This is a genomic window from Pseudomonas sp. NPDC090233 (genome assembly GCF_044772285.1).
GTDB lineage: Bacteria > Pseudomonadota > Gammaproteobacteria > Pseudomonadales > Pseudomonadaceae > Aquipseudomonas.
Genome location: NZ_JBIVYQ010000001.1, coordinates 607,936 through 980,643, shown reverse-complemented (window position 1 = coordinate 980,643; position 372,708 = coordinate 607,936). Strand labels below are relative to the sequence as shown.

Below are 372,708 nucleotides of genomic sequence, written 5' to 3'. Positions count from 1 at the left end.
CCGTGGCTGCTGTGGATCTGCGTGCGTACCTGGCCGGTGGAGTCGTCCATCACCCACTGGTTGAAGCCGCCGCCGCCGACTTCCTTGCTCTTGTAGCCGGACATCAGGCCACTGGAATGCCAGGCCGGTTTGTGCCCGCCGTAGACCTGGCCCATGATCAGCGGGCGGTCGATGTCGTTGTCGAGGAAGGTCACCACCACTTCTTCACCGGCACGCGGCACGTGCACGCTGCCCCAGTCGGGGCCGCTGCTCGGTTGCAGCATGCGCAGCCAGCAGGAACTCAAGTCGCCGTCCCGGCTGAGGCGGTCCCAATGGAAGCGCACGCAGACGCGGTTGAGGCTGTCGGTGAACACCTCGTGGCCGCTCGGGGTAACCACCACGGCGGTTTGCGGACCTGGGCAAGTGGGCTTGGCGTGCTCGAACGGGCTGCGGTACGGCGCGCTGTGTAGCTGACCTTCGAAGGTGCTGAGGAAAAAGCCGTAGGACGCTTCGCTCAGGGCCGAGCCGAGCAACGAATCGTCCGGCGCCGGGCGCACGGTCTTGAACAAGGGCGCCAGGCTGCCGACTGGATCACGGCGTTGCTGGGCCATCGGTAGGTTGCTTTCGGCAAAGAACTGCACCTCGATCAGCAGGAACTGCCGGGCCTCTGCGGCCTTGCGCTCGTACAGCGGGTGCTGAGTCAGCTCGAACCAGCGGCCGGCCTGCAACTGGCGCACACCGCCCTGGCCGTGCACGCGGCGGGCCTGGGATTCGCGCTGCTCGATCTGCACACGGCTAAGCCAATCGCCACGCTCCTGTTTCTGCCAGTTGTACTGGCCCTGGTATTCGTAACGCTCCAGGGCGGCAGGGGCAGAGGCGGCCTCAAGCGCCGGCATCACGCTCTCGCGTGGCTGGCTGTGGGCCAGATAATCGACGCTGCGCCAATTGAGCTTGCCGCTGAGCAGCTGCGAGCCGGTGCGCCACTGGGTGATGCCGTCCTGTTTTTCGGTGACGCTCTGGGTGTGGAACGGCACTTGCTGCGGGGCGAGGGCGGGCAGGGTGTCGACGCTGTCGGTGAAGACGATGCAGTGGCTGTCGGCTGTGTGCTCGACGTACCAGAACAGGCCTTCGAGCTCGCACCAGCGCTGCACGAAATTGGCGTCGGTTTCGTTGAACTGGGTGACGTAGGACAGCGGTGCGTATTCGCGGCGCAGGTCGAGGCGGTAGTTACCCTTGGCCTGTTCATAGTGGGCGAACACGGACTCCAAGATCGCCGGCAGGTTCTTGTCCTGCCAGATGCGACAGTCGCTGCGGTATTCGAGCAGGCTGAACCACGGCGCGAACACCAGCTGCCAGTCATGCAGGCCGCCGTCGCTGCCGAGGTAACGTACGCTCTCGACCAGGCCGTGGCGCGGGGTCTGGCTGCCGTCGTCGCAGAGCAGGGCGAGGCTGACGGGCTGGCCGATGAGTTTCTCCGGGTCGTACTCGGTGTCCTGCACCAGCACGTCGAGGGTATAGCGCGGGGTGCGGCCGATGCGCTCGACGCCGTGGGCGCGCAGGGCCTGCAGCTGATCGGCACCCAACGGGGTGGTCAGCTTGAGCAGGCGGCCGCTTTGCGAGAGCGGGGTGCCGAAGGTCAGGTCCATGACAGAAGTCTCCTGAGTGTGAGCTGAAAGTGGGTTATTCCAGGGCCTTGATTGGCGGGTCCTGGTAATCCTCATCGATGGCGATGCCCATTTTTTTCAGGCGTGCTTCGGTTTGGGCGCGTTCCTGGGCCATGCGTTTGAGTTCGGCGGGGAGGAGCTGTTTCCAATCCTCCCGGAGTTTGTTTTCCACGAACCCTTTATAAAACTCCGCTTCCGACTCAAAAGTGAAAGTGAACAAATAAGAGCCCGTTTCGTTTGGTGATTTAGCGCTATTTTCCCGTTGTACGCGGAGCAGTAGGTAGACCCCATCTTTGTAGAAATACCAACTGCTGAATATTGGTAACGCCAACCATTGATTTCGGTTCAGTCGTAGGTTTGGGTCAGCCCAAGGCCCTGTGCTCACAGGATGATTAAGTATACTTTCGGGATCTTCGAATTCTTTCGCGACAGCGCCGGACAACCTTGCTTCATTTGGGAAGATATACCGAACCCAACCTTCGGCCAAAAGTTTTTCCGTCTGCTGATAGAAGTAGCGTATTGCTTCAGAATGCTGCGAGTTTGGCTGCACCCCGCCCAGCGTGACATTGGCTTTATCGATGTTATCCCCGTTAAATGTTATGAGTGTTGTTCTGATGACGTCATTAAACTTAAGGGCGCCAGTGGTTGATAGTACTTCTAAGTTGGCGCGGAGAGGTTCGCTGAATGCAAGTGAAAACTCATACATACACAGGCGAAGCATGCAGTCTTTCTGGAAGTCTACCGATGATGCAGAAAATGCATTAGTGACCGGAGTGTTGACTTCAAAGGTAATGCTAGGCTTATTAGTGATCATGCCTGAGTCTCCGCAAGCCGCTAGAGTGAGGAGTAAAACAATCAAGAGCGATTTAAACATGTTCGCTCCAGGTCGAAATGGTTTCAATGCTGTTTTCCATGTATTCTGGTTCTGATAGCATCAACTGATGGTATCTATCTGCAATTTGGCTGATAAAATCCATTCTCTCATTTTCGTTGTGTAATTTACCTTTGGTCATGACAATGTCGTAGTCAGGGCTGCCCGTTTCGCACATGGTGCTCATGGCTGCAAGTCGGCGAGGAATTCCGATATGGCCCTCCATTAGAGCTTGCGAATCAAGTAATCTCTGAAATACCCAGCTGTCGTAGATCAAAGGTTGCAATATCTTGCGTTGTTCATGGTTGGCAATCGCCATCAAGGACTCATATTGATAACGTTCCCTGGTTTTTCCAACGCCAACTTTCTCAGTTTTAGAAACGAGTTCGAAACCACGCTCCACATATTCATTGGTTTCAAAATTTCTGGCTTCTGACGGAGCAGAATCAACCCAAGGGAGACTTTTGGCCGTTGATTGAAAGCCCTCACTGAAATCGTTCCAATTTCGGCTGCCAACGCAAGCTTTGAATTGTTCAGGATGGTTGATGTAGAACCAGTGCCAGACGAAAATGTCTTGGAACAGCCAGAAATTACCCTTGCCCAAATAGTCTTTCGTTTTATTTAGGAGCAGAATAGGAGCTGCCAAGTAACGCAGATTGCTGTCGGTCGCATAGTCCAGTGCGCACATGACTTGTTTGCTAGCAAATGCAGCTAGTCCAGTCCAATAAAATCGGCCTTTTTTTTCAGGTTTACCATTGCATTCAAGCTCAAGATAGATCTTGGCGTAGTTGCCTGCAATACGTTCTGCTCGAGCGCTGAAATTTTCAACGAGTTCATAGCGCGGTGGCTGTTTGAATTCAACGCGGGTTTTGATTGATAGCCTACGTATTGCCTCTTGTTGCCCAAGGGACCAAACCTGCTTGCATCCTGGATTCAAGTCATTTACAGAGCAAGTAATATTGTTTAATGTGAAATTTTCTTTCATGATTTATTTCTCGGCAAGTATTTGTCGGCGTTCACCGGAACCACGAGTTCATCAGCTACCAGCTTTACCTGCGCAGCGCTGGCCTTATTGCTGAAAAAGCGTGGGGTGTTGCCATCCTGATCGGTGAAATAAATCTTCTTCCCTTCGCCAGGGATATTGACTTCTACTGCAACATTTTCCAGCGGAACACCGAAGCTGGTCATCAGCCTGTTCTGCTCGTCGTACATGCCCGATTCAGTTCCGGTGGGTAGCTCTTTGAACGAATGCTCCATGCTGGCCGGCCCATCCAGCGTCTTTTTAGCGCCCTTGATGTCAATAGTCCCCGGCGCATGCACTTCGATGTTGCTGCCCTTGATGCGGATATAGGCGCCGCCGCTGGTGAGCAGAATCTCTTTCTGCGCGGACATTTCGATCAACTGTTCTAACGACGTCAGCTTCAGGTTCTGCAGCGCAGTCAATTCCATGGCATCGCTTTGCGCCTCCAGTTCGACCTTGCCCTTGGCCGCAAACAACTTGGCTCCGGCGTTTTGCGCAAACAGGCTGATGCTCTGCACCACGCTGGCCAGCAGCGACTTGCCGCTGGCGATGCTGACGTCCTCGCCGGTGCTCACGGTCAAGTGCTTGCCACTGTGCAGGTGGGTGTTCTGCGGCGTCGCGGTGGCGATGTCGGCCGGGGAGGAGGCGATCAGCAGGGGCTTCTGATAGCCCGGGGTTTTGCCGCGACCACCGTTGCGAATCGCCCAGGCGGTGTCGCCGCCGTTGCGTTGCTGTTCGCTCGGGCCTTGGCTCGGGCTGCTGTTGTCATTGCCATAAGTGACGTCGGCATCAGCGTTGAGTTGGGTCAGGCTGTCCAGGCCGGCCTGCAAAGCTTCGGCGTTGTGCTGCTTGGCCGTATCGGAGAGGGTCTTGAGCCGCTGCTCACTGTTCTGCAACTGCTGCTGGGCTTCGCTGACGTCGAGCTGGGCGCCTTGGGCGTTGCTACGTTTCCAGGTGCTCAGGTACAGACCTTGCTGGGCGCGCAGGGCGCCGTAGGCGTCGGTGCGCAGTTCGAAGCCGGTACCGCGCAGGCCGCCGCGGTTGTTGCCGCGCTGGTCGATCAGGTAGCCGAGGTTGAGTTGGGTGTGGCCGTGGCTGCTGTGCAGTTGCGTGCGTACTTGGCCGGTGGAGTCGTCCATCACCCACTGGTTGAAGCCGCCGCCGCCGACTTCCTTGCTCTTGTAGCCGCTCATCAGGCCGCTGGAGTGCCAGGCGGGTTTGTGGCCGCCGTATACCTGGCCCATGACCAGTGGGCGGTCGATGTCGTTGTCGAGGAAGGTGACCACCACTTCTTCGCCGGCCCGCGGCACGTGCACGCTGCCCCAGTCCGGGCCGCTGCTTGGTTGCAGCATGCGCAGCCAGCAGGAAGAGAGTTCGCCTTCCTGGCTCAGGCGATCCCAGTGGAAACGCACGCAGACGCGGTTGAGGCTGTCGGTGAACACCTCGTGGCCGCTCGGGGTAACCACCACGGCGGTTTGCGGACCTGGGCAAGTGGGCTTGGCGTGCTCGAACGGGCTGCGGTACGGCGCGCTGTGCAACTGGCCTTCAAAGGTGCTGAGGAAAAAGCCGTAGGACGCTTCGCTCAGGGCTGAGCCGAGCAGCGAATCGTCCGGCGCCGGGCGCACGGTCTTGAACAAGGGCGCTAGGCTGCCGACTGGATCACGGCGTTGCTGGGCCATCGGTAGGTTGCTTTCGGCAAAGAACTGCACCTCGATCAGCAGGAACTGCCGGGCTTCGGCGGCTTTGCGTTCGTACAACGGGTGTTGGGTCAATTCGAACCAGCGGCCGGCTTGCAGTTGACGGACGCCACCCTGGCCGTGCACGCGGCGGGCCTGGGATTCGCGCTGCTCGATCTGCACGCGGCTGAGCCAGTCGCCGCGCTCCTGTTTCTGCCAGTTGTACTGGCCCTGGTATTCGTAACGCTCCAGGGCGGCGGGGGCAGAGGCGGCCTCAAGCGCCGGCATCACACTCTCGCGTGGCTGGCTGTGGGCCAGGTAATCGACGCTGCGCCAGTTGAGCTTGCCGCTGAGCAGCTGCGAGCCGGTGCGCCACTGGGTGATGCCGTCCTGTTTTTCGGTGACGCTCTGGGTGTGGAACGGCACTTGCTGTGGGGCGAGGGCGGGCAGCGTATCGACGCTGTCGGTGAAGACGATGCAGTGGCTGTCGGATTTGTGCTCGACGTACCAGAACAGGCCTTCGAGCTCGCACCAGCGCTGGACGAAATTGGCGTCGGTTTCGTTGAACTGGGTGACGTAGGAAAGTGGCGCGTATTCGCGGCGTAGGTCGAGGCGGTAGTTGCCTTTGGCCTGCTCGTAGTGGGCGAACACGGACTCGAGGATCGCCGGCAGGTTCTTGTCTTGCCAGATGCGGCAGTCGCTGCGGTATTCGAGCAGGCTGAACCACGGTGCGAACACCAGCTGCCAGTCATGCAGGCCGCCGTCGCTGCCGAGGTAACGTACGCTCTCGACCAGGCCGTGGCGCGGGGTCTGGCTGCCGTCGTCGCAGAGCAGGGCGAGGCTGACGGGCTGGCCGATGAGTTTCTCCGGGTCGTACTCGGTGTCCTGCACCAGCACGTCGAGGGTATAGCGCGGGGTGCGGCCGATGCGCTCGACGCCGTGGGCGCGCAGGGCCTGCAGCTGATCGGCACCCAACGGGGTGGTCAGCTTGAGCAGGCGGCCGCTTTGCGAGAGCGGGGTGCCGAAGGTCAGGTCCATGACGTGGGATCTCCTGAAGAGTGGATTATTCCGAGGTCTTGTCGGTCATGAGTGGTTCAGCCTGAGCAACCGCACCTAGCAACCACCCTTGCGTCTGCGTCGTCTCTCGCCTGTCGAATACCAGTACCGAACCATCCACCGCGTTAGCCGCTTGCAGTGCCAAGGCCAGCGCACTCATGTCGCTTATCCCGCATCCATAGTCTCCCGCCAGCAGCGCATGCCCGATGACATGCTGCTGCATATCGCAGTCGGGCATGCAGGTATTCAGGAACTGGTACAGGTGCTCAAGGCGGTTTCCATCGAGGTGGCCGTCGGTAACTACGGCCTTCACGTCGGTGATTGCCACACCACCTCGCCCACACAGCGCCTCGGCCAACTGTTCGAGGACACCCATGCTTTTACGCGACTGCAAGGCACGGTGCTCATGGTCGTGGGATACGGCGGGGGAAAGTTGCCAACGGGAGTTGACATCGGCGTTGGCGAGATCGGTGCGTTGCAGATTGAGCACGGCAATTGCCTCACCGGCCATGCGCTCGCCGCTCAGGCTGCCAGCCCTGTCGACGGTCGCCCAGGAGTCGATGCCGATGCACAACAGGTTGGGTACTTCCAGGTCGTTCTGCAGCGCCCAAGGCAACCAAGTGGCGAACGTTTGTTCAGGGGCGATAAAGCCATGCCCTGGCAGGTAATCGAATGGCCACACCTCAAGCGCTGCATCGAGCCAAGGGTCGGGTGCGATGTCGGAGGGGGCGAACAGCACGACCTGAAGCTGATCCCAGTCCAGTTCGGCGGCGAACTCGTGCCACTGTTCGAGCATGCCCTGCAGCAATTGCAGCGCCCTCGGCAACGCCCTGATTTCAGCGCGATGGGAACCCGCGCGGATGCGCCGCACATTGCGCCGATGGCCCGCCGGGCTGACTAGCCGCGGGTCGTGCTCGAAGTCGGCGTCAACCTTGCCCAGCGCCTTGCCTGCCTTGGCTTCGGCCGGGCTCAGGTTGGGCAGCCACAGCCAGGCATCGGCGAGCCCGATGCGCGCAGTGTCGTAGTGCGCCAGCGGGCGCGGTGGCGGCGCCAGGCGCTGCTCCTGCTCGCGGCGTTCTCCGATCACGTCCCACAATGAACGATGGCCCTGGGCAAAGGGTTTCAACATGCTGGCAGTCCTTAAAGTATTCCGGTGTCGCTGTTGGTCGCGATCAGGCTGGAGCCGCAGGCGGTCTTGTCGCCATGGCGGGCCACCGGCATGCCGTCGACCAAGGTGGTGGTGTCGCCGCTGGCGATCACGCAGGCACCGTGCAGGCACATCACCTTGTCACCGAGACGCGCCACGGCGCGGCCATTGACCAAGGTGGACGATGAGCCTTGCACGACCATGCCGCCGCGGTCGGTGGGGTCGTTCAAGAGAATGAGGGGGCGCATGTCGAAACTCCTTTTCTGGCGGCTAGGACCACGAATCAGTCACGAGGTTGCAAGGTGCCGAGCACATCGCGAATGTTATCAACCACGCCGCTGTCCTTGATCACATCATCAAGCCAGGATTCCAGCGGCATGTTGCCCCACTTGATCGCCCGCTCGACCAGGTAGGGCACCGGGCTGTGGGGCTCGGTCTGCTTGAAGTACTGGGCTACCCCCTGAAGCAGGGTGAAGGCTTCTTCACGGTTCAGCGGCACCGTGCGCAATGGCGCATCGGCAGTGCGGCGTTCAACGACAGGCTCGGCAGCAGGGACAGCGACGCTTTGCTCGCGCACGGGTTCGTCGACGACAGGTGCTGCGGCCAGTTCCACGCCGCGCTCCTTGAGCAAGCGCTCGACCAGCTGGCGGGCGTTGACGAGCACATCGTCGAGCGCCAGGAAGCTGGGAGCGTCGTGCTCGAAGACCGCATTGGCGGTGGCCTGCAATTGGTGGCAGGCGGCCAGGCAGTCACTGATCTGCGCATGGCGCTGATGCAGGTGTTCGGTATCGGTGAGCACCACCGAACGCTGGAACAGTTCGGCGTTGATCTTGCCTTCTTCCAGTGCCTGGTGCATCGCCGAGGGGTTCAGCCGGGCCAGGTTCTCGACCTGCCGCGACTCTTCGTATTTGTGCAGGCTGTAATGCTGCCCTTGGGTGATCGGCAGGGTGCGGACCACCTGGGTCAACGTGGTGGTCAGCCACGCCAGGCGGGTGGCGCGTTCCTCCACGCCCTCGTCGAGGGCGGGGTACAGCGTCTCCCAGAAATCTTCCAGCAGGGCTTGGGCCACTGCCAGGGAAAAACGGATGCCAGGAAAATGCTTCCTGTTGGCCAGGCCTTCGCTCAACCAGGCTACCAGCATCAGGTCCTTGCTCTGCTCGGTGAGGCCGGCCGCAGCCAGTTGGATCACCTGCTCCCAGTCGGCCTGCTTGAGGTCGGTTTGCCAGTCGCCCTGGGTCAGGTAGTCGGCGTCGGCACGGCGAGCTTCCTTGATCTGATCGAACAGGCTGGAAAAGCTCAGGTCCTCGCCGGCACCGCCATCGATCGGGGCGCGCAAGGCAGACAATGAAAGGTCGTCAAGAATGTCGGACATGGACGGCTCTGTGGCAAAGGTAAAAGGAAGGTCACCGTGCCGTGACGGCACGGGACCCTCGATCGAGCAGCCCCTTACAGGCGGCCGCTCAGGTCAGACTCAGGCGTACACCTTGTTCAGCGAACGGTCCCAGCCGCCGGTGACCTTGCCGCCGCCAGCGCCATCGGAGCGCTTCTGCTGGGTGTAGGTGGTCTTGATGCGCGAGAAGTTGAACTTGATCTCTTCCATCGGCAGGTCGCTTTCGGACTTGGCTTCGCCATCCAGCGGCAGGTTGCCGAGGAAGTTGATCGAGGAGATCACCACTTCTTCCAGGGTGATGGTCAGGTAGGTCACCTTGTCACCACCGGCACGGTTCACGTTCAGCACCACTTCCTTGATGTGCTGGCCTTTGCAGCAGGCTTCGAAAGCCTTGGCAGAGGCCTTGTCGACGTACTTGCGGATGGTGAAGTCGCTCAGATTGACACGCTCGGACGAGGCACCGCCGGAAGAGCTGGCAGTCGCCGAGGTGGCCTGGGTAGCGCCGTACTGGTAGCCCAGCACTTCGATCCAGTCCTTGTGCTTGTCATCCAGCGCTTCGCCTGGGATGCCGTCGATCTTGATGAATGCGTCAAATGCCATTTTTACGTTTCTCCATAGGTGTAAAGGGCTTCCTTGATCCAACAGTGGACCTGCCCTGAGTTTGACCCCTGCGAAAGTCCGCAGGCGTCGTGTTGAGACCGGGCTTCAATCCAGTGCCCGGACCTCGATCTCTACGCGCCTGTTGGGTTCCAGGCACTGAATCAGTTCGGCGCGCGGCGCTTGCATGTTGCAGCGCACCAAAGGTTTGTTGCTGCCTTCGCCCACGGCGTCGACCAGTTCTGCCGGCAGGCCTTTGCCCACCAGGTAGGTCTTGATGGTCTGCGCACGTTGCCGCGAAACCTGCAGGTTGCTCTGGCTGTCACCGATCTGGTCGGCATGGCCGGTGATGACGATCTTGCCGACGTTCGGGGTGTTCAGCAGTTTGTTGGCAATGCTGCTGAGCTGGCGTTGGCCAGCGGCCTCCAGGCTCTGGAAATCGGCGCGGCCAAAGGCGAACAGCGTGTCGGACTCCAGGGTGATGGTCTCGATGGCGCGCAGCGAGCGCGACAGCAGGCTGTTGATGTAATTGCGCGAGCTGGAAATCAGAAACGCATTGTTGAGGATGCGCGGCGCGTCCGGTTCGCGGATCTGGTCGGCGTAGAAGGCGATCTGGCGACCGGCGAACTGATAGTCGTCGGTCTCGCCCAACGCTTGTGCGGACTGGCCGGCAGCGCGTGGCACCTGCTTGTAGATTGCCGGGTACCAGTAATCGGGAATGCGCGTCTTGAGCACGGCAGGCTGGGCTTGCTCGGCCTGTGCCTTGGACAGCATCAGGTAGGTGTCCAGCGTGGTCTGGCCAAAGGTCGCTACCGACTGGGCACGGTTGTCCACCGGCAGGGCGCGGGGTTCGACGCTGTCGATGCCGTTCACTGCTTCCAGGCGTGAAGCGTTGCGCTGGTAGACCTTGATACTGGGGAGCAGGTAAAGCGAGCGGGTCAGGTTGTCGGCGGTGGGTTTGAGCATTACCTTTTCCAGCTGAGCGAAATAGGCCTTGCGCACGAACGGTTCGACGTCGTGACCGGTGTAAAGGCCCATGCGCATTGCCAAGGGCACACCCTCGCTGTGGTGACGGGCGTACAGCTCGGCAGCGGTGTGGCGCAGCTGGTCCAGCGTATGCCAGTCGGTGTACTGCTGGCTGGCGGCAGCGTCCTGTCGTTGCGCGGCGGTCAAGTTGGCGGCCACGGCCTGGATGGCACTTTTGTTGTTGCTGTACGACCAGCCCCAGGCCAGGCACAGCAGCAGCCCAGCCAGACCGGCGACGCCCACCCAAGTCGCCTTGCGCCGGGTTTCGCGGTGGTTGCTGGTGTACAGCGCCACCAGGTGCTGATCGGGGATGATCACCTTGCGGAACAGGCTGGCGATGAACAGTGGCGCGGCCTGGCTGTGGGCAGCGGCGGCATTGCCTGGCGCGGACAGGGCAAAGCGCTCGCGCACCCGGCCGGCGTACGCGCCCTGGGCGGGCTCATCGGCGTCCAGTGCGCTGGTGAAGTAGAACCCGCGCAGCAGTTCGGCGCTCTGGTAAGGGTTGGCACGCAGCAGGTCGGCGACGAAGCTGCCAAGTAGCGGTTTCAACGCAGCCAGTTCCAGCGGCAGGCGGTAGGCGGCCGGGTCTTGGCGGGTCAACTGGATGTCTTGCTGCAGGACTTGCTGGTCGGCCAGTGCCTGCCAGTGCTCGACCAGCTCGTTCAAGGCCGTGGCAAAGCGCGTGCCCCAGTCGGACTGTTCGAAGCCTTCGTGGGCGAAGGTCTTGCCCATCACCTCATCGCGTGCAGCTTGGTCCAGCTGGCGATGGAAATGGGTGAAGCCAGGCAGCAGGTCGCACTTGGTGAACACCAGGTAGATCGGCAGGCGCAGCTCCAGCAGTTCATGCGCTTCCTGGATGCGCTCGCGCAGGCGCTTGGCCAGGCGCTCGCGCCCCTCGGCTCCAGCGTGCAGGATATCTTCGATGCTGACCGCCACGATCAGGCCATTGAGCGGGCGGCGTTGACGGTGTTGGCGTAGCAGGCCGAGGAAGGCTCGCCATTTGCCGGCTTCTTCCTGGTTGTCCATGTAGCGGCCAGCGGTGTCGAGCAGGACCGCTTCAGAGCTGAAGAACCAGTCGCAGTTGCGCGTGCCGCCCAAGCCCGCCACCCGTGCACCTTCGCGGTCGGCGTAGGGGAAGGTGAGCCCGGACTGGTAGAGCATGGTGCTCTTGCCCGAGGCCGGCTGACCGATCACCAGGTACCAGGGCAGGGCATACAGGGCGTCTTTGTTCGCTCCCGATTTACCGCTGCCTTGCAGGCGCTCGATGCTCTGCAGTAGCCGTTCGCGCAGCAGGCTGACTTCTTCACGGTCCTGTGGGTTGGCATTGAGCACTGCCTGGTCGGCGTCATCACGCAGCAACGCTTCGAGGTCGTGATGTTGGGACACGCCCCGGTACATCAGCAACACATAGGCGGCAGACAGCAGCACGAACAACCCGATGCCGGCAAGCAGGCTGTAGAGCGAGGCGAAGCCCAGCGCCATACCAGCCATCCAGACCAGGAAAATCGCCAGGAAAAACACCATGCCGAGTACGTACGGCTGGTATTTGAAGAAGTAGTACTTGAGCCTGTTCATCAATACTGTTCGTCCCGAGCACTGGCAAAGCGCTCAATGAAATCATTCAGGGCCAGGTCATCGGCGGGCAGCGTCAATGCGCCACCTGCCGCTGCTTGCGGCAAAGGGTCCAGCAGGTTGTAGCGCTCGGCGCTGCCTGCAACGCCGGTCAGCACGCGGTAAATCTCGTCACTGCCACGCGACACGAAGCACAGCAGGCCGGGGCGCATGAAGTTGTCCACCAGCACGCTGACGTCTGGCATGCCGCCCGTTCCGCGCAGGCGTGAGAGCAAGGTGCACCAAAGGTCCGCCATGGGCCGTTTTAGTCCACTTTGCGCAGGCAGCGGCAGGCTGATCGCAGCCGGTTGCTGTTGCCGCAGGGTGGCGCGCAAGCGGTATAGGTTGGCCATGCCGGCCTGAGTATCGAATTCCGGGTAGCTGTGGCGCAGCGGCCGGGCTACGTCGCGCAGGTTGAAGTCACCCAGGAACTTCTCGTGCACGCGTCGATAAAGGTCGAGGTCTTGTGCGGTCCAGCCGCGCATGGCCTTGATACGGGCGAACAATTCGCCCGTATCGGTGCCTTGCGCTGCCTGCATCAGTAACGGTTTGATCTGCCCGGCGAACAGCTCGCAGAGAATATGCGGGCTGACGAAGTGCGCGTCGTGCTCGACCCGGATGCTCTGGAACACCATGAACGGGTAGCGCCGGCCACTGGTATCGCGCGAACTGATGAAGCCGCCGAGCAGCCATTGGCCACTGCGGCTGCGGTAGCAGAAAAAGCACACCGGCAACGCGTCGAAGCGCTCGCGCCAGTCAGCGTGCGACTGCATGCGGCCCAGGCCGTTCTGCAGCCACTGGTCGAACTCGCACACCTCGGGCAGGGCGCCGTTGAGGCTGACGAAGTCGGCGCTGGCCGGGACTTTGCCGAAACACCCAATCATCAGTTCACCCGCGCACTGTCGTTGAGCACGCTCAGTGCCTTGACCTGGGCCAGGTCGGTCATCTTCACGCCGCCATAGTTACGCACCACCAGGCTGACCGGGCCCGCCACCGACTGCCAGGTGAAGCGCTGCTGAATGGTATCGAGGTCGCTGACCCGGGCGCTGTCATTCATTTTCAGCAGGCCCCAGCGGCCTGGGTAATCGAACACGGTAATACGCTGGCCTTCCAGGGTGACCACGTCCAGGCGGGCTCCCGGTGCGTTGTTGCTGCCTGGCCAGGCGAAGCGGTTCCAGCTGGTGCGGCCGTTGCGGTAGTGCTGCTCCTGGCCGTCGAGGGTGAAGATGATGTCGGTGTAGCGGGCCGACGGCTCCAGCATGATCTCGAAGCCGTTCTCGCGGTCCGACAGGCTGGCGATCACCTGGCCCACGGAGCTGGCCTTGTCGATGCTGTCGACCATCTTTGTGTTGACCAGCGGGGCGCTGCTGTTGCCGGTGCTCATGCCCAGGCCTTCACCACCGGCCAGATTGCCGATTTCGTTGCGTTTGAAGGCCGGCAGCAAGCCGCTTTCGGGGTCGACGAAGCGCTGCAGGTCCTTGACCGAGGCTTCGTTGTTGCTGCTGGCGACGATCGGGTAACGGTGCGCCATGACCTGTTGCCACGGGCGGGCGATGTCTTGCGCCCAGGCTTTGGCGATCTGCTGCCCGGCCGGGTCGCGCAGGGTTTCCCAGGTGTATTGCAAAGGCGAGTTGAACAGGCGCAGCAACGAGCCGGACAGGCTGCCCGCACTGGTGTCGACACTGGTTTCGATGTAGTTGCGCACCAGGGTCACTTCAGACGGCTGGCCCTCGAGGGTTTCGCTGATCAGCAGCTTGCTGTTCTTGCCCACATCCTGCGAGCGCTGGATGTTGCTCAGGCGCACCTTGAGTTTGCGCAGGGCAGCGAGGTAGCGGTCCATCACGGTGCTATCGGCGCCTTCGGCGTTTTGCGCGGCGAACAGGCGCGAGACCGGCTCGAAACGCTTGGCCAGGCTACCGTCGTCAACGCGTGGCAGCTTGGCGACGATGGCCTCGCCTGGCACGCCCTGGTTGGCGAACACGCCCTTGATGCTGCTCCAGAAACTGTCCTCGACGGCATTGGCCGGGGAGGCGGACGCCTGTTTGGGCAGGTCCCAGTCGGTGTTGTGATTGACGGCGGCGAGCAGGCTCTTCACCGGCGAATTCTGCACATCGCTGAGCACCGTCAGGCGTTCGCTGGCGTTGGCCATGTCGGTGAAGTGACGGATACCGACACCCTGCAGCAGGGTGAACCAGGCTTCGGCGTAGTCGGCCTTGTAGCGGGCCAGCAACTCACGCATGAAGTTGGCCTTCTGCACCAGGCCATTGCCGCCTTCGCCATCGAGCACCCAGTCGCTGTCATTGCGCAGCTCACCCGACAGCAGTTTGATCAGCTCGGGCTGGACGAACTGTTCCCAGCCCTGGCGGGTATAGAAGGCGGGTACCGACTCGGCCGAGAACAGCTGGTTACGGCTGGTGGCCGGGACCATGTCGGCGAGGTTCAGCGCCGGATACTGGCGGCCGGACTCCAGTTGCAGGCGCAGGTATTCGCGGTCGACCAGGGAGCTGGCAATCATGAACGAGCGCAGGCTTTGGCGCGCATCGGTGACCAGTTGCTCATTGCGGCGCAGTGCCGGTGCGGTGCCTTGCTGCAAGTAGCGCACATACATGGCGCTGTTGGCGGCGATCAGCTCAGGGCTGATGTCGAGCCCTTGCGCTTGCGCCGCCTCGGCCCAGGCGCGTGGCAGTTCAGTGGCGACAAAGTCAGCATCCGGGTGCGCTTGCGGGTGGGTCAGGATCAGGTACAGCTTGAGTGCGCTGTAGGCTTCGATCACCGATGCGATCTGCTGTTCGCTGAGGCGCCCAAGGCTGTCCTCGGACAGCGAAAGCCCGGCCGTCAACGCGGTGTCCTCGGACGAGTCAGCGCTTGATACCGAACGCGCCTTGTCCTGCAGCGCATCGAGTGCGCGACGGCGGCCTTCCTGGCCGGCCTGGTTGGCTGCGGACTGCAGCTGGCCGATTGCCTGGCGACCATTGCCGGGGACGCTGGTGACCAGCGTGGCGTCGGCCGGCGCTTTGAACACTTTGACATTTTTGCCGGGTGTAGCCGGTGGGCTGACCTTTGCCGTGCGGCTTTTGCCGGCCTCGGCCAATGGGCTGCGGTCAACGGTTTCGGCGAACTGATTGAGTGCGCGCAGTTGCACTTGCAGTTGCTTGCCAATCGGCTCCAGGGCCTGGGTGCGCAGCTGTTGCAGGTAAGCCTGGCGCAGCGGGCCGAGCAGGTCGGCGCCGCTGTACAGCCCGGCGCCCAGGGCCAGCGGCACACCGTCGCTGTCATAACCTTCGAACTCGCCGAGGTAACGGCGCAGCTGTTCCATGGCCTGCCCGGATGCCAGGCGTTCGGCCTGATCGGGCGCCTGCTCCAGCGCATTCAGCTCGCCGGCAATGCCGGCCAGCACTTCGCGGTTGTTATGGAACGAGATCCCTTCCCACGCCAGCAGGGCGACACCGGCGAGCGCCGCGGCCCCGGCGAGGGCCGGCGTGAGGGCACGGGTACGGCCTTGGCGCGAGTAGTAGAGGCTCAGGTTACGGTCGGGGAACACCACGTTACGGAAGGTCCCGGTGATGAAGTAGCTCTTGTCGCCGACCTTGCTCGCAGGCTTGCCGGATGCCGGGCGTTCGGCGGCTTGCAGCGCATAATGCGCGCCCAGTGCATCTTCATAGACAGGCGGCAACTGTTCATCGGTTTGCAAGGCACTGGTGAAATACACACCACGCACGATGGGCGGCGTGCGGCCATCGGCGGTGCGTTCGAACTGCTCGAGGAAACCGCCCAGCACCGTGGAAAGCTCGGCGAAATAGTTGGGGAACTGCAGCAGTTCGACGTTGGCGGTGTTGCCGGCACCAATCAGCTGGCCGTCCACATGCTCACGCACACTGCCCAGCAACTGGCCGAATCGCTCTTCGACCACCGCACGCAGACCCTTGCTGCGCACATCGGCCAGCGGGAAGGTCATGCCCAGCGGTTGTTGACGCTGGTGGTTGTCCAGGCCTTCGAAGGCCTGGTTGAAGCCCGGCAGCAGGTCGGTCTTGCTGAGCATCAGGTACAGCGGTGGGTTGACGCCCAGGCATTCGCTGTATTCGTCGATACGGCTGACCAGACGCGCGGCGATGGCTTCGCGCTCGGCGACCGTTGCGCAGATGATCTCCGGCAGACTGACCACCAGTACCAGGCCGTTGACGGCAGGCTTGCTGCGCTGTTTGCGCAGCAATTTAAGGAACGATGCAAATTCGCTGGCCGACGCGTCGTCACGCAGGTAGCGGCCGGCGGTGTCGATCAGCACCGCTTCGGGGCTGAAGTACCAGTCGCAATGCTGGGTACCGCTGTCGAAGCCGCTGGCCTGAGCACCGGCAATCGAGGCGGACAGCCCCGAGCGGGTCAGCAGCGAGGTCTTGCCCGACGCCGACATGCCGATCACCAGGTACCAAGGCAGGTCGGACAGTGCCGAGGCGCCGCCGCCGCCCGCCGAGCGCGCCGAACGCAGCATGGCAATCGCGTGCTTGAGGCGCTCGCGCAGCACATGCTGGTCGCGGAACTCGCCTTCGCTACCCAGTGAGCGGTCGACCTCCAGCTGAACCAGGCTTTCGATGTTCTGCTCGGCGCGGATACGGCGGTATTGGCGCAGCACCACCAGCAGCAGGCACACGGCGCTGAACAGCGTCATTGCGACGTAGATGTGCTCTTGCGAAACCTGCCAGCGCGGCAGTGCGAACCAGCAGGCCAGCAGGCCAATTGCCCAGAGCAGTGCCAAGGCAACCCAGAAATTTTTCAACCAACGCAGTAGTGCTTTCATGTCTTCCTGACCGTACCCAAGTTAAACGCCGAACAGCTGTCGGACCTGTTCCGCCAGCGCGGCGACTTCCTTGCCCAGCAACCAGTCCAGGGTCAGGAAGACCGCCCCGCACACCAGCACGATGAGCACCATGTACAGCCACAGCGGTACCTCGTAGCGCAGCATCTGCGACACCTGGTCGGGCAGTGCCCACTGTGGGGCGAGCGCCTTGCGTGGCGCACGGTGGCGGGCGATGTCCTGGCCGAGGGTGTTGGCGATGTAACGCAGTTGGTCTTTCTGCTCCAGGCTGTACTTGCCTTCAAAGCCCAGCGCCAGGCACAGGTGGTAAACCTCGAGCACGTCGAGGTTGCGCTTGACGTCGGTGCGCAGGCTGTCAAGCTTGTCGAAGAAGCCCTGGCCGGCCAGGTGCACGCCGAAGTACTGAAACTGCAGCGGGTTGATTTCGATCTGGTTGCGAATTTCGCTGGGGCCGGCGTTCAGTACGCTTTCGTCGAGGAAGGCGCACAGCGCGTACTGGGCATCCTTGACCTGCTCGACGCTGTAGTTGGCACGGCGTGCATCGCGTTCCAGGGCCGGGAAGAATTCGTCGACACTGGCGCGCAGGCGCTTGACGTCGACGACCTTGTTGCCACGGCGGATCATCAGGGCCATGGTCAGGAAGTCCTTGACCAGGTCCTTGAGGGTTGTGGTTTGTTCGACGGCGGTCGCGCCGCCTGGCATTACGGCAACAGTCATTTGAGCACCGCCATCAGTTCGAGCTTGAGGTTCTTGAAGGCACTGGGTACATAGAAGGCGATGGCATTGGCGCCCATCATGCGTTCATACACACGCCCATGCGGTTCGATCGCGAAGTACTGGTTGTCCAGGCGCACCGGGATGGCATTGGGCGTGCGAACGCAGTGGTTGAGCGTGGCACCGGGCATCGCCGTGTTGACCACCACTTCAATGTCTTCCGGCGAACCAACCTTGAACGCCCGTGGTACCAGTTCCAGCACCTGGGCGCCGGGCATGTCGGCGTGTACCGAGATGTAGAAGTCGGCATCGACCAGGCGTGGGTCGTTGAGGCGGCCGACATAGTACGAGGGGCGTGTCTGGTCCAGCGGAATCGGGATGTACTGGTTGGGCACGACACTGTTGAGCAACTCGCGCAACAGCCGGTCGAGCTTCATCATCGAGGCGGCGGGGTCCTGGTGGTCGTAAGCCGGAATGTCGTCCAGCCGTGCATTCAGCGAGAAGGTCAACAAGCTGCCGGCCAGCTCGGCGAGGAAGCGGTAGAGCTGCTCCGGGTGCAGCCGCGGGTGTTGCAGCAGGTGTGCAAGGCCCGGGTAGGCGCGGTTGACGGTGTACAGCAGCCAGAACAGGCTGACGTCGCTGGACCCGAACTCGGCGATCTGGTCGGCACGTTCCCGGCGGCGCCCGGACAGCGTCTCGCTCTTGCTTTGCAGCAGGGTCAGCAAGCGTTGGGCGATGGTCAGCAAGGTTTCGTGGGCACCCAGGTGCAAGGCCGGGTGGACGAACTGGCTGTCGACGCTGAAGGCGTTGAGGTTGTTGCGCTGCAGGTTCAGCAGCGGGCAATGGCTGTAGCCGTCCAGTGCATCGCCATCGACCAGCAACACGACGTTCAGGCGCAGGCTGGTGATCTCGTTCTCCAGATCGCCCTCATTGAGGTCCGGCAAGGTGTCGAAGGCTTTGCGGTAACGGCGGGCGCCCTGGCGTTCGGCACCTTCTTCGAGGTAGTTGGCGCTGTAGGGTTCTGCCAGCTTGAGGGCGGCATACACCTTGATACCTGAGCCCTGCATCACGTCCTTGAGGTCGCGCGCGGCCGGCAGCGGGTCGTGCTGCGGGGCGTCGAACACCGTGCCGTCAGGGAACACCAGGTGCAGGCGCTTGAGTTGCAGTACGCCGCTGCTCAGCGCTTGCTCGTCGACTTCCAGGGCCTGAACCCCCCAGTGGAACGGCGATGAACGCAAGCTCGCCTGGGCAAGCTGATGCTGGTGGAACTCGTCCTGGTACTGGAAGTGCTGGGGGAGGAGGAACATGCCCTCCGACCACATCACACGGCTTTTTTTACTCATGGATACCTTCCAGTGCTGAGTCGAACAGGTTGTTCATCGATTTCTTGATGGATTGGTCAGCGGCCTCTTCGGCGGCCTGCTGGGCAGAGTCCAGCGCCTTGGCCTGCAGCTGCTGGGCCACGGACGGCTCCGCTTGCGGCGGTTGCGCCGGCTGCAGGGTGGCGATGGCCTGCTGGCTGGGCAGTTGCAGCACGTCCTGGCCGCGCTCGGCGGTGATTTCGTTGTGGTCCAGCAACACCCGGCCGCCATTGGAGGAGAACCAGATGCCATCCTTGCGGAACGCGTCAGCGTTGAACGCCATCTTCCAACGGCCACCGCTCTCGTCACGGAAGAACGCGGCGACGGCGACGTAATGCGCCTGCTTGTTCAGCGGCCAGCGCTGGATGCCGCCGATGCCTGGCAATACCACCAGTTCGCGGGTGTCGAGCAGGGTATTGCCGAGCGCTTGCTCCGGTTGGTTGAGCAGCGTGTCAGCGTCAGTGCTGACGAAGCGCTCCAGGCTGGTCAGCTGATAAACCCGAGTGACCACCGACAGCGGCGTGCCGGCCACATCCGGGTTCAGCTGGTTGCCGCCATCAACGGTCAGGACCACCTGCTCGTCGCTGCTGAACAGCATGTCGCCTGCCCAGGTGTCATCGACACGTTTGCCGACCCGGTCGGTGATGCCGCAGGCGCTCAGCGCCGACGCCACGATCAATACACCCAGTAACCTGCCCATTGCATTGCTCCTGATAACTCGGTCTGGCAGCCCCCGAACGGCCGGCGGTGCTGCTGATGGTCCCTGCGTCAACGGTTGTTCCTTCATGCCAGGCTGTAAGCGAAGCCACCGGCTTCATCCAGGTCGATACGCAAGCTGGTGATTGGCTGGTCTTGCGCCATGCGTGCCAGTACGTGTTCGGCCAGTTCGGGCATGAGGCTGCCCGACAGGATGTTGTCGATGTTGCGTGCGCCGCTGTCGACCTCGGTGCAGCGCGCGGCAATCGCCGGCACCAGCGCTGGGCTGAAGTGCAACTGGGCCTGGTGATTGCGTTCGAAACGCTGGCGGATGCGTTCGAGTTTGAGGCCGACAATGCGCTCCAGAATGGCGTCCTGTACCGGGTAGTAGGGCACGATGCTCAGGCGGCCGAGGAATGCCGGCTTGAACACGCCATTGAGCTGCTCGCGCAGGTCCTCGACCAGTTGTGCCGGGGCGGGGGCCTGATCGGTACCCAGGCAGGTACGCATGATGTGCTCGGTGCCGACGTTGGAGGTGAGGATGATCACGGTATTGCGGAAGTTGATCTCCCGGCCTTCGCCGTCATCCAGGACGCCTTTGTCGAACACCTGGAAGAACAGTTCGAGCACGTCCGGGTGGGCTTTTTCCACTTCGTCCAGCAGCACCACGCTGTACGGTTTGCGCCGCACCGCTTCGGTCAGCACGCCGCCCTCGCCATAGCCGACGTAGCCGGGTGGCGAGCCCTTGAGGCTGGAGACGGTGTGGGCTTCCTGGTACTCGGACATGTTGATGGTGATGACGTTGCGCTCGCCGCCATACAACGTGTCGGCCAAGGCGAGAGCTGTTTCGGTCTTGCCTACGCCACTGGGGCCGAGCAGGAGGAACACGCCAATCGGTTTGTTCGGGTCTTCCATGCGCGCCCGGGAGATCTTGATGCGCTTGCCAATCTCGTGCAGGGCATGGTCCTGCCCAAGGACGCGCTCGCCCATCAACGCGGGCAAGCGTTGCACGGTATCGATTTCGTCACGCAGCATCTTGCCCAACGGGATACCGGTCCAGCCGGAAATCACTTCGCCGATGGTGGCGCCGTCGACCAACGCGTGGACCAGCGGTTCTTCACCCTGAACATCGGCCAGCTGGCTGCGCAGACCGGCCAATGCTTCGCGGTTGTCGGCTTCACTGGCTTCGCTGAGGGCGTGGATCTGTTTTACCAGTTCCAGCTCACGCTGCCATTGCAGGTTGAGACGTTGCTGACGCTGAGCAGCTTCTTCGACTTGCGCGCGCAGCTGCTCAAGACGACGCTGGTGGTCGCTGCCTTTGCGTTGCTCCTGTTCCAGCAGGTTGATCTCGGCCTGCAGGTGATCGACCAGGCGCAGGCAGTCTTCCAGGCGCCCGGGTTGTGAGCTTTGCCCCAAGGCAACCCTTGCGCACGCGGTGTCGAGGACGCTGACGGCCTTGTCTGGCAATTGCCGGCCCGTGATATAGCGGCTGGACAGGCGTACGGCTTGAACCAGGGCATCGTCCATCACCGCCACACGGTGGTGGTCCTGCATCTTGTTCAACAGCCCGCGCAGCATGTAGATCGCCTGGTCTTCTTCGGGCTCTTCCACCTTGACCACCTGGAAGCGGCGGGCGAGGGCGGCGTCTTTCTCGAAGTACTTCTTGTATTCGGCCCAGGTGGTGGCCGCGATGGTGCGCAGTTCGCCACGGGCGAGCGCTGGTTTGAGCAAGTTGGCTGCGTCGTTCTGCCCGGCCTGGCCACCGGAGCCAATCAGCGTGTGGGCTTCGTCGATGAACAGGATGATCGGATGAACGCTGCGCTTGGTTTCTTCGATCACCGATTTGAGGCGGTTCTCGAACTCGCCTTTGATCCCGGCCCCGGCCTGCAGCAGGCCCAGGTCGAGGGTGTGGATAGCGACATCCTTGAGCGGGACAGGCACGTCACCCTGAGCGATGCGCAGTGCCAGGCCTTCGACCACGGCGGTTTTGCCGACGCCAGCCTCGCCGGTAAGGATTGGGTTGTTCTGCCGCCGACGGGTCAGAATATCGACCATTTGCCGGACCTCGGCTTCACGGCCCAGTACCGGATCGATACGGCCCTCGCGGGCGCTGCGGGTCAGGTCGACGGTATATTGGTCAAGCGCTGGCGTCTTGCCGGATGTGCGCACGGTCGATTGAGCGCTACCCTCCGTTTGCAAGGGGGCGGCGAGTTGGGCTTCACCACTGGCGCTGATCAGGTCCGCCAGGTTGGCACGCAGGTCGTCGACATTGATCTTTTCCAGTTCGACCGCGCTGGCCAGCAACAGGCGGCGCAGGTCCGGGTCGTTGAGCAAGGCCAGCAACAGGTAGCCACTGCGAATCTGTTGCGTGCCGTATTCGATCGAGGCAAGCACCCAGGCGCGCTCGATCAGTTGGGTGATGTGCGGCGACAGGGCAGGGGTGCGGGTATTGCCGGTCTTGAACCCTTCCAGCGCCTGGGCCAGCTGTGACTGCAGGCGTTCGACCACCACGTCGTAGTGGCGCAGCACCGGACGTAGGTCGTTGTCGTCCGCTTCGAGCAGCTGCAGCAATACGTGTTCGATGTCCACTTCGTAGTGACGCTCGGCCAGGCACAGCGCGGCAGCGCCTTCGGTGGCAGTGCGGCAGGTATCGTTGAGCTTGGCAAACAAGGACTTAAGGTTCACAGCGAGACCCCATCAAAAGGAATACTAAAAATGCCGCAGCGAGCAGGCCTGGCCTGGCTGCCGGGCCGCTTCAGCCAGCCCAGCCAGCCCAGCGCCACGCCGCTTTCACGGCCCAGGCGGGCGACAGGTACCGCGTCGGGTTTGAGTTGCGGTGCCACTTCGAAGTCAAGACTGGGCCCGAGGTAGAAACGCACCAGCTCGACCAGCTTGCGGTAGTCGGCGGTGCCGGGCAGGAAGCGTTGGTAATCGTCGAGCGCCAGTGGGCCAATTTCGATGCGCACGCAAGATTGGTAGTCCCACACGCGGTTGCCGACGACGCTGCTTTGCCCCAATTGGGCGTTTTGCCGGCCCAGGCGAGTGCATTGCTCCGGCTCCAGTTTCAGCCAACGCCCGGCGAACTGGCGCACGGTGACATTCAGGCCGAAATAGAAGCACAGCATCGCCTGCAGGTTCTGCGGGTTACGCGGACGCTGGGTGAACAAACCGGCGAAGTAGCTGAACAGCTCGTGGCGCAGCCCCGAGACTGCCTCGGCGAACTTGCGCCGTTGCCCTTGCTCGCCAAAACCTACGAGGTTGAGCAGGTAGCGCTCGAAGTCCGACTTGCCGTTACGTTCGTGTTCGATGTGGAACTTGTACTTCTGCCACGCTTGGTAGAACAGCGCGACCATGCGGTGGGAGAACAGGTCCAGAAACGCATGCGCGGCATCGTCCCGGTACTGAATGTGCCGGTTGATGAGCAATTCGGTGTAAGGCCGCGGCAGTACACCGGACGGTCCGACCAAGCCCATGAAGGTGACCTGCACCTCAGACAGTGGCTGGTCATTGACGTTGGTACGTTCGCTACGCTCGAACTTCAGCTCGCTGACTTCGCTGACCGGGAAGTTCAGCGACAGTTGCGAACGGAAACGCAGCGGATCGTCGTGCGGCCGCGTTTCCGGGTCGATACGACCCGCTCTGCTGTAGTGCAGGCGCAACAGCCGTACCAGTTGGAAAAACTCGAACCGGTACGGCTCCGCGCGCGCCTGGTCGATCAGACCAGGGGTTGATCGCCGGTTCTGGCTGGCCATTGTACGATTCTCTTTTCCCGCTGACGGGTACGTAGGGTGAGTTGGGTAAAGCTGTTGACGGTGCAGTACTGGCCGAAGAAGTGATCGAGGATCTTGCCGAACAGGAACACGCCGCTGCCGATGTACTGGCTCTCATCGAGCTCCAGGGTGATGCCGACACCGCGCACGAAGTTCGGCCGTGGGTGGCCGATGCGGGCGACTACCGCCTCACTCTTGATCGAGAGAATGCCGCCAATCTGTTTGCGTACTGCCAGCGCGCGCCGGTAGTTGTACAGGCTGAGCATCTCCTGCAGCACCTCTTTGCCTTGGGAGACCAGCGACAGATGATTCAACGACAGGTGCGAAACCAGTCGCCAGATCAGGCCATCACCCAAGGGGACGCGGGCCGTTGCGGTAGGCTTGCGGAGCATGCGGATGCTGTCGACCACGCCATCCTGGTCCAGGCTGAAGTCGCTCTGGCTGCCGCCGTAGCTGAGCAGTTGCGGCAGGTCTCGGTTGCTGCAGGTGAGGGCGATGCTCAGGGTGTCGCTGCTGGTGTCGATCAGGTCCAGTTCGCGGTCGACCACGCGGATCACCATGTCGGTGCCGGTCTGGCTGCCACGTCGCGACGGTTGGCGACGGGCGATCCAGTAACAGGCGTCTGGCCCGAGTTCACCGCGCGGCTCGAAGAAAGGATTGCACTCACTGACCTTGTCGTTACCCGCCAGCTTGCGCACTCGCTGCACGCGGTCGATCGACACCACTTCGGCATTGCCTTGCAGGCGTACGTCCGGGGTGACCGGATACTCGTGCTGGGCGTGGGTGAGCTTGATCGGCTCGGCCTGCTGTTTGAACAGGTTGATGATCGGCGTGCAGCCCAGTTTGAAGTTGTTGCGCCCGATGTTCTGCGCCAGGCGCACCAGGCGTTCGCCGAGGTCGAAGTGGGCGAAGTAGAAATTGATCTCGAGCGTTTGCAGGTCACGTCCAGCCAGGCTGCGCTTGAGCCCGCCGATGTCGAAGAACAGGAACTTGTCGGGAAAGGTGAAATAGTCGTGCAGCAACCGGTAGCCGGTGAAGGAGCGGGCCGAATAATCCACCAGGCCATCCTCGGCCTCGAAGCCGACCGCTTGCAAGGCATCGGCGGGCAGGCCGATCTCGCGACGCTGGCCATTCTCGGTAAAGCTCACGGTGGCCTTCGCCAGGTTGTTGAACAGCAGTTCGTACAGTTGCAGCATCAATGTGCTTTCACCGTCGAGGAAAAACCGCAGCGAATGGATGTCCAGCTGGCCGAAATGCAGGTCGGTGTTAGCGGCCAAGCCGATTTTCAGGTGTGCGACCAGGTCGGCGCTGTGGCCGTTGAACACCGAGCGCTCCAGCTCGACGAAGGAGGCTTCCTGCACGACGATGGGCCACAACTGCACCGGGTAGCAGGTCCTGAACCGGCAGGCAACGCCTTCGATGCTGCGTGACGTGATCTCGGTATGGCGCTCGATGTCGTAGCGTGCAGTCAGGGCCGCCCGATTTCCGGCGGAAAACTCCGCGATGGAAATGGCCGGAGTCGGGCGCAGATAATGGGGGTACAGGACTTCGAGAAATGCCTCGACGATTTCCGGAAACTCGTCATCGAGCTTTTTATGAATGCGCGCCGAAAGGAACGAAAAGGCCTCGATCAGGCGCTCGGTGTGGGGGTCTTCGCAATTGTCCCCCTCGATCAACAGGCGCGAGGCGATTTTCGGGTACTCGCGCGCAAACTCCTGCCCAAGAAAGCGCAGGTGCGAGAGTTCCTTTTCGTAGTAGGGCAGCAGGTCGTCGAGCATCAGTTGAGGTTCTGCACTTTGTATTCTTGGGTATTGACCTGCAATACCGCGTCGAAGGACACCTGGCGTGTGGCGTCCTGCAGGTGCAGCACGGCATCGACCCTGAAGGTCAGCATGCGATGGCCTACCTGCTGGTTCATCAGTTGTACGCGCACGGCTCGGAATCGTTTGTCACCCACGCTGATCGCGCGCTCCAGTTGCGCCTGGATCAGCCGCCGATCCTCGGGGTTGAGCACGCCTTTGCTGGTGAAGTCCGGCATGCCGTATTCGAGGATGGTGCCGGCCAGTTGCGGGCGGCTGGCAAGTCGGTCGGCGACCAGGCACTGGCGGGTATTGACCAGTACTTCCAGGTCGTGGATCAGGCTGGCCTTGTAATCGCCCAAGGAACACAGGCGCTTGGAGACCGCCTCGCTGGCTTGATGAGGAACATCATCAAGCAAGCGATCCAGCAGCGTTGGCACCAACTGGTAGTGACGGCTCATGGGTGAACTGTGCCTTCCTGGCTAGCGAACGATCAGCTACGGGTGGATTGCGGCAGTTCGGCGACCAGCCGCAGCGAAGCGGTCAGTTCATCGAGCTGGTAGTGTGGGCGCAGGAACGCCACCGCCTTGTAAGCCCCCGGTTTGCCAGGCACTTCAACCACTTCGACACTGGCTTCGCGCAGCGGGAACTTGGCCTTGGCTTCCTGGCTGGCGGTGTCGTCGAGCAACACGTAGTCGGCCAGCCATTCGTTGAGGAACGACTCGACATCCTTGCGCGAGGCGAAGCTGCCGATCTTGTCGCGCATGATCGCCTTCATGTAGTGGGCGATGCGCGAGGTGGCGAAGATGTATTGCAGCTGCGCCGACAAGCGTGCGTTGGCGTTGGCGATGTCGGTGTTGTACTGCTTTTGCTTCTGGGTCGACTGGGTGCCGAAGAACGCCGCGTAATCGGTGCCTTTGCAGTGGACCAGGGGAATGAAGCCCAGGTCGGACAGTTCTTTTTCGCGGCGATCGGTGATGGCGATTTCGGTCGGGCATTTCAGGGCGACTTCACCGTCATCGGTTTTGAAGGTATGGGTGGGCAGGCCCTCGACCAGACCGCCGCCTTCCACACCACGAATCGCCACGCACCAGCCGTAGCGAGAGAACGCATCGGTCACACGAGTGCCCAGGGCGTAGGCGGCGTTCATCCACAGGTACTTGTTGTGGTCGCGGCCGTCGACGCTTTCGACGAAGTTGAATTCATCCACCGGTACGGTATCCGGGCCATAAGGCAGGCGACCCAGCACGTGCGGCAGGGTCAGGCCGACGTAGCGCGAGTCTTCCGAGGCGCGGAACGATTTCCACTTGGCGTATTCGACGGTGTCGAAGATCTTCGCCAGGTCGCGTGGGCCGGACATGTCGGTGAACGAGTCCCAGCCGAACAGCTCCGGCGAGGCTGCGGAAATGAAAGGTGCATGGGCCGCGGCAGCCACGTGCGAGATTTCTTCGAGCAGGTACATGTCTTCCGGGCTGCGGGTGAACTCATAGTCGCCCAGCAGCATGCCGAAGGGAGCACCACCGAAGGTGCCGTACTCTTCTTCGTAGATCTTCTTGAACAGCGCGCTCTGGTCGAATTCGGAGGCAGACTTCAGATCGCGCACCAGGTCTTTCTTCGAGGCGTTGAACAGCTGGATTTTCAGCGTGGTGCTGGTCTCGGTCTGATCGACCTGATACTTCAAGCCACGCCACGAGGCTTCCAACTGCTGGAACTCGCGGGCATGCATGATCTCGTTCATCTGCTCGGAGAGCATGGCATCGATTTCGGCGATGCGCGCATCGAGTACCGCGATCAGGTCCTTGCTCGGCGTTACTTCACCTTCCAGCACCTGGCCCACCAACTCGCCAATCAAGTCGCGGGTACGGCTGCGTTCGCTGTCTGAACGCGCCACACGGCTTTCCGAAATGATGCTGTCGAGCAGCGAAGGTTGTGGCGCGAAGTTTTCCACTTCAACCAGGTCGGCGCCCTGTTGTGGCAGTGTTTGCTTGTCGGTCATCGTCTGGCTCCTGCTTACTCTTTGCCGTCGGTGGCGGGGACGGCGGCTTCGCGACCGAATTCCTTGCCCAGGGTTTTCAGTTTTTCGGTGTTCTGCAGCACGTCCATCAGCAGCTCTTCAAGCTTGTCGTTGCCGCCCATCTTGTTGCGCAGGTCGGCCAGCTTGTTACGCACGTCCAGCAGTTTGCGCAGCGGTTCGACCTGCTTGACCACGTTCTGTGGCTCGAAGTCTTCCAGGCTGTTGAAGTTCAGCTCGACGCCCAGCTGGGTGCCGTTCTTGGCCAGGGTGTTGTCGACGCGGTAGGTCAGGCGCGGCTTGATGCCCTTGAGCACGCCGTTGAAGTTGTCGCGGTCGATGAACACGAACTTGCGGTCCTTGAGCTTGGGCAAAGGCTCCAGCGGGTTGCCGGAGAAATCGCCCAGCACGCCGACGACAAAGGGCAGCTCCTTTTTCTCGAGCGCATCGCCGATGTCCACGTCATAGGTGATATGGACCCGAGGTGCGCGGACGCGGTCGAGTTTGTGCTGAGTACTTTCCTTCTTCGCCATCGTGTTCTCCAGTGCGAGCAATTCGCTGCGAATCATTGCGCCGCCCGTGGCCGGGCACTGCGCGTTACAGTCCTTCGATCGTCAGCAGCAGGCGCTGACGGATTTCGTCGTTCATGTCGAGAATGTTGTCGCGGCCCACCAGCTCTTCGAAGCTGGTGTTGCCGGCAATTTGCGTGCTGCTACGGATGACCGAATCGTCCGGAAGTGCCGAGCGCACCGGCGAGCTGATGATGCAGAAGGGCAGGTCGCCCAGGCCCTTGAGGCGCTCGAAGCTCAGGCCGAAACGCAGGGCCTCGAACAACCGGCCAAGGCCCGGCGACTTGCTCAGGCAGTAGAACAGCACCAGGTAGTGCACCACGAAGCGGTACAGCTCGGCGCTGCTGCGGTTGGGGTCGTTGATGACCGTGCGGAAACGGGCCAGCTCAAAACCCTGGAAACCCACCACCCAACGCACCGGGCTGGTGATGCGGATGACCTGGCCGCTCGGGGCGAGGACCTTGTCGTATTCCAGAGGAAACAGTTCGGGGGTAGTGCTGATGAGGTTGAGCGGTACCTCCAGCTCGCTGACCAGCTGGAAGGGGACGGCCGAGCCGATACGCTCGTAGAGTTCGATGAGCGATTGGAAGTGGCCCTGGGTCTCGCGCCCGCTGCTGCGTTGCGCGCCCTGCAAGTACTCGCCAAACAGGGTTTGTGGACGGATCAGCGGTGCCAGGGTGGCGAGGTAGTCCGACGCCTGCGCTTTCAGCGCATCGGCAATCGCCCGCGTCTGGCTGCGCAGTTTGATCAGTGCTTCGACATCGAATGTCTGAGTCATCGGTACATCGTCCATGAGCCTTTTTGAATCATCCTGATACGCCGGGTTGAGGACTTCAGCCTCGGTACTGGCACATGAATATCGTGTTGCCAGCAATGCCGTGTAGGGCACCCTGCGGTGGAAGAAGTTCCAGCGAGGTTCGCAATTTTTTCGTTGTTTGTGATGCGGTGCAATGATGTCGCATTGATACTGCCGTTGCGGTTTGCTCACGTAAATTAGGGGTTTGGCCCCGTAGGCAAGGGGTTTCAGCTGCGAAAAATCCTTCGGAAAAAACGTCTGAAAAAAATCAACAAAAAGTGAAGTGGGTCTCAATTTGCTGGCAGTGGTCTTTCGCTTAAAGCCCTTTTCAACGGGCCATCCAATGATGGCAATGCGACGGAATACGGCGCAGCCAGGTGCTCTGCATCAAAGGTTAACCATTCACCATTCAGCGATTGAGTGAGCTGAAATCAGCGCTTGCGACATCATCGCTGATTGAGCGATTCGCTGTTCCACTGGGTGGAACCACATTCAATTGTGCTTCCACTCCACACGCGTTTATCTGTCGTTAGCACGACCTGCCTTCCCCGTCGTGATCTCAAAGCGAACAACAAGAACGGGACCCACCCGCGCGAGGAGATTCTTATGCAGCAACACCAGCACATCCTGGCCTGGCTCAACGACGTGGCCAGCGACCTGCACGCCATCCGTCATGACATCCACGCCCACCCTGAACTCGGGTTCGAAGAAAGCCGCACCTCGGCCTTGGTCGCTCAGCTACTCAAGGATTGGGGCTACGAAGTGCACACCGGCATCGGCAAAACCGGCGTGGTCGGCGTGCTGCGCAACGGCAGTAGCATGCGCAGACTCGGCCTGCGCGCCGATATGGACGCGCTGCCGATCCACGAGGCCACCGGCGCTGCGTACAGCAGCCGCCACCAGGGCTGCATGCACGCCTGCGGCCATGACGGCCACACCACCATGCTACTGGGCGCGGCGCGCTACCTGGCGGCGACCCGGCAGTTCGATGGCACACTGACGCTGATATTCCAACCAGCCGAGGAAGGCCAGGGTGGGGCCGAAGCGATGCTGGCCGATGGGTTGCTGGAGCGATTCCCCTGCGATGCGCTATTCGGCATGCACAACATGCCGGGGCTGCCGGCGGGGCACCTGGGCTTCCGTGAAGGGCCGATGATGGCTTCTCAGGACTTGTTGACGGTGACCCTCGACGGGGTTGGCGGGCATGGGTCGATGCCGCACCTGACGGTCGACCCGCTGGTGGCGTCGGCCAGTGTGGTGATGGCGCTGCAAACAGTGGTGGCGCGCAATATCGATGCGCAGGAGGCGGCGGTGGTGACCGTCGGCGCACTGCAGGCGGGCGAGGCGGCCAACGTGATTCCGCAACAAGCGCTGCTGCGCCTGAGCTTGCGGGCGCTCAATGCCGAAGTGCGGGCACAGACGCTGGAGCGGGTGAAGGCGATTATCACCGCCCAGGCCGAGAGCTTTGGCTGCACCGCCAGCATCGAACATCGCCCGGCGTACCCGGTGCTGGTCAACCACGCTGCGGAAAATGCGTTCGCCCACCAGGTCGGTGTCGAGCTGCTCGGCGCCGAAGCGGTGGACGGCAACACGCGCAAGCTGATGGGCAGCGAGGACTTTGCCTGGATGCTGCAGCGCTGCCCGGGCGCCTACCTGTTCATCGGCAACGGCCTGCAGCGGCCGATGGTGCACAACCCGGCCTACGACTTCAACGACGACATCCTGCTGACCGGCGCCGCCTACTGGGGCGCGCTGACGGAGAGCTGGCTCAAGCCCGCCTGAAAAGCTGCACGCTTCCCTAACTGCCGCACTTGAACCGTTTCTGGCTAACAGATTGATGGAGTGCCCTGCATGCAGACTTCAAACACAGGCGCGTCGCGTACCCGGCAAGTGGTCGCGGCGGTCATCGGCAATGCTCTGGAGTGGTATGACTTTATCGTGTACGGCTTTCTGGCGAGCATCATCGCCCGCCAGTTCTTCCCTTCCGACGACGAGTACGCCTCGCTGCTGATGGCCCTGGCCACGTTCGGCGTGGGATTTTTCATGCGACCGGTGGGTGGCGTGCTGCTGGGCATTTATTCCGACCGCAAGGGCCGCAAGGCGGCCATGCAGCTGATCATCCGGTTGATGACGGTATCCATCGCGATGATCGCCTTTGCGCCCAATTACCTGGCCATCGGCATGGGCGCGCCGCTGCTGATCGTGGTCGCGCGCATGCTCCAGGGCTTCGCCACGGGCGGCGAGTATGCCAGTGCGACCGCGTTTCTGGTGGAGAGCGCGCCGTCCCATCGCAAGGGGCTGTATGGCTCGTGGCAGCTGGTGGGGCAGTGCCTGGCGGTGTTCTGCGGGGCGGCGATGGTGGCGTTGGTGACGCACCTGTGCACGCCTGAGGCGCTGGACAGCTGGGGCTGGCGGATTCCGTTCGTGATCGGCTTGCTGATCGGCCCGGTGGGGCTGTGGATTCGCAAGCATATGGAAGAGCCAGAGGAGTTCCTCGAAGCCCGCAAGCAGGCCAAGGGCCAGGCACCGAACCTGTGGCAGGTGCTGAGTGTGCATCGGCGCAGCCTGCTGGTGTCGATGGGGCTGGCCTGTGGGGCGACGGTGTCGTTCTACGTGGTGCTGGTGAACATGCCGACCTTTGCCCACAAGAACCTGGGCCTGCCGCTGGACCAGGTATTGTTGGTGCAGATGCTTGCGGTCGGCCTGATGACGGTGATCATCCCGCTGGCCGGTGCACTGTCCGACCGCCTGGGTCGCAGGCCGGTATTGATGGCCTTCACCCTGGCGTTCTTCGTGATGGTCTACCCGCTGTATGTGTGGGTGGCCGAGGCGCCGTCGATCGAGCGCCTGCTGGTGATGCAACTGCTGCTGTGTACCGCCATCGGCGGCTTCTTCGGCCCGGCGCCGACCGCGTTGGCTGAGCAATTCCCGGTCGAGGTGCGTTCCACGGGCGTGTCAGTGGCCTACAACGTCGCGGTGATGGTGTTCGGCGGCTTCGCACCGCTTATCGTCACCTGGCTGAGCCAAGTGCTCGGCACTCCGGTGGCGCCGTCGTTCTACGTACTGTTCGCCTGCCTGCTGACATTATTGGGTATCTATTGCCTGAAAGAAGCCCCGCGTGCCAGCAAGCCTGTCGCCTTCAACCTTGGAGTGAAACCGTGAACTTGTCCGCCATCGACCCGATCGTCGCCCTTGATGCCGAGGCGCTGTCCCAGGCGATCCATGCCCGCCAGTTGTCGTGCCGTGAAATGATGAGTGCTTACCTCGGCCATATCGAGCGCTTCAACCCAAAGGTCAATGCGCTAGTGTCGCTGCGTGACGGCGCAACGTTGCTGGCCGAGGCCGATGAGCGTGACCGTGAGTTGGCACGTGGCCAGTCGCGCGGCTGGATGCATGGCATGCCGCAGGCGATCAAGGACCTGGCGGCCACGGCGGGGCTGCGCACCACGTTGGGTTCGCCGCTGTTCGCCGAGCAGGTGCCGACGCACGATGCGGTCAGCGTGGCGCGGGTGCGGGCGAGTGGGGCGATCATCGTTGGCAAGAGCAATGTGCCGGAGTTCGGCTTGGGTTCCCAGAGCTACAACCCCTTGTTCGGCACCACCACCAATGCCTACGACCATAGCCGTGTGGCGGGTGGCAGCAGTGGCGGCGCGGCAGCGGCGCTGGCCATGCGCCTGCTGCCGGTGGCCGACGGCAGCGACATGATGGGGTCGCTGCGCAACCCGGCGGCGTTCAACAACGTGTTCGGCCTGCGCCCTTCACAAGGGCGGGTGCCCTACGGCCCGACGCCGGAACTGTTCATGCAGCAACTGGCAACCGAAGGGCCGATGGGGCGCACGGTGACGGACGTGGCGCGGCTGCTGTCGGTGCAGGCGGGGCGTGACCCGTGCGCACCGCTGTCGCTGAGTGAATGCCAGTATGACTTCGCGGCGGCGTTGCAACGCGACTTCAAAGGCGTGCGGGTCGGTTGGCTGGGTAACTTCGATGGCTACCTGCCGATGGATGACGGTGTCATGGGCCTGTGCGAGGCTGCGTTGGCGGACTTCGCCGAACTCGGCTGCGACGTCGAGGCCTGCCAGCCAGGCTTCGACTTGGCGCGTTTGTGGCAATGCTGGCTCACCCACCGCCACTTCCTGGTGCACGGCAACCTGAGCGCCGCCTATGCCGATCCCGGCAAGCGCGCACTGCTCAAACCTGAGGCACGGTGGGAAGTGGAAGGGGGCCTGCGGCTGACGGCGGCGGATGTCTACCAGGCCTCGCTGGACCGCAGCGCCTGGTACCAGGCGTTGAACGCACTGTTCCAGCGTTACGATTTCCTGCTGTTGCCGTCTGCCCAAGTGTTCCCTTTCGACGCAGCCGAGCCGTGGCCGAAAGTGGTGGGTGGGCAGGTGATGGACACCTATCACCGCTGGATGGAGGTGGTGATCGGCCCGACCTTGGCCGGCCTGCCGAGCATGAGCGTGCCGGTGGGTTTCAACGCCGCCGGGTTGTCGATGGGCCTGCAAATCATAGGCCCGGCGCAGGCCGACCACGCGGTGCTGCAGCTGGCTTTTGCCCACGAACAGCTGACCCGCTGGGTCGAGCGGCGGCCGCCTGCGTGCCTGCAATCGCGTTGATGATCCCAGGCAGGCCCGTATCTTGCTGGGCATGATGACCATCCACGCACAGACAAGGAGGTCGAACTCATGGGTATCACGGCAGAGAGTGGCGGTGTGCGCTCGGTGGAGCGGGCGCTGGCGATCGTCGAGTTGCTCGGCGAGCATCAGGCGCTGGGTTTGGAAGAGCTGCATTACCTGACGACGCTGCCCAAGGCCACCGTGTCGCGCATGCTCGCCACCTTGCAGGAGCAGGGCTGGGTCTACCGTGGCCTGAGCGACCGCCGTTATCGCCTGTGCGCCCGGCGCCTGTTCGGCGACCGCCAGCAACGCTTCAAGCGCCAGCTGGTGGAAAGCGCCGCGCCGTTGTTGCTGGAACTGAGCGAGCGCACCGGGTTGGTGGCGGACTTGTCGTGTTTCGACGGTGAGCGGCTGGAGGTGATGGAAAGCGCGATCCCGCAGGTGCTGCGCAAGCGCTACCCGGTCAACTGCCAGATAGTGGGACACCACGCCAGCCTGTTTCATTCGGCCATGGGTCGCGCGTGCCTGAAGGAGCTGGCGGCAGATGAAGTGCAGCGCCTGGCGGCGCACGAGCGAGTGGGTGATGAGGCACTGCTACGCGATATCGAAGCGGATGGGCACAAAGGCTTTGGCCAGCGCACCGAAGGGTTCTGGGAGTATCCGGTGCGCTTGCCGTTCCTGATTCGGGCGATTGCCCTGCCGGTGCGGGTAGAGGGGCGGCTGGCGGGGAGTATTGCGTTGCACTGGCCGCTGGACCAGGCGCCGGTGGAGCGGGTGTTGGGACTGCATTTGAACAGTTTGGCGGCGACGGTGGGGGAAGTGCAGCATGCCTTGATGAATTGAGAGGCATAGGTACGTTGCAACAAACGCAGGAGCGGATTCATCCGCGATGCGCCGCGCGGGCGGCGCTCGATCTAGGCAGCGCAAAAAATCTCCCGCCATGCACATTGCCGCCATACTGCAATAACCGCCGATCCCAAAAGGCCCCCGATGCTAGCCGTCGAACACCTGCACAAGTCATTCGCCACCGCCCAAGGCCCGCTGGAGGTGCTGCGCGGGGTCGACCTGACCCTGGCACGTGGCAGCAGCCTGGCCCTGATGGGCGAGTCCGGCAGCGGCAAGAGCACCTTGCTGCACCTGCTGGCCGGCCTCGACCGCGCCGACAGCGGCCGCATCCTGATCGACGGCGAGCCGCTCGACAGCCGTGGCGAAGCGGCCCTGGCACGCTGGCGGCGCGAGGGCATCGGCCTGGTGTTCCAGCAGTACAACCTGATCAGTAGCCTCGATGTCGCCGCCAACCTGGCCTTTCAGGCGCGCCTGGCGGGCCGCCATGACCCCGTGTGGGTGAAGCATCTTGCCGCAAGATTGGGCTTGGCTGATCTGCTTCAGCGCTACCCGGAACAGTTGTCCGGCGGCCAGCAACAGCGTGTGGCCATTGGCCGGGCGCTGGCAAGCCGGCCTATGCTGCTGCTCGCCGACGAGCCGACCGGCAGCCTCGACGAAGCCAGCAGCGACGAGGTCATGGCGCTGTTGCTGCAACTGGTGGAAGAGGCGGGCAGCAGCCTGTTGATGGTGACCCACAGCCAACGCCTGGCCGCACGCTTGCAACGCCGCTGTGTGTTGCAGCTGGGCCGGGTTCAAGGGTAATGAACACTCTGCTGATCACCTTGCAGGCACTGGGCAGCCATTGGTGGCGCCACCGCCTGCAGTGCATCAGCATCTTCACCGGGTTGTGGCTGGCCACGGCTTTGTGGACAGGCGTGCAGGCACTCAATACCCAGGCGCGTAACGACTACGCAGCGGCCAGCGCCGTGCTTGCCGGGCCTGCGCGCGTACAGCTGGTGGCGCGGGCTGGGCAGCGTTTCGACCAGGATTTGTATGTGCAACTGCGCAGGCAAGGCTGGCAGATTACGCCGGTTCTGGAAGGGCGTTTGCATTTGGCAGGGGAGTCACCCACAGCGTTGCGGCTGATCGGCATCGAACCGCTGAGCCTGTTGCCGGGTATGGCGGTCGCCGGTGCCGACGCTCAAGGTTTCGACCTGCAGGCGTTCATCGGTACGCCTGGGCAGGCCTGGGTCGGCCCGGACACGCTGCGTCAGTTGGGCAAACAGCCTGGGGAGCAGGTCGTCACGGCGGACGGGCAATTATTGCCGCCATTGACCCTGCACGCGCAGTTGGCGCCAGGCGTTGTCATAGTCGATATCGGTCAGGCCCAGGCGTTGCTCAACGCGCCTGGGCAACTGTCGCGGCTGCTCAGTGACAGTGATCGCCCGCTGCCAGACGCCATTGCAGCAAGCCTGAAGCTGCAGCCGTCCTTTGAGGACGCCGACTTGCAACGCCTCACCGAAAGCTTCCACCTTAATCTCACCGCCCTTGGCCTGCTGGCCTTCGTGGTCGGGTTGTTCATCGCCCATGCGGCTATTGGTCTGGCGCTGGAACAGCGGCGCGGGCTGATCCGCACCTTGCGCGCTTGCGGCGTGAGCCTGCGGGTGTTGGTAGGCGCGCTTGCACTGGAGTTGGGGCTGTTCGCTGTTCTGGGGGGCGTGGCGGGCGTCGCGGCGGGATACCTGTTGGCGGCGCTGATGTTGCCTGATTTCGCTTCCAGCTTGCGGGGGCTGTATGGCGCCCAGGTGGCCGGGCACTTGCACCTGCCAGCGCAGTGGTGGTTGCTGGGCATTGCCGTCAGCCTGCTCGGCGCGCTGCTGGCGGGGCTCGACAGCCTGCTGCGTGCGGCCCGTTTGCCGTTGCTGGCGATAGCGCAACCCCAGGCATGGCGGCTGGCGCAAGTGCCGTGGTTGCGGCGCCAGGCCGTGGCCGCTGTGGCGCTGTTGGCGCTGGCCCTGGCATGCGCTTACTTCGGCAATGGGTTAGCCAGTGCATTCGCCATGCTCGCGGCACTGCTGTTGGCGGCGGCGCTGCTGTTGCCGGGGCTGCTCGCAACGACATTGCGCGGCCTGGCACATTACAGCCGGCGCCCGCTGACGCAATGGTTCATCGCTGACAGCCGACAGCAGTTGCCTGCCCTGAGCCTGGCATTGATGGCGCTGCTGCTGGCATTAGCCGCCAGCGTCGGCGTTGGCGGCATGACCGAAGGTTTCCGCCGCACGTTCATTGGCTGGCTGGATCAGCGTCTGTCGGCGGACCTGTACGTCACACCCCGCGACAGCATTCAGGCTCAGCAGATAGCGGCGCAGTTGCTGGCCGATCCAGCCGTCACCGCGGTGCTGCCTAGTTGGCGGGTCGACTGGCGTTTGCAGCAATGGCCGGTGCAGGTGCAGGGAGTGATCGATCATCCGTTCTACCGCGAGCATTGGCCGTTGCTCAAGCAGGCGCCGGGTGCCTGGCAGGCGCTGGCTGACGGCCACGGTGCCATGCTCAGCGAGCAACTGGCCCGTCGCCTGGGGCTGGGTGTGGGCGATACGGTAATGCTGCCTGGCGAGCCACCGCAAACAATGGCAGTGGTTGGCCTGTATGCCGATTATGGCAACCCCAAAGGCCATGTGCTGGTCAACGCCGACTGGCTGCGGCAACACGCGCCGGGCGCCACTCTGTCCGGCCTGAGCCTGCTGGTACGCTCATGTGAAGTCAGCGGACTCAAAGACAGGGTGCAGCAACGTTATGCCCTGGATGATAACCAGGTAGTCGAACAAGCCCGCTTGAAAGCCTGGTCGACCGACGTGTTCAGCCGCACGTTCGCCGTCACGGCGGCATTGAACAGCCTGACCTTGGGTGTGGCCGGGGTTGCATTGTTCATCAGCCAGCTGACGTTGGGCCATCGCCGCATGGGGCAACTGGCACCGTTATGGGCGCTGGGCGTGCCGCGCCGCAGGCTGGCCTGGTTGAGCCTGGGCCAGACATTGATGCTCAGCGGCTTTACCGTATTGCTGGCGATCCCTTTGGGTCTGTTGCTGGCCTGGTGCCTGGTGACGGTGGTGAACGTGCAGGCTTTTGGCTGGCGACTGCCGTGGCATGTGTTCCCGGGGCAATGGCTGCAGCTTGCCGTGTTGGGCCTGTTCACCAGTTTGCTGGCCAGTGCCTGGCCGCTGTGGCAACTGGCACGCAGCCAGCCAAGCGCCTTGTTGAGGCAGTTCGCCGATGAAAACTGAAGCCTGGCTGCTGATAGTCTGCCTGTTGTTGACCGGGTGCGACCCACCCGTGCCTGCACCCAAAAGTTTTGCAGGCCTTGGCGCCGATGCGGCTGTATTCAAGCAGGTCGTACCAGGCGTGCCGCTGGTGTTTCCCCGCGACCATGGCGCGCATGACGGTTTTCGCATCGAGTGGTGGTACGTCACCGCCAACCTTCGCGATGCCCAGAGCCGCGATTGGGGCGTGCAATGGACGCTGTTCCGCTCGGCACTGCGCCCTGGGCCTGAAACCACGAACTGGAACAGCCCCAACCTGTGGATGGGCCACGCGGCCTTGACCGGCCCGGGTGGCCACCAGGTCAGCGAAACCCTGGCTCGTGGCGGCGTTGGCCAGGCGGGCGTGGAGGCGCAACCGTTCCGTGCCTGGATCAATGATTGGTCGTTGCAAGGCGACCCGGATGTCAACCATCTGAAGATGCGTGCCAGTGGGCAAGGGTTTGGTTATGACCTGGCGCTGAAGACTGATCGCCCTCTGGTGCTGCACGGCGTGAACGGCTACAGCGAAAAATCCGGCAAGGGCCAGGCGTCTTACTACTACAGTCAGCCGTTCTACACGGTCAGTGGTGAGGTCGAGCGGGATGGGCAGCGTATCACCGTGACAGGCCAGGCGTGGCTCGACCGGGAATGGAGCAGCCAGCCGTTGGCGGCTGGGCAGCTGGGCTGGGACTGGTTTTCGCTGCACCTGGAAAGCGGGGCGAAGATGATGCTGTTTCAGGTGCGTGAAGCTCAAGCGTTGCCGTATCGGGCGGGGACGTGGGTCGATGCACACGGCCAATCACAGGCGCTGCAGGGCGAGCAGATTGAGTTGACCCCGCTGGCTTGGACCACGCTGGACAATGGTAAACGACTGCCAACGCGCTGGCGGGTGCAGGTGCCGTCGGTGCAGGTGGATGTGGAAGTCGACGCGCTGGTGCCCAACGCCTGGATGGGCACGCGCTTTCCGTATTGGGAGGGGCCAGTGCGGGTAGGGGGCACTGGTCGGGGCTATCTGGAAATGACCGGGTACTGAATCGGCTATTTGAAGCCGGTCACCGCATGCGGAACATACGGCGCTTCCAACCTCTCAATCTCATCGGCATTGAGTTTCAATTCCAACGCCGCAATCGCATCATCCAGCTGGGTCGCTTTGGATGCCCCCACGATCGGCGCTGAAACCCCGCGCTTGCCCAGCACCCAGGCCAGCGCCACTTGCGCCATCGGCACGCCACGCTCGGCGGCAAGCTGCTCGACCACGTCGATCACCCGGCCGTCTTCCACTTCGGTGCCGGCGTAGAACGACTGCCCGGAAATATCAGTGCGCGTGCGCTCGGTCTGCTGCCCGTGCGGGCGGGTCAGCCGGCCGCGGGCCATTGGGCTCCAGGGCATAAGGCCGACACCCTGGTCGAGGCAAAGCGGGATCATCTCGCGCTCTTCTTCGCGGTAGATCAGGTTGAGGTAGTTCTGCATCGACACGAAGCGGCTCCAGCCGTTGGCCGCGGCCACCTGCTGGGCCTTGGCGAATTGCCAGGCGTACATCGAGGAGGCGCCGATGTAGCGCGCCTTGCCGGCCTTGACCACATCGTGCAGGGCTTCCATCGTCTCTTCGATCGGGGTGTGGTAGTCCCAGCGATGGATCTGGTAGAGGTCGACGTAGTCGGTGCCCAGGCGGGTCAGGCTGGCGTCGATGTTGGCCATGATCGCCTTGCGCGACAGACCTTGTTCGTTAGGGCGGGTGCTGCCTTCCCACATGTTGGCGGGGAAGAACACCTTGGTGGCGATGACGGTTTCGTCACGGCGGGCGAATTCCTTCAGTAGCTTGCCGAGGATGATCTCCGAGGTGCCTGCCGAGTAGCTGTTGGCAGTGTCGAAGAAGTTGATGCCTTGCTCGACGGCGTGGCGGATGATCGGGCGGCTGTCGGCCTCGCCCAGGGTCCAGGGGTGGGTGCCGGCGTCGGGTTCGCCGAAGGTCATGCAACCCAGGCACAGTTTCGAGATATCCAGGCCGGTGTTGCCCAACTTGACGTACTGCATCCGTTTCTCCTCGGTGATAGTTGGCGATGGGGGAAGCTTAGCGGGGCTCGCGGTGTGCGGAAATTCCCTATCGGTGCAGGCGACTTCTGCAGAAATTCACAAGCGCAGCAGCGGCTTGATCTGGTGTTGCAGGAAGTCGGTGACTGCCTTAATGCGCGGGGTGTTGCGCACGTCCTCGTGCACAGCGAGCCAGATTTCGATACTCATCGACTGTTCCTCATCCCCGATAGACCTTAGGCCATGCTCCTCAGCCATGAATGCGGGCAGGCAGGCGATGCCGATGCCGCCGGCGGCCGCCTGGGCCTGGATGCGCAGGTCGTTGCTCTGCAAGACGAAGGGCTGGTAGTCGGTTTGCGCGAGCAGCCATTGCTGCTGCGGCGACTTGCTCTGCGACTGGTCGTAGCCGATGTAACGCGGTGCGCGGGCGCTGCGGATGAAAGCGTCCGACGCATACAGGCGATATTCGAGGTACCCGAGCAGGCTGGCCACCAGGGTTGGTTCACTGGGTCGGGCCAGGGCAATGCTGATGTCGGCTTCGCGGCGTGCCAGCGAGGCGCGTGACTTGCTGCCCACCAGCTTCAGGCGCAGCTGCGGGTAGCGCTGGTACAGCTCGCCCAGGTGCCGCGCGACGATGCTGCCCAGCAGTGCAGGCGGGGCGGCCAGCACCACTTCACCCTCGACCTGCTGTTGGCCGGCACTGGCGAAATGTTCAAGGGCGAAGGACGACTGCGTCATCTGTTCGGCGTACAAGCCAACCCGGCGGCCCTCTTCGGTCAGCACGTAGGCCCTGGGGCGACGGTCGACCAGCTTGAGGTTGAGCGCCGCTTCCAGTGCAGCGATGCGCCGGGCCACAGTGGCGTGGTCGACACCGAGCTGCTTGGCGGCGGCGGAGAGCGAGCCGGCGCTGATGAAAGCGGAGAAATGGCGAAGATCTTCCCAGTCGAACATGGCGGGCCTCAGGTGTGGGTTGGCATGATACGCCTAAACCGAGGGTTAACCTGTTTGCTCAAAACTATGAAGCTTGCACAAATCCTCGTAGGAGCGGCTTTAGCCGCGAAGGAAGCGACGCGGTGGATGGCACCGGCTTTGCCGGTGATCGCGGCTGAAGCCGCTCCTACAAGATCCGATGAAACCGGTTTCAAAACATTTCCGAATCAGCTAGATTGCGCGACTTTCTCAGGGCGCCATGCCTTGATCGAAACCCAGATGGCGCAACCCAAGGCCGCCCAATGCTGATGAGGACTCGAGATGCCTGAGCATTCTTCCGACAACCCGCGCCGGGATTTCCTGCGCAAAACCCTGACCCTGATACCGGTCGTCACCGTGGCCAGCACCGGCCTTGGCGCCAGCCAGTTGCTGGCCGAGCCAGTACGTGAGCCAAAGGTGCCGGCCACGCCACCTGCGGGTGATTACCAGCCAACCTTCTTCACCAAAGAAGAATGGGCCTTCGTGCAGGCGGCGGTGTCGCGCATCATCCCCGCCGATGAACTCGGCCCAGGAGCGCTGGAGGCCGGCGCCGCTGAATTCATCGATCGCCAGATGAATACCCCGTACGCCACGGGCGCTCAGTGGTACATGCAAGGCCCATTCAAGGCTGACGCCGCACCGGAGCTTGGTCATCAGCTACAGCTCAGCCCGCAACAGATCTATCGCCTGGGCATTGCCGCTGCGGACGCCTGGTGCAAAAACGCCAGCGGTAAAACCTTTGCGGAACAAGACAGCGCTACCCGAGATAAGGTTCTCGGCAAGATGGAAGCCGGTGAGATCGTTTTCGAGCAACTGCCGGCCAAGGTGTTTTTCAGCCTTCTGGTGCAAAACACCCGCGAAGGCTTCTTCTGCGACCCCATCCACGGCGGCAACAAAGGCATGGTCGGCTGGACGCAAATCGGCTTCCCCGGTGCCCGGGCAGATTTCATGGACTGGGTCGAGCGCAACGAGCCTTACCCATTCCCGGCAGTTTCGATTCGCGGCGAGAGGGCGTAAGGCATGGCCAATGCAATGAAGAAGGTCGATGCGGTGATCGTCGGTTTCGGCTGGGCGGGCGCCATCATGGCCAAGGAGCTCACCGAAGCCGGGCTGCAGGTGGTCGCGCTGGAGCGCGGGCCGATGCAGGACACTTACCCCGAAGGCAGCTACCCGCAGGTCATCGATGAGCTGACTTACAGCGTGCGCAAGAAGCTGTTCGTCGACGTGTCGAAAGAAACCGTCACCATCCGCCACAACGGCAATGACGTTGCGCTGCCGAACCGTCAGCTCGGCGCGTTCCTGCCCGGCAAGGGCGTTGGTGGCGCGGGGCTGCATTGGTCCGGTGTGCACTTTCGGGTAGACCCGATGGAGCTGCGCATGCGCAGCCACTACGAGGAACGCTACGGTAAGCGCTTCATCCCTGAAGACATGACCATCCAGGACTTCGGTGTCAGCTACGAAGAGCTCGAACCGCACTTCGACTTTGCCGAGAAGGTCTTCGGGACTTCCGGTCAAGCCTGGACCGTCAACGGCCAGGTGGTCGGCGAGGGGAAGGGCGGCAACCCCTATGCGCCGGATCGCTCCAACCCGTTCCCGCTGGTCTCGCAGAAGAACGTGGTGTCGGCCAAGCTGTTCGAAAAGGCCACCGCGAGCCTGGGCTACAAACCCTACAACCTGCCGTCGGCGAACACATCCGGGCCTTACACCAACCCCTATGGCGCGCAGATGGGGCCGTGCAACTTCTGCGGCTTCTGCAGTGGTTACGTGTGCTACATGTACTCCAAGGCCTCGCCCAACGTGAACATCCTGCCGGCGTTGCGCCAAGTGCCGAACTTCGAGCTGCGCGCCAACGCCCATGTGCTGCGGGTCAACCTCGACGACAACAAGCGCAAGGCCACTGGGGTGACCTATATCGATGCCCAGGGGCGTGAAGTCGAGCAGCCCGCCGACATCGTCATCCTCGCCGCCTTCCAGTTCAACAACGTGCGCCTGATGCTGTTGTCCGGCATTGGCAAACCCTACGACCCGATCAAGAACGAAGGCGTGGTGGGACGCAATTTCGCCTATCAGAACATGGGCACGGTGAAAGCCTTCTTCGACAAGGACACCTACACCAACAACTTCATCGGCGCTGGCGGCAACGGCGTGGCGATCGACGATTTCAACGCTGACAACTTCGACCATGGACCGCACGGCTTCGTCGGCGGCTCGCCGATGTGGGTCAACCAGGCGGGCAGCCGGCCGATTGCCGGCATCGCCAACCCGCCCGGCACCCCCGCCTGGGGCAGCGCCTGGAAGAAGGCCACCGCCGACTACTACACCCACCAGGTTTCGATGGACGCTCATGGCGCGCACCAGTCGTACCGCGGCAACTACCTCGATCTCGACCCGACCTACCGCGATGCCTACGGCCAGCCGCTGCTGCGCATGACCTTCGACTGGCAGGAAAACGACATCAAGATGAATCAGTTCATGGTCGACAAACTGAGCAAGATCGCCCAGGCGATGAACCCCAAGGCCATCGCCGTACTTGGCAAGAAGGTCAAGGAACACTTCAACACCGCGAGCTACCAGACCACCCACCTCAACGGCGGCGCGATCATGGGCACTGATCCGAAAACCAGCGCGCTGAACCGCTACCTGCAGAGCTGGGACGTGCACAACGTGTTCGTCCCGGGCGCTTCGGCGTTCCCCCAGGGGCTGGGCTACAACCCGACCGGCCTGGTGGCGGCACTGACATACTGGTCGGCCAAGGCCATCCGTGAGCAGTACCTGAAAAACCCCGGTCCGCTGGTCCAGGCTTGAGGAGCGATGAACATGAAGACTCTGTTGATCGCGTCCCTGATGTTTGGCGCAAGCATGGCGGCGCAGGCCGATGAAGCTACCGATGCGTTGGTGAAGCAGGGCGAGTACCTGGCCCGTGCCGGCGACTGTGTGGCCTGCCATACCGCCAAGGGCGGCAAGCCGTTCGCTGGCGGGTTGCCAATGGAAACGCCCATCGGCACTGTGTACTCCACCAACATCACGCCCGACGCCACCGGCATCGGCCGCTACAGCTTTGAAGACTTCGACCTGGCGGTGCGCAAAGGCATCGGCAAGGACGGCAGCACGCTGTACCCCGCCATGCCGTACCCCTCCTATGCGCGGGTCAAGGACGACGACATGCGCGCCTTGTACGCCTACTTCATGCAGGGCGTGCAGCCGGTGGAGCAGCCGAACAAGGCCACGGATATCCCTTGGCCGCTGAGCATGCGTTGGCCGCTGGCGATGTGGCGCGGGCTGTTCGCACCGGAAGTGAAAGCCTGGCAAGCGCCTGCCGAAACGGATCCTGTGGTGAATCGCGGGGCCTACCTGGTCGAAGGCCTGGGCCACTGCGGCGCATGCCATACCCCACGTGCGCTGACCATGCAGGAACAGGCATTGAGCCCGGCCGATGGCACGCAGTTCCTGGCCGGCAGTGCGCCGCTGGAAGGCTGGATCGCCAAGAACCTGCGCGGCGATCACAAGGACGGCCTGGGCAGCTGGAGCGAGGAACAGCTGGTGCAGTTTCTCAAGACCGGGCGCAGTGACCGCAGTGCTGTCTTTGGCGGCATGAGCGACGTGGTCGAGCACAGCATGCAGCACCTGAGCGACGCCGACCTGACGGCGATTGCTCGCTACCTGAAGACGCTGCCGCCGAGCAACCCGGACGACCAGCCGCACGTCTACGACCCGCAGGTCGCGCAGGCGTTGTGGAAGGGCGACGACAGCAAGCCGGGCGCGGCGGTGTACATCGACAACTGCGCGGCCTGCCACCGTACCGATGGCCAGGGCTATACCCGAGTGTTCCCGGCCCTTGCCGGTAACCCGGTGGTGCAGACGGCCGATGCCACTTCGTTGATCCATGTGGTGCTGGCGGGCGCCACGGTGCCGGCGACCCATGCGGCGCCGTCGAATTTCACCATGCCGGGGTTCGGCTGGCGCTTGAGCGATCAGGAAGTGGCTGAGGTGGTGAATTTCATTCGCAGCAGTTGGGGGAATCAGGGCAGTGCTGTTTCGGCGGGGGACGTGAAAGCACTGCGCTAAAGGCCGACACCTAACCCAGTGGGAGCGGCTTTAGCCGCGAAGCAAGCGACGCGGTAAATGGCACCGGCTTCGCCCGTATTCGCGGCTGAAGCCGCTCCCACAAACGATCTTCATTCTATAGAATCCCGACGAACGGTAGGTGACGAGAAGCCTTGGTTTTGATGTATTGAAACCGGTTTCAGTCGCCGTCACCGACAATAATCACAAGGGACCCGAAATGACCGACCTGCCTGCACAACCCCGCGAACGCGTGACCATCAGCGAGGTGGCGCGCGTTGCCGGCGTGTCCAAGGCTACGGTGTCGCGCTACATCGGTGGCGACCGGCAGTTGCTCGCCGAGGCCACTGCCAAGCGCCTGGAAGAGGTCATCGAGCGCCTGGGCTACCGACCGAACCAGATGGCTCGGGGGCTCAAACGCGGCCAGACGCGACTGATCGGCATGCTGGTAGCCGACATCCTTAACCCCTATTCGGTCGCGGTGATGCACGGCGTGGAAACCGCCTGCCGCCAGCATGGCTACAGCCTGGTGGTGTGCAACACCAACCGCGACGACGAGCAAGAGCGCCATCACCTGGTGGCGCTGCAGTCCTACAACGTCGAGGGCCTGATCGTGAATACCCTAGGCCGTCATCCAGGCGAACTGCTCAACCTGCAGCGCGAAATGCCCATGATACTGGTCGATCGGCAACTGCCGGAACTCAACGTCGACCTGGTCGGCCTGGACAACGCAGGGGCCATCGAGCAGGCCCTGGACCACCTGCAGGCGCGTGGCTACCGCGACATCCTGGCGGTCACCGAGCCGCTGGATGGCACCAGTTCGCGGCTTGAGCGGGTACAGGCATTCACCGCGTCGGTCAGCCGCCGTGCCGGCATGCGCCAGCAACTGCTGGAAATCGACACCGACCTGCAGGCTCGGCTCGGCGCCTTCCTCGACAGCAATGGCCATGGTCCCCAGGCCATCTTCACCTTCAACGGCGTGGCAACTCTGGCCGTGACCCGTGTGCTCCACGACAGCGGCTGCAAACTGTTCCAGGACGTCGGCCTGATCGCCCTGGACGAACTGGACTGGTATCCGTTGGTCGGCGGCGGCATCACTGCGCTGGCCCAGCCCACCGAACGCATCGGCGTCGCCGCCTTCGAGTGCCTGCTCGACCGCCTGCGCGGCGAGAGCGGGGCGCCACGGCGCATCGACTTCAAGGCTGATCTGATCATCCGAGGTTCCACTCACCCACGTGAATAAACCCACGGGCAGCAGGCTGCCCGTTATTGCATCCAAAAAATGAAACCGGTTTCATAAGGACAAGAACAATGCACGCGAACCCCGTTTCCATCAGCCTCTCCAGCTACGGTGCCAGCTTGGTGCGCCAGCAAGGCCAGGAGAGCTTCCTTGAACTGCTGGCTGCTGCCGGCGTGATGCGTGTCGAACTGCGTGAAGAGCTGTTCGACGAAGCCCCGGACGCTGCCGTGTTGTCTGCGGCAATGAAAGCGTTACGCCTGGAATGCCTGTATTCCACGCCGCTCGAACTGTGGACGCCCGACGGCCAGCTCGACCCGCGTCTGCCGGCCAAGCTGGCGTTGGCACGGGCGCTTGGGGCCGTGGCGCTGAAAGTGTCCTTGGGGCATTACCACCCCCAACGCGATTTGACCGCCTTGCAAGCGCTGCTGCACCAGGGCGACCCCGTATTGCTGGTGGAGAACGACCAGACCCCACAAGGCGGGCGAATAGAGCCGCTGCTGCAATTCTTCGAGCACAGCGAGGCGTTGCGGTTGCCGCTGGGTATGACCTTCGATATCGGCAATTGGCAATGGCAGCGCGAGTCCGCGCTGCAAGCCGCACAGCAGCTCGGTCGCTGGGTGCGCTACGTGCACTGCAAGGCCGTGCATCGCGAAGCCAATGGCCGCTTGATCGCCGTTGTGCCGCAGGCAGCTGACCTGGTGGCCTGGGAGGCGTTGTTCGATGCGTTCACCCCAGGGCTAGTGCGCGCGGTGGAATATCCTCTCGCTGGTGACGACCTGCTGGCGCTGACCCGCGCCCAGGTGAACAATCTCGCGCGTATTGGCCTGGGCGCGGAGGTGAGCCATGCCTGAGCATGACGTGCTGTGTTTTGGCGAAACCATGGCGATGTTCGTTGCCGAGCAGGGCGGCGACTTGGCCTGCGTGGGCGCATTCGCCAAGCGCATTGCCGGCGCGGACAGCAATGTGGCCATCGGCCTGGCCCGGTTGGGTTTTGGGGTGCGCTGGCTGAGCCGGGTGGGCGACGATTCGCTGGGCCGCTTCGTACTGGACAGCCTTTGTCAGGAAGGGCTCGACTGCAGCCACGTCGAGGTGGACACCCACTTCCCAACAGGCTTCCAGCTCAAGGGCCGTTGCGACGACGGCAGTGACCCGGTGGTGGAGTATTTCCGTCGCAACTCCGCTGCCAGCCAACTTTCGCCCGCGCAGCTCACCCCTGCGTTACTGCAGGCCCGGCACCTGCACGCCACCGGTATTCCGCTGGCACTGTCGAGCGGCTGCAGGGCGTTGGCCCATGAACTGGTGAAACACATGCGCGCAGAAGGGAGGAGCATTTCCTTCGACCCCAATCTGCGCCCATCGCTGTGGCCGGACCAGGCCAGCATGGTGCGTGAAGTCAACGCCCTGGCGCTAAAAGCGCACTGGTTGCTGCCGGGCCTTGAAGAGGGGCGCCTGCTGACCGGCCTGGAAACGCCAGCCGACATCGCCGCGTTCTACCTCGACCAGGGTGTCGAACAGGTGGTGATCAAGCTGGGCGGCGAGGGCGCCTATTACCGCAATGCCCAGTGCGAGGGGCGCGTCGCCCCGGTGCCGGTGGCCAAGGTCGTGGACACCGTCGGCGCGGGCGACGCTTTTGCCGTTGGCGTGGTCAGCGCATTGCTCGAAGGCCGTCCGCTGCCCGAAGCGGTGGCGCGTGGCAACTGGTGCGGCAGCCGCGCCGTGCAGTCGCGCGGCGACATGGAAGGGCTGCCGTTGCGCAGTGAACTGGAGGCCTACGCGTTAGCCAAGAGTGCCTGAAACTTTGATCGCCGGTACGCCGGCCCTGTTGCGACAAAAACAACAAGCTCAGGAGCAAGCATCATGCAATCGACCCGCCTCGCCCCACGCCGTTGGTGGTACATCATCCCGATCGTGTTCATCACCTACAGCCTGGCCTACCTGGACCGCGCCAACTATGGGTTCGCCGCAGCATCCGGCATGGCCGACGACCTCAAGATCACCCCGGTACTGTCGTCCCTGCTCGGCGCACTGTTCTTCCTCGGGTACTTCTTCTTCCAGGTGCCCGGCGCGATCTACGCCGAAAAGCGCAGCGTGAAGAAACTGATCTTCGTCAGCCTGATCCTCTGGGGCGGCCTGGCGACCCTGACCGGGATGATCAGCAATGTCTACCTGCTGATCGGCATCCGCTTTCTGCTCGGCGTAGTCGAGGCGGCGGTGATGCCGGCGATGCTGGTGTACCTGTGCCACTGGTTCACCCGCGCCGAGCGCTCGCGCGCCAATACCTTCCTGATGCTCGGCAACCCGGTGACCATCCTGTGGATGTCGGTGGTGTCGGGCTACCTGATCAAGCACTTCGACTGGCGCTGGATGTTCATCATCGAAGGCCTGCCGGCGGTGCTCTGGGCGTTCATCTGGTGGCGTCTGGTGGCAGACCGCCCGGCCCAGGTCGACTGGCTGAGCGGGCAGGAAAAGGCCGCGCTGCAGCAGGCCTTGGCCGCTGAGCAGCAAGGCATCAAACCGGTGAAGAACTACCGCGAGGCGTTCCGCTCGCCGCAGGTGATCGTGCTGTCGCTGCAGTACTTCTGCTGGAGCATTGGCGTGTACGGCTTCGTGTTGTGGCTGCCGTCGATCCTCAAGCAGGCGGCCAATGTCGATATCGTCGAGGCCGGCTGGTTGGCGTCGGTGCCCTACATGGCTGCGGTGCTGGCGATGGTTGGCGTGTCGTGGGCTTCGGACCGCCTGCAGAAGCGCAAGCGCTTCGTCTGGCCGCCACTGCTGATCGCCGCGCTGGCCTTCTATGGCTCCTATGCGCTGGGCACCGAGCACTTCTGGGTGTCCTACGCGCTGCTGGTGGTGGCGGGGGCCTGCATGTACGCACCCTATGGCCCGTTTTTCGCCATCGTGCCGGAGATTCTGCCGAGTAACGTAGCCGGCGGAGCCATGGCGCTGATCAACAGCATGGGCGCGCTGGGCTCGTTCGGTGGCTCGTGGTTGGTCGGCTACCTAAACGGCGCGACCGGAGGCCCGGGCGCCTCGTACCTGTTCATGTCCGGGGCGCTGCTCACCGCAGTGGCGCTCACGGCCGTGCTGAAAACTTCACAGACCTCTGGCCAGGCCAAGCCCCGTGGCCAGCGCCTGGCAATGAGCCAATAGGAAACCGAGCATGAAAAAGCGAATCGTCCTTTACAAACGCCTCCCTGATGCCTTGCTTGCGCGGTTGCAACAACAGGTCGAGGTGACCTGGGTGGACACCCACGCCAGTGACGGCCTGGCGCGGCTGCGCGATGCCTTGCCAGGCGCGCATGGCCTTCTGGGTGCCAGCCTGCGCCTGGACAGCAGCCTGCTAGACCTGGCCCCCGAATTGGAGGTGGTCTCCAGCGTGTCTGTCGGGGTCGACAACTACGACATCGCCGACCTGACCCGCCGTGGCGTGATGCTCACCAACACCCCCGACGTGCTGACCGAAACCACCGCCGACACCGGCTTCGCCTTGATCCTGGCCAGCGCCCGACGCGTGGTGGAACTGGCCGGTTGGGTACGGGACGGCCACTGGCAGGCCAACCTGGGGCCGGCGCATTTTGGCAGTGACGTGCATGGCAAGACGCTAGGCATCGTTGGCATGGGGCGCATTGGCGAGGCCTTGGCGCGGCGTGGCGCGGCCGGTTTTGGCATGCGCGTGCTCTACCACAGTTCGCGGGCCAAGCCGGAGGTGGATGCCCGCTATGGTGCCCGTTACTGCAGTCTTGACGCTCTGTTGAGCGAATCGGACTTCGTCTGTTTGACGGTGCCCTTGAGTGCCAATACCGAAGGCATGATCGGGGCGCGTGAATTCAAGCTGATGAAGCCCGAAGCGATTCTGGTCAACATCGCCCGTGGGCGGGTGGTGGATGAGCTGGCGCTGATCGAAGCGCTACGCGAGAAACGCATTCGCGCTGCCGGGTTGGATGTGTTCGTGCAGGAGCCATTGCCCGCTGATTCGCCGCTGCTGCAGCTCGATAACGTGGTGGCAACGCCACATATCGGTTCGGCGACCCATGAAACACGCGAAGCGATGGCGCGCTGCGCGGTGGAGAACCTGCTGAGCGCGCTGGCCGGCCAGCGGCCGGCGAACCTGGTGAATGAGCCGACCTGGAAAGCAGACAAGCACAATTGAATGTGCCTGGCCGGGGGCCCCCCGTGGGAGCAGCTCCAGCCGCGAACACCGGCGAAGCCGGTGCCATGCACCACGTCGCTTGCTTCGCGGCTAAAGCCGCTCCCACAGAAAAAATTCAGGCCAGTTCATTGAGCGGACGGGCCCGGACATCCACCTGCACGATCGGCTGAACCGGGATCACCTGCTCATTGGCCATCAGACTGCGCATCAGGCTATACCCGGTGAGCAACATGTAGATGGCAATCGGCAACCCGACCACGATGCTGGCCATCTGTATCGCCAGCAGCCCTCCGGCAATCACCAGGCTCGCCGCAATCGCCCCCTCCAGCACGCACCACAGCACCCTTATCCAGTTGGGAGGGTCGATGCTGCCCAGCGAGTTGAGCATGCACAGCACCTGTGTGCCGGCATCGGCGGCGGTGACAAAATGTACGGCCAGCAGCAGGCAGATGACCACGCTCAGCAGCGCGCCCAAACTCGGGCCGCCCAGGCGGTCGAGCAGGGTGAACATCGCCGTGGTGGTTTCCTTGCGGGTAGCTTCGAGAATCGGGCCACCCTGGAACGCGCCTGCGGCGGTTTGCTCGGCCACCGGCTGTTGCTCGTACGCCTTGCGCACCTGCTGTTCATCCTTCAACGCGGCGCCGCCGAACACAGCCATCCACAGGATCGTTACCACGGTCGGCACCAGCAGCGCGCCAACGATCAGCTCGCGAATGGTCCGGCCGCGGGAAATGCGGGCGATGAAGAGGCCCACGAACGGCCCCCAGGTCATCCACCACGGCCAGTAGAAGGCGGTCCAGCTTTTTTGCCAGTCGCCATCGGCCTGGGCGTCGGTCCAGAAACTCATGCCGATGATGTTCTGCGCATAGTCGCCGGCAGACTCGAACAGCAGGTTCATGATGTAGTTGGTCGGGCCGAGCCCCAGCACTACCAGCATCAGGCCGAAGGAAATCCACATGTTCAGGGTGGACAGACGCTTCATGCCCTTGGACACGCCGGCCACCAGCGAAATCGAGGCAATCACCGTGACCACGGCGATAATCCCCAGCTTGAACGACAGGCTGACCGGGGTACCGAACACTTGGTGCATGCCCATATTGATCTGCTCGACCCCAAGACCCAGCGACTGGGAAACGCCAAAGGCGGTCACTGCGCCACCGATGATGTCCACGGTATGGCCGATCGGCCCGTAGATGCGGTTGCCGATGATCGGGTAAAGGATCGAGCGCAACGCCAGCGGCAGGCCCTCGCGGTAGGCGAAATAGGCCAGGCCCAGGCCGATCACGGTAAAGATCGCCCATGGATGCAGGCCCCAGTGCAGCAAGGTGATGCGCATGGCCATGGACGCGGCCTGGTCGGTAAGGCCAGGGGTGAACGGGTTGCTGGCGTAGTGCAGCACAGGTTCGGCGACCGACCAGAAGATCAGCCCCACGCCCATGCCGGCGCTGAACAGCATGGCGATCCAGGCGGCGAAGCTGAATTCCGGTTTTTCGTCCGGGCGCCCGAGTTTGAGTGTGCCGTGGCGGCTGAAGGCAATGAAGATCAGCACCCCGAGAATGCCGCTGACCAGGGCCAGGTAAAACCATTTGAGGTGATCGAGGATGGCGTCGGAGGCGCCTTTGAACACGCCGGCCGCCTGGTCGCCGTGCGACGCGCACAGCACCACGAAGGCGACCACAATGGAGAGGGACCCTACCGTCACAATAGGGTTGAGGCCTTTGAAAAGGCCCTGTTTTGCACGCATCGGCTCTATCCTTTTTATTGTTGCAGAGGGCCTCTCGAGCGGCCCTCTTGGCTGCGTTGCTAAGAAATGTACAGCTAGATGTTCAGAGGTCGATCACCAAGTCCGAAGTAGGGCGGCTGCAGCACAGCAGTCGCAGGCCTTTGTCGATTTCGCGTTGGCGGATGCCGCCGTTGTGGTTCATCTCCACGCTGCCTTCGAGCACCGCGGTCTTGCAGGTGCCGCAGACGCCCTGGCTGCACGAGGAGGGCACCACGGCGCCGGCTTTCTTGGCGGCGGCCAGTACGGTCTGGTCGGCGCCCATGGTGAAGGTCTTGCCCGAGCGCGCCAGGCGCACGGTGAAGGTATCCACGGCCTGGCCGGGGATGGCCGGCGCGGGTTCGGGTTGTGCTTCGGCACTGATGTCGAAACTTTCCTGGTGATAGCGCGACAGGTCAAAACCGGCGCCGGCCAACAACCCTTTGGCCGCATCCATGTAGCCTTTGGGGCCGCAGGTGAACACGGCGCGCTCCATGAAGTCGGGGATGTGCTGTTGCAGTTCATCGAGTGACAGACGGCCAAGCGGGCCACTCCAATCCGGCTCGTCGCCGCTGCTTTCGCAGAAGAACAACGTGCGCAACCGCGGCATGCTGCGCTCCAGGCGGGCCAGTTCGTCGCGGAAGATGATGTCTTTGGGCGTGCGCGCGCTGTGCACGAAGACGATGTCGAGGTCGGCGTGCAGGTCAGCGGCTGCGCGGGTCATGGCCATTAGCGGGGTGATGCCGGAGCCTGCGGACAGGTACAGCAATTTGCGCGCGGGGCCGGCGACCGGGGTGAACACGCCTGCCGGGCCCGAAGCGGCCAGGGCACTGCCGGCGCGCAGATTATCGTGCAGCCAGTTGGAAACGCTGCCGCCCGGCACCCGCTTGACCGTGATCGAGAAGGTGAAGGGGCGGGTCGGTGTCGACGACAGGGTATAGCAGCGCGACACGCTGGCGCCGTCGATCACCGGCGAGACGGTGAGGAACTGCCCAGGCTCGTAGGCCAGGGCGTGGTAGTCCGGGCTGTGGAAAGTGAAGGTCTTCACGTCGTGGGTTTCATCCACCACGCTCAGGCACTCGATGCGCCGGCTCTCGCCGCTGGCCCACTGGGCGCCGTGGGCGGCCCAGTGGTCACTGTCGGTGAAGCGTTGGTCGGCGAGCAAGTTGGCGATATTCTCGAACACAGTCATGGCCTCACACTCCGTGGGCGGCGAGGCGCGAGGTGTACCAGCGGGCGAACTGGTCCACGTACGGCTCGGTGAAGGTGGAGTAGGGGCCTGGCTGGAAAGCCGGGTCCTGGGTGCCGCTGTGGGTGATGGCGACCAGCGCGGCATCCTGCTGGGTGGTGGCGACCCACACTTCGGTCAGTTTCTGCAGGTCATAGTCGACCCCTTCGACGGCATCGCGGTGCACCAGCCATTTGGTGCGCACCAGGGTGCGTTCCGGCGACAGCGGGATGATCCAGCTGATCATGGCGTGGTCGCTCATCACGTGGGCCCAGGCGTTGTTGCCCCACAAGTGGGTGTCGCCCAGGTCGCGGCGGGTGAGGTTGCCGAGCAGCTTGGTGCAGGCAACCTTGGTGTCGAGTGTCTGAGACTCGCCGCTGCCGGCGATGATCATGCGCTGGGTGCGAAACTGCGTAGGGGCATCGTCGTGCAGGTGCTCCACGGTTTCATAGAGCAGGCCGGACTGCTGCCAGTCCGCTTCGATGCCGGCCTTGCGCACCTGGTAGGCGTCATAGGATGCACGGGCTTCCTCGCTCATTTCTTCCAGGCTGACGCCCAGGTCTTCGGACTGGTACGACACGATCAGCTCCGGGTGAGTACCGGCGCAGTGGTAGCACTCGCGGTTGTTTTCCATCACCAGCTTCCAGTTGCCCTCCTCGATGTAGTCGAGCTCGTAGGCAATGCGGGTGTTGGTCAGGTCGAAGGGCGCGAAACGTGGGCCCATGACCTCTTCGAGGTCTTTGATATCTTCCGGCGGGTTGTCGGCCAGGCAGATCAGTACATGGGTGCCAATGACCTTGCAGTGCACGGGAATCAGGCTGCGGCACATGGGGTCGAAGCCCTTGCCCATGTGGCTGGCATGCTTGAGGCTGCCGTCCAGGTCGTAGGTCCATTGGTGGTAGGGGCACACCAGCATGCCGACGGTGGACTTGCCGGCTGGTTTCAGGCGCGCGCCACGGTGGCGGCAGACGTTGCGGTAGGCGCGGATCTGCTCGTCATCGTCACGCAGGATCAGCACCGACGCCTTGCCGATATCCACGGTGTAGACATCGCCCGGCTCATCCACATCGGCGGTGACCGCCACCTGGATCCAGTGCCGATTGAAGAAGATATCCATGTCGTTTTCAAAGATATCCTGGCGGCTGTACAACTCGCCGTTCATGCCAAAGCCGGGTTGGCGCGATTCGATAAGTTGGCGATGGGATAGTAGCGTCGAGCTGTTCATCGTTGTCCTCAGGCACTCTTGTTTTTAATGGACCCTTACAGGTATGGGCCGATTATCAAAGTGCGCTTATAGAGCGTCAACGCGCTAATTTTTCCTCTTCGTATTACTTCAGGTTATGCGAGTTTCTTGCCTATGAATGCTGGCTCTGGCAGGGCTTAAAGTACTTTTCATAATACAAATTGACTCGGATATACAATGCGCTTGCCTGAACCCGGGATACAGTTTTAAAAAAACCTCGCGACTTACCTCGCCTGCCACTGCAGGCCGCCTGCCAATCAAAACTTCGTAGCGTGCTAACCCTGCGAAGCCACTGTTAATTGGTCATAAATATAATAATGAGGGTCGTATGTATCAGGGCGATGAAATCATTTGCGTGAAAAACATCTTCAAAGTGTTCGGGGCCAACCCGGACATGGCCATGGAGATGCTCCACAAGGGTGCCGACAAGCACGAAATATTCAGCAAGACCGGCCACGTCGTCGGCGTGTTCGATGCAAGCTTTTCCGTCAAGCGTGGCGAGATCTTCGTCATCATGGGCCTGTCCGGCTCGGGCAAGTCGACCATGGTGCGGCTGTTCAATCGCCTGATCGAACCCACCTCCGGCAGCATCCACCTCAACGGCCGCGAAATCACCGGCCTCTCCGATAAAGACCTGCTCGACGTGCGCCGCAAGGACATGGGCATGGTGTTCCAGTCCTTTGCGCTGATGCCGCACATGAGCGTGTTGCAGAACACCGCCTTTGGCCTGGAGATCGCCGGTGTGTCGGAAGCTGAGCGCCACAGCCGTGCCCGCGAGGCACTGGCCCAGGTCGGCCTGGCCGGCCACGAGCACAGCTACCCGCACCAGTTGTCTGGCGGCATGCAGCAGCGCGTGGGCCTGGCCCGTGCGCTGGCCAACGACCCGACGATTCTGCTGATGGACGAAGCCTTCTCGGCCCTCGACCCGCTGATCCGCAGCGAAATGCAGGGCGAGCTGATGCGCCTGCAGGCCGAGCAGCAGCGCACCATCATCTTCATTTCCCACGACATCGAGGAAGCCATCCGCATCGGCCACCGCATCGCGATCATGGAAGGCGGCCGGGTGGTGCAGATCGGCACGCCGCAGGAGCTGATCAACCAGCCGGCCAACGATTACGTGCGCGCGTTCTTCAAGACCTTCAACAGCCGCTGCCAGTGTTCCAGCCTGGCAATCGACGCGCCTTTGCCGTCTTTGAGCCGCCACTGAACCCACGCGAGGTTTGCCTCCATGTCCGAATTCAGCCTTCTCGACCCCTTCCAGGCGGCCACCATCCCCCTGGGCGACTGGGTCACCGCAACCCTCAACTTCCTGGTGCACAACTTCCGCGAAGTGTTCCGCGCCATCCGCTGGCCGATCGACCAGGTGCTCAACGGTATCGAATTCACCCTGCAGAGCATTCCACCGACCATCGGCATCCTGCTGTCGTCCTTGCTCGGCTGGCAGCTGGCGGGCAAGCGCATGGCGCTGTTGTGCTTCATCACCCTGACTTTACTGGGGCTGATCGGGGTGTGGTCGGAGTCGATGACCACCTTGGCGCTGGTACTCACCTCGGTGTTCTTCTGCGCCGTCATCGGCATCCCGCTGGGCATCGTCTGCGCCCGCAGCAACCGCCTGGAAAGCATCATCCGGCCGATCCTCGATGCCATGCAGACGCTGCCGGCGTTCGTTTACCTGGTGCCGGTGGTGATGTTGTTCGGCATCGGCAACGTGCCCGGCGTGCTGGTGACCATCGTGTTCGCCCTGCCGCCGCTGGTGCGCCTGACCAACCTGGGCATCCGCCAGGTGCCGGAAGACAAGATCGAAGCGGCTCGTGCCTTCGGCTGCACGCCCCGGCAGATGCTGACCCGGGTGCAGCTGCCACTGGCCACCTCGACCATCATGGCCGGCCTCAACCAGACCTTGATGCTGTCGCTGTCGATGGTGGTGATCGCCTCGATGATCTCGGTGGGTGGCCTGGGCCAGATGGTACTGCGCGGCATCGGCCGGCTGGACATGGGCCTGGCCACCGTCGGTGGCGTCGGGTTGGTGCTGCTGGCGATCTTCCTCGACCGCCTCACCCAGGCTATGGGCGCGCGCAGCAGCGCCGACCCGAGCCTGCGCTGGTACCACACCGGCCCCGTGGGCGCTGTACTGCGCCTGGCAATTTTCCGTATGCCGAAACAACAACCAGAAAAAGGTACGCGATGATGACCCCGTTTAACTTCACCCGCCGTCTTCTGCAAAATACCTGCGCCCTGGCCCTCGGCCTGGCGTGCCTGCATGCCAGCGCCTCGGTCGACAAACCGGGCGAAGGAATAAAGATCACCCCGGCATTCCCCACGGTCGACGAGGAGCGTTTCCGCGGCGAAGTTGCCCTCCAGGGCCTGCGCGAGCTGGGTTACAACGTGCAGAAAGCCAAGGAAACCGAATACGCGACGATGATCCTGGCGGTCGGTTACGGCGATGCCGACTTCAGCGTCAACCTGTGGGACAAGCTGCACGCCAGCTTCTACGAGAAGGCCGGTGGCGACCAGAACATGGTCAAGGTCGGCGACATCCTCCCCGGTGTGCTGCAGGGCTACCTGATCGACAAGAAGACCGCCGACCAGTACCACATCAAATACCTCACCGACCTGAACAAACCCGAGATCGCCAAGCTGTTCGACACCGACGGTGACGGCAAGGCCGACATGACCGGCTGCAATCCCGGTTGGGGCTGTGAGCTGGTGATTGCCCACCAGATGAAAGCCTACGGGCTAGAAGACCGCATTCACGTCAACCAGGGCTCGTACTTCGCACTGATGGCCGACACCATCACCCGCTTCAAGGAAGGCAAGCCGGTGTTCTACTACACCTGGATGCCGCAGTGGGTGGCCGGGGTGATGGTCGAAGGGCGCGATGTGGTCTGGCTGGAAGTGCCGAAAACCGATCTGCCGGGTGGCGATAACACGGTCAATACCCTGTACCAGGGCAAGAATCTGGGCTTCGCGATCGACAAGATCGAGGCGGTGATCAATCGCGAGTTCGCTGAGGAAAACCCGGCAGCCGTGAAGTTCCTCTCGCTGATGCAGATCCCGGCGGCGGATGAAAGTGCGCAGAACCTGAAGATGCAGAACGGCGAGAAGAGCTTTGCCGATATCCAGCGTCACAGCCAGGAATGGATCGCCGCCCATCGCCAGGCCTTCGACAGCTGGCTGCAGGCGGCTCGCGCCGCGGCTATGCAAGCCAGCAAGTAACTCCACAACAGAGCACAACCATGACCCAGCCAGCCGCCAGCCACCTCAGAAACAGGAATTTCGCTCACTTGGCGCCGGATCATCGGCTGGCCACGGGTGCGGCGTTGCGTCGGGTCGGGTTCGTGTTGTTGGAACACTTCTCGATGATGACGTTGACCACGGCCATGGACACCCTGGCCGCCGCCAATCAGGTCAGTGCCAAGCCGCTGTTCGCGTTCACGATGATCGGCGACAGCGCGCAGGTCAGGAGCGACTCGGGCATCGTCATCTCGGTCGACCAGACCCTGGCCGACCTGGATGCTCGCAGCCTGGACTTCCTGTTCGTCTGTGGCGGTTTCAGGGTGCCGCTGAAACGCAACCCGCGCCTGCGCCGCAAGCTGCACGAAGCCGACAGCCACGGTTGCCTGCTAGGTGGCTTGTGGAACGGCGCGTACTTTATAGCCGAAGCTGGGCTGCTCGATGAGCATGACTGCGCCTTCCACGTTGAGGGCCGGGCGATGATGAGTGAGTTGTTCCCTGGGGTGCGGGTCAGCCGCGCAGGGCATGTGCTTGACCGTCGGCGCCTGAGCTGTGCAGGCGCTTCCAGTGCGCTGGACATGATGCTGGAACTGCTGGCCGGGCGTTACGGCAAAAGCCTGTTGGTCGGCGTGGAGCAGATCGTTGCGGCGGACAAACCCGCACCGGCGGTACCCAAGGTAGTGCCGCCGTTCAGGGTCGGGTTGCCGCAGAACCTCAACGAAGCGATCGAGCTGATGAGCTGCAACATCGAGGAGCCCATCGCCATCGACGAGATCGCTCGGCATGTGAAGCTGTCCCGGCGCCAGCTTGAACGTGCGTTCCGCCAGCATGTGCAGTCGACGCCGCTGACGTTCTACCTGGAGTTGCGCCTGGGGCATGCCCGGCAGTTGTTGCAGCACACCGACAAGCCAATGTCGGAGATTGCCATTGCCAGTGGCTTTACCAGCTTTTCCTATTTCTACCGGCGGTTTCACAGCTTTTTCGCCATGCCACCGCGCAAGTATCGGGCGATGAGCCGGGGCTGGGCGGTGCATTGAAGTAAACCTGTGGGAGCGGCTTTAGCCGCGAAGCTAGCGACGCGGTGGATGGCACCGGCTTTGCCGGTGTTCGCGGCTGAAGCCGCTCCCACAGCGATTGGGTCAGTGTTCCGAGATTCCCACTGGCTAGTGGCCGCCCTTCATACGGCGTGCCACCAGGTAGATCCCCAGGCCGACCAACGCAGTGGCGGCGCCGATATAGCCGGTACTGGTCCAGCCCATTCCCGCACTGATCGCCATACCGCCCAACCACGGCCCCAGGGCGTTGGCCAGGTTGAAGGCGGCGTGGTTGGAAGCTGCAGCGAGGCTCGGCGCCTCGTGGGCGATGTCCATCAAGCGGATCTGCAGCGGCGCGGCCAGGGCAATCATGGTGCCGACCAGGCCAACACCCAGCAGGATCGTCCACAGTGAATGGGCCGCGAAGGTGAAGAACACCAGCACGGCGGTCGACCACAGCAGCACGACGCCCACGGCACGGAACTGCAGGCAGTCGAACAGCTTGCCACCGGCAATGTTGCCGATGATGCCGCCGGCACCGAATGCGGCCAGGCCAAACGGAATCCACTCAGGTGACACCCGGGTCACCTGCAGCATGGTCGGTGCCAGGTAGCTGAACACACAGAACATCCCGGCAAAGCCGATCGAAGCAATCGCCAGCGCCATCCACACCTGGGGCAGGGTGAAGGCTTTCAGCTCCTTGCGCGGATCGCTGCGTACCTCATCATGTGGCTGGGGCACGAAGCGCCAGACCAGGGCCATGGTGCACAAGGCAATCGCCCCTACCAGGATGAAAGCCGAGCGCCAGCCGAAGAACTGGCCAAGGTACGTCGCCACCGGGTTGCCCAGCAGCATGGCCAGGGTCAGGCCCATCATCACCCTGGCCACGGCCCCGGCACGCTGGTTGGTAGGCACCATGCTCGACGCCACTACGGCGGCGATGCCGAAATACGCTCCGTGGGGTAGGCCGCTGATGAAGCGGAAGGCGACCATGCTGGCGAACGACGGGGCGAACGCGGTGGCCATGTTGCCGATGGCGTACAGCGCCATCAACAGCAACAGCATGTGCTTGCGCAGCAGCTTGGCCCCGAGAATCGCCAACGCCGGCGCACCGACCACCACGCCCAGCGCATAGGCGCTGATGGCATGGCCCACCTGGGGTTCGCTCAGCTGCAGGTTACTGGCGATGTCTGGCATCAGCCCCATGATGGAAAATTCGCCGGTACCGATGGCAAAACTGCCCAAGGCCATCGCGGCCTCCATTCTGCCGATCTCGCCTTTGGAGCGGGTGAGCGGCGGTAATTCCTGAACAGACATCTGAATCCTTAATTGAAACGTGGGTTGCTTGTTACATTTTGCATTAATTGTACGAACTCATAAAATGCCCGTATCAATCTGCCGGTTCACGAGTGCGCGTCATGGCCATCAACTTCGACCTCAACGACTTGCAAGCCTTTCGTGCGGTGGTCGACCAGGGCAGTTTCAGCAAGGCTGCAGAAGCCGTCCGCATCTCCCAGCCAGCACTGAGCCGGCGCATCGAAAAGCTCGAAGATGCATTGGGCGTGCGACTGTTCGAGCGCACCACGCGCAAGGTCAGCCTGACCCAGGCCGGGCGAGGTTTCATGCCCAGCGTCGAGCGTTTGCTGGACGATCTGGACAACGCCTTGCTGGGCATCAGCGAAGTCGCTTCGACTCGGCTCGGACAGGTGACGGTCGCCTGCGTTCCTTCAGCGGCGTATTACTTCATGCCGCGGGTGATTGCCCACTACCACCAGCAATATCCGCGCATCAAGGTCAAGGTTCTGGATTCCAGCGCCCACGATGTGCTCAGCGCCGTAGTCGAGGGCGAGGCGGATTTTGGCCTGAGCTTCATGGGCACATTGGAGGCTGACGTGGAATTTGAGCCACTGGTGCAGGAGAGTTATGTGGTGGCGTGCCGGCGCGATCATCCGCTGGCGGGGCGCGGTAGCGTCAGTTGGGATGAGTTCTACCAGCAGGATTACATCTCGCTGGGTAAGACTTCGGGTAACCGCTTCCTGCTCGACCAGGCGCTCAGTGGCATCGTGCCGCAGCGTCAGAGCATCTGCGAAACCCGTCACGTCACTACCATGATCGGCCTGGTCGAAGCGGGCCTGGGGGTGGCCGCCGTGCCGTTGATGGCGATGCCGGCGGCGGATCATCCTATTCTTACCCGGGTGCCGTTGACCGACCCCGAGGTGATGCGCAGTGTCGGCTTGATCAAGCGCCGGGGTCGCACGCTGACCCCGGCGGCGTTGGCGCTGGAGCGGTTGGTGGTGCAGATGAAGGCCGACGTCAGCGGCTGACCGAATCCAGCCCGGTGGCCTGTACATCCTGCTGCGCGCCTGGCGCCGCCAGGTAGTCAAGCAACGCCTTCGCCTGGCGCGGGTGCTGGGCATTGACCGGGATGCCAGCGGCAAAGCGTGTCACCGATTGCACCGCCTCAGGCAGCTTGCCGACAAAACTTACCCCCGGCACCGGCAGCAATTCGCTGACCTGCTGCAAGCCCAGCTGGTAGTCACCCTTGGCAATCACCGAAGCGACCGGAATTTTCGGCACCATCGTGGCCTTGGGTTTGAGCTGGTCTTCGATGCCCAGCCGCTTGAACAGCTGGTTCTCGACATACACGCCGCTGGCACTGTCCGAATAGGCCACCGAATTGGCGGCCAGCAGCGTTTGCTTCAACGCTTGCACCGAGCCGATATCCGGCTTCGGCGCGCCAGCGCGCACCACCAGGCCGATGCGCGAGTCTGCCAGTTCCACCCGTGAAGCCGGGTCGACCTTGCCCTGCTTGATCAACTCATCGAGCGCGTAGCCCACCATGATCACCACATCGGCCTGTTCACCCCGGGCCATGCGATTGGGGATGGCTTCGGGGGCCTTGCCCATCGAGGGGCCGAGGGTCGTGTCCAGGGTGTTGCCGCTGGCAGCGGCGAATTTCGGGCCGAGCAGCTGGTAGGCGGCGGTGAAACCGCCGGAGGTCATCACCTTGATCTGTTCGGCCTGGGCGAGGGTAGCCAGGCCAGCACAGGCCAACAGAACAACGCTTTGCAGTAATTTGTGCATGATCATGCTCCTTCAGCCCATGGCCGGTTGCAGGCGGCCGCTGGCGCGACGGTAGAGGAACAGCGTCGCGCACAGTGCGCAGAGCGCCGCGAAGCTCATCCAGTAACCCGGTGCGGCCTTGTCGGCGGTGTACTGGATAAGGAAGGTCGAGATCGCCGGGGTGAAACCACCGAACACCGCAGTGGCCAGGCTGTAGGCCAGCGAGAAGCCGGCGACGCGCACTTCGACCGGCATGATTTCGGTCAGCGCCGGGATCATCGCGCCGTTGTACAGGCCGTAGATGAACGACAACCACAGCAGCACCATCAGCATGTGCAGGAAGCTCGGCGCGTTGACCAGGTAGTCCAACGCCGGGTAGGCCGTGGCCAAGGTCAGCAGGGTCATGGCGATCAGCACCGGGCGGCGGCCGATGCGGTCGGACAGCGCACCACCCAGCGGCAACCAGATGAAGTTCGACACGCCCACCAGCAAGGTCACCAGCAGCGCATCGGACGTGCTCAGGTGCAGCACGGTCTTGCCGAAGGTCGGCGCGTACACGGTGATCAGGTAGAACGCCGTGGTGGTCAGCGCGACCATCAGCATCCCGGCAACCACCGTCGTCCAATGTTGCACCAGGGTCCGCAACACCTCAGCCATTGACGGGCGATGCTTGCGTGCAGCGTATTCTTCGGACTCCGCCAGGTTGCGGCGCAGCAGGAAGATGAACGGAACGATCAGGCAGCCGACGAAGAACGGAATGCGCCAGCCCCAATCGGCGATCATCGCCGGGGCCATCCACTGGTTCAAGGCAAAGCCCAACGCGGCGGCAACGATGATCGCCACCTGCTGGCTGGCCGACTGCCAACTGGTGAAGAAGCCTTTGTTGCCGGGCGTGGCGATTTCCGCCAGGTACACCGACACACCGCCCAGTTCCGCACCAGCCGAGAAGCCTTGCAGCAGGCGGCCGACCAATACCAGCGCCGGGGCAAGCAGGCCAATGCTTTCATAGCCGGGTACCAGCACGATCAGGATCGTGCCGCTGGCCATGATCGACAACGTGACGATCAGCCCTTTGCGCCGGCCCACCTCGTCGATGTAGGCACCCAGCACCACTGCGCCCAGCGGGCGCATCAGGAAGCCCGCGCCGAATACGGCGAAGGTCATCATCAAGGACGCGAATTCACTGCTGGCAGGGAAGAACACCGCCGCGATCTGCGTGGCGTAAAAACCGAAGAGGAAGAAGTCAAACTGTTCGAGGAAGTTGCCCGACGTGACCCGGAAGATCGCGCCGGCTCGGGAACCGCCGGAGGAAGTTGCTGCTGTCATTGCCTGTACTCCATACCGCTTTTATGACGTGCGCCGGCTGGAGACGGCGCACGGTTCTTATAGGCGGAGCATGGTGCGACAGGGGTATTGATATGAGAATTGCATTGTTCGCATGGATTGATGTGTCTAGCGGATCAATCTGCCATTTGCAGGTCAGGTAGCTTCACCCGGAAGGCACGTGTCAGCCCGAGCAGGCAGATGAAGCCGGCGCCCATCCAGCACAGGCCGATGGTGAACGACATGCTCGACAGGCTGCTCCACAGCCACAACGTACTGAGAAAGCCCAGCGCCGGGATGGCGCCATACAGCAGGTAGTTGCGGGTGCCGCTCAGCTTGTTGTCGACCAGGTAATGCTTGACCACCGCCAGGTTGACGGCCGAGAAGGCGAACAATGCGCCAAAGCTGATCATGTTGGCCACGGTGTCGAGGGTGATGAACAGGGCGACCAGCGACAGGATGCTGACCAGCATGATCGCCGTCGCAGGTACTCGTTTCTTCGTCACCAACTGCCCGAACACCCGAGGCAAGGCGCCGTCTCGGCCCATGGCGAACAGCACCCGCGACACGCTGGCCTGGGACACCATCGCCGAGGCGAAGCAACCGGCGACGTAGGTGGCGGTAAAGGCTGTGACCAGCAACTCGCCGCCGACCCGGCGCATGACATCCACCGAAGCGGAATCCGGGTCGGCGAACGTCGACCACTCGGGGAAGACCATCTGCGCGAAGTACGACACCAGCAGGAACAGCAGCCCACCAATCACTGACACTGCCATGATTGCTTGGGGGATGCGCCGCTCGGGGTTTGTGGTTTCCTCGGCCATGGTCGAGACGGCGTCAAAGCCCAGGAACGACAGGCACAGTACCGCAGCCCCAGTCATGATCAGCGGCACGCTGAAACCTTCGTGGTGGAACGGCGCCAGCAACGAGATCGGCGCCGCCTGATCGGACAAGTTGCGCACCGATAACGCGACGAAAACCACGATGAACACCAGTTGCGCGACCACCAGGATCCAGTTGACCCGGGTAATCGACTCGATGCCGATCAGGTTGAGAAAGGTGACCAGGGCGATGGAGCCCAGCACCCACACCCAGGCGTGCACCGCCGGGAAGTATTCGGACATGTAGATACCGATCAGCAGGTAGCTGAGCAGCGGCAGGAAAATGTAGTCGAGCAGCAAGGTCCAGCCGGCGATGAAGCCGAAGTGGCTGCCAAACGCCTTGCGCGTGTAGGTGTAGACGGAACCGGAGTAGGGGTGGGCCTGGACCATGCGGCCGTAGCTGTAGGCGGTGAGCAGCATGGCGGCAAGGGTCAGCAGGTAGGCGGTGGGCAGGTGCCCTCTAGTCATCTGGGTGACCAGCCCGTAGGTGGTGAACACCGCCAGCGGAACCATGTAGGCCAGGCCGAACAGCACCAGCGCGGTCATGCCCATGGATTTTCGAAAACGGCCGGAGCCAGTGGCTTGCGAAGCAGGGTGGGGCGGATGGGCTGTAGTTGTTGTTGTATGCATTGCTGACTCCTGGTTTGGGATGCAGGACGCCGCACGATGCGAGCAGGCTCGATCATGGGGATGGCGTTCGATCAGGGGCAGAGCTGAGGTGGGACAGGGCCATGCTCCCACACTCGCGGTACGTCCGAAATCACCCTTTGGGGGGAGTCAACCCATAGCGAATCAGGGCCATGAGGCCAGCTCATACCCCCATGACTTTATGTGGTTGCAGCTGCGCGCAGCGGCGGTGTTAAAAAATCGCAAACACGGTTCCTCTAACAACAAAGAGTGTTTGCACAGATGAAAGAACTCGACCTGTACATCGGCGAAGCCTTCGAAGGCCCAGGCGTCAACGCCGCCCACATCAACATCCTCATCGGCCCGCGCAATGGCCCAGCCGGCCAGGCCTTCGCCAACAGCCTGGCGTCGCCCAGCCAGGGCCACTGCCCGTTCATGGTGATCGCCCAGCCCAACATCCCGGTCAAACCCATGACCCTGTACGTGAACAAGGCCGTCATCGTTGGCGACCTGCACGGCAACGCCACCTGGGGCGCGTCGCAGGCGGGCATCGCCAAGGCGGTCACCGAGGCGCTGCTGGACGGCACGCTGCCGGCCGAGGCCGAAGACGAGTGGGCCATCGTCACCGCCAACTGGGTCAACCCGGCCTGCGATGACCTCGATGCGGTGTACCTGAACAACTACAACGCCTGCCGCACGGCGATCGGCGCCGCGCTCACCGGCAAGCCAGAGCGTGCCCAGCTGGCCGATGTGGTCGGGCAGATCAGCAACCCCTTCTACACCCCCAAAGCCTGAGGTCGCCGCCATGCAATACATTCGATTGGGCAACTCCGGCCTGGAAGTCTCGCGCCTGTGCCTGGGCACCATGAACATGGGTACCCCGGACTGGAAGCCATGGATCTTCGATGAGAAGCAGAGCGAGCCTATCGTGGCCCATGCCCTGGACAACGGGGTGAACTTCATCGACCTGGCCGACTTCTATTCGGCCGGTGTCGGTGAAGAGGTGGTGGGGCGCATCGTCAAGCGCCTGGCCCGCCGCGAAGACCTGGTGATCACCACCAAGGTCGGTTATGGCACCGGCGGCGGCATCAACGCCAGTGGCCACTCGCGCAAGCACATCATGGACAGCATCGACGCCTCGCTCAAACGCCTGGGGATGGACTATGTCGACCTGTACATGCTGCATTTCTTCGACGTGAACACCCCGGTCGAGGAAACCATGGGCGCGCTCAACGACATCGTCAAAGCGGGCAAGGCACGTTACATCGGCGTGTCGACAATGCTCACCGGGCAACTGGCGAAGATCCTCCTGTGCTGCGAGCGCAATGGCTGGGTCAAGCCGATCAACATGCAGCTGCAGCTCAACTGCGCCTACCGCGAAGAAGAGCGCGAGATGATCCCGTTCTGCCGTGATCAGGGCCTGGGCGTTTCGGTATTCAGCCCGCTGGCCCGGGGTTTGTTGACCGGCGACGTGCAGTCGACCCGCAACCAGACCGACTTCTTCACCCAGCAGATGTACAGCGACGAGGCCTCGTTCGAGATCGCCCATTCGGTGCAGCGGGTGGCCAGGGCACGTGGCGTGTCCAACGCCCAGGTGGCCCAGGCGTGGGTACTCAACCACCCAGGTGTCGACTGCATGCTGGTGGGTGCCGACACCACGGCGCAGTTCGACAGTGCGCTGGCGGCCCTGGAAACCCGGCTGGATGCCGAAGAGCTGCATGAACTGGAGCGCAATTACACCCCGTGCGACCTGATCAACGACTACACCTCGGGTAAGCGTATCCTACGCAGCGCGCGGCCCGGCATCGAGCGCTTCACGCTGAACGGGGTGGCGGCATGAGTAGGTTGCTGCGCAACGGCCATTTCATCGATGGCCAGTGGTTGTCCGGCGGCCCGACCTATGCGGTGATGGACCCTGCCACCGGCGAACTGATCGCCCAGGTGCAGAAGGCCGGCGCTGAAGAAGCCGAGCTGGCCATCGCCGCCGCGGAACGTGCCTTGCCGGCCTGGCGAGCGCTGACGGCCAAGGACCGCAGCCAGCGCCTGAAGCGTTGGGGCGAGCTGATGCTGGCCCACCAGCGTGACCTGGCCACGCTGATGTGCCGTGAACAGGGCAAGCCCTTCGCCGAAGCCATGGGCGAGGTAGTGTATGCGGCGAGCTTCCTCGAATGGTTCGCCGAAGAAGCCATGCGCGCCTATGGCGATGTGATCCCCAGCCACAAGGCCGATGCGCGGATCGTGGTCATCAAGGAGGCGATTGGTGTGGTTGCGGCAATCACGCCGTGGAACTTCCCGCTGGCCATGGTCACGCGCAAGGTCGGCCCGGCGCTGGCGGCGGGTTGCACCATGGTACTCAAGCCGTCCGAAGAAACGCCGCTGTCGGCCTTCGCCCTGGCCGTGCTGTCCGAGCAGGCGGGGATTCCGGCTGGTGTGTTCAACATCGTCTCCGGCGATGCGGTGGCCATCGGCGGCGCGCTGCAGGCTTCCAGTGTGGTGCGCAAGCTGTCGTTCACCGGCTCCACCCGCACCGGCAAGCTGCTGATGCGCCAGGCGGCGGATACGTTGAAAAAGGTCTCGCTGGAGCTGGGCGGCAACGCGCCGTTCATTGTCTTCGAGGACGCCGACCTGGACGCCGCCGTGAAGGGCGCCATGGCTTCGAAATTCCGCAACACAGGGCAAACCTGCGTATGCGTGAACCGCTTCTTCATTCAGGACGGTGTGTACGACGCCTTCGTGGCCAAGTTGGCCGAGGCGGTCAAGGCGATGCGCGTAGGTGTGGCGCTTGAGGGCGAGACAGAGCAAGGCCCGCTGATCAATGCGGCAGCGCTGGCGAAGGTCGAAGCCCACGTCGGCGACGCACTGGAGAAGGGCGCAAAACTAGTATGCGGCGGTCGTCGTCACGCATTGGGCGGCACCTTCTACGAGCCGACGGTATTGGCCGACGCCAGCCGCGACATGCTGATCGCCAGCGACGAGACCTTCGGCCCGGTGGCCGCCTGCTTCCGCTTCAAGGACGAGGCCGAAGTGCTGCGCCAGGCCAACGACACGCCGTATGGCCTGTCGGCCTACTTTTACAGCCGCGACATCGGCCGTGTGTGGCGCATGGCCGAGGGCCTGGAAGCCGGCATGGTGGGCATCAACGAAGGGGTGATTTCCACCGAGCTCGCGCCATTTGGCGGCATCAAGGAGTCCGGCCTGGGCCGCGAGGGTTCGAAGTACGGCCTCGACGAATACCTGGAGATCAAATACCTGCTGATGGGCGGGCTCTGACACCAGGCAACGCCGCCAGCGCACGTGCTGGCGGCACATCAGCTTCATCTCTAGTTCAAGAACAATAAACGGAGACGAACATGTCTGTTAAACCCGTCAAGATCGACGACCTGCCGATTGGCCGGTTCCACCTGAAGATCGCCGGCCTGACCTTTGGCGCGCACTTTACCGACGGCTACATCCTTGGCCTGATCGGCATTGCTTTTACCCTGCTGAGCCCGCAGATGCAGCTCGATGCCTTCTGGCAGGGGTTGATCGGCGCTTCCGCGCTGATCGGCCTGTTCCTCGGCAGCCTGTTCTTCGGCTGGATCTCCGACCACCTGGGGCGGCAGAAGATCTTTCTGATCAGCTTCGTCCTGATCACCCTGGCATCGGTCATGCAGTTCTATGTCGAAAGCGCCATGGCGCTGCTGTTCTGCAGGATCCTGATCGGCATCGGCCTGGGCGGCGACTTCAGCGTGGGCCACGCCATGCTCGCCGAATTCGCCCCGCGCAAGCATCGCGGTGTGCTGCTAGGGTCGTTCAGCGTGATCTGGACCTTTGGCTATGTGGCGGCCACCTTCGTCGGCACGGCGATGCTCAGCCTGGGCGATGACGCCTGGCGCTACATGCTGGCCTCGTCGGCGATCCCTGCAGGGTTGATCTTGCTGGCGCGCATCGGCACCCCGGAATCACCGCGTTGGCTGCTCAACCGTGGCCGCGTCGAAGAGGCGCGGGCCATCGTGCGCAAGCACCTGGGCGCGCATGTGGTGCTGGATGAAGAACCGGCCAACGAACACGGTTCGGGCTATGCGGCGTTGTTCAGCCGTGAGTACCGCAAGCGCACGGCGTTCAACTGCCTGTTCTTCGTCTGCATCGTGATGCCGTATTTCGCCATCTATACCTTCCTGCCGACGATTCTGGCGAAGATGGGCCTTGCCGAGGGCTTTGGTACCGAGCTGATGCTCAACCTGCTGCTGATCGTCGGCGCGCTCGCCGGTATCTGGTGCACGGTGAAGTTCTCACGGCGCGGATTCCTGATCGGCTCGTTCGTGGCGCTGGCGTTAGCGTTGCTGCTGTTGGCGGTTTTGCCGGGCAGTGCGGCGTGGTTGATGGTCCTGGTATTCGGGGTGTTCACCCTGGTGCTGTCGGCGGTGAGCAACCTGGTGGGGGTGTTCCCGGCCGAGAGCTTCCCGACCCCGGTGCGGGCCAGCGGGATTGGCCTGGCGACGGCGGTCAGCCGGCTAGGGTCGGCGGTGAGTACCTTCCTGTTGCCGGTGAGCGTGGCGGGGATTGGCTTGAGCCCGACCATGGGGATTCTGGCGGGGGTCTTGGCGTTTGGCGCGCTGATTTCCTGGGCATGGGCGCCGGAGACCAAGGCGCTGACCTTGAGTCAGGCGTGTTCGGTGCCGAAGGAGGAGGTTGAAGGGGCTGTGGTTTCGGTGGCTTAGCCCTCAGTCTTGCAGTGCTGATACCGGCCTCATCGCGGCTGAAGCCGCTCCTACAGGGTGGGAGCGGCTTCAGCCGCGATGAGGCCAGCACATTCAACATCTAATTTCTGAATCTGCCCAACCACTCAGTAAACAACCGCACCTTGGACAACCCCTGCTTTTCACTTGCCACATCCAGCCAGTATCCATAAGGCCCGATCACCTCCAGCGGCGCAATCGGCAGCAAACTACCCTCGCGCAGCTCGCGCTCGATCATCTGCCGGTCGATCACCGCCAAGCCTCCACCGGCAACAGCAGTGTGGATCACCTGGTCCAGGGTGCTGAATTCCAGCCCGAGCCCGGCATCCACATCCTCCCGCCCCATGGCCGCCAGCCAGTTTTCCCACACTTGCAGCCGCTTGCCGTCATGCAGAATGTGCAGCAGCGGATGGCGATGCAGGTCGGGTGGCTCGCCGTTGTTAAACAGCTCGGCACTGGCCACGGCGACATGCCGCTCCATCACCAGCAATTCACTGTGCCAATGCTCGGCCGGCGTCAGGCCAAAACGAATCCGGCAGTCGACTTCCGCCAGGCTCTGTTGGCTGGCCTGGTTGCTGACGCTCAGGCTGATGTCGGGATACTGCTGGCAGAAGCTGCGCAGGTGCGGCGACAGCCAGCGCGTGGCCCAGGTTGGCGGTGCCAGCACCCGCAGGCGCTGGCGCAGGTTGGGTACTTTGACCGACTGCAAGGCGCGCTCGATCTGGTCGAAGGCACCCGCCAGCTGTGGCGATAGCGCCACGCCGAACTCGGTCAGGGTGAGGCCCTGGGGCGTGCGCACGAACAGGGCGACCCCCAGGTAGTCTTCAAGCTGCTTGATCTGCCGGCTGACCGCGCCCTGGGTGACATTCAACCCAAGGGCGGCCTGGCTGAAACTGCGGTGCCGCGCGACTTCTTCGAAGACGCGCAGCATGGTGAGAGGAGGGAGTTGGCGCATGGCACACGCGCTTCAGAAGTAGTAACCGATATTCACGTACAGCTGATTCTCCCATTGGTCGCTGCCGCCGGCACCCAGGCTCTGGGTATAGCTGCTGCCACCGATGTAGGGGTCGTTCTTGCCAAACAGCCATTCGGTGGCTACCCACAATTTGCTCAGCGAGAACGACGAGCCGAGAATTACCCGCTCGGAGGTGTCGAAGCCCGAGGCCGACTTGTCGAAGGCGCTGTAGTTGGCGTACAGCTTGATGCCGCTCAGCTGGTTGAACAGGAACTTGCCGTCGACGTCGTAGCTCAGGTCGGCGACGTAGAAGTTGCCACGGCTGGCGACGTTGAACGTGCCGTCGTAGCCGCCGAAGGTCACCACTTCGTCGGTGCCCGCATTGCGTGGCGACATTTGTTGGCGCGCCGCCATCAGTTGCACACCCCATGGGCCGTTCTTGCCCAGGTAGTGCACGGCCAAAGCATTGCGTCGGCCGTCGTTGCCGGTGTCGTTGTTCTTCAAGGTGGAGGTCATGGCCGACACCCCGGCTTCCGACTTCCAGCCTCCCAGCTCCAGCGCCTTGGCCACGCGCACCACGGCAGTGTTGCGTTCGCGGTTGTCGCTGCCATCTTCGACATAGCTGTCGGCCGACGACACCACAGTGGAATAAGTCCGACCGTTGCTGGTGCCCTTGCCTTGCCAGGCCGGGCGCAGGTAGTAGCCGGCCTGCAGGTTCCAGTCGCCGGCCTGCTGGATGTACTTGGCGCCGATCTGCTCGACATCTTCCAGGCCGACCACGTTGCCGAGGGTCTCGAAGAATGTACTGCCAAAGTAGGGCTGAAGGCCGAACGGGATCTGGTTCAGGCCAACCTGTACCTGCTGCTCGGGGTTGAATTTGTACCCGACCCACGCTGTTTCGGCGAAGGCCACGTCGCCCACGTTGTTGGTGTACTTGTACGGGTAGGCGCGGCCATAGAAGCGGTACTTCGCGGCACCGATCCAGGTGTCGGAGCTGTACTTGGCGGTAAGGAACACGGTGTCGAAGTTGAACTTCTGGATGTCGCGGTCCGGGTCGTAGTCCCAGCGTGCGCGCACGGCGCCACCGAGGTCGAGGTTCTCGCTGACCTGCACGGCGAGGGCGGGTACGGACATCAGCGAAAGAGTGGCCAGGCAGGCAGACTGCAGGCGCAGGGAAGCGGGCAAGGGCATGGGACAGCTCTCGTTTATTGTTATGTGAGATGCGCGCAGTGTTGCCAGCGGGGGCGGGGGAGACAAACGATTAAATGGCGGGGCAAACCTTCGCTAAATGCACGTTACCGGTTTGGCAGTGTAGGCATTGTCCTACAAAACATGGGAAGCTAGGCACCTTGTCGAATGCCTTTCCGAGTGCCCTCCATGAAACGAAAAATGCCTGGCCTCAATGCCCTCAAAGCCTTCGAGGTGGCTGGCAGCACCGGCAGCTTCACCCGCGCCGCCGAGTTGCTCAACGTGACCCAGAGTGCGGTTAGCCGCCAGGTCCGTCAGTTGGAGGAGCAGTTGGGCGAAGACCTGCTGCAACGCCGTCACCATCACTTGGAACTGACCAACGCCGGGCGCGTGCTGCTGCGCGCGCTGAACCAGTCGTTCGACAAGATCGAGATGACCGTACGCAGCATCCAGCAGAAGACCCACGCCAACCGCCTGCACCTCAATGCGCCGCCCACCTTCACCAGCCGCTGGCTGATGCCGCGCCTGGGGCGGCTGCGCGAAGCCCATCCGGAACTTGAACTGAGCATCGGCACGCGCTTGCAGGACAGCCTGGCCGAAGCCGCGACGCTGGATTGCGCGATCCGTTTCGGCAATGGCGAATGGGATGGGCTGGACAGCTCGCTGCTGTTCCAGGAGCGGCATGTCGCCGTGTGTGCGCCATCGTTGTACGGCCGCGAACAGCAAGAGCAGGGCATCGACCTCAACCACATGACTCTGCTGCACGTGCTGGCGCGTGAAGACCAGCGCTACCTGACCTGGAAGCACTGGCTGGACGCCGCACGCATCACCGGCGTGGATACCCAGGGCGGTTACGAATTCGACCTGCTCGACTTGGCCATTCGCGCTGCAGTCGATGGCCTGGGCATCACCATCGCCGATTGGCACATGGTCGCCCCGGAGCTGGCCGTCGGGCAGCTGACCCAGGTGCTCAACGTGCACGTGGACGGCCACCAGTCGTACTGGCTGGTGACCCGGCCAGAGCAGCGCGACCTGCCGCAGCTGCAGGCCTTCAGCCAATGGCTGCAGGCAGAAATCTGGCTGTCGCAGCGCCAGCTGGAGCCTTCCACCCCGGCTGTTTAAGCCCCCGTGTTGCCTAACGTGCGTTTTTCGAATGTTTACCCGCGCAATTAATCGTTTGTCCATCCGTGGCCGGATGACAACACTGCCGGGACATAACAACGTTAAAACGATGGGCAACCGCCATGCGATTCGAGCGAAATTTTGTTGACGGCTCCTTTGTCGAACCTGCCACCACGGCCCTGATCGCCGTACACGACCCCGCCACCGAAAACCTGGTCGGCCAGGTGTCGGCCGCCACGGCCGCTGAAGCGATTGCCGCTGTCGAGGCCGCCGCCAAGGCGCAAAAAACCTGGGGCAAGCTCACCAGCATCGAGCGTGGCGATTACTTGCGTGCCTTTGCCGATGCCCTTGAAGCGCGCGCCGAACAGGTCGGCGAAGCGTTGGCATGGGAGTCTGGCAAAAGCCTCGGCGACGCCAGCAACGAAGCCCGCTACGCCGCGCAGATCACCCGCTACCACGCCGAATGGGCGCGGCGCATCGAAGGCGAGATCATCCCCAGCGACACCCCGGACGAAAAACTCTTCCTGCACCGCGAACCGATTGGTGTGGTGGCTTGCCTGATCCCGTTCAACTACCCGGTCTACACCCTGCTGCGCAAGGTCGCCCCGGCGCTGATCGCCGGCAACACCGTGGTGGTACGGCCGAGCAACAACACCCCGCTGTCGGCCTTCGAGATTGCCCGCGCCGCGCAACACGCAGGCCTGCCGGCGGGCGTGCTGAACATCCTGACCATGGACCACGCCACCGCTGCCAGCCTGTGTACGCATCCGGCGGTGGGCCTGATCACCCTGACCGGCAGTGTCAACGCCGGGCGCATCGTGCTCGACTACTGCAAGGCCAATATCGCCAAGCCGTCGCTGGAGTTGGGCGGCAAGACCCCGGTCATCGTCGAGGCCGACGCCGACCTTGAGCAGGCCGCCAGCGCCATTGTCGGTTCCAAGACCACCCACTGCGGCCAGCTGTGCACGGCAGTCGAACGAGTGTACGCCCACGAAAGCGTGCACGACCGCCTGCTGGCGCTGCTCAAGGCCAAGTTCGAAGCGGTGCGCTTCGGCAATCGCGCCGAAGACCCGCAGCAGATGGGCCCGCTGGTCAACGCCGCTGCGCGGCGCAACATCCACGCCATGGTCGAGCGCGCCGTGGCCCAAGGCGCCGTACTGGAAACCGGCGGCGTGGTGCCAGAAGGCCCGGGTCATTTCTACCCGCCAACCTTGCTCAGCCACTGCCGCCAGGACATGGAAATCGTCCAGGAAGAAACTTTCGGTCCGGTGCTGGCGCTGCTCAGCTACCGCGACATCGACCATGCCCTGGCGATGGCCAACGATCACCAGTTCGGCCTGTCCTCGGTGCTGTACAGCGAGAACTACCGCACCGCGATGAAAGTAGCGGGCGCCATCGAGGCGGGCGAGCTGTACGTCAACCGCACCCCGGCCGACCCGTACCAGGGCTTCCATGCCGGCTGGAAGCGCTCGGGCCTGGGCGGCGACGACGGCAAGCACGGGATGCTCGAATTCACCCAGACCCGACTGGTGGTCATGAAGTACTGAGCGGCACGTAGCAAGCTGTACGCACGCGTGCAGCCGTTTCACCTCCAATAAAAACAATCAACAGGCAGGCCCGTATTGCGGGCTGCCCGAGGCCTCATCCATGTCCAAGCATGCTGCTAATGCTGCCGCTGTTCAGGGTTCTGCCGCCCTTGCCCAGGGCAACAGCGACAAGGGAAGTCGCTACTTCCAGCTCTTGCTGCTGGTGCTCGCCGCTGGCGCCATCTACCCGATCCTCTACCTGCGCCAGGTCTACCAGACCACCATGCTGGAGGTGTTCCAGATCAACCACAGCGAGCTGGGCTACCTGTATTCCATGCTCGGCACGATCTTCCTGCTCAGCTACCTGCCCAGCGGCTGGCTGGCCGACCGCATTGCACCGCGCTTTCTGATCTTCTTCTCGCTGGTGGCCACCGGTGCCCTGGGGCTGTGGTACTCCACTGCGCCGGGCATGTCGTCGCTGCTGGTCATCTTCGGTTGCTGGGGCCTGACCACGGGCCTGACCTTTTGGGCTTCGGTGCTCAAGCGGGTGAAGATGATCGCCCGGCAGTCCGAACAGGGCCGCTTCTTCGGCATCCTCGACGGTGGCCGTGGCCTGGTCGAGGCGCTGCTGGCGACGGTGGCGCTGGCGCTGTTCGCCCTGGCGACCGAGACGCGTGGTGAATCGGCGGCCGAAGGTTTCCGGCATGTGGTCTATCTGTATTCCTTCACCTGTATCGCCATTGGTTTCGTGCTGGTGCTGCTCAAGGACCCCAAATCCATGGAGGCGACCGAGCCGGTAGAGAAGGGCAGGTTCAACCTGCTGGCCGACCTGGCGATCCTGGTGAAAATCCCCGAACTGTGGCTGGTGACCGCCATCGTGTTCTGCGGTTATCACATCTTCTGGGCCACCTACAGCTTTTCCGATTACCTGCAAGGCAGTGGCATGACCGCGGTGATGGCCGGCACCATCACCACCATCAAACTGTGGATGCGGCCTATCGGCGGCATCGCTGGCGGTTGGCTGGGCGACAAGTTCAGCAATGTCTCGGTGTTGATCGTCGCGATGCTGCTGGCGTCGCTAGGCGTATTCGGCCTGATCCTGTTCCCGGCGCTGAATAGCCTGGGCTTGCTGATCGCCACGGTGATCTTCATCGGCCTGATGACCTACGCCATCCGTGGCCTGTACTGGGCGATCCTGGATACCTGCGACATCCCGCTGCGCATCACGGGCCTTGCCATCGGCATCGTCTCGGTGATCGGCTACCTGCCGGATGCCTTCATACCGCTGATCAACGGTTACCTCACCGAACATTTCCCCGGCGCCCTCGGCTACAAGCTGTATTTCGGCTACGTGGGCAGCGTGGGGCTGATTGGCACCCTGGCGGCAGTGGCACTGCGCGCCCGGGTAAACCGCAAAGCACTCCTTCAGAACACAGGTGCCTGAGATGAAAATCGTCGCCCTTGAAACCCATATCGTCGCCGTACCGCCACCGCACATCGGCGGCATGTACTGGCTGTTCGTCAAGCTGCGCACGGCCTGCGGCATCGAAGGCGTCGGCGAGATCTACGCCGCGACCTTCGGCCCCAAGGCCATGCTGCCGATCATCGAGGACGTGTTCGAGCGCTACCTGCTCGACCAGGACCCGCACCACATCGAGCGTTTCTTCCGTCAGGCCTATTCCAGCGGCTTCACCCAGCGCCCGGACCTGACCATGATGGGCGTGGTCAGCGGCCTGGAGATGGCCTGCTGGGACATCATCGGCAAGGCGGCGAACAAGGCGGTGTACGAACTGTTGGGCGGCAAGGTCAATGAGCGCCTGCGCTCCTACACCTACCTGTACCCGGTCAACAGCCAGGGCGAGTACGACTACGATGACCCGGACCTGGCCGCCGAGTGCGCGGTGCAGAACATGAACAAAGGCTTCACCGCCGTGAAGTTCGACCCGGCCGGGCCGTACACCGCTTATTCCGGGCACCAGATTTCCCTGGAAGTTCTGGAGCGCTGCGAAACCTTCTGCCGCAAAATCCGCGAAGCGGTTGGCGACAAGTGCGACCTGCTGTTCGGCACCCACGGCCAGATGGTGCCGTCCTCGGCCATTCGTCTGGCCAAGCGCCTGGAAAAGTACGACCCGCTGTGGTTCGAAGAGCCCATTCCGCCAGGGCAGGAAGACGCTATGGCCCAGGTCGCCGGCAAGACCAGTATCCCCATCGCCACCGGCGAGCGGCTGACCACCAAATACGAGTTCTTCAAGCTGCTGCAGGCCGGCGGCGCTTCAATTTTGCAGATGAACGTGGCGCGCTGTGGCGGCCTGCTGGAGGCGAAGAAGATCGCCAGCCTGGCCGAGGTGTACTACGCGCAGATCGCCCCGCACCTCTACAACGGCCCGATCGGCGCAGCGGCCAGCTTCCAGCTGGCGGCCTGCACGCCGAACTTCCTGATCCAGGAAAGCATCGAGACCTGGGGCGGCTTCCACGCCCAGGTGCTGAACAAACCGCTGCAGTGGGAAGACGGCTACATCATCCCGTCCAGCGAGCCTGGCCTGGGCGTAGAGCTGAACATGGACGTGGTGCGCCAGCGCACGCCGTATACCGGCCAGCGCCTGCACCTGCAGATGGCCCCGAACCCAGCCGACGTGCGCGATATCTCGCCGGCCAAAGGCTGACCCGATGCCGCCCGGTAACGGGCGGCGTTCAACCCGACTTACGCGGTAACCTGCATGACATACGACTACATCATCGCCGGCGCGGGTGCTGCCGGTTGCATCCTGGCCAACCGCCTGTCCGCTTCGGGCACGCATTCCGTGTTGCTGCTGGAAGCGGGCGGCAAGGACGATTCGTTCTGGTTCAAGATCCCGGTCGGCTTCGCCAAAATGTACTACAACCCGACCTACAACTGGATGTACTACAGCCAGCCGCAGCCGCAGCTTGGCGGGCGCGCCTTGTATGCGCCGCGCGGCAAGGTGCAGGGCGGCTCGGGCTCGATCAACGCGATGATCTATGTGCGCGGCCAGGCACACGACTTCGATGACTGGGCCGCCAAGGGCAACCCGGGTTGGGGCTTCAAGGACGTGCTGCCGTACTTCCGCAAGCTGGAGAACCACCCGCTGGGCGACAGCGAGTACCACGGCGGCAGCGGCCCGATCAGCATCACCCCGATGAAGGGCCAGACGCACCCGATCTGCGACGTGTTCCTAAAGGGTTGCGAACAGCTGGGCTACCCGCAGAGCGATGACTTCAACGGGCCGAATTTTGAAGGGGCGGGCATCTATGATGTGAACACCCGCAATGGCCAGCGCTGCTCCAGCAGCTTCGCCCACCTGCACCCGGCGTTGCAGCGCCCGAACCTGACCGTCGAGCATCATGCGCTGGTCGACCGTATAGTGTTCGAGGGCCAGCGGGCCACCGGTGTGCTGGTCAGCCAGAAAGGGGTTGCCCGCAGTTTCAAAGCGCGCAAGGAAGTGATCCTGTGTGCGGGCGCGGTAGATACGCCGAAGATCCTGCAACTGTCCGGCGTCGGCGACCGTGCATTGCTCGACCGTCACGGTATCACCCAGGTAAAGCAATTGCCGGCCGTGGGGCGCAATCTGCAGGATCACCTGTGCGTCAGCTACTACTACAAGGCCAATATCCCGACCCTGAACGACCAGCTCAGCTCGCTGTTCGGGCAATTGAAGCTCGGCCTGCAATATATGCTGACGCGCAAAGGCGCGTTGGCGATGAGCGTCAACCAGGCGGGTGGTTTCTTCCGGGGTGACGAGGGGGAGCAGAACCCCAACCTGCAGCTGTACTTCAACCCGCTGTCGTACCAGATCCCGAAGAACAACAAGGCCAGCCTCAAGCCGGAACCCTACTCAGGGTTTCTGCTGTGCTTCAACCCGTGCCGGCCGACCAGTCGTGGCCATGTCGAGATCGCCTCGGCCAATCCGCGCGATGCGGCGCTGATCGACCCGAACTACCTGACTACGCACAAGGACATCGACGACGTGATCCAGGGCAGCCAGCTGATGCGCAAGATCATGCAGGCGCCAGCGCTCAAGGGCATTACCGTGGAAGAAGTGCTGCCCGGGCCGGCAGTGCAGAGCGAGGAGCAGATGCTGGCGTACTTCCGCGAGAACTGCGGGTCTATCTACCACCTGTGCGGCTCGTGCGCGATGGGGCCGGACGAGCAGACGTCGGTGGTAGATACGCGGCTCAAAGTCCATGGGCTGGAAGGGCTGCGCATTGTCGATGCGTCGATCTTCCCCAACGTCACCTCGGGCAATACCCATGCTGCGGTGTTGATGGTGGCAGAGAAGGGCGCCGATCTGATCTTGCAGGGCCAGTAGGCGCATACCCTGTAGGAGCGGCTTTAGCCGCGAAGCGGTGGATGGCACCGGCTTTGCCGGTGTTCGCGGCTGAAGCCGCTCCTACAGGTTAGGCGATGAGCTTTTCCAGGTTGAGCAAGATCGAGGCAGCATCATAGGGTTTGCGTACCACCGGCACATGTTTCAAATGGGCAGGAATGATGATGCTGTCGCCATAACCGGTTGCGAACAGGAACGGTATGTCTAGCCGTGTGAGTTCTTCAGCCACGGCGATGGATGTGCCGGTACCGAGGTTGATGTCCAGCACTGCTACATCCGGTTTCCGCTCAAGCAACAGCTTCATCGTTTCTGCCTCGGAGCTTGCCGTGAGGACATCCTCTACCTGCGCATCGGCCAGAATTTGCTCAAGACCCACCGCAATCACCAGTTGGTCTTCAAGGATCAGCACACAGGCATCGACCAGGCGCGTGCAGTCCACTTGCGGGAGCGCTTGCGCCACCGGCGCTGCGTCGGTAACGGTGTCTTCTACCAAGGTCAGGTGTTTAGCCGGGATTCTGAACAGCCCGAGCAGGCCCTCGGGCCTGTACTCCAGGGTGCTGGTGCCACCGAGGTCGAAAGGTATGCTGCGTTCGATCAGCACCGAGCCAAAGCCGCTGCGAGTTGGCGGGCGCACCGTTGGCCCACCGCTCTCGCACCAGGTGATCTCGCAAGCGCCACCCGCATCGACTGACCAGGTGACCGACAACTTGCCACCGGCCCGCGACAGCGCGCCGTACTTGGCGGCGTTGGTCGCCAGCTCGTGCAGCACCAACGCCAGTACGGAAAAGGCGCGGGCATCGAGGAGCAGGTTTGGCCCCCACAGTTCGAGCGCATCGGCCGAGGTGCGATAGGGCGAGAGCTCGGCCTCCAGAAGGGCAGAGAAACGCCCGCCACCGTCACCGCGCACGACCTGGTCGTGAGCCAGCGACAGCGCCTGGATACGGCCCTTCAGCGTTGCAACGTAGCTGCTGAGGGTCTGATTCTCCGCAGCCGGGTGGGCGACCAGCGCACCGATCAGCGAGAGAATGTTCTTCACCCGGTGATTGAGTTCTTCGTTGAGCATCCGTTGGCGCACATCCGATCGTGAACGCTCATCGGCCAACAATTCGCTGTTGTGCAGGGCCACTTCGACGATCGCCGCGCGGATGGCCTCACCGAACTGGCGGTCCTGTTCGTTCCAGGGCAGGCTGTGCTGGTGCACGGTCTGCTTCCATACGGCGAAGCTCTTGCGTGGGGTCAGGCGCTCACCCAGCGGGCCGCTTTCGTAGGTCTTGTTGGGGTCGCCGGCCCAGTCCAGGGTTTCGACCACCTCCTTGCGAAACAGCATGAGGTAGTCCCGCGGGTGCTGCGACATCGGGATGATCAGTGCGCCGGCAACATCGACGGCGTAATCCTGGGCGGCAGGGTGGGCCATCGACAGGCAGTTCGATGCCCAGGTGCGGCCCTCGGCGACGCTTTCTGCGAAGCTCAGCAGGCTGGGCATAGCAGTTTTGGGCGGTGTCACCCCGTCGCTGGTCCATCGCCCCTGCAATGCCATACCGATGCCATCGCAGGGGATGAGCGCCTGGAAGTCGGCCATGTGCGCGCGCAGCAGCGCTTCGATGTCTGCAGTGCGGTGTGCCTCGTGCAGCAGGGTGTCGAGCACCTGGCGGGCATGTGCGGCGGCTTCTAGCGTTTGCCGTGCACGCAGGGTCTGGATGTGCAGCGAGAAAAACTCGCCGAACATTTCCGCAGCAACCCGCTGGCCCATGGACAACGTACGCGGCGCGTAATGGTGGCAAGCAATCAGCCCCCACAGCGCGCCATCGACGATCACCGAAATCGACATTGAAGCGCCGACGCCCATGTTGCTCAGGTATTCACAGTGAATCGGCGAGACGCTGCGCAGGTGGGCGTAGGAAAGGTCCAGCGGTTCACCCGACAAGTCCAGCACCGGTTCGATGGGCACAGCCTTGAACTGGGCGTCGGAAATGATCCGTACCGGGTTGCGCAGGTACAACGCGCGCGCCTGCTGGGGAATATCGGACGCCGGGAAATACTGGCCCAGGAAGCTTTCCAGGCCGCTGCGCTTGGCCTCGGCAATGACCTTGCCGGCACCGTCGACGCCCAGTTGATAGATCATCACCCGGTCGTAACCGAGCAGGGCGCGGACACGCCTGGCAGTGTCCGGGAAAAGTTTGTCGGAGCGGTCGATCTCGCGCAGCTGGCCGATCACTGTGCGCACCAACTCGATCGGCTCGGCGATGCTCGCGCCCGAAGGCTCGAACTCAAGGATGACAGTGCCCTTGAACAGGTGTGCAGAGACATCGAAGGCCTCGCCCGAGATGACCCTCACGCCAAACGACAGCGCCGGCCGCGACGCTTCCTTGACCCGGGCCAGCGAGTTGCGCAGGGTGTGCGCCGCCTCGCTGCCGATGATCGTGTCGAGCCTTTGCCCGTTGAGCTCACCGACCGCGCCCAACATGCCTGGGGCATTGGCCGAATGGCGCAACACCAGGCTCGCCGAAGCGTTGCAGGCCAACAGACAACCGTGCGGTTGAATGCTGCCGGGGATCTGGATCGGCTCACGATCACAGTTGGTCAAGTCGACGCGGGGTTGCAAAGTCATGGGCACCTGCCGGTATCGCGAATACCGGCGGCCTGCAAGACTGCCGAATATTTTCAAGTAAACGAAGTGGTTACAGTCATATTCAAGCTCCGAGTCTAGCTGGCATGGTGCTATTCGTCACCCGGCACACGGAGGTACCGGGCTCGGAGTAGGTCAAGGGATCAGAAGCCTTCCAGGACAATCTTGCCGCGGGCCTTGCCACTTTCGATCAGAGCATGGGCGCGCTTCAGGTTGTCCGCGTTGATCACGCCGAAGTGTTCACCGACCGTGGTCTTGATCACGCCCTCGTCGACCAGCGCAGATACCCGCTCCAGCAGTTGATGCTGCTTGATCATGTCTTCGGTCTTGTACAGCGAACGGGTGAACATCAGCTCCCAGTGCAGCGACAGCGATTTGCGCTTGAGCGGCATGACATCCAGCTGCGCCGGGTCATCGATCAGCGCCAGCTTGCCTTGTGGCCGGAGCACTTCCACCAGTTGCGCAAGGTACGTGTCGGTGTGCGTCAGGCTGATCACGTAGTCCACCGGGTCCTGCTTCAGCTCCGCCAGTTGCAGCGGGAGCGAACGCGAATGGTCGATCACGTGGTGGGCGCCTAGTTCGCTGACCCATTGCTGTGTTTCAGAGCGCGAGGCGGTGCCGATCACCGTCAGCTGCGTGAGCTGCCTGGCCAATTGCACGAGGATCGAGCCCACGCCCCCGCCAGCGCCAATGATCAGCAGGCGTTGGCCCTGCCCCCCGTTCTGCTCGACGCCCAGCCGATCGAACAGCAGCTCCCAGGCAGTAATGGACGTCAGCGGCAAGGCGGCGGCGCTGGCGTTGTCCAGGCTGCGCGGTTTGTGGCCGACGATGCGCTCGTCGACCAGGTGAAACTCGCTGTAGCTGCCGGGGCGGTCGATGGCGCCGGCATAGAACACCTCGTCGCCTGGCTGGAACAGCGACACTTCGCTGCCGACCTCGCGCACGACGCCCACCGCGTCCCAGCCCAGGACCTGCGGCTGGCCGGTAGTGCGACTGGCGCGAACCTTGGTATCGACCGGGTTGACCGCAATGGCCTTGACCTCGACCAGCAGGTCCCGGGGGCCAGGCGTGGGGTGGGGCAGGTCCGTCTCGAACAGGGACTGGGGATCCTGAATAGGCAAACCGGCTTGGGTATATACAACGGCCTTCATTGGCATGACCTCGAAAAAGTGAAAGTGATGTCAGGTTATCCGTGTTGGTTTCGTACAAAAACCGGCGAGACGAGGTAAGACTTTCACTGCTGCGATGAAAGTCCGGGAAATTACCTGCGCCTGCCGTTGTAAATGCAGTCAGGCGTTGTAGCGTGGCGCCAGGCGGTTGTTCGAAAGTTGGCCGAGCAGCGCTTGGCGGCTGGCCTCAAAGGTTTCGTACGGCTTCAGGTCATGCATCGACGGGATGGAGATCAGCACATCCTTGTCGAAGTCCTGAAGAGCTCCATCGACCAGGTCGGTCGCCGACATGACGATGTTCGGGTCAAGATTCTCCACAGGCAGGCCGCCGATTTGCCAGAAGTCGGTCGCGGTGGCGCCGGGCAATACTGCTTGAACCTTGATCCCATCGGCGGCCAGCTCCTTGTGCAGCGACTGGGTGAAGGCGGTGACATAGGCCTTGCTGGCGCCATACACGCCATTGAGCAGCTCCGGCGCCAGGCTGACGATGGAGGAAATGTTGATCAACGCACCGTGCTTGCGCTCGACAAAACCGGGCACGGCGGCATAGCTCAGGCGGGTGAGGGCGGTGACGTTGAGGCTGATCATCTCGGCCATGCGCTCGACATCGCTTTCGAGCAGGCTGGTGTGAGTGCCGATGCCGGCGTTGTTGACCAGCAGGCTGATGCTGGCGTCTTCGCGCAGCTTGCGTTCGACCCGCGCCAGGTCGGCGGCGTTGCCCAGGTCTGCCGGGAATACTTCGACGCTTTGTTGGGTTTGCGCGGTGAGGCGGCTGGCAAGCGCATCGAGGCGCTCACGGTTGCGCGCCACCAGCACCAGGTCATAACCGCGGCGCGCCAGGCGCTCTGCGAAGATTGCGCCGATTCCGGTGGATGCGCCGGTGATCAGTGCAGTGCCTTTGTATTGCTGTGTCATGGCCGAGCTCCGTTGGTTGGGGTTGCAGCCATGATGCGCAACGTTGCGAATGACTTAAATGACGTATAGGGTATTGTTTCAGGACATCCAGTAACGGAACAATGTAATGCACCGAGTCGGCTATCTGCTCACCGAGGGCTTTCAGATCATGTCCCTGGCGACACAGACTGTGTTCGAGTTCGCCAATCTGGTGGCGGGCAAGGAGGTCTACAGGATTCAGAATTTCTCCATGGGCGGGGGGACTGTCCGCTCTTCACTGGGCATGCATGTCGATACTCTGCCGCTGGGAGCGCCTGGATTGGCGGACACCTGGATGGTGACCGGCACGCTCACGCCACAGGCCCCACCTGGCGATGAGGTGCTGCACAGCGTGCGCGGATTCGTCGAAGCGTCGCGGCGCACGGCCGGCCTGTGCACCGGGTCGTTCGTGCTGGCCCAATCTGGGGTGCTCGACGGGCGACGCGCTACGACCCACTGGTACTACGCCGATGCGATGAAGCGCATGCATCCCAAGATCAAGGTCGAAGAGGATCGGATCTTCATTGTCGATGGCCCGGTGTGGACGTCGGCTGGCATGACCGCCGCCCTGGACATGGCGCTGGCGATGGTGGAGAAGGACTTGGGAGCCGCGCTTGCCCGCTCCATCGCGCACAAGATGGTGATGCACCAACGTCGCTCCGGCGGGCAGTCGCAACATTCGGAACTGCTGGCGCTCGCGCCCAAGTCTGACCGTATCCAGAGCACCCTGGCTTACGCACGACAGCATCTCAACCGCCCGCTGGGCGTGGAAGAGCTGGCTGAGGTGGCCCACCTGAGCCCTCGGCAATTCACTCGCGTGTTCACTGCAGAAACCGGACAATCACCGGCCAAGGCGGTGGAGAGCCTGCGGCTGGAGGCTGCCCGTTTGATGATCGAGCAAAGTCGGCACAGCCTGGATACCGTGGCCAAGGAAACCGGCTTCAGGGATCGACGGCACATGCGCGAGGTGTTCATGCGCGGCTATGGCGTGCCGCCACAGGCGGTACGCCGTGATGCTCGACGGGTAGAGTGAAGTACGGATCTTACGGATGGAGTACAAATGTGCTCCTGGCGTATTGGCTTACCAAGGCTGCTTTAAAACATGTTCATTTCGTTCGATGGGCCCAAGGGAACGGGTAAAACGACATTGCTGGAGTCGGTTACCCAAGCCTTGCGGGCAAAAAGGCACAAGGTGATCCGACTGTGCGAGCGAAACAACGACCCAAGCCGCGCTGACACGATGGCCCTGGTAAATACATTCGTCAGGAACCCCAGCCAAGCACTGGAGCTGGAAGTGTGTGAGCGGCTGGCCGATAGCCGTGCCTGGATTTCCCGGCATGTGCTGCCCAGGCAACCTGCGGGCAGCATCATCCTGATCGATCGCTGGTATCCGTCTGATGCGGCGTTCCGCCGGCTCGTCCCGTTTGCCGAGGTGCTGGCGCTGAACATCGAGCGAAACGTGCGAGTGCCAGATCTGCATGTAGGGGTTGTCACCGAGCCCGACATTTCATGGGCGAGGGCGGCGGCACGCTCGGCTGGGCTGCGCAGTACCGTGATGTTCAATCTCCAAGAGCAAGTGGCTTGTACCGAGGCGTTCGAGCGGGCGATCACCGACAACGGCTGGTTCTTGTGCCGCAATGAGCGGACGGTCGAGGAGGCGACGGTACAGGTGGCTGATGAGATCGAGAGAGTGCTGGCTCTCTTACGCTAGAAAGTCAGGCGGTTGTGGGCATTCAGCCTGTTCGTCCTCTTGGATGTTGCTGTAGACAGCCAAGCCGCACACAGCAACCAGGCCCACGCTGGCAAGCACGATATCGCCCAGCAACATGCCTGCGACCAGTACCAGCACGCTGATGCGAAAAAGGGTTGTCATGACTGCCTCCGTTGCAGATAGGTTTCGTCCCTCAAGCGCTAACCATAACGCTCCAATTGCAGTGGCGCATCCCACCTGCGCAAATGTGGCAGAGTTTGCCTGTGAAATGGCAGAACGGCCCGTAGCGGCAGCTATGCTGAACAGATGATCCCTTGGGACATTTATCATGTGCAGGTCGATGCTGTTACTCGCAATCACACTGGTAGCGGGTTGTCAGGCGCCCATGCCAACCGCCAACCCGCAAATGGCCTGGGTCGATTTCTCGATGCCATTCCCCAATGACCGAGTTCTGCTGGCCGAGCGGCTGGACAAGCAACGGCTGAAGGACGGACGTTTCTTTCAGGTGAGCCCTGGCAGTCATGAGCTGCTGGTCCGGTTCGACTATGAAGTCGGCGGGGGTGGAGGCATGAGCATGATGGGTGGCACCACCGTGCGCGAATGCTACCTGACCATCCCTTACGCGCATTTCAAAGCCGGCGAGCGTTATGTGCTGGAGGCGCGGTCGATGGCGCTGACGCCCGAGGCGCGTTTGTTCGATGGCAACGGCGCAGTGGTTGCGCAGGTCAGCGAGTTCTATTGCCTGATGTGAGGGGGCTCGGGTTATCCCTGGCTCGTCGCCAACGCAAGCTGCGGGAGGTATGAGATGAACAAGCTATCTATCGTCGGTGCCGGCATGGTCGGTGAGGCGGCGGCTCAGATGATCGCTCGGGATGAACTCTGCGGTGAGTTGAGTCTGATCGATGTCCAGGGTGACTTGGCCAAGGGCAAGGCGCTGGATGTCTGGCAGGCGGCAGTTGAGGCGGGATCTGATACCCGGGTTTATGGTGGGTCCAACGCCGAGATGCTGCAGGATTCCGATCTGGTGGTGATTACGGCAGGCGTGCCACGCAAGCCGGGTCAATCGCGTCAGGATGTACTGAGCATCAATCTGCCCATCCTCGACGGCATCATGCAGGACGTAAACACGTATGCGCCGTCAGCGACGGTCCTGGTGGTGTCCAACCCAGTCGACGTGCTGACTTATCGGGCCTGGAGCCTCAGTCCACTTGGGCGCGACAAGGTATTCGGCCAGGCGGGAGTACTGGATACCGCGCGCATGAAGTGTTTCATTGCCGAGGAGACAGGTTTTTCGGCGCGGGACATCACGGCGCTGGTCCTCGGAGGACATGGCGACAGCATGGTCCCGTTGATGCGCTATTGTGCGATCGGTTCGGTGCCGTTGTCGCACTTTTTGTCCGACGAGCAAATAGAGCGGATTGTGCAGCGCACACGCCAAGGTGGCGGCGAGATTCTGGCCTTGAAGAAGCTGGGCAGCGCCTGCGACGCGCCAGGTGTGGCCATTGCACAGATGGTGGACGCTATTGCCAACCGACGAAACCGCATTTTGCCGGCGGTTGCGATTCTCGAGGGCGAGTATGGGCGCAAAGGGATTGCCATGGGCGTTCCCTGTGTATTGGCCGGGCATGGGATCGAGCGGGTGATCGAGCTGACGTTGGATGCACAGGAGCAAGCGATGTTTGACCATTCTGCCGATCAAGTTGCGCGGGATATCGCGGAAATAGATGCGCTGTGAATCGGGTGGCATGGGGGTGGGGGCTTTGCCCCCGCCCGCTCACAACATCTTGTCGAGCGTGATCGGAAATTCCCTCACACGCTTGCCCGTGGCATGGTAGACCGCATTGGCCACTGCAGCCGCCACCCCAACGACGCCGATTTCGCCTACGCCCTTGGACCCCAGTTCGTTGACAATCTCATCGTGTTCCTCAACGAAGATCACGTCGATATCACCGCAGTCTGCATTGACCGGAATGTGGTACTCCGCCAGGTTGTGATTGACGATGCGTCCCAACCGATGGTCGGTCAGTGCTGATTCGTGCAGGGCCATGCCCACCCCCCAGACCACGCCTCCCAGAATCTGGCTGCGAGCGGTTTTCGGGTTGACCACGCGTCCTGCCGCCACAGCGCTGACCACCCGGGCTACCTTGATCGTGCCAAGGTCCTCGTCGACATGGACTTCCACGAACACCGCCGAATGCGTCGCCGTAGCAAACTGTTGGCGCCTGGCGCCGGGCTCCGCCTCGATCTGCACTTCGAACTCACCATCGGGGGCGCTGGCGACGATGTCCGCCACGGCCAGGCGATGGCTGCCTGCATGCAGGTAGCCATCAGCGAACACGACCTGCTCCCAAGCGGTGCTGGCCAACTGAGGGTTCATTTTGCGCGCTTGTTCCAGCACCTTGGTGCGCAGTATCTGGCAGGCCTGGCGCACCGCCGAGCCAACTGACGACACCGTGAACGATCCGCCCTGAAGCGGAGCGGTGGGCAGCGACGAATCACCCAGCACGAAGGTGACATCCTGCACGCTGACGCCGGCAGCGTCGGCTGCGATCTGGGTCATGACGGTATAGGTGCCGGTGCCGATATCGGTGGTGGCACTGCTGACGGTGAGGTGGCCCTGGGCGTCGATGCGTGCCTTGGCGCTGGCCTTCATCTGCATGGCTTCCCAGACGCCGCCGGCCATGCCCCAGCCCACCAGTTGGTTACCCTGGCGCATGTTGCGCGGTTGCGGGTTGCGCAGATGCCAGCCAAAGCGTTCGGCGCCTTGCTGGTAGCAGGCCAGCAGTTCCTTGCTGGAGTAAGGCTTGCCCTCATTGCCGTTGTTGGCAGCAAAGTTGCGCCGGCGCAGTTCGACCGGGTCGATCTGCGCTGCACAGGCGAGTTCATCCATGGCGCATTCCAACGCGATCATCCCTGACCCGGCCCCAGGCGCCCGCATGTCGAGTGGGGTGTACACATCGAGCGGGGCCAGTCGATAGCTGAGCGCAACGTTGTCGCACTGGTAGAGCATGCCGCTCCATTCCACCAGGTGCTCGGTGAAGTCCTCGAAGCGGGAGGTCTGGCCAAGCGCATCGTGAGCGATCGCCAGCAATTGCCCGTTGGCGTCTGCCCCCAGGCGCAAGCGTTGCTCGGTGCGGGGCCGGTAGCCGAAGGTGAACATCTGCTGGCGCGTCAGCGTGACGCGTACTGAACGCTTAAGGTGCAATGCCGCCATCACGGCCAGCGGCAACTGGTACTGCGGGCGCAGACCCGAGCCGAAGGCGCCGCCGACGAACGCTGCGCGCACCCGGATGTTGGCCTTGGGCAGGCCGAACACCTTGTGCAGGTAGTCTTGGCAGTTTTGCGTGCCCTGGGTCTTGTCGTGAATTTCCAGGGTGCCGTCGGTTTTATACTGCACCGTAGACGCATGGGGTTCCATCGGGTTGTGGTGCTCGTTGGCCGTCAGGTAGGTGGCATCTACCTGCACCGGCGATCCGGCAAACTGCCCGGCGAAGTCGCCACGCGGCGCCGGTGTCTCGGCGGGCGCTTCATGCGCCTGTTGGCATGCGGCCAGGTCTGTCTGGTGGGCCTCCTCGGCATAGTTGATCCTGATCAGCGAACCTGCGTACCGGGCCAGTTCGAGGGTTTCGGCCACCACCAGCGCCAACGGTTGCCCGCTGTAGAGCACTCGATCATTGAACAAGGGTCGGAACGGCGACCCTTCGGCAGAATCGGCGTCGCTGTAGTCGTCGTCATAGCTGGAGATGCGCGGACGATGGTCATGGTCGAGCACGCCGATCACCCCGGGCACGCGCAGGGCTTGTGTACTGTCGATGTCGAGTACCCGACCGCGCGCTATCGTACTGGACACGACGCTGCCGTGGAGCAGCCCCGCCTCGGGGTATTCGCCCGCGTAACGTGCCTGCCCGGTGACTTTCGCCACCCCGTCCACGCGGTCCAGGGGCGTGCCGACTACCGGTGTGGAGTTGCTCATGGTCGTGCCCCTCTGTCAGCGGTACCGTGCGCCGCGTCATTCAATGCCCGCACGATTGCACGTTGGGCAAGCGTTACCTTGAAGCCGTTGTGGCTCAGCGGTTGCGCACCCTGCAGCAACGCTTGCGCGGCACGCGTGAAAAGCGCTTCACAGGGCGCCTGGCCGACCAGCAGGCGCTCCACATCCGGGTCCCGCCATGGCTTGTGGGCAACACCGCCCAGCGCCAGGCGAGCCTGTTGGATCACCTCGCCATCGAAGCTCAACGCCGCAGCGACCGACACCAGCGCGAATGCGTAAGAGGCGCGGTCGCGTATTTTCAGATAACGGTAATGGTGTTCGAACACCGGGGGCGGCAGCTCGATGCCGGTCACCAGTTCATTGACTGCCAGTTGATTGTCGCGCTCCGGGGTGTCTTCGGGGAGGCGATGGAAAGCCGCAAAAGGTATCTGGCGTTCGCCGTCCGGTCCTTGTACATGCACCACGGCTTCGAGCGCTGCCATTGCCACGCACATGTCGGAGGGATGGGTCGCGACGCAGGCAGCGCTGGCGCCAAGGATCGCGTGGATCCGGTTCTGGCCATTTCGCGCGGGGCAGCCGCTGCCGGGCTCTCGTTTGTTGCACGGGGTGCCGGTGTCATAGAAGTAGTAGCACCGGGTGCGTTGCAGCAAGTTGCCACCGGTGCTGGCCATGTTCCTCAGCTGCGGTGATGCTCCAGCCAGAATAGCGTGGGACAGCAGCGGGTAATGCGCTTCGATCAGCGGGTGCCAGGCCAGGTCGGCATTGCTCACCAGCGCGCCGATCAGTACGCCGCCGCTGGGGGTTGGTTGAATATCGTTCAGCCCTAGGCCGCTGATGTCGATCAGACGCTCGGGGCGAACGACGTTCTCCTTCATCAGGTCGACGATGTTGGTGCCACCGGCAATGAAGCGCGAGCCGGCATCAGCCAGGCTCACGGCTTCGCTGACCGATGCGGGCTTTTGGTAGCTGAAGGGCGTCATGGGTTCGGCCCTCGTTGTGGCTGCGCCCTGTCAGTCATCAACGGCAGGGCTTCTTCAACCGCAGCGACGATGTTGCCATAGGCACCACAACGGCAAAGGTTGCCGCTCATCTGTTCGCGAATGGCCTCGCGGCTATCGGCCCGCCCTTCGTGAGCAAGCCCGATTGCGGAGCAAATCTGCCCCGGAGTGCAGTAACCACATTGGAAAGCATCGTGGGTGATGAATGCGCGCTGCATGGGATGCAGCGCGTCGCCGCTGGCCAGCCCTTCGATGGTCACCAACTCGGCTCCGTCGCACATGATGGCCAAGGTCAGGCAGGCATTGACGCGTTTGCCATCGCGCAGCACCGTGCAGGCGCCGCACTGGCCATGGTCGCAACCTTTCTTGGTACCGACCAGGTCCAACTGTTCACGCAACAGATCGAGCATGGTGGTCCAGGGATGCACCACCAGGGTTCGGGGCTGACCGTTGAGGGTCAGGGAGAGGGGGTGCTCTTCAGCCCCATTGGGAGTGATCGCGCTCATGGTAGGTCCTCACGGTAAGGGTTCGCGCAGTTGGCTGCGTCTCTGTTGTGCGACCGGGCCGGCCGAACAAACGTTCAGCCGGCTCGCCCAGTTTCCGATCACTTCTTGCCAGGCAGCACCGAGCCGAGTACCTGCTTGGCGGTTTGAACGATGATGCCCGCCTGGTCGGGGTCACCCTTGAGCAAGGTGCTGGCGAACTTCTTCGCCTGCTCCAGCTTTATGTGGGGCGGCAGGGGTGGCACGTTCGGGTCGGTCTTGAACTCGATCAATACGGGGCGGTCGGCGGCCAGGGCGCGCTCCCACGCAGCGGCAACGTCCTCTTCGCGATCCACGTAGATACCTTGCAGGCCAATAGATATGGCGAACAGATGGTAGGGCACGTCAGGGATGGACTGCGAAGCCTCGAACTTGGGGTCTCCCTCCATTACCCGCTGCTCCCAGGTGACCTGGTTGAGATCTTCATTGTTGAACACCGCACAGATCCATTGAGGGTTGTCCCACTGCTGCCAATATTTGGCCACGGTGATGAGCTCGGCGAGGTTGTTCATCTGCATTGCCCCATCGCCCACCAGTGCCACCACAGGCCGCTGCGGGTGGGCGAACTTGGCTGCGATCGCATAGGGCACGGCTGCGCCCATGCATGCCAGGCCACCGGACAGCGAACACTGCATACCCTGGCGAATTTGCAGGTCGCGGGCGAACCAGTTGGCACAGGAGCCGGAGTCGCTGGTGATGATGGCGTGGTCGGGCAGGCGAGGGGACAGCTCATGGACCACGCGCTGCGGGTTGATCGGGTCAGCCTTGACCAGGGCACGCTTGGCCACGGTCTTGTCCCACTGCGCACGCCAGGTCTCGACCTTGTCGCGCCAGCGACGGTCGGTCTTGTACTCGAGCATCGGCAACAGGGCGCGCAGCGTTTCGCTGGCATCGCCGACCAGGTTGACCTCCATCGGGTAGCGCAGGCTGAGCATGTCGGGTTGCAGGTCGATCTGTACGCCACGCGCCTGGCCTTCCTTGGGCAGGAACTCGGCGTAGGGGAAGCCGGAGCCGATCATCAGCAAGGTGTCGCACTCGGTCATCAGCTGATAGCTCGGTTCCGTGCCGAGCAGGCCGATCGACCCGGTGACCCATGGTAGGTCGTCCGGCAGCACAGCCTTGCCCAGCAGCGCTTTGGCCACCCCGGCGCCGAGTTTTTCGGCGATCGCCATGACTTGATCAGTCGCCTGCAGCGCGCCTGCACCGACCAGGATCGCCACCTTGCGGCCGTCGTTGAGCACCGCGGCGGCGCGCTGCAGGTCTTCGTCGAACGGCAACACCCTGGGCTTGCTGTAGCCGATGCCGGAATGCACCGTACCGTGCGCCCTCGGTGGTTCATGGTAGGGCATGTCCTGCAGGTCGTTGGGCAGGATGACGGCAGTGACGCGGCGTTCACCAACGGCCGTACGCACCGCACGGTCGAGCAGGTGGCGTACCTGCTCCGGTGTCGATGCCTGCTGAACGAACGCACCGGCGACGTCCTTGAACATCGACAGCAGGTCCAGCTCCTGCTGGTAATGCCCGCCCAATGCCGCACGCGCCTGTTGACCCACGATGGCCAGTACCGGCTGGTGGTCCATGCGAGCATCGTAAAGGCCGGTCAGCAGGTGCGAGGCGCCCGGACCGGAGGTGGCGATGCAGACACCGAGCTCGCCGGTGAACTTGGCATGTGCGCTGGCCATGAAAGCGGCCATTTCCTCATGCCGGGCCTGGATGAATTCAATCTTGCCGTTGGCTCGGCTCAGCGCGCCGAAAACCCCGTTGATGCCGTCGCCGGGGTAACCGAAAATGCGCCGCACCCCCCATTGATACAAACGCTCCACCAGAAAGTCGCCTACCGTGCCGGTCATTGCCTGCTCCCGTTCTGTCATCGATAGGGGTCTGGACTTGGCACGTGTCGGGAAAGTTTCAACGGTGTGCGCACCGGTCTGCCCGCTGGAACCTGAAAGCAGCGGGCAGGCTCGAAGGTGAACCGACAACCCGATCAGGATGCATCATGAGCCTCATGAACATGACGGATGCCAGCGTGCAGGCCCTGTATTTCGAAGACGACGGCGCGACGCCGAACAGTCGTTTTCCCGTGCTGTTGTACCGATTGAGGCTCGATCCGGCGGGGGATGCCGCCAGCGCATTCGAAGCGATGTTCGCGGCGCACCAATGGACACCGCTCTGGCGCGCCGGGATCTTCGATTATCACCACTTTCACCCTAACGCCCATGAGGCGTTGGGCGTCGCCTGCGGGCGGGCCCGATTGACGCTTGGCGGGGAGGCCGGGCAGAGCCTGAGCGTGAAACGCGGCGATGTGCTGGTGCTGCCGGCAGGCACGGGCCATCGCTGCATCGATTGCAGTGACGATTTCCTGGTGGTTGGCGCCTATCCCCATGGGCAGGAAGACTACGACATCCAACGGCCAGACAGAGCAGCGCACTCGCGCGCCCTGGCCCGCATCGCCAAGGTGCCACGCCCTGAGCAAGACCCGGTCAGCGGTATTGGGGGGGCGTTGATGACTCGATGGCCGGCGAATGCGTCCAACGACACCTGACGGTCGCTATTTCGTGGTCAAGGGTCAGCTATGGCGCTGCAGCAATCCCGCGCTTTGCGATGAGGTGCGTCAGCGCCTGGTGCAGGATCTGATGAAAGCGCGGCGAGCCGTGAAGGACGCCAAGGCATCCAACGACGAAGTCCAGCTGCGTGCCGCTCGAGCAGCGGTAGATGACGCAAAGCTAGCTTTAGGGGAGAGGGGGCCGGTGTGGTGGGATGACGGAAGTCCTGACTACAACCGCCATAAGGTGACCAATACGCCCTACGCTGGCTGGTATCACCTGCTCGCCGAGCAACGTTGATATCCGATGAAGACAGGGCCAAACGCAACTGAACATCGAGGCAAGAGCGACTCTCCAAGTACCATCACTCGGAGGATTTGCCATGCAGCCCAAAACCGAAGGATTTGAAGAGCAAGGCCCTAGCGGTGTCCCGTTCATCAACGATCCTGAAAAACCCAGCTCTCCACCCTTGAACGATGCCGATGCCACGGATGCAGCTGAGGCCGAGGAAGACATCCAGGATGACGCAGAGTCGATATAGACCCCAGGAGCAGCGCTGTGGTCAACGCTGCTGACCTTGGTTCGATGAACTGGCTCCTGTGCGTCACTCGTGTTCTTGACCCAGTGTCCCCGCAGCAGCGCCGGGTACCAGAATGACCTTGCGGCAATTGTCCTGTTTCTGGTCGAACATCTTGTAGCCCAAGGCCGCTTCCTCCAGGGCGAGTCGGTGAGTGACGATCAGCTCAGGTTCCAGCCGTCCCGCCTCGATGTGTTCAAGCAGTTCGGGGAGGTATTTCTGGACGTGGGTCTGTCCCATCTTGAAGGTTAGGCCTTTATCGAAAGCATCACCGAACATGAATGCGTGAATGAAGCCTGCGTACACGCCCGGCACACTGACCACACCACCGCGCCGAACAGCGGCGATACTCTGGCGCAGCGCTTTCCCGCTGCTGCCTTCGATCTTCAATGCGGTCATGACCGCCTCGGCGGTGCTGCCCTTAGCTTCGAAGCCTACCGCGTCGATGACGGCGTCCACGCCTCGCATTCCGGGCGTTTGGCGGATAATCGAGTCCGCCGGGTCGTCGTCGTTCTCAAAGTTGATCGGAATCACATCGTAGGCGTCGCGAGCGTAGGCCAGCCGGTGGTCGTTATCGTCCACCATGAAGATGGTGTGTGCGCCCAGCATCTTCGCGCAGGCCGCACTGAGTAACCCGACCGGCCCGGCGCCGTAGATGGCCACCGATGATCCCTGGCCGATTTCAGCATTGGTCACGGCTTGCCAGGCGGTAGGCAGAATGTCGGAGAGAAACAACACTTTGTCATCCGGCAGCGCCGTGGGAACCTTGAAGGGGCCGACATTGCCTTTAGGCACCCTGACATAGTCGGCTTGGCCTCCGGGAATTCCGCCATACAAATGGCTGTAACCGAACAAGGCTGCGCCCGGTGGAATGCCTTTCTTGTTGATGATCGAGCCGCGCCCGGTGTTGGTCGTTTCGCAGGCGGCGAACAGATCATGCTGACAGAAAAAGCAACTGCCACAGGCAATGACGAAGGGAATGACCACGCGGTCGCCCACTTTCAGGTTGGTGACTTCCCGACCAACATCCTCGACGATACCCATGAATTCGTGACCGAAGATATCGCCGGCTTCGGTTTCAGGAATCTTGCCGCGATAGAGATGGAGATCAGAACCACAGATAGCGGTAGCGGTGACCCGAAGAATAATGTCATCGGGATCCTGGAGGATGGGATCGGCAACGGTATCCACTCGGACATCGTGGGCGCCGTGGTAAGTCAGTGCTCTCATCGTGTCAGCTCCTGCAGCCGGATTGATCGGGTTATGCAGGGAGGATAGCTGACGATGCAAAGTTCAGATCAAACGCTTCAACGGCAGAATCAATGCATACTTCGTCTCGTCCCTTTGGTGCTAATGATCCCAAACAGGGGCATTACGGGGATCGTTGAGTTGACTTAACCTTGAGAAATTTGCAGGGAATCTAATTATGGATCGCGGAGGTCCTGGTACTCCAGGCACCCCTGATGCGCCCGCATCATCAAATCATGAACAAGCGTTTCCGACGACTGCTTCAGAGCGCTTGCAACTAGCGCTCGATGCTGGCGCTATCATCGGCACATGGGTGTGGGACATCCCGGAAAACCGAGTGACCGCTGATGAGCGTTTTTCACGATCATTTGGGCTGTCAGCGCAGAGGTGCTTGGCAGGCATTCCGATCGAGGAAGCATTCTCGTCCATTCACCCAGGTGACCGTGATCGCGTCTCCGCCGACATCCAGAAGGCCATGAAGCGGGGTGGTGCATACCGTTGCGAATACCGGGTGCGCCAGTACGATGGCAGTTTCAGGTGGATTGAGGCCAATGGACGAGCTGAGCTCAACGAAGAGGGGCGGGCTGTTCGCTTCCCTGGGGTTCTCATGGACATTGAGTCACGCCGATCGGCCGAGGCTGAGCGTGACAGGGTGTCAGCTTTGCTTCGGACTTTCACAGCTGCGGTGCCAGGTGTTGTCTACGCCAAAGACTTGAAGGGGCGGCTGCTCGTTGCAAATGATGGTGCCACCCAACTAATCGGCAAACCGCCAGAGTTCTATTTAGGCAAAACTGACCTGGAGGTTCTGGAAGACAAGGCTCAGGCTCGCCAGATAATGGAAACCGATCAGCGCATCATGCATGACGGGAAGGCTGTACAGATCGAAGAGCGTGTCGACATGCCTGATGGCACAGCTACCTACTGGCTGTCGATCAAGGCACCTTTTTGCGATGAAGCGGGCGAGGTCATGGGACTCATTGGCTCATCCATTGACGTAACTGCGCGAAGAACCGCCGAAACCAAACTCATAGAGCTCAACCGCACCCTGGAGGCGAGGATCGAAGAAGCTGTGGCTGAGCGAGAGGCAGCCCAAGCGGCGCTCCGGCAATCGCAGAAAATGGAGGCGGTCGGGCAACTGACCGGGGGTATCGCCCACGACTTCAACAACTTGCTGGCTGGCATCACCGGAAGCCTGGATTTAATCAAGCTTCGGTTGAAGCAGGGGCGTGTCGCCGATGTTGAACGCTATCTGACTGTGGCTCACGGGGCAGCCCAAAGGGCTGCATCCCTGACTCATCGACTCCTAGCGTTCTCTCGTCGCCAGACCTTGATGCCTGTTCACACCGATGTGAACACCCTGATCAGCGATATGGAGGAGCTGATTAGCCGGACTGTAGGGCCAACAATACAACTCAAGTTGGAGCTGAATGCGTCATCGAGCACGTGCCTCGTCGATCCGGCTCAGGTCGAGAATTCACTCCTGAACCTATGCATCAATGCTCGTGATGCCTTGGAAGGCGGAGGTTGCATCTCCATCAAGACGTACAACGAAGAGCTGGCGCAGGGAGCAGAGCTGGATCCAGAGTTGGTACCCGGGACGTACTTCACTATCTGTGTTTCCGACGACGGTGTAGGCATGAGTCCTGAGACGCTTGCTCGAGCATTTGAACCGTTCTTCACGACGAAACCTGTCGGGGCAGGCACCGGACTTGGCCTGTCCATGATCTATGGCTTCGCCAAACAATCAGGAGGGCAAGTCAGGATCAACTCGGAGGAGGGGGTTGGTGCCCGGGTTTACCTTCAACTACCCACTCACAAAGTCGAGATCGAGGTTGTAACTCGGTGCGAGCCGCTGGCTGAATCGGCAGTGGCTTCGTCAGGCGAGACGGTACTGGTCGTAGATGACGAGCCCTCCGTGCGCATGTTTGTGAGCGAGGCCTTGGGTAGTTGCGGGTACATTGTGATTGAGGCGGCTGACAGCCTTGCCGGGCTCCAGTTACTCCGCTCAGATACCCGCATCGATGTGCTTGTGACAGACATTGGCCTCCCTGGAGGAATCGACGGCAGACAGATGGCCGATACCGGACGTTGCAGCAGGCCTGGTCTTCCGGTCTTGTTCATGACTGGGTACGCGCAACCGCATGTGCTGGACAACGCCCAATTAGAGCCAGACACAGCGGTTCTGACCAAACCCTTCGCACTTGAGGCGCTGGCGCTGAGCATCAATAACCTGCTCCGAAAGTGCCGCGGTGACGCCGAAGTGAATCGCTAACGTCAATCGTCACCTCGGTCAGATATAAGGAGCCTTCTGATGAAGGCTCTTAGTGGAGCGGGGCGGAGCGACTATTCCGTTCGGTTAGCCTTTACTTCGAAGTGAAAGCGAGACGCTCCGTCCATACCCAGCTGCAACTGCTGCCTTTCTAGTTTTTCCTGCGTCGTGAACTGGCAATTGTTAAACCTGCGATGATTCCAAGCGCAGCAGCGCCGATTAACAGCGGCGTTTTATCCTTTGGTTTCCTCCACCCTCCGTCGATACTTCTTCTGTCACTTGGAGGCGCAAACAGGTTGCCAGATGATTTTTCGGCTGTGGGGCTGCGATTCATCCCCCATCGCGTCACCCACCCAGACAACAAAGACAATCCTGGTACTAGGTAGCTGGCCAAGTGCGCGAGGCGAGCAGCAGTGCCGACCGTTGTATGAGCGCGAGGCGAGATAGCACAGGCCACCATTGCCTTGGCTACCCGTTCGGGGTCATAGATGGGGCCTGGCGGTGTCAACGCATGTCCAGAGTAGTTGCCCCCGTCTCGAAATCCGGGTGTGTCCATGACTGCTGGATAGATGTCGCACACATGGATGTCTGGAAACTGAGTCAGCTCTCCTCGCAGCGCCTCGGTCAATCCACGCAAGCCGAACTTGCTCGCCGAATAAGCCGCTGCATAGGGCTGGGCTACCCAGCTGCCCAGCGACAGGGTGTTAATCAGAATGCCGCTACCTTGTGCTTTGAAGAAGGGAAGGGCAACGTGGGCACCTCGCAGGTATCCGATCAGATCGGTCTGGATGACCTGTTCGTGAGCTTCCAGTGGGGTATCCTCGAAGTTTCCGACCGCCCCAACTCCGGCGTTGTTGACCCAGATATCGATCCGTCCATAGCCAAATTCTGAGGCCTGCGCGGCCAGCGCTTGAACCTGATCGCTGTGCGTGACGTCGGTCGTGATCGCTATGGCATCCGTACCACAATCGGTGCATTCATCCAGGACGTCGAATAACGCTTCTTCATCGCGGGCCGCGAGCACCAAGCGTGCACCTTTACAGGCAAAGGCGTGTGCGGCGGCGCGGCCTATGCCGCTGGATGCCCCTGTGATAACCACGACTTTGCCCCGCAGCGGCCCACTCACGGGATATCGACTGCGGGGCGCCTCTTGCTCTGTGCCAGTGCTAGGGTGATCAAGCGGGGCGATGAGTTCGTCGGCCTCGACTAGAGAGAGCTCAAGGGCGGTGCCATCGATCAAGGTCAAGGTCAGCCCTTCGACCGTACCTGCCTCTTTGTTTGGATACACGGGTTCACCTTCAGCATCCAGGCTGTCGTAGATGAAGCGTGTTCCTTCGAGCCATCCCACGGCGGTGAGAAGCTCGGGGCCTAGATAATACTTTCCGTCTTGAAAGAACCCTGGAAACTGATGCGCTCGCTCCACGTTTTCCACACGGTAGCGTTCGCCTGATTTCATACCTGTCGCTTGATCGACCATCATGCAAACCTCTTGAGGTTGGGTCTGGAATATCAGCCTTTGCTGTGCTCGTCGGAAGTCGGCCCGGTGCCCCGTTTAATGCCTCGCGGGCCAGCAATTCCCCATATGCCCAGACCAACAAGTGGTAGTGCCACGATCAGGAGGGCCCAGGCCGCTTTGACGACATCCGTTTTGTCGCTGCGGAACACGCTGACGATGGCCCACAGGTCGATGAGTAGTAGAATTGCCGCGACGGCAATCCAGAAGTAACTGGCGAGACCGTTCATGACCCTTCCTCCTCTACACGTAGTCAGGGCCTAGGGTGCCTGGGGCAGCACCTGGCACGAGGATGACCTTGCGGCAGTTGTCCTCTTTCTGATCGAACATCTTGTAGCCCATGGCTGCCTCCTCTAAGGCAAGGCGGTGGGTGACGATCAGCTCGGGCTGGAGGCGTCCGGCTTCTATATGTTCGAGCAGTTCGGGAAGGTACTTTTGGACATGGGTCTGACCCATCTTGAAGGTCAGACCTTTATCGAAGGCGTCACCGAACATGAAGCCGTGAATGAATCCCGCATAGACACCGGGCACGCTGACAACCCCGCCACGACGGACTGCAGCAATGCTCTGGCGCAGCGCCTTACCACTGCTGCCTTCGATCTTCAGCGCCGTCATCACGGTTTCCGTGGTGCTGCCTTTGGCTTCAAATCCGACCGCATCAATGACCGCGTCTACGCCACGCATGCCGGGTGTCTGACGAATGATGCTGTCGGCAGGATCGTCATCGTTTTCGAAGTTGATGGGGATGACGCCATAGGCTTCCTGGGCGTAGACCAGCCGGTAGTCGTTGTCATCCACCATGAAGATGGTCTGAGCGCCGAGCATCCGTGCGCAGGCGGCGCTCAGTAGACCCACTGGCCCCGCGCCGTAGATCGCTACCGATGAACCCTGGCCGATTTCGGCATTGATGACGGCTTGCCAAGCGGTGGGAAGGATGTCGGAGAGAAACAGCACTTTGTCGTCGGCGAGGGTGGTGGGCACTTTGAACGGCCCGACGTTACCTTTGGGTACTCTGACATAGTCGGCTTGGCCTCCAGGGATGCCGCCATACAGATGGCTGTACCCGAACAACGCTGCGCCTGGTGGAATGCCTTTTTTGTTGATGATCGATCCGCGCCCGGTGTTTGTGGTCTCGCAGGCGGCGAATAGATCGTGTTGACAGAAAAAGCAGCTTCCGCAAGCGATCACGAAGGGAATCACCACCCGGTCGCCTATTTGTAGATTGGTGACGGCGCTTCCGGTGTCCTCGACGACCCCCATGAACTCATGACCGAAAATATCACCCGCTTCGGTTTCTGGAATTTTGCCTCGATAGAGGTGCAAGTCGGAGCCGCATATCGCCGTGGCGGTGACCCTTAGGATGATGTCGTCAGCTTCCTCGATGATGGGATCAGGGACGTTATCGACCCTGACGTCGTTTGCTCCGTGGTAGGTCAGTGCTCTCATGGATGCCGGCTCCTGCAGTCGCATATTTCCGTGATGGGTATGCAGGGGAAGCCATGTGCATTAACAAAGTTCAGACAAACTGATTAACTGGTTAACTTAGGCGCTAACTGTTGGGGTACAGTTATTTTTTATTTATTTCTAAAACTTAGCTTGAACCTTTTCCATTTTTCCTTTCGTCCTGAAAAATCGTGGTGCGTTAGCACGTATTGATTGCAGCTTGCTCCCACTCATAGAAGGCGCGCACTTATTAGAGCGCTTGATCAGCCGCGAGGAGAACAAACATGTTTATTCACAATAAGCGCTTGCAATTGACCGGGGGCAGGAAGAAGCTGGCCGCTACTCGTCCTCATATCAGACCATGGATTCTGGACCAGCGAGCAAGGGCTGAGGTACGTATTTTTCAGAGCCTTCGGTTGTTGTGAGCCTGGGATTGCATCCTTACGTATGCTTTTGGTCGGTGGATGGGTGAACGTGGCTGAAGCATTACGCTGACAAGTTTACGAAAAGACGTGCAGATATGATTTAACATAATATGCATTATGCGTAGTTTCGTATGGGGCTACCGGGGCCGGGGGTGGGCACATTCGAAGCCAGGCCCCTGATCTCGATCACTGTACTGCAGATCGAGCTTGGACCTCAGCGATGTAACACAGCACGAACGGATCTTGCGAGCCGCGCTCATTTTAGTAACCAACCACGTTGTCCAGCGTCCACCGCAGCAACCTCATCAGCACTGGATCAGAACATTTCAAGCTGTCCGACTCATACTGATACCGGCTGTTGTTGAATACATCGCGATACCGCTCGAATGAGTGTTCCTGGCAGGCTCTCACGAATCGCTGCAGGAATCGCGTGAAACAGCATCAGCAGATCGTGCGCGTCACGCTTTTGTTTGGGTGGAATCTTGCCGATTGATTGCAGGTGCTGGTGAGCCGGTTTTGAGTGCTTCGACGTAGAGCTTATAGGTTTCGCCGGACGCTCCTTGGTGTTGATCTGGCACAGCAATAAAGCTTTTCAGCAGGACCCACACCGATCGCTGCATTGACCATGGCGACATGCAGGAGGTTTTGGGCGTCTAGAAGTTCAGCGGCCTTGGGGTAGTTTTGGGCGCTTTCAAGCATCCAGCCTGGAAAGTGAGTCATTGAATGGTGCTCCTGGATTGTGACTGCCGCCGAAGCTCACCAGATAAGCTACCCTGCCTTATTAATATGCCCCCAAGGAATAACTACGCTAAATGACTATTTAGCGTAGTTATAATTAAACCCAACCGCTATCAACACCAGCCTACCCGGCCAACAGTTCGCCAACGCGGACGCCCAATGCCTTCAGGGTGAAGGGCTTGGTCAGTACATGTTTGCCCACCTTCAAGTCGTCGTCCTGCAAGTAGCCGGTGATGAACAATGTCTTCAACGAACCGTTGATGGTGGTCGCTTGTTCAGCCAGCTGCCACCCATCCATACCGCCCGGCAAGCCCACGTCGCTGAGCAGCAGGTCGATGCTCGCACCTGAGCGCAAAAGCGCTAAAGCGGCCACTCCGTCGGCTGCCTCGTGTATCTGGTAGCCAAGGTCCTCAAGCGTTTCCGACACGATCATGCGCATGATCGTGTCGTCTTCAACCAGCAATATCGTCTTGCCCCGTTGTAGCTCCCGCGAAGATTCGCTGCCATCGATCACTTCCGGCTCGGGCACCACGCCGAGATGTCGAGGTAGATACAGGTCAACTGAGGTGCCTTCGCCAACGGTTGAGCGGATTTTCACCTGGCCGCCCGACTGCTGGGCGAAGCCGTAGATCATCGAAAGGCCAAGGCCTGTACCCTGCCCTGCGGGTTTGGTGGTGAAAAATGGCTCAAAGACGTGAGCGAGCACGTGGGGCGGCATGCCAATACCGTTGTCGGTCACCTGCAAATGAACATACTGCCCAGGCTCAATTTCAAGGTGCTGGGCCTCTGGCTCGGCTAGCTTTAGGTTGCTGCCCACAAGCTGTATCCGGCCGCCCTTTGGCATGGCGTCACGCGCGTTGTTGCACAGGTTCAACAAGGTATTTTCGAGCTGGCTGGCATTGACAAAGGCTGGCCACAGGGCCTTGTCGCACAAGGTTTCGACCTGAATACCGGGCCCTGCCGTACGCCGAACCATTTCACTCATTTCTTCCAGCAGCGCGTTCAGGTTTACTGCCCGGGGCTCAAGGGTTTGCCGGCGAGAAAACGCCAGCATGCGGTGGGTCAAGGTTGCCGCGCGGCTGGCGGAATTGCGCGCTGCGTTGATGTGCCGCTCCACTTCTGCCATGCGCCCCTGCTGGATGCGCTGGTTGAGCAGTTCCAGGGAGCCACTGATGCTGCCGAGCAGATTGTTGAAGTCATGGGCAAGGCCGCCAGTCAACTGGCCGACTGCTTCCATTTTTTGTGACTGACGCAGTTTTTCCTCAACTGCCATCAGCTCGGCAGTGCGCTGAGCCACCCTCTGTTCCAGCGTCTCGTTGAGTTCGCGCAGCGCCTCTTCGGCCAGCGTACGCTCCAGTAGGTCGGCAGCCGTGCGCGCGAGGATGTCGAGCAGGCGCAATACCCGCTGCGAAGGGTCATGCGGCCGGGTCCAATGGGTAGACATCATCCCTAGCAATTGGCCGCTGCGTGACAATAATGGCGTTGTCTGGGCAGCGCGAATGCCGGCGCTGCGGAAGGCAAGCAGCTCTTCGGTCCCGGCGATTTCATCCCACAGCTCAAAGTCCGCAATGATTGCCCGCTTACCACGTCTGAGTGCCAGTCCGCAGCTGCTCAGCGCGTTGTAATTCACCCACTGCCAGAACTGAACGGCATCCGGTGGCAGGCCACGCGAGCACAACAGTTGCAGCTTGCCGCCGTGCCCAGAGCCATGATCGGGCGGGCACAGCACCTGCATCGTGGCAAACTGCGAGCCCGTGATACTCGCTGCAGCATCAACGATCTTGCCATAGAGCGCCTGACGGTCGTGTTCGCCGAGCAGTGCGACGCTGATGCTGTGCAACAGGTCGATATCGGACAACTCGGCGTCCTGGGGGGTGTGTTGAGTGAGGGGCGTCATGTCGGTTCCTTCAACATGGTCAGGTGCATATTAAGCCCTACCACCTCAAGCCAGGCCACCAAAACGTTTGTAGAAGCTTTCGTTCACGTCCGGCAACGGCCCGTCAGCCGTTTCCAATGCGTTATTGAGCCATGCTTCGGCCGGGGCAAACACCATGCGGTAGAGGTTGCGACATAACTGCCGCGCTGCCCGGCCTTCCCAATCACCCGGCAGCAGCTCGTCCGGCAGCTGCGGATCACGCAGCAGCAGCCGGCGGTACTCATGAATCAGCAGGGTTCGGGCCAGGAAACAGTCCTCTGGGTTGAGCTCCGTGTGTTCTTTCAATGCCTGCCACAGTGGCCGAAACAGCTGAATAAACTCGCTGTACTGCTGCCCCAAGTCGTCAATCCGCCAGCTTTCCCGCACTTGGGCGCGCAGCGCCTTGGAAGCCAAGACCTCCTGAGTATGGGTCTCGAACACGATACTGTCGTCGCCCGCCTCCAGCTCACGCAGGGTTGCGGTCAAGTCGGCGCGGTCCGCGCGCGGGCAGCCGAGGACGTTAGGTGCCATGGCACCGAATCCCTGCCATTCCAGTTCTTCGCGCACGGCTTTGCGTTTGCTGGCGTCGAGCTGCGACAGCAAGACCAGGGTCCAGGCACCATCCCAGGCTGGTTGGCTGGTGCTGTAGACACGTTTGAAGGCTTTCTCGAAGCGTCGCCGGCCAGTGCCGGTGAGGCTGTAATAGCTGCGCCGGCCGACTTTTTCGGCGCTGAGCCAGCCTTCTTTGGTCAGACGGAAGATCGAGGTGCGGATCAGCCGCTCGTTGATGCCGATCGGTTCCAGCAGGTTGATCAGGCTGCCGAGCCAGACCGTGCCGCCGTGGGGCTCGATGGCATCGCCGTAGAGGGTGATGATCAGCGAACTGGCGCGGATCGGCGTCTGCTCCTGGAAGCGGGTGATCAGGTGATTCAGCGGGACGAGGTTGCTCATGGAGGAACTGTGCGCGGGGAAAGCACCGACTATACCTGTGCCGCGTCCCGCCTGACCATTACGCTTTGCAGGGAGACTCATGCGCCCTCCTCGGCTTTTGGCCTGAAGCCGCCGTCACTCATGCGCTGGCGCTCGGCCTCAGGCTCGGCCAATGGGGGGCACTCGACCAGGCTGGCCATGCAGCGCTGGCTCAGGCGTTGGTATTCGGCGGTGCCACGCTGTTTCCAGCTCAGCTCCTGATCGGTCAGCTGGCGTTTGGCCTGGGCGGGAGAACCGAGCACCAGGCTTTGTTCAGCGCATTCGAAACCTGCCTTGACGAAGGCCGTGGCGCCGACGATGCAACGTGGCGCGATGTGGGCGCCGTCCATGACCACCGCATTCATCCCGATCAGAGCATCCGCCCCAACGCGGCAGCCATGCAGTACCGCGCCATGGCCGACATGGCCGTTGCGCTCGATCACCGTGTCGCCTCCTGGGAAACCATGCATCACGCAGGTGTCCTGCAGATTGGCGCCCTCTTGCAGGACAATGCGGCCGAAGTCGCCGCGCAGTGAAGCCAAAGGCCCGACGTAGCAGTGCGGACCGATGATGACATCACCGATCAGCACCGCGCTCGGGTGGACATAGGCCGTAGGGTCGACGACTGGCGTCAAGCCTTCGAGGCGGTAGCAAGGCATATTATCTCTCCTTAATTTGTTTTAATTTCGAAGCGATCTTGTATCGTTAACGTACGAGCGGTCAATCGCTATTAAAGCCTTATCTCCGAAGGATTAAGGAGCATTTACACGGCTGACAATCGAATAACAAGATACGTAATTCACATTTCTGTGTTGTAAAACCGTATCGCATAGTGGTTATATGGGGCCACCTGGGTGTGCTCCAGCATCGCCCCTGCAAACAATTCCAATAAATGCCGGCCATCCGATGCGCCGTGCAAGCAGCCTGAGGATCCCGACATGCCGCGTTTTCTCGATGTGCAGGCGACTGACTACGGCGTTCGCCTGGTCACCCTGCAACGCCCAGAAGCCCTCAATGCTCTGTGCACCGAGCTGTTGGCAGAGCTGGCCGCCGAACTCGCTGCCGCCGAAAACGACGAGCAGACCCGTGCCGTGGTCATATCCGGCAGCCGCAAGGCGTTCGCTGCCGGTGCCGACATCCGCGAAATGGCCGAGCGTGATCTGGTCGGCATCCTCAACGACCCGCGCGTTGCCCACTGGCAGCGCATCGCCGCCTTCCCTAAACCCCTGATCGCCGCGGTGAACGGCTACGCCCTGGGCGGTGGATGTGAGCTGGTGATGTGCGCCGACATTGTCATCGCCGGTAACGATGCGCGCTTCGGCCAGCCGGAAATCAACCTGGGCATCATCCCTGGTGCCGGTGGCACCCAGCGTTTGTTGCGCGCCGTCGGCAAGCCGTTGGCGATGCAGATGGTGCTGACCGGCGTGGCAATCGATGCCAGGCATGCGCTGCAGGCCGGGTTGGTCAGCGAAATCACCCAGCCCGAACTGACCGTCGAGCGCGCGCTTCAGGTGGCCCGCAGCATTGCCGCCAAGGCGCCGCTGGCGGTACGCCTGGCCAAGGAGGCGCTGCTTAAGGCCGGGGACACCGACCTTGCCAGCGGCCTGCGTTTTGAGCGCCACGCCTTCACCTTGCTGGCCGGCACCGCCGACCGTGACGAAGGCATCCGCGCCTTCCAGGAAAAACGCCCGGCCCAGTTCAAAGGCCGTTGACCAGCCCTTCCCATCCCCTGACGGAGCGAGCCTTCCATGACGTACGAGCACATCCTGTTTTCCATCGAGGGCGGTGTTGCCCAGCTCATCCTCAACCGGCCCGAGCAGCTCAACAGCTTCAATACGCAGATGCACCTGGAGGTACGCGAAGCACTCAAACAGGTGCGCCAGAGCAGTGATGCGCGAGTCCTGCTGCTGACGGGCGAAGGCCGTGGCTTCTGCGCGGGCCAGGACCTGTCCGACCGCAATGTCGCACCCGGTGCGGCGATGCCTGATCTAGGCGAGTCCATCGACAAGTTCTACAACCCGTTGGTGCGCACCCTGCGCGACCTGCCGTTACCCGTCATCTGCGCCGTGAATGGCGTAGCGGCGGGCGCCGGGGCGAACATACCCCTGGCCTGCGACCTCGTGCTGGCGGCACGTTCGGCCAGTTTCATCCAGGCCTTCTGCAAAATTGGCTTGGTGCCGGACTCAGGTGGCACCTGGCAGCTACCGCGCCTGGTCGGCATGGCCCGGGCCAAGGCGCTGGCAATGCTTGGCGAGCGCCTGAGTGCCGAGCAGGCCCAGCAGTGGGGCCTGATTCACCGGGTGGTCGATGATGCCGAGCTGCGTGACGAGGCCCTCGCCCTCGCCCGCCACCTGGCCACCCAGCCGACCTACGGCCTGGCGTTGATCAAGCGCAGCCTCAACGCCAGCTTCGATAATGGTTTCGATCAGCAGTTGGAGCTTGAGCGTGATCTGCAGCGCCTCGCCGGGCGCAGCGAAGACTATCGCGAAGGCGTTAGCGCCTTCATGGACAAACGCGTACCTGAATTCAAGGGGCGCTGAGCATGAGCGCACTCGACAATAACGCACTGGTGGCAGTCATCGGTGCCGGTGCCATGGGGGCCGGCATTGCCCAGGTGGCCGCCCAGGCTGGCCACCGGGTGAAACTCTACGACAACCGCCCTGGTGTCGCAGCACAGGCTGTGGCAGGCATCGATCGCCAGCTCGGGCGCCTGGTGGAAAAAGGCAAGCTGCAGCCGGAGGCCCGCGAGGCCATCGTTGCGCGGCTGCAGCCGGAAGAAACGATCGAAGCCCTGGCCGACGCCCGGCTGGTGATCGAGGCTATCGTCGAAAACCTTCAGGTCAAACAAGACCTGCTGCGCCAGCTTGAGGCGCTGTGCGCAGACGACTGCATCCTGGCCAGCAATACCTCGTCCTTGTCGATCACCAGCCTGGCGGCTGGCCTTGCCCGGCCTGAGAATGTGATCGGCATGCACTTCTTCAACCCGGCGCCGCTGATGGCGCTGGTTGAAATCGTTTCGGGCCTTGCGACCAAGCCAGCCGTTGCTGCAAGCCTCTATGAAACGGCGAAGGCCTGGGGCAAAAAGCCGGTCCATACCCGTTCAACACCCGGTTTCATCGTCAACCGGGTGGCGCGGCCATTCTATGCCGAAAGCCTGCGCCTGCTGCAAGAAGGTGCGGGGGATTGCGCGACGCTCGATGCATTGTTGCGAGATGCTGGTGGTTTTCGCATGGGCGCATTCGAACTCACCGACCTGATCGGCCATGACGTCAACTACGCCGTGACCTGTTCGGTCTTCGATGCCTTTTATGGTGATTTCCGCTTCCAGCCTTCGTTGGTGCAGAAAGAGCTGGTCGATGCCGGCCGCCTAGGGCGCAAAAGCGGCCAGGGCTTCTATAGCTACGCCGAAGGCGCCGAGCGCCCGCAAGCGACCGAACTGCACAGTCCGCTGACAATTGAGCACTGCTTGATTGAGGGCGATCTTGGCCCGCTGCAGGGTCTGGTCGAGCGTTTGCGCGACAGCGGGGCCGCCCTTACTGAGCGTGCAGGCAGGAGCCTGATTCAGGTCGGTGACGCCACACTCGCGCTGTCTGACGGTCGCCTGGCCAGCCAGCGTGCACGTGAAGAAGGCTTGCGCAACCTGGTGCTGATCGACCTGGCCTTGGACTACCGCACGGCCACGCGCGTTGCCATCAGTTGGTCTGCCGACACGGCTGTCGCTGCGCGCGACCAGGTGGTTGCGCTGCTGCAGCGCGCAGGCATCAAGGTGGCGCCGGTCGCCGATCTGCCCGGGCTGGTGGTGCTGCGTACAGTGGCCATGCTCGCCAATGAAGCGGCTGACGCGGTGCTGCAAGGCGTTGGCAGCGCTGCCGACATCGACCTGGCCATGTGTGCCGGGGTCAATTACCCACGTGGGCCGCTGGCCTGGGCTGAGCAGATCGGCCTGGGTTACACGCTGCGCGTGCTGGAAAACCTGCAATCGAGTTACGGCGAAAGCCGCTACCGCCCTTCCCTGCTGCTGCGCCGCAGCCACGCTCAAGGAGCCCGCCTGCATGACTGACCTGCAACGCACCCCGGACGAACTGGCCCAGGCCTGCGCCGATGCGATGTTCTCCCGCGACCAGGCCAGCCAGGCCTTGGGTATCCGCCTGCTGGGGGCCAGCGCCGGTCAGGCGCGGCTGAGCATGCCGGTCCGCGCCGACATGATCCAGGGCCATGGCACCTGCCACGGCGGTTTCCTGTTCGCCCTCGCCGATTCGGCCTTCGCCTTTGCCTGTAACAGCTACGACGAAGCCACTGTCGCGCTGGGCTGCAGCATCGATTATGTCGCCCCAGCCCTGCGCGACGATGTGCTTACGGTGACCGCAACCGAACTGAGCCGTAAGGGCCGCACCGGCCTGTACGACGTGCGCATTGAAAACCAGCACGGCGAGCTGATCGCCCTCTTCCACGGCAAATCCTACAAAGTGCGCGGCACGGTGATCGCGCAGGAGACCGCAAATGACTGAACACACGCCCCTCGATGCGCTGATCATCGATGCCGTGCGCACGCCGATTGGCCGCTACGGCGGCGCGCTCAGCAGCGTGCGCGCCGACGATCTGGCCGCTGTGCCGATCAAGGCGCTGATCGCACGCCACCCACAACTGGACTGGAACGCCATCGATGATGTGATTCTCGGTTGCGCCAACCAGGCCGGCGAGGACAATCGCAACGTGGCGCGCATGGCCGCGCTGCTGGCCGGTTTGCCGATCAGCGTGCCGGGCACCACGATCAACCGCCTGTGCGGCTCGGGCATGGACGCCATCGGCAATGCCGCCCGCGCCTTGCGCTGTGGCGAGGCCGGGCTGATGCTGGCCGGCGGGGTCGAATCGATGTCGCGTGCGCCTTTCGTCATGGGCAAGTCGGAACAGGCATTCGGCCGCAGCGCCGAGTTGTTCGACACGACCATTGGTTGGCGTTTCGTCAATAAGCGGATGCAGGCCGAGTATGGCATCGACTCGATGCCGGAGACGGCGGAAAACGTCGCTGAACAGTTCTCCATTTCCCGTGCCGACCAGGACGCCTTCGCCCTGCGCAGCCAGCACAAGGCCGCTGCCGCCCAGGCCCGTGGTCGCCTGGCGCGGGAAATCGTGCCGGTCGAGATCACCCAGCGCAAAGGCCCGGCCATTTGCGTCGAGCACGATGAACACCCACGCGCCGACACCACACTGGAACAGCTGGCCAAACTCGGCACACCGTTCCGCCAGGGCGGCAGCGTCACGGCAGGCAATGCGTCAGGGGTGAACGACGGCGCCTGTGCACTGCTGCTGGCCAGCAGCGCAGCAGCTCGCCGGCATGGCCTCAAGGCACGTGGACGAATTGTCGGCATGGCCGTGGCCGGTGTCGAGCCGCGCATCATGGGTATCGGCCCGGTACCGGCGACGCACAAGGTGCTGGAACTGACCGGCCTGTCGCTGGCCGACATGGACGTCATCGAGCTCAACGAGGCATTCGCCGCTCAGGGCCTGGCCGTACTGCGCGAGCTGGGCCTGGCAGACGACGATGCGCGTGTGAACCGCAACGGCGGCGCCATCGCTCTGGGCCACCCGCTGGGCATGAGCGGCGCACGCCTGGTCACCACCGCCCTGCACGAACTGGAAGAAACCGCCGGACGCTACGCCCTGTGCACCATGTGCATCGGCGTCGGCCAAGGCATCGCCATGGTCATCGAACGTCTCTGACCAATGGCTTGTTACTGAACGCGACGCCGCCGGTTATGCTGCGTCCATGACACTCACGGCCCCTTTCTGACCAGGAAGCGCCGGTCTACAAGAACAATTCGAGTGAAGCCATGAACATGTACCATGATGCCGATCATGCCCTGCTGGACCCGATGGAAACCGCCAGTGTCGACGCCCTGCGTCAGCACCAGTTGGAACGTTTGCGCTGGAGCCTGCAACACGCGTACGACAACGTGCCGCTGTACCGCAAACGCTTCGACGAATGCGGCGCCCACCCCGATGACCTGAAAACGCTCGACGACCTGGCGAAGTTCCCCTTCACGGGCAAGAACGACCTGCGCGACAACTACCCCTACGGCATGTTCGCCGTGCCTCAGCAGGAGGTGGTGCGCCTGCACGCTTCCAGCGGCACCACCGGCAAACCCACCGTGGTCGGCTACACCCAGACCGACATCGACACCTGGGCCAACGTGGTCGCCCGCTCGATCCGCGCCGCCGGCGGGCGTAAGGGCGACAAGGTGCATGTTTCCTACGGCTACGGCCTGTTCACGGGTGGGCTAGGCGCGCACTACGGCGCAGAACGCCTTGGTTGCACCGTGATCCCCATGTCCGGTGGCCAGACCGAGAAGCAGGTGCAGCTGATCCGCGACTTCCAGCCCGACATCATCATGGTCACGCCGTCCTACATGCTCAACCTGGCCGACGAGATCGAACGCCAGGGCATCGACCCCCACGACCTGAAACTGCGCCTCGGCATTTTCGGCGCCGAGCCCTGGACCGACGAGCTGCGCCGCTCCATCGAGCAGCGCCTGGGTATCGATGCGCTGGATATCTATGGCCTGTCCGAGATCATGGGGCCAGGTGTGGCCATGGAGTGTATCGAGACCAAGGATGGCCCGACCATCTGGGAAGATCACTTCTACCCCGAAATCATCGATCCGGTGACCGGCGCTGTGTTACCTGACGGGCAACTCGGCGAACTGGTGTTCACGTCGCTCAGCAAGGAGGCGTTGCCGATGGTGCGCTACCGTACCCGCGACCTGACCCGCTTGCTGCCGGGCACGGCGCGGCCGATGCGGCGCATCGGCAAGATCACTGGGCGCAGCGACGACATGCTGATCATTCGCGGGGTCAACGTGTTCCCGACGCAGATTGAGGAGCAGGTGCTTAAAATAAAACATCTTTCCGAGCTATACGAGATACATTTGTATCGCGATGGTAATTTGGACAGTGTCGAAGTACATGTGGAGCTGCGTGCCGACTGCCAGGGCATGGATGAAGGGCACCGCAAGCTGCTTACCGGTGAATTGACCAAGCAGATCAAGACCTACATCGGCATCAGTACCCAGGTGCGGTTGCAACCTTGCGGGACGCTGAAGCGCTCTGAAGGCAAGGCTTGTCACGTTTTTGATAAGCGCCTGGCCAGCTGATACAACAGCTGTCCATTATTGCCCCGGCTTCGGCTGGGGCTTTTTTTTGTGTTGTGGCTGATGGCCTCTTCGCGGGACAAGCCCGCTCCTACAGGTCATGCAGGGAGCCCTGTGGGAGCGGGCTTGCCCGCGAAGAGGTCGGCATGTGATACACAAATCTTATTTGATACCAACAAAACTGTTTGACGTTATGTTTTGTATCACTTACAAATGACTCATGCCTCAGCAGGAGTCGGAACATGTACGCACAGCTAGTGGAAACCGGAGTCAAGCGCGTCAAGTCGCTGGAGGAGATGTCGCCAGAAGAGCGCAACTTCCAGGAAAAGATCGACGCCGAGATCAAGATCGAAGCCAAGAACTGGATGCCCGAGGCCTACCGCCAGACCCTGATCCGGCAGATCTCCCAGCACGCTCATTCGGAGATCGTCGGCATGCTGCCCGAAGGCAACTGGGTCACTCGCGCCCCCAGCCTCAAGCGCAAGCTGCAGCTGATGGCCAAGATCCAGGACGAAGCCGGCCACGGCCTGTACCTGTACAGCGCCATGGAAACCCTCGGCGCCGACCGCGATGAAGAAATCGCCAAGCTGCACAGCGGCAAGGCCAAGTATTCGAGCATCTTCAACTACCCGACATTGAGCTGGGCCGATATGGGCGCCGTGGGCTGGCTGGTGGATGGCGCCGCCATCGTCAACCAAGTGGTGCTGCAGCGCACCTCGTACGGCCCCTACTCCCGCGCGATGGTGCGCATCTGCAAGGAAGAAAGCTTCCACCAGCGCCAGGGCTACGAGCTGCTGCTGACCATGATGCGCCAGGGCACCCAGGCGCAGAAGGACATGGTCCAGGACGCTATCAACCGCCTGTGGTGGCCGGCCTTGATGATGTTCGGGCCCAGCGATGAACACTCCCCCAACAGCGCCCAGTCAATGGCCTGGAAGATCAAGCGTCAGACCAACGACGAGCTGCGTCAGCGCTTCATCGACCAGACCGTGCCCCAGCTCGAACTGCTCGGCTGCAGCGCGCCCGACCCTGACCTGAAATGGAACGAAGCCCGTGGCCACTACGACTTCGGCGAAATCCAGTGGGATGAGTTCTATGAAGTCATCAAGGGCAACGGCCCGTGCAACCAGGAACGCGTCGCCACCCGGCGCAAGGCCATCGAGGATGGCGCCTGGGTGCGCGAAGCGGCCGTGGCCTATGCACGCAAGCAACAGAACAAGAACGCCGCCTGAGCGGCGATTGATGCGGAGATCTGAAATGTCTGTCTGGACCCTCTTCGAGGTATTCGTGCGCAGCAAGCACGGCCTGAACCACAAGCATGTCGGCAGCGTGCATGCCGCCGACGCCGCCATGGCGATCGAAAATGCACGCGAGTTGTACACCCGGCGCAGCGAAGGGGTCAGCCTGTGGGTGGTACCCTCGGCGCTGATTACCGCCTCCTCGCCTGACGAAAAAGACCCGCTGTTCGCGCCGTCGGACGACAAGGTCTATCGCCACGCCAGCTTCTACGAACTGCCCGACGAAGTCGGGCACATGTGAGGTTGGCCATGCACAAGCACGATCTCATCCCTTACCTGCTGTTGCTCGGCGACAGTGCCCTGGTCCAGGGCCAGCGCCTGTGCGAATGGTGCGGCCACGCACCGGCTCTGGAAGAAGAGCTGGCCTTGATGAACGTCGGCCTCGACCTGGTGGGCCAGGCGCGCAACTGGTTGGAGTACGCCGCCGAGCTGCTGGACGACGGCCGCGATGCCGATGCCCTGGCCTTTCGCCGTGATGAACGGGCCTATCGCAACCTGTTGCTGGTCGAGCAGCCCAATGGCGACTTCGCTGTGACCATGGCCAAGCAATTCCTTTATGACGCCTGGCACCATGCCGTGCTCCAGCGCCTTGCCGACTCTAACGACGCGCGCATCGCCGGTATCGCTGCCAAGGCGTTGAAGGAAGTCACCTACCACTTGCGCCGCTCATCCGAATGGGTGCAGCGCCTCGGCGGCGGTACTGACGAGAGCCGTCGACGCATGCTGGAAGCGATCCCGGCGCTGTGGCGCTTTACCGTAGAACTCACGGCGGGCAGCGATCACGAGGTGCACATGGCCGAAGCTGGCATCGCTGCCGACCCTGTGCAGGTTGGTGCCGATTGGCTCAGGCAGGTCAGCACCACCTTCGCCACTGTGTCGCTGCCGCTGCCCAAGGCCGCTAGCCATTTCTACCTCAGTGGCCGCAAAGGGCTGCACACCGAGCACCTCGGCTTGCTTCTGGCCGAAATGCAGTTCCTGCCAAGGGCCTACCCCGATGCAACCTGGTGAGTTGATCGTCGGCGATCGCGGCGCCCGGGCGCAGCACGGCGATGACCTGGCGCGAGCCTGGGACGTGCTGGGCCAGGTCATGGACCCCGAAGTGCCGGTGGTCAGCGTCGTCGACTTAGGCATTGTCCGCGACCTGGACTGGCGTGCCGGCCACCTGCACCTGGTGGTCACGCCCACCTACTCCGGATGCCCGGCCACCGAGGTGATCGAGGGGGATATCCGTCAGGCGCTGGAGCGGGCCGGTTTTCCCGCGCCCGAACTCGAACGCCGATTGACCCCGGCCTGGAGCACCGACTGGATCAGCGCGCTGGGCCGTGAACGCTTGCATGCCTACGGCATCGCCCCGCCCAGCGGCAGCACCAGCAAACGCAGCTTGCTCGGTGAGGCGCCCGAGGTGTGCTGCCCGCAATGCGGCAGCCAGCACACCGAACTGCTCAGCCAGTTCGGTTCTACGGCCTGCAAGGCGCTGTACCGCTGCCGCGCGTGCCTGGAGCCGTTCGACTATTTCAAATGCATTTGAGCCGTGGAGACCACCATGAGCCAGTTTCACAGCCTGACCATCAAGCAAGTGCGCAACGAAACCCGCGACGCGGTATCGATAGCCTTCGACGTGCCGTCGCATCTGCAGGACGCCTTCCGCTTCACCCAGGGCCAGTACCTGGTGATGCGTGCCCAGCTGGACAATGAAGAAGTGCGCCGTTCCTACTCCATCTGCAGCGCGGTGCAGGACGGCGAGCTGCGCGTGGCCGTCAAGCGCGTGCCAGGTGGGCGTTTCTCGGCGTTCGCCAATGACGTGCTCAAAGCGGGCGCGCAACTGGAGGTGATGCCGCCGTCTGGCAATTTCTTCGTGCCGCTGCAACCAACCCGCCAGGGCAACTACCTTGGCGTGGCCGCCGGCAGCGGTATCACGCCGATTTTGTCGATCATTGCCACTACGTTGGCCAGTGAGCCACACAGCCGCTTCACCCTGCTGTACGGCAACCGTTCCAGCTCGGGCGCGCTGTTTCGCAACACCCTTGAAGACTTGAAAAACCGCTACCTCGATCGCCTCAACCTGATTTTCGTGTTCAGCCGCGAGCAGCAAGACGTCGATCTGTACAACGGCCGTATCGACGCCGACAAATGTGGCCAGCTGTTCTCCCGCTGGATGGACGTGGCCAGCCTCGACGCAGCGTTCATCTGCGGCCCGCAAGCCATGACTGAAACCGTGCGGGACAGCTTGCAGGCCAATGGCATGGCGAAAGACCGCATTCATTTCGAACTGTTCGCCGCTGACGGCAGCGAAACCCGTCGCGAAGCCCGTGAGGCGGCGCGCCAGGTAGATTCGGCGCTTAGCCACATCACCGTGATCAGCGATGGCCGCGCGCTCAGCTTCGATTTGCCGCGCAACACCCAAAACGTGTTGGACGCCGGCAACGCCATCGGCGCCGAGCTGCCCTACTCGTGCAAAGCCGGGGTGTGTTCGACCTGCAAGTGCCGGGTGATCGAGGGCGAGGTGGAGATGGACAGCAACCATGCGCTGGAGGACTACGAAGTGGCGGCCGGGTATGTGCTGTCGTGCCAGACCTACCCCGTCAGCGACAAGGTGGTGCTCGATTTCGATCAACTGTAAGACCGGGTCGCCTTTTTCGCGGATGAATCCGCTCCTACAGGGTCTGCGCCGCTCTTGTAGGAGCGGATTCATCCGCGATAGCGCCCTCAGCGACACCGCAACACCCGCGTGACCTCACCAAAAACAATTACAACACCAAGAGATCGCTTGCCATGACCCCCGAACACATCGAGAGCATCAGCAACCACCCCGACTTCCAACACCTGGTCCGGCGTAAACGCCGCCTCAACGGCAGCCTGACCCTGGCCATGCTGGTCATCTACTACGGCTTCGTCCTACTGGTGGCGTTCTCCCCCAGCACCTTGGGCCAATCCCTGAGCGGCGGCGTCACCACCGTCGGCATGCTGGTCGGAGTGCTTATGGTGCTGTTGTCCTTCGCCCTCACCGGTATCTACGTGCACCGCGCCAACAACGTGCTCGACCCGCTCAACGACAAGGTCAAGCAGGAGTGCGCGCAATGAACTGGACTGCCATCTCGATGTTCATGGTGTTCGTCTGCTTCACCCTGCTGGTGACCCGCTGGGCCGCCCTGCGCACCCGTTCGGCCAGCGACTTCTACACCGCTGGCGGCGGCCTGAGCGGCATGCAGAACGGCCTGGCGATCGCCGGTGACATGATCAGCGCCGCGTCGTTCCTGGGCATATCGGCCATGATGTTCATGAACGGCTACGACGGCCTGCTGTATGCACTGGGCGTACTGGCCGGCTGGCCGATCATCCTGTTCCTGATCGCCGAGCGCCTGCGCAACCTGGGCAAGTACACCTTCGCTGATGTGGTCTCGTACCGCTTGGCGCAGACCCCGGTGCGTCTGACGTCAGCTTTCGGCACCCTGGTGGTGGCGCTGATGTACCTGGTGGCGCAGATGGTCGGGGCCGGCAAGCTGATTGAACTGTTGTTCGGCATCAGCTACCTCTACGCGGTCATGCTGGTTGGGGTACTGATGGTTGCCTACGTCACCTTCGGTGGCATGCTCGCCACCACCTGGGTGCAGATCATCAAGGCGGTCATGCTGTTGTCGGGCACTACGTTCATGGCGTTCATGGTCCTCAAGCACTTTGGCTTCAGCACTGAGGCGATGTTCGCCAACGCCGTTGCCGTTCACGCCAAGGGCCAAGCGATCATGGCGCCCGGTGGCTTGCTGTCGAACCCGGTCGACGCGATATCGCTGGGCCTGGGCATGATGTTCGGCACCGCCGGCCTGCCGCATATCCTGATGCGCTTCTTTACCGTCAGTGATGCCAAGGAAGCCCGCAAGAGCGTGTTCTACGCCACCGGCTTCATTGGCTACTTCTACCTTTTGCTGATCGTTATCGGTTTCGGCGCCATTGTCATGGTCGGCACCGAGCCGGCCTACCGGGATGCCAGCGGCGCCATCATCGGCGGCGGCAACATGGTCGCTGTGCACCTGGCGCAAGCGGTGGGCGGCAACCTGTTCCTGGGCTTCATCTCTGCCGTGGCCTTCGCCACGATCCTCGCCGTGGTGGCGGGCCTGGCGCTGTCCGGTGCTTCGGCCGTGTCCCATGACCTGTATGCCTGCGTGATGCGCAAGGGCCAGGCCACGGAACAGCAGGAAATGCGCGTATCGCGCATCGCCACGCTGGTGATCGGCATGCTGGCGGTGGTGCTGGGCCTGGTGTTCGAGTCGCAGAACATCGCTTTCTTGTCCGGCCTGGTATTGGCCGTGGCTGCCTCGGTCAACTTCCCGGTGTTGCTGCTTTCGATGTTCTGGAAAGGCCTGACCACCCGTGGTGCGGTGTGCGGCAGCATGGCCGGCCTGGTTTCGGCAGTGGTACTGGTGGTATTGGGCCCGGCGGTGTGGGTCAACGTGCTGCACCACGAACAAGCATTGTTTCCCTATAGCAACCCAGCCCTGTTCTCCATGAGCCTTGCGTTCCTCGGCGCCTGGGCGTTTTCGGTGACGGATTCCTCTGAGCGTGCACACGAGGAACGTGGGCGTTACCTCGCCCAGTTCATTCGCTCGATGACCGGCATCGGCGCCGCGGGTGCCAGCAAGCACTGAACTCTGACTCTGGGAAACCACACCAATGAACTGCATGCACTTCACGTCTGCCGCGTGGCTGGCCACACTCGCCCTGCCCTTGCCGGCCCTGGCGGACTTCATCGGCGACAGCCACGCACGGCTGGACCTGCGCAACCTCTACCTCAACCGTGACTTCCGGCAAAACAATGCGCCGCAAGCCAAGGCCGAGGAATGGGGCCAGGGCTTTACCGCCCGACTGGAATCGGGTTTCACCGAAGGCCCGGTGGGCGTTGGCGTGGACGCCATGGGCCAGCTGGGCATCAAGCTCGACTCAAGCCCCGACCGGCGCAACACCGGCCTGCTGCCGTTCGGCCCGAACAGCCATGAACCGGTCGACAATTACAGTGAGCTGGGTTTGACCGGGAAGTTGCGGGCGGCCAAGAGCACCCTGCGCCTTGGCACCCTGCAGCCGATCCTGCCGGTGGTGGTGTACAACGACAGTCGCTTGCTGGCCTCCACCTTCCAGGGCGGCCAGCTGACCAGCCAGGACATCGACCGGCTGACTCTGAATGCCGGGCGTCTCAGCAAAACCAACCTGCGCGACTCGTCCGGGCGCGACGACATGGGCTACGGCGCCGCCAGCAGTGACCACCTCGACTTCGGCGGTGGCAGCTACGCGATCACCCCGCAGACCAGCCTCAGCTACTACTACGCCAAGCTGGAAGACATCTACCGCCAGCAATTCGTCGGTTTGGTCGATACCCGCCCGCTGGGCGAAGGCCTGAGCCTGCGCACCGACCTGCGCTACTTCGACAGCCGCAACGACGGCGCCGAACGCGCTGGCAACATCGACAACCGCAACTTCAACGTCATGTTCACCCTGGGCGTGCGCGCCCATAAATTCACCGCCACCTGGCAGCAGATGTCCGGCAACAGCGCCTTCCCGTTCGTCAACGGCGGCGACCCGTTCACCGTCAACCTGGTGACCTACAACACCTTCACCCGCGCTGGCCTGGACTCCTGGCAGGTGCGCTACGACTACGACTTCGTCGCCCTGGGTATTCCGGGCCTGAGCTTCATGACCCGTTACACCGACGGCCGCCACGCCGAGACAGCCACCGTCAGCAATGGCCGTGAGCGCGAACGCGACACCGACCTGACCTACGTCATCCAGAGCGGCCCATTCAAGGACGTCAGCCTGCGTTGGCGCAACGTCACCTTCCGTTCCGGCAATGGCCTGACCAACGCCGTGGACGAAAACCGCCTGATCATCGGCTACACCGTGGCGCTGTGGTAACAGCGCCCTCACCCCACTTGAATCGCATGGAGAACAGCATGTCTGACGCCCCTACCCTGCAGAGCTTCATCGGCGGCCGCTGGATCGGCCAGCACGGCGCCCAGGCTTTGCGCAGCGCCCTGGATGGTCACGTCCTGGCCTACAGCCACGAAGAGCGCCCGGACTTCGCCGAAGCCGTTGAGTTCGCCCGTGCCCGTGGCCTGGCCGAACTCATGGCCATGGACTTCCAGCAGCGTGCCGCCCGCCTCAAAGCCATTGCGCTGTACCTGGCCGAGCGCAAAGAGCAGCTTTACGCACTCTCTCACCACAGCGGCGCCACCCGTGCCGACAGCTGGATCGACATCGAGGGCGGCAACGCCACGCTGTTTTCCTATGCCGGTATCGGCAGCCGAGAACTGCCGTCGGGCAACCTGGTTCATGAAGGGCCGGCGATCCCGCTGGGCAAGAAGGGCCATTTTGCCGGCAGCCACATCCTGGTGCCGCGCGCTGGTGTCGTCGTTCATATCAACGCGTTCAACTTCCCGATCTGGGGCATGCTGGAGAAGTTCGCCCCGACCTTCCTCGCCGGCATGCCGTGCATCGTCAAGCCCGCCACCTCCACTAGCTACCTGACCGAAGCGGTGGTGCGCCTGATGAACGAATCCGGGCTGTTGCCAGCCGGCAGCCTGCAGCTGGTGATCGGCAGCACCGGCGACCTGCTCGACCGCCTGCAAGGCCAAGATGTGGTGACCTTCACCGGCTCCGCCGATACGGCGGCGAAATTGCGCGTGACCCCCAACCTGATCCGCAACTCGGTGCCCTTCACCGCCGAGGCCGACTCGCTCAATTGCGCCATTCTCGGCCCTGATGTCACCCCGGACAGCGAAGAGTTCGACCTGTATATCAAGGAAGTGGTCCGCGAGATGACGACCAAGGCCGGGCAGAAATGCACCGCCATCCGCCGCGCCATCGTCCCCGCCAAGCACTTGGATGCCGTGGCTACGCGCTTGCGTGAGCGTCTGAGCAAAGTGGTGGTCGGCGACCCGGCGCTGGAAGGTGTGCGCATGGGAGCCCTGGCCTCGCATGACCAACAGCGTGACGTCGGCGAGCGCGTGCGTGCCTTGCTGCAATGCTGCGACCAGCTGTTCGGTGCCAGCGACGGTTTTGCCCCGCGTGGCGAAGGTGTTGCCGAGGGTGCGTTCTTCGCGCCGACCCTGCTCCAAGCCCGCGACCCGCATGCCGACGGCGGAGCCCACGATATCGAAGCATTCGGCCCGGTCAGCACATTGATGGCCTACGACGACCTGGACGAAGCCCTGGCCCTGGCAGCGCGCGGCAAAGGCAGCCTGGTGGCGACCCTGGTCACCGCCGACCGCGCCGTAGCCACCAAGGCGATTCCTGCCGCTGCCGCCTGGCATGGTCGCCTGCTGGTGTTGGACCGTGAGGCCGCACAGGAATCTACCGGGCATGGCTCCCCGCTGCCGCAGCTTAAGCACGGCGGCCCAGGCCGCGCCGGTGGCGGCGAAGAACTGGGAGGCCTGCGTGCGGTCAAGCATTACCTGCAACGTGCCGCCGTACAGGGTTCGCCGAGCATGCTGACCGCCGTGACCGGTGAATATGTACGCGGTGCCGAAGTGATCGAGACTGAGGTGCACCCGTTCCGCCGCTATTTCGAGGACCTGCGCATCGGTGAATCGCTGTTGACCCACCGCCGGACGGTGACCGAAGCGGACCTGGTCAACTTTGGTTGCCTTTCGGGCGATCATTTCTACATGCACTTCGACGAGATTGCTGCCAAAGAGTCCCAGTTCGGCAAGCGTATCGCCCATGGTTACTTTGTGCTGTCTGCCGCTGCCGGGCTGTTCGTGTCCCCAGGCGCCGGGCCGGTATTGGCCAACTACGGCCTGGATACGCTGCGCTTCATCAACCCGGTGGGTATTGGCGACACCATCCAGGCGCGGCTGACCTGCAAGCGCAAGATCGACCAGGGCAAGACCAGCCCGCTCGGCCAGCCGCAAGGTGTGGTGGCGTGGGATGTGGAGGTGACCAACCAGCTGGGTGAGCTTGTGGCCAGCTACGACATTCTGACCCTGGTGTTGAAAAAGCCTGAGTGATAAGCGCCTGTACCGGCCTCATCGCGGCTGAAGCCGCTCCTACAGCCGCGATGAGGCCAGCACAGGCACCACTGGAGGCACAACGCCACCTCGTACATCCGCCCTACTGCCCTGCCCGTTCCTCGGCGCTATAGTCCGGCCACAGAACAACGCCAAGGAAGCCCATTGCCATGAACACCCTCAAACTCCTCCTGAGCGCCGTCGTATTGGTCGGTGTCGCCGGCTGCCAGACCATCAAGCCCTCCGACGACACCCTCAAAGAGCGTGCCGAGTTCGCCCTGAACACCAAGGTAAGCAAGGTGGCTGATGTGCGCAGCGACAGCACCCTCACGTACTACACGGTCACCACCGCCAAGGGCGAGTACAACTGCCAGATCCCAAGCGGCGCTATCGTTGCCGTTGGCAGCATGGGCCTGTATCAGCCGACGCCGTCCTGCCTCAAGGAAGGCCAGGCGCTGATCCTGCAGTAAGCTTGCGCAAAGCTAGCCGCAGTTCGGCAGGACGCACGGGTTTAGAGAGCACGGCGATATCACGACCTTGCACGATGGCCTGGATTTTCTCCAGATCATGCCCGGTCATGATCAGCGACGGCACCTGCCACCCGCGCTGGCGGCGCAAGCTGTCGATACAGTCGACCCCCGTCGCTTCCTGCCCCAGGTCATAGTCCGCTACGATCACCTCGCATTCGCTGCTAAGCCCCACCGGCGAACTGTGCGCCTCCACCTCGCATCCCCAGCGCTGCAACAGCGCCGAGGTGGCACGCAGCACGTTGTGGTCATCCTCTACCAGGCAAACACGCAAACCGCCCAGCATTGCGTTCTGCAGCGTCTGTTGTTCAACGCTGGCAAGCGGCTTCACCGGCGCCAGCCGTGGCAAGCCTTGCAGGCGTACCGCCGTGCCTCGGCCAAGCCGGGAACTCAAGCACACCTGCATACCCATCAGCCGCCCCAGGCGCTTGACGATCGACAACCCCAGCCCGACGCCTTCGACATCCTTGTCTCGCAGTTGGCGCACCCGGTAGAACTCTTCGAAGACCAGCTCCTGTTGTTCCGCAGCAATGCCGCGGCCTTGGTCATAAACGACGATGGCCAGTCCTTCGCGATGGCGTCGCACCCCGAGCAGCAACGGGCGGTGGGCCGCGTACTTGAAACTGTTGGAAAGCACGTTTTGGATCATGGTTGCGAGCATTCCACGGTCGGCCCGGGTCCAGTGTCCGCTGGGTCGCATGCGTATCTCGACACCGGCCCAGCGCGCGGCTTCGGCGTTCTGATTCAGCAGCTCGGCCAGGAGGTCGTCCACGGCGAAGGTTTCGAGCTTGGGTTGCACGCGGCCGTTGTCGAGGGTGTACAGATCGAGGATCGAACGGAACAGCTGCGACACGTTAAGCAGGGAGCGGTCGATGCTGTCTACCAAGCGCCGCTCCTGCTCGCCCAGCGGTGCTTCGCGCAGGCACGCAGTGAACAGGCCGATGGAGTGGATCGGTTGGCGCAGGTCGTGGCTGGCCTGGGCGAGAAAGCGCGATTTCTCCTGGGTAGCCGCCATCGCCAGCTCCGAGGCCTTGCGCGTGCGCTCCAGCAGCAGGTGGGCATACACCGGGATCACGGTGCTGGTGGTCAGCAGCATCAGCACCATGAACGGATTGGCCTGCCAATAGGGGTTGAGTTGGTAAACCGCGACCAATGCCGTCAGCGCCAGCACGGTGGCAATCAGCAGGTAACGCGTGCCGAAGCGCATGCCGTTGCCCAGGTTGACCCAGACCATCACCGCATACAGCGGCAGCGCGGCCTCGCCGCCCAACACCAGGCCAAAACAGGTGCCGGTGTAGTCATGCACGATACCCAGCACTCGCCGCCATGGGTAATGCCCCGGCCAGCGGGCAATGGCCTGGCGCAGGCCGATCGACAGTACGATGAAGCTGGCGATGTAGTAGATGACCGGCAGGTAGTCGTTCAGCGAATGCCCGGGAAGAAAGCCCAGAACGGTGATGTAGACCAGCGCGCAACTGGCGACGATGACCCGCAGATTGGCCTGGTCGAGCTCGTTGTTCTTGTTGTAGTCCATGCTGACGTCCCTGTGTGCGGTGTCGCATAACGGCCATCCCGGCGCGACAGTTACCGAAGTCAGCTGCTAAATTAGCAGGGTCCGGGAAACCGGTCTTCACAGGGAGTGTCAGGACGTGACGTGCCGCATCATCGTGGCGGATGATCATCCGCTTTTCAGGGAAGCCATGGCTCGCACCGTGCAACGGGTGTTGCCACACGCTCAGCTGGAAGAAGCCGGCGACCTGCAGCAGGTGCTGGACCTTGCCAGCCAGGGAGACGTGCCGGACACGCTCATTCTCGACCTGCGCTTCCCCGGCCTAACCGGCATAGACCGCCTGGCCGACCTGCGCCAGCAATTGTCCCGTACCACGTTGATTATCGTGTCGATGGTCGATGAGCCCGCGCTGATCGAGCGGGTTTTGGCCAGCGGGGTCGATGGCTTCATCGGCAAAAGCATCGCCCCCGAGGAGATCGGCTCGGCAATCCTGGCCATTCGCGAGGGCGAAGTACTCGTCAAATATTCCCCCTCAGGGCTGTTGCCAAACCTGGGGAGTGAATCCGAACTTGAGCTGCTCACTCACCGTCAGCAAGAAGTGCTGCGGCTCATTGCCCAGGGCAAGACCAACAAGGAAATCGCCCGCGCCTTGGATATCTCGCCGTTTACCGTGCGTATTCATGTGTCGTCGCTGCTCAAGGCGTTGAATGTCACAACCCGCACGGCGGCGGCCGTGAAATACACCGGAACTTGAAACCGTTGGTCGGGCACGACGGCTTGCTGGCAGATCATCCTTGGCTGCATTGCACTCTAAATTGCACATGCCACCAAGGAGATCGTGATGAACGAGATACTGCGAATGGGCGGCGGCAGCGCCCAGGATGATTGGCCCGAACTGGACCCGGAAAAGCGCAACGATCGCGCGGACGACCCTGATGCCGACCCGAACGTCGCCGATGATGAACAGAACCGCCCCGGCGTTCCGGCCAGCAACCCGGAATCGGGTGCCTGACACTTTGGAGCGGGCCTCAAAGCCCGCTCCTGCTGTCAGCTGATGACCGCCGAATCTCCCACTGGCTGGCTCGGCTTTCCTCCAGACAAGCGCCAACTTACAGCGGTGATTCCATAGCGTTCAGCCATGGGCCGGCTGACCTTCTTGATTTTTTCACGACCGAATTTGGGAATGATGCCGATACCCGCATCACAACTTGCCCAATGCCAGGCCTCGGCGTTATCCATCCGCTCCATGCGGATGATGAAACTGCGCTGTTCCCCATGCAGTTGGTAGTCAATGATGTACAGTTGCGGATTAGGCATCACGGGGCCCTCCTCTTCTCCATGGATGACTTAGTCATTGAGTGATACCTGGCGGCAAAGATTCAAAATAATTGTCGAACAATTACACTCCAAGGCGGCCCGCAGAGCGGACGCTTGCGGGCCCTCGGATTTGGCAGTGGCTTAACTCTGTTGCGGACGGCCCCCGCCGTGGCTGTTCTGCCCACCCTTGCGGCCAGCTTGCGAAGCCCGTTCACGGTCATTGGCAAAGTTGCCGCCCGACGCCTGACCGCCTTTGTGGCCGGCGCGGGATGCTCGTTCGCGGTCGTTGGCGAAATTGCCGGGGTTGGTTTCCTTGGTGCCGCCACGTTGGCTGGTTCGCTCTTGATCACGAGCCATGTCGTTTCTCCTTGCGATTCGAGGGTTGGACGCATGAAGCGTTGCCATGCCTAGTTTCCGAGCCATCAGCGCAACGATTTGCTCAATGTGAATGCACGCAGCTGACAGGTGGCGCGAAACTTCAGAAAGACAAATGCTTGCGCCCGAACTATGCGTGAACGCTCCATTGAGTGGTTTCTGCTTCGATCGGCATTTCGTCGATGGCATGAATCATCCCGCTCTCAAGTGCCTCCTGCGGCCCCAGGATGCGTGGATAGGCCATCAAATAGCGTGGAACATCCAGCACCTCGGCGCTGCCCTGAGTCCGCTCCGCGACGATCTGCGCATACAGGCGCAAGTCATAGTCCAGGCTCATCGCATATTCGGCCATGCGGGAATGATCCACCGAGCCGTGCAGCGTCCAATGAAAGGGGTGAAACAGGAACTTGCTGCGGGCACAGGCCGTTCGGTGTTCGCCAGCGAGGAACAGGATATTGCCCATCGATTCCACGGTACCCAGGTTGTGCGTGTGCACTGGCACGGGCAACGTTCGCAAGAAGTTATAGAGGGTGAAGCCGTAACTGCATTCCCCGCCCATCGTCGCGATGTTCAGCTGCAGCACCTCGACACCTTGCTGCAGCGCCTTGGAGCAGGTGTTGATCAGGTTGCCACAGGTGGATGAATTGATCGGGCCGGTGAAGTGGATGATGTGTCTGGCCATGCGTGCCTCCAGATAGCCGGGTCGCTGCGCAAGGTTGGGCGGCTCTCAGTCGCGTGCGTCGTCCCGTGTGACGATTGGTCCATTGGGTTCCCCGTGTTCGCCCATCAGTTGGTATTGCTTGCGCAGTGCGTGCAACTGCGCGGGGTCCATGTCTTCGAGGTCGAGCAACGCCTTGTGAGCGCGTTTGGTTGTGCGCAACAGCTCGTCGATCTTGATATGCAACTCGTCATTGTCGCGGTTCTGGGTGTTCTGGATGAGGAACACCATGAGAAACGTGATGATGGTGGTGGACGTGTTGATCACCAGTTGCCAGGTATCGTTGTAGTCGAACAACGGCCCACTCACGCCCCAGGCCAGTATCAACAGCAGCGCGACGGCAAAGGACATCGGGCGGCCGGTGAAATTGGCCAGCCATTGGGCGAAGCGGTCGAATTTCATGCTCAGCGTCCTCACCACATTTCGTCCTTCGGTGGAATCGCCGGCGGGCGCAAAGTTCCCCTACACCGCCTTGCCGGCCATTTGTCAAACAGCCTGAACCGTTTCCCTATTGGCCGGGTCGCTATTCAAGGGACAGCAATGAGGACGACAGCGTGAGTGATATCCGCATCGGTATTTCCGGATGGCGCTATACCCCGTGGCGCAAGGACTTCTATCCCCAGGGCCTGCCGCAGAACAGCGAGCTGGCATTTGCTTCGCGAGCGGTCAACAGCATCGAGATCAATGGGTCGTTCTACAGTTTGCAGACGCCGCTGCGTTATCAGCAGTGGCGAGACGATACACCTGAAGACTTCGTGTTTTCGGTCAAAGGGCCGCGCTTCATCACCCATGTGCGCAGGCTCAAGGACATCGAGGAACCGCTGGCCAACTTCTTCGCCTCGGGCCTGTTGTTGCTTGGCAAGAAACTGGGGCCGATCCTTTGGCAGTTTCCGCCCAACATGAAGTTCGACGAAGAACGTTTTTCCCGCTTTCTTGAATTGCTGCCACGGGATCGCAAAGCTGCGCGTGATTGCGCTCGGCACTGCGCCGAACGTCTGCAGGGCAATGGCGGCACCGATATCCGTGGCAACGCGCGCCTGCGCCATGCCGTGGAGATACGCCACGAAAGTTTTCTGTGCGAGGCGTTCGTGCAGTTGTTGCGCAAGCATCGCGTGGCACTGGTGGTGGCTGACAGTGCAGGCAAGTGGCCATACGTCGAAGACGTAACCGCTGATTTCGTGTACATGCGCCTGCATGGCGATGTCGAGCTCTACAGTAGTGGCTATACCGCCCGTGCCTTGCGCAGGTGGAAGCAGCGCATTGAAAAATGGAGCCAGGGCAGCCAACCCGACGATGCGCATCTGATCGTCGAACGGCAGCCGCATCGGCGCGCATCGCGGGATATCTACTGCTACTTCGATAACGACCAGAAGGTCCACGCCCCGTTCGACGCGCGGCGCCTGCTGGAAAAACTCGAACTGGCAGGTGAGCTGGTCACTGAGCCCGGCGTGGAACCGGAGGTGGCATTGTGAACAAGACCCTGCCCAAGCCTGAGTGCATCATCGACCGTATCACCACGGTTCATCGGCTGAACGTGCTGACGATCAACGTCCACAAAGGATTCACCGCCTTGAACCGGCGTTTCATCCTGCCGGAGCTGCGTGAAGCGGTCCGTGCCACCGATGCAGACCTTGTGTTCCTGCAGGAAGTACACGGCAGCCATGAACAGCATGCGCTGCGTCATCCGACCTGGCCCGACACGCCACAGTACGAGTTTCTTGCCGACAGCATGTGGCCGCAGTTCGCTTATGGGCGCAATGCGGTCTACCCGCACGGTGATCATGGCAACGCGCTGCTGTCGAAATTCCCGATTGCCGATCACCGAAACCTCGACGTCACGATAGAAGGTAACGAAGAGCGCGGCTTGCTCCATTGTCGGCTGAACGTTCCGGGTCATGATGAAGTGCATGCAGTGTGTGTACACCTGGGCCTTCGCGAAACCCACCGGCAAGATCAGGTGCGCCTGCTTCTAGAGCTACTCGACAGCCTGCCAGCCAATGCCCCGGTCATCGTTGCCGGCGATTTCAACGATTGGCGGCTCAAGGCCGATGCCGTGCTTACCCGACACCTCGTGGAAGCGTTCGGTGAGCGTTTTGGGGCGCCGGCACGCAGTTTCCCGGCGCGCCTGCCACTGCTGCGCCTGGACCGTATCTACTTGCGCAACGCCAAGGCAAGCAAGGCTCAGGTGCTTTCCAAATACCCGTGGTCACACTTGTCGGACCATGCCCCCCTGGCTGCGGAGATCAACCTGTGAACAGACCTTGGGTGGAAGGCAACAGCGTCGAGCTGTTGATCAATGGCGAAGAATATTACCCTTGCGTGTTCGAAGCGATGGCGCAGGCACGCAAGGAAATCCTCCTGGAGACCTTCATCATTTTCGATGACAAGGTTGGCCAGCAACTGCAGCAAGTGCTGATCGATGCCGCGCAGCGAGGCGTACGGGTAGAGTTGGCGGTGGATGGCTACGGCACTGCGGACCTGCCGGATGGTTTCATTTCGGCCATGACCGAAGCTGGCGTGAGTTTTCATGCGTTCGACCCACAGCCACGCGTGGCGGGTATGCGCACCAACCTGTTCCGCCGCTTGCATCGCAAGATCGTGGTGATCGACGGCGAGCGAGGCTTCATTGGTGGCATCAACTACAGCGCCGACCACCTGGGCGATTTTGGGCCGATGGCCAAGCAGGACTATGCGGTGGAAGTGCGTGGGCCGGTCGTGGCGCAGTTGCATGCGTCCAGTAAACGGCTGATGGCGCCGGTGCTCGACCCACCCAGCGAGGTGCGGCCGCTCAGCCAGGCTACCGGCGGTGTCAGTGCGGTACTGGTCGAGCGCGACAACACGCATCACCGCAGCGATATCGAGGCGTGCTATCTGCAAGCAATCCGTGCTGCGCGTAAACGGATCGTGATAGCCAACGCTTACTTCTTCCCGGGCTACCGGCTATTGCGCGAATTGCGCAACGCTGCACGGCGGGGGGTCGAGGTGACGCTGATCCTGCAGGGGCAACCGGACATGCGCTGGGTCCGCGCGCTCTCCCGGTTGCTGTACAACTACTTGCTGCGCGATGGCGTGCACATTCACGAATATTGCCAGCGGCCCCTGCACGGAAAAGTGGCGCTGATGGACGATGAATGGTCGACCGTGGGTTCGAGCAACCTCGACCCCCTGAGCTTGTCGTTCAACCTGGAGGCCAACCTGCTCATTCGTGATCGCCGTTTCAATCAACACCTGTATCAGCACCTCGCCTCGCTGGCCGGTGAGCACTGCAAAGCGGTGACGTTGGAACGGATGATCCGCGGCTATTGGTGGCGGGCGCCGCTGATCTTCGTGGGTTTCCACCTCACCCGCTACTTCCCCCGCATTGCGGGCTGGTTCCCCGCTCACCGGCAAAAGCTTCGCTCGGTACAACCCGAGATGCAGGCCCAGGGCGATTTGCACGAGGGCAATACCTGATGGCGCAGAAAACCTGGCAGACCTGGGGCAAGCGCGTGCTGACCTTGTTGTTCCTGATCCTGATCCCGGCCTTGCTGTACATGCTCGCCCGCAACCTGGACTGGAACGAGGTGCAGCAGTCGTTGGTCGCCTACAAACCCAGCACACTGATCATTGGGTTGGGCCTGGCGATGTGCAGCTACCTGACGTTCGCCAGCTACGATCTGCTTGCGCGGGCCTACACCGGGCACCACCTGCCGGCGCGCCAGGTGCTGCCGGTGGCGTTCGTCTGCTATGCCTTCAACCTCAACTTCACTACCTGGGTTGGCGGCGTTGCCCTGCGCTATCGGCTGTATGGGCGGCTGGGCCTGGATACGCCGACGATCACCAAGATCCTGACGCTGGGCCTGCTGACCAACTGGATGGGCTACATGTTGTTGGCAGGCACAGTCTTCGCACTGCGTCTGGTCAAGTTGCCTGAAAGCTGGGCGGTGGGCGTCACCGGCCTGCAGCTGATCGGTTTTCTGCTGCTCGGCGTAGCGGCGGCTTATCTCCTCGCCTGCGGGTTTGCCAAACGACGCACCTGGCGCATACGGGAGCATGAGATCACCTTGCCGTCACTGCGGCTGGCGCTCTGCCAAGTGGCATTGGGGGCGAGCAACTGGGCCTTGATGGCGCTGTTGATCTACTGGTTGCTGCCGGACAACCTATTCTATCCGTCGATCCTCGGGATCTTGCTGATCAGCTGCGTGGCAGGCGTCGTTGCGCACATTCCAGCAGGGCTAGGGGTACTAGAAGCGGTCTTCCTTGCCCTGCTGCACGGCCAGTTGAGCCAGGGCAGCCTGGTCGCGGCGTTGCTGGGCTATCGCACCCTCTATTACCTGATACCTCTGCTGCTGGCCGTGATTACCTACCTGGTGCTGGAAAAACGTGCGCGGGCCATGCGCCAGCGCGGCGAAGCGAACTTGCGCAAGACCTGAATACGGGCTGAGGCCCGGGAGGTGACACATGCGTGTTTCCCTGTTGCTGATACTGCTGGGCAGCCTGGCCAGCGCAGAGGTGCTGGCCGAAGCGTGCGAGGTGACGACCCGCTCGTCCAGCGAAGCCATCAAGCCGGTGGAGGGGCGGACCTGTTACAGCTACAGCAACATGCCTGCCGAGGCGATCAACTGGTCCTGCAGCAATGAAAGCAAGGAGATGCTCAACACCGAGAAACATAAAGTGCCGCGCTGCGCGGATGGCAGCGTCGGCAGTTGCATTGCGCCGTTGACCCAGGAGAGCCTGGCCAATCCGAAATCTGCGGGGCGCGACGAGCCGTCGACCAAGCCCGCCCTGCCCAAGGATGCCCGGGTGGTCACGTATTACTACGACACCCCTAGCCTGGGCCAGGCCCGCACGGACTGCGAACGCAGCAACGGCATCTGGCAAACGCATTAGTTCTGTGGATCTGGCAGATACAATCATCCTGTGGGAGCGGCTTCAGCCGCGAATACCGGCAAAGCCGGTGCCATTCACCGCGTCGTCTGTTTCACGGCTGAAGCCGCTCCCACACCACACATGGGACATCACCGCTTCGGCGGCTCGTCCGCCACATCGTCTGTCCACGGCTCGCCATCCAGTGGCGCGGATCGGGCCAGTTCGGCTTCATCGAGGCCAATGCCTCCACCAATCTCACGGGCATCGACTTCACGTAGCTCTTGATCCGCCGGCCCGCCGCCATCGCCCGGCTCGTACGGGTCACGTGCACCGGTTTCATCCAGTAGGGTGTCAGGGCTGAGGTCGTCATCGGTGACGTTGTCTTCATGCAGGCTGTCGGTCAGCGCTTCTCCACCGGTCATGCCACTCTCCGTCACGCGCTGCGGCGGGAACTCCTTGTCCACTTCCGAGGCAGGGCGTTCATCACCGATACGCCCCTTGCGCTCGTCATTGCGTTCATTGAAATCCAGTTCATGAACGCTGCCCATGCGGTCCTCGGTGTCGTCGATTTCGCTGGGCGTGTAAGGCTTGCGGTCAGTGGGTTGGCTCATCTCGGCTCTCCATCAGAGGGGTGTAACTGGTCGACTGCGCAGCACGGCCGAGATTCAGAGTTTTTCGTGCATGTAATTTTTTGAACTCCCAACTCGCCCGCTGCCTCCCAAATTAAGAGCCGCCACCCTATCTGGAGCCTGATATGGCCAAGCCCTTGGAGGAATATGAGCGCAAGCGTGACTTCAACGCCACGCCCGAGCCCAGTGGCAAGCGTGGCCGGTCCAAAGCGGCGCATGCCCTGCAGTTCTGCATCCAGAAGCACGATGCCAGTCACCTTCACTACGACTTCCGGCTTGAGCTGGACGGCACGCTGAAGAGCTGGGCCATTCCCAAGGGCCCGTCGCTGGACCCCAAAGTGCGGCGCTTGGCGGTGCATGTCGAGGATCATCCCCTCGACTATGCGGATTTCGAAGGCAATATCCCGGAGGGCCACTACGGCGCTGGGGATGTGATTGTCTGGGATCGAGGGATCTGGGAACCCGAAGGTGACGCACACCAAGCCTACGCCAAGGGGAAACTGCGTTTCCGACTGCAAGGTGAAAAGCTCAGCGGTGTGTGGAACCTGTTCCGCACCCACCTGGCCGGCAAGAAAGAGCAATGGATGCTGGTCAAATCCCACGACGGCCAGGCGCGCAGCGAGGCCGAATACAGCATTGTCGAAGCGCAACCCGACAGCGTGATCAGTGATCGGACTCTGGTCCCGCGTCGTGCGGCAAAAGCGGAGAAGGCCGGCAAACCGGCCAAGCGCAGCCGCACCCGTGCAGGTAAAAAGATCGCCCTGCCCGATAAATTGCAGCCTCAGCTGGCGACTCTGGTCGACTCGCCTCCCCAGGGCGACTGGCGTTATGAGGTCAAATTCGATGGCTATCGCATTCTCGCCCGCATCGAGGGCGACGATGTACGGCTGTTCACGCGCAATGGTCATGACTGGAGCAGCAAGATGCCGCGGCAAGTCGCTGCACTGCGCGCATTGGGTATCGATTCTGCCTGGCTCGATGGCGAGATGGTGGTCAATGGCGAGAACGGCGTAGCTGATTTCCAGGCCCTGCAGAATGCCTTCGACACCGAACAGGACGGTGAGATCATCTACTACCTGTTCGACCTGCCTTTCTTGGGCGGCCAGGACCTGCGCGAGCAGCCCGTGGAGGACCGGCGTGAGGCGCTGCGTCAGCTTCTTGAACACGACGCATCCGGGGTGCTCGAATTTTCCGCCGATTTCGGTCAGCCGGTTCAATCACTGCTCGACAGCGCGTGTCGCTTGGAGCTCGAAGGCCTGATCGGCAAGCGCGCCGGCAGCCCATACATCGGCCGGCGCAGCGCTGAGTGGATCAAGCTCAAATGCAAGCAGCGCCAGGAGTTCGTGATCGTCGGTTTCACCGACCCCAAGGGAAGTCGCAGTGGTTTCGGGGCGTTGCTATTGGCCCTGCACCACCCCGACAGCGGCGAATTGCGCTACGCAGGCAAAGTGGGCACGGGCTTCAGCGCCACGACGCTGGACAGCATCCACGCCCGCCTCAAACCCTTGGAAGTTGCCAAGTCCGCCCTGCCCCAACCGCCAACCGGTGCCGAGGCTCGTGGTGTGCACTGGCTCAAGCCGCAACTGATGGCCGAAGTCTCGTACGCGCAGATGACCCGGGACGGAATCGTGCGCCACTCGGTGTTTCATGGCCTGCGTGATGACAAACCGGCCAGTGCCATCGACCTGGAGCGTGCCATGCCTGCCAAACGGGTTTCCAAACGTCAGCCAGCACAGCATGACGAGGATCTGGGCGAACTGCGCCTCACGCACCCCGACCGGGTCATCGACGCCACCATCGGCGCGACCAAACGTCAGGTTGCCGAGTATTACGCAAGTGTCAGCGAGTTGATCCTGCCCCAACTCAAGGATCGCCCTGTCGCACTGGTCCGCGCTCCAGAGGGCCTGGGCGGCGAACTGTTCTTCCAGAAAAATGCCGGCCAGCTGCAGATCGCCAATGTCGTCACCTATGACAAAGCCGAGGCCGGCCAGGCGGCGATGGTCATCAACCGCCCCGACACCTTGCTCGGCGCGGTGCAGATGAACATGCTCGAACTGCACACCTGGAACGCCACCGACAAGGACTTCGACAAGCCCGACCGCTTTGTGCTCGACCTCGACCCGGACCCCGCACTGCCGTGGAAGGCCATGATCGAAGCCACCCAGCTGACCTTGACCCTGCTCGACGAGCTGGGCCTACAGGTATTTCTCAAGACCAGCGGCGGTAAAGGCATGCACCTGGTAGTGCCACTGACCCGGCGTGCCGGTTGGGATGAGGTCAAGGACTTCAGCCATGCCATCGTCAGCTACCTGGCCAAGCTGTTCCCCGACCGCCTGAGCGCGGTGTCCGGCCCGAAAAACCGCGTCGGGCGGATTTTCATCGACTACCTGCGCAACGGCAAAGGCGCTACCACGGCCTGCGCCTATTCCCTGCGAGCCCGCGAAGGGTTGCCGGTGTCGGTTCCGATATGGCGCGAGGAACTCGGCCAACTCAAAGGCGCCAACCAATGGCACATCGGCAACCTGCACGAACGTCTGGCCGAAGTCGACGACCCCTGGGCGGCAATGGGCAAGACCCGGCAATCGATCACCGCGCGCATGCGCAAACAGATGGGGATGGCATGAGCATCATTCAGGACTTCAATCTGGACACGCTGGACAGCTTGCTGCGCACCTTCAGTGAGCGGCCACAGGCGCTCAACCTGGACGCGCAACTGGCCCAACTGATGCAGGCCTTGCGGGCTGGCCACCTCGACCTGCTGCCGCTGCCGGGCCAAGGCGATACCTTGCAGCGCTGGCAGACATTGGCGCGAGTAGCCGGATGCGACCTGGCATTGGCAAAACTGTACGAGGGCCACACCGACGCTCTGGCAATTCTGACCGAATGTGGCTCGACACAATTGGCAGGAGACGGAATATGGGGCGTATGGGCCGCCGAGCCCCCTGATGCCCGTGCCCAGATCGTAGCCCGCAATGGCGACGAGGTACGCTTGAGCGGGTGCAAAGCGTGGTGTTCCGGCGCGTTGCAGATCGATCACGCACTGATTACCGCATGGGCCGATAACGACATGCCGCAGTTGGTGGCGATCGACCTGGCCCATACCCGCAATAGCCTGCAGATCGATCATTGGCAAGCGGTGGGCATGGGCATCACGGCTAGCGTGGAGGTCGCGTTTGACGACACCCCAGGAATAGCGGTCGGCCATTCGGGCCAATACCTCTCCCGACCAGGCTTCTGGCATGGCGGCGCAGGTATCGCTGCCTGCTGGTATGGCGCTGGCGAAGCATTGGCCGACTACCTGCGTGAGCACTGCCGCAAGCCTCGGGCAGATGCCCACGCCCAAGCCCATCTGGGCGCGGTAGACGCAGCGCTGTTCGGCGCCCGCGCCGCCTTGCGCGAATGTGCAGCGTGGATCGATTTACATCCTGCTGCCGACGCCAGTTTTGAAGTGCGGCGCGTACGTGCCCAGGTTGAACAGGCGGTCGACCAGGTCATCCATCATGTGGGCCGCGCCCTGGGCGCCACCCCCTTCTGTCGCAACGCCCATTTCGCCAGGCTCAGCGCCGACCTTCCGGTGTTCCTCCGCCAAAGCCACGCCGAACGCGATCTGGCCACCCTCGGACACCAGCTGGCGCATGTACCGGCAGGAGCCTGGCAGCTATGAAGGAAAACCTAATTCAAGCCAGTTCAGGCACGCCCTGGGCGGATTGGCAGCAGTCCGCGCACCTGGCCCGTGCGACCTGGATCACCCCACAACAGCTCCTTCCACCGGGCCGACGCTTGGTCTTGTTGGCACCGCATCCGGATGACGAGATCTTGATGGCGGGTGGTTTACTGGCCGGCATGCGCGGCCGCGAGCAGGACCTGTTGCTGATTTCCGCCACCGATGGTGAAGGCAGCCACCCCGACTCACCGACCTGGACCGAACACCGCCTGCGTCGGCAAAGGCCACTGGAGAGTCGGCATGCGTTGCAGCAGTTGGACCTGGATCTCAACAACCTGGATTGGCGCCGGCTACACCTCAAGGACGGTGGACTGCCGCGTGACGAGGCTTTTCTGGTCAACCACCTCAATCAATTGCTCAAACCCGACGACCTGTTGATGACCACCTGGCGCGGCGATGGCCATTGCGATCACGAAGCGCTGGGGCGCGCCGCAGCTCAGGCCGCGCTTGCGCGTAAGGTGCAACTGGTCGAGGTGCCGGTGTGGGCCTGGCACTGGGCGCAGCCTGACGACGCACGCCTGCCCTGGCCACGAGCGCATCGTCTGCAGCTGGATGAAACACTGGTGGCGCGTAAGCGCCAGGCGATCGCCGCGCATCATAGCCAGCTGGAGCCTGATCAGCAGCGGCCGCCGGTCTTGCCTGCGAACCTGCTCGATTGCCTGCTGCAACCCTTCGAACTGATATTTCTGTGAAGAGAGACACCATGAGCCTCGACGCCCAGTACTTCGCTGACTTGTACGCTGACAATGAAGATCCTTGGGCGTTTCGCACCCGCTGGTACGAGCGGCGCAAGCGTGACTTGCTGCTGGCCAGCCTGCCACGCCAGTGTTACCAGCGCGTATTCGAACCTGCGTGCGCCAATGGCGAGTTGAGCGCCGGGCTGGCTGAACGCTGCGCCGAACTGCTGTGCCAGGATCTGGACCCAACTGCTGTGCAGTTGGCCCGTCAACGTCTCGCAGGCACACACAATGCGGCAGTCGCTACGGGCCGCTTGCCGGTAGATTGGCCAGGCGGCAGTTTCGACCTGATCGTGCTCAGCGAGGTGGGGTACTACCTCGACCCTACCGATTGGTTGCAGGTGATCGAGCAGTCTGTCGCCAGCCTCACCGATGACGGCGGCCTGCTGGCGTGTCACTGGCGTCATCCGATTGCGGGCTGTCCGCAGGATGGCCGGGAAGTACACCACCTGTTGGCCAGGCACCTTCCACTGTATCCGGTGGTACGCCATGAAGAGGCGGACTTTCTGCTGGAATACTGGTCCTGCCAGCCTCGCGTGGTCGACCTGAGCGAGACGTGCTCATGATTGCCGTGGTGATTCCAGCGCACAATGAAGCACGGCGGCTGGGCCGTTGCCTGAAGGCCATGGGTGCGGCAGTGGCCTTGGCCGAACATGCTGGCTATCAGGTCGGCGTTCTGGTGGTGCTGGACCGTTGTGCCGATGGCAGTGCAGCTGTGGCCAAGCGTTTCGGCGTGGAGACGGTGGCGGTCGATGCCGGCAGTGTCGGCATGGCCCGGCGCCTGGGGGCTGCGCTGATGCTGGAGCGCGGCGCGCAATGGCTGGCCTGTACCGATGCCGACAGCCAGGTGCCGCCGCATTGGCTGCTGTCGCAACTGGGCTGCAGTGCCGAGGTGGTGTGTGGCACCGTTCATATCGAGCGTTGGCAGCCGTGGCAGCGTGCGGCGTTACGCAAGCTGTACCTTAGCGGCTATCAGGCGTGCGAGGGGCATCGGCACATTCATGGGGCGAGCCTGGGTGTCTGTGCCCGTGCTTACGAGCGCGTAGGCGGCTTTCAGCCACTGCAAGCGCACGAGGATGTGCAGCTTGTGCGCGACCTGGAGGCCAGTGGCGCGCAGATCGTATGGACGGCCAAGCACAGTGTGGCGACCAGTAGCCGCGTCGATAGCCGAGCTCGTGAAGGGTTTGGGGATTTCTTGTCAGAGTTGCAGACTCAAATCCCTTAGCGTTGCCCTCACGAGGCCTTGCGAGTCTTTCGGGCCGGCTTTTTCTCAGCAGGTGCTTTCTTGCCAGCCTTGCCCCCAAGGCTGCGCTTGAGCAGCTCGGTAAGGTCGATGATATCGGCACTTTTCTCGGCATCGCCGCCCTCGCCTTTGTCCACCACGCTGATCTTGCCCTTGCTGGCCTTCTCTTCAACCAGGTCCATGATGGTCTGGCGAAACGCATCATGGTATTCGTCCGGCGCCCAGTCCCCGCTCATGTCCTCGACCAGGCGCTTGGCCATGTCCAGTTCGCGCTTGTCGACCTTGGTATCGGTCACGCTCTTGTCCAGTTCCAGCGTTTCCAGCCCGCGCACCTCTTCGGGCCAACGCAAGGTGATCATCACCAACGCGTCGTCAAGCGGACGAAGTAGCGCCAAATGCTGACGGGTGTGCAGCACTACGGTAGCCAGGGCCACTTTGCCGGTGCTTTCCAGGGTTTCACGCAGCAGCGCATAAACCTTTCCCCCGCGCCGGTCGGGGCTCAGATAATACGGGGTATCAAAATGCTGCAACGGAATGTCGCTGGCGGCGACGAAGGAGAAGATATCGATAGTCTGGGTAGCTTCAGGACGGGCTTTGCGGATTTCTTCCTCACTGATCACCACATAACGCCCTTTCTCGTACTCGACGCCCTTGACGATATTGTCATTGTCGATTTCCTTACCCGTCACCTTGTTGATGCGCTTGTAGCCCACAGGCTCCATGCTGCGCTTGTCGAGCCAGTCAAAATCGACACGCTCAGTGCGCACAGCAGTGTTGAGGGAGACCGGGATATGCACCAGGCCGAAACTGATGGCGCCTTTCCAGATTGCCCTGGCCATGGCATGCCTCCTAAGGATGCAAGGGTTGACCGGGCTGGCAGTAGCGCAAGGCACCACAGCGTTCGCAATGCTGGCAGTGCAGCCCGACGATTTCGGGGTTGGCCATGGCACGCCAGTGGCAGCCACGCAGCAGGCAGACAAGGGTCATCAGCCACCTCCTTGGCCCGGAAATGCCGGGCGCTTACTTGAAATGACTGCGTGGCGGCGCGAAGGTTTACTCCGATTGCCTGGCGGGGTCGAACAGCACCCGCTTGAACGCTTCGGCGGCCAAGTGCACCTGCACGGCCCAATCACCTGCCGCATCGCTGCCGGCATCGTCGGAAATGTACTTCAGGCACACGAAGGGTATGCCTTCGCTGCGGGCGATCAGCGCCAGCACATAGGCCTCCATGTCGACGATGTCATACGGTGACTCGCCATGGTTGACCTCGAAGCTGTCGCCACTGCCGCAGGTGCCCTGGAGCAAGCCTGGGATCGCTTGTCCGTGCTCCAGCAGTACCGGTATGTCCGATAGCGGTGTCTCGTAACGGGCAAAACCCAGCGGGGTCACGTCCATGTCGCGCTGCACGAAGCGCGTGCAGCACACCACCTCGCCTTTGCCGTAGCGCTGGCTACCGGCCGAGCCGAGATTGACGATGAGCTTGGGGCGTTGCCGGTGGATGGCCTTGGTCAGGGCGATGGCGGCATTGACCTTGCCGATGCCGGTGAAGACAGTGTTGACGTGGCTGAACACCGACCCGGCTTCGGCCTCGAGTGCGAAGACGAACAGCGTATCGGCCAGCGTGATGTCAGGAAATTGCTTGATCAGCATCATGGAGCGGCATTCCAAATGGCTTGCGATGGACGCCGCCATTGTCGGCGAACGCTAGCGTAATGCAAGCGCCGCCGTGGTCGGTTGCGGCCCTGACTGCCCACGTGCCTGAGCCAGCAACTGATCCACCACCGCATTCAACGCCTGGCTGTTGCTTGCCCCGCCTTCGCGCGCCTGCCGCAAACAAGCCAGCTGTAGATCGGCGCTGCTGCCCTCGCGCAGAATACGTTCAGCTCGGTTGAATGCCCATTCAGCGTCAAGGGTCTGAGCGGGGTAGCAGCATTGCAGTTGCGATAGCCAGCCAAGCGCGGTGACCGGTTGCTGCTCATGGACCCCGATGAATTCAGCCAGGCGCCCATAGCGCAGCGCGCGCCAGTAGTTTTCCTGGGTCACCCAGCGCAGTTCACGGCTGATGGGGGCGACCTGATGAGCCGATTGCAGGCAATGTTCCACCAGATGGCGGAACAGGCCGGCCAGGCACAGAGCGTCTTCAAGGTCAGGGCAAGCATCGCAGATGCGAAGTTCCACGGTCGGGAAACGCCGGGAAGGCCTTATCGCCCACCAGAAGTCTCCATCCGGGGCCAGCGCGCCGGTGCGCTGCAGCAATGCCCGTAAACGTTCGTAAGCGGACCAGTCCTGCAAGGACTCCGGCAGCCCCATATGCGGCCATTCTCCGCAAATCACCCGGCGATAGCTCATGTAGCCGCTCGCTTGGCCCATCCAAAACGGCGACGACGCACTCAATGCCAGCAGCAACGGCAGCCAGTACAGCACGCGATTGATCAACTGCATGCGGTCATGCCCCGGCGGCACGCCGACGTGCACATGCAGCCCGTTGAGCAGGCTGCGACGAGCGACATGCCGATAATCTTCGAACAGTTGCTGATAATGCGCTGTTGGCCTGGCCTTCTGGCGCAGCCACGGTGCATTGGGATGGCTGGCTGCGCAGTACAGGCCCGCACCTTCTTCGGCCAGCGTTTCAATCAGCCGCGAACGGCTATCGAGGATGAACCTGCGCGCTTCCAGGAGATTGCCGAACACAGGGGATGCCAGCTCGATTTGGCTTAGGAACATCTCGTCGGCGAAGTGCTTGCCCAATACCTTGCGACAGCGCTGGGTGACCTGGGTCGAGGGCGTTGTCAGCACCCGCCTGCTGGCCAAGTCCAGTAGCAGGTATTCTTCTTCGATTCCGAATGTGCAGGCGCGATACATGGCATCAGGCACTGCGGTTTACGGTCAGCGCCACTGCGGCGATGCGCTCGACGTGCTCGTAGCCCGGCTCATGCAGCTGTTCACCGAAAACATCGGGATCCACTTCACGGTATACCCACGCCCATTCCGGCCCGGCCAATCGCAGGCGAATCGCTTCGAGCAACGGGTCGCGACCTTCAACAATCGCCACACCGGTGTACAACAGCAAGGCGCCACCAGGGCTCAGACGCTCGCACGCCTGGTCGACGATGCGCAATGACAACTGCGCACCCAGGCTTCCCCCGCCATGGCGGTAGGTACGCTGACCGGCATCCAGCATGTACGGCGGGTTAGCGACGATCAGATCGAAGTTGCCGCTGATTCCGTCAAGCAGGTCGCTGGACTGGATCGATACATTGCTTACCCCAGCCAGTGCTGCATTGATGGCGGTGTAGCGCAAGGCCAGTGGGTTGATGTCGACCGCCGTCACCTGGGCGTGCTGGGCAGCGCGAGCGATCACCAGGGCGCCGACGCCGCTGCCGCAGCCAATGTCCACGGCGTGTTCGACGCGCAATGGGCTGTGTTGCAGGTGGTCGTGTATGACCTGGGCAAAGCGGTAGCTGTCCGGGCCGAAAAACACCGCGTCATTGGTATCGGTGGGATAGGCGGAATGCACCAGCAGCATGTCGTCGAGGCTGGACCAGCGAATCTGACTACGCAGCAGTTCGCTTTCCTCTGACAGCACTTGCGCACTTCGCAACTGGTCCAGCTCATCGTTCGATATCAGCGAAGCAGCGAAGGGCCGACTCCAGCCAAACACATCGCGCAGGTTGCGCGCCTGCTCCGTGCCCTGCCTGGCGTTGTTTCGGGCATGGGTGGCGGGCGTCACGCAGGTGAAGCGATAGCCATCTGCACGCAGGCGCTGCCCCAGCCGTAGCAACGCTTCGTCAGCCTGAACTTGCTGGGGAGTGAGCATCATCAGTGTGGGCTCTCCTGGGCGAGGCCGGTAGCCTTGAGGTATGCACGGGTAGCTCGCAGGCCGTCCGGCAGGGCATGGCGTTTACCTGCCATACAAGCAAGCAGGGTATCGATGTCGGCGGTGGCTTCGCGCGCTGGCATCGCCAACGTCTGGTTCAGTTCAGCTTCCCAGGCGCCTGGCGGTACCCGGCGCTGGGGCGTTTGCCAGCCGTCAGCGATCCAGTCATGCCAGAGCTGCTTTTCATAGGCATTGAACACGCCGAACATGGGCGCGCCAGGGCCATTGATGAGCGACCACCATCGGCTGCCGGCGGGATCTTGCCCACGCTTGATCCAGCCCTGCGCCTGCAAGGCTTGCAAGAATGCCGGCATCGCCTCCGGGTCGGCCAACCACTGGTTGACCGTACGTTGCTGTAGACGGCAACGGTCGGCGTGCATGAACTGGCCGAACACACGCTTGCGTGCCAGTAGCGCCATGAGCTGTGCTTCAAGGTCGAAGCGACTGATCAGGGTGGGCGTGTCAGTGCCCAGATCGTTCAACCGGTAGCCATGCCGTACCCGTTGATAAAATGCCTCGGCGTTGTCCGTTGGACATAATTGATGGACGGCATGAATGGCTTTGCTGGCATGGCCGCTGGCAGCGTTGTCGATGGTGACGTGCAACTGGAAGTAATAGCCATCGATGCCCAGTTCAGCGAGTTCATGTGTCGTGATCAGCAGATGCAATGGCGGCTGTTCATAGCCAAGGTTGTAGCCGATCACTTCAGGCAGAAAATCATCCGTGCACAAGCCCAGCGCCAACTGAAGCGCCCCTTGCAGGTAACGTTTGTCGTCCAGCTCGAAGGGCTCCAGGCAACCCAGTCGGCTTAGCAGGCGCTGGTAGATGAGCACATGGTTGCAGCGCGGATCGCCTTCGCCAAGCTCCTCAAGGTAGGTGCGAATCAGGCCATGAAAGCGCGGATCCTGCCAATGGCGCAAAGTGCCGAAAAGCCAGGCACCGTCCACGGCCTTGGTCGGCGCGACCTGCTGAATGAACCACAACGCCTGGGCGCGGTTGGCGAAATATCGACGAGGGGCGCCCTGGCGGCGCTGCTCAAGGTACTCGGCATGATCGGCAGCCACTTGCGTGGCATGTCGCGCGCTCCATGCATGCAGTTGATCCATGCTGTCTGGCAGATCATCCGGGCGGGCATGGGTCAGCGAAAGTTGTTCAGCCAGCCATGGGTGAATGCCATTGGCGTCGCCGTTCAACAAAGACTCATAGCGATTGGCGAGGGAAACGTGCGCGGTCGGTGCCGGCGTCAGGGGTAGGCTGTTGCGAGACAAGACCGTCATACCGCCCTCCTCGTCTGCTTACTGACTCTGGCCTTCGCGCGGCATCGGCTCAGGGCCAGGTGCAGGTTGTGGTGCAGGTTTTTCGGTGTTCTGCTGCATCTGCAACGAGGGCTTGCTCTGATCAGCATCCTTGGCCGGATGGTCGCTGTCACGATCGAAGCAGCCGCCGACAAGGGTCAGGCTGCCGAGTAAGGCGAACAATGGAATCAAACGCATGGGAAATCCTCGTGCCGGGGTGAATCGCAGTGCCAGGTTGCCCCGACACTGCGCTGCGTCACTTACGAGCGCCCGCCTTTGCGGCTGGTGTCGTTGGTGTGGCCACCACCGGACTGTTGGCCCCCTTTGCGACCGGCTTCGGATGCCTTCTCGCGGTCATTGGCGAAGTTACCAGGATTTTTCGAACCGCCCTGGCTGCCATGACCTGCCTGGCTGCCGGCACTGCCCTTATCTTTCTTGTCCATGGTGCGAAACCTCATATGACTTCGGGATGCACGGCGAAAACGCCGTACATAGTGTCGGAGTTCCGCGATATCCAAGGATTCGCTTTATTGCGATGGGTTCGGACCGGTGGCATTAAATAAGCGGCGGTGGAGTATTTGGTGCGCTAGCGGATGTTGTGCTTTCACTGTCCAGTTGCCGCTGCCGGCCTCCCAGCCAGGCCCCGGTCAGTCCCCAGCCCAAAGCGATTGCTGCGCCTATGATCATGGCCAGCTGCGGATGCTCGCCCAACACATCGAGCCCGCGCTTGACCCATCCGCTGACCGCATCGCCGCCGCGGTAAACCACCGTATCGATGAAGTTCTTGGCTTTGTACTTATCTTCAGCTGGCAGCACAGTAAACAGCATCTCGCGCCCCGGGCGCACAAGGGCGTACTCGCCAGCGCGGCGCACCACCATCACCACCACGAACACGGCGAACACCGGCGCCAAGGCCAACCACAGGAAGCCTGCCGCCATTACCAGCGGCACTACCACCAGCAGCACCCCTACGCCCATACGTCTGGCCAGGCGGCCGGTGATGAACACCTGGGTAAGAATGGCCAGGCCCTGTACCACGCTGTCGATCAAGCCGAATACCTGGGTCTGGCGGGTGCGATCGGTAAAGGTCTCGCTGACGATCCGCGCCTGCTCGAAGTAGAGGAACGTGCTGACGCTGGCGAGCAGCACCACGAACAGGGCGATCCCCAGCAGATACGGTGAACGCATCACCGCAGTTGCGCCTGCAAATGGATTGCCGCCCAGGGGTTTGGAGGCTGGATGGTCGCTGTGGGCCGGCAGCGGATGGCGATCACGCCAGCGCTGAAGGTAAGCCGCCGCGCCAATGCTGCCCATCAGGAACAATCCTGCCAGCACCACAAGGCCAGCATGGCCCAGCGGTGCGACCAGCAGTGTGCCGAGGATCGGCCCGCTCAGGCCGCCCAGGCTGGCCCCTGCCGCGAGCAGTCCGAACAGGCGCTTGCCTTGTTCGGTGGAAAACAGGTCGGTCAGTACGCTCCAGGCGAGGGATATGGTCAGCAGGTTGAACACCGACAACCAAATGTAGAAGGCACGTGCGTTCCATAGATTGTCGGGGTCGCGGGCAAACAGCGCGGCGAACACCAGCAGGTTGCTGGCGAAGAACCCATAGGTCCAGGGCAGAATCTGCCGCCGGCGCACCCTTGACGCCAGCCAACCGAACAACGGCAGGCACACCAAGGTGGCGATGAACGTACCAGTGAACAGCCATTGCAGGTTTTCCACGCCGCCTGCCACGCCCATGGTTTCGCGTACCGGCCGCAGCATGAAGTAGCCAGTGAACAGCAGGTAGAACAGCGCCAACCCGGCGACCACAGCCGGCCCTTCTCCCGGTTGGACGTTCAGCCCTCTGCGCCAGTTGATCATGACGTCAGGAGAACTGCTGTATCAGCGTCTGTTGCTGCGCCTGCGTCAGCAAAGGCTCCTGTCCGGCCTTGAGCTGGTCGAGCTGGCGCTCGGGGCGGCCGGTGGCAGGGATGACCGTGGTTACGGCTGGGTGGCTGATGGCAAATTTGAGGAACAGTTGTGCCCAACTACCAATTCCTGCCTCCGCTGCCCAAGGTGGAAGGGGCTGATCCTTGACCTTGGCAAACAGGCGCCCGTCGTCGAATGCGCGATTGATCAGCACGGCAACGCCTTTGTCCTGGCACAGAGGTAGCAGTTCACGTGCCGCTTGTGGCGCATTGACCGAATAATTGATCTGGATGAAGTCCAGCGGCTCGCTGCGCACGATACGTGCGACTTCGTCCTGGCCGCTGTTCAAATAGTGGGTGATACCGACGTAGCGGGTCTTGCCCTGTTGCTTGAGCTCGCGGGCGTAGGGCAATTGCGTCTGCCAATCGCGCAGGTTGTGGATCTGCAGCAGGTCGACCTTGTCGGTTCGCAGGCTTTCAAGGGTACCGGCCCATTGCGCTTCGGCATCGGCGCGACTGTCGGCGGCGATCTTGGTGGCAATGAAGCACTGCCGGTGCCAACCGCCCTCCTCCAGCAGCTGGCCGAGAATGCTGTCGGCACCGCCATAATTCGGCGAGGTGTCGATGACCTTGCCACCACCGTCGAAAAACGCCTTGAGTACCACCTTGAGCTGCTGGTACTCGGCCGAGCCGGCCTGGACTTCGAAGCTGCCAGAAGTGCCGGCGCCAATAACCGGCAAAGCCTCGCCCGTGGACGGTATTTTGCGGGTCAACAGGCCACTGGAGGGAGCAGCGCGCAGCCAAGGGGCGGTGGCGAGCAGGCCTAAAGCCGCCCCGGCGCGTAGGACATCGCGACGTGCATACATGGAAAGGCTCCCGTCATAAGTCGGAAACTTTCAAGGCTAGCCGCTCTATCGCGCGCAGGTCGCTGATTCTGTATCTGGATGTTTAGTGACTAGGCTTGCAGCAGCAAGCTGAGGTCAAGGCCTGTCTCGCTCATCGGCGGACACCAGTAATATCCGCCCGACAGCGGGCGACTGAAGCGGTACAGGCCATCGATGATGCCGTCTTCAAGGCCACTCATACGCCGTAACTGCACTTCAAAAGCATCAAAGCTGTGGCCAAGGGCAACGAACGCCAGGCCTACGCCACGGCTGTCGGCCCAGGCCACCGAGCGGCGTACCATGAAAGCCTCAGGCTCAAAGCTTTCCTGGGCGGTGCGCTTGACGTGGGCCGATGCCGGGGCGTCGTCCAGCTCTTCGTTATCGCTCAGACGACGGCCGATGATGTTGTCCTGATCGGCTTGCGGCAGCGATTTGAAGTATTCAAGATCGTGCTTCCACAGTTGGAAAGCAGCAAAACTGGAGCCCGCCAATCCAGGCTGCTGCGTGGCAACGATCGCCGCCTCGATGGCATCTTGGTCGACTGGGTTTTCAGTGCCATCCTCGTAGCCGGTCAGGTCATGCCCGCCGCGGTGCAAAAAGCCGTCGACGCTGTCGGCCAGGCGCAGCGCGGGCGCCAGGGCGTTTTCCAGTGCCTGTGCCTGCAACAGCAAATCGCCACGCTCATTGCCGCGCAGCCACAGCCACAGCGCGTGCTGGGTACTGGGGTTCTCTACCGCTGCATCCAGCTGCGGGAAGGCACGCAGGCCCGGGACTTCACGGCCCAGGGCCTTTGCCAGAGGCGCGCCGATGCCGGCGATCAGGTGCTGGCCATCGACCTGCGGCAGCAGAATATCCAGCGCTGCTGGCAGTGCCTCAGGCGAGTGCAGGGTGAAAAACAGGTGGCGGGCGTGGGCCGGCACCGGAGTGGCAAGCAGACCTTGCTGGAACGGCATGACAGGCGAATCCTCGGCAAAAGCGCGAATGCTACTGCGCGATGCCTTCAGTCGCAACGCGGCAAGGCTGCTCCGGTAACAAAAGGTTACCAAGTACTGGCGCATTGCAATTAGCTATCGTTCAGGCCCGGCCTAGACTGCTTGGATCCCCCGTCCGAGTGACCGCCAATGACCGCCTCGCCCTTGCTGACCGCTTTCCTACCTTTGGCCCTGGGCATCATCATGCTCGGCCTGGGCCTGTCGTTGACCTTGGCCGACTTCGCCCGTGTGGTGAAGTACCCCAAACCGGTAGTGGTCGGTCTGGTCTGCCAGATACTGCTGCTGCCGCTGGTGTGCTTCCTGATTGCCAATGGCTTTGGCCTGGAATCGGCGCTAGCCGTTGGCCTGATGCTGCTGGCGGCTTCGCCAGGCGGGACCACCGCCAACCTGTTCAGCCACCTCGCCCACGGCGATGTGGCGTTGAACATCACCCTGACCGCAGTCAACTCGTTGATCGCGATCCTGACCATGCCGCTGCTGGTGAACCTGTCGCTGGCGTGGTTCATGGAATCTGATCAGGCAATCCCGCTGCAATTCGCCAAGGTCATGCAAGTGTTCGCCATTGTCCTGCTGCCGGTCGCTCTGGGTATGCTGATTCGCCGCTGGGCGCCCGCCTTTGCCTCACGCATGGAAAAGCCCATGAAGCTGGTGGCCGCGCTGTTCCTGGCATTCACCATCGTGCTAGCCCTGGCCAAGGACTGGCAAACAGTCGTTGCGTACGCCCCGGTGGTGGGTTTGGCGGCGTTGCTGTTCAACGTGATCAGCCTGGCGGTCGGCTACTGGGTGCCGCGGCTGTTGAGCATCCCCAAGCGCCAGGCCATCGCCATCGGCATGGAAATCGGTATCCACAACGGCACCCTGGCGATCGCCCTGGCGTTGAGCCCGTCTTTACTGAACAACGCGACCATGGCCGTGCCCGCTGCGCTTTACAGTCTGATCATGTTCTTCACGGCGGCAGCGTTTGGCTGGTGGGTCAGCCGAGGGCAGTCAGCGGTTGCGCCAGAAAGCAACATGGTGAATTGAGGCGCTAGCGGCGGTTGCGCCGGGCCTGCAGCTGGCGCTTGAGCACGTTCAGCGGTGGTGCATAAAAGAAGCCGAACGACACGCTGCCGGTACGGCCCTTGATCGCATGGTGCAGCCGGTGCGCGCGATGCAGGCGTTTGAGGTAGCGATTGAGGGGGCGTGGTTTTCGCGGCCAGTGCCGGTGAAAGAAACCGTCGTGGGCCAACACATACAGCACCCCATACGCCGCGACACCGCCGCCCACCCACTGCAATGGCGCATGGCCGGCTTTGCCCAGCGCCACCAGCCCGGCAGCGATCAGGCCAAGGGCCAGCAGGTACAGGTCGTTGGTTTCGAGCATGCCCAGGTGGGGTTCGTGGTGCGAGCGGTGAAGCCACCAGCCCCAGCCATGCATGATGTATTTGTGCGCCAGCGTGCCGACCCCTTCCATGGCCACCAAGGTGCCGATCAGCACGAAGAGATTGAGCAACATGCAACGTGTCCGGAAGATGGCAAAGAGTCGCGCAAGGGTACCGAGTACCGGCTATTTTTTCCACGCGGCATTGACCGGCTGCAGGCGAACCGGTTGATAATGGCGCGCTTTCAAGGAGCGCTCAGTGTTGATACGCCCAACTCGCCTTAACGATGTACCCAGTCTAGCGGCCATCGAGCGGTCGGCCGCGGGCGCGTTCGCTCAGTTGCCTGGCATGGCTTGGTTGGCCGAGGGTGAAGTGCTGGACCCAACGAAACATCGCTCCTTCATCGCCGCAGGAAGTAGCTGGGTAGCCGAAAGCGCTGACGGGCACTTGTTGGGCTTTATTTGCGCAAGCATAGAAGAACCGGTGATGCACGTGCAGGAACTGTCCGTGCGGCGAGAGGTGCAGGGCCAAGGCATAGGTCGACAGCTGTTGGATCAGGCGGCCAGCGAGGCGCGACGTCTGAAGATGCACGAACTGACGTTGACAACCTTTTCCAATGTGCCATGGAACGCGCCGTTTTATTCGCGATACGGGTTCGAGGTGATTGCCCAGTGCGCACTAAGCCCTCGATTACGCGACCTCTTGGCGACGGAAAACGATCATGGCTTGCAAGACAGATGTGCAATGCGTTTGCTGCTTGCATAACCCGGCAACTGCCTCAGCCCAGACTCATCGCCATCCCGCCAGCGACGGTATAACTATCTCTGCCCTGCCGCTTAGCTTTGTACAATGCCCCATCAGCTGCGGCCATCAAGCTCTCCTGGTTACATGAATCAATAGCCGGGTGGCCAACGGCAATTCCCGCGCTCGCGGAAACACGGCCCAGTGGGCTGGCGGTATGTTCAAGCATCTGCCGGCGCAGCAACTGCAGTATCTCCTCGACCACCAGCACCGCACCTTGCACATCGGTATTGGGCAGCAGCACGGTGAATTCCTCGCCGCCATAACGCACCGCGAGATCCGCCGGACGCTTCAACGCCTGCTGCAACAGTTCGGCGAAGCGGCGCAGGCATTGGTCGCCTGCGGGGTGGCCGTAACGGTCGTTGTAGAGCTTGAAGTAGTCCAGGTCGAGCATCACCACGGCTAGCGCATAGCCCTGACGCCGTGCTCGTCGGATTTCGGCTTCGAACACTGCATCGAGCCTGCGGCGGTTGCCCAGGCCAGTCAGGCTGTCGGTCAAGGCGAGTGACTTGAGCGTTTGATGCGCCCGGTGCAGCGCCCGTTCGATGGCAATTCGTTCACGCAGTTGGCGCAACACGACCCAGCCGAATGCGCCTAACCCCGCCAATAGCAACAGCATCACTGCGGCCGACTTGATCATGTCGTGGCGCCAAGGCGCGATGATCGACTCCCGCGACAGCCCAGCCTCTACCACCAGTGGATAGCTCGCCAACGCGCGATAGCCATACAAGCGTGGCGTGCCGTCAACCACTGCCACCGCCTCGGCCACACCTTCGCTGGCGTAAGGCAGGTGTTTGCGGAAAATCTCGCTGTTGGCCAGGCTACGGCCTATCACCTGCTCGACGAATGGGCGACGAACCAGAATGGTGCCGTCGCGCTTGGCCAGTACCAGCGCGCCCCGTTCATCAATTTTGAAGTCGCCGTAGTAACGCACGAACCAGTCAACTTTGATGGTCCCCAGCAATACACCGGCAAAACTGCCATCTGGGTTATCCAGCCTGCGCGAGATGGGAATGATCAGGTCACCAGTGGAGCGGCTGCGCACCACTGAGCCAATTCGCACTGCGCGGTCGGTATGGGTGCGGTGGAAGACGAAATAGTCACGGTCGCCATTGTTGGCGTTTGCAGGGATAGCGGCCTGATCGGTGACGATCCAGCTGCCATCCGGCGCGTACACGAACAACCCATGCAACTGCGGCATGATTGCTTTTTGTTGCGCCAACAGGGCGTGCAGGCGCGGCCGGTCGAGGTGGTCAAAGCCATCACCTTCCAGACGCTCGGCCAACGCGGCGGTAATGGCATCCACCTGGCGGATGGCATCTTCAGCGTGCTGGGCGGTCGCCCTGGCCAGATTGCTGACCATGTTTTCGGCGTTGCTGAAAGCGTGCCGGTAGTCGCGCCAGATGCGCCAGCCTTCGATCATCACGAAGGTCAGCATCACTACTGCCATGAAGGTCAGTACCAGGCGAAACAACGCCAAAGCCCGCCCTTCGCTGGTTACCGCGAACAGCCCGTCTTCATCCTGTTTCCTGGCCGCACCCATGGAAGTCCTTGCCCTCAAGCGTTTGCCGCCTTTCACTATAGTTCAGCGCCGCTTGCGCGTACCCAGTTCGATCCAGGTTGGCGCGTGATCGCTGGCTTTGGGTTCGTTGCGCACCCAGGCGTCCACGCCCCCGGCCTTGAGATACGGCGCAAGCGCCGGGTTGAGCAGCAGATGGTCGATGCGTAGCCCGGCGTTGCGGGCCCAATGGTTGCGGAAATAGTCCCAGAAGGTGTAGATGCGATCTTCTGGATAAAGGCGGCGAATGGCATCCGTCCATCCCTGATCGAGCAAGGACTGATAGCACTTGCGTGACTCGGGCTGTAACAGCGCATCCTTGAGCCAGGACTTAGGGTCATAGATGTCGAAATCGGTCGGCACCACGTTGAAGTCACCCGCCAGCACCGTGGGATGACCGTTGCTCTGCAGTTCTCGCGCATGGGCATTCAGGCATTCGAACCAGCGCAGCTTGTAGTCGAACTTCGGCCCGGGCTGCGGGTTGCCGTTCGGCAGGTACAGGCAGCCGACCAACACACCGTGCACCGCTGCCTCCAGATAGCGGCTCTGGCTGTCGTCCTCCATGCCCGGCATTCCCCGCCGCACCTCGAGCGGCTGGCTGTCGCGCGCCAGGATCGCCACCCCATTCCAGGATGGCTGTCCATGGTGCAGGTAGCCATACCCCGCAGACTCGATCGCTTCACCAGGGAACTGCGCGTCGGCCGCCTTGAGTTCCTGCAGGCAGGCTATATCGGGCTTTTCCCTTTCCAGCCAAGCCAAAAGACCAGGCAGACGGCTACGGATGCCATTGATATTGAACGTGGCGATGCGTAGCGCTTTCATGCGTCCGGGTCTTCCACGTGGGCCTGTACCGCGTCTTGCAGGGCACCGACATGGGCTTCATCCGCCAAGGCCTTCAGTGCCAGCCAGTCATCCCAGTCGATGGCGCCGTCATCGCGCAGCGCTTCTGCCGTGCGCACCAGTTCGTGATGGTAAGCATCCGGCGACTGTCGACGGTAGCTGTCATCGTCGTACTGCGCATACCAGGCCTCAAGCTCGGGAATACTGCGTTCAATGCTCATCTTCAGCCCCTTCGCGGCAACCTTTGAATGTGTGAGCGTCGACCCCTGGCAACGTTCAACCCCGTTGCCGCAGTGGTCGGCCCGCAGGCAAAAAAATTAAACCTATTGGCCTGGGCACGGTTCAACCGTACGCGACACTGAGGTCGCGCCACCGAAAGCAAGGAGTGAGACATGAGCAATCTGTTCATCAAGCGTGCAGGTTTGTCGCTGATTCTCGGCATGGCATCGCTGCAGGCAATGGCCGCATCCTCCGATGATTTCGTCGATGCCGCCACGGAGGCCGGCATCGCCGAAGTCGTCACCGGCAACCTGGCAATGGAAAAAAGCCAGAACGCCGAGATCAAGGCTTTCGCCCAACAGATGGTGACCGATCATACCAAAGCCAACCAGAAACTCGGCGACATCGCGCGCAAGCTGGATATCAGCGTGCCTGATGAAGCCGCGCTGACCGACAAGGTCAAGAAGATGATCCTCGAATGGCGCGAAGAGTCGTTCGACAAATCCTATGTCAACAACCAGGTCGACGCCCACGAAAAAGCCGTGGAACTGTTCAAGAAAGAGGCCGCATCGTCCGACAAGGCCGAGCTGAAAGCCTTCGCCAGCGAAACCCTGCCTACCTTGGAACATCATCTGGAGCAGGCCAAGGCACTTCAGACCAAGCATGGCAAATAGCCGGAGGAGACTCATGACTGACGATACATTGCGTAGCGAAATTCTCACCCGGCTCTTGCATGCGCACCCGCACGGGTTGGGCAAGGAAGTACTGGACAACTATCGCGGTGAAAAGGCTGTCGCTGATGTGCTTGTTACCCTGCAAGACCACGGATTGATTCAGGACGGCAGCGTGACGGTCGAAGGCGATCAGCCACTAAGCGTCAGTTATCCCATCAAGCTGTCCGCATCAGGTGTAGAGGCAGCAAAGAAGATAGATAGCTAAACACGGCACCGCTCCCGCAGTCGCCTGACGCGGGAGCGTGGCGTGCTCTGTATCATGGGGCCGCCTGGGCGTTTGTGGCCTTATCGCGATTTTGTAATTGATCTTCAAGAAACTGTAGTTGCCTGCCCTGCTCCGCGCATAGCGCGCGCTTGTCCTCTAGCGCCTGACCTTGCGATTGCAACTGCCGACGCATCTCATCGCTGGCTCCTTGTGCCTGCGCCAGGATGGTACGCAGGCCTTGAATCTGCGTGTCGCGCTGCTCCAGCAACTCATCGAGCGCCTTGCGTTCGCTGCTCGCCTGGCGATGCTCCCCGAGCAGTCGCTCATTATCCCGGTGCAGGCGGGTCAGCTCATCCTGCTTGACGACCATCCCCTGCTGCAGCTGGCGCAACTCGACCTGTAGCTGTTGCACCTGCGCCTCATGGCGACGCAGCTCCTGTTCGCGCTGTTCGCGGCTGGCGCTGCGGTAATGTTCCAGGGCATCGCGAGCGTGGCGGTGCTTTTCTTCCAATGAGCGAATCTGTTCATCCTTGTCGGTTAGGCGCAACTGAAGCTCACCAAGCGCCTGATTGAGGCTGGCCCCTCGCAGCTGCTCGGCTTGCAGTGTGCTCTGGGTGGCGTTGAGTCGCTCCGATTCTGCAGCCAGCGCAGCGGCCTGTATCTGCTGTTGCTGATGCGCAGCGGCCAGTGCCTGCTGGGCCACTTGCAGTTGTGCCTGGAGCTGTGCGCGATGTTCGTTGAGTGCAGCTTCGGCCCGCTCGACGCAAGAATCCGCCTCTTCCTGCAGTTGCTCGGCCAACTGCACCACGAGCTTGGCCAGCGTATCGCTGAGCGCAGGCGTGCCCTGCAGCGCGGCGGGCTTCTGCTCCTCGAGCTCTTTGAGATAGCGATGGATCGTGGTCTTTGAGCCCGTGTTGCCCAATTCGATACGTACCGCGTCGATGCTGGGGTACTCGCCCCGGGCGATCAGCACCTGCCTTGCCTGCTGGACTACCGCCTTGTTGATACCGCCCCGGGCCATGTTTGCTCCTACGATTTCGTGTTGTGTTACGTACTATGTAATTACGTATGGATTTTGTCTTTTTACACCGCGCCCTACAAGCCGTTTCTAAGGTGTAATAATCACGGCTTATCGCATGAGATGTCTTAAAAAGCCGATTTCAAGAAAGCTGTAGCGGAAGGGGCAGTACGAAAGGCGCTGAAAGCGATGTTGCGGTCGCCTTGAAGTCAGGTAGCAGTTGAGTCCACCATGGACAAAATGGCTACGTAACTAACCCTGGCTCAAGATGATCATCGAAAATTACAAGGCAATCGCCGATAGCATTGCGCTGCTGCTCTTCCCTCACGCTGAAGTCATCGTTCACGAGGTGCAGAGCCAGACCGTGATTCACATCGCCAACAATTTCTCCAAGCGCAAGATTGGCGACGACTCGGCGCTGGACCTGGAGCTGGGCGACTTTCGCAACGCCGCCAAGCTCGGCCCTTACGAAAAGCTCAACTGGGATGGTCAGAAGATCCGTTCGATTACCACCGTGCTGTACAACTCGCACGGTGAGGCCGAGCACCTGCTGTGCATCAACCTGAACTTCTCGGTACTGGAGCAGGCGCGCGAAGCGCTGGATGCGTTCTTCCAAATCAGCCGCCTGGTGCCGCAGCCCGATGCGTTGTTCAAGGATGACTGGCAGGAGCGCATCAACACCTTTCTTCACGCCTGGCTCAAGGAACGCAGCCTGTCACTGCGAACCCTGAGCATGAAAGAGAAGCGCGCACTGGTGGAGGCACTGCATGCCGAAGGTGCCTTCACGGGCCGCAGCGGCGCCGACTATGTGGCCAATGTGCTGAGCATGGGGCGTGCGACGGTATACAAATACCTGAAGGAACTTCGCGATCCGTCCACGTCTTGATCGCTAGAGACATTGAGTCTATTGTGGACGAACAATCCACATGCGGACTTGAATTGTCATGGTTGTCGATGCCCAATCCCTATCTTCCCTGTATCAAGCGATCGCCGAAGCCCACCAGGCACTGCGCCCCGAGGTGAGTGTCACCCCGCTTACTTATAGCGCTGGGCTTTCGGCGACAACCGGGTGCAGCGTGTACCTGAAATGCGAGCACCTGCAACACACGGGCTCGTTCAAATTTCGCGGGGCCAGTAACAAGATTCGCCTGTTGCCAGCCGAACAACGCAGGTTGGGCGTCATTACCGCCTCTTCCGGCAATCATGGCCAAGCGCTGGCGCTTGCCGGCCAGGTGATGGGGGTGCCGGTCACCGTTTACACCACCACTTCAGCGTCTGCCTACAAGCTCGGTGCTATTCGTGCACTCAGTGCCGAAGTGATCAGTCTTGACCTGGACCCACTGGGCGTCGAGTTGGAAGCTGCACGGCAAGCTGAGATCCAGGGCAAACCCTTTGTCTCGCCCTACAACGACCCAGAGGTCATCGCCGGCCAGGGCACCATCGGCATGGAGTTGTTCGAGCAAGCCCCGGACCTGGACGCAGTGTTCGTTGCAGTGGGTGGCGGTGGCATGATCTCGGGCATCGGCGCGGCATTGCGCGCGCAAAACCCCGGCATCGAGATCATCGGCTGCTGGCCGGCGAACGCCCCAACGCTGCAGCGCTCACTGGAAGCCGGGGAAATCATTGAAATGGAGGAAGACGACACGATCTCCGATGGCACAGCCGGCGGAGTCGAACCCGGCTGCATCACCTTCCCGCTTTGCCAAGCGCTGGTGACCCGCACCGTGCTGGTCAGCGAAGCAGAGATCAAGGCTGCGATGGGCGATGTCGCCAGCGGTGAGCGCTGGATCATCGAGGGCGCGGCGGGTGTGGCCGTAGCCGGTATGAAGAAGCTGGCTGAAGACTACCGTGGCAAACGCGTTGCAGTGGTCATCTGCGGGCGCAACATCGTGCTCGAAAAATTCCTTGAGGCGGTCAAATGAAGATCTTCACCAAAGAGCAGATCATTGGCCTGCTCGACACTGACCTCGCAGTGCGACGTCTTGAGGAAGGTTTCATTGCCTTCTCCAACGGCAAAGTCCAGGTTCCGCCGACTCAGGCGTTCACATTCCCCCAGGCCAACGGCGACTGCTGCATCAAGTCTGCACACGTCGCGGGCAGTGACACCTTCACGGTAAAAATATCAACCGGCTTCTACGACAATCCCGGCAAAGGCCTGCCAAGCAATGACGGCCTGATGATGGTGGTATCGGCGACCACTGGGCAACCCATCGCCCTACTTCAGGATGAAGGCTGGCTGACGTGCATCCGCACTGCGCTGGCCGGGCGCATTGCTGCCCGCATTCTGGCCCCGGCAAACGTCAAAGCCATCGGCATGCTGGGCACCGGCACACAGGCGCGGATGCAGTTGGAGCAGTTGGCTGCCGTCACTCCTTGCCGCAAGGTGATCGCTTGGGGGCGCAGTGACTTCCAGCTTGCAGCCTATAAAACGTTCGCCAGCGGTCTCGGCTTTGAAGTCGAGGTCACGCGCGATGCTGAAGTGGTTGCGCGCAATGCGAACTTGATCGTCTGCGCAACGCCATCGCGTGAGCCGCTGTTACTCAGCGAATGGGTGCAACCGGGCACCCATATCACCGCAGTAGGTACCGACGCACCGGGTAAGCAGGAGCTTGACCCGGCGCTGGTCGCACGGGCTGATCGCATCATCGTCGACGCGCTCAACCAAAGCAGCCAGTACGGCGAAGTTTCCCATGCGCTGAACGCTGGCTTGATCGGCGAGCAGCAGTTGACTGAGCTGGGTGCCCTGCTCGAAGGCCGCGTACCCGGTCGGGACGACGACGAGCAGATCACGCTGGTCGACCTAACGGGGGTGGCTGTCCAGGACGCACAGATTTCAGGCTGTGTGCTCGCCTCACTCAACAGTCAATCAACCCTGTGACAGTTCAACCTGCGCCGCTGCAGGCTTAACCGACGCTTTTTTCTCCTGCACCACGATGTAAAACTCCTCGCCGTGCTTGACCGCGCCGTACAGCACGGCCTTTTCGATCAGCTCGCTGCCGCGCAGGTGGCGCAGCATCATCGGGTCTTTGCGCAGGTCGCGATACAGCGCCAAACACAGCAACACCATCACCAGCACAAAAGGCAGCGCCACGACGATCGTCAGGTTCTGTAGGCCCGTCAGCGCCTGGCCTGGGTTACCTGGGTCGCCGATGGCCAGCATGATGGCGGCAACCGTGCCGGTCAGTGCACCCCAGAAAATAACCGTGGCACGCGCGGGTTTTGCGGTGCCGTGCTGGGACAAAGTGCCCATCACCAGCGATGCTGCATCGGCCCCGGAGACGAAGAAGATCGCCACCAGGATCATCACCAGCACGGAAGTCGCCGATGCCAGCGGGTAGCTGTCGAGCAGTTGATACAGGGTGTGATTGCTGTTCACCGCCCCGTCGATCAGCACGAAGCTGCCCTCGCGCAGGGCGTCGATGCCGGCACCGCCGAAAATGCTGAACCACACCAGGCTGACCAGGCTCGGCACCAGCAGCACGCCACTGACGAACTGGCGGATGCTGCGCCCGCGGCTGATGCGAGCGATGAACATGCCGACAAAGGGCGTCCAGGAAATCCACCAGGCCCAATAGAACACTGTCCAGCTGGCCAGCCAGCTGTCCATGGCATCGCCGCCACTGGCGCTGGTGCGCGCCATCATTTCAGGCAGCAGCTTTATATAGACGCCGATCGACGTGGGCAGCAGATTGAGCATCAACAGCGTAGGGCCAACCAGAAAGACGAATAACGCCAGCGCCAGTGCCAGCACCATGTTGGTGTTGGACAGCCACTGGATGCCTTTGCCAATGCCAGACACGGCCGACGCGACGAAGGCGATGGTCAGCAAGGTGATGAGGGCGATGTAGAACAGCTTGCCCGGCTGTTCGATCCAGCCGTTGTATTCCAGGCCGCCAGCAATCTGCAGCGCGCCGAGCCCCAGCGACGCCGCCGAGCCGAACAGGGTGGCGAAGATCGCCATCATGTCGATCACCCGGCCGACAGGGCCGTTGGCATGCTTGCCGATCAACGGCCGGAACGCGGTGGAGATCAGTTGTGAGCGGCCGCGGCGAAAGGTGCCGTAGGCAATCGCCAAACCGACGATGGCGTACATCGCCCAAGGGTGCATCGACCAATGAAACAACGTGGTCGCCATCGCCACCTGCAGGGCTTCATCGGATTGCGCCGCGGCACTCCCCGGTGGCGGGCTGACGAAATGCGACAGCGGCTCGGCGACGCCGAAGAACATCAGGCCAATGCCCATGCCGGCGCTGAACATCATGGCGACCCAGGACACCGTGCGAAATTCCGGCGCTTCGCCGTCACGCCCCAGCGGAATTCTGCCGTAGCGGCTGGCCGCCAGCCACAGCACGAAAATCACGAACACGGTCGAGGTCAGCACGAAGAACCAGCCGAAGTTGACGATGACCCAGGACTGAGCCGTTGAAGCACTGGCTGCGAGGCCCGCCTGATTGACGAGACCCCAGAGGATGAAGACGATTGCCAGCAGGCTGGTAATGCCGAACACCGCCCAATCGAGCTTGCCTTCGCGGTGGCGGTCCTGCCGGGCCTCGGCAGTCTTGGTCGGGTCGGTGACGCCGAGCGCCGGTGTTTCAACGTTCTCTTGCGTTGCCATCAATGGGCCCTTTTCGGTTTTGCTGCAGGCTTTTGTAGTTGTAATTGCTAGCGATGCCTACTCAAAAACCGGGGACGGCCCAAGAGAGGCCGTTTGATTATCCAGTGCCCGAAACGACGACCCCTATTCCAGGACCGTCCTGCTACATCCAATGCGCGACCTGTCGGTCACGTATCTACCTGGCAGGCGTTACCACGCCCTCAAACCCCATTTGCCAAAAGTCGGCTTCCAACCGCGAGGCCTGGCCAAAGACTGCTGCCAGCTCAACGAACCGCTGCTCGGTCATGCTCCGCGCGGCCAGTTCATCCAGGTGCTTGCGTGCTGCCGCGGCAACGCCCTGGTAGCCTTCACCGGCATACTCGCCTATCCATTCCCGGTACGGGTGATTGCTCAGATCACCGATCCGCTCCGCCAGCGTGCGGCCAATTTCGGCGTAGCCGATCACGCACGGCGCTAACGCCACATGCAGTTCCAGCAGATCGCCCGCAGCGCCGCAATCGAGTACATAGCGGGTGTAGGCGACCGTGGCCTGATGCTCCGGCGCCGCCTCGATATCGGCCTGCGTCAGCCCCCAACGAGCGCACAGGCGCAGGTGCAGTTCGGTCTCGTCAAGGATCGCCGCCAGGCCGGCCTGGGCAGCGCGGATGTCGGCTGGCAGGCGGCTCTTATAGGCAGCCAGCGCCCAGGCGCGGGCGAACTGGATGAGGAACAGGTAGTCCTGCACCAGGTAGGTCCGGAAGGCTTCCTCGCTCAGGGTGCCCTCACCCATCTGCCGGACGAAGTCGTGGTCCACATAGCTGGACCACTGCGCGGCGGTGGCGGCCTTCAGGCGCTCGAAGATATCCATGCTCAAGCCTCCTCGTCGTAGATGGCGTCGAAGAAGGCCAGCTCCAGGGCCACGGTACGCGCATAGAAATCGCGGCTCAGTTCTGCTTCCTGCGGCCCTACCCGGTCGAGTTCGGATTGCAGGAAGGCGACAAATTCGGCAAACGCCGGGTTGTCGTGCAGGGTAATCCACTCTGCGTGCACGAAATTGGCCGGCAGCGGTTTGGCGGCCCGCGTCGCCCAGTCCAGGTACAGACCCTCCGCTACGTTCAATACCGCCAGCGCAGCTGCATAGGAGCGGGTGGCCGCCGCCTCGCGCATGATCGCCTTGAAGCCCGCTGTGGGCAGCGTGTCCTCAGGTCCCATACGCTGCTCTGGACTTACGTCCAGTGCCTCGAAGGCGCGCAGGAAATAGGTGTTTTCATCGCTGGAAATCATCCCGGCGAAGCGGCCGAACCGCAGCCGAGCCTCGAAGGTGTCGGCAGTGGCGATGGCGGCGCCCAACAAGGTCAGGAAGCTGTCGAGAAAACGATGGTCCTGGACCAGGTAGCGGACCATGATCGGGTCCGCCACGCTGCCGTCGCAGAGCTCGGAGACGAAGCGGTGGCCGACGGCAGCCGACCAGGTCGGTTGGTTCTGTTGGCGCAGGGTTTCGGTGAAGCGTTCGGTCATGATGCTGCCCTCCATTGGGGTGACAGCGAGACCGTTATGTTGGGGCATGAAGCGGCCTCGCAATGAGGCCGGCAAAAAGGCAGGTCGGCAGTCCCATCCCTTCGCCGGCATGATCCGGATCAGGTTCTAAGGGTCACCGCGCTGCGATGCCAGCGGTCTCTCAGCCCGTTGCCGGACTCCCCTTGGTGGGGTGCAGGTATACAGCAGCTGAACAGCGTTTGTCACGAGGTAGCCCCCCACAAATGGCCCTGCACGCTGCGGCTCGGAAAAATAAAGGCATTTAGCCACCAGTCATGAACCTGTCATCTGCCTGTCGTATTTTTCGACCATCACCCAGGGTCGGGAATGCCAGCTGTGATACGCCGTTTTCTCTCGTCTGCAGGCCTGTTACGCCTGTTGATACTGGTGCTCTGCGCAGCCACCCTGACGTTCCTCTGGGGGCTGCACTTTACTCAGAAGGGAGCCGCGCGCCAGGATGCACTGTCGGCGAAGGCCGCCGAACACCTGAACCTCGCAAGCATCGTCGGCGAAAGCCTGCGACAGTTGGTCGACCGCGCCCAGGCCGTAGGCCGGGTTACCCAGGACGACATGAAAGTGCTGCGCCAGGGCAACCTGAGCCTGGCACGGCTGCTGGCCGAAGACCCGGTATTCAAACGCATGAGCCTTTATGACCGGAACGGGCGGCTGCTGTCGGCAAGCCATGGCGATGAAGCCCCAGAGCTGCCGGAGGACTGGCTGCAGCAGCTCAAACTGCATGTCGCCCATTACGGTTTCAAACCGTTCCTGCCTCGCATCACCCCAACGCTTACACCGACCGCCATGCCGAACTGGCGCCTGCCCTTCCTCTTGCCGTTGACCAACCTGCCCGGCCGCGAAATCGACAACATCCTCGTGGTACAACTCGATATCGGCTACCTCGCCGTGCTGTTCCAGCACATCGACCTGGGCACTACCGGGTTGATGCGCCTGTTACAGGATGACGGCCAGGAACGCCTGCGTATCGACACCAGTGGCGTGGTCGTGGCCGGTGATGAATTCGAGCCTGGCCTGCCGACGCCGGGCAGCGAGTCCGGGCTACTGGTCCAGTACGCCGCCGGCAACCCCTTCCAGAGCCTCTACCGGCGCATCGACGAGCGCGGCTTCAGCATCATCGTCAGCCAACGCTATGACGAGATTCTCGCCCCCACGGCCCTGGCCTATTCTCGCCAGTTCTGGCTGAACCTGAGCATGACCCTGATGATCCTCGTCAGCCTGGCCTGGACCCTGCGTCTGTTAGGCAAGCGCCAGGAGGCTTTCAGCGCCCTGGAGCACGCGCAGCAGGTCAATCAGCAGTTGATCGTGCGCCTGGAGGACGAACACCGGCGCAGCAGCCACGCCGCCGCCACCGACCACCTCAGCGGCCTGCACAACCGCCGCCAGTTCGTCGAGGTGGCAGGTCAGGCACTGACACGCCAACGTGGCAAACGCCGGCTGATGGCGATCCTGTTCATCGACATGGACCGCTTCAAGTCGATCAACGATTCGCTTGGGCACAAGATCGGCGATCTGCTGCTGCAGGCCGTGGCTGGGCGTATTCAGCGCCTGCTCGAACCGGGCGACGAGGCTTCACGCTTTGGGGGCGACGAATTCGTCGTGCTGCTGGCGGGCGAGCGCAGTGAAGCGCAGATCAACAGCTGGGTGCACAACCTGGTGCAGAAGCTCTCGGCCACCTATGCCCTGGACGGCCAGGAGGTCAACACCAGCCCCAGCGTCGGCGTCAGCATCTGCCCGCGCGACGGCCAGGATATCGACAGCCTGATCCGCTGCGCCGATGCCGCCATGTATTCGGCCAAGCAGGCCGGGCGCGCCCAATACCGCTTCTTCGACCCGTCGCTCAACCTTGCCGACATCCAGGCCTTCACCCTCGAACAGGCCTTCGGCAGCGCCCTGGCCGAGCGCCAGTTCGTGTTGCATTACCAGCCTCAGATTCGCCTCGACACTCACCAGGTGCTGGGCTACGAAGCACTGGTGCGCTGGGATCATCCAGAGTTCGGCCTGCTCTACCCGGACCGTTTCATCGGCCTGGCAGAACGCAGCGGTTTCATCATCGAACTGGGTTGGGAAGTGTTGCGTCTGGCCTGCGAAGAGCTGGCACGCTGGGACGCACAGGGCCGCGAAACCCGACTGGCAGTGAATGTCTCGGCGCTGCAGTTGCGCCAAGCCGACTTCAGCACTCGCCTGCTGGCCAAGTTGCAGCTGTACGGGATTGCCCCAGAACGACTGGAGCTGGAAATCACCGAGACCACCATTCTCGACCCCGAAGGTACTGCGGTCGACCATCTGCACCGCCTGCGTGCCGCTGGGCTTGGCATCAGCCTGGACGATTTCGGGCGCGGCTATGCCGGCTTCGCGCACTTGCAGTCGCTGCCCCTGAGCAAGCTGAAGATCGACCGCTCGCTGATCGCCCCGTTGTCCAACAGTTACGATGACAGCCCGATCGTTTCCTCGACCATTATCCTCGCCAAGCGCCTGGGCCTGGAGGTCGTTGCTGAAGGCGTCGAGACCCGTGAACAGGTGGTGTGCCTGAAAATTGCCGGCTGCGACATCGCCCAGGGTTATCACTTCAGCCGGCCGCTGTCGCCAGCGCAATTGCGCGAGTACCCGCCCTTCAACGGCCTGGAAGAGAAACCATGCGTGCTCTGAAAACCCTGGCCGGTCTATTGCTGGCCAATCTACTCGCAACCGCCGCCCTGGCCGACTGCACGCCACGCAGTCTGCGCCTGGCAGTGATTCCGATCAAAAGCAGCGAAGCGATGGTCAGTGATCATCAGGCGTTGCTGCAGCGCCTGAGCCACGCCGTCGGGGTGCCGGTGGAACTGATGATCGCCACCTCTTACGAAAGCGTGGTCGATGCCATCGTCTCCGGCGGTGCCGACATCGCCCGGCTCGGCCCCGCCTCTTACGTCCTTGCCCAGCGTCGGGACCCGAGGATCGAACCCTTTGCCACCTTCACCCTGAGTGCCGGGCCTTTCACCGCAGCCGGTAACCATTACCAGGCGCTATTGTTGACCCGTGCCAACAGCCCTGACGGCATCGACACGCTGCGTGGCAAGCGCCTGGCCCTTAGCGACCCGGCCAGCACCTCGGGCGGCCTGGTACCCAGTGTGGAGTTCGCGGCCCAGGTGGGCGCGCCATTGCCAAAGTTCTTCGCCTCGCTGGTGTATGCCGGCAACCATGACAACGCGCTGCAAGCGCTGCTGGACGGTCGTGTCGATGCGGCCTTCGTCGCCAGCGAACGCGCCGATGCCTACCTGGCTCGACACGCGATGGCACCCAGCTCTCTCAAGGTGCAGTGGCGTTCAAAGCCAATCTACTACGACCCATATGTGTTCAGTGCCAGCCTGTGTCCGGCGCTTAAAGAGCGCATTCGCAAGGCGATGCTGGAAGACCCTGGAGCCCTCGCGGCGTTCGTCGCCTCGCAGGATGCCAGCGGGCTGGTGCCAGTGAGCCGGGCCGAGTACGAACCGTTGCGGCAACTGATGGATGTCGCGGTGCCGCACTGACAGAGTCGCCAATAAGCTATATCGTGTCGGCAACAATCATCATCCCGCCGACCATGACCGACATCGAGCGCTACGTCCGCGCCGCCACCCGCGACAACACCCGGCGCAGCTACCAGACCGCCATCGAGCACTTCGAGGCCCATTGGGGCGGGTTCCTGCCCGCCACTGCCGACAGCATCGCCCGCTACCTGGCCGATCATGCCGAACAGCACGCGGTCAGCACGCTGCGCCAACGCCTTGCAGCCTTGAGCCAATGGCACATCAGCCAGGGCTTTCCCGACCCGACCAAGGCGCCCCTGGTGCGCCAGGTGTTACGGGGCATCCGCACCTTGCACCCGACACCGCCGAGACAGGCTGCGCCCCTGTTGTTGCAGCACCTGCAAACGGCTGTCGAGCATTTCGAAGAAGAAGCCAGTCAGGCCCGCGAGCACCAGGACCTGGCGGCTCTGCGCCGCGCTCGGCGCGACACCGCGTTGTTGCTTATCGGTTTCTGGCGGGGGTTTCGCGGCGATGAATTGGCGCGTCTGCGTATCGAACATATCCAGGCCGAAGCGGGTGTCGGCATCACCTTGTTCCTGCCGCGCAGCAAGGGCGACCGGGAAGCGCTCGGTGTGCAACATCGCACTCCCGCGCTCAAGGCTCTGTGCCCGGTCACGGCCTACCTGCAATGGCTGGAAGTGGCCGGCATCGCCCACGGCCCGGTGTTTCGCAAGCTTGACCGCTGGGGCAATCTGAGTGATACGCCGCTCAACAGCAACAGCCTGGTCGGCCTGTTGCGGCGCATGCTCGAACGCGCTGGCGTACCTGCAGCGCTGTACACCGGCCACTCCCTGCGCCGCGGCTTTGCCACCTGGGCCACGGCCAACGGCTGGGAATTGAAGTCGCTGATGAGCTACGTGGGCTGGAAGGACGCCAAGTCGGCGCTTCGCTACATCGACGCCGCGCAGCGCTTTGGCGAGCTGGCCGTGCTACCAGCCCGCCAGGTGCAAGCGCTTATTCCTTGAAGGCGAACCGTTCGATGCCGCCTACTTCCGGGCGAATCGCATACACATCGCCGGCATCCGGGTAGTGCCGCAGTTCTGTCGGCGACATGCCCACGCGCGCCGTGGTGATGAACAGCGTACCCAAGCCATCCCCGCCGAAACAACAACTGGTCGGACGTGGCACCGGCATCACCACCTGGTCGGTCAGATGCCCGTCGCGGTCATAACGCAGCAGGCAGCTGCCATTGAACTGGCAGACCCACAGCCCACCTTCACGGTCCAGCGCAATCCCGTCCGGGCGTCCCAGCTCGGCAGGCGTTTCGGCGAACAGGCTGACCTGGTCCAGGCGCCCTTCTGCCAAGTACTCGGCGCGATAGATCGAGCGGGCAACGGAATCGACGAAGAACACGGTCTGGCCATCTTCCGACCAGGCGATGCCGTTGGGCAAGGACAAACCGTCGTGGATCACCTCATCGTGCAACTCGCCATCGAAGCGGAACAAGGCGCCGGTATTGCCGCTCGGGCCTTCGTCCATCAGCCCGCTGACGAAGCGGCCTTTCGGGTCGCAGGCGCCGTCGTTGAAACGGTAGCTCGAACGGTGGTGCACGGGCACCGAGTACTGCCGCACCTTGCCTGGCCCGACATCGAGCAGGGCCACGCTGGCGTCCTCGGTGAAGATCAGGTTGCCCTGGTCGGTCAGGGCCAGGGCACCGATTCGCGCCGCTGATTCATACAGGTTCTCTACCTCGCCATCAGGCAGCAACCGGTGAATGCGCCCGCCAGTGATATCGACGAAATACAACGCGCCCGTGTGCGCGTCCCACACCGGGCTTTCGCCCAGGTCGGCACGGATATTGGCGACCTTGATTGGCACGTAGTGACATTCCTTGATGCGGCTCCAACGCTCGGCCACTTCAGCCAGGCTGGATGCCTCCACCCGCGCCAGATCGCGGGGGTAGCTGACCCCGCTGTTCTCGCTGAAACGCGTGGCGGTGAATTGGCCATTGCTGGCACGCAGGATGTAACCGGTATCCCGGCACAGCGCGCTGGCCAGGTACAGCACGCCCGGTGTTACCCATTCGGGTTTGAGTTCTTCAGGGGGCTGGGTCACTCCCCACATGCGGGTCTTGGCCACCGGCGAAATCGCGTTGACCAGAATGCCATGCTCCAGCCCTTCCATGCTGAGCGCGTTCATGATGCCTACCTGGGCCATCTTGCCGGCCGAATAGGCGACCAGGCCCGGCTGGGCGTAACGCTGATACATCGCACGGTCCGAGGTGGTCAGGACGATGCGCGGGGCGGAGGAAGCCTTGAGGTGTTTCCAGGCATGCTTGGCGAGCCACACCGGGGCATGCACGCTGATACCCAGGGCGCGCTCAAGAAACGCCTGTTCCTGGGTCTCGATGCCCTGGTAGTCGACCCAACCGGCGTTATGGATCAGGATATCCAGCGCACCGAAATGTGCGATGGCCAGCTCCACCAGTTGGCGACATTCTTCTTCGTTTTCCAGCTGGCCGACATGGGCGACCACTGCATAACCCTTGGCCTTCAAGGCCATGAGGGCTTCGCTGACCGCATCCGGGTCATGCCCTTCGCCCGAGCGATCGGTCCCCAGATCACTGATGACTAGCCGCGCACCACGTGCCGCCAGCGCCATGGCGTAATCCAGGCCCAGGCCCTGAGCCGCGCCGGTGACGATGGCAACTTTATCTTTGAATGGGTCTGTGGTCGGCATTGAAGCCCCCTTCCGAATCTCCTTTTTTTACGATAACAATAAAAAAATCAATGACTTAATATTAAAAGCATGCAACTTTGATATCTCGGAGATATCACCTGAGACCTGCCGCCCATCGACGTGCCCCAGCCCCCGAGTGATGTCCTGCAAAAACATGATCGCAGCACAGGCTTTGTCGCTGCGAAGCCACGCACTATGATGGCCGCCTTGCAGGGTCGGCCGGCGGAGAACGCCTTCCTGGCGCCCGTTCGACTCGATGAAGGAACGTAAGCATGATCGAGACACGTTTGCTCAGGCAGTTCATTGCCGTGGCCGAGGAGCTGCACTTTCACAAGGCAGCCATCCGCCTGCACATGGCGCAGCCGCCCCTGAGCCAAGCGATCAACCGACTCGAAGAGAAGCTGGGCTTCAGCCTGTTCCTGCGCAACAAGCGCGGCGTCAAGCTGACCGCCGCCGGCATGGCGTTCCTGGAAACCGCCTACCGCACGCTCAAGGAGCTGGAACAAGGCATCGAGTACGCACGCAACGTCTCCGAAGGCATCTGCGGCAAGCTGACCATCACTGCGATTTCCATCGCCTACTACGAGTCGCTGCTCAATACCCTGAAGAAATTTCGCGAAATCTACCCGAACGTGCGGCTGACGATCCGCGAGATGCCCTCGGCATCCCAAGCCAAGGCTTTGATGGCCGGTGAAGCGGACATCGGTTTCATGCGCAAGTTACCGATGCCGCCGGACACCATCGAATCACGGCTGCTGCTCAACGAACAGATCGTCATGGCGCTGCCCAGCAGCCACGCCAAAGCCCATCAGGCGGTGGTCGACCTGCGTGATTTCGCCGAAGAGGACTTCGTCTTCACCCCGCAAGCACTGGGCAGTGGTTACCACAGCCAGCTGATCGCCCTGTGCGAATCGGCCGGTTTCTATCCCAAGGTGGTCCAGGAAGCGGCGCAGATCCATACCTTGATTGGCCTGGTCGCCTGTGGCTTCGGCGTCGCGCTGGTACCAGAATCGATCGCCTACTCGACGCTGCGCGACCGCGTGCAGTTCCGCCCGATCCGACCGATCAAGGATCAGCCCACGCCAACCATGGGCCTGTACATGAACTGGAACCTGCAGAACGCCTCTCCCGCCCTGGGCAGTTTCATTTCCATGCTCGACCTGGGCGCGCCCAAGCGCTTTGCCGACACCATCCAGAACCCGGTGATTCTGGATGGCAGCGACAAACGCGAATTACACCGTTAAGCGGTATTCACGCAGCCAGGTATCGAGCGCCAGGGCGGTTTCCAGGTTGTTGCGTCGCAGCTGCGAATTGAAAAAGCCCTCGGGTTGATGCAGCTCGGCGGCCAGGCGACCGCGGTCGATGACCTGGAACACCGGGCTGCCCGACTCGGCCAGCAATCGCCTGATGCGCTCGCGCAGAAACCGTTCGTAGGCCAGGTTGGCCGACGTCGGGTAAGGGCTCTTGCGCCGCTGCAGCACTGCCGGTGGCAGGAGGTCGGCGCAGGCTTGCTTGAGCAGCCACTTTTCCTGACCGTCCTTGCCCTTGATTGCCCACGGCACGTTGTACACGTACTCGACCAGTTCGTGGTCGGTGAACGGCACCCGTACCTCCAGGCTGGCAGCCATGCTCAGGCGGTCCTTGCGGTCGAGCAGGATCGGCAGCCAGCGCTGCAGGTGCATGTGGCAGAGCTCGCGCATGCGCCGCTCTTGCGGGCTGTCTCCCAGCAGATGCTCGACGCTGTCTAGCGCCTGGTAGTAGCAGCTGTCCTGGTAATCGGCAAAGTTGCACAGGCGATTGAACTCGGGGTTGACCAGCTCGGGCTGCAGCAATTGCATGCGCGACAGCCACGGGAAGCGCGGCGCGGCAATGGCCTGTGGATCACGGAACCAGGCATAGCCACCAAACACCTCGTCCGCCGCCTCGCCGGAGATAGCCACGGTGGAGTGCTCGCGGATGGCCTTGAACAGCAGGTACAGCGAAGTGTCCACATCACCGAACGTGGCCGCCGAGTCATTGGCTCGGTACACCGCCCTGCGCGCAAGGTCGCCGACCAGCTCGCGGTTGTCGATGAGGATGGTCTGGTGATGGCTGCCGATGTACTCGGCAGCCGCCAGGGCGTAAGGCTGGTCGCGCTCCGGGCGAAATTCGTCGCTCTGGAACTGTTCGGCCTGGCCGACGAAGTCGACCGAGAACGAATTGACCGTGCCCTGCTGCTGCGCCATGGCGGTGAGGATGGTCGAATCCAGCCCGCCAGAAAGCAGCGAGCAAACCGGCACATCGGCATACAGCTGTTCGCCCAGCGCCTGGCCCAGTAGCTCACGGGTGCGCGCCACGGTAGTGGGCAGGTCGTCCTGATGCTCGCGCCGCTGTATCTGCCAGTAACGGCTAAGTTTTGGTTGCCCATTCGGGCGCCAGGACAGTCGATGCCCAGGCGGGAGTTCGTCAACCCCGCGCAAGGCCGTCCGTACGGTGCCGCGAGACAGGCTCAGGGCATCCACCAGGCCAACCACATCCAGTGCGCTGGCGAACTCCGGGTGCGCCAGGATCGCTTTGATTTCCGACCCGAACAGCAGGCCTTGCTGGTGGCGGGCGTAGTACAGCGGCTTGACCCCAAGGCGGTCACGTACCAGCAGGAAGTGGCCGTCGCGCCCGTCGAAGACGGCGAAGGCAAACATGCCGCTCAAGTGCTCGCAGCACTGCTCGCCCCATTCCAGATAGGCATGCAGCACCACTTCGGTGTCACTGCGGGTATGGAACTGGTGCCCCGCCTTCTGCAGCTGCTCGCGCAGCGCGTTGTGGTTGTAGACCTCACCGGTGTAGATCAGCGCGATCTCCTCGCCGCTGGCACAACGGAAGGTCATCGGCTGCACGCCGCCGCTGAGGTCGATGATCGCCAGCCGCCGGTGGCCCAACAGGGCATTACGGTGCTGCCAGCTGCCGCTGGCGTCTGGCCCGCGCAGGGCCAGGGTATCGGTCATGGCGCCGAGGGCCGGGGTGGCCTGGGCCAAGTCGCGGGTGTAGTCCACCCAGCCTGTGATTCCGCACATGCTGCGCTCCTTACACCTGAAGACGGCGGGTTGGCAGCAGGCCAGTCACAGCCTGCACGCGTTTGGCGATATCCAGCAGTTGCCGCTCGCTGTCGCGCCGGCCCATGATCTGCACGGCCAGCGGTGCCTTGCCGTCCGCACTCAGGCAAATGGGCACGGTGATGGCCGGCAGGCCACTGAAGCTGGCCAGTGGGGTGAAGCTGATCTTCTGGTCATATCCAGGCTCGGCCGGCGACGGGATGGTCGAATCACCTGGCTGCGGGTTACGCCGGTCGAAGGGCCGGTTGGGGTCCATGGGGAATACCACGAAGTCCACCTTGGCGTTGTCGAACCAGGCGTCGATACCGGCGCGGATGTTGTCCATGCGCTGGTGGATGCGCTGGTAGTCGATGTCGCTGACGCCCTCGCCCACCTTCAGTGCACTGAGCGTCGACCAGTGCAGCTCGCAGTCGAAGCGACGCGCCCAGGCCGACGATGCCAACCACGCATCACGCGCGCACAGTTGCCAGGCATCGCCACGGCAGGCCCACAGATCGGGCATGGCGACTTCAGCCGGGGCCATGTCAAGGTCTGCCAGTGCGCTGCGCGCCTGGCCCAGCATATCCAGCATCGCCGGGCTGGTCAGTGCTGGGTCCAGGGCGTGCTCCAGTACAGCGAGCCGATAGTGGTCCTTCAGCGGTTGTTGCTGACCAAGCAGCGGCTCCAGGCCCAGCAGCGGGAACAGCAGGTCGAGGTCGTCGGCGCTGCGGGTTACCCAGCCCAGCGCATCCATGCGCGGGGATAGCGGGAACACCCCGGCCAGGCTCGCGGCCTTCTGGGTCATGCGCAGGCCGACCATGCCGCAGTGCGACGCGGGCCAGCGTACTGAACCCAGGACATCCGTGCCCAGGGAAATGTCGCACAGGCCCGCTGCCACCGACACCGCCGAACCGGTGCTGGAGCCAGAGGGGTCGATGGTCGGGAAATGCGGGTTGCGGCAACCCGCGCCAAACGCGATGTTCAGCTCAGTGGTGGCGACCTTGCTGGTCAACGCGATACGCGGGTCGAGGAATGTCAGCGCCTCGGCGCTGCGCTGCGGGTAATGGCGATAGCTGCGCAGGCCCAGACGGGTCGGCAGGCCGGCCACGTCGACGGTGTCCTTGACGCCCAGGCGGAACCACGGTGCTTCGACTTCGCGGGTGCTGGTCAGGCAACGGTAGTGACTGTCGGCGTGCACCGACCATTGGTCGTACTGGACGGCCCAGTCCGCTGCCAGCGCAGGGTTGCGCTGCAGCAGTTCATGGCGTTTACGCAGGCTGAGGCCGAGGTACTCGGGTTGCTCGCGGCCACTGCTGGCGTCGGCGCCACAGCCATTGAGGTACTGGGTAATGGTGTCCTGGGTATTAGCGTGGGTCATGGCTGTATTCCTTGACAGATGTGATGGCCGCCCACGGCAAGGGTTTGCCGGTGGCGGATAAAGGCAGTTCGGCGAGCCGACGGACCGCGACGGGCCGTGGATGGCTCGGCGGCAGTTGCTGAAGTACTTGCAGTACTGCCCGTTCGCTGAGCGTGGCGGAGCTGAACAGCACCTCGTACGCTTCGCCACGCAGGGCATCGCGCACTGCCACGCAGGCCAGCGTCGGGCATTGCAGGCGGTGTTGGAGTTCGCATGCCAGGTGCGCCAAGTCGAGGCGCTGACCATTGACTTTGATCAGGCTGCTGGCCCGGCCCAGCCACTGGAACCGTCGTGCATCCGATGCCAGCACCAGGTCGTCGCAGCAGTGACTGGCCGCAGGCTCTGCCTGGTCTGGCTCACGGGCGATGCGCGGGCTGGCCACTTCGAGGGCGCATGGCTGGCCCAGGTTGCTGAGCAGCGTGACATCGTCGAGCAGCGTCCAGACCTGCTCCGGGCTGCTGTTCGCATCCAGTTCGCGGTAGGCCAGGGCACCGGTTTCGGTCGAGCCCAACAGCTCGACGAAGCGTACTTGCGGGCCAGCATGGCGCCGCACGATCGCCAACGCGTCCGGCGGCAACAGGGAAGCGCTGTGCACCACCAGCACCGCACGTCGCGTGGCCAATCGCGCCAACAGCGCAGGCAGTACTCGCCAGGTACTGGCGATGGCGAGGATCACGCACGGCCCTTCACCGTCGAGTATGGGCAGCTGCTGCTGCTCCAGCGAACACACCTGAAGGCGCGCGCCCAAGACCCGAGCACCGACTTCGCCGAGGATCATGCCGTAGCTGTGGCTGGCCGGTGCGAACGCGAAGATCTCGCGCGCATCGGGTGCCCAGCGCTTCAGAATCAAGGCGGCCTCGCGCTCCATCTGCGCCATGCTGCGCAGCCACAGCCTGGGTGCACCGGTGGAGCCGGAGGTGGAGAATGCGTGCTCGGCGCTCACTCGGCGGCCTGCAGGGTCAGTTGGTCTTCCAGTTTCTGGCTGACGAATCGCTCCATCTTCTCCAGGGTTTCGAACCAGAAGCGCACATCGTCGCTGAGGTAATCCACTTCGATATCGAAGCAGCCCTCGATGGCGGTGATCACTTCAACCGCCATGAGGCTGTCGAAACGTTCACCGATAAAGTCGCGGAAGCTGTCGCCCTTGTCGATGGAGTCGACCTCTTCGCCTAATAGCTGGCCGAGGGTCTGACGAATGCGCTGTTCAATGCTGAGGTCGTTCACGAGCCGGTGTTTCCTTGTGGATGGGCAGCGTTGGTCAATTCTGCGTCGGCGCTGAAGAACACGTGCTCGGGCAGGATCGGGTCGAATTGCAAATAGATGAAGGCGTGCGGGTAAAGCGTGCGCAGGCAGCCATGCAGCCCGTTGGCCAAGGCCTGATGGGCCAGCCGGTCGCGCGCCGCCGACAAGGTGATGCGCACATGGAACTGCGTCGGCACGCCCTCGCGGTCGGCAATCGGCATCGGCATGCCGGCGCGGAATACGCAAGCCTCGGCCAGCGGGTGGAAGAACACCATGCAGTGGGCGGTATCGGCACCAAGGCTTTTCAGCTGGCGGGTGAAGGCCAGGGCCAGGCGCTTGCGCTCCGGCAGGTGCAGCGGTGCGCAGGAAATGGTCAGGGTTGGCATGGGGAATCCTTACGACAACTGAAGGCTAGGCAGCTGCTTACGTTGGCCTTTGGCAAAGGCTTCGAGCAGTCGACCGAGGCACACGGACAGCGCGTCTACCCCCTGCAAAAACAAGGGCGACCAGGCATGGCCTGCGTCACTGCGCACCTTGTCGAGGAAGAAACGCAGGTGTGCCACGTCCACGGGCAAACCCAGTTCGGCAGCCAGTGCCACCGCCTGGTAGGTGCTGAGTAGGTCGGGTATGCGTTGCCCCTGGTTGGCGAAGCCGCCCTGACGCACCTTGTGCGCAGCGAGTAATCGCTCGGCGGCTTCGGCTACGTCATGGCCGATATAGGCGAGGCAAGCCAGTGCCTGTAGGCCGGCGCGCAACGAGGCTTCACCGCGCGGAAACGACGCGTGGCCTTGCGGCTGCCGACAGCTCATCACGTAGCCTTCGATGGCGGCCAGGTCTACGTCACTTGCATCGCCCAATTGGCGCAAGATCGATATCGCCGAGGCTGTGGACACCATGTCCGATCCGCGCCCTTCCCAGAAGCCGAAGCCACCGTCCGGGTTCTGCAGCGAAGCCAGCCAACGGCCGATCGCTTGACGCGGCGCGGGCTGCTTGGTGAATGCACCGGCCGCCAGGCCCCAATTGGTGCAGCGTACTTCCGCCCCACGACCCGGCATGTACATGATCCCCGGCTCGTTGGGCATCTGGCAGCCTTCGATCCAGTGCACGGCAGCGTCACGCTCTTGCGGCGCAAGGCCGCCGCCCAGCACCGCGGCCGCGCTGGTGAGCACATCGGCAGCGGTGTCGGCATGGCGGTAGGTGTATCCCCCCTGGGGCAGCGACAATGTCGCAATGAATGCTGCCACGCCATCCGCCAGACGGGCCACCGACTCACCCAAGGCCTTGAGCGAGCCCACGGCGCAGAATGCGGCCCAGACATCTTCCCCGTCGTAACCCGACCAGCGCACGAAGGCACCGGTTGGCCCGCGCAAGCTGTCGATCCACGAGACGCAGCGCTGTTGCCCCAGCGGTTGCGCCTGCAATGCCGCGAGGCTGGCCGTAGCCCGATAGGTTGCCCACAGGCACGGTACCTGCGCCGCTTCGCTGAAGCGGAAACCACCACAATCCATCTGCTGCGCCTGCAGCCAGCCGATCAGGCGCGGCAGGTCCCATTGCGGCGCGGGCAAACCCTGGCGGGCCAATGCGCGCGCTGCCATCACCCCGTAGAAGCAGGCGCGCGTATCCGCAAGGTTGCGTTGAGCAAAATCGGCTGACCAGCTCAAACCACCGTTGGCACACTGCAATCCTTCGAGCCAGGCATACAGGGGCGCGGTGTCGTTCACCTGACCCTGGCAGACCTCGATCAAGGTGCGCAGCGCGTAGTGGCTGGCCCACACGTCGGCCGTCTGGCCTGGACACATGGCGTAGGCATCGCCGTCGAACAGGGTATGAATCCAGCCAGCTGTCTCATCACGACGTTCGACCACAACGCCCAGGTCGTTCAGCGTCTCGGTGCAGTAGAACGTCGCCCAGGCGTCGGATGGCATGCCCTTGCTCCAGGCAAAGCCACCATCGCGATTTCGCCGACTCAGGATGTAGCTTTGCAAGGCTGGGGCGTCGACCTGGTCAAGCCGTTCTGCCCAGGCCAGGGTACGAATCGCTGCATAGGTGCACCACAAATCCGGCTGGCCATTACCCAGGCCCTGCCCTTGCGGAAAACGCGGCGGCATCATGGCTGGCCACCGACAAAGCGCAGGTTGGTCTTCTTCCAGCTCTTTTGCGATGCGCCGCTCTTGTTCAACGCCGACAGGTTGTTGACGAACAGCACACGGCTCCAGCGCAGGCCCATGTGTTGCTCGGAACGCAACTGCAGTTGTGCCTGCAGAGACGCCTCCTGGCTGACGTCCCAACCGACATCGCGCTCGAGGATCAGCGCAGCGCTGTCGTTCAGTCGGTCCACTTCGATGACATAACCGGTGGCATCGCAGGCGCCATACACGACCTCCTCGACCGCACGAATGTCCAGGCCGACCCCGCCCACGACTATACTGTCGCTGTCGCGCCCATTGATCACCAGGCTCGGGCTAACCCGGCCCGGCGCCCACGGCCCAGTGATGGTCACGCTGTCGCCGGTGTCCAGGCGCAGCAACGGGCGGGCATACAGGTTGAGTGGCGTGACGACCAGCCGGCCGGTCAGACCTTGCGCGGGGGTTACCAGCCTGCCATCGGGCAACAGCAGCTCGAAGTAATGGGTGGCGGTGGCCAGGCGCATCTGTTTGTCATCACCCACCGCTGCCAAGGTGCCGGTTTCGGTGCTGCCATAACTGGCATCGAACACCTCGCAATCCCACCCGCGCGCCAGGCGCTCACGAAACGGCTGGGTGTTGACCTCGCCCAACAGCATGATCGAGCGCACCGACTCGGCGAACGTATGCAGCAATTCGCGCTGTTTCAGGTAGCGCGTCAGTTGCACCAGTACGCCAGGGGCGATGAACAACACCGTAGGACGGTAGGTATCGAAGGTCTTGCAGACGCGTTCCCAATCGGTAATACCCGTGGTGAACGGGTAAAGACGCACGTGGGAAACGTCCAGGTACTCACAGACATTGGCAATCAGGTCGCCAACCGGAACGATGTCCGATGGCATCAGGTTGGCCACCCGCGCACCAGGGTGCAGCACGGCACGCCACTGGCTGGCGACGCTGACAGCGTTCCAGATGATGTCCTCTTTCAAGCGAGGCGTCGGCGTCGGCTCGCCGGTTGTGCCGGTCGTAGTGTAGTACTTGGCCGCTTCACCGAGTTCCACCGTGCAGAACTTCAGCGGTTGGCTTTTAAGCAAAGTTTTGAGGGTGGTCGGCAACTGCTTGAAGGCAGTGAAGCTGTACGCTCCTATATTGGCGTAGTGGGCGCTGTGTTGCGCTCGCGTCCAAACCGCCTGCAACTTTCGCTCATAAAATTCGGCGGCGGGGATATTCCCCTCCTGCTGCTGAAGCTCGCGTTCCGCGTCCTTCAGCACGCCGTAATCCTGATCCTTGTGAACTAACATCGACTCGCCCTCTCGAATAAGCAGCGCAGAGAATTGGCGAGTGCTCGGCCTAAGTAAAATACTTATTTGAAACTGCCGGTGATAGTTGCAAAGTATTACCCCGCAACTTCAGGCGGCAAAAGCTGATTAACAGGTAGGAATTTTCTGCTTGTAATGCGCTATTCGCCCCGTAAATTCGGCGAGATATCAGACAAAGATATTTATTGTATTTCCCAAGCCGTGTTCGGCCTGCGCACTATCGCCACCACCTGCTCCCAAGGCAGGTCGAGCGATGTACCTCTCAGGAGACACACCATGCTGACCCCTACCGCCGCCGTGGCGGATGCCCAGGCCACCTGGACGATTGATTCATGGCGAAGTCGTCCCGCCCTTCAACAACCGTGCTATGACGACCCGCAAGCTTTGCGCCTGGCCCTCGATACGCTGGCCCAGCGGCCGCCCTTGGTGCTTGCGGAGCGGATACTGCAGCTCAAGGCCTTGCTCGCCGATGCCCAGCAAGGCCGCCGATTTGTGCTGCAACTGGGTGACTGTGCCGAACGTTTCGATCACAACGACCTGGCGCAAAGCGCACGCCAGGTCGCGCTGCTGCAACAGATGAGTCAAGTGCTGATGCATGGCCTGCAGCTTCCGATCGTGCAGGTCGGCCGCCTCGCCGGGCAGTACGCAAAGCCACGCTCCAGTGATACGGAACAGCGTAACGGCATGACGCTTCCGGTATATCGCGGTGATATCGTCAACCATCACGATTTCAGCCCAGAGGCGCGTCGGGCTGACCCGCAGCGTTTGTTGCAGGCTCATGCCCACTCGGCATCGACCCTTGAACACCTGTACAAGCTCCAGGCCGAGGGCATCGACAACCTGTTGCTTGCCGAACATTGGCCCTTGGGCTGGCTTGACCCGGCCCAAGACTCCGAACGACTTCGTGCACTGCTGGCGGAGGTACAGGGCACACTGCGTTTCATGCGTACCTTGGCTGGCTCTGAGCCGGGGGATTTCCTGCACCGAGAGATGTACATTTCCCACGAAGCGTTGCTGCTTGAGTATGAGCAAGCGTTAACCCACCAACAGAGCGACGGCTGTTGGTTCAACCTGGCTACCCACCTGCCCTGGATCGGCTTGCGCACTGCGCAACTGCACGGTGCCCACGTGGAGTACCTGCGCGGCCTGGCCAACCCTCTGGCGGTGAAGGTGGGCGCCGACACCGATCCTGAGCAATTGCAGCGGTTGATTAAACGGCTAAACCCCACCAATGAACCCGGTCGTTTGACCCTGATCCACCGCATGGGCGCCGACCGCCTACAGACCCATCTGGGCCCACTGATCGAAACGGTGAAAGCGGCCGGTGCGCAGGTGCTGTGGCTGTGCGACCCGATGCACGGCAATACCCGCACGCTACCCTGTGGCACCAAGACCCGCGTCTTCGACGACATCCTCGAAGAGATCGCCAGCGCCTTCGCCGTGCATGCGCGCCACGGTTCTGCGTTGGGTGGCTTGCACCTGGAAGCCAGTGGCGATGATGTCAGTGAATGCCTGGGAGGCGCAGTGGGCCTGCAACCGGCGGATCTGAGCCGACGCTATCTGAGCCAGGTCGACCCGCGGCTCAATCGCGACCAGGCCATGGAACTGGCACTGCGCGTCAGCCTCGATGCCAGCGCCTGGCGACAGCGGGCTTGAACAGATAAGGAAATCTTTGTACCCATGCCAATCGTCATCTCTATATTCTCCCTGTGTACCTTCACCTTCGGCCTGTCGGAGTTCGTGGTGGCAGGGCTGGTCTCAGCCATGGCCGAAGACCTCGGCACCTCCACCACCGCTGTCGGCTCAGCGATTGCCACCTATGCACTCGGTGCGGCCATTGGCGCGCCGCTGCTGACGGCGCTGTTGCTCACCTGGCGCGATCGCACGTCACTGGTGCTGACCTTGGCCGTGCTGGCCGTCGGCAGCCTGGCGTTCGCCTGGGTCGAGCAGCTGTCGGCCCTGAACATTGTGCGCTTCGTGATCGGCCTGGCCCATGGCGTATTCATGGCAGTCGCCGCCGACGTGGCGGTAAAACTGGTCGATCCGCCACGCGCGGGCCGAGCGTTGTCGCGGGTCTGGCTGGGGCTGACCCTGGCTTTAGCCTTGGGTGTTCCGCTAGGAACGTTGCTCGGCAGCCTGTGGTCGTGGCGGGCAATCTTCGTCGCCCTGGGCGTCTTGGGTCTGCTCAGTCTGCTCGGGCTGCTGCGTCTGATGCCTCGGCAAAAGGCACCACCACCGCCTGTTGAAGGCCGCTTGGCGGGCCTGGCGGCGTTGATGCAGGGGCCATTGCTGGTGACCGCAGGCATGGCCATGCTGGTCAGCATCGCCACCTTTTCTTTCCTGACCTACGTCTCGCCCTTTCTGCTGCAAGTGACCCAGGGTGGCGTGCAGTTGCTAAGCCTGGCGATGCTGATGTTCGGCGCAGCAACCATCCTCGGCAACCTGCTTGGTGGCGCTTGCGCGGACCGATTTGCGGTAGGTCGCTGTTTGAACGTTGCCCTGGTGGTGCTGGCAGCCGATCTGGGCCTGCTTTACCTTGGGCGCGAACAGCCGTGGGCAGTTGTACTGCTGACTGGGGGGCTTGGGGGGGTGTTTTTTGCCATCGTGACCTTGTCGACACTGCGCCTACTTGGCCTTGCCAAGCAGTTGGCACCGCATGCCACGGGCGTGGCATCGGGCTTGAGCATTGCGGCGTTCAACCTTGGGACCGCGCTGGGCGGTGGGATTGGAGGTTTGATGATCGAGCGGATTGGTTTGGTTTACTTGCCACTGGCTGGAGCTGCGGCTGCGCTGCTTGCACTGGGGTTGATAGCCCGCGAGCGCGCCGCGAACCCTGTAGGAGCAGCTTTAGCCGCGAAGCAAGCGACGCGGTGAATGGCACCAGCTTCGCCGGTGTTCGCTGCTGAAGCCGCTCCCACAGAGGACGCCTGCTGGATTCAAGATTGTCGAGCACACCGCCAGACCCGGGCAATATCCCCGGCGCGAGCCTGCAGCAACTGTGCGGCATCGGCGCACGCCTGCTCCAGCGTCATCGGCCCGCTGGTCACTGCAAACGCGGCATCGATACCGTGCGCATACAGTTGCTGATACCCCTCACCCAAGGTGCCCGCCAGCACCACCACCGGCACGCCATGGCGCTTGGCGATCCGCGCCACGCCCATCGGCGTCTTGCCCCGCAGGGTCTGGGCATCGAAGCGCCCTTCACCGGTGATCACCAGGTCGGCGCCTTGCACCAGCGCGTCCAGGCCGGCCAGCTCGGCCACCACCTCGACCCCGGGACGGAACTGCGCGCCCATGAAGGCCTTGGCCGCGAAGCCCATACCGCCGGCAGCGCCACTGCCCGGCTGTTCGCGTACATCGTTACCCAGAAGCTGCGCACAGAGATCGGCAAAATGGCCCAACGCCTGGTCCAGTGCCTGTACCTGTGCGGGGCTGGCGCCCTTTTGCGGGCCGAAGACCGCCGAGGCGCCGTGGGGCCCACACAACGGGTTGTCGACGTCGGCGGCGACTTCGACCTGCACTTCGGCCAAACGTGGGTCCAGCTCGCTGGCATCGATGCGTGCCAGCCTGGCCAAGGCCAGTCCGCCCTCTTCCAGGGGCTGGCCGTCGGCATCCAGCAAGCGCAGGCCAAGGGCTCGCAACATCCCGCTGCCGCCATCGTTGGTGGCGCTGCCACCAATGGCCAGAACAATGCGCTGCGCCCCGGCGGCGAGTGCCGCAGCGATCAGCTCTCCGGTGCCCCAGGTGCTGCTGCGGCAGGCATCGCGCCGGGCGCTGGCCACCAGTTGAATGCCGCTGGCCTGAGCCATCTCGATGATTGCCGTGCGGCTGTCCGCCAACCAGCCCCAACCGGCCTCGACGCTCAGCCCAAGCGGCCCGCGAACCGTCATGCGACGCAGTTCACCTTGGCTGGCGGCGACGATCGCTTCCATGGTGCCTTCACCGCCATCGGCCATGGGGCACTCGACCAGTTCGGCAGCCGGCAAGGCTTCGGCAATGCCGGCCGCGATAGCGCGGGCGACACCGGCAGCATCGAGGCTGTCCTTGAACGAGTCGGGGGCGATGACGATCTTCATGGGGATTCTCCTGTCCAGATGAGCGGCATGCTGACAGCTGTGCAAGGCAAGGGCCTCGGTCGGATGCACAAAAGCGCCCAGGCATTGTTTGGGCAAATGCCTTTGCGGATACTCAATCGGCTGGCAACAGCTGCAAGCCCAGGTAAAGGCTCAGCATTCCTTCGAGCCGCAGCGGGTCAACCTCCGCCAGCTCGGCAATGCGTTCCAGGCGGTAGCGCAAGCTGTTGCGGTGAATGCCCAGGGCATCGGCACAGGCCTGGCTTTGACCATCGTGTGCGCACCAGGCGCGCAAGGTCGCAATCAGCTGACCGCTGGCATCCTTGGCGCGAATGCGCTGCAGGGGTTCAAGCAGTTCATCCAGGGCATCTTCGTTGCGATGGCGCCAGAGCAACGCCGGCAGGCGATAGCGTGCGAGGCTCAGCAGCTGTTGTTTCGGCAAGACTTCGCGGCCATAGGCAAGCAGGTCGCGAACCCGCCGGTAACCACGGCGCAAATGCTCCAGGCTCTGCGCCGGACAGCCCACTGCCAGGCGCTCGATCTCCCAGCCGCTACGCTGCACGCGTTCAAACAAACGCTCTTCATCCAGCACCACGCCGGCCGGTCGACACCACAGCAACGAATCACGTGCCGGGCTCACGCACCAACTGTCGGGGTAGCGGCTCATCAACCAGGCGGTCAAGGCTTCAGCGGGTGGCCCTGCGCGCAGCTCGAACAAGCAGGGTATGCGGGGCAATTGCGGCTTCAGCCCCAATTGCTGCGCTTCGTCCACCAACCGTGGCGAATCACCACTGCCACCGAGCAGCAGGGCCAGCAAATCATCACAACGCTGCCGACGCCATTGCTGTTCAACCTGTAGATGGCGCTGCGCCAGGAGCATCTCGGCCGTCATGCGCACCAGTTCGCCGTAAGTGCGCATCTGCTGCGGATCACCCGTCAAACCCAGCACGCCGATCAGCCGCCCATCGAGCATCAGGGGTAAATTGACCCCTGGCTGCACCCCTTTCAGGCATTTGGCGGCCTCCACGTCCAGCTCGACGATCCGGCCATTGGCCAACACCAGCTGCGCACCTTCATGGCGGGTGTTGATGCGTTCCGGCTCGCCACTGCCCAGGATCAGCCCCTGGCTGTCCATGACATTGACGTTGCACGGCAGAATGGCCATCGCCCGATCAACGATATCCTGCGCCAGGTCATGGTCCAGTTCGAACATTCAGCGATCCTTATGGGTGTTAGGCTTTGTACCGCAGCACAGTCGCCAGGGCCAATGGCTGTGCAAAAGCACAAAGACAGGCGCGTCGCACTCCCCGAGACTCGTCAGGGCGAGCGCCGGCACAGGCGACGCGGCGACAACCATAACAACAGAGAACCCGATCATGGCACACAGCCCCGCCCCTGACCAAGGCACGGACATCACCCGCAACGCGCTCTACCGGCGCATCACTCTGCGGCTGATCCCGTTCATTTTCATCTGCTACCTGTTCAACTACCTGGACCGCGTCAACGTCGGCTTCGCCAAGCTACAGATGCTCGACGCGCTCAAGTTCAGCGAAACCGTCTACGGCCTCGGTGCCGGGATTTTCTTCATCGGCTATGTCCTCTGCGGCCTGCCAAGCAACCTGGCGCTCAACCGCTTCGGCCCACGGCGCTGGATCGCGGCGATGATGATCGCCTGGGGCAGCCTCTCGACCTGCCTGCTGTTCGTCACCACCCCTACCGAGTTCTACACCTTGCGTTTGCTGACCGGCGCAGCCGAGGCCGGGTTCTTCCCCGGTGTGGTGCTGTACCTCTCGCGCTGGTTCCCGGCTGACCGCCGTGGCCGGATCATGGCCCTGTTCATGTCGGCGATCCCGGTTTCGGGCCTGCTCGGCGGGCCTTTCTCCGGCTGGATTCTCGAGCACTTCGCCGCCGGCCAGCATGGCTTGGCCGGCTGGCAGTGGATGTTCCTGATTCAGGGCCTGCCGACTGTCGCCCTGGGTATCCTGGCCATCGTTTTGCTCAGCGATGGCTACCAGAAGGCGCCCTGGCTGAGCCCAGCGGAACGCCAGCTGATCGAGGCCGACCTCAAGGCCGATGCTGCCAGCAAACCCGCCACCACCGGCGACGGCGTGCTCGCGGTGCTGACCAACCCGCTGATCTGGACCTTCGGTTTCGTCTACTTCTGCATCCAGAGCGGTGTGTACGCGATCAACTTCTGGCTGCCGTCGATCATCAAGAACATGGGCTTCGACAACCCACTACTGATCGGCTGGCTCAGCGCCATTCCGTACCTGCTGGCCGGTGTGTTCATGATCCTCTGCGGCCGCTCGGCGGACTTGCGCAACGAGCGCCGCTGGCACCTTGTGGTGCCTATGCTGATGGGTGCCCTCGGCCTTCTGATCGCGGTCAACTTCGCCGCCAACCCGACCATCGCCATCCTCGGCCTGTCGATTGCCACCATGGGCGCCCTCACCGGCCTGCCGATGTTCTGGCCAATGCCGACCGCGCTGTTGAGCGCCGGTACCGCTGTCGCAGGCCTGGCGATCATCAACTCGGTGGGGCAGATGGCGGGCTTCCTCAGCCCGTACCTGGTCGGCTTCATCAAGGACCAGACCGGCTCGACCGATGCTGCGCTGTATTCACTGGCAGCGTTGATCGTAGTGGGCAGCCTGGTGGCGCTGCGCGTTTCGCGCGCCGGTGCCTTGAACGCCGCTCGGGCGAACTGAGCAAACAACGGGGCCGTCCTGCGGCCCCTTCGCTTAATCTCCCGTAACAATCCTCCCCGGCCCTTTCGGTCACTTTTCCCACATCAAACCCTGGGCATCTGTTAAAAACGCCCACATGCCTACCCCACTCTTCCTCCACCTACGCCGTCGCTGGCTAACCTGGTTGTGCGTCGCACTGCTGGTCATCGGCCTGCCCTCCGGGTGCGCCGTGCTGCAGCACAAGGAACGCGAACTGGTGTTCCGCATCGAGCCCGGCCAGGCCAGTTGGTTCCGTGGCCTGCCCAATGGTGTGCAGGAGCTGGACCTACGCCCCCGCAGCTTCGCCGACAACCAGAGCCTGCATGCCTGGTGGTGGCCGGCCCGACGCGCCGATGCACCGGCCATCCTCTACCTGCATGGCGTGCGCTGGAACCTTACCGGGCAGCTGTTTCGCATCGAACAGCTGCACGCCATGGGCTTTTCGGTATTGGCTGTGGATTACCGCGGATTCGGCCAAAGTCGTGGCGGTCTGCCGTCCGAAGCGACAGTCTACGAAGACGCGCGTATTGCCTGGGAACGTTTTGCCCAACTGCAACCGGACGCTGGCAAGCGCCTGATCTTCGGCCATTCACTGGGCGGTGCAGTGGCGGTCGAACTGGCCTCGGAACTGGCCCGTGAGGCTGAAAAGTCGGGCCGCGCCACACCGGCGCGCGGGCTGATCCTTGAATCGACCTTCACCTCGCTGGGCGATGTCGCTGCCGCAGTCGCGGATACCACGCTTCCGGTGCGCTGGTTGCTGTCACAAAAATTCGATTCGCTGGACAAGATCAGCCACATCGGCCTACCGCTGTTGCTGGTGCATGGCCTGGACGACCGCTTCGTTCCACCACGCTTCAGCCAGCAACTGTTCGAAGCGGCGCAGGAGCCCAAGACCCTGCTGCTGGTGCCGGGGGCAAGCCACAACAACAGCATGAGCCTGGCGGGGCAGCGTTATCGGCGGGCGATCGAGCAACTGCTTTAGCTGCCCGGTGAAGTTTCATCACAACCGCTGGCGACTAACACTTTTTGTTTATAGCGCGGCCAGCAGTTGAATGGCACTCTGCCTTCTTTCAGTCAGTCCACAGGGAATGTCATGACACAAGCAGATTGGCACCAGCGCCGCCATGAACCCGCCTGTACGAAAAGCTGTTCTACCCGCACAAAGGCTCGATCTTCGATCATCTGTAAGCATGACCGGCCTGTTCGTCACCGAGCAGGCCATCATTGCACCGGCAAAAAGTTCATCAACAACAGGCTCTGCGCATAATTGAGCCCAATCCGCCGATAACGCTCATCAAGCAGCTCCGCCAGCAAATCCAGCCGCGCCACGATCTTGCCGAACTCCACGGCGAAACTCAGGTTGCTCCCCTCTTCCGATATCTCGTTGGAGAAAAGCAGCAACACGCCATTGGCATCCTGTCGTTGGCTCAGCATCCAGGTAGCCTTCTCGATATTACGCGCCGCGTTGTTGACGAACAGCGGGTCGATGGTATCGGTCATGTAAAACTCGGTACGCCCGCCGTGCGAGGTAATCAGCATGCTGCCGATGGCGTAGATGAAGGCACCGACCCGGTCACCGCGAAAATCCGGGCTCAGGGCATAGCTCAAGGCGTCGAGATCGCGGCGGTTGCCGAGCTGCGGCAAAGGTTGGCGCTGTTCGATGGCGATGCGGATCTGCCGCTCGGCCGTGGCGGCATCCAGATAGCCCGACAGCTTCAACTGGCTGGGGTTGCGCAGGTACAGCTTGTTCATCAGCAGGTAGAGGCTCTGCAAGTTGTCGCGCATGGCGAGCGTCGCCATACGGTCGACGCTGGTCTGGAACAGCTCGCTGGGCTTGCCATTGCCAAACTGGCTGACGATGTCCTGGCCTTGTTGCTGGGTGCAGGCGCCGAGGCAGATCAATACGCCTGCCAGCAGCAGGCGCGGGAGAAGTTCGGGTGTTTTTGCAACCATCGGCACCGGATCGGAATCGGCGGCCGCGCTGGGGATCGGCGCGGCCTGGCCAAGCATAGAGCCCCGAAAGCGGAAAAAGTGCGATGGTGCGTCTACCGGCCGTCAGTGCTCACATTGCGTGGCGTAGCATCGCGACTACCTGGGCATGCAATGCTGGGTCACCACACGCAACCACACAACCCCCATTCTGCGCCGAGCTGCCGTCCCAAGCGGTAATCACCCCTCCCGCTCCTTCGATAATCGGCATCAGCGCCTGCACGTCATAGGGCTGCAGGCTGGCCTCGACGATCACATCGACGAACCCCGACGCCAGCATGCAATAGGCGTAGCAGTCGCCACCGTAGCGCATCAGCCGCGCCTTGCCGGCCACCGATTCAAAGGCGGCCTTGCGCTCGGGGGTGTCGAACATGTCGGGCGTGGTGCACATCAACGTGGCCGACGCCAGGTCGGCGCAAGCCCGGGTTTTCAGCGGCGTGCCGCTGCGCCAGGCGCCTTCCGGAGTACCGATGAAGCGTTCGCCGGTAAACGGCTGGTTCATCACGCCGACCACGGGACGGGTGCCATCGTTGAGAGCAATGAGTGTGCCCCACAGCGGCAGACCGGTGATGAAGGCGCGGGTGCCGTCGATGGGGTCCAGTACCCAGGTCAGCGGGCTGCTGCCCACCGCCACGCCAGCCTCTTCGCCGAGGATACCGTGCGCGGGGTAACGTGCTTGGATCAGCTCACGCATGGCGTCTTCGGCAGCCTTGTCGGCCACGGTCACCGGATCGTACAGGCGCCCACCCTTGTCCTCAACGTCCAGGCTGGCACGAAAGTACGGCCGGATCGCCGTCGCGGCGGCATCTGCCAACTGCTCGGCGAAGGCGCGGAATTCACCGATCTGTTCGGCACTCAGGGACATGGGGTAGTACTCGTGAAGGTGATGGGGCACGCATGATAACCGACAACCCGCGCCGCAGTAGACGTCAGCATGCGATGCTATTGTTATGCCATTATTGCGACTTCATTTAACCGTCACTCAGTCGTTGTACTAGGATAACAACCACCTTCCGCGACAAGCCCAGGACGCAGGCCGCAATTCGGTGGGAGGTTGCACCTCGACTTTTCAAGGATGACACGATGAATTCGCACTTGCTCTACCCGCAGATCGGCAAAGTCATAGCCAGCACCGGCAGCCGCCAGTTCCCGCGCATGCTGCACGACTTGATCCAGGCGCATCTGGATATCGATGCCACGCAGATACGGCAATTGTCTGCAGTTCCCGACGAACCCGACAGCACGTCGGCGCTGATCAACGAAACGGTGTTCTCTTCCGCGCAGTGCCTTGAAGGCGGCGACAACGACCCTTCGCACTTTCACCTGATCCGCCGCAAAGGTGACTCGCGGTATGAAATCCAAGTGTTGCGCGCGGGCTCGACCTATGGCTTTTCCGCCCACGAGCGGAGCCGGCTGGATGACATTTCGCCGCTGCTACTGCCGATGCTGGAAAAGCATATCGATGCCTTGCAGCCCAGCCTTGAGCGGGCTGCGCCAGAAAGCCTGCAACAACGTTTCATCGAGCGTCTGGCCCAGTCCGGGTTGAATCTCTCAGAACGTGAGCGCCAGGTGTGCCTGGGCCTGCTGGCCGGACGTACCGCGCCGGAGCAGGCCGAGCGTCTGGCGTTGAAGGTCAACACGGTGGAAAGTTATCTGCGCCGCGCGGCGATCAAGCTGGGGATCAGCGGGCGGCACTCGTTGATACGTTGGATGTATGGTGACAGTTAGACTTCCATAGGGCAGCCCACCCTGTGGGAGCGGCTTTAGCCGCGAAACAAGCGACGCGGTTGGTGGCACCGGCTTCGCCGGTGTTCGCGGCTGAAGCCGCTCCCACAGAAGCCGCTCTTACAGGAAAGGATCCGGTACGGCACCATCAATCTCGCGCCAACGCCTCGATCGGGTCCAGCCGCGCAGCATTCCTTGCCGGCACAAAACCAAACACCACACCAATCAACGTCGAACAGGCAAACGCCATCACGATCGACCCCGGCGAAAACACCATCTCCCACTGCTTCACAAACAGCTCGAACAGCGAGCCGATGCCATACGACAAGGCAATCCCCACCACCCCGCCAAACAGGCAGACCATCACCGCCTCGACCAGAAACTGCTGACGAATGTCCGATTGGCGCGCGCCCACCGCCATGCGAATGCCGATCTCGCGGGTACGCTCGGTCACCGACACCAGCATGATGTTCATTACTCCGATGCCACCCACCACCAGTGAAATCACCGCGATCAGCGACAGCAACAGGGTCAGCGAGCGGCTGGTCTTCTGCACCGTCTGCATGATGCTGTCGAGGTTGTTGGTGAAGAAGTCCTTGGTGCCATGGCGCTGCAGCATCAGCTTGGTCACCTCTTCCTCCACCCGCTTACTCGGCACGCCGTCCTTGATGCGCACGCTGATACTGTCCAGGTGGCGTTGGCCGAGCACCCGTCCTGCAGCGGTTTCATAGGGCACCCAGATGTTCAGCTGGTTGCTGGCGACGAACAGGTTCTTGTTTTCGGCGGTCACGCCGATCACCGTACACGGCAGGTTGCCGACCAGGATCACCTGGCCCAACGGGTCGACGTTCTGCCCGAACAGGCGCTTGCGCGTGTTGTGGTCGATCACCACCACCTGCGCCTGGCGCCTGGCGTCGTCGGCGCTGAACACGATGCCCGAGGCCAAGGGGATGTTGCGCACCTGGAAGTAATGTTCGCTGACGCCGTTGAGTTGCACATCGACATCCAGGTTGCGATAGCGCACCAGGGTGCTCTGGCCGATCACCGGGGTGGCGCTGTCGACGTAGTACAGCTCGTTGAGCGCAGCGACGTCAGCGGGTAACAGCGTTTCGATGGTCTTGGCCCGACTGTCGCCAAAGTTGCTACCGGAATAAATATCGATGGTGTTGCTGCCAATCGCCTGGATGTCTTTGAGCACATAGCCCTTGGCGCCCTCACCGATGGCCGAGATCGACACCACCGAGGTAATGCCGATGACGATCCCGAGCATGGTCAGCAAGGTGCGCATGCGGTGCGATACCAGGGCGATCCAGGCCATCTTGAAGGCTTCGCGGAACATCCCCAGGCTGGCCACCAAGCGCCGAGCAGCGGGAGCTTGTGGGGCGGGCTCGGCGATAGGCTTGGGGAGCGTGTCGGCGGCATTGCGACGGTCGCTGACGATCTGGCCGTCGCTGACCTCGATGATGCGTTGCGCATGGGCCGCGACCTTTGGGTCGTGGGTCACCAGAATGACCGTATGCCCAGCGACGTGCAGTTCCAGCAGGATGTTCATCACTTCCTTGCCGCTGGCAGTGTCCAGTGCGCCGGTGGGCTCGTCGGCGAGGATCACCTGGCCGCCGTTCATCAAGGCGCGGCAGATACTCACCCGCTGCTGCTGGCCACCGGACAGCTGGCTGGGCCGGTGGCCCAGGTGGCCGGCCAGGCCCAGGCGCGTCAGCAGCTCGCGCGCCCGGTCATGGCGCTGGCCTTGGGGCGTCCCGGCATACACCGCCGGAATTTCCACGTTGTGCAGCGCATCCAGGTGTGGCAGCAGGTGGTAGCGCTGGAAGATGAAGCCGAAGTGATCGCGGCGCAGCGCCGCCAGGGCATCGTCATCCAGCTCACGGGTTTCCTGGCCGCCCACTTGATAGCTGCCGCTGCTGGCGTTGTCCAGGCAACCGAGGATATTCATCAAGGTTGATTTGCCCGAACCGGAGGCACCAATGATCGCCACCAGTTCACCGCTGTGGATCTCCAGGTCGATGCCCTTGAGCGCAAGAAACTCGCGGTCGCCGGCCATGAAACTGCGGCTGACGCCCTGCAAGCGCAGCAAGGCATCGCCGTTGCTACTGGCCACCGCCAGATGCGGCGCAAGCTCGACATTCATGTTCATGCTCACGCCCCTGCTTCGCCGTTCACCGGTTCACCAATCACCACCCTGTCGCCTTCGGCCAAGCCGTCCTTGATTTGCACCTTGACGTTGTTGTTGATGCCAGTCTGCACGTTGCGTACCTGGGCAAACCCCTTGGCATCGAGTACCCGTACCGGATAGCTGCCGTCGCCATTGCGCAGGCCCAGCGCCGCCACCGGCACGGTAAGCACACCGGCAGCGGTGTCGAGGACGATATGCACCTGTGCGGTCATCGAGATGCGCAGGCGATGCTCGGGGTTAGGCACCTCGAACAGCGCGTTGTAGAACACCGCGCCATTGGGCTTGGTGCTGCTGCCATCGCTCTTGTCGCTGCTTTGCGCATAGTTCTGCGGCGCAGGCTCAGTACCGCGCAGCTTGGCGTAGTAGCGCTTGTCCTCGCCAAGGATGGTGAAGTACACCTCCTGGCCCGGAGTGATGTGGATCACGTCGGCTTCCGAGACCTGCGCCTTGACGGTCATGGTGTCGAGGTTGGCCAGCTTGAGCAGTACCGGGGCCAGTTGGTTGGCGATCACGGTCTGCCCTTCCTGGGTGACGATACCAACCACATGGCCGGTGATGGGCGCATTGATACGGGTGTAGCCGAGGTTGACCCGGGCGGTGTCGATTTCGACGCGGGCGCTCTGGATCTGCGCGTCGAGCGAACGCACGGCGGCCTGCTGCACTTCGTATTCAGATTCGGCATTCTCGAAGTCCTGGCGCGACACCGATTCGTCGGCCTGCAGCTCGCGGTAGCGCTCGTACACCCGCCTGGTCTGCTTGAGCTGGGCCAGTGTCGAACGCCGTTCGGCCTGCAACTTTTTCTCGTCGACCTCGCGCTGGCGCAAGGTATTGCGCAGCACCAACGGGTCGATCTCGGCCAGCCACTGGCCCTGCTCGACCTTGTCGCCGAGCTTGACCTTGAGCGACTTCAACTGCCCGGACACCTGGGCGCCGACATCCACCTGCTTGATCCCTTCCAGGGTACCAGTGGCCAGTACCGCGTTCTCAATGTCGCCCTTTTCGGCGATGGCGGTGATGTATTGCGGCGCTTTGGCTGGCGCCTGAATGGCGTACAGCGCGATACCGGCGACCAGGGCCACGGCCACGCCGAGGCTGTATTTGCGGAATCTGGACTTGTCCATGAACACTCACTTTCCCATGATTACTCGGTTACTTTGTCCAGCTGCAGTGCCTGGCCGTCATGCCACCACGCCGCCAGGCTGAACACATCCGGCACCTTGAGGATGCTGAAGTGGTTGCCTGGCCCCTGCCAGAGTGCCAACTGCCGCATAAGCTGCTGCCAGCCGGTCTGCATAGCCGCCTGTTCGCGTGCATTGCCCGCCGCATCCAGGCTGGGGTCATCGACCAGCACCAATCCCACCGGGCCGCTGTAGGCCAGCGTTGGCCGATAGCGCGTGCGCAGCGCCGTGGCGAAAGTACGTACCGTGCCCTCTAGCGCTTGCGGCGCAGAGCGCGCTGGCATCAACCCAACCCGCACCATCGCCCCATGCAGCTGACGCATTTGCTCATCGTCAGTGGCCTGGGCGAAGGCCAGCGGCTCGATGCCCAAGGCCTTGCCGGTCGACAACTGCAATGCGTCAATCAAGCGCAGCAACGCTTCACCGAAGGTGTAAGGCTGGCCGCAGGTGCCGCCCTCGCCCGGTGCCTCGCTGTCGATCAAGGTCAGGGAACGCACCTGACGCCCCTTGGACTCGAACCGGGCCGCCAGGGCATGCGCCACCCAGCCGCCGAAAGAATGGCCGACCAGATTCAGCGGCCCTTGCGGGTACAGCGCTTCGATGGCCTGCAGATGACAATCGGCAGCGGCTTCGACCGATGCATGCGGCACCGAACCGCCGTCCAGGCCTCGGGCCTGCAGCCCGTAAAGTGGCCAACTCGGCCCCAGCGCTTCGGCCAGGCCAATGAAGCTGGTGACGCTGTCACCCGCCCCCGGCACGCAGAACAGCGGTGCATGGCCTGGCTGGCCGGACTGGATGGCGACCAGGGGTTGGTAAGCCACGGCTTGGTCGATGGACCTTGACGTCACGCTGTCGAGCGCTCGGGCGATGGCCGCGCCGACCGATGCCACATGGGGTGCCTGCATCATGCTGCGGTGGTCACCGGGCACCGCGATATCGACCAGCGTCTGCGTGGGCAGCGTTTCGCTCCAGCCCAGGCTCGACAGCCCTTCGCTACCCTGCTCCGCCCTGAAGAGATGAACCGGTATGCCCAATGGCGCCAGGCGGTAATGGGCCATGGCCTGCCCGTGTGCCAACTCGCGGGTAAAGTAATGACGCAGTTGTTCATCGCTCATGCTGGACCACAGGCCATAGAGCAGATCCTGTTCACGGCAACTGGTCAGCAGTGTCACGAAATCGGTCTGTTCGGCCTCCAGGCGTTGCAGCTGCGCCAGACGCGCCTCGCCGGCATCACCTTGCGTGCGCCAGAAGGTGCTGCAGTTGAGCAGCAGCTGCCGCTCCAGCGCGCGCGGCCCTTGCCAGCGCGCCTTGCCCTGGTCGGCCAGACGCGGCACATAGGTATCGATCAGGCCTAGGAAGTCCACGGCCTCGTCCGCGCCCAGCAACTGGTTGGCCATTTCGAAAGCCAGCACACCGCCAAACGACCATCCCGCCAGGCGATAAGGGCCGTGGGGTTGGACCTTGCGCAGCTGCTCGACCTGGTAGCGGGCCAGGCATTCCAGCGTGCGGGGTTGGGGTTCGCCGTATGGTACGCCTGGCAGGCCGTAGACCGGGTAATCACCTGGCAGATGCTGGCCCAGCACCGGGAAGTAGAAGTCAAGGCCGGTGAATTCGTGCACCAGGAACAACGCGGGTTGGCTGCCTGTGGCCCTGACGGTGACGACGGTCTGCAAGTTGGCACTGCCGCTGGCATCCAGCGAGCGGGCCAAGGCGGCTATGCTGGGCTGCTGGAATACGTCGTTGATGGCCGCCTGCAGGCCTGCCTTGGTGAGCCTGTCGATCAAACGGATGGCCGCGAGCGAATGGCCGCCAAGCTCGAAGAAGTTGTCGTGGCGGCCTACCTGTTCCACGCCCAGCAGTTCCGCCCAGAGGGCGGCCAGCAGGATTTCGGTTTCGCCTTCCGGGGCCTCGAATGGACGGTCCTGGAGGGCTTCGGGTTCAGGCAGAGCCTTGCGGTCGAGCTTGCCGTTGGGGCTCAAAGGCAGCGCTTCGAGGTGCATGAAAAGCGCGGGCACCATGAACTCGGGCAAAAGTGCGAGCAGCGACGAGCGCAGGGTTTCGGTGCTTTGCGGTTCCCCGGTGTAGTACGCGATCAGGCGTTGATCGCGCGCCACCACCACGGCTTCCTTGATGCCATCGATGGCCGTCAGGCCGGCCTGGATCTCGCCCAGCTCGATACGCAGGCCACGGATTTTCACCTGGTCGTCGTTACGGCCCAGGTATTCGATGTTGCCGTCGGCCAGATGGCGGGCCAGGTCACCGGTGCGGTACAAACGGGCGCCAGGGCGGGTGCTGAACGGGTCTTCGATGAAGCGTTCGGCGGTCAGTTCGGCGCGGTTGAGGTAACCACGGGCGACCTGTACGCCGCCGATGAACAACTCACCCGCCACGCCCTGCGGCACCGGTTGGCCTTGGCCATCGAGCACGTAAAGCGTGGTGTTGGCGATGGGCTTGCCGATCGGGGTGTTGTCTGGCGCGGTGAGGCAATGCCAGGCACTGACATCCACCGCCGCTTCGGTTGGGCCATACAGGTTATGCAGCTCGACGGTTGGCAATTGGGCGTGGAAGCGCCGCACCAGGCTGCCTGGCAGCGCCTCGCCACTGCACAGCACGCGCTTGAGGCGGTCTGCGCTTGCTTCACCGTGCGCCAAGAACACATCCAGCATCGATGGCACGAAGTGCAAGGTGGTTACCCGTTCGCGACGGATCACCTCGCGCAGGTATTGCGGATCACGATGCCCGCCAGGGCGCGCCATGACCAGGCGTGCGCCGGTTTGCAGGGGCCAGAGGAACTCCCAGACCGAGACGTCGAAGCTGAACGGCGTTTTCTGCAGCACCACGTCGTCGGCGCCGAGGCCGTAGGCGTCCTGCATCCACAGCAGGCGGTTGACCACGCCAGCATGCTCGTTCATCACGCCCTTGGGCAGGCCTGTCGAACCAGAGGTGTAGATCACGTAGGCCAGATGATGTGGCGTCAGATCCGCAACGACCGGGTTAGTCGCGGGTTGCTCGCCCCAGGTCGGCTGGTCCAGATCGATGACGTGCCCGCTTTCCGGCACACGGCGGGTTGCGGCCTGCACCAGCACCGCCACCGGCGCGCTGTCGCGCAACATGTGCCGCACGCGCTCGGCCGGGTAGTCCGGATCGACCGGCACATAGGCACCGCCCGCTTTCAGGATCGCCAGCAACCCGACCACCATCGACAGCCCACGTTCGACGCAGATCGCCACGCGATCATCCGGTTTGACGCCCAAACCGATCAGGTGATGTGCCAAGCGGTTGGCTTGCGCGTTGAGCTGCAGATAGCTCAACGCGCCCTCTTCTGCCCGCACCGCCACGGCATCCGGCGTGCGCTCGACCTGTGCTTCGATCAGCCCATGCAGAGTTTGCTCAAGGTCATAGCCCACCGCCGTATCGTTGAATGCCAGCAGCAGCCGCTTGCGCTCATCCGCATCCGGCAGCCCAATATGGCCTGGAACGGCCTGGGCACCCTCCGCAAAAGCCCACAGCAGTTGTTCCAGGTACCCCGAATACCGTTCGATGGTCGACCGGTCGAACAATGCAGTGGCATACACGATGCCGCCGGCAAACCCGTCAACCCCCTCGCCCATGCTCAGGCTCAAGTCGAACTTGGCGATCCGCGCCTGCCCAGCCAGCGGGGTCACCGTCAGTTCACCCAACTTCAAGGCCTGCCGATCCGGGCTGCCCTCCCAGTCCAGCGACACCTGGTAAACCGGCGTATGGGCCAAGCTGCGCTGCGGGCGCAGGGCCTCGACCACTTGCTCGAAAGGCAGGTCCTGATGCGCCTGGGCGGCCAGCACCGTTGCCTTGACCCGTGCCAGCAGGCTCGCGACATCCGGCGCCCCCGACGTATCCACGCGCACGGCGATGGAGTTGACGAACATGCCGATCAACCCGTCCACCTCGGCCTGGCGACGGTTGGCCAGCGGCGAGCCGACCACCACCTCATCCTGGCCCGCCAGCCGCGCCAACAGCACCGCCCAGGCGGCCATGAACAGCATGTACGGCGTGACCCCATGCGCCCGGCACAGAGCCTTGAGTTCAACACTCAAGCGTGGGTCGAGGCTGATTGCGACACTGTCGCCAGCGTGCTGCTGACGCTCAGGCCGTGGCCGGTCCCATGGCAAGCTGATCAGCGCCGGCACTCCGGCCAGGCTGGCGACCCAGTATTGGGCCTGGCGCTGCAACGTCTCGCTGCCGAGCCATTGGCGCTGCCACAGGGCATAGTCCAGGTACTGCACGGGCAATGGCGCCAAGGGGTCGGTGCGATCATTGCTGAACGCCTCGTACAACGCAGCCAGCTCTCGAATCAGTACCCCCAACGACCAGCCGTCGGCCACCAGATGGTGCAGATTTAGCAACAGTACGTGGCTTTGCGGCGCCAGGCGCAGCAGGCGACCTCGGATCGGCAAGTCTTGAGCCAAGTTGAAAGGCCGAACGGCTTCTTGCTCGACCAGCGCAGCCAGTGCCTGCTCATCCAGGCCAGGCACCTCCACCTTGGCCAACTTGAACACGTCCTTGCTCACGACCACCTGAGCCTCACCATCCTGCTCGATGAAGTGGCTGCGCAGGCTCTCATGGCGCTCCACCAGGCGCTGTAACGCCCGCTCCAGCGCCGCTGCATCCAACGCACCCTCCAGACCCAGGCCGATGGGGATGTGATAAGCCGCGCTGTCCGGGGCCATTTGCGTCAGGAACCACAGCCGTTGCTGGGCGAACGACAATGGCAAAGGCCTCACGCGTACGCTCGGCTGAATGGCCGGCAGCGCCTGGGCGGGATGGCTGGCCAGGCTGGCGGCGACGGCGGCAAGGCGATCGTCGGCGAACAGGTCGGCCAACGCCAACTCCAGGCCCAGCCGCTGGCGGACCTGGGCCAGCATACGCATGGCCTGCAGCGAGTGGCCGCCCAACTCGAAGAAGCGGTCATCGCGCCCGACCCGTTCCACCTGCAGTAGCTCGCACCACAGCTGAGCCAGCACCTGCTCCTGATGGCCCTGGGGGGCTTCGTAAATAGCTGCGGCGAAATCTTCCGGCCCCGGCAACGGCAGTGCCTTGCGCTCGACCTTGCCGTTGTTGCTCAGCGGCATGCGCTGCAGCGCAACGAAGGCCGCCGGCACCATGTATTCAGGCAGACGACCGCGCAAGTAGCTGCGCAGGTCGCCTGCTTGCAGCGCTTCATCCAGGCGGGTGAACCAGGCCACCAGACGCAACGGCCCCTGCTCGGCAGGCACGGCCATGACGATGACCTCGCCGATACCAGGGCATTGGGCCAATTGCTGCTGGATTTCACCCAGTTCGATGCGGAATCCGCGAATCTTGACCTGGTCGTCATTTCGCCCCAGGCACTCCAGCTGGCCATCGGCCTGCCAGCGCACCAGGTCGCCGGTGCGGTACAGCTTGGCACCAGACTGTGGGCTGAACGGGTCGTCGACGAAGCGTTCGGCCGTCAGCTCGGGGCGATTGAGGTACCCCAGGGCCACACCATCACCGCCGATGTACAGTTCACCCACCGCCCCCAGGGGCACCAGTTGCCGGTGGGCATCGAGTACATAGACCTGGGTATTGCCGATAGGCTTGCCAATCGGCACGTGACTGGCGTTGGCCGGCAACTCGCGCACTTCGAAGGTGACCGCGAAGGTGGTGGTTTCAGTCGGCCCGTAGCCATTGATCAGACGCAGGGCCGGCGCCCGTTCCAGCAGCGTACGGAAGGCCGCCGGCTCGGCGCGCTCGCCACCGCTGATGAGCAGGCGCAGCCCCGCCAGTGCCTCGGGCAGCAGTTGCACATACTGGTTGAACAGCGCTGTGGTCAGGAACAACACACTGATATCTTGCTCCACCAGTGCAGCGGCGAAGCGCTGGGGATCGACCAGCGTCGCGTGGTCGATGACCCGCACCTGGCCGCCGTTGAGCAACGCGCCCCAGACCTCCAAGGTACTGGCATCGAATGCCGGGTTGGAGGCGAAGGCGATACGGTCGTGCTCGGTGAAGTCGGCGTAACCGTTGGCCAGTACCAGGCGCGCGATGCCTCGGTGTGGCACGCATACCCCCTTGGGCATACCTGTAGTCCCCGAGGTGTACATCACATAGGCGCTGCTGCCGGCGTCCTGGGGCAGGCCAGGGTTGTGGCTGGGCTGGTCGTCAAGTAACCGCTGATCGAGGTCGATGCGCCGCACCGGCAGGTCTGCGGCAGTGTCGGACAGCGTCAGCAACACCGTGGCCTGGCAATCCTCGACCATGAACGCCTGCCGCTCGGCTGGCGCATGAATGTCCAGGGGCACATACACCGCCGCGCACTTGAGCACCGCCAGTTGCGCCACCAGCAGCGGCAGCGAACGTGGCAGCAGGAGCGCGACGCTGGCGCCCGACAGCACGCCCTCGGCCGTCAGGTAATGGGCCAGGCGGTTGGCGCGCGCGTTGAGCTCGCCATAACTCATCGTCTGCTGGCCGTGCACCGCCGCCAGTGCCAGGGGGTGGCGAGCGACGCGCTGTTCAAACAGGCGTTGCACGCACTGCTCTCGGGGGTAGTCGCGGCGGGTTGCGTTGAACGTGTGCAGCAGCGTCTGGCGCTCTTCGTCGTCAACCAGGTCGATTTGCTCAATGTTTGCCTGGTCGTTGTCGACCATCCCCCACAACAGGGTTTCGAAATACCCGAGGTAACGGCGCACGGTGCTTTCATCGAACAGTGCCGTGGCGTATTCAAGGCTGCCAGCCAAAACATCGCCCTGCTCGCCCAGGTTGAGCGTGAGGTCGAACTTGGCCACCTGGCCGGCAAGCGGCACGGCTTCGAGCTGCAGGCCTTGCAGTTGCAGGGCCGGGCCGTGGGTGGGCTGCCAGTTCAGGGTGGTCTGGAACAACGGCGTGTGCGCGAGGCTGCGCAGCGGGCGTACGATCTCGACAACTTGTTCGAATGGCAGGTCCTGATGGGCCTGGGCCTCCAGCACGCGTGCCTTGACCTGTTCGAGCAACGCCTGAGCGGTTGGCGCAGATTGCGTGTCGATGCGGATGGCCAGGGTATTGACGAACAACCCCACCAACGCCTCAAGTTCAGCGCGACTGCGGCCAGCCACCGGACAGCCGATCACCACCTCAGCTTGCCCGCCAAGCCGCCCCAGCAGTACCGCCCAGGCGCCGAGCACAGTCATGTACAGCGTGACCCCGTGACGCTGGGCCAGGGTCCGCAGGCCCGCAGCCAGTCGCGGGTCCAGTTGCAGGGGCAGGCTCGCTCCGCTGAAGTCCTGGCGCTCGGGGCGTGGTCGATCGCTGGGTAGCTTGAGCACGCTCGGCGCACCCTCCAGCGTCTGGCGCCAGTAATCGGTCTGGCGCTGCAGCTGCTCACCGGCCAGCCAGCGGCGTTGCCATACGGCGTAATCGCCGTACTGGATCGCCAATGGCTCCAGCGGGTCTTGCAGCCCCTGGCTCAGGGCCGAGTACAACGTGCTCAGCTCCTGGGTCAGCACACCGAGCGACCAGCCGTCGGCGACGATGTGGTGCACCGTGAGTGCCAGCACATGGTGCTCAGCGCCCAGACGCAGCAATCGCGCCCGCAGCAGTGGCCCGTGCGCCAGGTCAAACGGTGCGCTGGCTTCTTCACGCAGCCGTGCGGGCAGCCGCTCCGGGCTCGAATCTTCGCGCTGGAACCAATTGCCTCCGGCGGTGGCGGCAATGATCACCTCAGCACTGTCCTCACGCGGCACGAAGCGGCTACGCAAGGTTTCATGGCGTTCAACAATGCGCAGCAAGGCACACTCCAGCGCATCGGCATCCAGTGCCCCGCGCAAGCCCAGGGCCAACGGTACGTTGTAGGCCTGGTTGCCGCCCTCCATCTGCGCCAGAAACCATAGCCGCTGCTGGGCGAACGACATCGGCAACGGTTGCTCGCGCGGCACCGGCAGGATCACCGGCAGTTCGCTGCGCCCTGCGCTGGCCAGCACCGCAGCCACGGCAGCCAGCTCGGCATTGGCGAACAGAGCGGCCAGTGTCAGCTCCACGCCCAGCTGCAGGCGCACCTGCGAAACCATGCGCATGGCCACCAGGGAATGGCCGCCAAGGGTGAAGAAGTGATCGCGCCGACCAACCCGCTCGACGTGCAGCAATTCGGCCCAGATTTGCGCCAGCGCGTTTTCCAGTTCGCCTTCGGGGGGCTCGTAACCCCTCTCGAACAAGGCCGAACGCTCGGGCTTTGGCAACGCTCGGCGGTCGAGTTTGCCATTGGCAGTGAGGGGCAAGGCCGCCAATTCCACAAAGGCAACCGGCACCATGTATTCCGGCAGGTGACCCTGCAACTGGGCGCGCAAGCCATCCGGGGTTGCGGCTTCGACATCTGGCTGGGGCGTGAAGTAGGCCACCAGACGCGGCTGGCCGGGCTGATCTTCGCGGGCCAGCACCACGGCTTCTTGAATGCCAGGCAACGTGGCGAGCCGGCTCTCGATTTCGCCCAGTTCGATGCGCACCCCGCGGATCTTTACCTGATCATCGTTGCGCCCCAGATAGTCCAGGGTGCCGTCGGCCAGCCAGCGTACCAGGTCGCCGGTGCGGTACATGCGCGCGCCGGTCGTCGCTGCGAAAGGGTCGTCGAGGAAACGTTCGGCTGTGAGGTCAGGGCGATTCAGGTAGCCACGAGCGACCCCTGCCCCGCCGATGTACAGCTCGCCCGGCACTCCCAGCGCCACGGGCTGAAGCCGTTCATCGAGCACATACAGGCGCGCGTTGTCCACCGGTCGGCCGATGTGCAGCACCCCGCCCGCCTCGACCCCGCCGGAACTGGCCACCACGGTGGTTTCGGTCGGTCCATAGTTGTTGATGACGGCAAAGCGCTGGGTGCGGTTGAACTGGCGCAGGCGGTCGCCGCCGATCAGCAGGGTGCGCAGGGTCGGGTGTTCGATTTGTTGGCTAAAGGCATATTCGGCCACCGGCGTGGGCAGAAAGCTCACATCCAAAGGCTGTGCACGCCACCAGGCCAGCATCGCGTCGAGGTCGTCATTGCCTTCGCTGGCCGGGGCGAGGTGCAGCGTGGCGCCTGCGCACAGTGCAGGCCAGACTTCCCAGGCCATTGCATCGAAGCCAAAACCGGCCAGGCATGAGGTATGGCGACCATGGCACAGGTCAAAGGCGCGGCAGTGCCAGTCGATCAGATTGTTGACGCTCTGGTGCTCGACCATCACACCCTTGGGCTGGCCGGTCGAGCCGGAGGTGTAGATCACATAGGCCAGGTGGCGAGCGGTGAGGTCGGGCAAATCCGGATTATCTTCACGTACAGGCCATTCGGGCCGGTCGAGCAGCAGCACAGGCACCTGTAAGTGCCCCAGGCGCGCACTCAGCGCTTGCTGGGTCAGTACCGCCACTGGCGCGCTGTCGCTGAGCAGATAGTGCACCCGTTCATCCGGGTGGGCCGGGTCAACCGGCACATAGCCGGCGCCGGCCTTGAGCACCGCCAGCAAACCGACCGGCGTCTCAAGCCCGCGCCGCGCGACGACTGCAACGCGGTCGTCAGCGCCGACGCCGAGCGTGATCAAGTGATGAGCCAGCGCATTGGCCCGGCGGTTCAGGTCGGCGTAGGTCAGCGACTCGCCCGCATAGGTAGCGGCGATAACGTGTGGATGCACGTCGGCTTGGCGCTCGATGCGTTGATGCAGTGTCAGGCGGGTTTCAGTGGAAGCCGAGTAGCTATTGAAACCTTCGAGCAGCTCCTCGCGCTCATCGGCGGGTAGCATGTCGACTGCCAGCACCTGTGCATCCGGCGCTTGCAGCAGGCTATCCAGGGTTTGCTGCAGATAGGCGCAGACACGTTGCGCCGGGACTTCCTCGCTGGCCAGCAAGGTCAGGCGGAACGTTTCGCCCAGGTCATCGACGCTGAGGGTCAGCGGGTAATTGGTAGCCTCGGCCGACTCGACGATATCGATACCGGCCAAGGCCGCACGGCGCGGCGCGTCAGCGTTGATCACGCTATGGCGATAATTGAGCAGCGCATTGAACAAAGGCGCCGGAGCCGCCACGCCGCTGCAACGTTGGGCCAGTGCCAGCGGTGCATGTTCGTGGCGCATCAGGACGCTGAGGCGCTGGTGGGTGGCGCAGATCGCGGTTGGCAGGTCGACGCCGTGCAAGTCGACCCGCAGCGGCAAGGTGTTGATGAAGATACCCAGCGCCCGGTCGGTGGCTTCGGCGCCTTGCAGGCGGCCCATCAGCACCGTGCCGAACACCACCTCGGAGCGCCCGGTCAAGCCGCCCAGCACCCGGCCCCAGGCCAGGTGAAACAGGCTGGCGACACTCACGCCCTGCCCCCGCGCACACGCCCGCAGGCGTTGGCAAAGGGCGAGTGGCAGGTCGAGTGCGTGCTCGTTGTACACCGCCCCATCGCCCTGCACGTCCTGGATCCCATAGGCCAGGGTTGGCTCATCGATGTCGCCAAGCATCTCGCGGAAAAACCCTTCGTGCTGCGCTTCGCTGATGCCCAGCACCGCCTGCGCGACATAGTTACGGAACGGCACAGGGCTTCCCAGGTGCCGCTCTTCCCCAGTCAGGTACGCGATCAGTTCATGGCGGACGACGTCCAGGGCACTGTGATCCATGGCGATATGGTGGAACTGCAGAGTCGCACTCAGCTTGCCGTCGGCCTGCACTGGCTCTCGCAGGAGGCGGATCAGCGGGGCTTGAGTCAGATCGATCCAGGTCCGCTTCGGATCATCCTCAGGCAGTTCCAGCACCTGCAGTTCGGCCTGCCGCCAGACCACCTGCACTGGGATTTCCAAGCCTTGCCAGTGTACCGAGGTGCGCAGGATGTCGTGACGGGCGACCACGCCGCGCAGGGCATCGGCGAACGCCTGCAACCGCGCCTCGCTGGCGAACACGAAGCGCGCCTGCATCACGTAGGGGTCGTGGTCGGTGGCACTGGCGTGATGGAACAACATGCCCTGCTGCAAGGGTGCCAGTGGGTAGATGTCCTGCACGTTGGCAGCGCCGCCGGGGATGCAGGCGATGATACGGTCGAGGCTGTCCTGGTCGAGATCAATCAGGTTGAGCAACTGCGGTGTAATCCGTTGACAGCCAGGCTCGATCAAATTGCCCGGCACTTGCACCGCACCCTGCTTCACGGCCACATACTCCCCGCGCTCGATCATCGCCACAAGCGCAGGCTTGTGCTCGCGCAGGCGTGCCACCAAGGCGGCGTCAGTCAGCGCCTTGCGGTTGCCCTGGACCACCAGCTGGCCGTCCTTGAGTGCCAGCTGCACATTGTTGGCCGTCAGTGTTGCGAGTAATTGGTTGATGCTCACAGGACGATCTCCATGCTGTCTGTGATGGCTGCATAGCCGGCCAGGGTAGGTTGCTCGAACAGGGCCCGCACGTCGGCTTCCAGGCCTTGCTCGCGCAGTCGCGAAGTGAGGGTCACCGCCAGCAGCGAATGGCCGCCCAGTTCGAAGAAGTTGTCGTGGCGGCCTACCCGTTCCACGCCCAGCAGTTCGCTCCAGAGGGCGGCCAGCAGGGTTTCGGTTTCGCCTTGCGGGGCCTCGAACGGACGGTCCTGGAGGGCGTCGGGTTCTGGCAGTGCCTTGCGGTCGAGTTTGCCGTTGGGGCTCAGTGGCAGCGCTTCGAGGTGCATGAACAGCGCGGGCACCATGAACTCGGGCAGGTGTGCGAGCAGCGACGAGCGCAAGATTTCGGTGGTTTGCGGTTGGCCGGTGTAGTACGCGATCAGACGCTGATCGCGGGCCACTACCACGGCTTCCTTGATCCCATCGATGGCCGTCAAGCCGGCCTGAATCTCACCCAGTTCGATACGCAGGCCACGGATTTTCACCTGGTCGTCGTTACGGCCCAGGTATTCGATGTTGCCGTCTGCCAGGTGACGGGCCAGGTCACCGGTGCGATACAAACGGGCGCCAGGGCGGGTGCTGAACGGGTCTTCGATGAAGCGTTCGGCGGTCAGTTCGGCGCGGTTGAGGTAGCCTCGGGCGACCTGCACGCCGCCGATGAACAACTCACCCGCCACGCCCTTCGGCACCGGTTGGCCGTGGGCGTCGAGGACGTAAAGCGTGGTGTTGGCGATGGGCTTGCCGATCGGCGTGTTGTCCGGCGCGGTGAGGCAATGCCAGGCACTGACATCCACTGCCGCTTCGGTTGGGCCGTACAGGTTATGCAGCTCGACGGTTGGCAATTGGGCGTGGAAGCGCCGCACCAGGCTGCCTGGCAGCGCCTCGCCACTGCACAGCACGCGCTTGAGGCGGTCTGCGCTTGCTTCACCGTGCGCCAAGAACACATCCAGCATCGATGGCACGAAGTGCAAGGTGGTTACCCGTTCGCGACGGATCACCTCGCGCAGATATTCCGGATCACGATGCCCGCCAGGGCGCGCCATGACCAGGCGCGCGCCGGTTTGCAGGGGCCAGAGGAACTCCCAGACCGAGACGTCGAAGCTGAACGGCGTTTTCTGCAGCACCACGTCGTCGGCACCGAGGCCGTAGGCGTCCTGCATCCACAGCAGGCGGTTGACCACGCCAGCATGCTCGTTCATCACGCCCTTGGGCAGGCCTGTCGAACCAGAGGTGTAGATCACGTAGGCCAGATGACGCGGCGTCAGATCCGCAACGACCGGGTTAGTCGGGGGTTGCTCGCCCCAGGTCGGCTGATCCAAGTCGATAATCAGTCCGCCTTCCGCCACATGGCGCGTCGGGGTCTGCACCAGCACCGCCACCGGCGCGCTATCGCGCAACATGTGCCGCACGCGCTCGGCCGGATAGTCCGGATCAACCGGCACGTAGGCACCGCCCGCTTTGAGGATGGCTAGCAGCCCGACCACCATCGACAGCCCACGCTCGACGCAAATCGCCACGCGATCATCCGGTTTGACGCCCAAACCGATCAGGTGATGTGCCAAGCGGTTGGCTTGCGCGTTGAGCTCCAGATAGCTCAACGCGCCCTCTTCTGCCCGCACCGCCACGGCATCCGGCGTGCGCTCGACCTGTGCTTCGATCAGCCCATGCAGAGTTTGCTCAAGGTCGTAATCCACTGCCGTATCGTTGAAGTCCGCCAGCACACGCTGGCGTTCTTCCGACTCCAGCACCGGCAGACTCTGGAGCGACAGCTCAGGCGTATGCTCCAGCGCCGCGACCAAGGCCTCCAGCACCTGATTCATTTGCCCGCAGATCCGCGCCGCGCCAATGTCTGCCGGGGTCATGGCCACCAGACGGAAGCCCTCGCCCAGGTCGTCCACGTTCAGCCCCAGCGGGTAATTGCTGCGCTCCTGGCTTTCGAGGATGTCGATACCCTCGCTGGCCTTGCGCTGGCTGGCATCAACTTGAGTGCTGTGGCGGTAGTTGAGCATCGCGCTGAACAACGGCAATGGCGCCGCCACGCCACTGCATCGCTGGGCCAAGGCCAAGGATGCGTGTTCGTGAGCCAGCAGCGCGCTCAGCCGCTGGTGGGTCGCTTGAGCCCCGTCACGCACGCCGATGCCAGCCAGGTCGACCCGCAGCGGCAAAGTGTTGATGAACATGCCCAGCGCCCGCTCTGCGCCTTCGCCGCCTTGCAGGCGACCAAGCAACACAGTGCCAAACACCACGCTGTCCTTGCCACTGGCGGCTGCCAGCAGGCGCGCCCAGGCGAGATGGAACAGGCTGGCGACGCTGATGCCCAGTTGCCGCCCTTGTTGGCGCAGGCGCTGGGCCAGATCGTCGCGCAGCCACAGCTGGGCCTCTTCGATGTCGCGGCCATCGCCTTGCACATCGCTCAGACCGAACGGCAGCGTCGGCTCATCGATATCGGCCAGCTGCGAACGGAAGAACGCCTCGTGCTCGGCCTGGCTGACGCCCAGCCGTGCCTGGGTCACGTAATTGCGATAAGGCACGGGGGCGTGGGCCGGTTCCCTGTTGTCCTGCAAGAAACCGATCAGTTCTTCACCGACCACTTCCATGGCGGTGTGGTCGAGGACAATGTGGTGGAACTGCAAGGTGGCTTCGATGCCCGCTTCGGTCTGGAGGTAGAACAGCCGAATCAACGGGGCTTGGCTAAGGTCGAGGCGGTGACTGGCTTGCCCTTCGAAGACGGCCAGCGGCGCCGTGCGCCAAACCACTTGCACCGGCTGTGGCAGGCCTTCCCAGAGGACAGCGGTGCGCAGCACATCGTGGCGAGCGATGACCTTGTTCAGCGCAGCAGCGAAGTTGTCCAGGTGCTCGCGGCTGGCGAAGGCGAATCGCGATTGCAGCACGTAGGGGTCATGCTCCGCAGCGCTTACGTGGTGGTACAGAATGCCTTCCTGCAGCGGTGCCAGCGGGTAGATGTCCTGCACGTTGGCAGCCCCACCTGGGACCTTGCCGACAATCCGTTCAATGTGGTGCGGCTCCAGCGCCAACAGCGGCACCATGCCCGGGGTGATGTGCGTGCAACCGGCAGGGATCAGGTTTTCCGGCACCTCCACCTGGCGTGCCTTGCCCAATGTCGCCGCCAGCGCAGCAATGGTCGGCTGGCCGAACAGCGTGCGCACATCAACCTGAAGGCCCTCTCGACGCAGACGCGCCGTGAGGTTCACAGCCAGCAGCGAATGGCCGCCCATTTCAAAGAAGTTGTCATGTCGGCCTACCTGCGCCACGCCGAGCATGTCCGCCCAGACCTGCGCCAACGCGGTTTCCACTGCGCCTTGCGGCGCAACGTAGGCCTGGCTGGCGAATTGCTCTGGATCCGGGTCCGGCAGGGCCTTGCGGTCGAGCTTGCCATGAAGGGTCAGCGGCACGGCGTCCAGTTGAATGAATGCCAGTGGCACCAGGTGTGCTGGCAAGCTGGCCTGCAGCGCATCACGCAATGCCTCCGTCGCTGCGTCCCCGGTGAACCAGGCCAACAAGCGCTCGTTTCGCACCAGCACGACGGCCTCACGGACACCCGGCTGGGCGGCCAGTACAGCCTCGATCTCGCCCAGTTCCACACGCACGCCACGGATCTTCACCTGGTCGTCATTGCGGCCCAGGTAGTCGAGGGTGCCGTCGGCATTCCAGCGCACCAGGTCGCCACTGCGGTACATCCGTGCCCGTGGACGATCGCTGAAGGGGTCAGGCAGGAAGCGTTCTTCGGTCAGTTCAGGGCGATTCAGGTAGCCACGGGCGACACCCGCCCCGCCGATGTACAGTTCACCGACAGCACCGACCGGCACCGGCTCGCAATGGGCGTCGAGAACATAGACGCGGGTGTTGCCGATCGGCTGGCCGATATGCAGGTGGCCACCCGCTTGCAGCTGTCCGGAAGTCGCGACCACTGTCGCCTCGGTCGGACCGTAGTTGTTGACCAAGGTAAACCCCGGATCCCGGTCGAACTGGCGCAGCCGGTCACCGCCGACCAGCAACGTACGCAGCGTCGGATGCTGGCGCTCGCGGCGCAGCGCCTGTTCGGCTACTGGCGTAGGCAAGAAGCTGACCTGCAACGGTTGCTCCAGCCACCAGTCGAGCAGCTCGTCGACATGCTCGCCAGCAATGCGCGCAGGCGGCAGGTGCAGCACCGCGCCGCTGCTCAGCGCCGGCCACACTTCCCAGGCCACCGCATCAAAGCCGAAACCGGCCACCGTGCTGGTATGGCTGCCGGCCGCCAGGTCGAAGGCCTCGCAATGCCAGTGCATCAGGTTGGCCAGGGTGCCGTGCTCGACCATTACCCCTTTGGGTTGGCCGGTGGAGCCGGAGGTGTAGATCACATAGGCCAGCTGATGCGCGTCCAGACCCGCAACCTGTGGGTTGCTGTCCGCTTCGGTTTGCCAGTCATCACGGTCCAGCTCGACCCGTGCAACATCGCCGAGCAAGTCGCGCGTGCTTGCGTCCGCCAGTACCAGTGCCGGCGCACTGTCGTGCAACAGGTAGGCAATACGCTCGGCGGGATAGCCAGGGTCCACCGGGACATAGGCAGCACCGGCCTTGAGCACCGCCAACATGCCAATCAGGCGCTCCAGGCTGCGCGGCAGGCACAGGGCAACTCGGTCGCCCAGCTGCACGCCACGGCGAATCAGGTGATGGGCCAGGCGGTTGGCGCTGCGGTTCAGCTCGCCGTAGCTCAGCACCTGGCCGTCCTGCACCAGAGCCGCCGCTTGGGGGGCACGGGCGGCCTGGGCTTCGACCAGGGCATGCACGGTCTGGCCTTGCGGATAAGGCCGGAGGGTGGCATTGAAGGTGTCCAGCACCTGCTGTCGCGCCGCTGAATCGAGGATGGGCAGCGCGCTTGCGCGAGTACCTGCGGCCTCTTCCAAGGCTTGGCTCAATTGCGTCAGTGCCTGGTTCATCCACTGCGCGACGCGCTCGGCGCCGATACCTTCCTGGGCCAGTACATTCAAGGTGAAGCCCTCACCCAGGTCATCGACGCTGAGGGTCAGCGGGTAGTTGCTGCGCTCTTCACCGCCCAACAGGCGCACACCCTGTACGCTGGCATCATCCTCGGCAGGCGTGCCGGCGCTGCTGTGGCGGTAGTTGAACAAGGCGCTGAACAACGGCTGCCCCGCAGCTACGCCGCTGCAGCGCTGGGCCAGCGCGAGGGAAGCATGTTCATGTCCGAGCAGCGCCGAGAGCCGCTGATGGGTCACCCGCACCGCCTGCAGCACGGGTGCATCGAGGTCGATGCGCAGCGGCAAGGTGTTGATGAACACCCCCAGCGCACGGTCTGCACCTTCACCGCCTTGCAGGCGGCCCATCAGCACGGTGCCGAATACCACGTCACTGCGGTTGGCCAGCACCCCGAGCACCCGCGCCCAAGCCAGGTGGGCCAGGCTTGCAGCGCTCACGCCCAGGCGTCGGGCCTGCTCGCGCAGCTGGCGGGCCACGCCAGGCTCGACGGCAAGGCGCGCTTCTTCGATGGCGCGCCCATCGCCCTGCACATCGCCCAGGCCGAACGGCAGGGTCGGCTCGTCGAGGTCGCCAAGCATGCCGCGGAAGAACGCTTCGTGAGCGGCATCGTCAGCCCCCAGGCGAGCCTGGGCGACGTAAGTGCGGTAAGGCACCGGCGTGGCCAGTTGCCCAACGTTGCCGGCCAGCAACGCCTGCATCTCGCCGGCGATCACCTCCATGGCGGTGTGGTCCAGTGCCAAGTGGTGGAACTGCAGGATCGCCACCACGCGTTGATTGGCAGGATCGTCGGCATACATCAGGCGCATCAGCGGCGCACGTGACAGGTCAAGGCGTTGGTGACGGGCATCGAAGCGCGCCTGCAAGGCATCAATGGGCGACGTTCCGCTCAGGTCGGTAACCGCCGTCACATCCATTCGTGCTTCTCGCCAGACCACCTGCACCGGCTGCTCCAGCCCCTCGGTCAACACCGAGGTCCGCAGGATGTCGTGGCGATCGATGACCTGCTGTAACGCACCGGCCCAAGCCTGCAAGCGAGCGAGGCTGTCGAAGGCCAGGCGTGACTGCAGCAGGTACGGGTCGCCCTGCTCGGCACTCAGGTGGTGATAGAGAATCCCCTCTTGCAGCGGAGCCAATGGGTAGATCTCTTGCACGTTGGCGGCGCCGCCCGGGACGCTGGCGACAATGCGGTCGATGCTGGCTTGGCCAAGGTCGATCAGGCTGAGCATGGCCGGTGTGATCTGGCGAGCGTCTTGGGGCACACGGTTGACCGGCACCTGCACTTCGCGTCCGCTGCCCACCGCTGCAGCCAGGGCGGCGAGGGTCGGCTGGGCGAACAGCACCCGCACATCGGCACTCAAGCCGGCCTTGCGCATGCGCTCGATCAGGGTCACGGCCAGCAGCGAGTGCCCGCCCAGTTCGAAGAAGTGATCGTGGCGGCCGACGTGCTCAACCTTGAGTACCTCGGCCCAGATCGCCGCCAGACTTTGCTCCACCTCGCCAAGCGGCGCCTCGAAGGCGCGGCTGAGTATGGCGTCGTGGTCCGGCTGCGGTAATGCGCGGCGATCGAGCTTGCCGTTGGCGGTCAGCGGCAACGCCTCCAGGCGAACATAGGCTGCCGGCAGCATGTAGTCGGGCAGTTGCCCTTGCAGCTGAGCGTGCAGTTCGCCGATGGTGGGCGCCTGGTCGCTTGCCGTGAAGTACGCGACCAGGCGCTTGTCACCCGGTGTGTCCTCACGCAGCACCACTGCTGTGTCGCGAATACCGACGCACTCGCCCAGGCGCGCTTCGATTTCGCCAAGTTCGATACGGAAGCCCCGCAGCTTGATTTGCTGGTCGGCGCGGCCCAGGTACCGCAGGGTACCGTCGGCCTGCCAACATACCCGATCACCGCTGCGGTACATGCGCGCGCCAGGCTCACGGCTGAACGGGTCGTCGAGGAAGCGCTCGGCGCTCAGCGCCGGCTGGCCCAGGTAGCCCAGGGCAACGCCGTCACCGCCGATGTACAGCTCGCCGACCGCACCGACCGGCAGCGGCTGCTGACGCGCGTCGAGGACATAGCAGCGGCCGTTGGCGATAGGTTTGCCGATTGGAATGCTGCCCTCTCGCACCTCGACGATCTCGTGGGTGGTGCTGAATGTGGTGGCTTCCGTTGGCCCGTAGCCGTTCAGCAGGTGAGCCGGGGCGCCTTCACGCAGCACCCGGGCGATCACGGCAGGGTCCAGCACATCGCCGCCCACCATCAGGTAGCGCAGCTTGGCCAGGGCAGGCAGCAGGTCGCCAGCGAACTGATGGAACAGCCCGGCGGTCAGCCACAACACACTGACGCCTTGCTCCAGCAGGACATCGCGCAAGGCTTCGCGCGACAGTACCTGATGCTGGTCGATGACCACCACTGTGCCGCCGTTGAGCAACGGCGCCCAGACTTCCAGGGTACTGGCGTCGAACGCCGGATTGGAGGCGAAGGCGACCCGGTCCTGGTTGTTGAAATCGGCGAAGCCGTTGTTGATCACCAGCCGCACGATGGCACGGTGCGGGACCTGGACACCCTTTGGGGTACCCGTGGAGCCGGAGGTGTACATGATGTAGGCGGCATTGCCAGCGTTCACCGCCAAGCCCGGCGATTGGATCGGATAGCCCGCAAGGTCGATCCGGTCCAGTTCGACACGCTGGGCGTGGCCTATCAGCGGCTCGCTGCTGTGCGTCAACAGCACCTTCGCCTGACTGTCGGCGATCATGAATGCCTGGCGTTCCACCGGGGCGTTGCTGTCCAGCGGGACGTACACCGCTGCGCACTTGCTTGCCGCCAGTTGCGCCGCCAGCAGGTCGACACTGCGCGGCAGCAACAGGGCGACACGGTCGCCTGGGCGGACGCCCAGGGCCAACAGGTGATGCGCTAGGCGGTTGGCGCGCTGGTCCAGTTGCTGATAGCTGAACTGCCGGTCACCGTGGATCACGGCCACCGCGTCCGGGCTTAGCGCAGCGAAAGCACCGAACAGTGTGTGCACGGCGTGCTCACGAGGGTAGTCGCGGCGCGTGGCGTTGAAGCCGTGCAAGACCAATTCACGCTCGGCGGTGGCCAAGCAGCTGACCTGCCGCAGGGCGATCTGTGGTGAATGCTCCAAGGCTTGCGTCAACCGTTCAAGGGCTGTACCCAGCAAGCGGCATACCTGCGCCCCGTCCACTTCTGCGACGGCCTGCACCGTCAGGACGAAGGCATCGCCCAGGTCATCGACGTTGATCACCAGCGGGTAGTTGCTGCGCTCATGCGCCGCCAGTTGCTCGATGCCCTGCCAGGCTTGGCGCAATGTTTCCTTGGCCGGTGCGCTGTGGCGGAAGTTGAGCAGGCTGGTGAACAACGGCTGGGTAGCCGGTACGCCGCTGCAGCGTTGCGCCACAGCCAGCGAGGCTTGTTCGTGGGCGAGCAGCCGGGCCAGGCGTTGATGGGTCAGGCGCACGCCGTCGGCGACGCCGGACCCACCGACACTGACCCTCAGCGGCAAGGTGTTGATGAACATGCCCAGCGCCCGATCGGCGCCCTCGCCACCCTGCAACCGACCCAGCAGCACGGTACCGAACACCACCTCCTCGCGGCCAGACAACTGCGCCAGTACTTGGCCCCAGGCCTGGTGAACCAGGCTGGCGACGCTGATACCGAGCTGACGGGCCTGCTCGCGCAGGCGCTTGGCCAGGCTGGCATCGAGCGCCTGGCGGCTGTCGCGTACACGGCTGCCGTCGCTGTTTGCAGTGCGCAGGCCGAAGACTTCCGTCGGTTCGTCGATATCACCCAGCAACTCGCGGAACAGCGTTTCTTCAGCCTGGCCGTCGCCGCCCAGGCGTGCCTGGGCCACATAATTGCGGTAAGGGACGCTGGCGTGAGCCAGGGGGTGGTTTTGCAGTACCGCAGTGACTTCTGCGACCAGATGCTCGACGGCGGCGTGGTCGAGGATGATGTGATGGATCAGCAACGTCGCTTCCAGACGGCCGTCAGTACGGGTAGGCAGCAGGCGGATCAGGGGTGCGGTATAGAGGGGCAGCCCTGTGCTGGGCGCTTCGCCGAGCATGCTCGCCGCAACAGAGGGGACATCGCGCCAGACCACTTGCACTGGCTCCTCAAGGTGCTGCCAGTGGATGCTGGTGCGCAGGATGTCATGGCGTGCGATGACTTGGTCCAGGGCAGCGGCAAAGGCATTTAGCGTGACCTGGTCCGGGAAGGCGAAGCGCGCCTGTAGCACATAAGGGTCGGCGCCTTCGCTGGCCAGGTGGTGGTAGAGAATGCCTTGCTGCAGCGGTGCCAGGCCATAGATATCCTGGATATTGCTGGAACCGCCAGGAATCGTCGTGGCCAGCGTGTCAATCGATGCTTGCGACAGGTCGGCCAGGGGCAGCATGTCCGGGGTGATGTGCGAGCATTCAGCCGGGATACGGTTTTCCGGCACCTGGACGCGGGTATCACCGCCCACGGCAGCCGCCAACGCGGCCAGGGTCGGCTGGCCGAACAACACGCGGATATCGGCATGCAGGCCTTGTTGGCGCAGGCGCGACGTCAGACTGACTGCCAGCAGCGAATGGCCACCCAGCTCGAAGAAGTTGTCGTGCCGGCCTACCCGTTCCACGCCCAGCAGTTCGGCCCAGAGGGCGGCCAGCAGAGTTTCGGTTTCGCCTTGCGGAGCCTCGAACGGACGATCCTGGAGGGCGTCGGCTTCCGGCAGTGCCTTGCGGTCGAGCTTGCCGTTGGGGCTCAGCGGCAGCGCTTCGAGGTGCATGAACAGCGCGGGCACCATGAATTCGGGCAGATGTGCGAGCAGTGACGAGCGCAGGCTTTCCGTGGTTTGCGTTTCCCCGGTGTAGTACGCGATCAGGCGTTGATCACGGGCCACTACCACGGCTTCCTTGATGCCCGTGATCGCCGTAAGTCCGGCCTGGATCTCGCCCAGCTCGATACGCAAGCCGCGGATTTTCACCTGGTCGTCGTTACGACCGAGGTATTCAATGTTGCCGTCGGCCAGATGGCGGGCCAGGTCGCCGGTGCGGTACAAACGGGCGCCAGGGCGGGTGCTGAACGGGTCTTCGATGAAGCGTTCGGCAGTCAGTTCGGCGCGATTTAGATAACCACGGGCGACCTGCACGCCGCCGATAAACAGCTCACCCGCCACGCCCTGCGGCACCGGCTGGCCTTGGCCATCGAGGACGTACAGCGTGGTGTTGGCGATGGGTTTGCCGATCGGGGTGTTGTCCGGCGCGGTGAGGCAATGCCAGGCACTGACATCCACCGCCGCTTCGGTTGGGCCGTACAGGTTGTGCAGCTCGACGGTTGGCAATTGGGTGTGGAAGCGCCGCACCAGGCTGCCTGGCAGCGCCTCACCGCTGCACAGCACGCGTTTGAGGCGGTCAGCCGAGGTTTCGCCATGCGCCAGGAACACATCCAGCATCGACGGCACGAAGTGTAAGGTGGTGACGCCTTCGCGACGGATCACCTCGCGCAAGTACTCGGGATCACGGTGGCCACCCGGGCGGGCCATGACAAGTCGTGCGCCGGTTTGCAGGGGCCAGAGGAATTCCCATACCGACACGTCGAAGCTGAACGGGGTTTTCTGCAGCACCACGTCGTCGGCGCCCAAACCATAGGCGTCCTGCATCCACAGCAGGCGATTGACTACCCCGGCGTGCTCGTTCATCACGCCTTTGGGCAATCCGGTCGAGCCGGAGGTGTAGATCACGTAGGCCAGATGACGCGGCGTCAGATCCGCAACGACCGGATTGGTGGCTGGCTGCGTATTCCAGGTTGGCTGGTCCAAGTCGATCACTTGCCCGCTTTCCGGCACACGGCGGGTTGCGGCCTGCACCAGCACCGCCACCGGCGCGCTGTCGCGCAACATGTGCCGCACGCGCTCGGCCGGATAGTCCGGATCAACCGGCACGTAGGCACCGCCCGCTTTGAGGATGGCTAGCAGCCCGACCACCATCGACAGCCCACGCTCGACGCAAATCGCCACGCGATCATCCGGTTTGACGCCCAAACCGATCAGGTGATGTGCCAAGCGGTTGGCGTGCGCGTTGAGCTCCAGATAGCTCAACGCGCCCTCTTCTGCCCGCACCGCCACAGCATCCGGCGTCCGCTTGACCTGTGCTTCGATCAACCCATGCAGAGTTTGCTCAAGGTCGTAATCCACTGCCGTATCGTTGAAGTCCGCCAGCACACGCTGGCGTTCTTCTCGCTCCAGCACGGGAAGCCGCTGCAACGGCAGCTCCGGCTCATACTCCAGGGCCGTGACCATGGCCTCCAGCACCTGGGTCATCTGCCCGCAGATCCGCGCCGCGCCGATGTCCGCCGGTGTCATGGCCACCAGACGGAAGCCATCGCCCAGATCATCCACATTCAGGCTCAATGGGTAATTGGTGCGCTCCTGCCCCTCCAGGACCTCGATGCCTTGCCAGGCCTGGCGCTGCTCGACAGTGCTCGCAGCGCCATGGCGATAGTTGAGCATCGCGCTGAACAACGGCAATGGCGCCGCCACGCCACTGCAACGCTGGGCCAGTGCCAGAGAGGCATGCTCATGGGCGAGCAGCGAACTGAGGCGCTGGTGGGTCGCATGGGCAGCCTCGCGCAGGCTGACGCCGCCCAGATCGACCCGCAGCGGCAAAGTGTTGATGAACATGCCCAGCGCCCGTTCGGCGCCCTCGCCGCCTTGCAGTCGACCAAGCAACACGGTGCCGAACACCACGCTGTCCTTGCCACTGGCGGCTGCCAGCAGGCGCGCCCAGGCCAGGTGGAACAGGCTGGCGACACTGATACCCAGTACACGTGCCTGGCGACGCAGGTCAGCGGCGAGTTCGGCGGACAACGGCAGCTTGGCTTCCTGCATGTCGCGACCATCGCCCTGCACATCGCTCAGGCCGAATGGCAGGGTCGGCTCTTCGACATCGGCCAGCTGGGTGCGGAAGAACACTTCGTGTTCGGCCTGGCTGATGCCCAACCGGGCCTGGGCGACGTAGTTGCGGTAAGGCGCAGGTGCATGCCCAGGGATCGGTTTGCCTTGAAGGAGGGCGACCAGTTCTTCGCCGATGAGTTCGAGGGCGGTATGGTCGAGGACAATGTGGTGGAATTGCAGGGTGGCTTCGATGCCTGCTTTGGTCTGGACGTAGAACAAACGGATCAGCGGGGCTTGGCTCAGGTCGAGGCTTTGGCTGGCTTGCCCTTCGAAGACAGCGAGCGGCGCCTTGCGCCAGACCACTTGCAGCGGTTGCGGCAGGCCGTCCCAAAGCACGGCGGTACGCAGTACATCGTGGCGGGCGATCACCCGCTCCAGCGCGCTGGCGAAGGCTTGCAGGCGTTCTAGGTTATCGAAGCGCAAGCGCGAGTACAGCACGTACGGATCGTGCTCGGCGGCGCTCAGGTGGTGATAGAGGATACCTTCCTGCAGCGGTGCCAGCGGATAGATGTCCTGCACGTTCGCGGCGCCGCCCGGTACGCTGGCGACGATCAGGTCGATGGCCGCCTGGTCGAGATCGATCAGGCTGAGCAGGTCCGGGGTGATGTGTGTGCAGTGGCCCGGGATGCGGTTCGCCAGCACCGCGACCTGTTGGTTCCGCCCCAGGGTCGCGGCCAGTGCGGCAATGGTCGGTTGGCCGAATAGAGTTCGTACATCAACTTGCAGACCTTCCAGGCGCAGGCGTGCGGTGAGGCTCACGGCCAACAGCGAGTGGCCACCCAGTTCGAAGAAGTTGTCGTGCCGGCCAACCTGCGGGATACCGAGCAGTTCGGCCCACAAACCCGCCAGCAGTATTTCAGTGCTGCCCTGCGGCGCTTCGAATGGGCGTTGTTGTGAGGCGGCATCCGGGGCCGGCAGTGCTTTGCGGTCGAGCTTGCCATTGGGGGTCAGCGGCAGGCTGTCCAACTGGATATACAGACCTGGCACCATATACTCGGGCAGCTGTGCCAGCAGCGCCTGGCGCAGGTTGTCCGCCGATTGCTCTGCGCCGGTGTAATAGGCCACCAGGCGTTCGTCGATGGCCAGCACCACGGCTTCGCGTACATCGCCCACGCGGGTCAGGCACGCTTCGATTTCACCGGGCTCGATGCGCAGGCCGCGGATCTTCACTTGATGGTCATTGCGGCCCAGGAATTCGAGGTTGCCGTCGGCCCGCTGGCGCACTAGGTCGCCACTGCGGTACAGGCGTTCGCCCGCCACGAACGGGCTGGCAATGAAGCGTTCGGCCTGTTGCTGGGGCAGGCCCAGGTAGCCACGGGTGACGCCGGCGCCACCGATGTGCAGGTGGCCGGCTACGCCCCAAGGGACGGGCTGGTCGCGGCTGTCCAGTACATAAAGGTGGGTATTGTCGATCGGCCGTCCGATGGGCAGTACCGTCTGCGGCAGCGCCGCACCCGGTTCCAGGGTCCACACACTGCAGTCGACAGTCGTCTCGGTAGGCCCATAGACGTTGTGCAGCCGCACAACCGGCAGGCGCTGGCGAACCAGGGCGGCCAAGGCCGAGGTCAGCTCGCCGCCCCCGCAGACGATGTCGCTGAGGCTGCTGCACGCTGCGCTTTGCGGGTCTTCAAGGAAGTGCTGCAGCAACGCGGGTACGAACTGCACCACGTTGACCTGCTGCGCCTGGATCAATTGCGCCAGGTAGTGCGGGTCACGCTGGCCGTCCGGGCGGGCCAGCACCAGGCGCAGGCCGCTGCACAGCGGCCAGAACAGCTCCCACACCGAGGCATCGAAGCTGACCGGGGTCTTGTGCAGTACGCTGCCGGCGCACAGGCGCTGGCTCCAGTGCACCAGATTGACCACGTTGCGGTGCTCGACCATGACGCCCTTGGGCAGGCCGGTGGAGCCGGAGGTGTAGATCACGTAGGCCAGGTGATGCGGCGCCAGGCCAGGCACCCGAGGGTTGCTGATCGGCTGGGTACCCCAGACCGGCGCGTCCAGATCGATCAGCCGCGCTGGCGACGACTGCACCACTTCGCGGGTTGCAGCGTGCACCAGTACTGCCAGCGGCGCGCTGTCCTCCAACATGTGGCAGATACGCTCGGCCGGATAACTCGGGTCGACTGGCACGTAGGCCCCGCCCGCTTTCAGAATCGCCAACAGCCCGACCACCAGTGATAACCCGCGTTCGACACAGATCGCCACACGATCTTCGGGCTTCACCCCAATCCCGATCAGATGATGCGCCAGACGGTTGGCCTGCTCGTCCAGTTGCCGATAGCTCAGCTCACCTTCGTCAGCCACCAAGGCCACCGCATCGGGCGCATGACGCACCTGCGCTTCGAACAGGCAGTGCAGTGGCTGCTGCAGGTCATGCCCGCGTGCAGTGGCATTGGCTTCGACCAGCAGTTGCTGACGCTCCTGCGCCGGCAAAACGGGCAGCTGCTGCACGGCCAATTGCGGCTGGTGCTCAAGCGCGTCGAGCATGCTGACAACGACCTGAATCAGTTGATCACAGACCCGCTGTGCCCCCACCTGCGCCGTGACCTGGGCTGTCAAACGCAGGCCATCGCCCAGGTCATCGACGTTGACACTTAACGGATAGTGACCGTGCCCGCCGCTGGGCAGCGCTTCGATGCCCTCGAGGGCCTCGCGTTGCACCTGCTGTTCGGATTCACTCGCGCCATGCCGGTAGTTGAGCATTGCACTGAACAAGGGCAAGGGTGCGGCCACGCCACTGCAGCGCTGGGCCAACGCAAGCGATGCGTGTTCATGGACCAGCAGCGCACCCAGGCGCTGGTGCGCCAGGCGCACGCCATCTCGCACGCCAAGGCCATCGAGGTCCAGGCGCAGTGGCAGGGTGTTGATGAACATGCCCAGACCACGGTCGGCCCCCGCGCCACCTTGCAGGCGACCCAGCAACACAGTGCCGAACACCACGCTGTCCTTGCCACTGGTGGCCGAAACCAGGCGTGCCCAGGCCAGGTGCAGCAGGCTCGCGGCACTCACGCCCAGTTGCTGTGCCTGTTGGCGCAGGCGCTGGTAGTGGGTCGTTTGCAGTTGCACGGTGGCCAGGTCGAAATCGCTGGCCTGGGTATCGGTCAGCCCGTACGGCAGCGTCGGTTCGGTGATGTCGCCCAGTTCGGCATGGAAGAACGCCTCGTGCTCGGCTTCGCTGATGGCCAGACGCGCCTGGGCCACATAGTTGCGGTACGGCACCGGGGGCTGGGTCGGCGCGTGGCCGCGCAGGTGGTCGCGGATTTCTTCGAGGACCACTTTCATGGCGGTGTGGTCGAGGACGATGTGGTGGAACTGTAGGGTGGCTTCGATGGGGTGGTTATCAGGGGTGTGATTGTGCAGTAGGCGGATCAGTGGAGCGGAGCTCAAGTTTAGAGCTGAGGTGTGGCTTTCGCGGGGCAAGCCCGCTCCCACAGGCGCATTGCGCCAGACGACTTGCACGGGCTGGCGCAGGCCGTCCCAGAGCACAGCCGTGCGCAGCACGTCGTGGCGGGCGATGACCTTGTCCAGTGCGCTGGCGAAAGCTTGCAGGCGCGCGGCGCTATCGAACGCGATGCGCCACTGCAGCAGGTAAGGGTCTGCACCGGCAGCGCTGAGGTGATGGTAGAGAATGCCTTCCTGCAGCGGGGCCAGCGGGTAGATGTCCTGCACATTGGCCGCACCGCCCGGTACCGTGGCGACGATACGTTCAATACTGGCGGGGTCCAGCTCGATCAGCGGCAGCATGTCCGGCGTGATCTGCGTGCAGCCCGCCGGGATGCGGTTCTGCGGCACTGTCACCTGGCGACCATTACCCAACGCTGCCGCCAGCGCGGCCACTGTCGGCTGGCCGAACAGCACCCGCACGTCGGTCTGCAACCCTTGCTGGCGCAGGCGCTCGATCAGGGTCACGGCCAGCAGCGAATGGCCACCCAGTTCGAAGAAGTTATCAAAGCGCCCTACCCGATCGACGCCCAGCACGTCGGCCCAGGTCGCGGCCATGAGAGTTTCGGTCTCGCCCTGCGGTGCTTCATAACCTTGACTGATCAAGTCAGCGGTATCAGGGTCCGGCAATGCTCGGCGGTCGAGCTTGCCATGGCTGGTCAGCGGCAGTTCTTCAAGGCGGATCAAAGCCTGCGGCACCATGTGCGCCGGCAATCTGGCCTGCAGGGCCTGGCGCAGCAGGTCGAGTTGCACGGGGGCGACCTCGGTGAACCAGGCCAGCAGCCGCTCGCCACGCACCAGCACCACGGCATCCTCGATGCCCGGAAGTGCTTGCAGGGCCGCCTCGATTTCGCCCAGTTCCACCCGCACACCACGGATCTTTACCTGGTCGTCGTTACGGCCGAGGTAGTCCAGGGTGCCGTCGGCGTTCCAGCGCACCAGATCGCCGCTGCGGTACATGCGTGCACCGGGCAGGCGGCTGAACGGGTCTTCCAGGAAGCGCTCAGCGGACAGTTCGGGCCGGTTGAAGTAGCCACGGGCAACCTGGGCACCGCCGATGTAGAGCTCACCGGTTACCCCGATCGGCACCGGTTGGCGTTGCGCGTCGAGCACGTAGACGCGCGTGTTGGCGATGGGCTGACCGATGTGCAGGGTTGCGCCAGGCATTACCCTGCCAGAAGTGGCGACGACAGTGGTTTCGGTCGGGCCATAATTGTTGACCAGTTCGAAGCCGGGGTCGTGGTCGAACTGGCGCAGACGGTCGCCGCCAATCAGCAGGGTGCGCAAGGTCGGGTGCTGGCGGTCGCGGCGCAGCGCCTGCTCGGCCACCGGGGTGGGCAGGAAGCTGACGGCAAGCGGCTGCTCCAGCCACCAGTCGAGCAACTCATCGACGTGCTCGTTGCCGATGTGTGCAGGCGGCAGGTGCAACGTGGCACCGGCACACAAGGCCGGCCAGACCTCCCAGGCCATTGCGTCGAAGCCAAAGCCGGCGACGCTCGACGCGCGCTCGCCAGCCTCCAGGGCAAAGGCCTGGCAGTGCCAATGCACCAGGTTGGCCAGGGTCTGGTGTTCGATCATCACGCCCTTGGGCTGGCCGGTGGACCCGGAGGTGTAGACCACGTAGGCCAAATGATGGGCGTCCAGCCCGGCCACTTGCGGGTTGCTGTCGAGCACGTGCCAGGCAGCGGGCTGGTCGAGGTCCAGGTGGGGCACTGCGGCCGGCAGGCCGGTTTGACCGGATTCGGCCAGCAGCAACGCTGGCGCGCTGTCACTTAACAGATATGCGATACGTTCAGCCGGGTAACCGGGGTCTACCGGCACATAGGCAGCACCGGCCTTGAGCACGGCCAACAGGCCGATCACCCGCTCGATGCTGCGTGGCAGGCACAGGGCAACCCGGTCGCCAGGCTGTACGCCACGCTCGATCAGGCGGTGCGCCAGGCGGTTGGCGCGCAGGTTCAGCTCGGCGTAACTCAGGGCCAGCCCTGCCTGGCAAAGCGCCGAGGCATCGGGTGTGCGGGCGGCCTGGGCTTCGACCAGGGCGTGCACGGTCTGGCCTTGCGGGAACCCGTGGGCAGTGTCGTTGAAGCCGCCGAGCAGTTGTTGACGGGCCGCGTCGTTGAGAATCGACAGGCTATCCACCGGAGTGTCATGCCCCTGTTCCAGTGCCTGTAGCAACTGTCCCATCGCTGCAGCCATCCATTCGACCACTCGGGCCGCGCCGATGCCCTCTAGCGCCAACACGCTGAAACTGAAGCCTTCGCCCAAGTCGTTGACGCTCAAAGTCAGCGGGTAGTTGCTGCGTTCTTCGCCGCCAAGCAGGCGCACGCCTTCCCAGATCCCCTCGCCTTCGCGCGGCGCGTCGGCGGCGCTGTGGCGGTAGTTGAGCAAGGCGCTGAACAACGGCACCGAGGCCGCTACGCCACTGCAGCGTTGAGCCAGCGCCAGCGGCGCGTGCTCGTGGCCGAGCAGTGCCGACAGGCTGCGGTGGGTGGCACGCACGGCTGCTTGCGCCGAGGCACGGGTATCGACGCGCAGCGGCAAGGTGTTGATGAACATGCCCAGTGCCCGGTCGGCACCTTCGCCACCTTGCATGCGGCCCATCAGCACCGTGCCGAACACCACGTCATGGCGGTTGGCGAGCGCCCCCAGCACCCGCGCCCAGGCCAGGTGCATCAGGCTCGCGGCGCTGACGCCAAGCTGGCGGGCCTGGCCGCGCAGGCGTAGGCAAAGGTCGACGTCCAGCGCCTGGAAGGCCGACTCGATGCTGCGACCATCGCCTTGCACATCGGCGAAGCCCAGCGGCAAGGTCGGCTCGTCGACGTCCGCCAGCATCTCGCGGAAGAACGCTTCATGGCCGGCCTTATCCGCCAGGCGCGCCTGGGCCACGTAGTTGCGGTATGGCACCGCCGCCGGCAGGCTCTGGGCCTGACCGAACAGCAGCGCACGCATCTCGCGGGCGACTACGTCCATGGCAGTGTGGTCGAGTGTCAGGTGGTGGAACAGCAGGATCGCCACCACCTGCTGGTTGGCGGGGTCGAGGCTGTAATACAGACGCGTGAGCGGGGCCTGGGACAGGTCCAGGCGATGGTGTCGGGCATCGAAGCGGGCGTGCAGTTGCTCGATGCGGGCGATACCTGGCTCATCGACCAGGTCATCGATCTCGCTGACCACCAGCTGCGCCTTGCGCCAGACCACTTGCAGCGGCTGCGCCAGGCCCTGCCAGAGCACCGAGGTGCGCAGGATGTCGTGGCGGTCGATGACCTGCTGCAGGGCGCCGGCCCACGCCAGAAGACGCTCGACGCTGTCGAAGGCCAGGCGGGTCTGCAGCAGGTACGGGTCTCCCTGCTCGGCACTCAGGTGATGGTAGAGAATGCCTTCCTGCAACGGCGCTAGCGGGTAGATCTCCTGAACGTTGACAGCGCCGCCGGGCACGGTGGCGACGACTGCGTCGATCGTGGGCTGGTCCAGCGAGATAAGGCTGAGCATGTCAGGGGCAATGTGTTCGGCGCCTTGCGGTACTCGATTGCCGGGAACGCTCGCCTCATGAGCAACACCCGCCGCGCTGGCGAGGGCGGCCACGCTTGGCTGGGCGAACAGTACGCGCACATCGATCACCAGGCCGGCCTTGCGCAGGCGCTCGACCAGGGTCACCGCCAGCAACGAATGGCCTCCCAGCTCGAAGAAATTGTCGTGCCGCCCTACCCGCTCGACGCCCAACACCTCGGCCCAGATCGCGGCCATGGTCGCTTCAGTGTCGCCTTGCGGTGCTGTGTAGGTGTGGCCTACCAGCAGGCTGCTGTCAGGATCGGGCAGCGCGCGGCGGTCGAGCTTGCCGTGGCTGGTCAGCGGCCATTGTTCCAGGCGGATGAAGGCCTGCGGTACAAGTTGCCCCGGCAAACTGGCCTGCAGCGCCAGGCGCAACTGATCGAGGTCGATTGGCGTCGTCTCGGTGAACCAGGCCAACAGGCGCTCTTCACGCACCAGCACGACGGCGTCGGCGATGCCGGGTTGCAGGGTCAAGGCGGCTTCGATCTCGCCCAGTTCCACACGCACGCCTCGGACTTTCACCTGGTCGTCGTTGCGGCCCAGGTAGTCGAGCGTGCCGTCGGCGTTCCAGCGCACCAGGTCGCCGCTGCGGTACATGCGGGCGTTGGTATCCTCGTTGAAAGGGTCGACCAGGAAGCGTTCTTCGGTGAGTTCGGGGCGGTTGAAATAGCCGCGTGCGACCTGCGCTCCGCCGATATAGAGCTCGCCAGTAACGCCCACGGGCACGGGTTGCAGGCCTTCATCGAGCACATACACGCGGGTGTTAGCGATGGGTTGGCCGATATGCAGGCTGCCGCCAGGGCTGAGCTGTCCGGCGGTGGCGACCACAGTCGTTTCGGTGGGGCCGTAGTTGTTGACCACGGCAAAGCCGGGGTCGCGATCGAACTGGCGCAGGCGGTCGCCACCAATCAACAGCGTGCGCAGGGTCGGGTGTTGGCGGTCGCGGCGCAGGGCCTGCTCGGCGACCGGAGTCGGCAGAAAACTGACCTGCAGGGGCTGCTGCAGCCACCAGTCGAGCAGTTCGTCGACATGCTCGTTGCCGATGTGCGCGGGTGGCAGGTGCAGCGTGGCGCCGGCACACAAGGTTGGCCAGACTTCCCAAGCCATGGCGTCGAAACCGAAACCTGCCACGCTGGAGCTGTGCGAGCCAGTGCTCAGTTCGAAGGCCTGGCAGTGCCAATGCACCAGGTTGGTCAGTGCCTGGTGTTCGATCATCACGCCTTTGGGCTGCCCGGTGGAGCCGGAGGTGTAGACCAGATAGGCCAGTTGCTGTGCGTCGACAGCGGACGCTACAGGGTTGCGGTCATCCGCCGCGAATGCGCTGGGTAAATCCAGATCCAGTCGGGGTACGTTCGGCAGGTTTTCGATTGCAGTTGTCGCCAGCACCAGGGTTGGCGCACTGTCAGCCAACAAGTAAGCAATGCGCTCGGCAGGGTACGTCGGGTCCACGGGTACGTAGGCGGCACCCGCCTTCAATACCGCCAGCAGGCCGATCAGGCGCTCGGCGGCGCGCGGCAGGCACAGGGCCACGCGGTCGCCGGCCTTCACACCCTGCCCGATCAGCTGATGAGCCAACTGGTTGGCGCGCCGGTTCAGTTCGCCGTAACTCAGCACTGCCTCTGCCTGTATCACTGCCGCAGCCTGCGGTGAACGATCGGCCTGGGCTTCCACCAAAGCGTGCACGGTCTGGCCTTGCGGATAGGCCTGCGTAGTCTGGTTGAACCGTCGCAGCACCTGCTCGCGCTCAAGCGGCGGCAATACGGCCAAGCGTTGCACGGGTGCTGCTGCGTCGTGCTCCAGCGCGTCCACCAGGCTGTCGAGCACCTGTTCGAACTGCCCGCACACGCGCGCCGCGCCCCACTGCGGCAAGCTCTGCACGGTCAGGCGCAGGTCGTCGCCCAGGTCGTCGACGCTGACGGTCAGCGGGTAGTCGGTGCGTTCTTCGGCGCCGACGATATCGATGCCCGGTGCCACCGGGATGACGTCAGCGGCATCGCCTGCAGCGCTGTGACGATAGTTGAGCATGCTGTTGAACAGCGGCGCAGGCGCAGCCACACCGCTGCAGCGCTGGGCCAGGGCCAGTGACGCCTGCTCATGGCCGAGCAAGGCCGTGAGGCGCCGGTGGGTGGTTTGCAACGCATCGCGCACACCCTGCTGGCCGAGATCGATGCGCAGCGGCAAGGTGTTGATGAACATGCCAAGGGCTTGCTCGCTGCCATCACCGGTGGTCATGCGCCCCAGCAGGACGCTGCCGAACACCACCGCCTGGCGCCCCGACAGTTGCCCGACCAAGCGTGCGAAACCCAGGTGCAGCACGCTCGCCGGGCTCACCCCGAACAGCCGGGCCTGGCTGCGCAGGCGTTGGCTGAGGGCCGCCGGCAAGGTCAGGCGCGCCTGCTCCAGCAACTGGTCACCTTTGTCCTGCAGGCCGAAGGCCAGGGTTGGCTCGTCGATACCTCCAAGCATGTCGCGGAAGAAGCGCTCATGGGCCTGCTCGTCCAGCGCCAGGCGCGCGGCGGCCAGCACATTGCGAAACGGCATCGGCGCCGGCAATTGGGCCGACTCGCCGGCCAGGTGGGCCTGGATCTCGCGGCGCACGATGTCCAGCGCGGTATGGTCCATGACCACGTGGTGGAACATCAGCAAGGCGACCCATGTTTCGCCTTCGCCGCGGGCGTGCATCAACTGCATCAGGGGAGCCCGCTGCAAGTCGAGACGGTAGTGCCGGGGGTCGAAACGTTCGCACAGTCGGGCCAGCGCTTCGCCGCCGTCGACCGCGATGGCCTCGCGGACCAGCGTCGCCTCCCGCCACACCACTTGCACTGGCTCGTCCAGGTATTCCCAGTGCAGCGCCGTGCGCAGGATGTCGTGGCGCTGGATCACCCATTGCAGGGCCTCGGCGAAGGCTTCCAGATGCGCCTTGCTGGTGAAGCGCAGTTGCACCTGGGCCAGGTACGGGTCGCCGTCGCTGGCCGCCAGGTGCTGGTACAGCATGCCTTGCTGCAGCGGCGCCAACGGGTAGATGTCCTGCACGTTGGCCGCGCCGCCCGGCACGCTGGCGACGATGCGGTCGATGGCCGGCTGGTCGAGGGTCACCAGTGGGAGCATGTCGGGGGTGATCTGAAACGCCGGGCTGAGCCAGTCGTCATCGCGTTCGGCAAGCATCTCCAGCAAGGCCGGCTTGTGCCGTGACAGCGCCTCCCACAGGGTGTCGTCCAGGGTTTCGTCGTCACCCAGGACGATCAGGTCCTGGTCTTCACGCTGGAGTCGGATTGCACGGGTGGAAAGAGCAGCCATCAGTTCGCTGAAGAGCATCGGTAAGCATCCTGCTTTGCCTGGAAATAGGGATCGGAGACACGCTAAAGGATCGTGACCGGTCGGTCTGACATGGGAAGTGGGGACAGTGGCGGTGATTACCGGGGGCCGCCATAAGGCCCCCGGTCATTTCATATGCGCCTGCGCTTGCCCAGGCTTGGAATGGTGGTCTGTGGTATCACCACTTCAACCTGCTCGCGCCGGGTGCTGGCCGCCAATCCTGCCAGGGTCGGCTGGCTGAACAGGGTGCGCGCATCGACGTGCAACCCGGCCTGGCGCATGCGCGCCACCAGGCTGACAGCCAGCAGCGAATGGCCTCCCAGCTCGAAGAAGTTGTCTTCCCGCCCGACCCGTTCGATTTTCAGCACTTCGGTCCAGATGCCCGCCAGCGCCGCTTCGAGCTCGCCCTGCGGCGCCTGGTAGTCACGGCTGATCACCGCGTCCAGCCCCGGTGCCGGCAGCGCCCGGCGGTCGACCTTGCCGTTGGGGCTCAACGGCAATTGCGCCAGGGCGACGAACGCCTGGGGCACCATGTACTCGGGCATGCTTGCCAGCAGGTGGCTGCGCAGTACCTCAAGCGCGGGCGCAGGGCGGGTATCGCGACAGGTGAAATAGGCCACCAGGCGCTCTTCGCGCATCAGTACCACGCTTTGCCCGATGGATGGGTGCGATGCCAGCGCCGCTTCGATCTCGCCCAGTTCGACCCGCAACCCGCGCAGCTTGACCTGGAAGTCGTTACGGCCGACGAAGTCCAGCTCACCGTCCTGGCGGTAGCGCACCAGGTCACCGGTACGGTAAAGGCGATCGCCCCCGACGAAGGGGCTGGGTATGAAGCGTTCGGCCTGCAGCGCCGGCAACCCCAGGTAGCCACGCGCAACACCGACACCACCAATGTGCAACTGCCCCACTGCGCCAAGCGGCACCGGGCGATCGTGCTCATCAAGCACGTAAAGGCGGGTATTGGCGATGGGGCGGCCAATCGGCGGTGCCAGCGCAGGCAGCGGGTCATGCGCCTGCAGGGTCCAGGCGGTGCTGTCCACCGTCGCCTCGGTGGGGCCGTAGACGTTGTGCACGCGCACCTTGGGCAGGCGCTCGCGCACGCCGCGCAGCAGCGACAGGGTCAGCTCGCCGCCGCCACAGAAGATATCGGTCAGGCTGGTGCAGCGCTCGACATCGGGCTGGTCGAGGAACTGGTGCAACAGCGCTGGCACGAATTTCAGCGTGGTGACCTGTCGCGCCTGGATCAACGCGACCAGGTACGCCGGGTCGCGGTGGCCGTCGGGGCGCGCCAGGACCAGACGCAGGCCCGCGCACAGTGGCCAGAACAGCTCCCAAACCGAGCCGTCGAAACTGAACGGCGCCCGTTGCAACAGGGCATCCCCCGGCTGCGGCTGGCAGATCTGCGAGCCCCAGTGCATCAGGTTGCACAGGCCACGGTGTTCGATCATCACGCCCTTGGGCGTGCCAGTGGAGCCGGAGGTGTACATCACGTAGGCCAGTTGCGCAGGGCCCAGGCCCGGCACTGTCGGGTTTTCAGCGCTGCAGGCCTGCCAGTCGTCACGGTCCAGATCGAGGATCGGGGGCGATGCTGCGTCAAACAGGCCGAGGGTGGCGCCATGCACCAGCAGCACGGTCGGGGCGCTGTCCTCAAGCATGAAACGCAGGCGCTCCGCCGGATAGCCAGGGTCGAGCGGCACGTAGGCGCCACCGGCCTTGAGCACGCCGAGCAGCGCAACCAGCATCGACACGCCGCGTTCCACGCAAATGGCGACACGCAGGTCGGGGCCTACGCCCAGGGCAATCAGACGATGGGCCAGGCGGTTGGCCTGGGCATTGAGCGTCTGATAATCGAGGCTGGCATCATCGGCCTGCAGCGCGACGGCCAGGGGCGTTCGCCTCACTTGAGCCTCGAACAGCGCAGGCAGCGTGGTGCCTAGCGGGCTTTGTCGGTCTTCGGTCTGGTTGAAGGTGTGAAGCAGTCGCTGTAACTCATCGGCCGGCACGCTGCACAAGGCATGCAGCGGCTGGCTTTGAGCTTCGGCCTCTGCGAACTGACGCAAGGTCGCCAGCAAAAAGCCCAGTACCCGGGGGGCGCCGACTGCACGCGGGGCGCGCAAGGCAAGCTGCAGCGCCGCCCCGTCGTCATCCACGGTCAGCACTAGCCCATGGCTCACGACGTCACTGGCCGCGACCAGTTCCACTCCGGGGAGTACCTGCCCTTGTGGCAAGGCACCCTGGCGGTAGTTGATCAGGCTGTTGAACAGCGGTGTGGCGGCTGGAAGGCCGCTGCAGCGCTGGGCCAACAACAAGGGGGCGTCTTCGTGCCCGAGCAGGTCGGCCAGGCGTGCATGAGTCTGCACCAAGCCTTGACCCAGCGAGTGGCCAGCCAGGCGGACGCGTAACGGCAAGCTGTTGATGAACATACCCATGGCACGGTCGGCGCCCTTGCCGGCCATGGCCCGACCCAGAAGCACGGTGCCGATCACTACCTCATCACGGCCCGACAGGCTGCCCATTACCTGGGCCCAGGCCAGGTGCAGCAGGCTGGCGAGGCTCGCCCCGTTGTGCCGCGCCTGAGTACGCAGCCGGTCAGCCAGCCCGTCTTCGAGTGTCACGGCATGGATCTGCAAGTCGTGCTCGTCAACCGCCACACCACCAGGCCCGGCCACAGGCGCAGGGGGCTCTACCCCGGCCAGTTGCTCACGAAAGAATGCCTCATGACGGGCCTGGCGCTCGGCAGCGCCGCTGAGCGCCACATAGTCGCGGTACGGCACCGGCGGCGGCAACTGCTCTCCCTGCTCGTGCATAAAGGCTTCCAGTTCGCCGAGCAGCACCTGCAGTGACACCGCATCGTTGACAAGGTGGTGGAAGCGCAACAGTCCCAGCCAGCGCCCATGGCCCGCATCTTCGGCAGTGACCAAGGCCATCATCGGTGCCTGGCGCAGGTCCAACGGACGTTGTTGGGGATCGTAGGCCGCGCGCAACTGCGCCGCTATGTCAGACCCTGGCCGCTCGGCCACCCAGCTGTCTATCGGCAGGCGCGCCTGGCGCCAGACGACTTGTTGCGGCGAGTCCAGCCCCTCCCACAGCAGGCTGGTGCGCAATATGTCATGCCGCTCGATCACCCGTTGCAAGGCATCGGCAAAGGCTTGCAGCTGCGTGCGGTCGGCAAACGCGAACAGCGCCTGCTGCTGATAGGGGTCCTGGGCGTCGGTGACATGGTGGTACAACAAGCCTTGCTGCAAGGGCGCCAGCGGGTATATTTCCTGCACATTGCCTGCACCGCCCGGCACCGTTGCGACGATGCGCTCGATGGCCGCCGGGTCCAACTCGGTGAGTTTGAGCATTGCGGGGGTGATCTGCAGGCACCCTGGCGGCACACCATTGGCGGGCACCGTTGCAGCTTCGCCTACGACCACAGCAGCCGCCAGGCTGGCCAGGGTCGACTGGCCGAACAACACCTGCACATTGGCTTGCAGGCCGAGCTGGCGCATGCGCTCGATCAGTTGCACCGCCAACAGCGAATGACCTCCCAGCTCGAAGAAATGGTCCTGGCGCCCTACCCGCTCGACCTGCAGCAACTCGGCCCACAACAACGCCAGGCGCTGCTCGATTTCACCGACGGGCGCTTCGTGTTCGCGGCGCACCTTGGCCACTTCATCGGCCGCAGGCAAGGCGCGGCGGTCAAGCTTGCCGTTGGCGGTGAGCGGCCATTTGGCCAGGCTGACATAGGCGGTTGGCAGCAAGGCGGCGGGCAGCAGGTCACGCACATGCTCATGCAGCTCACGGGGCGTCACGGGCGCCTGGGCGATGAACCACGCCTGCAGTTGGCCGTCACGCAGCAGCACCACGCATTCACGCAGCGACGGGTGGCTGGCCAGGGCGGCCTCGATCTCGGCCAGCTCGATCCGCACGCCGCGTATCTTCACCTGGTCGTCGTTGCGGCCAAGGTATTCAAGGGTGCCGTCAGGCAGCCAGCGCACCAGGTCGCCGCTGCGGTACATGCGGGCCCCGGGCGCTGGGCTGTACGGGTCGTCGAGAAAGCGTTCGGCGGTCAGTTCGGGCCGGTTCAGGTAGCCACGCGCTACGCCGCTGCCGCCGATGTAAAGCTCGCCAGCTGCACCGATCGGCAACAACCGGCGTTGTTCGTCGAGCACATACAGCCGGGTATTGGCGACCGGCCCACCGATATGCAGCGGCCGGCCCGCCTCGACCACGCCCGAGGTGGCCACTACCGTGGCTTCCGTAGGGCCGTAGTTGTTGACCACCCGGTAGCGGCGCTCGCGCGCCAGGCGGCGCAGGCGGTCACCGCCGATCAAAAGGGTATGCAGGGTCGGGTGCAATTCGCCCTGGGCGAACGCATGTTCGGCCACCGGGGTCGGCAAGAAACTGACGTCCAGCGGCTGTGCCCGCCACCAGCGCAGCAAGGCGTCGATATCTTCGGCACCGTCGCGCACCGGTGCCAGGTGCAGGGTCGCGCCGCTGCACAAGGCAGGCCAGACCTCCCAGGCCATGGCATCGAAGCCGAAACCGGCCAGGCTCGACTGGTGACCGCCAGGCCCCAAGCCGAAGCTTTTACAGTGCCAATCGACCAGGTTGGCCAGCATTCGGTGCTCCACCATCACGCCCTTGGGCAGGCCGGTGGAGCCCGAGGTGTAGATGACATAGACCAGGTTGTGCGGCGCAAGCTGGGCCACTTCAGGCGCGTCATCGATTGCCTCGGCCCACGACAGGCGGTCCAGCTCAATCTGCGGCAGGCCGTGGGCAGGCAGGCGCTCACTCAACCGCGACTGGGTCAGCACCACCTGTGGCGCGCTGTCTTCAAGCAGATAGGCCAGGCGCTCTGGCGGGTGAGCGGGGTCGATCGGAACGTACGCGGCCCCTGCCTTGAGTACTGCCAGCAAGCCGACCAGGGTATCCAGGCCACGCTGGGCGACCACTGCAACACGCAGGTCAGGCCCCGCGCCCAACGTGATCAAGTGCCGCGCCAGGGCGTTGGCTCGCCGGTTCAATTCGCCGTAGCTCAGGCTGCTGCTTTCAAACTGAGCGGCGAGCGCCTGAGGCCTGGCCGTGGCGTGGGCCTCGATGCGGCGATGGATCAGCAGCTCACCCTGCTGCGCGGTCTCGGCAGCACTGTTCCACTGCTGCAGTCGTATGTGTTCGCTGGCCGTCGGCAGGTCGAGAGTGCCAATACTCAAGCCAGGCTGCCGCAACCCTTGCTCAAGTACATGCAACAGCCGCGAGGCCAGTGCGTCGACCTCGTCGGCGCTGAACCAGGCACGGCTGTATACCAGGTGCAGGCGAGCCTGGCCGCTGTGGCTGTTGCTGCGCAGATGGACGCTCAGCGGCGTGGGTTCGTGGCCGTTGCAGACCATCACGGTGTGCCCGCGGGTGTCGCCGAAGCGCAGCTCGTTGTCGTCTTCCTCATACGACACCATTAGCTCGAACAGCTGCGGGCGTTCTTCACGCAGCGCGCCGAGCGCCCGGTTCAGCTCGCTGAGGGCGAAACGTTGATGACGAAAATCCTGCTTGAGGGCATCACGGATACCCTGTACCAGTTCGGCGAATGTGCGGCTGCGGCCGAAGTCCATGCGCAAGGCGCTGACCTGGGTGAACAGCCCCAGGGTCGATTTCAAACGGGCATTGCCACGGTTGCGCACCGGCAGGCCCACCACCCACTCGTCGCGCTGCCAGGTGCGCACGCAGCATACGTGCATCGCGGCCAGCAGCACGTGAAAGGCCGAGGCTTGCAGGTCCGCTCCCAGTTGCCGCATCCGCTCAAGCAAGTCGACATCGAAAGGGAGTTCGATGGCGGCACTCGGCTCGCCAGTCAGCGCCGTGCCACGCTCGCGTGGTACCAGCAGCGCATCGGGCAGTTGCTGGTATTTAGCCAGCCAGTAGTCGCGGTCACGGCCATGGCGAGGAGAGGCCTGGTACTGGGCGTCATCGTCGATGAACTCACGATAGGACGGCGCCGTGGCAGTTAACGGCAGACCCTGTCCCAGCAGCTCATAGGCATCGGCGAGCTGCTTGAACCATAAGTCCACGCCCCAGCCATCGAGAATCAGATGATGCGCCTGCAGGGCGAGCAAACAGCGCTGATCTTCCAGCCAGATCAGCTGCGCGCCCCACAAGGCTTCGCCCTCCAAGGTAAATACCTTTTGCATCTGGGCCTTGAGTAGACCCCGTGCGGCGTCCATGGGGGCGGCGGAACCACGGACGTCGTGCTCGATCAGCGCAACCGTCAGGTTTTCGGCAAAACGCTGGCGTGGCATCTCCTGCCCGCTCACCAGCACGGTGCGCAGGCCGTCATGCAGGGCCACCATGTGCGTCAGGGCCGCACGCAGCCGCACCACATCCACCGCCCCGTGCAGCTCGACATAAGCGCCGATGTTGTACAGCGGCGAGTCCCCGTGGCGAATCTGGTCGAGCCAGATATCGCGCTGGGCAACGGTCAGGGCAAAGGTTTCGACGGCAGGCATGAGCGGGCAGGTCCTTCTGGTTGATCATCCGCGGATTCAAGCACTGCCACCCCACCCTGTATGGCCCCTGAAACCCGGACACTCCCCAGGCCCGTCCTCGTCGGCTGAAAAGCATGTAGGACATTTGCCATTGGCAGCAGCCCAAGATGGCCTACGCCCGGCCTCATCTTTCGGGATTCGCCGCGAACTGACAGGCTTATGACGCCAATTCGTTAGCTAGCTGTCGAGAAAGCCATTGTCCTATCGAACCCGTATCGCCTTGTCCCGCAGTGATTGCTGGCATTTTCTGTCCCGGTTTTCCATTACAGACTCAGCCACCCGGTCGAGATTGAATATCGCCATCTGACCGCACCCCGCCCGGAGAACTCAAACGCGAGACCACCCGCCGTAACGTTTTGAATCAAGGACGAAAGGACTATGAAGCTGACCGCCAGCCTCGAACACCGCCCTGACCCTCAGCTGTATCTGCAACTGGGTGAACTGATCGCCAGCAGCGGCGCCAATGGCTTCGCCGAGCAGATGTTTCACCTGGTCGATGCCCAGGTGCCAGTCCACAGGCTCGAACTCAGCGAATGGACCCTCGACCCGCGCCAGACCAGTATCAGCCGCATCAAGCTGCTGGGCAGCGCTGGCGCCGAGCCGCCGCCAAGTGCAGACGCCCTGCGCCATCCGTTGCTGCAAAGCATCATCCAGATGAAAGACCCCCTGTTGATCGAGTTCAAGGCGCCAGCAAACGCCCACCACAGTGCCCACCAATGCCACCTGGTTTCCCGCAGTGGCGACCGCCGCTGGGTCATCTGCTTCCATCGCCTGCCCACCCAACGGGCCTTCACCCTGGCTGAACTGTCGCAGCTCAAGACCCTTTCCGACACCTTGCTGCCGCTGGTCGAACACCATGGGCAACGGCTGGGTCAGAGTGTCCAGCGCAGCGGCTCGCCTGTTTCGGACCTGGACAATGGTTCGCTGCGACATTCCTTCACTGAACGTCTCGCCCAAGAGGCGGTAAAACTCTCGAGCCGCGAACAGGAAGTCTGCCTGGGCCTGCTGACAGGTGGCACCGTGCCGGAGATGGCGCAACGATTGAACGTCAAGAACAGCTCGATCGAAACTTACCTCAAGCGCGCCACCGCCAAGCTGAGAGTCAGTGGCCGCCACGGCCTGGCGAAATGGATGGCAGGCGCCTGACCGTGCGAGTACCGGTAATGCCCCGTCATGCCCTTACCCTCTGCGCCGCACTGCTGTGCGGCTGTTCCCTGATACCCGACTATCAACGCCCGGCGCTCCCCGTCACCGAGCAGTTCCCGCAAGGGCCGGCCTACCAGGGCGACTTGCAAGCGCGCAGGCCGGCGCAGGACTGGCGACAGGTATTTCAGGACCCTGTGCTGCGGCAGTTGATCGACGCCTCCCTGGCCAACAACCGTGACCTGCGCACGGCGATGCTGAACGTCGAGGCCTACCGAGCCCAGTACCGTATCCAACGCGCAGAGCTGCTGCCCAAGGTCAGCGCCGACGCACAGGGCCAGCGTCAGTACCTGCCGCGCAGCATGACCGGTACCGAACAGGGCGTGATCTCTTCGACCTATGCCGCAACCCTGGGCGTCAGCGCCTACGAGCTGGACCTGTTCGGCCGACTGCGCAGCCTCAGCGACCAGGCGCTGCTCACCTACCTGGCCAGCGAACAGGCCCAACGCAGTACCCAGTTGAGCCTGGTTGCGAGCGTGGCCAGCGTTTACCTGACCTGGCGCGCCGACCAGGAGTTGCTGGCGCTGTCGCTGGACACCCTGGCCGCCGACGAACGCAGCCTGCGCCTGACCGTCAACCAGCGCCGCGCCGGCACCGTGTCTGCGCTGGACCAGATTCAGGCACGCACCAGTGTCGACAGCACCCGCGCCGCCGTGGCGCGCTACAAACGCCAGGTGGCCGAGGATCTCAATCAGCTGACCTTGCTGGTGGGCGAACCGATTGACGAGGGCCTGGCCGCCCTGCCCCTGGCCGATGAACAGATCGCCGGTCTCCCCGCCGGCCTGCCCTCCGATCTGCTGCGCCGCCGACCGGATATTCTTCAGGCCGAATACCAGCTGCAGGCGGCCAATGCCAACATTGGCGCTGCGCGAGCGGCATTCTTCCCCAGCATCAGCCTGACCGCCAACGCCGGCAGCACCAGCCCGCAGCTCGATGGCCTGTTCGATGCAGGTACCGGCACCTGGCTGTTCCAACCCCAGATCAGCCTGCCGATCTTCACTGCCGGCAGTCTGCGTGCCAGCCTGGACTATGCGCAGTTGCAGAAGGACATTCAGGTGGCCCAATACGAAAAAGCCATCCAGAGCGCGTTCCAGGAAGTTGCCGACGGTCTGGCGGCGCGCGCTACCTATCAACGGCAGCTGCAGGCCCAGCGCGATCTGGTGGCGTCGAACCAGCGTTACTACAACCTGGCCGAGCACCGCTACCGCATTGGCGTGGACAGCAGCCTGACGTTCCTCGATGCGCAGCGCTCGCTGTTCAGTGCGCAGCAGGGGTTGATCGGTGACCGACTGGCGCAGTTGGTGGCAGAGGTGAACCTCTATGCGGCGTTGGGTGGGGGGTGGCAGGAAGCTGAGATATCCAGCACACCACTCTGATGGATCGCAGCGCCCGCCGTTACGGGTCTAGACTGAACGGACAAGATCAACAGGCATGAACCGGGGGGCTGCCCACACGTGGAGGTGTGCGATGAGCCAGTTCAAGCGTTTGTTCGTCATGCTCGGCCCGCAGATGCGTTTCACGCCGGCGCTGCAGCGCGCGGCGGCATTGGCTGAATCCAGCGGCGCACTGCTGGATATCAATGTATTCGTCGACGACGTCGACACGTTCGGCCTGATGAGCGACGGCCGCGAACGGGAGCGGCTACTGGCCGACAACCGTCAATGGCTGGCCGACGCCGCCGAGCAGTTGCGCACTGCCGGCCTGGATGTGTCCACCGAACTGCTGCTGACGCGCGACCCGCTGGGCAGCGTGATCGAACGCATCGAGCAACAGGGCTGCGACCTGCTGGTCAAGGACGTGCAGCATGAGCCGGTGCTCAAGCGCCTGCTAGTCACGCCGCTGGACTGGCAACTGCTCAAGGACAGCCCGGTGGCCGTGCACTTGGTCAGCGACATTCGCCTGCCCCTGCCACGGCAGATCGCTGCGGCGGTAGACCTCAACAGCCTAGGTGCTGGCGAACACCTCGACGAGCAGGTGATTCATTGCGCCCACGCCCTGGCCCTGCAATGCAACGCCGAGCTGCACCTGATGCATGTGTGCGATGCGGCGAAGACTCACATCGCCGACTTCGGCGCCGGCACGGTGACCATGCCCGGTTTCGAAGGCAGCGTGCGCACTGCGCAGCGGGCTGCGTTCAATCGCCTGGGCGACCATCATCAAATCCCCCTGGAGCGCCGACACTTCCTTGAAGGCGCCGCCATTCGGGCGATTGCCCAGTTCGTCAGCCACAGCCGGGTGGATGTGATCGTGATGGGCAGCCACCGGCATGACGCCATGCAGACTTTCCTCGGTGGGACCACGGCGCATGTCGTGGAGCATCCGCTGTGCAATGTGCTGGCGATCAAAAGACTGGGTTGAGTTCAAAGTCAGATTTTCCCGCTGGTATACCAACATGGCTCACGCAGTAGGGTCCCAGCGGGATTGGCCTTGCCGAGGACTCGGCAAACGCAGAGAACCATATGGTATCTGGCACACCAGTGCTATTCAAAAAGAATGCATTTGATAATGATTCGTAGTACTTTCGCGACGCTTACCACCCTTCCCTAGTGCCTACCTCAGGATCGTACCGTCGATGCGTCGCACATTCGTTTCGCTTTGTGTGCTTCATGCTGTCTCCCCGCTGGCCTTCGCCGAGCCCGAAACGCTCAGTGACCCTGCCCAGATCGAACTCCAGGCCTTGAGTATCACCAGCAGTGCCGACAGCGAACGCGCCGATGGCCCGGTCGACGGCTATAAGGCCAACCGCTCGGCCAGTGCCACGCGCACCGACACCGCCCTTCACGAGACGCCGCAGTCGATCAGCGTGGTGCCCAAGGACGTGCTCGAAGACATCGGCGCCACGCGCCTGCAGGATGGCCTGGACTACGCTGGCGGCGTTGGGCGCGCCAACAACTTCGGGGGCCAGGGCCTGACCACCTTCACCGTGCGTGGTTTCACCACCGGTGAGTTCTACCGCAACGGCTTCCCGATCAACCGTGGCTACCCCAATGCACCGGATGCCAACAGCGTCGAGCGCCTGGAAGTCATTCGCGGCCCGGCCACCAGCCTGTATGGCCGTGGCGACCCCGGCGGAACCTTCAACGTGGTTAGCAAGCAGCCGCTGAGTGAGCCCAAAGTGACCCTCGGCAGCCAGCTCGACGACCAGGGCATGCACCGGGCTACCTTGGATGCCACCGGTCCGCTCAACCAGGACGGCTCGCTCGCCTACCGTCTGAACGTGCTGGGTGAAGGCGGCGACAGCTTCCGCGACGACGTCGAAAGTGAACGTTACGACGTTGCGCCCGTGCTCAGCTGGCAGGTCAACGGCGCGACCAAGGTCGTCTTCGAAGGCGACTTCATGCGCAACAATCACCCGCTCGACCGCGGCCTGACCCGCCTGCCCGGCCAGCGCGGCACAGCCTCGCGCGACACCAACATCTGGGAAAAAGGCAGCGACAACCTGTTGCACAACGACAACGACATGGCGCAGTTGCGCTTCGAGCATGCGCTCAACGACGACTGGACCCTCGCCGGGGGCATGCAGTGGCTGGACGGTTCGCTCAAGGGTAATGCCGTCGAAGCCAATGGCCTGCAAGCGGACGGCCGAACCCTGGGGCGCAACTTCAACTACCGCAAGCTGGAGTGGACTGACCGCGACTATCAGCTGAACCTTACCGGCCATTTCGACACAGGCGGCTTCTCTCACACGTTGCTAACCGGCATCGAGTACGAGGACTACGACTACAACTCAATTATCCAGCGCTCAGCCGCCGGCAGCGGTGCCTACCCGATCGATATCTTCGACCCGGTTCTGGGCCAGCCTCGCCCTGCCCTGACCCGCACCACCACCCATGACCAGGAAAACCTCAAGACCTGGGCAGCCTTCGTGCAGGATCAGGTAGCCGTCACCGACCGCTTGAAAGCCCTCGCAGGTGTGCGCTTCGAGCGTTACGAGCATGACTACGACAACAAGCTGAACAATGCCGGCGATTTCAGCAAAGGCGAAAACGGCGTGACGCCACGCTTCGGCCTGCTCTACGAGCTCACCGATACACTGGCCGTGTATGCCAACACCGCACGCTCGTTCAAGCCCAACAGTGGCGCCAGCCTTCAAGGCACCGGTTTCGACCCGGAGAAAGGCAAGTCATACGAGTTGGGGGTGAAATGGGAAGCACTGGATCGTCAACTGAGTATCGATGCCGCGATTTACCACATCGTCAAGGAGAACGTGCTGACCCGCGATCCTAACGATCCGAGCGGCACCTACAGCATCGCGGCCGGTGAAGTACGTAGCCGTGGCCTGGACATCAACATTGCCGGCAACCTGACCCCCGAATGGCGAGTGATCGGTGGCTATGCCTATGTCGACGCCGAGGTCACCAAGGACAACACCGTGCCCTCCGGCACCCGCCTGGCGAACATTCCTCGCAACAGCTTCAGCCTGCTGAACACCTACGAGTTCCAGGATGGCATGGCCAAGGGGCTGGGCCTGGGACTTGGGGTGAAGTACATCGATGACCGTGCCGGTCAGACCGCAACGACCACCTTCACCATGGCGCGCTACAGCGTCGTCGACCTGCTCAGCTTCTACAAGGTCAACGAGCATGTGCGGCTGAACCTGGATCTGAAGAACGTGTTCAACAAGGGCTATGACGAGGGCGCGTTCAATACCTACGTCTACCCGGGCGCACCGCGCACAGTGCAGGCCGGGGTTTCTTACACGTTCTAAGCGACGGGGCCGCCCAGCGGCCCCATGACTTCAGAAGCCCTTGCTGTAGAACAGCGAGTACGACTCGATGCCGTCGTTCGGTTGCTTGATGCCGGCGTTCGAGTAGTGCATGGCGCGAATGCCGACTTTTTGCTCACCTGGTAGCTTCAGGCCAAAGCCGATGCGGTCCTCGAAGTTGAAAGCGGAGCCCATGCGCTGATCGCCGACGTCAGTCTTGGAGAACGCCGCCAGGCCGATACCGGCCTCAATGTAGGGGGTGTAGGTGAAGCCGCTGAACTCGTAAGTGAATACTGGGCTGAACGACAGCGAATGTGCGCCGCTGGCGTCACCCCCTTCCCAGTAGGTGTAGGCTGCATCCCAATAGCCACTCACGTAACCGGTGCTGCTTTCCAGCCATTTCTTGTCCCAGTCGAAGGACAGGCCGATACGGTAGGTCATATCCCCTTGACCAGTAGCGCCCACGGCGCCCGAAATCTGCGCGGCCTGGGCCAGGTTGGCCCCGGCAACAGCCAATGCGGCAGCCGCCAATACAGTGGCGAGACGGGTTTTCATCGATGACTTCTCCTGATGGTCAACACGGGCAAGCGGAGGCTTTTCGCCTCTCGATTTTTACGGTGGCCGATGCATCCAATCGGTCACACGAGGTAATACTTTTCTGATTATTGTCCAGATAAACAGAAAGATGAAAGTTAATTGCCACTAATGGCTAATTAGTCCGTGCACGGCCGCAACGAAAATCTCAGTCGTATTCCGCCTCTGCATGCTCGCCAAGCAGGCGCCGCTGCCTGGGCGTGGCCGCCTCAAGCACGTGTGGATTGAACTGCCATCTCAAGTAGGGCGTAAATTTTTGCGCCACCATTCGCCGTCCATAGTGCACCTGCAACATGTCGCGTTGGCGGGCAGCGCTACAGTTGGGCCCTCCGCGGTGCCAGATATCACTGCGAAATATCAGCACATCACCAGCCAGGCAGAGAATCGGCTCCTCTGCGCGCCCCCGCCACTGCGTTTCTCCAGCCTCTGGCGCCCTTGCCGCTCGGTGGCTGCCGGGCACAATCCAGGTTGGCCCAATGCTTTGATCGATGTCACTGAGGTACAGCTGCGCCGTGAGGATCTGGATGGGTAGACTGAAATCGCTGCGTTCGTGAACCCAGTCCGGTAACGCCATGGGCAGGTGATCCAGATGCATATCCATCCCTGGGTAGCCCGGATGGCTGCGCCAGGCGGTCTGGCCGATCACATGGCAATCATCGCCAAGGGCCGCCTCGGCCAGGGCGACGAGAGGTGGAAGATCTAGAAATGGCAGCCACAGCGGATTGCGATTGAAGACACATTTGTAGTGTTCCAGCAGCCCCTGGTAATCCCAATGAATCGGCTTCAGATCATCGATCGCGCAGCGCAGCAAAGCGATGCGCAACGGTTCGAGTACGTTCGGGAGCATCACATACCCTTGATCGTCTAAAGCTTGCAGCTGAGTTTCCAGATTCATGGCTAAGCACCTGCGGAGTACGGATGTACTCCGCCCTGTAGCAGTCAATCAACGCCAGTTGAGATTCACCGTGACTGGCGCTGTGCCATTCACCGTCGTCTGCTGCCGAACCGTACTGCCCTCAGCCTGACCGATGACCGTGTACTGGCCTGGCGGTAGCTGAACATAGAGCAAGGGCCCGACATCCTGCACGCTGAGCACCGGCTCGCCCTGTGCATTCTGAATATCCACCGAGGCACCGCTCTGGAATTTGCCTTCCGGCCCGGTCGAAAGTTCGACGTGCAGGTCATAGCCTGTGGTCTTGCGCAGAGCATTGGCTTCATCCTGGCCGATACCGCCCTGCAGGTAACGAATGCCGTTCTGCTCTTGAGGTTGCAGCTGCACGGCCTGCATGTCGATGGGGGCATTCAGGTCCGCGGCGGCGGCGAGCGTCCAGGGAAACACCAGCGCGAGCATCAGCGTCGCGCCCAAGGCATAGTGATGATTGCGCATGATTTGCCCCTCCTTGTGGGGATGGCTTACCTATTATCTGATGCCCTGCCGCCGCTGACGTTCGCGCTGATGCGTGGTCAGCCCGTGCGCCGCTCCTCTAGCAATTTCACGAACATGCTCAGGCTGCGCGACACCGTCCCGCGGCGCCATACCAGCCAAGTCTTGAGGTAACGAAAATCCTCCGACATTGGCCAGGCGCTGACCGTGCTGCAACCTGGCATGTTGTCGAGCATACTGCGCGGCAACATGGCCAGACCGGCACCGGCGCTGACGCAGGCGAGCATGCCGTGGTACGACTCCATCTCGTGGATCTTGCCAGGCACCGCCTGGTCCTGGACGAACCAGTTCTCGAAATGGTGGCGGTATGAGCAATTGGCGCGGAACGCGTAGATGCTCGCGCCATTGACGTCCTGGGCGCGGGTCACCGGGGCGTGGTTGAGCGGCGAGATGATCACCATCTCTTCTTCGAATACCGGCATGCCTTCGAGCGTGGGGTGCAACAGCGGACCATCGACGAACGCCGCCACCAGGCGCCCGGACAACACCCCTTCGAGCATGGTCCCGGACGGGCCGGTGGACAGGTCGAGATCGACCTTGGGGTAACGCTGGTTGTAGGCCGCCAGCAAGGCCGGGATGCGCACTGCCGCCGTGCTCTCCAGTGAACCCAGGGCGAAGGTGCCTTGCGGGTCTTCGCCGGCCACCGTCAGCCGCGCCTCATGCACCAGGTCGAGTATGCGCCGGGTGTATTCGAGGAAGTTCCAGCCAGCGGGCGACAGGCGCAGGCGGCTTTTCTCGCGGATGAACAGCTCGACGCCGAGGTCTTCCTCCAGTTGCTTGATGCGTGTGGTCAGGTTCGACGGCACCCGATGAATATGCTGGGCGGCGGCGCTGATGCTGCCCTGTTCGGCCACGGCTTTGAAGATCTCCAGTTGCACCAGGTCCACAGTCATTCTCCAAACGTGAATGTTTCGCTCATTATTATTCAGTTTTCATTAAAGCCCTAGCCCACTAGTCTGGCCTCACTGATTAACAACAACGAGTGTCCAGCCATGAGCCAGATCAGCAGCCTGACCCACGCCATCTCCCTCGATCCACACAGTGGCGAGCAGATCGGCAGCTACCCGTTCGACACCGACGCCGCACTGGAAGCGGCGCTGCAACGCGCCAAGGCTGGCTACCGTCAGTGGCGCCAGGTGTCGCTGGGTCAGCGCAGCGAATTCCTGCTGGCCCTGGCCAACAGCCTGCAGGCCAAAGCCGAAGCCTTCGCGCAGATGATCAGCCGGGAAATCGGCAAGCCGATCAGCCAGGCCCGTGGCGAAGTGAGCAAGTGCGTCGGCCTGTGCCAGTGGTATGCCGAGCACGGCCCGGCAATGCTCGCCGCTGAACCGACCCAGGTTGAAAAAGCACGCATCGAATACCGCCCGCTGGGCCCGATTCTGGCGGTGATGCCGTGGAACTTCCCGATCTGGCAAGTGCTGCGGGGCGCCGTGCCGGCGATCCTGGCCGGTAACACCTATGTGCTCAAGCACGCGCCAAACGTAATGGGCAGCGCCTACCTGCTGGGCGAACTGTTCAAGGACGCCGGGCTGCCTGAAGGCGTGTTCGAGGTGCTCAACGTCACCCCGGAGGGCGTCACCCGCGCCATCAACGATCCACGCATCGCCGCCGTGACCCTCACCGGCAGCGTACGCGCCGGCATGGCCATCGGTGCCCAGGCCGGCGCCGCACTGAAGAAGTGCGTACTCGAACTCGGCGGCTCAGACCCGTTCATCGTGCTGGCCGACGCCGACCTGGATGCGGCGGTCAAGGCTGCCGTGATTGGTCGCTACCAGAACACCGGGCAAGTCTGCGCCGCCGCCAAGCGCTTGATCGTCGAAGAAAGCATCGCCGAAGCATTCACCAGCAAGTTCGTCGAAGCGACGCGCCAGTTGAAAATCGGCAACCCGCTGGAAGATGACACCTACATCGGCCCGATGGCCCGCTATGACCTGCGTGACGAGCTCGATGGCCAGGTCCAGGCGACCTTGGCCGAAGGTGCCACGCTGCTACTGGGCGGCAACAAGATCGAGGGCGTGGGCAACTTCTATGCACCGACCGTGTTCGCCAACGTCACGCCGGAAATGACCGCCTTCAAGCAGGAACTGTTCGGCCCGGTGGCGGCGATCATCACCGCCCGCGATGCCGAGCATGCCGTGGAGTTGGCCAACGACAGCGAATTCGGCCTGGCGTCGACCATCTACACCGCAGACTACGCCCTGGCCGAGCGCATGACCGCAGCGCTGGATACCGGTGGCGTGTTCATCAACGGTTACTGCGCATCCGACCCCCGCGTGGCCTTCGGTGGGGTGAAGAAGAGTGGTTTCGGGCGCGAGCTGTCGCACTTTGGGGTGCGCGAGTTCACCAATGCGCAGACGGTTTGGCTGGATCGTAACTGATCATGTCGTTGGGGCCGCTTTGCGGCCCTTCCGCGAGCGCAGAGTATTCCTGTGGGAGCGGCTTTAGCCGCGAAGAATGCGACGCGCTGAATGGCATCGGCTCCGCCGGTGTTCGCGGCTAAAGCCGCTCCCACAAATTACCCGCTAAATCAGATATTTAGCACTAGAATCTCAATCGCGTACCTGGTCCTTGACCCAGTCCAGCATCCCCCCGGGCACGATCAACTCATGCCGCGCCCGCGAACACGCGGTGTACAACCCTGCCAGCATCCGCGCCCGCTCATTGCGATTGCCCGCCGTTACCGGTGCGACCATCAGCTCCGGCGAGACCATCACCCGGGCGAACTCCATGTTCTTCACATCCCGTACGCGGCCCAGGAACAGCTTGGGCGCCTTGTCCCAGCGGTAACGGCTCTTGGCCTTGGCGAAGTGCTCCGGGGTGTAGCCCTTGCGCAGCATGTTGGCCACGGCGACGAAGGCCTTGTCGTCGCCCTTGTCTTGCTCCAGTGCCTGCCAGCTGGGGTAACGGAACAGCATCGGGTGGCGTGGTCGGGTACCGTGGCGGTACAACTCGATGCAATCCTCGACGAACAGCTCGAAGTCCTTGCGCGCGCTTTTCAGCAGCACGAACGGCACGCCCTGGTGGGTCAGGCGCTGGAACCAGCCGAACAGCCCCCACTCGTCATCGACGATCAACGCGGTAGGCTGTGCAGGCACCGTCACGGTGTCGAAGAAGCTGACCCGCGTGTAATGCTCGGCACTGCCGCTGAAGGCGGCTTGAATAGCCGCCGGGTGCGCCTGGATCAGGGGGTTCAGCACGTTATCCATGGCCGGACCGGCACGCAGCGAATGGTCGATGTAGCGCTGGCGGATGAAACCGCCATGGTGTGGGCTCAGGCCATTGAGGTTCTGCAGTTCGTCACCCAGGGCGATGACCGACTGCGGGCTGCGGTCTAGCACGCTGAGCATCGGCGCCGACAGCTCATGGGCCTCGTCAACGATCACGTGGGTGTAACGGCTGTCGATCAGTTCGGCCGTCAGCGACAGCAGCTTTACCCGGTGGTAATCGCGCACGGGCAGCTGCACCTCACGCGATGAAGGGCGGATCAGCTCCTGCCAATACAGGCGGGCCTTCTCCAACAGTACTTCCTGGTCCAGCGGCGAGGTACCGGGGCCGGCCCAGGGCAGGTGGTGCAGCTGCAATTGGCTGTCACCGCTGCGGCAGAAGCTGCGCACGGCCTTGATGCACAGGGCCACCACATCGCGCGCGGCCAGCGGGCCGATGTCGGGAATGGCGAGCCATTTCACCACCTGTGCTTCCTGCGGGCGCCACGACAGCTTGGTGCGGTAAGGGTCACGCAGGCGCCAGCCGTTGCTGGTGAGGTCGCGGTTGAGGATCTCGTCGGCCAACTGGCCGAAAGTCATCGCCGTGTAGGCCGCGGCATCCTTGACCCGTGCCTGCAATGCGCGCAGCTGGCCTTCGGTAAGGGCCAGCAGCAAAGTACGTTGCGGGTCGAGCAGACGTGCGAACTGGTGGATCAGGAAGGTCTTGCCGGTACCGGCGAAGCCCTGCACCGCCACCGATTCGTCGACACCCGAGAGAAACTCGCGCAACAGGCGGTTCTGCTGGTCACTGAGCAGCAGATCGCTGGCCAGTGACGGCAGGTACACCGGGTGCAATGGCGTTACGCGCTGGCGGTAGCTGTCGGCGAACTGGAAATTCCATTGCCCCTCGGCATCCTGGAACTCATCTGCCGTGTATTCGACCTCTGGCGAGACCAACGCTACGCCATTTTCACCCAGCAGTCCGAGCCCCATGGCGAACGCCTCACGGTCGAAATGCTGTGCCACCTGGCCTTGGAAACGCCCTGGGGCAGCCCCTTCCACTTCGTTGGCAATGCGCACGATTTCCGCAAAACGCCGCTCCTGCGCATCGGCAGAGACGTTGCCAGGTTGCCGAGGCAGGTTCTGCACGAACAACACCGCAGCAGCCTCGGCCAGGCTGGCGGTGTGAAAAAAGTCAGTGGGTTCGCTGGCCAGACGGTCGGCCTGGTCGCTGGGCAAAGGCAGGTAGAACATCGGAACCTCGGGTGGAAACTGCCTGGCACGATAGCAGGTTTCAGGCCCGTCTGCGCCGCAGCGTCTCGCTCGGAAACTCCTTGAATAATTGCCTGTAACTCTCTGAAAATCTTCCCAAATGCCAGAACGACCAACGCATGGCGACTTCAGCTACGGTCATCTCACCGCCGCGAAGTAGGTCACGCCGGGCTCCGTTGAGGCGGCGCAATCGCAACCATTGCGCGGGCGGCATGCCGGTAAAGGCTTTGAATGCCTGCTGCAGTTGGCGCAACGAAACGCCGGCAACTCCGGCCAATTCCATCAAATTCAGGGTATCTTCCGGACAATCCGCAGCCCACTCACTGACCCGCTGCATGATCGCCCGCTCCTCCCCGCGACGCCCCAGCGCACCACCTTGGAGGCGCTGGCAGGCGTTATCCAGGATGAACAAGCAGTCCTCGAGCAACTGCTCGGCCAGCGCCTGCCCTTCCAGCGGGCAGTCGGCCTGGCCAAGCCGGGTCAGAGTAGCACTGAGCCAACTGCCGAACAGCGCATTCTGCCCGCTGCCCAGCGGCACCATGAACAAGCCTTCGAGGCGCTGCGGGTCAAGCCCATGGCGCGCCAGGAACGCGTGGTCAAACACCACCGCGACTTCCTGGTAATTCTCCGGTGTGATCCAGATATTCCGGCTCTGCTCGTTGAGCAGGTACAGGCTGTTCTCGCTACGGTCGAAGCAGAAAGCCAGCGAACCACTCGGGGCGCGGAAGAATTGCTCGACCCGGGTGTTCAGGCGCTCTTCATACACCTCCACCCCATCCAGCCCCAGACAACGCAGCTCGCCGCTGAAATGTCCTGGCGACATCTGCCGATACTGCTGCTGCCAACCAGGGGTGGCACGCACCTGTTCGGTGACATCGTTGGTGTGGAAAGCCTGAACCTGCAAGGCGTTGGGCGTTGTCACGCTTTGTCCTAGTTGCACTCTTTTGGTGCATTCATTGCCGAAGAAAATGGATAGATCGCCCCGGGGGGCTGCGACCAAGATAGTCCCCAGCGCGGCGCCTGGGAAGCCACCGGCACCCGCCGCGCACATAAAACCCAACCAAGAGGTCTGTATGAACGCCCCCTTCGATCAGCTCTCCACCTGGCTGAAAGAACACCGGATCACCGAAGTCGAATGCGTGATCAGCGACCTGACCGGCATCGCCCGCGGCAAAATTGCGCCGACCGCCAAGTTCCTCCACGAGCGTGGCATGCGCCTGCCAGAAAGCGTGCTGCTGCAGACCGTTACCGGCGACTACGTCGACGACGATATCTACTACAGCCTGCTCGATGCCGCCGACATCGACATGGTCTGCCGCCCCGACCCCACGGCGGTGTACCAGATCCCCTGGGCCATCGAACCCACTGCGATCGTCATCCACGACACCTTCGACAAACAGGGCAACCCGATCGAACTGTCGCCGCGCAACGTACTGAAGAAGGTTCTCAAACTGTACGCGGATAAGGGCTGGCAGCCGATCGTCGCACCGGAGATGGAGTTTTACCTGACCCAGCGCTGCGAAGACCCGGACTTGCCACTGCAGGTACCGCTGGGCCGCTCGGGCCGCGCTGAAAGCGGGCGTCAGTCGTTCTCGATCGACGCCGCCAACGAATTCGACCCGCTGTTCGAAGACGTTTACGACTGGTGCGAACTGCAGGGGCTGGACCTCGACACGCTGATCCACGAAGACGGCCCGGCGCAGATGGAGATCAACTTCCGCCATGGCGACGCGCTGGACCTGGCCGACCAGATCACCGTGTTCAAGCGCACCATGCGTGAGGCAGCGCTCAAGCACAACGTCACCGCCACCTTCATGGCCAAGCCGATCACCGATGAGCCGGGCAGCGCCATGCACCTGCACCAGAGCGTGGTCGACATCGCCACCGGCAAGCCGGTGTTCGCCAATGACGATGGCAGCATGAGCGAGCTGTTCCTGCACCATATCGGCGGCCTGCAGAAGTACATCCCCAAGCTGCTGCCGATGTTCGCGCCCAACGTCAACTCGTTCCGCCGCTTCCTGCCGGACACCTCGGCGCCGGTCAACGTCGAGTGGGGTGAGGAAAACCGCACCGCTGGTTTGCGCGTGCCGACCTCAAGCCCCGAGGCGATGCGCGTGGAAAACCGCCTGCCGGGCGCCGACGCCAACCCTTACCTGGCGATCGCCGCGAGCCTGCTGTGCGGTTACCTGGGCATGGTCGAGAGGATTGACCCGAGTGCGCCGGTACAGGGCCGCGCCTACGAACGGCGCAACCTGCGCCTGCCGATCACCATCGAGGACGCCCTGCAGCACATGGAAGACTGCGAGACCGTGCAGCAATACCTGGGCAAACAGTTCGTCCAGGGCTACGTAGCGGTCAAGCGTGCCGAACATGAAAACTTCAAGCGTGTGATCAGTTCCTGGGAGCGTGAATTCCTGCTGCTCAGCGTCTGATCGCCTGGGGCGCGTTTGCGCCCCCTCCTACACCGAATTCGAAGAACAAGACCAAAGAGGTGTCGACATGCGTCATATGCAAGCCCTGATTCCCGCAGCATTCACCCTGCTGTTCGGTGCGGCCGCCCAGGCCCAGCCTACCGTCAGCGTGTACAACTGGACCGACTATATCGGTGACACGACGCTGGCCGACTTCCAGGCCGGCAGCGGGATCAAGGTCGTGTATGACGTGTTCGACTCCAACGAAACCCTGGAAGGCAAGCTGCTCGCCGGCCGTACCGGCTATGACGTGGTCGTGCCATCGAACCATTTCCTCGCTCGCCAGGCCCAGGCCGGCGCCTTCCTGCCACTGGACCGCAGCAAGCTGCCGAACTGGAAGCACCTGGACCCCAAACTGCTCAAGCAGCTCGAACAGAACGACCCCGGCAACCAGTATGCGGTGCCGTACCTGTGGGGCACCAACGGCATCGGTTACAACGTCGAGAAGGTCAAGGCGGCGCTGGGCATCGAGCGCATCGATTCCTGGGCGGTGCTGTTCGAGCCAGAGAACCTGAAAAAGCTCAAGCAATGCGGGGTCGCCTTCATGGACTCGCCTGACGAGCTGTTCCCGGCCATGCTCAATTACCTGGGCATGGACCCTCGCAGCGAAAAGCCTGGTGACTATGCCAAGGCCGAAGCGCGGCTGCTGGAGTTGCGCCCTTACATCACCTACTTCCATTCCTCCAAATACGTTTCAGACCTGGCCAACGGCGATATCTGCGTGGCCTTCGGCTATTCGGGCGACGTGTTCCAAGCCGCCAACCGTGCGGTAGAAGCGAAAAACGGCGTGAAGATCGCTTACAGCATCCCCAAGGAAGGCAGCAACCTGTGGTTCGATTTGCTGGCTATTCCGAAAGACGCCAACAACCCCGAACAAGCCCTGGCATTCATCAACTATCTGCTCGAACCCCAGGTGATCGCCAAGGTCAGTGCCACGGTCGGCTACGCCAACGCCAACCCCGACGCCAAGGCTTACATGGACGCGTCGCTGGTCGAAAACCCCGAGATCTACCCACCCCAGGAGGTGTTGGACAAGCTGTACATCTCCAGCACCCCAAGCCCGAAGATCATGCGCGTCATGACCCGCTCCTGGAGCAAGATCAAGTCCAACCGCTGAGCCGAGAACGCGCCATGCCTTTCGATACCCAACACACGGCGTCGTACTACGCCGCCACCGCGCGCGATTCCGCGCCCTACCCCAGCCTCGATGGCGAACTGAGTGCAGACGTGTGCGTCGTCGGCGGCGGCCTCACCGGGGTCAACACCGCGCTGGAACTGGCCGAGCGTGGCCTGTCGGTAATCCTGCTGGAAGGCCGGCGGATCGGCTGGGGCGCCAGCGGGCGCAACGGTGGCCAGCTGATCCGCGGCATAGGCCATGACGTCAGCGGCTTTGCACGTTACGTCGGCCAGGACGGGGTGCGCTACCTCAAACAGGCTGGCATCGATTCAGTCGCGCTGGTGGCCAAGCGCATCGAGCAGTACGACATTGCCTGCGACCTGCGGTGGGGCTTCTGTGAACTGGCCAATACACCGGCCCAGTTTGCCGCTTTCAAGGACGAACAAGCGGAGCTGGCCGCGCTCGGCTATCGCCACGAGACGCGGCTGGTCAGCACTGATCGCCTGCACGAAATCGTTGCCAGCGACCAGTATGCCGGGGGCCTGGTGGACATGGGGTCAGGCCACCTGCACCCGCTCGACCTGGTCCAGGGCGAAGCGCGCGCCGCCCACGGCCTGGGCGTGCGCATCTTCGAGCAAAGCCCGGTGCTGCGTATCGAACATGGCGCCACGGTGACCTTGCACACCGCACGCGGCAGGGTCAGGGCGCAGAGTCTGGTGCTCGGCTGCAATGCGCACCTCGATGAACTGGAGCCACGCCTAAGCGGCAAAGTGCTGCCAGCCGGCAGTTACGTGGTCGCCACCGAACCACTGTCCGAGGCCGTAGCCAAGGCGCTGATCCCGCAGAACATGGCCATGTGCGACCAGAAGGTCGGGCTGGACTACTACCGCCTGACCGCCGACCGTCGCTTGCTGTTTGGCGGCGCCTGCCATTATTCAGGGCGCGACCCCAAGGATATCGCCGCGTACATGCGGCCCAAGGTACTCAAGGTATTTCCGCAACTGGCCGACGTGCGCATCGACTACCAGTGGGGCGGCATGATCGGCATCACCGCCAACCGCTTCCCCCAGGTCGGACGGCTGAGCCAGTACCCTAACGTGTATTACGCCCAGGGCTATTCCGGGCACGGCCTGAACGTCACGCACTGGACAGCGAAACTGCTGGCCGAAGGTATCGCAGCCGGGCATAGCCAGGGTTTGGATGTATTCAGTGCCGTGCCGCACCTGACCTTCCCGGGCGGCAAGGCGTTGCGCTCGCCGCTGCTGGCGCTGGGGATGTTGTGGTATCGGTTGCGAGAAGCTTTAGGGTGATGATATCTGCCAATCGACGAGGGCGAAAGTCGCCCCCATAACTTGATAAGTCACCTGACCTTAAAAACCCAAGCATTTGATATTTATACAAATATAGAAAAATCCTCGAAACTACGTGAAGCACTGCAAAAATGGGAGCTAGCCGCTTGTCGGAGATAGTGCAAAAAAGCCATCACGGTTTGGCCGCCCTGCTTTACTCAAGCGGGCTGCCAGGCAGGCGGCACCGTTCACCAAGGATGGCTGCACAAGACGGCTGACAACAGCCGCTCGCACTGGGCCGTTGGTTATTCGCGCCCACCTTCCTCTTTCCTCGCTTTTTCGCCCGCCTGCGCAGCCATGTATGAGTCTGTCATTCATCGAATGCAATGGAGGCAATCATGTCTGAATCACTGCTCGCACCTTCGGCCGGTCTGTTCCCGGTCTCCTACCAGATCGGTAACAACGCGCCCGGCGCCCAGCGCCTGCAGTTGGACTTGCTGGTGTACACCCCGGACCGCAGCCTGAACGGCCATGCGCAAATTACCCAAACCACCAACCCGCCACTGGACTTGCAGCTGGACACCTGGGGCAGCTACAGCTACCTGAGCGTGCAGCCACCGAGCGAAGGCAAGATCCTGCTCACGGTCCAAGGCAACCACGGTGGCGCGCATGCCAATTCACCGCTGCTGCTCAAGCTGCAGGTGCTGCTCGAACATGACTGGCAGCGTGGCGTGGCCAACTATCAGTACTTCAATGGCCAGCGCTGGGTAAACGTGGACAATGTGCCGGTGGTGCTGGAAGGCCAGCGTATCAAGCAGCTGGCCAATGTCGACCTGCAAACCGAGTTGCACAACGCGACGCTGGAGGCAGTCATCGCCACTGGTGATGGTGCGCAGCTCAAAGGCCTGGCCGGCAGCGCCGTCGGCAAGGCCCTGCACCAGGCGATTGAATCGACCACCAGCCCGGCCACCAAGGCCGCCAAGAAAGCCTGAGCAGGCAAGGAGCGACAACATGGCTATCGGACTGTTTCACACCCGTTTGAATGTCAGCAATGGCTTGCTCGGGGCGCCGGCCTTGACCCTTGACCTGCTGGTGAACACCGTGACCAAGAAAGTCACCGGCAAGGCGCGAGCCTCGCAGACCACCTACCCGCCACAGGTGTTCCAGGCAAATGTCTGGGGTGACTACAGCGAGCTGCAGTTTGCCCCGGCCGGCGCGCCTTCGATCGTGCTGAGCCTGGACGGCAGCCCCAGTGGCCCGCTCAGCCAGATTGCGCAGACCTTCCACCTGCACGGCCTGCTGGATGCCGAATGGAACGCAGGTTCGGCCAGTTACCGCTACCTGAGCAACGGCCACTGGATCGATCAGCACGGCCGGGTACGCAAGGCGCCGGATATCACCCACCAGGACCGGCCGCAATTGGCGCAGCGCTTGAAGGCGGCGATCAGCCAGCTGCAGGGCGCGTAACCCCCAGTGTTGGCCGGCAAGGCAGCTTGCCGGCCAACACCTGATCAGCACTCGACGAACGCTACTGCCAGGCCGCCGCGCGAGGTTTCCTTGTAATTGGCATGCATGTCCGCACCGGTGTCGCGCATGGTACGGATGACACGATCCAGCGAAATGAAGTGCTCGCCATCCCCCCGCAGCGCCATCTGCACGGCGTTGATCGCCTTCACTGCTGCAATCGCGTTGCGCTCGATGCACGGCACCTGAACCAACCCTCCCACCGGATCGCAGGTCAGGCCCAGGTTGTGCTCAAGGGCAATTTCGGCGGCGTTTTCCAACTGCGCAGGCGTGGCGCCCAATACTTGCGCGAGGCCGGCTGCAGCCATCGAGCAAGCGGAACCCACCTCGCCCTGACAACCCACTTCTGCGCCGGAGATGGAGGCGTTTTTCTTGCACAGGATGCCGACAGCGGCGGCCGCCAGCATGAACGCCACCACATCGTCGTCGCACGCTTCGGGGTTGAACTTCATGTAGTAGTGCAGCACCGCAGGGATGATGCCCGCCGCGCCGTTGGTGGGTGCGGTCACCATGCGCCCGCCGGCGGCGTTTTCCTCGTTGACCGCCAGGGCGAACAGGTTGACCCACTCCATGGCGCTCAAGGTCGAGCCGATCACGTTCGGCTTGCCCAGCTCCTGCAAGCTGCGGTGCAGGCGCGCCGCGCGGCGCTTGACGCCCAGTCCGCCCGGCAGGATGCCTTCATTGCGCAGACCGTTGACTACGCACTCACGCATGGCCGCCCAGATGCGCAGCAAACCTTCACGCACTTCGGTTTCAGGGCGCCAGGCGCATTCGTTGGCCATCATCAACTGGGCCACGCTCAGCTGGTGAGCCTTGCACAGCGCCAGCAACTGGGCGCCACTGGAGAATTCGTAAGGCAGGGTGACAGCATTGGCCTGTTGTTGGGGTGCATCGATTTCGCCTTGCTCGACAATAAACCCGCCGCCGACGGAATAGTAGGTCTGGCTGAACAGGCTGCCTTGGCCATCAAACGCTTCCAGGGTCATGGCGTTCGGGTGATACGGCAGGTTCTCGTCCAGCAGCAGCATGTCGCGGCTGTAGACGAAGTTCAGCGGCTGTGTGCCATCGAGCATCAGGCACTGCTCCTGCATCACCTGGCCGATGCGCGACTCGATGGTGGCCGGGTCGATACGGTCCGGCCATTGCCCCATCAGGCCGAGCAAGCAGGCGCGGTCGGTAGCGTGGCCTACGCCAGTGGCCGATAACGAACCGTACAAGCGCACTTCGACTCGATTTACCTGCTCAAGCAAACCCTGGGTTCGCAAGGCCTGGGCAAAGGTCGCCGCTGCCCGCATCGGGCCTACCGTGTGGGAGCTGGAGGGGCCGATGCCAATTTTGAAAAGGTCGAAAACACTGATAGCCATGCTAATGCCTGACCACGCTCGGCTGAAATGCCGACACGCGGTTATCTGAAGAAATTGAACGCAACTGCGGATTGGCGCGATACTGCGCCGCTCAAGCGTTGATGACCAACGAAACTTCCTAAGCAAGGCTTTAGCGGTACTAAACAATGCGACGACAACTCAATGGCCAGATGTTCGTCTGGCTGCATGTTTTTTCCTGCGCGGCCAGGCACCTGTCGTTCACCCGCTGCGCCGAGGAGCTGCACATCACCCCCGGCGCGGTCAGCCAGCAGATGCGTCAACTGGAAGAGCGCCTTGGCTATCGCCTGTTCCAACGGCGGGCCCGCGGCGTGGAGTTGAGCGCCGAAGGCCAGCGCCTGGCGCAGACGGTAGCCGAAGCCTATGGCAGCATCGAAGCCGAGCTGTTGCGCCTGGATGCCGGCGAAATCCGCGGCACCCTGCGCCTGCGCTCGATTCCATCCTTCCTGGCCAAATGGCTGACGCCCCGCTTGCCACGGTTTCAGCAACGTTACCCGGATATCGAGTTGCGCCTGGTGGCCGAAGACAGCGCCCACGCACTTCACCCAGGTGACTTCGACCTGGCCATCGACCTGAACGATGGCAGCTACCCGGGCATGCTCTCCACACCCTTACTGGACGAACAGATCTTCCCAGTCTGCTCCCCTGCACTGCTGCGCGGCCGACCGCCACTGCACGGCCCCGCGGACCTGGCGCACTATCCGCTGCTGCACGACATCACCGCCTGGCGCGGCAGCTCTGACTTTACCGAGTGGGAGTTCTATTTGGAGGGCATCGGCGCATCTGGGCTGGATGTACGGCGAGGGCATACGTTCAACCGCAACCACCTGACCATCGAGGCGGCGATTGCCGGAGTTGGCGTGGCGATCGCCCGGCGCACCTTGCTCAACGACGAACTGGAGCGCGGTGCGTTGATCGTGCCGTTCGGCGTACCCATCGCCAACCACAAGCGCTATGTGGTGCATTACCCACCGGGCGGGCTGAACCAACCGGGGGCACGGGCGGTGCATGACTGGCTGGTGGAAGAAGCGAAGAGCTTCCTTACCCAGCACCCCCTGCAAACCAGCACGGCCGCGATCAATCCGCCGCAACCCGTTTGACGTCGAAATCGAACGACGGCACGTAGCCCGTGGCGAGCTGGTGTGGGCACTTCGACGAGACGAAATCGTTGCTCAGCAGGTCTTGGGTACTGTCATATCCGGGCATCGAAATGCCGGTGATATTCAGCAGCGTATGCGGCAGCGAAGAAATACTGGCGCGCTGCCCTTCCCTGTCCTTCAGCTTCTGCAGCTTCTGCCACTGCGGCTTGGACCAGTTATCGGACCCCCAGATAAACGCCGCGACCGAAAGGTCATACTCGTTGCCCATACCATGGCCCAGCAGGTTGCGGCTGTCGTCCAGCAAATTCTCACCATGATCCGACGCGTACACCAACAGCGACTTACGTTGACTGGTTTTCAGCTGATCGATGAGCCTCCCCAGCAGCCAGTCGGTGTACAGCACGGAGTTGTCGTACTCGGCGGTGATCCGGTCCTTCGCGCTGTCAGTGGCTGGCTTGAACTTGGCGAACTCACGCGGGTAGCGGCGGGCATACTCGAAATGGCTGCCTTTGATATGGATGAAAATCGCCTGCTTCTGTGCGCCGCCTTGCTGGATGATTTTTTCGTACTCCGAGATCAGTGCGCCATCGTAGCTGCGCTCGAAGTACTGACGATATTCCGCCTCTGCCGCCATTTGCGGAATGATCCCGCCAAAGCTGTCGACCTCCTGCGAGGACAACCAGTAGGTCATGTAACCGGCCGCGCGATAGATACCCACCAGGGACTTGGTCGAGGCGATCAGCTCCCAGTTTTTGATGGGCTCCAGGCTGAGCAGTGAGGGCACTGCAACCGACGTATAAGGTGCAGTCGTACACATGCTGTTGAACTTGAACACGCCCGACGCCTTGTCAAGATTCGGCGTCGTTGCATTGTGGTAACCGAACAGCGACCAATTATGCGGACGCGATGATTCACCGATCACGAATACCAGGGTTTCTAGTTCGGCATCTTGCGCTATCGCGGTTATCTTGACTTCAGATTCCAAACGCTGCTTTATGTAAGTTTTCGATTCCGTGTACAAGCCCAGCGTCAAACCTATCTGCGACAAATAGCCCATCGGCGTGCTTTGATCCTTGGCGACAAGATCCAGCACCGCGCTTTTACCAAACGAATTAAGTTTAACGGTCTTGTAAAAGTACGCCCCATATCCCAACAACAAGGCTGCCACGGCCAAACAGAACACTGCTTTATTTTTGTAGAGTCGGCGTCCATAAAGACCGGCCAAGCCAACACCGTAACACGCCACGAACACCAGCAGCACCATGGCGATCGAATGCCAATAGGTCACCAGGAAGTCACCGGCTTCCTTATAGTTGGTCAATCCAATAAAAAGATAGGCCGCCGTCAAACGCGAGCCGAAATTGAGCACCAGAAACAGATCAATGCTGGCCGCCAAATAAAACGGCAACAAAAACACATGAACCTTGAACTGATTGGCAGACACGAAACGTAGTGCCACCAGCCACAACAGCGATATGGCAAGGGTATAAAAAATCAACAAGTCCGTTTTCGAACATCTGCAGTCAGCGAGCAACCTGACCATCAATGGCGACAACAGAAATGACCACAACAGCAGGGTCGGCCACTCTGCTTTCGCAACCTTTGACGCACCCTCACCCAGCCAAGACATGGTTTTCATTATTTTTATGACCGTCGTCTGAGTGTCAGGTTAAACGCAATCCGCTAGTACGCCTGCTTGCCGGTGAAGGCATTGAGGGTCCGCACCAGGATCACGAAGTCGAGCCAGAGCGACCAGTTGTTGATGTACTCGATGTCCGAGTTCACCCGCTGAATCATCTGTTCGATGTCCTTGGTTTCACCGCGGTGACCGCGCACTTGTGCCAGGCCAGTCATGCCAGGCTTGATATTGTGGCGAGCGAAGTAATCGACGATGTCCTGGGAATACAGCGTGTCGTGCTGCAGCGCGTGCGGGCGCGGACCCACCAGGGACATCTCGCCCGTCAGCACATTGAACAGCTGCGGCAGCTCATCCAGGCTGGTACGACGGATGAAGGCGCCGACCCGGGTCAGCCTTGGGTCGTTCTTCTGCGCTTGTTGCACTACGCCACTTTCAGGCTGGTGCACACGCATGCTGCGAAACTTCCAGATGCGGAACGACTCACCGGTCCAACCCGTGCGTTCCTGGCGGAAGAACACCGGCCCCGGGCTGTCGAACTTGATGACCGCAGCGACCACCAGCAATACCGGAGAGGCGCACAGCAAAATGAACGCGGCCAGCACGCGGTCTTCGAGGTTTTTCAGGAATAGGCTCATGCCAGTCAGCGGTGTTTCGGACAGGGTCAGGACCGGAATACCGGCAATTTCACGGACGCTGTGGTTGATCAGGCGCAAGGAGAAGATGTCCGGCACCCAATTGACCGCGATGCATTTGTCCAGCAGCCTCAGGTAGACATCGTTGATCAGTTCCGAGCCACCGAGCGGCGTTACGATATACACCGTACGGATCGCCTGTTTGGCGATGATCTCATCAAGGTCGCCGATGCGGCCCAGGACAGGCAAACGAAGTTTCGCCCCTGCCGCATCCGGCCCCTCCACTTCATCGATCAATACGCAACCCATTACCCGTTCGCCGAACCAAGGGTTGTTGCTTATTTTCTGATAAAGGAAGTTGGCCAGGTCGCCCCCGCCAATAATCAAGGCATTGTCCAGGCGCGCGCGAGCGGTAAAACGCTTTTGCAATTCACGCATGACAATATGCAGCGTCAATTGAACAATATAACCAATCACAAATAACTGCCCGACCAGCAAGCGCGAGTAGGTTTCACTTTGCTTGGTCACAAAGGCAATAACCACGAGGAAACAGAACGTCGCCGACCACGCCTTGAATAGCCTGAAAGCTTTCACGGAAAGCCCGACGTTACTTCTATAAATTGCATAATGGTCGTAAATTACAGCCAGTGCACCGATTAACAGCAACAGCATGATTACATAGTCTGACGTAATATAACCGAACCGGTCATAAATCAGGTACCACGCAACACCGGTAACAGCCACCCCGTCCAGGCCCGCCTGAATGGCGTTACTCACGCTACTTCTGCGCTGGAGCAGGGAACGGCTGCTTCTAGGCTCGAATACCATTATGAGGCCTCATTTATAAGTGCGCGACAAACGAATGTCCATTACACCAACGCGATAAAACCAACCTTAGATTTAATACAAAATCATAAAATTCGACTGCGGCACCCCACGCCGTTAGCTTTCACTGTAGCAGCACCCGGCCAGCAGTGCGGGAGCGATTCCGTCCTGCCGTCCGTTCTGGCCGATTCACCCTGCCGGCCGCTTGCTCGAAGCCTGCGCAAGTGTCGCTTTCGTGCACAGCATGGCGCGCAGCATGAACAGTGGGTTGCCCACCACATAGCGCACGAACAACCGCTTGGGTTCCCTGAGCAGTCTGTAGACCCACTCCCCCCCCAGCCGACGCAACCAGTTCGGCGCGCGGGTGACCTTGCCGCCGATGAAATCCAAAATGGCCCCGCCGCAGACGATCAGGCAGGGCCTGCCAATCTCGGCCAGTCTTGCCGCGACGGTTTCCTGCTTGGGCATGCCCATGCCGAGTACGATCAATTCTGGCTGCAATTGCCGGGCAATCTCGATGTAAGTGTCGACATCAGCAAAACCATCGTGCACCGACACGACCTGCACTCCGTAAAGGGCTTCGCTGCGCTGCGCGGCCTGGCTCAGATACGGCTCCTGGGTACCCCAGAATGCCACTCGCCTGCCACTGAAGGCGGCCAACAGCTCGGGGATGAAGTCGGTGCCATTCATGTTCAGGCCAGGTGCCAGCCCCAGGCGGCGGTACAGTATCGCGATACCGGAACCATCACGCAGCAATACGTCAGCGGCGGACAATGCCTGGCAGTATTGTGCGTCGGCGGCCACCAGGTTCATGGCATGGGCATTGACGAAACCCAGCACAGTTGCCGCCTGTGGTGCGCACAGTGCCCGCAGCACTTTCTGCTCGTCAACAGGGTCACTGACCACACGCAATTTGCCGATGATCGTCTTCCAGCGCTTCAGCCAAGCCCAGTCGTCCATTAGTTGTCATCCCGTTTCGAGCGCACCCATTCCACTTGGCGCTTGAGCAGAAAACCGAGGTACAGGGGAATCTTCTTCGCCGCGTAGAACGGGGCGTATAGCAATACGGAAAACGGGATCAGCTCGCGCGAAAAACGCCACCAGGCCAAGAGCACGGCGGTGCCCAGCAGGGCCAGGTTGGCTGTGGCAATCAACGCGGGCGTCAGAACGCCAAGTAACAGAAACGCCGACCAGGCCAGGACGAATACCACCATCATGGCCAACGATAGCAACGCCAGCGGTGGTACCAGCAGGTCGATGGTCATGGCCAGCAAGGGCCAGTTACCCTGCTTGAGCGCACGGCCGATCAAGCCCGGCCCCTCTGCCAGCACCAAGCCCAAATGCCCATGCTCCCAGCGTTTACGCTGGCTGCTCAGGCCCTCCTGGCTGGTCGGGAATTGGCTGGTGACCTGCGCGGCCGGGCAGAACAACGGCGGTTTGCCGTCACGGCAGAGCTCCAGGCCGAGCTTGATGTCCTCGACCAGGTGGCCTGTCGCCAAATTGGCGGCGGTCACGTCCTGCCAACTGAACGCCATGCCTGCCCCCATCAACTGGCACGGCAGGCCGGCCCTCGTCCAACCGCGTGGGCGAACCAGGTTCTTCACGCGCCAGGCAAACTCGGCAACCTGCACCTTCAGCCCGGCACCTGCCGGCGCGTGCATCAGGTAGAGCGACTGTACAGGCCGCCCAGACTCGACACAGCAGTGGGCCAGACGTTCGATCGCACCTGTCGACACCTGGCAATCCGCGTCGATGATCAGCACCACCTGGGGCGGGTCTTCGGCCAGATGCCTGACGCCATAATCCAGCGCATAGCCTTTGCCGCGCAGGTGCGCATCTTGCCGCTCGATCACCTCTGCACCGGCGGCGCGTGCCAATACAGCGGTGTCGTCGCTGCAGTTGTCCGCCACTACCAGCAGCCTATCCCCCTCCACCAACTGCGGCCGGATGGTGGCCAGCGCCGAGGCAATCACCGATGCCTCGTTGTGCGCGGGTACCAACACCGCCACCCGTGGTCTTGCGCCTTTGAGCATCGGCGCGGGCCGCGCCGGCAGGCACGCCAGCAGCACCTGGATCAACAACACCAGCACCGGCAACAGCACCAGCAAGGCCAATGCGCCCAGTAGCCAACTCAGTAAAGTCATCATGCAATTGCCTTGAAATAGCCGACCAGCCTGGCCGCTTCGGTGTCGATATCGTGGCGCTGCAGCACGCGTTCATAAGCGGCATCACCCATTCGCTGCAGGGCATCGGCAGGTTGCGCCAGGCAGTCGGCCATCGCCGCCGCCAATTCCTCGACGGCGCCTGCCGGGAACAACCAGCCGTTCTCGCCCTGGCGAACCAGTTCGGGAATACCGGCGACATAGGTAGTGAGCACTGGGCGACGCAGGGCCATTGCTTCCATGATCACCACTGGCAATCCTTCAGCGAAGCTGGGTAATACCAGCGCGCGGGCGGCGAGGATTTCTTCGCGCACCTGGGCACTGCTGATCCAGCCGGTGACGCGGACCTGGGCTTGCAAGCCGTGGCGGGCAATCAGCGCGTCGATCTGCGCGCGCATTTCACCGTCACCGGCCAGCACCATTTCGAACGCGATGCCCTGGGCCATCAGGATCCGCGCGGCTTCAAGTAGCAGTAGCTGGCCCTTCTGTTCACACAAGCGTCCCACGCAAACCAACCTCGGCGCAGCCGGTGGCGCCACGGCGGCGCCTTCGTGAAAGCCCCGCTCCAACCCACAGTGCACCACCTTGACCTTTACCCAATGCTCATGGGCGACCCAACGAAACAACTGACTGCGCCCGTACGAACTGACCGCCGCGACGAACGCGGCGCGGCGGACCTTTTCTCCCATGTGCAGAAACTGAGGTTTATCGAACTCTTCCGGCCCATGCACGGTGAAGCTATAGCTCGGCCCGCCGAGCGCGTTGGCTAGCATCACCACTTCGGTAGAGTTGGTGCCGAAATGCGCGTGCACGTGTTCAGCAGCAAAGGCTTCCAGCCACTGCACGACACGGCACGCTTCGGCCAGATAGACCAAGTGATAGGGCCAGGCGCGATCGGCCCGCATACCCATGCGCAGCGCCAGACTCAGCGCGGCGAAAAACCTTCGTGGCTGAGCGCGCAGTACGTGAAACACGGGCTTGAGCAGCCCCCTGACCCCGTCTTGCAGGACATATTGCGTTCTACCCCGTTCGGTCAGATCGTCGCCGTCCTGCAACTCGGCATCCCAGCCACGCAGGGCGATGCGCTGAACCTCGATGCCCTGGCGTTCCAACGCAAGGATTTCCCGCCGTATGAAGCTGTGACTGACCTTTGGATACTGATTGATGAAATAAGCAATGCGCATACGCCCCCAAATCGAAGTCCGTTCACTCAATGGTCAAGTCGACTCCGCGATGCCCTGACCCTTCTTGCTGTTCGTCACTGGCTGCAGCGGCAGCTCTTGGTGCCCAGTGGTCCCAGGCAATGCTGCTTCTATCCGGGCAAACACAGCGTCCAGCAGCTCATTACGCCTGCGGTACATGGCACGCTTCTTTGGCGCAACCTCTTCCAGGGTCCGCTTTGCCGGGGCCAGCCCAAGCGTGAAGAAATCTTCGCGCGTCGAGGCTTCGGCGCCGTTCTCCTGCCATATCACATCATAGTTGGCGGCCAGGTCCTCGGCCTTGTCGACGCCAAAATAGGGGTGGCGGTGGTGCCGGCACGCGTCACTGACAGCATAGATGCGTGCTGCGCCAATCGCTCTGGCAAGGCACTTGACTGCCTCGACCAGGAAGCTTCTTGGGCGTAGCCCTTCGAAATCCTTGGTCAGGTCACGGTAGATAGTCAACGACGTCTCGCTGTCGATGCCCTTATGGATGCCCTGCACCGCACCGATGAACAGCTCCAGCTCGCCTTTGCTGCGCGCCAGCGTGAACGCGATAGAGGCCACGCGCAGGTCGCCCTGGAACAGGTTGAGCACCAACTCCCCTTCGCGCTTGAACCAGATGGGACGATCCAGCACCAGGGTGCAGCCTTTGGAATACGTCGACAGGTCGCAGACAACTCGGTTTTCGTCACGCCCCAGCAACAACAGTGCGGGGTAGTCCCTGGCGACCACTTCGTAATGCGAGGCCACCACCTCGAACCGCTCAGGGGCATCCCAGACTTTGCTGATGTAGGGCCACTGCACCATACCGATGCAGTCCACCCCCAACCTGGCAAAGCGTTCCTCGCCCAAGGCAGCCGACATGCGTTGAATGAACCCGCGCAGGTCCGGCCACTGCTGGTGCATCGCAAGCGCCAACTTGCGCTTGTTGTTCAGTGCGCGCAACGAGAAGCCGGGTTGCAGGATGAGCACACTTTTGGCTAATGATCCAAGCATCATAGGCATCTCATTTGTACTCGATCAGCACCGGCTTGCCGGCCGCGAATTTGTTCAGCCAGAATTTCACCTGGCCGAACATTTCAGGAAATTTGCCCAGTACCAGAAATACCGCCTGCAACCAGTTCTCACGCGCCGATCGGCCGCCGCGCCGCGCCAGACGCGCAGCCTGCAGTGGGTAGATCAACAGCAACAGCAGCCACCACGGCCCCAGCAGCATGCTCACCAGAACGATAGACAGCGGGATGCCCAAACCCCATAACCAGGCACGCCGCGATTCGCGCAGCCAATGCCGTTCAGGTGGCGCCCCGTGCAACGATGCGCCTTCGGCATAGGCATAGCCCGCGCGCAGGCTGCGCCGCCACCACTGGCCGAAGCGGGTCATGGCGGCATCGTGCAAGGTCATTTCAGCGCCCAGGCGCCAGACTTTCCAGCCAGCCGCTCGCAGCCGGACACACAGTTCGGGTTCCTCGCCAGCAATGAGTTCAGGGCGATAGCCAGCCACGGCCACGAACGCGTCGACCCGCATCAGTGCGTCACCGCCGCAGGCCTTGGCTTCGCCCAGGGGCGTATCCCACTCCAGATCACACAGCAAGTTATAGACCGAGTGCTGGGGGAAGCGCTCACGGCGTCGCCCGCAGACCACCGCCACCTGCGGGTGCGCATCGAGAAACACTTGCGCCTTGGCCAGCCAGTCGGCATTCACCTCGCAGTCGCCATCGACGAACTGCACGTGGCGGACCGAGGGCAGGTGTTTCTGCAGGCAGGCAAACCCTTCGTTGCGGGCGCGTGCGGCCGTAAACGGAAGGGTCATGTCCAAGGCCAGCACCTCGACGCCAAGCGCAGCGGCCCGTGCGGGCGAACCGTCAGTGGAACCCGAATCGACGTAGACCACCTTGTCCGCGCGCCCGGCCAACGACGCCAGGCAGCGCTCAAGGCGCAGGCCCTCATTACGGCCGATTACCACCACTCCAATGCCTTTCACCATGGGGCCTCACTCGACAGCGCTGAACGGAACCACTTTTTTCCGCGCCCACTCATGGACTAAATCACGTGCACTCCATCGCTTCGCTGTGCTTTCTGGCTTTGATGGTCGCAGGCACGCCGACCGCCAGTGAATTGTCCGGCACATCGATCAGCACCACGGCGTTGGAGCCTATCGCAACATTGTTGCCAATGCGGATGTTGCCCAGCACTTTGGCGCCCGCGCCAATATCGACGTTGTTGCCAAACACCGGGGCAATCGGCTCGTCGACATTCTTCAGGCCAACCACCACGCCATTACGAATCCGGCAGTCATCGCCGAATCGAGCATAGCCGCTGATGACGATGCCGCCGAAATGATCGATGACGAAGTTGCGACCGATCACCACTTCGCAGGGCAACTCGACCCCGGTAATGATCTGCACGAACTTGAAGAGCACCTTGTAGACAAACGACAGGATCTTGCGCAAGAACGCCGGTCGCACGCCATAACGCCAACGGCCAAAGCGGTACACCACAAGTACCCAGAAGCCCTGGGCGCCCCAGTCGCCACCGTGTGCACGCAAGTCCGCGCGAATGTTATCGAACATGGCTTCACCTACCGTGTGGGTTGGCTTGCAAACCGGGTCTTGAACAGCAGCGACCAGGTGGCCTGGGTATGCCGCAAGCAGGCCTTGATCGCACCCCAGCCGCGCCCCTTGAGCAGCGCCTTGAGTGCCAGCACCAGGTCACCCAGGCTCACCAGCAGCATATGCAGGATCAACCCCGATACACCGTGATGCTTGCGGAAATACAGCAGCTCGCTTTCGATCTGGTAGCTGGAGATCTGCCGGCTCGCCGCTTCCAGTTCGGCAACCGACTTGGAGCTTTCACCACCGATGTGCACGACCGTGGTGTGTGGGTAGAACACCACTTTCCAGCCAGCGTCCTTGACCCGCTTGCAGTGGTCGACCTCCTCGTAATAAAGGAAGTAGCGCGGGTCGAACAGCCCTACCTGGTCGAGCACTTCCCGGCGCACCAGGTAGAAGCAGCCAGGTAACCAATCGCATTCACGCACAGAGCCATGGTCCCATTCCATTTCGTCGACCATTTTCAACCCGGGGAAAAAGCGCCCGAGCCCGGTACGTGCGACGAATACGTTCAAGGGCGTCGGGAAATACCGGCAACTGGGTTGCAGCTCACCATCGCGCCCCACCAGGCGCACGCCGAGGATGCCGCATTCCGGGTGCGCATCCATGTATTCGACGGTTTTTTGCAGGCTGTCCTCGGCGACGAAGGCGTCGGTATTGAGCAGCAGTGCATATTTGCCCTGCAGATGCGCAAGCAGCTGGTTGTTGGCACGGCCAAAACCCACGTTGAGCTTGTTGCTGAGCAAGACCGCTTCGGGGCAGACCTCGGCCATCCGCTGCAGCGAGTCGTCGACGGAGGCGTTATCCACTACCAGATAACTGGCCAGCCGTTCACTCCCGGCCTGGCGCAGCGCATCGAACATCGGCTGCAACAGAGATGCGGTATTGAAATTGACGACCATCACATCGACGGGTTTTCTATCCATGGCTACCGTCCCCGAAAAAGTACTCGCTGCGCTGACGAGCCAGTGCGGGCTCAACCGTTGGGTCGTAAGCGCCCTTGCGGTTTTTCACCGTCTCGATCCAAGGATAGGCGTTGCAGCGCGCCTCGACCCGTTTGATCAAATCTTCGGTGGTGCAGATGAATTTGGCCGGATTGCCGCCGACCACCGTGCCGGGTGGCACATCCTTGGTGACCACAGCGCCAGCAGCGACGATCGAATCCGGCCCGATGGTCACCCGCGGCATGACGATTGCGCCATGGCCGACAAAGCTGTTGTCCTTGATATCAATGTAGCCGACCGAATCCAGGTGCTTGCCGTAACAGATCTCGATCAGCGCCACCACGCCATCGTGGCCGATCAGGGTGCAGTCCGACAGCCCCACATTGCTGCCGATGCGCACCAATGTCGGGTCGGTCACATTGCAACCGCAGTTGATATAGACATTACTGCCCACCGAATGAAACTTGCCCCATCGCGCCAGGTAAGTGCCCCACTCCAAGGGCGTTGGATTGCAGAATTTCTTGTAGGCCGAGCTGCCCCGCCCCGTCGAGTGAAAGTACTGCGTCATGGCGTTCCGTATCCATCCCTTCATACTGCTAGCCTCGCACGTCAAACTCCTGGACTGTCCCTGAGGCGAACCGGTCTCGTTCTTCTATGTGCTGACCGCAACGCTCTCAACCCTTTATTCGGTATTTCACTCCTTCAAACCCGCGCCCCACTGGCCGCCTTCAACTTTGTGTCGAGGTGGTCGGCCAGCCGGAGCGCGAACTGCAGCAGCGGCATCGTTGGATTCGAGGCGCCTCCTGTGGCAAAGATGCTGCTGCCGGCGACGAACAAATTGTCCGTGCCAAATACCTTGCAATCGACATCGACCACACCGAACTCGGCTGACGCCGCCATCCGCGTGGTGCCCATATGATGCGCATGAGGCGACATCTTCAGGGGCAATTCGCTGTCGTAGACGTAATCGTTCAATTTGACGAAACCAAGCCCCGACTCGGCAAACTGCTTCGCCAGTTCAGCACCGATGCACTTGATGGTATGCCGGTCGGTGGCCGTCAGCGCCCAATTGACGTTGACTTTGGCAACACCAAGCTCATCCTTTTCATCGATCAATGAAATGCGGCTTTGTGCATTGGGAAACTGCTCGATCATCGTGCTGATGACGCCATCTCCGGGGCAACTGAATTTGGCCACGAAATCAATCTTGCTGGCCCACCCCATGTCGCAGGCGAGGTTTTCCAAAAAGTGCTTGACCTCGGCCGTCCTGCCGTAAGTCTGCACATCGGAAAGCACTGTTGCGGACACATTGCCTTTACCGGCTCGGTAATCGGCGACGAAGGCATCGGTGGTGTAGTACTGGCGTGGCTCGATACCTTGCCCATCTTTCAAGATGAACGTGCCCATGTCGATATTGAGGTGCTCCATCAGGCAACGCCCGGTCAGGCCATCTTTCTTCACCACCCCCGCCGTTACCAGCGAAGTGCTGTTGAGCAACTGCCGGGCATTCTCGATGGCACCGGTTGCCAATATGTACTGCTTGGCCGTGACGCGATCACGGTGATGGTCGTAGTCGGACACCACCACGGCCTTCAATTGCCCGGAAGCCTGATCGAACTCCAAGTCGACGCAGTTGCAATTGATGAAGACCTCGAGCCCGGCCGTGTCCTTGAGCGCGGCGGCATACTTCTGCGCAAAGCGCGTAGGCGGGCTGAGCAAAAAACAGTCAGCGTCGAAATCGCCGCCGCCGAGCCCTGTATTCATTGCCCGGAAGTCGGCGCCCTGCGGCAAGTCGACGATGTCCATGGCAGCCGGCAGGTAACGCTCGACTTCGGCATAGGTAATGGGCCAGCCGGGCAAGTCTACAGGTGGCGCAACCGAGAAATCGGATGCCGTGAATGGGCGGCAGCGACCCGCCCAATGATTGGAAGTGCCGCCCAGGTAGCGCAGCCGCGTTTCTTCGGCATACAACTCAAGGCCGGTCGAAGTGCATTTGTAGAATGCTTGGGAACGTGGCGTATATTCATGCCCGCCGGCTTCGAGCAATACCACGCTCCAGCCCGCCTCGGCCAGGCGCAGGGCCAGGGTGATCCCGGCCGGGCCAGCGCCCACGATGCAGACGTCGTACGCCTTGCGTAGCGTTTTCTCAGACTCATAGTCCTTGATCATGCTCGCCCGTCCTTGAAGTACTCGGAAGGCAACACCCAACCATTGATCACGACAAATTCGCCGGTCGGCGCAGCTTTGCGCGCTACTGTGCAAGCGCCCCCAAACACGGCCACGCCAGCACCCAACAAGACACAATTGCGAAGAAAGCCCCTACGACCCGACTGCCGAGTAAGAAACTGCAGCTTCCCCATGATCAAAAGACCTATGCCATTGATTGTATTGAGCCCGTTATAGTTATGTGCAACCTACCGAGAGGGCTTCAAAGCCAGGCGAACAAACGCGTGAGCAAATACCCGCACAGCGCGCCGACCGCCATCATCGGCAGTACCACAAGTTCACGTTTCACACTGAATATGTCGAGCTTGCAATTGACGTAAATGATCAGGATCAGCGTTGGGAACGTATGCAGCGCAGCACCCCAGATCGCATACTTCACCCCGCCAATGGCCAGCAACAGCGGGATCAGGCTCCACAGCGAGATGAGCCGGATAATGTTGTCCATCGCCTGGTACTTGGTATGGCCCAGGGCGATCCACAGCTGGTGCGACAGGGTATAGCGCAGGGTGAAGAACGATAACGACAGGATAGCCAACATCTGGCCCGCGTCGGCATATCGCGCGTCGTACAACCAGCCGATCAGCAGCGGGCTGCCCGTCACGAATCCACCACACAGGAACAGCATCACCAAGTCGACAATCAACTTGAAGTGGAAGTAGAGCCTTTGCAGACGCGCTTTGTCACCACTCCTCGCCGCTTCGCTGAACGCTGGCAGCGCCACCGAGCCGAACAGTTTCAGCAGGCCGGTCTGCAGCGAGCTCAAAATCAGCACAGCTATCGAATACACGCCCAGTTGCGCCACCGTCATGGTGCCGCCGAACCAGATACGGTCGCCATACATGGCCAGCACGCCGACCATCGAAGACAACAGGATCCAGCGGCCGAAGACAATCAGTTCGGTCAGCGCCTCGCGGTCCCATTGCAGGCGGTTGCGCGGCCCTTGCAAGGCCAGGTGGCCCAGCAGCGTGCCAGCCAGGGCCGAGGTCAGCCCGGCGATTACCAGTGACCAGATGGACCGGGTGAAATAGCCAATCAGCAGCATCGTGATCAAACCGACGACCTGCGAGGCAATGTCCACCAAAACCACGCGCTTCTGTTGGAAAGTTCGTACGGCGACGTCTATCTTGGTCGATTGGAAACCCCAGATGATCGCCGACAAGCCGGTCACCGCCAGCACCAGCGGCAGCTCGGGCGCTGCGTAGGTGGAGTGCGCTGGCCACAGATCAGCCACTTGCGCGACCCAGGCACCAAAGGCCAACAACAGCGTCAAGGCAAACAGCGTGAAACCGCGCACGATCTGCACGGTCCAGGCGGTATTGAGAAACAGCGGATCGTCGCCCCGGTGGCTCTGGATGATGTTCTGGCGCAAGCCGACATCGGACAACAGGTGAAGCAGTACTGAAACGGTGGTGGCGATGACCATCACGCCGAACATTTCCGGCAGCAGCAATCGGGCCATGATCAGGTTGCCGCCAAGGCGCAGCACCTGCGAGGCGACCAGCGAGACCAGGTTCCATGCCCCGGCACCCAAGGCGCGCTTGCGCAGACTGGAAGAGGCTTGCACATCAATCGACGGCATGACTTCAATCTCTGACTGATTGGCTAGAAGTCACTATAGTTTCAATTAGCCATGATGCTAGTGCCCACCCACACAGGGACAGGTGACCTCCTAGATGCCAGAACATATTCGTGCGCTGATCGTCATTTTGTTTGTGGCCTGCGTGGTGTTTTTCATGGTCCGCAGCCCAGCAACCGACCTGATTCCCGAGGGTGACTACAAGCGTCGGCGCAATTTATGGTTCGCCCTGACCCTCGTGGCGTTCTTTGCCCACAGCTACTGGATCTACACCGCAGTCGCCGCCGTCATTCTGCTCACGGCCAGGCGCCGCGAGCGCAATCCCATAGCGTTGTTCTTCATGCTGTTGTTCGTCATCCCGCCGGCATCGATTGAAGTGCCCGGGTTTGGTGTGGTCAATTACCTGATCGAACTGAATCATCAGCGCATTCTGGCCCTGTGCGTGCTGCTGCCCGCAGCTCTTGTGCTGAGCAAGCAAAGCGACACCCTACGCTTCGGCCGCCTCTTGGCCGACAAGCTGCTGGCCGCCAGCCTGATATTGATGGCCCTGCTGTATCTGCGCGAAACCACGGTCACCGACACCCTGCGCCAAGGCGTCTACCTGTATGTCGACGTGTTCCTGCCGTATTACGTCGCCAGCCGGGGAATACGGGAAATCAGCGATTTCAAGGATGTCATGCTGGCCTTCGTCATTGCCGCGTTCGTCCTTTCGCTGCTGGCGGTGGCTGAATACGTGCGCCACTGGCTGCTGTACAACGCCCTTCTCGATGCGCTTGGCGTGGAATGGAGCATGAAAAGCTACCTGAGCCGCGGCGGTGCGCTGCGCGCCAGTGTCACCACCGGCCAGGCCATTGCGCTGGGCTATGTCATCACAGTGGCCATCGGGCTGTTCCTGTTCGTCCAGGGCTTCGTGCGCAACAAGATGCAGCGCTACCTCGGCGCCTTGCTGCTGGCCGCCGGGCTGTTCGCGCCGCTGTCCCGTGGCCCTTGGGTGGGCGCTGTGGTGCTGATCGTCGTGTACATCGCCATGGGCCGGCGCGCGGTCAGCCGGCTGGCCTTGCTGGGCCTGGCCGGGCTGCTGAGCATTCCCTTGCTGAGCATCATGCCCGGAGGCGAAAAAGTGCTCGACCTGTTGCCGTTCATCGGCAGCGTCGACAACGAGAACATCACTTACCGCGAGCGCTTGCTGGACAACTCGTGGATCGTCATTCAGCGCTACCCGCTATTCGGCTCATTCGATTTCCGCAACACCCCGGAAATGCAATCAATGATCCAGGGCGAGGGCATCATCGACATCGTCAATACCTACATCAACCTGGCGCTGCGCATCGGCCTGGTCGGGCTGTCGCTGTTCGTCGGGTTCTTCGCCTGCGTCTTGCTGGGCATCCGAAAAACCCTACGTACCTTCACCGACCGGGATGACCCGTATCGCGAACTCGGTCGGGTGCTGCTGGCCACCTTGATCGGCATCCTGGTAACCATATTCACGGTCAGCAGCATCACGGTGATCCCGGTGATCTACTGGTCGATCGGCGGGCTGGGCATTGCCTACATACAGATGGTCCGCAGGCTCGCCCATGCCGATGCCACACAACCCGCCAACGCCAGCCTGCAACCGAGGTAACCCGATGCTGCGTAAAGTCCTCAGCCCCTTCACCCGGGCAACGGTGCTCTTTGGCCTGCTGATACTACCGCTGGCGGGTTGGGCCTCGGAGTGGGTAGTCAGCGTCAACGAACAGAATGGCCTACCGACCCTGACCCGCGGTGGCGGCGCGGCGATGGCCTCCAGTTTCAACTTTTGGGGGGATAACTGGAGCTGGACCGGCTTCTACCCGACGCTGAAGGTCGAAGGCCCTTACCACTACACCCTGACAGGCCAGAACGAGGACCTGGACTTCAATCTCAAAGCCGACATCAACAAGGAGCAGGCACAAACCTTGACCTGGAATTTCGACCTGCAAGCCCATAGCAAGCAGGCCGATGTCATGGGTGGCGGCATCGTCTGGGACTTCGACCCGGCGCTGATTGCCGGGGAGATGGGAGACCCGGTGCTGCTGCCAGACAATCGCGGTTGGGCATGGGGCAAGAACGCGCAAGGGCCGCGTGTGGAAATGCGCTTCGACCCGCCATTGGCCAAGGTTTATTTCGAACGGGGCGACACCCGGCAGATCCGCACGTTCTTCTATACCGATCCGATTCGCCCTGGTCGCCAACAGATCAAGGCCGTGCTGAACGTCACCGGCGACATCACCCTCGGCCCAACCCCCAGCGAACGCTACGGCCTGGCCGATCCCATGCAATGGCCGGATGACCAGCTCGACTGGCGCACGTCGCCGGTGGACCTGTCGTTCCTCAATGCGGCGGAAAAGCCAGCGGGCAAACGCGGCTTCGTCAAGGCGGCCGGTGAACAACTGGTGTTCGCCGACAACACCCCGGCACGCTTTTGGGGCACCAACCTGTCGGCCTATGCCCTGTTCAAAACACCCGACGAGGAAATCAAAGCGCAGGCCAAGCGGCTTTCCGCCCTGGGCTTCAACCTGGTCAGGCTGCACCACCATGACTCGCCCTGGGTAAGCCCGAATGTCTTCGGCGACCTGACGCAACTGAAGGATACCCAGCGACTTGACGCCGAAGCGCTGAAGAAGATCGACTGGTGGATCAAGTGCCTCAAGGACGAAGGCATTTATGTGTGGCTGGACATGAACGTATCGCGGGTACTGACCGCCAACGACAACATTTATGGCTTCGATGAGCTGCCCAAGGAACATGACGTCGCCGGCCTCAAGGGCTATGCCTACGTCAACGTCACCCTGCAGCAGGCCATGAAGCGGTTCGCCCAGCAGTACATGAGCCACGTCAACACCTACACCGGGCTGGCTTACAAGGACGACCCGGCCATCGCGGCCATCCTGATCACCAACGAGAACGATATCACCCACCACTTTGGCAACGCCCTGTTGCCGGACAAAGGTGTGCCCAAACACAGCAAGCTGTACATGGACGAAGCCAAGGCTTTTGCTAACCGCCAGGACCTGCCGGCGGACAAAACCTGGCGCGCCTGGGAGCAAGGCCCTTCCAAACTGTTCCTTAACGACCTGGAGCATCGCGTCTTTGTCGACATGATCAAGGACCTGCGCGATCTCGGGGTCAAGGTGCCGATCGCTACGACCAGCACTTGGGGGGGCAACGGCTTGTCCTCTCTGCCGTCGCTGACCACGGGTGACGTCATAGACGCCCACAGCTATGGCGGCATCGGCCAGCTGGAGAAGAACCCGCTGACCAGCGACGGCATGATCAACTGGCTTGGCGCTGCCCAGGTGCTGGGTTTGCCGATGACGGTCACCGAGTGGAACGCCGAGCCCTTCCCCTTGCCCGACCGCCACTCGCTGCCTTTGTATGTGGCCGCCAACGCCAGCCATCAGGGTTGGGACGCGATCATGCAATACGCCTACAGCCAGCAGGCGTTCCTCAGCCAATGGCGCCGTGCCGATAACTGGAACGCCTACAACGACCCTGGGCTGATGGCCACGATGCCCGCTGCCGCCCTGCTCTACCGCCGTGAAGATGTGCAGCTGGCCAAAACCCGCTACGTGTTCGCGCCCACGCCTGACACCTTGTTCAATAAGCAGATCACACCCAACACCTCGGTGCTGCTGCGCACCGCCATGGAAAAAGGCAGGCTGCAGATCGCCCTACCCCAGACGCCGCAGCTGCCCTGGCTGCAAGCCAGGGCCATGCCTGCCGATGCACAGGTGCTGCACGACCCCGATCAATCCTTGCTGGATGCCAACGCCAGCGAATCGACCACCGATACCGGTGAACTGCGCCGCAACTGGCAACAGGGCGTTTACACCATCGACACGCCATTGACCCAGGCCGCGACCGGCTGGCTGGGAGGCCAATCACTGGAGATGGGTGACTTGAAGCTGCAACTGAAAACCGCGTATGCCAGCGTCGCGGTGCAAAGCCTCGATGCCAAGCCGCTCAACCAGTCGCGCAGCCTGTTGATCTCGCTGGGCACCCGCGCCGTGCCACGGCCCGACGACATGACGCCATTCCACGTCGAACCGCTCGAAGGCACGTTGAGCATCAAGGCCCCTGCAGAGTTAAAACTGTACAGCCGCAGCAGCGACGGCCAGGAAAAGACCCTGGCTGCGAGCTACAAGGATGGCCGCTACCAGATCACATTCGACGGCCAGACCATGACCAACTGGCTTTTCTTGAAATAGGGCATATCGCCATCTAGAGTCAATTCAGACCTGAATTCCAGGCATTCGACGCTGCGTCTGTTCCAGGAGGATTGGATGAAGTACTTGGTGGTCGGGGGTTCAGGGTATATCGGTTCGCACATGGTCAAACACCTGATGCGCGCCGGGCATCAGGTAGTGGTGGCGGATACTGCTAGCGCAGGGCCGCGTATCGAATGGGTCGAGTTGGATATTGCCAACGCCCATGCGCTGGATACGTTGTTCAGCGATTGCCACTTCGATGCAGTCTTTCATTTTGCCTCGTTCATTCAGGTGGCTGAGTCGGTCACCGAACCTGGCAAGTATTACCAGAACAACGTCGCGGCGACGCTGACCCTGCTAAACGCCATGGTGCGTGCGGGGATCAGGCATCTGATCTTCTCCTCCACTGCTGCCGTTTATGGCGACCCGCAATACGTGCCAATTGATGAGCAGCATCCCAAGGTGCCGATCAATCCCTATGGCCGTAGCAAGTGGATGGTCGAACAGATACTTCAGGACTTTGACCGAGCGTATGGATTGAAGTCAGTGTGCCTGCGGTACTTCAATGCGGCGGGCGCCGACCCTGAAGGTTTGTTGGGGGAATGTCATGAGCCGGAAACCCACCTGATTCCGTTGATTCTTCAGGCCGCATCCGGCAGGCGTGAAGCCATCACAGTCTTTGGCCACGATTACGACACGCCGGACGGCAGTTGTATTCGCGACTACGTGCATGTTGCCGACCTAGCGTCGGCGCATGATCTGGCGGTGGAGTATTTGATGAAGGGCGGCGCCACCACGGCGTTCAACCTGGGCAATGGGTTGGGGTTTTCGGTGCAGGAAGTGATCGATACCGCCCGGGTTGTAACGGGGCGCGCAATTGAAGTGATCGAAGCAGCCCGCCGCGATGGTGATCCGGCCAGGTTGGTGGCGGATGCTGCCAGAGCCAGATTGGTGTTGGGGTGGCAGCCGCAGTTTGATTCGTTGGAGCAGATTGTGCGGCATGCTTGGGAGTGGGAACTCAAGTATCCCTGGCGCTGATCCCTCCTCATATATCCCCAACAGTCCCTCTGATTCATTGAACGCTCAGATACGCGTGACTCGTCGGGATAGCGCACAGCGTCAGCAAACAAATATCCACTTACACTTAAGCACTCGACCTCAGGTCTTTATTCGATGCATGGTTTTTCTTTGCGTCGAATAAGCGACTTAGTTATTTGTTTAATCATCCAATCTATTTCGGTAATTATTCCTACAGCAAATTCCTACATAACCCTGCCAGCTCTCTTGAAAGGCACCTACTTGGGCTGGACCAGCTTCATCGCCGATGGCAATGACCCGACCCCTCCTCCCGTCCGCATTACGGTACGTACATGAGCACACATGTTTTCTCCCCCAGCATTACCCTGAGTGTCCTCAACCCGGAAATACTATTGCATGGTAATGAGCCGCTGCGTTGCTTCGATCGAGCCGGTGGCAGCATCGGCAGTCAAGGTACCTGGCTGCTGAATGATCGCAAGGCCGGCATCCTGCCGGTGCATTGTGAAGTCGGTTGGCATGAGGGGTATTTCTGCATCGTTGACCACAGCGGTAAAAGCTTCATGAATGGCAGTGACACAGCGCTGCCATCAGATACTCCCATTCGCCTCAAGCACAACGACAGGCTGCAGGTGGGTGACTATCACATTGCCATACGCTTGTTCAGCATGGATGAACAGAGGCCGGAGCACTCAGGCGCTACTAATCCGCTCTCAGCACTGCAGGGAACGCAGCAGGTGTGCCCGCTTCAGGTTCTGGGTAAACCGGTTACCGATATTGTGAACGTTCATCGCACCCCAATGCTTGAGCCAGATGAACGTGACCCTCTGGCTTATCTCGACAGGGCCGCACATGCCCGAGTAGACCCAGCGATCGCTGAAATTTTTGGCGAGGAGGCACGATGAACAGACCTATCGGGCTGCTGCTCGCCTGCCTGGTACTGAGTGGTTGCGCGTCGGTCAGCCGGGCGTACAAAGTGCTGGCGGACCCGACGCTAACTATTGGAGGCCCCAATCGTGAGATCAGCCATCTGGCTCTGAGCCTTTATGCTGCAGATCTGCCAACTTCAGCCGCCCCAAAACAGGTTATCGCTGATGCACAAACAGCGCTGCAAGGCCCCTATGTACAACTCACGGCAAGCCTCACCGCTACGGACCCGGAGGGCCTGAATAACAAGCTAGGTGCACTCGCCGACCTGTTGCAGCAAAACTACCCCGCTTCAATTGAGGACGAACACGCACTCAACGACTCAAGGGTGCCGGCGGCGTTGGCTAGCTACGCGACCACTCCGTCCGACCTGCCTCAGTCGACTATCCAGGCACCACAGCGGCAAACACCATCTTCCATTGCCTTCAAAGTCCTGCAACTCAGAGATGACTCGTTGTTGCTTGATGCCACCTATGAGCAAGTTGAAGAAGACCTGGACAGCGCCCTGGGCACCACACTGATCAGCGTTGACGACTACCGCTTGATGCCAGGTCATTTCAAGTTCATCGAACATGAAGAAATCAACGAACGCACCCGCTACATCGCGGTCATCGCTCGTTTGGGCGATGACCGCCAGGGTAATTGGAAAGATGCCGTTCGCATCCAGCCCCGCGGCTACAACCACACCGTACATGTCCACTTTGAAAACAACGGCGTTGAACTTCGGCATGACAGCGAATTGCGCCGTGCCCCATAACGCCATCCATTGAAGGAAGAACTTTGAAAAGATCGCGATCACCCGCGGGGTAATGCAAAATCCCGATCCAGGTTACTGGCGTCGGGATTTTTTTTGTACTAGCGGCTAGCTACCGCTCAACCACTTCATTGGCAATACCTTCTTGCAGCAGTTTTTGCGGCAGGGCGAAGCCTGCGAAGAGCGGGCGCGTAAAGGGGTTATTCGCACCCGTGGCATGAAACTTATACCGCGCCGTGTTGCCAGCAATCTTGAAGCTCAGATCGACGCTGGTGGGTGTACGGGCGTTCAATCCGCCGCGGCTGAGCAAGCGGTAGAACGACCATGGGCCGTGATAACCCTGGCTCACAGTCGTGCCCGCTGCCTGAACCAGGGTAACGCGGCTATGCCCGCTCTCTCCGGCAGGGCCAGGCCAGGTCATGCCGATTGGTTCCTTGCCCCGATCTGCAAATGCCTGTAGTTGACCATCCAAACCAAAGACACTGCCGCGCAGTCCATTGCTGATCGCTATCGGCTCCAGTGCAAAACTAACATTCAACTCGCCGCGATTGTCGAAGAATGCGTTACGAATGGCCTCGGCCTGTTTGAGCTGAGCCATGACTTCGGGACTAACCAAGTAGCCTTCGTTGGAACTTGAGTACAGCGCATCTAGGTTGTCTTTGAGAAACACCGTGAGGTACTGATCCTGGAAGCGCTTGAGCTGCCCTTGCGGGCCGAAGAAAGCCTCGAAGTCCTTGAGCGAGACATCTGGACCGGCCGGGTCAATGGGGTAGCGTGACGCCAAACGTTCCTGATAGACGCTATAGACCTCTTCATCCCAACGCTTTTCCAGTTCCCGCAATGCCATGACCATCAGCACTTGAGAGGTCTGGTCCGCAAGCTGACGAACATGCCGATTCAAAGGCTCCGGCAACCCGGTGGCGATGCGCTGAAGATTGCGAATGGGGTCAGGCTCTTTTTCCGAAAAGCGACTGAGGGCTGCCGCCAACGCGGCCTTGCCACGATTTGGATTGTCCTGCACCGCCTTCACGTAGTCGTACACGGCGCTGATCGCCTGCAACGTTTCGTCGTAGAAAGAAGGCTTGTCGCCCTGCACATCGAGCATGCCAGAAAGGCCGGCGAACGACCGGTAGATGCCCATGGCCTGGACGCGGCCCTGCTGGTCAGCCGTTGACGGCTGCTCGCTGTCCGCGACCTGCGGATAGATCATGGTGTTGCTGCGCACGGTTTCCAGCAATCGACGCATCGGGGCGGCAGGGCCTGTCACCTGCTCCAGCACGCTCAAGCCGTGTGTCAGGTCAGTAAACTCGGTGACTGAGAACTGGTTCAGCACCCGCCGCCAATTGTCGATGTAATCGGCACTGTACAAGGCACGGAGGCGCTCGGTCAGATCCTGACGATCCTCTTCTGAATAATCGAGAGTTCGGCGCTCCCCCAGTACCCATTGATCAATCAAAGCAAGGTCGGCTACGTCCTGGCTGTGCTGATCAAAGTAGTCACGAAAACCGCTTGCGGTCAGTAAGGGTGCCAAGGCCAGATTGGCATCGACCGCCCCCTGATGATCGCGCTCGGCCAGCGGCACGTAGATGATATCGAAGGCCGGGCCAATCTCGTTGCGCAGGTCCAGTTCGCCATTCCGTTGCTCCTGCGCCTGCTGCTTCAGGCTGATGTAGACACGCTGGGCAAGCGGCAACTTGCGCAACTGCTGCTGTGCCTCGGCGACGACTTGACGATACTCGGGCAATTCGACATCGGCGTAAGTCAGCGCGTATGTCAGGTGACGCATCAAAGCGGCCTGCAGCTGACCTTGGCCCGGATAGGTTTTCTGCCATTCACGGGCCATCCACTGCTCGACCAGTTTGGGTCGGCGATTGCTACGATCCTCGATCATGCGGTAGATGCGCAAAGCAGACAGTTGCTCGTCGCTACCCGGGGCAGCTTGTTTGATGGTCGCAGCCAGCCCGCTCGCAATCGCCGGCAGAAAACTTCGGGCCAAGGCGTTCAGGTAAGCCTGGTCCACCTGCGGGCCGATGGCTTTTCCCTGATACAACCCCATGTCCGTGAACACACTCCAGCCTGAGCGGTAGTCGCCATACAGGCTGACTGCATCGCGAATTTCATCGAGCGGTATTAACAGGCCGCTCGCAGCCTGATCGCCCTCTCCACTGGAGCTGGTGTTGGTGAACGCGTGGCTTTTCTCCAGCACGTGCTGCGCCTTGTCGCGATTGACGCTGTAGAAGTACAGCCAACCAATGAACATGACCAGCCCACACACCCCAGCCGCCACCGCGCCGCCTTTCAACAGTCGCGCCTTATGCTGGGCGACCTTCTGGTTGTCACCGGCCAACCCTGCCTCGGGGTAGACCACCCGCTGCAACAGCTGCTGCGCGAAGTACACCACCGAAGTGCCCTGCGGCTTGGTCGACAGCGCGGGAGGGGTAAAGGCAAAGGCGCGGGCAGACGCATCTGCGAGCAAATTGCGCACTTCCCCGCGCTGGTAGACCGAGGAAAAATACAGGCCACGTACGAGGGCCGGGGTGGAGTAGCGATCACTGCCCAACACATCGCCCATGAAGCTCAGCAACATCGTCTGCGCACCACTCAACTCTTTGAGCAGCGAGTAGGTGTTCTTGCGCGAGATATGGGGCACGCTGGCCGTAGCACTCATCAGCTGGTTGCCCAAGCGCTCGACAAAGCTCAGGTACGCTGTAGCCAGTTCTTCCAGCCAAGCATCGAAGTCTTTCACCGATTCCAGTGTGAAGGTGAAGCCTTGGATCTCCTCCCGTTCACGAGCTGGAAGCTTGGCGAACAGCTCTTCGAAGCCCGCCAACAAGTCGAATTTGCTCATCACCACGTACAGTGGCAAGCGTGTCCCCAACTCACCGCCCAACTCCGTCAGCCGAGCCCGCAGTACGAATGCCAGGTCACGTCGCTGCTTGGCTGATTGCCCGAACAATTTGACCATATCCACCAGCAGCACCACGCCATTGAGTGGTCGCCGGCTACGATTTTGCGCGATCCAGCCGATCATGTGCTGCCACAAACGGCGCTCGATGCCTGCGGGTAGGCCAATGGGCTCGGCAGTTGGCTCGAGCTTTGGAGAAACCTCTGTCGTCTCGGCGTCACTCTCAGCATCAGTGGCTGGCGGCGGCCTTACGGGCTCGGCAATCGGAACCGGTCTTTCAGGCTGGCTGATGAATTCTCCCGGTGGGTCGATCAGCACCGCATCGTCGCCAATCCACCAGTCGATGCCAAATGCCAAATCGGGGTCGACGCTGACGCGCTGGGTCGCGCTGCGCTCAGTGCGAGTCAGTGCGAAGCGCTGATCCGAACGGCTGACGAAACTCGACTTACCTGCATTCTCCTCGCCGAGAATGAGGTACCAGGGTACTTCGTAGCGATGCCGGCGCCCACTTTGATTGTCGAGTAACCGGGCCAGGCTGCTGTCGAGCGAGCGCTGTTGAGCTTGTTCGTACACCAGGCAAGGATCCTCCACCTTGCGTTGTTGGCGTTGCTGCTCACGCAAGATCAATCGGTTGCGCCGGTGTACCTGCACGCTCCAGGCCACCAGCGGCACCACCACGAGCAGCACCGTGGCCGAGATGCGTACGGGCAGTTCAGCCAGGGGCTGGTGGTCGCGCCAACGCCACTCAGGCCCCCAACCCCAAAGCCAAACCACTGCTGCGCTAAAACCGAGTAGTGCGGCAATTACAACTACGGGCATTGCCTGACGCTGCAACAGCGATAACCCCCGAAGCAGGCTGTCCTTTTTCACTTTCATAGCGGTAAACCTTACCGACTGCATATTCGATGATGTGATGCACCCCTTGCGGCACATTCCGCCAATGACATTAGCAGTACTGAAAAACACTATTCAATCACAATAACAAAGAAACATTATCTAACACTTTACCTACAGACTCGGCCTGCCTATTTGCCATAGAAATGAATAAGAGCACCGACAGCCAGCTAATCTAAAAATATAAAGAATTAGGAAACTTCCTACAACTAATTCAGAAATCCTTAATAACTCAAGCGCAACGCGCCAGGTAGAGCAGGCGAACAATAAACATGAAGTTCAAAGACTGGTTCGCACAAGAAAAGCAACACCTCCAAACGCTAGGCGACGATTTGGTCGAGGACGATCCGCGCCTGGCGCGCTTTCTAGGTCGAACGGCTTCGGACCCAGATGCCGAACGCCTGATCGAAAGCTTCGCCTTCCTGACCGCTCGCCTGTCCATGAAGATCGAAGACGATCTGCCGGAGCTGACCCACCCATTGCTGCAACTGCTCTACCCCAATGTGCTGCGCCCGCTGCCAAGCGCAACACTGATGCAGTTCCAGCCTGTCGATCACGCCCTCAGCGAAACCCAGACTCTGCCCAAGGGCACGCCGGTGTTCTCGCGCCCCGTTGACGGCGTGAGTTGCGAGTTCCGTACCTGCACGGACCTCACCATCGCGCCGCTGGAGATCCGCAAGATCGCCACCCAGCTCAGTGCCGAAGCGCCCGTGGTTCGCATCGATCTGGGCACATTGTCCGATCAGCCGCTGCGGCGCATGAAATGCGATCAACTGCGCTTTCATCTGGCGGGCGGTAGCCACAATGCGCTGACGCTCTATCAGTGGCTATCACAACACCTGGACAAGCTCTATCTGCACGTAGGCCAGCGCCGCTTCGCACTGCCGGCCTCCCTGGGTTTCGTCGGGTTCGAGGTGGATGAGGCGCTGCTACCCAGCCCCGGCGAACACCTGGACGGCTATCGCATCCTGCAGGAGTTCTTCTGCTTTCCCGAGCGCTTTCATGGGTTCCGCATCAGTGGTCTGGAGCGTTGTTGGCCCGATGAGGCGGCTGCACACATCCAGCTGGAATTCCGTTTCAACGCGCCTCTACCACCCGATATCCAGATCGACCCGACGACAATCCTGCTCAACTGCACCCCCGCCATCAACCTGTTTACCCGCTCGGCCGACCCCATTCGGTTGGCTGAGCAAACGGTCGGGGAAATCGTGCGAGCAGGCCGGCGAGATCGCTCAGAGGACGAGATCTTCAGCATCGATCGCGTCAGCAGCCAGCACCAGAAATCCAAGGATCATGTACAGGATTTCAAACCCTTCGAGGCCCTGGACCGCAGCTTCCCGCTGGCCGAGCAGACGCCTTCGCGCTACTACAAACTGGATATGGAGCACGAACCTGTCAACGACAGGGTGCAGCACAGGGTGAGCCTGGTTCACCACAATCTGGCGCATTACCACGGGCAGCAAGAAGTCCTGAAAATCGCCTTGACCTGTAGCAACGGTGCCTTGGCTCAACAGCTAAAGGTTGGCGATGTCGACCTGACGACGCAGGAGACCCCTTCGTTCGTCTCCTACCGCAACCTTACCCGCCCAACCCGCAGCTACCCGCCCATGCTGCAGAGCGGTGGCCACGGTGAACGGCATTGGGCGCTGATCTCCAACCTGGCCCTGAACAACCTGTCGTTGTCCTCCCCTGCCGCCCTGGCCTCAGTGCTACGCGTATACGACTTCGTTGGCGTCCACGACTTGCAACAAGCGCGCAAGACCACCCAACGCCTGAATGCCATCAAGCAGGTGAGCAGCGAACCTTGCGACTGGCTGATCAAAGGTGTGCCTGTGCGGGGAGTGTGTACCACCCTGCACCTCGACCCCGCAGGCTTCGAGTGCGAGGGCGAGATACAGCTGTTTGGAAATGTGCTGTCCCACTTCATGGCGGGGTATGCCAGCAGCCATTCCTTTCATCAACTACAGATCATCAATACCGCCAACGCAAACTGCCAGCTTTGGCCTGCCCGGACGGGGCGGCAACCGGTGATGTGAACAGGAGTTCTAAACGTGAGCATTACAAGCTTTCAAGGGTATGACAGGGACCAGAACGAGATGCGCGGATCACTGCCTATCAGCGAGCTGTTCCCACAGGTCGATGAGCTAGGATTTGAGACCCGTTCCATCACCAACAACCCAATCCTCGATATCGCATCTCCCCTGCTGGGCCTCGTCGTTCGCCTTGAGGGCACCGAACGCTATGAGCACGTCGAACAGCTGTTCGCGTACGTGAAGAACCAGATCCACGTCATGGTCGAAGAGGTGCGCCAACTGAAACACTGCGATGAGGGTGATCGCGTGGTGTTTTCCTACTGTCTCTGCTGCCTGGTCGATGAGGCCGTGATGGCTACCCCCTGGGGACGCGACTCGCCGTGGAAAGCTCAATCGTTGCTCAGTGCCATCCATGAAGAGACCTGGGGCGGCGAGAAATTCTTCAGCGTGCTCGAACGCCTGCTCGAAGCTCCCGAAAAACGCTACGACCTGTTCGTCTTCCTGTTCTGGTGCCTGGCCCTCGGTTATCGGGGCAAGTACGCCAACCAAACCCATGGCGACAAGGATCTGGACGTCTGGCTCAACCGTATCCATGACCGGATCGTCGAGCTGCGCGGCCCTGCCCCGGAATCGCAGCGTCTTACCGATCCACTGAGTAATGTCTCGCCCAGCCACTATCGCATGAATCGTCAATTACCCTGGTGGACACCTTGGGCTGTGATGGGTGTTTTCTCCGTGTCTACCTATTTGTACTTCGCCACAAAACTCAATGGCATTACCACGCAAGTTCTGGACTCACTGCAAGCAATGCTGCAGCCATAAATTCAGCATCACCTCGCTGACTTGACTCAACAGTCACTGCGCTTATTAGCGTAGCCAGTGACGTTGTGCCCACAAAAATTGTAACGGCTTTATTTGGCGAAACTTCCTACAACTTTCTAGGAAGTCATCACGGCGACTTGGAACGGATTCCTCGCTAGTGTCTTGCCTGCATTTAACCCGCGCATTCTACAACATGCCCGGTCCCCTGAACCTGCCCGAAGGAATGAACAGCAGGAGTTCGCATGAGCAACTTGAACGATGTGCGCTTTACCTTCAGCACGCCGGCCGATGAGGCCATTGCATTCGATGTGGTGTCATTCGAACTGACCGAAGCGGTCAGCGAGTTGTATCGCCTGGAAGTCGAACTGGTCAGTGCATCGGCCGACGCCAACTTCGCCACCCTGCTCGACCAGCCTGCCGTGCTGACCATTTGGCAGCAGGAACAACCGGTCCGGCATGTGCATGGCCTGATCAGCAGCTTCGAACAAGGCAAGACCGGCCACCGCCGCACCCGCTACCGCGCCGTCATCGAACCCCAACTGGCCCGCGCGGGCCTGCAGTCGGACTGGCGAATCTTCCAGCACCGTCCCGTTCCCCAGCTGCTGGAAGCGCTGTTCGAAGAGCGCCAGTGGGGGGCGCTGACCCAGTACCTGGGCGATGCGCATCAGAACCGTGAGTTCTGCGTCCAGGCCGGCGACCTTGACCTGGACTTCTTCTGGCGCCTGTCGGCCGAAGAAGGCCTGGTCTCGATCTTCGAACACGGCGAAGGCAGCCACGGCGTTATCCAGGTCGACCAGATCAGCCAGTTCGGCAGCCTGGAAGGCGAACCGGTGTTGTACCTCGCCAACGGCGGTGGCAGTGAGCAGCAACCCTGCCTGCACCACTTCGCCTACCGCGAGCAGGTACGAACCAGCCTCCAGGTTCAGCGCGATTACACCTTCACCCACCCGCGCTACAACCTGGAACACACCACCTATCCCCAGAACATGGGCAGCCAGGGCAACGACTACCAGCGCTACGACTACCCAGGCCGTTACAAACACGACAACGCCGGCAAGCCCTTCACCCAGGCCCGCATCGATGCCTTGTTCGGCGATGCCCGCATGGCCGAGGTCGAAGGCGACGACGCACGCCTGCAACCCGGCATCGCTTTCCAGCTGACCGGCCATGCCCGCGAGGACATGAACATCCTCTGGCGCCCTCTGCAGATCAAGCACAAAGGCCGTCAGTTCACCGCGCTGGAAGAGGATGCCGCCGAGGCCCAACAGGGCACCTCTTACACGCTCACCGCCACCCTGATTCCCGCAGAGGTCGAATGGCACGCTCCCGCCCGCCCGAAACCGGTGATCGAAGGCCCGCAGATGGCCAAGGTGGTCGGGCCACCAGGCGAGGAAATCTACTGCGACGAGCACGGCCGCGTGCGCGTGCAGTTCCCCTGGGACCGCCTCGGCCAGGACGATGAAAAAAGCTCGTGCTGGGTCCGCGTAACCCAAGCCTGGGCCGGCGCCACCTGGGGCCACATGGCCATCCCGCGCATCGGCCAGGAAGTCGTGGTGAGTTTTCTCAATGGCGACCCCGACCAGCCGATGATCTCCGGGCGCAGCTACCACGTGGTCAACCGCCCCCCGTACCGCTTGCCCGAGTTCAAGGCACTGAGCCCGATCCGCAGCAAGGAGCACCACGGCCAGCGCCACAACGAGCTGCGCCTGGACGACACCACCGGGCAAATCAGCGCGGCGCTGATGAGCGACCACGACCACTGCGCCCTGCACCTCGGCTACCTCACCCATCCGCGGCACCTTGGCGGCAAGCCGCGCGGGCAAGGCTTCGAGTTGCGCACCGATACCCGCGGCGTCATCCGTGCCGGCGGTGGCTTGCTACTGACCACCGAACTGCGCGCCCGCGCAAGCGAACACCACACCGATCTCGCGGAAACCGCCGAGCGCCTGAGGACTGCCCAGGAATACCACACCACCTTTGCCAGCGAAGCCCGCGATCATCTGGCCCAGGAAGGCGGTGATCAGGATGAAGTCGGCGACGCACTCAAGGCGCAGCACGACGCCATACGCGGCGGCGCCGGTAACCCAGAAGCCAACCGCTTCCCCGAACTGGCCGACCCTCAACTGGTAATCGCCAGCCCCACCGGCATCGCATCCACCACCCCGGAATCCACCCATATCGCCAGCGGCGAACACTTGGGCCTGAGCACGGGCGGCCACACCAGCATGGCCATCGGCAAACGCCTGCTGATCAGTGCCAGCCGTGGCGTGCGGCAGTTCGTGCAGAGCATGGGATGGCGACTGGTCGCGGCGTCCGGCGACATCGACCTGAAAGCGCTGAAGGACAACATCAATCTACTGGCCAAGCTCAAGATCGCGGTGACGGCCGAGCGGATCGTCCTCAGTGCCAAGGAAGAACTGGTGATCCAGGCTGGCAGCAGCAGCACAACCTACAACGCCAGCGGAATTCTCCACGCCACTGCAGGCCAATACACCGGGCATGCGACGGACTTCATCTATGAAAGCGCGAAGAGCCAGTCGGCCGCGTTCCCGGAAGCGCCCCAAGCTGGAAAAGGCAAGCTGCAACTGCTTCAGCAGTACGCCAACGCCCTTCCCTTCAAAAAGGGTGAATACGAAGTCGAAGACGCTCTGGGCCGACTGTTCAAAGGCACCCTGGACAGCAACGGGCAAGCCACCGTTGCCAACGTCACCACAGGCCCGGCCAAAGTACGGTTCAGCGACGACGACGTTGATGTCTGGCATGACCCAGGCTTTCCTGGCCCTCACGAGCAGATCTCAGCTGAGCTGACCGATCCCCTGTCATCACAGTTCGGCGAACAAGCCACAGCGATTCTGAATCAGATCACATCAGCTCAATTGGCCGCAAAGCTTAAGAGCTCTGCGCTCCAGCCGGTAGCAGTCCTGGCGCCTGATGACTACGCGAAATCAATCCTCGAAAACACCGGCATTCCCGAGATGCTCCTAACAGTCTCGGAGAAAGCCCGATGACCGCACCCACACGTACACCACAACAAGCAACCGGCCCGACCAACACCGCCTCTGTCAACGATATCGAGGCCGGTAAGGAAAAGCTTGACCAGTGGATCCGGCAAATGACCGGAGGCACCATCGGCTGGACTGCCGTAAACGCTGCCGGCTCTGTCATACCAGGTGTTGGAACTGTCTTCGCCGCCGTCGACGCCATCGGCGATCTGCTCACCCTTATCGATGGCAATCAGGATGACTTCCTGACTTGGGTCAGCTTCGGCATCAACGTGGTCGGCCTCGTTTCGTTCCCCGGTGTCGGCCCTGCCCGACTAACCATCCGCACCACCCTCGCGGCGGTGAGGCGCAACGGAGTCGCCATGATTTCCGATGCGCTGCTGAGCGCACTTGAAAAGAACCTGAACGATAAAACGCGGGGGTCATTGGAAGCCTTCGCGCAGGCCATCGAAAGTCGACTGAACGAGCTGCTGACCAAGATCGCGGCAGAGATCAGCAAAGCGTGCACCTCATTCGCTCAAATGCTCCGAGGCGTCGCCAGCGACCAAGGGCAAAAGGCCCTGGCCAAGAAGACCAAGCAAGCCTCCATATTCTTCGGGCCTGTGGTCGCGATAGCCGCCCATTTCACGATCGAGGACAGGCTGCTCTCTGCAGACGTCTGCCAGCGGTTGTTGAAAGCCGCCAACAGTGCAGAACAAATCGGCCGCGCCGCCTCGGCAAAAATCCTAGGTATGGCGGACACCGGCAAGGCCGGCAGCATCGGCTATCTCGTCCTGGCGCTGTCGAATGCCCTGAGAAACCGTAAACGTCGGGGCGCCGTGGCGGCGGTCTCGCAGAGCAACAAGTCGAGCCAGGCCCAACATACTCAGCAGCAAGCCGGGTTGACCACGCGCGGGAGCGAACGCCCTGCGACCAAGGACCCAAACTGTCGCAACCACGTCGCCGCGGGTACGGGCTGCAACATCAGTTTCGCAACCGGCAGCGAATCGTTCACCCACACCGACTTTTCCCTGCCGGGGTGTTTCCCGATCGAGTGGGCACGCACTTATCGCTCCAGCCTGGATGCGCTGGATGACGGGCCGTTTGGCGCTCGTTGGATCACACCCTATTCAATACTTATCGAGCACAAGGGTGATGGCGGGCTTGCCTATCGCGACTCTGACGGGCGCAGTCATCAATACCCGGACCTGGCCGTTGGCAAGCACCACTATGACGCTATCGAAGATGTTCTGCTGATTCGAGCATCGGCCAGTGCGCTGGTCATCGCCCGCGGGCATGACACCCAGGAACACTTCCAACGGCAAGGGGACCACTATCGCCTCACCGCCATCAAACATCGCAACGGCGCATCTCTTGCGCTGCACTACGAGCATATCCACAACGGGACAGCGATGCTGTCGGACCTGCTGACCTACCAGGACGAACGCCAGCAGCAGCACATTCATCTCACTTACAGCGACCAAGGGCGGGTCTGCGGGGTTTGGCTGATGGCGGACGGCATTGCGCAACGCCAACTGGCCGCCTACGAGCACGATCATCAAGGTGACCTAATCTGCGCCCGCGACGAAAACGCTGCGCAGTGGCAGTACACCTACCAACATCACTTGATCACGCGATACACCGACCGAACAGGCCGAGGGATGAACCTGGAGTGGAACGGAAACGGGCCCAATGCAAAGGCCATACGTGAGTGGGGGGACGATGGAAGCTTCGAGACCCGGCTGGAGTGGGACAAGCATATTCGGCTGACCTACGTCACCAATGCTCAGGAGCAGGAAACCTGGTACTACTACGACATCCTCGGATTCACCTACCGCATCATCCATCCCGACGGCAATGAGGAGTGGTTCTACCGCGACGACGCCAAGAATGTCGTCCAGCACATCCACACCGACGGCAGTGCAGAGCAGTTTGCCTACGACCAGCGCGGCCAGCTCCTACAGCACACCCGGGCCGATGGCACGTCCGTTCATCATGCTTACGATGACAACGGCCAGCGCTTCAAGACCCGCGACGCCGAGGGCGGGCTGTGGAAGTACGATTACGACCAGCGCGGCAACATCATCGAAACCCAGGATCCGCTGGAAAACAAAACCCTCTATACCTACAACAGCGACAACCTGCCCATCGCGATCACCGATGCCAACGGCGCAGTAAAGAAGCTGAAATACAACCGCGATGGCCGCCTGATCAGCTACACCGACTGCTCAGGCAAGACCACCCAATGGCAGTACGACAAACAAGGCCAACTGACCAAACTCATCAACGCCGCCGCAGAGGTTACCGAGTACCACTATGAAGCGGGCCAGCTGACGCTGCTGATCCACCCGGACAAAACCAAGGAACGTTTCGAGCGTGATGCCGAGGGCCGCTTGCTGAAACATACCGACGCACTGCACCGCAGTACATCGTGGACCTACAACGAAGCCGGCCACATCCATCAACGCCACAACGCCAACGACACCACCCTCACCTACCACTGGGACAAGCTCGGCCAACTGGTGCGCTTGCGCAACGAAAACAACAGTGAAGCCAGCTTCAAGTACGACCCTGCAGGCCGGCTACTCAAGGAAACCGGTTTCGACCAGCAAACCACCCACTACCTGTACGACAACGGCAGCAACCTGCCCACCCGGCGCCTGGATGGCGACAGGACCACCCACTTCGAATACGACCCGATGGGCCGGCTCATCCAACGTAAAGCCGCCAGGCGCGGTGGTCACAAATGGGAAGTCGAAACCTTTGCCTATGATGGCAATGGCAACCTGATCTGGGCCAAGAACGGTGCCTGCAAGCTGCAGTGGTTCTACGACGCCGCCGGCAACAACACCCGCGAGCAACAGTACCTGGATTACCTGGTCAATGCACAGGTCGCGGTGTTCAAACATGAGTACGACGTACTCAACCAACGCATCGCCACCACCCGCCCCGACGGCCACCGGGTCAGCTGGTTGACCTACGGCAGCGGGCACCTGCTGGCGCTCAAACTCGATGACAAGGAACTGCTGAGCTACGAACGGGACGACCTGCACCGCGAGGTGGTCCGTGTGCAAAGCAATGGCCTGGTTCAGCGACAATCCTGGAGCCCGAACGGCCAACTGCTGGAGCAGACCCTGGTCCGACAGGGCGAAACCCGGCGCCTGGTAGCCCGTAACTACAGCTATGACGAAGCCGGCCAGCTCAGGCACATCAATGACCTGAACCGCGGCGACACCCGCTACCGCTATGACCCGGTGGGCCGGTTGCTGGAAGCCGACGTCAACTACGTCAAGGAGACCTTCGCCTTCGACCCCGCCAGCAACCTCCTCGACCCGCAAGCGCCACCGGGACCCAACCCTCACTCCCCGCGCAAGTTGATGGACAACGTGCTGCGCAGCTACTGCGGCACGCAGTACCACTACGACGAGCGCGGCAACTTGCAGGAGCGGATCGAGAACGGCAAGACCGGCAAGTTTACCTGGGACCTGTATGACCGTTTGCGGCGCTACGAAGATGATCGATTGATCGTCGAGTTTGGCTATGACGCATTGGGCCGCCGTGTGTACAAGGACTCGCGCTCCAAGTACCGCAACCGCCCGGAGGCCGGGCCGGTGTGGAACGACAATGCGAGGCGGGCGCTGGATAAGCAGCTGGGTTGCGACCTGACAGTGTTTGTCTGGGATGGGGATACCTTGGCGTTTGAACAGCGAGGGCGGGAGGGCCAGGGGCAGACTACGCACTACGTGTTTGAGCCGGGGACGTTTATTCCGGTGGCGCAGGGGGTGATGAATCATATTGAGGAGATGTTGCGTCAGCCGAATCGAGACCAAATGTATGACGCAAGTCAAAATCCTGTTTGGACACACAATCCATTAGCAAAAACGTTCGACTCGTTAGGTTGGTACCAGTGTGACCATCTGGGCACTCCTATGGAATTGACCGACAATGATGGAAAACAGGGATGGGCGGGCGCCTATGAAGCATGGGGTATGGCGGCAGAATTACTCAATAAACTAGCTTCTAACGCCCACAATAAAAGTCGAATTAGGTTTCAAGGCCAGTATTTCGACGTAGAGACGCAACTGCACTATAATCGCCACAGATATTACGCTCCAAAACTTTCTAGATTTACCAGCAAAGATCCAATCGGGCTAGCTGGCGGACTAAACCCATATCAATATGCGCCAAATCCGATACAATGGGCTGACCCTCTCGGCCTGACTAAAATCACTGCCCCCTGCACGAGCAGGGAAAAAATGGATGCAATCAACAAGGAAGTGACTAGGCAAGAGCGAAAATGTGATGAACTTTACGACGACTACAACCAGGCCATAAATAGTGCCTTAAAATACACTCACCTTTCTGCAAATGACTCAATTCCTAATCCAGCGAAATTCATAGCAGAGCCCTTCAACGGAAGACGCGCCAGGAATGATTCTAGGGGCTTTCGTGTTGAATATGACAATAGGCACAAAGCCCACATAAACGCTTTCGATAGAAAAAATATGAAAACAATTTGTTTCGAAGCAACAAGAAAAACAGTCAACCGAATAGTAAGGAGATTTAATCGATGAACTTTACTCATGCTTGCCAAACATATATAAATAACAATCTTTACGACGAGCACGACAAAATACTTAAGGACATTGGCAGGCGATTACCCACAGGCCCCGCCAACATCCACTGGGAGGAAATTTTAGAAAAATTCGAAATCCCAGCGGTTACCAACAGCAAACTAAAAGAAAAAATATTTACAATTGCGAAACTTGTAGGAATAAAGGAGACAGATCCTATCATAATAATCAACATTGAGGATGGATTTCCAGCCCTGCAAACAACACTCAAGCAGTGGAGTGCGTTTTCTGAAGAACTCGACTACCCCAACACTGTCTTCTTCGATGTAAATACGAACAAAATTATTCACTGGGATTTTTATAAAGACCTCTATGCAACCTCTATGCCCATAAAAAAGTGATAGAAAAGTGCCAGCTTTCGGCGAGTGACCTGCTCGACGTACAGTGCCTTGGGGTCGGATCATGGATTGCCGCATGCTCCGCCGCTACCGCAGAAAAATCAATGGTGCCGCCCGCACTACTAAACCAAGGATAGAACATAACATACTTTGATGAAATCATATTTTTACTCAGCACCGACTGTTTTTCTGCAGAATTAATGACAGACTCTTCACCTAAGGAAATTGAAGAGATAAAAAAGATTGCCAGAAATAAAATTCCAGAAATAATAGATAGAGGAGATAACTATTTTATGTGCGCAGACTTCTCTGTCGAACGCATCACCAAAACGCGGGATTCCTTCATGTCTGAAGTTGCAAGCAGCGTATCAGGCAGAAGCTTAGCAACAATCAAAACTCTTCATGAGTCGCTCATCAACAACCCTGAAAATTTCAACAATGCAGCGTCGACTATCACCTCAATAGCCAGTCGCTTATATTGGTTATCCGAGGAAAGCTTAAGAACTCCAATCACCGAAGAATTAATGGAACTGATCTCGATAATTGAACCTCTTGGATTGGAAACAGAGTCACACGGGTTCGAGTGGGAACAAAAGTGGCTTGACTCTGAATCCCGTTGGGATCAGTACATCATGTCGCTCATGGACGGCATTGATGAAACACCTTATCTTGCATTTATTACAATAACACAAATGCCTTATAGCCTAAGCTATCTGAAGGCATGGCAATTACACCTTGGAATAGAAAAGTTTTCAATTATTTCTAAATTCATATCCACTGAAGCTCATTACCAACTTGACGTTCTAAATCCTGAGGCTGCCTTGGAAATTGATAGGATTCTCGACACTTTTCAGTTACATGGGATCAGCTAGCAGAGAGTCAAGACAGCCCAGATGAACAACGAGGCGGTACAAATGCTCAAGACCCCGAAAGATTTTTGGCTACTGTGCGAAGATGACGAAAACACTTCATTTGCGCACGTGTCCGCCACAACTGAACTATGGATTGAAATACTTGAAATCTACCCGGTCTTAAGCCGTTGCGTCGCCGCCAACAAGACTATTCCAGATCAAGTGATAGAGCTGCTTTCAAAAAGCGATGATATGAATGTTCGTCTAAAAATAGCGACCAAACGAAAACTAAACAGGACAGTATTTGAACGGCTCGCTAATGACCCAGACCCTAACATAAGAGATCGAATCGCGTACAACCCAAAGGTACCAAATGATATTTTAGAAAAACTTTGTAAAGATTCCGACCCCATAGTTGCCTGTTCTGCAAAACGAAAACTTGTCACTGAACGATAGAAATCCACATCACGCGGAACAATTAATAAACACAATGAGACTATGGTTTACCGTAAGAGTGTTCTTATAGGGATAAAGGAAACCGACCCTGTCATAATAATCAACCTAGAGAATGGATTTCCAGCACTGAGGACCACACTCAAGCAATGGAGTGCGTTTTCTGAAGAACTCGACTCCCCAACACTGTCTTTCTTGATGTAAATACCAACAGGAGTATTCACTGGGATTTTTATAAAGACCTCCACGCGACCTTTATGCCTTAAAAGCAATTCAAAAAGTCGGATTCCGGCGAACAACCTGCTCGCCCGCCAAGCATCATGGAGGCGGATCATAAATTGCCGCATCACCTCAACCCTCCCCCAGCACAACCCAATCGACAGGAGCTAAGATCTCATCATGAAAGAAGTAATACGTCTAGGAGATACAACCGACCATGGCGGCACGGTAATAAACTCCATCCCACACACCAACCTCAACGGTAAACCCATGGCAGGCAAAGGCAACATGGTTTTCTGCCCACTCTGCAAAGGAGAATTCCCAATCATTGAAGGCAGTGACACCTACCGCGTCAACGGCACTCCCGTCGCTCTCGATGGGATGAAAACAGCCTGCGGTGCCAGCTTGATTGCCAGCGGATCTCGCGGCAGTGTTCATCGATAAACGAGGGTGGGCAGTGGCGACAGGTCGGCAATCAGCACCCCATAAATGCCTGTTTCACAGGGTCTTTTGGGCAAGCGAGACAGGCTTGGAAGCCAGGAAAGGCCGATCTTGAAATCTGTGTGCTGGCTCGGCTTTGTACGACAGTTTTATGGGGCGGCGAGCAGGCTTGCCCGCGAGGATGGCACGGGCTTCGCCCGTGTTCGCGGGACAAGCCCGCTCCCACAGGGATCGCGCAGCTTTTTAAATTTTGAACAAGACAGTTGCTCCACAGGGATCGCGTCAGCTTTTAGATTTTGAAATGACAGTGGCTCCCACAATGATGGGTGCCCCAACTTTGCGTACAAAATCTAAACTCCCCATCGGGCTGTTGGGCTATTAACTAAAATCTCAGTAATACGCCCGCGGTTTTTCATCCGCCTTGTTCAACACCGCCCCAATCAAATTCGCCGTCGCCAAATGGTGCAAGCAATCCTCAATATCCTTCTTGCTGTTCATCCCATTGGCCACCACCAACAACACACAATCAAACTTCGGCAACACCGTCAGCGCATCGTCGGAACTCAACAGCGGCGGCAAGTCAAAAATGCAGATGCGTGAATCATACCGATCACGCAGATCGTTGATCAGGCTGCTGACCTTGGGCGATGACAGCACCTCGGTGGACATGGGGACAGGCTCACGCGTCGGCAGCACGACAAAGCGCGGCAAGGTCGGGTTGACCATCACCTCTTCCAGCCACGCTTCGCCCTTGAGCAGTTCGTTGAGGGCTTTGCCCATCGGCAAGCCGAGACTGCTGCCAACCCTCGGCCGACGCAAGTCGAAGTCGACCAGCAAAGCGGTCTTGGTGGTGTGGTGGGCGATGCTCATGGCCAGGTTCACCGCCAGCACGGTCTTGCCCGCTTCGGGAGTTGGCGAGGTGATGGCCAGCGTACGCCAGCCGTTTTCTTCCATCGTCTGCAGCACTTGCGTGCGCAGCAGGTCGATGGCGCCGCTCATGTTGGAGTTCTTGTTGTAGGAAACGATCCGATTGCGTTCCAGGTGCTCGGCGCTCAGCGGCACGACCTTGGTCTGCACGTAATCGAACTGCCCCAGGGCTTCGGGCTTGTCCGCCATCAGCGGGGCCTTTGGGGTTTCGGCAGGGGTGGGAGAAACCTGGTGAATGTTCTTTCCAATAGCCGGCGTAATTCTGTCCATCGCTGCGCTTCCCTATTCAAACCGAGCCATAGCTTTAAACAGCAGGAGGTCCAGTGGCATGTAGAACACGTGGACGACCACCATCAGCATAGCAACCAGTACCAACCCGGCGATCACCAGCCAGGTGCGCCACTTGCGGCGCCTGGCGACATCCGCCTGGGTGGTGATGTAGGGCACCGCCACCAACACGCGTTTGCCCAGCACGCTTTCCAGCGCACCCACGCCGCGTACGCGCTGGTTGAGCATTTCCAGCAACATCACCAGGCCGCCGCCAATGGCCGGTGCCAGCACCAGGCCCAGGGCGACGATTTTCTTGCGGTTGGGTTTGACGGGCTTTTCCGGCATCAGCGGCGGTTCGAGCAGCACGAAGCGTTCAGCCTTGTTTTCCTGCTCCAGGCTTTCGGTGATCTTGGCGCCCATTTCCTTGTTGCGGATTTCTTCGTACTTCTTGCGGGCGTTGTCGTGGTCGCGCATCAGGGTGACCAGGCCGCGCTCGACTTGCGGGGCTTCGAGGATGTCGGCCTCATAGCCTTCCATCTTGGTGGTCAGCTGGCGTTTCTGTTCGGCCAGCGAGGCAATGCGCGACTGGGCTGCCGCCATCTTGGTACGCACCCGGGCGGCATCGAGGTTCATGGCCGCAGCAGCAGCGATGCCCTTCTCGCCCGACGCCTGGAGCAGGTCGATCTTGCGTTTTACCGCCACCACATCGGGGTGCGCCGGGGTGTACTTGGTCAACAGCCGGGCGTACTCGGCTTTGAGACTGGCCAGATCTTGCGGCTGATCCGCCGATGCTGGCCTGCCGCCAGCGGCCGGGCTGGACACACCGGCATTGGCGGCCGACAGTTCCAGTTCGAGGTAGCGCAGCTCTTCCTGGGCAGACTTGTAGTCACGGTCGACTTCGCGGAATTCCAGCTCCGAGCGCGACAACATGCTCATGCGCAGTTGCTGGTTCTCCGGCAAGGCATTGGCATGCGCCTGTTTGAAATCCGCCAGTTTGTTTTCCAGGTCGGCCAGTTCGGCGCCCAGCTTGTTCGCTTCCTGGGTGAGGAATTCGGTGGTTTCGGTGGCACGCTCGGTGCGCTGTTTCATGTTTTCGTTGAGGAACAGCGTCACCAGTTCGTCGGCCACTTCCTTGGCGACTTCGGCGCGCTTGTCTTCATAGGAAACCGTGAACGCCACTGTCGCTTCGCCGCGCCCTTTTACATAGGTGCTGAGGGTGGCCACGACGATCGCATTACGCATCTGGTCGATCTTGTCGGTTTCGCTGAACTGCCGGCCCTTGTCGGCGAACAGGTTGTACTTGTCGATGATCTTCAGCAGGTTCTCGCGGGTCATCACGCGCTGGCGGATGACCTCGATGCGTTCATCGGCAAAGCTGTTGTTGTTGGCCGACACCAGCTCCGGGGAAATCTGCTGCGACTCCACCAGAATGGTCCCGGTCGACTGATACAAGGGTGGCACCGTGACGGCGACCCCCACCGTTGCGGCAATCACGACCACGATGCTCACCCCCAGCAACAAGGCGCGGTCCTTGATGATGGCGATGTAATCTTTGAGGGAAAGCTCGTACTCGGATTTCATGGTGGCCACCCGTGCGAGAGTCAGATGTCGGGGTATCGGTACGTCAGTGTCAATCCAGCAATGGTCGCTTCAGCATCGGGCAAGCCATCTTGCTGGCGCTGCTTGTACATCAGAGAAAGTCGCAGGTCCCAGGCCGGCGAGAATGCGCGGCTGGCCCAGACGCCATAGGTCTGCAAGGTATTCGGTGACACACCTTTGCTGTCCTGCCAGGAGGCATCGACGCCGACACGGTCGACTTCGGTGACCAGGTAGCTCCAGCTACCGCGAACCATGTCGAGTTCGGCAAAACCGCCCTCGGCACTGGCGACGGTGCTGCGCTCGGCGCTCAACGTGGCATCGGCACGCACGCCACGGTAGAACAGCGACATGCCGCCTTCACCGCGACGCCCACCGCCAGAGCCGGTGGTCTTGTTGACGCCAATGTGCGCCTCGCCTTCAAAGCGCTCGGAGAACCGGTAACGCACGCCAATGTTCGGGCTGTAGCTGTTGGAGGCCACTGCGGTGGTGTCGTCCTGCGGCTCGTAGCGCCTGGCGTTGAAACCGGTAATGACGTCGGTTCGCTCGTTCCAGGCGTAGGTCCAGGTCGATTTGTTGAACAGCTCGTCATAGCCGGTCAGCGAATCGATGTCATAGCGCGCATGCGAGTAAGTGAGAACGTTCGCCAAGGTGCTGCGCTCGGTGACCGCGCTGGTCCAGTTGCCCTCCAGCGTGGTCATCTTCTGGGTGCCGTCGGTGGTGACCACACCGGTGTCCTGCACGGCGCCGGACAGCGTTGAGCTTTCTTCGTAGCGGGCCAGCAGGCCAAAGCCACCGGTCTCGGTCTCACGCTGCCAGCCCAGGCTTACCTTGGGGTCTTCGCGGTCATCGACGATCGAGCGGTCGGATGAGCGCAACAAGTTCATGCCCAGGCCGAAGCGCAACTGGTCGCGGTCGAACTGACCGGTGAGGGTGTAGTCGGGCGCAATGATGGTACGCGTCACACCTTTCTCCTCGGACGTCAGGAGCAATGGGTTACTGTCGTACTCGACAGACGTGGGCACCACGACTGAAGACTGCCAAATGGCGGCGTGAACCACCCCCGCGAACGGCATCATCATGATCGCCGTCGCAACATGTGTTGGTCGAAAAATAGGCACTAGGAATTCTTATTTATTGGATGGGTCAAGGTACGACCAGCGTATCGCCAGCCTGAAGTTGGAAGTTGGTGGACATGTCGCGCCCAGAAACCAGATCCTTGTAGCGCACCGGCATGACCTTTTGTCCGCGGATCACTTTGATGGCACTTTCGTCGGCGAATTTGTCCATTCCACCCGACATGCTCAGCGCCTGAAGCACCGCCGTAGGGCCTGCCATGGGGACCGGGCCGGGTTTGATGACCTTGCCTTGCACGTAGACGATATTGCCGGTCGGCGCCAGCACCACGACACTGACGTTGGGCTCGGTGAGGAAATTCTTGAGTTTGCTGGCGACCTTGTCGGCGGCTGTCGTGGTATCGAGACCGGCTACATCGACGCGGCCTGCCAAGGGGAAAGTAATGCTGCCGTCAGGCAGGACGGTGGTTTCCTGGCGAAGGGTGTCTTCCTGCCAGACCGAGATCAGTACCCGGTCGCCGGGGCTGAGCAGGTACGAAGGACTGGAAGAGTCGGCGACACTAGCACCGGACCACGCTACGAGTACGCAGAGGATGGAAATCAGCAAACGCGCCATGAGGGGTCCCTCCGGCCTTGCGGCCCAGGTTCAAGAGCACTGAATGAGAACAACACTAAACCTCTCGCTCCGCTTCGCAGCCCTTACACCTGCTGCGCTGGCCTCGAGCATCCTGGAGGCCTTTACCGCGATGCCGCTTCGCCTGTCACGGTCAATTTGAGCCTTGGCGCCAGCCACTGGAATATAGCAATAGCTGGAAAATTGACAAGCGACTGCGCCCCCTTCGACGCAAATATCCCTTATTAAGCGTCAAATCACTGGCAGAACGGTAAATACGATCAAACTTTTATTGGCCCCCGCCAGAAAGCTAGATTTTCTTTCTGTTGGCCACTGCGACAAAGCCGATAACTGCAAATGCAAACAACCAACCGGCAGTCGCCAATGGAACAATGTTGGTCTGACTCATATAAGAATCAGCCGCACGCGCCGCACCACTCAACAGCACCAACAGGAAAATCGATTTGATGAACAGTGTCGAGCGCATGGTCCCCTCCTACGAAGAGGAAAGTGTGAAAAAAGGTTTGGGGCGGAAGAATGCATCGCTGTTGATTGGAGCTTATGGGCACGGTGCCATTACGTCAACGATCCGGCACCATAATAAATATCAATCGACCCGTGCCCTTCTCGTCAATATCTCGACATGCAGAAAATGTGGGGTCGCATTACCCTTAAGATAACCCTGCAAAGGCCTGATATTACTGACAAATATTATTTTCACTTAACGCGGTGCACCCCCGCGTTTTTATACATAACGAGGGTGCACAGCAGCAGGAAAGTGTTACATCGGCGAGAAAAGCTGAGAATCATTGCGCTTCGCGTCACGCTTATGACGGGAAAAGATCAAGGGTACGTTCGACTTCCTCGATGTCCATGGTGAAGCCATCACCCTCCGGCATGCCCACGACAAAGCCGAAATGCTGGTGATCGCGGTCGGTCAGGTATTTGTAATAGCTGACGAAGCGATTCGGTGGCTGCAGGGCCAGCACAGCGCCCCCAGAGCGCAGCACGTTGACGCCGTGGACCAGTTGGCTGCCCTCCACTCCAATGACCGTCCTTGCCCCTGCGCAAGCCGCAACGATGGTCGGCACATCGCACTTCAAGGGGTTGATTACGCGGAAGCCGCGCTGCTGGCGCAGGTGCTCGGCAACCTCCAATTCATTACGCATCAGACGCAGGTCGCCATCACCGCCACGCAGGATGAACACACCCGGGTGCTCGCTGTGCTCCACATGCGACAGCAACTTGTCGCCCATGCCCCGATAGCGCTGGTGGCGGCTGCGGTTGTTACTCACATCATCGAACAACACCAGTTCCTTGAAATAAGCGCTGCGCACCCGTAACGGTTGCATCCCTAACCAATCTTCATAAGCCGGCCCTTGGGTAAACAGCGGATAGCGGGCGGATGGTGCTGTCGTTACCGGGACGCCCTCGTTGCAGGCCAACGCATAAGTCGGGCAATCCTCCATCAACCAGGTGCCGAACCAGGTGTTGCCATTTTGCGTGCAATAGGCGGCCCCTCGTTCGATTTCATATTCCACCTTGACCCGTGGAAATCGACTGGGTTTCAACGACAGCCAGTGGCTGGCATTGCCCTTGTAGAGCGCCCCGTCGACCATCCACACATCCTTGATCAGGTAGCCGCGCGTGGGCCCCTGTTGCGCGCTGATGCCGCCCTCCATGGTGCGCGCAGGGTGCACGTAGGGATAGAAGCGCTTGGCCTCCCAGCCGGTGACCCGCTCCAGTTGACCGGGCAGGAAGAAGGCTGGGGGAGAAAGAGTCTGTTCACCGGGAGCGATATCCCAGGTTTTAACCGCAAGGCTTTTTATATCGATATCTGCTTTACGCAGGAGCCGCTTTCTAAGCATGTTTCTATAGGCGGCCAGCGTCCAGGTATGCTCGTTGGCGATCAATGATGCGCTGAACTTGGAGATATCGCTTCCCATTGGAAGGCCCCCATTAAAGACACTGTCAATAACATGGCAAATGACTGTTACTTAACTGGACAACACCCGTTCCATCGTGGGCGGGGATTTCAAGCTGGCATACCGCTCTCGTAAGTTTTCCAAAAACAACTCACCCGAACTTTTGGCGCCGTACAGGTAAATCTTGTGCAGGCCGCCAAACACCATCTCGTGATAACGAGTGGCAAGTTCTTCATCGCTGGAGCCTTCCGGCAAACCGAGGTGCAGTGTCAACTTGTTGCCTTCCACCGCAAACAGCGGGGTGTCCCAGAGGAACTGTGCAACCCCTGCTCTGGGCAAGCGGATGAACATATAGGCGTGGTTACCGAGCGAATCGACGTCGCCCCCCCGCCGCCGCTTCCACTTCAGCAACCCGTCATCGGGGCGCGCCAGGCACAAGCCAATGTCGTAATAGTCGTAGCCATTGGCCAATGCCCACTCCAGCGCCATGAAGGTGGTGATCGAGTTCACTTCACGCAACTTCTTGGCGTCGGAGAACACCGCTTCGCAGTAGCCGAAACGCAGCGTGCTCCAATAGCGCTTGCCCGCGCGGGTGATTTCGCAACCTAGGTGACAGGCGACCACCTCGCCGTTAAGGGTGATCAGATCCAGTCGCCCTACCCCTTTTGCCAGGCGGAAGACATCTTCAGTCGGAAATTGCGCAGCGTGGATGCCCTGCCTGGCCGTGGCGTAGGGGCGTAGCAGGTCGCGGTCGGCCATGGCGATTTCGTCATCCGATAGCGTCTGCCGCATTTCGTACAACGGACGGTTCTTGCGGATACTGCGGCGCAGTTCACTGTCGTAGCGCGCGGTAATGTCGTCCAGCGAGCGCCCCAATGGCACCACCGCGCTCAGGTAATGAGGAACGGACAGCGTTCCCGGAGTGGGCAGTTCACTGACCACTACCCGGTTCACAGTGCTGCCCCCTGCTTCTGCCTCAGCTTCCGTGCCTGGCTGCTGCCCTTTGCCGCCAATCAGCAGCTTGGCCATTTCCCGCTGCTGCTTTCTGCCGATGTACAGAATCTCGTAGGGGCTTTCCTGTTGCAGCTTGAACCTGGCGACTTCCCACCGCCAGAAACAGGCGCGCCCCAGCCCGTCGCGTAACACGTTTGAAACGTTTCGCAGTTCGTAGCGCATGGAGGGGGAGATGAATTTTCGGGCTATCGCTGCCAGGTGCTGTTTCATGTCTTCTTCGACGTCCTTGGATGTTGCCCATTGGCTTGATCGGAAAGAGTATCGGTAAAGCGCAGACAACCCACTTAACGCATTGATATGTATAAATAACTTGCTAATTTGGCACTCAAATATTCAGTAACAATTTAAGATGCAAGGGCGCGAATTGGCAAGCGGCCAATTGATATCACGCCCTTCTATTTCATGGCGCCAAAGAATGTGTAATTACCACGCAACAGCACGGCTGGCATCTATCGAGAAGTGACTAGCTCTCGACGTTGCCGCCAGCCTTGGCCCGGGCCGGTTGGCTGGCCAGCCAGCGCGCCAGTTCAGGTGCCGGCATCGGCCGCCCCATCAGGTAGCCCTGCCCTTGATCGCAGCCTGCATTGCGCAGGAAATCGTACTGCGCCTGGGTTTCGATCCCTTCAGCCGTGATCCGATAACCCAGCGCGTGGCCGAGGTCGATAATCGCCCGGGCGATGGCCACGGCGTCGTCGTCATCAGGCAGGTCCTTGATGAACGCGCGGTCGATCTTCAGGTGATCGATCGGCAGGGCGCGCAGGTAGGCCAGTGATGAATACCCGGTTCCAAAGTCGTCGACAGCTGTCGCCACGCCCATGGCCTGCAACTGTGCCAACGCGGCGCAGGCCTGTTGCTGGCTTTCCATGAGCAGGCTTTCGGTGATTTCTACCTCCAGCAGGCTTGGCGACAGGTCGTGCCGCTCAAGTGCCACGGCCAGGCTCGACACATAGTCGCTGCGCTCGATTTGCAAGGCCGCGACGTTGATGGCCAACGGGCCCGGCAGACAATTATCGGCCCGCCAGGCCGCCAGTTGTGCGCAGGCCAGTTCCAGCACCCGCTCGCCCAACGGGATGATCATTCCGGTGCGCTCCGCCAGCGGGATGAACTCGCCCGGCGAGACCAGGCCATGCTCGGGATCGCGCCAGCGCAGCAGCGCCTCGACGCCCTCCAGGTGGCCGCTGAACAAGTCGACCTTGGGTTGGTACCACAACTCGAACTCATTGTTCTGCAGGGCCCGGCGCAGATTACGCTCAAGCTCCAGACGCTGATGAAGGCGTGCAGTCATGTCGGGATGATAGGGCCGCCAGGTGTTGCGCCCGCCCTCCTTGGCGGCATACATCGCGGTGTCGGCGTGGCGCAGCAGGCTGCCAACGTCTTCGCCATGTTGCGGGCACCAGGCCAGGCCGATGCTGCCGGTAACCAGTGCGGCATTGCCGTTGAGGTCGAAAGGCCGCTGCAGGCAGCGTAGAAGGTGGCGCACCTGATGATTGATCTGGCCCTGGGTGCCCTGCAGCATGAAGACGAATTCGTCACCGCTCAGGCGACACAAGCGGTCCGCAGCGTCCAGTTCCTGCAAGAAGCGCGCGGTAGCCTGCTGCAACAGCAAATCGCCCATGGCGTGCCCCAGGCTGTCATTGACCTGCTTGAAGCCGTCGATATCCAACATCAGCACTGCTAGCCCGTGGCCTTTGCTGGTCGACTCGGCCAACTGCTGCTGAAACAGCACACGGTTGGGCAAACCGGTGATGGTGTCATAGTGCGCCAGGCGTTCGAGCTGCGCTTGCGAGCGCTGCAGCTCGCGGTTGCGCTGCGCCAACTGGCGCTGTTTGCGGTTGATCTGGGCCACGAACAAGCTGATCAGGCCGGTACTGATCAGCGCAAACCAGAACAACGGCGAGGCGAACAGGCTCGCCGCCTGATGCGCTTGCTGACGTTGCGCGTCCAGGTGCCCAAGCGCCACCGACAAGCCGATGCCGGCTGCGGCGAATGCCACCGGCAGCAAGCGCTGGAGGGTCTGGCGAAGGGTGCCGGTGGCCGGCTTCTGCTCTTCGGAATACGGGGAATTGGACGGGATCATAAGCCTGCGGACGCACTCGGTTGCTTCTGTATCGGCGCAGCTTCGGCAATGTTGAGCCAGACTGGTGTTTTTCTTCAGGCAGGTGCATGCTCGTAGCTGAAGCGTTTCACCTAGCCCAATACGTGAGGTGCAGTACCCATGGACCGTTTGCTCGATTCGCTGTTTCCTGCCGCTGAGAACATCCCCGAGGCCTGGCGCCTGGGTGAACCCCTTGAGCAGCGTGATTACCTGGTGAATGGTGAACTGCGACGCTGGGACGGCCCGCTGGCCACGGTGCGCAGCCCGGTGTGGCTCAAGGAAGCCGGCAGCGAGCAGCAAGTCATTCTCGGCAGTGCCCCGCTGCTGGATGCCGAGACCGCCTTGACCGCCCTGGATGCTGCGGTGCAGGCCTATGACAAGGGCCGCGGCGTGTGGCCGAACATGCGCGTTGCAGAACGCATCCAGCATGTCGAAACCTTCCTGGCGCGTATGCGCGAGCAGCGCCAGGCCGTGGTCAAGCTATTGATGTGGGAAATCGGCAAGAACCTCAAGGACTCGGAAAAGGAGTTCGACCGCACCTGCGACTACATCGTCGATACCATCAACGCGCTGAAGGACCTCGACCGCCGCTCCAGCCGTTTCGAACTGGAGCAAGGCACACTTGGCCAGATCCGCCGCGCGCCATTGGGCGTAGCGCTGTGCATGGGGCCTTACAACTACCCGCTCAACGAAACCTTCACCACGCTGATCCCGGCGCTGATCATGGGCAACACCGTGGTGTTCAAGCCCGCCAAGTTTGGCGTGCTGCTGATCCGCCCGCTGCTCGAAGCCTTCCGCGACAGCTTCCCGGCGGGGGTGATCAACGTTATTTATGGCCGGGGCCGTGAGACGGTCAGCGCCCTGATGGCGAGCGGCAAGGTCGATGTGTTCGCCTTCATCGGCACGCACAAGGCCGCCAGCGACCTTAAGAAACTGCACCCTCGCCCACACCGCCTGCGCGCCGCGCTGGGGCTGGACGCCAAGAATCCTGGCATCGTGCTGCCCCAGGTCGACCTGGACAACGCCGTCGAAGAGGCGGTAACCGGTGCACTGTCGTTCAACGGCCAGCGTTGCACCGCGCTGAAGATCCTCTTCGTCCATGAGGACGTGGTCGAGCCGTTCCTCGACAAGTTCAAGCGCAAGCTCGCAGCGCTGAAACCGGGCATGCCGTGGGAGCCGGGCGTAGCGCTGACGCCGCTGCCGGAACAGGGCAAGGTCGACTATCTCGACGGCCTGGTGGCCGATGCCACAGCCAAGGGCGCACGCGTGCTCAACGAAGGTGGCGGCCAGAGCCGTGGCTCATTCTTCTACCCCGCCCTGCTCTACCCCGTCAGCTGCGACATGCGCGTGTACCACGAGGAACAGTTCGGCCCCGTGGTGCCGGTGGTGCCGTACCGCGACCTGCAGACCGTAATCGACTACGTGCTCGATTCCGACTACGGCCAGCAACTGAGCCTGTTCGGCAACGATCCGCAGACCATCGGCAGCCTGGTCGACATCTTCGCCAACCAGGTCGGCCGCATCAACCTCAACGCCCAGTGCCAGCGCGGTCCGGATACCTACCCGTTCAATGGCCGCAAGAACAGCGCCGAAGGTACGCTGTCGGTGCATGACGCCCTGCGCGTGTTCTCCATACGCACCCTGGTGGCGACGCGGTTCCAGGAAGCCAACAAAGAGCTGATCAGCGAGATCATTCGTAATCGCCAGTCGAGTTTCCTGACCACCGATTACATCTTCTGATCGCCAATCGATCTAGCAGACATGTCGATCTTCTCCTTTGCTAAACGACTCTAGGCAACAGGGGCCCGATCGAGCCCCTTTGCATCCACGTCAAAGGAGATTCGAACATGGCAGCCAAACCCATCCCAGAAGGCCAGCACAGCATCACGCCGTATCTGGCCATGCAGAATGCCGACAAGGCCATCGAGTTTTACAAGCAAGCCTTCGGTGCTATCGAAATGTTCCGCCTCGAAGGACCGGACGGTCGGGTCGGCCATGCCGAATTGAGAATCGGCGACTCGTCGTTGATGCTCGCCGACCCTTGCGACATGGAAGGCGGCCTGACCGCTGCGCAGAAGCTGAACGGTGCAGCGGTTGGCTTGCACCTGTATGTCGAGGACTGCGACAAGGTGTACGCCCAGGCCATCGCCGCTGGCGCCACTCAATTACATGAGGTGAAGGACCAGTTCTACGGCGACCGCAGCGGCACGCTGAAAGACCCGTTCGGCAACATGTGGTTCGTCTCCACCCACAAAGAGGACCTCAGCCCCGAAGAAATTCGCGCCCGTGCGGCCAAAATGTTCGGTGGCAGCTGAGCGACACATTGAAAGCGGCGCGGCTTTGCTTGAAGCTTGTGGCTCGTAGCTTGGAGCTGCTCAATGCGAATCATCGACAAAACCGCCGCGCAGGTGCGCAGCCTGACCCCGGCCGAAGAGGAACTGCTGCAGGCATTCGCCAACGGCAGCCTGGTCGGCCCACGCCTGCTGCAGGCCAACCAGTTGCTGATGAAGGTGCGCAGCGCCAACCAGTGGCTGGCCTGCGACTGCCGCAAGGATGCCCTGCCGGTGCTCAACGTCACACTCAATGGCAGCACCGGCACACTGTTTCTCAAGAACAATCCCGGCACCGCCGAGCATGCGCCGGGTTGCCCGTTCACCAAGGATGAGCGCGAAGCCGCCGAGCGTGAGGAAGACCCTGCCCCACCTGCTGCCTGGCTGGCGCCCGACACTGCGCTGCGCTTGCTCGGGGACTTTCGCAAGGCCAGCGACGGCACTGGCGGCACCGGTGATGGCAGTGAGCGCCGCGATCAGCAGCGACTGCTGTCGCTGCTGCTGACCTGGATCGAAACCAGTGGCCTGAACCTCTACGCCACGCACTTGAAAAAAGACCTCACCAGCCAGTTCGCCGAACTGCGCAGCGTTGCCAGCCGTTACCCGCTGCTGGAGCGTGTCCCGGCCAGCAACTACCTGGAAACCCGGCTGGACATGAAGCACATGATGATGCTCAAGGCACGTTTGCGCGAGGCCACGGTGTTCGGTAGCCACCGCCGCCACGGCTTGCTGTTGGACTGCGTTGATCAGATCAAGGGCCGCAAGCTGTTCAACAACCGCAGTGAGGAGGGCTTCGACTTTCAGGGGCATCATCTTTACTGGGGCGGAAGCCGGACTTCCGGTCCGCTGCTGGCACTGGTCCTGTATTCGCCGACCACGGCCGGCAGCCACTTTTATGAGCTGATCCATGTGGCCAGCGTGCCGGTGTTGTCACGTTCGCACCTGTTTCCCGTTTACCGCGATGAAGAGCGCGAACCGCTCAAGGCCCTGGTCTCGTTGATCGACTGGATGGCCAGCAAGGGCGTGAAAGTGCAGATGCGCAGGCCGGTGATCGGTGGTCAGGTGATGGATGAGCTGGTGCTGACATCGGACCAGGACCGGGTGCTGTCGGTGTCGTTGCTGGAACAACCGGTGGGGCCGGAGCCGGATGCCGAGAATTTCAAGCGGTATGCCGACTTCAAGAGCCTGGAGACGTTTCGCAAGTTTGTCGCCGGGTTCTTCATGCGCGAGCGCTGAATACTGTGTTGCCCGCTTCGCGGATGAATCCGCTCCTACAGGCACGGCGCTGTACCTGTAGGAGCGGATTCATCCGCGAAGAGGCCGCCGCGATCACCCCAAAAACAGCTTGTAAGCCGGGTTATCAGTCTCATCCCAATACCGATATCCCATCTCGTCCAGCGCCTGCCCCAACCCCGCCTGTTCCTCACCCGGCACCTCCAACGCCGCAAACACCCGCGCGTCTGCCGCGCCGTGGTTGCGGTAATGGAACAGGCTGATATTCCAGCGCTTGCCCAACCGCTCAAGGAAGCCCAGCAACGCCCCCGGCCGCTCCGGGAACTCGAATCGCAGCACCCGCTCATCCGCGCCCGGTGCCGCATGCCCGCCCACGGTGTGGCGCACGTGCAGCTTGGCCAGCTCGTTGTCGGTGAGGTCGAGCACGCTGTAGCCCTGCTCGGCAAGGTTCGCCAGCAGCTTGTCCCGCGGATCATGCAGCGGATGCGTCTGTACACCCACGAACAACCGCGCTTCCCTGCCTGGGTAATAGCGGTAGTTGAACTCGGTGATCTGGCGCTTGCCCAGCGCCTGGCAGAAGGCGCGGAAGCTGCCGGGCTGTTCGGGGATGGTCACGGCGATGATGGCCTCGCGCTGCTCACCCAGCTCGGCGCGCTCGGCCACATGGCGCAGGCGGTCGAAGTTGACGTTGGCACCGGAATCGATGGCCACCAGGGTCTGGCCCTGCACGCCTTCACGGGCCACGTACTTCTTGATCCCGGCCACGGCCAGCGCGCCGGAAGGCTCGGTGATCGAACGGGTATCGTCGTAGATGTCCTTGATCGCCGCACACAGTTCGTCGCTGCTGACCGTTATCACCTCGTCAACGAAATGCCGGCACAGCTCGAAACAATGGGCACCGACCTGGGCCACCGCGACGCCGTCGGCGAAGGTGCCCACCTGCGGCAGAATCACCCTTTCACCGGCGGCCATGGCGGCCTGCAGGCAATTGGAGTCTTCCGGTTCGACACCAATCACCTTCACCTCAGGGCGCAGGTACTTCACATACGCGGCAATACCCGCCACCAGCCCGCCGCCACCGACCGGCACGAAGATCGCGTCGAGTGGCCCTGGTTGTTGGCGGAGGATTTCCATGCCGACGGTGCCTTGCCCGGCAATCACGTCCTGATCATCGAAGGGTGGCACGAAGGTCGCGCCCTCGCTGTCTGCAAGCTTGAGCGCATGGGCCAGTGCATGCGGGAAGCTCTCACCGTGCAGCACCACATGGCCACCCCGCGAACGCACTCCTTCGACCTTCAACGAAGGCGTGGTGGTCGGCATGACGATGGTCGCCTTCAAGCCCAGATGCGATGCCGCCAGGGCCACACCCTGGGCGTGGTTGCCCGCTGACGCGGTGATCACCCCACGCTCGCGCTGAGCCGTGGTCAGGCGCGACAGCCGCGTGTAGGCACCGCGGATCTTGAACGAGAACGTGGGCTGCAGGTCTTCGCGCTTGAGCAGCACCTGATTGCCCAGGCTGGCAGACAGTGCAGGCGCCGCTTGCAGCGGCGTCTCGATGGCCAGGTCGTACACCGGCGCGGACAAGATGCGCCGCACTTGCTCCGACAGCAGCTGCTGCGGGCTGAGCGGGGTACGTGGGGTGACGTTGAGGCTGGTCATCGAATGCAACTCCTTGGCTGTTGTTCACGTTGCCCAGGAGTCAGAGATTGAAAACCCGCCTCCAGGGCGGGTTAGGTGCACGTACGCGCTAGCCCGCCAAACTGATAATGGCGGTAATAATAATGGCGTTCACATGCAGGTGAGTTTTCATGCCGTGCAAATTAGCCCTTGAGGTCGAACAAAGTCAATCGCTGATTTGCCAAGCGGGAAGCCAGCCCTGATATTTTTGCCAGGTCACAACGTAACCGTCCCATGTTGTAATCCTCTCGGACTGTCGGGGATTTAAGGGTTTACCGCGCACTGACCAAAGGCTTCACGGGGCCAACATGATACGAGATGGGAAACGCTCGATTGATTTACCCAAGATTCCCGGCAAGGGGGATTACAGTGAGGACGCTCGCCGTCAACGGCTGTCATTTCTCAGCCAGCAGACGCGTGCCAATCTGGATCAAGTGGCCAACATCGGTTTTGCCAGCGAGCAGGTTCGCGGCAATATCGAGTCCCTGATCGGCTCGGTCGAAGTACCCGTGGGTGTCGCTGGCCCCTTACAAATCAATGGTCATTATGCCAAAGGTTTGTTTTATGGCCCTTTGGCTACAACCGAAGGCGCGCTGGTTGCTTCGGTCTCACGAGGTGCTGTCGCATTGAACCGAGCAGGTGGCGTGAACGCCGCCTGTTTGGGGGAGCGAATGCTCAGAGTCCCTTACTTTGAGCTGGAAACGCTGGCCGATGCACTACGTTTCGCTGAGTTTGTGCGAGAAAAACTGTCCGACCTGCAAGCCCAAGTAGGTAAACAATCGCAGCACGCAAAACTTGTGGCACTGGAGCCACAGCCACTGGGGCGTGTGGTTTATGTGCAATTCATTTATGAAACCGCCGACGCAGCGGGCCAGAACATGACTACCAGTTGCACCTGGGCCTTGTCGAATTACCTGCGTGTGGCGTTTCGCAAGCGCTGTGGCAAGGCAATGGTCTGCCATTTAGTCGAGTCCAACCTGTCCAGCGATAAGAAAGTCTCTTACCAATCCTTCCTGCGGGGGCGTGGCGTGCGCGTGGTCGTTGACTGCGAGCTGCCCAAACAGGTCGTACAAGAAGTCCTCAATACCTCTCCCAAAAACATGGTCATGGGTTTCAACCGGGCGGCCAGCGGAGCTGTTGCCGCTGGCACGCTGGGGTTGAACTTCAACATTGCCAACGTCATCGCTGCCTTGTTCACCGCAACCGGACAGGACATTGCCTGTGTGCATGAGTCCTCTGTCGGCCATCTGCACATGGAGCGTGGAACACGCGACAGTTTGTATGCAACGCTGGAGCTACCTTGCCTGGTGATAGGAACCGTGGGCGGCGGTACTGGCTTGCAGCAACAACGCCAGTGCCTCGATTTGATGGGCTGCGCGGGAGACGGCGGCAAGCGCAAGTTGGCAGAAGCCATCGCCGGTTTCTGCCTGGGCCTGGAATTGTCGATTCTTGCGGCAATGGTCGCCGACGAGTTTACCCAGGCCCATGACCGGCTTGGCCGAAACCGCCCCGGCCAGTAAGCGTCAGCTCACCGACACGAATGCTGCGCCGATAGCGGCACATCGAAGACCTTGTCGAAGCCCCACTGGAAGACGAAGGCATACACGAAGAAGAACACGAACAGCGCCAGGTTGGTGAGCAGCGCCGCCCACAGGCTGACATCCAGCCAGTACGCCACCAGCGGCAGCAGGATCACCACCAGCCCGCCCTCGAAGCCGAGCGCGTGCAACAGCCGACGCATGAAGGTGCGCTCGCGTTTGGGCTGGCGCGCTTCCCAACGCTCGAACACCCAGTTGAACCCCATGTTCCAGCTCATGGCGATGCCCGACATCAGCACCGACAGCACGGTCGATTGCGCCATGCCGGCGCCGAACGCCAGTTCCAGCGCCGGCGCCACGCAGGCCACGGCAATCGCTTCGTAGAGAATGGCCTGGACGATCTTGCGTGCCTTGCCTTGCATGTTCTGCTTCCTTCCGAAAAGGCCTTCCAAATTACAAGAAGCAGCCTACAAGAAAAAGTCTGAAATACATTTTTGACTGACCATTCAGTCAAGAATAACTAGCATAAACGTTTCCGCACCACCCCATTCCCCTGGCACCCGGCCGCGTGACGGCCTGACCCGACCTCGCCTTCATTCGCTCAGCGCATGCCGCTGACCGCGAACGACCGTGCATTGGACAACCCCGCAGCTGACTGCTTGTATCTATCCATTGCAAGTGGCGCGAAGTCGTACACCTACGTCCAGGGAATCGTACGAGGAACAAGACGATGGCCAACACCGTCATGATGGTATTCGGTACCCGCCCAGAAGCGATCAAGATGGCCCCCCTGGCCAGGGTCCTGCGCGAGTGGCCCGACATCGACCTGCATATCTGCTCCACCGGCCAGCACCGCGAAATGCTCGGGCAGGTGCTCACCGCGTTTGGCCTGAGCGTCGACCAGGACCTCAAGGTGATGACCCAGAACCAGACCCTCAACGGACTGGCCCGTGACCTGCTGGACAAGATCGACAAAGCTTACGAACAGGCCAAGCCGGATATCGTGTTGGTCCATGGCGACACCACCACCAGCTTCATCGCCGCCCTTGCCGCGTTCCATCGGCATATCCCCATCGGCCACGTCGAAGCCGGCCTGCGCACCGGCAACCTGCAGCAGCCCTGGCCCGAGGAAGCCAACCGACGCCTGACCGGGGTGATCGCCGACCTGCATTTCGCCCCCACTACCAAATCCCGCGACAACCTGCTGCGCGAAGGCGTGCCGCTGGAGCACATCGAGGTCACCGGCAACACCGTTATCGACGCTTTGCTGTGGATGCGCGAATACCTCGGCACCACCGCCTGGCACCCCGCCGCCGATTCCCCGTTGCACAACCTGCGTGATGACCAGCGCATGGTGCTGATAACCGGCCACCGTCGGGAAAACTTCGGTGCCGGTTTCGAGCGCATCTGCCTGGCCTTGGCCGAACTGGCCCTGCGTTACCCCGAGGTGCAGTTCGTCTACCCGGTGCACCTCAACCCGCAGGTGCAAAAAGCGGTCTACGGCCTGCTGTCCGGGCGCGACAACATTCACCTGGTGGCGCCACAGGACTACCAGCACTTCGTCTGGCTGATGAACCGCGCCCACATCATCCTCACCGATTCCGGTGGCGTGCAGGAAGAAGCCCCTGCCCTGGGCAAGCCGGTACTGGTGCTGCGCAAGGTCACCGAGCGCCCTTCGGTGCTGGAGGGCGGCACGGTCAAGCTGGTCGGCACCCAGGCCGAGCGCATCGTCAAGGAAACCAGTCAACTGCTGGATGACGAGGCCGCCTACCAGCGCATGGCCCGCGTCTTCACGCCATTCGGTGACGGCCACGCCAGCGAGATCATCGCCGAACGCCTGAGCCGCTGGTTCGCGGCAACCACCAGCCAACAGGATGACGCATGAGCCTGGCTTTCATCGATTTCCTCACCTATGTGCTGTTCGGCCTCAAGATCCTGGCCATCATCCTCGCCACATTGATGTTCCTGCTCGGCCTGGATGACCTGTTCATCGACCTGTGCTACTGGTGCCGCAAGCTGATCCGGCGTTTCCGCATTTACGACAAGTACGAGAAGGCAGACGAGAAACGCCTGTTCGAAGTGCCGGAAAAACCCCTGGCGATCATGGTCCCGGCCTGGAACGAGGTGGGCGTGGTCGGCGAAATGGCGCGCCTGGCAGCCTCGACCATCGACTACGAGAACTACCAGATCTTCGTCGGCACCTACCCCAACGACCCGCAGACCCAAGCCGACGTCGATGCGGTGTGCCTGCACTACCCCAACGTACACAAGGTGGTTTGCGCCCGCCCCGGCCCGACCAGCAAGGCCGACTGCCTGAACAACATCATCGACGCCATCCTGCGCTTCCAGGACGACGCGCGCATCGAGTTCGCCGGCTTCATCCTGCATGACGCCGAAGACGTGATCTCGCCCATGGAACTGCGCCTGTTCAACTACCTGTTGCCGGCCAAGGATATGATCCAGATCCCGGTCTACCCCTATGCGCCGGAATGGAAAGGCTTCACCGCCGGGCACTACGTGGACGAGTTTGCGGAAAACCACGGCAAGGACGTGATCGTGCGCGAGGCCCTGACGGGCCAGGTGCCCAGCGCCGGGGTCGGCACCTGCTTCAGCCGCCGCGCCATCAATGCCCTGCTCGAAGACGGCGACGGCATCGCCTTCGATGTGCAGAGCCTCACCGAAGACTACGACATCGGTTTTCGCCTGAAACAGAAGGGCATGAAGTGCATCTTCGCCCGCTACTCCGTCACCGACCCGGCCCTGGCGCTCAAGCACGAATGGCGCCCTGGGATGAGCCGCGAGTTCTCTCAGGTGATTTGCGTGCGCGAGCATTTCCCGCGTGACTGGCAGCATGCTATCCGGCAGAAGTCGCGGTGGATCGTCGGTATCGTGTTCCAGGGCACCAGCAACCTTGGCTGGAGCCGCACGGGCGCGCTCAATTACTTCCTCTGGCGTGATCGTCGAGGCTTGTTCGCCTACCTGCTCAGTTTCCTGGTCAACCTGTTGTTCCTGGTGTTGCTGGGGATGTGGCTGGTGACGGTGGTCGCGCCGGAGTCCTGGCGCTTCATGTCGATCCTCAGCGACAGCTGGTTGCTCACCACGCTGCTTTGGCTCAACGGCCTGATGCTGATCAATCGCCTGTTCCAGCGCGGCTGGTTCGTGACCCGCTATTACGGCATCGGCGAAGGGCTGCTGTCAGCGCCGCGAATGATGTGGAGCAACTTCGTCAACTTCTTCGCCAATCTGCGTGCCTTGCGCCAGGTCATGGAGATGGGTGATTCGCGCCGTGTGGCCTGGGACAAGACCACCCACGAGTTCCCCGCCCTGGCCTCTCCTGCCCGCACACCGCTGGGCCACCGGCTGGTGGAAAAAGGCTACATCACCGAAGAACAGCTGGAGCAAGCGATCACCAGCCCGGTGCGCCGACGCCTCGGTCGCGAGCTGCTGTTGCGCGGCTGGTTGACCAGCGAACAGCTGGTGCAGACCCTGGCCGAGCAGCTCGACATGCCCTGGGCACCGCTCAACCCGTTCAGGCTCGACGCACACCTGATCGCGCAACTGCCGCGCCGCTTGGCGACGCACTATGGCGTGCTGCCGGTGGCCGAAGACGGCGATACCCTGGTGCTGGCCAGCGAAAGCCCCGTCAGCCAGGTCTCGCTGGGGGTCATTAGCCGCCAGCTCAAGCGCCCGGTCAAATGCCGGTTGGCGCCCCAGGGCCGGGTCACCCTGGGCCTGCGCTATCACTACCCCAGCCCCTGGCAGCACGAGGAGACCCGGCAGATGCTGGAGGTGCTGGAAAAACACCAGGACAACGCCGAACTGATCGAGCAGGTCAGCACCCACCAGGTCATGCTCGGGGCCTTGCTGCAGGTGCGCGGCATGGTTCCGGTGACCCTGTTCAACCAGGCGCTGATCGACTTCGATCCAGAGCAGCAGAGCCTCGGCGAACACCTGATCGCACGCGGCATCATTACCGAGCACGTGCTGCAGCAGGCGCTCGACGAACAGGCCAGCGAACAGCAGGCCGCCTTTGACCTGATCAGGGAGGTGGCATGAAGCCGCGTTTTACCCTCACCTTTACCGGCCTGCTGCTGTACTCCACCGCCCTGCCCGCGTTGGCCGCGCCGATGACCGACTTTCAGCGCTTCACCAGCTATCCGTTCATGGAGCGCAGTTATCGCGAAGCGAAAAAGGACAACTGGGCCGAGGTCGAGCGCCTGACCCGCCATGTGCTGGGCCGCGTACCGAACAATGACGAAGCCCGCGCGCTGCTGGTCGAGGCGTTGGCCCACCAGCGCCGCTACAAGGACGCCGAAGCAGTTGCAGGGCAACTCGACGGCGGCCCCGAATATGCCGATGCCCTGCTTGAATTGCGCCTGACCTGGATCGAACAGGACCCACCGCCCGCCAGCCAGGTAGAGGGCTGGATGGCCACCGCCGACAGCATGCACCGGGTACGCCTGTGGCAGGCCTATAGCTTGAGCCTGGCCAAGTTCGGCGGGGCCGGCAAGGCGCTGGAGTGGCTCAACCAGCTACCGCCCCGTGACGATGGCCAGGTGCTGCGTCTGGCCCGGGCCAACTTCGCCGAGCAGTTGCGCAATTGGAAGGAAACCATCGAACAGCTGCAACCCTTGGCCGACAAAGGCCAGTTGCCGGCCCAGGACTGGCAACGCCTGGCCAATGCCTACGTGCAACAGGTCGATGAAAAGGGGCTGACTAAACTGCTGGAAAGCGCCCCCTCGCCCGAGATCGCCAACCAGACCCGGCTGGCGATGGCCAACCGCGCCATCGCCGTTGGCCATAACGAGCAGGCCCAGCGCTGGCTGCAAACCTTGCCCGCCGAGCAACTGCAGGATCCGGCACTGCGCCAACAGCTTTGGGAACTGGCCCGTGAAGGCGACGATGCGCCCCTGGTGCGGCGCCTTAGCAACGAATTGCAGCGCCCATGCCTGGACACGGTCGACTGGCTATCACGCCACGACCCGGATGTCGCCCGCGAGCAGTTCAAGGACTGCCAGGCCAGTGCCGATGCCCGCGCCTATGCGGTCCTCAAGCAGCGCCTGTATGGCGACCCCGCACCGGCGCCACAACCGCGCACGGCAGCCGAATGGGAGCAGCGTTATCGTCAGACCGGTGATCTGGCAGCCCTCGAACAAGCCAGCTTCCTGCTGTTGCAGCAAGGCCACAGCGACCGCGCACGAACGCTGCTGGAGCAGGCCTACGACCGCCGCCAGGGGCGCCTGACGCCCTCGCTGCTGCAGCGTCTGGGCAATCTCTATGCACGCAACGACGGTCCGCTGGACAAGCGGCGCATGCTCAGCCTGATCCCCAGGGTCGATGCCAACACCCGCGCCCAGTTGCTCGGCCGCCTGGCCGAGGCCGGCCAGTGCGACGCCGTGCGCCAGGCCATTCCGGCAAACCCTACCGAGGCCGGACAGTACCGCGCCTTGGGCCGCTGCGCCATGCCTGACCAACCCGGTGAAGCGGTGGTCTATTACCAGGCCGCCGAGGGCCTGGGCGACAGCGGCAATCGCCTGCCATTGGCCTACGCGCTGGAAGCCGCCGGTGATTCCGAAACGGCCCTGCCCATCTGGCGCAATTTGCCGGCCAGCGCCTGGACCGACAATGCCCGCCTGACCGCCGCCGCGGGTGCATTGAACGCAGGCGAGCCGCAAACCGCTCGTCGATACTGGGATGCTGCCGCGCACAACAGCGCCGACGATTGGGCACTCGGCGCCGCGATCGCCCAACGCCAGGGCGACCCGCAGGCGGCTTTGGGCTTCCAGCGCCAAGCGTTGGCCCACAACCCGCGTGCCGACCACTACTACGCGGCTGCCAGCACCGCGCAGCTGGCCGGCGACAACGCCCAGAGCACCGCCTGGCTTGCCGAAGCGGTACGCCTGGCGCCCAACCAGCCACGCTACCGCGCCGACTACGGCATGCGCCTGGCCGGCTCGCCAGACAAAAGCCAGCGGCGCCAGTCGATCCCCTACCTGGAGCACGCTACCCGCGACTTCCCTGAAGACTATCGCCTTGGCGAAACCCTCGCTGTGCGCTACGACGAAGCCGAAGACAGCGCCTCGGCCCGCCGCGAACTGCGCCGGATCCTTGATGTTGAACAGAACCTGGTCGACGCCGACGACGAATACGGCAGCCTCGAAGCGCGCAAGTACCGCCAGCGTCGTGCCCACGAAACCTTGTCACGCCGCGACAGCATCACCCTGGCCAGCACCTGGTCGCCTGCGGGTACTTCGACCAACGACAAGTTCCTCGACAACGGCGAGCGCAGCGGCAGTTCCCGCCGGGCGCAATCGCAGAACGTGCAACTGGCCATGTGGGACCACGCCTTGGGTGACGAACCCAGCCGCAACGGCAGCACCCTGTCGGTGTACGGCCGGGTACTGTTCGGTGGCCAGAGCCGCACGGACTACGCGCAAAGCATGGGCACCGGCGTCGGCCTGCGCTACAAACCGCTCGGCCAGGCCAACCTCAACCTGTATGCCGAGCTGTACCACCAACGGCAGATCGACACCGAGCACTACAGCGGCCTGAGCCTGGGCGAATTGCTGAACCCGAGCAAGGTCGGCGGCAACTGGGGCGACCTGCGCAACAACGCCGAGTCGAGCAATGACCTGCTGCTGCGCGCCACCGCTTCGTTCCTCGACCAGGGCGCATGGCGCAACGACTGGCGGGTCGACGAAGACGACTGGAACGAGCGCTTCCTGTACCTCGACGCCGCCTGGTGGACCCGTGCCGGCGACCATGCCTGGCTGTCGCGCTACCAGCAAGGCCATGCCTGGAAGCTATCTGGCAATTCGCCGCAGACCCTGATGCCTTACGGATTTCTCGAATTTTCCAGTCAGGACCCGAGCAACGACTGGCGCCAGGATGCCCGCGCTGGTGTCGGCGTGCGCTGGCAGTGGTGGTTCGACGACGACCGCTACAACGCCTACCGCGGCACGCTGAAAGTACGCGCCGAGTACCAGCAATCGTTGGGTGGCAACCTCTACGAGCGCGCCAACGGTGTGCTGGTTGGCGCGGAGATGACCTTCTGATGCGTACATTCCTGGCAATCTGCATGCTCGCCCTCTGCCTGCCGGCTCTGGCCGACCAACGCCTGTTCTACCAGCCACTAAACCGCGATGCCGATGTCAGCCCTGCCCAGTGGCAGCAACTGTGGCGCGCCACTGCAGCGCAGGGCGGTAAAACCCTGATCGTGCAATGGAGCGCCTACGGCGACAGCGATTTCGGCGGCGCTCAGGGCTGGCTGGCCAACAGCCTGCGCGAAGCCCGTGCTCAGGGGCTGGAGCTGGTGCTCGGGCTTTATATGGACCCGGCTTACTACAAACGCATCGAGGAGCTCGATGGCGATGGCCTGAGCAGCTATTGGAAGGCCCAGCTGGCACGCTCGTTGAGCCAATACCAGCAGTTGCGCAAGGACTGGAACATCGAGGTGGAGGGGTGGTACCTGCCGATGGAATTGGACGACCTGCACTTTCGTGACGTCGCCCGCCGCGAGGCGTTGTACAGCCAGTTGCAGGCCTTCAACCGGCAGTTGGACAAACCGCTGCACATCAGCGCGTTCAGTGCTGGCAAGCTGGCGCCACGGGTCAATGCCGCGTGGTTGGATCAACTGGCGGGGCTGGGCTTGACTGTGTGGTGGCAGGACGGCGCCGGGACAGGGCGATTGCCAGCGATGGTGCGCCAGCGTTACGAGCAAGCCTTGCCGTGCCGAGTGGGTGTGGTGCGTGAGGCGTTTCGCCAGGTGAGTGGATCGGGGGAGGCATTTCGGGCGCAGGGGACTGAGCCGAGGCTGACTGGCGGATGCCATTGCGAAGCGGTGTTCGCTCTTCGGTATCGGCCTTGGGCTCGCGGGATTTTGTCGCAGAATTAAGTCGTATTCCTCAGCAGGAACATACCCATGTTCAAGACCATCGAGGACCACGTCCGCCAGCAGGTCGCCCCCGCCGCCCTGCGCGCCGAGTTCCGTCAGCATGAGTTCGACAACTCACGGCGCTTTTGCCAGCTGATCTTCTGCGTCAGCATCGCCGTCTGGCTGGTCTTCGACCTGATTGTCAGCTACCTCGGCAATCAGGGCTTCACCTGGCTTTCCGGTCTGTTCCTGGCGCTGATGTGCAGCCTCACGGTGGTGCTGGGCTTCACCCGCAAAAGCCACCACTTCGACGTGCTCAACCTGCTGTTCATCAGCGTCATCACCCTGGGCATGCGCCTGGTCATCGAGGGCATCCCCACCCCCTTGCGCCCGGTCTGGCTGGTGCTCGGCACGTCCACCGTGCTGTACAGCGTTTCGGTACTGCCAGTCCGGCGCTGGTCGTTCTTCTGTGCCATGGCCATCACCTGGGCCATGCTCAACCCGTTCTACGGCACCAATATCGATCTCGACGACCTCGAAGCCGCCATGCTGCTGAGCTATGCCGTGTTCCTCAGCGGCCTGGTGATCTACAGCTACCTGCGCATCCGCCAGGCCAAGTTGCACAACTTCTATATGTCGAAATTGCTGCTCGAACAGGCTTATGTCGACGTGCTCACCGAAATCCCCAACCGCCGCTCGTTCATGGCCAAGGCCGAGCGCCAACTGCACCAGGCGCCGCCGGGGCAATACCTGGCGATGGTCGATATCGACAATTTCAAGAAGGTCAACGATCGCTTCGGGCATGACATCGGTGACGAGGTGCTCAAGCGGGTGGCGGTGCACATCAAGGCATCGATGGCGGCTTTCGAGTTCGCAAGGCTCGGCGGCGAGGAGTTCGCGATCTTCTTCCAGGGTCTGGATCAGACTGAAGCCGAGTACCTGGTTGAGACATTGTGCAAGCGCGTGCGTGAAGATCTGGGGGCGCATCCGGTGACCATCAGCATCGGCCTGGCGCGTGTGGACAGGGCGGACACCCTGACCATGGCGCTGGTCAAGGCTGATCAGGCGTTATACGAAGCCAAGCACACCGGGAAAGACCGCTTCGTAATGTGGACTAGCCGGCTGGCAGCCGAATCCTGAACTGCGCCCCACCCAGCGCCGACTGCGCCACCGTCAGCGTTCCGCCCTGCCCCTCGATGGCCCGCCGGCTGATCGCTAGTCCCAAACCAAACCCGCCGGTATTGCGATCGCGGCTGCGGTCCAGGCGGTAGAACGGCTGGAAGATCCGCTCGCGCTCTTCGACCGGGATGCCGATGCCGTCGTCCTCGACGGTCAGCAGGCAGGCGCCGTCCTCTTCCAGGCGTAGGCGCAGTAACAGGCTTTCGTCGCAATAGCGCATGCCATTGCGCACCAGGTTCTGCACGGCGCGCGCCGTCAGCCGTGGGTCGAGCACAAAGCGCGGCAGGTTGCCCTCGGCTTGGACTTCCCAGGTGATCCCCCGGGTATCGAGCTCTTCGGCAAAGCCACCGAGCACACTGTCGACCAGTTCCAGCAACGACACCTCGACCCGCTCGCGGGCCTGGTCGGCGTTGTATAGGCGGCTGTAGGACAGCAGTTCGAGCACCAGCTCGTCCAGCTCGCGCACATGCCCGACCAGCTCCAGCAAGCGTTTGCGACTGCTCGCCGGCACTTCGTCGAACAGCAGCACCAGGCCGAAATCCAGACGGGTGAGCGGCGTGCGCAACTCATGGGACACGGCATTGAGCAGCTCGCGCTGTTGGTTGACGTGGCGCTCCAGGTCGCTGGCCATGGTGTCGAACACCCCGGCCAGCTCACCGATGTTCGAGTGTGGCGAGATGTGCGTACGCTCGGCCATCTGCCCTTGGCCCAGGCGCCGGGCCGTCTCCTTGAGGCGTTCCAGGTCACGCCAGTGCGGCCACACCCACAGCAGCAGGCAGCCGAGCATGGCGGCGCCGATCAGCACGGTCACGCCCCAGGACAGGACATTGATGTCCAGCGGGTCTGGTGGCGCATGCAGGCTCACTAACCAACCTTCTTCCAGCGGCGCCAGCGCCGTCTGGTAGTAACCCCAGTCGCCGATGCGCACCACGTACAGGCCATGCTCCAGACGAGCTTGCTCCTGTGGGCTCAGACCGGCCTGGTCGCTGCGCAACAGCTTCACTTCCAGCGGCGCGAACGACTTGGCCAGTTCCTGCTCCACCGCCGGCCACTGCTCGCGCGGCGCCTGGCGGAACTGGCGGACGATCAGCGATTGCACGCCTTTGGCCTGGTCCAGGTTGTAGGCCATGAAGCGCTCATGGAACAGGCCGACGATGGTGTCGGGGATGAGCAGCAACGCGCCGGCGTAGGCGACGATGATCACCAGGTACAGGCGCACCAGGATCTTGAGCATGAACGGTCAGCACTCCCACTCGACACGGCTGAACAGGTAACCCTTGCCCCACACGGTCTTGATCTTGCGCGCCTCGCCGGCGCTGTCGTCGAACTTGCGGCGCAGCTTGGAAATCGCCACGTCCACCGAACGGTCGGTGCCATTGAACTCGATGCCGCGCAACTGCTGGAGGATGCGGTCGCGGCTGAGCACTTCGCCGGCATTGCGCGCCAGGACCACCAGCAGGTTGTATTCGCCGCTCGACAGCTCCACCTCTTCACCGCGCCAGCTGACCAGGCGCTCGGCGAGGTCGATGCGCAGGCCGCCGACCAGGATCTGCTCGCTGTCCAGGCGCGGCTCGTGCACGCTGCTGCGGCGCAGCAAGGTGCGTACCCGTGCCAGCAACACCCGTGGCTCGCAGGGTTTGGTCACGTAGTCGTCGGCGCCCATCTCAAGGCCCAGCACCTGGTCGTGGCTGTCGTCACGTGCCGTCAGCATCAGGATCGGCAGGCTCTGCGATTCCTGGCGCAGCAGGCGGCACACTTGCAGGCCATCGATGCCCGGCAGCATCAGGTCGAGGATCACCAAATCGGGTTTGTCCTGGCGAAACGCCTCCAGCACATGGTCGCCACGGGCGATGACCCGCACATGGAAGTCGTTGCGTTGCAGGTAGCTGGCAATCAGCTCGGACAGGGCACTGTCGTCTTCGACCAGGAGAAGGTTTGGCATAAGCGCTTGGACACTAGGGGAAAGACCGGCAGGATATAGAATCCCACCGGCAGGCAGGATCGTTCTTCACACTTTTTCACACACGCCCTACACAGCTTAACAGGCGCTCAGGCAGCCACTGCCTTAGCATACGCACGGTCATCATCGGAAGATCCGTATGCCTATTATCTTCACCCCTCGCCTGCGCCCTGTGGCGCTTTTGGCACTGCTGAGCCTGTCCCTGGCCGGTTGCGGCGACAACGCCGAGCTGGACCAGCAGGCATCCACGCCCGAAGTACGGGTAGAAACCTTGCAGCTACAACCGCTGGCCATCAGCACCGAACTGAGCGGCCGCATTCTCGCCCCGCGCACCGCCGAAGTGCGCGCCCGGGTGGCCGGCGTGGTGCTCAAGCGCGTGTACCGCGAAGGCAGCGACGTCAAGCAAGGCGACGTGCTGTTCCTGATCGACCCGGCGCCGTTCAAGGCCGACCACGACAGCGCCCGCGCCACCCTGGCCAAGGCCGAGGCCAACCTGTACCAGGCGCGCCTGCAGGAACAACGCTACCGTGAGCTGGTCGACGACAAGGCCGTCAGCCGCCAGGAGTACGACAATGCCCGTGCGACCTACCTCCAGGCCGACGCCGAGGTTGCCGGGGCCAAGGCCGCGCTGGAACGCACGCGCCTGAACCTGGGCTACGCCACCGTCACCGCACCGATTTCCGGGCGCATCGGCCGCGCGTTGGTCACCGAGGGCGCGCTGGTCGGGCAGAACGAAACCACCCCGCTGGCCACCATCCAGCAGCTGGACCCGATCCACGCCGACGTCACCCAATCGACCCGCGAGCTCAATGCCCTGCGCCGCGCATTGCGCGCCGGTGAGCTGCAGCAGGCAGGCAACGGTGAGGCGCGCGCCACGCTGATTCAGGACGACGGCAGCGCCTACCCGTTGCCTGGCAAGCTGCTGTTCTCCGACATCAGCGTCGACCCGAGCACCAACCAGATCACCCTGCGCAGCGAGTTCCCCAACCCGGACCTCGACCTGCTGCCTGGCAGTTACGTGCGCGTGCGCCTGGAGCAGGCCGTGCAGCCCAAAGGCATCAGCGTGCCGCAGCGCGCCATCCTGCGCGACAGCGCCGGGGTGCCGAAGGTGCTGGTGGTCGATGACCAGGCACGCATCAGCGAGCGCCAAGTGGTACTCGGCAACGCCCAGGGTGACCGCTGGATCGTCAGCGAGGGCCTGAAAGCCGGCGAACGCGTGGTGGTCGAAGGCCTGCAGCACGTCAAGGCCGGTGACCAGGTGCAAGTCGACACCAGCCAGAACACTCAGCCCATCGCCCAGCACAACGGCCAATGAGGGCCTGACCCATGCCGCAATTCTTCATCGACCGCCCGGTATTTGCCTGGGTGGTCGCCTTGTTCATTCTGCTCGCAGGCGCCCTGGCTATCCCCCAGTTGCCGGTGGCCCAGTACCCCAACGTGGCGCCACCGCAGGTGGAAATCTACGCCGTGTACCCGGGCGCCTCGGCGGCGACCATGGACGAAAGCGTGGTCAGCCTGATCGAGCAGGAGCTCAACGGTGCCGACAACCTGCTGTATTTCGAATCGCAGAGCAGCCTGGGTAGCGCCACCATCACCGCCACCTTCGAGCCGGGCACCCACCCGGACCTGGCGCAGGTGGATGTGCAGAACCGCTTGAAAGTGGTCGAATCGCGCCTGCCGCGCCCGGTTACCCAGCAAGGGCTGCAGGTGGAGAAGGTGTCCACCGGCTTCCTGCTGCTCGGCACTCTGACGTCGGAAGATGGCAGCCTCGATGAAATCGCGCTGTCCGACATCCTCGCGCGCAACGTGATGAACGAAATCCGCCGCCTCAAGGGCGTCGGCAAGGCCCAGCTTTACGGCTCCGAACGGGCCATGCGGATCTGGATCGACCCGGCCAAACTGATCGGTTTCAACCTCACGCCCAACGATGTGGCCGAGGCCATCGCCGCGCAGAACGCCCAGGTTGCGCCCGGCAGCATCGGTGACCTGCCGGCCCGTGGCACTCAGGAGATCACCGCCAACGTGGTGGTCAAAGGCCAGCTGAGCACGCCTGAAGAATTCGCTGCGATCGTGCTGCGGGCGAATCAGGACGGCTCGACGGTCACCATCGGCGATGTGGCCCGGGTCGAGATCGGTGCCCAGGAGTACCAGTACGGCACCCGCCTGAACGGTAAGCCCGCCAGCGCCTTCAGCGTGCAACTGGCGCCGGGCGCCAATGCCATGGAAACCGCCACCCTGGTGCGGGCGAAGATGCAGGAGCTGTCGCGCTACTTCCCCGAAGGGGTCAAGTACGACATCCCTTACGACACCTCGCCATTCGTCAAGGTCTCGATCCAGCAGGTCATCACTACACTGTTCGAGGCCATGCTGCTGGTCTTCGCGGTGATGTTCCTGTTCCTGCAGAACCTGCGTTACACGCTGATCCCGACCCTGGTGGTGCCGGTGGCGCTGATGGGGACCTTCGCGGTCATGCTGGCGCTGGGCTTCTCGGTCAATGTGCTGACCCTGTTCGGCATGGTGCTGGCCATCGGCATCCTGGTCGACGATGCCATCGTCGTGGTGGAGAACGTCGAGCGAATCATGGCCGAAGAAGGCCTGCCACCCAAGGCGGCCACGCGCAAGGCCATGGGCCAGATCAGCGGCGCCATCATCGGCATCACCCTGGTGCTGGTGGCGGTATTCCTGCCGATGGCGTTCATGAAAGGTTCGGTCGGCGTCATCTACCAACAGTTCTCGCTGTCGATGGCCGTGTCGATTCTGTTCTCGGCGTTTCTCGCTTTGAGCCTGACCCCGGCCCTCTGCGCCACCCTGCTCAAGCCGATTGCAAAAGGCGAGCACCACGAGCGCAAGGGCTTCTTCGGTTGGTTCAACCGCCGTTTCGAATCCATGAGCAATGGCTATGAGCGCTGGGTCGTACAGGCGCTGAAACGTAGCGGGCGCTACCTGCTGGTGTACGGTGTGCTGCTGGCCGTGTTGGGTTACGGCTTCAGCCAACTGCCCACGGCGTTCTTGCCGACCGAAGACCAGGGCTACACGATCACCGACATCCAGCTGCCGCCGGGTGCCAGCCGCATGCGTACCGAACAGGTTGCCGCGCAGATCGAGGCACACAACGCCGAGGAACCTGGCGTGGGCAACACCACCGTGATCCTCGGCTTCAGCTTCTCCGGCAGCGGGCAGAATGCGGCGCTCACCTTCACCACCCTGAAGGACTGGTCCGAACGCGGTGCGGACGACAGCGCCCAGTCGATTGCCGACCGGGCCAATGCCGCGTTTTCGCAGATCAAGGATGCGGTAGCGTTCTCCGTCCTGCCACCACCGATCGATGGCCTGGGCGAATCCACGGGCTTCGAGTTCCGTTTGCAGGACCGGGGCGGCATGGGTCATGCGGCGCTGATGGCAGCCCGTGACGAACTGCTGGCAGGTGCCCACAAGAGCAAGGTGCTGGTCAACGTGCGCGAAGCTTCGCTGGCGGAAAGCCCGCAAGTGCAGCTGGAGATCGACCGCCGCCAGGCCAACGCGCTGGGCATCTCATTCGCCGACATCGGCGCAGTGCTGGACACTGCCGTGGGCTCCAATTACGTCAACGACTTCCCCAACCAGGGCCGCATGCAGCGCGTGGTGGTGCAAGCCGAAGGCGACCAGCGCAGCCAGGTCGAGGACCTGCTGAAGATCCACGTGCGCAACAATAGCGGCAAGATGGTGCCATTGGGAGCGTTCGTCCAGGCCAAGTGGGTCAGTGGCCCGGTACAGCTGACCCGCTACAACGGCTACCCGGCGGTGTCTATTTCCGGCGAGCCGGCTGCAGGCTACAGCTCAGGCGAAGCCATGGCCGAAATCGAGCGCCTGGTCGCAAAATTGCCGGCTGGCGCCGGCCTGGAATGGACCGGATTGTCGCTGCAGGAGCGCCTGTCCGGCAGCCAGGCACCGCTGCTGATGGCGCTGTCGCTGCTGGTGGTGTTCCTGTGCCTGGCGGCGTTGTACGAAAGTTGGTCGATCCCAACAGCTGTGCTGCTGGTGGTGCCGCTCGGCGTTCTCGGCGCAGTGCTGGCAGTGACGTTGCGTGGGATGCCCAACGACGTGTTCTTCAAGGTTGGCCTGATCACCCTGATCGGCCTGTCGGCGAAGAACGCCATCCTCATCATCGAGTTCGCCAAGAGCCTGGTAGACCAGGGCGTGGACGCCGTCGATGCGGCCATTCAGGCCGCCCGCCTGCGCCTGCGGCCAATCGTGATGACCTCGCTGGCCTTCATCCTCGGCGTGGTACCACTGGCCATCGCCACCGGCGCCAGCTCGGCGAGCCAGCAGGCGATTGGCACTGGGGTGATCGGCGGGATGCTCAGTGCGACGCTGGCGGTGGTGTTCGTGCCGGTGTTCTTTGTGGTGGTGATGCGGTTGGCAGGGCGTAAGAAAGCCCAAGCCAGTCAGGTCGAAGCCAGCAAAACCTGACTGGACAATCATTGCGTTGAATGAGAGGGTTCCGGGCATCGACCGCCCGGAACCCTTTTTCATGACTGCCCCCCTGCCCCCTTGCTCCATCCTCATCCTCGCCGGTGGCCGTGGCCAGCGCATGGGCGGCCGTGACAAGGGGCTGGTGCCCTGGCGGGGTGAGCCGCTGGTGGCGCATGTGCAGCGGGTCGTGCGGGCGCTCAGTGACGATGTGGTGATCTCCTGCAATCGCAACCAGGACCTTTACCGCCCGTTTGCCGATCAGCTGGTATCTGATCCCGAAGCGGACTTCCCAGGCCCGTTGGCCGGCGTGATCGCCGGGTTGGCGGCGGCGCGGCATGAGTGGGTGGTGCTGCTGGCCTGCGATGCGCCACTGATCGACCGGGGGTTGATCGACGATTTGCTGCGGTTGGCGGTGAGCCATGACAGCGCAGCCATGGTACGCCAGGGCGGGTATTGGCAACCGATGTTCAGCGTGCTGCCGCGCAGGCTGCTGCCGGTGCTGGACCAGGCCTGGGCGGCGGGTGAGCGGAGTCTGCAAAAAGCGCTGTTGCTGGAGCCGATGCAGGCGCTGGCGTGTGCCGAGGATGATCAGCGGTTGAGCAACTTCAATAGCCCGGATTTACTGCAGCACTGATCACCTCACCCAATAGCCAGCTCTTCGATACTGATCTCGCGCATCCTGAACTTCTGCACCTTGCCAGTCACCGTCATCGGGAATTCATCGACGAAGCGGAAATACCGGGGCACCTTGAAGTGCGCAATTCGCGCCCTCGCCCACTCGCGTAGGTCTTCCTCACTGGCGGCATGCCCCGGATGCAAGCGCACCCAGGCGACGATTTCCTCACCATACTTGCTGCACGGAACGCCGATCACTTGCACATCGGCCACGGCCGGGTGGGTGAAGAAGAACTCCTCCAGTTCCCTCGGATAGATGTTTTCGCCACCGCGGATGATCATGTCCTTGCTGCGCCCGACAATCCGTACATACCCCTCCTCGTCCATCACCGCCAGGTCACCGGTGTGCATCCAGCCCTCGGCGTCGATGCTTTCCACGGTAGCCTTGGGGTTGTTCCAGTAGCCCAGCATCACGCTGTAGCCACGGGTACACAGCTCGCCAATCTCGCCACGCGGCAGGGTGTTGCCGTCGGCATCGATCACTTTGTTTTCCAGCCGTGGCTGGGTGCGGCCGACGCTGGTCACGCGGCGTTCCAGGTCGTCATTGGGGCCAGTCTGCAGCGACACCGGGCTGGTTTCGGTCATGCCATAGGCGATCTGTACTTCGGCCATGTGCATTTCGTCGATCACCCGTCGCATCACTTCGATCGGGCAGGTAGCACCGGCCATGATCCCGGTGCGCAGGCTCGACAGGTCGAAGTCGCCGCGCTGCGGGTGGTCCAGTTCGGCGATGAACATGGTGGGCACGCCGTACAGCGCGGTGGCCTTTTCTTCAGCGACAGCGCGCAGGGTCGCCAGCGGGTCGAACGCGTCGTTGGGGTAGATCAAGGTGCTGCCGTGGGTCATGCAGCCGAGGTTGGCCATGACCATACCGAAACAGTGGTACAGCGGCACCGGCACCACAAGGCGGTCGTGCTCGGTCAGGCCGAGGCTTTCGCCGACCATGAAACCGTTGTTGAGGATGTTGCTGTGGCTGAGCGTGGCGCCCTTGGGGAAACCAGTGGTGCCGGAGGTGTACTGGATGTTGATCGGGTCGCCGGGCTGCAACTGTGCCTGGCGCTCGGCCAGAGCCTCAGCACTGACCGCAGTGGCACGGGATTGCAAGTCGTTCCAGGCAAGAAAGCCAGGCGGTGGCGCGGCGGCGAGGCTCACTACACCGCGCAGTTCCGGGAAGCGCTCGCAGCTCAAGGCGCCGGGTTGGCCATTCGCCAAGCCCGGTACGAGGCTCAGCAGCATGGCGTGGTAATCCGAGGTCTTGAACGCGTCGGCACAGATGACCCAGCGGCAACCTGACTGGCCGAGGGCGTAGTCCAGCTCGCTGGAGCGGTACGCGGGGTTGATGTTGACCAGGATTGCGCCGACCTTGGCGCTGGCGAACTGGGTGATGCACCACTCGGCGCAGTTGGGTGCCCAGATGCCCAGCCGGTCGCCGGTTTGCACGCCCAGGGCCATGAGGGCGCGGGCGTGCTGGTCGACGGCGTCGGCCAGTTGCCGCCAGGTGTAGCGCAGGGCCTGGTGGCGCACGACCAGGGCTTCGCGGTCGGGGAAGCGGGCGACGGTGGTGTCGAAGGCGTCGCCGATACAGTGGGTGAGCAAGGGCTTGGTCGGGTCGCCTTGGGAATGGCTTGGCTGGGGCATGGGTGTTCTCTTGTTGTTTTGTGGTGTTTGAATTGGCGTCATCGCGGATGAATCCGCTCCTACGGGATCTCCGGTAGGAGCGGATTCATCCGCGATGCGGCCAACACCGATCTAGCGGACAAACACCTGCGGCGTAGTGGTCGACATATCCCCACCCGGCAACTTGATGTTCTTGACCTTCTCCAGCGTCTGCGGGTCGAACACCGCCAGGTCGTTGAAGGTGCCGCCCAGGTACAACTTGTCGCCCTTCTTGTCGAAGGTCACGCAGTAGTAAGTGTGCTCAAGGTTAGCCGCCTTGATCAGCTTGCGCTGCTTGATGTCGTACTTGGCCAGGCGATTGAGCACGCCGTAGATCTGGTTCGGGTCCTTCGGCGAGCGCAGGCCGGTAAAGTACAGCTCGGTCAGGTCGCCGAACTCCTGGGTGTGGGTCTTGCCGGTTTTCAAGTCGACGCTCAGGTAGCCATACATCAGCTCGGCGGTGTTGGGGTCCTGTTTCTCGTCCTTGAACTTGGCGATGGTGTACAGCATCGAGAATTCATGGCGAGGGCTCTGGTGCGGCCAGAAGTACAGCACATCCGGCGCGCTGTAGCCTTTGCGGTTCCAGCTGCGCAGCGGCAAGGCCACCTCGTACTTGCCGGTGGTGACGTCCATCTTGTAGATATCTGGCCCGGCGACAAACAGGCTGCCATCGTCGGCGGCGCGCATCAGGTAAACCTGGCGCGGCATCGGGAACGTCCGTACGGGTTTGGCATCGACACCATCGGCGGTGCTGAACACTTCCAGGCGCGGCGGCTTGACCACGTAGTGGTCGTTCAGGCGCTGGCTGGGGTTGACCGTGGCGTACACCTCTTTGCCGTCCGGGCTGATGGCGAACGAGTACATCGACTTGCCGACCTCACCCGGCACGCTGGACAGGTTGGCGTGGAAGGTGGTCTTGCACGTATCCAAGTCGATGCCGTAGATGTCGGCATAGTGGTTGTTGAGCACGTACGCCGTGCGGTTGTCCGGCGCCATCATCGCAGTGCCGGGGCCGAACGCGTCGGGCAGGCGGCAGCTCTTGTACAGTGTGTCGCTGGCGACATCCACCACGTGCAGGTTGTTCGGGTAGTTGGTGGCGATCAGGTATTCCTTGCCGGCCGTAAGCGCAGGCCCGGTGTCATCGGCCTGTACCGCCCAGGCGCAGGCCGTGGCGGCGACGGTGAGCGCGAGTTGCGCGCAGAGTCCAGGTTTCATGCGGTTTCCCCTTGTCATTCTTGTTGGGCCGGTCACTTGTCTTTCGGGAACACGGTGCCGAGGTTGCGCCAGTCATCCTGGGAGTTGGTCGCCTGGGCGTTCCAGTCCTGGTAGGTGCTCATCATGTCCGGCACCTGGGCGGGCCACCAGCACGGGTCGGAGCAGCCGTACAGGTCGGCTTCCATCGGCTGGCACAGTGAACTGACGCCGCCAAAGGCGTCGACTTCCCAACCCGGGTCGGTGGTTGCAGTGCAGCCGGCCACCGCGCTCATGGCCATGACTTCTTCGACACGGTCTTCGGCGGCGGCTTGTTCAAGGATGCGCGCCTTGTTGTTCAGGGGCTTCAAGTGCTTCATATCAATGCGCCTTCCGCGGAGTGATGTAGCGGTCGATGAAGGCCGGATTGGCGGCCATGATGCGGCTGTAGACCTCGATGCCGAAGTCGACCCAATCGCGCATCAGCTCGCAGTAGTGGTAGGTCGGGTGCTGAGGGTCGCCGTAACGTGCGTAGCTTTCGTGGTAGCAGCCGCCGGAGCACAGGTTGCGGATGCGGCAGCTGTCACAGCCGGTGTTGCTGCGATCCAGGCGCTGGGACAGGAAGTCGTTGAGCTGCGCCTGCTTCACGCCCTGGTGGACGTTGCCGAAGGTCGGCAAGCTGGAGCCAGTGAAGCGGTGGCAAAGGTTCAGTTCGCCCTCGTGGTCCACCGCCAGCATCTTCAGCCCCGCACCGCACGGCAGGGCTTTCTTGTGGCCCTCATGGATGTCGGTGATCAGCTGGTGCAGGTTGGAAAAACCGATGTTGCGGTGTTCCAGCGCCGCCTCCAGGTAGCGCCGGCCGAGCGCCTTCATGTTGGCGAAGACCTCGATCAATTCCTCGCCGGTCAGGTTGAAATCGGCCATGTCGCCAGAGGTCACCGGCGCGAAGCCGACTTCGGCAAAGCCCAGCTCGTTGAACAGGTGGTTCCAGATGGTCTCGACATCGGTGATGCCGCGGGTGAGGGTCACCCGCGCGCCGACCGGGCGGCTGGTGTAGCGCGACAGCAGTATCTGCGCCTTGCGCCGCACCACGTCATAGGTGCCCTGCCCGCCCACGGTGATGCGGTTGCGGTCGTGCACGGTCTTGGGCCCGTCGATGCTCACCGACAGGCCGAAGCGGTGCTCGTTGAGCCAGTCAATGGTGTCTTCGGTGAGCAGCGTGGCGTTGGTGGTCATGATGAATTCCACCTGCTTGCCCGCCTCGGCGAAGCGCCGCTCGCAGTAGGCGACCATGTGCTCGATCAATGGCCGGTTGGACAACGGCTCGCCACCGAAGAACACCACGCTGTAGCGCTCTTCAGCGGGCGACTCCTTGAGCAGCATCTCCACCGAGGCTTCGGCGGTGGCGGTGCTCATCTTCTTGCCGGCGGACGGTTTGTCCAAGTCTTCCTTGTAGCAGTAGGTGCAGCTGAGGTTGCAGCCGGTGTTGACGTTGAGCACCACGGTGTTCAGCGCCGTGCGCTCGACCTGCTTGAGGGCGATTTCCGGTGTCAGCGGCGAACCGTCGCTGACCAATTCCAGGGCAATCAGCTCGTGCAGGGTTTCCTGAATATCGGTGCCGGCGAACTGCTGGCCGAGGCGCTGCATCAGCTCCTCGGCAGAACAGCCTTGCTGGCGCAGGGTGTCGATGATGCCCCCGGTCACCGCGTCGGCGGTGAACAGCGAGCTGCTGGGAATATGGAACAGCATGCGATCGGCATCGACCTGCACTTCATGCAGGTTGCGTTCGACCAGGTTCAGTAGTGCGCCCATGATGACTCCTGATAATCGATCCGTTGGTTGACGCGTCTGCTAACCGGCCCTATGGCAAGGGCGGATTGTTCCAGCGCTGTACGGTGACGATCATGTGCCCCTCGCCACGCTGGCCGCCGTCAGCCAGGGTGGCGATGACTTTCAAGTTGCCGGCGTTGTTGGTCATCATCTTGCGCGCCGGGTTCGGGCCAGCGCCGCCCGGTACGAACACGCCGCCGGCCTGCATTTGGCCGGCGAACTTGACGTCTTCGTCCTCGACCGCCCGTTCGTTGAACGGCTCGACCTGCCACGTGGCCGGCAGGTAGCCGATGCGCAGCGGTTGGCCGCTGGCGTCCTTGCCCCAGGCTTCGGCCTCGAAGCGCCCCTGTACCTTCGGCACCGAGGCGCCGTTTTCGCCGATACGGGCGATGGAGAATGCGGGCACTACCTTCACTTCCTCGACCTTGTCGTAGACCGCCAAGTTGGCACCTTTCAATGCACCGACCGCGACTTCACGCTGACCAGGCTTGGCATCGGCCGCTGCGCGCGCCTTGACCCGCACCAGGGTTGCGGTCTGCTCCAGTATTTCGGTCACCTCTACACCTGCGCCCAGGTCCGGCTTGCCGCTCAGGTCACTGCCGACCAAGGTAATCTCACTTTCGCCGCCAGCCTTGATAAACCCAGGCTGCACGGCCAACAGACGTGGCTTGCCCTCTTTCACCGCGGTGAAATCCAGCCCGCGCTCGTCATGCTCGGCCTCAAACATACGGCCCTTCATCTCGCCATCCAGCGCGGCGAATACCTGGCGCAAGTTGGCATCGCCGACCTTGACGTTGCCACGCCACTCGTAGCCGTTGTAGAGAATCGCCGAGCCCGTGCCATTGAAGGCCGTACCGTCAGCGTAGGCCCCCTTGACCTCGACCTTGAAGGTGTCGCCCTGGTCGTGGCTGACCGTCATCACCCCGCGCACATCGCCTTTGGCCAGCATGTGGCCGCTGAACGACCATTGCCCCGGCAGCGTCTCGGCCTTGGGTTTGGCCTTCTGCCAGTCGACCCAGGCAGCGTCTTCCAGCGGGTAGCGCTTGGCCAGTTCCGGCACCACTTGCTTGAGGGCGATGTCCAGCCAGTCGCGATCACGCGCCTGCGCCTGGTATTCCAGCGATGGCCACTGGCTGAGGTGGAAGTTGACCAGGTGTGCCCACTCCTGCGCCGGGCGGCGCTGCAAGGCGACGCGGGCACCGGAGTGGCAGCGGCCACAGGTTTCGCCGATCAGTGGGTCGAAGTGCTCGACGGTGTTCAGCCGGCGCTCCATGGCATAACGCACACCCTCGGTTTCGCTCGGTGCCAGGCCCTGCTTGTCGGCCAGGTACTTGACCAGGGTGCGGCGGTCGTCGTCGCTGATCTGCAGGCCATGCATGATCTGCATGCGGGCGATGCTCATCAGCCAGCCTTCGGGCGTTTTGCGCTGATGGCTGATGCGGCTGTAGCTGTCGTTGCCCTCGGGGATATGGCACCCCATGCACTTGTTCTGCAACAGGCTCGGGCCCTGCTCGGCCGCCATGGCCTGGGTGCCCAGCAGTGCGGCGGCGATCAGCGCCAGTTTACCCGCATGCCGCCGGAGTCGAGTCGTCTTCAAGGTCAGACCTCCACGGTTGTTGTTCTTATGGTTTTCGCACGCTTTGGTACAGCAGGTGTGCATGTGACTGTTGCGATACAGAAACTGTGCCACATGCTTGAAAGTTGTTGTATTTCAGCTTCTTAGTAGGTTTGACAGGCCTAAGGCTGGCTATTGAGATGGCGTTGAAGCGTGCCATTTCGCGACAGGGTGTTTCATGTTGAGACAACGGTCTTTGCCCCCGCACAGCCTGTCGTGGTCACTGTGTCAATCACCGTCTCACAGCGTCTCAATGTGCAACAGCGCAGCGCTGCAATTGCATCCTTGCATCAAAGCAAAACCTAATGCAGTCAAGACCTTGCACGCATCTGGTGAGTTTGGCACGGCCATTGCGCCAGTGCCCGCCACATCCAATGACAAGAGGCACAGCCCCATGCTTTCCGACCTGCCCATCCTGCCCGCCACCCGCGCCTTCCTCGAACGCAAACTGAAGATGCGTATCGGCGCCGACTGGCAGGACGCCGCCAGCGGCCGCACCCTGTCCTTCCGCAACCCGGCCACGGGTGACGTGCTCGGCGAAGTGCCCGCTGCCGAGCTGGAAGACGTCGACCGCGCCGTACGCGCCGCCCGCCAGGCCTTCGACGACTCGCCGTGGAGCCGCGTGCGCCCACGCGAGCGGCAGAACTTGCTGTGGCGCCTGGCCGACCTGATGGAGCGCGACGCGCAGCAACTGGCCGAGCTCGAATGCCTGAACAACGGCAAGAGCGCCGCCGTGGCCAAGGTCATGGACGTGCAGCTGGCCATCGACTTCCTGCGCTACATGGCCGGCTGGGCCACCAAGATCGAGGGTAGCACCGTCGAAGCCTCGATGCCGTTGATGCCCAACGACCAGTTCCATGGTTTCGTGCGCCGCGAAGCCGTCGGTGTGGTGGGCGCCATCGTCGCCTGGAACTTCCCGCTGCTGCTGGCTTGCTGGAAGCTCGGGCCGGCCCTGGCCACTGGCTGCACCGTGGTGCTCAAACCCGCAGACGAAACCCCGCTGACTGCGCTCAAGCTCGCCGAGCTGGTGGATGAGGCCGGTTACCCGGCCGGCGTGTTCAACGTGATCACCGGCACCGGCATAGGCGCTGGCGCGGCGCTGAGCCGCCACCCCGGCGTGGACAAGCTGACCTTCACCGGCTCCACCGAAGTCGGCAAGCTGATCGGCAAGGCGGCCATGGATAACATGACCCGCGTCACTTTGGAGCTGGGCGGCAAGTCGCCAACCATCGTCCTGCCCGACGCCAACCTGCAGGAGGCCGCAGCAGGCGCCGCCACGGCGATCTTCTTCAACCAGGGGCAGGTGTGCTGCGCCGGCTCCCGGCTGTACGTGCACCGCAAGCACTTCGACAACGTGGTGGCCGACATCGCCGGTATCGCCAACGGCATGAAGCTCGGCAGCGGCCTGGACCCCGCCGTGCACATGGGGCCGCTGATCTCGGCCAAGCAGCAGGACCGCGTCACGGGTTACATCGAGCTGGGCCGCGAACTGGGCGCGACCATCGCGTGTGGCGGCGAAGGCTTTGGCCCGGGTTATTTCGTCAAGCCGACGGTGATCGTCGACGTCGACCAGCGTCATCGCCTGGTGCAGGAGGAGATCTTCGGGCCGGTGCTGGTGGCGATGCCGTTCGATGATCTCGACGAGGTGATCGGCATGGCCAACGACAACCCCTATGGCCTGGGCGCCAGTATCTGGTCGAACGACCTGGCCGCCGTGCACCGGATGATCCCACGTATCAAGTCGGGTTCGGTGTGGGTCAACTGCCATAGCTCCCTGGACCCGGCCCTGCCGTTCGGGGGCTACAAGATGTCCGGCGTCGGCCGCGAAATGGGCGCGGCGGCGATCGAGCATTACACCGAACTCAAATCGGTGCTGATCAAGCTCTGATCCATCGCCTGTACCGGTCAAGTGGCCGGTACAGGCAACCCCAAATTCAAAATAAAAACATGGAGCACACCATGAGGCACTCGCTCGCCTGCACATTGGCCCTTCTGCTGGCCACCCCGCTCAGCCAAGCCCACGAACTCTATAATCACAACGGCACCACCTTGAGCGCCGACCTCGAAGCCCTGTTCGGAATCTTCCACAGCGACGAGAGCTACAACCAGGCCGGCAACCGCCAGCCGGGCAGCAGCAACTGGCGCGAGGGCTACGTCAAGTACGGCCTCAGCGGTAGCCAGGCGCTTGCCGACAGCGGCGCGTTGTATGGCGCTTTCAATCTGCTGAGTTCGGCCACCTGGGGCGATGGCGATGCCGCCGGCCTGACCCTCGGCGACGAACGCCGTACAGCCATCGAAGACCTGTACCTGGGCTGGCGTTCGGCCAATCTGTTCCCCGCGTTGGGCGAGGATGGCGTGGACATCTCCGGTGGCCGTCAGGTGGTGACCCTGGGAGACGGTTTCCTGATCCAGGGCGACCCGGTCAACCTGGGCAAGGTCGATCTGGGCGCCAACTTCGACCGCGGCGGCGCCTATTACCTGGCCGCACGCAAGGCTTTCGACCGCACCGCCGTGCTACGCCTGGGCGGCAAGGATGGCTGGCGTGGCGACGTGATGTGGCTCAAATCCGATAACCACTATCAAGCTGACACGTCGCTGGCGGTGACCAACATCGAGCATGTCGCAGACGCCGGTACCGTCGGCCTCAGCTGGATCCGCGGCCTGGACGTCGACCAGCGCTACGCGCAGATCATGGGCCTGGAACACCGCGATGGCATGGACACGGTCAGCCTGCGTGGGCGTGGCAATCTTGGGGTGAAAGACCTGGAACTGGCCGGGGAATACGTCACCCAGGACCGCACTGGCGGGCGCGAAGACGCCTGGTACCTGGAAGCTAACTGGACCTTCTCGCAACTGCCCTGGACGCCCACCGCCACCTACCGCTACAGCCGCTTTTCAGAGGACTTCGACCCGTTGTTCTATGGCCTGAGCCGAGGCTACGGCACCTGGTTCCAGGGCGAAGTGGCGGCCAACTATGCCGGGCCGTTCAACAGCAACAGCCAGGTGCACCACGTGGCGCTCAAGGGCAAGCCTCGGGACAACCTGACGGTAGGGGCGTTGTACTTCGATTTCGATACCCTCGACACCGACCAGGGCAACCTCGGCGGGCGTGAGCTGGACCTGTATGTGGAATGGATGGTTAATGAGCACCTGTTGATCAGCCCGTTGGTGGGGTTTTACAAGCCGCAGCGCAGTGCGGCCAATGGCGGGACGCAGATGGGCAGCCGGGATACCGGGACCTACCTGCAGCTGGTGGTCGGGACGTTCTTCTGATCCGGCATGCTGGGGCCGCCCTGCGGCCCCTGTTTTCAGGGGCAGCCCTGCTCTGCCAGCCAGCGCCGCAGCCTCAGCTGGTCGGGGGCAGAAAGGCCGATCATGGTCGCCTCCAACCCCTGCCCCGACTGCACGGCCCGCACCACGGGCGCCAGCTCGACCCCCTGCAAATGCCAAACGCCCAAGGGTTGATCCGCCGTCACCACCACTTCGGCCTCATCCACCCACCCATCCCGCAACACGGGCCTGCGCTCTACTCGTACCGCCCGCCAGTCCGCCGCCAGATGCAATGGCTGCGCATCCGGCCATCCGCGCCGACGCGCCCAGAACGGTTGCCCTGCGCGAGCCTGTTCCTGACCATAGAAATCCCGCCCGATCCGCGCAAAGCGCATGAACAACTGCTCGACGCGCTGCTGATGAAATTGCCGCGCCAAAGCTGCTCGCTCGGGCCGACGCAACAAGGTGTTGATCACCACGGGCGCCTGCAGCGCCGATGACAGCGACTGAAAAATCCCATTCCCCGATAGTGGGTCAACCGCCATCGCAGCATCGCCCACTCGTATCCAGTCGTCCCCCACACAGTCCCCGGCAAGGATTGCCGTACTGCTGCGGGCATGCACCTGCGCAGGCTCCAATGCGCGCGCGCCGAACAACTCAGCCACCAACGCTGACTCACGTCGACGTGCTGCGCAGTATTCTGGCAGTTCGGCTTTACCCGGAACACCTTCGGCATTCAGGGTTATCTGCCAATAACAGCGCCCATCGGCCAACCGGGCCATCCAGGCCCAGCCGTCGTCCAGGCTTTCCACCGCTGAAGCCGGTGTGCCGGGGTCTCCTTGCCACAGGTTGAGCAGGCTTACAGTCTCTGGCCCACGCAGTCGATCAGGTGCCAGAGGTGCCTGGCGCCCACGCGCTTCAACCAGAAAGTCAGCTTGCAGGACTTGCCCATCGTCCAGGCGTACCTGTTTCGCCACCTCACGAACACGGCCCTCGACCAGCGTCACCCCCGCCCGCGCAAGGTCAGCGCGCAAGGCACGGTCGAAGCGTTGCCGGTCGAGCAGAAACTCCTGGTTCATCTGCAGGTGTTCGCCGTTCCAGCGCACCTGACGGGTCGCCGGCATCGCCGCTTCATCCAAGGCGCCACCCAGGCCAGCATGGCGCAGGCCATCCAGTACCCGTTGCGATACGCCTTCCACGGCCGCGAAGCGCCGCCAGTCGGAGACCACCGTCACCGGATAGCCAAGCCGACGCAGGCCAATTGCGGTGGCGGCTCCGGCAGGTCCGGCCCCCAACACCAGAATCTGTGGCTCAGGCATCACGCGCACCTCGCCGCTCAGGGCCGACGAAGGTCGCGTGGGTTTGCAGCCAGGCCAGGACCTGCTCGCGCTCAAGGCTGGGATACTGCAGCAACAGCGCCGCGATCCGCCCGCTCAGCGAAGCGCAGCCCAGGCTGGCACCGGCCATGCTGCGTTCACCCACATAGCCACCGAAATCGGCCTGGACACTGTTCAGCCACGACCACTGCCCCTGGGCGCAGCGGGCGTCGCCAGTAATGCGGATGACATCAGGATAAGCGGCTGGATACACCGCATTACCCTGCGCTGGGCTCGACGCACAAAGCAGCACACCAGACGCTTGAACCTCGGCACAGGCTTGGCGTAACACTGGCCGATCTTGCTGCAGCCCCAGACTGAGGTTGATCAGCGTTGCGCCCTGCTCGGCCAGCCACAACAGCGCGGCGGCGACCTGCAAGGCACTGGTGCTGCCCTGCCCAGTGAATACCTGCGCCACCAGCAGCGTCACCTGGCCCGCTTGCTCTTGCAGGCGAGCCAGCACGGCACTGCCGTGGCCAAGGCGATCGGGCTCAGGTTCGCCCTCACGCAATACGCCGTCTTCCAGCCAGAAGCGCCGCGCCGCCACCACCCACTGGGCCTGGTCGGGTGAGTAGCCACTGTCAATCACGCCAACCCGTAGCTCATTGGCCATGCTCAGTGGCCTCCTGAGGCAGTACGCGTAACTGCCCGCCTTGCAGATGCAAACGCAAGTCGGCATCGGCGAGGGTCGAGGCACGGTGGCTGATCAGGATGCGAGTGCGACCCGCAAACAAGTGGTCGATGGCAGTGATCACCTCGCGCTCCGTGGCTTCGTCGACCGCCGAGGTGGCCTCGTCCAGCACCAGGATCGACGGGGCCTGCAGCACGGCGCGGGCAATGGCGATGCGCTGCTTCTGCCCGCCGGAGAGCTGCTGGCCACGCTCACCGAGCAGGCCATCCAGGCCCAGCGGCAAGCTGTCGACCAAGGTATCGAGCTGCGCCAGATGCACCACCCGCTCAAGCTCCGCACGGCTGGCCTGGGGCGCGCCGTAGGCGAGGTTCTGCGCCAGGGTGCCACGGAACAGCACGATATCCTGGCTGACCACGGCGATTCGCTGGCGCAGCGCGGCAAGGTCAAGTTCGCGCAGATCAACGCCATCGTGCAGGATTCGCCCGGCATCGGGATCATAGAAGCGTTGCAACAGATCGATCAGGGTCGATTTGCCGACACCGGAGGCCCCACTGATGGCGACTTTCAAGCCACCTGGCACGCAGGCGTACACATTCTCCAACACCGCGCCCTGTCGGCCGTCGTGGGCAAAGTGCACGCCTTCAAGGCGCAGCTCTCCTGGGCCTTGCGGCATCGGCTGGGGCGCCGCAGCTTCGCGCACCGCCACGGGCTCCTGCTTCAGCTCCATTACCCGGCCCAGGCTCACGGCCATGCGCTGCACCGCCACATAAAGCCCCAGCAGGCTTTGTACCGGGCCAACGGCCATGCCCATGTAAGTGGAGAAGGCAATCAACGCGCCCAGTTGCCAGGTCCCCTGGATCACCCACCAGCCGCCGACCAGAAACGCACAAGCACGGCACCACGACGTCAGCGTGCCCGGAATCGCCTGGGTGAAGAACTCGGTGACCTGCACCTTGAGCAACTGGCGCATATAGCCCTGCCCCAGCTGGTCGAGCCGCCCGGCCTCGCGGCCTTGCTGGCCGGCGGCCTGGATAAACTTCATGGCCGGCAACGTCTCGACCAGGAACGACGACACGTCCGCCGAACGCTCGCGCAAGCTGCGCACTTCGCGCTCGACCTTGCGCCGCATCCAGCGCAGCCACAGCACCTCGATCGGGATCAGCATCGCCAGCAACAGCGACAGCTGCCACGACAGCAGCAACATCAACGCCACCGCGCCCACCAGACCGATCACCGCCGACACCGCCGAGAACAGCGAGTCCACGGCAAAGCGTTGAATCTCCGCAACGTCGCCATCCAGCCGCGACAGGATATCGCCCATGCGCCGCCGCCCGTAAAACGTCGGCGACAACTGCTGCAGATGGCGGTAAAGGTCATCGCGCAGGGCAAACAGGATCCGCCCGGACAGCCGCGTGTGCAGGTAGCGGTTGACGCCCGCCAGCACGGTGCCGAGCAGGCCGGCGGCGATCATGATCGCGGCCATGTGCCAGAGCGTCTGGTAATCCTTGGCCAACAGGCCTTCGTCGATCAGTGTCTTGACCAGCCAGGGTTGCGCCAGGGCCAGGAGCGATGCGCCCAGGGACAAGCCCAGCAGCACGCCGATGGCCCGCCGCTGCGGGCGGACGAAACCATACAGCCAGGCCAGCGCCTGGCGCATGAGGACAGGGTCGCTGGTCTCTACCAGCCTTGCGAACAAGCCGCCCATGTCAACCGCGCAACTGCTTGAGCTTGCGGTACAGCGTCGCCCGGCTGATCCCCAGCGCTTCGGCGGCGGCCGAGACATTGCCCTGATGGCGGGCCAGGGCTTCGCGGATCAGCTCCAACTCGTTGTCCTTCAGGCTGCCAGAGGGCGCCGTGCCGCTGGCCAGTTCATCGAGCAGGCAGTCGGTCAGATGATCGAGTGTCAGGTGTTGTTCGCCGTCCTCGCGCATGGCCAGGGCTGTGCGCACGACCATCTCCAGTTGGCGGATGTTACCCGGCCAGTCGAAGCCTTCGAGCAGTGCAGCCAGCGCCGGATCAAGGCTCACGCCCTTGGCGCCGGCCTTGTCCAGCAGGCCCTGGATGATGGTCGCCAGGTCGTCGCGTTCGCGCAGCGCCGGCAGGCGCAACGACACGCCGTTGACCCGGTAGTACAGGTCTTCCCGAAAACGCTGCTCGTGCACCAGCCGCTTGAGGTCGCGGTGGGTGGCGCAGATCAGCGCCACGTCGATGTCCTGTTCGTCGGCCGCGCCCAGCGGCGCCACCCGACGCTCCTGCAACACCCTCAAAAGGCGCGCCTGCAGGGCCAGCGGCATGTCGCCGATCTCGTCGAGGAACAGCGTGCCGCCGTGAGCCTGCATCAGCCGCCCGACCATGCCACCCCGGCGCGAGCCGGTAAACGCACCCTCGCGGTATCCAAACAGTTCCGACTCGATCAGCCCCTCGGGAATGGCCGCGCAGTTGACCGCGACGAAGGGTTTGTCGGCCCGTGGACTGGCCTGGTGCAAGGCCCGCGCCACCACTTCCTTGCCAGTACCGGTCTCGCCCAGCAGCAACACCGGCAGGCCATTGCCCAGGCCCTGACGGGCCATGCGCAGGTTGCGCGCCAGGCGTGCATCCCCTCCGGCGAGGGCGTCCAAGGCCGGTGATTTGTTGGCCAGCGTCGGCTTGCTCGGTGCCGCATTGCCGTTCAACTGGCCATGGCGCGGCAGCTGCAGCGCACGGAAGAAGAACTCACCCTTGGCGGTCTGCACGCTGCTCACGCCGCCCTGCCACAGGCGTGCGATAAAGGCCGGCGAACGCTCGCCGAGCAGATCGCTGCTGCGCCGCCCGATCAGGCCCTGGCGCGGCATCTGCAACAGCTGGCAGGCGTTGTCGTTGGCGGCCAGCACTTCACCGTCCAGGCTCAGCGCAAGCAAGCCGTGCCAGGCGCTGTTGAGGAATTGCGGGCGGCTATGGAAGGCCAGCACCAGGTGCTCGGGGTGGCACAGGCCGAAGAGTCGGCTTTCGATATTGCCAGCCGCCAGCATCAGCATGGTCAGGCTGTCCTGGGGCTGGGCCAGGTTGCCTTCGCGGGTGATGTCGAGCACCCCGATCACCTCGCCATTGGGGTCGCGCAGCGGCACCGAGGTGCAGGCGAATGGGCTGAGCCGGTCGAGATAATGCTCGCCGCAGTTGATCAGGGTCGGCCGCCCTTCCACCACCGCCGTGCCGATGGCGTTGGTACCGCGCAGCGACTCGCTCCAGCAACTACCGGGGTGCAGGTCGCGCAGGCCTTCGCGTTCGAGGACGTGGGTCTGCCCTTCGATGGCCAGCACATTGGCCTGGGCGTCGCCAAGGATGATGATGCCGGCCTTGCCCTGGCGTGCGACCAGGTAGTCCAGCTCGGGGGTAACCGCATCGACCAGCAGCCGGTTGTGTTCCAGCAACGCACGCAGGTCGTGGCCGTGTTGCAAGCCTAGGCCGACCTGTTCGCCCTGCAGGCAATCCAGGCCATGGCCCAGGCTGCGCCGCCAGGACGCGTCGATTTCGTCGCGCAGCATGCCCATGGGCAGCTCGCCTTCGCTGGCCAGCTTGAGCCGGGCCTGGCGGGATTCGTGCAGCGGGTCTTGGGCGTATGGTTGTTGTTGTCGCGCCATTTTTTGCTCCGGCTGTGACCCCTCACGGCGGGGTAACGGGCTTGGGATTTTTTCGCAGTGTGCGGGAGAATTTTCCGGGCGTCATTAGGGAGATTGCGTTGGGGCTGGGTGCTTGTCTTGGGATTTTCGGCGCTCTTGAGATCGAGCGCGCTGAAAATCCCAAGACAGGCACCCCCGCCCCACAACCAATCCCACCCCCAACCCTGGGGAACAACCCCCATCCCCGACCCGCGAAAGGCCACCGAGCAAAACCCACAGACCAGGCCCCACAGGCCTTGCAGCCCGTTTATCAACAATTGGCACGGCAGTTGCCCCTCCCCTGCCAGACGCCCCAAGTCCATGGGCCCGTTTGCAGGAGGAATAGACTCATGCACCGACCGAAACCCACCCCGCTGGCCGTGGCGATCTTCGCCAGCATGCTCCAGCTACCGGCCCAGGCAGCGCTGTATGCCGTCGACACCGGTCCCTACAACCCCGCCAACGGCGGCTTTGCTGCCTGGTATCAGGATTCGCATGGCCGAACCCTGGACCTGTGCCTGACCAAGGCCGTCAGCTCTCGCGTCGCCGGCGCCCCCGGTGCACCGGCCTACATGTGCACGCTGCTGCCGACACCGGGCGTGTTCGACGACACCCAGCCGATCGTCTTCCCCAGCAATTTCCCCGACGAAGCCTTCTGGTTCACCGCTGACGCCGCCATCGTCGACGCCGCCCGCGGTATCGACCTGAGCTACGGCACGGCGATCGAAGCGGCATTTGCCGCAGAAGAGCCGGTCGAAGGCGACCAGGTGAGCTTCGCCCGGGTGCGGATCCGCGTCGATGTGCCAACCGCCGGCACCTACGTGATCACCCACCCCTACGGCGTTGACGTGTTCGACGTGCCCGCCGCCGGCCGCCGGGCGATCAACATGACACGCGACATCGGCATTGCCGGCGCTGGCGACTTCAGCGGCGCACTCAAAGGTGATGTCGGGCCGTTCCTGCGCAGCGTCAACGGCCCTTACACCGAGGGCAGCGAGCGTTTCATCGGCGACCCCAACCTGGAAGAGCGCGTCACCGGCAGCCCGTTCAACACCAATTTCGTGCGTATCGAAGGCCCGGGCGGCATCGACCTGCGTACCGAGCTGTTCTCGATTTCCGGCAAGCTCTCCGATGTCGCCCGGCCGACCCCGTTGATGCCGCTACGCAGCACCTACTCACGGCACACCGAGAACGGCGACCTGCGTGCCCAGCAGGATGTGTTTGTCATGGCCCCACCACCGCCGGCCAGCGTCACCCTGACCAGTCAGACGCCGAATCTGAGCCTCACCGAAGCCAACGGTACCGGCGCCTGGTATGCCCAATCGGTGCTCAACCCGATCGTACCGGCCACCTTGGTGCTCAGTGCCGACAACAGTGTGGCGATCCCCACCAGCAGCGTGACCACCGCCAACCTGTCGCTTACCGACCTGGTCACCATCAGCCGCGCCGAATTCAGCCTGGCCAGCGGCCAGCTGACCCTTGTGGCCAGCACCAGTGACGAAACCAGCCCGCCCGTGCTCAGCGCCCGCACTGGCAACGGCACGTTCATCGGCAACCTGGCCGGCAACGGTGCGGTGAAAACCCTCAACACCTCTCTGTCGCCCATCCCACCCGCCAAGGTGCAGGTCACCAGTGCCAACGGTGGTAGCGACAGCGAAGACGTGGTGCTGGTGCCATGAACAGACAAAGGCTCCGCCTTCAAGGAGGCAGCATGAACACTTGGCAACGCCGCGCGCTGTTGGCCGCCGGTTTCTCCCTCACTGTCACCAGCGCGGCCTGGGCCGCACTGTCCGATGTCGACCCTGGGCCTTACACCTTTGCCACCGGTGGTTACCCGATGTGGTACAAGGACGCCAACGACCTGTCCCTGGAGTTGTGCCAGTCACGCGCCACCAGCACCCGGGCGCCTGGCGCACCCGGTGCTCCGGCCTACATGTGCACCCTGCTGCCGGAACCGGGCGTGTATGACGACGCGCTGCCGTTGGTGTTCCCGGACAACTGGCCGCCAGAGATGTTCTGGTTCCTGGCCGAAACCGAGATCCCCCAGGTAGGCAACAGCGGCTATGAGCTGGAAGTCTATGTGGCGGGCCTGGAAGCCGCATTCGCGGCTGAAAACCCGGTTGACGGCGACCAGCAGAGCTTTGCCCGCATCCGCATCCGCGCCTCGGTGCCGCGTACCGGCACCTACACCATCACTCACCCGTACGGGGTGGAAACGGTCAACGTGACCACGGCCGGTCGACGGGCGATCAACATTACCCGCGACATCGGCATTGGCGCCCCCGGCAACTTCAGCGGAGCGCTCAACGGCAACCTCGGTCCATGGCTACGTGGCGCGGGCGGCCCATACACCGAAGTCAACCCGGACACGGGTGCCACCGAAACCTTCGTCGGCGACCCGAACATCACCGAGGCGGTGACCGGCAGCCCCTTCAACACCAACTTCGTGCGCATCGAAGGCCCGCCCGGGGCCATCCAGACCAACGTGTTCACGGTGTCGGGCAAGGTCCTCGACCAACGTGCGCAAACCCCGGTGACCCTGGAACGCGCCACCTACTCGCGCAATGGTGCCGGCACCCGTGTCGAAGTCTTTGCCAAAGCACCCAACGATGCCAGCGTGTGCCTGCGCAATGGCCTGGCACTGATCGGTACGCCACCCTCACCTTGCCAGTTCAGCCTGCTGTCGGATAACAACGGGTTGTTCTTCAGCCAACAACTCAGCCAGGCCGCGCCGCCACCGGTGGTGGTGGTCACGGCCAGCACGACCACCGGCGGCACCCGCCCGACCGCGTTGTCGAGCAAGCTGACCGACGTGGTCAAGGTCAGCACCGCCCGCTACGACTGGGCCAACAAACGCCTGGTGATCGAGGCGCGCTCCAGCGATGAGGTGGTGATCCCCGACCTGCTCGCCCAGGGCTATGGCCGGATGTCCAAATCCGGCACCCTGCAGAGCCTGACCGTCAACGACCTGGCCCAACCACCGGCTACCGTCACCATCAAATCGTCCCACGGCGGCAGCGATGTAGAGCCGGTAATCGTGGTCGGCAATGCGCCGGTCGAAGCCGCCAACCAGCCGCCATTGGCGCAAGCCGACAACGGCAGCACCAGCGTCGGCGTACCGCTGACGCTGAACCTGCTGCAGAACGACAGCGACCCCGACGGCGATGTGCCGCTGACCATCAGCGACCTCACTCAACCGGGGACCGGCTTGGGCGGCGTCGTACTCAACGGCACCACCTCGGTGACCTACACCCCGCCTGCAGGTGCTACGCAACCTCTGGTGGCCACCTTCACCTACCAGGCGGTGGATGCCAAAGGTCTGAAATCGACACCGGCAACTGTGACCGTCAACGTCGCGCCCAACCAGCCCCCCACCGTAGCAGCCCAGACAGTCGCCACGTTGGGCGTACCGCTGACCATCAATGCCCTGACGGGCGCTGCGGATCCGGAGGGCAATACCCCACTGGTCATCGCTGCGGTCACCCAACCCCCCGCCGGTCGCGGCACGGTCAGCACCGACGGCAGCACGGTGACCTACACCCCACCGGCCACGGTCACCACGGCGTTCAGCACGACGTTCACCTTCCAGGTGCGTGACTCGCTCGGTGCGCTATCCAACCCCGGCACCGTCACGGTCAACGTATCGCCACGCCCCGCCGCCGAAAACTTCGCTGTCACCGCAGCGACCGTCCAGGCCCGCTCCAACAACCGCTTCAACTGGGACATCAGCGGTACGTCCTCGGTGACCACCGGCAACACCATCACCGTGCGCGTGACCACCACCACCGGCGTGCAGACGCTGGGCACCACCACGGTACCACTGACTGGCCGTTGGCGCCTGGCGGTGGGCAACAGCACCACGATGATCCCGACGGCGGCGCCGACGGCGACCATCACCACCAGCCAAGGCACCAGCCGCACTGTCAATGTGACCGTGCAGTGAGGCCGGGAGAACGCCATGAAGCGCCTGAACCCTTTGCTGCTGTGCCTGGCCCTCGCCGGCCAGGCACAGGCCGACGACCTGATGGACAACGCCGACCTTGCCGCCGGCAGTGACCTCGGCGACCCGGTGATCATCCGCCTGCTGCCGGTCGGTGCCGGCCAGGTGGCGGTGATCGAGCAGCAGGGCTCGGGCAACCGCGCCGCCCTCGACCAAAACGGCCAAGCCCTGCTGGGCCGCATCGTCCAGGCCGGGGGCGCGCAAGAAGCGTACATCCTGCAAGAAGGTAGTGACCTGATGGCCAGCATCAGCCAACAGGGAAATGGCAACAGCGCGTCGATCCGCCAGAGCGGCACCAGCAACAACGCCAGCATCGAGCAGATCGGCAACGACAACAGCGCCAGCATCGTGCAAGCCGGCTCGGGCCTGAACAGCTCCGTGACCCAAGCCGGCAATGGCCAGCATGTGCAGATCACTCAATACCGATAGACCTGGAGGCACCACCATGTTCAAGCTCGCTCCCTTAAGCGCCGCTATCGTTTTGGCCCTGGCGGGCCAAGTCATGGCAGCCGACAGCACTTCGACCCAATCGCAGACCGGCAACCAGAACATCGCCGAGGTCAAACAGACGGTCGCACCGTTCGCCGCCGCTACCCAAACCCAGGACGGCAAGGGCCACAACCACCTGGCCGTACAGGAAAGCAGCACCAGCTTCATCGACCAGAGCGCCAGCGGCTCGTACAACGCTGGCTACGGCGAACAGCTGTTCGAGAACGGCAGCCAGATCACCCAGCAAGCGGCAGGCACCTACAACGACGCCTTTGCCAGCCAGTCGCTGGGCGAGACCAACCAGTCGCTGCAGGTTCAGGAAGGCGCCGAAAACCGCTCGACCGTCTGGCAGGATTCCCAGCTGGGCAGCCAGGCCACCACCCGGCAGAACGGCCAACGTAACGAAGCCTTCGTCGAGCAGCTGTTCGGCGGCAGCAACAACAAGAGCCTGGTGAACCAGGATGGTCAGGACAACTACGCCGCCGCCGAGCATCTGACACACAATGACGGCACCATCGAGGTCTACCAGCAGGGCAAGCAGAACTGGGCCTACGGCGACCAGCGTGATGGTACCGGCGGCATCATCGCCATCGACCAGAACGGCACTGGCAACTCGGCCGAAGTGTGGCAGGACACCCAGGTCGGCAGCCAGGCCACGGTCAACCAGAATGGCCAGCTCAACGAAGCCTATATCGACCAGAGCCTGGGCAACGACAACACCGCCAGCCTGTATCAACAGGGCAAGTCCAATGCCAGTTGGTCCGATCAATTTGAAACCACCCATTCAAACACCCGCATCTCTCAGGCGGGTACCAGCAACCTGCATTTCACCTACCAGAACGGTGACAACCAGAGCCTGACCATCAATACGCAGGGCACCGGCAACAAGGTGATGGCCAGCAACTGGAAGGGCGAGAAACTTGGTGGGCAGTTCGGCGCCGATCAAACCGCCGTGATCAACCAGAAAGGTACGGGCAACACTGCCAACCTGACCCAGAACGGCAACCTGCAAAGGGCCACCCTGGGCCAGAAAGGCACCGGCAACTCGATGGAAACCAAGCAGGCCGACAGCAACAACGAGCTGTACTTTGAGCAGAACGGCACCGACAACATCCTCGTCGCCGACCAACGCGGTACAGACAACTACGCCACCGGTGACACCAATGGCACCGGGAGCACCATCACCCTCGACCAGTCGGGCTACGCCAACCAGAGCTACACCACGCAACTGTACGGCAGTGGTAACGATGCCAACATCAAGCAAACCGACACCGCCAACGTCGCCTACGTGACTCAGGGCGGCAACAACAACAAAGCCATCGTCGACCAGGCCGGCGCCAACCAGAGCGCCACCATTACCCAGATGGGCAATGGCAACACCGCCACGGCTACCCAGCGCTAAACAGCTCCCCCCTTGAACCGCGGCGTCTTCTCTCCCTGGCGTCGCGGTTCCTTTTTGTGGGAGCGGCTTTAGCCGCGAAGCAAGCGACGCGGTAGATGGCACCTGCTTCGCCGGTGATCGCGGCTGAAGCCGCTCCTACCAGGGAGCCGCTGCATCCTTACTGCGAATAGGCCAACAGCGCTGGCAGCGCTAGAATGGCTGCACTACATCCCAGTGCCGCCACCATGATCCAGTCCGACCTCGACCTGTTCGGCCCCCAACCGCAACGCCTGGCCAGCCACACCGTGCTGCTGCCCGGTTTTGCCCTGGCCGAAATCGAGCCACTGCTCGACGCTCTGCGCCCGGTTCTGCGCGCCGCACCCTTCCGGCATATGCAAACGCCAGGCGGACTGAACATGGCGGTGGCGTTGACCAATTGCGGTTCCCTGGGCTGGGTGAGCGATGCCAAAGGCTATCGTTACAGCCCAACAGACCCTGTCAGCGGGAACCCTTGGCCCGCCCTGCCCCAAGTCCTGCTGGAACTCGCAGGTCGTGCGGCAGCAGCAGCTGGCTTCGACGGATTCGTGCCGGATGCCTGCCTGGTCAACCACTATCTACCCGGCACCCGCCTGAGCCTGCACCAGGACCGCGACGAAGCGGATTTCGGGCAGCCGATCGTGTCGATTTCGCTGGGGTTGCCAGCGGTGTTTCTGCTGGGAGGGCTACAGCGCTCGGACCGGACCCAACGGATTCCGTTGAATCATGGCGATGTGCTGGTGTGGGGTGGCGAGGACCGGTTGCGCTTTCATGGGGTCATGCCGATCAAGCCGGGCGTGCATCCGCGAATGGGTGAGCGGCGGATCAATCTCACGATGCGCAAGGCGGGGTAACTACTTGCCAGTACCGGCTCGGGGCCGGTAATGGCGTATGAATGACTCAGGCGCTACGCATCCGGGCGGCCTTGATCTGCACTGCCTCGTGCTGCAATTCCACGCCGTCGAGCAAGGCCTCGACAACTGCTTTTGCCGAGTCCAGTGCATGATCGTTACTCAACAGCAGATCGCGGCAGGTACCGGTGGCCAGCTCCATGCCTTTCAAATTGGTCGCAAACGCACCTTTGAGCAGCGTCGACAGGTGCACCAGCGCATCTTCGAAATCCACGCCTGAACGCACCGCGAACAACGGTGGATGGCTGGATTCGCAATTGCCGAAATCGAAGGATGCCGTGGTGGCGCGGGTTGGCGGGTCGGGTAAGCTTTTTGTCATTGTGTCGCTCCTTGATTCAATGGAGCCGCCACACAACGTGACCAAACGAATGGGTGGCGACTGTACGCGGGTTGGTCAACCGGGAATCAAGGAAACCGGCGCGCACAGAGGCGCCCCACGCACAGCCGCCATAACACGAGACAGTCTGGCAGGAAAATGCCAACTGAATCGGAGTGCGAGCGCTTGTGCGCCTTGATGATTGCGGGTGACCAAACCCGACTGCTGGATTGACAGCAGCGGGCGAAAGACTACCGGTCTAGAGGAAGGGTTTCAAGGGTGGGGCATTTTCAGAAACATTTGTGTTGTTTGGGCTGGCGCCTCGCGGATGAATCCGCTCCTACGGGCGCGTGGCGTGTTCATAGCCAGATTGCATCCCAGTGGGGGTAGTCGCCCACCTTGCGTACCAGGCCTGCTCTTATTGGATTGGCGATGATGTACCTTGCCACGTGCAGCACATCCTCCTCTCGGCGCAACGCGTGGTCGTGGTAACCGGCCTGCCAGACAGGCGACGCGATGTCGAGCATGCGGCTGGAGCGGGCTTTGAAGTGACGCATCAGCGTACCTAGCGGTTTGAACGCCCCACATGTCTCAAGGCATGTACCAAGGCGGGCAACCATGGCCTGACAGGCAATGGCACGTTGCTGTAGGAGCGGATTCATCCGCGATGCGCCGCGCGGGCGGCGCTCGATTTCCGCCGCTCTGCAGGAACCACGACAGGCACCTGGCAAAATCGACACGGTCTCAAACGGGGCTTGCGGTGTTCTCGGAGGTGCATGCCTTGCGCCCTGCAGCGCTGCGGAAATCGAGCGCCGCCCGCGCGGCGCATCGCGGATGAATCCGCTCCTACGGTTGTTGCGACTGGCTCAGGTATTTGTCCACCCCCGCCTTGCCCTCCCCCGCATCCCCCGCCACCTGCCACAACCGCCGCTCAATCCCCTGCGCCAGCAGATGCCCGACCGCCGCCTCGATCGCCGACAGCACGCACAGCTGCGCCGGTTCGTTGGTGGTGTAGCCCACCTCTGCCTCCAGCAGTTTCTTGAACTCGATGAATTTGAACACCCCGGCACTGCGCCCGACCGAATAGATGGTCTTGCTGGTCATCACGTTGGCCAGCACCTGCCCGGTGCGCACGTCCACCGCACGGAGGTTGACCGTCACCTGGTCGACCCGATACTCGCGGGAGATGTCGATGCCAAGGTAACGCGCCCCCTCCCCGCCGCTGCGCACGTTGGTGTCGTAGGCGATGATGCCGCCTTCGAGCATCAGGTTGGCGGCCTGCAGCGGTGGCAGTTCTGCTGCGATGTTCTCGGCCACATCGGGCTTTTTCTGCGAGGCGCGGATGATCTTGCGTTCGGTCAGCAGGTTCTGCAGGCCTTCGCGCTCCAGCACCACGAACCAGCCGCTGGCGCTCAGGGCATCCATCAGCATGCTCGCCGCACCCTGGGTGACGCTGGTGGAGAACGAGCTGGCCGGGGTCGGCTTGTACTGCCCGGTCTGGTCGCGGAAGCCGTAGACCACCGCCATCAGCCGGCCTTTGGGCCGTGGCATGTTGATCAGGTCGTAGTAGGTCGAGGCCCGCGGGGTCAGGGTCGGGGTTTCCGAATCCTGTTCGGCCGGCATCGGTTCACGCAGGCCGCAGCCCTGCAGGGTGGCGAGGATCAGCAAAGTGCTCAGCAGACGTTTCATGGTTTCTCTCCCCAGATAACAAGCCGTCCCTCTCAGGGGTTCAGGCCGCTGACCTCAATGATCGAAATTTCTCCCGTGGCGCGGTCGGTGACCCTGATGCTCAAGGCACCGGAGTCGTCGAGCACATCGATCAGGAACGCGTCGGTGGCCATGCTGCCGGTCTGGCCGTTGCTGATGTTGTCCAGCAGCTGCGACAACATCCGCGACTCCAGCTGGTTGCTGAAGCGCTCCAGGGCCGAAGTGCCGCCGAAGGCAGAGCTGCGGTCCTTGAGGTCGGGGTCGTCGTAGTCGTTCTGCGCCTGGGCGTTGTTGAGCAGCCAGGTGCCGTTCAGCGGGTTGCCGCCGAACGCCGGATTGACCGGGGTATACACCAGTTCCGTGGCCTGGGCGGCGAAGGCGCTGGCCAGCAAGCCGGCGGCGATGCAGTGCGCGATGCGAGTGTTCATAGCTCGTCCCTCTCCAGATCAGTGGTGTCCTGGAGCAGGCGCTGCAGCTTGCGCTGGATCACCTCCTGCTTGACCAGGTCGGCGGCCGCGACGGCCTCTTCTTTTAATTGGGTGACGTTGGGCGGCAGGAAGCGCCGGTACAGCACGTCGCGCTCGAACTCCACCGTCACCAGGCTGCCCCAGCGGGCATCCGGGCGTTCGCGTACCACCAGGTTGAAGTCCAGGCGGCTGGTGGCGCGCAGGCGGTCGGCGAAGTAGTAGTAAAAGTCGTGGCCGATGTGCGAGATGGTGTTGTCGACGATAAAGCCCTTCATCTCATCCTCGGCTTCGGCCTGGGCCACACCGGATACCCCGGCGGCCAACAGCAGGCCAAGGCTCAGGCAGAACACGCTGAGGCCTTTCATGGCGTGTCTCCCGGGCCGCTGTGGGTTTGTGCGCCGCTGGCGCTTTCGTTGAAGGCCTGTTCGGCGACGAACTGCCAGTCGCTGTAGTGCTCCAGGCCTTCGAAGCCGGACCATTGGGTGTCGAAGCCACTGCGTTTGAACGGCGTGGCGTCGGAGCGGCTGTGCACGCCGGTGATGCGCCCGTCGATCGAACGCAGCAGGCCCCATTCGTCACTGCCGGTAATCGGGTCGGGGTACAAGCGGCGGATGTGGTGCCGGGCCTCGGGAAAGCGGTTGTCGTCCAGCAGGTCGGTCAGGTCCTGCGGGTATTGGGCCAGGCCCGGCGAGGCGCGGTAGTAGCTGCGCAGCGCCTGGGCATACTGGCCACCGACCCACAGCAATTGGCGTTCGTTGTCGCGCTGGGCCGCACTCGACCACACCGTGCCGGTAGCAGCCAGGGCCACGCTGCTGACCGCGATCAGCAGCAGCACGCCCAGGTAAGTGAAGCCGGCGCAGGCCTTACCATTCCGCGAAGAGGCTGCCATCACGTGCCCTCCCTGTTGCGCCGCTCTTGATGTCGGCCACGCCACCTGCCACGCCTTCCGGCGGAGGCACCAGCTGCCAGCCATCGCTGCGTTCGGTGATCGGGTCGACCGGGGTGTTGCGCAGGTAGCGCAGCTCGACCAGTTGCTCCAGTGAGTCGGGGTAATGCCCGGTGTCGCCGTAGAAGTGGTCCAGCGACTCACGCAGCACCGCCAGGCTCTGGCGCAGGGTCGCCTCACGAGAACTCTCCAGGCTGTTGAAGTAGCGCGGCATGGCGATGGTCATCAGCGTGGCGATGATCGCCATCACCACCAACAGTTCGATCAGGGTGAAGCCTCGGCTGCGTTTCATGGCCGTCACCATTGCCCGTAGGGGATGTTGTTGAGGCCCTTGCCGCGGGCCTTGGAGTACACGTCGAAGACGTCTTCGCCTTCACGCGGGTTGTCCGGGCTGCTGTCGTAGGCGCGCAGGCCCCAGCCCCCGCCATCCTCGCCCTTGGCCGCCAGCAGCGGGTCGTGCGGGATGCGCCGCAGGAAGTAGAACTTGGCGCCCTTGGCGCTGCGCACATCGCGCACGCCGTCGACCAGTACCTGCAGGTTCGGCGGGTAGCCGCTGGCATCCAGGCGCTTTTCGATGAAGCCGGCGTCGAAGGCGCGCTTGTAGGCGTCGATGGCATCGCGGACCTGGTACAGCGCCTCGCGCAGTTGCTGCTCCTTGCCACGGCGCACCACGGTTTCGGTCAGCGGCGCGGCCATGCTGGCGAGCAGCCCGAGCAGTGCCAGGGTCAGCACCACCTCGATCAGGCTGAAGCCTTGCTGCCGGCGTTTCATGGGCGTGGGCTCCGGGTAGCTGGCACCACCGCCATCTGGCTTTCAGCCACGGGGGCATCGCTCGGGTCGTCGGCGGGCAGCGCACTGGCGGGCAGCGGCTGGGTCATTTGCCGCACCTGCATGGCGGATTCGGTGCCGGTACCAAACTCCATGTCCGACGGGCTCTGGTATGGCAGGTTGCGCACGATGCGCGGGGTGATCGCCAGCACCAGCTCGGACTTGCTCATGTCATCGCGGTTGCTGCCGAACAGCCGGCCCAGGCCAGGGATGTCGCCAAGGCCGGGGATCTTGTTGCCGCTGGAGGTCTTGTCGTTACGCACCAAGCCCGCCAGCACCTGGGTTTCGCCGTCGTGCAGGCGCAGGCTGGTCTGTGCGTTGCGGGTGTCGACCTGAACCGGGATGGTGCCCTGGCGGGTCGGCTCCAGTGGCGTGGCGTTGCTGACCTCCAGCGCCACCTTGATCGCCACTTCGTTGTTCAGGTGCACGGTGGGCTGCACTTCGAGCTTCAAACCGACGTCCAGGTAGGTGACGCTTTCAGTGATCACCGGGCCTTGGGTGGACGGCACCGACGTGGCGCTGATGATCGGCACGCGCTGGCCGATGTGGATGCGCGCCTGCTCACGGTTGCTGACGCGGATCACCGGGCTTGCCAGGGTGTTGATGTCCTTGTCCTGGGCGTTGATCTTGGCCTGCGGCGCCGGCGAAATGCTGATGCGGCTGGAGTTGATGCCGCGCAACTGGTCGAGCACGCTGACCGGGTTGCCTTCATCGTTGAGTACACCGAAGGTGTTGGGCCATTGCAGGCCGAGGTCGAGGATGCGCGAGCGGGCCACCTCCATCACCTCCACTTCCAGCACCACCTCGGGGTTGGACTGGTCCTGGGACTGCAGCAGCTTCTCGGCCATGCGCACGGCGTCTGGGGTGTCGCGCATGGTCAGGGTGTTGAGGCGCTCGTCGACGAACACGTCGCGGGTCTTGAGCATGGTCTTGACCATGTTCAGCGCGGTGTTGGCGTCGATGCTGGTCAGGTAGAAGGTGCGCATGACCAGTTCCTGATAGTCCTTGGTCTTCTGTGGCGAGTCGGGGTAGACCAGCAGGGTGTTGTCGTTGACGATCTTCTGGCGCAGCTGGTTCTGCTCCAGCAGCAGCGCGATGGCGTCCTCGATGCGCACTTCGCGCACGAAGATGGTCGCCTTCATGTCCGGGCGCAGGTCCTTGTCAAAAATGAAGTTGATGCCGGCCACCTGCGACAGCACTTCGAAGATGGTCTTCAGCTCTGCATCGCGAAATTCCAGGGTGACCGGGCGTTCCAGCTTGCTGCGCAGTTGCGGGAACGGCTGCGCGGTGCGTGCCTGGACGTTCTCGATGTCGCTGCGCAGCATGATGCCCTTCTGGTTTTGCGGGTCCAGGCGCAGCACTTCGCGCATGTAGCGCTCGGCGCCGAACAGGTCGCCCTGGCGCAAGGCCGCCTGGCCCAGGGCCACGCGGTCGTCTAGGGTGCGTACCAGTTCAAGCTGGCGTATGCCCTCCTGGGCGCGGCGGTTGTTCGGCTCGATGGTCAGCACGCGGCCGTAGCCGATGCGGGCGGCGGCGAAGTCGTGGCGGGCGCGGTCACTGTCAGCCTGGGTGATCAGCGCCTCTACCGCTTCCTGGCGGCCGTGGGCCAGGGCGATGTTCAGGTCGGTGTCACGCGGGTCGTCGCGCAGGGCCTCTTCCAGGCGAGCGATGCCGGCTTCGTACTGGCCGTCTTTCATCAGTTCCTGGCTGTCCTTGCGCACCGCGCTGGAGCCGCAGCCGGCAATGGCCACGCAGAGCGCCAGGAGCATGAACGGAGCAGGCTTGCACAACTTCGATGGCTTCATGGTGCGCTCCCTACAGACAAGGTCTGTGATTGGTGCAAAGGCAGGTAAACCAGGTCCAGCTCGTTGGCCGAGACTCTGTCGAGGCGGTAGGTGTCGTCGATCACGTCGCCCTGGCGCACGACGTAGAGCTTTGCGCCGCTCTGCAGGAAGATCTGCAGGTCGTCGCGGTCGCCGAGGCGGCCGATGAACTGGAACGGCAGCGCGGGGGCTGTGGGGGCGGCGGCGGCTACGGGGGTGGCGATCACGGGTTGTTCGGTGACGACCGCCAGGTTTTGCGGTTGGGTCCATTGCTGGCGGGGGAACAGGTCTTTGGATGCCTGTTCGGGCCTCTTCGCGGATGAATCCGCTCCTACAGGGGCAGCGGCGCTTGTAGGAGCGGATTCATCCGCGATGGGGCCGACGCTGTCTTCCTCGCCAAACCAATGCCCCGGCGCCCAAGCCAATGCCCCGGCCACCCCAAGAAAAGCTGCCCACATCACTGCACGCTGAATGTTCATCACGACCTCGACAGGTAAAGGGTCATGCGCAGGCGGCCGTTGAGCTCGCTGTCGCCGATGCGTTTGCGTTGCAGCTCCAGGTCTTCCAGCACCAGGGTCGGCAGCTGGCCCAGCAGGCCGCGCAGGAAGCTGCGGATCTGCGGGTAGCTGCCGCGCACCGGCAGGACGATCTGGTAGCGCGCCAGCTGGGTCTTGGGATCGACGCCGAGTGCGTATTCACCACGGGCCAGATTGATGCGCTCGGCGCTGGCCAGTTGGTACAGGCGCTCGATCAGTTCGCTGGCCTCGGGTTGCCCCGGCAGTTGCTGGCGCAGGCTGTCCAGCGCTTGCTGTTCGGGCTTGACTGCGATCTTCAGCTCGCCGCGCTTGACCCGCTCTACCTGGGCGCTGGCATCGGCTTCGGTGGCGCGCAGTTCGCGCAGGGCCTGCCACTGCGGCAGCACTCCCGCCAGGGCTACACCCGCTGCCAGCACAGCCACTGCGGCTGCAGCCAGCCCGACCGGCCCGATGCGATGCAACTGCTCCTGAATGATCAGGCGGCTTATCGACTCAGGGACGCGCATGGCCGGTCTCCCAGGTGGCGGTGAGGGTGAAGCGCACCGGGTGTTCGGGCTGGCCCGCCAGCACCTCGTGGTTGAGCAGCGACACATCGCTGAGCTCGGCGCTCTGTTCCAGGCGGTGGTGGTACTGCAGCATCGCTTCCAGGTTGCGCGCCTCGGCGGCGATGCGGACCTGGCCCTTGCGCGCATCGGGGGTCAGGCCGAGCAGCGCGACGTCGTCCTGTGGCAGCGCTTCGAGCATGGCGAACAGTTGTTGCCAGGGCCGTTGCAGTTGCTGTGAGACGCTACGCATCTGCGCCAGGCGTTCGGCCTGTTCGCGGCTGGCGGCGCTGCTCTGGGGTGCGACGGTGGCCGGGCGGCGGCCCAATTGCAGTTCCAGACCATGCACACGCGCTTCCAGATCCACCTGCTCGTTTTGCAGGTGTTGTTGCAGCAGGACCAGCACCGCCACCACGGCGCCCGCGAGGGCGAGCAGCGACCAGGCCAGCGGGCTGCTGCGCCGGGGTTGGAATTCCAGATCCAGGCGGCGCATCTCAGGCCACCGCCCGCCACATGGCGCACAGCGGGTCGGTTTCGCTGGCCGGTTGGCACAGTTGCACCGCCGCCAGTTGCGGCACGTCGCCCCGGCCTGGGGCATGCAGGTAGACCTGCGGCATCTGCTCACCGTACAGCTCGCAAGTACGCTCGATCAGCGCTTGCAGCGCCTGGTCACTGTCGGCGCAGCCCTGGGCCAGCACTTGCTGCCAGGCGCCACCGCAAGCCAGTAGCAGCACACTGCGGCGGGGCTCGGCGAGGACGAAGAGGAAGTCACCTGCTTGCAGCTGCGCCGAGCAACGGTTGTAGGCGGCCATCAGGTACGGCTGTACCGAACGCAGCCGTAGATGGCTCTCCTGGCCCAGTGCCTGCAGGCCCTGCAGCAGGGCGTCGGGCAGCGCGGTGGCGATACGCGCGGCACCCGCTGGCTCTGGCGACAGGACGATGCGCCAGTCGTCCAGCGACTGCCCGTAGAGGTTTTCGAAACAGGCTCGGGCGTAGGCATCCAGCTCGCGTGGGTGGCTGATGGCATCGCTCCAGGGCACCAGGCAGAAGCGGCTGTAGCGGGCTGACAGCAGCACCTGCAACTGGCCGCCACGCACGGCGTGTTCGGCCAACAGGGCGCTGAGCGCTTGCAGCGCCGCTTGCCAGGCCGGTTGCGCGGCCTCGCAGGTGAAGGCGCGGCTGCCCAGCCACTGGTGCTGGCTGCCATGCCAGCGCCCCAGGCCGACACCCTCTGCGCCGAGCACGGCGCAGTATTGATTGGAGGCTCGATCACGCAATGAATGTGACACGGTTGATCTCCTCGAGTGTGGTACGGCCCTCGCGGACCAGGTCCAGGGCGGACGTGCGCAGCAGGCGCAGGCCGCGTTGGCAGGCCAGCGCCTTGATCTGCGCCAGCGGGCGGCGTTCGACGATCATCTGCCGCAGGTCGTCGTCCAGGTGCAGCAGTTCGGCAATGGCGCTGCGCCCGCGATAGCCACTGCCACGGCACTGGCCACAGCCTTGGGCGCGGACGAACTTCCAGCCGTGTACGGCGTCGCGGGTCAGGCCCGAGGCGGCAAGCAGGTCGTCGTCGACTTCGCAGAGGCTGCAGCAGTGTGGGCAGGCCAGACGGATCAGGCGTTGGGCCAACACGGCGTTCAGCGCAGAGACGAAGCTGTAGGGGTCGACCTGCATCTGGCTGAAGCGGCCGATCACATCGAAGACGTTGTTGGCGTGGATGGTGGTGAACACCAAGTGGCCGGTGAGCGCCGACTGCACGGCGATCTGCGCGGTGTCGGGGTCGCGGATTTCGCCGACCAGGATCTTGTCCGGGTCATGGCGCAGGATCGAGCGCAGGCCGCGGGCGAAGGTCAGGCCCTTCTTCTCGTTGACCGGGATCTGCAGCACGCCGGGCAGCTGGTATTCGACCGGGTCTTCGATGGTGATGATCTTGTCCACGCCGTGGTTGATCTCGCTGATCATGGCGTACAGGGTGGTGGTCTTGCCGCTGCCGGTGGGGCCGGTGACCAGGATCATGCCGTAGGGCTCGCCAGCCAGGCGGCGCAGGGCGCGCAGGGTTTCGTCGGCAAAGCCCAGGGCCTGTAGCTGCACACCGCTGACCCGGTCGGACAGGTCTTGCTTGTCGAGTACCCGCAGCACGGCGTCTTCACCGAAGATGCTGGGCATGATCGACACACGAAAGTCGATCTGGCGCTCGCCGACCGCGACCTTGAAGCGGCCGTCCTGGGGCACGCGCTTCTCGCCGATGTCCAGCTCGGCCATGACCTTGATGCGCGAGATCACCTGGTCGGCGAAGGCGCTGCCGCTGGCCTTGCCGGCAGCGTTGAGCACGCCGTCGATGCGGTATTTGATGGTCAGGCCCTGGCCGGTCATGCCTAGGTGGATATCGCTGGCATGCTGCTTGAGGGCGTCGTAGAGGGTCGAGTTGACCAGCTTGACCACCTTGCTCTGGTCTTCGCTGATGCTGGTCAGCGACAGGCGTTGCAGCGGGTCGCTTTCACTGCTGGTTTCGGCGTCGTGGTCGAGGGCATCGACAGCGTGGAAGCTTTCTTCGTGGCGGGCCAGGAAGGTGGCCAGGTCGGCGGCGTGGGCCAGGTACAGCGGCGCGCCTTGCAGCACGTCGTCGATCCAGGCCAGGCGGGTGTGGTCGAAGGGGTCGGCGAACACGCCAAGCCGTTCACCGCCCTGCTCTATCAGGACGAACTCACGCTTCAGGCACTGGGCCAGGCTGACCTGATCGAAACGCGGGGTGCTGGCCAGCAGCGCCTGGCTGTCCAGCACCGGGTAATGCAGGGTGGTGGCCAGGCGGCGGACGAAGGTGTCGGGGGTGTCGCAGGACAGGCGTTCCAGGCAGTTGAGCAGGCGCTCGTCGCTGGCTTGCAGGCGGGCCTGGGCCAGAAGGTCCCGGGGATAGGCCGAAACGGTGTGATCGAATGCATCGGACATGGCCTGCGACTCCGCTCAGGGGGCGCGTCGCAGGCTCGGTGAGGGCTGCGGGCGCCGCTATTCCCCAGTGAGCAGTTGGTCGTCGTCCGGTCCAGGGGGATTGGCGCCATTACGGCGGCGGTCGGCCAGGACCCAGCTACCATCGAACAACTGCAGGGGGAACGATTCGTTCCTCGACTGGCGTCGCTCGACGAACCCATCTGCCGGGTTGTCCGTGGCCCTGCGCCGGCGCTCGATGCCCATCAGGTCGAAGATCGCGCGGGCCAGTTCCACCAGTGGGAACGGCTTGAACAGGACATGGGTCACTCCCAGCTCGGCGGCGCGCTCACGGACCTCGGCGGTCGGGTGGGCGGTGATCAGCACGAAGTGGCATTGCCTGTTCTTGCGCACGGTCTCCAGTACCTGAAACCCCTCCATATCGGGCAAGCGGTAATCCAGCACAATCACACTCGGTGCCAGGCTTTCAGCCAGGCCAATACCACTGGCACCGTCGTGGGCAACACGGACTTCCAGGCCTTGCGCCTGCAGATACGCTTGCAGGTTCTGCGCAAGGGTCTGTTCGTCATCGACTACCAATACTCTGTTCACCAAGGTCGACTCCCAAGAACTGCCCGGTTACCCGGTCTGCGAAGTGCGGCCTTGGTAAGGCTTGAGCAGGCTTCGTGCCAGGCGTGAATAGTCATGTTGCACCGCTTTAAGTCGTTGATTTTACTGAGGCCTGTGATTACTACTGGAGCAGCCGCCGATTCGCTGCCCCACATCCGGGGCAACTGATGGCACTTTGCCAAGGCATTATTCCCCAGCTTTGGGGAAACGCCATTCGGGGCGTCAGTCAGCGAGCTCCACTGTAGCGGATTCACGCAAACGTTGGCGCACGCTTTGCCGTGCTTGCGTCTGCAATTGCCCGATGAGCGCGGCCCTGGCCAACACCAGGCCCTGTTCCGGTATGACCGAAGGGTTATCACTTTGGTTCTGCGCTCCTTGCAGTCTTTCTCGATTGGCCTGGTAGAACGCCTCCACCTCGGCTTGGGTGGGCGCCTGGACCGCACTGAGCTGGGCGTATACCTGTTGCGAGGCCAGCTCGTGGCGCATGTAGTCAGCGTAAGCTGCCCGGTCGAAACCTGCATCCGCCAAGCGCCTTTCGAACAGCGCCGGGCTGCCGAACGCCGCTTCCACTTCACCAACCTGTGCCGACACTTGTTCATCAGTAATGACGATGCCCCGGCGCTGGGCCTCCTGCCATAACAGCTCCTTGTCGATCAGGTCATCCAGGGCCTGGGCGCGCAGACGTTTGTACAGGGCCGGGTTGCGGATGCTGGTAACTGCGCGGCCCTGGGCTTCGAGGTACTCGCTGAAATAGCGCTCCAGGCGCAGCAGCCCGATGTCCACGCCATTGACCCTCGCTGCAGGCATGTCTGCCCAGCTTGTCTGGGCGAGCGTCAGCAGCATCAGGCACAAACATAGAGTCCGCATGGTGACCTCCAATCAAGGGCCGTCCGGCACGGGCCGGTATGGGGCTACAGAGATGAAACGCGGCCCGGGGAGCGCCACCGCGACCACGTGTGCACCGGCCATGCCCTGTCGTCGACCGGGGCCGAAGCCCAGCGCCGGGGTCAGGCCGGTATCGATGTCGTGCAGGCCTTCCAGGGCGGCCACCAGACGCTCGCGGCTGGTGTCGCGACCGATCTGCTTGAGCGCCTCGGTCAGTAGCCGCAGGGCACACAGGGTGTTGATCTGCAACGACGCCTGGCGCGGGTCGAGGCCTTGGCGCTGCTGCAAGCCGGCCAAGGTCGCCAGGCCCTGCTCGGTCCAGTCGCCAGGCACGAACGGATAGGCCAGGAACACCCGGTTTGACCACCGTGCCGGCAACGTCGCCACAGCACCGGCCACCTGGCCGGAACTGGCAAACAGATAGGGTTCCCGGCCTGCCGCCTGCGCCGTCGCAGCCAATTCAGCAAAGGCCCGAGCGCGCCCTAGGAAGACAACACCCTGGCTGAGAACCGCCTGACCGGTGAAAGCCTCGACCGGGGGTAGTACCCAGCCCTGCTGATGCAAGCGCTCGCGCACCTGTTCGGCCAGCGATGCCTGATCGCTGCCGGCGTACACCACACGCAGGCCATCCGGCGCCAATCCCAAGGTATCGCGGGCATGCACGGCCAGGCTCAGCAGCTGCGTGGCGATGCCTGGCAGCGGGTCGAACATCTGCAAACTGCCGCCACTGCGTGGCGTGCTGCCGATCAAAGGCACGCCTTGCTGTTCGAGCACCGTGGCCAGGCGCTGGTCGAGCATTGGCGCCAGCGGGCTGATCAGGGCGAATGCCTGCTCTTGATTGAGCACTCGCATCAACGCTTGTTCGGCGCCGGCCTGATCGGGGCCAGGGTCGACCACCACCAGTTCAAGGCGACGCCCATGAATACCGCCCTGCTGATTGAGCTGCGCCAAACCGTCTTCGAGCACGGCGCGCACAACCCGCCCGGCCTCGGCCAACGGCCCGTCGGCCGGTAACAGCGTACCCAGGCGCAGCACGCCCTCCTCCACGCCGGGGTCACGGTCCTCTCCCAGACGTTTCAAGTAAGCGGTGAGGTTGCGCTGATCGGCCAGGGTCAGCTCGAAGCGTGGCATGGCCGGGTCCAGGCGACTGCCGCCGGGGTCGACGCCGTGCTGGATGGCGCGGGCCAGGCTGGCGTCGGTGTAGGCCGGGTAGCTGCGGGCGTTGCTCTGACGGGCGCCTTGGCCCAGGGCCAGGCGTTGCCAGTCGAGGATCGAAGGGCGTACCCCTCCTTCGGCGCGGCCACGCCCATCGTTGCCGTGGCAACTGGCACAGGGCAGGACGCTGGCGGGGACGCTCATGTCGCTGGCGCCGACCCTGGCGGTGAGCTGGGCGTCGCTGCTCGATACTCCCTCTCGATAAAGGCGTTTGCCAGCCTGTTCATTAGCGCTTAGGTCCAGCGCCGATGCCTGACCGCAGAGGCTCAAGCTGATGAGCAACGCCAAGGCCCTCATGGCTCACCGGCCTGCCAAAGGCTGGGTAAGCAACTGCATGCGCTGGGCGATGGCCTGTGGCGGCGCATCCGGCCGGATCTTGCTCCAGCGCTTGCCAGCCACATCCCCGGCAATCAGCTGGGTAGAATGCTGCTCGGGGCTGGGCAGGAACTGGCCGATGCGCCCGAGCACCAGGTCTACATTGGCCTTGTCGCCCGTCAGGAACAGCCAGTTGGCACTGTCTACCCCCTGTTTCTGGGCAAAGGCCTTGAGCACAGCAGGGCTGTCGTTGAGCGGGTCGCTGCTGATCGAGACGAAGGTCACCTGGCTGCCCAGCTCTGGCCCCATCGCCTCGCGTACCTCGCGCAGCTTGCGGGTGATCAGCGGGCAGGCGTCGGTGCAATGGGTGAAGATCACGTTGAGCATCACCACCTTGTCCTTGAGCACATCGCTGTAAAAGCGCAGCTCTCGGCCGTTCTGATCCTGCAGCACGGTATCGGTGAACCAGGTCTGCGCATCGCGGGTGCCGCCGCCGCTGGTCATGGTCGGTGGCGCTGGCTGCGGGCTGGGGCCACTTGGCGCATGGCCTTCGTGGGCCATGGCGACCGAGGCGAAAATCCAAAGGCAAGCGGCCAACACCAGCCAGTCGAGGCTGCGCATGGTCGCATGCTGCGAGCTGTGAGCGCTCATGGTTGCACCTCATGGTGATCGGCGATGGCGGTACTTTTGGCGTGCACGCGGCGGGCGCTGAGGCGGTTGATTTCGGCAATCAGCACGGCCGGGTCGGTAAAGCCGTAGTAGCGCGTCCAGTGGCCGCTGCGCCCGTCGCCCACCAGGATCAGCGGCGGGTGCTGGGTGAGGTCGGCGCTGAAGCTGCCCAGGCCTTTGAGGGTTTCGGTAATGGCGTAAGGCGAGCCAGTCAGCCAGCTCCAGCCGGGGCCGTGCTGGAACGCCTTGGCGTAGCTCTGCAGGCGCTTGGAATCGTCACGCTGCGGGTCGACGCTGATCGACACCAGGCGAATCTCCTCGCCCACCCGACCGCCCAATTGCTGTTGAACCTTGCCCATGATCGACGACACCACCGGGCACACCGTGGTGCAGCTGGTGTAGATGAACCCCATGACCACCAAATGCTCACCCACCAGGTCCTTCTCCAGGCGCACCGGCATGCCGTTCTGGTCCAGCAGCGAGACATCGGCAAAGCGCACGCTGGCCTTTTCCTGGCGCGCCGCTGCCTGCGGTTCGGCAGGGCTGTTGTGGTCATGGCCGGCGTGGGCCAGGGCCAGGTTGCTGAACCCCGCCAGGGCCAGGCTCAGGGCAAGCAGCTTGCATGCATGCGTCGCGTTCATCGCACAGTCCTCACTTCAGTCGGGGAAGCGGCAGTCGCTGCGGTCGGCAGGACGCGCAGGCTGGTGTAGTTGTCTTCGGCAAACTTGCGCCCCAGTGAAGGCGACTGCACATGCAGGTACCAGGCGCCAGCCTCCGGCAGTATCAGCGAGGCCTGGTACACCCCCTCGCCCACTTCTTCCAGGCGCAAGTTGCGCGGCATCGACGACGGGGCCAGAAAGTAGCGCAAGGTCAGGTCGTCCAATCCCAACCTCGGCAGGCCATCATCGCCGACGATGCGAACCTTGGCGGTAAAGGCGCTGTGCTGCGGCAGGGGCTGGTCGAGGCCGATGAACTCAGCGTGGGCACCCTTGCGTTTACTGGCGTCGGGGGCAGCGGCCACATCGGTGCTGAAGCAATGGATGATCTGTGGCTGGTTGAGCAGGAACGCCACATCGAACTTGCCCGCCGCCGGCATTTTCACCGTCGAGCCGTACACCCCCGGCGCCACTTCGCGCAGGCTGCGGTCGATGACGATGGCCGCGCGGGCCTGATGACCACGGTTGTTGTAGCCGGACATCGGCGCGTTCATGCCCTCGGCATAGAAGTAGGTGGTGTTGTCCACCGGGTTGACCACGAACACCGAGTTGTCATCACGCGACACCGAAAGCCCCTGGGCCAACGGCAGGTCACCCGCCTGTCGCGGCGCGGCCGGACCGGCCTCGAAGCCCTGAACGATCGGCGTGCGCCCCTCACCCAGGCTGCCCAGGTTGATCATGCTCACTTTCGAGGACGCCAGGCCGCGCACATAGGCATAGCCTTTGGTGAAGGTCAGCTGGTACGGCTCGGCCGCCACCGGGATGCGGTGGATCAGTCGGTCGGTACTGGCATCGATCACCAGCGCCTGATTCTCCAAGGTGTTGAGCACGATGCCATAACGGCCATCGCTGCTGAAGCGCATCGGCCCCAGGCCTTGTTCGGCCTGCACGGTGTGGCGCAGCTGGTGGCTGTGAGCATCGTAGACGCGCACCGTGCCTTCCGAGCCATCGCTCACATACACCGCCTGGGACAGCGGCGAATAGGCCACAGCCAACGGGTGCGGTCCGACATCAACGGTTTTCACCAAGCGCATCTCGGGGATGTCGATGATGCTCAGGGTGCCGCCATCGCGGTTGCTGACGTAGGCATAGCGCGAATCGGCGCTGAAGGCGATTTCATGGTGCCCCGACCCGGTGGCAAAGCTTTTCAGCGTCGTGCGGCCCGGTACATCGATCACCGTTACTCCGCCCTTGGCAGGGTCAGTGCTGTTGTTGCCGACCCACAGCCGGTGCTGGTCCGGCTGCAGGGCTACGCGCAGCGGCATCTCACCGGCATCGAGGGTGGCGATGCGGGTGAATGTTTCGGTGTCGATCAGCGCAACCTTGCCGCGCTCAGGGATCGACACGAATACCTGCTTGTCGTCACTGGTGGCTACCCAGTCCATGGGCCGGCCCGGCAGGTCGATACGTGCCATGGTGCTGGTGACGCCACCCACTGACACCGTCGGGTCGATCACCGTCAGGCTGGCGTCCTTGTTCAGCACCAGCAGGAAGTAACTGTTCAGGTCGAGCAACGGCCTGGCGCCGATGCTGCTCTTGAGAAACAGCGCGACACGGGCCTTGCAGCTCTGGTCACGCGTGCTTTCCGGCGTGGCTGCCTGCGCTGGGTCGATCCACGCCCCCGGCGCCATGCCCGACAGCGGCTGGCCGCTGGCCTGGTCGGTGACCTTGAAGCGGATGTTGGCGAAGGTGCCCTCGCGCAGCTCGCCGCCGGCCAGCGGCCGGGCTTCGAACTCCACGTTCACGCCGTCGCGGCTGAGCCGGTGCAGGGCCTGCGGGTCGGCGGGCTCCTGCTGCAGCTCGCGCAGGTCGCACCAGAGTTCTTCGTAAACGACCCCTAAACCGATCAGAGCCACGCTCAGCAGCAGGCCGGCGTAGGCTGGGCGTAGTTTGAAGATCATGTCGGTGCCCTCGTGCCTGGACGGGGATCAAGCGCAGGAGGAGTGGCGGTTTCGGGTGGGATGGACATGCAGCACCTCCAACGGATTATTGTTCTGTGGAAGGATTAGCAAGCGCTGTGCCAGAGGTAAAAAGTTTCTATAACAGTGGGTTAGCGTGACAACCAGAGAACATTGGGGAGGATGACCCGGGCAGATTCCCCGAAAACGGGGGGGCTGGGCTGCGGCCTCTTCCCTGCCCTCACCTAGCATTTCTGCTAGTTTCGGCCAAGCGTGATAATGCCCAAACTCATGGCTACTTCTGATCATTTGCTGGAGTCAGCATGAGCACTTCAATCGCAACGCAAACCGTTAGCCGGGGAGTACAGTAGCCCATGCCGACCCTGCCCCCTGATCTCAAAGCCGGAATCTTTGCTGCCAATCAGTTGCCAACCCCCCAGGTAGATCGAGCCGAGGCAATATTGAAAGAAGTCAGGCCACTGGATTTCGGCTCTCCTCATACCCAAACGATCAACGACAACTACCTTATTCTGCGGAACCGGCCTCCGAAGATGCCGCCCGCTTCTACTAATGCTTCCTATCAACGTCACGCCTGCGGTGGTACTCCGCCCTACCGCTACAGTACGGTAAACCCAAGTATCGTGACGGTGTATCCAGGAGGGCTGGTGGTGGCGACAAGCACGGGAACAGCGCGTATTACGGTCACCGACAACAATGGGCAAACCGCCTGTTACGACATCACGTTCACCGGCACCGTGCGCTATGTGGAGTTGGTTAGTTCTGCAACTTACGATCACCCCAAGGGTAGTATCAACCGCCCCGACGCCTGGGGACTCACGTGTACTCAGATGCGTCAATTCTGGTCAAACTATATTAATGAGAGCCCCACCCAGTCATTAACGGGTATTTTGGGATGGCCTCATAACACTTACTGGACGACGGAGCCGCATGGAGCAACTGACGCGTTCCATGGTGTAGAAGAGTTGAATGCTCGCTCACCCAACTGGTTTAACGCTGTGTCGAGAAATGCTTCTAACCGCCCCTCGATAAGAAGGGTAAATTGGTAGTATGAAAGTATGTACACCCATCGCGGCTCAACTACCGGCGTTAGGCTGACTGAAGAGAACCTCAGCGGATCGAGGCCGCGAATCCAGAAACTCAGGCGTCACAGATTTGATGGAGTACTTCAAGCCAGAACTATTGGTTTTATCGAAGATTTTAACAACAATAGATTGAATATTCGCCACTCTGGCTTGGTACTCTAGCTCCCTGCCTACGAACACCTGATAACGAGTCTCTCCGCCGCCAACCTGAGTTTCAAAGAGTGCCACCGCATCTGCATTCATCTCCATTGAGACATGAAAATTGGTCAACTCCTTAGAAGTAGGGCTAAATTTAAAAGAGGCATACTTATATTTGGAAACCTGACCATCAATATCCGCAGCAATCTTTTTTTTTTTGGACGCCCGCATTAAACTCGACCGTGTACGCTTCGTCGCCGAGGAAGGTGATGTCATAACCGGTGCGGTTCAAGACTTTGCCAGTGACAGGTCCGTTAAGGAGGTCGTTAAAAGTATCGAGATTTTCGTGAGCTGCAGGCTTCCAAAAATTCCAGGATTCCCAAATTTTCCAAAACCTCTTGTTCATGGCGGTATTCCTGATAGTGGGTGACCGTTTGCACGATAACCGCCACATACCCCCTGCGCTACTGGCAAAAATGATAGGTAATAACTTCAAAGTGCTGCGCAAGACCCCAATCGTTGTCCCAGCCCCAATGGTCCTGGAAACAGACCCGGACGGTACACTGCCTCCGTTCAAGGCCATCAATGGCGCAACGGTACGGGTGGCCTACGAGGGCATGAGCGATCGCGATTCTATTTTCATGGAAGTGATCGGCCCTAACGCAGCGGCCTCATTCAGTGAAACGAAAATCGGCGGCACCACTGGTTACATCCAATTCACGGTACCACCTGCGGTGATCGGGGCTAATCAGGGCAAATCGCCCAACGTGCAGTACACCGTGACCCGAGAAGGGGGGCAGCTACCGAAATCCCTCTCTACATTGGAAGGTGGCCGCAACAATGCATCACACCCTCATGCAGATAGGCAGCACACAGAAAAAGCCATTGAAGTTTCCAATGGCTTTCTCAGTTGTAATCAATCCTTTGACAAGCGTTGGCATCCTTGCCTTTATCCATTGACTACTGCCCCGCCGCCGTCGGCGGCGGATCATTGGTCACCCGCAATATCCCCCACAACCCCGAGGTATTGCCATATGCCGCATAGTCCCGGAACAGATAATCCCCCGGCACCGCATTCGCCCCACCGGCACTCGGCAGCATGAAGCTGAAGTGCGCCGCCGGCAGCACGCTCTCCTGCGCCCCCACATACATCGACATCGGGTTGTAGCCGAAGCGCACCGAGCCGATCCCCGGCAAGCTCATTGGATACCCGTCGAGGTCATTCTTCTCAGCCTGGAAGGCATGCAACGGCCACAGGTGCCCGTCGAGTTGGTAGGTAATACCCCGGCTCCCCCCGCTCGGCATCACCACATGACTACGCAGCGGTTGCCCAGGCTTGGCCCACAGCACCGGGGTCTGGGGGTCGCCGCCGACCAGGGCATTGCTATAAGCCATGTGCGCGTTGGGCACGTCGGCGAAGCCAAAGCCATCGGCATGACCGAACGGTGCATCCGGCGCCAGGCCGAAGCGCAGCCACAGCGGTTCGGTCTTGTAGTTGATGGCCATGTTGCCGTTGTCTTTGGGGTCACCCGGCACGCCGTTGCCTTCGGTGGCGATGCCCTCCACCGGCCGGCCATCGGCCCAGCGCATGTTCAGCGAGCGCTGCCAGACCGTGACGAAGTCGCGGTAGTCCGGCTGGCCGCTGACCTTGACCGTGGCCTGGGCGCGGCTGGCAGTGTCCTCGGTCCAGGTCGCGGTTTGCGGGAGGATGCTCATGGCGCCGACCAGGCCCTTCTGCGACTGCTTGATGACATCCGCCGGAGTCAGGTTGAGGCCACCGAACTCGATCGCCGTGGTGTTGATGTTGTCCACCGTTCGGCCCAGTTGCAGCACCGGTTTGCCTTCACGCTCCAGGTGCCCCGCGTAGTACTGGTACACCTTGGTCGGGTAGGCGCCGCTGCTGCCGCTACGCGGTGGCACGGTCTGCACCGGGTTGAGGCCGACGTTGACACCATCGGACTTGGTGATGTCGTAGGCCAGCAATTGCGCATGCAGGCCGACGTGGCTGGACGGCCGCATCAGGTTGTTGTTGAAGGCGGTGGAGCCTTCGCTGCCGTTGCGGTCACGCTTGACCACGTTCTGCATCACCGCCGTGCTTGGCAGGTCGGGCATGACCAGTGGAAGACGGTTCTCCAGGGTGATGCTGATGCAGTCGCCAGCGTTGGCGCGCAGTACCAGCGGCTCCACCGGCACCCCGGCCTTGAGCTTGCCGGTGCTGGTGTCGAGGTCGGCCTTGCGCACGTACAGCACGGCGGTCGGGTCGTGCAGCGGTGCGCTGTGGCCACCCACGGTGAAGGTGGCGCCGTCTTCTTCGTCGGTCACCGTCACTTGCGGGATGCTGGTTTTGCGGCTGTTGAACACCAGGGTACCGCCGTTGGCCTTGAGCGGGCCGCCGACGTGCTGGCCGATGCCGGCTGGGTCGTTGATGCTGACGCCGTGGCGGTTTTCGAGGATGTCGTTGGCCAGTGCGGCGACAATCTCGTAGTTGCGCTTGACCGTCGCCCGGCTGCCGACGCCGTTGGGGTTGGCGGTGGTTTTCGGGCAGATGCCGTCGAAGTTGACGGTGTTGCGCATGGCCACCGGCTGCGGGTTGTTGGGCAGCGGGAACAGGTCGGCGCGTTGCGCAGTGTAGTTGCGCATGACGCCCCAGATCCCGTTCCAGTAGCCTTCCAGGGCCGCGTCCAGCGAGTACAGGTAGTCGCCGTTGGTGGCAGCGGAGCTGGAGATCATCGACACCGGCGACATGAAGCCCAGCTGCTCGGAGATCCCGATCATCTGCGACGACTTCCAGCCCGAGTTGGAGCTGTTGCCGAAGCCGGTGCCGTTCTGCAGCCATTTGACGCCGTGCAGGGTGACGTTGTGTTCCTCTTCATGGCCGCCGGCATGCATGCGCAGGCGCACGTTGTCGCCGGAGTAGGTGCGCAGCAGCGGGGTGAACGGGTCGCCCGGCTCGCTGCCGGCTGCGTTGATGTGCGGCGGGAACAACGTGGTGCCGCCGGTGGGGCCGACCGCCGAGGTGATCGCCGACGGGGCCAGGTTCATCGCCGGGATGGCACGGTCGGTGCGGTTCTGCAGGGCATAGCCTAGGTCGCCGCCCAGGCCATCGGCCTGCATGCCACGCTTGCCGTCCGGGGCAACCTTGTTCGGGTCGAACACGCGCAGGGCCAGTGGCTCGTTGCGGTAGTTGACGACGAACATGCCGGGGTCATCCACCGAAATCGCCTGCGGGCACGGCCGGGTCGGGCAACCTGGGCTCAGCCCGCCGCGAGACTCGACTACCGACTCCAGCAGGGTCGAAGCCTTTTGCCGTACCGGTGGGTTGATGGCGTAGCGGAAGCTGTCGGTGGTGGCCGGGTAAGCCTGGCCATTGGGGATGCCGTCGGGGCCGGCGCCTACGTACACGCCGGCTTCATAGGCATGCTGGAAGTCGCTGTACTCGAGGAAGAACTCGCGGTAGCTGTCGTTCTTGCCATCGCCATCGTGGTCGCCGGTCTTGATCACCGCCTGCCACGAGGTCGGGCCGCCGTCCTGGCGCAGCGCCGGGTTGTACAGCTGTTCGCCGGTTTCGGCGTGGTACCAGGTGGAGCCGGCAGGCTCGGCCAGCACGGTGGCGTACAGGCCCAACTGCTGGTGGGTCGATGGACCGAGGTGGTCATGGGTGAAGATGGTGCCCAGGCCACGGTCGACGTTGTGCACGTTGACCAGTGGGTCGGCGAACCACCGTTGCATGGCCGTGCGTGCGCCTAGCCAATCAGCCCTGCCGAAGCGGCCGAAATACGGGTGCAGCTTGGCTTTCGGGCAGGCGGCTGTGCCATCGCGGCTGTCGCCTTCGCTGCATTCGTTGAACGCACGGATGGCATGCACACGTTCCACCACGCTGCCGGGCGAGAGAATGCCGTCCTCGTAGTTCCAGCCGTTGGCCGAACCGTCGGCGGCGGTGAGGTCCCACTTGGGCAGGTGGATATGCTGGCCGATCACGTCGGTTGGGGTGCGCACCTGGTAGTCGTCCATTTCATAGAACGACGGGATCAGGTTGGTGTGCTGATACATGGTGCAGTCGAAGGTGTTCATGCGCATCACCAGCGGCTCTGGCGGGCGCTGCTTGGTGATCACCGGCCAGGCGTCTTCCCACAGCGCGATGATGCGCGCTTGCGGAAAGTGGTAGCCGACTTTGTTGTAAACGGCGTCGAACTGGATGTTGGCGCCTTTGTAGATGCGTGGCCGGTCGGCGGTGAAGGTCGACGCGCCACGGAAGTTGATGCCAGTGAGGCTCTCGCCGCTGAAGAATTCGCCGGTGCCCGAAGACTGGGTCAGGCGTTTGCCGCGGTCGTCCATGCACGGTTCAAAGAACGGCGCGCCCGCAGTGGGCAGCGCACCATTGGTGCGGAACGTCCTGGCCACAGGCTGGCTGCCGGGGATCAGTGCGAAGCTTGGGTGCTCGGCCTTGGCGTGGAACTGCATGGCGGCCTGCTCGACGTCGGTGCCTTCTTCCGGCAGGTAGATCGGCTTGGCCTTGTGCACCACCTTGGAGAAATCCAGCTTGGTGGTGGTGGTTTCGGCTTCGCCACCCGCAGATACGCCATCGAGTGCGTGACGGCCGAGACCGCCGTCCCAGCCGTCGACCTGGTTGCCGTCGAGGTTGGCCCACAATGCCTTGCCGCTGTCCTTGAGCTGGCGTGCCAGGGCCGGGTCGAGCATGTCCAGCGGTGGAGTTGGCGGGCGTTGGCCGACGCTGCTTTCCATACCGCCGATCCAGAATGGATAGCCTGGGTTTTTCAGGCTGCCGTCGGCGTTGCGGTTGGTCTCGCTGCGATCGACCAGTGCCAAGGAGCCAACTGGTTTGGCGAGCGGTGCGTTGCCATGGTCGTCATCGCCCTCTTCCTCGCCTTCGTCGTCATCGTCATGCTCGGCAACCAGTTGTTCGGAAAGTTTCGGCACCACCACGACCTTGCCCGGCATCGGCGCCATGGCTTTGCCTGGCAAGGGCACGATGGCCGGAATCGGCGTACCCGCAATGATCTCGCCATCCGGCAGCGCCCGTGCGCCGACCGCCGGTTTGCCGCTGCGCAGGGCGAATGGCGTGCCGTGGAAGCCGTTGGCGCCCTCCCCGCTGACTTCCAGGCGGGTGCCTTCCTCGAACACATCATGCACGCGCCACATGGCCCACATGCCTTGGGCGAAGTGCGGGTAGAAGTGGCAATGGTAGATGGCGTCGCCCGCCACCCGGTTGCGGTTGCCCGAACCGCCGTTGGCGATCTCGTAGGTGTAGCCCACACCGGGGCCTATACCTTGAGCATCGATATAGTCGGAGTTGTCGTCATTGGGGTTGAACAGCCACTGATGACCGTGAAGGTGGAAAATGTGCTGCTCGTGGCCATTGTGGGTGTTGCGGAACTTGGTGAAGTCACCAATGTAGCTGTGGTGCACGTTGGCCGGCTCCGACGGGTACAGTGCCATGCTGGCTTTGACGCCGACAGCGCTGGCCGGTGGCGTTTCGCCTGGGCGAATATGTTCCAGCCCGGTGTTGGCGGGGACATCCACGAGGGTGCCGATATCGCCCACGGTGTGCGCGCTGAGGAAGAACTCCTCATAGGCGCAGGACAGGCAATCGTGCATCGGCCCGACCCCCAGCCGGTTGGCCACGACCTCGGCGCCCATGCCGCCCGAACCGTAGTTGATCATGAACGAATCGCGCGCTGGCTCCAGCACATGCCCCATCACTGGGTCAGCCCAGTACGCCGGGAAAGCCTGGGTTCCGGCCACTTCATCGGCGAACTGCGCGGCGAAGTCACGGAAAGCGTCCAGCCGGTTGGGCAACGCCGGGTTGCGTTTATTGATGCTCTCCAGCGGGTAGGTGGCGCGCGGAAAGCTGCCGTCGGGGTTCGGACCCATGACGATGGCGTCGGTTTCGCTGCTGAGGATTTCGTTGCCGTCGATCATCGCGATGATGGGTTTGCCGGCCTTGCCTTCGGCGATCCACGGCTGCACTTGCGGGTAGCGCGCCTCGTAGTTGACCACCGGTTGGCCCGTGGCGGTTCGGCCGGTGCTGGCCAGGCGCATTTCCTCTTCGGTCAGGGTATTGCGGTAGGTGCGCCCACCTTTGGGGACTACGACGACCTGGCCGAACAGGCCATTGGACACGTTGCCGCCGTTGCCTTGGCCACCGAAGGTCGCCCCCAGGCTGGTGGCCGCGAAGGCGCCTTCACGTTCGGCATAGAGGGTGTAACTGCGGGTGTTGCCGGGGGCGATCAGGAAGTTGCCGTTGCGGCCGGTGTTGGCGGCAATGTCGCCAATGCTGTTGACCGCCTGCAGGCCGTTGACCTGGAAGCCAACATGGCGGTCGGTCACCTGCTCGTCGGCGACGAAGTTTTCGCCGCCTTCATTTTCTACTTCCGGGGCTTCTTCCCCTTCTTCGCCTTCGACCTCGTTGTCTTCGTGATCGAAGCCGTGCTTGTTGGGGTTGGCCTGATACGCCAGGAGGTTGGTCAGATTGACCGTGAGGCAATCACCGGCGGCAACCCGCAGCACGATAGGGCGTGGGCGTTTGTCCGGGCGCAGGGTGACCTTGCCGGGCACGGCGGCCCCGCCCTGGCTCAGCGGAACCTGGTGTTCGTCCACCACATCCTGGCGCAGCGCGAACATCATGCCATTGGCGTTCTGCGCGCCAAGACGGTTGAACATCAGCGGCTGGTCCAGGGCCACCACGTTGGCCACCAGGGTGCGCTGGCATTGCACAGCCGCCTCGCTGGTCGCTCCCCAGCCCATCAGGGCCAGAACAAGTGATGGCAGGACGAGGGCTTTATTCGGGGTCGACATGCTGCACCTCCGGGACACAGGGACTCTGCGGGAGGTTCAGCAAGGTGTATGCCACAAGCGAAAAGCTTCTGTTATCAGCGATTTACTGTTGTGCTTAGCGCACAGTGGGGAGGATCCCCCGCAGTATTCCCCAGATCGGGGTATGAAGTGGCAATTGGCCTCCCCAAAAAAAGTTGAACATTCGCGCCAATCCGCTTTCAGAAAATCGATGCACGACACTTTCCCAGGAGCCCCGCAGCGATGAAGATGCCCGGCCGTTCCCCTAACGCAAACCTGCAGCTCGACTATGTTCGCGACACGCTGTTCGGCCCGGTGGCGCAGAGCGTGGAATGCCAATGCCAACTTGCCGCATTGAATCTCCAAGGCCGCCCGGCCCTGAGGTTACACATCTGCCCACCGCTGCCAGACAAGGTAGAGCGCGCCCACAGCGTGGCATTCGTGTGGGACGGGCGTAGCTATCACGGTGTGGTCCGTGACCAGGGCAAATGCGGCGATGGCGGCCTGAACCTGCTGGTTGAGCTTCAATAAGCCGATCAACGGCGGCGCACCGATCTGAACCTGCTGCGAATAGCGCGTCTCCATAATTAGAGGCCTCTGCCTTCAGGAGAACGCCATGAACAGTCCGTTGCTCAAACTCTTTACCCACCCCTCGGACGCCTGGATGGAAATCCGCCGGGCCGAAGAAGACCACCCGCAGCAATACCTCCCCCGCTTGCTGGTACTGGCATTGATCCCCGCGCTGTGCCTGTTCATCGGCACCACTACCTTCGGCTGGAGCCTGGCCGCCGAAGAGCGGGTGCGCCTGAGCATGGCAAGTGCTGCGCAGCTAGCCGGGCTGTTGTACGCCACTACGGTAGTTGGGGTGGTGCTGATGGGGGTGATGATCCGCTGGATGTCCCGCGGCTTCGACGTGCAACCGAGCCTCAGCCAATGCATCGGCTTCGCCGCCTACTGCGCCTCGCCGTGGTTTTTTGCCGGCGTTATCGGGCTGGTGCCAATCCGCTGGTTGGCGCTACTGGTGCTGGTAGCCGCCTCAGCCTATGCGACTGTGCTGTTGTACGGCGGGCTGCAGACATTCCTGCGTCTGCGCAAGGAACAGGCAATGCTGTTCGCGACCTGTGTATGGGGAGTGGGATTGTTGCTGCTAGTGACCATCCTGGTGTCGATGATCCTGTTCTGGAGCAACGGCCTCATGCCGGAATACGTGCGGCCGGCCAGCCTTGGCTGACCGGCGCACAAGTGCTGTCAGGCGATTGCCCTGAGTGACGCTGGATGGCTGGCACGCAGCGCGTGCAACTGCCCGACCAGATTCACCACGTCACGGCAACTGTTGAGGTTCTGCAATGACACCCCGGTGAGGGTAACGCCTTCCTCCAGGCTCTGACCCTGGCCCAGCCGAATGGTCAGACTGGTACCGTCGGTGCAGCTGACTTCACACCGGTCAGGCAGGCAGGCCTGTTCGATCAATTGCCGCATTTCCAGCATCGAAACTCCAATCAACGACATGTCGCGACCCTCTCTTGTTATGGATGGCCTGTAGCTAAGTGAGTACGCCCTTGGCAGGCAGGGTGCCAATTGATAATGCGCATGCCCAAGCGGCCGTCCATGCGCCGGGGCAATGATTATGCGGGAGATCATTTAGCACCTTAGTGGAAGAACGGCCAAGGGCCACGACCGTTCGATACAATGATGGCACTTGGCGACAGGCGGTCAGTCGGATAAAGACATCCATAAATACTGCGCGGCATACGCACGCCATGGTTGCCAGGACAATGCTCGTTGAGCCAAGTCAGCGTCAGGCCCTTCCAGCAAACGCAACGCTTTGACCAGGGCGACATCACCTAACGGAAAAGCATCGCCCTCGCCTGCCTGGCGCAGCGCCAGGTATTGGGCGCTCCAGGGGCCGATCCCCTTCAGGCGGCAAAGATTGCCGAGCAGCGTTGGTAACCCCTGCCCCGCGCTCAGCAAGTCGGGTTGATCGAGCAGCGCACTGGCGATGGTGGCGAGGGTCGCCGCACGGGAACGGGGCATGCCGAGATTGGCCAAGTCTGCAGCAGCGAGCGCTTGCAGGGTCGGGAACACGTGAGTCAGGCCGGTGCCCGGCACGCTCAGGGGTTGCCCATGACGCGCCACCAGGCGCCCGGCCAGGGTCATGGCTCCGGCCACACTGATCTGCTGGCCGAGCACGGTGCGCATAGCTTGTTCGCAGGCGTCCCAACCTTGGGGGACGCGTAGGCCAGGGCGTGCGACAACTAATTTGGCCATCAGGGGGTCGCTGGATAAGGTTGTCGCGATGCGCGCTGGGTTGGCGTCCAAGTCGAAGACGCGGCGGATGCGGGCGATCAAGGCGGGAATTGCGGCGCTGCCAATGGCGCTGATGCGGATGTGGAGATGGTTGCCCGATGCGGGCCTGGCTTCGAGTACGGCGTGTTGGCCGTTGATGACCAGGGTGCGACTGTAGATGCCGTTGCTGAAGGTTTCGATACCGGGGATGCAGCGGGCTGACAGAAATGCCAGGGTCGAGGGCCAATGATAGGGGGCACGGTAGCGCAGCCACAGGGAATGGTGGCCGGTGGGGTTGAGGGTGCGACGTACGGCGTGCAGGCGAGTCATTGCGGCATGATGCCAGGGTTTTCGCCAGCTGTGCCGGCCTCTTCGCGGCTAAAGCCGCTCCCACAGGTTAGACTGCACACCAATCGGTGGGAGCGGCTTTAGCCGCGAAGAGGCCGGTGCAGGCTGTCAGTGAGCTTCGTCTACCATCTGCCCAAACCGCCCGGAATGGAAATCATCGAACGACTCGGCGATCTCTGCCTGGCTGTTCATCACGAACGGACCATAACCCACGATCGGCTCATCGATCGGCTCGCCGCTGAGCAACAGCACACTGGCGCCTTCGAGCGCCTCGACCAGCACGTCTTCGCCATCGCGCTCCAGCAACACCAGGCTGGCCGGCCCAACCTCACGCTCGGCGTTGATCCGCACCGATCCACGCAGCACCACCAACGCGGCATTGCGGCCGGCAGCGATGGGCAAGCGCAGCGTCGAGCCGGCATTCAGCCGCATATCCCATACATCCATCGCGGTAAAGGTTCGCGCCGGCCCCTGATGGCCTTGGTATCGGCCAGCGATCACCCGCAGGCTGCCAGCGTCGCCTTCAAGCGCCACGTTCGGGATATCCGCCGCCAGTAGCGTTTGATACCCAGCAGCCGCACGCTTGTCGCGCGCCGGCAGGTTGACCCACAGCTGCACCATCTCGAGCATACCGCCACTGCGTGCGAACGCCGGGGAATGGAACTCTTCGTGGATGATGCCGTTGGCGGCGGTCATCCACTGCACGTCACCTGGGCCGATCAGGCCACCGGCACCGGTTGAATCCCGGTGTTCCAGCTCACCCTGATAAACGATGGTCACGGTTTCGAAGCCCCGGTGAGGATGCTGACCGACGCCGCGCCGGTCAGTGGTCGGGGTGAAAGCGTGGGGGCCGGCGTAGTCCAGCAGCAGGAACGGGCTGATTTGGCTGGCCAGGTTGTCGTAGGTGAACAGGCTGCGCACCGGGAAACCGTCACCTACCCAGTGGGCATGGGGGCTGCGGTGGATACCCAGGATCTTTTTCATGAGAAGTCTCCTCTCTAAGGCTGGGTTAACCTTACCAGTGAGAACAATCAACCAGTAGCCAGCAGAAATGGCTTTAATCGTTCCACCACTGGAACAGTCGCTCAGCGATGCAGGTAATCCACTACCTGTTGTGCTGCCATGGCCGGGGCTTCCTGCATGAAACAGTGCCCGCCTGCCACCTCCTGGGCTTTAACGTGTGTATTGAGGGAGGCCAGGCGCTGCACAGAATGGGGCACGAAGGGATAGGTCTGTTCCCCATACAGCACCAGGGTAGGTGTCTGAATGGCGGCCAGCTGCACCCACATCCGCGACGGGAACGAACTGAAGATCTCCACCTCACGGCTGGGGCGGCACTTGAGCACAACGCCCTCACCACAGTCGCCAAGGGCGTGTTCGATGTACGCCTGCAGCGCCGTATCGCTCCAACCCTTGAAAATCCCCCGCCCCTGCAACGAGGCCAGTGCCGCCTCGCGGTCCGGCCAGTGGCTGCGGCGGCTGGCCGCCTTGCGCGCCAGGGTATGGCGGCGGTGCAGACCAACCAGCGCGGCGGCCCCCATCACACCGATCATGCGCCGGCTGAACAGCACCGGGTCGAGCAGCACGGCGCGTTCGAACAGGCTCGGCTCACTGGCCAGGATCAAACCGGTAAGCACACCGCCGAAGCTGTGCCCCAGCGCGAAGCGGGGTACCTCGCCATATTCGCCCCGGCCCGCCTCGAAGGCCTCCACCGCCAAGGCCGCAGTCCGGTTCCAGCCGCGGAACACACCCCCATGATCACTGTCGCCATGCCCCTGAACATCACACAGCCACAGGTCGAAATGCTCACCCAGGCGCATCAGCATCGGCTCATAAGCCAGGCAGCAAAAACCGTTACCGTGCAGGAAATGCAGCAACGGCCTGCCGCTGGCGGGCGAGCGCCAGCCGCGCAGGGTGAAACCTTCGGAGCATTCATGGGACCAGGGGATCAACTGCATGGGTGGGTGATACTCGTCGCGTTACGAAAACGACGATTCTACAAACAGCAGCGGGTACAGCGATATCACCAGCAGCAAGGCCATCAGGACATTGAACAGCATCAGCCAGCGCGGGTTCTGCAACAGGTTGCGCAGCGCACTGCCGCACATCACCCACACCCCCACGCTAGGCAAGTTGACCAAAGCGAACACTGCTGCGACAACGATCACGTTCATCACATAACCCTGGGCCGGCGTGTAAGTGGTGATCGCCCCGACCGCCATCACCCAAGCCTTGGGGTTGACCCACTGGAACGCTGCCGCGCCCAAGAAGCCCAGTGGTTTGCGGGCGTTTGGCGAGTCGGCGCTGAGCGGCCCGGAGGTGGCGATCTTCCAGGCCAGGTACAGCAAGTAGGCGGCGCCCACGTAGCGCAGAATGGTGTACAACGCAGGCCAGGCCTTGAACACCTCGCCCAGGCCCAGGCCGACGGCCAGCACCATGATCATGAAGCCGATACTGATGCCCAACGCATGGGGGATCGAACGGCGCACACCGAAGTTCACGCCGGACGCCAGCAACATGGTGTTGTTGGGCCCCGGGGTGATCGAAGAAACGAAGGCAAACAGCACGAAGGCGGTGAGCAGGTCGAGAGAGGCAAGCATGGCAGGCATTCCAGAAGCGTTATAAGTGCTGTCACACTACTGGAGTCGCCCTGCCTTGCGACCGGTACAGTTGCATTAAATTACGCAGATACACATTACTGTATTGCTACCTGCACTTCAGAACAAGGAAGCCCTGCATGAGCCTGACCATCCGCCGCGCCGCACGCACCGACGCTGCGCAGATCCTTGCCTTCATTACCGAACTGGCCGATTACGAACGTGCGCGCCATGAGGTCATCGCCAGCGTTGCCGATATCGAGCATAGCCTGTTCGACGCGGGCAGTACGGTGCACAGCCTGATTTGCGAGCGCGAGGGCAAGGCGATCGGGTTTGCCGTGTACTTCTACAGTTATTCGACCTGGTTGGGGCGTAACGGGATTTACCTGGAAGACCTGTACATCACGCCTGAGCAACGCGGCGGTGGCGCCGGCCGCGACCTTTTGCGGCATATCGCGCGCGAAGCGGTGGAGAACCGTTGCGGGCGATTGGAGTGGAGCGTGCTCGACTGGAACGAGCCGGCGATCGGTTTCTACAAGTCGTTGGGGGCCGAGCCACAGGATGAGTGGGTGCGGTATCGGTTGGATGGGGACAAACTGTTAACGTTTGCCCGCGGTTGATCGGCAGTCTGAACCGGCCCTTTCGCGGGGCAAGCCCGCTCCCACAAATATCGGGGTCGCCGCAAAATCTGTGGGAGCGGGCTTGCCCCGCGAAAAGGCCGGAACTGTTTACATCAATTTTGCCGCCAAACTGCTCCCGCAATATCAACCCGCTTGGGCAACACCCGGTTCTCGAAAAACAACGCCGCCGTACGCTGCTGTGCCGCCACGATCTCTTCACTCACCGCAATCACCGGCGACGCCGGCCGATGACTGAAACTGCGCCGCACCACCGCTTCTGGTAAGCCCATGAATTGCGCCAGCAGCCTGATGCTGCCCGCCTCATCCGTGCGCGTCAGCGACTCGGCGCGCGTGATTTCGTCCAGCAGTTGCCTGACGAAATCACCATTGGCCTCGACATACCCCCGCGCACCCAGCATGAACGGGCCGATCAACCCCAAACCTTCGCCGTCGGTCAGCAACCGCGCTTTGCCTTCAAGGTCGATCGCCGAGTAGAACGGATCCCAGATCGCCCAGGCATCCACGCTGCCGCGCTCGAAGGCCGCACGCGCATCTGCCGGCGCCAGGTACACCGGTTGCACGTCTCGGATGCTCAAGCCGGCCTTGGCCAAGCTACGCAACAGCAAATTGTGCGCACTGGAACCCTTTTGCAGGGCAACGCGCTTGCCTTTGAGCTCGGCAACCGAATGGATCGGACTGCCCTGGGGCACCAGAATCACCTCGGCCTTCGGCTTGGGCGGCTCGGCGCCGATGTACAGCAGGTCGGCACCCGCTGCCTGGGCGAAGATCGGCGGAATGTCACCGGTGGAGCCGATGTCCAGGCTGCCGATGTTCAAAGCTTCGAGCATCTGCGGGCCGGCGGGAAACTCGATCCACTCGACCTGGGTGTTGGCAAAGCGCTGTTCCAGCAGGTGGTGCTGCTTGGCCAACACCAGGCTGATGGAGCCCTTCTGGTAGCCAATGCGCAAGGTGGCAGGGTCTGCCGCCTGCACCGTACCGGCCAGGGCCAGCAGCGCAATCAAGGCGAAGCGTACGATGCGCATCGGTCACTCCTTCCAGTCGGTCGAGGGTTTTTCCCAGAGGTTGATCCCGCCTTCCACGGCGTACTGGTCGATCTCGGCCAGCTCATCTGGGCTGAATACCAGGTTATCGAGTGCTGCCACGTTTTCGATGATCTGCTCGGGCCGGCTGGCGCCGATCAGTGCCGAACTGACCCGTGGATCGCGCAGCGTCCAGGCCAGTGCCAGTTGCGCCAGGCTCTGGCCTCGACGCTGGGCGATCTCGTTCAAGGCCCGTGCCCGGGCGATATTGGCTTCGGACAAATGCTGCGGCAGCAACGAGCCGCCGCCTGCACGGTTGACCCGGGCATCGGCCGGGATCCCATCGAGGTATTTGTCGCTGAGCAGCCCTTGTGCCAATGCAGTAAACACGATCACGCCGGTACCCAGCTCACCCGTAGCGTCCAGCAGGTCTTGCTCGATCCAGCGGTTGAACAGGTTGTACGAAGGCTGGTGAATCAGCAGCGGGACCTTCAACTCCGCCAACAACGCGGCGATCTCGCGGGTTTTGCCGGCCGAATAGGACGAGATGCCGATGTACAGCGCCTTGCCCTGACGCACGATATCGGCCAGGGCGATGGCAGTTTCCTCAAGTGGCGTGTCGGCATCGAAACGGTGCGAGTAGAAGATATCGACATAGCCCAGGCCCAGGCGCTGCAGGCTCTGGTCGAGGCTGGCAATCAGGTACTTGCGCGAACTGCCGCCCTGCCCGTAGGGCCCCGGCCACATGTCCCAGCCCGCCTTGCTGGAGATGATCAGCTCGTCGCGGTGGCTGCGCAGGTCTTCGCGCAGCAGGCGGCCGAAGTTGGTTTCGGCACTGCCGTAGGGCGGGCCATAGTTGTTAGCCAGGTCGAAGTGGTTGATGCCAGCGTCGAATGCGGTATGCAGCAAGGCGCGCTGGGTGGCGACGGGCGTGGCGTCGCCAAAGTTGTGCCACAGACCCAGGGACAGGGCCGGCAGCATCAGGCCACTGCGGCCGACTTTCCGGTAAGGCATGCGCGCATAGCGCTCGGGGTGGGCGGTGTAGCTCATGGTTGGCCTCGCTCGGCAAAGAATGGGTTGACGGGGCGCGCCAGCCCCAGGTGCTCGCGCAACGTGCGGCCCTGATACTGGCGGCGGAACAGGCCACGGCGCTGCAGTTCGGGGACCACTTGTGTGGCGAAGTCCTCCAGGCCCTGCGGCAGGTGCGGCACGAGCACGTTGAAGCCGTCAGCGGCCCGGCCTTCGAACCAGGCCTGCAGCGCGTCTGCAATCTGGGTTGGCGTGCCGACCAGGCTGTAATGCCCTCGCCCGCCGGCAATGCGCCGCCCCAGATCGGCCAGGGTCAGTTGTTCATTGCCGGCCAGCTCGGTGAGCAGTTGCTGGCGGCTGCGCTGGC

At 62.5% G+C, this 372,708-nt stretch carries 288 protein-coding genes, 2 pseudogenes and 1 riboswitch (1 of these 291 only partly in view); of the genes and pseudogenes, 128 read left to right on the top strand and 162 right to left on the bottom strand.

Annotation, left to right across the window (positions count from 1 at the left end; genetic code table 11):
* From ACIQUF_RS04455 to ACIQUF_RS04355, 21 genes are all read right to left on the bottom strand, one after another.
* Nucleotides 1–1,625, bottom strand: a 1,625-nt coding sequence (locus ACIQUF_RS04455; RefSeq protein WP_403128844.1) for a type VI secretion system Vgr family protein, incomplete at its 3' end; no start/stop codon positions are given.
* Between the two features lie 34 nt (nt 1,626–1,659).
* Entirely contained in the window at nt 1,660–2,517 is an 858-nt protein-coding gene (locus tag ACIQUF_RS04450) for a hypothetical protein (protein ID WP_403128843.1), read from the bottom strand.
* Nucleotides 2,510–3,499 carry a DUF2515 family protein gene (locus tag ACIQUF_RS04445; protein ID WP_403128841.1) on the bottom strand — a complete coding sequence of 330 codons (990 nt, stop codon included), beginning with the start codon at nt 3,497–3,499 and terminating at the stop codon, nt 2,510–2,512. The genes ACIQUF_RS04450 and ACIQUF_RS04445 overlap by 8 nt, the downstream gene beginning before the upstream one ends.
* Nucleotides 3,496–6,249, bottom strand: coding sequence for a type VI secretion system Vgr family protein (locus ACIQUF_RS04440; RefSeq protein WP_403128839.1), 2,754 nt, complete (start codon nt 6,247–6,249; stop codon nt 3,496–3,498). The genes ACIQUF_RS04445 and ACIQUF_RS04440 overlap by 4 nt, the downstream gene beginning before the upstream one ends.
* A gap of 25 nt (nt 6,250–6,274) precedes the next feature.
* Nucleotides 6,275–7,396 (bottom strand): hypothetical protein, encoded by a 1,122-nt coding sequence (locus ACIQUF_RS04435; RefSeq protein WP_403128837.1) that lies wholly within the window; start codon nt 7,394–7,396, stop codon nt 6,275–6,277.
* 11 nt (nt 7,397–7,407) lie between these two features.
* On the bottom strand, nt 7,408–7,662 hold the full coding sequence (locus ACIQUF_RS04430) for a PAAR domain-containing protein (RefSeq protein ID WP_403128835.1): 255 nt from the start codon (nt 7,660–7,662) through the stop codon (nt 7,408–7,410).
* Nucleotides 7,663–7,697: 35 nt separating this feature from the next.
* Nucleotides 7,698–8,786 (bottom strand): type VI secretion system protein TssA, encoded by a 1,089-nt coding sequence (tssA, locus tag ACIQUF_RS04425; RefSeq protein ID WP_403128833.1) that lies wholly within the window; start codon nt 8,784–8,786, stop codon nt 7,698–7,700.
* A gap of 99 nt (nt 8,787–8,885) precedes the next feature.
* A complete protein-coding gene (locus ACIQUF_RS04420; RefSeq protein ID WP_403128831.1) occupies nt 8,886–9,404 on the bottom strand; it encodes an Hcp family type VI secretion system effector in 519 nt (172 codons plus the stop codon).
* A 105-nt stretch (nt 9,405–9,509) separates the two neighbouring features.
* Nucleotides 9,510–12,002, bottom strand: a complete 2,493-nt coding sequence (gene tssM / locus ACIQUF_RS04415; protein ID WP_403128829.1) for a type VI secretion system membrane subunit TssM — start codon at nt 12,000–12,002, stop codon at nt 9,510–9,512.
* Nucleotides 12,002–12,922, bottom strand: coding sequence for a type VI secretion system-associated protein TagF (gene tagF / locus ACIQUF_RS04410; RefSeq protein ID WP_403128827.1), 921 nt, complete (start codon nt 12,920–12,922; stop codon nt 12,002–12,004). The genes tssM (ACIQUF_RS04415) and tagF overlap by 1 nt, the downstream gene beginning before the upstream one ends.
* The gene (locus ACIQUF_RS04405; protein WP_403128826.1) at nt 12,922–16,830 is read right to left on the bottom strand and encodes a type VI secretion protein IcmF/TssM N-terminal domain-containing protein; all 3,909 of its coding nucleotides are present in this window, start codon (nt 16,828–16,830) and stop codon (nt 12,922–12,924) included. The genes tagF and ACIQUF_RS04405 overlap by 1 nt, the downstream gene beginning before the upstream one ends.
* 21 nt (nt 16,831–16,851) lie before the next feature.
* Nucleotides 16,852–17,565, bottom strand: coding sequence for a type IVB secretion system protein IcmH/DotU (icmH, locus tag ACIQUF_RS04400; protein ID WP_403128824.1), 714 nt, complete (start codon nt 17,563–17,565; stop codon nt 16,852–16,854).
* Nucleotides 17,562–18,905, bottom strand: a complete 1,344-nt coding sequence (tssK, locus tag ACIQUF_RS04395) for a type VI secretion system baseplate subunit TssK (RefSeq protein WP_403128822.1) — start codon at nt 18,903–18,905, stop codon at nt 17,562–17,564. The genes icmH (ACIQUF_RS04400) and tssK overlap by 4 nt, the downstream gene beginning before the upstream one ends.
* On the bottom strand, nt 18,898–19,623 hold the full coding sequence (gene tssJ / locus ACIQUF_RS04390) for a type VI secretion system lipoprotein TssJ (RefSeq protein ID WP_403128820.1): 726 nt from the start codon (nt 19,621–19,623) through the stop codon (nt 18,898–18,900). The genes tssK and tssJ (ACIQUF_RS04390) overlap by 8 nt, the downstream gene beginning before the upstream one ends.
* A gap of 83 nt (nt 19,624–19,706) precedes the next feature.
* A complete protein-coding gene (gene tssH, locus ACIQUF_RS04385) occupies nt 19,707–22,304 on the bottom strand; it encodes a type VI secretion system ATPase TssH (protein WP_403128817.1) in 2,598 nt (865 codons plus the stop codon).
* Nucleotides 22,301–23,371 (bottom strand): type VI secretion system baseplate subunit TssG, encoded by a 1,071-nt coding sequence (tssG, locus tag ACIQUF_RS04380; protein WP_403128815.1) that lies wholly within the window; start codon nt 23,369–23,371, stop codon nt 22,301–22,303. Before tssG ends, tssH begins: the two co-directional genes overlap by 4 nt.
* Entirely contained in the window at nt 23,335–25,167 is a 1,833-nt protein-coding gene (gene tssF / locus ACIQUF_RS04375) for a type VI secretion system baseplate subunit TssF (RefSeq protein WP_403128814.1), read from the bottom strand. Before tssF (ACIQUF_RS04375) ends, tssG begins: the two co-directional genes overlap by 37 nt.
* Nucleotides 25,167–25,649 (bottom strand): type VI secretion system baseplate subunit TssE, encoded by a 483-nt coding sequence (tssE, locus tag ACIQUF_RS04370; RefSeq protein WP_403128812.1) that lies wholly within the window; start codon nt 25,647–25,649, stop codon nt 25,167–25,169. The genes tssF (ACIQUF_RS04375) and tssE overlap by 1 nt, the downstream gene beginning before the upstream one ends.
* A gap of 32 nt (nt 25,650–25,681) precedes the next feature.
* Complete coding sequence (gene tssC / locus ACIQUF_RS04365; protein WP_403128810.1) at nt 25,682–27,184, bottom strand: type VI secretion system contractile sheath large subunit; 1,503 nt, start codon at nt 27,182–27,184, stop codon at nt 25,682–25,684.
* Between the two features lie 14 nt (nt 27,185–27,198).
* Entirely contained in the window at nt 27,199–27,732 is a 534-nt protein-coding gene (gene tssB, locus ACIQUF_RS04360; protein ID WP_403128808.1) for a type VI secretion system contractile sheath small subunit, read from the bottom strand.
* A gap of 64 nt (nt 27,733–27,796) precedes the next feature.
* Nucleotides 27,797–28,546: a hypothetical protein gene (locus tag ACIQUF_RS04355; RefSeq protein WP_403128807.1), complete on the bottom strand. Its 750-nt coding sequence runs from the start codon at nt 28,544–28,546 to the stop codon at nt 27,797–27,799.
* Nucleotides 28,547–29,170: 624 nt separating this feature from the next.
* Between ACIQUF_RS04355 and ACIQUF_RS04350 the strand changes: the two genes are divergently transcribed.
* From ACIQUF_RS04350 to ACIQUF_RS04320, 7 genes are all read left to right on the top strand, one after another.
* Nucleotides 29,171–30,346 (top strand): M20 aminoacylase family protein, encoded by a 1,176-nt coding sequence (locus ACIQUF_RS04350; RefSeq protein ID WP_403128805.1) that lies wholly within the window; start codon nt 29,171–29,173, stop codon nt 30,344–30,346.
* Between the two features lie 69 nt (nt 30,347–30,415).
* Nucleotides 30,416–31,726 carry a citrate-proton symporter gene (locus ACIQUF_RS04345; RefSeq protein ID WP_403128804.1) on the top strand — a complete coding sequence of 437 codons (1,311 nt, stop codon included), beginning with the start codon at nt 30,416–30,418 and terminating at the stop codon, nt 31,724–31,726.
* Nucleotides 31,723–33,180 (top strand): amidase, encoded by a 1,458-nt coding sequence (locus ACIQUF_RS04340; RefSeq protein ID WP_403128802.1) that lies wholly within the window; start codon nt 31,723–31,725, stop codon nt 33,178–33,180. The genes ACIQUF_RS04345 and ACIQUF_RS04340 overlap by 4 nt, the downstream gene beginning before the upstream one ends.
* 69 nt (nt 33,181–33,249) lie before the next feature.
* Nucleotides 33,250–34,023, top strand: coding sequence for an IclR family transcriptional regulator (locus ACIQUF_RS04335; RefSeq protein WP_403128800.1), 774 nt, complete (start codon nt 33,250–33,252; stop codon nt 34,021–34,023).
* 147 nt (nt 34,024–34,170) lie between these two features.
* Nucleotides 34,171–34,827: an ABC transporter ATP-binding protein gene (locus tag ACIQUF_RS04330; RefSeq protein ID WP_403128799.1), complete on the top strand. Its 657-nt coding sequence runs from the start codon at nt 34,171–34,173 to the stop codon at nt 34,825–34,827.
* Complete coding sequence (locus ACIQUF_RS04325; protein WP_403128797.1) at nt 34,827–37,286, top strand: FtsX-like permease family protein; 2,460 nt, start codon at nt 34,827–34,829, stop codon at nt 37,284–37,286. Before ACIQUF_RS04330 ends, ACIQUF_RS04325 begins: the two co-directional genes overlap by 1 nt.
* Nucleotides 37,276–38,334, top strand: a complete 1,059-nt coding sequence (locus ACIQUF_RS04320; RefSeq protein ID WP_403128795.1) for a lipocalin-like domain-containing protein — start codon at nt 37,276–37,278, stop codon at nt 38,332–38,334. Before ACIQUF_RS04325 ends, ACIQUF_RS04320 begins: the two co-directional genes overlap by 11 nt.
* A 5-nt stretch (nt 38,335–38,339) precedes the next feature.
* Here ACIQUF_RS04320 and ACIQUF_RS04315 read toward each other — a convergent pair whose 3' ends face one another.
* Complete coding sequence (locus ACIQUF_RS04315) at nt 38,340–39,335, bottom strand: aldo/keto reductase (protein WP_403128793.1); 996 nt, start codon at nt 39,333–39,335, stop codon at nt 38,340–38,342.
* A gap of 96 nt (nt 39,336–39,431) precedes the next feature.
* Complete coding sequence (locus ACIQUF_RS04310) at nt 39,432–40,283, bottom strand: LysR family transcriptional regulator (RefSeq protein ID WP_403128791.1); 852 nt, start codon at nt 40,281–40,283, stop codon at nt 39,432–39,434.
* A 300-nt stretch (nt 40,284–40,583) separates the two neighbouring features.
* Here ACIQUF_RS04310 and ACIQUF_RS04305 point away from each other — a divergent pair, with 300 nt between their 5' ends.
* From ACIQUF_RS04305 to ACIQUF_RS04270, 8 genes are all read left to right on the top strand, one after another.
* Nucleotides 40,584–41,318 (top strand): gluconate 2-dehydrogenase subunit 3 family protein, encoded by a 735-nt coding sequence (locus ACIQUF_RS04305; RefSeq protein ID WP_403128789.1) that lies wholly within the window; start codon nt 40,584–40,586, stop codon nt 41,316–41,318.
* 3 nt (nt 41,319–41,321) lie between these two features.
* Nucleotides 41,322–43,106: a GMC family oxidoreductase gene (locus ACIQUF_RS04300; protein ID WP_403128787.1), complete on the top strand. Its 1,785-nt coding sequence runs from the start codon at nt 41,322–41,324 to the stop codon at nt 43,104–43,106.
* A 12-nt stretch (nt 43,107–43,118) separates the two neighbouring features.
* Nucleotides 43,119–44,366: a c-type cytochrome gene (locus tag ACIQUF_RS04295; protein WP_403128785.1), complete on the top strand. Its 1,248-nt coding sequence runs from the start codon at nt 43,119–43,121 to the stop codon at nt 44,364–44,366.
* A gap of 217 nt (nt 44,367–44,583) precedes the next feature.
* Nucleotides 44,584–45,606, top strand: a complete 1,023-nt coding sequence (locus tag ACIQUF_RS04290) for a LacI family DNA-binding transcriptional regulator (protein WP_403128783.1) — start codon at nt 44,584–44,586, stop codon at nt 45,604–45,606.
* Between the two features lie 68 nt (nt 45,607–45,674).
* Nucleotides 45,675–46,454, top strand: coding sequence for a sugar phosphate isomerase/epimerase family protein (locus ACIQUF_RS04285; RefSeq protein WP_403128781.1), 780 nt, complete (start codon nt 45,675–45,677; stop codon nt 46,452–46,454).
* Complete coding sequence (locus ACIQUF_RS04280; protein WP_403128778.1) at nt 46,447–47,397, top strand: sugar kinase; 951 nt, start codon at nt 46,447–46,449, stop codon at nt 47,395–47,397. Before ACIQUF_RS04285 ends, ACIQUF_RS04280 begins: the two co-directional genes overlap by 8 nt.
* 63 nt (nt 47,398–47,460) lie before the next feature.
* On the top strand, nt 47,461–48,753 hold the full coding sequence (locus ACIQUF_RS04275; RefSeq protein ID WP_403128776.1) for an MFS transporter: 1,293 nt from the start codon (nt 47,461–47,463) through the stop codon (nt 48,751–48,753).
* A 10-nt stretch (nt 48,754–48,763) separates the two neighbouring features.
* On the top strand, nt 48,764–49,753 hold the full coding sequence (locus ACIQUF_RS04270; protein ID WP_403128774.1) for a 2-hydroxyacid dehydrogenase: 990 nt from the start codon (nt 48,764–48,766) through the stop codon (nt 49,751–49,753).
* A gap of 115 nt (nt 49,754–49,868) precedes the next feature.
* Here ACIQUF_RS04270 and ACIQUF_RS04265 read toward each other — a convergent pair whose 3' ends face one another.
* The 3 genes from ACIQUF_RS04265 to ACIQUF_RS04255 form a co-directional block, all read right to left on the bottom strand.
* Nucleotides 49,869–51,497, bottom strand: coding sequence for a BCCT family transporter (locus tag ACIQUF_RS04265; RefSeq protein ID WP_403128771.1), 1,629 nt, complete (start codon nt 51,495–51,497; stop codon nt 49,869–49,871).
* 82 nt (nt 51,498–51,579) lie between these two features.
* Entirely contained in the window at nt 51,580–52,704 is a 1,125-nt protein-coding gene (locus ACIQUF_RS04260) for an FAD-binding oxidoreductase (RefSeq protein WP_403128768.1), read from the bottom strand.
* Between the two features lie 4 nt (nt 52,705–52,708).
* Nucleotides 52,709–53,965 (bottom strand): SRPBCC family protein, encoded by a 1,257-nt coding sequence (locus tag ACIQUF_RS04255; protein WP_403128766.1) that lies wholly within the window; start codon nt 53,963–53,965, stop codon nt 52,709–52,711.
* A 373-nt stretch (nt 53,966–54,338) separates the two neighbouring features.
* On the opposite strand from ACIQUF_RS04255, the gene ACIQUF_RS04250 reads away from it, so the two are divergent.
* From ACIQUF_RS04250 to ACIQUF_RS04235, 4 genes are read left to right on the top strand one after another with little or no spacing between them, the layout of a single operon-like run.
* Nucleotides 54,339–55,190, top strand: a complete 852-nt coding sequence (locus tag ACIQUF_RS04250) for a glycine betaine/L-proline ABC transporter ATP-binding protein (RefSeq protein WP_403128765.1) — start codon at nt 54,339–54,341, stop codon at nt 55,188–55,190.
* 21 nt (nt 55,191–55,211) lie between these two features.
* On the top strand, nt 55,212–56,171 hold the full coding sequence (gene proW, locus ACIQUF_RS04245; protein WP_403128763.1) for a glycine betaine/L-proline ABC transporter permease ProW: 960 nt from the start codon (nt 55,212–55,214) through the stop codon (nt 56,169–56,171).
* Nucleotides 56,171–57,199: a glycine betaine/L-proline ABC transporter substrate-binding protein ProX gene (proX, locus tag ACIQUF_RS04240; protein WP_403128761.1), complete on the top strand. Its 1,029-nt coding sequence runs from the start codon at nt 56,171–56,173 to the stop codon at nt 57,197–57,199. Before proW ends, proX begins: the two co-directional genes overlap by 1 nt.
* A 20-nt stretch (nt 57,200–57,219) precedes the next feature.
* Nucleotides 57,220–58,254 carry a GlxA family transcriptional regulator gene (locus tag ACIQUF_RS04235; RefSeq protein WP_403128759.1) on the top strand — a complete coding sequence of 345 codons (1,035 nt, stop codon included), beginning with the start codon at nt 57,220–57,222 and terminating at the stop codon, nt 58,252–58,254.
* 126 nt (nt 58,255–58,380) lie between these two features.
* On the opposite strand, the gene ACIQUF_RS04230 is transcribed toward ACIQUF_RS04235, so the two are convergent.
* Nucleotides 58,381–59,568: an MFS transporter gene (locus ACIQUF_RS04230; protein ID WP_403128757.1), complete on the bottom strand. Its 1,188-nt coding sequence runs from the start codon at nt 59,566–59,568 to the stop codon at nt 58,381–58,383.
* 101 nt (nt 59,569–59,669) lie between these two features.
* Here ACIQUF_RS04230 and ACIQUF_RS04225 point away from each other — a divergent pair, with 101 nt between their 5' ends.
* Nucleotides 59,670–60,575 carry a LysR family transcriptional regulator gene (locus tag ACIQUF_RS04225; protein ID WP_403128755.1) on the top strand — a complete coding sequence of 302 codons (906 nt, stop codon included), beginning with the start codon at nt 59,670–59,672 and terminating at the stop codon, nt 60,573–60,575.
* On the opposite strand, the gene ACIQUF_RS04220 is transcribed toward ACIQUF_RS04225, so the two are convergent.
* The 3 genes from ACIQUF_RS04220 to ACIQUF_RS04210 form a co-directional block, all read right to left on the bottom strand.
* A complete protein-coding gene (locus tag ACIQUF_RS04220; RefSeq protein WP_403128753.1) occupies nt 60,565–61,335 on the bottom strand; it encodes a substrate-binding domain-containing protein in 771 nt (256 codons plus the stop codon). The genes ACIQUF_RS04225 and ACIQUF_RS04220 overlap by 11 nt on opposite strands.
* A gap of 12 nt (nt 61,336–61,347) precedes the next feature.
* Nucleotides 61,348–62,640, bottom strand: coding sequence for an MFS transporter (locus tag ACIQUF_RS04215; protein ID WP_403128752.1), 1,293 nt, complete (start codon nt 62,638–62,640; stop codon nt 61,348–61,350).
* Between the two features lie 134 nt (nt 62,641–62,774).
* Nucleotides 62,775–64,148 (bottom strand): APC family permease, encoded by a 1,374-nt coding sequence (locus tag ACIQUF_RS04210; protein WP_403128751.1) that lies wholly within the window; start codon nt 64,146–64,148, stop codon nt 62,775–62,777.
* 279 nt (nt 64,149–64,427) lie between these two features.
* Between ACIQUF_RS04210 and fae the strand changes: the two genes are divergently transcribed.
* From fae to ACIQUF_RS04190, 4 genes are all read left to right on the top strand, one after another.
* The gene (gene fae, locus ACIQUF_RS04205) at nt 64,428–64,940 is read left to right on the top strand and encodes a formaldehyde-activating enzyme (RefSeq protein ID WP_403128749.1); all 513 of its coding nucleotides are present in this window, start codon (nt 64,428–64,430) and stop codon (nt 64,938–64,940) included.
* Nucleotides 64,941–64,950: 10 nt separating this feature from the next.
* Nucleotides 64,951–65,985 carry an aldo/keto reductase gene (locus ACIQUF_RS04200; protein WP_403128748.1) on the top strand — a complete coding sequence of 345 codons (1,035 nt, stop codon included), beginning with the start codon at nt 64,951–64,953 and terminating at the stop codon, nt 65,983–65,985.
* Nucleotides 65,982–67,415: an NAD-dependent succinate-semialdehyde dehydrogenase gene (locus tag ACIQUF_RS04195; protein ID WP_403128746.1), complete on the top strand. Its 1,434-nt coding sequence runs from the start codon at nt 65,982–65,984 to the stop codon at nt 67,413–67,415. The genes ACIQUF_RS04200 and ACIQUF_RS04195 overlap by 4 nt, the downstream gene beginning before the upstream one ends.
* 80 nt (nt 67,416–67,495) lie before the next feature.
* Nucleotides 67,496–68,845: an MFS transporter gene (locus tag ACIQUF_RS04190; protein ID WP_403128744.1), complete on the top strand. Its 1,350-nt coding sequence runs from the start codon at nt 67,496–67,498 to the stop codon at nt 68,843–68,845.
* A 100-nt stretch (nt 68,846–68,945) separates the two neighbouring features.
* On the opposite strand, the gene ACIQUF_RS04185 is transcribed toward ACIQUF_RS04190, so the two are convergent.
* Complete coding sequence (locus ACIQUF_RS04185; protein ID WP_403128742.1) at nt 68,946–69,818, bottom strand: LysR substrate-binding domain-containing protein; 873 nt, start codon at nt 69,816–69,818, stop codon at nt 68,946–68,948.
* Nucleotides 69,819–69,830: 12 nt separating this feature from the next.
* Entirely contained in the window at nt 69,831–70,952 is a 1,122-nt protein-coding gene (locus ACIQUF_RS04180) for a hypothetical protein (RefSeq protein ID WP_403128897.1), read from the bottom strand.
* Between the two features lie 243 nt (nt 70,953–71,195).
* On the opposite strand from ACIQUF_RS04180, the gene ACIQUF_RS04175 reads away from it, so the two are divergent.
* The 5 genes from ACIQUF_RS04175 to ACIQUF_RS04155 all read left to right on the top strand — a co-directional run bounded on the left by ACIQUF_RS04175 (nt 71,196) and on the right by ACIQUF_RS04155 (nt 77,979).
* A complete protein-coding gene (locus tag ACIQUF_RS04175) occupies nt 71,196–72,128 on the top strand; it encodes a LysR substrate-binding domain-containing protein (RefSeq protein ID WP_403128740.1) in 933 nt (310 codons plus the stop codon).
* 122 nt (nt 72,129–72,250) lie between these two features.
* Nucleotides 72,251–73,675 carry an aldehyde dehydrogenase gene (aldA, locus tag ACIQUF_RS04170; protein WP_403128738.1) on the top strand — a complete coding sequence of 475 codons (1,425 nt, stop codon included), beginning with the start codon at nt 72,251–72,253 and terminating at the stop codon, nt 73,673–73,675.
* A gap of 100 nt (nt 73,676–73,775) precedes the next feature.
* Entirely contained in the window at nt 73,776–75,098 is a 1,323-nt protein-coding gene (locus ACIQUF_RS04165; protein WP_403128736.1) for a nitrate/nitrite transporter, read from the top strand.
* Nucleotide 75,099: 1 nt separating this feature from the next.
* Nucleotides 75,100–76,317 (top strand): mandelate racemase/muconate lactonizing enzyme family protein, encoded by a 1,218-nt coding sequence (locus ACIQUF_RS04160; RefSeq protein ID WP_403128734.1) that lies wholly within the window; start codon nt 75,100–75,102, stop codon nt 76,315–76,317.
* Between the two features lie 54 nt (nt 76,318–76,371).
* A complete protein-coding gene (locus ACIQUF_RS04155) occupies nt 76,372–77,979 on the top strand; it encodes a GMC family oxidoreductase (RefSeq protein ID WP_403128732.1) in 1,608 nt (535 codons plus the stop codon).
* 88 nt (nt 77,980–78,067) lie between these two features.
* Here ACIQUF_RS04155 and ACIQUF_RS04150 read toward each other — a convergent pair whose 3' ends face one another.
* The 3 genes from ACIQUF_RS04150 to ACIQUF_RS04140 all read right to left on the bottom strand — a co-directional run bounded on the left by ACIQUF_RS04150 (nt 78,068) and on the right by ACIQUF_RS04140 (nt 82,707).
* The gene (locus ACIQUF_RS04150; protein WP_403128731.1) at nt 78,068–80,605 is read right to left on the bottom strand and encodes an HWE histidine kinase domain-containing protein; all 2,538 of its coding nucleotides are present in this window, start codon (nt 80,603–80,605) and stop codon (nt 78,068–78,070) included.
* A 161-nt stretch (nt 80,606–80,766) separates the two neighbouring features.
* Nucleotides 80,767–81,774 carry a zinc-binding alcohol dehydrogenase family protein gene (locus ACIQUF_RS04145; protein WP_403128729.1) on the bottom strand — a complete coding sequence of 336 codons (1,008 nt, stop codon included), beginning with the start codon at nt 81,772–81,774 and terminating at the stop codon, nt 80,767–80,769.
* Nucleotides 81,775–81,912: 138 nt separating this feature from the next.
* The gene (locus ACIQUF_RS04140; RefSeq protein ID WP_403128727.1) at nt 81,913–82,707 is read right to left on the bottom strand and encodes an SDR family NAD(P)-dependent oxidoreductase; all 795 of its coding nucleotides are present in this window, start codon (nt 82,705–82,707) and stop codon (nt 81,913–81,915) included.
* 106 nt (nt 82,708–82,813) lie between these two features.
* Here ACIQUF_RS04140 and ACIQUF_RS04135 point away from each other — a divergent pair, with 106 nt between their 5' ends.
* Both ACIQUF_RS04135 and ACIQUF_RS04130 read left to right on the top strand, forming a co-directional pair.
* Nucleotides 82,814–83,758, top strand: coding sequence for a GlxA family transcriptional regulator (locus tag ACIQUF_RS04135; RefSeq protein ID WP_403128725.1), 945 nt, complete (start codon nt 82,814–82,816; stop codon nt 83,756–83,758).
* A gap of 69 nt (nt 83,759–83,827) precedes the next feature.
* Nucleotides 83,828–84,436 (top strand): dTMP kinase, encoded by a 609-nt coding sequence (locus ACIQUF_RS04130; RefSeq protein ID WP_403128723.1) that lies wholly within the window; start codon nt 83,828–83,830, stop codon nt 84,434–84,436.
* Here ACIQUF_RS04130 and ACIQUF_RS04125 read toward each other — a convergent pair.
* Complete coding sequence (locus tag ACIQUF_RS04125) at nt 84,428–84,598, bottom strand: hypothetical protein (protein ID WP_403128721.1); 171 nt, start codon at nt 84,596–84,598, stop codon at nt 84,428–84,430. The genes ACIQUF_RS04130 and ACIQUF_RS04125 overlap by 9 nt on opposite strands.
* A 166-nt stretch (nt 84,599–84,764) precedes the next feature.
* Between ACIQUF_RS04125 and ACIQUF_RS04120 the strand changes: the two genes are divergently transcribed.
* Together ACIQUF_RS04120 and ACIQUF_RS04115 are read left to right on the top strand one after the other, a co-directional pair.
* Nucleotides 84,765–85,187: a hypothetical protein gene (locus ACIQUF_RS04120; protein WP_403128720.1), complete on the top strand. Its 423-nt coding sequence runs from the start codon at nt 84,765–84,767 to the stop codon at nt 85,185–85,187.
* Nucleotides 85,188–85,241: 54 nt separating this feature from the next.
* Entirely contained in the window at nt 85,242–86,171 is a 930-nt protein-coding gene (locus ACIQUF_RS04115; RefSeq protein WP_403128718.1) for a malate dehydrogenase, read from the top strand.
* A gap of 39 nt (nt 86,172–86,210) precedes the next feature.
* Here the strand turns inward: ACIQUF_RS04115 and ACIQUF_RS04110 are convergent, their stop codons facing one another.
* The 4 genes from ACIQUF_RS04110 to ACIQUF_RS04095 form a co-directional block, all read right to left on the bottom strand.
* Entirely contained in the window at nt 86,211–88,409 is a 2,199-nt protein-coding gene (locus ACIQUF_RS04110; protein WP_403128717.1) for a xanthine dehydrogenase family protein molybdopterin-binding subunit, read from the bottom strand.
* Nucleotides 88,406–89,407 carry an FAD binding domain-containing protein gene (locus ACIQUF_RS04105; protein WP_403128716.1) on the bottom strand — a complete coding sequence of 334 codons (1,002 nt, stop codon included), beginning with the start codon at nt 89,405–89,407 and terminating at the stop codon, nt 88,406–88,408. Before ACIQUF_RS04105 ends, ACIQUF_RS04110 begins: the two co-directional genes overlap by 4 nt.
* Complete coding sequence (locus ACIQUF_RS04100; protein ID WP_403128714.1) at nt 89,404–89,931, bottom strand: (2Fe-2S)-binding protein; 528 nt, start codon at nt 89,929–89,931, stop codon at nt 89,404–89,406. The genes ACIQUF_RS04105 and ACIQUF_RS04100 overlap by 4 nt, the downstream gene beginning before the upstream one ends.
* 98 nt (nt 89,932–90,029) lie before the next feature.
* Nucleotides 90,030–91,817 carry a thiamine pyrophosphate-requiring protein gene (locus tag ACIQUF_RS04095; protein WP_403128713.1) on the bottom strand — a complete coding sequence of 596 codons (1,788 nt, stop codon included), beginning with the start codon at nt 91,815–91,817 and terminating at the stop codon, nt 90,030–90,032.
* Nucleotides 91,818–91,963: 146 nt separating this feature from the next.
* On the opposite strand from ACIQUF_RS04095, the gene ACIQUF_RS04090 reads away from it, so the two are divergent.
* The 3 genes from ACIQUF_RS04090 (at nt 91,964) to ACIQUF_RS04080 (ending at nt 93,051) form a co-directional block, all read left to right on the top strand.
* Nucleotides 91,964–92,509 (top strand): cupin domain-containing protein, encoded by a 546-nt coding sequence (locus ACIQUF_RS04090; RefSeq protein ID WP_403128712.1) that lies wholly within the window; start codon nt 91,964–91,966, stop codon nt 92,507–92,509.
* On the top strand, nt 92,490–92,810 hold the full coding sequence (locus ACIQUF_RS04085) for a hypothetical protein (protein ID WP_403128710.1): 321 nt from the start codon (nt 92,490–92,492) through the stop codon (nt 92,808–92,810). Before ACIQUF_RS04090 ends, ACIQUF_RS04085 begins: the two co-directional genes overlap by 20 nt.
* 82 nt (nt 92,811–92,892) lie before the next feature.
* Complete coding sequence (locus ACIQUF_RS04080) at nt 92,893–93,051, top strand: hypothetical protein (RefSeq protein ID WP_400801163.1); 159 nt, start codon at nt 92,893–92,895, stop codon at nt 93,049–93,051.
* 63 nt (nt 93,052–93,114) lie between these two features.
* Here the strand turns inward: ACIQUF_RS04080 and ACIQUF_RS04075 are convergent, their stop codons facing one another.
* A complete protein-coding gene (locus ACIQUF_RS04075) occupies nt 93,115–94,317 on the bottom strand; it encodes a zinc-dependent alcohol dehydrogenase (RefSeq protein WP_403128707.1) in 1,203 nt (400 codons plus the stop codon).
* A gap of 196 nt (nt 94,318–94,513) precedes the next feature.
* Between ACIQUF_RS04075 and ACIQUF_RS04070 the strand changes: the two genes are divergently transcribed.
* Nucleotides 94,514–96,607 carry a PAS domain-containing protein gene (locus ACIQUF_RS04070; protein ID WP_403128705.1) on the top strand — a complete coding sequence of 698 codons (2,094 nt, stop codon included), beginning with the start codon at nt 94,514–94,516 and terminating at the stop codon, nt 96,605–96,607.
* Between the two features lie 148 nt (nt 96,608–96,755).
* On the opposite strand, the gene ACIQUF_RS04065 is transcribed toward ACIQUF_RS04070, so the two are convergent.
* The 6 genes from ACIQUF_RS04065 to paaY form a co-directional block, all read right to left on the bottom strand.
* Nucleotides 96,756–98,081, bottom strand: a complete 1,326-nt coding sequence (locus ACIQUF_RS04065; RefSeq protein WP_403128895.1) for an SDR family oxidoreductase — start codon at nt 98,079–98,081, stop codon at nt 96,756–96,758.
* 32 nt (nt 98,082–98,113) lie between these two features.
* The gene (locus ACIQUF_RS04060) at nt 98,114–98,347 is read right to left on the bottom strand and encodes a PLD nuclease N-terminal domain-containing protein (RefSeq protein WP_403128703.1); all 234 of its coding nucleotides are present in this window, start codon (nt 98,345–98,347) and stop codon (nt 98,114–98,116) included.
* Nucleotides 98,348–98,360: 13 nt separating this feature from the next.
* Complete coding sequence (locus ACIQUF_RS04055; RefSeq protein ID WP_403128701.1) at nt 98,361–99,563, bottom strand: zinc-dependent alcohol dehydrogenase; 1,203 nt, start codon at nt 99,561–99,563, stop codon at nt 98,361–98,363.
* A 1,284-nt stretch (nt 99,564–100,847) separates the two neighbouring features.
* Nucleotides 100,848–102,563, bottom strand: a complete 1,716-nt coding sequence (locus ACIQUF_RS04050; protein WP_403128699.1) for an ATP-binding protein — start codon at nt 102,561–102,563, stop codon at nt 100,848–100,850.
* Nucleotides 102,564–102,665: 102 nt separating this feature from the next.
* Nucleotides 102,666–103,589: a phenylacetic acid degradation operon negative regulatory protein PaaX gene (gene paaX, locus ACIQUF_RS04045; protein WP_403128698.1), complete on the bottom strand. Its 924-nt coding sequence runs from the start codon at nt 103,587–103,589 to the stop codon at nt 102,666–102,668.
* Nucleotides 103,590–103,666: 77 nt separating this feature from the next.
* Complete coding sequence (paaY, locus tag ACIQUF_RS04040; RefSeq protein WP_403128696.1) at nt 103,667–104,266, bottom strand: phenylacetic acid degradation protein PaaY; 600 nt, start codon at nt 104,264–104,266, stop codon at nt 103,667–103,669.
* Between the two features lie 279 nt (nt 104,267–104,545).
* On the opposite strand from paaY, the gene paaF reads away from it, so the two are divergent.
* The 16 genes from paaF (at nt 104,546) to ACIQUF_RS03960 (ending at nt 120,514) form a co-directional block, all read left to right on the top strand.
* Nucleotides 104,546–105,319, top strand: coding sequence for a 2,3-dehydroadipyl-CoA hydratase PaaF (gene paaF / locus ACIQUF_RS04035; protein WP_403128695.1), 774 nt, complete (start codon nt 104,546–104,548; stop codon nt 105,317–105,319).
* 36 nt (nt 105,320–105,355) lie between these two features.
* On the top strand, nt 105,356–106,147 hold the full coding sequence (gene paaG / locus ACIQUF_RS04030; RefSeq protein WP_403128693.1) for a 2-(1,2-epoxy-1,2-dihydrophenyl)acetyl-CoA isomerase PaaG: 792 nt from the start codon (nt 105,356–105,358) through the stop codon (nt 106,145–106,147).
* Between the two features lie 2 nt (nt 106,148–106,149).
* Nucleotides 106,150–107,667, top strand: coding sequence for a 3-hydroxyacyl-CoA dehydrogenase PaaH (paaH, locus tag ACIQUF_RS04025; protein WP_403128691.1), 1,518 nt, complete (start codon nt 106,150–106,152; stop codon nt 107,665–107,667).
* Complete coding sequence (paaI, locus tag ACIQUF_RS04020; RefSeq protein ID WP_403128689.1) at nt 107,660–108,115, top strand: hydroxyphenylacetyl-CoA thioesterase PaaI; 456 nt, start codon at nt 107,660–107,662, stop codon at nt 108,113–108,115. Before paaH ends, paaI begins: the two co-directional genes overlap by 8 nt.
* A complete protein-coding gene (gene pcaF / locus ACIQUF_RS04015) occupies nt 108,108–109,328 on the top strand; it encodes a 3-oxoadipyl-CoA thiolase (protein WP_403128687.1) in 1,221 nt (406 codons plus the stop codon). The genes paaI and pcaF overlap by 8 nt, the downstream gene beginning before the upstream one ends.
* 110 nt (nt 109,329–109,438) lie before the next feature.
* A complete protein-coding gene (gene paaK, locus ACIQUF_RS04010) occupies nt 109,439–110,758 on the top strand; it encodes a phenylacetate--CoA ligase PaaK (RefSeq protein WP_403128686.1) in 1,320 nt (439 codons plus the stop codon).
* 239 nt (nt 110,759–110,997) lie between these two features.
* Complete coding sequence (gene paaA, locus ACIQUF_RS04005; RefSeq protein WP_400800888.1) at nt 110,998–111,987, top strand: 1,2-phenylacetyl-CoA epoxidase subunit PaaA; 990 nt, start codon at nt 110,998–111,000, stop codon at nt 111,985–111,987.
* Nucleotides 111,988–112,012: 25 nt separating this feature from the next.
* Entirely contained in the window at nt 112,013–112,294 is a 282-nt protein-coding gene (gene paaB, locus ACIQUF_RS04000) for a 1,2-phenylacetyl-CoA epoxidase subunit PaaB (RefSeq protein WP_400800885.1), read from the top strand.
* Between the two features lie 8 nt (nt 112,295–112,302).
* Nucleotides 112,303–113,061 carry a 1,2-phenylacetyl-CoA epoxidase subunit PaaC gene (gene paaC, locus ACIQUF_RS03995; protein ID WP_403128684.1) on the top strand — a complete coding sequence of 253 codons (759 nt, stop codon included), beginning with the start codon at nt 112,303–112,305 and terminating at the stop codon, nt 113,059–113,061.
* The gene (gene paaD, locus ACIQUF_RS03990) at nt 113,048–113,581 is read left to right on the top strand and encodes a 1,2-phenylacetyl-CoA epoxidase subunit PaaD (protein WP_403128683.1); all 534 of its coding nucleotides are present in this window, start codon (nt 113,048–113,050) and stop codon (nt 113,579–113,581) included. The genes paaC and paaD overlap by 14 nt, the downstream gene beginning before the upstream one ends.
* Before the next feature lie 15 nt (nt 113,582–113,596).
* Nucleotides 113,597–114,673, top strand: a complete 1,077-nt coding sequence (paaE, locus tag ACIQUF_RS03985) for a 1,2-phenylacetyl-CoA epoxidase subunit PaaE (protein WP_403128681.1) — start codon at nt 113,597–113,599, stop codon at nt 114,671–114,673.
* Nucleotides 114,674–114,825: 152 nt separating this feature from the next.
* Entirely contained in the window at nt 114,826–115,134 is a 309-nt protein-coding gene (locus ACIQUF_RS03980; RefSeq protein ID WP_016391704.1) for a DUF485 domain-containing protein, read from the top strand.
* Nucleotides 115,131–116,693, top strand: a complete 1,563-nt coding sequence (locus tag ACIQUF_RS03975) for a cation acetate symporter (protein ID WP_403128679.1) — start codon at nt 115,131–115,133, stop codon at nt 116,691–116,693. The genes ACIQUF_RS03980 and ACIQUF_RS03975 overlap by 4 nt, the downstream gene beginning before the upstream one ends.
* A 25-nt stretch (nt 116,694–116,718) precedes the next feature.
* A complete protein-coding gene (locus tag ACIQUF_RS03970; protein ID WP_403128677.1) occupies nt 116,719–117,951 on the top strand; it encodes an OprD family porin in 1,233 nt (410 codons plus the stop codon).
* Nucleotides 117,952–117,989: 38 nt separating this feature from the next.
* On the top strand, nt 117,990–120,044 hold the full coding sequence (paaZ, locus tag ACIQUF_RS03965; protein ID WP_403128675.1) for a phenylacetic acid degradation bifunctional protein PaaZ: 2,055 nt from the start codon (nt 117,990–117,992) through the stop codon (nt 120,042–120,044).
* A 170-nt stretch (nt 120,045–120,214) separates the two neighbouring features.
* Nucleotides 120,215–120,514, top strand: a complete 300-nt coding sequence (locus ACIQUF_RS03960) for a hypothetical protein (RefSeq protein WP_403128674.1) — start codon at nt 120,215–120,217, stop codon at nt 120,512–120,514.
* On the opposite strand, the gene ACIQUF_RS03955 is transcribed toward ACIQUF_RS03960, so the two are convergent.
* Complete coding sequence (locus ACIQUF_RS03955; protein WP_403128672.1) at nt 120,483–122,105, bottom strand: hybrid sensor histidine kinase/response regulator; 1,623 nt, start codon at nt 122,103–122,105, stop codon at nt 120,483–120,485. The two genes, ACIQUF_RS03960 and ACIQUF_RS03955, sit on opposite strands and share 32 nt — an antisense overlap.
* 115 nt (nt 122,106–122,220) lie before the next feature.
* On the opposite strand from ACIQUF_RS03955, the gene ACIQUF_RS03950 reads away from it, so the two are divergent.
* Both ACIQUF_RS03950 and ACIQUF_RS03945 read left to right on the top strand, forming a co-directional pair.
* Complete coding sequence (locus ACIQUF_RS03950; protein WP_403128670.1) at nt 122,221–122,835, top strand: LuxR C-terminal-related transcriptional regulator; 615 nt, start codon at nt 122,221–122,223, stop codon at nt 122,833–122,835.
* Nucleotides 122,836–122,922: 87 nt separating this feature from the next.
* A complete protein-coding gene (locus ACIQUF_RS03945; protein ID WP_403128668.1) occupies nt 122,923–123,093 on the top strand; it encodes a hypothetical protein in 171 nt (56 codons plus the stop codon).
* A gap of 35 nt (nt 123,094–123,128) precedes the next feature.
* On the opposite strand, the gene ACIQUF_RS03940 is transcribed toward ACIQUF_RS03945, so the two are convergent.
* The 4 genes from ACIQUF_RS03940 to ACIQUF_RS03925 form a co-directional block, all read right to left on the bottom strand.
* A complete protein-coding gene (locus tag ACIQUF_RS03940; protein ID WP_400800859.1) occupies nt 123,129–123,398 on the bottom strand; it encodes a DUF6555 family protein in 270 nt (89 codons plus the stop codon).
* Between the two features lie 141 nt (nt 123,399–123,539).
* Entirely contained in the window at nt 123,540–123,755 is a 216-nt protein-coding gene (locus tag ACIQUF_RS03935) for a general stress protein (RefSeq protein ID WP_403128666.1), read from the bottom strand.
* A 148-nt stretch (nt 123,756–123,903) separates the two neighbouring features.
* Entirely contained in the window at nt 123,904–124,455 is a 552-nt protein-coding gene (locus ACIQUF_RS03930) for an ATP-dependent Clp protease proteolytic subunit (RefSeq protein ID WP_403128664.1), read from the bottom strand.
* Nucleotides 124,456–124,500: 45 nt separating this feature from the next.
* Entirely contained in the window at nt 124,501–124,893 is a 393-nt protein-coding gene (locus ACIQUF_RS03925; protein ID WP_403128662.1) for a low affinity iron permease family protein, read from the bottom strand.
* Between the two features lie 152 nt (nt 124,894–125,045).
* Here ACIQUF_RS03925 and ACIQUF_RS03920 point away from each other — a divergent pair, with 152 nt between their 5' ends.
* The 5 genes from ACIQUF_RS03920 to ACIQUF_RS03900 are packed head-to-tail and all read left to right on the top strand — an operon-like array spanning nt 125,046 to nt 129,360.
* Nucleotides 125,046–125,963, top strand: coding sequence for a DUF72 domain-containing protein (locus ACIQUF_RS03920; protein ID WP_403128661.1), 918 nt, complete (start codon nt 125,046–125,048; stop codon nt 125,961–125,963).
* Nucleotides 125,960–126,745 (top strand): endonuclease/exonuclease/phosphatase family protein, encoded by a 786-nt coding sequence (locus tag ACIQUF_RS03915; RefSeq protein WP_403128659.1) that lies wholly within the window; start codon nt 125,960–125,962, stop codon nt 126,743–126,745. Before ACIQUF_RS03920 ends, ACIQUF_RS03915 begins: the two co-directional genes overlap by 4 nt.
* On the top strand, nt 126,742–127,944 hold the full coding sequence (gene clsB / locus ACIQUF_RS03910; protein WP_403128657.1) for a cardiolipin synthase ClsB: 1,203 nt from the start codon (nt 126,742–126,744) through the stop codon (nt 127,942–127,944). Before ACIQUF_RS03915 ends, clsB begins: the two co-directional genes overlap by 4 nt.
* Nucleotides 127,944–128,903: a lysylphosphatidylglycerol synthase domain-containing protein gene (locus ACIQUF_RS03905; protein WP_403128655.1), complete on the top strand. Its 960-nt coding sequence runs from the start codon at nt 127,944–127,946 to the stop codon at nt 128,901–128,903. Before clsB ends, ACIQUF_RS03905 begins: the two co-directional genes overlap by 1 nt.
* A 28-nt stretch (nt 128,904–128,931) precedes the next feature.
* The gene (locus tag ACIQUF_RS03900; protein WP_403128653.1) at nt 128,932–129,360 is read left to right on the top strand and encodes a hypothetical protein; all 429 of its coding nucleotides are present in this window, start codon (nt 128,932–128,934) and stop codon (nt 129,358–129,360) included.
* A gap of 128 nt (nt 129,361–129,488) precedes the next feature.
* Here the strand turns inward: ACIQUF_RS03900 and ACIQUF_RS03895 are convergent, their stop codons facing one another.
* Nucleotides 129,489–129,950 (bottom strand): phosphotransferase system, HPr-related protein, encoded by a 462-nt coding sequence (locus tag ACIQUF_RS03895; RefSeq protein WP_403128652.1) that lies wholly within the window; start codon nt 129,948–129,950, stop codon nt 129,489–129,491.
* Nucleotides 129,951–130,093: 143 nt separating this feature from the next.
* Here ACIQUF_RS03895 and ligD point away from each other — a divergent pair, with 143 nt between their 5' ends.
* Genes ligD through ACIQUF_RS03870 form a run of 5 tightly spaced genes read left to right on the top strand, consistent with a single transcriptional unit; the run spans nt 130,094 to nt 135,654 of the window.
* Entirely contained in the window at nt 130,094–132,592 is a 2,499-nt protein-coding gene (ligD, locus tag ACIQUF_RS03890; protein WP_403128650.1) for a DNA ligase D, read from the top strand.
* Nucleotides 132,589–133,632: an acyl-CoA dehydrogenase gene (locus ACIQUF_RS03885; protein WP_403128649.1), complete on the top strand. Its 1,044-nt coding sequence runs from the start codon at nt 132,589–132,591 to the stop codon at nt 133,630–133,632. Before ligD ends, ACIQUF_RS03885 begins: the two co-directional genes overlap by 4 nt.
* Nucleotides 133,629–134,384 (top strand): PIG-L deacetylase family protein, encoded by a 756-nt coding sequence (locus ACIQUF_RS03880; RefSeq protein ID WP_403128647.1) that lies wholly within the window; start codon nt 133,629–133,631, stop codon nt 134,382–134,384. The genes ACIQUF_RS03885 and ACIQUF_RS03880 overlap by 4 nt, the downstream gene beginning before the upstream one ends.
* A gap of 11 nt (nt 134,385–134,395) precedes the next feature.
* On the top strand, nt 134,396–134,995 hold the full coding sequence (locus ACIQUF_RS03875; RefSeq protein ID WP_403128644.1) for a class I SAM-dependent methyltransferase: 600 nt from the start codon (nt 134,396–134,398) through the stop codon (nt 134,993–134,995).
* The gene (locus ACIQUF_RS03870) at nt 134,992–135,654 is read left to right on the top strand and encodes a glycosyltransferase (RefSeq protein WP_403128893.1); all 663 of its coding nucleotides are present in this window, start codon (nt 134,992–134,994) and stop codon (nt 135,652–135,654) included. Before ACIQUF_RS03875 ends, ACIQUF_RS03870 begins: the two co-directional genes overlap by 4 nt.
* Before the next feature lie 8 nt (nt 135,655–135,662).
* Here the strand turns inward: ACIQUF_RS03870 and ACIQUF_RS03865 are convergent, their stop codons facing one another.
* The 11 genes from ACIQUF_RS03865 to ACIQUF_RS03815 form a co-directional block, all read right to left on the bottom strand.
* Nucleotides 135,663–136,511, bottom strand: coding sequence for a Ku protein (locus tag ACIQUF_RS03865; protein WP_403128642.1), 849 nt, complete (start codon nt 136,509–136,511; stop codon nt 135,663–135,665).
* Nucleotides 136,512–136,521: 10 nt separating this feature from the next.
* Complete coding sequence (locus ACIQUF_RS03860; RefSeq protein WP_403128641.1) at nt 136,522–136,659, bottom strand: PSPA7_2676 family Cys-rich small protein; 138 nt, start codon at nt 136,657–136,659, stop codon at nt 136,522–136,524.
* Between the two features lie 66 nt (nt 136,660–136,725).
* Nucleotides 136,726–137,325: a nucleosidase gene (locus ACIQUF_RS03855; protein WP_403128639.1), complete on the bottom strand. Its 600-nt coding sequence runs from the start codon at nt 137,323–137,325 to the stop codon at nt 136,726–136,728.
* A 51-nt stretch (nt 137,326–137,376) separates the two neighbouring features.
* Complete coding sequence (locus ACIQUF_RS03850; RefSeq protein ID WP_403128891.1) at nt 137,377–138,534, bottom strand: carboxylate-amine ligase; 1,158 nt, start codon at nt 138,532–138,534, stop codon at nt 137,377–137,379.
* Nucleotides 138,535–138,538: 4 nt separating this feature from the next.
* Nucleotides 138,539–139,492 carry a methyltransferase gene (locus ACIQUF_RS03845; RefSeq protein ID WP_403128637.1) on the bottom strand — a complete coding sequence of 318 codons (954 nt, stop codon included), beginning with the start codon at nt 139,490–139,492 and terminating at the stop codon, nt 138,539–138,541.
* Nucleotides 139,492–140,826: an iron-containing redox enzyme family protein gene (locus ACIQUF_RS03840; RefSeq protein ID WP_403128636.1), complete on the bottom strand. Its 1,335-nt coding sequence runs from the start codon at nt 140,824–140,826 to the stop codon at nt 139,492–139,494. Before ACIQUF_RS03840 ends, ACIQUF_RS03845 begins: the two co-directional genes overlap by 1 nt.
* A gap of 18 nt (nt 140,827–140,844) precedes the next feature.
* Nucleotides 140,845–141,042: a hypothetical protein gene (locus ACIQUF_RS03835; protein WP_403128635.1), complete on the bottom strand. Its 198-nt coding sequence runs from the start codon at nt 141,040–141,042 to the stop codon at nt 140,845–140,847.
* Nucleotides 141,043–141,104: 62 nt separating this feature from the next.
* Nucleotides 141,105–141,287, bottom strand: a complete 183-nt coding sequence (locus tag ACIQUF_RS03830; protein ID WP_400800801.1) for a general stress protein — start codon at nt 141,285–141,287, stop codon at nt 141,105–141,107.
* 112 nt (nt 141,288–141,399) lie between these two features.
* Complete coding sequence (locus tag ACIQUF_RS03825) at nt 141,400–142,707, bottom strand: NTP/NDP exchange transporter (RefSeq protein WP_403128633.1); 1,308 nt, start codon at nt 142,705–142,707, stop codon at nt 141,400–141,402.
* Nucleotides 142,708–142,711: 4 nt separating this feature from the next.
* Nucleotides 142,712–143,620, bottom strand: a complete 909-nt coding sequence (locus ACIQUF_RS03820) for an aldo/keto reductase (RefSeq protein ID WP_403128630.1) — start codon at nt 143,618–143,620, stop codon at nt 142,712–142,714.
* An 89-nt stretch (nt 143,621–143,709) separates the two neighbouring features.
* Nucleotides 143,710–144,591 carry a Dyp-type peroxidase gene (locus ACIQUF_RS03815; protein WP_403128628.1) on the bottom strand — a complete coding sequence of 294 codons (882 nt, stop codon included), beginning with the start codon at nt 144,589–144,591 and terminating at the stop codon, nt 143,710–143,712.
* 168 nt (nt 144,592–144,759) lie between these two features.
* Between ACIQUF_RS03815 and ACIQUF_RS03810 the strand changes: the two genes are divergently transcribed.
* Nucleotides 144,760–145,653, top strand: coding sequence for a bile acid:sodium symporter family protein (locus tag ACIQUF_RS03810; protein WP_403128625.1), 894 nt, complete (start codon nt 144,760–144,762; stop codon nt 145,651–145,653).
* A gap of 4 nt (nt 145,654–145,657) precedes the next feature.
* Here the strand turns inward: ACIQUF_RS03810 and ACIQUF_RS03805 are convergent, their stop codons facing one another.
* Nucleotides 145,658–146,125, bottom strand: a complete 468-nt coding sequence (locus ACIQUF_RS03805) for a sterol desaturase family protein (protein ID WP_403128623.1) — start codon at nt 146,123–146,125, stop codon at nt 145,658–145,660.
* 124 nt (nt 146,126–146,249) lie between these two features.
* Here ACIQUF_RS03805 and ACIQUF_RS03800 point away from each other — a divergent pair, with 124 nt between their 5' ends.
* Complete coding sequence (locus ACIQUF_RS03800; protein WP_403128620.1) at nt 146,250–146,756, top strand: GNAT family N-acetyltransferase; 507 nt, start codon at nt 146,250–146,252, stop codon at nt 146,754–146,756.
* A 13-nt stretch (nt 146,757–146,769) separates the two neighbouring features.
* Here ACIQUF_RS03800 and ACIQUF_RS03795 read toward each other — a convergent pair whose 3' ends face one another.
* The 3 genes from ACIQUF_RS03795 to ACIQUF_RS03785 are packed head-to-tail and all read right to left on the bottom strand — an operon-like array spanning nt 146,770 to nt 149,411.
* Nucleotides 146,770–148,335 carry a diguanylate cyclase gene (locus tag ACIQUF_RS03795; protein WP_403128617.1) on the bottom strand — a complete coding sequence of 522 codons (1,566 nt, stop codon included), beginning with the start codon at nt 148,333–148,335 and terminating at the stop codon, nt 146,770–146,772.
* Nucleotides 148,336–148,377: 42 nt separating this feature from the next.
* A complete protein-coding gene (gene xth, locus ACIQUF_RS03790) occupies nt 148,378–149,172 on the bottom strand; it encodes an exodeoxyribonuclease III (protein ID WP_403128614.1) in 795 nt (264 codons plus the stop codon).
* Entirely contained in the window at nt 149,169–149,411 is a 243-nt protein-coding gene (locus ACIQUF_RS03785) for a hypothetical protein (protein WP_403128611.1), read from the bottom strand. Before ACIQUF_RS03785 ends, xth begins: the two co-directional genes overlap by 4 nt.
* Nucleotides 149,412–149,582: 171 nt before the next feature.
* Between ACIQUF_RS03785 and ACIQUF_RS03780 the strand changes: the two genes are divergently transcribed.
* Nucleotides 149,583–150,083, top strand: a complete 501-nt coding sequence (locus tag ACIQUF_RS03780; RefSeq protein ID WP_403128609.1) for a DUF4142 domain-containing protein — start codon at nt 149,583–149,585, stop codon at nt 150,081–150,083.
* A 13-nt stretch (nt 150,084–150,096) separates the two neighbouring features.
* A complete protein-coding gene (locus tag ACIQUF_RS03775) occupies nt 150,097–150,348 on the top strand; it encodes a hypothetical protein (RefSeq protein WP_403128606.1) in 252 nt (83 codons plus the stop codon).
* A gap of 52 nt (nt 150,349–150,400) precedes the next feature.
* On the opposite strand, the gene ACIQUF_RS03770 is transcribed toward ACIQUF_RS03775, so the two are convergent.
* Entirely contained in the window at nt 150,401–151,369 is a 969-nt protein-coding gene (locus ACIQUF_RS03770; RefSeq protein WP_403128604.1) for a DNA-binding protein, read from the bottom strand.
* Nucleotides 151,370–151,634: 265 nt separating this feature from the next.
* Between ACIQUF_RS03770 and ACIQUF_RS03765 the strand changes: the two genes are divergently transcribed.
* Genes ACIQUF_RS03765 through ACIQUF_RS03755 form a run of 3 tightly spaced genes read left to right on the top strand, consistent with a single transcriptional unit; the run spans nt 151,635 to nt 154,244 of the window.
* Nucleotides 151,635–152,252, top strand: coding sequence for a transcriptional regulator (locus tag ACIQUF_RS03765; RefSeq protein WP_403128602.1), 618 nt, complete (start codon nt 151,635–151,637; stop codon nt 152,250–152,252).
* Nucleotides 152,253–152,310: 58 nt separating this feature from the next.
* Complete coding sequence (locus tag ACIQUF_RS03760) at nt 152,311–153,288, top strand: threonine/serine dehydratase (RefSeq protein ID WP_403128600.1); 978 nt, start codon at nt 152,311–152,313, stop codon at nt 153,286–153,288.
* The gene (locus tag ACIQUF_RS03755; RefSeq protein WP_403128596.1) at nt 153,285–154,244 is read left to right on the top strand and encodes an ornithine cyclodeaminase family protein; all 960 of its coding nucleotides are present in this window, start codon (nt 153,285–153,287) and stop codon (nt 154,242–154,244) included. The genes ACIQUF_RS03760 and ACIQUF_RS03755 overlap by 4 nt, the downstream gene beginning before the upstream one ends.
* Here ACIQUF_RS03755 and ACIQUF_RS03750 read toward each other — a convergent pair.
* The 3 genes from ACIQUF_RS03750 to ACIQUF_RS03740 all read right to left on the bottom strand — a co-directional run bounded on the left by ACIQUF_RS03750 (nt 154,233) and on the right by ACIQUF_RS03740 (nt 157,478).
* Nucleotides 154,233–155,981 (bottom strand): BCCT family transporter, encoded by a 1,749-nt coding sequence (locus tag ACIQUF_RS03750; protein WP_403128593.1) that lies wholly within the window; start codon nt 155,979–155,981, stop codon nt 154,233–154,235. The two genes, ACIQUF_RS03755 and ACIQUF_RS03750, sit on opposite strands and share 12 nt — an antisense overlap.
* A 175-nt stretch (nt 155,982–156,156) precedes the next feature.
* Nucleotides 156,157–156,828, bottom strand: coding sequence for a thiaminase II (gene tenA, locus ACIQUF_RS03745; RefSeq protein ID WP_403128590.1), 672 nt, complete (start codon nt 156,826–156,828; stop codon nt 156,157–156,159).
* 2 nt (nt 156,829–156,830) lie between these two features.
* Entirely contained in the window at nt 156,831–157,478 is a 648-nt protein-coding gene (locus ACIQUF_RS03740) for a TenA family protein (RefSeq protein ID WP_403128587.1), read from the bottom strand.
* Nucleotides 157,479–157,557: 79 nt separating this feature from the next.
* Nucleotides 157,558–157,671, bottom strand: a riboswitch (TPP riboswitch).
* 161 nt (nt 157,672–157,832) lie between these two features.
* Here ACIQUF_RS03740 and ACIQUF_RS03735 point away from each other — a divergent pair.
* Genes ACIQUF_RS03735 through ACIQUF_RS03725 form a run of 3 tightly spaced genes read left to right on the top strand, consistent with a single transcriptional unit; the run spans nt 157,833 to nt 162,024 of the window.
* On the top strand, nt 157,833–160,160 hold the full coding sequence (locus tag ACIQUF_RS03735) for an EAL domain-containing protein (RefSeq protein ID WP_403128889.1): 2,328 nt from the start codon (nt 157,833–157,835) through the stop codon (nt 160,158–160,160).
* Entirely contained in the window at nt 160,148–161,020 is an 873-nt protein-coding gene (locus ACIQUF_RS03730; RefSeq protein WP_403128584.1) for a phosphate/phosphite/phosphonate ABC transporter substrate-binding protein, read from the top strand. Before ACIQUF_RS03735 ends, ACIQUF_RS03730 begins: the two co-directional genes overlap by 13 nt.
* Nucleotides 161,021–161,043: 23 nt before the next feature.
* Nucleotides 161,044–162,024 (top strand): site-specific integrase, encoded by a 981-nt coding sequence (locus ACIQUF_RS03725; RefSeq protein ID WP_403128582.1) that lies wholly within the window; start codon nt 161,044–161,046, stop codon nt 162,022–162,024.
* On the opposite strand, the gene ACIQUF_RS03720 is transcribed toward ACIQUF_RS03725, so the two are convergent.
* Nucleotides 162,014–163,123, bottom strand: a complete 1,110-nt coding sequence (locus ACIQUF_RS03720) for an SMP-30/gluconolactonase/LRE family protein (protein WP_403128888.1) — start codon at nt 163,121–163,123, stop codon at nt 162,014–162,016. The genes ACIQUF_RS03725 and ACIQUF_RS03720 overlap by 11 nt on opposite strands.
* Nucleotides 163,118–163,738 (bottom strand): annotated as a pseudogene (locus tag ACIQUF_RS03715) (SDR family NAD(P)-dependent oxidoreductase); the annotation flags it as partial. The pseudogene ACIQUF_RS03715 and the gene ACIQUF_RS03720, both read right to left, overlap by 6 nt.
* Nucleotides 163,739–164,010: 272 nt before the next feature.
* On the opposite strand from ACIQUF_RS03715, the gene ACIQUF_RS03710 reads away from it, so the two are divergent.
* Nucleotides 164,011–164,982: a LysR family transcriptional regulator gene (locus ACIQUF_RS03710; RefSeq protein WP_403128579.1), complete on the top strand. Its 972-nt coding sequence runs from the start codon at nt 164,011–164,013 to the stop codon at nt 164,980–164,982.
* Here the strand turns inward: ACIQUF_RS03710 and asnB are convergent.
* From asnB to ACIQUF_RS03675, 7 genes are read right to left on the bottom strand one after another with little or no spacing between them, the layout of a single operon-like run.
* Nucleotides 164,971–166,788: an asparagine synthase (glutamine-hydrolyzing) gene (gene asnB, locus ACIQUF_RS03705; protein ID WP_403128577.1), complete on the bottom strand. Its 1,818-nt coding sequence runs from the start codon at nt 166,786–166,788 to the stop codon at nt 164,971–164,973. The genes ACIQUF_RS03710 and asnB overlap by 12 nt on opposite strands.
* 10 nt (nt 166,789–166,798) lie before the next feature.
* Complete coding sequence (locus tag ACIQUF_RS03700) at nt 166,799–168,184, bottom strand: amidase family protein (protein WP_403128574.1); 1,386 nt, start codon at nt 168,182–168,184, stop codon at nt 166,799–166,801.
* On the bottom strand, nt 168,171–169,166 hold the full coding sequence (locus ACIQUF_RS03695; protein ID WP_403128572.1) for an AMP-binding protein: 996 nt from the start codon (nt 169,164–169,166) through the stop codon (nt 168,171–168,173). The genes ACIQUF_RS03700 and ACIQUF_RS03695 overlap by 14 nt, the downstream gene beginning before the upstream one ends.
* On the bottom strand, nt 169,163–169,447 hold the full coding sequence (locus ACIQUF_RS03690) for an acyl carrier protein (RefSeq protein WP_403128569.1): 285 nt from the start codon (nt 169,445–169,447) through the stop codon (nt 169,163–169,165). The genes ACIQUF_RS03695 and ACIQUF_RS03690 overlap by 4 nt, the downstream gene beginning before the upstream one ends.
* Nucleotides 169,444–169,851, bottom strand: coding sequence for a hypothetical protein (locus ACIQUF_RS03685; protein ID WP_403128567.1), 408 nt, complete (start codon nt 169,849–169,851; stop codon nt 169,444–169,446). The genes ACIQUF_RS03690 and ACIQUF_RS03685 overlap by 4 nt, the downstream gene beginning before the upstream one ends.
* A 9-nt stretch (nt 169,852–169,860) precedes the next feature.
* Nucleotides 169,861–171,576 (bottom strand): prenyltransferase/squalene oxidase repeat-containing protein, encoded by a 1,716-nt coding sequence (locus tag ACIQUF_RS03680; RefSeq protein WP_403128564.1) that lies wholly within the window; start codon nt 171,574–171,576, stop codon nt 169,861–169,863.
* Nucleotides 171,573–172,889, bottom strand: a complete 1,317-nt coding sequence (locus ACIQUF_RS03675) for a phenylacetate--CoA ligase family protein (protein WP_403128561.1) — start codon at nt 172,887–172,889, stop codon at nt 171,573–171,575. Before ACIQUF_RS03675 ends, ACIQUF_RS03680 begins: the two co-directional genes overlap by 4 nt.
* Before the next feature lie 294 nt (nt 172,890–173,183).
* On the opposite strand from ACIQUF_RS03675, the gene ACIQUF_RS03670 reads away from it, so the two are divergent.
* Both ACIQUF_RS03670 and ACIQUF_RS03665 read left to right on the top strand, forming a co-directional pair.
* On the top strand, nt 173,184–174,563 hold the full coding sequence (locus ACIQUF_RS03670; RefSeq protein ID WP_403128558.1) for a 3-deoxy-7-phosphoheptulonate synthase class II: 1,380 nt from the start codon (nt 173,184–173,186) through the stop codon (nt 174,561–174,563).
* Nucleotides 174,564–174,587: 24 nt separating this feature from the next.
* Nucleotides 174,588–175,781 carry an MFS transporter gene (locus ACIQUF_RS03665; RefSeq protein ID WP_403128555.1) on the top strand — a complete coding sequence of 398 codons (1,194 nt, stop codon included), beginning with the start codon at nt 174,588–174,590 and terminating at the stop codon, nt 175,779–175,781.
* A 62-nt stretch (nt 175,782–175,843) separates the two neighbouring features.
* Here the strand turns inward: ACIQUF_RS03665 and ACIQUF_RS03660 are convergent, their stop codons facing one another.
* Both ACIQUF_RS03660 and ACIQUF_RS03655 read right to left on the bottom strand, forming a co-directional pair.
* Nucleotides 175,844–176,983, bottom strand: coding sequence for a glycerate kinase (locus ACIQUF_RS03660; protein WP_403128552.1), 1,140 nt, complete (start codon nt 176,981–176,983; stop codon nt 175,844–175,846).
* 112 nt (nt 176,984–177,095) lie between these two features.
* Complete coding sequence (locus tag ACIQUF_RS03655; RefSeq protein WP_403128550.1) at nt 177,096–178,193, bottom strand: sugar diacid recognition domain-containing protein; 1,098 nt, start codon at nt 178,191–178,193, stop codon at nt 177,096–177,098.
* Between the two features lie 163 nt (nt 178,194–178,356).
* Here ACIQUF_RS03655 and ACIQUF_RS03650 point away from each other — a divergent pair, with 163 nt between their 5' ends.
* Complete coding sequence (locus ACIQUF_RS03650; RefSeq protein WP_403128547.1) at nt 178,357–179,685, top strand: MFS transporter; 1,329 nt, start codon at nt 178,357–178,359, stop codon at nt 179,683–179,685.
* Nucleotides 179,686–179,800: 115 nt separating this feature from the next.
* A complete protein-coding gene (locus ACIQUF_RS03645) occupies nt 179,801–180,685 on the top strand; it encodes an alpha/beta hydrolase (RefSeq protein WP_403128545.1) in 885 nt (294 codons plus the stop codon).
* 239 nt (nt 180,686–180,924) lie between these two features.
* Here the strand turns inward: ACIQUF_RS03645 and ACIQUF_RS03640 are convergent, their stop codons facing one another.
* The gene (locus tag ACIQUF_RS03640; RefSeq protein ID WP_403128886.1) at nt 180,925–181,656 is read right to left on the bottom strand and encodes a hypothetical protein; all 732 of its coding nucleotides are present in this window, start codon (nt 181,654–181,656) and stop codon (nt 180,925–180,927) included.
* A gap of 109 nt (nt 181,657–181,765) precedes the next feature.
* Nucleotides 181,766–182,557, bottom strand: coding sequence for a histidinol-phosphatase (gene hisN, locus ACIQUF_RS03635; RefSeq protein ID WP_403128542.1), 792 nt, complete (start codon nt 182,555–182,557; stop codon nt 181,766–181,768).
* Nucleotides 182,558–182,775: 218 nt separating this feature from the next.
* On the opposite strand from hisN, the gene ACIQUF_RS03630 reads away from it, so the two are divergent.
* On the top strand, nt 182,776–183,420 hold the full coding sequence (locus tag ACIQUF_RS03630; protein ID WP_403128539.1) for a LuxR C-terminal-related transcriptional regulator: 645 nt from the start codon (nt 182,776–182,778) through the stop codon (nt 183,418–183,420).
* Nucleotides 183,421–183,565: 145 nt separating this feature from the next.
* Here the strand turns inward: ACIQUF_RS03630 and ACIQUF_RS03625 are convergent, their stop codons facing one another.
* The 5 genes from ACIQUF_RS03625 to ACIQUF_RS03605 form a co-directional block, all read right to left on the bottom strand.
* Nucleotides 183,566–185,569 (bottom strand): MacB family efflux pump subunit, encoded by a 2,004-nt coding sequence (locus ACIQUF_RS03625; protein ID WP_403128536.1) that lies wholly within the window; start codon nt 185,567–185,569, stop codon nt 183,566–183,568.
* Between the two features lie 2 nt (nt 185,570–185,571).
* The gene (gene macA / locus ACIQUF_RS03620; RefSeq protein WP_403128533.1) at nt 185,572–186,729 is read right to left on the bottom strand and encodes a macrolide transporter subunit MacA; all 1,158 of its coding nucleotides are present in this window, start codon (nt 186,727–186,729) and stop codon (nt 185,572–185,574) included.
* Between the two features lie 20 nt (nt 186,730–186,749).
* On the bottom strand, nt 186,750–198,074 hold the full coding sequence (locus tag ACIQUF_RS03615; RefSeq protein WP_403128530.1) for an amino acid adenylation domain-containing protein: 11,325 nt from the start codon (nt 198,072–198,074) through the stop codon (nt 186,750–186,752).
* The gene (locus ACIQUF_RS03610) at nt 198,071–220,342 is read right to left on the bottom strand and encodes a non-ribosomal peptide synthase/polyketide synthase (protein WP_403128528.1); all 22,272 of its coding nucleotides are present in this window, start codon (nt 220,340–220,342) and stop codon (nt 198,071–198,073) included. Before ACIQUF_RS03610 ends, ACIQUF_RS03615 begins: the two co-directional genes overlap by 4 nt.
* A gap of 131 nt (nt 220,343–220,473) precedes the next feature.
* A complete protein-coding gene (locus ACIQUF_RS03605; RefSeq protein ID WP_403128525.1) occupies nt 220,474–226,824 on the bottom strand; it encodes an amino acid adenylation domain-containing protein in 6,351 nt (2,116 codons plus the stop codon).
* Between the two features lie 417 nt (nt 226,825–227,241).
* Between ACIQUF_RS03605 and ACIQUF_RS03600 the strand changes: the two genes are divergently transcribed.
* The 4 genes from ACIQUF_RS03600 (at nt 227,242) to ACIQUF_RS03585 (ending at nt 232,774) form a co-directional block, all read left to right on the top strand.
* Nucleotides 227,242–228,009: a helix-turn-helix transcriptional regulator gene (locus ACIQUF_RS03600; RefSeq protein ID WP_403128522.1), complete on the top strand. Its 768-nt coding sequence runs from the start codon at nt 227,242–227,244 to the stop codon at nt 228,007–228,009.
* A 17-nt stretch (nt 228,010–228,026) separates the two neighbouring features.
* The gene (locus ACIQUF_RS03595) at nt 228,027–229,442 is read left to right on the top strand and encodes an efflux transporter outer membrane subunit (protein ID WP_403128520.1); all 1,416 of its coding nucleotides are present in this window, start codon (nt 228,027–228,029) and stop codon (nt 229,440–229,442) included.
* 91 nt (nt 229,443–229,533) lie between these two features.
* The gene (locus ACIQUF_RS03590) at nt 229,534–230,424 is read left to right on the top strand and encodes a universal stress protein (protein WP_403128517.1); all 891 of its coding nucleotides are present in this window, start codon (nt 229,534–229,536) and stop codon (nt 230,422–230,424) included.
* 214 nt (nt 230,425–230,638) lie between these two features.
* On the top strand, nt 230,639–232,774 hold the full coding sequence (locus tag ACIQUF_RS03585; protein WP_403128514.1) for a TonB-dependent siderophore receptor: 2,136 nt from the start codon (nt 230,639–230,641) through the stop codon (nt 232,772–232,774).
* Nucleotides 232,775–232,804: 30 nt separating this feature from the next.
* Here the strand turns inward: ACIQUF_RS03585 and ACIQUF_RS03580 are convergent, their stop codons facing one another.
* From ACIQUF_RS03580 to ACIQUF_RS03565, 4 genes are all read right to left on the bottom strand, one after another.
* Nucleotides 232,805–233,326: an acyloxyacyl hydrolase gene (locus tag ACIQUF_RS03580; protein WP_403128510.1), complete on the bottom strand. Its 522-nt coding sequence runs from the start codon at nt 233,324–233,326 to the stop codon at nt 232,805–232,807.
* A gap of 187 nt (nt 233,327–233,513) precedes the next feature.
* Nucleotides 233,514–234,260 carry a phytanoyl-CoA dioxygenase family protein gene (locus ACIQUF_RS03575; protein WP_403128507.1) on the bottom strand — a complete coding sequence of 249 codons (747 nt, stop codon included), beginning with the start codon at nt 234,258–234,260 and terminating at the stop codon, nt 233,514–233,516.
* Between the two features lie 48 nt (nt 234,261–234,308).
* The gene (locus tag ACIQUF_RS03570; RefSeq protein ID WP_403128505.1) at nt 234,309–234,752 is read right to left on the bottom strand and encodes a carboxypeptidase regulatory-like domain-containing protein; all 444 of its coding nucleotides are present in this window, start codon (nt 234,750–234,752) and stop codon (nt 234,309–234,311) included.
* A gap of 77 nt (nt 234,753–234,829) precedes the next feature.
* A complete protein-coding gene (locus ACIQUF_RS03565; protein WP_403128885.1) occupies nt 234,830–235,696 on the bottom strand; it encodes a LysR family transcriptional regulator in 867 nt (288 codons plus the stop codon).
* Nucleotides 235,697–235,801: 105 nt separating this feature from the next.
* Here ACIQUF_RS03565 and ACIQUF_RS03560 point away from each other — a divergent pair, with 105 nt between their 5' ends.
* Nucleotides 235,802–237,187, top strand: a complete 1,386-nt coding sequence (locus tag ACIQUF_RS03560) for an aldehyde dehydrogenase family protein (RefSeq protein ID WP_403128502.1) — start codon at nt 235,802–235,804, stop codon at nt 237,185–237,187.
* Between the two features lie 171 nt (nt 237,188–237,358).
* Here the strand turns inward: ACIQUF_RS03560 and ACIQUF_RS03555 are convergent, their stop codons facing one another.
* A complete protein-coding gene (locus ACIQUF_RS03555; RefSeq protein ID WP_403128500.1) occupies nt 237,359–239,266 on the bottom strand; it encodes a hypothetical protein in 1,908 nt (635 codons plus the stop codon).
* Between the two features lie 40 nt (nt 239,267–239,306).
* On the bottom strand, nt 239,307–240,206 hold the full coding sequence (locus ACIQUF_RS03550; RefSeq protein WP_403128497.1) for a helix-turn-helix domain-containing protein: 900 nt from the start codon (nt 240,204–240,206) through the stop codon (nt 239,307–239,309).
* Between the two features lie 151 nt (nt 240,207–240,357).
* On the opposite strand from ACIQUF_RS03550, the gene ACIQUF_RS03545 reads away from it, so the two are divergent.
* The 5 genes from ACIQUF_RS03545 to ACIQUF_RS03525 all read left to right on the top strand — a co-directional run bounded on the left by ACIQUF_RS03545 (nt 240,358) and on the right by ACIQUF_RS03525 (nt 245,628).
* Nucleotides 240,358–241,716, top strand: a complete 1,359-nt coding sequence (locus tag ACIQUF_RS03545) for a glutamine synthetase family protein (RefSeq protein ID WP_403128494.1) — start codon at nt 240,358–240,360, stop codon at nt 241,714–241,716.
* A gap of 67 nt (nt 241,717–241,783) precedes the next feature.
* Nucleotides 241,784–242,872 (top strand): polyamine ABC transporter substrate-binding protein, encoded by a 1,089-nt coding sequence (locus ACIQUF_RS03540; protein WP_403128493.1) that lies wholly within the window; start codon nt 241,784–241,786, stop codon nt 242,870–242,872.
* A gap of 14 nt (nt 242,873–242,886) precedes the next feature.
* Nucleotides 242,887–244,182 carry an NAD(P)/FAD-dependent oxidoreductase gene (locus ACIQUF_RS03535; RefSeq protein ID WP_403128490.1) on the top strand — a complete coding sequence of 432 codons (1,296 nt, stop codon included), beginning with the start codon at nt 242,887–242,889 and terminating at the stop codon, nt 244,180–244,182.
* Nucleotides 244,183–244,559: 377 nt separating this feature from the next.
* Nucleotides 244,560–245,153, top strand: coding sequence for a DUF1842 domain-containing protein (locus ACIQUF_RS03530; RefSeq protein ID WP_403128488.1), 594 nt, complete (start codon nt 244,560–244,562; stop codon nt 245,151–245,153).
* A gap of 19 nt (nt 245,154–245,172) precedes the next feature.
* Nucleotides 245,173–245,628, top strand: coding sequence for a DUF1842 domain-containing protein (locus ACIQUF_RS03525; protein WP_403128486.1), 456 nt, complete (start codon nt 245,173–245,175; stop codon nt 245,626–245,628).
* 44 nt (nt 245,629–245,672) lie between these two features.
* Here ACIQUF_RS03525 and ACIQUF_RS03520 read toward each other — a convergent pair whose 3' ends face one another.
* A complete protein-coding gene (locus ACIQUF_RS03520) occupies nt 245,673–247,049 on the bottom strand; it encodes an L-serine ammonia-lyase (RefSeq protein ID WP_403128483.1) in 1,377 nt (458 codons plus the stop codon).
* 146 nt (nt 247,050–247,195) lie between these two features.
* Here ACIQUF_RS03520 and ACIQUF_RS03515 point away from each other — a divergent pair, with 146 nt between their 5' ends.
* On the top strand, nt 247,196–248,167 hold the full coding sequence (locus ACIQUF_RS03515; protein ID WP_403128481.1) for a LysR substrate-binding domain-containing protein: 972 nt from the start codon (nt 247,196–247,198) through the stop codon (nt 248,165–248,167).
* Here ACIQUF_RS03515 and ACIQUF_RS03510 read toward each other — a convergent pair.
* The 12 genes from ACIQUF_RS03510 to ACIQUF_RS03455 form a co-directional block, all read right to left on the bottom strand.
* Nucleotides 248,145–249,797: a phosphoethanolamine transferase gene (locus ACIQUF_RS03510; RefSeq protein WP_403128479.1), complete on the bottom strand. Its 1,653-nt coding sequence runs from the start codon at nt 249,795–249,797 to the stop codon at nt 248,145–248,147. The two genes, ACIQUF_RS03515 and ACIQUF_RS03510, sit on opposite strands and share 23 nt — an antisense overlap.
* A gap of 53 nt (nt 249,798–249,850) precedes the next feature.
* The gene (locus ACIQUF_RS03505) at nt 249,851–251,266 is read right to left on the bottom strand and encodes an undecaprenyl-phosphate glucose phosphotransferase (protein ID WP_403128476.1); all 1,416 of its coding nucleotides are present in this window, start codon (nt 251,264–251,266) and stop codon (nt 249,851–249,853) included.
* A gap of 186 nt (nt 251,267–251,452) precedes the next feature.
* The gene (locus tag ACIQUF_RS03500; RefSeq protein WP_403128473.1) at nt 251,453–252,223 is read right to left on the bottom strand and encodes a WecB/TagA/CpsF family glycosyltransferase; all 771 of its coding nucleotides are present in this window, start codon (nt 252,221–252,223) and stop codon (nt 251,453–251,455) included.
* Nucleotides 252,223–253,410, bottom strand: coding sequence for a glycosyltransferase family 2 protein (locus tag ACIQUF_RS03495; protein ID WP_403128471.1), 1,188 nt, complete (start codon nt 253,408–253,410; stop codon nt 252,223–252,225). The genes ACIQUF_RS03500 and ACIQUF_RS03495 overlap by 1 nt, the downstream gene beginning before the upstream one ends.
* The gene (locus tag ACIQUF_RS03490) at nt 253,407–254,609 is read right to left on the bottom strand and encodes a glycosyltransferase (RefSeq protein ID WP_403128469.1); all 1,203 of its coding nucleotides are present in this window, start codon (nt 254,607–254,609) and stop codon (nt 253,407–253,409) included. Before ACIQUF_RS03490 ends, ACIQUF_RS03495 begins: the two co-directional genes overlap by 4 nt.
* A 33-nt stretch (nt 254,610–254,642) precedes the next feature.
* Nucleotides 254,643–255,626, bottom strand: a complete 984-nt coding sequence (locus tag ACIQUF_RS03485; RefSeq protein ID WP_403128466.1) for a DUF535 family protein — start codon at nt 255,624–255,626, stop codon at nt 254,643–254,645.
* A 7-nt stretch (nt 255,627–255,633) separates the two neighbouring features.
* Entirely contained in the window at nt 255,634–256,611 is a 978-nt protein-coding gene (locus tag ACIQUF_RS03480; RefSeq protein ID WP_403128463.1) for a glycosyltransferase family 2 protein, read from the bottom strand.
* 61 nt (nt 256,612–256,672) lie between these two features.
* Nucleotides 256,673–257,197, bottom strand: a complete 525-nt coding sequence (locus ACIQUF_RS03475) for a serine O-acetyltransferase (protein ID WP_400800630.1) — start codon at nt 257,195–257,197, stop codon at nt 256,673–256,675.
* Nucleotides 257,198–257,205: 8 nt separating this feature from the next.
* Nucleotides 257,206–258,162, bottom strand: coding sequence for a glycosyltransferase family 2 protein (locus ACIQUF_RS03470; protein WP_403128460.1), 957 nt, complete (start codon nt 258,160–258,162; stop codon nt 257,206–257,208).
* Nucleotides 258,155–258,772, bottom strand: coding sequence for an acyltransferase (locus ACIQUF_RS03465; RefSeq protein WP_403128458.1), 618 nt, complete (start codon nt 258,770–258,772; stop codon nt 258,155–258,157). The genes ACIQUF_RS03470 and ACIQUF_RS03465 overlap by 8 nt, the downstream gene beginning before the upstream one ends.
* 110 nt (nt 258,773–258,882) lie before the next feature.
* Nucleotides 258,883–260,349, bottom strand: coding sequence for an FAD-dependent oxidoreductase (locus tag ACIQUF_RS03460; RefSeq protein WP_403128455.1), 1,467 nt, complete (start codon nt 260,347–260,349; stop codon nt 258,883–258,885).
* Between the two features lie 259 nt (nt 260,350–260,608).
* The gene (locus tag ACIQUF_RS03455) at nt 260,609–261,985 is read right to left on the bottom strand and encodes an oligosaccharide flippase family protein (RefSeq protein ID WP_403128452.1); all 1,377 of its coding nucleotides are present in this window, start codon (nt 261,983–261,985) and stop codon (nt 260,609–260,611) included.
* A gap of 94 nt (nt 261,986–262,079) precedes the next feature.
* On the opposite strand from ACIQUF_RS03455, the gene ACIQUF_RS03450 reads away from it, so the two are divergent.
* From ACIQUF_RS03450 to tssJ (ACIQUF_RS03430), 5 genes are all read left to right on the top strand, one after another.
* Entirely contained in the window at nt 262,080–263,606 is a 1,527-nt protein-coding gene (locus ACIQUF_RS03450; protein ID WP_403128449.1) for an O-antigen ligase family protein, read from the top strand.
* Nucleotides 263,607–263,610: 4 nt separating this feature from the next.
* Complete coding sequence (locus ACIQUF_RS03445; RefSeq protein ID WP_403128447.1) at nt 263,611–266,211, top strand: glycosyl hydrolase family 5; 2,601 nt, start codon at nt 263,611–263,613, stop codon at nt 266,209–266,211.
* Between the two features lie 75 nt (nt 266,212–266,286).
* Nucleotides 266,287–267,249, top strand: coding sequence for a UDP-glucose 4-epimerase GalE (gene galE, locus ACIQUF_RS03440; protein WP_403128443.1), 963 nt, complete (start codon nt 266,287–266,289; stop codon nt 267,247–267,249).
* A gap of 332 nt (nt 267,250–267,581) precedes the next feature.
* Nucleotides 267,582–268,151 (top strand): FHA domain-containing protein, encoded by a 570-nt coding sequence (locus ACIQUF_RS03435; RefSeq protein WP_403128440.1) that lies wholly within the window; start codon nt 267,582–267,584, stop codon nt 268,149–268,151.
* Entirely contained in the window at nt 268,148–268,930 is a 783-nt protein-coding gene (gene tssJ / locus ACIQUF_RS03430) for a type VI secretion system lipoprotein TssJ (RefSeq protein WP_403128438.1), read from the top strand. Before ACIQUF_RS03435 ends, tssJ (ACIQUF_RS03430) begins: the two co-directional genes overlap by 4 nt.
* Nucleotides 268,931–269,039: 109 nt before the next feature.
* Here the strand turns inward: tssJ (ACIQUF_RS03430) and tssM (ACIQUF_RS03425) are convergent, their stop codons facing one another.
* Nucleotides 269,040–272,708: a type VI secretion system membrane subunit TssM gene (gene tssM / locus ACIQUF_RS03425; RefSeq protein ID WP_403128435.1), complete on the bottom strand. Its 3,669-nt coding sequence runs from the start codon at nt 272,706–272,708 to the stop codon at nt 269,040–269,042.
* Between the two features lie 290 nt (nt 272,709–272,998).
* Here tssM (ACIQUF_RS03425) and tssF (ACIQUF_RS03420) point away from each other — a divergent pair, with 290 nt between their 5' ends.
* From tssF (ACIQUF_RS03420) to ACIQUF_RS03385, 8 genes are all read left to right on the top strand, one after another.
* Nucleotides 272,999–274,762, top strand: coding sequence for a type VI secretion system baseplate subunit TssF (tssF, locus tag ACIQUF_RS03420; RefSeq protein ID WP_403128432.1), 1,764 nt, complete (start codon nt 272,999–273,001; stop codon nt 274,760–274,762).
* Nucleotides 274,763–274,777: 15 nt separating this feature from the next.
* On the top strand, nt 274,778–275,581 hold the full coding sequence (icmH, locus tag ACIQUF_RS03415) for a type IVB secretion system protein IcmH/DotU (protein ID WP_403128429.1): 804 nt from the start codon (nt 274,778–274,780) through the stop codon (nt 275,579–275,581).
* A 242-nt stretch (nt 275,582–275,823) separates the two neighbouring features.
* On the top strand, nt 275,824–278,589 hold the full coding sequence (locus tag ACIQUF_RS03410; RefSeq protein WP_403128426.1) for a type VI secretion system Vgr family protein: 2,766 nt from the start codon (nt 275,824–275,826) through the stop codon (nt 278,587–278,589).
* The gene (locus ACIQUF_RS03405; RefSeq protein WP_403128423.1) at nt 278,586–283,136 is read left to right on the top strand and encodes an RHS repeat-associated core domain-containing protein; all 4,551 of its coding nucleotides are present in this window, start codon (nt 278,586–278,588) and stop codon (nt 283,134–283,136) included. The genes ACIQUF_RS03410 and ACIQUF_RS03405 overlap by 4 nt, the downstream gene beginning before the upstream one ends.
* The gene (locus ACIQUF_RS03400; RefSeq protein ID WP_403128420.1) at nt 283,133–283,537 is read left to right on the top strand and encodes a hypothetical protein; all 405 of its coding nucleotides are present in this window, start codon (nt 283,133–283,135) and stop codon (nt 283,535–283,537) included. The genes ACIQUF_RS03405 and ACIQUF_RS03400 overlap by 4 nt, the downstream gene beginning before the upstream one ends.
* Before the next feature lie 197 nt (nt 283,538–283,734).
* Nucleotides 283,735–284,406, top strand: coding sequence for a hypothetical protein (locus ACIQUF_RS03395; protein WP_403128418.1), 672 nt, complete (start codon nt 283,735–283,737; stop codon nt 284,404–284,406).
* Nucleotides 284,407–284,427: 21 nt separating this feature from the next.
* Nucleotides 284,428–284,841, top strand: coding sequence for a hypothetical protein (locus tag ACIQUF_RS03390; RefSeq protein ID WP_403128416.1), 414 nt, complete (start codon nt 284,428–284,430; stop codon nt 284,839–284,841).
* 396 nt (nt 284,842–285,237) lie between these two features.
* Nucleotides 285,238–285,501 carry a PAAR domain-containing protein gene (locus ACIQUF_RS03385; protein ID WP_403128414.1) on the top strand — a complete coding sequence of 88 codons (264 nt, stop codon included), beginning with the start codon at nt 285,238–285,240 and terminating at the stop codon, nt 285,499–285,501.
* 387 nt (nt 285,502–285,888) lie between these two features.
* Here ACIQUF_RS03385 and ACIQUF_RS03380 read toward each other — a convergent pair whose 3' ends face one another.
* The 8 genes from ACIQUF_RS03380 to ACIQUF_RS03345 all read right to left on the bottom strand — a co-directional run bounded on the left by ACIQUF_RS03380 (nt 285,889) and on the right by ACIQUF_RS03345 (nt 294,996).
* A complete protein-coding gene (locus tag ACIQUF_RS03380; RefSeq protein ID WP_403128411.1) occupies nt 285,889–286,695 on the bottom strand; it encodes a CpsD/CapB family tyrosine-protein kinase in 807 nt (268 codons plus the stop codon).
* A gap of 12 nt (nt 286,696–286,707) precedes the next feature.
* Nucleotides 286,708–288,276, bottom strand: coding sequence for a GumC family protein (locus ACIQUF_RS03375; RefSeq protein WP_403128409.1), 1,569 nt, complete (start codon nt 288,274–288,276; stop codon nt 286,708–286,710).
* 20 nt (nt 288,277–288,296) lie between these two features.
* Entirely contained in the window at nt 288,297–289,367 is a 1,071-nt protein-coding gene (locus ACIQUF_RS03370; RefSeq protein ID WP_403128883.1) for a hypothetical protein, read from the bottom strand.
* A gap of 70 nt (nt 289,368–289,437) precedes the next feature.
* On the bottom strand, nt 289,438–289,983 hold the full coding sequence (locus ACIQUF_RS03365) for a polysaccharide biosynthesis/export family protein (protein WP_400801941.1): 546 nt from the start codon (nt 289,981–289,983) through the stop codon (nt 289,438–289,440).
* A gap of 307 nt (nt 289,984–290,290) precedes the next feature.
* Complete coding sequence (gene eppA, locus ACIQUF_RS03360) at nt 290,291–290,467, bottom strand: EPS-associated small membrane protein EppA (RefSeq protein WP_167060926.1); 177 nt, start codon at nt 290,465–290,467, stop codon at nt 290,291–290,293.
* Between the two features lie 340 nt (nt 290,468–290,807).
* Nucleotides 290,808–291,926 (bottom strand): glycosyltransferase family 61 protein, encoded by a 1,119-nt coding sequence (locus tag ACIQUF_RS03355; RefSeq protein ID WP_403128407.1) that lies wholly within the window; start codon nt 291,924–291,926, stop codon nt 290,808–290,810.
* Nucleotides 291,927–291,977: 51 nt separating this feature from the next.
* Complete coding sequence (locus tag ACIQUF_RS03350) at nt 291,978–293,129, bottom strand: hypothetical protein (protein WP_403128404.1); 1,152 nt, start codon at nt 293,127–293,129, stop codon at nt 291,978–291,980.
* Nucleotides 293,130–293,382: 253 nt separating this feature from the next.
* Entirely contained in the window at nt 293,383–294,996 is a 1,614-nt protein-coding gene (locus tag ACIQUF_RS03345; RefSeq protein WP_403128402.1) for a putative bifunctional diguanylate cyclase/phosphodiesterase, read from the bottom strand.
* A gap of 138 nt (nt 294,997–295,134) precedes the next feature.
* Here ACIQUF_RS03345 and ACIQUF_RS03340 point away from each other — a divergent pair, with 138 nt between their 5' ends.
* The 3 genes from ACIQUF_RS03340 (at nt 295,135) to ACIQUF_RS03330 (ending at nt 298,580) form a co-directional block, all read left to right on the top strand.
* Nucleotides 295,135–296,754 carry an NADP-dependent glyceraldehyde-3-phosphate dehydrogenase gene (locus ACIQUF_RS03340; protein ID WP_403128399.1) on the top strand — a complete coding sequence of 540 codons (1,620 nt, stop codon included), beginning with the start codon at nt 295,135–295,137 and terminating at the stop codon, nt 296,752–296,754.
* A 107-nt stretch (nt 296,755–296,861) separates the two neighbouring features.
* Nucleotides 296,862–297,329 (top strand): VOC family protein, encoded by a 468-nt coding sequence (locus ACIQUF_RS03335; protein ID WP_403128396.1) that lies wholly within the window; start codon nt 296,862–296,864, stop codon nt 297,327–297,329.
* A gap of 63 nt (nt 297,330–297,392) precedes the next feature.
* On the top strand, nt 297,393–298,580 hold the full coding sequence (locus ACIQUF_RS03330; protein ID WP_403128393.1) for a hypothetical protein: 1,188 nt from the start codon (nt 297,393–297,395) through the stop codon (nt 298,578–298,580).
* Between the two features lie 93 nt (nt 298,581–298,673).
* Here the strand turns inward: ACIQUF_RS03330 and ilvA are convergent, their stop codons facing one another.
* Nucleotides 298,674–300,236 (bottom strand): threonine ammonia-lyase, biosynthetic, encoded by a 1,563-nt coding sequence (gene ilvA, locus ACIQUF_RS03325; protein WP_403128390.1) that lies wholly within the window; start codon nt 300,234–300,236, stop codon nt 298,674–298,676.
* Between the two features lie 326 nt (nt 300,237–300,562).
* Here ilvA and ACIQUF_RS03320 point away from each other — a divergent pair, with 326 nt between their 5' ends.
* Nucleotides 300,563–301,774, top strand: a complete 1,212-nt coding sequence (locus tag ACIQUF_RS03320; protein WP_403128387.1) for a hydroxymethylglutaryl-CoA reductase — start codon at nt 300,563–300,565, stop codon at nt 301,772–301,774.
* Between the two features lie 8 nt (nt 301,775–301,782).
* On the opposite strand, the gene ACIQUF_RS03315 is transcribed toward ACIQUF_RS03320, so the two are convergent.
* On the bottom strand, nt 301,783–302,214 hold the full coding sequence (locus ACIQUF_RS03315) for a PACE efflux transporter (protein WP_403128384.1): 432 nt from the start codon (nt 302,212–302,214) through the stop codon (nt 301,783–301,785).
* Between the two features lie 308 nt (nt 302,215–302,522).
* Between ACIQUF_RS03315 and wecB the strand changes: the two genes are divergently transcribed.
* From wecB to ACIQUF_RS03290, 5 genes are read left to right on the top strand one after another with little or no spacing between them, the layout of a single operon-like run.
* Nucleotides 302,523–303,677, top strand: a complete 1,155-nt coding sequence (gene wecB, locus ACIQUF_RS03310) for a non-hydrolyzing UDP-N-acetylglucosamine 2-epimerase (RefSeq protein ID WP_403128381.1) — start codon at nt 302,523–302,525, stop codon at nt 303,675–303,677.
* Nucleotides 303,674–305,848 carry a cyclic di-3',5'-guanylate-activated glycosyltransferase NrfB gene (gene nrfB / locus ACIQUF_RS03305; protein ID WP_403128378.1) on the top strand — a complete coding sequence of 725 codons (2,175 nt, stop codon included), beginning with the start codon at nt 303,674–303,676 and terminating at the stop codon, nt 305,846–305,848. The genes wecB and nrfB overlap by 4 nt, the downstream gene beginning before the upstream one ends.
* A complete protein-coding gene (locus ACIQUF_RS03300; protein WP_403128375.1) occupies nt 305,845–308,847 on the top strand; it encodes a phage receptor in 3,003 nt (1,000 codons plus the stop codon). Before nrfB ends, ACIQUF_RS03300 begins: the two co-directional genes overlap by 4 nt.
* On the top strand, nt 308,847–309,686 hold the full coding sequence (locus tag ACIQUF_RS03295; protein WP_403128372.1) for a DUF4434 family protein: 840 nt from the start codon (nt 308,847–308,849) through the stop codon (nt 309,684–309,686). The genes ACIQUF_RS03300 and ACIQUF_RS03295 overlap by 1 nt, the downstream gene beginning before the upstream one ends.
* Nucleotides 309,687–309,713: 27 nt before the next feature.
* Nucleotides 309,714–310,805: a diguanylate cyclase domain-containing protein gene (locus ACIQUF_RS03290; RefSeq protein ID WP_403128369.1), complete on the top strand. Its 1,092-nt coding sequence runs from the start codon at nt 309,714–309,716 to the stop codon at nt 310,803–310,805.
* Here ACIQUF_RS03290 and ACIQUF_RS03285 read toward each other — a convergent pair.
* Complete coding sequence (locus ACIQUF_RS03285) at nt 310,780–312,078, bottom strand: ATP-binding protein (RefSeq protein WP_403128366.1); 1,299 nt, start codon at nt 312,076–312,078, stop codon at nt 310,780–310,782. The genes ACIQUF_RS03290 and ACIQUF_RS03285 overlap by 26 nt on opposite strands.
* Before the next feature lie 6 nt (nt 312,079–312,084).
* Entirely contained in the window at nt 312,085–312,786 is a 702-nt protein-coding gene (locus ACIQUF_RS03280) for a response regulator (protein ID WP_401081176.1), read from the bottom strand.
* A 157-nt stretch (nt 312,787–312,943) separates the two neighbouring features.
* On the opposite strand from ACIQUF_RS03280, the gene ACIQUF_RS03275 reads away from it, so the two are divergent.
* The 3 genes from ACIQUF_RS03275 to mobA all read left to right on the top strand — a co-directional run bounded on the left by ACIQUF_RS03275 (nt 312,944) and on the right by mobA (nt 317,890).
* Nucleotides 312,944–314,119, top strand: coding sequence for an efflux RND transporter periplasmic adaptor subunit (locus tag ACIQUF_RS03275; RefSeq protein ID WP_403128363.1), 1,176 nt, complete (start codon nt 312,944–312,946; stop codon nt 314,117–314,119).
* 11 nt (nt 314,120–314,130) lie between these two features.
* Entirely contained in the window at nt 314,131–317,253 is a 3,123-nt protein-coding gene (locus ACIQUF_RS03270; RefSeq protein WP_403128361.1) for a multidrug efflux RND transporter permease subunit, read from the top strand.
* Nucleotides 317,254–317,314: 61 nt separating this feature from the next.
* Nucleotides 317,315–317,890 (top strand): molybdenum cofactor guanylyltransferase MobA, encoded by a 576-nt coding sequence (gene mobA, locus ACIQUF_RS03265; RefSeq protein WP_403128356.1) that lies wholly within the window; start codon nt 317,315–317,317, stop codon nt 317,888–317,890.
* A gap of 5 nt (nt 317,891–317,895) precedes the next feature.
* On the opposite strand, the gene ACIQUF_RS03260 is transcribed toward mobA, so the two are convergent.
* From ACIQUF_RS03260 to peaA, 5 genes are all read right to left on the bottom strand, one after another.
* Nucleotides 317,896–319,569, bottom strand: coding sequence for a fatty acid CoA ligase family protein (locus ACIQUF_RS03260; protein ID WP_403128354.1), 1,674 nt, complete (start codon nt 319,567–319,569; stop codon nt 317,896–317,898).
* Between the two features lie 111 nt (nt 319,570–319,680).
* Nucleotides 319,681–320,802: a quinohemoprotein amine dehydrogenase subunit beta gene (gene peaD / locus ACIQUF_RS03255; protein ID WP_403128351.1), complete on the bottom strand. Its 1,122-nt coding sequence runs from the start codon at nt 320,800–320,802 to the stop codon at nt 319,681–319,683.
* 32 nt (nt 320,803–320,834) lie between these two features.
* Entirely contained in the window at nt 320,835–321,158 is a 324-nt protein-coding gene (qhpC, locus tag ACIQUF_RS03250) for a quinohemoprotein amine dehydrogenase subunit gamma (RefSeq protein WP_008091708.1), read from the bottom strand.
* A 1-nt stretch (nt 321,159) separates the two neighbouring features.
* Nucleotides 321,160–322,590 (bottom strand): quinohemoprotein amine dehydrogenase maturation protein, encoded by a 1,431-nt coding sequence (peaB, locus tag ACIQUF_RS03245; RefSeq protein ID WP_403128348.1) that lies wholly within the window; start codon nt 322,588–322,590, stop codon nt 321,160–321,162.
* A gap of 49 nt (nt 322,591–322,639) precedes the next feature.
* A complete protein-coding gene (gene peaA / locus ACIQUF_RS03240) occupies nt 322,640–324,205 on the bottom strand; it encodes a quinohemoprotein amine dehydrogenase subunit alpha (protein WP_403128345.1) in 1,566 nt (521 codons plus the stop codon).
* 412 nt (nt 324,206–324,617) lie between these two features.
* On the opposite strand from peaA, the gene ACIQUF_RS03235 reads away from it, so the two are divergent.
* Nucleotides 324,618–326,111: an aldehyde dehydrogenase family protein gene (locus tag ACIQUF_RS03235; protein ID WP_403128343.1), complete on the top strand. Its 1,494-nt coding sequence runs from the start codon at nt 324,618–324,620 to the stop codon at nt 326,109–326,111.
* 71 nt (nt 326,112–326,182) lie between these two features.
* A complete protein-coding gene (locus ACIQUF_RS03230) occupies nt 326,183–327,496 on the top strand; it encodes a hypothetical protein (RefSeq protein ID WP_403128340.1) in 1,314 nt (437 codons plus the stop codon).
* Between the two features lie 35 nt (nt 327,497–327,531).
* On the opposite strand, the gene ACIQUF_RS03225 is transcribed toward ACIQUF_RS03230, so the two are convergent.
* From ACIQUF_RS03225 to ACIQUF_RS03210, 4 genes are read right to left on the bottom strand one after another with little or no spacing between them, the layout of a single operon-like run.
* A complete protein-coding gene (locus ACIQUF_RS03225) occupies nt 327,532–328,812 on the bottom strand; it encodes an NAD(P)/FAD-dependent oxidoreductase (protein WP_403128338.1) in 1,281 nt (426 codons plus the stop codon).
* Nucleotides 328,805–329,482 carry a S8 family serine peptidase gene (locus ACIQUF_RS03220; RefSeq protein WP_403128335.1) on the bottom strand — a complete coding sequence of 226 codons (678 nt, stop codon included), beginning with the start codon at nt 329,480–329,482 and terminating at the stop codon, nt 328,805–328,807. Before ACIQUF_RS03220 ends, ACIQUF_RS03225 begins: the two co-directional genes overlap by 8 nt.
* Nucleotides 329,472–331,205: an ABC transporter ATP-binding protein gene (locus tag ACIQUF_RS03215; protein WP_403128332.1), complete on the bottom strand. Its 1,734-nt coding sequence runs from the start codon at nt 331,203–331,205 to the stop codon at nt 329,472–329,474. The genes ACIQUF_RS03220 and ACIQUF_RS03215 overlap by 11 nt, the downstream gene beginning before the upstream one ends.
* A gap of 1 nt (nt 331,206) precedes the next feature.
* A complete protein-coding gene (locus tag ACIQUF_RS03210; protein WP_403128330.1) occupies nt 331,207–333,117 on the bottom strand; it encodes a sigma-54-dependent Fis family transcriptional regulator in 1,911 nt (636 codons plus the stop codon).
* A 368-nt stretch (nt 333,118–333,485) separates the two neighbouring features.
* Between ACIQUF_RS03210 and ACIQUF_RS03205 the strand changes: the two genes are divergently transcribed.
* The 5 genes from ACIQUF_RS03205 to alkB all read left to right on the top strand — a co-directional run bounded on the left by ACIQUF_RS03205 (nt 333,486) and on the right by alkB (nt 339,895).
* A complete protein-coding gene (locus tag ACIQUF_RS03205; protein WP_403128327.1) occupies nt 333,486–334,814 on the top strand; it encodes a hypothetical protein in 1,329 nt (442 codons plus the stop codon).
* 32 nt (nt 334,815–334,846) lie between these two features.
* Complete coding sequence (locus tag ACIQUF_RS03200; protein ID WP_403128324.1) at nt 334,847–337,078, top strand: Ig-like domain-containing protein; 2,232 nt, start codon at nt 334,847–334,849, stop codon at nt 337,076–337,078.
* A 15-nt stretch (nt 337,079–337,093) separates the two neighbouring features.
* Complete coding sequence (locus ACIQUF_RS03195) at nt 337,094–337,564, top strand: curlin (protein WP_403128321.1); 471 nt, start codon at nt 337,094–337,096, stop codon at nt 337,562–337,564.
* 16 nt (nt 337,565–337,580) lie between these two features.
* On the top strand, nt 337,581–339,026 hold the full coding sequence (locus ACIQUF_RS03190; protein WP_403128319.1) for a curlin: 1,446 nt from the start codon (nt 337,581–337,583) through the stop codon (nt 339,024–339,026).
* A gap of 224 nt (nt 339,027–339,250) precedes the next feature.
* Nucleotides 339,251–339,895: a DNA oxidative demethylase AlkB gene (gene alkB / locus ACIQUF_RS03185; protein ID WP_403128881.1), complete on the top strand. Its 645-nt coding sequence runs from the start codon at nt 339,251–339,253 to the stop codon at nt 339,893–339,895.
* Nucleotides 339,896–339,941: 46 nt separating this feature from the next.
* Here the strand turns inward: alkB and ACIQUF_RS03180 are convergent, their stop codons facing one another.
* From ACIQUF_RS03180 to ACIQUF_RS03085, 20 genes and pseudogenes are all read right to left on the bottom strand, one after another.
* Nucleotides 339,942–340,187, bottom strand: coding sequence for a hypothetical protein (locus ACIQUF_RS03180; protein ID WP_403128879.1), 246 nt, complete (start codon nt 340,185–340,187; stop codon nt 339,942–339,944).
* Nucleotides 340,188–340,627: 440 nt separating this feature from the next.
* A pseudogene (locus ACIQUF_RS03175) lies at nt 340,628–340,837 on the bottom strand (transposase); the annotation flags it as partial.
* A gap of 277 nt (nt 340,838–341,114) precedes the next feature.
* Nucleotides 341,115–341,957, bottom strand: a complete 843-nt coding sequence (locus tag ACIQUF_RS03170) for a CsgG/HfaB family protein (protein ID WP_403128316.1) — start codon at nt 341,955–341,957, stop codon at nt 341,115–341,117.
* Between the two features lie 32 nt (nt 341,958–341,989).
* The gene (locus ACIQUF_RS03165) at nt 341,990–342,403 is read right to left on the bottom strand and encodes a curli assembly protein CsgF (RefSeq protein ID WP_400801879.1); all 414 of its coding nucleotides are present in this window, start codon (nt 342,401–342,403) and stop codon (nt 341,990–341,992) included.
* Entirely contained in the window at nt 342,400–342,807 is a 408-nt protein-coding gene (gene csgE, locus ACIQUF_RS03160; RefSeq protein WP_403128312.1) for a curli production assembly/transport protein CsgE, read from the bottom strand. The genes ACIQUF_RS03165 and csgE overlap by 4 nt, the downstream gene beginning before the upstream one ends.
* Complete coding sequence (locus ACIQUF_RS03155; RefSeq protein WP_403128309.1) at nt 342,804–343,331, bottom strand: type II secretion system protein; 528 nt, start codon at nt 343,329–343,331, stop codon at nt 342,804–342,806. The genes csgE and ACIQUF_RS03155 overlap by 4 nt, the downstream gene beginning before the upstream one ends.
* Complete coding sequence (locus ACIQUF_RS03150; protein WP_400801874.1) at nt 343,306–343,680, bottom strand: type II secretion system protein; 375 nt, start codon at nt 343,678–343,680, stop codon at nt 343,306–343,308. Before ACIQUF_RS03150 ends, ACIQUF_RS03155 begins: the two co-directional genes overlap by 26 nt.
* Before the next feature lie 5 nt (nt 343,681–343,685).
* Complete coding sequence (locus ACIQUF_RS03145; protein ID WP_403128306.1) at nt 343,686–344,159, bottom strand: type II secretion system protein; 474 nt, start codon at nt 344,157–344,159, stop codon at nt 343,686–343,688.
* Nucleotides 344,156–346,021, bottom strand: coding sequence for a secretin N-terminal domain-containing protein (locus ACIQUF_RS03140; RefSeq protein ID WP_403128303.1), 1,866 nt, complete (start codon nt 346,019–346,021; stop codon nt 344,156–344,158). Before ACIQUF_RS03140 ends, ACIQUF_RS03145 begins: the two co-directional genes overlap by 4 nt.
* Nucleotides 346,018–346,518 carry a hypothetical protein gene (locus ACIQUF_RS03135; RefSeq protein ID WP_403128300.1) on the bottom strand — a complete coding sequence of 167 codons (501 nt, stop codon included), beginning with the start codon at nt 346,516–346,518 and terminating at the stop codon, nt 346,018–346,020. Before ACIQUF_RS03135 ends, ACIQUF_RS03140 begins: the two co-directional genes overlap by 4 nt.
* Nucleotides 346,518–347,081, bottom strand: coding sequence for a type 4a pilus biogenesis protein PilO (pilO, locus tag ACIQUF_RS03130; RefSeq protein ID WP_403128296.1), 564 nt, complete (start codon nt 347,079–347,081; stop codon nt 346,518–346,520). The genes ACIQUF_RS03135 and pilO overlap by 1 nt, the downstream gene beginning before the upstream one ends.
* Nucleotides 347,068–347,610, bottom strand: coding sequence for a pilus assembly protein (locus tag ACIQUF_RS03125; RefSeq protein ID WP_403128293.1), 543 nt, complete (start codon nt 347,608–347,610; stop codon nt 347,068–347,070). The genes pilO and ACIQUF_RS03125 overlap by 14 nt, the downstream gene beginning before the upstream one ends.
* A gap of 1 nt (nt 347,611) precedes the next feature.
* Nucleotides 347,612–348,406: a hypothetical protein gene (locus tag ACIQUF_RS03120; protein WP_403128290.1), complete on the bottom strand. Its 795-nt coding sequence runs from the start codon at nt 348,404–348,406 to the stop codon at nt 347,612–347,614.
* The gene (locus ACIQUF_RS03115; RefSeq protein WP_403128286.1) at nt 348,387–350,063 is read right to left on the bottom strand and encodes a GspE/PulE family protein; all 1,677 of its coding nucleotides are present in this window, start codon (nt 350,061–350,063) and stop codon (nt 348,387–348,389) included. The genes ACIQUF_RS03120 and ACIQUF_RS03115 overlap by 20 nt, the downstream gene beginning before the upstream one ends.
* Before the next feature lie 57 nt (nt 350,064–350,120).
* Complete coding sequence (locus ACIQUF_RS03110; protein WP_403128283.1) at nt 350,121–350,654, bottom strand: response regulator; 534 nt, start codon at nt 350,652–350,654, stop codon at nt 350,121–350,123.
* Nucleotides 350,655–350,891: 237 nt separating this feature from the next.
* The gene (locus ACIQUF_RS03105; protein ID WP_403128280.1) at nt 350,892–351,536 is read right to left on the bottom strand and encodes a SurA N-terminal domain-containing protein; all 645 of its coding nucleotides are present in this window, start codon (nt 351,534–351,536) and stop codon (nt 350,892–350,894) included.
* 12 nt (nt 351,537–351,548) lie between these two features.
* Nucleotides 351,549–353,066: an ABC transporter substrate-binding protein gene (locus ACIQUF_RS03100; RefSeq protein ID WP_403128277.1), complete on the bottom strand. Its 1,518-nt coding sequence runs from the start codon at nt 353,064–353,066 to the stop codon at nt 351,549–351,551.
* A 3-nt stretch (nt 353,067–353,069) separates the two neighbouring features.
* Complete coding sequence (locus ACIQUF_RS03095; protein WP_403128274.1) at nt 353,070–353,735, bottom strand: SCO family protein; 666 nt, start codon at nt 353,733–353,735, stop codon at nt 353,070–353,072.
* Entirely contained in the window at nt 353,732–354,394 is a 663-nt protein-coding gene (locus tag ACIQUF_RS03090) for an SCO family protein (protein WP_403128271.1), read from the bottom strand. Before ACIQUF_RS03090 ends, ACIQUF_RS03095 begins: the two co-directional genes overlap by 4 nt.
* Entirely contained in the window at nt 354,391–356,370 is a 1,980-nt protein-coding gene (locus tag ACIQUF_RS03085; protein ID WP_403128268.1) for a cytochrome D1 domain-containing protein, read from the bottom strand. The genes ACIQUF_RS03090 and ACIQUF_RS03085 overlap by 4 nt, the downstream gene beginning before the upstream one ends.
* A gap of 371 nt (nt 356,371–356,741) precedes the next feature.
* Between ACIQUF_RS03085 and ACIQUF_RS03080 the strand changes: the two genes are divergently transcribed.
* Nucleotides 356,742–357,434 carry an Ig-like domain-containing protein gene (locus ACIQUF_RS03080; RefSeq protein WP_403128264.1) on the top strand — a complete coding sequence of 231 codons (693 nt, stop codon included), beginning with the start codon at nt 356,742–356,744 and terminating at the stop codon, nt 357,432–357,434.
* 27 nt (nt 357,435–357,461) lie between these two features.
* On the opposite strand, the gene ACIQUF_RS03075 is transcribed toward ACIQUF_RS03080, so the two are convergent.
* From ACIQUF_RS03075 to mnxG, 3 genes are all read right to left on the bottom strand, one after another.
* The gene (locus tag ACIQUF_RS03075; protein ID WP_403128261.1) at nt 357,462–357,839 is read right to left on the bottom strand and encodes a hypothetical protein; all 378 of its coding nucleotides are present in this window, start codon (nt 357,837–357,839) and stop codon (nt 357,462–357,464) included.
* Entirely contained in the window at nt 357,799–358,014 is a 216-nt protein-coding gene (locus ACIQUF_RS03070) for a hypothetical protein (RefSeq protein ID WP_403128258.1), read from the bottom strand. The genes ACIQUF_RS03075 and ACIQUF_RS03070 overlap by 41 nt, the downstream gene beginning before the upstream one ends.
* A 554-nt stretch (nt 358,015–358,568) precedes the next feature.
* The gene (gene mnxG, locus ACIQUF_RS03065; RefSeq protein WP_403128255.1) at nt 358,569–364,424 is read right to left on the bottom strand and encodes a manganese-oxidizing multicopper oxidase MnxG; all 5,856 of its coding nucleotides are present in this window, start codon (nt 364,422–364,424) and stop codon (nt 358,569–358,571) included.
* 240 nt (nt 364,425–364,664) lie between these two features.
* Between mnxG and ACIQUF_RS03060 the strand changes: the two genes are divergently transcribed.
* Both ACIQUF_RS03060 and ACIQUF_RS03055 read left to right on the top strand, forming a co-directional pair.
* Complete coding sequence (locus tag ACIQUF_RS03060) at nt 364,665–364,952, top strand: hypothetical protein (RefSeq protein WP_401081066.1); 288 nt, start codon at nt 364,665–364,667, stop codon at nt 364,950–364,952.
* Nucleotides 364,953–365,037: 85 nt separating this feature from the next.
* Nucleotides 365,038–365,652 carry a Yip1 family protein gene (locus tag ACIQUF_RS03055; RefSeq protein ID WP_403128252.1) on the top strand — a complete coding sequence of 205 codons (615 nt, stop codon included), beginning with the start codon at nt 365,038–365,040 and terminating at the stop codon, nt 365,650–365,652.
* A 17-nt stretch (nt 365,653–365,669) separates the two neighbouring features.
* Here ACIQUF_RS03055 and ACIQUF_RS03050 read toward each other — a convergent pair whose 3' ends face one another.
* The 5 genes from ACIQUF_RS03050 to ACIQUF_RS03030 all read right to left on the bottom strand — a co-directional run bounded on the left by ACIQUF_RS03050 (nt 365,670) and on the right by ACIQUF_RS03030 (nt 369,664).
* A complete protein-coding gene (locus tag ACIQUF_RS03050) occupies nt 365,670–365,930 on the bottom strand; it encodes a DUF1652 domain-containing protein (RefSeq protein WP_403128249.1) in 261 nt (86 codons plus the stop codon).
* 204 nt (nt 365,931–366,134) lie between these two features.
* Nucleotides 366,135–367,037 (bottom strand): DNA-3-methyladenine glycosylase family protein, encoded by a 903-nt coding sequence (locus ACIQUF_RS03045; RefSeq protein WP_403128246.1) that lies wholly within the window; start codon nt 367,035–367,037, stop codon nt 366,135–366,137.
* A gap of 126 nt (nt 367,038–367,163) precedes the next feature.
* Entirely contained in the window at nt 367,164–368,039 is an 876-nt protein-coding gene (locus ACIQUF_RS03040; protein WP_403128244.1) for a pirin family protein, read from the bottom strand.
* Nucleotides 368,040–368,140: 101 nt separating this feature from the next.
* Entirely contained in the window at nt 368,141–369,013 is an 873-nt protein-coding gene (locus ACIQUF_RS03035) for an alpha/beta fold hydrolase (protein WP_403128242.1), read from the bottom strand.
* 21 nt (nt 369,014–369,034) lie between these two features.
* Nucleotides 369,035–369,664, bottom strand: coding sequence for a LysE family translocator (locus ACIQUF_RS03030; RefSeq protein ID WP_403128239.1), 630 nt, complete (start codon nt 369,662–369,664; stop codon nt 369,035–369,037).
* A 128-nt stretch (nt 369,665–369,792) separates the two neighbouring features.
* Here ACIQUF_RS03030 and ACIQUF_RS03025 point away from each other — a divergent pair, with 128 nt between their 5' ends.
* Nucleotides 369,793–370,272, top strand: coding sequence for a GNAT family N-acetyltransferase (locus ACIQUF_RS03025; RefSeq protein ID WP_403128231.1), 480 nt, complete (start codon nt 369,793–369,795; stop codon nt 370,270–370,272).
* A gap of 113 nt (nt 370,273–370,385) precedes the next feature.
* Here the strand turns inward: ACIQUF_RS03025 and ACIQUF_RS03020 are convergent, their stop codons facing one another.
* The 3 genes in view from ACIQUF_RS03020 to ACIQUF_RS03010 are tightly spaced (at most 3 nt apart) and all read right to left on the bottom strand, a layout consistent with a single transcriptional unit that may run on beyond the window.
* The gene (locus tag ACIQUF_RS03020) at nt 370,386–371,315 is read right to left on the bottom strand and encodes an aliphatic sulfonate ABC transporter substrate-binding protein (RefSeq protein WP_403128228.1); all 930 of its coding nucleotides are present in this window, start codon (nt 371,313–371,315) and stop codon (nt 370,386–370,388) included.
* 3 nt (nt 371,316–371,318) lie between these two features.
* On the bottom strand, nt 371,319–372,362 hold the full coding sequence (mgrA, locus tag ACIQUF_RS03015; RefSeq protein WP_403128226.1) for an L-glyceraldehyde 3-phosphate reductase: 1,044 nt from the start codon (nt 372,360–372,362) through the stop codon (nt 371,319–371,321).
* Nucleotides 372,359–372,708: the final stretch of an LLM class flavin-dependent oxidoreductase gene (locus ACIQUF_RS03010; protein ID WP_403128223.1), read on the bottom strand. It continues 985 nt past the right edge of the window; the window shows 350 of its 1,335 coding nt (coding positions 986–1,335); its start codon lies off the right edge, out of view; the stop codon is at nt 372,359–372,361. The genes mgrA and ACIQUF_RS03010 overlap by 4 nt, the downstream gene beginning before the upstream one ends.

Coding starts and splice junctions, on each gene's coding strand:
- ACIQUF_RS04450 (WP_403128843.1), bottom strand. CDS start 2,517: ATGTTTAAATCGCTCTTGATTGTTTTACTCCTCACTCTAGCGGCTTGC.
- ACIQUF_RS04445 (WP_403128841.1), bottom strand. CDS start 3,499: ATGAAAGAAAATTTCACATTAAACAATATTACTTGCTCTGTAAATGAC.
- ACIQUF_RS04440 (WP_403128839.1), bottom strand. CDS start 6,249: ATGGACCTGACCTTCGGCACCCCGCTCTCGCAAAGCGGCCGCCTGCTC.
- ACIQUF_RS04435 (WP_403128837.1), bottom strand. CDS start 7,396: ATGTTGAAACCCTTTGCCCAGGGCCATCGTTCATTGTGGGACGTGATC.
- ACIQUF_RS04430 (WP_403128835.1), bottom strand. CDS start 7,662: ATGCGCCCCCTCATTCTCTTGAACGACCCCACCGACCGCGGCGGCATG.
- tssA (WP_403128833.1), bottom strand. CDS start 8,786: ATGTCCGACATTCTTGACGACCTTTCATTGTCTGCCTTGCGCGCCCCG.
- ACIQUF_RS04420 (WP_403128831.1), bottom strand. CDS start 9,404: ATGGCATTTGACGCATTCATCAAGATCGACGGCATCCCAGGCGAAGCG.
- tssM (WP_403128829.1), bottom strand. CDS start 12,002: ATGAACAGGCTCAAGTACTACTTCTTCAAATACCAGCCGTACGTACTC.
- tagF (WP_403128827.1), bottom strand. CDS start 12,922: ATGATTGGGTGTTTCGGCAAAGTCCCGGCCAGCGCCGACTTCGTCAGC.
- ACIQUF_RS04405 (WP_403128826.1), bottom strand. CDS start 16,830: ATGAAAGCACTACTGCGTTGGTTGAAAAATTTCTGGGTTGCCTTGGCA.
- icmH (WP_403128824.1), bottom strand. CDS start 17,565: ATGACTGTTGCCGTAATGCCAGGCGGCGCGACCGCCGTCGAACAAACC.
- tssK (WP_403128822.1), bottom strand. CDS start 18,905: ATGAGTAAAAAAAGCCGTGTGATGTGGTCGGAGGGCATGTTCCTCCTC.
- tssJ (WP_403128820.1), bottom strand. CDS start 19,623: ATGGGCAGGTTACTGGGTGTATTGATCGTGGCGTCGGCGCTGAGCGCC.
- tssG (WP_403128815.1), bottom strand. CDS start 23,371: ATGGCCAGCCAGAACCGGCGATCAACCCCTGGTCTGATCGACCAGGCG.
- tssF (WP_403128814.1), bottom strand. CDS start 25,167: ATGCTCGACGACCTGCTGCCCTACTACGAAAAGGAACTCTCGCACCTG.
- tssE (WP_403128812.1), bottom strand. CDS start 25,649: ATGAGCCGTCACTACCAGTTGGTGCCAACGCTGCTGGATCGCTTGCTT.
- tssC (WP_403128810.1), bottom strand. CDS start 27,184: ATGACCGACAAGCAAACACTGCCACAACAGGGCGCCGACCTGGTTGAA.
- tssB (WP_403128808.1), bottom strand. CDS start 27,732: ATGGCGAAGAAGGAAAGTACTCAGCACAAACTCGACCGCGTCCGCGCA.
- ACIQUF_RS04355 (WP_403128807.1), bottom strand. CDS start 28,546: ATGACTCAGACATTCGATGTCGAAGCACTGATCAAACTGCGCAGCCAG.
- ACIQUF_RS04350 (WP_403128805.1), top strand. CDS start 29,171: ATGCAGCAACACCAGCACATCCTGGCCTGGCTCAACGACGTGGCCAGC.
- ACIQUF_RS04345 (WP_403128804.1), top strand. CDS start 30,416: ATGCAGACTTCAAACACAGGCGCGTCGCGTACCCGGCAAGTGGTCGCG.
- ACIQUF_RS04335 (WP_403128800.1), top strand. CDS start 33,250: ATGGGTATCACGGCAGAGAGTGGCGGTGTGCGCTCGGTGGAGCGGGCG.
- ACIQUF_RS04330 (WP_403128799.1), top strand. CDS start 34,171: ATGCTAGCCGTCGAACACCTGCACAAGTCATTCGCCACCGCCCAAGGC.
- ACIQUF_RS04325 (WP_403128797.1), top strand. CDS start 34,827: ATGAACACTCTGCTGATCACCTTGCAGGCACTGGGCAGCCATTGGTGG.
- ACIQUF_RS04320 (WP_403128795.1), top strand. CDS start 37,276: ATGAAAACTGAAGCCTGGCTGCTGATAGTCTGCCTGTTGTTGACCGGG.
- ACIQUF_RS04315 (WP_403128793.1), bottom strand. CDS start 39,335: ATGCAGTACGTCAAGTTGGGCAACACCGGCCTGGATATCTCGAAACTG.
- ACIQUF_RS04310 (WP_403128791.1), bottom strand. CDS start 40,283: ATGTTCGACTGGGAAGATCTTCGCCATTTCTCCGCTTTCATCAGCGCC.
- ACIQUF_RS04305 (WP_403128789.1), top strand. CDS start 40,584: ATGCCTGAGCATTCTTCCGACAACCCGCGCCGGGATTTCCTGCGCAAA.
- ACIQUF_RS04300 (WP_403128787.1), top strand. CDS start 41,322: ATGGCCAATGCAATGAAGAAGGTCGATGCGGTGATCGTCGGTTTCGGC.
- ACIQUF_RS04295 (WP_403128785.1), top strand. CDS start 43,119: ATGAAGACTCTGTTGATCGCGTCCCTGATGTTTGGCGCAAGCATGGCG.
- ACIQUF_RS04290 (WP_403128783.1), top strand. CDS start 44,584: ATGACCGACCTGCCTGCACAACCCCGCGAACGCGTGACCATCAGCGAG.
- ACIQUF_RS04285 (WP_403128781.1), top strand. CDS start 45,675: ATGCACGCGAACCCCGTTTCCATCAGCCTCTCCAGCTACGGTGCCAGC.
- ACIQUF_RS04280 (WP_403128778.1), top strand. CDS start 46,447: ATGCCTGAGCATGACGTGCTGTGTTTTGGCGAAACCATGGCGATGTTC.
- ACIQUF_RS04275 (WP_403128776.1), top strand. CDS start 47,461: ATGCAATCGACCCGCCTCGCCCCACGCCGTTGGTGGTACATCATCCCG.
- ACIQUF_RS04270 (WP_403128774.1), top strand. CDS start 48,764: ATGAAAAAGCGAATCGTCCTTTACAAACGCCTCCCTGATGCCTTGCTT.
- ACIQUF_RS04265 (WP_403128771.1), bottom strand. CDS start 51,497: ATGCGTGCAAAACAGGGCCTTTTCAAAGGCCTCAACCCTATTGTGACG.
- ACIQUF_RS04260 (WP_403128768.1), bottom strand. CDS start 52,704: ATGACTGTGTTCGAGAATATCGCCAACTTGCTCGCCGACCAACGCTTC.
- ACIQUF_RS04255 (WP_403128766.1), bottom strand. CDS start 53,965: ATGAACAGCTCGACGCTACTATCCCATCGCCAACTTATCGAATCGCGC.
- proW (WP_403128763.1), top strand. CDS start 55,212: ATGTCCGAATTCAGCCTTCTCGACCCCTTCCAGGCGGCCACCATCCCC.
- proX (WP_403128761.1), top strand. CDS start 56,171: ATGACCCCGTTTAACTTCACCCGCCGTCTTCTGCAAAATACCTGCGCC.
- ACIQUF_RS04235 (WP_403128759.1), top strand. CDS start 57,220: ATGACCCAGCCAGCCGCCAGCCACCTCAGAAACAGGAATTTCGCTCAC.
- ACIQUF_RS04230 (WP_403128757.1), bottom strand. CDS start 59,568: ATGTCTGTTCAGGAATTACCGCCGCTCACCCGCTCCAAAGGCGAGATC.
- ACIQUF_RS04225 (WP_403128755.1), top strand. CDS start 59,670: ATGGCCATCAACTTCGACCTCAACGACTTGCAAGCCTTTCGTGCGGTG.
- ACIQUF_RS04220 (WP_403128753.1), bottom strand. CDS start 61,335: ATGCACAAATTACTGCAAAGCGTTGTTCTGTTGGCCTGTGCTGGCCTG.
- ACIQUF_RS04215 (WP_403128752.1), bottom strand. CDS start 62,640: ATGACAGCAGCAACTTCCTCCGGCGGTTCCCGAGCCGGCGCGATCTTC.
- ACIQUF_RS04210 (WP_403128751.1), bottom strand. CDS start 64,148: ATGCATACAACAACAACTACAGCCCATCCGCCCCACCCTGCTTCGCAA.
- fae (WP_403128749.1), top strand. CDS start 64,428: ATGAAAGAACTCGACCTGTACATCGGCGAAGCCTTCGAAGGCCCAGGC.
- ACIQUF_RS04200 (WP_403128748.1), top strand. CDS start 64,951: ATGCAATACATTCGATTGGGCAACTCCGGCCTGGAAGTCTCGCGCCTG.
- ACIQUF_RS04195 (WP_403128746.1), top strand. CDS start 65,982: ATGAGTAGGTTGCTGCGCAACGGCCATTTCATCGATGGCCAGTGGTTG.
- ACIQUF_RS04190 (WP_403128744.1), top strand. CDS start 67,496: ATGTCTGTTAAACCCGTCAAGATCGACGACCTGCCGATTGGCCGGTTC.
- ACIQUF_RS04185 (WP_403128742.1), bottom strand. CDS start 69,818: ATGCGCCAACTCCCTCCTCTCACCATGCTGCGCGTCTTCGAAGAAGTC.
- ACIQUF_RS04180 (WP_403128897.1), bottom strand. CDS start 70,952: ATGTCCGTACCCGCCCTCGCCGTGCAGGTCAGCGAGAACCTCGACCTC.
- ACIQUF_RS04175 (WP_403128740.1), top strand. CDS start 71,196: ATGAAACGAAAAATGCCTGGCCTCAATGCCCTCAAAGCCTTCGAGGTG.
- aldA (WP_403128738.1), top strand. CDS start 72,251: ATGCGATTCGAGCGAAATTTTGTTGACGGCTCCTTTGTCGAACCTGCC.
- ACIQUF_RS04165 (WP_403128736.1), top strand. CDS start 73,776: ATGTCCAAGCATGCTGCTAATGCTGCCGCTGTTCAGGGTTCTGCCGCC.
- ACIQUF_RS04160 (WP_403128734.1), top strand. CDS start 75,100: ATGAAAATCGTCGCCCTTGAAACCCATATCGTCGCCGTACCGCCACCG.
- ACIQUF_RS04155 (WP_403128732.1), top strand. CDS start 76,372: ATGACATACGACTACATCATCGCCGGCGCGGGTGCTGCCGGTTGCATC.
- ACIQUF_RS04150 (WP_403128731.1), bottom strand. CDS start 80,605: ATGACTTTGCAACCCCGCGTCGACTTGACCAACTGTGATCGTGAGCCG.
- ACIQUF_RS04145 (WP_403128729.1), bottom strand. CDS start 81,774: ATGAAGGCCGTTGTATATACCCAAGCCGGTTTGCCTATTCAGGATCCC.
- ACIQUF_RS04140 (WP_403128727.1), bottom strand. CDS start 82,707: ATGACACAGCAATACAAAGGCACTGCACTGATCACCGGCGCATCCACC.
- ACIQUF_RS04135 (WP_403128725.1), top strand. CDS start 82,814: ATGCACCGAGTCGGCTATCTGCTCACCGAGGGCTTTCAGATCATGTCC.
- ACIQUF_RS04130 (WP_403128723.1), top strand. CDS start 83,828: ATGTTCATTTCGTTCGATGGGCCCAAGGGAACGGGTAAAACGACATTG.
- ACIQUF_RS04125 (WP_403128721.1), bottom strand. CDS start 84,598: ATGACAACCCTTTTTCGCATCAGCGTGCTGGTACTGGTCGCAGGCATG.
- ACIQUF_RS04120 (WP_403128720.1), top strand. CDS start 84,765: ATGTGCAGGTCGATGCTGTTACTCGCAATCACACTGGTAGCGGGTTGT.
- ACIQUF_RS04115 (WP_403128718.1), top strand. CDS start 85,242: ATGAACAAGCTATCTATCGTCGGTGCCGGCATGGTCGGTGAGGCGGCG.
- ACIQUF_RS04110 (WP_403128717.1), bottom strand. CDS start 88,409: ATGAGCAACTCCACACCGGTAGTCGGCACGCCCCTGGACCGCGTGGAC.
- ACIQUF_RS04105 (WP_403128716.1), bottom strand. CDS start 89,407: ATGACGCCCTTCAGCTACCAAAAGCCCGCATCGGTCAGCGAAGCCGTG.
- ACIQUF_RS04100 (WP_403128714.1), bottom strand. CDS start 89,931: ATGAGCGCGATCACTCCCAATGGGGCTGAAGAGCACCCCCTCTCCCTG.
- ACIQUF_RS04095 (WP_403128713.1), bottom strand. CDS start 91,817: ATGACCGGCACGGTAGGCGACTTTCTGGTGGAGCGTTTGTATCAATGG.
- ACIQUF_RS04090 (WP_403128712.1), top strand. CDS start 91,964: ATGAGCCTCATGAACATGACGGATGCCAGCGTGCAGGCCCTGTATTTC.
- ACIQUF_RS04085 (WP_403128710.1), top strand. CDS start 92,490: ATGCGTCCAACGACACCTGACGGTCGCTATTTCGTGGTCAAGGGTCAG.
- ACIQUF_RS04080 (WP_400801163.1), top strand. CDS start 92,893: ATGCAGCCCAAAACCGAAGGATTTGAAGAGCAAGGCCCTAGCGGTGTC.
- ACIQUF_RS04075 (WP_403128707.1), bottom strand. CDS start 94,317: ATGAGAGCACTGACTTACCACGGCGCCCACGATGTCCGAGTGGATACC.
- ACIQUF_RS04070 (WP_403128705.1), top strand. CDS start 94,514: ATGGATCGCGGAGGTCCTGGTACTCCAGGCACCCCTGATGCGCCCGCA.
- ACIQUF_RS04065 (WP_403128895.1), bottom strand. CDS start 98,081: ATGGTCGATCAAGCGACAGGTATGAAATCAGGCGAACGCTACCGTGTG.
- ACIQUF_RS04060 (WP_403128703.1), bottom strand. CDS start 98,347: ATGAACGGTCTCGCCAGTTACTTCTGGATTGCCGTCGCGGCAATTCTA.
- ACIQUF_RS04055 (WP_403128701.1), bottom strand. CDS start 99,563: ATGAGAGCACTGACCTACCACGGAGCAAACGACGTCAGGGTCGATAAC.
- paaX (WP_403128698.1), bottom strand. CDS start 103,589: ATGAGCAACCTCGTCCCGCTGAATCACCTGATCACCCGCTTCCAGGAG.
- paaY (WP_403128696.1), bottom strand. CDS start 104,266: ATGCCTTGCTACCGCCTCGAAGGCTTGACGCCAGTCGTCGACCCTACG.
- paaF (WP_403128695.1), top strand. CDS start 104,546: ATGCCGCGTTTTCTCGATGTGCAGGCGACTGACTACGGCGTTCGCCTG.
- paaG (WP_403128693.1), top strand. CDS start 105,356: ATGACGTACGAGCACATCCTGTTTTCCATCGAGGGCGGTGTTGCCCAG.
- paaH (WP_403128691.1), top strand. CDS start 106,150: ATGAGCGCACTCGACAATAACGCACTGGTGGCAGTCATCGGTGCCGGT.
- paaI (WP_403128689.1), top strand. CDS start 107,660: ATGACTGACCTGCAACGCACCCCGGACGAACTGGCCCAGGCCTGCGCC.
- pcaF (WP_403128687.1), top strand. CDS start 108,108: ATGACTGAACACACGCCCCTCGATGCGCTGATCATCGATGCCGTGCGC.
- paaK (WP_403128686.1), top strand. CDS start 109,439: ATGAACATGTACCATGATGCCGATCATGCCCTGCTGGACCCGATGGAA.
- paaA (WP_400800888.1), top strand. CDS start 110,998: ATGTACGCACAGCTAGTGGAAACCGGAGTCAAGCGCGTCAAGTCGCTG.
- paaB (WP_400800885.1), top strand. CDS start 112,013: ATGTCTGTCTGGACCCTCTTCGAGGTATTCGTGCGCAGCAAGCACGGC.
- paaC (WP_403128684.1), top strand. CDS start 112,303: ATGCACAAGCACGATCTCATCCCTTACCTGCTGTTGCTCGGCGACAGT.
- paaD (WP_403128683.1), top strand. CDS start 113,048: ATGCAACCTGGTGAGTTGATCGTCGGCGATCGCGGCGCCCGGGCGCAG.
- paaE (WP_403128681.1), top strand. CDS start 113,597: ATGAGCCAGTTTCACAGCCTGACCATCAAGCAAGTGCGCAACGAAACC.
- ACIQUF_RS03980 (WP_016391704.1), top strand. CDS start 114,826: ATGACCCCCGAACACATCGAGAGCATCAGCAACCACCCCGACTTCCAA.
- ACIQUF_RS03975 (WP_403128679.1), top strand. CDS start 115,131: ATGAACTGGACTGCCATCTCGATGTTCATGGTGTTCGTCTGCTTCACC.
- ACIQUF_RS03970 (WP_403128677.1), top strand. CDS start 116,719: ATGAACTGCATGCACTTCACGTCTGCCGCGTGGCTGGCCACACTCGCC.
- paaZ (WP_403128675.1), top strand. CDS start 117,990: ATGTCTGACGCCCCTACCCTGCAGAGCTTCATCGGCGGCCGCTGGATC.
- ACIQUF_RS03960 (WP_403128674.1), top strand. CDS start 120,215: ATGAACACCCTCAAACTCCTCCTGAGCGCCGTCGTATTGGTCGGTGTC.
- ACIQUF_RS03955 (WP_403128672.1), bottom strand. CDS start 122,105: ATGGACTACAACAAGAACAACGAGCTCGACCAGGCCAATCTGCGGGTC.
- ACIQUF_RS03945 (WP_403128668.1), top strand. CDS start 122,923: ATGAACGAGATACTGCGAATGGGCGGCGGCAGCGCCCAGGATGATTGG.
- ACIQUF_RS03940 (WP_400800859.1), bottom strand. CDS start 123,398: ATGCCTAATCCGCAACTGTACATCATTGACTACCAACTGCATGGGGAA.
- ACIQUF_RS03935 (WP_403128666.1), bottom strand. CDS start 123,755: ATGGCTCGTGATCAAGAGCGAACCAGCCAACGTGGCGGCACCAAGGAA.
- ACIQUF_RS03930 (WP_403128664.1), bottom strand. CDS start 124,455: ATGGCCAGACACATCATCCACTTCACCGGCCCGATCAATTCATCCACC.
- ACIQUF_RS03925 (WP_403128662.1), bottom strand. CDS start 124,893: ATGAAATTCGACCGCTTCGCCCAATGGCTGGCCAATTTCACCGGCCGC.
- ACIQUF_RS03905 (WP_403128655.1), top strand. CDS start 127,944: ATGGCGCAGAAAACCTGGCAGACCTGGGGCAAGCGCGTGCTGACCTTG.
- ACIQUF_RS03900 (WP_403128653.1), top strand. CDS start 128,932: ATGCGTGTTTCCCTGTTGCTGATACTGCTGGGCAGCCTGGCCAGCGCA.
- ACIQUF_RS03895 (WP_403128652.1), bottom strand. CDS start 129,950: ATGAGCCAACCCACTGACCGCAAGCCTTACACGCCCAGCGAAATCGAC.
- ligD (WP_403128650.1), top strand. CDS start 130,094: ATGGCCAAGCCCTTGGAGGAATATGAGCGCAAGCGTGACTTCAACGCC.
- ACIQUF_RS03885 (WP_403128649.1), top strand. CDS start 132,589: ATGAGCATCATTCAGGACTTCAATCTGGACACGCTGGACAGCTTGCTG.
- ACIQUF_RS03880 (WP_403128647.1), top strand. CDS start 133,629: ATGAAGGAAAACCTAATTCAAGCCAGTTCAGGCACGCCCTGGGCGGAT.
- ACIQUF_RS03875 (WP_403128644.1), top strand. CDS start 134,396: ATGAGCCTCGACGCCCAGTACTTCGCTGACTTGTACGCTGACAATGAA.
- ACIQUF_RS03870 (WP_403128893.1), top strand. CDS start 134,992: ATGATTGCCGTGGTGATTCCAGCGCACAATGAAGCACGGCGGCTGGGC.
- ACIQUF_RS03865 (WP_403128642.1), bottom strand. CDS start 136,511: ATGGCCAGGGCAATCTGGAAAGGCGCCATCAGTTTCGGCCTGGTGCAT.
- ACIQUF_RS03860 (WP_403128641.1), bottom strand. CDS start 136,659: ATGACCCTTGTCTGCCTGCTGCGTGGCTGCCACTGGCGTGCCATGGCC.
- ACIQUF_RS03855 (WP_403128639.1), bottom strand. CDS start 137,325: ATGATGCTGATCAAGCAATTTCCTGACATCACGCTGGCCGATACGCTG.
- ACIQUF_RS03850 (WP_403128891.1), bottom strand. CDS start 138,534: ATGTATCGCGCCTGCACATTCGGAATCGAAGAAGAATACCTGCTACTG.
- ACIQUF_RS03845 (WP_403128637.1), bottom strand. CDS start 139,492: ATGATGCTCACTCCCCAGCAAGTTCAGGCTGACGAAGCGTTGCTACGG.
- ACIQUF_RS03840 (WP_403128636.1), bottom strand. CDS start 140,826: ATGACGGTCTTGTCTCGCAACAGCCTACCCCTGACGCCGGCACCGACC.
- ACIQUF_RS03835 (WP_403128635.1), bottom strand. CDS start 141,042: ATGCGTTTGATTCCATTGTTCGCCTTACTCGGCAGCCTGACCCTTGTC.
- ACIQUF_RS03830 (WP_400800801.1), bottom strand. CDS start 141,287: ATGGACAAGAAAGATAAGGGCAGTGCCGGCAGCCAGGCAGGTCATGGC.
- ACIQUF_RS03825 (WP_403128633.1), bottom strand. CDS start 142,707: ATGATCAACTGGCGCAGAGGGCTGAACGTCCAACCGGGAGAAGGGCCG.
- ACIQUF_RS03820 (WP_403128630.1), bottom strand. CDS start 143,620: ATGTATGCACGTCGCGATGTCCTACGCGCCGGGGCGGCTTTAGGCCTG.
- ACIQUF_RS03815 (WP_403128628.1), bottom strand. CDS start 144,591: ATGCCGTTCCAGCAAGGTCTGCTTGCCACTCCGGTGCCGGCCCACGCC.
- ACIQUF_RS03810 (WP_403128625.1), top strand. CDS start 144,760: ATGACCGCCTCGCCCTTGCTGACCGCTTTCCTACCTTTGGCCCTGGGC.
- ACIQUF_RS03805 (WP_403128623.1), bottom strand. CDS start 146,125: ATGTTGCTCAATCTCTTCGTGCTGATCGGCACCTTGGTGGCCATGGAA.
- ACIQUF_RS03795 (WP_403128617.1), bottom strand. CDS start 148,335: ATGGGTGCGGCCAGGAAACAGGATGAAGACGGGCTGTTCGCGGTAACC.
- xth (WP_403128614.1), bottom strand. CDS start 149,172: ATGAAAGCGCTACGCATCGCCACGTTCAATATCAATGGCATCCGTAGC.
- ACIQUF_RS03785 (WP_403128611.1), bottom strand. CDS start 149,411: ATGAGCATTGAACGCAGTATTCCCGAGCTTGAGGCCTGGTATGCGCAG.
- ACIQUF_RS03780 (WP_403128609.1), top strand. CDS start 149,583: ATGAGCAATCTGTTCATCAAGCGTGCAGGTTTGTCGCTGATTCTCGGC.
- ACIQUF_RS03775 (WP_403128606.1), top strand. CDS start 150,097: ATGACTGACGATACATTGCGTAGCGAAATTCTCACCCGGCTCTTGCAT.
- ACIQUF_RS03770 (WP_403128604.1), bottom strand. CDS start 151,369: ATGGCCCGGGGCGGTATCAACAAGGCGGTAGTCCAGCAGGCAAGGCAG.
- ACIQUF_RS03765 (WP_403128602.1), top strand. CDS start 151,635: ATGATCATCGAAAATTACAAGGCAATCGCCGATAGCATTGCGCTGCTG.
- ACIQUF_RS03760 (WP_403128600.1), top strand. CDS start 152,311: ATGGTTGTCGATGCCCAATCCCTATCTTCCCTGTATCAAGCGATCGCC.
- ACIQUF_RS03755 (WP_403128596.1), top strand. CDS start 153,285: ATGAAGATCTTCACCAAAGAGCAGATCATTGGCCTGCTCGACACTGAC.
- ACIQUF_RS03750 (WP_403128593.1), bottom strand. CDS start 155,981: ATGGCAACGCAAGAGAACGTTGAAACACCGGCGCTCGGCGTCACCGAC.
- tenA (WP_403128590.1), bottom strand. CDS start 156,828: ATGGATATCTTCGAGCGCCTGAAGGCCGCCACCGCCGCGCAGTGGTCC.
- ACIQUF_RS03740 (WP_403128587.1), bottom strand. CDS start 157,478: ATGACCGAACGCTTCACCGAAACCCTGCGCCAACAGAACCAACCGACC.
- ACIQUF_RS03730 (WP_403128584.1), top strand. CDS start 160,148: ATGCGTGCTCTGAAAACCCTGGCCGGTCTATTGCTGGCCAATCTACTC.
- ACIQUF_RS03720 (WP_403128888.1), bottom strand. CDS start 163,123: ATGTGGGGAGTGACCCAGCCCCCTGAAGAACTCAAACCCGAATGGGTA.
- ACIQUF_RS03710 (WP_403128579.1), top strand. CDS start 164,011: ATGATCGAGACACGTTTGCTCAGGCAGTTCATTGCCGTGGCCGAGGAG.
- asnB (WP_403128577.1), bottom strand. CDS start 166,788: ATGTGCGGAATCACAGGCTGGGTGGACTACACCCGCGACTTGGCCCAG.
- ACIQUF_RS03700 (WP_403128574.1), bottom strand. CDS start 168,184: ATGACCCACGCTAATACCCAGGACACCATTACCCAGTACCTCAATGGC.
- ACIQUF_RS03685 (WP_403128567.1), bottom strand. CDS start 169,851: ATGCCAACCCTGACCATTTCCTGCGCACCGCTGCACCTGCCGGAGCGC.
- ACIQUF_RS03680 (WP_403128564.1), bottom strand. CDS start 171,576: ATGATGCCGCCGCGTTTTCCGCAAGGGCAGGGCCTGGGTAATGGCCAG.
- ACIQUF_RS03675 (WP_403128561.1), bottom strand. CDS start 172,889: ATGTTAGTTCACAAGGATCAGGATTACGGCGTGCTGAAGGACGCGGAA.
- ACIQUF_RS03670 (WP_403128558.1), top strand. CDS start 173,184: ATGCTGACCCCTACCGCCGCCGTGGCGGATGCCCAGGCCACCTGGACG.
- ACIQUF_RS03665 (WP_403128555.1), top strand. CDS start 174,588: ATGCCAATCGTCATCTCTATATTCTCCCTGTGTACCTTCACCTTCGGC.
- ACIQUF_RS03660 (WP_403128552.1), bottom strand. CDS start 176,983: ATGAAGATCGTCATCGCCCCCGACTCGTTCAAGGACAGCCTCGATGCT.
- ACIQUF_RS03655 (WP_403128550.1), bottom strand. CDS start 178,193: ATGTTCGAACTGGACCATGACCTGGCGCAGGATATCGTTGATCGGGCG.
- ACIQUF_RS03650 (WP_403128547.1), top strand. CDS start 178,357: ATGGCACACAGCCCCGCCCCTGACCAAGGCACGGACATCACCCGCAAC.
- ACIQUF_RS03645 (WP_403128545.1), top strand. CDS start 179,801: ATGCCTACCCCACTCTTCCTCCACCTACGCCGTCGCTGGCTAACCTGG.
- ACIQUF_RS03640 (WP_403128886.1), bottom strand. CDS start 181,656: ATGGTTGCAAAAACACCCGAACTTCTCCCGCGCCTGCTGCTGGCAGGC.
- hisN (WP_403128542.1), bottom strand. CDS start 182,557: ATGTCCCTGAGTGCCGAACAGATCGGTGAATTCCGCGCCTTCGCCGAG.
- ACIQUF_RS03630 (WP_403128539.1), top strand. CDS start 182,776: ATGAATTCGCACTTGCTCTACCCGCAGATCGGCAAAGTCATAGCCAGC.
- ACIQUF_RS03625 (WP_403128536.1), bottom strand. CDS start 185,569: ATGAACATGAATGTCGAGCTTGCGCCGCATCTGGCGGTGGCCAGTAGC.
- macA (WP_403128533.1), bottom strand. CDS start 186,729: ATGGACAAGTCCAGATTCCGCAAATACAGCCTCGGCGTGGCCGTGGCC.
- ACIQUF_RS03610 (WP_403128528.1), bottom strand. CDS start 220,342: ATGCTCTTCAGCGAACTGATGGCTGCTCTTTCCACCCGTGCAATCCGA.
- ACIQUF_RS03605 (WP_403128525.1), bottom strand. CDS start 226,824: ATGCCTGCCGTCGAAACCTTTGCCCTGACCGTTGCCCAGCGCGATATC.
- ACIQUF_RS03600 (WP_403128522.1), top strand. CDS start 227,242: ATGAAGCTGACCGCCAGCCTCGAACACCGCCCTGACCCTCAGCTGTAT.
- ACIQUF_RS03595 (WP_403128520.1), top strand. CDS start 228,027: ATGCCCCGTCATGCCCTTACCCTCTGCGCCGCACTGCTGTGCGGCTGT.
- ACIQUF_RS03590 (WP_403128517.1), top strand. CDS start 229,534: ATGAGCCAGTTCAAGCGTTTGTTCGTCATGCTCGGCCCGCAGATGCGT.
- ACIQUF_RS03585 (WP_403128514.1), top strand. CDS start 230,639: ATGCGTCGCACATTCGTTTCGCTTTGTGTGCTTCATGCTGTCTCCCCG.
- ACIQUF_RS03580 (WP_403128510.1), bottom strand. CDS start 233,326: ATGAAAACCCGTCTCGCCACTGTATTGGCGGCTGCCGCATTGGCTGTT.
- ACIQUF_RS03575 (WP_403128507.1), bottom strand. CDS start 234,260: ATGAATCTGGAAACTCAGCTGCAAGCTTTAGACGATCAAGGGTATGTG.
- ACIQUF_RS03570 (WP_403128505.1), bottom strand. CDS start 234,752: ATGCGCAATCATCACTATGCCTTGGGCGCGACGCTGATGCTCGCGCTG.
- ACIQUF_RS03560 (WP_403128502.1), top strand. CDS start 235,802: ATGAGCCAGATCAGCAGCCTGACCCACGCCATCTCCCTCGATCCACAC.
- ACIQUF_RS03555 (WP_403128500.1), bottom strand. CDS start 239,266: ATGTTCTACCTGCCTTTGCCCAGCGACCAGGCCGACCGTCTGGCCAGC.
- ACIQUF_RS03545 (WP_403128494.1), top strand. CDS start 240,358: ATGAACGCCCCCTTCGATCAGCTCTCCACCTGGCTGAAAGAACACCGG.
- ACIQUF_RS03540 (WP_403128493.1), top strand. CDS start 241,784: ATGCGTCATATGCAAGCCCTGATTCCCGCAGCATTCACCCTGCTGTTC.
- ACIQUF_RS03535 (WP_403128490.1), top strand. CDS start 242,887: ATGCCTTTCGATACCCAACACACGGCGTCGTACTACGCCGCCACCGCG.
- ACIQUF_RS03530 (WP_403128488.1), top strand. CDS start 244,560: ATGTCTGAATCACTGCTCGCACCTTCGGCCGGTCTGTTCCCGGTCTCC.
- ACIQUF_RS03525 (WP_403128486.1), top strand. CDS start 245,173: ATGGCTATCGGACTGTTTCACACCCGTTTGAATGTCAGCAATGGCTTG.
- ACIQUF_RS03520 (WP_403128483.1), bottom strand. CDS start 247,049: ATGGCTATCAGTGTTTTCGACCTTTTCAAAATTGGCATCGGCCCCTCC.
- ACIQUF_RS03515 (WP_403128481.1), top strand. CDS start 247,196: ATGCGACGACAACTCAATGGCCAGATGTTCGTCTGGCTGCATGTTTTT.
- ACIQUF_RS03510 (WP_403128479.1), bottom strand. CDS start 249,797: ATGTCTTGGCTGGGTGAGGGTGCGTCAAAGGTTGCGAAAGCAGAGTGG.
- ACIQUF_RS03505 (WP_403128476.1), bottom strand. CDS start 251,266: ATGGTATTCGAGCCTAGAAGCAGCCGTTCCCTGCTCCAGCGCAGAAGT.
- ACIQUF_RS03500 (WP_403128473.1), bottom strand. CDS start 252,223: ATGGACGACTGGGCTTGGCTGAAGCGCTGGAAGACGATCATCGGCAAA.
- ACIQUF_RS03495 (WP_403128471.1), bottom strand. CDS start 253,410: ATGATGACTTTACTGAGTTGGCTACTGGGCGCATTGGCCTTGCTGGTG.
- ACIQUF_RS03490 (WP_403128469.1), bottom strand. CDS start 254,609: ATGCGCATTGCTTATTTCATCAATCAGTATCCAAAGGTCAGTCACAGC.
- ACIQUF_RS03485 (WP_403128466.1), bottom strand. CDS start 255,626: ATGATGCTTGGATCATTAGCCAAAAGTGTGCTCATCCTGCAACCCGGC.
- ACIQUF_RS03480 (WP_403128463.1), bottom strand. CDS start 256,611: ATGGTGAAAGGCATTGGAGTGGTGGTAATCGGCCGTAATGAGGGCCTG.
- ACIQUF_RS03475 (WP_400800630.1), bottom strand. CDS start 257,197: ATGTTCGATAACATTCGCGCGGACTTGCGTGCACACGGTGGCGACTGG.
- ACIQUF_RS03470 (WP_403128460.1), bottom strand. CDS start 258,162: ATGGATAGAAAACCCGTCGATGTGATGGTCGTCAATTTCAATACCGCA.
- ACIQUF_RS03465 (WP_403128458.1), bottom strand. CDS start 258,772: ATGAAGGGATGGATACGGAACGCCATGACGCAGTACTTTCACTCGACG.
- ACIQUF_RS03460 (WP_403128455.1), bottom strand. CDS start 260,349: ATGATCAAGGACTATGAGTCTGAGAAAACGCTACGCAAGGCGTACGAC.
- ACIQUF_RS03455 (WP_403128452.1), bottom strand. CDS start 261,985: ATGCCGTCGATTGATGTGCAAGCCTCTTCCAGTCTGCGCAAGCGCGCC.
- ACIQUF_RS03450 (WP_403128449.1), top strand. CDS start 262,080: ATGCCAGAACATATTCGTGCGCTGATCGTCATTTTGTTTGTGGCCTGC.
- ACIQUF_RS03445 (WP_403128447.1), top strand. CDS start 263,611: ATGCTGCGTAAAGTCCTCAGCCCCTTCACCCGGGCAACGGTGCTCTTT.
- galE (WP_403128443.1), top strand. CDS start 266,287: ATGAAGTACTTGGTGGTCGGGGGTTCAGGGTATATCGGTTCGCACATG.
- ACIQUF_RS03435 (WP_403128440.1), top strand. CDS start 267,582: ATGAGCACACATGTTTTCTCCCCCAGCATTACCCTGAGTGTCCTCAAC.
- tssJ (WP_403128438.1), top strand. CDS start 268,148: ATGAACAGACCTATCGGGCTGCTGCTCGCCTGCCTGGTACTGAGTGGT.
- tssM (WP_403128435.1), bottom strand. CDS start 272,708: ATGAAAGTGAAAAAGGACAGCCTGCTTCGGGGGTTATCGCTGTTGCAG.
- tssF (WP_403128432.1), top strand. CDS start 272,999: ATGAAGTTCAAAGACTGGTTCGCACAAGAAAAGCAACACCTCCAAACG.
- ACIQUF_RS03410 (WP_403128426.1), top strand. CDS start 275,824: ATGAGCAACTTGAACGATGTGCGCTTTACCTTCAGCACGCCGGCCGAT.
- ACIQUF_RS03405 (WP_403128423.1), top strand. CDS start 278,586: ATGACCGCACCCACACGTACACCACAACAAGCAACCGGCCCGACCAAC.
- ACIQUF_RS03400 (WP_403128420.1), top strand. CDS start 283,133: ATGAACTTTACTCATGCTTGCCAAACATATATAAATAACAATCTTTAC.
- ACIQUF_RS03395 (WP_403128418.1), top strand. CDS start 283,735: ATGACAGACTCTTCACCTAAGGAAATTGAAGAGATAAAAAAGATTGCC.
- ACIQUF_RS03390 (WP_403128416.1), top strand. CDS start 284,428: ATGAACAACGAGGCGGTACAAATGCTCAAGACCCCGAAAGATTTTTGG.
- ACIQUF_RS03385 (WP_403128414.1), top strand. CDS start 285,238: ATGAAAGAAGTAATACGTCTAGGAGATACAACCGACCATGGCGGCACG.
- ACIQUF_RS03380 (WP_403128411.1), bottom strand. CDS start 286,695: ATGGACAGAATTACGCCGGCTATTGGAAAGAACATTCACCAGGTTTCT.
- ACIQUF_RS03375 (WP_403128409.1), bottom strand. CDS start 288,276: ATGAAATCCGAGTACGAGCTTTCCCTCAAAGATTACATCGCCATCATC.
- ACIQUF_RS03370 (WP_403128883.1), bottom strand. CDS start 289,367: ATGCCGTTCGCGGGGGTGGTTCACGCCGCCATTTGGCAGTCTTCAGTC.
- ACIQUF_RS03365 (WP_400801941.1), bottom strand. CDS start 289,983: ATGGCGCGTTTGCTGATTTCCATCCTCTGCGTACTCGTAGCGTGGTCC.
- eppA (WP_167060926.1), bottom strand. CDS start 290,467: ATGCGCTCGACACTGTTCATCAAATCGATTTTCCTGTTGGTGCTGTTG.
- ACIQUF_RS03355 (WP_403128407.1), bottom strand. CDS start 291,926: ATGGGAAGCGATATCTCCAAGTTCAGCGCATCATTGATCGCCAACGAG.
- ACIQUF_RS03350 (WP_403128404.1), bottom strand. CDS start 293,129: ATGAAACAGCACCTGGCAGCGATAGCCCGAAAATTCATCTCCCCCTCC.
- ACIQUF_RS03345 (WP_403128402.1), bottom strand. CDS start 294,996: ATGATCCCGTCCAATTCCCCGTATTCCGAAGAGCAGAAGCCGGCCACC.
- ACIQUF_RS03340 (WP_403128399.1), top strand. CDS start 295,135: ATGGACCGTTTGCTCGATTCGCTGTTTCCTGCCGCTGAGAACATCCCC.
- ACIQUF_RS03335 (WP_403128396.1), top strand. CDS start 296,862: ATGGCAGCCAAACCCATCCCAGAAGGCCAGCACAGCATCACGCCGTAT.
- ACIQUF_RS03330 (WP_403128393.1), top strand. CDS start 297,393: ATGCGAATCATCGACAAAACCGCCGCGCAGGTGCGCAGCCTGACCCCG.
- ilvA (WP_403128390.1), bottom strand. CDS start 300,236: ATGACCAGCCTCAACGTCACCCCACGTACCCCGCTCAGCCCGCAGCAG.
- ACIQUF_RS03320 (WP_403128387.1), top strand. CDS start 300,563: ATGATACGAGATGGGAAACGCTCGATTGATTTACCCAAGATTCCCGGC.
- ACIQUF_RS03315 (WP_403128384.1), bottom strand. CDS start 302,214: ATGCAAGGCAAGGCACGCAAGATCGTCCAGGCCATTCTCTACGAAGCG.
- wecB (WP_403128381.1), top strand. CDS start 302,523: ATGGCCAACACCGTCATGATGGTATTCGGTACCCGCCCAGAAGCGATC.
- nrfB (WP_403128378.1), top strand. CDS start 303,674: ATGAGCCTGGCTTTCATCGATTTCCTCACCTATGTGCTGTTCGGCCTC.
- ACIQUF_RS03300 (WP_403128375.1), top strand. CDS start 305,845: ATGAAGCCGCGTTTTACCCTCACCTTTACCGGCCTGCTGCTGTACTCC.
- ACIQUF_RS03295 (WP_403128372.1), top strand. CDS start 308,847: ATGCGTACATTCCTGGCAATCTGCATGCTCGCCCTCTGCCTGCCGGCT.
- ACIQUF_RS03290 (WP_403128369.1), top strand. CDS start 309,714: ATGTTCAAGACCATCGAGGACCACGTCCGCCAGCAGGTCGCCCCCGCC.
- ACIQUF_RS03285 (WP_403128366.1), bottom strand. CDS start 312,078: ATGCTCAAGATCCTGGTGCGCCTGTACCTGGTGATCATCGTCGCCTAC.
- ACIQUF_RS03280 (WP_401081176.1), bottom strand. CDS start 312,786: ATGCCAAACCTTCTCCTGGTCGAAGACGACAGTGCCCTGTCCGAGCTG.
- ACIQUF_RS03275 (WP_403128363.1), top strand. CDS start 312,944: ATGCCTATTATCTTCACCCCTCGCCTGCGCCCTGTGGCGCTTTTGGCA.
- ACIQUF_RS03270 (WP_403128361.1), top strand. CDS start 314,131: ATGCCGCAATTCTTCATCGACCGCCCGGTATTTGCCTGGGTGGTCGCC.
- mobA (WP_403128356.1), top strand. CDS start 317,315: ATGACTGCCCCCCTGCCCCCTTGCTCCATCCTCATCCTCGCCGGTGGC.
- ACIQUF_RS03260 (WP_403128354.1), bottom strand. CDS start 319,569: ATGCCCCAGCCAAGCCATTCCCAAGGCGACCCGACCAAGCCCTTGCTC.
- peaD (WP_403128351.1), bottom strand. CDS start 320,802: ATGAAACCTGGACTCTGCGCGCAACTCGCGCTCACCGTCGCCGCCACG.
- qhpC (WP_008091708.1), bottom strand. CDS start 321,158: ATGAAGCACTTGAAGCCCCTGAACAACAAGGCGCGCATCCTTGAACAA.
- peaB (WP_403128348.1), bottom strand. CDS start 322,590: ATGGGCGCACTACTGAACCTGGTCGAACGCAACCTGCATGAAGTGCAG.
- ACIQUF_RS03235 (WP_403128343.1), top strand. CDS start 324,618: ATGCTTTCCGACCTGCCCATCCTGCCCGCCACCCGCGCCTTCCTCGAA.
- ACIQUF_RS03230 (WP_403128340.1), top strand. CDS start 326,183: ATGAGGCACTCGCTCGCCTGCACATTGGCCCTTCTGCTGGCCACCCCG.
- ACIQUF_RS03225 (WP_403128338.1), bottom strand. CDS start 328,812: ATGCCTGAGCCACAGATTCTGGTGTTGGGGGCCGGACCTGCCGGAGCC.
- ACIQUF_RS03220 (WP_403128335.1), bottom strand. CDS start 329,482: ATGGCCAATGAGCTACGGGTTGGCGTGATTGACAGTGGCTACTCACCC.
- ACIQUF_RS03215 (WP_403128332.1), bottom strand. CDS start 331,205: ATGGGCGGCTTGTTCGCAAGGCTGGTAGAGACCAGCGACCCTGTCCTC.
- ACIQUF_RS03210 (WP_403128330.1), bottom strand. CDS start 333,117: ATGGCGCGACAACAACAACCATACGCCCAAGACCCGCTGCACGAATCC.
- ACIQUF_RS03205 (WP_403128327.1), top strand. CDS start 333,486: ATGCACCGACCGAAACCCACCCCGCTGGCCGTGGCGATCTTCGCCAGC.
- ACIQUF_RS03200 (WP_403128324.1), top strand. CDS start 334,847: ATGAACACTTGGCAACGCCGCGCGCTGTTGGCCGCCGGTTTCTCCCTC.
- ACIQUF_RS03195 (WP_403128321.1), top strand. CDS start 337,094: ATGAAGCGCCTGAACCCTTTGCTGCTGTGCCTGGCCCTCGCCGGCCAG.
- ACIQUF_RS03190 (WP_403128319.1), top strand. CDS start 337,581: ATGTTCAAGCTCGCTCCCTTAAGCGCCGCTATCGTTTTGGCCCTGGCG.
- alkB (WP_403128881.1), top strand. CDS start 339,251: ATGATCCAGTCCGACCTCGACCTGTTCGGCCCCCAACCGCAACGCCTG.
- ACIQUF_RS03170 (WP_403128316.1), bottom strand. CDS start 341,957: ATGAAACGTCTGCTGAGCACTTTGCTGATCCTCGCCACCCTGCAGGGC.
- ACIQUF_RS03165 (WP_400801879.1), bottom strand. CDS start 342,403: ATGAACACTCGCATCGCGCACTGCATCGCCGCCGGCTTGCTGGCCAGC.
- csgE (WP_403128312.1), bottom strand. CDS start 342,807: ATGAAAGGCCTCAGCGTGTTCTGCCTGAGCCTTGGCCTGCTGTTGGCC.
- ACIQUF_RS03155 (WP_403128309.1), bottom strand. CDS start 343,331: ATGGCAGCCTCTTCGCGGAATGGTAAGGCCTGCGCCGGCTTCACTTAC.
- ACIQUF_RS03150 (WP_400801874.1), bottom strand. CDS start 343,680: ATGAAACGCAGCCGAGGCTTCACCCTGATCGAACTGTTGGTGGTGATG.
- ACIQUF_RS03145 (WP_403128306.1), bottom strand. CDS start 344,159: ATGAAACGCCGGCAGCAAGGCTTCAGCCTGATCGAGGTGGTGCTGACC.
- ACIQUF_RS03140 (WP_403128303.1), bottom strand. CDS start 346,021: ATGAAGCCATCGAAGTTGTGCAAGCCTGCTCCGTTCATGCTCCTGGCG.
- ACIQUF_RS03135 (WP_403128300.1), bottom strand. CDS start 346,518: ATGAACATTCAGCGTGCAGTGATGTGGGCAGCTTTTCTTGGGGTGGCC.
- pilO (WP_403128296.1), bottom strand. CDS start 347,081: ATGCGCGTCCCTGAGTCGATAAGCCGCCTGATCATTCAGGAGCAGTTG.
- ACIQUF_RS03125 (WP_403128293.1), bottom strand. CDS start 347,610: ATGCGCCGCCTGGATCTGGAATTCCAACCCCGGCGCAGCAGCCCGCTG.
- ACIQUF_RS03115 (WP_403128286.1), bottom strand. CDS start 350,063: ATGTCCGATGCATTCGATCACACCGTTTCGGCCTATCCCCGGGACCTT.
- ACIQUF_RS03105 (WP_403128280.1), bottom strand. CDS start 351,536: ATGCGGACTCTATGTTTGTGCCTGATGCTGCTGACGCTCGCCCAGACA.
- ACIQUF_RS03100 (WP_403128277.1), bottom strand. CDS start 353,066: ATGAGGGCCTTGGCGTTGCTCATCAGCTTGAGCCTCTGCGGTCAGGCA.
- ACIQUF_RS03095 (WP_403128274.1), bottom strand. CDS start 353,735: ATGAGCGCTCACAGCTCGCAGCATGCGACCATGCGCAGCCTCGACTGG.
- ACIQUF_RS03090 (WP_403128271.1), bottom strand. CDS start 354,394: ATGAACGCGACGCATGCATGCAAGCTGCTTGCCCTGAGCCTGGCCCTG.
- ACIQUF_RS03085 (WP_403128268.1), bottom strand. CDS start 356,370: ATGATCTTCAAACTACGCCCAGCCTACGCCGGCCTGCTGCTGAGCGTG.
- ACIQUF_RS03080 (WP_403128264.1), top strand. CDS start 356,742: ATGCCGACCCTGCCCCCTGATCTCAAAGCCGGAATCTTTGCTGCCAAT.
- ACIQUF_RS03075 (WP_403128261.1), bottom strand. CDS start 357,839: ATGCGGGCGTCCAAAAAAAAAAAGATTGCTGCGGATATTGATGGTCAG.
- ACIQUF_RS03070 (WP_403128258.1), bottom strand. CDS start 358,014: ATGAACAAGAGGTTTTGGAAAATTTGGGAATCCTGGAATTTTTGGAAG.
- mnxG (WP_403128255.1), bottom strand. CDS start 364,424: ATGTCGACCCCGAATAAAGCCCTCGTCCTGCCATCACTTGTTCTGGCC.
- ACIQUF_RS03060 (WP_401081066.1), top strand. CDS start 364,665: ATGAAGATGCCCGGCCGTTCCCCTAACGCAAACCTGCAGCTCGACTAT.
- ACIQUF_RS03055 (WP_403128252.1), top strand. CDS start 365,038: ATGAACAGTCCGTTGCTCAAACTCTTTACCCACCCCTCGGACGCCTGG.
- ACIQUF_RS03050 (WP_403128249.1), bottom strand. CDS start 365,930: ATGTCGTTGATTGGAGTTTCGATGCTGGAAATGCGGCAATTGATCGAA.
- ACIQUF_RS03045 (WP_403128246.1), bottom strand. CDS start 367,037: ATGACTCGCCTGCACGCCGTACGTCGCACCCTCAACCCCACCGGCCAC.
- ACIQUF_RS03040 (WP_403128244.1), bottom strand. CDS start 368,039: ATGAAAAAGATCCTGGGTATCCACCGCAGCCCCCATGCCCACTGGGTA.
- ACIQUF_RS03035 (WP_403128242.1), bottom strand. CDS start 369,013: ATGCAGTTGATCCCCTGGTCCCATGAATGCTCCGAAGGTTTCACCCTG.
- ACIQUF_RS03030 (WP_403128239.1), bottom strand. CDS start 369,664: ATGCCTGCCATGCTTGCCTCTCTCGACCTGCTCACCGCCTTCGTGCTG.
- ACIQUF_RS03025 (WP_403128231.1), top strand. CDS start 369,793: ATGAGCCTGACCATCCGCCGCGCCGCACGCACCGACGCTGCGCAGATC.
- ACIQUF_RS03020 (WP_403128228.1), bottom strand. CDS start 371,315: ATGCGCATCGTACGCTTCGCCTTGATTGCGCTGCTGGCCCTGGCCGGT.
- mgrA (WP_403128226.1), bottom strand. CDS start 372,362: ATGAGCTACACCGCCCACCCCGAGCGCTATGCGCGCATGCCTTACCGG.